This window comes from Liquorilactobacillus nagelii DSM 13675, from assembly GCF_019444005.1.
Lineage (GTDB): Bacteria > Bacillota > Bacilli > Lactobacillales > Lactobacillaceae > Liquorilactobacillus > Liquorilactobacillus nagelii.
Genome location: NZ_CP049304.1, coordinates 519,043 through 980,415 on the forward strand (window position 1 = coordinate 519,043; position 461,373 = coordinate 980,415).

The following is a 461,373-nucleotide window of genomic DNA, read 5'->3' on the forward strand; positions in this document are numbered from 1 at the left end:
TATTGAAGATTTGAAAAAAGCACAGGTTTATCTTGGCAGATTAATTGAATTCGAGAAACTAGCCGAAAACGACGATCGTATTGGAGCTTTTTAAAATAAATATAGTTAATTTATTCTTCGAGGTATTAGAAGCGATGTTTTATGGAATTGTGATTTGGTTAATAGCTGAAAATTGGAGGAATCGTAAATGACACTGAAAGCTGGCGACAAATTAGTTTTGAAAATTGATGATGAACAGGCAGCTGAATTAAATGCTAGCTCAAACACTATCATCATTAGCAGGCAGATTTTAGGCAAGCTGTCTAAATTTACTAAGCCGGAGAAAATTAGGTTCAGTGAAGCAGAGAAAAAGGAATTTGATGAGCTATATAAAAAACTATTTTTAAGCTATTCAAGTAGTGCCTACCAAGCTATACGTTTCTTAGTTGAGTCTAACAACTATCCAGAATTAAACGCACGTGTCGCTGGTTCTTTTGACAAGCAGATGGACTTATTAAATAGTCTTCGCAACCCATCGCTTATTGAGGTTGTGAAAGAGAAAAAATACTACATCAAAATTTTAGGTGAGTATTATTTAGAGCAAGATGAATATGATAATTTCCGCATCGTATATAAGCCTAATGCCAGTCAGTTCACTCAATCAGAAATAGACAAATTACAGAAATTGCCGAAATTTAAAGCAATCGACTTAGAAAAATGCAAGGAGGAAATTGCACATGATATTCACTGATAAATATGGGAAACAAATAACTGTATCAATAAATAGGACAAACATTGAGCTTTTAAATTCTGGAAGTGAGGAAAGGTTAGATTTCGATTTAGAAAATATAGACATCTTGAAGTTCCTTTACATGGCAGCAAAAAAAATTTGGAAGGACTTCACTCCCAAACCAGCTTGGTCAGATTCATCAGATTACTATGCTTATTATGACAAAAGGTTTGATAGCGAAGGTGGCTTAGCTATAATGAGGGGACTGAGGAGTACCCAGCTAGTTATTGATAAGCCTTGTGGGTCAGAAAAAGTATGCTACAGGTTTAACAAGACACGTTGTGAAACATTTATTTACGATGTTATTAAATTGGTTCCAAAGTGGGAGTTGGAAAATGAATAATGCAAAAATAATTATAAAAACGGTTAGAGAAACGTTTGAATCCCCCTGGTTTCAAAAGGACGATGATTTTTTAAGAGGCATTGATGCGATAAAGGCTTATATAAAAGGAAATATTTTTTCTCGTAGAAATAAAATACTTTATATCACAATAAACGACCAAACAATTTCTTTTCTTAGGAAAGATTTTGTTGAGCTAAAGATTATTGACGAGGTGGGGGTTGAAAAATGAAAACTAGATCAGACCTGCTGGCTAATCTCGGAGAGCTTAACGGATATTACGACCAGTTACAGATTTTTCAAGCAACAGACGTAACGTATACACAACAGGAAGTTCGACAAATTTTAGCTGCACCAACCGAGGAACAGATGAAATGTGGGTTCTGTCATGCGCCTTTAAGCGGAAGAGAGTGGTCAAAACTAGAATACTGCAATGAATTGCGCAAACACAGCAACTTGTGTGGAGACGTTTTAATTTATGTAAACTTTTGCCAATTCTGTGGCAGAAAGCTAGGGGATGAGTAGTATGTGGGTATCAATATGTTTAATTGCTTTTATGATCTTATGCGGTTGGATTGTTTATCTGGACAAGAGGTGAAGCAACGATGAGTAAGCGAAATAAGAAACGTTCAGTAATTAAAAAGAAACACCGTCGCATGAAACAACACGAGTTGAATCATCAGCAAGCAGCTATCCAAGCCAAAAAGGATCGTCACAAGAAATTAGTAAATTATGTCCGTTACCATTTACGAGTAGGTAATTTTAGTGTAACTACTGCTTCTGAAAAATTAGGTGTTGACAAGCACACTATCTACGATGTTTTACGTCAGCCACAGTTCGCTAAACTTTATCAACGATTAATGATCGACAGAAAGAAATTGATATTTGAAAACGGTGTAGACGGTCGTACTATCGAATATGTAAACATTGATGAAGCTGTTGAAAAAACTGGATATGCTGCTAGTACAATTCGAGAAGCTTTGTATATGAAAAAAACTTTAGGTCAGTTTAAAGTTTATCGTAAAATGAATAGTAATTAATAAAAATTCATTTTATCAATAGTATTAAATAGTTTATTTAAAAATGTTCATAACAAAAAGTATAACAGAATCTATAACATAATCTCGTTTTTGTTATTTAGATTTTGTTATTTTAGAAAATCAGCAATATTGGTCTAGACAACTTTTTGTTATAAAAAAGACGATTTTGTTATTCTGTTATGATTTTGTTATAGATTTTGTTATAGAAAAACGTTGATTTACCGGTTATAACAGAACTTCATAACACAATCTCTATATATTTTCTTTATTTATAAGTAATATATAGTAGGTGAGTATAAAGTAGTTATGTTAGAGGGTAAATTAAATATATATGGGAGTTAGAAAAGTTTTTGTTATTTTGTTATATTTCGAGTGAGGTGAGATTTTGACAAGCAATGATGATGTATTTCGAATGAATAAAGGATATTTAATAAAATACAGAATAATCATGAATAAGGTTGATCGCTGGGAAGAAAAATTATATCGACTTGATTCAAGGATTAATTCAATTCAAAGTCCGGCATTAAAAGCTGAACCAGGTAGTTCGATTAAAATTACTCTTGATGATTTATTAATTCAGAAAAAAGAAATTGAAGAACGGATTAATAACTTTTTAAAAGATGCTAGAAAGCTAAGAACTGAAATTGAAAATGCTTTGGACAAACTAGAAAACAATAATGAAGCTAGAGTTTTGGATTTGTACTTTCTTGAAGGAATTACATTGCATGATATTTCTAAACTGATGACGTTTTCTGAACGGCATATCATTAGACTTTACGTCAGTGGTGTTAGAAAAACAAAACTTTCATTATGACATTACAAGGTCATTTAATTGACTTATTTTTTAGTGAGATAGTTATACTTGGATAATCGATTAGGGAATGTATATAATTTATATATTCCTTTTTAATTTGGGGAAGGTGGTGCTATGAATAAAAGATTAACAGTTAAACAAAAGAAATTTGCTGATGAATATATTATTTCTGGTAATGCCACCAGTGCAGCAGTAAAAGCTGGTTACAGCAAAAACTATGCACATACGAATGATAATAAGCTACTACAAAATACTACCGTTAAAAGTTATCTAACTAATAAGCTAAAAGAACTCGATAGCGCAAAAGTTGCTGACATGAAAGAAGTCATGGAGTATTTAACATCTGTATTACGTGGAGAACAGACTGAAACAGTAGCAACTGCTAAAGGGCTTTATGATGATGTGGAAGTATCAGCTAAAGATAGAATTAAAGCTGCTGAATTAATTGGTAAACGCTATGGCGCTTGGACTGATAAGAAAGAAATAAATGGTGATTTAACAATTGATATCGGGGTTGGTGATTACGATGACTAAGATTAATTTGAGTTTTCCTAAGCCTGGCCGAGTGTTTAATCGTCAAATTTATGACAATCTATTTGATTATAGTCGATTCATTGAAGTTTGGTACGGAGGAGCATCAAGTGGTAAATCTCATGGTGTTGTTCAAAAAGTAGTTTTAAAATCATTGCAGCCTTGGAAACATCCTAGAAAAGTACTTTGGTTGCGAAAGGTTGATCGAACAATTAAGGAATCAATCTTTGCTGATGTTCTTGATTGTTTAGGTACTTGGAAAATATTGGCATTTTGTAAAGTGAATAAGTCAGACCGAACCATTGAATTACCGAATGGCTCGGTTTTTTTGTTCAAAGGAATGGATGATCCTGAAAAAATTAAGTCTATTAAAGGCTTATCTGATGTGGTGATGGAAGAAGCATCTGAATTTACGATTGATGATTATACTCAACTTACTTTGCGACTTCGTGAACCGAAACATAAACAACGTCAATTATTTGCAATGTTTAATCCAGTGTCTAAATTGAATTGGACTTACAAGCAATGGTTCAGCGAAGATGCTCAAATAGATACGAAACGAGTTGTAATTCATCATTCAACCTATAAAGATAATAGATTCTTAGATAAAGATAATATTGCAACTATTGAACGCTTGAAAGTTACTAATCCAGCTTATTACAAGATTTATACGCTTGGTAAGTTTGCAACATTGGATAAGTTAGTATTTCCAGTTTATAAAACTCAACGATTACACGTGGATCAGCTGCAAGATATACGAAGTTTATTCGGTCTTGATTTTGGTTTCGTTAACGACCCATCAGTATTCATTCACGTTAAAGCCGATATGAGAAATCTAAAGCTTTATATCCTTGAAGAATATGTAAAAAAAGGGATGCTCAATAATGAGATTGCAAATGTAATTAAAGACCTAGGATATTCCAAAGAAGTGATTACAGCTGATGCAGCAGAAAAGAAATCAATTGAAGAAATTAAGCGTAATGGAGTTAGTCGAATTAGACCAGCTACAAAAGGTCCAGATTCAGTTATTCAAGGAATTTCATTTTTACAACAATTTGAAATTATTATTGATGATCGTTGTGTTAAAACGATTGAAGAAATTGAAAACTACACTTATCAGAAAGATAAAAAGACAGGTGAGTATATTAATAAACCAGTCGATTCATATAATCACTGTTGGGATGCAATTAGGTATGCCGTTGAAGAAGTAAACGGTCAAGCAAGACCGAAGTTCAAGACGATTAATATAACAATTTAAAGGTGGTGAAATAATGGCAAAAGTAAATGGTAAAGGTTCAATCAGTGAGAACGATATGTTTTTGTTTCCAGTTGGCGAAGAATTAACAAGTGACGATATTGAAGGATTTGTTAAATATAATCAGCAAACACTAGCAACTAATTATCAAGAAAATATCAATATGTACAAAGGTCATTATCCGATTCTAGATCAAGAAGCTAAACCGCTAAATAAACCAGATAATCGAATCTTAGTAAACTTTGCAAAATACATTACAGATATTTCCAATGGATTCTTTATTGGTGTTCCACCAAAGATTAGCTTGCCTGATGATTCAAGTAATGATGATTTGCAGACATTCAATAATCGGACATCAATGTTTGATAAATTAAGTGAAGTTGCTAAACAAAGCAGTATTTACGGCCGTTCTTTTTTAATGCTCTATCAGGATGAGAATGCTAATACTAATTGTGCTGTTTCATCACCGCTAAAATCATTAATGGTTTATGACGATACCGTTGCTCATAATCCTGTTTGTTTTATTCGATACAGTGTTGATGAGGATAATAATTTAACTGGTACAGCATACACTGATAGTGAGATATTGAATTTTGATAGCGACTTTAAAATTATTGATCGTAAGCCGCATTTGTTTAAATCAGTTCCAGCTGTCGAATTTATTGAAAACGAAGAACATCAAGGAGTGTTTGAATCTGTTAAACCGATTATGAATGCAATCAATAGTGCACTATCTCAAAAAGCCAATGACGTTGAAGCTATTGCTGATGCGTATCTAATGTTTAAAGGCGGCGAGTTTGATGCAGATATGATTAAAAACATGTCTGATAATCGAGTGATTGCGAATGAATCTCCTGATTCAGATGCTAAGTTTCTTGAACGACCAAATGGAGATGGAACCCAAGAAAATCTGTTAGATCGTTTAGCTGAATATTTATTTCAAACAGCAATGGTTACTAATTTAAATGATGTCAATACTACCGGTTCAGCTGATACTGCCAGTGGTTATTCGATTGAACTTAAAATGCAAGCTATGCGTTCGTTAGCGTCAAATAAAGAGCGCAAGTTTACTAATGCTTTGCGCGAGTTTTATCGAATATTATTCAATATTAGCAATGTGGCCAAAACTTCATTTGTCAAAAAAGTAGTTAATACTTTGACTGGTAATACGCAAAGTAATCCAGCTGATGAATTGAGTTTTCAGTTTACCAGGAACTTACCACGGAACATTGCAAATGAAGCCACTACTGCTCAAACGCTTGAAGGTATTGTGTCTAAAGAAACTCAACTTAAAGTTTTGTCAATTGTTGATGATCCTAAAGCAGAGATTCAAAAGATTCAAGATGAAGAAAAAGAAGGAATCACGTCAGCAGTTAATAGCAATCCAGCGAATTACAATTTTGATAATCAGCAGAAATCTGGTGTAGAAGATGACGAAACCGACGACGAACAGTAGTTACTGGAAAAAGCGTGAAACGATTGAAAGCAAATGGATTGATGCTAATATCAAAAACGATGCTGATTATGCTAAATTAATTCAGAAACACTATGAGCAATTGACCGATACAATCAATAAACAAATTTCAGATTTTTACATGCGATACGCTAGTAAAGAAAATCTTGGAATGGACGATGCAGTTAAAGCTATTAGTAAGTTTGATGTGCGAGCTTTTGAAAAGATTGCTGCTAAAATGGTTAAAGAAAAGGACTTTAGTTCTTATGCTAATGATCGTTTGAAAATTTATAATGCAACAATGCGAATAAATCGCTTGGAGTATTTAAAATCTCAAATTGGATTGGCAATGACTGAAGTTACTAATCAAGAAGAACAACGATTAAATCAAAATTTGAATCAAAGCTATATTGACGAGGTAAAACGTCAAGCCGGTATTTTAAGCAAACACAAAATTGATGATGTCTTAGCTAAGGTTTCAGCAGTAGTTAATGCTAGTTTCCATGGGGCTACCTGGTCACAAAGAATATGGGTCAATCAAGATACTCTGAAAGCTGAATTAGATAAGCTTTTAACTCAATCAATGGTTCAAGGTATTAACCCTAATGTTTTAGCTAGTCAATTGCGAAAACAAGTATCAACTAAAGTTAAAAACGCTAGTTATATGACTGAACGCTTAATGAGAACTGAAACAGCTAGAGTTCAAGACGAAGCTCAGATAGCAAGTTTTAAAAAGTTTGGTATTGAATATGTTAAGTGGGTAGCTGAACCAACAGCGTGTGAGCAGTGTCAAGATATTGCTGCTGCTAATGATGGCTTTTATCCATTGACTAAAGCTCCAGGCATTCCAGTTCATGCTAATTGTCGTTGTAGTAAAGCCGCTGCTGATAAACCAAAATGGCTAGCGGATGAAACAGCTGATACAGTAAAAGGCATTCAAGATTTTGAAAACAAAGATTTGAAAGCACAAATTGGTGAAAATAACTACGAAGTATTAAAAAACAAAATTAATTCACCAGATTTTGACCCGCGTCTCAAATCAGTATTAACTAGGTATCAAGACAAATTTAAGTTTGATTACAAAAACTATGACCGGATTGGAGACAGTTCAGAGTCTGAAAACTACAATGCTCTCACGAAAAAAATACTTGCTTATAAAAATAGCTTTACTGGTAACAGCTACAATAAGCCGCTTCAAGCTGTATTTCACGAGATGGGACACGCTGTTGATAATTTCGCCACAAAAGACTTACTTGGAAAAGAATTTTTGCCTACTGGTAAAATGACGAAAGTAAGAATTGCAGGTAAAATGAAAAAAGTTGAAGGCTCAACAGTTCATATTTCGAGTTCTAAAGAATATGACTTAGCAGGCTTGATAAAGGATGATTTAAACAATACGATTTATAGTGGGATACCAAGCATTGAAAGCTTAGGCCCAAAGCCACGTAGGAGAGGCCAAAGCTAAAACTGATTGGTATAATAATGCTTACGATATACTAGCAAAACAGGAAAACGCTCGAACTAAGTTTATTGATGATTTTAAGCAGAAAATCAAAAACAAAAAACTTACTGAAAGTGAGTATGGTCCGCTTTCTGATATACTTGAATCAACTAAAGATTTTGGAGAATATCCATTTAAAATTGGGCATGGGAAGCGTTATTGGAATAATGATACTAATCAGCAAACTGAATTTGTTGCTCACATAACAGAGTCGCTTGCTGCTAATCCTAAATCGCTTGAAATCATACAGAAGTATTTTCCAAGCACTTCAAAAGCCTATTTCGATTTATTAGAGGATATTGCCAAGAAAGGGGCTGAATAATGTTTTCTGTTGAAGAAGAAGCTAGACCTATCCTACAAAAAGCTAATGATGAGTATTCAGCTAAGTTCAACGATGATTTACCAATTATAAAGCTTCTTAGCACTAATAACGTGGATAAGGCTGAAGCTTTACGGATACTTGATTTAGTTGAAAAAGCAATCGAGGATAACAAGTCATTTGGCGATTACGATCCAAATATATTTTACTAGCACTGATTAATTTCAGTGCTTTTTTAGTGGAGTGAAAATGAAACATTATTTATTGCAATATTGGGCTTATAACGAAAATGATGAAACAACAACCGTTCTTCGTTCAAAAGAAGTTCTAGCAAGCGATGAAACCGTAAATGCAATGCTTGGGGATAAGAAACATCAATATTTAAGGTTCATAATAAATGATGGACAAGATTTTATTATTTCAGTGGATTGCGTTCATAGTTTGACAACTAGAATACCAGATTGAAGCACTCAATTAAGTTTGATTGTTTTTTATTTTGCCTTTTTTCCTCGATTATAGGCGTTAAAGAATAATCGTGAGTAGACAGACCACCGGGTCTTAAAAACGAGGAGGAATTGTTTTATGAATGACAAAATGAAGATGAATCTACAGTATTTCGCAGAACAACAAGATGACACCGCGGATAATTCTGAAACTCAAACGAAAACTGAAGATAATCAACAAGAACAACAGCAAGAATCAACTAAAAAAACAAAAACGTTCACTCAAGAAGAAGTAAATCAGATGGTTAATGAACGCTTGGAACGCGAACGTAAAGCTCAAGAAGTGAAGATTCAGGCTGCTAAAGATGAAGCTGCAAAGTTGGCTAAGATGAATGCTGACCAGAAAAAAGAGTATCAGTTGCAGAAACAGACTGAACGTGCTGAAGCAGCTGAAGCTAAACTTGCTAAGTTTGAAATGACGAAGCAAGCTCGTTCAATGATGAGTGAAGCTGGTTTAAATGTAACTGATGATGAACTTGACTTGGTAGTTACCAGTGATGCTGAATCAACTCAGGCTAATGTCAATCAGTTAATTAGTTTTGCTGACCGAGTACGTGAAGCTGTTAAAACCGAGTTGTTAAAAGGTGATACTCCAACCGAGTCTGGTAAATCTATCAAAACAATGACAAAAGCTGAAATCTTAGCGATTAAGGATTCGTTTAAGCGCAAGAAAGCCATCGCTGATAATATTCAGCTTTTTAAATAAGAAAGGAAGTTTTTATAAATGGCAGATGCAAATTTAATTGATAAAAATAGTTTAGGTACGGTCAATGCAATTGATTTCGTCAATCAGTTTGGCTATTCCGTTAAAAAGTTACAGGAAGCATTAGGGGTTACTCGTTTACAGCCGATGAAACAAGGTAATCAGATCCAAACTTACAAATTTGGTATTACTAAACCAAAAGATTCAAATAATGCTGAAGTTGATCCAGCAACAATCGGTGAGGGTGAAACTATTCCGTTAACCAAAATCACACGTGAAGTAGCTAACACTTACACCGTTGGATTCAGTAAGTACCGTATGGGAACAACTATTGAAGCTGTTCAAAAATACGGCTATGACTTAGCTGTCGAAAAAACTCAGCAACAGATGCTTCAGGATATCCAAAAAGATATTCGTGCTAAGTTCTTTAGTTACTTGGGTACCGCTCCCAACGATTTGGGTACTGTCGGAGATTTACAAGACGCTTACGGCAAAGTCTATGGCAAGTTGTTAAGTGAGTTTGATACTGATACACCACAGATTATTATGTTCATTAACCCTGTCGATGCCGGTAATTATTTAGGAACAGCAGCTATCCAAAACGGTCAAGGCGTCGCTTTTGGTCTTACCTTATTGAAAGGCTTTTTGGGTGGTAATTTTGATGTTATTTTAAACGCTAGTGTTCCAGCTGGAACTTTCTATGCGACAGTTAAAGATAACATTAATCTCCAGTACATTGATGTAAATGGTGAATCAAGCAAACTGTTCCAGAACAAAACGGTAACTACTGACGAGACTGGTTTAATCGCGTTAGTCCAAGATGATACGATTGAAAACTTGAGTAACGAATCAGTTATCTACCAGGGCATCAATCTGTTTGCTGAAGTTGAAAATGGTGTCTTAAAAGGAACATTGGGGTCAAAATAGTAGCGCCTGACGGTATCACATTAAGTCAAAAGACAATGAGCGGTACCGCTGGCACTACTAAGTCAGTGACTGCAACTTTGACACCTGATGGCGCTTCGGGAGATGTAACAGCAACATCTAGCGATACATCAATCGCTACTGTTGCTAAAAACAGTGATGGCAGTTTTACAGTTAATTTAGTTACAGCTGGTTCAGCAACGATTACCTTTGCTACTGGCGATGTAACAAGCACATTAGCTGTAACTGTTAGTGCTGCTAGTTAGGAGTGATTTAAATGGCTGATTCAAGTCAGGTATTAACTAAGATTAAATCACTTTTGAGCTTGAAAGATAACTCGCAAGATGATGTTTTAAACACAATTATTGATTTGATTTCAGCTCGTTTGAAGTCAAAAATTGGTAAAAAAGTTTCGGAAGATGTGCCTGATGAACTTGGGTATATCGTAGTTGAAGCAAGTGTTTCAAGGTTTAATCGAATTAGCGATGAAGGCAAGAAGTCGGCAAGCGAATCAGAAGTTAGCGCTACGTATGAAACTGATGATTTAGCACCATTTGCAAATGATATTGCTGATTGGATTGCTAATCAAAATGATGGCAACGCTACTGGAAAGTTCGTGATGTACTGATGAGATATCTTGATACAATCACATTCGTTAAAAAAACAGCTAGTCATTATGACCCGGATTTAGGTCAAGACGTTGAAGGTGAGAGCAAAGAAACTAGTGTACTTTGTCATGTAGTAACTCCATCAATGACTAAGTCTGCATTGGTGATTGGTGACTTAAAAACAACAGATGTCATTGTACACCTCAAACAGCCGTTTTTAGACACTTTTGACTATGCCTTGATAAATAATACTCGGTACACGTTAGAACTATCCAAAACGGTTAATAGACGGCAAATTTTAACTCTTAAAGGTGGTAATGCAAATGGGAGTAACACTTAGTGGTGGTGAGGGACTAATGAGCTTCTTCAACGCTAAAACCAAAGTTGCTGCTAAAGCCATTGAAGTTACTAAAAGCAATGGCATGCAAATGCAGCAAAAAGCCCAGCGTTTAGCCCCAGTTGATACTGGCTTTTTAAAGCGTAATATTCACTTAAATTTCGTAATCAGTGGCCTTGAATTTACTGCTACTGTCAGTGGAGATGCTAACTATGATCCATATCAGGAATATGGGACTAGATTTCAACCTGGTAAACCACATATTCGACCGGCTTATTACGCTCAAAGAACTATTTTTGAAACTGAAATGGGGAAGTTGGCGAATAGAAAATGAGTAAGGAACCTAATCAAGCTATTTATGACGAGATGTTTAAGCAAAGTCTAGCCTTAGGTTATTCAACTTATAACTATTTACCGGACGATGCGAGTTATCCGTTCGTTTATTTCGGTGAGCAGTTTGGAGAACCAATTGAAGTTAAATCTTTAGTTCATCAAATTGGAACATCTATTTTGACGATTCACTTGTATGGTGCAAAAAACAACCGTAAACAAATAACAGATATGATGGCAGCTTTAACTAACAAGGCCAAAAGGCTTGATACTGCTGATGTATATCGTGTTGGATTTGCTAGCTCAAAACCGCAAATGATACTTGATAATTCTTCGGCAGATGTACTTTGGCATGGAACTTTAGAACTTGAATTGCAATATGCAAATTAATAAAAAGGAGAGATGTTTTATGGGAGCAACACCTATTTATGGTAAAGATAAAATTTTAATGTTTCGTTTATATGAACAACGAGCAACAGCTGGGGCTACTAAGTTAGCTTTGCAAACACAACATAGTTGGAAATATGATTCTAAGTCTGATTCAACAGAAACCAAGGACGGAACTATTAACTCGCCAGCGACAACGTCAGTAACACTGGATATTGAAGCTGTAGCTAGTTTGGATGATGTTAACAAATTTTTAGAAGATGCTGCTAAGAATTCTAAACTATTAGAAGTTTGGGATATTAATTTAGCTGATAAACAAGCCGATGGAAAATATGGCGCTAAGTATGGACAAGGTTACTTGCAGTCTTGGGAAGTCCCTGCGGAAGTTGGCAAATTAACAACAATTAAAACAACTATGAATATTGATCAATTACCGGTTGATGGGACAGCAACAGTGACAGCGGATCAACAAAACGAAATCCAATATGCTTTCGCTGATACTACTAAGGTTACTGCTGATCAAAGCAATGGCTAATCTGGGGAAGTGCGGTTCGATTCCGCACTTTTTCTTTTATAAAAAATTAAAAAGGTGGTCTAAATTATGGATATTAACTTAAAAGGTCAACGTTATAAGCTACATTTTGGAATCGGATTTATCAAAGAATTAGATGAGATTTTTAAAAGTGAAGTCATGGATATTGAATTTGGTACGGGGGTAAATACTATTTATGTTAAATTACAAACTCCAAATCCTTATCCGCTATATCAAGCACTCCATGCGGCATTAAATACACAAATTGATTTGAAAGAAGAAGAGTTTGACGAATGGGTTGATAGTTTACCTACCATGAAGGCATTTACTGATTTTTTCGACAAATTTGTCAAAGAATTAGAAAATCAACGACAGACGAAACCTTTAATTTCGAACTACAAAAAGACATTGGCAGAAATGGCGAAGAAAGTCCAGGAAGAAGCAAAAGGACATCTATCGAAACCTACAGAGAAATAGTTCTAAATTGCTTTAGATATTTAAAAATAGGGTCGTTAAAAGAAATCAATGAAATGACAATTGGCGAGTATTCAACTAGAATGCTTGCTTTTAATTTGTCTCAAATTGATGACGTAGCTGCTAGACGTGATTTAGCGTGGTCAATTATGATTGCGCAAAGCGTTGATAAAGATGGAAAATCACCATTCAAGGACTTTAAAGACTTTTTTGACTATCAAAAAGAACTCGATGATGTTTATATGCCAACTCAGCGAGAAGAAGATATGAATCCGACTTTAGTTCGTATTGCTAAACGAGTTCAGGAATATCACAAATTGAAAGGAGGATAAAAATGGACGAATATACAACTAAGGCGGTCCTGACGGCTAGCGTTGGCCAATTTGTTGCGGCCTTTAAAGAAGCTGAAGCACAATATAAGCAATTTAATACTTCGATGAAAAATAGTTCAATGAGTTCAACTGATGCAGTTAATAAATCCTCTAAACTGGTATCTACTGGACTTAAAGTTGGCACAGTTGCTTTAGCGGCAATGGCTGCAGCTAGTTTGAAAACTGGTGCTACGTTTGAACATCAAATGAGCCGAGTTGGTGCTATTTCTGGAGCATCTAAAACACAATTGAAAGGCTTAAACGATGAAGCAATAACCTTGGGTGCTAAGACTGCGTTTAGTGCTAAACAAGCTGCTGAAGGTATGGAAAGCTTAGCATCAGCTGGGTTTGATAGTAAACAAATCATGTCGGCTATCCCAGGTGTTATGAACCTAGCTGCTGTATCAGGTGGGAATGTTGGAGAAGCCGCTGAAGATGCAGCTACTGCTTTACGTGGGTTCGGGTTATCTGCTAAAGATTCTGGTCATGTGGCTGATGTCTTTGCCGAAGCAGCTGCTAAGACTAATGCTGAAGCTTCAGATATGGGTGAAGCGTTAAAAATGGTTGCTCCACAAGCACATGCCGCCGGTTTAAGTCTAGAAGAAACATCAGCTGCTATTGGTATTTTGAGTAACGCCGGAATTAAGGGTACGCAAGCAGGTTCAAACTTATCTATGGCTTTAACTAAATTGCAGAATCCAAGTGATGAAGCTAAAGAAGCAATGTCTAAAATTGGCTTTAGTGCTTATGATTCAGCTGGTAAGATGAAGCCTTTAGCTACCCAAGTAGATGAACTAAAATCTAAACTTTCGGGTATGACTGATAAACAGAAGCAGTATTATTTATCTGAAATTTATGGGGTCCAGGGTGGCCGAGCGATGAATGTTTTGTTAAGCGCTCAAAGTGGTGAATTACAAAAGCTTACCGGTCAGCTAAAAAATTCAGATGGTGCTGCTGCTAAAATGGCTAAAACCATGCAAAATGACTTAGCTAGTTCAGTAGAACAGTTCTTTGGTGCTTTAGAATCTTTATCAATTGTTATCGAAGAAACATTTAGCGGAACGTTAAAATCTGGTGTTGATGCAGCTTCAAAGAAAGTGGCTGAATTTACTGATTATCTGAAAAAGAACAGAACTGAAATTCAACAAAATACTCAAAAAGCAATTGAATTAGCAAGCAGTTTCCTAAAACTAGCGCCATCACTAACAACGGTTGGTAGTGCGTTAAAAGTTGTTTTACCAAGTCTAGTAGCTTTAGAAGCTTTTAAAGGTATTGGAGCAGGTGGAGCAAGTACAGTTAAAATGCTTGAAACCATGCAAGCTGATTTAAGTTTAGTTCAACGTGGATTAATCATGACTGGTTCAGCTGGTAAAACGGCATTTAGTTTTACTAATGGAACATTCAAAACATTTGGGTCCGCACTTAAATCTGGAGTTGTTAATTTAAATTCATTTAACAATGCTTTGATGAGTGAACAAGGTGGAACTATTTTTATCAGCAAATTAAAGGGTATTGGGACAGCTTTAACTGGATTGCCAGGAAAAGCCAAATCGACTGGTTCTGCTTTAGCTTCAGCATTTACTAATCCACAAGTAGCGATCAATGGTTTTAAAAATAGTGCTAGTTCTGTCAATCAAGTTTTTTATAAATTACTTAGCACTGCTGGAGCTAGTGATGAAACAATCGCAGCTTTAACCAATACTGTCATGAAAGACGGTACAGCACTTGGTACTGTTGGTCGAGGTGCTGAAGGATTAAGTTCGGGTATGATGTCGGGAGCTACTGCAGCAGCAGGATTAGGTGCTTCATTAGGTGCTTTAGTAATAGTTGCTGCTGCTGTTGCAGTTGTGGCCACTGCTATTTACGTGGCTTGGTCAAGCAACTTTTTGAATATTCGCGGTGTGGTAACTACAGCTATTAGCGGTATTAAGTCAATGTTTAGTTCAATGAGTCCGTCGATTAGCGCAATCGGTAATGCTTTAAGACCAATCGGCAAATTGCTTGAAGGAATCTTAGCGATTGTTGGTGCGTCAGCTATCAGTGCGATTGTAATTGCAACCATTGCTTTAGCAACAGCTTTAAGATTAGTTGTTGATGCATTGGGTGCTATCGCGAATACAGCAATGGCCGCAGGATATGCGATGGAAGGTTTCATTGAAAAAATGATACCTGGTGGGAAAGATGGTAGTGCGGCTTTTGACAAAGCTAAAAAATCAATTGATGGTGCTAAAGATTCAGTTGTCGATATGGGGGATGCTTTTGTTGATGCCGGTAAAACTGGTTATGATGCATTTAGTCAACTCGGAAAATCATCAGAGACATCTAGCAAGCAAGTTAAAGTAGCTGCTACTTCAGTTAAAGAAGTTGGTAATGCTGCTAAACAGATGAAATCAGATTTTGAGAGTTCTAAAACTAAGTTATCTGATTTAATCAATACTGATGGTGTTTCCACCAAAACTAAGACGTTTTTAACTGATGTTAATAAAACGTTAGATGATTATCAAAAGAATGCTCAAACGGCTTCTAACAATTATAAAACAGCGATGGTTAATGCTGAAAAAGAAACAGGTTCAGCACGTGTGCAAGCCGTTAACGAAGCTAATCAAAAATTGGCTAATGCAACAAGTAAAAATAGTCAAAATCTAGTTAATATTACACAAGATTTAGATCGGCAATTAAAAGCGAAACGTTTTAGTGATGGGACTGCAATGACTCAAGACCAAGTTAATATTTTGACTCAACAAAATAACTTGATCAAACAAAAATTGATTGAACAAAATCAAATCTTTACTCAAGCTGAATTATCACGGATTCAAAACGGTCAGAAACTTAGTCAGACTGAACAGCAAGCGACAATTACTACCTTACAATCTAATTATCAGTTAAGAGCACAACAAGTTCAAACTGGCGAAGACAAAATTAAACAGCTTAAAACACAGATTGCTCAAACTCAAGACCAAACTGTTAAAGCTCAATTACAGCAAGAGTTAGTTCAACAGCAAACTCAAAATCAACAACTGCTAGCTCAACAGCAACAGTTCGGAACACAAATGAATTTAGCAATTGCTAATGGGTCTAAGTTAACTTTTACTACTTGGTCCAATGGCTTAAAGAGTATGGGGAATGTAACAACACAGCAATTACAAGCTATGTTCTTATCATTCATGCAAATGAACAATAACACTGGTCAGCAAATGCAAGCCTTTGCGTTAATGCTTCAACAATCAGGAACTAAAGGTGTTACTAATTTAGTTCAAGCTTTATCAAGTGGTAAAGCAACAACTGCACAAATAGCAGCAGCAATTGCAAAAGATGGAACGAATGGACTAAATACTTTGCCACCTGGGATGTTTAAACAAGGTGATAAAGGAAAAACAAGCTTCATCAATGCTTTAAAATCAGGAAACTTTAAAGGTGCTGGTAAATATTTAGCTGATCAATCATCATCAGGAGCCAAAGACACTTCGAAACACAAAAAAGCTGGTAAATCCAATGGGGATGCTTATGCGAGTGGAACTAAAAGCTCAAAAGGAAAAGCTAAGACAGCTGGTAAAGCAGTGGCTAAAGCTGGAGCAGATGGTGCTAAAAGTTCAAAAAGTTCATATTCAAGTGCTGGCAAATCCAACAGTAGCTCATATTCAAGTGGCGTTAAATCTAATTCCGGTAAAGCTAAATCGGCTGGTAAATCGTTAGCTAGTGCCGGTAAATCAGGGGCTAGTTCGAAAAAAAGTTCCTATCATTCAGCTGGTAGTTCAGCTGGAAGCTCGTATGCTTCGGGTGTTAGGTCTAAAACTGGTTCGGCTAGGTCTGCTGGAAAAGCTTTAGCTAGTGCAGCTAAAAGTGGTGCCAGTGGTGTTTCATTTCATTCGGTTGGTGCTCAAATGGCAGCAGGTGTTGCTTCTGGAATTAGGTCAAACACTGGTTCGGCAGTAGCGGCTATGGCCAGCTTAGTAGCTCAAGTTAATGCTGAAGCTAAAAAGAAAGCTAAAATTCATTCACCGTCAAGACTTTTACGTGATGAAGTTGGTAAATATTTAAGTTTAGGTGTTGCAACCGGTATTACTGATTACCAAGGTACTGCTGTTAATGCCATGGGGTCAATGATTCAAAATATTAGAGATTCAGTTTCTAACAATCCGTTGGATTTCAAGTTTAATGGGAGTTCAGTTTTAAGCCAAAGTGTTGTTGGTCAACAAGCTGAGAATAAGTTGGCACTAGAAAATACTAACCAATTATTAAAAGCTTTAGTTAATAAAAGTCAATTCATCGTTCTTGATGATGGAACGTTAGTTGGTAAGATTTCAGATAAAATGAATGATGCACTTGGACAAAAAGTGCAAAACAGTGAGAGGTGGGGTTAATGAGTCAATATAGCTTTGCAGATACTTTAGTTAATTCAAAAGACAACCAAGCTCAACCAATAGAGCGAATTACTTTTGGCTCATTTGATTCTGCTGAAAAAGGTTGGTGGTTAATGGATAGATCAGCACCAACTCCAAGTGAAAAAGAGATCACGGAAACTATTCCGTACAGTCAAGGTATTTTAGACTTTTCAACGCTTGGAATTGATAGATTTTTTGATAATCGTGATATTACTTATCAATTTAAAAATATTGGGAATAGGTATGATGAGCGTAAAGTTATTGAAAATGAAATTAAACGAATGTTAATGCCACTTGGCACGCAAGCTTTATTTGATAGTCATGAACCTGGACTTCATTGGCTTGGTAAATGTAAATCAGTAACAGTTACTGACGATGCTAATTACCAATCTTTAACAGCAACTGTTATCTTTAGTTGCTATCCATTTGCAATTGGGAATAGTGCCGAGGGTAGTGACATCTGGGATGATGTATTCTTTCCAAATTGGGTGTTTCAAGATACTAGTTTCACGGTTAATGGTACTCAAAGTATTAATTTGATTAATATTGGAAGTCATACGGCAGAGGTCAAGATAGTAGTAACTGGTACTGTTTCAATAACCGGTGATTTTGGCTCGATGACATTAACTACTGGAACATATACTGATACTCAATTAACACTTGCCGTTGGAGAAAATAAATTGACTTTGAATGGGTCAGGAACGATTAATTTTGAATTCTACAAAGAGGTGATGATTTGATGTATCGAATTGTTGCATTTAATAGCCCTACCGATTCAGTCGGTAAGGTTATTTTTGACTTAAGCATGAACAAGTTGTTGTCAGCTGGAAAGCTGACTTTGGTTGAATCTGGAATTGATAATGCTGAATTAACAGTGAATATCAAAAACCCGTTGTTCGGTAAAGTTGAGCCGTTTCAGACGCACATTAATATTTTACAAGACAGCAAGTTAATTTTTCGCGGTCGAGCGTTGAAACCAACGAGAGCGATGACAAGTGCAGGTCTTTTTCAACAGACATTTACTTTTGAATCAATTTTAAGCTATCTATATGATTCTGTTCAGCGTTTTAAAGAGGTTCACAATACCACACCAGCACAGTTTTTTAGTGATTTAATTGATGTTCATAATTCGCAAGTACCAAGTTATAAACAATTCAAAGTTGGAAAAGTTGATGTTACTAACTCAACTGATAATGTTTATCGCTATGTCGAGTATGAAACGACCTATGACACGATCAAAGATAAATTGCTGGATCGCTTAGGTGGCTATTTGGTGTTAAGAATTGAATCAGACGGCAATTATTTAGATTATTTGCAAAATCCTGGGAGTAATCATCAAAATGATACTCCTATTTTGTTAGGCAAAAATCTTAAATCATCCAGTGTTGGTATTGACTCAACGTCAATCATTACCAGACTAGTTCCATTGGGTGCAACTATTGAATCAACTGATGAGAATAACACTTCGGCAGCATATCCAAGAGTAACTATTTCAAGTGTCAATAATGGAAAAGACTATCTAGATATTCCTGATTTACAAAGTGAATTTGGCATCATTAATGGAACTCAAACTTGGGAAGATGTTAACGATGCGAGTATTTTGCTAACTAAAGCAAAAGCTTGGATAGCTAGCCAAAAGGCAGCTACTGAAACATGGAGTATTGAAGCGGTTGAATTACTGAATAGTCGATTTGAAAGCTTTAAGGTGTCTGATAGATATCGTTTTGCAAATGATTTGGTGGCTAAACAGCAGTATTTAAGAGTGATTCAAAAAGATATTGATTTTACTAAACCACAGACTAGTAGTTTAACTATTGGAGATTCAACGGTTAGTCTAAGTCAATATCAGTTAGAAAATCAAAAAGCTGCTAAAGAAGTTAGTCAGTTAAACAGTAAGCTGAATGCTCAGCAAAATAAGATTGTAACTTTGAGCGACACGATTAAAAAAGCTCAAGAAACAATTGATAAACAACAAGATGCTATCAAGACTTTGTCAGACGACAATACTAAGATTTCTGAAACACTGGATGAACTTGCCAAGAAAGTTAATTCCAATACGGCACCAGGTGTGGCTACTGAACCAGTCAACGGCGATTGGACACCGGTCATTAAATACGCGGCTTACTTGATGGAAGTCACTTTGACAGAGAATTCACTAGCTACCATCAAAGCTCGTATTCAGCAAGAGTCGGGTGGCAGTGAAACGATAGTTAATACAACTGATTCAAATGCGCAAGCAGGACACCCGTCAATCGGGCTATTGCAGTACATTCAATCGACGTTCGATGCTTGGTGTTTAGAGGGTTACGACAATATTGAAAAAGGATTTCATCAACTGTTAGCCATGTTTAATGATTCAAATTGGTTGGCAGATATTAGCGTATCCGGCGGCTGGGGACCAACTGGGACGAAGAGATTCACTAAATTGCCGGTAGCGGCATAGAAAGGAATGATTATTTTGACTGAATACAGTGATTCAACACCTGTACCATTTAATGATCCGGTTGATGCGGCTCAAGTTGATGGTCTTCACAGACTACTAGCAAGATATATTCGTCAAAAAAAGTATGGAATTGATGTTAGGGAAACGATTGCTAGAATTGTCGAATTGTCAGGGGCGGATAAAGCAGATATTTTAGCAGTAGCTGATAAGTTAACTGTTAGGCAAGACAGTTCAGATGATGCTATTTCTTCTGCGGTAAGTAGAATTGATACAGCTATTGCTTCAGCTGCTGATAAAGATGAAGATTTAAGTGAAGTTAAAGATGCTAGAACTGACAAAAATGATACTACTTTTTCAACATTAAAAGAAAGATTAGATGCACTACCCATCAAGTCAGATATTGCGTATACACCATTAAAATATGGGATGCTTCAAGATTACAATGTGCCAGGGTCAGTTCAAGCTCTTAAAAGTTTTGCGGCACAAATAAATCAGGGAAATAGCTTTAAGTTACTCTTTTTAACTGATATTCACTACGGCAAGGGGACGAATGATGAAGGAACTTTTAAAACTTACCCTGAACGTGATTATGTTGATGCACCTCCACTATCAATTTTTGATTTAAGTAATATGAGTGTGTTTAATGGCATTGTTAATGCTGCAGTATTGAATGGAGATAACGTCCATGGTCATGAGGGACATGATATTAACTTGCGTCGCAATAATCAACTGGTTTCAACTGCAAGAGCGGCGTTACTAGATACAGATTTATTTATAACTATCGGCAACCATGACAGTGGACAAGTCTGGGATAAAACCAAGGGGGCCGCAATAACAAGAAGCGAACTTTTGCAAATATATGATTATGGCAACAATTCTTTTGGTGAAAATCGTAAAGATTTTGCAGCTTATAAAGATTATGCTGATCAGAAAATAAGACTTATATCTCTTGCGGGGTTTGATAATCCAGAAATATATACTGACGATGGTATTACTTTAAAATATCCAACTGGGCAATGGTCAGTTTTTCAGCAGAGTCAATTAGATTTTTTAATTAATTCACTTTCAACTGTCCCCAATGGATATACTGTTTTAATCACCAATCATGCACCGCTTCAAGGCTTTTTTGGAAATACAGTTGAAAATGCATCTATCAATCACGAATTGCTCGAAGGAATATTGGCAGCATATGTTGCCAAGTCAACTTATTCTGGAACAGGGACAGTAGCGGATGTTCCAGCGACGGTTTCAGTTGATTTCACAGATGCAAAAGGAATTTTAGCTGGTGTCGTTACAGGTCACCAACATCGAGATAAAGAAGTGCAGACAATAGAGGGCGTTAATATGGTTACTCGTACATGCTTTTTAGCGGCAGACCGAGGAGACTCAAGCCAAAACACCTACACAACAGCTGACACACTTGGAACCATTGACCAATACGCCTTTGATGTAATTGAAATTGATACAACTAATCGAAAAGTTAATTTTAATCGTTTCGGGATAGGAAGTGATTATCAATATGAGTACTGATATTGATAGAGACATAAAATATTTAAAAAATGCAATATCGCTTCATCAAGGTGATACAGGTGAAGATGTCCACGGCTTGCCTAATAATGGCGAAGCTGGCTTTATGCCATGGGATCTATACGTTAATAATCTTAACCTTTTTCAAACTAGAAAGTCGCTTGACGCAAATACAGATGTTTTTTCTCTTTCACCGGGATTTTATTGCGGTTCAGGCCTTACTAATGTTCCACCAGAGGCTAACGCAGCCTCTGAAGCTACTATCGATGTAACGGTATATGGCTCAGTTCGAAAAAAAATTGTGTATACAGAATGCGCAATTAATCGGACATGGATAAAACTGATACATGTGCCATCGGCTCCTGCTGATTTAACTAAAAATGTGGACTGGGTTGAGAGTAGCACGGTTGTCACACTTTTTGACGGTTCGTTATCGGATGTTTCGACTACTCAAACTGTCAAGGAGTCATTCGGGCATTTTCAGCAACTAAAAATTGATTATGCTACATCCATTGGGCAGAGATATTCTTGCTTTATTCCAGCAGCAACAGGAAAATATACACTTTCTGGTTTTAATGTGGCAGACGGGCTTGACTACATGACTTTTGTAAATTGTGACCTCACGATTTTAAGCAGTACAAGTTTTAATCTAACGGATCAATTTGCTTTTAATATAAAAAATAGTGATAGTAGTATTTCAGCAAGTTCAACATTCAAAATCGTCTTAAAAAAAATATACGGTACCCGTTAGGAGCATAAAAATGAATATTTTAGTAAACGAAAATTATGAGATAACCGGATACGCTTTAGTTGGTGACATATCTGATTCAACCAGAATAGATAAAAGTATTTTGCCGGACGGATTTGTGCAAAGCTTTAGATCAAGATACTATCTGTATGAAAATGGCGCAATCAGTGTCAATCCTAATTATACTGAACCTACTATAAGCCCATCGACAAAACCAACGTCACAGCAGACAATCAATGCCAATCTTTTGCTTCAAATTGCGACCCTGACTGAAAAAGTAACTAAAATGGAAGGGAGTGCATCTTAATGGCTGATTACATTAAACAATATTATTTGCTTGGACTATATACTGATGCTGACTTAGATATTTTTGTTTCAGCTGGAATGCTAACTGGTGATGAAGAAACAGCTATCAAAGCGGCTAAGACAGCCACGCCCGCGACTGTATAATTTTACTGAACCTTTACAAGAACAACATAATTACTTAACTTATGTGGACTATGCTTAAAGTGTATCAAATGAGGAGGAAGCAAAATGGAACTTTTCAGAGGGTTAAAATATTCGTTGCTCCCGAGCTTACTTTTATGGGTAATTTTGTTTTTCTTGATTAGATTGACATGGGTAATTTTGTAGAAACTTAAAATTTAAAATAGGCAAGCACTTAGCAAAAAACGCTAGGTGCTTTTTGTTTGGGAAAAAGGTGATTAGATGTGCATGGAATTTTAGGGCTTGGTTGGGATGAATGGGCTTCAATCACAGTTATAATTGGAGCAGTGTTTGGTTCATTTGGGTTTATAGGGAGAAATCTTTTAAAAAGGTATGTAAAAGAACCAATGGATGGCATTCGTGATGACTTAAAAACAGTGAATGACACACAACAAAAGAATATTAACGCTCTTGAAAAACGTGAAGCTCAACAAGATAAATTGCTTGATCAGCATGAGAAAATGTTGTTGGAACACAATTTGAAAATTACGGATTTGGAGGAAAAAGTAAAATGAAGAAATTTAAGAAAATGTTGGTAGCAAATATAAACAAGCCATCGTTTTGGGTCCAGTTAGCTACTTTTATGATTGTACTGTTTGTGCTAACAGCTAAATATGTCTTTCATGTGATTTTTAGTCAATCGGACGTGATTATTATCGGTTTACTACTAAGTTCAGCTTTGGGATTTGCTGGAAGTTTTACTGGTAATAAAGCTTTAACTGAAGCTTCAAAGTCAGTTGATACATCTGGAATTGAAAAGAAGATTGATGAGATTAGCTTGGTGGTCGACAAGTTGACAGAAGCGAAGACTAATTCTAAGGCTAATTCACTTGGAATTATTTTGGATGCTGATGCAAATATCGTTGGAACTGATACACCAAACAAGGAGGCTTAATTAAATGAAGAAACTAATCGGAGTAGGAGTGGCAGCAGCTACTCTTTTTTTATGCACTCAATTAGCTTCAGCAGACACCTTACCAGTTTATGATATGTCAGAATGGCAAGGTCAGAAAACGGAGCAGCAGTTCAAAAATGTTAAGTCAGAAGTCAGCGGGTTGATTATCCGCCAGCAGTACGGATCCAACTATATTGATAAGTATGCTTCATACAATACGAATATGGCTGACAAAGTTGGTATTCCATACGGACAATACGCTTATGCGCGATTTATTTCAGCAGATGATGCACGTCAGGAAGCTAAGGACTTCTACAATCGGTCTGACAAGAATACAAAGTTCTATGTATTAGACTTTGAAGAAAATACTGTAAAATATGGGACTACCCAAGCAGCAGTACAAGCATGGTTAGATGAGATGAAGTCATTGACTAATAAACATGTAGTCTTTTATTCGTATAGAAACTTTGCTGATTCTTACGTTGGTCAAACACTGATTGATAAATTTGACGGCTACTGGTTAGCGGCTTACCAAGGTTCTTGGCCAAATCCGAGAAATTATGATCTATGGCAAAATAAAGATAATCAATCTTCGGTAGCTTTTGCAACCTCACTAGATAGTTCGTTAGTTGATACTAATCGGAAATCAGTATCCTGGTGGTTTGGGTCCGAAGCTAAAACGCAAAACAATAAACTTAATAATGATACACGTAAGCAAGGTTTTAATGTTGGTCAAACGGTTGTTTTAAAGCAGTCAGCAACAAAGTGGTATCAACCTAGAGTAAATATTGCCAGTTACGCAAAGGGTCAGACTTATACGATTAAAGACACGCAAGATTTAGTTTTAAGTAAGTCTAACCAAGCGGTTTTACTTTACAAAGGAAGCACACCGATGGGCTGGGCCTTAGCGCAAGATGTACAGCTGACTAGTTCGAATGTATTTAGCCAGACAACTGGAACATACACTGTGAAGTCTGGTGATTCCTGGTGGGCAATTGCAAATCGCTATGGTATTTCGATGTACACATTAGCTAGTTTGAATGGTAAGAGTATTTATAATACGATTTATCCTGGTCAAGTCTTAAAGGTCAACGGATCCGCGGCAACGAGTTCGAAAGTCTACTACATGGTTAAAAAGGGCGATACTGTTTCAGGTATTGCTAGCCAGTATGGTGTTTCTGTTAGTCAGATTAAAAGTTTATCTGGGTTGAAAAATGCTAATTTGATTTACGTTGGTCAATATTTAAGAGTTAAATAGCAAAAACAAGCCTGCTCGATTAATTTCGGGTAGGCTTATTTTTTGTGTTATAAACTTTTTGAAGTTAAAGGTGTTATAATGTAATCGTTTTAAATAATAAATTAAAAGGGAAGTAATCATATATGAAATTAACAGCCTATCAACGTTTAAATTTAATCAATCAATTTATAATTTTGAAAAGATTAGACAAAGTTTCTCCAAGTAGAGGCGTTACGTATTACGATGAAACTCAATTCGATAATTATATTGAAATTTTACAAATGGGATACGAAGGACTATATGATGAAATTTTCAACTATTTAGATAAGTCAGTAGTGGATGAAAAGGTTTCAGAGTTTGTAAATCAAGTTTTATATATGTATGATAGAGGATATTTAAGTTATCAGAAATTGCCTAAGGAAGATAAAGAATTATTTGATAGCAGCAATTTAAAGTTTCCAGGGTTTGATGGGAATGATGAAATAAATTATTATGGTTACTGTAATTTCTTTATTAATGAGATGGGTAGATACCAATATGTTTTATATAAAAACTCTGGTAAAACGAAAGACGTTAACTCTCATTCTAATACTTTAAGTAGATATTCTAAAATGACTTTAAAATTCAAACAATATGAAGATGAAAATAAAAATGGTGGAATTTTGAATTTAAACCAATTGAAAGATGTTTTTGAATTAAGCTATTAATAATATTGCTAATGCTGTCTAGACATGCTTATTTTTGTACTAAAATTAATTGAAAATATTAAGGAAAGTGATATAGATGTCCTTATCTTTAAAGCAACAGAAGAAATTACGATATATAATTTTGAAAAAAATGTCAAATGGTGAAAATAGTTTTTATGCTAAAGATTTTGATGTAGAAAGAGACGATTTCAGTAACGTCACAAATTCATTAAAAACACTAGATTATGTACAAAACAGTAATTTTTATTACGACGGTCAATTTGAAACAACCGATGCGGTTATTACTGAAAAAGGTGAGAAGTTTTTAAAAGATAATTCAGCATGGGGTAAGGTAGCGAAGGGGTTTAAAACAATTAATGGAATAAAAAAATTCTTAGAATAGAATTATGTGCTATATGTAATAAACTTTTCTAGATAAAGATAGTCAAAGAGATAGTCAATAAATTAAAATACTCTTATTGCAGTACTTATAAAGATAATAAGGAGACCTGTACTCTCCTTTTTTTGCTGTTTTCAGATAATTGAAGGGTGTTTAAAACGTTGATTTAACGGCATTCTTACAATTTGTTTTACGTTATCTTACGTCTACTTTTAAAAGTTTGGTGCACTTTTGGTGCACTTGGTGCACCGATTGTTGATAGAACACTTTCAATTTTGTTGTCAGATTTCATCTTATATTCGTCTATCAAATAAGAGTACACACGACTTGTTGTAGAAATATCTGAATGACCTAAGCGTTTAGAGATGATATATAAATCTATCCCTTTTGATAACAAGAAAGCTACATGAGTGTGTCTGAGTGAATGGAAATGCAGACTAGGCTTGTCTATCTCACAAGCTGTTAAACACTCTCTAAGTGTCTTGTTAACACCCGAAGATGTGGGGATAGTGTTATATTGATTTTTAAAAATCATGTCATTGTTTTTCACTTTTAAATCTTTTAGGACGGTTAGGGCTGATTCATTAACACGGACCACTCTTTTAGAAGATTCATTTTTAGTATCTTTGAATTCTTGCAGTCCCTCATGCCAGGACTTAGTGATGCTAATCGTTCTAAAGTTGAAGTTAACATCTTTCCATGTGAGTGCTTGCAGTTCTCCTAAACGAGCACCGGTATAAATTGCTAGTAGAATCATGTATTTTGATGTGAAATTGGAGTTCCTTGTTTTTAAAATATGATTTACTAGGCGGTCCATTTCGTCGATGTTTAAATAGTCGATGACACGGGTCTTTTTTTTATTAAAGACAATATTGGTGTTTTGTACGAAATCTTTCGATATGACACCATCATAGATTGCATCTTTAACACAAGCGTGAATTAAGGAATTATATTTAGATACAGTCGATTTAGCATGGTGTTTGCCATAAGTGGTGATAAACATCTGGTACTTTCTGCGATCAATATTTTCAATCGCTATTTTGCCTAAACGACTATTTAAAGCGTTGTAAGCTTGTTTGTAGGTTAACTTTGTTCGTTCAGATACACTTGGCTCTTTATATGTTTCGAACCAATTCCAAAAATATTCAGCGAAGGGTGTACTAGAATCAACGGATATGAAGTCTTTACTTTTAAGAACTTCTAGTTCACTAGCATATGAAGTAGCGTCACTTTTTTTTATGAAAGCTTTCGTTTTAAAGTGTCGCTTGTTCTGATCATCGTACCAGCTAACTCGAACTTGATATTTGCCATTTTTCTTACGAATACTGGCCATTGCAATTGCTCCTTTCTTAATTTAAAATATAAAAAGGGTGTATTTCACCTTAGTTAATATTTGACAGGCACATCTCAAACTTTGGTCGGGGCGGGATGTGTTTTTATATTTGTTTTAATTCAATTTTGCCAAAAGATTCAAGTTTAGTAACAGGACTTGCAAATAAATATTCTTTAGCAACTCTTTTTTTATTTGCTGAATAATTTAAAGAATATTCAAATGATTGAGAGTTATCTTTGTATAGATTGAGGATTTCGGGTGCTTGATCATATGTTGTTATCCATCTATATCCTTCAAGTTTTAAAATGGCTTTTGCCAAAGACGCATGTTCTTTGTTGGAACAAAATGACAAATACAAATTCTTCCCTTGTTTGAAGTAGGGTGGATCAAAAAATATAAAGGTATTTGTTGGATTATAGTGACCTAATTCATTAGAAATGAATTTTTTTGCATCCAATCGTGATAAACGAATTCGATTGTTTAGTTTTGTAATAGTTTCTATTTTTTGAATTAGCTTATCTTTAAGGAATCTACAATTTATTTTATATTTTCCAGTTTGATTTTTCCCACCCATAGGTCCACCATTTATAACACCACTAACATTCGTTCTGTTTAGAAAGAGAGTTGAAAAAGCATTATTAATTGAAAAAGGATCGTCCTTAAATAATTCATGTATTTCTTTTTGGTGGTGCCATTCTTCTATAGAAATATTAGTATTGGTTATCCTATTAATAAGTTCAGAAGGGTAATTAAGAATAAAAAACCAAACGGAGAAAATCGACTTATCATAATCATTAATAACAGCTTGTTTAACAAGGTTATTCTCAAGAAGATATAAAGTTACACCTGAACCGCCTGCAAAGGTTTCAATATAAGTTTCCGAACAATTATTTAATTCAATTAAATGTTGAACATAGGAAGCTAACTGTGTTTTTCCTCCTGGATAACGAAGGGGAGATTTTGTTGTAGGCATATTTGCTTCTCCTTTCAAAATTATTTATCAATTATGATTCCATTTTTCTTCATTAACTCTGAAATATCTTTGTAGATAGTCTTGATAAAATTTTCAAAAATATTTTTATTTTTGCGTATGTATCTTGTTCTTATTTTATTACTTTCTTGTAAATTATTTTCATACCATGCTTTGTATTTTCCAATTCCACTTGTATCATTATTAACTCCTTTTATATCAATTGGTAGATTAAAACTATTGAAATCATTTTTGAATACGTTTTTACTTTTTCTAATATCCTTGAAAAAAGTGTCATCTCCGCTTAACGAAAGGATCCAGTATACTAATTCTTTTTCTAAAGGATAACCTTTAATACTTGGAATCGTATAGTGGCGAATAAAGCTCGATTTTATTTTCTTATCAGCATCTGCCGCATCAGCATCTGCTATTACTATACCATTAACTTTTTCAAGAATAGAGGGATAATTGATACATAACTTGTGTAGTAATACATACGATGTTCCTGTTCTTTCTTCAGGATTAACATCAAATTGCCATTTAACATGTCTCATTATTTTTCTATTATGTAATAAGGCTGATAAAAATTTCTTTGCTACCTTATCTTCACAAAAAATATTAACATTTGTTTGTGTGGATATATCATCTTTTGTATGTGGAGATAATGTCAGTTCGGAGTAGGCTTCAGAGTAATTTGGATTTTCAATAACTCCAAGTTCATCATCTTTCATATACTCAGAAGTTATTTCATTAATTTTCAGATATCCTTTTTCTATGAACTTTTTCTGAGAAATAGCATGTTGAATTAAATAAAGAGAATGTGTATTAAAAACTATTTGAACATTATATTTATTTGACCAATTAATAAGATAATCAAATAGATTAACTTGTGCAACAGGATGTAAACTGGATTCAATTTCATCAATTGACCATATTCCAGTTAATTGATCTTTTCTTGCAATGCGTTGAAACGATATCATAGTATTCACAAAAGAGCTCATGTTATCTTCACCACTGGAAATAGTATTAATATCGTAATAAGAATTTGACGGGCCGAGAGTGTGTTTTATAAAAGATTTAGATGTAGCGTCAAAAGAATCAATACTTGAAAAATCAGGGCGTAGTAAAACGCTTTTATAGAAGTCACCTATAAATTTAATTTCTTGTTTGGTATAAATATCTTCTTGGGTTGTATTTGCTAGCATGGTATTGACTAAAGGATACAGTCTGTCAAGTTTTGTAAAGACAGAAGGCAAATTAAAATAACCGTCTCCCTGTGCTCGACCACTTGGAACTAATCGAAATCGAGATATTTCATCAGTACCTGGCTTTTTTTCGGGATAAAGAGGTATAGGTTCTTTTAAATGTAAATTATTGTTAATAGTCATTCTAATATCATAGGAATAGGTGTTTTTATCAGTTTTAGTGGAAAGCTTAAACACATCTGAAAATTTTGTTTGCATTTTCTTTTTAAATATATCTTCTTTTTTCGTTCTGAAGGGTTGTGCTATTAATCCCATGACAGTTGATTTTAAAGTTCCATTTCTTCCGAATATAACAGTTACGTTTTTTCCAAGATTTATTCTCTGGTTTTTAAATTTTCTAAAGTATTGTATATCTATGCCATATATACGTTTAATAATCATTTTCTTATTGTCAGATAAACCTAACTTGTTTTTTGGCTTGAATTCATTCATGTAAAAATGCCCCCAAAAATTTTAATATCAATTTAAATATATCATAAAAATTACTTTTATATGTATAAAAAATATCCGAATCATGCTAGAATGAAAACGGATAATTTATAAGCTCTAATCTGTTCCCCCCCAAGGTGATAGGTTAGGGCTTATTTCTTTTGTGTAATAACTTTACCAATTACACGTACGTCCTGTGCCGGATAGATCATGTCTGAATACTTCTCGTTAATTGATTTTAATCTAATCTTTCCATCTTCACGATAAATTTTTTTGCATGTAACGCCAATGTCCTTAATTGAAACAATCACAATTTGACCGTCATAATCAGGAACTGGTTGATAGTGGACAAAGGCTTGAGAGCCTCGCATGAGAAGAGGTTGCATTGAATCGCCGGCAATTGTTACCACTTCATCGGCACCCCGTGGAACTTCATTTCTGACGACTATTTCTTGCTGAGCATCTTCATAATCACCGTCGATTGGAGTGCCTGCAGCAGTACATCTATTATTAACAATATATTTCTTAGACATTTCAGAAATGCCATTTTGTTTATTAAGTTGATCGATTGCAAACTTATAAACATTACTTTTTCTGTTGGATTCAAGTTGTTCATATATTGAAACGATGTTTTTATTTTTATTATTTATCGGAGGAAAAAAGTTATTTATACTAACCCCGAACAAGTTAGCTAGTGAAAATAATATATCTTGTTTGGGTGCTCTTGTCCCTGCTTCATAATTGGCAATAGCACTTTTGCCAATACCAACTTTTTCAGCTAAATCAGTTTGTGTCCATTTTCTGTCTTCACGTAATTTTCTAATTACATTTCCAGCATATTTTGCTAAATCCATATTTTATGCACCTCTTTTCATATCTTTATGATAAAAGTACTCTTGTTAATAGTCAATAAAAAAATCACGAAAAGTGAACTTTTTTACATTTTACTATTGATTTGTGTTCACAAAATGTGTACTATATAGATGTAGGAAGGAGGAATATGGATGCAATATAAGCTAGTTGCTTTAAGAAAAGAGAAAAATGAAACACAGGAACAGATTGCAAAATTAATTGGGATAAGCGAAGCAGCTTATCGAAATAAAGAGAACGGTAAAACGCAATTTAAAATTTATGAGATGTTTGATATTGCTAAGCATTTTGGATTAGGCATAGAAGAAATTTTTTTGCCTAGAAAGTACACGCTTTGTGAACAAAGCAAAAAGATAAAAGAGGGATAAATGAAATGGATGATTTTATTTCGATAAAGGTGTCGAAATGATTGAACAAGAAATAAAAGTTGCAGAATAGAAGGAAGTGATTCAAATGGATAAATTTAGTGTTGGTTTTGCAAAAAAAAGGAAAACAGCCGCCACCAATTTAACGAAACAAATCGATTTAGCAGCTAATAATCTTTTAACAGAAATTTATGGCAAAAAAGATCACTACTCAGAAGTTTTACAGGAACTTCATAGCAGTGATCCTAGATATACGACTACTGATCAAGTAGAACGCTATCTCAATGAACGGATGATTGAGATAGTTAAGCAAGCAGCAATGGCTCAGAAAATCAATAAACACTAAGAAAATCTAGCTGATACTCAATATCGCAGATGTTCTATATAAAGGTCCTGCAGGATCTAGTGAAAACCAGTCGGCTATTCCAAGCAAGCCTTGTAGACCAACTCGTCCGTCTGAAGTACTGAGCAAGTCTCCATCAAATCTAGATTCAGCGCAGATACTAGTAGCATAGAAGCCAGCTTCTTTAGTAGCATTGTCTGATTTCCATGCATAAACTTTTGTTTTGAAGCCAACTGATAAATGATCACCATTTATTAAAGTGATAATTACAGAATCCATAACGTACCCTCCCTTCGTTAAGAATAACTAAATTATATTATTAAAATTTTAACAATGAAAGGTAAGTTTAGTATGAATGAAATAAAAAAAGTTGAATTCAAAGATGAATTAATTTTAACTACTGGACAATTAGCGGTCTTTTATGGCGTAAGCCCTCAGCGGATTAAACAAAATTTTGCAAACAATAAAAACAAATTTGTTGAAGGTACACACTATTTTGAACTATCAGGAGAAGAATTAAAACAATTTAAGAGCCAGGTCGAAAATATCGACTTGCCTATTAATAAGTTTGCAAGTCATTTAATCCTTTGGACAAAACGCGGAGCAAGTCGTCATTCGAAAATGCTGGGAACAGATCAAGCTTGGGATATGTATGACGAGCTAGAGGAAAACTACTTTAGCGTCACGAATCAGAGACCGTTATCTTTGCCTGAGCAGATCAGTCTTGTTGCGAAAGGGTACTCAACTTTGGAGAAAGACGTCAAAGAAATAAAACAGCTAATGGGTTTACCAGGTAACCTTGCTTATAAATTTACTCAAGAGCGAAATAAAAAGATTGTCACGATTTTAGGTGGAAAAGATACAAATGCTTACGGTGATAAGAATTTGCGCCAAAGAACGTATAGCAGCCTTTTTAAATCATTCAAGGAAGTGTTTATGCAGGATAGGTATAACGATACGTCAATAGAGAAGTTTAAAGATGCGATTGAGTTTACAAAGAACTGGTATCCACCGTTTGAACTACAGCAAGAGATTATAAAAGCAAATTCACAGATTTCTATGAATGTTTGAAGGGGAAAATTACATGAAATTAACTATTGAAGGGAACACAGAAGAAATTAAAAATGTGTTCCAAGCTATTGGGAGTAGCAAGGAACACAGCTCTTCAAAAATGATTGATGAAAAAGATATTTTAGAACGAACAACTATTTCTCATCTTAAAAAAATGGGGATAACAGACAGAAAAATTATTGATGCTATTAAAACTGATGTTGAAGATTTACTTAATTTAAAGTAGCAATTTCTTCATCGGTTAAGGCATCGGTATTTAAAAGTTGTTGAACAGGGTAAACAGTTTGTACAAGTCGCTTGTATTCAATGTCAGACCATTGCTGAGAGTGATTAGTTGCTAAATTTTCTAGTATTTCATCGCAAAAAGTTGTTACTTGGGGCATTAAGTCATCAAATTCATATCTATCCAAAGTTTCGTGTGTTTTTGATATTAGCCAAAATGATTGGAAGTCTGAATAAGCAAGAGTTGCATAAGAAGATGCTGCTTCATATTTATAAGTTTCATTTCCGGTTAAAAAAAGAGTTCTCTTAGCATTTCGAGCATGACCCATAGCTTTTTGTAATAAGTGGGATAGCATCGGTACAAATTGATCTATTTCGTCCATATTAATCACCTCCTTTCGAGATGATTATATCAAATATTTGTAGTGGAGGAATGGGAAATCTAATCGAAGAATAGAAAGGAGAGTGTTTATGCCTACATTAATTAATGAAAGGGAAATAAATAAACTTTTAGAAGAACAATTGCAAGACACAATCTCAAATTTCATCAAAAGTAATGTTGAAGGTAGAACCTGGTCAATTATGGAATTTAAAAAAGCTTGCTGCTTTAATCGTGATCGGCGGTGGGTCGTGTATTTCATACTAAAGCCCTTTAGGAATGAAATTGAATATGGGAAGAATAATCTAAATGGTTGGTGTATCTATGGAAAAAGTTATCAAATCAGAGCGAGATTAGCAGCTAGATGGATTGAAAAAAATTTTACTCGGATAGATTGGGATGCCGAGTTACCAACTAAGTGAAATGAGGTGAGCGAATGAAACAAAAGGAATTTGAATTAATCAAAACATTAAATGATCAACTAAATTTTTATAAAAACCAGCTAAATGTTGCTGAAAATCTACAAAAAACATTGATCGATAATTTGTCAATTGAAAAAGTAATATGTACTACACATCGTGTTGGATTTGGGACAAAAAAAAGTCCGGTAAAGTTAGTAAAAACTTACTGGGACTTAGATGGAAATTTACTATTCAGATACGAACTATAATTATTTTTTGTTTCTGGAGACGGGAGGATTAAGAAGCATAAGCTTGACTAAAATTATCTGGATAAATATCTCAAGGTAGTTTTTTAATTCAACAAGCTTAAGCTCAGCATCAAAGTTTTCAGGTTTATCCCAATGAGCATAATCATTACCATTGATTCGTACAACATCTGTGGCAACTTGAGCCGCATTATCATCTTTAAAGTACTTGGATATTGAATTGTTAAGATTCATTTTGGAAATTTCCTCTTTTGGCTGGTTTAGTATCTTTAATGCATAGTCCTTTATCAAAATTTCTTCGGCAGCACGATAGCCTATACCAGCAATTTCGAAATCATTATGTAATTCAGCTGCTTCGGCTTGATGATACATGGAGATGAAAGTAGGTGAGAATTCAACCAGTAACTTATTAAATTGTCTAGAAGAAGCTTGTGGCCAAAAAGTGAGCAGTTTAGTTTGTTCTGTGTTATCAGGGAAAATTCTTTGAATACTGAAATGTTTTTTTTGACAACTAGTACATTCGTGAGAAAAAAATGTGACTAAGGTTTGATTGATAGTTATGCTACCCCAATTTTTATTAATTGGGTTGTTACTAACACCACAATTAGGACATATATCAAGTATTTTGAGTTTGGAGTTTCTGTAGTTATTAAGGTTAAGATTAAATGTTTGTTCTCTTGTTTTCAATATAAAAGCATCCTTTCATTTTTATGCATTAATTACATGACAAAATATACTCTATATTAACTAAGCTAGCAATGTAAAAATGTTTAGACTATGTTCTATTATTTCGTATGGTTTGGAGGAGTAATCGTGATAAGAAAATTTCATGAGTACTTTGGTGTCGATGGTTGGCAAGCAGTAGGGTTCTACTCAATCTTTATCATCCCTACAGTTTGGATGATTATCTTGGAGGTGGTCTTACGCAATATTTAACGAGTACGTTACAGGCTGTTACCCTTTTTCTTTTACTCAGTCTGTTGGCAATTCAAATTAAAGATAATCTCAAAAAATAAAAAACGAGCCTACAGGAATAGGCCCGATAAAAAATAAATTTACGTGTTTAGTATAGCACACCAGGAGGTTAAGTGAATGTTTCTAGCAGCATATCGAGGAGACACTTTTATTTGCCTAGCTGACAATTACGAGGAAATGGCTAAAAAGCTTGGTGTTAGCGTTAGGACGGCTAAATGGTTGGGATATAAATCGGTTCACAGCAGAGGAAATCGAAGAAAACTTGTTTACGAATATGAGGATTAATTAAATGAACGACGAACGGTTTGCAGGCCACTTGCTAAACGTAAAAAATGATGAAATCACTTTGCGAGTTGATGACATTGAAGGTTTAAAAACTCTTTTTCGTCGCGGAAAGATTGATTTTGACCTTAAACCGCATTCCATTGAATTAGTTTCTCCACTACAGCAGCGCAAAGCTTATGCAATGATTCGTGATATTGGGGAATACCAGGGCTTTGAACAACGTTATGAGTTTGAAAATTTAAAACAGCATTTAAAATCACAATTTTGTCATGAGAGCAGTTATCGAAAGTTTAGTTTAAGTAATTGTCATAAAGACATAGCAACTGAATTCATCTCCTGGCTAGTTGAATACTGCTTTTACTTTGGCATCCCATTTGAATTTAAAGACTTGGCCAACACGTTTGATACTGGCCGACAAGTTTACTTATGTTTGGTCCATAAACGTTGTACCTGTTGTGGATCAACCAGAAACATCCAAATCAATCATGAGGATACGGTCGGAATTGGCAATAACCGAACTCATCTTGATCACAGAGGACACAGATTAGAAGCTCTGTGCAATCTCCATCATCACGAGTTCCATCAGCTAGGACCAACGAGTTTTGCCGCTAAGTGGCATTTTCACGGCGTTAAATTGAATGATGATCAACTCGTTAGTTTGAAATTAATGTCTCGAAAACAAATGCAAGAGTTTGACCTGCAGTACGAGCAAGAAAGACTCGCAGAAAAGTTGAGGTATGACCATGAAAAAAGGTAAAAACAAACAGAAAAAGAAACGACCAATTAGGCTGGTTAGTACTGGTGGCAGATTTGCCAAAGATTTTACAAGCTTTAAAGCTGCTAGTTGGTGGTTAAAGGAAAGCCCTGAATTTGTTTCAGAATTAATTAGTCGGGGCATTGTTCACGCAGGAGAGTTTGAATTATTGATTGGAGGGATGTTAGATGACTGAACAACCAGCATATTATTCGATTTTAACAGCAAGTGTTAGATATGACCCACGACTTAAAAATCACGCTGATGAGAAAATTTTGTTCAGCGAAATCACAGCACTAACTAATAAGCTGGGCTATTGTACAGCAAGCAATAGATATTTTGCCGAACTTTACGATCGTCCAGTTCAAACCATTTCAAAATGGATAAATCATTTAAAGTCAATTGGATATTTGAAAATTGAAATGGTTCGTGAGGGAAAAGAAATAAAACAACGAAAAATTTATACAAATACTAACCCACCTATTAACGCTGACGTTAATACCCCATCACGTTCGCATGAAGGGGGTATTCATGTGAACGTTAAGGACCCTATTCACGTAGACGTGAAGGAGAATATTACAAGTATTAATAATACAAGTATTAATAATAACAATAACAAAGGAGTCGAAAAACAAACGACTGTCAATGCATTTGAAACACTTCAAAAAGCAAACATATCTCTGAATGGAATTACTACTCCAATTTTCTTGGACTATGTCGAATCACTTGGAAATGAGGTCGTTGATTATGCAATTAACAAAATGTGCAGTTCAGCTACTCGAGCATCATGGGGCTATCTGAAAGTGATGCTGAATGATTATGAAGAACACAATGTCAAAACGCTTGAGCAGATTAAAAAGCTAGAAGCTGATTTTGAAGCAAAGAAAGAGAAACGAGGCTTCCGTAAGAAAAAGGTTGTTCAGAAAGAAGCACTTCCTGATTGGGCTGCTAATCCACCTGAACAATCTGTTCAAGCAAATGAATATACAGACGAACAAAGAGCGGAACTAACAGCTAAGCTGGCCAGACTGAGTGAAAAAGGTAAGTCGGATGGTACGAACGAATGTTAAGCAGCTGAGAAATAGGCATCGAATCAGCCAAGCAGACTTAGGGAAGTTTATCGGTGTTACAGATGGAACTATCAGCAAGTTAGAAAATGGTCGGAACTATCCAAGCATGGAATTAGCAATCAAACTGGCAGACTTTTTCGATGTTAGCTTGGATGAATTAATCGGGAGGAGAAAATTATGACCAAGAATAAACTGAGTGATCTTAATAATCACTTATTTGCAGAGTTAGAACGTTTAGGGGATGAAGATTTAAAGGGCGATTCGTTGAAAGAAGAAATCAATCGAGCAAAAGCTATTTCAGGTGTAGCAACGAATGTCGTTGAGAATGCTAACTTGGCGTTAAAAGCGGCGATTGCTTACGATGATCGTCAAGGCGGGATGAAGTTACCAAAGATGATTAGTGTTGATGAGCATGGGGGCTAACCTTTTTTCGAAAACACAGGAGATTGCCATTAGAGAATTGTCAAAGGGAAGAAGTGCCAGAGAACTTACAAAAATCGTAAATGCAAAATTCAATAGAAATCTTAAAGTTTCCCAAATGAAAAGCTGGAAAGTTAATCATCAGGCTAACAGCGGACGAAATGGTCAATTTAAAAAAGGCATGACTCCCTGGAATAAGGGAAAGAAGACTGGCAACCACGGTCGAATGACTGAGACTCAGTTCAAATCAGAGCCTCACTTAGAAGATAGAAAGCCACTAGGAACTAAAGTAATGAGGGCTGATGGCTATATCTGGATTAAGATCAACAACGATTTGCCATTCAAAAACCGCTGGAAACAGTTGCATCGATTAATTTGGGAAGAACACAACGGGCCGATTCCTAAAGAAAAAAAGCTTATGTTTCTCGATGGTGATCCCACACATGTGGTAATTGATAATTTAGCACTGGTTTCTTCAAGAGAAAATCTCGAGATGAACAGGTATGGATTAAACTCCAAGGATCCAGAATTAACCAAAACAGGAATTAATATTGCAAAAGTAAATATCAAGCTCAGAGAAAGGAGCAAAGGAAAAAATGATTAGACCTGGAATGACAGTTATTTATCAAGAAAATTGTTACAGAGTTAGAACAATTGTCGATTATCAGCCATACCAACTAGCTCAGTTGCCAGTTAGAAATGGCGATATCTGGGTGCCAGTTGAGCAGCTAACAAAATTGGAGGGATGAACATGGAAAAACAAATTAACTTTGACTTATCAAACGTGGCCAATGGTGGTTTACAGGAAAAATTGGATAGGGCATTAAATCAGGTAACAGAAAACATCATGGATCCAAATACGGACCAAACGAAGAAAAGAAAAATTACAATCAATTTGGTATTTGAACCATCAAAATCAGGGGATGCAGTTGATGTTGATATTCAGACAAAAGTAAGCCTTGTCCCAGAACAAGGTGTTGGCACAACAATGTTGATTGGTCGCGATGGGAAAGGAAAGACGGTGGTTAATGAGCTTAAATCAGGAACACCAGGACAAACATTTATTGATCCTGATGATGGTGAAGTAAAGACAGATACAGGAGTACCAGTTGCGGACATTGAGAAAGAGCAAAAAGTCATTGATCTACAAGCCAAGAAAGGATAGTGAACAGAGATGGAAATGAAAGAATTAAATGATTTAGTTGAATTAGCACGCGAGGCAGAGGGAAAGAAAACATTTGTTGTGGGTGAGCAGACCTGGTTCGTTGACGGAGATGGAGCAGCACATCGAATAAAAGAGACATGTGTTCCTGAACGGAAAGTTGAACTGCACACACTAACTGGTTTGCTTGATTATATTCAAAGTGAACAAAGCAAATTGGATAAGCCGAGATTACGAATTGATAGCCCAACAAGAGTTTATTTTGAGGGAGCTTTAGATAAATATGGTCGACGTGCTATTGAAGCAGTAGCGGAATTTCAAACACCAGGTTTTACGTTTGAAAATTTCTATGAGCAAGAAACGATGAACATTGCACTTCAATCACGCTTTGTTTCAACACCTGATAGAGAAATCCTATTAAAAGTAATTGGCAACTTACAGGAAAGTGAAGTTAAGCAAGCTAGTGATGATGGTGTATCGCAACAAGTTCAAATCAAATCAGGTGTTGCAAGTGTAGCCGATGTAAAAGTTCCTAATCCTGTTTCACTTGCTCCATACCGAACATTTTTAGAAGTTGAACAGCCCATTAGCAAATTTATCTTCAGGATGCGTTCAGGAATGCAATCGGCAATTTTTGAAGCTGACGGCGGTATGTGGAAGATTGAAGCTACTCAAAAAGTTAAAAAGTACCTGGAAGATGAATTAAAAAATCGTGATTTGAATGCTATTAAAGTGATTGCGTAATAATCACAAGCCCACGTCAGAGGATGCTTTGTCCGTTCGCTACGGAACGTGGGCCTAACCGGTTAAATATTTTTGAAAGGAGAAAGTAATGAGAAAGGAAAAAATCAAATTCACTGATTGTAACGGAGAAGTTTTAAATGAGATGGACTCGGTAGAATATGAGGGCGAAACGTATGTAATTGAGAGGTTTTATAAGAATACGGCGGTCCTAGTTAATTTAAGTGGTAAATCAAGTTGGACTCGTCGAGCATTTGACTTTGTATCCATGCAAATGATGAAGAAGGTACAGCCTGGTTAAATTTGAAAGGAGAATTTTAAATTGAAATTTACACCGAAAGAGCTATTAAAAACGAAAGATGAAAGAGGAGCTGACTTTGTCAAATTGGTTGAAATTGGCGGAGAGGATGTTGCAATGATTTTAAGTGGCTACATAGTGTCATTGGACATCCCTGATGAGTTGATCAAGGAGAAGCTAGATGAAAAAGCCCAGACGAAAAATGATTAAGCTACTGCAAGAGGAAATAATTCATTATAGCAGCAAAGCAGGAGCAATTGATTTTAGGGATGCAACAACAGATAAAATTGTTATTTAAGCTTAATCAGTGAGAATTATTAAGCAATTAATCGTATTGATCAGCTAAGAGCAGAAATTAAATGATGGTGTTAATAAATATGCTTTTATTGATGTTAAGAACCGTATTCTATATGCAAGTGTGATAAGGGAGGGGAGACATTAGAGCAAATAAAAATTAGCACAATTATTAATCATGCTAATTAAAATTGAAATTAATTTAGTATTGCTACGCTTAAAGTGAGATAAGATGCAAAAATAATCCATATTAAGTAAGGAACCATAAGGATAGATGCTAAACGACTATTTTTGTAAAAATGAATTATACAGCTTAATACAACGAGGTCTAATACGATAATTATTAAAAAGCCTAACCAATAGGCACTAACTTTAAAGAAAATAATACTCCAAACAAAGTTTAAAATTAACTGGGTAAGAAAAAGTGAATAGTCAATTAATTTAATATGTTTAGGGTAAACCTGTTGGTATATTAAATAGCCAGAGATGCCAATTAGTGCGTAAAGTATAGGCCATACAATTCCAAATAGATAGGTTGGTGGAGATAAGGCGGGAAGACTAAGATGATTGTAGATGGCTTTAATGTCACCCGCAAAAAATGCTGATAGACTTCCAATAAACTCTATAACCAATATAAAAACAATCAAACGGATCCAACTTAATTTTTCTTTTTTCGTGTATTCGTACATTAAATTGCCCCCTTTGATACAATTTTACCATTAAATTCAATTTTTAGGTTGGTGATAGATAGCAATTAGGATCATATGAAAAAATGTTAGGGATCTTAAGGCGAAGAAAGCAAAAATGGTTCTAGATAAAAATTAAAACAATTTGAATTAATTTTATCGTTTCAATAATTATGAGGGGATGAATAAATGGGTGTACCTAATTATATGAGATATAAGATATCTGAACATGCATTTGATAGAATGCAAAAAAGGTTTGGAATACCACGTGATGAAGCACAAAGATGGATTGAACGCTTTTTACAGAATGCTACTTTTTATGCAAGTCAAGAAGCCGGAAAACAAAAATTTAAGTGGAATGAAATTACAGCAATCTTAAATGTAAATGATTATGTCGTGATTACAATCTATCCAAAATCAATTGAAGCTGATAAAACAGTAACTAGACAAATTAACCCAGAAATCAAAACAGTTATTAACCGTTCCCTTGGAGAATTTGTTAAGGCAAAGCGTAACCAGCTTTTAGTCAAAATAAACGGGCCAATGATTGAACTATATGACAGCTGGAGATTGTTGGAAAAAGATAGCAGTCAAGTGGATTTTAGGCAAAAATTGAATATCGTCAATGAGTTAATCAATAGGAATGATCTAGTGGTTGAGGAAGCAGAGCAAATTATTGGCAAGGAGGTGAATTGATTAGTGAAAAGATCAACATTTAATTACATTGCAGACATAATACGTGAATATCCAACATCTGAAATGTACATCAAGAAGCGTGAAGATGAGCTGATAAACAGGTTTCAGGAGTTTAAAGATGAAAATGTTGGCGGTGGTCGAGCACAGAATAAAAAAGATGAGGGTGTTGAGTGCATGGCGATTACGCTAGCTGAGGACAGACGATTAAATAATCTCAAAAGAAATGAAGAAGCTGTTCGGAAAATTTTAGAGTCGTCTGACCCAGTAACGCGAGATATTATCTATGAACTTTACTTAAGAGAAAACTGCATTTTAACGCTTGAGGGGATTGCGCAAGAAGCTCACCTGTCAGGTACAGCTGTGAAGAAAAGAAGACTAAAATTTTTTGAAAAAGTGGCAGCAGAGTTGGGTTTATAGTTTCTAGATTAATAGAGTTGATGAAAAGTGTCCAAAAAGTGTCCAATTAGCATTAAATTAAGTGTCAAAATGATAGCATAAGAAACTTAGGGATGAGTTTCCGGGTTATCTCCGATATCAGATCAGCGGTCGATCGAGCCGCTATTTATGTAGTAAATGAGGGACATCCCTCATGAGCTGCTAACAATCATTTAACGGATACTTGCTATCTGTTAGATACTAACTGACAACCGGGAAAGACCGATAAACACTCGTGTTAGTGTTTATCACTTCTGCAGCTGGAAGATAAAAACACTCGATTGTAGCGGAAAATACAGTCACTTGCTAGCGTAAACCGCAAAAAATATTTCTTTCTATCGCTAGCAAAAAAGAGAATGACATTTGATTTCGTCCATCGAAAGAAAATGGTGTTTGGATTGCGAAGTCGGTGAAATTCCGACATACATACTAGTCCGGAATGACATTAAACTATTATTTTCTCCCAAAAAATATTTTATCGGTAGCAATCAGTGATGGTTGCTATTTTTGTTGTATAATTTATGAGATAAAATAATAAATTTATGGGGGTAAAAATGAAAGACTTTATAGGTTTTATTATTTCAATTTGGAATAGTGCTACTTTTTGGAAATATACTACATTTGTGATAATACTGTGGGCCATATATAGGAAGGGTATTTCAATAAAAAAAGGAATGTACAAAAAAATTATTCTCTTACTGCTTATTTTGGCTATATTTTTATTTGCACTAACGATTTTTTATAATTCCAAAGATTTAGGCTCATTAGCGGATTGGATTAGTGCTATTGGAACGATAAGCGCTATATTTTCTGTAATCTGGCAAGTTAATAAACAAAAAAATATTGAGAGTGCATTAAAAATTATTGAAAAAAGGCCTAGATTTAGTGTCATGACTACTACAAGTCCTCTTGGCGAAACAATTGTTTTTGTAAAAAACAGTTTAAAAAAAGAAGATAATGGATATGGGTTAAAGTTAAAAAGTAAAAAAAGAAAAGATGCATATATTTGTATAAAAAACATTTCTGATAATGTCATATATAACTTTGATTTAAATTTGGGTTACAAATGTAACAAAGAGAAATTTAAATTTGAACATTGGAATTTTAAGGGAATATATCCAGGCCAAAGTGTAACCTTCTTGCCATCTTTTTGGTTTAAAGACGAAAATAATGACTGTATAATTAAAAGAATAATTATTAGATTTTATAGTGTAGCAAATGAAATAGGTTATTTTGAAGTAATGAATAAAGAAAAAAGCAAAAAAGAAATGTATAATTTTGATGAAGGTAAATATTACTTTGTAGAAGATACTGTAAAAGAGGTAGAGGAACTTTCTAAGGATACGATGATTAAAAAGGACAACAAACTTTGTAAATTATGTAGTGAATGTAAAAATAATGATATATACGCTACGCTTAGTACAACATTTAAAAACTTAAAGGATGAAAATGAAAGCTTATAATAGTAGCCATCGAGCTGCTTTTTTTGTACATAAAAATTAAGGATTTATATAATACGAGGAGGATTTAACTATGGATAAACCACATATAAGAATTGAAATAGATGATATTGGGAAAGTGCCAGCTGTTTATATTGATGATAAACGTATGGATTCCTTAGTTAGAGTAAATGTCAACTGGAATACAGCAGATCAAGACGGTGTTAAATTGAATTCATATAGCATTGAAGCATTAGGTGATAATAGCACACAGCAAGGATTTGGTCAGCAAGCATATTCAAAACTATGAGTAAACCTATTAAACTATCTCACATAAATGGCAAACCTGCTCTGGTTCCTTACGACGCTGCCAATCGTAAAGACAACGATCGTGCATATAATCAAAGACGGTCTACTAATCAAAGTAAGTACGTGGCGTTTTACAAGACCAGGGAGTGGTTGCATACCAGACAGCAAGTGCTAACTCGTGACTACCATCTATGCCAGCGATGCGGACTTGAAGGTTCATTAGTTGATCATATTGTTCCAAGCAAAGATGATTGGGAAGATCGGCTTAGCTTAGATAACCTTCAAACATTATGCAAAGATTGTCACAGCATTAAAACAAAACGTGAATGGATTAAGCACCACAAAGGAGCTGAGAGATACATGACTATCAAGATGGTATGTGGATTGCCTGGAAGTGGTAAGTCAACCTATGTCACTAAGCGCAGAACAGATCATGACTTGATATATGATTACGATGTGCTGATGTCAGCTCTATCAGGATTGCCATTGCATGAACGCAATCAAGACATTCATGATTATGTGATGTTGTTCTATGATCAACTATTACGCAAGCTAAGAGCTGAGAAGACATTCAACAACGTTTGGATAATACAGACTTATCCTGATGAGCAACTAGATACATTGCTATCTAACTATCATCTTGTTGATCACATACTAATCGATACAGACAAGCAGATTTGCATTGAAAGATTAAAAGAACAGAATCGTTTTAATGAAAACATGAATTCAGTTTTTAATGAATTTTCAAGAAAAGATTTTGGGAAGTTCCGACGCGTTCACTAGAAAAATCTTTGAAGCCCCCACCTAAAAGCATCGGGGCGGTGTTTTAAAAGTGTTCTTGAACGTACGCCCTCTTTTTTGCGTCCCAATTTCTATCAATTTTTAATTGTCTGGTGGTGGATGAAACCCAAAATTAATGAATGAAAGGGGTGAAAGTGGGGAATGGCTAGAAAACAAAAACTACTATCGAAATCAACAGCTAATTTAACTGTTTTACAGCAAGAGGCTAAATTTAAAGCGGAATTCTTAGCAGCAGATGGACTGCCAGAACTGCAAAAAACTCCGCCAAATCATTTAAAGGGAGCTGCAAAACAAGAATATAAAAGAATTGTCCAAAGCGTTGGAAAGTTGCCACTTAGAAATCTTGATAGAGCTGAACTTGAAAATTATTGCACATGGTATGGCATTTATAAACAAATTTCCTTAGAACTATCTGAATCTGACAAGGATGGGCGAGATAAATTAATTTCTCAACTTGATAAAGCCACAAAAAGCATTAAGGGCCTTGCATCTGACCTGGGATTGAATGTTAATTCGCGGATGCAGATGAATATGCCTAAAACTGATGAAGACAAGCCAAAATCAATTAAGGGGGTATTTGGATGACATTTGATAATCCAATGCCTTTTTTCGTTGATCGTGTTTCAGATGGGTCTTTGATTGTAGGCAAAGCTGTTAACTCAGCAGTCAAAAGGCACCTTAATGATTTAAAAAAATCTGATTGGCGATGGAAATTTGATGAAAATCTTGCGGGTAAAGCAGTTAAGTTCATGGAATTGCTTCCTGATCCTAAAACGGGAAAACCAAACGAATTAGCACCATTTCAAAAATTTATAATTGGTTCAATTTACGGGTGGGTTGATAAAAATAATCCATCAATCAGACGATTCACTGATGTTTTTATTTCAATGGCTCGGAAAAATGGCAAATCATTGCTTATTTCGGGCGTTATTCTTTATGAATTTTTGTTTGGGAAAACGCCGCCTAGAAATAGGCAGTTGTATACAGCTGCAAATGATAGAAAACAGGCAGGAATTATATTTGGGATGGTCAAGGATCGTTTAAAAGCGCTAATGGTTAAAGACGAAGGCATAAAACGTATGTGCCAGATTAAGCGTGATGAGATCATCAATCTGGATGATGGTTCTATCATACGTTCATTTTCAAGAGATGCAGGGCTGGTTGATGGTTATGAACCTCATGTGGCAGTTGTTGATGAATACGCAAATGCTAAGACGACAGACATGATTGAAACCTTAGCGTCAGGTCAGTTGTTGCTGCCAAGCTATTTGACTTTCATTATTTCGACCGCTGGTTTTGATATGAACGTTCCAATGTTCACTCAAAATTATCCTTATGCTAAAAAAGTCTTATCCGCAGAAGTTGAGGCTGACCGCTATTTCGCTTTCATCGCCGAACAAGATAGTGTTGAAGAAGTTAAAGATAGATCAACCTGGATTAAATCAAATCCATTGCTAGATGTTGATGCTTTAAAAGCTCAAATTACAGATTATTTATCAACTAAACTAAAGCAGGCAGAAAATGATGGTTCAATCAACAGCAAATTGATCAAAAATTTCAATATTTGGCGACAAGCCGCTGAGGATAGCTATATGGATATTCAAAATTGGAATGATGCAGAAATAGAACAGATAAATATTGACGGACAGCGCGTGTGGATTGGTGTTGACGTTGGAAAAACGTCAGATTTATTCGCAATTTCATGGATGATCCCTTGTGAAGGGTACTGGTATGCTGACAGTTTTGCATTTGTAGGAACTAAATACGGATTACAAGCAAAAATCAAAGCTGATCGACTTAATTATCCAGAATTAGAGCGCAAAAATGAATGTGAAATAACCACATTAGAATCAGGAGTAATTGATACTGAACGGGTCTTCAATTGGCTTGACGATTTCGTTGAAAAGCATCGGTTAGATGTTCAGGGGATCTGTTTTGACCCATATCAATATGGACCATTGCTAACTTTGATTGAAAAAAGACATCCTGAGTGGCAACAAATTGAAGTTAGACAAGGTACATTAACTCTCTCGATGCCGACTAAACAATTCAGAGATGATGTTTTGGAGAAACGTATCAGACATCCGGAAAATCAAATTCTTACATCGGCAGTTAATAACGCAGTGCTAAAAAGTGATAACAACGGTGTTAGGATTGATAAAAATAAATATGCAAATAAGATTGATGCCTTAGATGCGTTGTTAGATGCATATGCGGTATGCTTTAGAGAAAATATTGATGACTATTTAACCAATGAAGATGTGTTGAGTGATGATTTTGGATTCTAAGGGGGGTGGCTAAGTGAAAAGCTTATTTAAATTTTATCAATTAAATGAGCCACAGATTCTGATGATCTGTGGTTTTTTAATGCTTTCAATTGGAGCTTTTAAAACAAGTATAATTGTAGGCTGGTTTGTAACTGGCAGTTTGTTCATCGTTTTAGCTCTGCTCTCTGCTTGGATGGCAGGAAGGGGGTGAAATAAATGCTATTTAGAACTAAGGAACCTGAAAAACGTGATTGGGCGATGGACTTAATCAGTGATGGAGTAATTCCAGGCTATTCAACTGGTAGTTTTATAGGTATATCAGCTTTAAAAAACTCTGATGTGCTAACTGCTGTTTCAATCATTGCGTCAAACGTTGCTAGATTTCCTTTGCTGTTGCTTGATGAACAAACCGGGAAGCCTTTTGATAGTGGAGATTTAACATATCTGCTTAACAAAAAGCCAAATGCAATGTTAGATGGTTACCATTGGAAATTTATCATGACGATTAATGCACTGCTGGCCAATGATGGTGTTTCACGAATTGTCAGGGATCCAGTAACGCAGGAACCAGCGCTGATTCAATATTTTCCGCCTAGTCAAGTCTATATTGATGATTCAGATGTTAATAACATCAAATATGAATTTACACCGCTGGGAGCTAATCAAACCATTGTTGAGCCAGCTCAAAATGTGATTCATTTTAAATTTTTCACGTATGATGGCATTCATGGACGCTCGCCGCTTCTTAGCTTGAGAGATGAAATAAACTTGCAAGAGTCAGGCATTCAAACCCTTTCTAAATTTTTCCAAAGCGGGTTAAAAGGCGGAATTTTGAAAGTTAAAGGAAGGTTGAATAAAGAAGCCAGAAAAAAAGCTCGCGAAGATTTTGAATATGCTCAGCAAGGTGCGACAGGTGGTTCTCCAGTCGTAACAGATGACACTATTGATTATCAGACGCTTGAAGTTGATACAAATATTTTGCAGTTAATCAACTCGAACAACTATTCAACTTCCCAAATTGCCAAAGCTATGCATATTCCGGCTTACAAGTTGGGTGTTAATAGTCCTAATCAATCAGTAAAGCAGCTGAACGATGATTTTATTAAATCAGATTTGCCTTACTATTTTGAGCCAATTTCGTCTGAGATTGAATTAAAGATGTTGAATGATCAGCAAAGGCATCAGTTTAAAGTTCAATTTGATACCAGAAAAGAAACTGGGATGTCTGTTGCGGATGCCAAAAATGCTGTTGATGGTTCGTTGCTTGATCCAAATGAAGCACGATTCGAAATGGGTGTTAATAAGCGCGATGATCCTAATATGGATCGGATGCAGTCTAACTTGAATAATGTTTATCTCGACATGAAAGAGGATTATCAAAATCCTAATAAGCCTGATAATACAGTTAAAACAATCAATGAGCGTCGTAAAGCTCAAGGCCAGGAGCCAATTGAAGGCGGAGATGCAATTTATATGTCATCCAGTGATATTCCGGCAATAGATGTAAACGATACTGGTGGTGATTCTGATGACTCTTAAGCCTTTATATGGCTCTATGAATTCGACACTTGCTAAAACAATAGCCATGAACAATCCTAACTATTCCAAAATAGTTGAACCATTTGGAGACGCTGGTTCCTATGCTTTATATCCACAGAAGAAACCGGCAAAACAACATATCGTAAATATTCAAGATGAAGAAACGCTTGCGATTATGCAATTTGCGCAATCATACAGCAATTCTGATTTTTCAACTCTAAAAAATGAAAATTGGAATAGTGATGAAGAAACTTTTAATCAGGTTCAAACAATTAGTGATTTAGATGGTGAAAAATTAGTATATAAGCATTTGTACAATAAGTGGTATGGAATGAGCATGCTTGGAAGTGATGAAGTTAGTTGGAATATGCTAACACTCAATCAGAATAATAAGAATAAACTGTTTGCGTTTCCGTTGATGAAAGCACTTCTAAAACCGGTGGAGTTTCAAAATGTCGATCCGCTGAATTTAATCCCAAGTGATGGGTTCATGATCTTAATTCCTGATAGTCAAAATATAGATAGTGTTAAAAGCAAGCTGACTAGTATATCGGGCCTGTTTTTCTTTGCGGGCAAAATTTCAGACGGATCACAAGCAATTCAGGATGCTCAAACTATGAGTAATCTAAATGTACACGGCCAAGAGGTGGCTTCGATAATGATGAACAGCTACTCAATGATAACTAATTATGATTCAAGACTATCTAAAATTGATCCAGCAAATTATTCAATGAAAGGAGGTGGTATGTAAATGACAGTTGATTTAGAAAAACGCCAAGTATCGACAAAAATCAGTTTGAGAACAACAGATGATCAAGACGGCGCCCCACAACTGATTGAGGGCTACGCTTTAAAATTTAATCGGCAATCTGATGTTCTTGGTGGGGGTTGGGGGCCAACTTTTCGTGAAACAATTGATCCACATGCATTAGATAATACTGATATGTCAAATGTAGTCGCAACTTTTAATCATGACGAAAGCAAAGTCTTAGGCCGTACAGGAGTTAACTTACAACTTTCAGTTGATAATATTGGGCTTAAATTTCAAGTGCAACCTCCAGATACACAATTGGCACGTGACTTAATGACGAATATTGCTGCTGGAATTATTAATCAGTGTAGTTTCGCGTTCACGATACCTGATGAAGCTACTGCACAAGATTGGGAAGAATCAAACGAAGATGATGTTGATTATATCCGGAGTATTAATCAGATTGACCATCTCTATGATGTTTCAGTAGTGACTACACCAGCTTATCCTGATACAGAAGCAGTTGTTGGCCAACGGAGCAAAAAGCTAGTTGAAAACTTAATCAAGCAGAAGGATTCATGGAGACAAGAGCGAAAAAAGATGTTATTAGAACTAAAAAAACAAGAAATTTTAGATCAGATTTAAAAATCTGGTCTTTTTTAATACAAGAAATTAGGAGGGTCACATATGACTTTAGATGAAAAAATCAAGGCTTTAAAAGCCGATATTAAAGTTCAACGAGATAAACTGAGTGCAGATCAAGTTTCGCTTCGTAACTTAGTTGAAAAAGCAGAATCTGATGAAGATTTAGCTAAGGCAAAAGATGCAAGGGGTAAGGTTAATGACCTTAAAGAGGAAATTCGAAAGAACGAAGATACTCTTAAACTCTATCAGGGAGCTCTGGAAGGTGACGGCCACAAAAAAACAGTAGCAGGTCGAAATAATAGTGATCCAGAAAAAAATGATCGTTGCAAAGCTATTATTGAATATATCCGTTCAAAGGGTGTAAAACGTGACGGCTTGAAATTCGAAAAAACTGACGAAGGCACATTTGTTGTTATCAACAAACGTGATATTGTGCCAGCAACCGATGGTGTATCATCAACTGACGTTGCTAAAACAATTCCCGATGCTATTTCTTATAACCCGCAGCGTGAGATTCAAACAGTTGTTGATTTAAAAACATTTACTAACGTTTTTCAAGCCACAACCAAAAAAGGTAGCTACCCAACTGTTGCTAATGCGACAACAAAAATGGCAACTGTTGCAGAATTAGCTGCTAATCCAGCAATGGCAAAGCCTGATTTCGATGAAATTGATTGGGCAGTAGATACTTACCGCCAAGCACTGCCTATTTCTCAAGAATCGCTCGACGATTCAGAGATTGATTTGATGGACTTGCTTTCGACAAACGCTGATCAAATCAAATTAAATACAACCAATGATGCAATTTCATCAGTTTTGAAAACATTTACTGCTCAGACAGTAGCTTCTTTGGACGATTTGAAATTGGTTAACAATACCAAGTTAGATCCTGCATATGCCCGTACACTAGTAGTTACACAATCATTTTATCAGTGGTTAGATACCTTGAAGGATAGCAATGGTCGCTATTTACTGCAAGATTCAATCATTTCTCCAAGCGGCAAAGTTGTTTTTGGTATCCCCGTGGTAGTTGTATCGGACGAAACTCTAGGTGCTGCTGGAGAAGCTCATGCTTTCTTAGGTGACATCAAGCGTGCAGTGTTATTTGCTAACCGAGCTGATTTCATGATTCGTTGGGTTGACGATAATATTTACGGTCAATATTTGCAAGCTGGCATGCGTTTTGGAGTTGCAAAAGCAGATGAAAAAGCTGGCTATTTCTTAACTTACTCAAAATCCTAACGCCTGACGGTATCACTTTATCACAAAAGACAATGAGCGGTACTGTTGGAACTACTAAACAGGTAACCCGCTACACTGACACCTGATGGCGCTTCGGGAGATATAGCAGCAACATCTAGTGATACATCAATTGCTACCGTTGCTAAAAACAGTGATGGCAGTTTCACAGTTAGTTTGGTTGCGGCTGGTTCAGCAACAATCACGTTTGCTGCTGGCGATGTAACAAGCACATTAGCTGTCACTGTTAGTGCTGCTAGTTAGGGGGAATTTAAATGTCCCTTTTGACAGATGACCAGTTTGCAACCTTAAAACTTTATTGCAAAATAGACCAGGATTTTGATGATGACGTTTTAAAAAATCTAGTCGATTCAACGGGGTTAGAAATTGCAAGAGCGATTCAGGCAGACTCGGCTCCAGCAACTTTCATTAATGATCCTCGGTTTTTAATTGCATTGATGAAACAAGTCAAAGAAGATTACTACCAGCGTGGTTTAACGTCTGACAGTAGCTATCGAGCTGAACTTGCAAATGGAGTTGAAGACATTGTTAATCAAATGCGCGCAGAATTGAGTGATGACGATGAAGCTAACTAATATGACTGAAAGAATTACTTTTTTCAGTCTAAAGCCAGGTGTAATAAACGGAGTCCCGACTAATAATGTTAAAACAGATGAATTTACCTGTTGGGCGGAGGTTGCTAAGCTACCATACCGTGAATTTGTCAATAGCTCAACAGAGGTTGGTTATCGGAAAGAAACGCCTGTTTTTATCATAGCTTTTAAGCAAAAAAAAGAGATTCAAACAAATTGGCGAATACGTTGGAGAAATAAGGAATACGAAATCATTTCGATGGATCCAGACTATAAGACAAAAGATACGAATCAGATTGCGGGGAGAGTGATTAAATCATGAGCATTACTGGTGAAGCTGAAATGCTTCTTGCTGTTACTCAATTAACCGAGGGATATGATAGACGGGCCCGCAAAGCAGTTCGAAGTGGTGCCCAAATGTTTGCAGAAAAACTAAAAGCAGATACTCCAGTTTCTGAGGAAGATCATAGTGGACTAGGTCCATTAGCTGATCATATCAAAACCGGAAGTGTTTCAATTAAAACAGGTGATTATTCTGTGGACATTGGGTATGACACTGCTAAAGGTCGGATTGCTCACTTTCCTAACAGCGGAACGTCTAAACAGTCGCCACAGCATTTTATTGAAAAAACACAAAGCGAGATGCGAGAACCTGTTCTTGCTGAATTCATTAAAGATTTGAAGGTGAATTAATGTCTTTGCCGGAAAGTATTATTTACAATTTATTGGCTAACAACCAACAAATTGTAAATTTATTAAATGATATCAGAGGTGAACCAACGGATTTTCCTTATATTTTTATAGGGCAACCCAACGATACATTTACAATCTCAGATAATGCACCTTGGATAAGGATCACTCTAATACCCGATGATACAGCGTTGTATGCTGACGATGAACGGGTTATGCAGAAATATCGTGTCCAAGTAGACTTTTGGATTAATAAAACGGATTTGACTAACTTAGAAAAATTAGAGAGCTTAATTTATGAAATCCTTCATATTAATGGGATTGAGAGATATTATCGTAACCATGAACCAGACGCAGATATCGAAACATTAGAAATGGTTCAAGGAAATTTTGAAGGCTTTGCTTAAAGCCTATTTTTTATGCACAAAATCAAGGAGGAAACACAATGGGATTAGTAAAATTTGGTGCTAGCAATTTTGAGTATGGTGTCGTTGATGACACTACCAGTTTAGTTGCTACACCACGAAAAGTTCCAGGACTTTCAAGCGTGAAAGTCGATTTAACTAATGATTTAAAAAAGATTGCTGCTGATGATGGTCCTTATGCAGTTTTATCAGGTGGAATCACTGAAGCAAAAGAAACGATTGAGTTATATGACGTTGATTCTCAGATGAAGCAAGATTTATTCGGGATCAAGGTGGTGAAAGGCGTTGAAGTTTATCCTAAGGATATGATAGCAGCTAATGTTGCTACTTTATTTAAGACAAAATTGTCAAACGGTAAAAACTGCTGGGTAGCCTTACTTAAAGGAATGTTTTCTTTACCAAGCGTAGATACTAAGACTGTCGATGGAACTCCAGATCCAAATGCCGATTCAATTGAAGGAGAATTCATGCCTCGAGGTGATCAAGAAAATGTTGTTTTGATTGGTCGAGAAGATAATTCTGATTTTGATTTGACACAATTTAGAAAATGGGTATTCCCATCTGAAGCTGGTGATTTATTGATTAGTGCTACAAATGGTGGAAATACTGGCTCGTAAGGCGAATTCTAGAGTCTAGTTCGCTTTAAATTAATAGAGTCGCCTATGAAATACACAATAAACACGCAATGTGTTGGCGGCTAATATCAGGAGGAAATTATGGCTTACGAAATAGAATTAGATGTTGGTGGAGAAAAGAAGAAATTTGTTCGAAATGAACCACCGATGTTACGAGAAATGACAAAAGCTCTGATAGTTCAGCAACAACAATTAAAAATGTATTCAAAAAACGACGGGCCAAATGAAGATGATTTTAATAAAAACGAAAAAAACTTAGCAAATTTTGCGGTTTCTTTTTGGAAAAATCAATTTAAGGCCGATCAGTTTATTACAGGGTGTGACAAAAACAACATGGACATTTTGAATTCAGCCATTGCTGATTCTTTGGGCGGAGGAAATGAAGACAGCCCAAAAAAATCACAGCCCAAGACATCGACAAAGCAATAGATGCGATTAATGAATTTTATAAAGCTCGGATGCAAGAGGGCTACAAATTGCAAGAAATTGATGTACTTACCAGTGATGATTTAGATCACTTAATTAGCATTTATAAGGAGAAAGAAAAAACAATTGATCAAGCATTTCCTTGGCTATTTTAATTATAAAGGGGGATTCAAATGGCAAGTAGTTTAGGACATTTAGCCGCGACAGTTAGTCTTAATATTGACCCTTTTAAGTCGTCTGCAACAGCTTTAAAAGCACAAATCAAATCGACGACATCTGCTTTAAAAGCTCAAGAGCAAGCTATTAAAGGATCAGGAAGCAGCTTGAATAGTATGAAGGCTGCATATTCTACAATGGGTTCACAGATGAAGAACTATGAGGCTCAATTAGAACGGCAAAAGTCGGCTTACGAGGGATTACGCAATCAAACTGCATCAACCGCTGCTGAACAAGAAAAATTAACGGCTCGTCAAGCGAATGCTGCTAATCAAGTAAACAAAACATCTGCCAACATGGAAACTTTGCGTAATCGAATGGGGACTTTGAATAAATCAATAACTTTACAAAGTTCGGGATGGTATTCAGCTCAGCAAAAAGTTGGCGCTTTCAGAGATGCCGCGGGTAGAGTAAGCAGTACGTTAACACCAATTGGCGATACTATGACTACACATGTTACAGCGCCGATTATAGCTGGATTCGGGTATGCAATTAAATCTGCTTCCGATTATGAATATCAATTGGCTGATGTGAAGAAAGAAGTGCAAGCGCAAGGATATTCAGCAAGCCAAGTTAATTCGATAATGAAATCTCTGTCAAATGATACATTAGAATGGGCTCAAAAATATGGTGTTTCTACAAAAGAAATTAATGAAGGAATGTTTGAATTAGTTTCGAATGGCTATAATGTTAAGCAGGCCATGGGGATGATGCCGGAACTTTTGAAGACAATGACGGCTAATAGTGATAAATCAGGGACTTCAATTAAACTAACATCTTCTTTACTTGAGCAATTTGGATTGAATCTAGGATCAAATAACAGGGTCATAAAAAATGGTAATTCAATTATGAATCAAATGACTGAAGCTACACATAAATCTGCAATGTCATTGGAGGATCTTCAAACTATTTCTAGTAATGCAGGTGCTGCAATGCACGGGATGCATGTCAGCACAGCTGACTTTCTTGCTATATCAGGGAGGTTAGTGTCTGCTGGAATAGATGCTAGTTCAGTTGGTACGGGATTATCTAGTATGATGACTAGAATAGCAACTGGTACAGGTCAAGCGGCTGGAGATCTAAAAAAATACAATATAGCAATTTATGATTCACACCATAAAATGAGGAACATTTTAGATATTATGGGCAGCATGCAGAAAGCCTATAGAAAAATGAATGATGCTGAAAAACAAAAATTCTTATATGATGTTATGGGTCAGCAAAACATGAAGGTTGGAGCTACTCTCATGGATGCTAATCTTGGAAGGTATCGCAACTTATCAAAAGAAATTTCAAACTCTAATGGTACAGTTGATAAATATAATAAAACAATGCAACATACTTCAGAATTTACAATGCAGCAATTTAAAAGTAGCATTAATGCTCTTAGCATAGAAGTTGGTCAGAAATTATTGCCTACGTTTACACCGCTGATAAAACAAACTACAGGAGTTATTAAAGCATTCACTAAAATGGATAGTTCTACGCAGCAATCAATTATTAAATGGGGATTGCTTGCTGCAGCAGCCGGTCCTGTGATTGGAATATTGGGTAGATTTGCGGGTGCAGCGAGAGGCGTAGGAAGTGTTCTTTTCGGAACAATTGGTGCAATTAATAGAATGAGGTCAGCTGCAACGTTAGGCGGCAATGCAATGCAAATATTTAAGTCTGGTCTTTCTAAATCTGCGTTCGAAGCTGCAAGTTTTACTGGCGCTGCTGGAACTGCTGGTGGGGCAGCAACAGAGCTTGGTGCCGCTGGAGGAGAAGCTGCAGCTGGAATTAGTCTGTTAAATCCTGTTGTTTTAGGTGTCACAGCAACAGTTGTGGCCGGAGCAGCAGTATGGGAGATTTGGGGTAAAAAAGCTTATGAATCACAACAGAGAACTAACAAGTGGGGTTCAGATGTTGGACAACAGGCTGACTCTGCACTAACTAAATTTCAAGGATTTAGCAGCAAAGCTGGAAGTTCACTAACTGATTTTGAAAAGGCTAGCCAAACTAGTACCAAGAGTGTTTCTAAAGATTTTAGCGATATGTATTCAGATATGCAAAAGGATTCTCAGAACACTATCTCTCAAATGAAAAAAGATATGCAAGGGTTGCCAAGCTCAGTCCAAACAGATTTAAAGAAAGACGTTAAGCAGCGACAAAAATATAATGCAAAGGTTTTGTCGGATGCAAAAGAAAATTATACCAATGCTGAAACAATTTTAAAGGCTCATAATGGCAAAATGTCCGATTTATCGGATACAGAAAGAGCTGCGCTACTAAACTATCAGCAGCAGATGAATGAAGACGAAATTAAATTATTAAAACTTAGTGGAAGTAAAAAGAAGAACATTTTAGCTGCCTTGAATGGCGATATCAGTAATATGACACACAATCAGCGAAATACTACTATTAATGAACTAACTTCTTCAATGCAGAAAGAAAACAAACTATACAATGATCAGAAAGCTAAAATTGATTCAATGTATAGCAAAGGAGAAATTTCTTCTAAGCAATATGCTCAAGCTTTAAAAGACTTGCAAACGGTTCATAAGTCTACAACTGATGGTATGGCAGCGGCAATCTTAAAACTTGATAAAGCAAACGGTGCTTCAAAATCACAGATTGAACAAGATTTGTTGAATGTGGGGTACACATATAAACAAGCTGCCGCTATTATTAAACAGCAAAATACCAATATGGCTAATAGTACCTCACTAGTTGTAGCTGGTGTTTCAAACATGAGTGGCAAAGTAAAAACTGCTGCACAGACATGGAATAGCTTAGTCTTTGATCCTAAAACAGGTAAAGTTAAAATTAATGCTCAGGATGAAGTTAATAAAGCTGTTCAAAGCAAAAATCAATGGAATCAGATTCAACTGCTTGAAAGAAAAGGCAAAATGAGCAGTAATGCGAAAACTATGGTTGCGGACGCCTTAATCCAAACTGGCAAGTGGAATTCGCTCAGCTTTAAACAACAAAAAGCTTGGATTCAGTCAAATGCCGGAACAGAAATTTATAAAGCATTATCTGCTAATGGAAAGTGGAATACTATGAGCTTCGCAGCAAAAGAAGCCGTGATTAATGCTAAAGGTTTACCACAATTGGCAAATGCGATTGTGAAATACAATCTTTGGAATGACTTGCCAACTAAAGTCAAAGAACTTTTAGCTACTGATAAGACAGCTTCAGCTACATTGAAAAATGCTGGGATTAATGTTGACTCATATAATAGTAAGAACCCAAAGCATAAAGTACTAACCGGCGATTCGTCCAGCGTTGACAGTGCATCAAGCAAAGGTAAAAACTCGATTAATACTTTTAATAGCACTGCTCCGTTAGGCAAAAGATTTCAAGGTAATTCTTCAAGCGTGGATAGTGCATCATCAAGTGGCCGTAACTCGGTCACAAGGTTTAGAGACACTTCACCTGGAGGGTCAAAAAGCTTACGAGCTAGAGATAATGCTTCAGGTCCTGCTTCGTCTGCTAGGAGTGCTGTTTTGCAATTCAGCTGGCTAGGGGATCATACAGTTACTCTGACGACAGTTAAAAGAACGGTACATGAGGTTGTTAATAAAGTTAGCTCATTTTTTGGAAACTTATTCGCGACTGGTACTGAAGATGCTCCTGAAGGAATGGCTGTTTTGGGCGATGGCGGCAGAAATGAGCCATATTTAACTCCAAGCGGAAGCCTTGGAATTTCTCCAAATGTGCCTACTCCATATTATTTGGAAAGAGGTACGAGAGTATGGCCATCAATTCAAGCTTTCAAACAAGACATTCCACATTATGCTAATGGAACATTGGGACATAACGGAGCTGTTAACACTTTGCTTGAAGCACGGCCGACTATTAGCAAAATGGCTGACACAAATGTTACTTTTAATAGTAATAATGCTGATGTAGTTGCAGTTCTCCAACAACAAATGACATTGCAAAAATCGCAAATAGCTTTGCTTAGTCGTTTACTGAATGCAGCTACTAGTCCTAGTTCAACTCAAAATAATCGGAGTTTGATACGATCAATATCTCAGCAAATAAATTCGCTCAATGTTGATCAGAAAAGAGGTAGTTTAGCGTGATAAGCACATTCGATTTTAACGGTCATAACTCAAAAGAATTTAATATGTATATCAATGCTGAAATAAACATCTCAAGTTCACAGCCTGATTATTCAACAATCGAAGTTCCAGGACGCGATGGTGATCTAATTTTGCCTAACAACAGATATAAGTCTTTTAGCCAGACTGTACCTGTTATTTTTTTAGGCAAATATAATGATACGATGTCAAAAATAGAACAAGCTCGTAGATGGCTACTAAGTGATACTGGATTTCATGATTTTAAGTTATCGAGCGATTCTGGATATACGTATCGAGTGGCATATCTTGGGAATTTTGAAGTTAAAAAAGCGACTGACGAATTAAGTGCTGATTTAAGTTTTGAAATGATGCCTTACAAGTATCTTAACGGTGGCCTGAACAGTCAAACTATTTCGAGCGGGACTACCTTGACTAACTCAGGTAGTATTCCTGCTTTACCACTGTTAAAAATAACCGGCAGTGGTGATATAACGGTAACTCTAGGCAGCCAGATGGTTTCTTTAAAAGGCGTTGATACAGGTATTATTTTGGATTGCGATTCGCAATTGTGTACTAGCTTAGATGGAACAAGAACTCAATTTGATAAGTTATATAGCAATTTCCCTAACTTACCGGTTGGAAATACAAAAATTAGCTGGTCGGGGACAGTTAGTGATTTTGAAATAACTCCGAGATGGAAGGTGAGAACGTGAGCGTACCGGTTTTATATGAAGCCAATACTACCAATTTCTTTAATAAGGGCTTGGGAACATTGCCAGATGCACTAACAGCTGTGGTGACGGAGGAGCGAAATGGAGAATTTATTTTCGAGATGACCTATCCTGCTGACGGGGCTAGAGCAGATTTACTTGAAAATAATCGAATAATTAAAGTAGACGCTGGTCATGTTTTAATAGATCAGCGTTTTGTTATCAAAAAAACTACTCCGCAAATGAGTGAAGATGGCAAAATTTACATTGATGTATATGCGGAACATATCTCCTATATCACTAATGATTTAGCATTAAAACCAAGCGTGACTGTTAGCGGATCAGCTAATGATGCAATGCAGCAATGGCAAAAAGCTATTATCGATAGCAATGAAATAACTGCTGATTCTGATATCACAACTAGCAATTCGACAGCTTGGACAATTGATAAGGTTCAGACTGCTCGCCAGGCTCTAGGTGGTGTTGATGGTTCGATTCTAGATGTGTGGGGCGGTGAATATCTTTTTGACAATCTCCATATTAGTTTAAAAAAGCAACGAGGAAGCTCGGCCAACGCTTTGCTAGCGTATGGTCGCAATATCACAAGTTTTCAACAAGAAGAAAATATTGAGAATACTTACACATCAATTTATCCTTATGCAACTTTAAATTCGTCAAGTGGAGATACTTCATCTCTCTATACAATTGATAATTATGTAGTTGACAGTCAGTATGTTGGCAATTATCCCAACAGAAAAATTTTGCCAGTTGATTTCAGCAGCAACTTTGAAAATGTCAAAGTTGGGACTAAGGCAAGTGATGCGAGTGATAGTGATACTACTGTTTATATGACAGTAGCTGAAGTGCAATCACAATTGAAAGCCTTAGCTCAGCAATATATTACTAATAATGATGTTGGCATTCCCACTGTTTCAATTAGCGTTTCATTCGAGGATTTATCTAAGACGAGTAACTATGCTGATGTAGCACCACTTGAGCAATTAGATTTGTGTGATATTGTGCCCGTTAGATTTACTAAATTAGGCATTGATACGACTGCTAAAGTGACTCATGCTGAATGGAATGTATTGACGGATTCATATGACAAAATTGAATTAGGTAGTATTACACCAACATTAGGTCAGACGCTAAATACGTTAACAACAGTTGCTCAAGCAGCCAAGCAGGTAGCACAAGATGCGCAAAATAACGCCACAATTGCATGGCAATCGGCTGATGGAAAGACTACTACTTTTAAAGGGAGCAGCTCTCAGGCCTTCCCAACTGCACAGCATATTGGAGATTTATATTGGCGAGAAAATGGTGATACTACTGAGGTATATATTTGGGATGGCTCAGAGTGGGCGTTTCAATTTTCGAATAAAACTGGCCAAAACATTAGTGAAGCTGTTGATAAAGCTATGGCCGAAGCAGATACAGCTAAACAAAATGCCAACACTGCGGTTGAAACTGGGAATCAAGCATTAACTAAAGCTCAAACCGGCATTGATACAGCTAATGCAGCAGCGGATAATGCTAGCACAGCTATGTCTAATTCCAGTACTGCTATAAATAATGCTAAATCAGCTATGACAGATGCTGCTACCGCAATTAGTACGGCCAATAATAGTTCAGACATCGCAAATGCCGTTCAGCAACAAGTTACGACATTAAAAGACGGTTCAACCATGACCATCGCTGATTTAGCCAATGGACTGGCATTAAAATTAGTCAAAAGTGACTTAAATGGATATGCTACTCAATCTTGGGCGTCTAACCAAATCACAGTGACTGCCAATGGCCTACAATCCCAAGTAGCCTCGGTTAAAAGTACTGCTGATAAAGCCACTACTGATATTACTACCTTAAATCGACGAGCTAACGGTTGGGATAGCACGATATCTAGTTTGAGCACAAATAAGGCTGATCAGACTTGGACAACTAATCAGATTAAAGCTAGTGCTGACAGTTTGAATGTGAATATTTCTAAAGTTCAGACACAAGTTAGCTCTTTAAATTTTGGAAGCTATAATATTTTGAATGGCACAGGTATGGATGATAGTACTACTAAATTACATCAAGGAGTCGGTGGAATAAGCTATGCTGTAACTATTAATAGTGATAGCTCTTCTCCAACTGGAAAGTCTTTTACTTTAGCAAGAACTGATGGAGGTACTACTCAAGGTGGTGCTTATTGGGAAGTTCCTGCTCCTTTGACAGTTGGTAAACAATATAGTTGGACTATTTGGGCTAAAGGAACTGGTAGTTTAAATATGGTGGGGTGTGAACAAGGTGGGCAGATGTCTATTACATTAACCAGCGCATACACCAAGTATACCAAAACTTTTACAGCGACAAGTAGTCAATATAGTCAATTCACATTTTATGGTAATGATGGAAATATCAATGCTACTTTTCTACCAATAGTCTTAATTGAAGGAAATATCTCGCCAAGTTGGTGCCGGTCTGTTTCTGATACAGCAACTGTTACCGAGGTAACAAACCTATCAATCGCACTAGATGGTATCAAGCAAACGGTATCTAAGAAAGCCGACAATGATACGTTTAACAGCTATAAAACTCAGACCGCAACGTTAATAGGCTCTAAAGTGGCATCTAACGATTTTAATTCATATAAAACTCAAACAGATAACGCCTTGTCACAGAGAGTAACAAGTGCATTGTTCAATTCATATCAGACTCAGACGGATAAAGCTATTCAGCAAAGAGTAACAAGTGCTACGTATAATGCAGAAGTTACAACTTTGAGTAATATGATTAATTCAAAAGTTAGTCTAAATGATATAACCGTTGGTGGAACTAATTTAATACCTTTAGGCAATATTGTTACAGCGACGTCAACACAAACAAGTTATGACTCTACAAATGACATTAGAACTATTACTGTTGCAAATGGTGCTGGTGGTTCTTGGGGTGGTGGTTTGCAAAATAATGCAGTTACCAAGCATGAAATACCTTGGGGGCAGTCGTACACCTATTCTGTAGAGATTAAACCTAGCGTTGATGGACTAATCTGGAATAGTGATACAAACACATATCCTTATGGTGTTAGCGCATGGGGAGGTAATGACAACGATAATGTAAGCCGCAGGAGTAGTAATAGTTCTATGGGCGGTGGAACAGGTACAAAGCTTATTCCAAATGTCTGGAATAAAGTATGGGTTACCATAATTAACTCTGACAGTAGGAATAGCAATAAAGTAAGCCTGTACGATAATAGTACAATTTGTGTAGTTAACACGACAGGTAGTACTGTTACGGTCTTATTTAGGCACTTCAAAGGTGAACTTGGGAATGTACCAACGGATTACTCGCCGGCTCCTGATGACATTAATTCCCAAATCCAACAGCTTTCAGATAACATCAACCTGCGTGTTGTTAAGAATGACGTAATCAATCAAATCAACCTTTCTACAGAAGGAATTTTAATTGCTGGGAAAAAAGTTCATATTAGCGGCCAAACTACAATAGACAATGCTGTTATTAAGTCTGCGATGATTGATTCAATTTCTGCTGACAAAATTACAGCGGGCACGCTTAATGCGGCTAACGTTAATGTAATTAACTTGAATGCAAACAATATCAGTAGTGGTACGCTAAGCGGCGACTATATCAGTGGTGGCACAATTACTGGTGTTTCGTTCCATCAGTCTAGCTCAGGTCATGATACTTGGATAGACGGTAACGGTGTACATGATTATGATGGTTCAGGCAACAATGCTTGGATTCAAAAAGGTAATATTCAGGTATATGACAATGCTGGTCAAGGTATGTTCATGAAAGGTGGCAAATTGATACTTTCAAACTTGGATGTTTGGGGAACAATTGCAAGTATGTCGAGCGGTACAAAACCGCCCGTTGACGATTACGGAGTTATCGAACACGGCGTTGGCATGGGACTCGGCGGTATCAAAATTCACGGTGGTGGCGGATCGGCGTTGTTGACTGACAACGATGGAAAGCAAGCAGGCGTGATCGATACAGGATATTATGGCATTGTTGACGGCGGCGGTGTTAGCGCAAGCTGGAATTTAGCAATGCTTGGTGGTGATCAAGATTGGTGTGCAGCTATAAAGGCAGGAAAAAATTACGGAAACTACATCGCTGATCAGCCTAGTTTGCTGGTTGGAACTGCCGACTGGCCTAGTTACACCGGTTCTACTAGCACACCGGGGAAAAATATCGTTGCGCAAGCAAACGGAATTTGGTTGTATTCGATAGGCGAAACTCATGTCGACTGTTCAAGTTTTTATTTTGCGGGGGCACATTGTGATGGGGGTTCCTTATATAATGCTAGCTATAACGGCTGGTGGATGCGAGACAAGAGCGGGAATCTGACAACCGTACACGCACAATCATTTGCTAATTCTTCACTTTTAAGCTTGAAAACTAACATTTCTGAAATTGATTCATTAACAGCATTAAATAAAATTAATCAAACTAGAATCTATGATTATCAGTATAAATCAGATGTCGAGCGAGGCTCATCTAAACATTATGCGAGTTATGTCATTGATGATATTAATGACGTCTCCCAATATACTGAACCCGATGAATTTTTATCAGAGGATAAAAAGGGTCGTGACGATGGTACACAATTAGCCTATGCAACGTTAGCTATCCAAGAATTAAGTAAACAGATTGAAGAAATAAAAAAACAAAATCAAGAATTAAAACAAGAAATTGAGAATATAAAACAAAAATAGGAGAGTGATTTTCATGGAAATCAAAGCAAATAGTATCAATTACACGTTGGATCAGGACGGCGCTACAACTGTTGTAGCGATCGGGCTATATGGAACAGACAACGCAGGACAATATGTCAACGCCACGGTTAAAGTATTGCCGGACGATACAGATAAGGCGCTGGATAGTTTATCAAAGAATGATTTAGTAGCACTTGCTAAACCAAAACTGATTAAATTTTTTAGTTCAGATGCTGCCTAAAAGGCGGTGATCGCAAATGGAACAGGTCGTGATGATGGAACTATTTTAGGGTATGCTGTAGCAGCCATCCAAGAATTAAATAGTAAGATAAGTAGTTTAGAAGCAGGACTTAAACAATTAAAGGAGAACGCAGCATGACAAAATTATTAACTTTCAAAAATTACGAAATTATTATCGTAGCAAATACTTTAGGAAACTTTGATTTAAAGAACAAAGGATCACGTGGCCGTAACAAGCTTATTAAGCGTCTTGCAGAGAAAGCTAAAGAATACAATAACGACCTTGAGGACATTAAAAAGCCTTATTACAAGAAGAATAAAAAAGGCGAGATGATTGTTAAGAACAATGAGTATATTCCTTTAGACGGAGCAAACCTTGAAAAATTAAAAGAAGAAGTCAAAGAATACAATGATGAAACCGTATCAATTAACTTTACTGAATATTCTGAACAATACAAAGCTTTATGGAAACAACTTGGAGCTTACGAAAAGGAACTGAAGGGAGTTGAGGCTGAGGTATACGATATTGTGCTAGATCAATTAGATGCTGCTTTTGAAAATGACAAAGAAAAGGAAGGTAAATAATTATGGAAATTAAATTAAACAGGCTTTCATATCAAATTGACAATGACGGTAACACCTCGAGCGTTTCAGTTGGCCTAAATGGTTCAGATAGTGGCGATGCAGTCAGTGCTACTTTACAGATTACTTCTAGTGATTTAGCAACAGGCAAGACTTTTGACGACATGACTAAGGCTGATTTTGAGACACTAGCTAAAACTAAGTTAGCTAACTTAACTGCTGTCAAGACTGCTTAATATAAAAATGAAATTTTTTATCAGAATTAAAAATGCATTGTTGATGTGCTTGCCGTTTTGGGTAGCGCTATTTTTATTGTCAAAATTAGTATAAGTAGGTGATTGAATGTGCATAGAATTTTAGGACTTGGTTGGGACGAATGGGCATCGATTATTGTTATCATTTCGACAATTTTCGGTGCCTTTTCGTACACTGGAAAAAGTATGTTAAAGCGTTACGTTAAGGAGCCAATGGATGGTATTCGAGATGATTTACAAAAGTCACACAAGATGCAACAAAAGAATATCGATGCCCTTGAAAAACGTGAAGCTCAACAAGATAAATTGCTTGATCAGCATGACAAAATGTTGCTTAAGCACGATTTGAAAATTAATAATTTGGAGGAAAAATACAAATGAAGGAATTTAAAAAGATGTTAGCAACTAACATTGGTAAGCCAAGCTTTTGGATTCAGTTGGCTACAGTTATGATTGTACTGTTTGTGCTGATTGCTAAATATGGTTTCCATGTGATTTTTAGCCAATCAGATGTTATTATTATTGGTCTTCTATTAAGTTCAGCATTAGGATTTGCAGGTAGTTTTACTGGAAACAAAGCTTTAATTGAAGCTTCCAAATCAATTGATACATCTGGAATTGAAAAGAAGATTGAAGAGATTAGTGCGGTAGTCGATAAATTGACAGAAGTGAATACTGATTCTAAGGCTAATTCGCTTGGGATTGTTTTAGACAAAGATGGAAACATTGTTGGCACGGATACACCGAAGGAGGGCTAGTTCAATGAAGAAACTTTTAACTGGGGTAGGAGCGGCGGCAGCTGCTCTTTTTTTATGCGCACAATTAGCTTCAGCAGATACGTTGCCAGTCTATGATATGTCAGAGTGGCAAGGTCAGAAAACTGAACAACAATTTAAAAATGTCAAATCGGAAGTTTCTGGATTGATTATCCGTCAACAGTACGGTTCAAACTACATTGACAAGTACGCTTCATATAATACAAGTATGGCTGACAAGGTCGGTGTTCCTTATGGCCAATATGCTTATGCTCGTTTTGTTTCAGCCGACGATGCTCGTCAGGAAGCTAAGGACTTTTACAATCGGTCTGATAAGGATGCAAAGTTTTATGTATTAGACTTTGAAGAAAATACTGTTAAATATGGTACTACTCAAGCGGCAGTGCAAGCTTGGTTAGATGAGATGAAGTCATTGACTGATAAACACATCGTTTTCTATTCATATCGAAGTTTAGCTAACCAATACGTTGGTCAAACACTGATTAATAAATTTGACGGCTACTGGTTAGCAGCTTACCAGGGTGCTTGGCCAAACCCACGAAATTATGATATGTGGCAAAATAAAGATAATCAATCTTCGGTAGCGTTCGCGACCTCACTAGATAGTTCGTTAGTTGATACTAATCGGAAGTCTGTTAGCTGGTGGTTTGGGTCTGAAGCTAAAACGCAAAATAAGAAACTCAATAACGACAGTCGCAAGCAAGGTTTTAATGTTGGCCAGAATGTCGTTTTAAAACAATCGGCAACAAAGTGGTATCAACCTAGAGTAAATATTGCCAGTTACGCAAAGGGTCAGACTTATACGATTAAAGACACGCAAGATTTAGTTTTGAGTAAGTCTAACCAAGCGGTTTTGCTTTATAAAGGAAGTACACCAATGGGTTGGGCATTAGCACAAGACGTACAGCTGACCAGTTCGAATGTATCTAGCCAGCATAGTAGAACATACACTGTTCGTTCTGGTGATTCCTGGTGGGAGATTGCTAAAAAGTACGGTATGTCAATGTATACTTTGGCTAGCTTAAATGGCAAGTCAATTAATAATACGATTTATCCCGGTCAAGTTCTGAAAATTAGCGAGTCTGAAGCAACAAGTTCAAAAGTTTATTATACAGTTAAAAAAGGTGATACTGTTTCAGGTATTGCTAGCCAGTACGGTGTTTCAGTTAGCCAGATTAAGAGTTTGACTGAGCTAAAGAATGTCAATTTGATTTATGTTGGACAGTCATTAAGGGTTAAATAGCAGACATTGCGCATTAATAAAATTGAAAGTTGTTCGTAAATAAAGAAGCCAGCTTCGGCTGGCATACATATAAATTTGTTCTATAATAAGACGGTATCAAATATTATTGAAAAGATGACATTATGAAAAATGGAGCACTGACATCTGACAGTCCCACTAGGCTTATTTTTAATGATTTATAAATTTTATATTGTTAAATGCATATAATTGCATTACAATAATCATTGCAGTTGTAGTTTTTAACTGCAACTCCACTCGAAAAGGGTCTATCTTTTTCCCAGTTGATAGACCCTTTTAAATATTTGCTATTGAAAACAACTATAAAACAAACTAAAATATTAGTTGCAATGTATATTGCATAGACAAAGCGACCTATCTTGTCTGAGATAGGCTTATTTTTTATTTACACTTCAAACGTATGTTCGCTTAATCTGATTAACGTGGCATTCAACTGATAGACTTATACAAAAATAAGACAACTAATCAGCTGTCTTAAGAAGTATGTTAAATTATAATTGAGTTTTTTATTTGATTTGAAGTAGGCTTATTTAAATAATGATCTTCAATTTTGAACAGAGGCAGAATCAACTGAATCTTTAGCTCCAGAATAGTCTGATAATTGCCAAGTAATTGTGGAACCATCTGAATTGCTTTTTTCATAAGTATCAAAGGTAATCGAGTTGCCATTTTCTGAATAATTAAACTGAAAATCTCCAATGGTTAGTATGCCTTCTGATATTTCATAAGGCTGATCATATGCTCCACCCATTGAAGACATACGTGCTGTAGAATCATCTTTCAAGTACCCTAAAATAAAACCATCATGTACTGTATTCTGAGGTGCTTTCCCTTCATTCATAGCTTTGTTGACATCTTCGCCATTATACAAAATAGGCGCGATTTTAAAGCCACTCTGTAAAACATTTTTAACAGCAGTTATATTGTTGGTAGTACTAGTTTCAGATGAACTTGCTTCAGTAGTTGATGAAGATAAGCTAGTATCACTGCTGTAAGAATAAGAGCTTTGCTGAGTTGTGCTACTGGATATAGTGCTACTTTTCTGGCTGTCTTGATCTGAAGAGCTATTTTGATTGGAACTGTTTTGGCTAAAAGCAGCTGAAATCTCACCGTTGTTTTTATTGTGTTGGCGAAACGTAAAAAAGCTGCAATGCATATTACTAGTAAAACTGCTAAAGATTTGATTGCAATCGACTTTCTTCGTTTTGATCTAGCCTCAATAAAATCATTTCTCTATTTAGGGTCATTTTGACGATCCTTGTAAAACTGATATGTATGTTTTGTTCTTGAATGTTGACTATAATATTTTTTGACCATAACTAATCTCTCCCTGTTTAGATTCATTTTTTACCCAATATTAATATTACCATATTGTTTAGCTATAATATATCGTGAAATTTGTTCGAAAATGCATCAATTTATATGTAAAGTAAAGGCGGATAGATGAATTTTAAGTAATGGATAGGGTATGACGTTTAACGCGAATATCTATATTAAAACGAATTGAGTTTTATTTGAGTCCAAGCTAGGAGCGCATAAAAATAGGCCAAGCACTTTGACCTACATAAATGTATAAAATTTTAATAACTTAAACGGTGTCCCAACAGTGCACTAAATCGCTTAAAGTATTGATGTATAGGCATTTATATATCCTGTACTCTCCTTATTATTCCGTTTTAGATAGTTTTAGGACGTCACATTCCGATTATGTGGCGTTTTTATTTTACGATGATTGCCTAAAACCTACTGAAAAGGATAGGAATGGAACACAAAGTTAGTCAATGACTAACCAAGAGACAAAAAAGTTAGTCAATTTTTAATTTTTTGACTAACTCTTATTTTTTGACTAACTATATTTGATTTAGCGTATCTGACAGCAATTCATTTTGATTAGATGAAACGTGAGTATAAATGTTTAATGTAACACCGATATTTTTATGACCCAGACGTTTTTGAACAGTTTTAGGTAAGATGCCTGGGTTCTTTTCAAATAACCATGTTGCGTGAGTATGCCTAAATCCATGTGGGGTTATTTGAGGTATAAATGATTGATATTTTGGATCATGTGTTAATTTAAAAGCTGCTGCATAATCTGATGAGCCCATATCAATAATTGAATTCAGCCAGTTATTTGGTTTACTCAAATTGAAGTAGTTATCTTTTTGATTTGGGAATACTAGCTTAGAATTGTTGTTGGTTTTTAATTTAGTTAGCATTTCAAAAATTAATTGGTTAATCGATATTTTACGATATGAATCCCATTTAGGTGGTTGGAGCGCCATCTTCCCGTTTTCATTTGTGACGATGGTTTTATTAATATCAATCATTTTGTTTTCTAAATCAACATCTTCCCAGGTTAAAGCTAGTAATTCGCCTTTACGCATTCCCGTATAAGCTAAGGTTATAAAAAATACGGCTTTAAAGAATTCGATTTTACCTGGATAATTAACACTAGAACTATCCCTGACATACGTAACAAACTTTTTTAGTTCATCAGTCGACAAAAAGTTATGAGAATCTTTAGCATTCATTGAACGAATCTTCGGGAGCAAGATGTGATCAAAAGGGTTTGCGATAATTTCCTTTTTTGATATAAGCATAGTCAAATACTCGCTTCGCATACCTTGCTACAATATTTGATTTTTTATATGCTAGTGACCATGCTTCGACGAATGGCTGCAAATATTCTGATGTTATTTTGCTAAGCTGTTGATCACCAATATATGGTAAAATGTGGCAATCAAAAATTTGTTTAGTTTTATAGAGTGTACTGGATTTAACGGTGTTCCGATATTGGTTCTCAAACCACTCTAAGTATTCTTCTTTAAATGTTTTACCGTTTTCAGTAAGAAGCTCATAAGTGCCATCAGCAACTTGAACCTGAATTTTTTGATAAGCAGAATTGGTCAAAGCAGGAGTTTTAAATCCACGTTTAGTTGTTATTTTCTTTTTACCAGTTTGTGGATCTTTTCCTAGATAAATCTGAAAATAATAACTCTTCTTGCCGTTTTTATAAATTTTTTCTTTGATAGCTTTATTTTTCTTGTATTCAAACATTTTAATCACTCCATTTATGATAGAATGGAGTACACAAAGAGCGTGTGCTTATTGCATACTCTTTAAAATATCTAACTCTACACACTCAAGCTTTAGGCGGGGAGAGTGTGTTTTTTATTTAGTTAAAAAAACTAATAACATAATCTATTTTGTTTATTCTTTCGGAGCTTGGTTTTGGAGTTTTAATTCTTTGAGTATTTGATCATTTTGGGTTATCATTACCCAGTTTTGTTCAACTATAGCTCTTAAAAATGTTGCTGTTGCTTTGTCTTTAGCATAATCACTTGATAAGACTTTCTTGCTATTTCGAAGTAACTGTTCTTCATCAAGCTCGTTTAGGATAGTTTTCACTTGCCATAGAGAATCATCATTTAAGTTTGATAAACCTCTATCTTGTAGAATGCCCTTGATATGATTACTATTGAATAACATTTTAATCATTTCTTTCAATATGTAACTCTCAAGGATAGTTTATCATGAAAGTATGAAATTTATAATGAATGTGGATTGCACAATGCATTTGTCCGAAATTTCGTGCTGTTCATTAAGTTAATTGTCGAATTTTAGAATTGAAATAAGAAAATTTAGTTTAATTGTAAAGCATCAGATTATAATATAGAATATTAATAGTAGAAATATTGTAAAGTAGCATTTCAAAAGTACGGTTAAAATATGATTATTGATTTAGGCTGCTTTTTTAAGGAGAATATAAGATTATGAAGATTGGCATCGATAAAATCGGCTTTTTTACTTCTGATTTATATGTTGACATGAGGGAATTAGCACAACAGCGTCAGGAGGATCCAGCAAAATATTTGATTGGAATTGGGCAAAAAAAAATGGCGGTAATTCGTCCAACACAAGATGTAGTAACATTAGCAGCCAATGCGGTTGATCAGATATTGAGTGAAGCAGATCGGCAAAAATTAGGTCTAGTTATTTTTGGAACTGAATCAGGAGTTGATAATTCCAAATCAACGGCAGCTTATTTAGCTGGTTTGCTGAAATTGCCAGAAAAATTACAAGTTGTCGAAGTTAAGCAGGCCTGTTACGGAGCAACAGCAGGTTTAGATTTTGCCCAAGGATATCTTTGTCTTCATCCGGAAAAAAAGGTTTTAGTAATCGGTGCAGATATTGCTCGCTATGGTTTGAGGACACCAGGTGAACCAACTCAAGGTGGTGGTGCAGTTGCCATGTTAGTTACGACTAATCCACGGATTATTGCTTTTGAGCCAAATAGTGCAGTCGCAATGCGGGATGCAAATGACTTTTGGCGGCCTTTAGGTGAGAGTGAAGCGCGAGTTGCTGGTAAATTCTCAAATAATTTATATCTGGATCTTTTACAAGAAGTTTGGCAAGAGTATCAAAAAACAGCAGGGCTTCAATTAATTGATTTCACCGCGTTCATTTTTCATTTGCCGTATACTAAATTAGGTTTGAAGGGGCTTCGCAGTTTAACTTCTGGAAATGATTTAGCAATTAATAGTCAATTATTTAAACAATTTGAAGCAGCACGAAGTTATAATGCTCAGGTTGGGAATCTGTATACCGGTTCACTTTATCTTAGTTTCTTGTCCTTATTGCAAAATTCGCCTAAGTTGCAAGCCGGTCAAAGAATTGGCTTTTACAGTTATGGTTCTGGAGCTCAAGCGGAATTTTTCAGCGGTTTGTTGCAGCCCAAGTTTAAAGAACAGATAGCACAGAATGATTTTAAACAAATTTTAACTGAGCGGCGGAAAATTTCAGTTGCAGATTACGAAAATTTATATCAACAGCAAGTTATTCAAACAACTGAACATAAATTGAGAACAACTGAAGATCCGGCGAAATATGTTTTCGCTGGGACTCATGAATCGCAAAGAACTTACGAAATTCATTAATTTAAAGTTGTCTTTAGGACATTGTTAAATTAAATGTTATAATTAAGTAAATTGCTTACTATTTTGTTTAAAAAACGTAAGCTTCAAAAGGCACTGAGGAGGGGATTTTTTGGCAAACATAAGTCCAGTTGAAATTGAACAATTTCAACAATCAGCTAAAGAACTGCAAAAAAAAGTTTCAAATAAGATTCATTATCTGCAAATCTTATTAAACGCTGTTCAAGAACACGACGATCGCTTAATTTACCAATTAATTGACGGAGAGAATTATTCGCAAGAAATTATGCAAGCAAAGCATGGAACATCTGATATTGGAAATGAGCGTCTTTTAGATGATGTAACTAAACAAATTGGTCAATACTTAAGTGTCAATTTACTTTCATACTTAAAGGAAACTTATCCATTTTTTTATTTTGAACAAACCGGTTTAGGTGCTTATCAGTTTTTCTTCGGTAATTGGTGGGATCGCCGGCTTTTTGGAACATTGGATGTATTAAAAGTTGCCTTTGATTTTGACGAAATTGAATATCGTAAATTAAAGCAAGCTTTTGAATTAGAACAAGAAAATAAACGGCTAAACAGTGATCGAATTGCAACGATTTCACAACAAACTGATCAATTACAAGCTCTGATCGATTCCCAGAATGAACGTGATCAAAAAAAAGAAAAAATAAGGCGGCAATTAAAACAATTAGCTCAAGAAAAAGTTCTTCCTTGGGAAGCCGCTAAAGCGAGAGAAAGCAAACAAGAATTGGTTAGTCAATTGTCTGAACTAACTGATCAAGACGAAAAAGCACAAAAAGCTTACAAGCTTATTCATGAAAGTGAAAAAGAGGTTTTGAAGCTCTCTAAAGAAGATACATTGATCGGCTATGAGAAGCAGAGTATTGTTGCTAGATTTGGTAGCTTTGAAAATTTTGAAGCACGTAACCGGTCGCTATATCGCGATTATATTGCTGACTTGATTGCAACCAAAGGGCGGGTGAGAATTGAACATGAGTGATTCATTAAAGCGAACGGTTACTTTTCAACCACACCAAGCAAAAAAAGAAGTCGATCCGGCTACCCTTAGTACGACTGGTCGTCTGATGTCATATAACGATCAACTCAAAGCAGGGTTAAAAAACGGTGCTAATTTTACACAACTACTTGACCAATTAATTACAACTGAATCAACGGAAGAACTTTTTAAAGCTGTTGCTGACTTGACAGTCTTTCAATTGGATACTGCATATTTAGTATTCCCACTACAATATAGTAAATCTGATTTTTATTTAATATTTCTAAATCGTTTATTAGACTTGCATCAACGTACGGGAGTTGTGTTACAGTCTTCAGATCAATACCATGAGCTTTATCATGAATATGCTGGTATTAATGCAGCGGGCTATTTTGTTTTTGAGTTTTCAAATGATAATCCAGATGGTGCGTACTATATTGAAAAAAATAGCCAGCTTAAGCTGCTTTATCTTGATTTTACAAAACATTTATTGCGATTTAATAGTCATGCTTTAACGCAACTATTATTAATAGACTATTATCCGAAACTAGAACCACAAAAAATCAAAAACTTTGCCAAAATACTTTTAGAAATTGGCAACTATTTAAAACAAGATTTCGGTTTTGATGTTGACTTTGGTTTTCTTGATCCGACTAATAGTTGTGTTTATCAGATTAGTGACTCCAATTTATCAACCACAATCATTGATCAATTGTTTGTTGCAGCGGCTCAAGGTGGGAAAATGCTAGAGTCCGGTACAGTAGCTCAATCAGCAATTTTACGACTTGATGATCAAGTAACTGTTACGATTTTTCGTGAAACAGATCCAGATCAAGTTCATTTTGGTGAGTGGTTATTAAAAGTTCGGGACTTGCACCAAACAACGAGTTGGTTTGATGTTTTATTGCGGTATCAATTTTTGAAAGAATGGTATCTAAATAATTTAAATAGTTTGGAAATTAAAGCAGATTTATTATATTTTTCTTAGGAGGAACAGGTGTGGATGTCGAAGGAATGCTAGCAACAGTTCAACATACACAGTTAATTCGGTTTAAAAATGCAGGGATCGTTGACCGGCAAAAAATGATTTCTTGCGAATATGCTGAATTATTGCAAAAAATAGGACAGCTTTTTTCACAGCTTGAACAAAATGAAATTGAAAATTTTACAAATTATCAAGCCGCTTTAAAGTCATTTCTAAGTGCTGCTTTAATCTGTAAATGGGGCTATCAACTATTAATTGATGAAAGTGTTGAACAACGGTTACTCAAACAAAATGCCAAAAGTTCAACTGACCAGATATATTTGACTATGGTTGAGTTGCTTTCTAAAAGCTACCAACAAAAAAGCCAAACAGCTTTTGTACATGCTTGGCATATTTTTATTAAATTTGGTATAGCTAATTTAAAGATTGATTTAAAAAATATTCTAAAAAGTGAATAATGGCTTTAAACACAGTCACTACAATATTCTGAAACGATTGCTATTGTTATTTTGTTTTAGATGTTTGCAAGCAGACTGTTTTTTTTGCAAATACTGCACGAACTGAACTCCGCCAGCTAAAATTAAAATACCTATAATTGATAAAAATGCAGTCATTCAGTTAGCCTCCTTTTCATTACATTAATGTTACATTATTGTTGCATAGTTTCAAAAATATTTCAAGCGATTAGGCTTAAAATTGATTAAATAAACAAAAAAATGAAGATTGACAATTAGCGAAATTTAACGTATAATTCAGTACGTTGTTTATGGCTCGGTAGCTCAGCTGGATAGAGCATCCGCCTTCTAAGCGGACGGTCGAGAGTTCGAATCTCTCCCGCGCCATTTAGTTGTGTAAAAAGGCCCAGAAAATCTAGGCCTTTAATTAGGTTTGATTGACGGTTAAGGATTTATTTGTTATGATTTGACCGTTGCATTCGTGCTTGCACAACTGCAACCGCACATAAGCAGTTTTAAAGTGATTGAGCTGCTGCTTGTGGCGAGTCTAAGTCAAAAATCAAGGAGGTGCAAGATATGTACGCAATTATCAAAACTGGCGGCAAGCAACTTAAAGTTGAGGCTGGCCAGGTGATCTATGTAGAAAAATTACCAGTTGCTGCAGGTGAAAAAGTAACTTTCGATCAAGTTGTTTTGGTTGGTGGTGAAAAAACAGTGATTGGCAAACCTTTTGTTGATGGAGCATCTGTTGTTGGAACTGTTGAAAAGCAGGGACGTGAACGTAAGGTTGTCACATATAAGTACAAGCCAAAGAAACATTCACATACAAAACAGGGACATCGTCAACCTTATACTAAAGTTGTGATTGATGAAATCAACGCTTAATAATAAGGATGATAGACTATGATTTGTGCTACTTTTAACTGTCAGAAAAAATTAATTAATAGTTTTGAACTGACAGGTCATGCTGATGCCGGAGAGTATGGCAATGATATTGTTTGTGCAGCTGTTTCAGTGTTGGCGATCAGCACAGTTAATGGATTACAGCAATTGGCTAAAGCTGATTTGTTAGTGAAGCAAGATGAAAAAAATGGCGGCTATTTAGCGGTTACTTTGAAAGACTTGCATAATTCGGCTGCACAATTGTTATTGCATAATTTTCAACTAGCTTTAAAGGATGTAGCACAAACCTATTCCAATTATTTGAAAATCAAAGCAGAATAATTTAATAGGAGGTGGATTTGTAATGATTATGGATTTGCAATTCTTCGCCCATAAAAAAGGCGGCGGTTCAACAGCTAACGGACGTGATTCTGAATCGAAACGTTTAGGAGCAAAACAAGCTGACGGACAAGTTGTTTCGGGCGGTTCAATTCTTTACCGCCAACGGGGTACAAAAATCTATCCTGGTGTTAATGTTGGCATGGGTGGCGATAATACTTTGTTTGCTAAGACAAGTGGAGTTGTTCGTTTTGAACGTAAAGGTCGCGACAAGAAACAGGTTTCTGTTTACCCAGTTGCAGAATAAGTTTAAATTAAGGACCAATGCGGAACGCAAGTTTTGTATTGGTCCTTTTTTCAACGGGAGATAAAAATGGAAAATTCAAGGGTCAAAAAATTGCGCAAAGAAATGCAAAGAATGCACTTTGATGGTTTTTTGGTGACTGATCCAGTCAATCGCTGTTATATGAGTGGCTTTACAGGGGATGATGGAGTTTTACTGATTACTGAACAAGATCAATTTCTGATTACAGACTGGCGTTTTGAACGCCAGGTGGAACATGATTGTCCCACTTGGCAACTAGTTTTAACTAGAGATTATTTAGGTGAGACTTGTCGTTTAGCACAAAAAAAGCATCTATCTGCATTAGCTTTTGAAAGTACCATAAATTATGATAACTATAGTTTTTTAGATGAGAATTTTCCAGCTGACTTAGCTGCAGTTTCTGCAGTAATTGAATCTCAGCGTTCAATCAAAAGCGAAGCAGAAGTGAATATAATTCGCGAATCATGTCAATTAGCTGGGCGTGGTTATCAAGCGGTACTTGAATTTTTACAACAGGAAAAAGATATTACAAGCATAACTGAGCATGATGTTGCAGTTTTTTTGGATCAGTTTATGCAAAAGCATGGTGCAGAAGATAAATCATTTCCAACAATTGTTGCTAGTGGTGAAAGATCAACCTGGCCGCATGCGATGGCCTCTAGCGCTTCGTTAAAGCCACAAACAATGGTTACACTTGATTTTGGCTATTTTTTACATAAATACACTTCAGATGTAACCAGAACATTTGCAATAGGCGAACAATCAAAAGAATTTTATCAGTTATATCAAATAGTGCAAGCAGCTCAAAAGGCTACGATTGAAGCTATCAAGCCCGGAATTTCGGGAAAACAACTCGACCAAATTGGACGCCAGATCATTACCCAAGCTGGTTATGGGAAATATTTTAATCATGGAATGGGACATGGGATCGGTTTGGCAATTCATGAATTACCGGCAGTTGGTGCTGGATCACAAGATGTTTTGCAAACTGGTCAAATAGTCACAATTGAACCAGGAGCTTATGTTCCTGATGTTGGCGGTGTACGAATTGAAGATGATATTTTAGTTACTCAAGCTGGTTATGAAATCCTAACTGATTTTAATCGGGATTATCGTGAGCTTTGAGCTAGAACTTGCATTTTCTGTCTAAAAACTGCTATTATTAATTGTATATGATTTTCTGCGGATTCATGGTTTAACAGCAGAACTATTTTAGGAGGAACAGTATGATTTCGGTAAATGAATTTAAAAATGGATTAACAATTGAAGTTGAAGGAGATTTGTGGCGGGTTGTTGAATTTCAGCATGTTAAGCCTGGTAAAGGCTCAGCTTTTGTTCGTTCAAAACTGAAAAATCTGCGGACAGGTGCCGTACAGGAAAAAACTTTTCGTGCTGGTGAAAAAGTTGAACAAGCACAAATCGACAATCGGAAAATGCAGTATTTGTATGCTGATGGAACTAATTATGTTTTCATGGATACAACTACTTATGAACAACTGGAACTTCCTGAAGAACAAATTAAAAATGAATTAAATTATTTAAAAGAAAATATGGTAGTTAGCATTATTATGCATGGTAATGAGACCTTGGGAGTTGATTTGCCCAATACAGTTGATTTGCAAGTTGCAGAGACTGAACCAGGTATTAAAGGTGACACAGCTTCAGGTGGTTCAAAACCAGCTAAATTGGAAACAGGATTGGTGGTTCAGGTACCATTCTTTGTAAATGAAGGCGATGTCCTAACCATCAATACACAAGACGGAAGTTATGTTTCACGGGCTTAACAGCAAAGCGAGGAGGAAAAACAATGGCAGAGGATAGTAATATCATTTTAGCTGATAGTCATTCAGCTAACGGCAGCATTGAAATCGCTCCGGAAGTTTTAGAAGTAATCGTTGGGATTGCGGCAACACAAATTGATGGTGTTTATTCAATGCGCGGTTCATTGGCTAATAGTTTAAATGAATTATTTGGTCGTAAAAATCGTGGTAAGGGTGTTAAAATCGATCAAGATGCAGGACATTTGAGTGCAGACGTCTATGCTTTTCTAAACTACGGTGTCTCGGTTCCGCAGGTTGCGTTGGCGATTCAAGAAAAAGTTAAGCAACAGTTATTGTTTATGACTGGACTGAAGTTAGTTGCTGTTAATGTCTATGTTCAAGGAGTTGTTCCTGCCAAACAAACTTCGGTTGTTGATCCAAATAATCTATTTGCTGAAGAAAATGGTGAAACAAAGTGATGAAACGACATGCAATAAGAGAAGTTGCTTTTCAAATTCTGTTTGCAATGGAAAGTAATGAAACGACAAATCTAGCAGAGCTTTATCAACAACTAAAATTGCAAAATAAAGAGTTGTCCCCTGAAATTCCGGCATATTTAGAATTACTGGTAACCGGGGTTCACAATCATTTAGCAGAATTGAATGATTTGTTGATTAAGTATTTGAAGGCTGGCTGGTCACTACAAAGATTGAATAAAGCGGATTTAGTGATTATGCAACTGGCAACTTTTGAAATTAAATTTGTTGCTGAGACACCTAATCGAGTTGCGGTTGATGAAGCCCTAGAATTAGCTAGAGAGTATAGTGATGAAGCATCACGCAAATTCATTAATGGTGTTTTATCCAATCTGATCCAACAAGAAAATTGATTTTTGGTGTATTTTAATATTAGAGAGTTTTCACAGATTTACTAAAAGCTGGCTTTGAGCCGGCTTTTTTGATATGCTAACCAATCAAAAAATATGGTAAAATGTAATTTAGTATTTAGCAGATAAAAGGTGGCGATTTTCATGGCAGTAAAATTGGACGGGAAAAAACTTTCACAAAAGATTGCTGTACAGTTGCAGCAAGATGTAGAAAAATTAAAATTTTTGGGTGTTACCCCTAAATTAGCAGTTGTTTTGGTCGGTGACGATCCGGCAAGTCAGGTCTATGTTCGCAATAAACGAAGAATGGCACAGAAAATCGGAATTGAAACTAGTGACTTAACTTTACCAGCAGCAACGAGTGAAGCAGAGTTGCTGCAAATAATTGCCAAATTGAATCAAGATTCAACAGTTCACGGGATTTTAGTACAACTTCCTTTGCCACCACAAATAAATGAAGAAACGATTATTCAAGCAATTAATCCACTAAAAGATGTTGATGGATTCCATCCCTATAATATGGGAAAGTTATTTATGGGCGATCCCTACGCGATTCCTTGCACACCAAATGGAATTATGCAATTATTATCGGAGTATAGAATTTCTTTAACAGGCAAAAAAGTTGTTATTGTTGGTCGAAGTAAGATTGTTGGTCGTCCACTGGCAGCGTTAATGATTAATCATAATGCTACTGTGACGGTAGCTCACAGTTACACTAAAAATTTATTTGAATTAACAAGAAGAGCCGATATTTTGGTAGCTGCAGTTGGAAGGGCAGAAATGTTTACACAAACAGCTATTGAATCTGGAGCTGTAGTAGTTGATGTTGGCATTAACCGGAATGATGCTGGAAAGCTGGTAGGTGATGTCGACCAAATGAAAGTTGCAGATGTAGCTAGCTATTTAACTCCAGTTCCTGGTGGAGTTGGTCCAATGACAATTGCAATGTTAATGAAGCAAACTGTCAAATTTGCAGAACGGAGCGTGAAAGGGATTGGCAACGACTGAGGACTATTTAACGGTTAGTGAATTAACTCAATACTTAAAGAGAAAATTCGATGCAGATCCTTATTTAGGTCGCATTTATTTAACTGGTGAAATCTCAAATTTCAGAATCCGTCAAAATGCCCATCAATATTTCAGTTTAAAGGATGAACAGTCAAAAATCAGTGCCATTATGTTTCGTTCAGCCTTTGCTAAAGTCCGCTTTAAACCTGAAGAGGGAATGAAAGTTATGGTGATTGGGCGAATCTCTTTGTATCCGCCAAGTGGCAGTTATCAAATTTATGTTGAGCAAATGGAGCCAGTCGGTGTCGGTGCATTATATCAAGCTTATGAGCAATTAAAAAAGAAGCTTGCAGAAGAAGGACTTTTTTCTAAAGCTAAACGGCCTTTACCACATTTCCCACGAAAAATTGCTGTTATAACCAGTCGATCCGGTGCAGTTATTAAAGATATCATGATAACTGTTCAACGACGTTATCCTCTAGCAAAGCTTTATTTATTTCCGGCACAAGTACAGGGTGATGCGTCGGCTGGTGAGTTAGTTAAACGAATTAAACAGGTTCAACTAACTGGAACATTTGACGTCTTAATTATTGGTCGGGGTGGTGGTTCAATTGAAGATCTTTGGCCTTTTAATGAAGAAACTGTTGTTCGTGCGCTATCAACTTGTACGATACCAGTAATTTCATCTGTGGGTCATGAAACAGACACGACTTTGACTGATTTAGTTGCCGATGTAAGAGCAGCTACTCCAACTGCAGCAGCTGAATTGGCTGTACCAGTCTTGAGTGATGAGTTGCTGAAAATCAAACAACAACGATTGCGCTTGTATCAGGCATTTCGAGCTTTATTGAAGATTAAACACCAAGAATGGAAAAGATTAGCTGCTGCCCAAATTTTTTCACAACCTGGACGACTATATGAAGGATATTATCAAAAACTGGATTTGCTAACACAACAATTACAACAAAATTATCAACAGCGCTTAATCAGTAAAGAACGGCAACTGACTTTGCTGATGCAGCAGCTAAATCAATTTAATCCATTAGAACGGTTACATTTGATGCAAAGACAATTGACTTTTTTGCAGAAAAATCTCCAAAAAAGTGCTACTAATTATTTACAGACTAAGCAACATAATTTGGGAGCTATAGCTGCTCAGTTAGATTCTTTAAGCCCGCTAAAAGTTTTGGGACGTGGTTATGGTTTTGCAACTAGTTCAGATCGATTACTTAAATCGACCGAAGAGTTCGAAATTGGAAAAGAATTTGTATATCATTTGGCTGATGGAAAAATTAATGCAAAAACTTTAGCAATTAGAAAGGATGTTATTGATGACAGAAAAACCAACATTTGAAACACGTCTAGCAGATCTCGAAAAAATTGTTCAGCAATTAGAAAAGGGTGATACTCCTTTGGAAACGGCTCTAGATCAATTCCAAAATGGAATAAAACTTAGTCGAGAATTGCAACAGCAATTGGAAAAAGCTGAAAAAACTTTAACACAGGTAGTTGATGAAAATGGCAAAGTAACCGATTTTGAACGAGATGTTCAAGATGAATAGGACTAAACTTGAAAAATTCACTCGACATTATCGAACACTCATAAATCAAGACTTGCAGCAGTATTTAACCAGTTTAACCGGTAACGTTAATTTGGTTAAAGCTATGAGTTATTCTGTCATGGCTGGTGGAAAAAGAATTCGTCCGCTATTAGTTTTAGCAGTCTGTCATGATTTAACTGGAGAAATTACTGAAGGAGCATTAACTGTTGCAGCTAGTCTAGAATTACTGCATACATATTCATTAATCCATGATGATTTACCAGAAATGGACAATGATGACTTACGTCGAGGACGCTTGACGAATCATAAAGTTTTTGGTCAAGCGGCTGCAGTATTAGCGGGTGATGCGTTGTTGACGAATGCTTTCGCTTGGTTAGCAACCGCTGATCTTCCTTCAGGTGAGGTGGTCAAGTTGATTGGTTGTCTGGGCCAAGCAGCTGGCGCAGAGGGAATGGTTAGTGGCCAAATGAGCGATATTTTGGGTGAAAACCAAAAGTTGAAATTGGCTGAACTACAGCAGTTACATCGCCAAAAAACAGGGGCCTTACTTTTATATGCTTGTCAAGCTGGGGCGATTTTAGCTGGAGCAAGTAGTAAAATAGAAAACTTGATTATAATCTATGGTCAGGCTTTTGGGTTAGCTTTTCAAATTTATGATGATATTTTGGATGAAACTAGTACTACGGTAGAACAAGGCAAACGCGTTCATAAGGATCAAACTGAACATAAAAACACCTACCCAGGTTTGCTGGGGATAAGTGGAGCACAAGAAGCTCTTGCACAAGCTTTAGAACAAGCAGCGGAAGCTTTGGAGAAATTAAGAAGTTTAGGTTATGAATGTCCACTGCTAAAGGATATGTTAGGGTATTTTGCGGGAGAAAAGAAATAATGACAAAACAACGTGTTGACATTTTACTAGTTGAGCAGGGTCTTTTTTCAAGCCGAGAACAAGCTAAAAGAGCCGTCATGGCAGGAGAAATTCTGGGTGCTAATGAAGAAAGACTTGATAAACCCGGAATGAAAATTGACGTTAAAACTAAGTTGCATTTTAAAGGTAGCAAGTTACCATATGTTAGTCGTGGTGGGTTAAAGCTGGCAAAAGCTTTAAATGTATTTAAAATTGATGTTAAAAACAAAATAGTTTTAGATATTGGATCCTCTACGGGTGGATTTACAGATGTAATGCTGCAAAATGGTGCTGCGCGCAGCTATGCTTTGGATGTTGGAACTAATCAACTGGTTTGGAAATTGCGGCAAGATCCCCGCGTAATTGTTATGGAGAATACCAATTTTCGTTATAGTCAACCAAGTGATTTTTCAATAGGAGTACCTGAATTCGCGTCTATCGATGTTTCTTTTATTTCTTTAAAATTAATTTTACCAAATTTGCATCAAATTTTACCAATTGGTGGTGAAGTCGTAGCTTTAATTAAACCACAATTTGAAGCTGGAAGAGAAAAAGTTGGTAAGCATGGGATTATTCGTGAACCAAAAGTGCATCAAGAAGTTTTAGAGGAAATTTTGCATTTTGCGAGAACTGAAAAATATGATATTTTGGGATTGGATTTTTCTCCAATTACTGGTGGTTCTGGAAATATAGAGTTCTTAGTTCATTTAAAAAGTAGCCATTGTCTAGGAACTTTAGCAGATAGGATTGACATTTCGAAGGTTTTACATGCAGCTTGGCAACAATTAAAATAAATCATATTATTTTACTGAATGTTCTTTAATAATTATGCAATTTAAGCTATGATATGAATAGTTAATGAATATTATTGGAGAGGCTGTGAAAGCGATGCGAAAGCAGGAACGGCAAAAGGCCATCAAAAAATTAATTCAACAATACAGTATTGATCGCCAAGAAGATATTGTTAAATTGCTTGAAGAACAAGGAATTGAGGTCACACAAGCGACTATTTCTCGAGATATTAAAGAACTACAGTTGGTAAAATTGCCAGCAACAAATGGTGGTTATCAGTATAGTTTGCCAGCTGAAAAAAAATTAAATGCAGAAAAGAAATTGAAAAAAACTTTGCATGATGCATATGTTTCTTCACGCTTGCATGATGTTTTTTTCTTAATCAAGGTTTTGCCAGGAAATGGGCCAGCAATTGCTAATCTGATTGATCAGTTAAAGGTTGAAGAAATTTTTGGAGCTTTAGGTGATGATGATACGATTTTGGTTATTTCCAAGAGTAGTTCAGCAGCAAAACAAACTCAGCAATTATTGTTGGGGATGATCGGCTAAAATATGGGAAGGCAGGGCGAATAAATCAATGTTGCGGGAACTGACAATTAAAGATTTTGCAATAATTGAGAGTTTGGATATAAATTTTCAGTCCAAAATGACGGCAATTACCGGAGAAACAGGGGCTGGCAAATCAATTGTAATTGATGCACTGGGGCTACTAGCTGGAGGCCGGGCATCTCAAGAGTTTATTCGTCAAAGTGCCAATAAATTTATTTTACAAGGATTATTTGATTTACCTAGTGATCAACAGCTACTTGAATTATTGCAACATTTGGGGATTAATTTTGATGATCATAATATAATTATTCAGCGTGAGTATAGTCGAAATGGTCATGGAATTTGTCGAATTAATGGTTTAATGGTCACACGAGCCGTTTTAAGGCAAGTTGGTAAATATTTACTTGACATTCATGGTCAAAACGAACAACAAAGTCTAATGCATGTTGAAAGTCACATCCAATTATTAGATCAATTTGACCCAGCGATTGGACCGATTAAGCAAAACTATCAAACAGCTTATAGTAATTATCAGAAATATTTGCATCAATTGCAACAACGTAAAAAAAATGAGCAGAGTTGGGCTCAACGGTTGGATATGTTGAAGTTTCAAGTTAAAGAAATTAAAGCAGCAGATTTAAAAACTAATGAAGAAAATCAGTTACAGCATGAAAAAGGAACATTGGAAAATTTTCAATTAATACAGCAGTCATTGGCTAATAGTTATCAACTATTAACAGGTGATCCAGCTGCTTCTTTGGACCAGGTTGGGAAGGCAATGGATTCTTTAGAGCAAATTAGCAATTTTTCAAAGTCTTTCAAAAAAATTAGCGATAATTTGAACAGTGCCTTTTATTTGTTGCAAGATACTGCTCATGATTTGTCCAATCAGTTAGAATTACTTGAATGGGATGAAGGACGGCTTGAAGAGGTTAATGAACGACTGGAGTTGATTAATCAGCTTGAACATAAATATGGTGCTGACATTCCAGAAATTTTAGATTACTATCAAAAAATTTCAAATGAACTACAGGAAATGGAAAGTAGCGAGTCCGATAGTGATCAATTGGAACAACAAGTTTTACAAGCTCACCAAGCAGCGGAAAAAATTGCTGATCATTTGCGAAAACTGCGCCATAAAGCAGCCGACAAGCTGGTACTGGCAGTCCACAAACAATTAAAAGAACTTTGTATGGACAAGGCGATTTTTGAACCTCGCTTTTGGACGCTAAATCAACTTAATCAAAATGGCAGTGATCGAGTTGAATTTTATATTCAGACTAATCCAGGAGAAACAGTTGGACCACTAGTTAAAATTGCTTCGGGTGGTGAACTTTCGCGAGTTATGTTGGCGCTTAAAACTATTTTTTCTGTGCAGCAAAACGTTACTAGTATTATTTTTGATGAGGTTGACACTGGGGTTGGTGGTCGAGTTGCCCAGGCTATTGCTGAAAAAATTTTGCAAATTGCTAAACAATCGCAAGTTTTATGTATTACTCATTTGCCGCAAGTTGCTGCTGTTAGCGATCATCAGCTATTAGTCCGGAAACAAGTTGTAGCTGATCGAACAGAAACTAAGGTTTGTTGGTTAACGGAGCGTCAGCGAATTGATGAGTTAGCAAGAATGCTAGCTGGAAGTCAAATCACTTCTTTGACAAAAAAACACGCGGCGGAACTATTAGAGTTAGCCGCAAGGTTAAAGGGAAATTAGTCAATTTGTGGCTGCAAACATTTAGAAATAATCTTAAAAAATATGCAAAACAAAAAAGAGACACGCTGATTTGAAGGGGCCCACAATTATTAGATTTCTCGGCTAACAATTGTAGAGCACTTCACTTTTAGCAGTCTCTTTTCCTTTGGATGAATTGATTATTTAAAGAAAATTACGATATAAACCAATGACTTTGCCTAAAATTAAAACCTCCTGCAAAATAATTGGATTTAACGAATCGTTTTCTGGTTGAAGTCTGAAGTGACCATTTTCTTTAAAGAAACGTTTGCAAGTGGCTTCGCTTTCTTCAGTTAAAGCAATAACAATATCACCATTATCGGCAAACCGTTGTTTACGAACAATCACTTGATCACCATTTAGAATTCCAGCATTGATCATACTTTCTCCCCGAATTGTTAGCATGAAAAGATTATCGGCTGAATCAAATTCCGGTGGTAAAGGGAAAAAATCGCTGGTTTCTTCAACAGCTAAGATGGGTGAGCCGGCGGTTACCGTGCCGACCATTGGAATCTCACGTTGATGATTCTTAATTCCTAGCAATGATAACCCAGCAGCTGTTAGTTCAATAGCTCTGGGTTTGGTCGCATCCTTTTCTAAGTAGCCTTTTTTTTCTAACCGTGTTAAATGACCATGAACAGTTGAAGTTGATGAAAGATTAACAGCTTCGCAAATTTCTCGGACAGTTGGCGGATAACCCTGATCAGTTACTCGTTCATAAATAAATTTTAAGATGGCTAATTGTTTTTTTTCAGATGTTTTTGTCATAAAAGACACTCCATTTATATTTACTAAAATAATCATAACATATGCAGTGATGTCTAGCAAACAAGCGTTCGTTAAATTTGATAAAAGCAGAAAATTCAGTTAAGATACAAGGTGTTACTATTAAATTAATTATAGATATGAGGCTTATAAAATGGCAGAACAAATTCCCCAAGAGCTGATTGATCGAATCAATCAACTCTCGCACAAAAAGAAAACAGTTGGTTTAACTGAAGATGAACAAGTTGAACAAAAAAGTTTACGTGAAACTTATTTAGCTTTATTTCGGCAAAACTTTCGGAATAATCTTGAAATGGTTCGTGTATTTAATAAAGCAGGTAAAGAAGTAACACCAGCAAAGGTTCGTAAAATCCAAAAAGAAAAAGGTTTAAGAAACGATTAGTTAACTTTGGCTTTATTTTTTTGTAGGATTTGTGTAGAATTGTTAATGAAGTGATTTGAAAGGAGTTATTGCTATGTCAACGGCTGTCTGGATCTTATTGATCGTTTTAGCTTTGGTTTTAGGATTTGTTGGCGGATTTTTCGCAGCACGAAAGTATATGGAAAATTATTTAAAAAAGAATCCACCAATCAATGAAAACATGCTAAAGATGATGATGCTGCAGATGGGGCAAAAACCATCTGAGCGTAAATTGCATCAAATGATGAATGCGATGAAAACTCAAAGTGCCAAACAAGATTCCAAAAAATAATTTTCGTGAATGAAAATAGGGGGTTACAGCAATTTGCTGCAACTCCCTATATTAGTTGTGATTATTTATCTGCTTGTTTTGGATCTTGATAAATAAAGTTTGGATCGATTTCTTGATCCAGTTTTTTAAAAGATGCAGTCATTTCGGCAATAACTTTTTGTTCAAGTTCGGAATTTAGTTTGCCTTTTGGATCAACTGTGATTGGATCACCGAAGTTAATAATAACTTTTTTTCGCGTCAGCAATTGTTTAAAGGTTAGCGGCCCTTGATAAACGGCGGGGACAATCGGGACTTTGGCTAATTTGGCAATTAGAATGACGCCGCCCTTTAGTTTTTGTGAATGACGTGTTCCAGAAGGAAACATGATTAATGATAGGTCTCGTTTTTGTAGCCAGCGCACCGGTGTCTTAATTGCCGAAGGTCCAGGATTTTTCCGATCAACGGGAAAAGCGTTCGCGTGAACTAAAATAAAGCGTAGAATAGAATTCTTGAAAAGTTCTTTTTTTGCCATGAATGAAAATTTTTTTGGTGCTGCTCCAAGCGCAAAGTAGATCATGTCAAACCAAGTTCGGTGTGGTCCGACTAAAATATAATTTTTTGCTGGAAGCTTTTCCTTATTTAAGTAATGAGCATTGCCGTTAATGAGAAATAGGATTACTCTGGCAACAACCCGGATAAAAGAATAGAACATGTGTTAACGTTCCTTTCTATTTGGAATTGAGAATCTTCAAGACTAGTATGCCTAATTTTAGGCAATCTTTCAAGTTGTAAAGGATGAAATTAAGATGAAATTAAATGTCAGTGAACGAATTGATCTGCTTTATGCAAATAATATTAAAATTATTCAAAGCGCAGAAGTTTTTTCTTTTTCATTGGACGCAGTATTACTAGCTGATTTTGCTCAGCCACCGCGGAAGTCTAGTGGAAAGATAGTAGATCTGTGTGCTGGAAATGGTGCAGTAGCTTTGTTTTTAAGTGATAAAACATCAGCTGAAATTTCGGCAGTAGAAATTCAACCTCGCCTAGCAGATATGGCACGTCGCAGTGTTGAACTCAATCACTTAGAACATCAGATTACCGTTTTGCCAATTGCTGCTCAAAAGATTTTTAAATTGATACCGAAAGACTCAGTTGATGTAGTGACTTGTAATCCACCTTATTTTGCTGACTTGCCGGAAAGTAAAAAAAATCCCAATCAATTTCTTGCTTTGGCACGTCATGAAATTGCGATTAAACTCGAAGAAGTTATTGCCATCAGCAGTGGATTATTAAAAATGAAGGGCAAACTTTTTATGATTCATCGCCCAGAAAGATTTGGGGAATTATTACAACTATTATCAAAATATCGTTTGGCAATTAATCAAATTCGGTTAATTTACCCTAAAGCAAACAAACCTGCCAATATGATTTTGATTGAGGCCATTAAAGATGGTAGTCAAGCTGGAATCAAATTTTTGCCACCAGTGACAGTTTATAATCAGGCAGGAAATTATACAGCAGCAATTAAGGAACTACTTTATGGAAAATAAGCAATTATTTTATTTTTATGTGTTGCTTTGTGCTGACAAATCTCTTTATGGTGGTTTTACAAATAATTTACAGCACCGGCTAGCTGCTCATAATTCTGGTAAAGGGGCTAAATATACACGGAATCATCGCCCTGTAAAATTAATTTATTTTGAAGAGTTTCCGACTAAATCAGAAGCTTTAAAAGCAGAGTATGCATTTAAACATCAAGCACGTTCGAAGAAAATTACTTACCTAAAGCAACATGGAGTAACTGTTTAAATTTTTGTCATGTGATCTTTTCATGGTACAATAATATGAGTGAGCTTGAGTAATCTTATCCAAGCTCATCTCAGCCGTATGATAGAGTACCACAGTAATTTAAATTATTTTGGAGGTTTATCATGAAGTTTATTGCTTTTAACGTTCGTCAAGACGAACAACCTTATTTTGAAAGTTGGGAACAGCAAAATCAGATTGAAGTTAAAACGGTTAGCGGTTCTCTAACAAACAGTTCACTTAAACAAGTCGATGGATATGACGGCGTTTTGGCTTTACAGACCGGTAAATATCCGGCTGAAATGTTTAAAGATTTTAAAAAATACGGCGTCAAAGTTTTGTCAATTCGCAATGTTGGAACTGATAACGTTGATTTGGCAGCAGCTGAAGCAAATGGTGTTTTAGTAACAAATGTCCCGGCATATTCACCAAATGCGATTGCAGAGTTTTCTGTAACACAATTACTGCAATTACTACGCAATACGACGGTTTTTCGTCAGAAGGTCGCTGAACAAGATTTTCGTTGGGCACCTTATGTTGGAAAGGAACTGCGTAATTTGACAGTTGGTGTAATCGGAACAGGCCGGATTGGTCGCGCTGCAATTAATATTTACCGCGGTTTTGGAGCAAAAGTGATTGCCTATGATCTATATCCTAATGCGCAACTTCAAAAAGAAGGCATTTATGTTGCTTCTTATGATGATTTATTTGCTCAAGCAGATGTTGTTACGCTGCATATGCCAGCAACAGCGGCTGATCACCATTTATTAAATGCTCAAGCTTTTGCTAAAATGAAAAAAGGCGTTTATTTAATTAATACAGCACGGGGTACACTGGTTGATTCTCAGGCACTATTAGCAGCATTAAAGTCTGGCAAGGTAGCTGGAGCAGCATTAGACACCTATGAAGGTGAAAGTTCACTGTTCAATCATGACTTGCGCGGTCAACAAATAAAAGATCCTGTTTTTAATGAATTAATGCGTCAGCCGAATGTTTTAGTGACACCGCACATTGCATTTTATACCACCACAGCGGTCGAAAACATGGTGTTAATTTCGTTAAATAGTGCTAAAAGTGTTTGTAAGACTGGCACGGCCGAAACAATTGTTAAAATCCATTAATAAAAACTTGCGCTTTGTTGTTGGATGTTATAAAATACTAAAGGTGCTTTTAGCACCAATTCACACCTTAGTGATGATAATAACTGGAGTTGCCTGAAACTTATTGGTCCAGTTAATTTGACATTAGGGGAGGAAAAAACAATTTGGAGGTTTTATTATCATGTCAGTTATTACTATGAAACAGCTGCTTGAAGCAGGGGTACATTTTGGTCACCAGACACGTCGCTGGAATCCAAAAATGAAAAAATATATTTTTACTGAGCGAAATGGTATTTATATCATTGATTTGCAAAAAACAGTAAAATTAATTGATCAGGCTTATGATTTTGTCAAAGATGTTGCTGGTCATAATGGGGTTGTTTTATTTGTTGGAACAAAAAAACAAGCTCAAGATGCAATTGAAGAAGAAGCAAAACGTGCTGGTCAGTTTTATGTTAACCATCGTTGGTTAGGTGGTACTTTAACTAACTGGGATACAATTCAAAAACGGATTAAACGCTTGAAAGAAATTAAAGCAATGGCTGAAGATGGAACTTTTGATGTTTTGCCTAAGAAAGAAGTTGCTCTTTTAATTAAACAAAAAGAACGCTTGGAAAAATTCTTGGGTGGGATTGAAGATATGCCGCATTTACCAGATGCTTTGTTTATCGTTGATCCTCGCAAAGAAAGAATTGCGGTTAAAGAAGCACGCAAGCTTAATATTCCGATTGTTGCGATGGTTGATACAAATGCTGATCCAGACGAGATTGACGTTAAAATTCCTTCAAATGATGATGCAATTCGTGCTGTTCGCTTAATTACGGCTAAAATGGCTGATGCAATTGTTGAGGGACGTCAGGGTGAAGATCAGGGTGAAGCTGATGATTTTGCAGCTGCTGGTCATGACTCAAAAAATGAGTCAATTGAAGATATCGTTGAAGCAGTTGAAGGAAAAAAAGATAGTAAAGATGCTGAATAATTAAACTGAGGCTGTCTCGAACTAGGGCGTGATAAAGCCTAAAGTTTGGGGCAGCTTTTTGAAATTTAGGAGGAATTATTAATGGCAAAAGTTACAGCAGCACAAGTAAAAGAACTTCGTACCAAAACCGGTGTTGGAATCATGGATGCTAAAAAAGCATTGGTTAAAGTTGACGGTGATATTGAAAAGGCAATTGACTTTTTACGTGAAAAAGGAATTGCTAAAGCGGCTAAGAAAAGCGATCGTGTGGCAGCTGAAGGCTTAGCAGATGTTGAAACTGTTAATAACACAACTGCAGTTGTTGAAGTTAATGCTGAAACAGACTTTGTAGCACAAAATGCTAAATTCAAAGATTTAGTAAAATTAATTGCAACGGCAATCGCCGAAAACAAACCAGCCGATGTTGCAGCTGCATTGGAATTGACAGTTGAGGGTCACACAATCAATGATAAGATTATTGAAGCTACTCAAGTAATTGGTGAAAAAATTACTTTACGTCGTTTTACTTTGATTGAATCTGCTGCAAATCAGTCTGTTGGCTCATATTTGCACATGGGCGGGAAAATTGCTGCTGTTGTTGTCTTGGACGGCGCTGATGCAGCTACTGCTAAGGATGTTGCAATGCATGTAGCAGCTATTAATCCTAAGTATTTGAATCGTGATCAAGTTCCAGCTGCTGAATTAGAACATGAAAAAGAAGTTTTGAAACAAGAAGCTTTAAATGAAGGCAAACCAGAAAAAATTGTCGAAAAAATGGTGGTTGGTCGTTTAAATAAATACTTAAGTGAAATTAGCTTAGCAGATCAAGAATTTGTTAAAGATCCCGATCAAACAGTTGCTAAATATGTTGCTTCTAAAAATGGTAAATTAGTATCATTTACCCGATTTGAAGTTGGCGAAGGAATTGAAAAGAAAACTGATAACTTTGCTGAAGAAGTAATGAGCCAGATTAAGGATTAAGTTAATAAAAAAGAAAATCATTTGATTTTCTTTTTTTTAGGTCAATTTTAAATTTGATTGTTATCCAAGACAAAAACTATTTAATAATATAAAACCGATTAAGTTTATGGTAAAATGTAATGTAAATGTGTTTAATTAATAACTAGGAAATTATTTTAGAGGAGGTCCATCATGACGGACGTCAAGTATAAACGGATTGTTTTAAAATTAAGCGGAGAGGCTTTAGCTGGAAATCAAGGCACTGGAATCAATCCTCCAGAGATTAAGAAAGTCGCAGCTGAAATTAAAGAAGTTTATAAAATGGGAGTCGAAATTGCAATTGTAGTTGGTGGCGGCAATATGTGGCGGGGCGAATCTGGTGCGCAAATGGGAATGGAACGCTCACAAGCTGATTACATTGGTATGTTAGCAACCGTGATGAATGCACTTGCTCTTCAAGATAATCTAGAATCAATTAATGTTCCAACTCGAGTTCAAACATCGATTGAAATGCGTCAGATTGCAGAACCTTATATTCGTCGAAAAGCAATTCGTCATTTAGAAAAAGGTAGAATCGTAATTTTCGCTGCCGGAACTGGATCCCCATATTTTTCAACTGATACAACAGCTGCTTTGCGAGCTTCAGAAATTAATGCAGATGTAATTTTAATGGCTAAAAATGGAGTTGACGGAATTTATTCTGCTGATCCACAAAAAGACAAGCATGCAGTTAAATTTGAAAAACTGACTCATTTGGATATTATTAACAAAGGTTTAAATGTTATGGATACGACTGCTTCATCATTATCGATGGACAATGATATTCCGTTAGTTGTTTTTAATATGAATAAAAACGGGAACATTAAAAAAGTTGTTGAAGGAGAAGCAATTGGGACAACAGTGAAAGGAAAATAAAATGAAAATAAATGACCCTATTATTAAAGCAGCACAAGAACGAATGGGAAAAGCTGAGGAATCATTACGTCGTGATCTTGGTGGAATTCGAGCAGGGCGTGCAAATGCTAGTTTATTAAATCGAATCAAAGTTGAGTATTATGGTGCATTGACACCTTTGAATCAATTAGCTCAAATTACCGTTCCAGAAGCGCGTGTACTATTAGTTAAGCCATTTGATAAGACAGCTTTAAAAGAAATTGAAAGAGCGATTTTAGCTTCAGATTTAGGAATTTCTCCTGCTAATGATGGTAGTGCTATTCGTTTAGTAATTCCCCAGTTAACTGAAGAAAGACGGCAAGAATTAGCTAAAGATGTTAAAGCTGAAGCAGAAAAAGGAAAAGTGGCTGTGCGTAATATTCGACGCGATATGATGGAACAGTTAAAAAAATCAGAAAAAAATGGTGATTTGACTGAAGATGATTTACGCGCTTTAGAAGAACAAGCACAGAAAGTTACGGATGATGCAATTAAAGCCGTTGAAAAGATTCAGGCTGATAAGGAAACAGAAATCTTAGATATTTAACGGTTATCCAGCTTTTCCACTTTCATATCAATAATGAAAAGAACAACGGGACAAAGTCAGTTTGAGGCGATAACAGTTTCCGTTGTTTCTTTTTTCAGTGATATGATACTTTTTATGGAGGTGTGTTTGTGTTTTCAAAGTTGACAGCAAAAAATTCAGTGCCAGATGAAATTAAACTTGATCCTGAGCGAATTCCCCAGCATATAGCAATTATTATGGATGGTAATGGACGATGGGCACAAAAACGTCATTTGCCAAGAACTGCTGGGCATAAAGCAGCTTTAACAACGGTTAAGGAAGTGACCAAAGCTGCTAGCAAACTAGGTGTAAAAGTTTTGACTTTATATACTTTTTCGACTGAAAATTGGAAACGTCCGCGAACTGAGGTTGAATTTTTAATGAATTTGGTTTCAGCAGCATTTGATATTTTTATGCCAGATTTAATTGCTAATAACATTCAAGTTCGGGCTATGGGAGAATTAGCTGCTTTACCACCCAAAACTTTAGCAGCTGTTAACCGAGCGATTGCAGACACGCAGCAAAATACGGGGATGATTTTAAACTTTGCAATAAATTATGGTGGCCGTGATGAGTTAGTAGCAGCAACTAAAGAAATTGCTGCTATGGTTGTAAAAAAACAGGTAAGAATAAATGAAATTGATAATAAATTACTTGAAAAAAATTTAATGACTGCGTCACTAAAAGAAAGGGCTAATCCAGATTTATTAATTAGAACAAGCGGTGAAAAAAGGTTATCTAATTTTTTACTTTGGCAAATTGCTTATAGTGAATTTGTTTTCTCCGACGTTCTTTGGCCAGACTATTCACCAGCAGAACTTAAAGCAAATATTTATGAATTTCAGAATCGAAGTCGTCGATATGGCGGCTTGAAAAAGGGGTAATTTGAATATGAAACAACGTGTGATTACTGCGGTAATTGCTTTAATAGTATTTATTCCATTGGCAGTCATTGGTGGAACACCTTTTGATATTTTAGCGTTAATTTTAGGATTAATTGGTTTATCCGAAATTTTAGTTATGCGAAAAAAATTATTAGTTTCGCCAGAGGCTATCATAAGTGGATTGGCAGCTCTTTTTTTGATCGTCCCACAAAATTGGTTAGCTTTTTTGCCAACAATTGCAACCCGATTCACTATTTTTTATTTCTTTGTATTAGTATTGTTGCTATACACAGTGATGACACGAAATCGTTTTTCTTTCGATGATGTTGGTGTCTTAGTTTTAGGAGCACTTTTCGTGTCGTTAGGTTTTCACTATTTAATTGGTGCTCGTCAAGCTGGGGTAGATACATTATTTTTCTTACTGTTAATTGTTTGGACAACTGATAGCGGTGCTTATTTAATTGGACGAAAACTTGGAAAGAATAAGTTAGCTCCACATATCAGTCCAAATAAAACTTGGGAAGGATCAATTGGCGGAACCTTAGCAGCTTTGGTTGTTGGCTTAATTTTTAATTTATTTTGGCCACAGGCTGGTAATTGGTTTATGATTTGTGGAATGACGATTTTATTATCCGCTATTGGGCAGGCTGGGGATTTAGTTGAATCAGCTTTGAAACGCTTTTATGGTGTCAAGGATTCTGGCAAAATATTGCCTGGACATGGTGGCATTTTGGATCGTTTTGACTCATTACTATTTGTGTTGCCATTTGCGCATTTTATTGGTTTAATTTAATTAGTAAAATACTTTTCAATTGGCAAAGGAGGGGAAACAAATTTGATTATTACGATCTTAACTTTTATTATCGTATTCGGGATTTTAGTTTTGGTTCACGAGTTCGGCCATTTCTTTTTTGCCAAAAAAGCCGGGATTTTAGTACGAGAATTTTCAATTGGAATGGGTCCTAAAATTTTTGCTCATGAAACGGCGACAACAACCTATACTTTACGAATTCTCCCCTTGGGCGGCTATGTAAGAATGGCGGGATTAGAAGATGATGAGGACTCGCTTAAAGCAGGTCAATTGCTTAGTCTACAATTGAATTCAGCGGGAACAGTGGCAATTATTAATACTAGTCAGAAAAAATTACTATTTAATGGTATCCCATTGCAAGTAAACCGCTGGGACTTGACAGATGAATTGTGGCTTGAAGGCTATGAGAATGGTGATGAAACTAATCTAAAACGATATCAAGTGGCTCATGATGCGTCAATTATTGAGGAAGATGGAACAAAAGTTAGGATTGCGCCCAGAGATGTTCAATTTCAATCAGCAAAATTATGGCAACGAATGCTGACTAATTTTGCTGGGCCAATGAATAACTTTTTTTTGGCAATTATTGCTTTTAGTTTAGTAGCTTTGTTACAAGGTGGAGTTTACCAAACGGGGAATCGGGTCGGAGCTTTGACGACCGATTCAGTTGCTAAACAAGCTGGTTTGAAGTCTGGTGATCGAATTGTGGCTATCAATCATCAAAAAACTAAAACTTGGCAAGATTTGGCGAATCAAATTAGTAAACATCCCGGGAAAAAGACTTTGTTTCAAATTCAACGACAGGGTCAATTGAAAAAAATTTGGATCACTCCTGAGAAAGTAAAACAAAACGGTAAAGAAGTTGGCGTGATTGGAATTCAGGCTAGTCAGGATCACTCGTTTACGGCCATCGCGACTTATGGCTTTACAGCAACTTGGAATATGACTTTACAATTGCTAAACGCAATTAAATCAATGTTTCATGGCTTTAGTTTGAATGATTTGGGTGGGCCAGTTGCAATTTACTCCTATACTTCACAAGCTGCCAAGTATGGGGTTGTTAGTGTAATTAACCTTTTAGCCTTTTTATCTTTGAACTTAGGAATTGTCAATTTGTTTCCAATTCCAGCCTTAGATGGTGGCAAGCTATTGCTGAACATTTTAGAGGCTATTCGACGCAAACCTTTATCTCCTGAAAAAGAAGGTGTGCTAACCTTAATTGGCTTCGGCTTTTTGATGTTGTTAATGTTATTAGTTACTTGGAATGATATTCAACGTTATTTCTTCTAAAAATAAATTAAATATAATAAAAATATAATTTTTTAAGGGGAGTTATTTTTTATGAAACAATCAACAATGTTGATTCCGACAATTAAAGAGGTACCAAGTGATGCAGAGGCACTAAGTCATAAAATGATGTTACGTGCTGGCTATGTGAAGCAAATTACGGCTGGGATGTATGCCTATTTACCACTAGCTTTTCGTGTTTTGCAAAAAATTCAGCAAATCATTCGCGAAGAAATGGAACAAATTGATGCGGTTGAAATGTTAGTGCCAGCTGTTATTCCAGCTGAACTATGGCAAGAATCTGGCCGGTACGCAACATATGGACCAGCAATGTTTAAACTAAAAGATCGCCATGATCGTGACTTTTTACTTGGGCCGACTCATGAAGAAACTTTTACAGCTATTATTCGTGATAGCATTAAATCTTATAAGAAATTGCCATTGACGCTTTATCAAATTCAGATGAAATATCGTGATGAAAATCGTCCACGTTATGGGTTGTTGCGTGGACGTGAATTTTTGATGTTTGATGCTTACTCTTTTCACGCTGATGAAGTTAGTTTGGATCATGCTTACCATCAGATGGAACTAGCCTATCAGCGAATATTTGAGCGTTGTGGTCTGAACTTCCGTGAGATACTCGCTGATTCTGGTGCCATGGGAGGTAATGCGTCCAAAGAATATATGGCAATTGCAGAAGTTGGAGAAGATACAATTGTTTATTCCGACGAAAGCGATTATGCAGCTAATATTGAGATGGCCCAAAGTCAACGGCAAGAACAACAGGTTCACGAAACGTTGGCTGATTTGACTAAAACAGCAACCCCATCTGCTCATTCGGTTACTGAGGTTGCTGCTTTACTAAAAGTTAAGCCTGAGCGGGTTATTAAAACTTTACTATTATTTGCCGATGATCAACCACTATTGATTTTGTTGCGAGGAACAGATGAATTAAATGAAGTTAAGTTGACTAATCATTTAGGAGTTAGCAGTTTGCGTCCGGCAACTGAAGAAGAAGCTCAAAAAATTTTGGGAGCTAATTTTGGTTCATTAGGTCCAGTTAATTTGTCGGATGATGCTGCTAAAATCAACATTCTAGCCGATTTAGATGTTGAAAAGATGCAAAACGCAATTGTTGGAGCCAATGAAAATGGCTATCATTATCTCAATGCTAATCTGAAACGTGATTATCAAGTTAATGAATTTGCAGATTTGCGATTAGTTAAGCCCGGAGAGATTTCACCAGATGGTCAAGGAAAATTGAAATTTACACGAGGAATTGAAATTGGTCATGTGTTTAAATTAGGGACACGTTATTCAAAAACTTTGGGAGCAGATGTTTTAGATGAAAATGGTCGCCAGCAGCCTGTAATTATGGGTTGCTATGGAATTGGTGTTTCTCGTTTACTCTCGGCAATTATTGAACAGAATTGTGACGAAAATGGGATTATTTGGCCACGTAGTATTGCACCATTTGATGTCCATGTGGTGCCAGTTAATGTGAAAAATGAAGCGCAGCGTTCACTTGCTGATTCAATTACTAAGGATTTGGAAACGGCTGGTTATCAGGTATTGCTGGATGATCGTCGTGAACGTGCCGGTGTTAAATTTGCAGATGCTGATTTAATGGGCTTGCCAGTTCGAATTACTGTTGGTAAAAAAGCGGCCGATGGGGTAGTTGAAATTAAAATTCGACGCAGTGGTGAAACGGTTGAAGTCCGTCAAGATGAACTGATTAATACATTAGCGATTTTGATTAAAACGGCTGTTAAAGAAAAAAATACTGAAGGGTCCAAGTAGTCATGAAATTTTAAGTTTTCAGAAGGGAAGTTGTTTTTTGGAAAATGATCGATATTTTTTATTTGCCAAACTCTTAGACCAATTAAAGTGGCATCCAGAATTCGCCCAAGATCTACTGTCAAAGACAGCAATTGAAAAAGTTGAGATTCACCAAAAATCAGCTAAATGGGGTTTCTGGTTGTCTAGTCCAAAAATTTGGCCTTTTGAGCTTTTTCAAGAATTTGCCAAGCAGCTACAACAGGGATTTAAAGCAATTGCCACAGTTGAAATTTTTTTCAAATCAGTCCCGACCGCTGAATTAAATGATCGTTTGTTAGGAGATTATTGGACGTGGGTTGTAGAACACTCTGGAGTAAAATCTCCCTTGTTGCATGAATTGTTTAATCATAATTTACCCTACTTAAAGGATAACCGGGTATTGTTGTTGGCTGATAATGAAATTATCAAACATTTTTTGGTTAACCAAGCTTTGGGGCCAATTGAGGCTGGGTATTGTCAACTGGGATTTCCAAAATTTGCGATCCATACAATGATTGATCAATCTAAATCACAAGAAAAAATCGAGCAATTTAAACAGCAACAAGAAAAATCTGACGAGCAACTTGCTCAAAAAGCATTAGCTGCTATTCAACAGCAGAATCAAACAACCAAACAAAAGTCAACTAGTACTCAACCAGTAATGGAGCAGGGTAAAGTTATTTTGGGAAAGAAAATTGATCAACAGAATTTACGGCAATTAATTGGAATCACTGAAGAAGAACGCTCGGTAACTGTTCAAGGTTATATTTTTGATAAGGAAATCCGGACACTTAGGTCATCACGACAACTGCTGATTTTAAAAATTACCGATTACAGTTCTTCAATGGTGGTCAAAAAATTTTCACGAAATGATGAAGATGAAGCTGGATTTGCGGCATTAGCTGAGGGGCAATGGGTGAAAGTTCGCGGAAATGTGCAAGAGGATAATTTTTTACGCGATCTAGTAATCAATGCCTATGATATTAATCAAATTACCCATCAAAAGAGAGTTGATCAGGCACCTACTGATCAAAAAAGGATTGAGTTACATCTACACAGTAACATGAGTACGATGGATGCAACCAATAGTATTACAGATTATGTCAAACAAGCGGCTGATTGGGGACAAAAAGCAATTGCGATTACTGATCATAGTGATTTACAAGCTTTCCCAGAAGCGCATGCTGCTGGAGAAAAATTTGGCGTAAAAATTTTGTATGGTGTTGAAGTTAATTTAGTCGATGACGGGTTGCCGATTGCCTACAACGTGCAGCATCAAAATTTAAATGAAGCAACCTATGTAGTTTTTGATACTGAAACGACGGGATTGTCTGCCCGCTATGATAAAGTAATTGAGCTTTCTGCGGTTAAAATGCAAAATGGAGCAGTGTTAGATCAGTTTGAAGAATTTATTGACCCTGGGCATCCACTTTCAAAAACTACCATTGACTTGACCAGTATTACTGATGATATGGTTAGAGGGTCAAAAAGTGAAGAAGAAGTTTTCAAACTCTTCCAAGAGTTTTGCCAAGGCTGCATTATTGTTGGTCATAATGCAACATTTGATATTGATTTTATGAATACTGGTTATCAGCGCCATAAATTACCGCTAATCGATAACCCGTGGCTTGATACGTTGCCACTAGCTCGATTGCTCTATCCGCAATTGAAAAGTTTTCGTCTAAATAAATTAACTAAGTTATTAGATGTTAAACTTGAACATCATCACCGAGCAATTTATGATGCTCAAGCTACCGGATATATTTATTTTGCGATGTTAAAAGAAGCGCAAAAACAATTCAATATTAATTTTCAGGATGAGTTTAATCAATATGTGGCTCAAAGTGATGCCTATAAGCATGAACATCCATCACACGCGATAATTTTGGCAACAAGTCAAGCGGGCTTGAAAAATCTTTTTAAGCTAGTTTCCATGTCGATGATTAAATATTTTTATCGTGTACCACGAGTTCCTCGTTCATTGCTAAGTAAATACCGTCAGGGATTGTTAGTTGGTTCAGCCTGTTATCAGGGTGAGGTTTTTACAGCAATGATGCAAAAAGGTTATGCTGAGGCAAAAAAACGTGCTCAATTTTATGATTATCTTGAGGTTCAGCCTAAAGCATTGTATCAACCGCTTTTGCAACAAGAATTGGTTAAAAACAATCATGATTTAGAAGAGATCATTCAAAACTTAGTCGATTTGGGTCATGAATTACATTTGCCTGTTGTTGCAACTGGCGATGTACATTACCTAAATAAAGAAGATGCTATTTACCGTAAGATTTTAATTCATTCTGAAGGGGGAGCCAATCCGCTTAATCGGTTAAAAGAATTGCCTGATGCACATTTTAGAACAACCGATGAAATGTTAAAAGATTTCTCATTTTTGAATGAGCAAACGGTCAAAGAAATTGTCATCACAAATCCAGCGAAGATTGCTGCAGAAATCGATGAAATTACACCGGTTAAAGACAAATTGTATACGCCTAAGATGGCTGGAGCTGAAGATGAAATTAAAACATTAACAATGAATCAGGCTCATGAGCTTTATGGTGATCCGCTCCCTGATTTAGTTGAGAAACGGCTGCAAAAAGAATTAAAAAGTATTATCGGCAATGGCTTTTCAGTTATCTACTTAATTGCCCAAAAACTAGTTTTTAAATCAAATAAAGATGGTTACTTGGTTGGTTCACGTGGATCAGTCGGATCTAGTTTAGTAGCTACAATGACGGGAATTACCGAAGTCAATCCATTACCTCCGCATTATCGCTGTCCTAAATGTAAATGGAGCCAATTCTTTGAAAAAGGTGAGTATGGTTCGGGGTTTGATCTACCAGAGAAACAATGTCCCAAGTGCCAAGCAACTCTGATTAAAGATGGACAAGATATTCCTTTTGAAACTTTCTTGGGCTTTTATGGTAATAAAGTTCCAGATATTGATTTAAACTTTTCTGGTGACTACCAACCAATTGCGCATAACTATACTAAGGTTTTGTTTGGTGAAAAGAATGTTTATCGAGCTGGAACAATCGGAACAGTTGCTGATAAGACGGCTTATGGCTACGTTAAAGCTTATGAGCGCGATACTGAGCAGAACTTACGCAACGCTGAAGTTGATCGATTGGCTAAAGGTGCAACAGGGGTTAAAAGAACAACTGGACAACATCCAGCGGGAATTGTTGTTGTCCCAGATTACATGGATATTTTTGACTTTACACCAATTCAATACCCAGCTAATGATTTAACAGCAGCTTGGAAAACAACCCATTTTGATTTCCACTCAATTCATGATAATATTTTAAAACTAGATATTCTGGGACATGATGATCCGATGATGATTAGAATGTTACAGGATTTATCGGGTATTAATCCTAAATCAATTCCGCCGGCTGATCCTGGAGTAATGGCTTTATTTTCTGGAACAGATGTTTTGGGAGTGACGCCAGAGCAAATTGGCTCTAAAACTGGTACCTTAGGTATTCCAGAATTTGGAACACGGTTTGTTCGTGGAATGTTAGAAGAAACTAAGCCCAAGACTTTTGCTGAATTATTAAAGATCTCTGGGTTGTCGCATGGGACCGATGTTTGGTTGGGTAATGCTGAAGAATTAATCAAAAACGGAACGGTTACGATGCCAGAAGTTATTGGTTGTCGTGACGATATTATGATGGATTTGATTCATATGGGAGTTGAAGCTGATCGAGCTTTTAAAATTATGGAGCATGTGCGTAAGGGCAGAGGAATTCCTGATGATTGGCAAGAAGATATGCGCCAAGCTAAAGTACCAGAATGGTATATTGGAGCTTGTCTAAAGATCAAGTATATGTTTCCTAAAGCCCACGCTGCAGCATATGTTTTGATGGCTTTACGTATAGCATATTTCAAAGTTTACTTCCCATTGGTTTACTATGCAGCATACTTCAGTGTTCGAGCTGATGATTTTGATTTAGTGGCAATGGCTAATGGGAAAGAAACGGTTAAAGCAGCCATTCAGGAAATCAATGCTAAGGGAATGGATGCCAGCACAAAAGAAAAAAACTTGTTGACAGTGCTTGAATTGGCAAATGAAATGCTTGAACGTGGTTTTCAATTTAAAATGGTTGATTTAAATCGTTCAGCAGTTGCAAATTGGTTAATTGATGGCGATGATCTAATTGCACCTTTTAATGCAATTCCAGGGTTAGGAACCAACGTCGCCAAACAAATTGTCGCAGCACGTGAAGAAAAACCATTTCTCTCAAAAGAAGATTTAGCACGTCGCGGAAAAGTTTCTAAAACTTTGATTGATTTTATGTCGGTTAATCATGTTTTAGATGGACTACCAGAAGAAAATCAGTTAAGCCTCTTTGATTCATTATTTTAAATATTGAAACAAAGGTTTGTCAGTTGGTTATTAATATGGTATAGTTACTATGTTAATTAAAAACTCGTTAAGAGTGAGCAGCAATGCTCACTCTTTTTATTGCAACAAGCTAGTCAATTGTTTTGAATGAATTAGTTAGGAGGGTGACGAGTGAGCAGTGTCATTGAACAAGTAACAAATTTAGTAAGTCCGATTTTAGCAGAACATCATTTTGAATTGGTTGATCTCGAATTTGTCAAAGAAGGAAAAAGCTGGTATTTAAGAGTCTTTATCGACAAAGTTGGGGGCATCAATATTGAAGAGTGTGCTTTAATCAGTGACCTTTTAAGTGAAAAATTAGATGCTCAAGATCCAGATTTGATTCCTCAAGCATACTACCTAGAGGTTTCGTCTCCCGGAGCAGAAAGACCATTAAAAAATGATCGTGATCTGCAACGATCGTTGAATAAATATGTTAACGTTTCTTTATATCAAGCTTTAAATGGTCAGAAAGTTTATGAAGGCGACTTAGTCGAAATAACAGCAGACAATTTGGTTTTAGCAGTTATCCAAAAACAACGTCAATTGAAATTGAAAATTCCCCGTCAGCAAATTGCTAAGATTCGTTTGGCAATCAAATTTTAATTAGGATTTTAAGGAGCTAAATCATGAGTAAAGAGTTAGTTGAAGCGTTGAATGCGTTAGAAAAGGAAAAAGGTGTTAAAAAAGAAGTTGTTGTTGAAGCGCTTGAGGCAGCTTTAGTTTCAGCTTACAAACGTAATTACGGGCAGTCACATAACGTTGAGGTGCAGTTTGACAAAGTGGCTGGAGATATCCATGTTTTTGCGGTTAAAGAAGTTGTCGAAGAAGTTTTTGATTCTCAACTTGAAATTAGTTTGGAAGATGCAGTTAAGATTAATCGTGCTTATGAGCTTGGTGATCAGATTAAATTTGAAATGACACCGAAAAATTTTGGTCGAATTGCCGCCCAAACGGCTAAACAGGTCATTATGCAACGAGTTCGTGAAGCAGAACGTAGTATTATTTATGATGAATATATTCAGTATGAAAAAGAAATTGTTACTGGTGAAGTTGAACGAATTGATCACCGTTATGTTTATGTTAATTTAGGTAAGGTTGAGGCGGTCCTTTCACATCAAGATCAAATACCAGGTGAAGAATATCATCCACATGATCGAATTAAAGTCTATATTTACCAAGTTGAAAATAGTGCTAAGGGTCCACAGGTGTTTGTCAGTCGTTCACATCCAGACTTGTTAAAGCGGTTATTTGAGCAGGAAATTCCAGAAGTCTTTGATGGTACAGTTGAAATAATTTCAATTGCTCGCGAGGCTGGCGATCGTGCTAAAGTTGCTGTTCGTTCAACAAAAGATGGTGTTGACCCAGTTGGAACTTGTGTTGGGCCTCGTGGTGAACGGGTTCAGGCAATTGTTAACGAATTAAAGGGTGAAAATATGGATATTGTCGAATGGCAAAATGATCCTGCCGACTTTATTAGCAATGCCTTAAAACCAGCAGATGTTGTTCAAGTTAACTTTGATCCTCAAAATGAACGGGCTTGCACCGTGGTTGTTCCAGATGATCAATTATCCTTGGCAATTGGTAAACGAGGACAAAATGCTCGCTTGGCTGCAAAATTAACGGGCTACAAGATCGATATTAAGTCCGAAAGCGAGTATCATGAATTAAAAGACCAAGTAATAAATTCGACCGATGTTCCTTCATCAGAAGATTAATAGAGGAGGGATTCTTAATGGTACATCAACGAAAAATTCCCATGAGGAAAGATATTGTCTCTGGCGAAATGAAGCCCAAAAAAGAATTAGTTCGAATCGTTAAGAATAAGGCTAATGAAGTTAGTATTGATCCCAGCGGTAAAAAAGCTGGTCGAGGCGCTTATCTTAGTCTAGATGTTGCGATTGCAAAGCAAGCCAAAGCCGATCGAACATTTGACCGCGTTTTTGAAATAAAAATTCCAGATGAATTCTATGAAGAGTTAGTTGCTTATGTGGATCATCAAGCAGCCCGGCGTGAGTTATTTGGCAATGAATCAAAAAAATAAACAGCAAAGTCTGCAGTTATTAGGTTTAGCTCGTCGTGCTGGTAGATTGGCCACCGGCGAAGCAACAGTTTTAAAAAAGGTTCGACAACATCAGGCTGAATTGGTCTTTGTGGCTGCAGATGCTGCAGAAGCAACGAAAAAAAAATTTACTGATAAATGCCAATTTTATCAAGTAAAACTAACTGATTTATTTTCACGAGATGAATTAAGCGAAGCTATTGGAACCGATCGATCTGTGATTGCAGTGATGGACACTGGTTTTGCAAAAAAATTAAACCAGTTATTAGAAATATGAAGGTTTAATGATTACCATTAGATTAAAGATTGGAGAGTGAATCTATGGGGAAAAAAAGAATCTACCAATTAGCAAAAGAATTAAATATTAGTAGTAAAGAAGTAATCGCGGCAGCTAAAGAGCGCGGCTTTTCAGTTCGCAACCATATGTCGACATTAGGAGAAAACGAGGAACGTCAATTGCGAGAAAGTCTGCGTCCAAATCAGTCAACTAAAACATCTAAGCAACAAGCAAGTGTAAAAAAGGAATCATCAGTAAAAAATAAACCTGTTGTTCATGAAACAAGTCACACGGGAAAAAATGTAAATGTAAATGCAAATTCAACAAAATCCCAACAAGCGACAGATAATTCCAGGAACAAAAGACCTGAAACCAAGCAGTCTCAACAGCATAATAATGCTAAAACCGATCAAGGTAGTAACAATCGGACAACTAATAATTATCAAAATAACCGAAGCAATCAGAATCGGAATAATCAACATAGCTACGGTCAAAATCGTTACAACAGTAATTTCAATAAAAAGAAACGAAAAAATCGTCGGAATAATCGACGACCAGAAAATAATAAACCAGCTGTTCCACCACGTAAAAATAAGCCGTTACCAGAAAAGTTGATTTATACGGTTGGAATGAATGTGGCTGAAATTGCCAAGAAAATTCATCGTGAACCAGCGGAAATTATTAAGAAACTCTTTATGTTGGGAGTTATGGTCAATCAGAACCAATCGCTCGACAAAGAAACAATTGAAATTTTGGCAAACGAGTACGGAATTGGCGCCGAAGAAAAAGTTGAAGTCGATATCGCTGATATTGACAAGTTCTTTGAAGAAGAAAAGGATAATAAAAAGCACTTAGTTTCTCGACCACCAGTGGTTACTATTATGGGTCATGTTGATCATGGTAAAACAACCTTATTAGATAAATTACGTCATACTCATGTAACAGAGGGTGAAGCCGGTGGAATTACCCAGCATATTGGTGCCTATCAAGTAAAACATGATGGCAAAATAATCACATTCCTAGACACTCCAGGACACGCTGCTTTTACTAATATGCGGGCTCGTGGGGCTGATATTACTGATATTACTGTTTTAGTTGTTGCAGCTGATGATGGTGTAATGCCACAAACAATTGAAGCGATAAATCATGCTAAAGCAGCTGGTGTCCCGATTATTGTAGCAATTAATAAAATTGACAAACCAGGTGCCAATCCCAATCATGTAATGGAAGAATTAACTGAATATGGTTTGATTTCTGAAGCATGGGGTGGCAGTACCATTTTTGTGGAAATTTCGGCTAAATTCGGCAAGAACTTAGATGAACTGCTTGAAATGATTTTACTTGAGTCTGAAATGTTAGAATTGCGTGCTAATCCAAAACAACATGGTGCTGGATCGGTTATTGAAGCTCGACTTGATAAAGGAAAAGGGGCAGTTGCTACTTTATTAGTTCAGCAAGGAACGTTGCATGTTGGTGATCCGATTGTTGTCGGTAACACGTTTGGCCGTGTCCGGACGATGATTAGTGACAAAGGTCAGCAAATCAAAAAAGCTTTGCCGGCAACACCTGTTGAAATTACTGGTTTAAATGAGGTCCCAGATTCTGGAGATCGATTTGTAGTCTTTTCAGATGAAAAGTCAGCTCGTGCGGCTGGTGAAGAACGTGCTAAACGTGCCTTGATCAAGGAAAGAAATCATACACCACACGTTACATTGGATAACTTGTTTGATTCGTTGAAGGAAGGCGAATTAAAGGAAGTCAATGTAATTATTAAAGCGGATGTGCAAGGTTCAGTTGAGGCTTTGGCTAACAGTCTGCAAAAGATTAATGTTGAGGGTGTCCGAGTTAATATTATTCACCAGGCAGCCGGAGCGATTAATGAAAGTGACGTTACCTTAGCGGAAGCATCAAACGCAATTATTATTGGTTTCAATGTGCGCCCAACTACCCAAGCAAAGTCTCAGGCTGATACTGATGATGTTGATATTCGCTTGCATAATGTAATCTATCAGGCGATTGATCAAGTTGAAACTGCGATGAAGGGTATGTTAGAGCCGGTATATCAAGAAAAAGTTATCGGACAAGTTGAGATTCGCCAAACGTACAAAGTTTCAAAACTAGGTACAATCGGAGGCGGCTATGTAACTGATGGCTATATCCAACGGGATAGTGGTGTACGCTTGATTCGAGATGGAATTGTAATTTACGAAGGTAAATTAGCTAGCTTGAAACGTTTCAAAGATGATGCTAAAGAAGTAAAACAAGGCTTTGAGTGTGGTCTTATGATTGAAAATTATAATGATATCAAAGTCGGTGATCAAGTTGAAGCGTTCATCATGCAAGAGGTTCCAACTAAATAAGCTTTAATGAGGGAGATGGAACGTTTTGGTACGTAGTTATCGTGTTGGGCGTTTAGCCCAAGAAATTCAACGTGAAGTTACTGATATTTTGATGAAGCGAGTACGTGATCCTCGGGTAAATGGGGTAACAATTACAGGTGTGGATGTTACTGGTGATTTACAGCATGCGACGATATTTTATAGTATTTTGTCAGACCAGGCTTCCACGGGAGAAAAAACTCAGATCGGTTTAGATAAAGCAACTGGTTTAATCCGTCGAGAGTTAGGTGCTCGTTTGAGCATTTACGTTACTCCTGAAATTCACTTTGAACGTGATCGTTCAGTTCAATATGGTGATAAAATTGATCGCCTGTTGAACCAAATTGAACGGCATGATCAGTAGTAGTTTAAAAGATGATAAATGACAAATACCGACTGGTGTAAAAATCAATCGGTATTTGTACTGAATAGGTTGATTTTAAGTGGGGTTGCAAAATGGACGGAATAATTCCTTTATATAAACAAAAGGGCATGACCAGTAATGATTGCGTACGTCGCTGTCGGGGAATTTTAAGTATGAAACGTGTCGGTCATAGTGGGACCTTAGATCCTAATGTTGATGGAGTGCTGTTACTTTGTGTGGGGAGAGCAACTAAAGTCGTCAACTATTTGATGGATTCTGGCAAGATATATACTGGTGAAATAACATTAGGTCTAGCGACAACAACCGAAGACCTTGATGGCGAAGTAATTGAGACAAAGCGTTTAGTAAGACCCTTTACTTCAGTTGAAATTAGCGAGAAAATGCAGTTATTGACTGGAGAACAAATTCAAATTCCCCCTTTGTATTCGGCTGTTAAAGTGAACGGTCGTCGCTTATATGCATATGCGCGAGCCCATCAACCAGTTGAAAGACCCAAACGAAAAATCAATGTTGCTTATTTTCGCCAAACGGGAGCAACTACTTTTGATTCGGCAACAGGTCAACAAAAATGTTATTTTGAAATCAGCTGTGGTAAAGGCACATATGTCCGAACTTTAGCTACGGATTTAGGCCGCTTGTTAGGAGTACCAGCAGTAATGTCACAGTTAACTAGACAACAAAGTGGCAGCTTTAAAATTTCTGATACGGTCAGTTTATCGCAACTGGAAAAGTTAACCAAGTTAGATCGAGTGCAGGAAATAATCGCCGACTTGGATACAGCATTGCAAAAATTTGAGCATTACCAGCTAGACTTAACTGAATGGCAAAAGGTCCGGAACGGTGGTTTCTTGAAATTACAGTATATATCTGAAAAGTTAGTGTTAACTTATAACGGAAAAAGCCGTTGCATTTATCATTGGCACTCAAAGTACCTGTGTTATGTTCCAGAACAGATGATTGATTTAACGGAAGGAAATCAAACGTGAAAACAATTGTTTTGAATGAGCCGCTCGACTCAGAAAAAATTCCACTAGAAAAAGTCGTTTTAACTTTAGGTTTTTTTGATGGGGTTCACCGTGGTCATCAATTGGTAATTAAACGTGCCGCAGCTGAAGCCAAAAAACGCGGTTGTCATTTAGCTATTATGACGCTTGACCGACAACCAGCAATTGTTTTTCAACATGTCCCCGCAAAAAAAGTTCACTATTTAACGACCTTACAGCGCAAATTGGAACTTTTTGAGCAGATGGGGATTGATATTGCCTATGTCGCCCCTTTAACGGGGCAGTTACCATTCATGGGGCCGCAAGAATTTGTTGATCGCTATATGGTGGGACTGCATGCAGTTGCCGTTGTTGCAGGTGAAGATTATACCTATGGTAAACATGACATTGCTAATATGCAGCTTTTGCCAAGGTACGCCAAAAATAGGTTTTCAGTGATTGCCGTTGAGCATTTACGATTTCAAGAACACAAAATTAGCTCGACTTCAATTCGAAAACTACTGGATAGTGGAAATATTGCCGCAGCTAATCATTTGTTAGGATATATTTATCAAAATAGCGGCCTAGTTGTACACGGTGAGCAACGTGGCCGTCAACTAGGATTTCCAACACTGAATTTGGCAATTCCGGTAACCGAGCGGATTTTAGCTGAAGGAATTTATGCTGTTAAAGTTAAAATTGCCGGAAATACTTATCAAGGAATGGCTTCGATTGGTCGAAATGAAACCTTTGGCAATAATCGAAAAGTTACAGTTGAAATTAATTTATTTGATTTTAACCAAATGGTTTATGGGCAAACAGTTACAGTTGATTGGTATCAAAAATTGCGTAATCAAGTAAAATTCACCGGTGCTTCAGCTCTAATTAAGCAATTAGAAAATGATCGACAGCAAACAATAATATACTTTAAAGCCAAAAATAAAAAATGATTTTTTTAGCTGATAGAGAGGTCATTCTTGACTTATCAGCTTTTTTCTTGTATATTAATAATTGACTTAGCACTCTAAGAGGCTAAGTGCTAATCGAGGTGATAATCATGCTAACGGAAAGACAGTTACTGATACTTGAGGCCATTATCCAAGATTATGCAGAAGCACAACGCCCGGTTGGTTCAAAATCTTTGGAACAGCAACTACCGGTTCATGTCAGTTCGGCAACAATTCGTAATGAAATGGCAGCTCTGGAAAAGAAGGGATATTTAATTAAGGAACATTCCTCTTCTGGCCGAGTTCCTTCAATTAAGGGATATCGATATTATGTTGATAATCTGGTCAAGCCAACTGTAGCCAACCCGGAACTGGTTGATAGTGTGCGCAGCTCGCTTAGTAATCAATTCTTTAAAATTGATGAATTAGTAGCTGAATCTGCAAGAATTTTATCAGAGATGACTAACTACACTGCGATTACTTTTAAACCTGAAGGACAAAATGTTCGTTTGCAGGGATTTAAAGTTATGCCGATGCGTAATCAGCAGGTAATGGTTCTGCTAATTACCAGTGACGGTGAGGTTGAAAGTCAATTATTTAATTTGCCCAAGCAAATTACTGGTGAAGAACTAGAATCAATTGTGCGAATTATTAATGAACGAGTTGTCGGTTTGCCACTAGATCAAGTAGTTGCTCGATTACGTGACAGTGTACCAATGCTTTTACATTATGTGCAACAACCATTAGGCTTTTTGAACGTTTTTGGACAGGTATTAAATCAAACAGTTCATGATCAGTTTTATGTCGGCGGCAAATTAAATTTGTTGAACTTTGTCGAAAATGGTAATATTGACCAAATTAAAGCGTTGTATTCATTGATTGATCACTCTGATGATATCAGTAATTTAGTTGGTAATAGTGATGATGACCAGACGATTCAGGTCAGGTTAGGAGACGAATTGGAGGACAGTTCGTTGCAAAACTATAGTTTGATTTCAGCAAGTTATAATGTCGAGCGGCATGGCCGTGGTCTAATTGCTTTGCTTGGTCCAACCAATATGCCATATTCAAAAATGATTGGTTTGTTGGATGTCTTTCGTGTTGAGTTAGCGCGTAAAATGCTTGATTATTATGATTTCTATGATTAATTGGGATTAGAGAAGGGGTGTTCACTTGCCAGAAAAACAAAGTGATCTGAAGAAAAAGTCTGTAGCGGATCAGCCAAAAGCTGAATCAACTAGTAAGAGCCAAACTAAAGCTAAAGCTGCTGAAAAAAATAAGCAGTCAGCTAATGATCCTGCTAATTCTAAAGTGACTGATGAATCAGTTCAAACTGCTCAAAAACTGCAAGAGTTACAGCAAAAGTACAGTGATTTGGAAGATAAATATTACCGTGCAGAAGCTGAAATGGCTAATATGCACAAACGCTTCAAAAAAGAGCAGGAACAATTATTAAAATACGATGGTCAGTCACTTGCTCGCGATGTTTTGCCCGTTTTGGACAATTTGTCTCGCGCATTAAAAATTGAAGCAACTGATGACGATGCTGTTCAGTTAAAGCATGGAATTGAAATGGTCTTTCGTGATATGGAAAAAGCTTTGAAAGATAACCATATTACGCGCATTGAAGCGCTAGGGAAACCATTTGATCCAACCTTTCATCAAGCAGTAAAAACTGTTCCAGTTGAAGAAAATCAGACATCTGAAACAGTTGTCGAAGTTTTCCAAGATGGCTACTTGTTGAAGGACCGTGTTTTGCGGCCAGCAATGGTGGTTGTTGCACAATAGTTAACTAGTTTATTAAAATATTTAAAAAGAATCTAAAATAAAGAGGTTGAAATTTATGTCAAAAATTATTGGAATTGACTTAGGAACAACCAACTCAGCTGTGGCTGTTCTTGAAGGAAAAGAAGCCAAGATTATTACTAATCCAGAAGGAAATCGGACTACTCCATCAGTTGTTTCTTTCAAAAACGGAGAAACTCAGGTTGGTGAAGTAGCTAAGAGACAGGCAATTACTAACCCAAATACTATCTCCTCAATTAAGCGTCATATGGGTGAAGCTGGGTATACTGTTGAAGTTGAAGGAAAAAAATATACCCCTCAAGAAATTTCGGCAATGATTTTGCAATATATCAAAGATTATGCTGAATCCTATTTGGGTGAAAAAGTCAGTCAGGCAGTTATTACTGTTCCAGCATATTTTAATGACGGTCAGCGTCAAGCAACTAAAGATGCTGGAAAAATTGCTGGATTAAAAGTTGAAAGAATTGTCAATGAACCGACAGCGGCTGCTTTAGCTTATGGTTTGGATAAAACTGATAAAGATGAAAAAATCTTAGTTTTTGACCTTGGCGGTGGAACTTTTGATGTTTCAATCCTTGAATTAGGCGATGGCGTCTTTGAAGTATTATCAACTAATGGTGATACTCATCTTGGTGGTGATGACTTCGATCAAAAAATTATGGATTGGCTGATTGCTGAATTTAAGCAAGAAAACGGTGTTGATTTAGCAACTGATAAGATGGCTATGCAACGTTTGAAAGATGCAGCTGAGAAGGCTAAAAAAGACTTATCTGGAGTAACTAGTGCACAGATTAGTTTACCATTTATCAGTGCCGGTGCTAATGGCCCATTGCATTTAGAAAAAACTTTGACACGGGCTAAATTTGATGAATTAACAGCTGATTTGGTTGAACGAACAAAAATCCCAGTACGGAATGCTTTGAAAGATGCCGGCCTGTCAAACTCTGATATTGATGAAGTAATTCTTGTTGGTGGTTCAACTCGAATTCCAGCTGTTCAGGATGCTGTTAAGGCTGAAACAAATCATGAACCTAATAAGTCAGTTAACCCTGATGAAGCTGTTGCTTTAGGTGCTGCTGTTCAGGGTGGTGTTATTACTGGTGATGTTAAAGATGTTGTCTTATTAGATGTTACCCCATTATCATTGGGAATTGAGACCATGGGTGGAGTCTTCACTAAGTTGATTGATCGTAATACAACTATTCCAACTAGCAAGTCACAAGTATTTTCGACTGCCGCTGATAACCAGCCAGCGGTTGATATTCATGTTTTACAAGGTGAACGTCCAATGGCTGCAGATAATAAGACTTTGGGACGCTTCCAGTTAACTGATATTCCGGCTGCTCCAAGAGGAGTTCCACAGATTGAAGTTAAATTTGATATTGATAAAAATGGAATTGTAAATGTTTCTGCGAAAGATTTAGGAACGAACAAAGAACAAAAGATTACAATTAAGAGTTCGTCCGGTTTGTCTGATGAAGAAATTGAACGAATGGTTAATGAAGCTAAAGAAAACGAAGCTGCTGACAAGCAACGTAAAGAAGAAGTTGACCTTAAAAATGAGGTTGATCAACTCTTGTTTAGTTCTGAAAAGACTTTGAAAGAAGTTAAAGGTAAAGTTTCAGACGATGAAATTAAAAAAGCTGAAGCTGCTCGAGATGCTTTGAAGAAGGCACAAGAGGCTAATAACGTTGAAGATATGAAGACTAAAAAGGACGAATTAATGAAACTCGTTCAAGAAATGTCAGTTAAACTTTATCAACAAGCTCAAGAAGCTAACAAAGCTGGTCAAGCAACCGATGCTAAAACGGCTGATGGTGACAATGGCAGCAAGGGTAGTGACAACAAAGGTGACGATAACACCGTTGAAGGAGACTTTAAAGAAGTTAACCCAGACGATGACAAGAAGTAATTGCTATTGCTAAAATAGCAAAAAAAGTCAAAGACCTGCGGGACTTTGACTTTTTTTATCGCGTTGCTTATGTTACGCTGTTGAAGAAAACAGTTGATAAATTGGAGGAAAAACATGGCAGAAAATAGAGATCCTTATGAAGTCCTAGGTGTTTCGCGGGATGCCTCTGCTGCAGAAATTAAAAAAGCTTATCGGCGATTATCTAAAAAATACCATCCAGATTTAAACAAGGCTCCTGGAGCCGAAGAAAAGTTTAAAGAAATCAATGAAGCTTATGAGATTTTGAGCGATCCGCAAAAAAAAGCCCAATTTGATCAGTATGGATCAACCGGTGGTGGTCCTCAGGGATTTGGTGGATTCCAAAATGCAGATTTTGGTGATTTTGGTGGCGGCTTTGAAGATATTTTTTCATCATTTTTCGGTGGTGGGTCATCTTCACGCTCTCGCAACCAACCTCGTCAAGGGCATGACTTACAATACAATATGACTTTGACTTTTGAAGAAGCTGTTTTTGGCAAGAAAACCAGTATCCAGTATACTCGCGAGGCTTTGTGTAAAACTTGTTCAGGCAGCGGTGCTAAACCGGGAACAACACCTGATACTTGTCAGAATTGTCATGGTAGTGGTGTGGTACGGCAAGCACAAAATACACCATTAGGTCGAATTGTCCACGAAACAGAGTGTAGTGTTTGTGGCGGAACCGGAAAAATTATTAAAGAAAAATGTCCTGACTGTCATGGAAGTGGAAAGATTCAAGAAAAACATGAAGTTGAAGTTTCAATTCCAGCTGGGGTTGAAGATGGCAATCAAATGCGCTTGCAAGGACAAGGTGAAGCGGGACTTAATGGTGGACCATATGGAGATTTATATATCGTCTTTCGGGTTAAGCCAAGTAAGCTTTTCAGGCGTGATGGCGCTCAGATTTACTTTACCCAGCCAATCAGCTTTGTCCAAGCGGCGTTAGGTGACGAGGTAGCTGTAAAAACAGTTCATGGTGATGTGAAATTGAAGATTCCAGCAGGGACTCAATCGGGAACTGTTTTCAGATTACGAGGTAAGGGCGCACCGCATTTACGAAGTAAAACGATGGGTGACGAAGAAGTTACGGTGGAAGTAGTTACTCCTAAAAGTTTAAATTCTCGCCAGAGAGCTGCATTGAAAGAATTTGCGGCAGCCGGTGGTGAAAATGTCAGTGGTGAAGGTTCAATATTTGAGCGATTTAAAAAGCATGGAAAACGTTAATTAGTTTAACTTGAGGTTATAAGTATAAAACGAGTGACAAAAGCAATAAGTTTGCCTTTGCTACTCGTTTTTTATAGAGTTGTTGATTTGAGGGTGATTGTATTCAAGAAACACGACTGGTATAATTTTAATGGATAGACACGGAAGAAAGCAGGCACAAGAATGAATTTAACAGAAATGCAAGAACGACAACGGCGAATTCGCAATTTTTCGATTGTGGCCCATATCGATCATGGTAAATCGACGCTGGCTGATCGAATCTTAGAATTAACGGATACCGTTTCCAAGCGCGAAATGCAAGATCAACTGCTTGATTCGATGGAGCTTGAACGTGAACGGGGAATTACTATCAAACTAAATGCAGTTGAATTGCATTACCATGCTGATGACGGTGAAACTTATATTTTTCATTTAATTGATACACCAGGACATGTTGATTTCTCTTATGAAGTTTCGCGTAGTCTAGCTGCTTGCGAGGGAGCTGTTTTAGTTGTTGATGCAGCTCAAGGAGTTGAGGCTCAGACTTTAGCTAATGTATATTTGGCGATTGATGATGATTTAGAAATTGTTCCTGTAATTAATAAAATTGACTTACCTTCAGCACAACCGGAAGTTGTCCGGCAGCAGATTGAAGATGTGATTGGAATTGATGCGTCAGATGCTGTTTTGGCCAGTGCTAAACAAGGAATTGGTATCAAGGAAATTCTTGAAAAAATTGTCCGCCAAGTTCCAGCACCAACTGGTGATCTAACGGCTCCTTTGAAAGCTTTGATTTTTGATTCAGTTTACGATGACTATCGAGGGGTGGTCTTAAGTGTTCGGGTCGTTGATGGAATCGTTAAACCGGGCGATCGAATTCGACTGATGAATGGACAAACAGAATATGAGGTTACGGAAGTTGGGGTTAACTCTCCTAAACCGTTAAAGCGAGATTTATTGATGGCCGGTGATGTTGGTTATTTGACGGCCAGCATTAAGGATATTCAGGACACTCGAGTTGGAGATACAGTGACTTTGGCCAATAATCCGGCTGATAAAGCTTTAGTTGGTTATCGCGAAATGAATCCGATGGTTTATTCTGGTTTGTATCCGACTGATAATGCTAAATATAATGATTTGCGCGAAGCCTTAGAAAAGTTAAAATTAAACGATGCTGCACTCGAATTTGAGCCAGAAACATCTCAAGCTTTAGGCTTTGGATTTCGTTGCGGATTTTTAGGCTTATTGCATATGGATGTTGTCCAAGAACGCTTAGAACGTGAATTTAGTATGGACTTAATTACCACTGCGCCAACGGTTACTTATGATGTTGAATTAACTGACGGTCAACACTTAACAGTGGACAATCCTTCTGAATTGCCTGAAAGTTCACAAATTAAACAGATTAATGAACCATTTGTGAAAGCAACGATCATGGTACCTAATGATTATGTCGGTGCCGTGATGGAACTTTGTCAACGCAAACGAGGACAATTTGTGACGATGAATTATTTAGATGATTATCGGGTTGACGTTATTTATCAAATGCCTCTGGCTGAAATTATTTTCGATTTTTTTGATCGATTGAAATCAAGTACTCGTGGTTATGCGTCATTAGATTATGAAATTAGTGACAATCAACCAAGTGACTTAGTTAAAATTGATATTTTATTAAATTCGCAAAAAATTGATGCTTTGAGTTTTATTACCCACCGTCAAACAGCCCAGCAGCGTGGACGAGAAATTACAACTAAGTTAAAGAAAATTATTCCGCGACAAAATTTTGAAATTCCGATTCAAGCAGCAATAGGTGCCAAAATTATTGCCCGAACTAATATTAAAGCTTATCGTAAAGATGTTACTTCGCGAATTCATACAGGTGATCCAGATCGGCGAGCAAAGCTGTTGGAAAAGCAAAAACGAGGTAAGAAGCGAATGAAATCAGTTGGTCGTGTTGTGGTTCCGCAAGAAGCTTTTATGGCTGTTTTACAAACTGACGAAGAAGAATAAGTTAACCGCTAATAAAAAGACCAGCAAATTAACTTGCTGATCTTTTTTGTTTAAAGACATTCGGTCATAAATGATATAGAATTAGGCCACTGATGAATGTTAGCAAAATACCTAACAGACTTAGCCAAATGCTGTGATAAAAATTACGTAGCCTAAAATGAGTAATTAGATAACTGCAAATTATTAGAATTAAGCCACTAATCAGAGCAAGTAAGTAAAAAAAGTTTAGAGGTAGCGTCAACTCACAAATTAAAATAGCTAAAATTAAAAGCCAATTTCGCGAATTACGATACCACGGTAAATTCCCAAAAAAAAGACTTTTGTAGTCCAAACGGTTATTTTTAATTGCTTGGTATAATTTTAGTAAAAGTAGAAATAACCAGCTGAGATATAGGCCTAAACCAATAAATTTTAACATTTAGCTGTCGCCTCCTTAAAAATGTTTAGTCAGATAAATACCCATTATTTAAGTTATCATAGAGTTCTTTTTTAATTTAATTTTAACAAAACTTCTAATGATTTACTAGTAATAATCGGTCTGTGGCTTTTTTCTCGAAAAGATTGTCATAATGAGAGTGAAATATTACTATATAGTTAGTAGCAGTTTTTTATTCAGGAGGTGGAGAACTTGAAGCAGACTTTACCAGATTTTTTGGCAAACGGGATTGAACAACTTGATTTTGATGGAGACATCCAATTAACTTGGAACGAAGCCAAACGAACTTTTAATTTAGAATTAACTTTTTTTGCCCAAAATAATTTACATGATGCGATTTTTGATTTGACGGGAGTTGAATCAGATGAACCGATTGTCACCTTTGTTGATGCTGTTTTAATCTATGATCAAAATAGTTTTAAACCAGATCAGGTAGCAAACGATTATCTAGCTTGTTTGCCATTTGCTGGTAAGCAGGGGTGGTCGACTGCGATGGGGCGCGCTTTTTTCCGTTATTTACAGATTGTGCTAGATAATGGAGAATCTGATTTGCTTGATTTTTTAAATGATCAAGAAGTTGCTGTGTTTGAATTAGAATGGTCACCAAATGAATTCGAAAAGATTTTGCAGCAATATCAACAGGAAAGTGATCAGCGTTTGCCTTATCCTGAATAAATTGGAGGAAAATGTTTTGCAATGGCAAAAATTAGTAGTTCAAGTCAATAATCAAGCCCGGGCAGCAGTTGAAAATATTTTACTTGAAGCTGGCAGTTTGGGTAATCAGCTCATAACTGATCAACTTTCAGAACAGATTAAAATTATTGGTTATTTTGATCAAGATCAGGATTTATCGGTCAAGATAAAGGAAATTAACAGCAGAATTACCGAATTGAAAACGTTTGGACTTGACCCTGGCCGAGTAGATTTACAACTTGAGCAAATTAATGAAACTAGCTGGATTCATCAATGGGAGAAATACTATAATATCCAACACATTAGTCGTTTCTTGACGATTGTTCCCCGTTGGAAAGATTATCAATCTAAAGATTCACGTGAAACTGTTTTACGATTAGATCCAGGAAAATCATTTGGAACAGGGATGCATCCAACCACTGTTTTGGCTCTCCATCAACTTGAGTTTTTATTAAAACCAAATACTCGAGTTTTTGATGTTGGAGCTGGCTCGGGAGTTTTGAGTATTGCCGCCAGTTTGTTGGGTTCTGGTGAAGTAGTCGCCTTTGAAAATGATCCTGAAGCAGTATTAGCGGCCAAAAAAAATTTAGCACTAAATCCAATGGCTCAAAAGGTTAGTTTCCACCAAAGCAATTTATTGGCAGCAGCTGATGGTAAAGCTGACTTAATGTTGGCAAATATTTTACCAGAGGTGTTAGTTCAGCTAATTCCAACAGTTGGTAATTATTTGGTACACAATGGTCGTTTTATTCTATCAGGAATTAATTCGGCTAAAGAAAAATTAATTATTGATTTATTGGCAGCTAACGGTTTTGTAATTGAAAGCAGCAGTCAAATGCAAGATTGGTGTGCATTAGTTGCTAAATTTGAACAAGATTAAGGAGTTCCAGCATGCAGCGTTATTTTATTCAACAAGCAAGCATCCCGCTAAAACTGCAATTAGAACCAGAGATTTTTAAACATGCAATTAAGGTTTTACGGTTGCGTGTGGGTGATCACTTTGAACTGGTTGATACTCAGCAGCAGGTAGCAGAGATGAAGTTAATTGCTATCGATGGACTGCAAGCGACTGCTGAGCGATTAAACGTAAGTAAACCGCAAGTCGAGTTACCAGTTAATGTAACAATAGCTTGTGGTTTGGCGAAAAATGCTAAACCAGAAATAATTGTCCAAAAGGCAACCGAACTTGGGGCGGCTAGAATTATTTTTTTCCAAGGAGAGTATTCAATTGCTCGTTGGCAACCGGCAAAAATGGAAAAAAAATTACAACGATTACAAAAAGTTGCTCAAGCGGCAGCTGAACAGTCACATCGAACACGAATTCCAGCTGTTGATTTTTATGCTAAGTTGTCCGACTTGCCCTTTCGTGATTATGATTTAAAGCTAGTTGCTTACGAAGAAGCTGCTAAAGAAGGTGAAAGTCACATGTTTCGTCAATTTACTGACAAACTACTGCTTGAAAAAAGACAGCAAACGCCTAATTTATTAGCAGTTTTTGGACCTGAAGGCGGAATTTCAGCGGCTGAAATTGATTTTCTTCAACAGCAAGGTTGTCAATCAGCAGGATTGGGTCCACGAATCTTGCGGGCAGAGACAGCACCATGGTATTTATTAGCTGCGCTTTCTTTTGCCTTAGAATTAGGGTAAAATAGTAACAATCATTAATAAATGGAATTGGAGAAGTTTTCTATGAATAAAAGACGTTTCTTTTCATTAACAACCTTATGGTATGCTGCTTTTGCGGCAGCAATGTCTTTTGTGATTCCGATTATTTTTATCGAATTAAATATTACTGATATTCAAAGGATGGGAATTATTTTATTTGGAATTAATGTTTTATATGCTTTGTTGAGCGGATTAATTGTTGGTGTAAAAACTCAACCGTTAGTATATTTGATTTTTTTCCCAATATTGTTTTTAATCGGAGTTCATTTTTTCTTTGCTAGTTTTGCTTATTATTTTGCTGTAGTATATGCAATCTTTGCTTTTTTAGCTTGTGGAATGGTTCGTCGATAAACTTATCAGGTTAAAGCGGCAACTAAAGGCCGCTTTTTTATTTTAATTGGGGGAGTGGAGTAAATGGAAAAAGAGACGATTTGGACAGCTGAAGATGTATTTAAAATGGTTCAGCACTACATGAATGAAAATCATGTTGAATTAGTTAAAAAGGCATATAGTTTTGCTGCTTATGTTCATCATGACCAGCGGCGACAGTCTGGTGAGCCATACATTATTCATCCAATTCAAGTAGCTGGAATTTTGGCAGACTTAAAAATGGATCCAGCAACGGTTTGTGCGGGTTTTTTGCATGATGTAGTAGAAGATACGAATATTACTTTAGGCGATGTTAAGGAGCTTTTTGGTCAAGATGTTGCCGTAATTGTTGATGGGGTTACGAAGCTGAGTAAAATTCGTTATAAGTCACATCGCGAACAATTGGCTGAAAATCATCGAAAATTATTGTTGGCAATGTCTAAAGATTTACGGGTAATCATTGTCAAGTTAGCTGATCGCTTACATAATATGCGAACTCTAAATCATTTACGACCGGATAAGCAAAGAAGAATTGCTAATGAAACGCTTGAAATTTATGCTCCGTTAGCTGACCGATTAGGTATTAGTACCATTAAATGGGAATTGGAAGACATTTCGCTGCGTTATTTAAATCCACAACAATATTATCGAATTGTTCACTTGATGAATTCTAAGCGAACAGAACGGGTTGAATATATTAATAGCGCAATTGTTGAAATTAAAGCAGCCATTAGTGACCTTGATTTAGACTGTGAAATATATGGTCGCCCCAAACACATTTATTCCATTTATCGCAAAATGAAAGATCAGCATAAACAATTTAGTCAAATTTATGATTTATTGGCAGTTAGAGTAATTGTCCATTCAATTAAGGATTGTTACGCAGTTTTAGGTGCAATTCACACAAAGTGGAAACCTATGCCAGGTCGCTTTAAGGATTATATTGCCATGCCAAAGGCCAACATGTACCAGTCATTGCATACAACAGTTATTGGGCCGAATGGGAAACCCTTTGAAGTTCAGATTCGAACTGAAGAAATGCATCGGGTAGCTGAATATGGGGTTGCAGCTCATTGGGCTTACAAAGAAGGCAAAACTGATAGCGTCAAACAAGATGACACTGGTAATAAATTAAACTGGTTTAAAGAAATTGTTGAGTTACAAGATGAAAGTGATGATGCTGCTGAGTTTATGGAGAGTGTCAAAGGGAACCTATTTGGTGATCGGGTCTATGTTTTTACGCCTAAAGGTGATGTTTTAGAGTTGCCTAAAGGAGCAGGACCATTGGATTTGGCATATTCAATTCATACTGAAATTGGCAACAAAACTGTCGGGGCTAAAGTGAATGGTAAAATTGTGCCCTTAGATTATCAAATAAAAAATGGTGAAATTGTTGATATTTTGACTTCAACGAATTCAGCAGGTCCTAGTCGAGATTGGCTGAAATTAGTTCATACTAATAAAGCCCGCAATAAAATTAAACGATTTTTCAAATTACGTGATCGCGTTGAAAATATTGAAAAAGGTAAAGAAATTTTAAATACTAATCTGATTGAATTAGGATATGAACCTAAAAAAATTCTAATCACTGAAAATTTGAATAAAGTTTTACAGAAAAAGAAATTTTCAGCGATTGAAGATTTATATGCTGCACTAGGTTTTGGCGAATTAGCCCCACTGGGTGTAATTAATATATTGACTGAAAAAATCCGTCAAGAAATTGAAGTTAATCGAAAACGTGAAACAGAAAAGGCACTATTAGAAGATCACCAGGAAATATCTCATGAACCAGCTCCAACAGAAAAGAAAGACAAAAAAGCTGCTGTCATAATTGCTGGTGTTGATAATTTATTAGTTCGGTTGAGTCATTGCTGCAATCCAATTCCCGGTGATGAAATTGTTGGATATATTACCAAGGGTCGTGGAGTTTCAGTTCATCGGCATGATTGTCCAAATGTAAAAAATGCGGAGAAAAATGGTGATCGTCTGATTGAAGTTGCTTGGAATCCGGCATCGGATAATCAAAATTATTATAATACTGATTTGCAAATTCAAGGCTATAATCGTTCAGGTTTGTTAAATGATGTTTTACAAGCTTTAAACAATAGTACTCGCCAGCTTAATTCGGTTAACGGACGAGTTGACCACAATAAGCTAGCTACAATGGATGTTACAGTTGGAATTCGCGATCGGGTTCATCTTCAACGAGTAATTGATAATATAAAAAAAGTGTCGGATGTGTATGTTGTTAAACGAACAATTCATTAAGTGATTAAGGATGGTTGAAGTTTATGCGAGTAATTCTACAGCGAGTAAAACGAGCCAGTGTTAGTGTTGATCAACAAATTGTGGGAAAAATTGACCAAGGATATTTGTTGCTAGTTGGTTTTGCACCGCAAGACGGGCAAAAAGAAATTGATTATCTGGTGCATAAGATTAGCAAGTTACGAGTTTTTTCTGATGAAAACGGCAAATTAAATTTGGATATTCATCAGTTAGGAGGACAGATTCTATCGGTTTCACAGTTTACGCTGTATGCAGCTCTGAAAAAGGGAAATCGTCCGGGTTTTTCCTTAGCACAAGATCCCCAAATTGCTAAACTTAATTATCAAAAGTTCAATCAGGCTTTGCGATCAGAGCAGATAACGGTTGCAGAAGGAGTTTTTGGAGCTGATATGCAAGTTTCATTGGTGAATGATGGGCCAGTAACACTGATTTATGATACGGAACAGCTGCTTTAATAAGTGGTATTTGACAAAGGGGGAGTTGGATGCAGTTACTTTCACTTGAATCGGCCGCGCAACAGCTTTGTGCTCGTCGGCAAAACATTTTTGTTCCGACAACTATTGGGTTGACAGTCTTACGTCAACAATTGGAATTAGATCAGCAAATGCCCGTTTATACTCATCCAGCAACAATTCATGATTTAACATTAGATTTAGGTAAAAGTTTAGGCGAATTACCATTGCGAATTTTGTTGCCTGCTGATCTAAAACCTGATGAGCAGGTGCCGACCTTACTTTATCTTCATGGGGGGCAGTTTGTTACTGGGGGGACAACCGCTTATGATAAGTTATTGCGTGAGTTGGTTAAACGGGCACGAGTTGGGATTATCTTTCCGCAATTTGCTTTGGCACCTGAAAAAAAGGCTCCCTTTCAATTAAAACAATTACAGCAATTGTTTCAACGGTTACCTGAGCTAACAGCGACCGAGCCGTTAAGTTTAGAGCGATTATTATTAGCAGGAGATGATACGGGAGCAGCCTTAGGTTTAGGATTAGTTTTAAGCGAGCCAAGTGCACAAACAGCAATTTACAAAATGCTGTTTTTTTGTCCGGTTGTTAATGCTAATTTTGATACAAATTCATATCATCAGTTTGCTGGGGGATATGATTTAACACGCGAACAAATGAAGTTTTGCTGGCAACAATATTTAGAGAACAGTGAGCAGCGAGATGACAACTTTTTAGTTCCATTAAAGGCCCCGTTAGCAGCTTTACACGCTTTGCCAGAAACTTTGATTGTTACTGCTGAAGCTGATCCAGTTCGTGATGAGGGGGAAGCAATGGGACGAAAGTTGCGGGATGCTGGGGTCGATGTTGCTCAAATTCGCTTTCAAGGAACAATTCATGATTTTACTGTCAAAAATCAACTTGATCAAACCAATGCGTGTCGGTTAGCAATGAATGTAGCGGTTGATTGGTTGAAAAAAAGGAGATGATGGTTATGTCGTTAGCTTCAAAGTTAAAATTGAAAAACTTTTGTTGGGATTTTGATGGGACGCTATTTGATACTTACCCAGAAATGACAATTAGTTTCCAAGAGGCAGCTGCTCGGCTAGGATTGACTTTAACAGCTGATGAAGTTTATCGTCAGTTAAGACAAACTTCTGTTGGACAAACAATTAGACATTTTATTGGTGAGGGTCCACAGGCTCTTTTAATGAAACAAAAATTTCACGCAATTGAAGCTAAAAATTGCTTGCAAGCAAGGCCTTTCCCAGGAATTAAAGATTTTAGCAGTTATTTGGCGAGTCAGGGGTGTCAACAATTTTTACTGACTCATCGGAATCAATCAGCTTGGAACTTACTAAAACGAGCTGGACTAAAAGAGTATTTTACAGGTGGGGTCACAGCCGAAATGGGTTTTGCTCGTAAACCTGATCCGCAGTCAATAAATTATCTTAGCCAGCAATTTAATTTGCAGCCCGATTTATCAGTAATGATTGGTGACCGTCCCTTAGACGTCCTAGCTGGTCAACGAGCGGGCTTTCAGGGATGGTTATTTGATCCGGATGGCTTGATTACCATGGGTAGTGAAAATTGGCGCTTTACGACTTATAATCAAGTATTAGAATGTTTTCTTAGTGATTAATTACTTTCGAAGTATTTATTAAGACCAGCTACAACATCGTTGGCAACGGTAGTGCGATAATGGGAACTGCGAATCTGCTGAAAGTCACGATCAGTGTTAATATAGCCCATTTCAAGTAAAATTGCCGGAAAATCATTATCTCGAATTACTTCAAAATTGCCAAATTCAATCCCACGATTTTCTAAGCTGATATTATTAAATTTTTGATTAATCGAGCTAGCTAATCGATAAGATAATTGGCGGTGATAGTAGTAAGTGGTAACACCGGAGGCCGAGTTTTCGGTCGGTGATGAATCAAAATGAAAACTAATAAAAGCATCTGCATGAACTTCATTTGATAAGTTAGGACGAGCAGCTAAGCTGACAAAACGATCACTTGTTCGAGTCAGATAAACTTTAGCCCCACGTGCACGCAACTCTTGGGCAACTTCTTTAGCTAATTTCAGAGTATAAGTTTTTTCCATTTTGCCACTGCTGGAAAGCGCACCGGAGTCTGAACCGCCATGGCCTGGATCAAGGACGATTGTTGCGTTGTTTAAATGATGGATCTTTTTGGGACCTTGGGGGTTAAGATTCCAATTAGCTACCCAACCAAAGTTATTCTGACTTGTTCTAACGTAGTACCAGTGATATTTGCTACGCAAAACGGTTAGCCGAGTTCCGCGGCTTAGACTTTTTGTTTTTTGGTACTCAACGCCGGGACCTTTGCGTAATTCAACTTGACTGACATTGACTTCAACTTGTTTAAAATAAGCAAAAGTCCGGCTAGCAATAATACCGATCAGTGCAGCAATAATTAAGCTGAGAACGGCTAAGTTGCTAATCTTGAATGAATTGTGTTGTTTTCTGCTTCTTCTCATAAATTAATTAGACTCCAATAAACATTTTTTAACCAGTTTATTATACCAAATAAATTTAAGCTGCGTTAAAAAAGACACAAAAGTCTGCTAATAAATTTGCTAAAACTTGACTTGAAGCTGATTTTCGAGTATCTTTACTACAGTATCTAAAACCGAACGAAAGAAGAGTAGCTTGTTTTCTTAGACAGCGAAGGGAGATTTGGTGTGAGTCCCGCTAAGTATAGGCAAGTAAAAGACACTTTCGAGGTGTACGGGCAACTGTGCCGCTGCTGGGGCGTTATCCAAAAGCATAAATTAAGGTGGTACCGTGCTGTTCAAGCGCCCTTGTCGAAATTCGGCAAGGCTTTTTTTATTTTATTTTTTAGGAGGAAACAAGCAATGAAGTATCAACGTCCAAAAGGTACGAATGATATTATTCCAGGAGAAGCGGAAAAATGGCAGCAAATTGAAAAAATTGCGCGGCAAGTTTTTCAGAAATATCGCTATCAGGAAATTAGGACCCCAATTTTTGAAAGCTTCGAAGTTTTTTCACGAACATCAGGTGAAACATCTGATATTGTGACTAAAGAAATGTATGATTTTTATGATAAAGGTAACCGGCATATTACCTTGCGTCCAGAAGGAACTGCTGGGGTAGTTCGGGCGTATGTCGAAAATAAGCTTTATGGGCCAGAGATCCAACGCCCATTCAAAACTTACTACATGGGGCCAATGTTCCGCTATGAACGTCCGCAGTCTGGTCGGTTACGCCAATTTCATCAAATCGGGGTCGAAGCTTTTGGGGTTGACAGTCCGGCTTTAGATGTTGAAGTAATCGCAATGGCTATGAATTTATTAAGCGATCTGGGGATTCAGCATGTCAAGTTGGCTTTAAACACTTTAGGGGATCAGCCATCACGTCAATCTTATCATCAAGCTCTTGTTGATTATTTAACACCTTATCAAGCTGAGTTAAGTGAAGACTCACAAATTCGACTACAAAAGAATCCATTGCGAGTGCTTGATAGTAAAGATCAACATGATCAAGAAATTGTGGCGAATGCACCACAGATCGTTGATTATTTAACGCCTGAAGCACAGATGCATTTCGATGCAGTGCAGCAATTGTTAAAAGATTTGGGGATTGACTTTGAAATTGATTCAACGATGGTTCGTGGCTTGGACTATTACAATCATACAATTTTTGAAATTATGAGTGATTCAAAGGCGTTTGGTGGTAAATGGACAACCGTTTGTGCTGGAGGTCGTTATAATGGCCTTGTTGAACAGCTTGGTGGTCCAGAGGTCCCAGGAATTGGGTTTGGTTTAGGTGTTGAACGGCTATTGTTAATACTTGAAGCTGAAAAATACCAGGCATGGCAAAATAATCCGCTGGATGTTTACGTGGTTGGTATTGGAAACGAAACAAATGCAGCCACTTTGAAATTAGTTCAAGCAATTCGTCAAGCTGGTTTTAGTGCCGATCGTGATTATTTACAACGAAAACCTAAAGGTCAATTTAAAACAGCTAGCCGTTTGGCAGCAAAATATACGTTGACAGTTGGTGAAAGCGAATTGTCCAGTCAAACCGCAAAATTGAAACAAATGAGCAGCGGTATTGAAAAAACAGTTAAATTAGCGGCTATTTTTGCAGATTTTGCCGCAGTTTGTCAACAGTTTAAATAAGAAGGAGTAAGCAAGATGAAGAGAACAACTTATTGTGGTTTAGTAAATGAAAGCTTTTTAGACCAACAGGTTTGTTTACAAGGCTGGGTACAAAAGCGACGTGACTTAGGAAAATTAATTTTTATTGATTTGCGTGATCGAACAGGAATTGTTCAGTTGGTTTTCAGTCATGAATTTGATCCAGCAGCATTAGAAGTTGCTGATCAATTACGCAGCGAATATGTAATTGAAGTTGCAGGCGCTGTTGTCCGTCGTTCGGATGCGGAAATTAATTCGAAAATGAAAACTGGTACAATCGAGGTGGAAGTTCACCAAGTTAAAATTTTGAATAAAGCTAAGACGCCACCATTTTATATTCAAAATGATATCAATGTTACCGATGATTTACGCTTGAAGTATCGTTATTTAGATTTACGTCGGCCAGAAATGCAGCAAGCAATTATTTTGCGCAGTAAAATTACGCAAGCTGTCCACCGTTATTTGGATGAACAAGATTTTGTGAATATCGAAACACCCTATCTCACTAAATCAACTCCGGAAGGCGCTCGTGATTATTTAGTGCCTTCACGTGTTTATCCCGGTCATTTTTATGCTTTACCGCAATCACCACAGTTGTTTAAACAATTGTTGATGGGAGCTGGTTTTGATCGCTATTATCAGATTGCTCGCTGTTTCCGTGATGAAGACTTACGTGGTGATCGGCAGCCAGAGTTTACCCAGATTGATTTAGAGACTTCTTTCTTAAGTGCAGAGGATATTCAAAAAATCACCGAGGGATTGCTGCAGCGAGTTATGAAAGACGTTTTGGGAGTCGACATCAAATTCCCATTGCCAAGAATTACTTGGGATGAGGCGATGAATCGTTTTGGTTCAGACAAACCGGATACGCGTTTTGGAATGGAATTAACTGATATGGCTCCAGCCGTAAAGGATGTTGATTTTAAAGTTTTCCAGACGGTTTTGGAAAAAGGCGGTCAAGTTAAAGCAATTGTTGTTCCAGGTGGTGCTGATAAGTATTCACGTAAAGAGATTGATGCTAAGCAGGAATACATCAAACGCTTTGGTGCCAAAGGCTTAGCTTGGCTGAAAGTAACTGATGACGGTTTTTCTGGTCCCGTAGCTAAGTTCTTTAAGGATTCAGTCGACAGTATCAAGCAAACAGCTCAAGCTGATGTTGGTGATTTAATTTTATTCGTAGCAGATAAGCGCAAGGTAGTGGCTGATGCCCTAGGTTATTTGCGAACCAGTATTGCTCGTGAGTTAGATTTGATTGATAAATCTAAATTCAATTTCTTATGGGTAGTTGATTGGCCATTATTTGAATACAGCGAAGAATTTCATCGTTATATTGCAGCTCATCATCCATTTACAATGCCTAATGAAGAGGATATTGGTTTATTGGACACTGATCCGCATCAAGCACACGCTCAAAGTTATGATATTGTTTTGAACGGTTTTGAACTTGGTGGTGGTTCGATCAGAATTCATCAAAGAGCTATCCAAGAAAAAATGTTTAAGGCTTTGGGCTTTACTAAAGAAAGAGCTGAAAAACAGTTTGGTTTCTTCTTAGATGCCTTAGATTATGGTTTTCCACCACATGGCGGCTTAGCAATTGGGTTGGATCGCTTTGCAATGTTGTTGTCAGGCAAAGAAAACATTCGTGAAGTAATTGCTTTTCCGAAGAATTCAAAGGCTTCCGAACCGTTGACTAATGCTCCATCAACAGTTGTTCAAAAACAATTAGATGAATTAGGTTTAGAAATTCAAGACGATTAATTTGTTAACATTAGAATCTAGAGAAAACCAATTCTCTGGATTTTTTTTTGCTTGCATAACTAGAAATTTTAAGTTATCTTTATCAGTGATTAAGAAACGGAGGATACTAATGTGGATAAACATTTTGGAACCGCAATTTTTGCTGGTGGCTGTTTTTGGTGCATGGTTCATCCATTTGACCAACAGCCTGGAATTATTAAGGTTATTTCTGGCTACACAGGTGGACACGTTCCGTTTCCAACTTATGAACAGGTTTGCTCGCAAACTACGGGGCATACTGAAGCAGTTCAAATTACTTTTGATCCAGCAATTATTTCTTACGCACAATTAGTTGAAATATACTGGCAGCAAACTGATCCAACTGATGCGATGGGGCAATTTCAGGATCGCGGTGACAGCTATCGGCCGGTAATTTTTACTAATAGTGAACAGCAAAAAAAGATTGCAATTGCGTCGCGGAAAAAGTTGGCAAGTAGCGGTCTTTTTAGTGAACCAATTGTAACTAAAATTGAAACTGCCAAACCGTTTTATCCTGCAGAAGACTATCATCAAGATTTTTATCAAAAGGACCCGGCGCGTTATCAACTTGAAACAGGAACGCGTCAAAAGTTTAAACAGCAACATTGGCACAATTGATTAATATATAATTAGTTTTGGGAGGAAAAAGAATGGATGAGCTTCAACAGATCTGGAAGCGGCATCAATATGTAGCACGAGCTTCAACAGCATTTATTTATGGAATTTTAGTTTCAATTGCGATGAATTTTTTCTGGACTCCCGGTAAAATTTATTCATCAGGAGTAACTGGACTAGCTCAATTGTTAGCAACTTTAGGAAAACGTTATTTTGCAGGTAGTTTCCATCCATCGGTCGCACTATTGTTGTTTCTGTTGAATTTGCCTTTATTTGTATTGGCTTGGAAACAAATTGGCCATCGCTTCACTTTCTTTACGATTTTAGCAGTTGTTTGTTCAAGTGTGATGATTAAGTCACTAACATCGGTTACTTTAACTAGAGATCCGATTATCTGTGCAATTTTTGGTGCGGCAATTAATGGGTTTGGTACTGGTTTAGCACTCAAAAATGGAATTTCAACTGGCGGCTTAGATATTTTGGGTTTAACTTTACGAAAAAAAACCGGTAAAAGCATTGGAACAATTAATTTGTGCTTTAATTTCTTCATCATTTTAGCAGCCGGAGCAGTCTATGGCTGGCCATATGCTTTTTACTCAGCTCTCGGGATTTTTATCAATGCTCGTGTAATGGATATGGTTTATACGCGTCAGCAAAAGATGCAGGTGATGATTGTGACTACCAAGCCGCGAAGTGTAATTGATTGTATTCAAAGCCGTTTGCAGCGTGGAATTACAATCGTGCATGGTGCTGAAGGAGCTTACCGGCATGATCGAAAAACAATTTTATTTACGGTTATTTCCCGTTATGAACAACGAGAGCTAAAAGCAGCCATGGAAGAATCAGATCCATATGCTTTTGTTAGCATTGCTGAAAATGTAGAAATTATGGGTCGTTTTTATGAGCCTGAGCCTTAAATCTAGTGAAAGGTTGATCTAATAAATATATGAGAAATTATGTAGTTGGAATGTATGATAAAACTCAAAATGAAGCAGGACCTAAAGCTAAACGAGATATTGAAAAATTTTTGGGGGAATTGGGATTTCAAACAATTAATTTTTATTTTCAAGGTGCGCGTAAAGCTGAATTAATTAGTTATAAACAAAGTTGGTGGGATATTCCCCGACGTTTGAAGGGTTTGGGAGCAGATAATCTTTTTTTTCAGTATCCAGCATTTAACCAGCGAACCAATGAAGCGATTTTAACAAGTGCCAAACAAAATGCAGCTAAGGTTTATTTGATTATTCATGATGTTGAGTCATTACGCGAATTCAGTAACGATTCAACATTCATTAACTGGGAAATTAATTTTTTCAATCAAAGTGACGGATTGATTGTGCACAATGCTAAAATGCAACAATGGTTGAAGCAAAATGGGGTCCAAGTGCCAATGGTCGATCTACAGATTTTTGATTATGATAATCCGCAACCATTGATTAAACAAGTTCAATATCAAGGAAGTTTATGCTATGCTGGCAATTTAGCTAAAGCTGAATTTTTACAGGAATTAAATTTAAAGCATCAGCTACATTTGTTTGGTCCAAATCCGTCAGTTAGTTTGAAAGATGCCGCAAACTATCACGGTTCTTTTTCACCAGAAGATTTGCCAGCACATTTGCAAGGAAATTTTGGCCTAGTTTGGGATGGAAATCAAGTCGAGCAAACGGTTGGAAAATTTGGAGCCTACTTGAAATATAATAATCCGCATAAGACGTCTCTTTATTTAAGTTCTGGGTTACCGGTAATTATTGCTAAGGATGCCGCGCTGGCTGGTTTTATTACTTCACAAGGATTAGGAATCGCGGTTACTTCCTTGAAGGAGTTAGACCGAGAACTGCTGAAAATTGATGCTCAAGAATATGAACAGATGAGACAACGTGTCCAGCGAATTGCTAAAAAAATCCGATCTGGGCAATATATTAAAGCTGCTGTTAAGCAACTAATTGATTAAGTATGGAGAAAGTTATGATACCAAAAATAATACATTATTGCTGGTTTGGTTCTAAAGAATTACCCATTGAATATCAGCAATATTTAAAAGGTTGGCAGGAAAAATGCCCTGATTACAAAATCATTCGCTGGGATGAAACTAATTATGATGTGCAGCAGAATCATTATATGGCACAAGCTGCAGCTAAAGGAAAATGGGGATTTGTTTCTGACTATTTAAGCTTTGATGTTGTCTATCGTTTTGGTGGAATTTATTTAGATACAGATGTTGAGTTGGTAAAAAATTTTGATGATATTTTAACTTATCAAGCGTTTATGGGTTTTGAAGAAAATGAGCAGGGATATTCAGTTGCTCCAGGACTGGGATTTGGAGCACAAAAGCATGATCCGACTATTTTAAAGCTACGTCAAATGTATGATGGTGTTGATTTTATAACTCCTGAGGGGAAACTTAATACTTTAACAATCCCGGCCTATACGACTAATTTCTTGTTAAAACAAGGCTTGCAGCCTAATAACCAACTTCAAACGGTAGCTGGGGTTAGAATCTTTCCGACTGATTATTTTGCGCCAATGGATTTTTTAACTGGAGAGATTAAATTAACGGCTAATTCACACAGCATTCACCATTATAGTGCTACGTGGCAAGATCCAGTTAACTTACGACATATTAAAATTATTCGTCAGGTTAATCGGCGGTTTGGCAAAAAATGGGGGATGCGAATTAACTGGATTTTACGTGCAAATTGGGCGGTTGTTCGCCGTATACGGGCAGTTTTTAATCAAAATTAAGGAGAGGAATCGGCAGGATGAAGAAAATTAGTGTGGTAATTCCAGTTTATAACGTAGCTGAATTTTTACCGACTTGTCTTGATAGCTTAGTTCATCAAACATTTCCGTCGCAAGATTATGAAGTTCTCTTAGTCGACGATGGGAGTACCGATAATTCAGCCCAAATTTGTCAGCAGTATATTGAGCGTTATCCGCAGTTGTTGCGATTATTGACTAAAAAAAATGGTGGTTTGTCTGATGCCAGAAATTATGGCTTAGCTCGGTGTCAAGGAAATTATGTCTTGTTTATTGATTCAGATGATTATGTCGAAAAACAAATGTTGGCACGGATGTACACCTTAACTGATCAAGAAACAAAAAAAATTGTTGAGTGCAATTTTATTTGGGAGTATCCCAATCGTCAGCGGCTTGATTTGCGTAGTGGTTATCAGTCAGTGGCGGATTATCTGATAAATGGCCGCGTAGTTGCTTGGAATAAACTTTACCGGCGTGACTGGTTATTGCAAACTAAGGTTGAATTTCCTAAGGGAAAGCTTTATGAAGACCAAAACTTCTTTTTTAAAATTATTTTATTTTTAGATAATATTAATGAAATTGCTCTCGATCAAACAGCCGAGGTTCATTATCGTCAACGCAGCGGATCAATATCTTATAATCAAGCAAGCAAAATTACCGACATCTTTTGGATTTATCAAGATCTCATCGATTACTATCAACTACATCAAGGTGACCGATATTATGCAGAAATTCAATATCGTTTTTGTCGTAACCTGTTAGGTAATGTTCTATTACGAAAAATTCGTCCCTTAAAAAATCGACAACAAAAACAAACGTTGACGACTCAAATTTGGCAGAAAATTGATGCTTGGTTTCCTGATTGGAAAGAGAATCCTTATTTAAAAAGGCCAGGAAAAGTAAATTCTTATCTGCGATTGGTTAAACCATTTTGGACTAAATTGTTGGTTACTATTTAAAAATATGGTATTCAAATCTAAGGATAAATGGCAAAAAATTTTCAACTTATAATACATAATCCGAGGAGGGATTGAAATGTTGATCGGTTCACATGTTAGTATGAAAAGCCCAGAAATGCTTTTGGGTGCTGCTAAAGAGGCGGCTGGTTATCAGGCTAATACTTTTATGATTTATACTGGAGCACCACAGAACACGCGCCGTCGCCCAACAAGTGAAATGCAGATTGCTGCAGGTAAAAATTTCATGGAGGAACATCAAATTACCCAGTTGGTAGTGCATGCTCCGTATATTATTAATTTGGGCAATACCAAAAAGCCGCAAAATTTTGCTTTTGCCGTTGACTTTTTGCAAGCCGAGATTCAACGCGCCGAAGCTTTAGGAGCTAAACAGTTAACTTTTCATCCAGGTGCACATGTTGGAGCGGGAGCTGAAGCAGGAATTGCTAATATTATTCGGGGCTTAAATGAAGTGATTTCGCCTAGACAAAAATTGCAGATCGCCATTGAAACGATGGCTGGCAAAGGAACTGAGGTCGGTCGCACTTTTGAGGAATTAGCTCAAATTATTGCTGGAGTGACCTATAATGAAAAGTTATCAGTAACTTTTGATACTTGTCACACAAATGATGCGGGTTATGATGTTAAAAATGATTTTGATGGGGTCTTGAATGAATTCGATCATGTGATTGGTTTATCACGGCTGCAAGTTTTGCATTTAAATGATTCTAAGAATCCTTGTGGCAGTCATAAGGATCGCCATGAAAATCTTGGCTTTGGAACAATTGGATTTGCGGCCTTAAATCAAATTGCTCATCACCCAAGCTTAAAAGAAGTTCCCAAAATTATGGAAACTCCTTATGTGGGTAACGATAAGAAAAATCAATTTCCGCCGTATGCATATGAAATTAAAATGTTGCAGGAACAAAAATTTAATCCAGCTTTAAAAGAACAAGTTGTTGAAAACGCTGGAAAATTGGTTTAACTATGGTCTTCTAGTTGTTCAATAATAATTGTCGCGGTTTCTTCAATTGATTTGTTTGCGACATTAATCACGGTACAACCGAGTTTTTGATATAAATCCTGGGCATATGCCAATTCGGCCTCAATATTGTCTAAACTCGAATAATTAGTGTCTGGATTTAAGCCATAAGTAATCATTCGTTCTCGGCGGATGCTATTGAGGACTTGTGGATCATTGGTCAAACCAAAAATTTTTTTCTTGGGAACTTGCCAAATTTCTTTAGGCAATTGTGCTTGCGGAACAAGCGGCAAGTTAGCAACGCGATAATTTTTGTTGGCCATGTACAATGAAAGTGGTGTCTTGGAGGTTCGCGAAATTCCAAGTAAAACGACATCAGCTTTTAAAAAACCAGCTGGATCCTTGCCGTCATCATAAGTCACTGCGAATTCAAGCGCATCAATTCGTTTGAAATAAGTTTGATTTAATTTATGATTGCGTCCCGGTTGTCCTAACGGCTGATCACCGCTTTTTTCTTGCATGGCATGAATTAAATTGGACATACCATCGAGAATTGTTAAATCGTGTTTTTCTCCGAATTCATTAACATAGGCGGAAAAATTTGGATTAACAAAAGTATGCACAATCAAAGCGTTATCATTTTTGGCTTGATCTAAAACCTGTTGAAGTTTTTCTTTTGTCCGCGTCAGTGGAAAGCGTCGATAGTTGAATTTTACTTTGGGAAATTGGACAGCTGCTGCAGTTGCTAAGCTGTAGCCGGTTTCACCAAGAGAGTCAGAGATAATATAAACATTCATTGTAATTGTTGCTGACATTTGATCAGTCCCTTCACTTGTTAAATTAATTATAAAAAAATAACTAATTTAGAGCAAGGATAATTATTTTATTGACGGTCTTGGTTACTTTAGGTATAATGGTTAAGAACTGTTAAAAGTTTGTGTGTTTATGCAGAATATGACGGTTACATTTAAGCTCGGAGGGAGGGAAACAAAAATGTCAAAGACAATCGTTCGTAAAAACGAATCCCTTGATGACGCTCTTCGTCGCTTCAAACGTTCCGTTTCAAAAACAGGTACTTTACAAGAATACCGTAAACGTGAGTTTTATGAGAAACCTAGCGTGAAACGCAAGAAAAAGTCTGAAGCAGCGCGTAAAAGAAAAAACAAACGTCGTTTCTAATTCCTAAGGAGGGATAGATCTGATGAGCCTGCTAGATTCCTTGAATAGTGATTTAAAGACTGCCTTAAAAGCTCATGATAAAACAACGCTCAGCACGGTAAGAATGTTGAAAGCGGCTGTAATGAATGAAAAAATTAAGGCTGGTCATGATTTAGATCATTCAGAAGAGATTGCGGTATTGTCACGAGAGCTGAAACAGCGAAAAGATTCAGCTAAAGAATTTGCAGATGCTGGTCGACAAGACTTAGTACCAGCAATTGAAGCAGAAATTAAGATTGTTGAACGGTATTTACCACAACAATTAAACCAAGATCAGGTAAAAGAAATTGTTGCGACAACTATCCAAGAGATAGGTGCAACTTCTAAAGCCGATTTTGGTAAAGTAATGAAAGCAGTTATGCCGAAGCTGAAAGGTCAAGCAGATGGCAAAACAGTGAATACGATAGTAAAATCTTTGTTATCATAGATGACGGTATGGCAGTTTGGAGAAAATAAGTTGCAAGTTGCAGCTTATTTTTTTTGCCTTGACTGAGAAATGAAACTGATAAATCTAGTTTAGCAAGCTTTTACAATATTAGCTTTTATGCTATGATTTAAGCATAATATACAGGGTTAAGGAGTTGCACTTTTGACAGATGAACAGATTGTAGAAAAAACATTTCAAATTACAGCGCAGCAAGATGCGGTTTCCTTATTGGGTGTTAATGATCAACATGTTCACTTGCTGGAAACAGCTGAGAATGTAAAAATTCGTCCGTTTGGCGATACAATTAGAATCAGTGGTGTTACAACGGCGGTTGATCAGGTTAGCAAGATTTTACGTGAACTTTCCAGATTGCTTCAAGAAGGAATCGTGATTGATAGCTCAGATGTAATCTCAGCAATTAAGATGGCTGATAAGGGAACATTAAAATATTTCCATGATTTATATACAGAAGTTTTAATTAAAGATCAAAAGAAACGTTCAATTCGGGTAAAAACCAGTGGTCAGCGACAATATGTGGCAGCAATTCGGAAAAATGATCTGGTTTTTGGAATTGGACCAGCAGGAACTGGCAAAACTTTTTTGGCAGTTGTTATGGCAGTTGCAGCACTAAAAAAGAATCAGGTGGAAAAAATAATCTTGACCCGGCCAGCGGTTGAAGCTGGGGAATCATTGGGCTTTTTACCGGGAGACTTGAAAGAAAAAGTTGATCCTTATTTGCGACCGGTTTATGATGCACTATATGCAATTATGGGCAAGGATCATACTGAACGCTTATTAGAACGTGGTACGATTGAAATTGCACCATTGGCCTATATGCGTGGACGAACGCTGGAAAATGCTTTTGTAATTTTAGATGAGGCTCAAAATACTACACGCGCTCAGATGAAAATGTTTTTGACGCGGTTGGGGTTTGGTTCAAAAATGGTTGTTAATGGCGATCAAACGCAAATTGATTTGCCTCATGGACATAGTCAAAGTGGATTAATGGATGCTTGGCATGTTTTACAGGGTCTGCCGCGAATCTCTTTTGTTGAGTTTGCTGCGGCTGATGTTGTGCGGCACCCAGTCGTTGCGGAAATCATTAATGCATATGCTAAGCAAGCACAGGAAGAGGAGCAGTAGTTTTGGATTTAGAAATTTATGATGATACAAAACAAGCAACAGCCGAATGGTTGGACTTAATCAAAAAAGTTTTGGAATTTGCTGGATCTTATTTGAAGTTACCCGAAGACACTGAAATGTCTGTCACCTTAATGGATAATGAACATATTCATCAGATTAATAAAAAATATCGCGGCGTTGATAAACCGACCGATGTAATTAGTTTTGCAATTGAAGAAAGTGGCGATGAAGACCCGATCATCATCCCTGATGCTGCTGATTTCGAGGAACCTAAGAATTTGGGAGATATCATGGTTTCGGTAGATAAGGTCAAAGAACAAGCGGCTTATTTACAGCATTCTGAAGAACGTGAATTGGGCTTCTTAGTTTTACATGGCTTTTTACATTTGAATGGTTATGATCATATGAAAGTTGAAGACGAAAAGGTGATGTTTGCCTTACAACGAAAGATTTTGGATGCCTATGGACTTAAAAGATAAAAAGCAGTTGCAGAATTGCTGGAAAAACCATAACTTTAAAGAATCATTACGACATGCATTAGCCGGTTTGGCTTGTGTTTGGCATGAAGAACGTAACTTTCGCTTTGATGTTTTTGCAGCCACGGCTGTCATTATTTTGGGAGTTTTATTACACTTACAATTGTTGGAATGGTTGTGGCTTGGCTGGGCAATTATGAGTGTGTTGGTTAGTGAATTATGGAACACAGTACTGGAAAATGTGGTTGATTTAGTGACACAATTTCATCGCCATCCACTAGCAAAAAAAGCTAAGGATATGGCTTCAGCGGCTGTTTTACTGAATGCTGTTTTTGCAGCAATCATTGGTTTAAGTGTTTTAGGATTTAGATTATGGCAATTACTGGCGAAATAGAGGAGAAAAAATGGATTTAAAGAAACATTCTGGATTTGTAGCAATTATCGGCCGGCCAAATGTCGGCAAGTCAACTTTCTTAAATCGGATTGTTGGTCAAAAAGTGGCAATTATGAGTGATAAATCCCAAACCACTCGTAATAAAATTCAAGGGATTTATACGACAAATGAAAGTCAAGTTATCTTTATTGATACTCCAGGAATCCATAAACCGCAAAGCCGTTTGGGAGACTATATGGTGCAATCAGCACTATCAACACTTAACGAAGTAGATGCAGTTTTGTTTATGGTTAATGCTACCCAAAAGCGTGGTCGTGGGGATGATTTTATAATTGAACGGTTAAAGCAGGTAAAAAAACCGATTTACTTAGTGGTTAACAAAATCGATCAAATTCATCCAGATGATTTGTTGCCATTTGTAGCTGATTTTCAGCATGCTTTAAATTTTCAGGAAGTTTATCCGATTTCAGCACTAGAAGGGATTAATTGTGAAGAACTTTTAACGGCCGTGGTTGATCAATTGCCAGCTGGTCCACAGTATTATCCTGAAGATCAAGTTACAGACCATCCAGAGCGCTTTATCGTTGGCGAGTTAGTTCGGGAACAGGTTTTAGCCATGACGCGACAAGAAGTACCCCATTCAGTGGCAGTGGTCGTTGAGCGAATTAATCGTCAAGATGAACAAAAAATTTTGGTTCAAGCATCAATTATTGTTGAGCGGTCGTCACAAAAGGGAATTTTGATTGGACACGGCGGTCTGATGTTAAAGCGAATTGGCACGCAAGCACGCAAGCAGATTGAGTTATTATTGGGCGATCGGGTTTATTTGGAACTATGGGTTAAAGTACAAAAAAATTGGCGTGACAAAAAAGTTGATCTGCAAGCTTTAGGCTATCAGCCGGAAGATAACGAATAGATTGCTAGTCTTGGAAACAAAGGCAAGGTGAGATTATGAGTCAGGCTCAACCAGCTGAGTTTGCCGGCATTGTTTTTTTTCGCCGGAATTATCGTGAAAGGGATTTGTTAGTTAAAATTTTAACGGATCGTTTTGGCTTTAAGATGTTCTTTATTCGTGGCGCACGCAAGCGAGGATTTCGTTTAAATGCTGCGATTTTACCTTTTGTTCAAGCTGAATATGTTGGCTCAGTCAGCGAAGATGGCTTGTCTTTTATTAATGCCGCCAAAGAAGTAACCCAGTATCGTCAAATTTTAAATAATATTGAACTGAACGCTTATGTTTCGTACATTTTTGAATTAGCTAATGCAGCATTTGGAGAAGCCAAACCATTAGGTGGCTGGTTTAAGCAACTACAACAAGCAGTTTTACTGATTGATCAAGGAATTGACCCAGCAATCATAACAAATATCATTGAAATCAGGTTGCTAACCTATTTTGGTGTTCAACCTAATTTACATGATTGCGTAATTTGCCACCGGACGGATGAAGTTTTTGATTTTTCGGAAAGTTATGGTGGGTTAATATGTCGACGTCATTGGTCAGTTGATCCTCACCGATTACAGCTGGATCGTCGGACAGTTTATTTCCTGCAATTCTTTTCTCAAGTAGACTTATTTAAAATTCATTCAATCAAGGTTAGTCAAACGACTAAAAATCATTTACGACGCACATTGAATCGAATTTACGATAATCAAGTCGGTTTGAAATTGAAATCGCGGCGCTTTTTGGAAGAAATGAAAATTTGGCCAATCTAACGTTGACAAATTTTGTTGAGTCGGCTATTCTTAACATCGTGTAAGCCATGATGAAAAAAGGTTATGTAAAGTTATATTCAGCGAATCAGGGATCGTGTGAGCCTGAGATGATAACTACATGATTGGCGTTTTCGGAGCTGTTATTCATAATTAAGTTGCCGATATTTTATCGGAAATAGGGTGGAACCGCGGTTGAATGATCGTCCCTATGTAACCAGCAATGGGGTTGCATAGGCTTTTTTTGTGCCCTGAGCTAAATTTTGAGGAGGAGCAAGATGGAAAAAAAGTTAACTGTTCAAGAAATAATTTTAAAACTACAACAGTTCTGGTCAAAACAAGGCTGTATGTTGATGCAAGCCTATGACACAGAAAAGGGAGCGGGAACAATGAGCCCATATACTTTCTTACGCTCGGTTGGGCCAGAACCTTGGAATGCGGCGTATGTTGAGCCATCACGTCGTCCAGCTGACGGGCGTTACGGTGAAAATCCTAATCGTTTGTTTCAACATCATCAGTTTCAAGTTATTATGAAACCATCACCGGCAAATATTCAGGATTTATATTTGGATAGTCTACGGGCATTAGGGATTGATCCCTTAGAACATGATATTCGGTTCGTTGAAGATAATTGGGAAAATCCGTCAATGGGCTGTGCCGGTGTTGGTTGGGAAGTCTGGTTAGATGGAATGGAAATCACACAATTTACTTATTTCCAACAAGTCGGTGGATTAGAAGTTCGACCAGTAGCTTCAGAGGTTACTTATGGGCTGGAAAGATTGTCTTCTTACATCCAAGATGTTAATTCAGTTTTTGATTTGGAATGGTCAGCTGGAGTTCGGTATGGTGATATTTTCAGTGAGCCAGAATACGAGCATTCTAAGTATGCTTTTGAAACCAGTAATCAGCAGATGTTATTTAAGTTATTTGATACCTATGAAACAGAAGCTAAAAAACAAATAGCTAACGGTTTAATTCACCCAGCTTACGATTATGTTTTGAAGTGTAGTCATACATTCAATTTACTTGATGCACGAGGAGCAGTATCGGTTACCGAACGTGCTGGCTATTTAGCCCGGATTCGTAATTTAGCAAAATCAATTGCGAAAGCTTTTGTAGCTGAGCGTAAAAAGTTGGGGTTCCCCTTGCTTAAAGACGATCAGCTGCGGGAAAAATTGTTGAAGGAGGATAAATAAGATGACACATACAATGTTATTAGAAATTGGTTTAGAAGAAATTCCTGCACATGTAGTAACTCCGAGTGTTCAACAATTGGCCGAGCGTCTAAAAGAATTTTTGCAAGAACAGCGGTTAGACTTTGAAAAACTGCAAACTTACTCAACTCCCCGCAGATTAGCTGTTAAAATTTCAGGCTTAGCCGACCAACAACCAGATGTTGAAGAAGAAGCTAAGGGACCAGCTAAGAAGATTGCTTTACAAGCTGATGGTAGCTGGTCGAAGGCGGCTATCGGTTTTACTCGGGGTCAAAAAATGACACCGGATGATATTTATTTTAAAGAATTAAAAGGAACTGAATATGTATATGTTAAGAAGTTCATTGCTGGAAAAACAGCAGCTGAAATCTTGCCGGACTTAAAAAAAGTTGTTGCGGCAATGAATTTTCCGACGATGATGCGCTGGGGAAACAATGATTTTAAGTATATTCGGCCAATTCGCTGGATTGTTGCTTTATTAGATCAAGAAGTTATTAACTTCAAGTTATTGAATATTACTACTGGTCGAAAAACGCAGGGACATCGCTTTTTAGGGCATCAGATTGAATTATCAGCGGCAACGGATTATCCACAAAGCTTAGAAAGTGTTGCTGTAATAGCGGATGCTGCCAAACGTAAAACAATGATAAAAAACCAAATTGCAAAATTAGCGCAAGAACATGATTGGAAAATTGTTGTTGAAGCTGATTTATTAGAAGAAGTCAATAATTTAGTTGAATATCCGACGGTTTTTGCAGGTAGTTTTGCCGAGAAATATTTGCAGATTCCTGATGAAGTTTTAATTACTTCAATGCGTGATCATCAACGATTTTTCTATGTTCGTGATCAGCAAGGAAAATTATTACCATATTTTGTTTCGGTTCGTAATGGAAATCAGCAATTTTTAGCTAATGTGATTGCTGGAAACGAAAAGGTTTTAACAGCTCGCTTGGAAGATGCTGCCTTCTTCTATCAAGAAGATCAAAAAACTTCTTTGTCGCAGTATGTCGCTAAGTTAGAGCATGTCATGTTCCATGATAAAATCGGGACAATGGCGGAAAAAATGCAGCGCGTTGGTTATTTGAGTCAGTCAATCGCCGAACAAGTAGGCTTAAATTCAGCGGAACAAAAAGATTTACAGCGAGCAGCGGCAATTTATAAATTTGATTTAGTAACGGGAATGGTTGGCGAGTTTTCTGAATTGCAAGGTGTGATGGGTGAAAAGTATGCCTTGCTTCAAGGTGAAACACCAGCCGTTGCCACGGCTATTCGGGAACATTACTTGCCAACTGAAGCTGGTGGCAAACTACCAGCGACTAAAGTTGGAGCGGTCTTAGCAATTGCTGACAAACTTGATAGTATTACCGATTTTTTTGCTGCAGGGATGTTACCATCAGGGTCAAACGATCCATATGCTCTCCGTCGTCAAGCAGCGGGAATTATTCGAATTTGTTTGGAATTTGACTGGCCATTAGCAGTTAAGCCTTTGTTAGCGTTAGTTGCAAGCACAGCGCAACAGCAGCCAGCTTTATATCAGAAAATTCAACCAGCTCATGTTGCTGAAGCAACTGAATTTATGATGGATCGGATGCGCAAGCAATTGCAGTTTTTACAGTATCCATTTGATATTATTACGGCAGTTGCTGCTCAACCACGTAATACCTTTACTACAATTACTCAAGCTGCAGAGGTTTTACAAGTCCATCGTCAGGAGACAGACTTTAAGCAAACAATTGAAGCAGCTAGTCGAGTTTTACGCTTGACTCGCAAAGCAAAGCTTCCAGTTGGAGTGAAGGTTCAACCAGCATTATTTGAAAATGAAACAGAAGCGAAATTAAATCAGGCGGTGGCAACAGCTAAAACAACTGGTACGTTGGAAGAAGATTATCAGCAACTTCAAAAATTACGCGAACCAATTGAAGCGTATTTCGATCAAACGATGGTAATGAGTCCAAAGCAACAACTCCAACAAAATCGGCTAGCTCAATTAAAACAGTTAGCTAAATTGTTCCAACCGTTTGGTGATTTAACAGCTATTAATGTGAAATAGCTTTAAATTATTCGAGGATTATCGTTTGCTTTCTTTAACTTTATGAGGTATCCTTTAAAAGAGTGTTTATCGAAGTCGCACAGGTTTTGTGCGGCTTTTGTTAGCCCAGTTGGCTGATTTTTAATGAAAGCGGGGGTCCTAAAACCGTGAAACGCATTCCGGAAGAAACGGTTGAACAAATACGTTCGAGCGTTAATATTGTCGAAATTGTCAGTCAATACGTTCAGTTGCACAAATCAGGTAAAAATTATTTTGGCCTTTGTCCATTTCATGAAGAAAAGACGCCTTCTTTTTCAGTGACTGAGGAAAAACAAATTTTTCATTGTTTTTCCTGTCACCGTGGCGGCAATGTTTTCAAGTTTATTATGGAAATTGAAAACATTAGCTTTCCAGAGGCGGTTATTAAAGTTGCTGAATTAGGGGGGATTGATTTACCCAAGTCAGTCACTGAAAGTAATGCGACTGCCGGTTCAGCGGATACCCAAGTTGGTCAGTTGCGTCAAATACATTCTTTAGCGGCTGATTTATTTCACCATATTTTAGTCAATACGGAAATTGGTGAAACGGCACTGAAGTATTTGCATCAACGTGGCTTGACGGACGAAACAATTGAAACTTTTCACTTGGGATATGCACCAGTTCAACAAGTGTTGCTACCATTCTTGGAAGATCGACATTTTCCGCGTGAGTTGTTAATTCGTTCGGGCTTATTTACCGAAAATGATGCCGGACAACTTTATCAGCGCTTTAAAGAACGGGTACTTTTTCCGATTCGTGATCCGCAAAAACGGGTAATTGCTTTTTCAGGGCGCTTACTGAAAAAGAATGAGAAACTACCTAAATATCTGAATAGTCCCGAAACATTATTGTTTAATAAACGTAAAGTGTTGTTTAATTTTGATTTAGCCAAGAGTGAGATTCGGCAGCATGGGTTTGCAATCTTGTTCGAGGGGTTTATGGATGTTATTTCGGCATACCAAGCCGGAGTGCAGCAAGGTATCGCTTCAATGGGAACTAGTTTGACTAATGAACAAATTTACTTGTTGGAACGGACAACAGATCGTTTATGCTTGTGTTACGATGGTGATGATCCTGGTCAAAAAGCAACAGCACGAGCATTACAACTCCTGCAGCCATTAACCAAATTAGAATTAGGTGTGATCCCAATCCCAGGTAAACGTGATCCGGATGAATACATTAATCAGGAAAGTCCAACGGCTTTTGTAAAGTTAGTTAAAGATGGTCAACAAAATCAGATGTCTTTTTGGTTTTCGTTTTTAGCAGCTAACCGCAATTTAACTAACGAGAATGATCAGCTGGCATATATTTCTGATATCTTGGAAAAAATTGCTACCGTGGCCTCACCAGTCGCACGCGATTTGTATTTAGGGCAATTGGCGAAACGGTTTTCTTTAGAGAAAAGAAGTTTAGCGGGACAGTTGCATAGTTTGTTACAACAACGAGCTCGGCAAGACTTTCAACAGCAAAAGCAACAACCAGCGTTAGTTGTTGCCAAGCCAGCACCGGCAGCTAAAAATTATCAACGAGTTGAAAAAGCAGAACGTTTGTTGCTTTATCGATTGCTGCATAGTTATGATGTACGATTAAAATTGCGTGAAACACCAAATTTTGTTTTTGTCCATGATCAATATCAAACGATTTATCTGCTAGCAGAAGGCTATTTTAAACGTTATGATGAGTACGATCCAGCTCGTTTCTTGGACTTTTTAGCTGACGATAAATTGCGACAGCAAATGGTTGAACTGGAGGTAGAAAATCATGCGACTGTCAGTTCTAACGAGGAAATTGATGACTGTATTCGGCTGATTACGCAATTATCACCATTAGAAGAGCAATTAACAGCTTTGAAACAGGAGTTAGAAACTGCTCGGCGAATGAATAATCAAGCGTTGGTTGAGAAACTAACGATAAAATTTGTGGAATTACTGAAACAACGACAGCTGAAGAAATCAGCTTCATTTTAAGGAGGCTGCACTATGGCAGAAGAGAAAATGAATAATGAAAATGCTGCTTATACCAAAGCTTTACGACAAACGATTAGAAAATTTAAACCGGAAAAGCAGATTAGTTATGATGAATTAACTAAAAAGTTGGCAGCACCATTTGAACTTGATAGTAAACAAATGGAAAAATTGATCCAACGAATTGAAGATGCTGGAATTTCAGTTGTTGATGAAAAAGGGGAGCCTAGTGAACATAGTTTAAAGGTTGCTTCTAAAGAAGCTGATAAAGCTACTAAGGATCGTGATGTTAGTGCGCCAGTTGGGGTTAAGATTAATGATCCAGTGCGGATGTATCTCAAAGAAATCGGCCGAGTTGATTTGTTAACGGCAGATGAAGAAGTAGCATTAGCTTTAAGAATCGAACAGGGTGACGAAGAAGCTAAGCAGCGGCTAGCTGAGGCAAACTTACGATTAGTAGTTTCAATTGCCAAACGTTATGTTGGTCGAGGAATGTCGTTTCTGGATTTAATTCAAGAAGGAAACATGGGTTTGATGAAGGCAGTTGAAAAGTTTGATTACCGTAAAGGTTTCAAATTCTCAACTTACGCTACTTGGTGGATACGGCAAGCAATTACACGTGCTATTGCTGACCAAGCACGGACAATTCGAATTCCAGTTCATATGGTGGAAACCATTAACAAGTTGATTCGAATTCAGCGGCAAATGTTGCAAGATTTAGGTCGAGAACCTACGCCAGAAGAAATTGGCGCAGAAATGGATATGCCGACGGATAAAGTTCGAGAAATTCTAAAGATTGCTCAAGAGCCAGTTTCTTTAGAAACACCAATTGGCGAAGAGGACGATTCACATTTAGGTGATTTTATTGAAGATCATGATGCTACTAGTCCCGCTGATCACGCAGCGTACGAATTATTAAAAGAACAGTTGGAAAGTGTCTTAGATACTTTGACCGATCGAGAAGAAAATGTTTTACGATTGCGTTTTGGTTTAGATGATGGTCGAACTCGAACTTTGGAAGAAGTTGGCAAGGTGTTTGGAGTTACCCGTGAACGTATACGGCAAATTGAAGCTAAAGCTTTGCGTAAATTGCGTCATCCTTCACGCTCGAAGCAGTTACGTGATTTTTTGGAATAAAGAATTGCAATTTTATTAAAAAAGTGTATGATTAAATCAACTTAAGAAAAGGAGATGGAACTTTTGACAGCTTATAAACTTGCAGCTAACACATGTTGTTGTCGTATTTCGCGTTTAGCCACGCGGATGCGACTATTTGGCATGCAAGTTTTGAATTGAATGACATTAAGTTTTAAATTTTAATTAATTCAAGTTTGCATAGTTAAAAGTTAGACATCTTCAGCGGACGAGGCGCGAATCAAATTTTTGATTCGTGCCTTTTTGTTTGCAAAAACAAGGAGGAATGTTAAATGATTTATCATCAAGTAAGTGAATTGATTGGTCATACGCCGTTATTTGAAATTAAAACAAAGGTTCCAAAAGGTTCGAAAATTTTTGCAAAGTTAGAAATGTTCAATCCCGGTGGGAGTATTAAAGATCGCTTGGGAAAGTATTTAATTGAGCAAGCTTGGCAACATCAACAAATTAATTCAACATCAACTATTATTGAACCCACTGCTGGCAATACTGGTATTGGACTGGCTTTAGCAGCACTTGAAGCTAACTTAAAAACAATTTTAGTCGTTCCAGAAAAATTTAGTCAGGAAAAACAAGTTTTAATGCAAGCACTTGGAGCTAAATTAATTCACACTCCGAGTGAAGCCGGAATAACTGGCGCAATTCAGAAGGCCAAGGAACTAAACAAACAAATTTCTAACAGTTATTTGCCATTACAGTTTGAAAATCCAGGAAATCCAGCTGCTTATTATGAATCGATTGCACCAGAGATTTTGAAGGAGTTTCAAGCCAATCAACTAACATTAGACGGTTTCGTGGCTGGGGTCGGCAGTGGAGGTACATTTGTTGGAATGGCACGGTATTTTAAAGAAAAAGCTCCGCAGATTAAAACCGCGATTGTTGAACCGGCTGGATCAATCTTAAATGGTGGTCCACAGCATGCTCATCGAACAGAAGGAATTGGAGTTGAATTTATTCCACCGTTTTTAAACCGGAAAGACGTTGATCAAATTTTTACCATCAGTGATCAAGCAGCTTTTACTTGGGTGAAGCAATTGGCAAAAACTAACGGATTATTAATTGGCAGCTCTAGTGGGGCAGCACTTGAAGCTAGCTTAAAGTTAGCTGATCAGCTACCAGCGGGCAGTAATATTGTCACAGTTTTCCCAGATAGCAGTGAACGATATCTTAGTCAGCAAATTTATGCTTAAAATTTAAGAAAGAGGTAAGAGTAATGGAATTTGGAACGAAATTAATTCATGGTGGAATTAGTCAAGATCAAGCAACAGGGGCAGTTAGCGTGCCAATTTATCAAACTTCAACTTTTGCACAATCTACTCTAGGTGGAAGTCCAGCGTACGAATACTCGCGTACCGGGAATCCAACTAGATTGGCAGTTGAAAAGTTAATTGCAGAGTTAGAAAATGGCGCAGCTGGTTATGCTTTTGCATCTGGCTCTGCAGCGATTCATACGGTATTTTCACTTTTTTCAGCTGGTGATCATATTGTTGTTGGCAATGATGTCTATGGCGGAACGTTCAGATTATTAAATACGGTCTTAAAACGTCAAGGACTGAATTTTACAGCTGTCGATACCCGTGATTTGACGACAGTTGCGAGCGCGATTACTCCCAAAACTAAAGCTATTTATCTTGAAACGCCGACGAATCCCTTGATGCATATTTCAGATATTAGTGCCTTAGCTAAGTTAGCTCAGCAGCAAAATCTATTAACAATTGTTGATAATACTTTTGCTTCGCCTTATGTTCAACGTCCACTTGATTTAGGTTCTGATATTGTGTTGCATAGTGCATCTAAATATCTTGGTGGTCATAGTGACTTAATCGCTGGCTTGGTTGTGACTAAGACTGAAGAATTAGGCGAAAAAATTGGCTATTTACAAAATGCAATTGGTGGAATTTTAGCACCACAAGATAGTTGGTTATTGCAGCGGGGAATGAAAACACTAGCTGTTAGGATGGCAGCTCATCAAAAAAATGCACAACAAATTTTTGAATTTTTACAACAGGATTCGCGAATCAGTAAAATTTATTATCCAGGAGATCCAAATGGAACTGATTATCAACTTGCTAAGCGGCAAATGGATGGCTTTGGTGGAATGATATCTTTTGAATTAACGACAGATTTATCAGTGAAAAAATTCATTGAAAGTCTTAAATTAATCACGTTAGCAGAAAGTTTAGGGTCAGTTGAAAGCTTAATTGAAGTTCCGGCAATTATGACGCATGGTTCAATTCCAGAAAAAATACGGTTGGCTAATGGAATTTCTAATCGATTGATTCGTTTGTCAGTTGGAATCGAACAAGTAACCGACCTATTAGGGGATCTAAGAACAGCTTTAAATGCTGCTCAAAATTAACCAAGTTTTATTAGGTAGTTTAAATTATCAGTGTGTTCCGCAAAATGGAGAAGTTTACAGTTAACAGGAATTGCTGCTCGTAGAGTCTTTATTATCAGCAATTGAGTTTAACTTGAGTTTTTCGCTGGGCGGTTCATGCTTTTTTTATGGAATTAAAAGCCAGGTACAGCAATAACTTACCAAGGGTTTAGGGTTATTAGTTGCAGAAGAAAGAATGAGAAAAGGGTTTTTTTAAGATTTTAAGTCAGCTATAATTTAAAGTAAGGAATTTAGAGGGAGTTGGAAATTGAGATGGATGCATATCATTTATCACGCCGTTTGCAAACAGTAGCGGGGTTTGTTTTGTCTGGATCGCGGTTGGCTGATATTGGTTCTGATCATGCTTATTTGCCGGCATATTTAGCCATGAACAAAAAAATTAAATGGGCAATTGCCGGTGAGGTTGTTGCTGGCCCCTATCAAAATGCTGTTCACGAAATTCGGCAGCTGCATTTAGAAAATCTAGTCGCAACAAGACAAGCCGATGGATTAGCAGCAATTCATGTAGATGAAGAAATTGATGTAGTTACGATTTGCGGGATGGGTGGTAGTCTGATTTGTCAAATTTTAACGGCTGGTTTTGATCAATTAAATAAACGGCCGCGTTTGATTTTGCAGCCGAATGTTAATGAAGTTGCTGTTCGACATTGGCTAATCAGAAATTCTTATCAAATAGTGGCAGAAGAAATTGTTGCAGAGGATCGACACATTTACGAAATTATTGTTGCTGACCCGATAAAAGAGCCAATTACTTTGACAACTACTGAATATTTATTTGGCCCGTTACTATTACAAGCTAAATCGCCAGCTTTTATTCAAAAATGGCAAGGAGAAAAACTAAAGCTGCAGCGAGTTTTAGCACAGCTTACCCAAGCACAAAATGAGCCGGTTGCCAAAGAACAGGAATTGCAACAAAAAATCAAGTTAATTGAGGAGGTATTAAATGACTAAAGCAGCGGCGGTTATTGAACGCTTTGAACAGTTTGCCCCGCAGACAATTGCTGAAAAAGGTGATCCAGTGGGACTTCAACTGGGTAGTTTAACAACTGAAATTAAAAAGATGATGATAACATTAGATGTTCGTCCTGAAGTCGTGGCTGAAGCGGTTAAGAATAAGGTTAATTTTATTTTTGCTCATCATCCAGCGATGTTCCATCCAATCAAAAGCTTTGATTTGGCAGTTCCCCAAAATCAGATGTATGCGGAATTGTTGAAACACCAAATTACGGTTTATGGGGCACATACTAATCTTGATAATGCCAATGGTGGGATGAATGATTGGTTGGCTTCAACTTTAAATTTGCAACAAACAAGCGCTCTTTTGCCAAAACGGGAGTTGCCTTTACAGCAATTAGTTGTTTATGTTCCGCAAGTGGCAGCAAACTCAGTTCGACAAGCTTTAAGTGCTGCCGGAGCAGGGACAATTGGTGAATATCAGGGATGTTCTTATTCAACTGACGGGACAGGCCGTTTTTTACCGGGAGAAAAGACTCATCCAGCAATTGGGCAGCCGTTAGTGGCAAGTAGTGTTACCGAAGAAAAAATCGAAGTTATCATTCGGCCAAACCAAGCCGCCAAAGTTATTAAGGCTTTGTTAGCTGCTCATCCATATGAAGAGCCAGTTTATTATTTGACAGCTATTCACGGATTAAATGAAAAATATGGGATGGGTCGAGTTGGTAACTTACCCCAGGAAATGACGATCAAAGAATTAGCTGTTTTCTGCAAGCGAGTCTTTAATCTAAGTGGTGTTCGAGTTGTGGCGCCTGACTTGCACCGTTTAGTTAAACGAGTAGCGATTTTAGGCGGCAGTGGCGGTCAGTTTTATGCAGCAGCCGTTAAAGCTGGCGCTGATATTTATTTGACTGGTGATTTGTCTTACCATACAGCACATGATATCTATGCTTCGCAGTTGGCAGCAATTGATTTGGGCCATCATGTTGAAAGTATTTGTAAACCACAACTTGCCAAACTGTTTAATACTTGGAAACAAGAAAATAATTGGTCATTTCCAATTATTCAATCAAAAATTTCAACTGACCCATTTCAATTTTTTTAAAACAAATTAAATTAAAGGATGTGTTTAGATGCCATACCCCAAACTTGCGACACGTTTTATTAGATATGCACAACAGGAAACTCGTTCAAATGAGCAGTCAGTAACTATTCCATCAACTCGTAATCAATTAAAATTTGCCCGAGAATTAGTTGCTGAATTACAAAACATCGGTCTGAGCAATGTTCGCATCTCTCAAAAAAGTGCTTATGTTTTAGCGACTATACCAAGTAATTTATCAGCAGATTATGCACTGGTTCCGAAGATCGGGTTCATTGCTCACTTAGATACAGCCGACTTTAATGCGAAAAACATTCAACCGCAGTTGCATCAAAATTATGACGGAAAATCAGTTATTCCGTTGGCTGATAGCGGCTATCAGCTTGATCCGGCGGAGTTTCCTAATTTAAAGAATTACGTTGGACAGGATTTGATTACGACAGACGGCACTACTTTGTTGGGAGCAGATGATAAAGCGGGTGTTGCCGAAATTATTACCGCTGCTGAATATTTACTGACTCATCCGGAAGTTAAACATGGTACGATTCAAATCGGTATTGGACCAGATGAAGAAATTGGAACTGGTGCTGATAATTTTGAGGTGGCTGAATTTGGAGCTGATTTTGCCTATACGGTGGATGGTGGACCACTGGGTGAATTAGAATACGAGACCTTTAATGCCGCCCAAGCTAAAATTAAATTAATTGGTAAAAATGTTCATCCCGCGACTGCTAAGGGGGTAATGATCAATGCCTTACAATTAGCCATGAATTTTCAGGCTCAATTACCCGCAGATGAAGTACCGGAAAAAACTGAAGGGCGACAAGGATTTTTTCATTTAGTTGATTTGAATGGAACGGTTGATCAAGCTGAAATGACTTACATTATTCGCGATCATGATCGTGCCAAATTTGAAAGCCGGAAAGAATTGCTGCGGCAAATTGCTGCTCGAATGAATGCAGAGTTTAAAGAAGAACGAGTACTAGTTGATTTAACTGATCAGTATTATAATATGCGTGAAGTAATTGAAAAAGATATGACTTCGGTTGAATTAGCTAAGTTGGCCATGGAACAGTTGGGGATTAAGCCAGTTGTTTATCCAGTTCGTGGTGGAACAGATGGATCAAAACTTTCCTTTATGGGTCTGCCAACCCCGAACTTGTTTGCCGGTGGTGAGAATATGCACTCAAGATTTGAATTTGTTTCAATTCAAGTTATGGAACAAGCGGTTGACTTGATCTTGAAAATTGTGAGTTTAGCAGTTGAGCAAAAAAGTTAACACGAACAAACGTTTGGTATATAATGAAAATGTAAGCAAGTAAAGAAAGGCCAGGTGGTTGAACGACTCGTCGATGAGTGTTACTATCTGGGCTTTTTAACGTCTAAATTAGCAATAAAAGTGAGGTATAAAAATGCAGGAAAATCAAATGACAACAGCTGTTCAAGAAGCCTTGGCTCAGGCTCAGCAAATAGCTCAAACTCGGCATCATCAAGAAATCGATTTGCCACACTTGTTTAAATTCTTGATTCAGTCTGGTGAATTTGGGGCTGAACTGTTGCAACAAGCTGGGGTCGACTTAACAGGTTTTGAGAAAGAACTTGACCGTCAGTTAGATGGTATCGCAGTTGTTGAGGGTAGTGTTCAGTATGGTCAAACACTTAGTCAGCCAATGTATCGTCTATTGGCTGAAGCTGATCAGTTACGTAAGCAGCAAGATGATGAATATATAGCTTTGGATACAATTTTCTTGGCGCTTCTAAAATTAACAGCCAATCCAGTAGCTCTTTATTTAAAAAAACAGGGGTTGACTTTCGCTAAATTAGCAGCAGTTGTTAAAAAATTACGAGGGGGAGAAAGAGTGACTTCCAAAAATCAAGAAACACAATATAAAGCACTTGAAAAATATGGAATTGATCTAGTTAAACAAGTTCGTGATAATCAAGTTGATCCGATTATTGGCCGGGATGATGAGATTCGTGACGTTATTCGGATTCTTTCCCGTAAAACAAAAAACAATCCAATTTTAATCGGCGAACCTGGTGTCGGGAAAACGGCGATTGTTGAGGGCTTGGCGCAACGAATTGTACGGCGGGATGTTCCAGATAATTTGAAAGATAAAACTATCTTTTCTTTGGATATGGGTTCCTTGATTGCTGGTGCAAAATATCGAGGAGAGTTTGAGGAACGGTTAAAAGCGGTTTTAAAAGCTGTAAAGAAAAGTGAAGGCAAAATTTTACTTTTTATTGATGAAGTTCATAATATTGTGGGTGCTGGCAAAACAGAAGGTAGTATGGATGCTGGCAATTTATTAAAACCAATGCTTGCTCGAGGAGAATTGCATTTGATTGGTGCAACGACGCTTGATGAATATCGGGAATCAGTCGAAAAAGATAAGGCTTTGGCACGACGTTTCCAACGAGTAATGGTGCATGAACCAAGTGTTGAGGATACAATTTCCATTTTGCGGGGACTCAAAGAACGTTTTGAAATTCATCATGGTGTTCGGATTCATGACAATGCATTGGTAGCAGCAGCAACGTTATCTAATCGTTATGTTACAGATCGTTTTTTGCCAGACAAAGCAATCGATTTAATTGATGAAGCCTGTGCAACCATTCGGGTAGAAATGAATTCCATGCCGACAGAACTAGATGAAGCGACTCGGCAATTAATGCGGCAGGAAGTTGAAGAGGCAGCTTTGAAGAAAGAAACGGATACTGCTTCAAAAAAACGGCTTGGTGAGTTGCAGACTGATTTGGCAGAAATGCGTGAAAAAGTTAATACTTTAAAAATGCGCTGGGAAAATGAAAAAGAGGATATAAAGAAACTTAGTGATAAAAAAGGTGAATTAGATCAGGCAAGGCATGAATTAGAAGAAGCCGAAAATAATTATGATTTGGAAAAAGCAGCTAAACTACAACACGGAACAATTCCGCAGTTAGAAAAGCAACTGCAAGACTTAGAGGCAGAAAAGCGGCCGGACAATTGGTTGGTTGAAGAATCAGTTACTGAAAACGAAATTGCCCAAGTAGTTAGTCGAACAACTGGAATTCCGGTGGCTAAGTTAGTTCAAGGCGAACGGCAAAAATTACTGCAATTACCGCAAGCTTTACATCAACGAGTTATTGGTCAAGATGAAGCCGTCGATGCAGTAGCCAATGCAGTATTACGTGCTCGAGCGGGGTTACAGGATCCTAACCAGCCACTAGGAACATTTTTGTTTTTGGGACCAACTGGAGTCGGCAAGACTGAATTAGCTAAAGCTCTAGCAGAAAACTTATTTGATTCGGAAAAACACATGGTACGAATTGATATGAGCGAATATATGGAAAAACAATCTGTTTCTCGCTTGGTGGGTGCGGCACCTGGTTACATTGGCTACGAAGAAGGTGGTCAGTTAACTGAGGCTGTTCGGCGTAATCCGTATACAATTGTTTTGTTAGATGAAGTTGAAAAAGCTCATCCAGATGTCTTTAATGTGTTACTGCAAGTATTTGATGATGGTCGTTTAACGGATGGTCAGGGGCGAACAGTTGACTTTAAAAACACAATTATCATTATGACTTCTAATCTAGGTTCAAGTATTTTATTAGATAAAGTCAAAGAAGGATCAATTTCTCCTGAGATTAAGCAAGCAGTTATGCAACTGGCTCAGTCTCATTTTAAACCAGAATTTTTGAATCGAATTGATGACATTATTATGTTTACGCCGTTAAATTTAACAGCAATTGAGAAGATTGTTGATAAGTTTATTCAACAATTATCACATCGTCTAGCAGACCAAGAGATTCAACTGCAAATTTCAGCAGCTGCTCGTAAATACTTGGCAAGGCAAGGATATGATCCGGCATATGGTGCACGCCCATTACAACGATATATTACCGAGTATGTCGAAACACCACTCGCTAAACAAATAATAGCTGGTAAAGTCATGCCACATTCAACGGTGACAGTTGATTTGGGTCAGCAAGAGAACTTGGTTTTCGCAGCTCAAGAGAATCCAGCAGAAAATTAAAAAAAAGAGTGAGGAATTAATTTCCTCACTTTTTTTTCGGTCATTATTTATTAGTTGTTGGATCTTTAATAAACAACGTTAACAAGTTGATGGTGATCCAACCAATGACCATTGCAGTTAAGCCATCAGCTAATGGTGAAAATGTCACCCCAGTTAAGGCGGCACCGATATAACCGATCACTTCACCATAAATGAAGCCCCAAAACAAAATAATTAATTGCTTTGCCATTGTCAACACCTCACAGTACAAGAGTAGTTTAGCATAAAAAAACGCTTTGTGACACTTTTATTTAACAACAAAAGTTTTTTTTAAGGTTCAAAAATTGGTATAATTGAAACAAAGAAGAGGTGATGCCAATGTTTGGTGCAATTCAGATTGTCAGCTGTTACAGTTTACTCCAAAGTCCTTTGCGGTTAGAAGAATTGATAACAGCAGCTAAAGAGCGTGGTTATCAAGCATTAGCTCTAACTGATCGAAACGTGATGTACGGTGCGGCAGCTTTTTATCAATTATGCCAAAAACAAAAAATTAAACCATTGATTGGAATGACCTTAGAACTTAATCCAGGCAATGAACTTATCTTGATTGCTAAAGATCAAATCGGTTATCAAAACTTGTTACAGCTTTCAACTATTAAAAATCGTTTGCTTGCTGAAAATCAAGTCGAGTATCCACTGGATGAGATTAAAAGTCATCTGACGGGGTTATTAGTGATTACACCATTAACTAATTCATTGGTAATTAAAAGTTTACAAACTGGTAAACAAGAGCAAGCAGTCAATTTTTTGACTGAATTACAACAAAAAGTTATGGCTAAAGATCTTTTTTTGGGGATGAGTCCGCAATTGAGTTCGCCTTTATGTCAAGCTATGCAAACCTTGGCAAAAAAGCAACACTTGAGGTTGACAGCATTAGAGCCAGTTAACTATCTTGATCCAGCAGATGAAGCATATTTGAAAGTACTCCAAGCAATTCGTCAAGGTACGCGGTTGGAAACCTTTGAACTACAGGAAAAGTCTACAATTAAGGCCTGGCTACAGCCGGCAGCAAAAGTTCAATCCGCATACCAAAACATTGGGATGGCAGCATTATTGACACAAACTGAGAAGATTTGTCAAACAGCTAATTTTAATTTGAAGTTTAGCCAACCACAACTGCCACACTATCCGGTTCCTGAACAACAAACTGCGGCTGGTTATTTGCATCAGTTGTGTCTTCAAGGATTAAAGGAACGGAAAATTGATTTGACCGCTACTGTAAATCAAAAATATCAGCAGCGTTTGGAACATGAGTTAGCTGTTATTAAGCGAATGGGTTTTGCTGATTATTTTTTGATTGTTTGGGATATCACTAATTATGCTCATCGCGAAAAAATTGTAATTGGTCCTGGAAGAGGCTCAGCAGCGGGATCATTAGTTGCCTATGCATTAGCAATTACAGATGTTGATCCATTGTATTACAATCTGTTGTTTGAACGTTTTTTAAATGAGGAACGGGTTCAAATGCCAGATATTGATTTGGATATTCCAGATAATCGCCGACAGGAAGTGATCGAATATGTTCAGCAAAAGTATGGTAAAGAACATGTTGCCCAGATTATTACTTTCGGGACGTTAGGGGCTCGGCAAGCATTACGAGACGTTGGCCGTGCGCTGGGCTTTAGTCAATTTGAAATGAATTCCTTTAGCCGCTTGATTCCGCATCAGCTGAAGATAACTTTAGCAGCAGCTTTTGAGCAATCGCCACGTTTAAGGGACAAGGTTGCAGCTAGTGAAAAAAATCAATGGCTTTATAAAACGGCACGCTATTTAGAAGGCTTGCCAAGGCATTTTTCTGTCCACGCAGCTGGTGTCATTCTTAGTGATCAAGACTTGAGTCAAATAGTTCCATTGCAGGTGGGTAGTGATGGGATGCCCTTAACACAGTATTCAAAAGATTATGTTGAGCAATTAGGACTTTTAAAAATTGATCTTTTGGGGCTCCGCAATTTAAGTGTTTTAGATCGGGCATTGCAACTAGTTAAGCAAAATTATCAAGTTGATTTTGATATTCATCAAATTTCGTTGGCAGATCCGTTAACTTTAAGAATCTTTCAAACGGCGCAAACGGCTGGAGTTTTTCAATTTGAATCGGCTGGTATCAGGAATGTTTTGCGCCGATTGCAGCCACAATCATTTGAGGATTTAACAGCAGTTAATGCCTTGTTTCGACCGGGCCCGATGGAAAATATTGATCATTTTATTGATCGACGTCACCAAAAAGAACAAGTTATTTATCCAGCACAAGCCTTAGCACCGATTCTAAGTCCGACTTATGGAATTCTTGTTTATCAGGAACAAGTTATGCAAGTTGCTGCTGTCATGGCAGGATTTTCACTGGGGCAGGCTGATATTTTGCGGCGGGCAATGAGTAAAAAAAAGTTAGCATTAATCGATCAATTGCGGACTAAATTTATACAAGGCGCTAAGAATCGTGGGTATTCAACCGAAGCGGCTACGAAAGTTTATGATTATATTGAACGTTTTGCTAATTATGGTTTTAACCGCTCACATGCTGTTGCCTATACAAAAATGGCTTTTGAATTAGCTTATTTAAAATGTCATTTTCCAGCAGCTTTCATGGCAGCATTGCTTGGTTCAGTTATTGGAGATAGTGATAAGACTAAGGAATATGTTTTAGAAGCACGTCAGTTGAAGGTTCAGCTTCATGGGCCTAATCTGAACTTAAGCCGTTTTGGTTTTAGTTTGAATCACCAGCAAATTATTTTTGGCTTAAATTCGATTCGATCGCTAAGACGGGATTTTGTATGGGCAATTTTAAGTGAAAGAAAAAGAGCTGGGCGTTTTAAAAATTTTCAAGACTTTTTGCAGCGAATGCCCGAAAAGTTTTTGAAAACAGATAGTTTGCAAGCTTTAATTTATAGCGGAGCAGGTGATACATTTGGTCAAACGCGAGCTACATTACTGCATAATTTGTCGAAAATTTTGGATAATCGTTTATTGAGTGGTAATAATATTGAATTATTGGCAGTTTTAGCACCCAAATTAGAACAAATACCAGAAATTAATTTGAATGAACGATTAAGTCAAGAAGAAAAGTACTTAGGGACTTTTATCTCTGCTCATCCGGTTACGCGCTATTCCAAGTTAGCTGCAGCTAAAAAAACAACTTTAATTGTTCAACTGCAGTCTGATCAATCAGTTCGTATTTTACTATATCTTAAAGATATTAAGACTATTCGCACTAAAAAAGGCGAACAAATGGCTTTTTTAACCGGTGAAGATCAGACAGGCCAAATTGAAGTCATTATATTTCCAAATCTTTATCGGCAAGTAGCCACCGACTTGAAGAGTAATCAGGTCTATCTAATTGCGGGTAAAGTCCAAGAGCGCAATCAACGGCGACAGTTAATTGCTGTTCAAATGAAAGCCGCTGCCGATGTGAAAACACCAATGAAAAAAACTTTTTATCTACGTTTACCAAGCGCTTTCGATGACCAAAGGAAACAACAGCTTTGGCAATTAATGCGTCGCTATCAAGGAAATAATCCGGTTATTATTTACGAAGAAGCAACTGCTAAAAAGCTTGCATTAGCAAAGCAATACTGGTTAGCAGATTCGGATGAGCTACGGCAGTTATTAGTTAAAATGATTGGAAAAGAAAATTTGGTTGTTAAAAATGAAAATGAATGAAAAGATATTGTGATAAACTGAATTTAATTTAAGAATTTACAAGACAAGTGCTCCTAAAAGTGTTAATATAAGCGGTGGAGAATGTGTTGTTCCATTAAATTTACACGGGGTGAAAAAATGAAACGCATAGGTATTTTAACAAGTGGTGGAGATTCTTCAGGAATGAATGCTGCAATCCGTGCAATTGCGCGTTCAGCAATGGCAGCTGGTCTGGAAGCTTATGGTATTAACTATGGCTTTGCGGGTTTAGTGGCTGGAGACATTCATCAATTGAGCTCAAGTGATATGGATGGAATTATCGCGCGTGGCGGTACCATTTTGTATTCAGCACGTTTCCCAGAATTTGCTGAAGAAAAAGTTCAGCTACAGGGAATCGAACAGTTGAAAAAATTTGGGATCGACGCTTTAGTTGTTATTGGTGGCGATGGCTCGTATCATGGTGCTGAACGACTGAGCCAGCATGGCTTCAATTCAGTCGGCATCCCAGGAACAATTGATAATGACATTCCTGGAACTGATTTTACGATTGGGTTTGATACAGCTGTTAATACCGCCTTGGATGCACTGGATCGGATCAATGATACTGCAACTTCACATCAGCGAGTATTCGTCGTTGAAGTAATGGGTCGCGGTGCAGGTGATATTGCATTATGGGCTGGAATTTCCGCTGGCGCAGATGCGATTGTTATCCCAGAACGTGATTATGACATTAAGGCAATTGCCGACAAGATTAAGCTGAACCGGAAAAACGGTAAAGATCATGCTTTAATTGTTTTAGCTGAAGGTGTAATGTCTGCAGCTGACTTCAAAGCTAAACTTGATCAGTATGGTAGCTTTGATAGTCGAGCAATTACTTTGGGTCATGTGCAACGTGGCGGGCGACCAACAGCTAAAGATCGCGTTTTAGCTAGTCGTTTTGGAGACTACGCTATTAAACTGCTCCTTGAAGGTAAGGGTAGTTTGGCTATCGGTATTCGCGACAATAAATTAGTTGCAACTGATATTATTGACACTTTAGAGAATCATAAGCACGTTACAGATGTTTCACTACAAGATGTCAATAGAAGGTTGCGTTTTTAACTTTATGTTCTATTAGTTTAGATAAAGATTCGACATTAAAGTCGTCTTTAAAAATTTTCTATAAGGAGAGATTTTATTCATGAAGAAGACCAAGATTGTAAGTACACTTGGACCTGCTAGTTCCGATTTGGATACAATTGTAAAATTAATTGAGGCTGGAGCAAATGTTTTCCGCTTTAACTTTTCCCACGGGGATCACGAGGAACATTTGGGTCGACTGAATTTAGTTCATCAAGCAGAAAAAATTACCGGTAAGACTGTTGGTATTATGTTAGATACCAAGGGTGCTGAAATTCGGACTACTGTTCAAAAAGAAGGTAAGATCCAGTTCGAAATCGGTGATGAAGTACGGATTTCAATGGATGCTTCAATTGAAGGTACTCATGATAAGATTGCCGTTACTTATCCTGGATTGATCGATGACGTTCATGAAGGTGGCCACGTATTATTTGACGATGGTTTGCTTGATATGCAAGTTGAAAAAATTGATCGTGCCAACAATGAATTAGTTTGCAAAGTTCTGAACGAAGGTGTTTTGGGCTCACGTAAAGGTGTTAATGCACCAGGTGTGGCAATTAATTTACCAGGAATCACTGAAAAAGATTCAGACGATATTCGCTTTGGACTTGATCACGAAATTAACTTTATCGCAGCAAGTTTTGTTCGTAAACCACAAGATGTCTTAGACATTCGTAAGTTACTCGAAGAAAAGAACATGGAACATGTTCAAATCTTCCCGAAAATTGAATCCCAAGAAGGAATCAATAATTTTGATGAAGTTATCAAAGTTTCTGATGGCTTGATGGTTGCTCGTGGCGACATGGGTGTTGAAATTCCACCGGAAAATGTTCCTTTGGTTCAGAAGAGTTTAATTAAGAAATGTAATGCTTTGGGCAAGCCAGTTATTACTGCTACTCAGATGCTTGATTCAATGCAGGAACATCCACGTCCAACACGTGCCGAAGCATCTGATGTTGCCAATGCTGTTTTCGATGGTACTGATGCAACAATGCTTTCAGGTGAAAGTGCTAATGGTGAATACCCAGTTGAATCTGTTGCTACAATGGCACGGATTGATGTTAAAGCTGAAAATGCTTTGCGTGAACATCGTCGTTTCTCAATCAATGACTTCGACCGCACTGATGTAACTGAAGCTGTTGGTCGTGTTGTAGCTGAAACAGCTGATAATTTAGGCATTAAGACAATTGTTGCTGCTACAAAATCTGGTCACACAGCTAAAATGATTTCGAAGTATCGTCCAGATGCTGATATTTTAGCAATTACTTTTGATGATCGGACTCGTCGCGGTTTGACTGTTAACTGGGGTGTTTATCCAGTAATGGCTGAAGCACCTGCTTCAACTGATGAAATGTTCACTTTAGCAACTGAAAAAGCTAAGGAAGAAGGCTTTGCTAAAGAAGGAGATTTGATCTTGATTACAGCTGGTGTTCCAGTTGGCGAAAAAGGCACAACTAACTTGATGAAGATTCAGTTAATCGGAACTAAATTAGTTTCTGGTCAAGGTGTTGGTGATGAAACAGTTATTGGTAAAGCGGTAGTTGCTACATCTGCTGAAGAAGCTAATAAAAAAGCTGTTGAAGGTGCTGTTTTAGTTACTAAGACAACTGATAAAGATTATTTACCAGCAATCGAAAAGGCAAGTGCCTTGGTTGTTGAAAACGGTGGCTTGACATCACATGCAGCAGTAGTTGGAATCTCAATGGGAATTCCAGTTGTTGTTGGTGCTGAAAAAGCAACTGAATTAATTTCTGATGGGGAAGTTGTAACAATTGATTCTCGTCGTGGAATTGTTTACCGTGGGGCTTCTAACGCACTTTAAACTTTAGCGTTGATCCTTTCAAGTAAATAAAATTTGATTTTTAAGGGAGTTGAGATTTGTTGTAATCTCAACTCTTTTTTAATGCTTTTTGCGGAAAATGGTATTTTGAAGAACTTTCAGTTAAAATGAACAAGAGGTGAAAAAATGGAGAGTTGGATTTTTTTAGGAATCATTTTGGCAATTGCTTTAATTGCCAAAAATTCATCATTAGTGATCGCTGCTGGAGTCGTCTTATTGTTAAAGGCTATTCCATTTAGTGGCAAATTAATGACTTTGATTGAAGGAAAGGGAATAAATTGGGGAGTTACAATTATTTCAGTTGCAATTTTAATTCCGATAGCAACTGGGAAAATTGGCTTTGCTGATTTAATTAGTGTTTTTAAAAGCCCAGCTGGATTAATTGCTTTAGCTTGTGGAGTTTTAGTGGCAGTTTTGTCAAGACAAGGGGTTTCGCTTTTAGCGGCGACTCCTCAAGTAACAGTAGCTTTGCTTTTTGGAACGATTTTGGGTGTTGTTTTATTAAATGGTGTAGCTGCTGGTCCTGTGATTGCTTCAGGTATTACGTATTGTATTATTTCAATTTTACATATTGGAATTAACTAATAGTTTTTCTTTAATTGGAGGAAATTTAATTGAAAAAAGAAGTCTTAGGACGAGTTGTTGAGGCTAAAGTTACTGATGAAAATCAAACGGCGTATTTTGTGCAAGTTGAAGCGTTAACTTGTCGATTAACAAAAACGGAAGTTGAAAATCATTTAGAACTTGGTGACATTGTTAAAGGTTTTGTTTATGAGAATGAAGATCATCAGCTACAAATGACTTTTAAAATTCCAGCAGTTGGAATTAATCAATATGCTTTCGGTGAAGTAGTAGCGGTCCGACGCGATTTAGGAGTTTTCGTTGATATTGGCTTGCCGAATAAAGATCTGGCAGTTTCATTGGATGAACTGCCAGAACAACATAATCTTTGGCCTAAAGAACATGACCACTTGATGGTTGCTTTGACATTGGATCATAAAGATCGGATGTGGGGAACGTTAGCTACTGCTGAAGTTTTCCAACAGTTAGCAGTTAAAGCAGAACCAACAATGATGAATCAAGATGTAACAGTTACTGCTTACCGGTTAAAATTAGCGGGCACATTAGTAATTACACCCGATTTTCAACTAGGCTTTATACATCCAAGTGAACGCGATCGAGAGCCACGCTTGGGTGAACAAATGAAGGCACGAGTAATTGGTGTTCGACCAGATGGCCTCTTAAATATTTCATTACGACCGCGGGCTTATGAGGCAATTGGAGAGGATGCAGCAATGCTAGTTGCAGCTTTAGAACATCAAGGTGGGAGTTTACCATTTTGGGATAAAAGTTCTCCAGCTGAGATTAAAAGCTACTTTGGAATTAGTAAAGGTCAATTTAAACGTGCTGTTGGACATTTATTGAAGAATGGTCTAATTGAACAAAAAGATGGCCAAATTTTTTTGAAATCAATTGACAAATAGGCAAAAGAAAGAAGTGATCGACTTGGTGCTACAGCCAGAAGAACTCGGCCAGATCGAAAAAAAGCTTCATCAAGCTGGTTTAAAATTAACACCGCAAAGACGGGCAACCGTAAAGACGCTAGTTCGACTACATGAGAGTCATCTTTCAGCTGAAGAGTTATTTGCTAAAGTCAAAGAGGCTGAGCCAGAAATTGGATTGGCAACTGTTTACCGAACATTAGAAGTTCTAGCTGAGCTAAAAATTGTTAATCGCGTTAGTTTTGAAGATGGAATTACTAGGTATGATTTACGGACGGAAGATTCTGGACACTTTCATCATCATCTTTTGTGCCAAATTTGCGGAGCAGTTGAAGAGATTCATGAAGATCTCTTAGTTGATGTTGAAATGAAGGTTAAAGAAAAGTATGGTTTTGAAGTTGCTGACCATCGTTTAACCTTTTTGGGTGTTTGTGCCAAATGTCGGGCAAAACGGCAGCGGCATCTGCAATAGAGGTGGTAGTTATCGATAATCTGGTTAAAGATTACTTGCACTATTTAAAAGTTGAGCGTGGCTTAACTGATAATACCATTGCCAGCTATGGAAATGATTTAAAACAATTTAATCATTATTTGCGTGAACAACAACTAACGGATTATCAAACTGTAACCCGGGATTTAATTTTAAATTTTTTGCAATTTGAAATGCAGCAAGGAAAAACTGCCAGTTCAATTACTCGTTCGGTTACTAGCTTGCGCAAGTTTTTTCAATATTTGACCGAAGAAGCAGTTATCAAGAAAGATCCGATGTTGTTGATCGATTCACCCAAAAAAAGAGAACATTTGCCAGAGGTGTTGTCGGTTGCTGAGGTTGAGCAATTATTAAAGACACCTGATACGACTAAGATACTGGGCTTACGCGATCGTGCAATGCTTGAAGTTATGTATGCGACGGGTCTGCGTGTCAGTGAGTTGGTCCATTTAAAATTGGCAGATTTGCACTTAAGCTTGGGATTGTTGCAAACTCTTGGAAAGGGTCAAAAAGAACGGATTGTTCCGTTAGGTTCCCAGGCTGTTAAGTGGGTTGAACTTTATTTAACTGAAGCCCGACCAAAACTATTGGGAAAACAACGTTCGAAATTTGTTTTTTTAAACCATCATGGCCGTGGTTTGACACGTCAGGGTGTCTGGAAGAACCTTAAGCAGTTAGTTAGAGCAGCTGGAATTCAGAAAGATGTTACTCCGCATACTCTCAGACACTCCTTTGCAACGCATATTTTGGAAAATGGAGCTGACTTACGAGTTGTTCAAGAGCTCCTCGGACATGCGGATATTTCGACAACACAGATTTATACCCATCTTTCTAAAAAGAGGCTACAGGGAATTTATAATCAATATCATCCACGAGCCTGAGGAATGCTTGTTTGTTTGAAACAGCATTTTATGGTAAAATAGCTGGGATTTACGATTCTGCTAGCTGCAGTTGACCATAGGAGGTCTACAATGCTGTATAAGTATAAGAACGATTATCAAAAAATTGCCATGGGATTGTTATCCTTTATTCCGGATTTAAAGGAATTATCACATTTAAAGGCCGAATTGCAATGGTACCAAGGAGAAGAAAACCGAATTCTTTTCTTATGGAAAAACCAAAATGGTGATTTTGTCGGTGTGGTTGGAGTAGAAATCTCAACCGAAATTTTAATGGTGCGGCATATTGCAATTTCACCAGCGGAACGCAATGAGGGTGTCAGCTTTCAAATGCTTGATGCTTTAGATCAATTATATCCAAATCGAAAAATGATGGGCAGTATGGAAACGGCCGGATTAATTTCAAAGTGGGAACAGCATCATGGAGACTACTAAACAGTCTAAGCAGCTGACTTTCAAGTTAGCTGCTTTTGAAGGTCCACTTGATTTATTACTGCATTTGATTAAACAAAATCAGATGGATATTTACGACATTCAAATTTCTGCGATTACTTCGCAATATTTGGATTACTTACATCAAATGCAGTCGCTTTCTTTAGACATTGCTGGTGAGTATTTAGTTATGGCGGCCACATTGTTGAGTATTAAAAGTCGCTTGCTGTTACCACAGCATGAGGAGCTAGATCCACCGGTCGATGATCAACTTGATCCACGGCAGGAATTAGTTGAACAATTATTAGCTCACCAATGCTTTCAATTAACGGCTCAAAAATTACAAGAATTGGCTGAGAAACGTCAGTGTGATTATTCGCGGGCCCCAGCTGAGGTTCCACTAGCTAGCCAAAAATTACTATTAAAAAAACAATTGAAAATTTCTGAACTTGAGCATTATTTTGGGCAGGTATTACTTCGTCAGCGCCAACGGCAACAATTGAAACGTGTACGTCATGTCCATTCAGAAAAATTCACTATTGAAGGCGAGATAGAACGATTGGGCAAGCAAGTAGCTAAACGAGTAGGTTGGCTAACTTTTGATGAATTGTTTCGTGCGGATGATGTAATCTTAGAACAAGTTGTTACTTCTTTTTTGGCATTACTTGAATTAATCAAACGTGGCCAAATTGAAGTTAGGCAAGAAACGGATTTAGGCCCAATCAAGTTGAAGGGAGTCTAATAATTCAAAATGACATCAAATTTGGCTAAAATTGAAGCTTTACTTTTTGTCAGTGGGGATCAAGGAATTACTCCTAGCGAGTTAGCAAATTTGACTGGCTTAGCTAAGCCAGCGGTTTTTGCACAGTTAGATGAATTGAAAAAAAAATATCAAGTTGATTCGACAAGTAGTCTCAAGTTACATATGACTGATGAACGAGTCCGGCTAACAACTAAAAGTGTATATGCACCATTGTTAGAGAACTATTTTGCAATTCCCAACCAAGTATCTTTATCTCGAGCAGCAATGGAAACTTTGTCCATTATAGCTTATAAGCAACCTGTGACTCGAGCAGATATTGAAGAGATTCGTGGTGTAGGCGCAAATGGAGCCTTGAAACGTCTGTTATTATTGGATTTAATTACCGAAGCAGGGCGACTTGAGGTTCCCGGCAGACCGATTGTTTATGCGACAACAGAATTTTTTTTGGATCGTTTCGGCTTACATTCATTGCAAGAATTACCGCCATTTCCACAAGCTGAACAGCTTGATTTACCATTAGAAACTGATGATTTGTTGGCTCGTTTTAATGATTTAGTCGAACCAGCAGAAGATAAAGAGGAGAAATAATTGAAAGCTAAAGAAAGATTGCAAAAGGTGATGGCTGAGGCAGGAGTAGCTTCAAGAAGAGCATCGGAAAAGTTAATTTTAGCAGGAAAAGTTAAAGTTAATGGTGAAATTATTCGTGAATTAGGAACGAAAGTCTCAAATGATGATGCAATTCAAGTTGAAGGAAAATTAATTGAACAAGAGAAAAAAGATTATTACTTGTTTTACAAACCTCGTGGTGTAATTTCAGCAGTTACTGATAATCATCATCGGAAAGTTGTGGTTGATTACTTTCCAGAGGTAACCGAAAGAATTTACCCGATCGGTCGCTTAGATTATGATACATCTGGAATTTTGTTAGTAACGAATGATGGTGAACTGGCTAATCAAATGATGCATCCTCGTTTCAAAGTTGCAAAGACATATTTAGCCAAAGTTAAGGGCATTCCAACTAAAGAGCAGTTGCAGCAACTAGAAAAAGGAATCATGATTGATGGTCGTAAAACAGCGCCGGCAAGAATTAAAAAAATTGCCATCAAAAAGGACAATTCTTTGTGGCAGTTAACAATTCATGAAGGACGTAATCATCAAGTGAAGAAAATGTTTGCAGCCATTGGTCATCCAGTTAATAAATTGAGACGTGAACGTTATGGATTTCTTGATTTAACGGGGTTAGTTTCGGGACAGTATCGTCGTTTAACGGGTAATGAAATTGAACGTTTGCGGAATCTGATTAAAAAATAAGCTTGCTCTATGTTATTTTTTATGTTACACTTATTTTATAAATTTAATAGTAGTTTATCTTCAGGGGCAGGGTGCAACTCCCGACCGGCGGTAATAGGCCGCGACCTACAGTGATGTAGTTGAACTGGTGTGATTCCAGTGCCGACAGTATAGTCTGGATAAAGAAGATAGGGCTTATTTGAGAATAGACAAATAAACTCTGTTGGTCGCCGCTGATCAACAGAGTTTTTTTTTCGACAATTGATAAGTGCCCGGAGATGAACTCATCAGGAGGTCATTATGATGGTGGTTACTGCTACTAGGAAATATGTTTTGGCGGCTTGCTTGGCAGGCATTTCTTATTTGTTAATGTTTTTAGCGTTTTCGGTAATTCCAATTGTTCCTTATATGAAAATCGATTTTTCTGATTTGCCAATTTTGCTAGGAATGTTTTTATTAGGACCAATGGGCGGGATAGAAATTGCGTTAATTCGTTCACTGCTTTACTTTTTAATTTCTGGACCATCGATTGCTCAATTAATCGGAGTGGCCACAAGTTTTGCAGCAACCCTACTTTTTTGCCTACCAATTTATTACTTGTTGCGTCGCGATCAAACACCCAATTTAAAGAATATTCTAGTAACAATTTTATCTGCGACTTTATTACTGACATTTGTTTTGTCATTAGCTAATTGGTTAATTATTACACCACTCTATATGAGTGTTTTAGGAATGAAATTGTCCTTACCATTAAGTAAATTGGTGTTGTTTGGAGTAGTTCCCTTTAATTTAATTAAAGGTGTGTTAGTCGGAACTGCATTTTGGTTGTTATTTTCCCGGATGCGTTTTTGGATTGCGGATCATTCGCTAAATAATAACCGTTAAATACAAAATTAAAATTCAGCCAGCTCTAAGGGCTGTTTTTTTGTGAAAAAAATTAGTTGCTAACGTATAATTAAGTTAGGACTTTTATCCGAAAGGACAGAGTATAATGGCAGATCAACGAATTTTGTATTTTTTTTCAACTGTTCAAGCCCGACGTCCAGTAGTTATTAGACAATTACTAATTAACAAAAGAACTGTTTCTAACTTATTTTGGGGATTAGAATATCAGTTGCTTGATTGGCTTGCAGTTGCGCCCAACTTGAATAAAGTTTATTTTGAACAACAAATTGATCAGTTGCAACATTCAGAAAGTCTAAAAGTAGTTGAAAATGGAGTGATTTTGACTCCTAGTGGATTTCAGCAATGGCAAAAATATCAAGCAATTCACTACTGGCGGCAAGCACCGCTATTAGTTCAACAATACCAAGTTAGAGCTTGGGAGAAAATGCTGGCATTATTAATCCAAGTTTTTTCAGAAATGACTTATCATAATCCGCATTATTACGTTAATATTACTGATCCACAATTGCAATACTGGTTAAAGCGTTGGTTGCGACATTTTTCTAGGCAACAGTTGCAACAAGAATTTGTACAGACGTTAACAACATTCCTGATTCAAAAACCCCAGCTCGTTGCTGATGTTTTTTTAAATATGTTTTCCGGTCATCAAGTTGCGGGACAAACACTGTTGCAGCTACAACAGCAAACCGGGTGGACAGTTGGAGAATTAAATTGTTTATTGAGTGATTTTTCACTACAGTTAGCAGAAAAGCTTCTGACTCAAGGGCCTGCTTGGCAAGAATTGATAAAACTTTTTCGTTTGCCAAGTCGCTTAACGGCGAGCAGTGTCCGCAGTTATCAATTGTTTTTAAAGCGGCAAACGGTAGCAGAGATTGCCCGTCAAAGGAAACTTAAAGTTAGTACTATTCAAGAACATTTATTGGAAGCTGCTATTTTTGAAAACGATTTTCCGTATCAACACATATTGTCAACTGAGATTCAACGACAATTGCTCGTTTCATTTCCGCAATCTGATTTAGTAAATTGGAATTATCAAGTTGTTAACCAGTTAGGAATTCCATTTTTTCAATTTCGCTTATTTCAAATTCAGCAATTAAAACAAAAGAAAGGAGGCAACCTCCTTGTTAACAAAAAGTGAATTGTCAGCGGGTTTGCAGCGCTATTTTGGCTATCAATCTTTCAAACTAGGTCAAAGTGACACTTTGATGGCTTTAGGAGAGCAACATTGCGCGGTGGCAATTCTTCCAACAGGTACTGGTAAATCACTTTGCTATCAATTATATGGCTTGATGACTAAACAACCAGTCTTGGTTATTTCACCATTGATTTCTTTGATGCAAGATCAAGTCAAGGAATTAAAGTATATTGGTGAACATCAAGCGGCTGCATTGACTTCAATGTTATCTAAACAAGAAAAAAGATTTGTTTTGCGGCATTTAGCTGAGTATCATTTTATTTTTATTTCACCCGAGATGGCTTTACAGCCAGCAATGCTTCGTCAGTTGCAGCGTCTAAAGTTAGGTTTGTTAGTAATTGATGAAGCTCATTGTATTTCTCAATGGGGTCCGGATTTTCGTCCGGAATATTTGCAACTAGGTTTTTTGCGCCAACAACTACAGCAACCACTAACACTAGCTTTAACGGCTACTGCAACACCACGGGTAAAAAAAGATATTTGTAACTTATTATTTACTGCAGATGAGCAGGCTACAGTAATTGAGCAATCAGTTGATCGACCTAATATTTATTTGGCAGTTGAACCAGCGGAAAATATTGTCAAAAAAAATGAAAAATTGATTTATTTAATCCAACAATTAAAAACACCGGGATTAGTTTATTTTACTAGCCGTAAAGCAACCGAAAAATTTGCTCAGCTAATTTCAAAAGTTACTGATTTAAATGCCGCCGCCTATCACGCTGAACTAACTCAACAAGAACGTTTTGCTGTTCAACAGCAATTCATGTTGGGAAATTTGGATGTTGTTTGTGCTACCAGTGCTTTTGGAATGGGAATTAATCAAAAAAACGTGCGGTATGTTATCCACTACCATTTACCAACTGACTTGGAAAGCTATTTACAAGAAATTGGCCGTGCGGGTCGTGATGGTCAACAAAGCATTGCAATTTTGTTATATTCACCGGAAGATTTTGGTCGGCAACGGCAATTAAGTTTTTCAAATTTGCCCCAACCTAACGAGTTGAAAAACTATCAAACGGCAACTAAGCAACAACGGCAATATCTGATTCAAAATGAAACAAATTATCAGTTGATTGATTTTTATGCAACTCGAGGTTGGAATGTCGAACGACAACAGCAATTGTTTGATCAGCGAAGACAGCAAAAACGTCAACAGTTAAGCAGTTTGGAGACTTACTTAAAACTGACGACTTGTCGGCGGCAATTTATCTGTCACTACTTTGGTGAAGCAGGCAGTTCTATCCAGCATGATAGCAAATGCTGTCAGTTAGCTGAACAACCACTTGATTTAGATAAACTAAATTTGCGACGTTCAAACCTTAAAAAGTCAGTTAAGACTAATAAAATGCTCAGTTATCAGCAGCTATTAAAAAAAATGTTTTTGAATTTTGATTCACAACGATGACTTATTTATGTGAGAAGAACAGAATTATGGTAAAATAAAGTATCTTTTGTTTTAGGAGGGAGTAACGATGAATCGCAAGGATGATGATCAACAATCAAAGCCCTGGGATCGCACTTTTGCCGATGGACGTGATGATGATGGTAACTATTCACGGACGGCTAGTCGGAAAAAAGTTAAAGCAAGTTCAGTGTTAACTACCTCGTTACTGGTAATTTTTATTGCAATTATTATTGGAACGGTCGCACTTTACTTTGTTTCACAAAATAGTGCCAAGACCAGCAACAGCAGTAATGGTAGCAGCGTGGGAATTGTAGAATCTTCCAAGAAAAAAAAATCAAGCAGTTCCAACAGCCAAACAGCGGTCAAAAAAAGCAGCCAGAAAAAAAAATCAGCTGAAAGTCAGACTCAAAGTAACGTAACAGCTGCCAGCTCGACTACCGATACTACAGCCGAAAATGATGATCAAACAACGGCAACAAGTAGCTCAACTACTGAAGTAAGCAGTTCTAGTAGTTCGGTTTCGGAACAGGAACAAACATCCTCGACAAGTAGTGGTGCTAAATATGCTGAGGTGGGATCTGGTCAAGGAATTTACCGAGTTGCGGTTAATAACGGATTAACAGTTGCTGAATTAATCCAGTTAAATCCGGGATTGACTGAAAGTTCGGTTTTATCGCCGGGGCAGCAAGTTAGAATTAAATAAACTGTTACAGCAGGTTAAGGGAGTTTTTTTATAATGGGAACTAAATTACAGATTGCAATTGACGGCCCAGCATCAGCTGGTAAGAGTACTGTTGCCAAAAAAGTTGCGCATTTGTTGGATTATATATATTGTGATACTGGTGCGATGTATCGAGCAGTTACTTGGGCAGCACTCCAAAAAAATGTCTCATTAGATGATGATGTTGCCCTAAAAGAACTGCTGAGTGGCTTGAAAATTACTTTTAAGCCAACAGCCACTGAACAAAAAGTTTTTGTTAATGGTCAGGATGTAACCGAAGCGATTCGTTTGCCGTTAATCAGTCAAAATGTTTCAACAGTTGCTGCGCAAGTCAGTGTTCGGGAAGCTTTGACCAAACAGCAACAAAATTTAGCTTTGAATGGTGGAATTGTTATGGATGGTCGCGATATTGGAACGACTGTTTTGCCAGCTGCCGAAGTTAAGATCTTTTTAGTGGCAAGTGTAAAAGAACGTGCACTAAGACGTTACCGCGAAGATCAAGCCAAGGGAATCAGAATTACTTTAGCTGATCTTGAGAAAGAGATAGCTTTAAGAGATAAAAAAGATTCCAATCGCTTGATTTCACCGCTAGTTCAGGCTGAAGACGCAGTCAAGTTAGACACAACTAGTCTAACAATTGAGCAAGTGGTTACCAAAATTATGGAAATTATTAAAAAAAGCAAGTAATTTGATTGAAAAAAGCAATTTAACTGGAATTTATGTTTGATTTCAGCTAAAATAGTAATTAGAGTTAGTCGTTAAGGAGGACATGGTCCATGAGTGAAGCAGATGCAAACAAGGATTTATTAGAGGCACTAAACAGTGTAAATGAAGTTAAGATTGGTGACGTTGTTAAGGGTGAAGTTCTAGCACTTGATGATAACAAACAAGTAATTGTTGGTATTGAAGGCACCGGTGTTGAAGGGGTTGTTCCTTTTAAAGAGTTAAGTAACAAACCTGAAGAAGATGTTGAAGATGCAATTAAGATTGGTGATGTCTTTGACTTGGTTGTTATTTCAAAAATTGGTTCCGACAAAGAAGGCGGCAGTTACTTACTTTCACAGCGTCGCTTGGAAGCACGTAAAGTTTGGGACGAAATTGAGAAAAAATTTGAAGCAGGCGAGACAATTACTGCTCCAGTAACTCAAGTTGTTAAGGGTGGTTTAGTTGTTGATGCTGGTGTACGTGGCTTTATTCCGGCTTCAATGATTGAAGACCATTTCGTGGAGGATCTTAATCAATATAAAGGTCAGACACTTGAATTAAAAATTGTTGAAATTGAACCAAGTGAAAACCGTTTAATCTTATCACATAAAGAAATTGTTAAAGCTCAACGTGAAGCTAAAAAAGCTGAAACAATGGCCCAATTAACCGCTGGAGATGTTGTTGAAGGCAAAGTTGCCCGTTTAACAAGTTTTGGTGCTTTTGTCGATCTTGGCGGTGTTGATGGTTTAGTTCATGTTTCTGAAATTGCATTTGAACGAGTTGACAAACCAAGCGATGTACTAAAAGTTGGTCAAACTGTCAAAGTTAAGGTTTTAGCAGTAGATCCAGAAAAAGAACGAATTTCCTTATCAATCAAACAGACTTTACCTCAGCCATGGGATAAGGTTACTGAAGAAGTTGCTGAAGGTGACGTGATTGAAGGAACTGTCAAACGCTTAACGAGTTTTGGAGCTTTTGTTGAAGTATTCCCTGGAGTTGAAGGATTAGTTCATATTTCACAAATTTCACACAAACATATTGCTACTCCAAATGAAGTTTTGACTTCTGGAGAAAAAATCAAAGTTAAGGTTTTAACTGTTCATCCAGAAGAACATCGTTTGGGACTTTCAATTAAGGCTTTAGAAGAAAAACCAGCAGCTGGTACTAATGAAAATAAGAAACGTTCAACTGCTAAACCTGCTGTTACAGATGCACCTGAAGAAAGTACTGGTTTTACTTTAGGTGATTTGGTTGGTAACGAATTGAAAGATAGCGATAAGTAATTTAAATTACTAATTAGTTTTAGCTGGTGCAAAAGGCAGTGTTCTTTTGGACCGGCTTTTTTTGAGAATAAATTTGAAGGAGGGGATCAAGTGAGTGATCCGGTTGTTGCAATTGTTGGTCGACCTAATGTTGGTAAATCAACAATTTTTAATCGTATTGCGGGTGAAAGAATTTCAATTGTTGAAGACACTCCTGGAGTGACCCGCGATCGTATTTATGCGCACAGTGAATGGTTGGGCCAACGCTTTAGTTTGATTGACACCGGTGGAATTGATATAGGCGACGAACCATTTGTTACACAAATTCAAGAACAAGCTGAAATAGCGATTGATGAAGCCGATGTTATTATTTTAATTGTCAGTATCAAAGAGGGAATTACGGACGCTGATGAAAAAGTCGCGCGAATACTTTATCAAACCGATAAACCGGTGATTGTTGCCGTTAATAAAGTTGATAACCCGGAAATGCGTGCTGAAATTTATGATTTTTATTCCTTAGGATTGGGAGATCCTTTACCGATTTCGGGTTCACATGGAATCGGTTTAGGAGACTTGCTGGAAAAGGTTTGTCATTACTTTCCACAAAAGACGGTTGAATCAGACAGCGAGACAATTAATTTCAGCTTTATTGGTCGTCCCAACGTTGGTAAATCATCGCTCGTTAACGCCATTTTAGGTGAAAATCGAGTAATTGTTTCTAACATTGAGGGAACAACGCGTGATGCAATTGACACACCTTTTGAAACCGATAATGGTGAGCAATTTACAGTTATTGATACAGCGGGAATTCGAAAACGTGGGAAAGTTTATGAAAATACAGAAAAGTATTCCGTGCTACGCGCTTTACGAGCAATTGATCGTTCCGATGTAGTTTTAGTGGTTCTGGATGCCGCAACTGGAATTCGGGAACAAGATAAAAAAGTTGCTGGTTATGCACATGAAGCAGGCCGTGGGATTATTATTGTAGTTAATAAATGGGACGCGGTAAAAAAAGATAGTTACACAATGACAGAATTCGAAAAAATGATTCGTCAAGAATTTCAGTATCTTGATTATGCTCCAATAATTTTTGTTTCAGCGACCACCAAACAGCGGCTAAACCAGTTGCCTAAACTAATTAAGCGTGTTTCTGAGAATCAACAGCGCCGAATTAAGTCAGCAGTTTTGAACGATGTTTTAATGGATGCGATCGCCCGCAATCCAACACCGACAGAAAATGGCAAAAAATTAAAGGTTTACTATGGCACGCAAGTTGCGATTAAACCGCCAACTTTCGTGATTTTCGTTAATGATCCTGAATTAGTTCATTTCTCTTATGAACGTTATTTACGTAATCAATTTCGAGAATCATTTGACTTTCAAGGAACTCCATTGCATTTAATTGCTCGAAAGAGAAAATAATTGATGATTATAGTGGAAAATGACACTATTAATTTAAACTTATTTTAATTTGTACTTTATGAGATATTTTTAACCGCGAATTGAATAAAAAGCAGGACGAAAACCTTGTTATGTTAGGCTTTATATGCTATCTTATTAACAGAGATAATGATTTGTTAGTCATTGTTTCGTTATTTCATTTGAAATAACAATTATTCTTCTGTTGGGGAGGTGAAACCATGGCAAACAAAGCACAATTGATCGATACTGTTGCAACAAAAACAGGTCTAACCAAAAAAGATGCAACATCAGCTGTTGATGCTGTTCTTGATACAATTCAAGATCTTTTGAAGCAAGGCGAAAAAGTTCAATTAATCGGATTTGGTAACTTTGAGGTACGTGAACGTGCAGCCCGTAAAGGCCGTAACCCGCAGACCGGTAAAGAAATTCAAATTCCAGCAAGCAAAGTACCTGCATTTAAGCCAGGAAAAGCTTTAAAGGATGCTGTTAAATAAAGCAGCATGAATACTTACTTATTTCGTCAAAGTCGGGACTTCTGTTCCGGCTTTTTTATATCTTTGATCGGTTTAAAAAGAAGAGGTTTTAAATATGACACATTCTAAAAAAGTGCTCACGCTGATCAAAGTTGGTAACCATGATCAAGCAGAGCAAGAATTAGATCAGGCCTTAACTAAAGATCCGGCCGAAAATTTATTTGAGTTAGCAGAAAGTTTATTGGAACTGGGTTTTTCTGATTGGGCTCGAAAAATATATCAACAATTACTGGAACAGTTTCCCGAGGAAGATCAATTAAAGACTAGTTTAGCAGAAATTGCCATTAACAATGGGCAAGACGATCAAGCTTTAATCTATTTGAGCTCAGTTAAAGCGAGTTCACCGGCTTATTTAACGGCGTTATTGGTTGCGGCTGATTTATATCAGACACAAGGATTATTTGAGGCAAGTGAACATAAACTTTTATTAGCACACAAAATTGCTCCAACTGAGACAGCTGTCAATTTTGGACTAGCAGAATTATATTATGATATGAAAAACTATCGCTCAGCATTATCCTTTTACCTTGATTTGTTAAAGACCGGTCAGTTAGTTATTGCACAAGTAAACTTGGTTCAAAGAGTGGGTGCTTGTTACGCTGAGAGTGGAAGATTTGAACAGGCACTAGGATATTTAGAACAAATTCATCCAGAAGATCTAGCACCTGATAGTCTATTTCAATTGAGCTTTACTCAGTATGAATTAAAGCATTACGAAGATGCGATTAAAAGTTTTAATAAACTAAAAGAAAGTGTACCCGACTACACAACCTTGTATCCAGTTTTAGCGGCCGCTTATGAACAAGTGGGTCAACTAAAAGAAGCACTCTTGACAGCCCAAGAAGGATTACGAGTAGACCAGTACAATAGTAACTTATATTTACAAGCTAGTCGCTTAGCTTTGAAAATGCAACAAGCAGATCTAGCTGAAAAATATTTACGCCAAGCGTTAGCTTTTGATGAAGATAATTTGCAACTAATTACAGAATTGAGTAAGCTGCTTCAGCAGCAAAAACGCTTTTCTGAAGAAATCGATTTTTTAAAAAAGGTTAATCAAACATTGAGTGATCCACAATTAACTTTGAATTTAGGTCGAGCTTATGCAGCAGTTGAAAAAGACCAAGCTGCCTTAGAATGCTACCAGGCAGTTCAAACAGATTTAGCCAGTAATGCCGCCTATTGGCAGGAATTGGCCCCATTAGCTCGCCGGGCAGGCAATTTAAATCTAGCGAAACAGGCAGTAAAAAAATATTTACAAATAGTTCCTAATGATTTAGAAATGCTTGATTTACAAGCAGAATTGACAGATGATTTTTAAACTTGTTTAGTTGTTTCAGTTGAAAAACTAAGCAAACGATAATAGTTAAGGGAATTTAAATCTAAATGTAACTGTCGGCAGCAAGTTTGATTTGTTAACTGCCGATTTTTTTGCAAGAAGTTACAGATAGCTGCTGTTCGCAATTTTTGGGGAGTCAACGGGAAAGCAACTTGATCCTGATCACGCTGCAAGTATTTATGTAACGCTGGCAAAGTTAAACTGGGATTGTTAGAGTGACGCTGCTTAAGAAATAATTCCGAGCTATTTTGTCGTTGACAAAGCGGTTGGTGAAATTTTTCAAATTGCTGCATAAAGGACTGTTCAGCTGCGGTTAGTTTTTCAATTTGCCAGATTAAATAAAAACCGGGTTGAAGAAATTCAGTTGCAGCATAAAAGTGTGCAATTAAAAGTAAGGCTAGCCGTGTATAAAATGATAATTCCGAGTTGCTTAATAAGACAGGCAATTGATTTGACCAATTAATTGGCATAATTGCAGCAGATTTAATAGCGGCACCTTTCAAACTAAGTGTTGGCAAAGAAGAAATCAAATTAGCTTGGAAGAGAAAAATAAAGTATTGATTTAAATGAGATAAAATTTTATTGTAAGTCGTATCCGTAATGGAAGCGGCTTTTTTCATTTGAAAAAAATATTCCCGCAAATCAGATGTGGTAATTTGGTCGGGCTCAGTAGTTTCTAATTTATTGGTCATTGCGGTGAAAAAGTTAAGTAAATCATGCCGGTAGCTGAGAATAGTCGAACTGGCTAATTTCTGTTGAAATAGATGATTTTCAAAAACTGTTTGATAAGGATACAATTAATTCGCCTTCTTTGTTAATAGTACTTTGTTACCTTAACTTATATTACCACAAAAAAGAGCGCTGCAAAATTCGCAGCGCCAAAAACAATAAGACTTAAGGATTGGAAATCAGATGTTGCCCCGTTAGTGCAAAGTATTTAGCATCAATTGCAATTAACCGCAATTTTAAATCATTAGTCAATTTTAACTGATAAAAAGCTATTGCAAAAGTTGCCCCAAAAGCTAGAAAAGTTAATAAGTTTAGTAGATCACGAAATTTATTGATGAATGGATAATAAATAATTAAAATTGCTGCAATTAAGAAGAGAAACCAAAATTTAGCCGCGTACTTCTTAGCGACTTTTTGCTGCTGTGTTAATTGTCGATATAATTCGCTTAAGTATCGTATTTCTACTTGATTTGATTTTTTTTCGTCCGTAAGCTTCACCCTTTTCTATTAATCACTATTAGTATAGTAATTGATTTATAAGAAACTCTTAAAATATTCTCAAAAAAAGCAAAAAGTTGTTTAGAATTATTGACGAAATGATGTGAAATAAAAGTTCTCATTTACATTATGAACATATATTCGTATAATTTGCTTGAGGTGTTTTTAAATGAATAAAAATTTTAAGCCCAAAAATCTGTTAGGTCAGATTAAGGAAAAGGAAGCAGAAGACTTTTTTAAAAATTATTATCAAGACCGGGGTATGTTAAAGTGGCAAGGCTTTTTCTTAAGTGACCATACAGCAGCTTTAAGTAAAAAAGAACGATTAAAAAAATCTTCTTGTCGGCCACAACAAACTTTGACTTCAATTATGGAGTTGTTAATGCATAGTTGGCAAAGTAGAAAAGATATTGTGATTCAACTTAATCAAATTGATACTGATCAAGAAATTACCGAATTCCAAGGAGTTATCCAAGGCTTTGACGAAAAGCAAGTTTATTTGAAGATTAATCAACGTTTTCAAGCAATCGACATTAGCGAAATTCGGAATATTCATTTCATAGCATGATTAACATAGAACAACAACTTCCAACTTATATAATAACTATAGTAAAGTGAAATCTAGTTTGGTAGGTGATTTAGTTACGGCCAATATCCTACAAGAATATTGATTAGTCTGACTAACATGATAGTTAGAAATAAAACTGTGTATTCAAAATTGGAGTGACTCTTTTTAGCAATTTATAATATTGATTTAGGCTGCTTAATGATAGAATAAAAGGCTGGAAAAACTAATTGTAATAAAAACTTGCAATCAAGATTATTAATCATTAAAATTGCAACTATGCGTCACTATAATTTTGGGCATTTGGAGGATAGTATTTTGAAAGAGGAAAGTAAGTTTATTTTAATTTTAAGCCGAGTAGCAACAGTTTTAGCCGTTTTAATGTACATTTCTTATATTCCACAGATTATGAATAATTTGCAGGGAGATTATGGCAATCCAATTCAACCATTGGTGGCGGCTATTAACTGTTCCTTTTGGTCTATCTATGCTTATTTTAAAATAAATCGCGATTGGCCGGTTTTTTGGGCTAATATCCCAGGAGTTTTTTTTGGTTTAGCAGCTTTTATTACTGCATTACACTAATTAGAATATTTAATGAATGTTTATTGAAAGACTAAATTGTGATACTATCTGTTAGGAACTTAATTAGTGGAGGTGGAATGGTGGCTAATCAAGCAGAAAAAATTCATGGAGTTAATTTTTTAATGATAGCGTTGGGAACCAGCTTATATGCTTTTGGCCTAGTAATGGTTAATATTGCTAATAGTTTGGCTGAAGGTGGAGTTACCGGCATCACCTTGATTTTGCGCTATTGGTTTCAAATTGATCCAGCTTTGTCTACAATCTTGTTAAATATTCCCTTAATCATAATTGGTTATCGTTATCTCGGCAAAACGGCATTGACTTACACCATTTTTGGAATTGGCAGCCTATCATTTTTTATTTGGCTGTGGCAACGAGTCCCGTTATCAATTAACATTGATCATGATTTGTTTTTAGCTGGAATTTTAGCTGGGCTGATTGGTGGTTCAGGATCAGGACTAGTTTATCGTTTTGGAGGCACAACTGGTGGAACTGATATTGTGGCTCGTATTTTTGAACGTAAACGAGGTGTGGCGATGGGGAAAACATTGTTGACCATTGACTGCATGGTCTTGTTATTGTCATTAAGTTATGTTAGTTTGCGAAAAATGATGTATACGCTATTAGCATCTTACGTTTTTTCTAAAATTGTCAACTTTACCCTTGAGGGTGCTTATGCAGCTCGGGGGGCAATTATTATAAGTGGACAACATCAAGCAATTGCTAAAGATATTATTAGTAATATGAATCGCGGTGTTAGCTATCTTCAGGCAACTGGAGCCTATTCAAATGAGCCTCGCCAAGCCATTTATTGTGTTATCAGTCCCAATGAATTGATGGAACTAAAACATATTATCTCGCGTCATGATGAACACGCATTTGTGTCGATTTTAAGTGTAAACGAGGTCATTGGTGAAGGTTTTTCTTATGATACATCTAAGAAAAAAATTTTGCGTCGTTAATAGAATTTTAAAATTTCAATTAAAAGCAGATCTTGTTAGATCTGTTTTTTTACATTAACGATTAATTATCTTATCAAGATGCAAGCCTTCTGACAATCTGTTAAAATGAAAGAAACAGAATGAAAAAGAGGTTGATTTTTTATGGTAAAGATTCTGGTTGCTGGATTCAAAGGAAGAATGGGAAATACAACGGTTAAAATGGTTTTAGAGCACACGGGATTTGAGTTGGCAGCGGTTTTTGATCCACGAGCTGATGAAAAGAATATTAACGAGATTGCTGAATTTTCTCAACTGGATGTCCCGGTTTATCGAAGTCTAGCTGAAATTGATTGTCATGCGATTGACGTCTGGATTGATTTTACTTCGCCTAAAGCTGTATTTTCTAATGCGAAATTTGCTTTGCAACATAAAATTTCACCAGTTATCGGAACAACTGGCTTACAAGATGACCAAGTTGCTGAATTAAAGAAAATTGCTTCAGAGACTAAAACAGGTGGTTTAATCGCTCCGAATTTCGGGATCTCAGCTGTCTTATTGATGCAGTTCGCTCAACAAGCCGCAAAATACTTACCAGATGTCGAGATTATTGAAATGCATCACGATAATAAATTAGATGCTCCCAGTGGGACAGCAATTAATACGGCTAAGTTAATTGCTGAGGTTCGTCAGGAACACTACCAAGGAAATCCAGCTGAAACTGAAGCCTTACCCGGTGCACGCGGAGCAAATTACCAAGGAATGCGGATTCATAGTGTACGTTTGCCAGGATATGTTGCACATGAACAAGTCTTATTTGGCGGACCAGGAGAAGCTCTAACAATTCGGCAGGATTCTTTTGACCGAAGCTCCTTTATGTCTGGAGTTGCAGTTGCAGTCAGCAAAATTACTGATCAGCACAAGTTATTAATTGGGCTTGAGAATTTATTATGAAAATAACTGATTTACCTGAAATATTTCTTCAAGCTATGCCAATTTTAAAAAAAATTCAACAGGCAGGGTTTGAGGCTTATTTTGTTGGCGGTTGTGTGCGTGATTTATTATTAGGTAAAAAGCCTCATGATGTAGATATTGCAACTAGCGCTTATCCAGCAGAAATTAAGCAAATTTTCAAGCGGACAATTGATACTGGAATTAAACATGGAACAGTGACTGTATTGCAGCAAAAACAAGCTTATGAAGTAACCACCTTCCGTACAGAAAGTGGTTACCAAGATTTCCGTCGCCCAGATCATGTAACTTTTGTTCGTTCATTGAGCTATGATCTACAACGACGTGATTTGACAATTAATGCTCTTGCCATGGATTTAAATGGTCAGGTAATTGATTTATTTGACGGGGTTCGTGATTTACAAAAAGGGATTATCCGTGCTGTTGGAGTACCACATGAACGTTTTCATGAAGATGCTTTAAGAATGATGCGGACAGTTCGTTTTGCTAGTCAATTATCTTTTGTAATTGAACAGCAAACCCTAAAAGCTATTGCTGAAAACGCTGCTTTACTAAAGCATATTGCGGTTGAACGAATTCATGAGGAATGGCAAAAGTTATTATTGGGTAGTTATCCGCAAAATGGCTTACGACCATTAGTTGTGACTGAGCTTTATCGCTATTGCCCCGGTTTTAATGGTCAGGTAGCGGTTTTGCAAAAAATGATTAGTTTACCGCGCTTGAAATTCAATTCGGTTGCTGGTGGTTGGTGCTTATTTGGCTATTTGGCTCAATTTACCACTGGTGAAATGACGGAATTGTTACGCGCATGGAAAAGTTCAAATGATTTGATTAAGTCAGTCATCGTAGCTATGCAAGCTACTAAATTGTTAGAAAATAGTTCTCTGGGTGAGTGGCAAATGTATTCCTTGGGTTGGAAGGCAATTCAAATAGCCTGTGAAAACGTAACTTTATTAGGCAAAAAAAATCCGATGATTGAAATGCAACAAAAATATCAAAAATTACCAATTAATAATATTAAAGAACTGGCAATTAATGGTGGAACTTTAATTACTGAATTAAATTTAACCCCCGGACCGCAAGTTGGACAATTATTAGCCGATTTAGAAAAAGCGGTAGTTATTGGTCATTTATCGAATGTTAAAGAAGATCTCTTACAACAGGCAAGAATAATAATTAAAAAATAGCATAATTGCAATTTCAAATGAAAGTGTGGCCAATGTGCAAACATTAAGAGTCGAAAATTTAAGTAAAACTTATGGCGAAAAAGAGCTATTTAGTGAACTCAATTTGTTAATCAATGAACACGATCGGATTGGACTGATTGGGGTTAATGGTACCGGAAAAAGCAGTTTATTAAATGTTTTAGCCGGTTGCGATCAAGCAGATCAGGGAGAATTGATTAAACCTAATGATTATCGGATTGCTTACTTACGGCAGCAGCCACAACTAAATCCAACTGTATCGATTATGGAGGCCATTTTTAGTGGAGCAGCCCCAATTTTTAAAGCAACTCAAGAGTACGAACAGGCAGCAGCATTATATGGTGCCCATCCAAGTGATAAAAGAGTTGAACAGCGTTATTTACGGGCTGAAACTAAAATGAATCAACTTGATGCATGGGACGCTGAAAGTCAAGTTAAAACAATTTTGACACAGTTGCAGATTAATGACTTAAAACAAAAAATTTCAGAATTGTCAGGGGGACAAGAAAAAAGAGTTGGGTTAGCACAAGTCTTAATTCAAGATCCAGACCTACTGATTTTAGATGAACCTACCAACCAATTGGACTTTTCATCAATTAGCTGGCTGGAAGAGTATCTAAATAGTTTTAAGGGAGCATTATTAGTTGTCACCCATGATCGCTATTTTTTAGATCGAGTAGCTAAAAAAATCATTGAGTTAGATCATAGTCATCTTTACAGTTATCCAGGAAACTACCATGATTACGTTCGGCAAAAAGCTGACCGACTTGAAAATGAAGTTGAAGCTCAGCATAAACAAAATAAGCTTTATCAAAAGGAATTAGCTTGGATGCAGCATGGTGCTAAAGCGCGGAGCACGAAACAACAAGCTCGGATTAATCGTTTTGAAAATTTAAAAGAAAATTTAGCTACTAAGTCTACCGAGGAACAGGTCAATTTAGAATTAGGTCAGCAGCGATTAGGTAAAAAGGTTATTGAATTAAAAAAAGCTAAGTTGGTCATTGGCTCACATTTAATTATTGATCAATTGGACTTATTGATTCAGGCTGGTCAGCGAATTGGAATAACTGGAAAAAATGGTGCGGGCAAATCAAGTTTTTTGAATGTCTTAGCAGGTAAAATGCCACTTTCTGCTGGAAAATTGATTATTGGTCCGACAGTTAAGTTAGGCTATTACCAACAGCAGTTTGAAAAATTACCACAAGATCTGCGAGTAATTGATTATCTGAAAAAAGTTGCTCAGCAGGTTAAAGACCAAGCAGGAAATATATTGAGTGTTACACAGTTATTGGAACAATTTTTATTTCCAAGGTATATGCATGGAATTTTAATAAGAAAATTGTCTGGTGGCGAACAACGCCGTTTATACTTACTTAAAATTCTGATGCAACAGCCCAATGTCTTATTGTTAGATGAGCCAACGAATGACTTGGATATTCAAACATTAACTATTTTAGAAGATTACTTAGCCGATTTTCAGGGGACTGTCATTACAGTATCTCATGATCGTTATTTTTTGGATAAAGTTGCGCAAAAACTGTTACTTTTTGAAGGTAATGCGAAAATTGGGACTTTCGATGGCAAATTAACCGATTATTTGCAGCAACGGCAAAAAAAAGTTGAAAAGGTCAACGATAAGGGCTCTAAATTAGTTGATGAAAAAAACTTGAAAGAGAATAAAAAGACTGCTGAAAAGACAAAACTGACTTATGCTGAAAAAATTGAATTTAAACAGTTAGAAACAAAAATTGATCAATTAGAAAAGCAAAAAACGGGTCTAAGCCAGCAAATGACAAAAATTTCTGCTAGCGACTACAATAAATTAGCTGAATTGCAGCAAAATTTAGATCAATTGGATCAAGAAATTGAACAAAAAATGACTCGTTGGGAAGAACTAAGTCTATATGCATAATTTTATTTTAAAAGGAGAATAAAATGGCGATTGTCGAGACACCTTATTTAAAGCTGTTGCAAGACATTTTGCAGAACGGTCATGAAAAAAGTGATCGAACTGGGACAGGTACGCGCAGTCTGTTTGGTTATCAGATGCGTTTTAATTTACAAGCAGGGTTCCCCCTGCTGACTACCAAAAAAGTAGCTTTTGGCTTAGTTAAAAGTGAACTATTATGGTTCTTAAGAGGGGACACGAATATTCGCTTTTTACTTAAGCACAATAATCACATTTGGGACGAATGGGCTTTTAAAAAGTGGATTTCTAGTGCGGCTTATCAAGGGCCGAATATGAATAATTTTGGTCAACGTCGTTTACAAGATGCGACTTTTAATCAATTGTATTTACAACAGAAACAGAAATTTTGTGAAAGAATTTTGAATGATGATATTTTTGCTGAAAAATTTGGCAACTTAGGTGATGTCTATGGTGCGCAGTGGCGTCATTGGAAAACTCGTGATGGACAAGTTATTGATCAGATTCAAAATGTGATTGATGGAATTAAAAAAACACCTGATTCCCGCCGCTTAATTGTTACTGCTTGGAATCCAGAAGATGTGCCGCAAAGTGCGTTACCACCATGTCATACTTTGTTTCAATTTTATGTCAATCAAGGAAAGTTAAGCTGTCAATTATATCAGCGAAGCGCCGATGCCTTTTTAGGTGTTCCATTTAATATTGCTAGTTATGCGTTGTTAACTGCCTTAATTGCTCGTGAAACTGGTTTAGAACTTGGAGAATTTGTGCATACTTTAGGTGATGCACACTTATATTCAAATCATTTGGTTCAAGCACAAGAGCAATTAACTAGAAAGCCGCAATCAGCACCACAGCTGTGGTTAAATCCAGCAAAACATTCGTTGGCGGAATTTGAGGTGGCTGATATTAAAGTTACTGACTATCATCCAGCACCGGCAATTAAAGCGCCGGTAGCGGTCTAGAAAGGTAGAAAAATATGTTAGCTTATATTTGGGCAGAAGATCTCCATCATCAAATTGGTTTTCAAGGGCATTTGCCATGGTACTTGCCCGCGGATTTAGCTCATTTCAAACGAGTAACTCAAGGTTATCCAATGATTATGGGACGAAAGACCTTTGCTAGTTTACCAGGAATCTTACCTGGACGGCCGCATTGTGTTTTGACTAGTTCAAGTGAATACGATCAAAAATATGCTACCGATTCGCGAGTTAAAATTTTTCATACCACTAAGCAATTAGTAGCATTCAATCAAAGTGATAACCAACTGAAATTTATCATTGGTGGAGCTAGTTTATTTGCTGCCTTTGCGGATCAAGTTGATTTACTGTATGTTACTAAGATTGCAGCTGCATTTAAAGGTGATGTCAAAATGCCATCCCTGCCTTGGTCAGAATTTGATTTAATCTGGGCTAAAAAAGGGCGGCAGGATCAACAAAATAAATATCCGCACCAGTTCAAACTTTACAGTCGGCGAACTAGCAAATTGTCGCTTACTACTCTAGAAAAATATGCCAATAGTTAACAGGAGTAAATAGCTGATCGAATAGTTATGAAACAAGTAAACTATCACGGGCTGTTAATTAATAGCTGCTAAGTATTAAAGTTACTCAGTAACTAGCTAGAATTATTTTTTGCAATTTGATATTTTATTAAAATAATAAACTTTCACTAATTTTTGCTGATTTTTTAATTTCTAATGTGAATTTAATGGTAATTTTTGCTATACTTTAATTATTATAGTGAAATTTAGGCACTCAAAATATTTTAACAGATACTTCAAATTTTTTGAAAGGAATCTTAGATTGAAAATTTTAAAAACATGGTTGCAATTTTTAGCGATTTTGTTAAGTTTAACCTTGCTTGTTTTTGGTGGTTGGCATTTGCTTAACCAGAACAAGGGTCAATCACAGTCAACTGCCAAAACTAGCAACTCCGTTAAAAATACGGCAGCTGTGTCAAGTAAAACTAAAAAAATCAAAACGCAACAATTAAAATTAGTTGCTCTTGGCGATTCGTTAACACAAGGCGTAGGAGATACGACCAATCAAGGTGGTTATGTCGGCTTGATTCAGCAAAAGTTGACAGCTTTGCCGCATCTTAAAGTTCAAACCTTGAATTATGGAAAGGCTGGCGATCGTAGCGATCAGATTTTGCAACGGCTACAGGCCTCACAAACAATTCAGCAACAAGTAAAGCAAGCAAATGTAATTGTCATGACGGTGGGTGGAAATGATTTGATGCAAGTTTTTGAAAAGCAGTTTTCGAATCTCACAGACAGTCAATTGGCAGCAGCGGTTGCATCATCACGTAAAATCTATCAAAACAAGGTTAATCAACTGTTGCAGCAAGTCAGAGCGTACAATTCGACTGCACCAATTTTTGTTTACTCGGTTTATAATCCATTTTATGTATACTTTCCTAAAATTCAGCAATTTCAAAAATATACGGAGCTTTGGAATACAACCACTAAACAAGCAGTTGCTGAAATAAAAAATGCTTATTTTGTCAATATTGATCAACGAATGTCAACTGGTCAATACTATAAAAACACCAAACAATTACAGCAAACTTCGGTAACTGACATTACGACTTTAAATGAAACCAAATTAAATCAAGTATTCAGCGATAAAGAAGAAAAAAATCATTATTTATCATCAGCCGATCATTTTCATCCTAATTTAAAAGGTTACCGCTATATGACCAGCCGTTTGTATCAAGTTATGTTGCAACATGAGAAAACTTGGCATAAATCATAGGGGGGAGATATTTTGCGACGAGCAAAAGAGCCAACTAAAAAAGTGGGTAGAAAATACAATTATTGGAAATGGGCTTTTATTGGTCTGTTGGCAATTATATTGGGCAGTGGCCTTTATTTGATTCAGCAAATAACAGCTCCTAACCAACAAGAACAAGCAATAACTCAGAAAACCAGTTCACTCAAACAGCAAGCTACAATCAACGTTGAGATGAATAAGCGGCAATTAAACGCAGCTATTAACTATTATCTAAAACGTCAACAAAAACATGAGAAGATTAAGTATCAGTTTTATGTTGACCAAGCTGCTGTTTTAGTGGGAACAACTAAGTTATTGGGACAAAGTGTTTCTTTTTCCTTGTATACGGAACCAACTGTTACTAGTCAAGGAAATATTTTACTGCATGCTAAAAGTGTTGCGATTGGAACTTTAAATGCACCACCAAAGTTTATTTTAAGTTATATCCAGAAAAACTATAATTTAGGTAAATGGGTTACAATCAATAGTAAGCAGGAAACAATTCGGCTTAATTTGCGCCAAATTAAGGGCTTTCACGGTATTAGCGTTCGGGCACAAAAAATTGATTTGACTAAGAATCAATTTAAATTCAAAGTTGATGTACCTTTTAAAAAATAATTTAGGAGGCAAGAATGTATCGTAAAAGTTTTTATCAGTATTTAATGACCGAACGTAACGCTAACAGTTCAACTGCTTTGGCACAATTTGCTAATAGTGCTTTTTTTGATCAAAGTTTTCCTAAACAGTCAGATAACTATGATGAAATATCCAATTATTTAGAATTAAATGCAGGATATTTACCGTCTATGACTATTTTTGACCAAGCATGGCAACAGTATTTGGAAAAAATGGAATAAATTAAATAAGTTTGCGAGGAATGGACTATGTTTAAGCAAAAAAAGACGAAAACGGCCAAACGTTTTGGCTGGTTGACAATTATTTGCAGCAGTTTAACCTGTTTGATAGTTGGCGGCGGAATTGTATTTCTTTTCATGAACCATCAATTACAAGAAGCAGAGGCAACGAATCAATCTTTAGGTAAGATTAGTACTGTCTATTCAGCTTTGTATAACAATTATTATAAAAGTGTTAGTCGTACTAAGTTAGTTAATGGAGCACTAAATGGTATGGTAGACTCGCTGGGGGATCCGTTTTCTGAGTATATGTCAAAATCGGAAACAGAGTCGTTGAGTAATACAATTTCCAGTAGCTTCACTGGCATTGGTGCTGAAGTTCAAAAGAGCGGCTCACATATCCAAATAATCTCACCAATCAAAGGAACCCCAGCAGAAAAAGCTGGTTTAAAGGCTAAAGATATTATTGAAAAAATTGATGGGAAATCAATTACGGGTTATTCCGTGAATAAAGCGGTATCGTTAATTCGTGGTAAAAAGGGAACTAGTGTAACTTTGACAATTAAGCGTGGAGATCAATCCTTTACGAAGACTTTGAAGCGTGCAACGATTCCGGTTAAGACGGTTAGTGGTAAAATTGTTAAGAATCATCCAACAGTCGGTTATGTTCAAGTTTCAACTTTTTCTGAAAATACCGCTAAGGAATTTAAAGCTGAGTTAAAGAGCTTGCAGAAAAAGGGAGCTAAGTCGTTTATAATTGACATGCGAGATAATCCGGGTGGCTTGATGGACCAAGCTTTAAAGATGTCTTCAATTTTTGTTAAAAACGGGAAGGTTTTATTGCGTGTCCAGCAAAGAACCGGGGCACAACAAGTTTACCGTGCAGGTAAAAAATATGATAGTGGCTATAAGATAACTGGTAAAACGGTTGTTTTAATTAATAGCGGTAGTGCGAGTGCGGCTGAAATCTTTTCTGCAGCATTGCATCAATCAGCTGGTGATCAATTAATTGGGACTAAATCTTATGGTAAAGGAACAGTTCAAAACACTTTACCATTTAGTGATCAAACTGAGTTGAAGATGACAATTGCTAAATGGCTGACGCCAAATGGCGATTGGATTAATCATAAGGGATTACAACCAACCATTAAAGCCGACTATCCAAGTTACGCTTATCAAACGGCTATTGACACTCAAAAAACCTATCAGCAAGGACAAGTTTCGAATCAAATTAAAAAAATGCAGGTGTTGTTAAACGCAATGCAATATAGTGCGGGGCAAGCTAACGGATACTTTAGTGATCAAACTGTGGCAGCTGTCAAGAAATTTCAGCAGGACAACAAGTTAACAGTTTCTGGTAAAGCAGATGCCCAGACTATTAATAAATTAGAAGAAAAGGTTGCCGAACAAATTAGTCAACGTGATAATGCTTATCAAGCAGCTATTAATGTTTTGAAATAGAATTAGTTAAAAATGGAACGGTAACGTTCCATTTTTTTGAGTAAATTTCTGTTAAAATAACTTTAGGCAAACTAATTGGTAGCGACTCTTTTTAGGAGAAGTTAATGAGACTAAAGTATAAAATTAATGTAAGTCACTTGAAATACTGGATAGCTATAGTCTTTTGGGCCTTGTTAGTGGCGGTTATTATCAAATCTTTTTTGCTGGTTCCAATTCAAGTAAACGGAATTTCTATGGAGCCGACTTTGCATTCAAAAGAAGAAATGCTGATTACTTTACCCGGAAAGATTAAACGGTTCGACATCGTGATAATTAAAACACCTGACCATGTTACTTATGTTAAACGAGTAATTGGGTTGCCAGGTGATACATTAAAGTACAAAAATGATCATTTATATATAAATCGGCAAAGAATCAGTGAACCATTTATTAGTCGCGAAATAGCCGATAAAAATGAAAACTATACATCAGACTTTACCTTGAAAGAATTAACGGGCTTAAATAAAATTCCGCGCAATCAATATTTTGTTTTAGGTGACAATCGTCGAATTAGTAAAGATTCACGGACGATTGGCACAATTGAGGGTAGTTGGATCGTAGGCAAAGCAATTTTGATTTATTGGCCGCTTAATTGTTGGCGCTGGCTGTATAAGTTTTAGAAATACGGAGGAATTAAAATGAGTAAAATTCAATGGTATCCAGGACATATGGCAAAGGCTATCCGTCAAATAAAAGAGAATTTAAAAATGGTTGATTTAGTTTTAGAATTAGCTGATGCTCGTTTACCAGAATCATCAAGAAATCCATTGGTGCAAGAACTGATCCAAAATAAGCCAAGTCTGCTGTTGCTGACAAAAAAAGATTTGGCAGATCCAACCGAAACTCAAGGATGGGTCAATTATTATCAAACACAACAACAACCAGTTTTAGCAATTAATAGTTTACATGATCGTGCAAGTGTAATAGAGAAAAAAATTCAGTCGGTTTTAGTTGAAAAAATTGCTAAGCAGCAGCAACGAGGAATCCAGAAAAAGCGATTGCGAGTCCTATGTCTAGGAATCCCCAATGTTGGTAAATCAACTTTACTGAATCAATTGGTGGGTAAAAAGGCGGCACAAACTGGTAATCGTCCTGGAGTAACTAAAGCTCAGCAATGGCTTAAAGTAGGTAAAACTTTGGATTTATTAGATACACCCGGAATTTTATGGCCTAAGTTTGAAGATCCTTTGATTGGACAGAAGCTAGCTTTAACCGGTGCAATCAAAGACACTTTATTTGCCGCTGATGATATTGCTCTGTTTGCTTTGGAATATTTTGAACAAAAGCAGCCAACTCAATTATTAGAACGCTATCATTTAAAGAAAACTGATCTCCAAATGGAATTACCAGAATTGCTATTGCTAATTACGCAAAAAATTGGGTTGCGTGACGATTATGAACGTGCAAGTCAACGAATTATCTTTGATTGTCGTCAAGGAAAATTGGGACGCTACACCTTAGATCAAGTACCAAAATTGGTGGAAAAATTGGATGAAAGTAAATAATGGAAAATAAGCAAACAATTAGAGATATAAAAAGTTTATTAAGACAAACTCCAAGTGAGGCGCAACTTGACAGGTTCAAAAATGATTCACGAAAAGGCGTTCAACAACTGTTAGAAAAATTTTATCGGTGTCAGTTAAAACAAAAGCAACAGCAAGAAAGGTTTGATGAACGTTTCAAATATGAGCGAACTTTTTGGGAGGAAAATAAGATAGTTGCTGGTATTGATGAAGTTGGACGGGGACCGTTAGCAGGCCCAGTTGTTGCAGCCGCAGTTATTTTACCGCCGGACTTTGCAGTTTATCAAGTTAATGATTCCAAACAGTTGAGTCATAAACTGCGGGAAAGTTTGTATTCACAAATTTTGTTGCAGGCCCAAGCAGTTGGAATTGGAGTAGTAGATAACACAAAAATTGATCGATTGAATATTTATCAAGCAACCCGTGTAGCAATGAAACAAGCAGTTAACAATTTATCGATTAAGCCCCAACAGCTAATTATAGATGCAATGCAAATTGATTCGCCTATTTCGCAATTAGAATTAATTAAAGCAGATGCTCAAAGTAACAGTGTAGCGGCGGCCAGTATTGTAGCTAAGGTTTGGCGTGATCATTTGATGGAGTTTTATGATCAAATCTATCCGGGTTATAGTTTTTCAGCTAATGCGGGATATGGAACTGCAGCTCATCTATTAGGGTTAAAAGAGCATGGAGTTACTCCAATTCATCGCCAAACATTTGCACCAGTGACAAGTTTTTTAAAAAGTTAGGCCTTTTGCGTAGTTTAAACTATGTAGGAGTGAGTTAATAATGAAACAACAAGAATTGCTTTTAAGAATGCGTCTATGTCCAGCTATTTCACCGGTTACTCTAAAGAAAACAGCAGTATATTTCCAGCAAGCAACGAAAATTAATCAAACTCAGATTATTGATTTGTTGCACCAACCTAATACAAGCTCTAGCTGGTTATGGCAGCAATTATTTTTGCCTGAAATTAATCAGCAAATCCAATTAAATTTGAAATATAGTTCAGTTATGACAATTTTGGATGATGAATATCCAGCTCAATTACGAGAAATTTATGATCCACCAATAATCCTTTTTTATCAAGGTGATTGGGGATTGACACACCAGTCACATCTTTTGGGAGTTGTAGGCTCAAGGAAACACTCAGCTTATGCGCCATTGGTGATCAACCAATTATTAACCGTATTGCTAGAACGTGGTTTAGTTACGGTGAGTGGCTTAGCAGCCGGGGTAGATCAACTAGCCCACCAGTGTAGTTTGAATGCTGCTAAACCAACAATTGCAGTTATTGGAAACGGCTTAAATATTTATTATCCCAAGTTCAATCGACAATTGCAGCAAAAGATTGCAATTAATGGTTTGTTAATTAGTGAATATAGTTTTAATGAACGACCGCTACGGCATCATTTCCCAGCTCGTAATCGAATTATTGCTGGACTAGTTTCAAATTTATTAGTAATTGAGGCCCAACATCATAGTGGCAGTTTAATTACTGCTAATTTGGCATTGCAAGAAAATCGGAATGTCTTAGCTGTTCCCGGTCCAATTAATTCTTTATTTTCACAAGGAACTAATGAGTTGATTGCAGCCGGTGCAAAGCCAATTTTGCAGCCACTAGATATTTGGGAAGAATTTCTTTGAGCTTGACAAATCGGGTTAATGTAGCATAACATGATTAGCGATTTCGAAATTACGAAAAAGGAGTCTGGTTATGCCAACGGTTCAGAAAAAAACGAAGACCAAAACAACGAAGACCAAAACAACTAGAAAAAGGAAAAAGAAACTCGTAATCGTTGAGTCACCTTCAAAAGCAAAAACAATTGAAAAATATTTAGGTTCGACCTATAAAGTTATGGCCAGCTTAGGTCATATTCGTGATCTTCCTAAAAGTACAATGGGAATTGATATGGAAAATAATTATCAACCACATTATATTTCAATTCGTGGAAAAGGTGATGTGATTAAGGAATTAAGAAAAGAAGCCAAAAAAGCCAGTAAAGTTTATTTAGCAGCCGATCCTGATCGTGAGGGAGAAGCTATTGCTTGGCATTTGTCTTATCTTTTAGGGCTCGATCCCAAAGATAGTAATCGAGTTGTTTTCAATGAAATTACGAAAGACGCTGTCAAAAATGCATTCAAATACCCTCGTTCAATCAACATGGATTTAGTTGATGCTCAGCAGGCTCGCCGAGTTCTAGATCGCTTAGTTGGTTATTCAATCAGTCCTTTATTGTGGGCGAAAATAAAAAAAGGGTTAAGTGCTGGCCGTGTTCAATCTATTGCATTGAACTTGATAATTAAGCGTGAACAAGAAATTCGGAATTTTAAACCGGAAGAGTATTGGACAATAGATGCTAAATTCAAGAGCGGACAACAACAATTTTCTGCAAGCTTTTTAGGAATTGACGGTAAGAAAAAGCCTTTAAAAAATAATGATGATGTACAAGCTATTTTACAGCGCTTAGATTCTAAAAAAACTTTTCTAATAAAAAAAGTTGATAAAAAAGAACGTCAACGATTTCCAGCATTACCTTTCACGACAAGTACAATGCAGCAAGCAGCTAATAATATTTTGAAATTTCGGACGCAAAAAACGATGATGGTTGCGCAGCAATTGTATGAAGGAATTAATCTTGGTAAAGGTGGTTCAGTTGGTTTAATTACTTATATGCGAACTGATTCGACTCGAGTTTCCAATATCGCAGTTCATGAAACATCAGAATTTATTCATGAAAAATATGGTAGTGAATATGCAGCTGTTAAACCACGGAAGGGAAAGTTGGCTGAAGGGGCACAAGATGCCCATGAAGCAATCCGACCTTCTTCAACCATGCGGACACCGGATTCGATTAAAGAGTATCTAAATAAAGATCAATTTAAATTGTATTCATTAATTTGGTCTCGCTTTGTTGCCAGTCAGATGACACCAGCAATTTTTGATACGATGTCAGTTGATATCGAGCAAAATCAAGTAACATATCGTGCACGTGGCTCGAAGATGAAATTTCCTGGTTTTACGTTAGTTTATAAAGAAGCAAAGCACAAAGATAATAATTTGCCAGACTTGAAAGTCAACCAATCGGTAAAATTGATTTCTAATCAACCGGATCAGCATTTCACTTTACCACCAGCACGATATACCGAAGCGGCGTTAATTAAGACTTTGGAAGAAAATGGTGTTGGCCGGCCATCAACCTATGCACCAACCTTAGGTACAATTCAAAAACGTTATTATGTTAAGATGGCAGCTCGTAAGTTTGAACCGACTGAACTGGGTGAAATTGTTAATTCAATGATGGAAAAATGCTTTCCAGATATTTTAAATGTTGATTTTACAGCAAACCTAGAAGATCAACTTGATGAGATTGAAGAGGGAAAGCAGGAATGGGTTAAAGTAATCGATCAGTTCTACCAACCCTTTGCTAAAGAGGTCACCTCGGCAGAAGAAAAAATGGCTAAAGTTAAAATTAAGGATGAACCGGCAGGAATTAACTGTGATATTTGTGGGGCACCTCTAGTGATTAAATTAGGCCGTTTCGGTAAGTTTTATGCCTGCAGTCGTTTCCCGGATTGCCGCAACACCAAACCAATAGTTAAAGAAATTGGTGTTACTTGTCCTAAATGTCAGCAGGGTGAAGTTATTGAGCGAAAATCGAAAAAAAATCGTGTTTTCTATGGCTGTTCACGTTACCCAGAATGTGATTTTGTGTCATGGGATAAGCCAGTTGGACGAACTTGCCCTAAATGTCGGCATTATTTGATTGAAAAGAAAAGTAAGAATAGCAAAAAAATCAAATGCAGCAATTGTGATTATGTTGAGGCAGAAAAATAATTCAAAACGGCTGGTAACTTTTTAACGGCCGCTTTTTTGCTAAGAATCAGATAAGTTGAGTGATGATAATCCTATCTATGAGCGGTTATGTTACAATAAAAACGACAACTATCAATAAAAGATTCTAATAGGCAGGAGTTGGTAAAAATTTCAGCTGACTTAATAGAACAGTTTCAACAATATTTGCGAGTTGAAAGACAATATTCTCCAGAAACTTTAAAAGCTTATACGGAAGATTTAGAGCTGTTTGTAAAGTTTTTAAATGAAAATGGTGGTATAAGTTCATTAACTGCAGTTAAGCGTCTTGATGTGCATGTTTTCATGAGTTATTTATATGACCAAGCTTATCAGCCAGCATCAATTGCACGAATTATTTCGAGTTTACGTTCTTTTTACCGCTTTTTACAGAAGAATAATTTGATAGATGATAACCCATTTTCCTATGTCCAATTAAAGCGGCATCCCCGGGCATTACCACGTTTTTTTTATGAAGATGAAATGCAAGCTTTATTTACAGCGGTTGCTGGTGATAAGCCAATGGATTTACGTGATCGAGCATTATTGGAAACGCTCTATGCGACTGGAATGCGGGTCAGTGAGTGTACCGGGTTAGCTCTAAAAAATGTCGATTTTGGTTTAAAAGCAATGTTGTTGCATGGTAAAGGTGGAAAGGATCGCTATGTTCCTTTTGGTAAATACTGTCAGCAGGCTTTGAAAAATTATCTAGAAAAAGTGCGGCTGCCAATAATGGCAAAATACCAGGTTGAACATGACTTTGTTTTTATTAATCATTATGGTGCACCGCTGACAGCAGCCGGCGTAGCTTATATTTTGCGAAAAATTGTTAGAGAAAGTAGTCTAACAACTTCAATTCATCCCCACGAACTGCGGCATACTTTTGCTACGCATTTGTTAAATCGAGGTGCTGACTTACGCGCTGTTCAGGAACTTTTAGGACATAGTAGTTTATCAACTACGCAAATTTACACGCATGTTACTAAGGAACATTTGCAGCGTGACTATCAAAAGTATTTTCCGAGATCTTAATACACAAATAAATAAAATTATTGCTATTTAGGAGGAACTTATGACTAAAATTTCATTTCATGCAACTACAATTTGTGCGGTTCGTCATCAAGGACACACGGCAATGGCTGGTGATGGACAAGTCACAATGGGCGAAAAAGTTATTATGAAAGGAACTGCTCGAAAGGTTCGTCGAATCTATCATGACCAAGTGGTGGTTGGCTTTGCTGGCAGTGTTGCTGATGCCTTTAACTTAGAGGAACGTTTTGAAAAAAAATTAGAAGAATACAGTGGTAATCTCCAACGAGCAGCTGTTGAATTAGCTCAAGAATGGCGCAGTGATCAAGCTTTGCAAAAACTAGAAGCATTATTAATTGTTATGGATAAAAAGGATTTATTATTGGTGTCTGGTAGCGGTGAAGTGATAACACCCGATGATGATATCTTAGCAATTGGTTCAGGTGGCAACTTTGCTTTGGCGGCTGCTAAAGCTTTGAAGCAACATGCAGCTGATATGTCGGCTTTAGACATTGCCAAGAGTGCAATTGGAATTGCTGGTGATATTGATATTTTCACCAATCATCACATTATTGGTGAAGAATTATAAAATGGATCACGAAAGGATAGCGAAAATGAACCCAATAGATAAAACTCCCAAACAGATTGTTAAAGAACTAAACAACTATGTTATCGGTCAAACAGATGCTAAAAAAGCAATTGCGGTGGCTTTAAGAAATCGTTATCGTCGTTTGCAGCTTGACGCAGAAATGCAAGCTGAGATCACCCCTAAAAACGTCTTGATGATTGGACCAACAGGTGTCGGCAAAACTGAAATAGCTCGTCGACTTGCTAAGATTGTTGCTGCACCATTTGTGAAAGTTGAAGCAACTAAATTTACTGAGGTTGGTTATGTGGGTCGTGATGTTGAGTCGATGATTCGTGATTTAGTTGAAGTGGCTTATAAAATGGAAAAAGAAGCTGAATATCAACAAGTTCATTCACAAGCTGTGCAAGAAGCTGACAAACAGTTAATTAAGCTCTTAGTTCCTGCGGAAAGAAAGCAAAAACAAGCTGAATCACAACAGAACTTTATGCAAATGTTAAAGAATTTGCAAAATGGAAATTTAGATAATTTGATGCCTAATCAGACACCTGAAGAAAATATTACTGATGAAATTCGTGACCAACGTTTATCAGTCAGTGAGAAATTGAAGAAAGGCTTGCTTGAAAATCGTTCAGTAACGGTTCCTGTTGAGGATCCTAATCGCAGTTATCAAAACCAAGCTGGCATGTTAGGGCAAATGGGAATCGATCTTGGTGATGCTTTATCAGCGTTGACACCGACCAAGAAAGTTATGCGGACAATGACAGTCGCTGATGCTCGGGAGGTTTTAGCACGGCAGGCAGCTGAAAAGTTGATTAATACTGCCGAAGTAGCTGATCGGGCAATCAAACGTGCTGAAAATACGGGTATCGTCTTTATTGATGAAATTGATAAAGTAACTTCTAAAAGTAAAACAAACAGCGGTGAAGTTTCTCGTGAAGGAGTTCAACGTGATATTTTACCAATTGTTGAAGGATCTCAAGTTCAAACAAAGTATGGTCTTTTGAATACTGACCATATTTTGTTTATTGCATCTGGTGCTTTTCATGAAAGTAAGCCAAGTGATTTGATTGCTGAATTGCAGGGACGTTTTCCAATCCGAGTTGAGTTGGATGATTTGAGTGCGACTGATTTTGTTAAAATTCTGACTGAACCAAGTAATGCGTTAATCAAGCAATATATGGCTTTAATTGGAACAGACAACATCAGAGTTACCTTCACAATTGAAGCAATTCAGCGAATTTCTGAGATTGCCTACCAGGTAAATCATGAAAATGAAAATATTGGAGCACGACGACTGCATACAATTTTAGAAAAACTATTGGAAGATTTATTGTATGAAGGACCCGATATGCAGATGGGTGATATTACAATTACTGAGGCTTATGTTGAACAAAAAATTGGAAACATTGCTAAAAACAAAGATTTAAGTCAATATATTCTTTAGTTTTGAAGGGAAGTCAGTAATTTAATGGAAGTCTATTTAGAAAATGAACAAGTTAAAGCAACTTTTTCAAATCATGGTGCTGAACTGCAAAGCCTGTTTAATAAAGATACGCAGATTGAATATTTATGGCAAGCAGATGCAAAATTCTGGGGCAGGCACGCACCGGTTTTATTTCCATTTGTTGGTCGTTTAAAAGATGATCAATATCGTTATGGTGGCGAAAATTATGAAATGCATCAGCATGGTTTTGCTCGCGATAGTGATTTCGAGGTGATTGAAAAAGATTCAGATCATTTAATCTTTGAGCTTAATTCATCAGCGACAACTAAAGCAATTTATCCCTTCGACTTTAAACTGCGAATAGGTTACTTTTTACAAGCTTCAGCTCTAAAGGTAAGTTACCAAGTTGAAAATCTGTCTGATGAAAAAATGCTTTTTTCAATTGGGGGGCATCCAGCATTTAATGTTCCTTTGCAAAAAGATGAGTCGTTTGATGATTACTTAGTTGAGTTTCAACCAGTAGGAAATTATTTAAAAATTCCACTAGTAGGTAATTATACAGATATTTCGGCTGCTCAAGATGATCGGATGGCTGGTTTACGTTTAACGCGAACAGCCTTTAAAAGAGATGCTTTAATTTATCAGCTAGCGCACCCTGTTTTGCTTGAATTGACAACAACTGCTCATCGACATGGTGTTCGTTTAGACTTGCCAGCAACTGAGTATGTAGGTATTTGGTCACCATATCCAGCTGAAGCTCCCTTTGTTTGTATCGAACCTTGGTGGGGCTTAGCTGATGATCTTAGTTCAACTGGTGAATTGCAGCAGAAACGTGGAATTCATGAATTAGCGCAACAGCAACTTTTCAATGCATCATATACGATTAGTATTTTTTAACTAAGCTTAAAAAACGGCTGAATGAGGTACTTTTAAGTACCAAACTCAGTCGTTTTAAGTTAGAAATGCACTATTTCTTAGATTGATGACGACGATAATATAAGCCGAAGGGGACAAGATTTTCATCACCTTCATGAATTCGTTTCAAATTTCCTTTATGGCGATAAAAGACAAAAATTGTTAAAACTAAAGCAATAATTGTTAAAATGCTATCGTGGAAAAAGAATGACAAAATAGTGATCAAAGTCATTCCAACCATACTAGCAATACTAACCATACTGGTTAAATAAAGCGTTGTTAGAAAAATAACCCAAGCAATTAAAAAAAAGACTGGATTATAGGCTAGTAAAATTCCAGCACTAGTTGCAACGGCTTTGCCACCTCGAAACCGTGCAAAAAGTGGGAAGACATGGCCAGCAACAGCAGCACAGCCAATAATCAAAACATTGATTGATACGTGAAATAGATAAGGCTGACAAGCAGCTAAAGTTCCTTTCAACATATCTAACAATAACACAACCATTCCAGCTTTTTTTCCTAAGACACGGAAAGTGTTAGTCGTTCCCATATTTCCACTACCGTATTGACGAATATCTTTGTGGTAAAATAATTTTCCTATCCAAACGCCTGAAGGAATTGATCCAAGCAAATAGGCAATCACCAGCATTTCAAAAATTTTTAAATTCAATTTATGCCCTCCTCATAACTGGCTAATATTCATTTTAGCACTTATCAAACTATCCTCAAAATAGATTTTTGAATTGTATAAAAATTGACTAAATAAGGCTTAAATTTTATTTTAATGGTTAGCCTGAACAGGAGATTACTTTACATTTTAAGATTCAATAAGGTATGATAACTAGGTTAGTATTATTTCGCAAGCATAAATTCTTAAGTAGAAAGGAATTACATTCATGGGTAATATCAGCTATAATGACGATTCGATTCAAGTGCTGAAAGGGCTTGAAGCTGTCCGTAAGCGACCGGGAATGTATATTGGTTCGACCGATAGCAAAGGACTGCATCACTTGGTCTATGAAATTGTTGATAACGCGGTTGATGAGGCCTTGGGTGGCTTTGGAAAAGAAATCAAAGTGATTCTTCATCGCGATGGAAGTGTTACTGTAATCGACCATGGAAGAGGACTTCCCACGGGCATGCATGCATTGGGAATTCCAACAGTCGAAGTAATTTTTACTGTTTTGCATGCTGGCGGTAAGTTTGGCCAAGGTGGTTATAAAACTTCTGGTGGCCTACATGGCGTTGGTGCCAGCGTTGTTAATGCTCTATCTAGCAAGTTAACTGTCAAAACAGTTCGTGATGGTGTTGCTTATCAAGAAGATTTTTCTAATGGCGGTAACCCCCAAGGAACACTGCGCAAATTAGGTAAAACAAAAGAAAAAAGTGGAACAGAAGTTACTTTTCGACCAGATCCAGCAATCTTTTCAACTACTCATTATCATTACGATGTGTTAGCCGAACGATTACGAGAGTCGGCTTTTTTGCTGAAAGGTGTCAAAATAATCTTAGTTGACGAACGAAATGATCAGCAAGATGAATTTGTTTATGCTGAGGGAATTAAGGAATTTGTTGACTATTTAAATGAGGATAAAGACACTTTAGGCCCAGTAATGTACTTTGAAGGTACACGGGAAAAAATTGAAGTTGAAGTAGCTGGACAGTATAATGACGGTTACTCAGAAAATATCCTTTCTTTTGTCAATAATGTGCGGACTAAAGATGGTGGCACTCATGAAGTCGGTATGCGTTCCGCTTGGACTAAAGCTTTTAATGACTACGCTCGACAAGTTGGATTGTTAAAAGAAAAAGATAAAAATTTAGAAGGATCAGATGTTCGTGAAGGATTAGCAGCAGTTATCTCAGTTCGAGTACCAGAAGACTTGTTACAATTTGAAGGACAAACCAAAGAAAAATTGGGTACGCCTGAGGCTCGTTCAATTGTTGACGGAATTGTCAGTGAACAACTAGGCTTTTTCTTGCTTGAAAATGGTGAATTTGCTCAAGACTTAGTTAGAAAAGCGCTTAAAGCTCGTGAGGCTCGTCAAGCGGCTCGAAAAGCTCGTGATGAATCACGTAATGGAAAGAAAAAGCACCATAAAGAACGTTTGCTGTCCGGAAAGCTGACTCCGGCGCAATCAAAAAATGCCAAGCACAACGAATTGTTCTTGGTCGAAGGAGACTCAGCGGGTGGTTCTGCGAAGCAAGGCAGAGATCGAAAATTCCAAGCAATTTTGCCTTTGAGAGGGAAAGTCTTAAATACTGAGAAAGCCAAATTACCTGAAATCTTAAAAAATGAAGAAATCAGTACAATGATCTATACAATTGGAGCCGGAGCGGGTACTGATTTTAATTTGCCTGATGCAAACTATGATAAAATCATTATTATGACGGATGCTGATACTGATGGTGCTCATATTCAGATATTGTTGTTGACCTTTTTCTTTAAATATATGCGCCCATTGATTGAAGCTGGAAAAGTTTATATTGCTTTGCCACCACTTTATAAATTGCAGAAAAAAATCAAAAAGAAAGTCTTAGTTAAATATGCTTGGACGGATGAAGAATTGCAATATGCAATTAAAGAAATGAAGCAAGGTTACACTCTGCAAAGATTTAAAGGACTTGGTGAGATGAATGCTGATCAACTCTGGGAAACAACGATGAATCCGGAGACAAGAACATTAGTTAGAGTGAAAATTGATGATAATGCTTTAGCTGAAAAACGAGTTACAACTTTGATGGGAGACAAAGTTGAACCTCGGCGCCGTTGGATTGAAAAAAATGTAGAATTTACACTCGAAGAAGATGGCAGTTTGCTTGATAATGCTGTTGTTGAAGGTGCCCATGGACTTAAAACTAGTGGATCACAGCCAAACTCAGTAGATGAAGGAGGCAAGAATTAATAATGACAGAAACAACAAATGACCGTAACATTCAAGAACTTTCGCTTGAATCGGTAATGGGTGAACGCTTTGGGCGCTACTCAAAGTACATTATCCAAGAGCGAGCTTTACCGGATATCCGTGATGGTTTGAAGCCTGTTCAACGAAGAATTTTATATGCGATGAATCAGGACGGCAACACATATGATAAAGCTTTTCGAAAGTCAGCTAAATCGGTCGGAAATGTGATGGGTAACTTTCATCCCCATGGAGATAGCTCAATTTATGAGGCAATGGTTCGGCTTAGTCAAGATTGGAAAGTTCGTGAACCATTAGTAGAGATGCATGGGAATAATGGATCGATGGATGGCGACCCGCCGGCGGCAATGCGATATACTGAAGCTCGTTTAAGTAAAATCTCAGGTGAGTTATTGCGTGATATACAGAAAAAAACAGTTGATTTTGTGCCCAACTTTGATGACACCGAGGAAGAACCGACTGTTTTGCCAGCTCGATTTCCTAACTTATTGATTAATGGTGCTACGGGAATTTCAGCTGGGTATGCAACTGAAATTCCTCCACATAACTTACATGAAACTATTCAGGCAGTAATTTATTTATTGGCTCACCCTAAAGCTGAGTTAGCAGATTTAATGAAATTTGTTAAGGGACCAGATTTTCCGACTGGAGGCATTGTTCAAGGCAAAGATGGCATTTTGAAAGCTTATCAGACTGGTCGTGGTCGAGTAATACTTCGGGCAAAAACGGAAACTGAAGAATTAAAGGGTGGTCGTTCACAAATTCTAGTTAAGGAAATCCCTTATGAAGTTAACAAAGCTGTTCTGGTTAAACGTATTGACGAGATTCGACTTCTTAAAAAGGTTGAGGGAATAGCTGAAGTTCGTGATGAAAGTGATCGACAGGGATTGCAGATTGCAATTGAGTTGAAAAGAAATGCCAATACGCAGGGTATTTTAAATTATTTGTTTAAAAACACTGATTTGCAAATTTCCTATAATTTTAATATGGTGGCAATCAACAATATGCGGCCAGAACTTGTGGGATTGAAGACGATCTTGGCTGCTTATGTTAAATACCAGCGGGAAGTTGTCACAAGACGAACCCAGTTTGATTTGAAAAAGGCTCAAGAACGTCAACACATTGTTGCCGGTTTAATTAAAGCACTCTCAATTCTTGATCAAGTGATTAAAACCATCCGTAGTAGTCAAAACAAGCAAGACGCTAAAAATAATTTAGTAGCTGAATACGACTTTACGGAAAAACAAGCTGAAGCAATCGTTTCTTTGCAATTATATCGGTTGACTAATACCGATGTAACAGCTTTGCAGCAAGAGGCTGCCGAACTAGCTGCTAAGATTAAACAATTCGAATTAATTTTGCATAATCCAAGTGAATTAGATCGTGTCATTAAAGAGGAGTTAACTGCAATTGATCATGAATATGCGACTCCACGAAAAACTAAAATTGAAGCAGAAGTTCAGCAATTAAAAATTGAGACTGAGGTGATGGTTGCTCCAGAGGATGTTGTTGTATTGGTCAGCCGCTCGGGTTATTTAAAACGCAGTTCATTACGTTCTTTTTCTGCCACTGATGAAGCAGATAATGGACTCAAACCAGATGATCAAATAGTTTTACAAGTAACAGCTAATACATTAGATCATTTGATGATTTTTACTGACCACGGAAATTTGATTTATCGACCAATTCATGAAATACCTGATGTCAAATGGAAGGATACTGGCCAACATTTATCACAAACGGTCGGTTTAGCGACTGATGAAAACATTTTACAGGCTTTTGTCTTTAAAGATTTAAATCAAACAGGAAATTTTGTTTTAGCTACTCGTCAAGGGGCTATCAAACAAACAAGTTTAAATTCTTTAAAACCAGGAAGAACTTATCGAACTCGTGCTGCCGTAGCAATTAAATTAAAAGATCAGAATGATCGTTTAATTCAGGTTGCCTATCTTCAGCCAAATGAAGTAGAGCAACTAGATGTAGTCACTTGTTCTTGGGGTGGTTATGGTTTGAGGTATTCGTTAGCAGAAGTTCCAGTTAGTGGGCCTAGAGCCGCTGGAGTTAAAGCAATGGATTTACGTGATGATTATTTAACAGCTGTTATTTTGGTTAAGTCAGAGGATATTTTAGGCTTATTAACTCAGCGTGGAGCCTTTAAGCGGATGAAAGTCACTGAAATACCTAAAACCTCACGTGCTCGGCGTGGAGTGAAGATTTTACGTGATTTGAAACGTAAGCCGCATCGGATTATTTATGCAGCTAACCTTAATCAGATTTTGCGTTGGCAAGTTTCAACAGCTACTTCGCAAATAATTGAAGTTTTGGTTCAGGAGCATTCGTTAGCTGATCGTTACTCTAACGGCTCATTTGTGATTGATGTCGAAAGTCAAGGCGAAATTGTTCAAATTAGACAAGAAAAAATAGCTGAAGAAGTCTCCCATGAAGATAAGTAACTAACAAAACGGTCCCCAAATTATTTTGGAGGCCGTTTTTTTTACGAATTATGATATTAATAGGTTAATTATTAGGCTTAATTGCTAGTTTCTTTATCAGTTCAGGTTCAGGTGTAACAAATAATGTTTTCTGACCTTCGTAAATTACAAATCCTGGTCGAGCTCCGTTAGGTTTGCGAATTCTCTTCACCATGACATAGTCAACTGGAACGGTTGCTGACTGACGAGACTTAGAAAAGTATGCAGCTAAATTAGCTGCTTCAAGTAGCGTTTGTTGAGTGGGGTCCGATTTATGGATGATAACATGTGATCCAGGTACATTTTTAGCATGTAGCCAGATGTCATTTTTACTGGCAGTCTTTAAAGTTAAGCGATCATTTTGAAAATTATTTTTTCCAACCGAAATTTTTGTTTTGTCAGAGCTATAGAAAACGGTCGGTTGACTGGTTGACTGACGTGGCTTGTTCTTTTTAGCTTTTTTTTGATTTTTTAAATAACCTTGTTGCTGCAACTCAAGTTTTATTTCGGGTAAATCCTCTGGTTCAGCTAATTCAATTTCCGATTGAATCTCTTCTAAATAGGCTATTTCTTCTTGTGCTTTAGCCAATTGTTCGTTAACAAAAATGACTGCTTTTTTTAATTTCTGGTATTTTTTAAAATATTTTTGGGCATTTTTTGAGGGTGTTAAATTAGGCGATAGAGTAATATGCAACATTTTTTGATTGTCATAATAGTTTTTTAATTCAATGCTAGTCATACCACGTCTAACTTGATTTAAATAAGTTGTCAGCAGTTCGCCTTTAATTCGATATTGATCAGCATGCTTGCTAGCAACCAAAGTTTGTTGCAGCTTTTTTACTTTTTTTTGATTTTTATGCAACTGATTACGTATTAAGCTGATTAGTTGCCCAGCCAGTTGTTGTACTCGATCATGATTCGCTTTTTGTTGATAGTAAAGATCTAAAATTTCGCTAAGTGTTGCAGTTTGATGCAAGACATTTTTGGTGGGAAACGCTAAAAATGTAAAAAATACCTGCCGTTGGTCTTCATTTTTTACAATAGATGGTGCTGGGTGATTTACTTGTTTTAAAGTTGCTTGCCAATTATCTGCCATTGCTTGATCTGTTCGATGAAGTTGATCAGCAAAATAAAGGGCATGCTCTTTAGCAAATCCCTGATAAACTTGCTGTAGTTTTTGGGCTAAAACTTCACGATTAGGATAATCAGCTACTAAATACTGATACTGCTTATCATTATCATTAAAGGGATTAATTTTAGCTTGCTGAGGTGGTTGAATATAATTTGCACCTGGAAGCAAGGTTCGATAACGGTTTTGTCCGGGACCAATATGCTTGATAGTGTCAATAATCTTTTGGGTTGTTTGATCAATCAAGATAATATTGCTGTAACGCCCCATAATTTCGATACTTAATTGCAAGGGTAATTCATCACCCAGCTCATTTCGAGTTGCAAAATTTAAAAATAATACACGATCATTAGCTAATTGTTCAATATTTAATAATTTTGCACCCTCTAAATATTTACGTAAAGACATAGTGAAATTTGTCGGAACAATGGGGTTTTTAAAGGGAATTTGCGTAATTTGAATTCGAGCGTAACTCGGATGGGCTGACAATAATAGTGGAAAGTTATGGCGGTGAGCTCGAATAGTTAAAATCACTTCATTAGGGTAGGGCTGTGAAATTTTACCAATACGACCGTTAGCAAGCTGTTGATTCAATTCAGCAGCTATCGCACGTGTAAATAGACCATCAAAAGACATAATTGCCAACTCGCTTTCATATAATTCAAGATAATTACTTTCATTGTACATTTTCTTCAGTAAAAGGGCAAAATCCAGTTATTAATTGTAAATTAGTAAAGACTATAATTTGCTATTTGAAAAAAATTATTTCATAATAGAAATAGTATAATGCATTATGCAAATTATATTTATTCAACCAGAATGGAGGTTCCCAGATGCGTTCTTGTTTAGACAGTCTTATGGTAGTTCAAAAACGTTATTACAGTACTTTGGAAAAGATAGTTGCGCAACACAATTTGACAATTGCAGAGTGGCAGCTATTGTTGAAAGTGATTGATGGCAATCAAACGCAAGAAAAATTAGCAAAGTTGACAAGTTTAAACGTCTCAACGTTAAGTCGCCAATTAGCACGACTGGTTGCTAAAGAGTTTGTTAGTCGCTTTGCTGGGGAAGAAAATAATCGACATGGAGGAAGAAAAAAATATAATTATGTTGAAACTAACAAAGGAAAAACTGTTGTTAAACAATTACAACAAGATATAAAGAAATTTGCTGATAATCTGTTCCAACATTGGTCGGTAGATGAGTTAAGTATGCTGCAAATTTTATTGAATCGGCTTGATCGAAGTATGGAAAGGCTCTAAACTTGTAATGAGTGGTTACTGAAGAAACTTTATGGTATTCTTAAATGAGTAGTAATTTTTAAAAGTAGGTGTAAATTTATGAAAATTGCTGTTGTCACTGACAGTACAGCGTATCTGACCAAACAGCAAATAGCTGAAAATAACATCCGTGTAATTCCGATTCCAGTAATTATTGATAATCAGGTTTATCAAGAAGGGGTCGATATTGATTCTGAGAATTTTTACCAAAAATTAAAAAGCTCAGCGGCTTTTCCAAGTACTTCACAACCTTCAATTGGTGAATTGATTGAGTTTTATCAAAACCTTGGAAATGAAGGATATGATGCAGTTATTAGTATTCATTTAGCAAGCACGATTTCTGGTTTTGTGCGTACGTTAGAAACAGTAGCTAAAGAAGTTAAGAATACGCAGGTTATTCCATTTGATTCTCAAATTACAGTGATGTTGATGGGAAATATGGTAATTGCGGCCACCAGAATGGTTAAGGCGGGCTTAGAACCAGAACAAATTCTTGATAATTTAAGAGACTTACGTTCGACGACTAACGAATGTTTTATTGTTGATGATCTACAAAATCTCGTTCGAGGTGGTCGTTTGTCGAATGCTTCGGCTTTCATCGGAAGTATGCTAAAAATTAAGCCTTTATTAACTTTTGACCGGCATTCGCATAAAATCGTTGCTTTTGAAAAGGTTCGCTCTATGAAAAAAGCTATCCGACGAGTTGAAGAACTTTTTGAAATAGATCGAAGGAAAGTTGATTATCCCTTACGTTTAATTGTCATTCATGCAAATGACGAACCAGCCGCTAAAAGTTGGCAGAATGAGTTGAAGATAAAATATCCAGAGTATCAAGTTGATTTGAGTTATTTTGGGCCAGTTGTTGGGACTCATTTGGGTGAAAAAGCTTTAGCTTTAGCTTGGATGAAAGACATTGACAAACTTAATTAATTTATTTAGCAATTATTAACGACTGAGGAAGTTTTCTCAGTCTTTCTTTATTTAAATTTAAGCGGAGGAGGAAGCCATCAATGGAAATTTCTGAACTAAAAAAGCCACAGCTTGGATTAAAAGCTAGTACGGCTAAAAGTCAATTAACTGATCGTCTTAAATATAAACCTGAAGTTTTTGAATTTTTTACTAGTGAAACAGATTTTACAGTTGAAGGTTTGAAAAAATTATCAGCAGCAATTGAATTGGTTAAAAATGTTGCTACTGACAAAATAATTTTACATCATCCAATGCGATACCAGGGCGAATATACTGAATTAATCGCACCTCAAAAAGTATTTCCAGAATTGAATAAGTTTATTGATCGAAGTACTAATAGTTTATTACAACTGGCTTTTGATTTTAAAGTTCAAGTTTTACTTCATGGATCATATTCACGGCATACGCAAAATATGATTGACTTATATCCTTCACTGGCTGCAGCTGACACTGCCGCTCTTAAGAGATTAGATTATTTTGCACAGTTAGGTCAACAACGAATAATGTTTGAAAACTCTCTTTCACCGATATTTTATTTTGGCAATCCAGCAGTAGATCAAGTTATTTATGAACGTAATTACCGTTTGGCATTTGATACTAGCCATTGTTTTATTAAGGAAAACGGGAATAATACTCATTTATTAGCTTCTTTAGAATTTTTAAAACCACATATAGTTCACTATCATTTGGTAGACTCAATGGGTAAAAAACACGATAGTTTGCAATTAGGAAAAGGCAAAATTAATTGGCAATCGATTTTACCAGCCTTAAATTCAAAAGCCACAAATATTTATGAAATCAATTTAAAAAATCAAGATGATTGTCAAGAACAAATCGCCAGTCATCAGTATTTAACCAAAATCTATCAAAAATTTGTTAAGTCATAGTTTATTTTCTTTAAGTTTTCTAAAGATGAGTTTAATTAGTAGTAGTAATCAACTTTTCTAGTATATAATTTCATTGCTGATTGAATTAGTAACTTACTTTAACCATTACAATTAAAAGCAAGCAACCATTTGTAACTAAGCTAATTCAAATTAAAATGAGAACTTTCTGAAGTTAATTTATAATATAATCATAGAAAGGCTGATGAATTGATTGAACAGATTCTTTAACATCGCAACTGGAGCAATTGGGGTGTTCTATGTAATTAATGATACTTGTTATCGCTTGATGGTTAATTTATATCGTCATCAGGGATATTCACCTGATAAAGTTGAACGGTTAGCAAACAACTCAGATATTTTTGGGCTAATTATTATTTTGGCTATTTTAATTACTATTTTTGGAGTAACTGCAATTGTTAGCAACATGATTTTGTTTAGTCAAAAGTTATTTTTTTTAAAGATCTTAATGAATGTCACAACTATGTTAATGCCATTTATCTACGTTGATAATTTATGGTTTGTTATTTATGAGGGATTTTTCTGTTTGATATTTATTATCTACTTGGTAAATTTAAAGAAAATTGATGTAAATAATCCAGATAGACAGACACTTCATAAGAAAATTTCAAATTCTTCAAGTAAAAATAATATTTCCGGTTATAATAAATAATATAATCGTTGTAAATTTTTAGAGATGATGAGGTGTAAAGTTGCAAACGTTGAAGAATATTTTTAGCTGGGTTTTGCCGGTTTTAATTGGTTTATTGATTGCTTTAATAGTTCGACAATTTCTTTTTGGTTTTGTAAAGGTTGATGGGACTTCGATGTACCCAACTCTACAAAATAATGAGAGAGTAATGCTATTAAAACAAGCAAAGATCCATCATAATACGGTAATTGTTTTCAATGCTGATGGCGTTGATCACAATTCGCCTGGTGTCACAAAGCGTACTAAGTATGTAAAACGAGTGATAGGTATGCCTGGCGACAAAGTGGAGTATAAAAGCAATGGTACGGTTTTAGTTAATGGAAAAAAACTATCGCAAGGATATATTACCAAAGCTCAACAAATATCTGGCACACTTGATTTATATTCCGGATATAAAGAAGCAACGGGTGTAGTTTTAGGAACAGGAAAAACATTTATAGTTCCTAAAAATAGTTATTTTGTTTTGGGTGATAATCGTAAGGTTTCTAATGATAGTCGTTATTATGGTTTTGTTCCGAAAAGCAAAATTGATGGCGTTGTAAAAGTTCCATTTTGGAATAGTAAAGCAAAACTGATTAATTCATTTAAATAAACCGAAAATTTAAAAGATTGTAGCACAGTAGCTGGAAAAACAGTTGCTGTTTTTTTATTTCATAGAAAGGTATTGTTTTTTCATTTTTACTCTACTTTCGATAATATATATTATGTAAACTAGAATAAAACAATAATTTATTAGGCATTGTCAAGTCCGAATTTTAATCTAAGCCCCCTCTTATTTATATGTATCAATGAAAGTGCTATTAAAACAGCGTTTTAGGGACTAAAAAAAGCAAAAGTAAATTTTAAAAAAGAAAATAAAAACGAAAAAAACAGAAAAAATCTGCAAAAAAATAATCGCCAAAATTTATAATCAGCAAAAAATAATTCAATTTGCTAGACAATTTTGACGATTATTTTTGATTTTCATGTAAAAATCATGATTCTTAGTGACTTATTTGACTAGAACTTGCTATGATGTTGTTTTCAAAATGTCTTAAATGACTTTTGTTACTCTGATGTCTCTGATAAAAGATTGCAAACAATGTCTGCGGCTGTAGCAATTCGAGAATGACCGTTAGCAATTTGCTGATAATTTTAGAGTTGCAAATAAATTTATTCTTATTAACAGTTTTCATTATTTAAAAATTATTGGATTAATTCTTTTTTATTGCAATAATGTGACTAAAAAAGCGGTTTGTTTGGCAATAGAATTTTCTTCCAACCCACATTCTAAATTGTACATGGCTTCTTGCCATTCTTTTTTTTAAAATTTGACTATTGGCTGATAATCCAAACACAGTTCTAATTCCTTTAACCGTTTTAAAAGCCATATTGTTTTTTCTAAAAATATCTTCTAGTTTCTCATTAAAATAAGTATTTATATTTCCAAAATTCTTTGATTGAGATACCCTTCCCTTATATTCAAGTAATGCATTCTGAGGATCATCATTTAACACAGCTAAATTGTCGGTAGTTATTGGAAGCATATCTTTTACTTAACATTTCTTGATTTGGTTCATAAGCAGTAACGTTTGCTGTCAAAGCAAAATGATTTGCTGTTTTTCCAAAACTACTACCATTATTTTCTATGGATATTAGAGCACGAGGCTAGTTTAAAGTATTAATAAAATGCTTAAACTAGCTTTTTTTGTTAAAGTGGTTCTTCAATTTCTGGAATTATCTTACTTTGCATCCATGTATAGGTCAAAAACGTATAGGTCAAAAACGTATAGGTCAAAAACCAATAATTCTCTCAGAGACATAGCATGCATTGTTTTCTATCCATAATTAACTTCTGAATTATGAAAAATCTTATTAGCTTGTTCTAGCTGTTTTTTATAAGTTTGAATTCCGAAATCCTTTAACTGCAGAATTGCTTGCTCAAAACTAAAAAGTTTAACTGATTCTACTTCTTCTGCTTGAAATTACAAATTGCTTATTTGAAAATTTGTTTGTGGATCTAATATCTTATAAATTTCATTAGTAATAGTTCTTAAAAAGTAGGGTTAAGTAATAGTTCTTAAAAAGTAGGGTTAAATTGAATTGTTAGTCGTTGATTAGTTGCTTGCGCAATTTCAGATAATATCTTAGTTGAAGCATTCATTGATCCATTTTCAATTCTAGCAATTGTTGATTGTGGTTTACCAATTAGATCAGCAAATTCACGTTGACTCATACCCATACTTTCACGAAGATCACGAACTTTAACTGCTACTTCTAAGTTAATATTTTCTTGTTCAACGAGTTTTGCAAAATCAGGATTGTTTTTACTTCTTTCGGCAACATATTCATCAATTTTACTCATCTTTGGTCCTCCTTTTTAAAATACTTGCTTCGTCGATTTCGAGCAATTTTCTTTTCACTTTCTGGTGTTTTTTGCATTTTTTTAGTGAACGCATTGGTGATTAAGTACTGAGATCCTTGTACTTGGAAATAGATGGCTCGCTGAATATTTGAAGACCTCTTAGAACGAATCTCATAAAGATTGTTTTCCAGCTTTTTAACCCACAATTGACGTTCTGCGATAATTAACCCATTATTTTCAATATTTTGAATGGTCGCAATTAATTTAGCAGCATCTTTATCAGCTAGTTGATCTAAAAATCGTTTAAATTCATTCCAGTCATAGTAAGTGAATTCTATTCTTTTCATACTTTTATGATAGCTTACTCGCTATCATAAAACAAGCAATTTATTTTGCAACCCTTTGACACAAACGGGAGCCTAAAATTTGAACCTCCGCTATAATTCCTGACTATATTTTAAAATGAGGTGTTTTAACATGGAATAAGTCGTTTTACCAATTAAAAATTCAAATCGACATCTTTAATTCGAAAGGTTCTATTAAATAAAAATGCGTTTATTCACGACAAAAAAATTGGTAAACCTAATATCTTAAAGGTGGTGTTCTTGATTGGAGGTGGTGCCTATGGTGTTAAAACCTTATCCTAATGAAAGGAGTTGTCTTGTGTCCTTTACGACTAATGCTTGGTTTCGGTACGTTTACCGTTGCTTTAATTTTTATTTTCAGTGATGCTTTTGTCATAATAAATACCCCCAAAGCTATGGTCCAACTTTAGGGGTACACCTCACCTACTTTGGCCAGTTAGCGGTTATTCAAGCTATTAACTTCGTCACCGCCTAGTGGCTTTGCAAAAGAATTCTTGTTCTAGTAAGGCTTCTTTTTATTTCTATGGTCGTTATAGCACGATCCAAAATAACTTGGCTAGTTTAAAGTATTAATAAAATGTTTAAGCTAGCTTTTTTAGGTAACGTTATTCTTCAATTTCTGGAATCATCTTTTTGTGCGTAACTACTAGCATCTAGCCCACGAGTTTTTTGGAGATGTACATAGCACGCATTGTTTTTTATACATATTATAAAAAGCGATGGATATAATCGAAAGCATCTGCTTGTGCTTCTTCAAACCTTTTGTAAATCGGACGACAATAAATACGCTCCTTTTTGATACTGGCGTGGAAGGATTGCATACCGGCATACCTTTTATAACCAAGTATTCAACTAATTTTAAAATTGAGTTTGTCCTGAATTTTATTTAAATCATCAGTTGACGAATCTATTTATATTTCTCTAATTAATAAGTATATTCAGTTTTGACCATTTTCTTTGCCAGTTTTTACTTTTTAGTCGTTCTTTGTAAATACTTAGATGCTCCGAATCTTGTTTAAAAAATGGGATTGGTTGAACAATTAAATTTACCAAGTCATATGTTCCAAAAGGTTCAATAAGTTGTAATCTATTTTTATCATCTAGAAAAGCACCAATACATGTTGGAGTTTCAACGAAATGAGCTATTGCATCCGCAACAGAATTGAAAGGTACTTGATTGCTAAAATCGTAGTTATGCATATAAGCTTCATTTTTTACTTGCCATTTGTATTGGGGCGCCAGTTTTTTTAAATTAAGTTGAATCTCCTGATTTGCACTTTCAGGAACACTTGCATCGAAAAAAGCGACATCAATATCTGATTCGAGTTTAAACGGCTGATGATGAAGTTTTTGCCAAACTGTATTTCTAATACTCCCTGCGGCTAGCGCGCCTTGAACAAGATTTTGATTTTTTATGATGTTTAGAATATTCATCAGGTCAGAATTGTTCGCAATAATAGATTTAACTATTTTGTCTGTGTTTGAATTTAACATTATTTTTTGAAGAATTATTTCATCTTTAATTTGTATACCATTCTTTGCAACTTTTGGTATTTCTGGTTTAATCAAACGTGCTTTTTCGACAGCATTTTCTAATACACTTAATACTGTATACCCTCTTTTTTTATAGAAATTTAAAGCATGTATATTGTCGTTAGTGGTAATGATTTTAAGCCGGTTTTTTGATTGTTGAATACATATTTGTTCTATTTGAATAAGAAGTTTGCTACCGATGCCTTGATTTTCTATCAAACTGTCAAGAGAAATAATTTCAATTCCATTTTTTCTAGACACATAAGTTACTATGCCTAATATTTTATGTGACTGAATAGCTACAAAACCATTTAGATTTTTTATATCATAGCAACCAGATGATGTTACCATTTTAGTGCTACCCCACAGTTCAGAGAAAAGTTTGATTACTCTATTTCGCTGATGTGGTTCTGCTATATTAATAATTTCCATATAGTTTTCTCCTTCAAAATATTAGCAATAGTAAGAAAATCATTATTTCAATTCATGTGTAGTAGTAGTTTCTTTCAAGGCTTGTTGAACGGCATAATATTGATGAATATGAAATAGCAATTTCTCACAATCCTTGATATTAACCCATTCAAAGTAATTATCCTTTTCTGTTGGTTTTTGAATTTTTTGATCAAGTTGTGAGGTAAAGAAATAACCATCACTTAACATTGGACGTTTAACCGGTAATGTAGATATAAAGTATCTTTGAGCATGACACAAAGGATAATAATTTTTTATAGAATAACCAGTTTCTTCTAACATTTCTCTGACTAAAGTTGTTTCAGCTGTTTCCCCCTGTTCAATACCACCTCCAGGAAGAAAATATTGCTGTCCGTGTGCTCTAATTAAACCTATTTCATTTCGATATTGATTTTTAAAAATTACCGCATAAGCACCCATACGAACATAGTAATTCATGCCCTTATTTTTGATTCCAAAGATTTTCATATTAACTTTACCTCATTATTTAATGTCATTAATTCATATTTTAAAACTTTTTTAATGATTAATCTATAGTTTCTAGTTGGAGTGTTTTTGACTCATTTTGTATGTTTCCGGTTTTGTTCATTTCAGTATTAATTCAAATGTCTCTAGTCTAGAGACATGAGTAACACATTAATGTCCACGAAGAAATGACATCATTCACTTTTAGTAACTATTTCAAGTTATTTTTTAGAATTAATTTGCCAAAAATATAAAAGTTAGCAGTATATATTGAATAATATTCTTCAAATTTGAGCAATAAAAAAGCAACCCATAGGATCAAGGTTGCAAGATTTAGCGTTAGTTATCAATCTGAATCGTGAATTTGTAAATTAGAACGGCCTTCTTCTGCGTAAAAAAGCATTGTTAATACTTTCGAAGTTTACCTTAGGATAATATTCTAAAGCTGACGGAGCCGCTAAAAGAACCAAAGATACATCTGGACCAATCTGTGAATAAAGCATTTCAATTAATTTATGACCAATTCCTTGCCTTTGATGATCTTTAGTAATTGCTAAATCAGATAGGTAACATGCATAACTAAAGTCTGTCAAAGCTCGCGCTATACCTACCAATGTGTCGTCTTCCCAAGCAGTCCATAAAATATCTGAGTTATCTAACATTTTTTGCAAACGCGGTAGATTTTTAATTGGTCTATGAATTCCAGAAGCTTCAAATAATACAGCTAATTCTTGGGCTGTTATCCTTTTATCATTAGTGTAGGTAATCAATTTGTCCATCTCCAATAAATATAGTGATTAATTACTATTAATATACTATTAGAAGGATTTTGAAACAATAGAGAAGTTTAGTTAATTATTAAGTACATAATCAAAATATGAAATTGTTCTATGATTTTGGAACAATAATTAATTAAAAAATATATGAAATATAGTTTTATAGAAAAGTTAAGACAATGGTCCTATAGTGTTAAAATCTTAGAAACCACCATTAAGAATGCTTTACAAGTTATGCTTGGTTCAGTAATTATATTAGTGTTAAGTTGATTAAGAATCACAAAAAACAATCACCTCTATATAATCCATTCTAAAAAGTAGATCAAAAATTGTGGGAGACACTAACCAAACAAGTCAGTCTTTCAGAAAAGTTCACTAATTATTTCTAGCTATAACTAGTTTATTTTTTAACAAAGCATACGCATCTTCCAGAGAAACTGAGCATTCGTCAAAGTTAGGCCATGCATTAATATTATCGCCCTTTTTTCTTGGAATTAAGTGAATGTGAAAATGAGAAATAGATTGACCAGCATCTTTACCATTAGCATTTAGGATATTAATACCAGAAAATCCGCATTTAATGCAGTGTCTAGAAACTGTTTGAACAGCGTTGGTTAAGTGGATTAATGTTTCACCATCACAGTCTAAAATATTACTAATATGTTTCTTAGGTATTGCTAGCATGTGATAATTAACATCTTCAGCTTTATCTAAAAACACACATGAATAACTATCTTCATAAATTTTCTTACTAGGTATTGTATTATTTATTAGGCAGAAAAGGCATTGTTCCATAAGTAACCTCCATTTATACTAGACTAGTAATTTAATTATTTTTTACATTGTTCAAATAACTAGTTATCTTTCCCCTTAATTGATCATGTTTTTGCGGATCATAGCTATATTTAGAATTAGACCAATAATCTGGACTATATAGCCAAACAGGCTTTTTTAATCTTTGCGGATCTTCTGTTAAATATCTTGGGAAAACATGTGCGTGAAGAAAATTATCAGTATTGCCTAATATATCATAATTAATTCTTTTGGCTTTGCAGGCGTAAAGAACGGCATCACCTAAAATACTCATGTCACGTAAAAAATAAGTTCTTTCAGTTATATTCAAATCGTTCAAAGATGAAACATTTCTTTTGGGCAATAAAACACAATACCCTGGTAAAAACTGAACATCCCCAAAAACAGCATATCCTCCCTCTAGTTCTGCCATGACCATTGGGTTAGTCCCATCAATAGCGGAACCAATTCGATCTTCATACCATTCGGACATATTAACCACTCCTAACAATCTATTTCGTATTTACGAACTTAATGAAATGTTGCAACTTTTTATTAAAACTATGTACATGGTCCATTTGGTAGAAAGTACAAGTCTTTGTTAAAACATTAAATTCATTAACTGTATCAAATACATAATTGGCTTTTTTGAAGCTGTAGCAACTCCCAATTCAATATTTGCCCTTTATCCACCTAATTTAATATTCCAGCATACTCCTCATATGCGACATCATGTAAATCTTTTAGGGTGCCTATTTCGGCTTTTAAATTTTTAGTCCAATCATATGTTATTGACTAAATCAATATTTTTAAAAGAACTGGCAACTTAAAATTTTAGTTTTTTTTCATAAATGTTCTCCTCTTTGTAGATTGTTAGGTAATAGTCGCTTAAATTTGTTTTGACAAATATATTGTTTTTAATCTTTCTCAGTTTTTTAATTGAATTTCTCCAGTCGATAAAGTTGTTCATTATCAAGAGAATTATTGCCATTTTTAAAGTGATACCCCATTTTTTGATAAAAGCCTAGTCCAGTAATTGATGCAGGTATTTCAATTCTATTAGCTCTTTTGAAATATATGTCGCTTTCTAATACTGTGATTAACTTACATCCGATTCCTTTGCCTTGATATTCTGGTAGAACAAAGATGTTAAACAGACTGCTTTCATCTTTCTTTCCCCAATAAGGTCCAATTGAGCCAACTGCAACAACTTCATTATTAGCAGTATCAATTAGAACATAGCAATGAAAATATTTAGCTTTTTCAATAAACTTTTGCGCAGTCAGGTCTTTAAGATCATTTTCTAGATATTCTCTAGAATAATCTTTTATGTTGGTAATGTACATTGTTTGTTTTACTAAATTAGCAACTGCTTTTGCATCAGAATTTTTAAAAATACGAGATATAATCATTTTAGTTTCTCCTTTATAATAAAAATAAAATGAGTTATTCTGATAGATTATCGCTATTAAGTTATACTAGCGATTTTTAGCTTACTTTTATATTTCTTTGTATTTACGCTTTTTCTCTTCTGTTAATTACTCTGAAGCTGTATAATCTTCTTAAATTAATGGAGGCGATTAATGATGCAAATATCACTTTTTGAAAAAGATTACTCTAAGTCTTTGTTAACGTATATCAAAAAAGTATCTTTACAGACTAATTTTCTGGGCTTGGAACCTAAAGAAATAGACGCTTTTTTTAATTTAAGAAAAATTCACCATTTCAATGACAATTTAGAAGCAAGTGTTTCATTTATTGCCAGAGATGAAGAATCTTCACAGATTATTGGATTAGCACAGATAGCTAGGAAGTTAAGGATCAGATTCAGAAATCAAGCAGAGATAGCTATTTCGGTAGACAAGGAATATTGGAATCACCGTATTGGTAGCAAATTGATTGAAGCTTGTATAGATCAAGCTGCCAATCAATGGAAAATCGATGGAGTTTATCTAGAAGTGCTTTCTGATAACCAAAGAGCCATAAATTTATACAAAAAACAGGGTTTTGAAATAGTTGGTGATTTACCCATTTTATTGACCATTGACGGGAATAATAAGTCTGGTAAGATGATGTTCAAGAATTTAAAAAAAATTAAAGTTTAGTTTCAATTTAAATTAAAAGCACTTGGCCATATAGTATTCATCAATGTAGTGACCATGCATAAAAATAGAGTTGTGTTTAACTCCTTCGATTTTGAACCCCATTTTTGAATATAAACGTTGAGCTATTTTGTTTGATTTCATAACTGTAAGTTCTAAGCGTGTAATATTATTATTTCGTGCCCAACAATCCAATTCCTTAAACAAAAGCTTTCCTAAGCCTTTTCCTGCGGCGGCGGCTAAAATTCCAACTACAATATAAGCTGAATGATGTATTTTTTTATAGCGGCCTCTCGAGGCTTGTAGATAACCTACAAGTTTATTTCCATCATCAATAACTAACAATAAACTCCCATACTTTAGAGAAGATTGAATATTATCTTGTAATAAAAAAATACTGGAGTTTCGCTCTTCAGGGTAAAGAAGCATAAAATCAGTTTCTTTATCGAGGTGCTTTTGTAATTGGAGAAAATTAGAAGTATCTTGTGGAATGATATTCCTAATTTCAAAATTAGGTGATTTATTAATTGGGTGATACTGTGGTAAACTAGCTATATTTTTATTGTTCATTTAATTACACTTCCTTTTTGGTGCTTTATCGGGGGTAATGTTGGAACATTCAAAAGTATTACACCCAACCATTTCTAGTAGCTATTTGAATAGCCTCAATTCTACTTTTAGCACCTAATTTACTAAAGATAGCGGATAAGTAATTACGAATTGTTCCTTCGGTTAAAAATAGTTTGCCTGCAATTTCTTTAGTGGTTAACCCGCGACCAATTTCTTGCAAGACTTCCAGTTCACGTTTAGTTAATGGATTATTATCAACAGTTAACATGTTGATTACTAAATCTGGGTCATAAATGGTTTGTCCTTGATCTACTTCACGAATTACTTCAATTAATTCATCACTCGGGCTGTCTTTAAGTAAGTATCCTGCCACTTGGGCTTTCACCGCTTGGTCAAAGTAGGCTTTTTGCGCAAAAGTTGTTAAAATTATCACTTTTATTTTCAAGCCAGCTGCGACGATCTTGCTTGCCAGTTCTAATCCTGTCATTTTAGGCATTTCAATATCTAGAATCGCAACATCAACACTAAGCTTTTGAAGGTCATCCCAAGCAATCTCTCCGTTAGCAGCGTTCCCGACTACATGAAAATCATCTTCTAATTCCAAAAGTTGGGTTAATGCTGAATTCAGCATGCTTTGATCTTCAGCTAAATATAATTTAATCATAACCATTCACCTTCGCTTGTTTCATTAAAACGTGTGTTCCGCGTTTATTATGATATATTTCAAACATGCCTTTTCCATCTAACATCCGGGCCTGCATTCCCTTAATTCCATTTGAATTTGTTTTCTCAAAGTTGCCTCCAGTTCCGTCGTCAATAACTTCGACCTGGTAGAACCCCGCTTCACTGCTGAAAATAAGTTGTACTTCATGTGCTTTAGCATGACGTAAAATATTACTAACCGCTTCAACTATCGCTGCCCCAAATCTATCTTGAATGATCGTTGGCCATTCACTAGCTTGTTCCTCCCCTTTTGAAAAAAACAGGATGTTAGCTGCCGATAAATTTTTGCTTTGCTTCATTAGGACCTCGCTTAAAGATTGTTTATGCAAATCATTAACAATATTTCGTACCAGTTTCAAGTTTTGTCGACTGGTTTTTTCAATATCTGTTAATTCATCAATAACTTTAGCAGGATCTTTTACTAGCAATTTCTTAGCTAATTCTGTTTTAATTGTAATCATCGAAAAGCTTTGGCCTAAGGTATCATGTAGATCCCTAGCGATTCGTTCACGTTCGCCGCGACGAATTATAGCTTCTAACCGCCGATTAGTTTGATTTAATTGTCGTTGTTTATATACGGAAAGTGCAAATGCGTAAGCAATTATTGGTGAAACCAACGGAAATATCATCCCCACCATCGTATTTTGGTGCCAGACATTGGGATATATAATTTGTAAGTGAAACAAACTAATTGCTAAAATCAGATAGTAGTTGATTGCAAAAATCCGGTAGTCCTTGCGAGGATAGCGCGCCAAAATAAAAGAAACTTGCCACGCAGGAAAAATTATTAAATAAAAATTAAAAGAAAAGAAAGCAAAGGCTCCGGTTATCAGTAATTCAAGTGTGATAGTAAGCATCCGATACTTAGTAACTTCATTAACTAAGATGTAGACTAGAACAAAAAGAACAAGCATTAAGAGCCAAAATTTATCTTGAGTATCTTTCATCGGCAGATACTCAATAGCTGTATAAGGTAAATATAAGAACCAGATATATGAAAACCAGTCAATATTTTTTATTTTGTTAAACATTAAACTCGTGTCCCCTGTTTTTGATAAGAGTTTATAACGGTAATCACTCCAATAACGCCCAATATAATCCAAATAATCATTCCGATAAGATTCGTTAATTTAATTTTGTTACCTAATAATATCGCACTCAGTAAGTCGTTGGCAAAAAAAGTTGGCATCAGTTTACCAATTTTTTGAATCCAGTCAGGCATAATAGTTAGTGGCCACCAGAGTCCACTAACAATCGCTAACGGGAAAACTATTAGATTACTGACAACATTAAGTGTTTCTTGTTTTTTTAAGTAAGATAGACAAGTTCCCAGTAACACCATTGGCAGTTGACCGATGATTACGACTATCATGCTGAGCATAATTTGATAAAAATCAATTTTAACACCATTTAATAATACTGCTAAGGACTGTAATATAATAACTGCAATTAAATTAATTAAGATGATTAGTGTATAAAGCGAGCAATAATAATATTTCGTCTTATGTGGTGTTAACTGCAAAAAGCATAAAAATCCGATATCACGATCAACTTTTAGAAGTGAAGCAATGCCAAAAATTGCTGATATTATACCACTATAGATAATCATACTACCCATGTAAGTTAAATTGAACTTTTGAACTTGATCTCCGGTGCCAGTAATCATTATTTTGGTAAATACCAAATAAAAGCCAGCCGGCATCAGCAACGAGAAAAATAAGAACGAAAAATTCCTGATAAATAGTCGTTTGATATCAAATTTTAATTGTGAAAAAAATGGCCACATTATACTCGCTTCCCCTCTGTTGTCATTGTTAGAAAAATGTCTTCTAATGATTCTCGTTGGATCGAAATGTTGCTTATATCGGCTAAAAATGGAGTTAATGCCCTTAAAGTTGCATCCCCATCTTCACTATTCAAGCAAATCCAATTTTCAGCTGCCGGAGTAATTGAAGTCACTGCAGTTAGTAGTTGGAACTTGTTAATAGCTAATTTAGTTTTAAAGCGAATGACAGTTTTTTTATTCTTGTTTTGCAACTCTGGCAGCGTGCCCTGAAAAGAAAACTTTCCATTTTGTAAAATGAGCAACCTATCAGCAGTTTGCTGAATTTCCTCCAAATAATGACTTGTAATAACCACAGTTTTACCGGCATCCCGCAATTTTTTGATTCGATTCCAAAATATTTTTCTGGCTTGGGAATCCATTCCGACAGTTGGTTCATCAAGAAATAACAGTTCGGGGTTACCGACAAGCGCTAAAGCAAAAGTTACCCTTCTCATTAAACCTCCAGATAGACTTTTTAACAGTTGGTTTTCATATTCTTTTAAGCCTAAATTTTGCAATAATTCAGCAACAACAACCGGTTGGTCATATTGTGCTGCTGCTTCAGCAATTATCTCTGCTACGGTTACATTCGCAAGTACCATGTCTCCTTGGAGCATAGACCCGATCTTTTGACGGGCTTTTTTCTCCCCTGGTTTACCGCCCAGAATTGTAACTTTATGATTTGATGGTAGTAATCCTAGTAAAATATTTAAGAGAGTCGTTTTCCCGGCACCATTTTCTCCAATTAAACCAACAATTTCACCAGAGTTAATGGTTAAATTAATATTATTTAAGACTCTTTTGTTCCCGTAATTAAATTCTAATTCGTTAATTTTGATAATTTCATTCATTTTTTCCTACCTCCTCAATAAGCATACTGATTAAATTTATTTGCTTCTAGTAGCTACTGTCATCAATTGACCATGATATTTATCATGATTTTTGTTTTTCAATTATAAAAATAGCCATTAATAATGTGTTAGCTATTTAAATTCTTTTTAGATTGTTATTTTTATATCTGCAATATAAAAAGCACACCAATTTGATGTGCTTCATTAATTTACAATATTTTATGTCTTTAAAATACCTTTACTTTTGACTGATTTAATAGTTTATCTGTTAAACGTACCCTTGTTAGCTCAGTATCATTATATCTCATTAAATAATAATTTAAGTTATTTAAATCCATGATTCCCTTATACTGAGTGTAATCTGAAACGTTTTTCTGAGTAATTTTAACTCCTTTAGGTATATCAACTGAATTTAAGATATGTAATATAGAAGTTAACCCCTTTTTTACCCCACTTTCGTGACTGGAGTATTCTCTTAGAAAAGCCGCTCTAACAAATCTTGAGGCAGATGTGTAATCACCAGGAAGACCTAAAGCACCAGAGCCAGGGCCATCTGGCACTGTTACGTAATCACCATATTTTTTTTGTTCAAATTCGTTAGGTTGTAAATTCGTATAATGATTTAAATTATTCATGTGCCATGAAAATTCTGGAGAATTAGTCATTGTACCTACTAAGTTGTGATAAAACTGTGGTCCTTTTTTAGTGATTTCTAGAACACCAGTATTGCCCGATTTATCTGAAACAATCCAATGTAAAGGAACGTTAACTTGAAGTAGGGGATTTATTACATCTACAACATTTAACTTTTGATATTTTTGTTCAAATTCAGCTACAGAACTAATATTCCCTAACGCCCACGAAACCATATCGGTAGAGGAAATATTTAATAATTTCGGATCTGAACTTTTATTATATTTTGCATTTTTTTCAAAATACAAAGAAGCTATCGAAAATCCTTTTTCATTGAGGCCATCTGCAAAAATATAGCTATCGACATCTTTGCCAGCACCTATAAATCCATAATTAGTTGAAAATTTGGTTCCGGGAACTAATGAATTGAATTCATGATTACGAGGAACATAAACCGGTCGTGCATCTAGCTCAAAAGAAAAGTCCATCGTTCTAGCTAAAAAGTGAATATCATCATCAGTAGTAAAAGTTATCGCAGTACACATATAAATAATCCTCCCTAATAAGAACTATAATCAGTTCTTCTAATTTCATCATATACTATTTGTATAGTTAGTTCCAATTAACTGCTTTCAGATATTGGATGGTAAAAAAGCAAAATGAAATTGGGAGGGTCAGCCCTTGAAATTATCAATTTTTTCGATAAGTAAGGCTAAGTTATTCAGATTAGTGTTAAATGCATGTTTTGCAATTGGTTTAAGTAGTTTTAACGGTAAAAAATACTGGCTTCTTGTAATGATCAATTTTTGCCCGTCTTGGAGAACAGAATAAATTTCAGGAACCTACTCAAGTAAATATTAAGGTATATTTTATAAAAACTACCATTCATTTTTTAATTAGTAACCGTAACTTTACCATTTTCAAAGTCAATTGCTTGACTACTGGTAATTTGGCCTGCCTCGCCATCAGTTAGATATTTGATGCTACTACTCATACCGACCAGAGGTGCACTGGCATCAACTGTGATTGTTGACGCCGCTTCGCCAGGATTTTTTTGATCCATCTGATTAAAAATAGTTATATCATCTTGAGGCAAATCATTGGCGGCAATCAAAGTACTAGTTTTGCTGTAACTGGTTACTTCACCTTGACCAATTCGAACTAATTTGTTTTGGTTAATAAACAAATAGAGGTAGCCTAAACTATCACCGCTAGCAACTGATTTCCTTGTTAATTGATAACCAGCATTAGATGCATTGGCTTTTTGTAAAGCATAAGTCTGATTTTGATTCAAGGAAATTAACGAATATGAATTTAAGTCTTGAATGGCCGAACGCTCAAAACTATTGTAACGATGTTGATATACATAGCCATTTTTAATCATTAACTTGCCAGTATCATTGGCACTTGTAGTTGTCGCAGCAGCAATCCAAGTACCGTTTAATTTACTTAAGGAAAGTTGACTGCCAGTCTTTTTGCCATTTGTCGCTGTAAATAACTGCCCCCGTCCAAGCGTAATAGTTTGGTCAGTATCAACATATTGGATATTAAGGGCATAAAGCTGATTTTTGTGAGCAACAAAACCTTGTGGGAGAGTCATACCGTTAATTTTTGTTTCTAAAAAGATTAAATCAGTTAACTTGGTAATTTTAAAATTGGCACCTAGTTTTTTTAGAACAGCATTAACTTGGGTAATACTCATAAAATGAATTTTACCTTGGGCACTCTTTGTATAATTTTTTTGCGTATCTCGCTGCCATTTTTTAAAGGAAACTTGTTTATAATTGACAGATCCTGACATAAATTTTCCTTTAGAGGTTGTCCAACTAGACAATTCATCAGTTTTAGAAATGACTGATTCGGTTAACTTATCAGCAACTCCCTGTTTCTTAGTTTGTTTAGAGCTAACTCCCTTAGTAAAGGTTCAAGTTTTTTCTGCTGGTTTTAATGCTTGTCGAGTTGTCATTTTAATAGTTGGGGTTGTCTTTTTCTTTGATTGCAAGCTGCAACCGGAAATAACTAAAATCAATAAAGCAATTGTAAAAATTTTTAATTTGTGCATGAAAGTGCCTCCAGTTAATTAGTCAGCTAATTATAGCATTTTCCAAAACAAAAAAATGAAGCATCAGCAAAATTAGTTAGTGTTTCTAATTTTATTGCTACTTCATTTTGATTTTTGAATTTTTCTACACAAAAGATAGTCTCAATTTAGTTGATAAAGTGCGTTTGATTGCTGGTTCGAAAAATTGCCATTCATTTTTCCAGCATGAGTTTGTGGTTTTCTTCGATTGCCATGAAATTTCATTGGATGATTTTTAGGTGGCTGAATTCTAGCTTTATGTTGGAACTTCTGTGCCCCAGCACGACGGCTGCTTTTTAGATTCAATGTCGAGTTGTTTGAATTATTACTGCTATACTTGCTTGAACTGATTTTTTTACCATGTTTCTTTACCCAACGAACGATTGAATTATTATTTGTATGATTTGATATATAGAAATATTTGATTTCTCCCAATTTGACTAGTCGCTTGAACTTCTTTAGCGATATTGCGTTATCAGTACCATTATATCCACCAATTGCCATCACTGCTTTTTTGGTTTTAATAATATAAGGTGCAGCAGTGTTAGAATCGGTTGTAGCAAAAAGATACTTGACTTTTGAGCCGTTGTGTTTGTTCAAACATTTGAGCAATTTGGTATTTACGGAACTATTGCCAATAGGATTTGAGTTCTGATTGTTTTTACTTAAAAGACTTGGACCAGAAGTCGGAATGGCTGCAGATTCCGCTGCAATAGTTGGTGTAAGCGACCAAAAAGCAGGAATGAATAACAATACAACAAGTCCAGTTAAAATTGAAACTTTGTTGTTCAAGCGATGGTAGATGATAAGGGCGCTAAGGGTGACTGAGACTACAACAACAACAATTCCAGCCAATATTGAATACTCCCAAACGAAAAATGCTTGTAATAAACCATTTGTGGTAATTCCGGCTGCCATAAGACCTTTGATCCAATAACCTTTTCTGCCAATATCTGAAGTATCTAAGGATTCGATAAATGAAGAGATTCCGACAGCTGCTAAAACAGCAATTGGAGGAGCCAACATGATCGTATAATAAGGATGGAAAAAACTAGCAATGCTGAAAAATCCAGCAACCGGGATAAGCCATCCAGCCCAAAAAATTAATTGTTCTTGACGTCGGTTTAATTGCCACCACTTTTTTTGTCGTTCATAAGCTGCCAAATAAGCAAGGATTAGGCCAAAGATTGCTAGTGGCAGATACCAACTTATTTGCTGACCGAGTGCTGCTTGAAAAAGACGGGTAATTCCAGCTGTGCCAACATTAAAGATTCCATTTCCACCGCCATTATTATGTTTAGCACTACCATTAAATTTACCCTTAGTGGAAATATTTCGACCTCTTTTTTGCAAGTTCTTTCTGCCTTGCGGAGCAGTGGCTTTACTATGATTCCCACCCTTTTTTGAATTTCCCATCCCAGTAAATGTTCCACCAGTCCCAGTTGTTTGACCTAATAATCTCTGCGTACCATTATAACCAAAGGCTAAGTTCAAGACTGAATTATCACTTGAAGAACCAATGTAAGGACGATTATTTTTATTAACTGAATCAACGGCCAGTGGCCAAGCTAAGGTGAAAACGATTAAAAATACGGTTGCTAATAAACTGCCACGTAAAGTTCTTTTCCAATTATCTTTACTGGCTAGCCAATAAAAAATGTACATTGCTGGTAGAATCATAAAAGCTTGTAACATTTTAATGTTAAAACCGATTCCGATAAGTGCAAAAGCTAAAGATACTAGCCAGAGACTATGCTTTTTAACGGCTTTTTGCAAGACAAAGCTTGCCAATAATAAAAAGAAAACTAGAGTAGCATCCATGTTATTTGTTCGGGCATCTGCAACAACAATTGGGGTTAAAGTCATTAGAAATGCTGCTAAACGAGCAGCCATAGCCCCGAAATAAGGCTTCACCATTTTATAAATTAAAAAGATAGATCCCAGGCTGAATAAGACGGAAGAAATTACGATGCTCCATCCGTGGAGTCCAAATATTTTGACAAAAATCACCATGAACCAAAGTGATACAGGTGGTTTGTCTACCGTGATAAAGCCTGCTGGATCAAAGCTTCCGTACCAAAAATTCTTCCAGCTTTCTGACATACTAATAATTGCCGATGTATAAAATGAATTAGCACTTCCAGCTTTCCAGATATTCCAACCATATAATAAGGAAGCTAGTATTAGAATAGCAACTAACCACAAATCAACATTACTAGCCTGCCGGAGGATGTTTGCTTTTTTAGTTTTCACAATCACTTCACTCCTCTCGACAGCTAAATATACCGAAAGTGTTTGAAGTTTCTGTGATAAAGATTATAAGTTTTTTTATAGTTGATTTAATGAAATTATATTAATGCATTTAGCACTAGTAGTTTGAAGTTAATGGCTTAATCTATAATTAGATTTAAAATCAAAGCCATGATTGCTTAATTTTGAAGAAACTGCCACGAATTGAACCGGCTAACTTTGATCGCTGATGTGCAAATTTGAATTTCCCCTGTAGTTCAACAGGAACTTCGATGCCTTCAGCCAGTTTGATGCCCACCGCCCGTTTGGGTTTTTCGCCCTTTTTTTCATACAACACATTAATGATCATCCCATTTTGATAGATAAATTCGGGCCAATAGAGATTTTGATCTTCGTAAATTGCAACCTCTAAAATTGGTGATGCAAATTCTAATTGTCGTTCTGCTTTCATTAATTCTTTTAACCAAGCAACTTCTTTTTGTTGATCTAAAGCTGGGTAAACAACATATTCGAAGTGATACTTATTCCAAAAATAACGTGCTTCATTGGCTCGTAGGCCAGCTAATGAACTTGCTGCTGGAGATTTTTCTAATCCAATGGTCTCAATTTCTTTAAAATTTACTTTATATGCCATTTTATTTCCTCGTCAATTTAATTTTTGAAAAGCTAAAGTAGCTTATGGTGCTAATTAATATTAGCAAATAAACCAAATTAATTACCAGCATAATGACTGCCAAGTATTGATTATATTCAAAAAAATACCAACAAATTAACCAAGACAAACTTTCAATCCAACAAAAAATCAATTTTTTGATGAGCGTCACCTGATTAGCAGCATTAAAAAAATTTTAAAGTGCTTTCAAAAATCCATATTACACCAAATTGTTTATTCATATTCATACACCGCACAAATTGCCGACAATTTAACTGATAACCAGATGAACCATTGCTCGTAAAGCTTTGTGCAATATTATAATCTAATAAATAAAAATGAAAGGCTCTACCTACTAAAGGTAACCTTTCATTTTTACTAAAGATACATTACAAAGCTCCAATTTTCTAATTTTTGCTCTCTCCAAGTTAAAATCCGGTGATCGAATTCAATAAAATCATTTTTGTGATAGAACTTACTATTTTGTTCGGTATTTGTATTAAATGTTAAAATTTTTCCGCGGTTCTTTTTCACAAATGGCAAAACACAACTTTGCAACATATCGCTGCCTAGGTGTTTGCCCTGCACTTTAGGGTTGACAACCAAGTTTGCTAGATACCAATCAGGTTCAACTATTTTAACTCGTGCTGCCTCTGTTTGCTCAATTAAATCGAGAAAAGCTTTAACTAGCCGTAAATTTGCATATTTGAAAACAGACAACCCACCATTTATTAAATATTCTAAAATCCCGGCAGGTTTAGTTGATGGTGTTTGCAGCATTGCGACTGAGATAATTTGTTGTTCTTCTACACCGACTAGGCAAAATTTACGTTTAATAAATGTCTTAGCGTAAATGCGCTCTAATGAAGCTAAAAACTTGATATATTGGTTTTTTGATTTAAACTCTGAGCTTAAGATATGAAATAAAGGATAATCTTGATAGGCTTGGGTACAAATTTTAGTAATTTGTGGTAATTCCCTTAGATTTGCTTTACGATATAAAACCATGTTATTCTCCCTCTATATTAATTGGATTATGTAATTATTATAGAGATGAACTTAATAATTGAAAAACGCAATTAGCCACCAAATGTCTTTTAATAGACACTTGACAGCTAATTGTCTTATTATTTTATTTTGAAAATTCTATAACATTTTTGAAAGCAAAACGCCTGCTCCCATCACAATACAATAAATTGAAAATGGCCCCATCGTATTAATTTCTTTGCGGTTAAACCAGTGCATTAAGAAATACACACTTAAAAAGGCAAAGAAGCCAGCCACCACTCCGCCGGTTAAAGATAAACCTAATAATCCAGCTGGGTGATGAGCAACTAATTTTGGAACTTCCAAAACAGCGGCGCCAGCAATTACTGGAGTCGACAACAACATCGAAAATTTAGCAGATTCTTCATTTGATAAACCCATCCAAAACCCGGCTGTCATACTTGAACCAGAACGTGAAAAGCCTGGAATTAGGGCAAATGATTGAAAAACTCCAACAATAATTGCTTGCCACCAATTTAAGTCTTCCATTTTTTTGGTACCCTTTTTGCGTAATCGTTCACCCAAAAACAACAAAATACCATTTAAAATTAAAAAGCTTGCCGCTAATACGACATTACTAAAAGCATTTGTAATATTTTTTTCAAAAATCCCACCTAGAATAACTGCTGGGATTGTTCCCAGGATAATTAATTTTAATGCTTGTTTAGAATCTTTTGCATTAAAAACGGAACGAAAAATCTGGGCCCAATCTTTTCTAAAGTAAATTAAGAGTGCAATTGTTGTTCCAATATGCATCATTACCACAAACTCTAAGAAATTATGTTTTAAAAAACTCGGATTAAGATTCCACCCAAATAAGTATGGCACAATTACAGAATGAGCAACACTGCTAATTGGAAAAAGTTCTGAAATACCTTGGACTATTGCCAAAATGATTGTTTGCAAAAAATTCATTTAAATACCCTCCTCGACTGAAGTTAATTGTAACTTGTCCGAGGAGGGATTTAGATTCCTGTTAGAAATTCTTAAGTTATTTTGCTAGACCTTTAGTAATTTAAGAAAATATGAGGATTTACAAGCGAAAATGGTTGTGGTATATGTAAATCGCAATTATTATCAAACTCAAGCTACTTCCACAAATTAATGATAAGAGAAAATTTAAAGGTCTAATAATAGCCAAAAAGAAAGAAGATGAAACTAATATTACTAAAAACAAAATTAGCGCTACTTTAACCCATGAGGCTTTAGGTTTATCTTCCATTGGAGCTGTGACATTTTGTGAAATGATACTGAAAGTAATAATTCCGATCATAAAAGCGAACCAGAGTGGATTTGAGAAAGACAAGATTTCCGAAAAATTGTTAGGATTTTTAATTACTTTATAAGCTAATAGGATTAGAATTGTCAGATTTTCGATTACAAATGCGATTTTGAAATTTTCAAATTGAAGTATCTTCAGTCGCTCGTCAGTTATTTTTTTCATGCTTAAACTCCTCTTGGCTTATCCAAAAAACTTGATCTAATGTTTGATTGAGACAATAACAAATTCTTAAACAAAGGGCTATTGAAGGATTATATTCTCCTTTTTCGATTAAACTCATAGTTTGCCGAGTAACTTTAGCTGCCGTGGCTAACTCTTTTTGAGTTAGATCTTTAGTAATCCGTAAAGCTTTCACTTTATTAGTTAACAGTTCAGTCACCTCTTTAGGTAAAATATATATTACATAGGAATTGATGTCAATATAAAAGACAACTTTTTTAACAATAAGTTAGAAAAAGTTGCCTTTTAAAAATTGCTATATTAAATTTTCGGAATAGTTTGAATAGCGCTGTCTTCAACAAAATTAGCTGAAGATTTTCGATAAATCATTTGTCCAGTTTCATCATAAAAAACAACTTGATTTCTAGCTGTTAGGTAATGTAATCCTGTTTTCATTTTTCCACTTTTTCGATCAAATAAATACTCTTGTTGATTAATCATTTTCGGGCCAAAAACTTGTTTACCAGTCTCGTCAAAGAAATAGGTAGCTTTTTCTAACTTGAATTCGGCAAAACCAGTCACCATGAATCCAGTCTGTTGACTGAAAAAGTAACGATTGCCGTCAATTCTTTGCCAGCCAGTTTGTAATTGCCCGTGATTATTAGCGTAAATAGTAGCTGTTCCAAGCTTTTGCCAACCACCCTGGCAGGCCCCAGTATGTAAATCAAAGAAGTAACGTTGCTGATTAATTGATTGAATTCCGGTTTGCAATTCGCCTGTAACGGGATCGAAGTAATAAATAGTGGAATCAATTTTTTGCCAGCCTTTTAATGAAACACCATTTGTACCATAATAGCGAGTCTTTTGATTGATTTTTTGCCAACCATTAACAGATAAATTGTTTTCTAGATTAAATAATTTTTGTTGTTCATCAAATCCGAGTAATTTAACGTTTTTTTGATTAGTTACCCTAACCATAATTTCACTTAGTTCAATTCTTTGTTGTTGAGCTTGAAGTTTAGTAAACCTTTGGTAGTTATTCATAAAATTTTCAGAACTGTATTGGTTTATTCTAGTTGAGATTGGACTTTCCAGAGGGTCATTATCTTTTAAAATATTGCTAAATGTTGCTCGCCAAAAATTGGTTTGGCCGACCCGTTGTAACTGTTTTTGGATTAATTGATGAACCCAAGCAATTTCAGCGTCCAGTTCTTGCTGGCTGTTTTTGGTGCTAAAAGGTTTAGTCCGTTTAATAACACCTTTTTCACGTAATTGATTCAAGTAATTTGCTTGTGCTGAGCGCAGTTTATCAGTCCAATTTATTTTATTAAGAGGGGTTTTTATTGGCTCTATTAATTCAGAAAAATTGACGGTACTAACAATTGAAGAATTATTGAAAGGTTTAGTCGAACTGTTTGAATTAGTTAACACCTTTGTTGACTCTTTTTGCTGCTTCTCTGCAACTGTTGGAGTTCTTTGAACTGCTTGGGTTGAAGACGAGTTAATACTGCTAGTTGTTTCAGCCATTGATTTTGCTGCTGATTCAGTCTGAGTTGGTGGCGTTTTACTGGTCGGCTGATCTATGTTATTGCTGGAACTGCCGGTTGAATTTGAAAATGAGCTAGTAGTTGCACTATTACTCGAAATTGAATTATTTTGTTCGCTTTGACTGGTGGATGTAGTCTCATCTGCTTCTTTCGAACTAGTACTAGTATTTTGGCTGCTAGCACTTGAACTGTTTTCTGACGCAGAGGAAGAACTTTGCTGCTTCGATTCAGTTAGGTTGGAATTTGATACTGAACTCCGGAATAACTGATCAACATTTGATGTTGAGGTTACATCATTTTTTTGAATTTGAGCTGATTGACTTGTTTTAGCAGCAAAAATTCTTGGTACCCGTGTTTGACCATCAGCAAAGCAAACTAAAGCAACAGTTAATAAAATTCCGCTGAAATTCAATTTAGTTTTCCTTTTGATAGCACTTCACCTCATTTGTAATTAATAACTTACTCTCTTTATTAATAATCTTATAACAGTTTTCAACTGTTTTAGATAACAAAACATTAAAAATATATCTCAAAATGTCTTAAATGTAACAAAAAAGCACTAATTAAGCTTAATGTTACATATTAGCAACAATAAATCAAAATTAATGCTTATTATAAACTTTTTCGGTCTAAAACGAGGCCTTAAGGAACTCTTATGGTCTTTTCGTGTCTGATTTCTGTTTTCTTCGGGCAGTTGTAAGCTAAGCTTCAAAAACCATCTGATTAGTATACAAATCGTAGTAAAAACCTTTTTCAGTTAGTAATTGCTGATGGTTTCCCTGCTCAATAATCTGACCATCTTTTAAAACGACTATTTCATCGGCATCAACAATGGTTTTCAAGCGATGAGCAATTACAAAACTGGTTCGGCCAGCGATTACATTATCCATGGCCTGTTTAATTTTCTCTTCAGTTACCATATCCACGTTAGAGGTTGCCTCATCAAGAATTAAAAAGGCTGGATCTGTCAGTAGTGTCCGCGCAATACTGACAAGTTGCTTTTGACCAACAGATAAAATCGAATTTTCTTCATCAACCCTTGTCTGATACTTATCCGGTAAACTTTGGATGTAATCGTGGATATGTGCTTGCTTGGCTGCCTGAATCATTTGGCTGTCGGTTGCTTCTGGAAAACCAAATTTTATATTCTCAGCAATTGTTCCAGAAAAGAGTGTTGAATCTTGTAACACGATCCCGACATTTTGACGCAGAGAATGTAATTCAAAATCTCGCACATCAGTATTGTCAAAAAGTACTTTTCCACCTGTAACATCATAGAAACGATTCAATAAATTCATGACAGTTGTTTTTCCAGATCCGGTTGGACCGACCAAGGCAATCATTTTGCCCTTAGCAACTTCCAAGGTAATTCCGTGTAAAATTTCTTTTTGTGGGTCATAACCAAAATGAACATCTTGCAGTTTGACACCAGTTGTTAGTTCTTGCAGTTGCTTGCCAGTAGTATTAACTTGTTCTTCTGGTTGCTTGAGAACATGCATCAATCGTTTAGCACCTGTAAATGCCAGTTGGAGCATTGAATACATAGAAGTGATTTGGGTAATTGGTTCAAAGTACTGTTGTGAATATTGGACAAAGGTTACTATGAGTCCCAAACCAACAGCCTTACCGACTTCTCCATTCACTACCATCCACGAACCGTAGGCAATCACAATTGCTAAGTTCAAAAGTGAAAATCCTTGCATTAGCGGGAAAAGTATTCCTGAGTAAAACTGACCTTTAAAAGTTGCTCGTTGAACATTCTCATTTAAACGATCAAATTCACGAGTCGACTGTTCCTGTAATCCATTGGTAATGATAATCTTTTCACCATTAATCTGTTCATTAATATAACCATTTAATTTGCTAATTTCATCTTGTTGTCGCTCAATATACTGTCTAGCTTTGCGAATGATAAAATAACCGATAAGTACTACAAATGGTGTCGAAATAACTGTTGCTAAGGCTAGTTTGATGTTCAAAGAAAACATCATCCATACAACACCTACGTATAGAATTACTTGCGAAATTAATTGAAAAATTGCCTGATTCATCGCATTAAAAATATTATCCAAATCTGACGTAAACAACGATAAAATTTTTCCATCCTGATGCTGGTCAAAATATTTAATAGTCATGCGCTGTAATTTTCCAAAGAGTCCCCGTTGCATTTGATTAGTTGATAAGGCATTAACCCTTGAAGTTAGCCAACTCGATAATAACATTGTAAAGCTTGTCAATAGATAAAAAATTAAAATTAACCATAATGAATGGTGGAAATCATTAAGTGAAGCTTGTGGCCTTGTTAAAGGATTTAGGTAAGCAATTAAATATTTACTGAGGCTGGTCATCGCTTTTCCTAAGTATACAGGGGCTTTAATTTGAGCCCAAGTAGAAATAATTGTCAAGCCAACTATTAACAATAGTCCCTTCCAATATGGCTTTAAATAATGCTTAAAATAAGCTAAAGGTTCGCGCATATTTTGCATTTTAATGACCTCCTTCTTTTGAAAGCTGTGCTGAATAGATTTCTTGATAGATTACAGAGTCTTTTAATAGTTCTTGGTGTTTTCCAGCAGCAACTAATTTTCCTTGATCCATAACCAAAATTTGATCAGCATGAATTACTGATGAAATTTTTTCCGAAATCATAAAAACGGTCGTTGCTTGCATCTCAGTTGCTAATGCTTGTTGGACTAACTTTTCTGATTGAGCATCAAGGGCTGAAGTTGAATCATCTAAAATTAGAATTGGTGGTTTCCCGATAATTCCCCGCGCAATTGAAAGCCGTTGCTTTTGACCACCTGAAAAGTTTGCTGAGCGTTCTTCAACCCGATGTTTAACACCATCGGGATAATTTAACACAAATTCAGCAGCTTGCGACACTTCCAGTGCCCAGTGCATCTCCGTTTTGGTCGCATCATGTTTTCCCTGTTTTAAATTATCTTCAATTGTGCCAGAAAATAAGATTGCTTTTTGCAAAACAAAACTAACAGTATTTCGTAAAGTCTGTGCAGATATTTTTCGCAAATTTTTCCCAGCAATTTGGACAACCCCTGAACTTGGATCGTAGAGACGAGCAATCATTTGTGCTAATGTCGTCTTGCCAGAACCGGTTGATCCGACGATCCCGACAAAACTACCCGCTGGTGCTTTAAATGAAATGTTTTCCAAGGTAGGTTCTTCGGCATTTGGATAAGTAAAGTTGACGTTTTTAAATTCAACATCACCAACTAATCGTTCAGCTTTGTCAGGTGCTGCTGGATATTGCAGCTCAGGCTGAGATGTTAGCACTTCTTTGATTCGCTTCAATGAAATCATCCCGCGAGATGACATCGTCATGGTCATGGCTCCGATAATAATGGCAAACATTAATTGCATTAAGTAAGAGATAAAGGACGCAATCGCTGCCAAATCATTGGGATGCTGGGTAATACTAGTACCAATTAAATAAACTGCTAGTAAAATCATAATGTTCGAAATTAACATAAAAGCCGGAATCATTAATGCAAATAGATAACCAATCGTCAAATTAAGATCTCGCAATTTATTAGCAGTTCCAGTAAATTTCAGCGTTTCATTTTGTTCTTGATTAAAGGATTTAACCACGCGAATTCCTTGCATCGATTCTTTAGCAACATTGTTCATTCGATCCAGCCAAGTTTGAAACCGGCCGAATAAACTGCCCATTCGCGAGAAAACGAGCGCTGATAAACTAACAATCAAAACTATCATTAAAATTTCGATCCACCACAAACGTGGGATAGTCATAATGCCTAAAATAAATGCTCCAAAAAATAAAATTGGAATTCGCAAAATTTGCGTTAAGAGCATCATGACTAAGTTTAAAACTTGATTCAAATCATTGATTAACCTAACAACTAAACTGCCGGTTGAAAATCTTTCAATATTTCCAAAAGAAAAATTTTGAATTTTTCGGTAAAGATCACCCCGCAAATCAGCTGTAACCGACTGGGCTGTTTTAGCAGCAAAAAAAGTACCCGTAATACCAGCTACAATTCCGATGACTGCTAAGACAATTAGTTGGATGCCGTAAATAAAAACTTTGTGGCGATTATCTGCAATAATTGCTTTCATAATAACTTGTAATAATTTTGGCTGCCACAAAGTATTCGCTGCTAAAATTATTACTGAGATGACTGCTCCTAAAATAGCGAACAGATTTTTTTTGAAATAAGGTTTTAATAGTTCCATGGCTAGCTACACTCCTGAATTTGATAAAATTAGACTAAATATATATTATTTTTATTTCAGACAGAGTCAAATTGCCTTTTATTGTTAAATGATGGGTGATTAACTTATTGGCAGGCTTATTTTCTTCTTTAACTTCGCTCAACATATTATCGTTATCAATTAATATGTCCCAGCTTTCTGGGAGATATAGTTTCAGTTCGCTGAGGGTACCATTGATAACAATTGTTGCTGGTTGATTTAGCATTTTTGTTTGATCAAAATATAATTTGAATGAAGCAAGAACTAAGTTAATTCTTACCTGCTGTAAATTTTCGGATTTGATATACCGAATTCCGCTTGCTAGACGTTGATTAATAATGACCGTTTCATCAGAATTGACCGTTTGATTAGAAAGACTGGCTTTTCCAAACCAACTGGACCAGATAAAAGGCTGTTTAAAAAAAGAATGAAAAATCATTGATAAACCAATGTTAATTAGTAAAGCGGTTGCTAAGATTGTCCAAGTACCTAATTTTTGAATTCCTAATTGGGAAGCGTAGAGGATACACAGAAAAGCAATTGAAAAGATACTTTCGGTTAATCGCCGATGAATTAATCCACGTATTAAAGTATATCCTAAAAAAATAGTGAAAATGACTGTCCAGATTCTAAAATGAAATGATACTATACTTAGTTTACTTAAAACAAGTAATACGGCCAAGCCTAATAAAGCAATGCCGGAGATGAACTTTTCTGTTCGCATAAATTACAACTCCTTCTGATCAAGTTTTTCTTTTAATTTTTTGAAATATTTTCGTGAAACATACACTTGCTTATATGTATTTTGAAATTCTACAAGGTTATTTGTTAGCGAATGTGTTAAACCATAGATTTGATCAAGATTAAGAATCGTTGATTTAGAAACGCGCATAAAGTTACTAGGGAGCAGTTTTTCAAGTTCATATAATTTGAAATGAGTTTCATAAACGTCCGAGCGGGTATGCGCTTGAATAAAACGGCCGTTTGTTTCAAAAAAAAGTAATTGTTGATAATTTATGTAGTAAATCGTTTCTTTTTGGAAAAGTTTGATTTTCATTTTTTGGCTTTTCTCAGCAATAACCTTATATAAATAGTTAATTTCCTGTTCATCAATTTTCGGAGTTCGAACAATTAGTTCAGTTTCGCTGAGTTGAGGATCGATTTCAACTTTAACTTTCATCTTATATCCCTCTCCTCTCATTGATTTTAAGTTAAACATAATATTGTTACTCTGAAAATAGTTTGAGCGTAAGTGGTTATGTTTTTTAGGTAAGTGGTCAATTTATTGTCTTGAAAATAAAAAAACCAGAGCATAGTTGAACTGCTTTAAAATTATTAATAATAGTTAATAATTTTAGATCACTTCAAAATACTATGCCCTAGCTGGGACGTTTTATCTAACCAATATTCAGCCCAAAATGCTGGTTAAAGTTCCGGAAACCAAATTTTAATTTCCTTTTCTGCTGCCGCTACGCTATCTGAACTATGAACGACGTTACGTAAGTTGCCATCAGTTGATTCATGACCAAAATCGCCGCGAATTGTTCCGGGAGCTGCTTCAGTCGGGTTAGTTTTTCCCGCCATTTTATGGAAAGCCTGAATGATATTAACTCCAGTTGCAATCATTGCAACTAACGGACCTTCTTTCATATATGACTCGATATCGCCGAAATACGGTTGATCGATTTTTTCGGAATAATGAGCTTTTAGCTTTTCATCAGTTGCCTCAGTTACTTTTAAAGCTGCAATTTGATAACCTTTGCGTTCTATTCTAGCAATGATTTCACCAATGTGACCAGCTACAACTCCATCAGGTTTAATCAGGATTAGGGTTCTCTCTTCTGTCATTTTCATTCCTCCAAACTAGATCGCGGTACAAGTTGATTTTCCAGCTTTATAGTAAAAAAAGCAAGGATTAATTTGATTAATTTAATATTTTTTAATTAAATACTTGTAAATTAATTAAATGAAACAGCGATTAATCTCAAGCTAATATTTAAATCGGATACCGGCATTCATTTTGATCAGTTTGAGTAAATATGATTATGCTTAATTACCTGCTATAGCAAAGTTTATCTTTTTGGCTGATAGTTAAATTTGAACAAAGGAATAATCAGCAGAGATGATAAAGCTATCCAAAACATTACCGCGTATACATTAAGAAAAGCAGTTGATAATTGATTCTTTAACTCAACTTTTGTCCTTCTTACCAGTTTGCCCAATTTTTTTTGAAATTTTTCTTCTTTCTGAATGATTGTCATTTTTACATTTCTCACAACTTGGACTTTTAATTGATTTTTTAGTTTTGGAGGTAGCTTATTAATTGCTAGCTGGTCTCTTACACTCAATATTTGTAATTGCCGGTAATAAATTTGATTGATCAGGCGTTGTTCTTTATTTTGATTAATTGCTATCTTGGAAAATTTGAACTTTTGTTTGAATTGAGTCTGATTATTCAAGAGCTTTTTTCTAATTGTGAATTTTAATTTTGCTTGTTGACTGGTTGAAAAGTTTAATGACTGTGTTTGTTGCACGGCATAAGTAGCTGTTTTTTGTTTTGCTGATTGAACATTAGAAGTTAGGATTGCTGTAAAAATCGCGATTGCCAGAACCATCCCAATTTGGCGTAAAACATTAGCAACACTCTGCGAAGTAGTTAATTTACTGCCGTGAAAATCGGCGACTGCCAAAATATTAGCGGTCGCAGCAACCAATCCATACCCCGTTCCTAAAACGATATCAGCAATTATTAATTGCCGATAATTAGCAGCCACGTTTAAATGAGCAAAAAGGTAGTAGCTAAGTGCAATTGTCAATAATCCGCAACTAATTAGTAACTGATTATTGATTTTCTTAACTGCCAAAGATGTCATAATTACTGAAATCATGACTGCCAATGAATAAGGTGTAATTAATAATGCAGCTTTAAGTTCGCTTTCACCCTGAATCTTAGTTAAGAACGTTGGAATTAAGACAGCCATCCCGCCTAGAAAATAATTACATAGGATTAGTGCGAGACCAGCCCCGTTGAAGTTCCGACTTTTAAAAAGCGACAAATCAATCATGGGATTCTTTTGGGACTTTTCCCAAACTAAAAAAACAATTAACAACAGCCCCGAACTGATTAATAGCGAAATAATAACAGATGACTGCCAACCCCATTTATTACCTTGAATCAGAGCTAATGACAGACAAAACAGTATTGTCATACTTAAGCCGGCACCTAGCCAATCAACAGATGTTTTACTGGTTGATTCATTTTTTAGCGGAAATACCCACAGAAACAAGACTAAATCTAACAATACTAAGGGTAAATTAATCAGAAAAACCCATCGCCAACCCCAAAATTGGGTTACAATTCCCCCGATAGTTGGACCTAAGGCAACGGCTAAACCTTGAATACCAGCTAAGGCAGCTACAACTTTGTTTCGATTAACCTGATTACTATTTTCAAGGCCAATTACCATACTGGTAGGAATAATTCCCGCAGCACCAATACTTTGAATTGCACGAGCTGCCAACATCCAGCTAAGATTTGGAGCTAATCCTGATAACAAAGAACCAATCCCAAAAATTATCAAACTTCCAAAAACAAATTTATTGCGACCAATCCGTTCTGCTAATCTGCCAAAGGGAATAATTAAAACAGCAAAGATAATTGTATAGATATTTAATGCCCACGACAAATTGCTAAGGCTCTCATTAAAAGCTGATTGTAATTGAGGTAAGATAATTGTCATGATTGAGGTATCCATCATGCACAGCAAATTTCCAAGCAATAAAACAGGTAAAAACTTATAATTTTGATGATTCATTTGTATCAACCTCCAGAAATTTCTTTGAAGGTTAGCATGCTAAGCCTTTTGGCACAGAAGCGTCATCGGTGCGCACGTGTGACATTCTTCTTGGAATTTATTATAATGGTTAAAGAACTATAAAACTAGTGGTTTTTGAAAGTGCTACACAGCAATGCTTATTGTGACAGCGGGAGGAATTTTAAAATGAATGGACAAGAACGTTTAGCTGAACAATCACGTGCTTGGTTAACAGAAGCACTTTTTGTGTTACTGCAACAAGAAAATTACAATGAAATTACGGTAAAAAAAATAGCTGAACAGGCTCAGCTATCACGAAGAACTTTTTATCGATCGTTTAAAAATAAGGATGAACTGCTTAATTATTATAGTGATCAATTGATTCAAAAATATCTTAATCAATTAAAAAATTTAAAAATTCAAAAAATGAATTTTGAACAAGTTTTAACTGTTTTCTTTGAGTTTTGGTGGTCAGAACGCGAAAAAGTTCGGGCTTTGATTAAACAGAACTTATTTATTTTACTTCTAGCCAAAATAACACCGCAAGCAAGTAAACTCTATCAAGAATTTAAAGCTCCTTGGCATATTGATGGCAGCTTAAATGAAATTGAATATATCATGAACTTTTCTGTCGGCGGTTTTTGGAATGTTTTAAATACTTGGCTTGCCAAACCAAACCCTGAGCAACCGCAAGTTATGGTTGAAACTCTGTTAAAAAGCTTAAAGAAACTTAGCCAAAATTAAAATTCTAATCTACGTTGCATTACAATGTCTGTCATGCTAAAACCGGCCTTTTGATAGACATGTAATGCTCTTTGGTTACCGCCAAAGACGTGTAGTTCAATTTTGCTAAAACCTTGTTGTTGCGCAAACTTACAGCCTAAGTCAAGTGCCTTCGTCCCTAGCCCTTGATTTTGAAATCCTGGCAGGATTTCAAAATCATAGATAAACGCTGTCTTTGAACTATTAGCTGATTTTGCCAACCAAAAATTCCCGACAATTTTATTTTCTACAACTATTTTGAATAAATAGTTTACTGGCGTGGCACATCCTTGCGGCAACAAAATGTTAAATTCATTTTCGGCAAGTTTCTTTGCTATTGTTTGTGTCCATGTTCCAACGCGAATCTTTTCTAGTGCAAATTGTTCAATAGCAGCTTGACGATATTGGCTAAATTCAGCTGGTAGCATTTTTCTAAATCTGATTATCCTCAACTTCTTTCTTAATTAATCAGCCGATTAGTTTGACAACCTTAATTAGTAATACTTTGCAAACACTGTCTGACTGCCAAATTTAAGCCGCTTATTAATTAGCTTAATCCAGACAAGTCATTAGCATACAAAATACCTGCAACGAAAAAATTTTGCTCTAATAATAAGCATCTTTCGCGGCCCAAAGTACTGCTGCAATTGTTTTGCTGAGTATGTACAACAGTTGGGTATCAAAGTAATATTTTGCTGTTAACTTATTATTTCTTTCAGCTAAACAAAGATCAAGCAAATTCACTTGACTCTATCATGTTTTTTGAATAACTGTAAGCAAAATAAAAATCATGAACTAATCATGATTTATTTAAGTATTAATTTTTTGTTTTTCTATGCTATTTCTGATGACTAAAAGGCTAGTTGACTAGCGTTATCCAACCAATCATATTGAATGAACTGTTTAAGTTTTTTGTTAACAGGAATCCATAAGCCTGAACGTAAGAGATCAGCCATGATTTGACTAAATAGGCGGTCATTTTTAGGTTTATTAATCAGCAAAATTTCATTTGTTTCTGTTTCACAGATAATTTGACTTTTCTTCATACCGACAATCTTAGCTGAAACAATATTTAAATTAGTTTTCATTTTCAGATCTCCTTTAAAAACAGTTTTTTCTAACTGTCTTTATTTTAGAACTTAGCTATGAATAAGCTTTGAACAGTTAATGAAACTAAGTTTAGCTTTTGTCTAAGAAAACCGGTGATGTTAAACAAACTATCAGTAACTTTAGTTTTGCTTAAAAAAGTTTTGAAGAAAAAATGAACTTTGTTTAACTAAAAGAATTTAAAAATGTTTATACTGCGTTTTACCCCATTTTAGTTTTAAAACAATTTTGGATAAATTATAGTAATAAGAAATTATGGCTAAAATTCCAAGCGTTATCAGACCGTAAACTCCTGAAAATAAAAATGAGGCAATACGGTCATTGGCCACTGAGAAAAGATCAAAGATGCCCAACAGCCCGGTCGCTAAAACTGCAAAGATCAAATTTGCTCTGCTCAAAAGACCGAGGTCTGCAAAATCTGCCAATCTAGTTTGCTGGGATAATCCCATCAAATAATAAACACAATAGCCAGCAACTAATCCAAATGAGATTGCAGTTGCCCAAAGTGCGCCGTAATCATGAAAAAAATAAACTAATGGGTACTGAAGAATAAATTTAATTGCTAAAGTGATACTGAGCAGGATAACTGCCATACGGTGTTTTCCTAATGACTGAATTAAAGTAAAAACATCCGTAAAGATTGCTTGAATAAAAGTAATTAGAATTGACCAAAACATTAACCAGCTGCCATGCAGATTATATCCAAAGAAAACCGTATTAATTCTTCCGGCTAATAGAGCTAAGATAATTGTCACTGGTGCTAAAAGTCCAAATAACAGTCGAAAATTATCTTGAATAATTTTTCCAGCCTTTTCTGGATCTGTTTGTGCACTGGCTAGAAGTGGTAAAGTTGTTCCAGAAATTGCAATTGCCAATGAAACAATTACGGTTGTAATTTTACTTGGATTAGCTGAAAAAAGGGTGAACATATTCTGGATAGCAGTTAAACTGAAATGACTGCCAAATTGCATAATTTGCTTAAAAGTGAATTGGTCAATTAGTTGGGCAATAGTAATCGCGGATCCAACGTAAACAAACGGCAAAGCTTCCTTACTAATCTGCCAAAACAATTGTTTAGTATTCAAATAAGTTGCGGGTTGACTTGCAGCTTTTAACTTTCGATAACTAGGCTGTTGGCGACGATAGTAATTTAACAAGTATGCTAAACTAGCTAAAGCCCCAGTAAAAGCGGCAAATGTACTTAAAGCAATCGCCACATTCAGTGAGGCGTGAAACAAAGTATAACTAATAAAAGTCAATAAAAGAATACTTAGTACGCGAACAAATTGTTCAACCAACTGAGAAATACCAAACGGTTTCATATCCTCGTTTCCTTGGAACCAGCCACGAATAATACTCATTACAGGTAGAATAAACAAAGCTGGTACTAGTGCTCGAATGATACTGATAGCTGAGGAGCTGCTCAAAATTGGCGAGCTGCCAGCAACAGCTGGAGCAGCAAAATAGAATAATAAGCTACAAACCAAGCCGGAAATACACATGAAAAAAATTGCTGCCTTAAATAATTGCTGACTATCGCGAAAACGCTGTTCGGCATTATAAATCGCAATTTTTCGTGAGATAGCCGTTGGAAAACCAGAAGTTCCCAGTGCTAAGAATAAGGCATATGGTGTATAGGCAGCGTTAAATAATGCTTGGGCAGTGTATTGATTTTGCTGTGATCCAAACATTAATAACCAGGGAATAATGTAGATTACTCCGAGTACTCGAGAAAAAATACTGCCGAAAGACATCCAAAAAGTGCCAGATAACATTTTATTTTTCAAAATAATTCCTCAATTCATTAGATCGCGTTGTTTAATAATATCGCTATTATCTAATTTAACACGAAAATGGAACCAGAGTTTTTAACATTTTTTTAAACTATTTGTTTACCAACCATTCTCCTCAATCAGTTTTCTCGCTTGTTCTAGATAATTATGGGTTAAATTTTCTTTGTGGACATTATTTTTAGTATAAGTAAAGACCCCAGTTTGCAGTAAGAACGCATATAATCTTTCAAATGGAAGTTTTCTTTTTTCAGCTAATTCGATTTCTGAATTTACATCATAAGCTATGGATAAAAATTGTAAGTCAAGTAGTTTTTGTTCCGAAATTGTTAAAATTGCGTACTTTGCTTGTCCAGCAACTAGCTTAGCTTGACCAGAAACTGCTAAACCGATACTTCCTGGATTAATGATCAAACGACCATCACTTGTTTGCCGCAGCAAAGTTTGATGCGTATGACCATAAACTGCAATTTGGGCATCCGAGTTTGCTAACAATTCGTCGAAATTAGCTTGATCGGCGGTTGGAACAGTTAAATGTCCCCGACAACTAGTTGGAGTTGCATGAAAAATTCGTAGCTTTAATTTTTCAATCGTTACTTCCTGGCACAATGGCAAATTGGCTAACCAGTTGAATTCATGATGTTTTAGATAACAACGATCATAGCCGGAAGTTATGATTGCCAAAATTGCTTTTTCATTCGCCGTATAATCTTGAAACTTTTGGTGTAGTAAACTTTGATAGACTTGTTCGTGATTTCCAATTACCCATGCTAAGGGATGTTTTTCCTGCAGTGCATGCAGGCATTTTTCTGGTGCAGGTCCACGATTAACAATGTCGCCTAAGACAAGATAATCATCGATTCTTCGTTGTTGGGCATCAGCTAACACAGCTTTCAGGGCAGTATAGTTTCCATGAACATCGGCAATTAGAGCTATTTTTTTCAAATCACTTAGTCCTCTCTTAACAGTTATCTTCTAAGCTATATTTTAAAATTGTTATTGAAAAATTTCTAGCATTCTCGCTAATCTTTTGTTGCTAAATCTTAATCACATAAAAATTTGTGTGAGTACTGATAAAATCAAAAAGGCGACACAAAATTATTTTTGTGCCAACCCTTTATTTTTCAAGTCAAGTTAGTCTAGTATTATTTAATTTTTAAAGCAAGTTAATCAAATTTAACGTTATCTGGAAAGTGAGCTAACCGCGTTCCATCAACACCTAATTCTTCTTCGATGCGCAATAACTGGTTGTATTTCTCAACTCGTTCGGATCTTGCTGGAGCACCAGACTTTAATTCAGCTGAATTAGTAGCAACGGTGAAGTCAGCTACAAAAGTATCACCAGTTTCACCGGAACGATGAGAAATCATCGTTGTATAACCGTTCTTGCGGGCTAAGCGAATTGCTTCTAAGGTTTCGGTCACAGTTCCGATTTGGTTTAGTTTGATCAAAATCGAATTGGCCATTCCTTTTTCAATTGCTTCTCGAATTAATTTTGGATTGGTGCAGACTGGATCATCTGCGACGATTTGAACCCGATGACCATACTTTTTAGTAAACTCAGCGAAGTTATCCCAGTCTTCTTCACCATAAGGATCCTCAATTGAAATGATTTCTGGGAATTTATCCAACAAACTGATATAATACTCTCCCAGTTCAGCTGGCGTATAAGTTTTGCCTTCGAAATCGTAATTTTTGGTTTCGCGGTTATAGAAGTATGAGGCAGCTGCATCAAAAGCAATCGCAATTTCTTTACCAGGTGTATAGCCGGCTTTGACAATTGCATCATGTAGCATTTGCAAGGCCTCGGTCGAAGATTTCAAATCTGGAGCAAAACCACCTTCATCACCCAAACCGGTGGTATACCCAGCTTTTTCAATTACTTTTTTGAGGGTATGATACGTATTAGCGATTTTTTCAAATCCGTCACGAAAACTCGTTCGTTCAACGGGTGTAATCATAAATTCTTGAATATCAATTCCGTTATCAGCATGTTCCCCACCATTAATTACATTATGGAAGGTTTGTGGTAATTCTAAATCAGTACCTCCTAAATAACGATATAGCGGTTGCTGGGTTGCCTGAGCGGCTGCACGAGCTACGGCCATTGAAACACCCAAAATTGCATTAGCACCCAAACGAGCTTTATTGGGAGTGCCGTCCAAGTCAATCATGACTTGATCAACATGAGCTTGGTTAAAGGGATCTTCACCATGCAATGCTTTATTAATTTCAGTGTTAACATTATTGACTGCTTGACTGACTCCTTTGCCTTGTAAGCGCTGGCCGCCATCGCGCAGTTCAACTGCTTCTTTTTCGCCGGTTGAAGCACCAGAAGGAACCTCAGCACGACCTAAAGTTCCATCTGATAAAATCACGTCTGCCTCAACTGTTGGATTGCCGCGGGAATCAAAAATTTCCCGGGCCTTAACCGAATCAATAAAAAGTGACATAATACTCTTCCCCTTTCGCTAACTAATAAAAAAACGTCTACTGCACCAATTTCAGTACAGTAGACGTCATCAAATTGTTAGCCAATTATTTATGGCGAACGTCATCGCCGATTTAATTACAACTAAAGGATACACTATTTGTGAGTTTTGTTCAATAAAAAATTAGTAGTTTTAATTATTAAAATGCTCCACCACCGGAACCGCCACCAAAGCCTCCAGAGTTTCCCCCACTGAAGCCTCCTGAACTACCACTAGTTGAAGCAAGACTAGTCGAAAAGCTGTTAGCAAAAACTTCACCAAAGTCAAAATCTTTTCCATTAATAAAAAATGGATAGTAAATTATAAAACTACTCTCTAGTTCTTCGGTATCAAAGTTAGCTTTTAAAGCTGCCGCTACTTTAGGGGCTAGCCCAAATGCTACAGCATAAGGCATAATCTTTTCCCAAAGAACTAGTTCACCGACTTCTTTGAGATTAAAACGTCCAATATCTGCCAGCATTTTTTTGAAGCCACGTAATTGATTAACCAAAGCCACTCCTTCAGCTGTATAAGGAGAGTGTTTTTTTAAGAAAAAGATTACTAGAAAAATCATCAGCAAGCTGCAACTGCCAGCAATTCCAATTAATAGTTTTGCATTCAAACCAAAACTGCCACCTAATAATAGAATGATTGCTGCTCCAGTCAAAATAGTTACCCATGTATTTTGATGTTTTATATGTTGATCGACGCTATTTTGTTCAATTGCAATTTTTTGTTGTGCTTTTTGCCATTTTTTAAAAGCTGCTTGCAATCTTTTGCTGGTTATCGGCGATTTACCAGCCTGTTTGAGTTGTTGCAAAGTAAAACTTTTACCATTTCCAACTGTATTAAATAACTGATACCAAATATTAGCTGTCTTTAGCAAAGTTGAATCTAGTAAAGTTATCCGATAGTTTGGTTTTTGTTCAAATTTTATTTTTTCAGTTTGTTCTTCAATAGCTAGCTTTCTTTGAGCAGCCAATTCGACTAAAGCGGCACTTAAAGCTTTAGAATCAGGTAACCGGTTAGATAAGAGGCTTTGAACCACAGGCGCTGATAAGTTGGGAACTTCAAAAGAATGAACGGCCTGTCGAGTTGATCGTGGCCAAGCTTGATGATGAGACTTAGCTTTTGCCATTAACCACAGAACGATTAAGACAGTTATCCACCCCAGACAAAACAAAATGCCAAAAACAATCGTTTGTACCAGTTGTCGCTGTTCACGCTGTTGATTTGCCTTTCTTGCCCAAGCAGCTTCTTGGCTTTGGACAGTCTTTTTTCGGTTATCCGATTTTATTAATAAGTTAGCCGGCGTAATATTGGTCGGGAAAAGTAATCGACTTTCGATGAACGAGTTTTCAGGGTTGCTTTTAGCGGTAATAATTACACGCCCTCTTTGTCGTTGGACTTTGGTATAACCGTTAGTGCTGGCATGTGTCCACGCCTGCAACTGCTTGACCGGATATTTTGGCAGTTGAATAGTAATTTTAATGTTATTTAATGGAACATCCCAGCCACTACCGATAATTTTCCAATTCATCTCAGCTGTGTCCTGCCAATTAGTAATAACATTTGTAATTCGATAACGATAAATAAAGGTTACGGCTTGATTATCAACAGCATGAAAAACTTTCAATTTAACATTTTGACCAGTATTTGTTTGCTGGTAAGTGTTTTGTGCACCATTAGTAGATGGAGTCACTTGACTTAATTTTCCATTTTGTTCGATAGCAACCGAAATATCCTTAATTTGTTGTTGTTTACCGAGAGCTTGTTGGTAATAAACACCATGCGCTGCATCATCAAAATCATAATGAATTCGTTGAGTTAAGATTGCTGAACCGTCTGATTGAATATTTGCTTGAACTTGATAAGCGGTTATTTCGTAACTGGAATCAGCCTGAGCATTTGATGAAAAGATCAGCAATAATCCCCAACACAGCCCTAATATAATTCCAAACCAATGCTTTTTCATTTGTTCCTCCCCTGTTTAAATAATCTTTCCTTTGAATTAAATTATCGCAGACCTAAGTTGTTTTGTGAATCCACAAACAGTTTGTTAAAAGTATGGTAAAATAAATATGAAAGGAGCGAAACATAATGGAAAAAGAGATTTATCAGTTGTTGAATGACCAAATTAATAAGGAGTTTCAGTCAGCGTATATTTATTTGGATTTTTATAATTTCTTTGAAGAACGCAGTCTCCACGGCTTTTCAAAATGGTATAAAGATCAGGCAAATGAAGAAATTAATCATGGCTGGCGTTTTATTAATTTTTTGCATGATATGGATCAAAAGGTTAACTTAACCCCAGTGGAACATACTTCACAAAAGTATGCTTCAGTCAAAGAAGTTATTCAAGGCGGATTAAAACATGAACAGTATATTAGTGGTTGTATCCGCAAGATTTACCAATTAGCTCAGGCGAAAAATGATTTTGAGACCCAGACATTTTTAAATTATTTTATTACCGAGCAAATCGAAGAAGAAGTCAACGCCCGCAATTTGCTCGCCAAATATGATTTAGTTGATGGTAAGGATTTATTGGCGTTAGATCAATTAATGGACCAAAGCAATGATCATAAATAAGTAGTGCTTTTGATTCAAAAATAAGAGAAAATCAGACATTATACTATCTGATTTTCTCTTATTTATTTTTTATTGAAAAGCTGTTTAATTTTCCCGGAGAATTTAAGAACTCTTAGATAATTTTGGCGAGTTTGCGCAATCAAATGATAACGTTGAGGGTGTTTGCGATAAAACTGTTGGTGATAATTTTCAGCAGGCCAAAATTTTGTTGCTGTTTCAATTGGAACGACAATTGGCTTGGAAAATTTTTGCGAATTAATTAGAGCCAGTTTTGATGTTTCTGCTTCTTGGCGTTGTCGTTGGTTACGGACAAAAATGACCGGTCGATAATTATTACCGCGATCATTAATTTGTCCAGTCGCATCAGTCGGATCAATCAACTGCCAATATAATTCTAATAAGTTTTGATAACTGACCAATCGTTTATCGTAGATAATTTCTACTGCTTCAACGTGTCCGGTTTTTTGACTGCTAACTTGTTCATAAGTTGGTTTAGTAGTTATTCCACCAGTGTAACCAGAAATTACGGCTTTAATTCCTGGCCGGGTCTCAAACGGTTTGACTAGACACCAAAAACATCCTCCCGCAAAAATTGCGCGTTCTTGCCATGCTGGATCGGGGTTTTGATGAATTGTTAGATCAAAAGTTTGTCCAGCTCGTTCGTTATGGCTAATTAGTGCATAAAAATCAGCAACGGCTGGTGTGAGATTATTGCGCACTGCCAATGGTCGCAGCTGATATTCAAGTTGTGACCAAACCTCAGTTGCCGAGCGCTCATTTAAAGAAATTTTAGCTTTGACCAATTGTTGCCTTTCCCAATCACGGGTAGCCGGATTTAAAATTAAATTATAAAGTCGTTGCGTTAAATCTGGAAAAGTCTTCATTTTTCACACCCTCTTTTAAAAAAGATAAGTAACTTAAAGTAAGCAAAACAAAAAACAAGTCATTCTGTCAATCAGAGTGACTTGTTAACTAAATAAAAATTTTTAATTCATTTGACCTACTTTTTCGAATTGTTGCATAATTTGTCGCAAATCATCATTAGAGACGATTGCTTGATTGTCTGCTACTTGTTTGAAAATCGGGAAAATTTCCCGCATATCAGCTGTTGAAACTTGATAACCTAATTGAGCCAATTTTGTTGCGACGGCATGCGAGCCAGACAGTTTTCCTAAAGGAATCGAAGAATGGGCAATTCCAACACTTTGCGGGGTTAAAATTTCATAAGTTGCATGATTTTTCAAGAAACCATCTTGATGAATGCCTGATTCATGCGCAAAGACATTGGCACCAGTAATTGGTTTGTTGTGCGGTATTGGCATTTTTGATTTTTCACTCACCATTTGGGCAATTTCAAAAGTTTTTTTCAGGTTTACGTGGTTTTCAGCTTGATAAAAATCTTTTCTGACATACATGGCAGCCGCAACTTCTTCCAAAGCGGTGTTGCCAGCTCGCTCACCAATCCCATTAATTGTTCCTTCAATTCTGGTAGCCCCATGTCTAATGGCAGCTAAGGCATTTGCAGTAGCCATTCCTAAATCATTGTGACAATGAACTGAAAATGTGACTCGATCAAATTCTGGGATATTTTTCTTCAAATAATCAAATAAAGCTCCAAATTCATCAGGATTAGTATAACCAGTTGTATCAGGAATATTGATTACATCAGCTCCAGCTTTAATGGCAGTTCGGATCGCTTTGACCAAAAAATCCCATTCTGTTCGGGTGGCATCTTCTGGTGAAAATTCAACATGTTCAAACGATTGTCGCGCATAACTGACGCATTCGGTAATTGTCTTAATAACAGCAGCTTGATCCATATGCAATTTTGCTTCCCGATGAATTGGACTCGTTGCAATGAAAACATGAATTTGACCATTTGGTGCATCAGCTAAAGCCCGAATTACAGCATCAATGTCTTTTTTGACACATCTTGCTAAACCAATAATGTTACAGTTAGTAATGGTTTGTCCGATTTGACGAACCGCTTTAAAATCATTTTCAGAGGCAACAGGGAATCCAGCTTCAATTACATCAGCTCCCCAATCAGAAATCTTTTGGGCCAGCATGATTTTGTCCTGAATTGAAAAATTGACACCAATTGTTTGCTCACCATCGCGTAATGTTGTATCGAAAAATTGAATTTGTTTTGTCATGTATAACTCCCCCTAAATTTTAAAATATTAAAAAACAAATAAAAACGCCTCATTCATGTAGAATGAGACGTTTCCGTCTTGCGCGAGCCCCATTCTACAATGGCCAAATAGGACTCGACAAATTGTCAGAGTCCTCGGTCATAGTAGTAGGGCAAAATCAATTGAATAATTAAATTGCTGTTTTTCCATGATGAAAACTCCTTCCGTAATTGCTTGTTATTAATTTAACTTGTTTTGCTAAGAAAGTCAAGACTATTTATTAAAAAAATTAAAAAACGATAATTATTATAAAACCAGCATTAATGTAGCTCTAATTAGTAGCCGGCTAAAAACTTGACTTGGCATTGTGGTGTTGCCAATTAAGATAAGTCAAGAACCAAATCGCTAACAAACAAAAGCTTAAGTCAATTCCTAACTGATTAAGATTTAAATTAGCAAGCCAACTGAATTTTAAATCTCCCTGTTTAATAAAGCTAATCGCAACTTGCATTAATTCAATACTGCCAATTAAAAAAGCAGCAATAACCGAAACCAAAGTAACGGTTAAATTATAATAAACCTTTCGACTAGGACTTGAAAAAGCCCAGCGATAAGCACTCGTGATCATTATCGAATCAGTTGTATCCATTAAATTCATCCCGGCTGCAAACATTAATGGGAAAACTAGGTTGTTCCAACCAATTAGCGTTTGATTACTGCTAGCAGCGATCGCTAACAAAGCGATTTCAGTTGCCGTATCAAATCCCAAGCCAAACAAAAAACCAATTGGATACATTTGCCAACTTTTTTTCACTAAATTTAATAAGGGCATTAAAAAACGTGTCAAAAAACCGCGTTTAGCTAATAACTGGTTTAATTTTGGATCTGTTTCCGAGTTAACCGCTGATTTCTTGGCAGTTTGATACAAATTGATTAAAATTACCAGGTTAGCGAACGCCAGCAACAAAAGAAAGCTGCCAGAAACAAGCCCACCAATTCGATTCCCAACGTCTTGCAAAAATGGTAGATTATGCTTAAATAATTTCATGGAGCAATTAACAATTATAACTAGTAAGAAAACAACGGTTGAATGACCTAGAGAAAAGAAAAAGCCGGTTCCAGCGGCCTCTTGTCGTTGGTTGACTAATTTGCGAACTGTATTGTCAATTGCGGCGATGTGGTCAGCATCAAAAGCATGGCGTAGTCCTAAAGTATAGGCGATTAACCCTAGCCCCCAGATAGCTGGTTGCTGCTTAGCAGCAAAGAATAGCCAACTGAAAGCCACAAGTTGCAGTAAAAAAACCAAAAGATAATAGTGACGTGCTGCTGTAGTTAATTTCCTTTTCAATCTTCTTCACTCCGATCTTTAAAAATAAAAACAACAGCCGAACGGTTTTTAAATGACCGCTCGGCTGTTTATCTTAGCTGAGCATTAATGAGTTCACTCAGTTGCTAAAAAACACCTTGATAAAGTACTGCTGCAGCAACCGCACCAACAATCGGAGCCATAACTGGAACCCAGCTGTAGTTAAATTGTGAGCTGCCCTTGAATTTAAAAGGCCAAATTGCGTGTAACAATCTAGGACCAAGATCACGAGCTGGATTTAAAGCTGGTCCAGTTGGTCCACCGAAAGAAACGACAAGACACATCACTAAAAAGCCTAAACCGATAAAGTCAGCTCGTGAATCAACTTTGTCAGCTGTAATACATAACGCTCCCAACACTAATAAAAATGTTCCAATAAATTCATTGATAAAACCGTTAACCCAACTGTTAGCAGCGTCAATCGTGGCAAAAGTGCCTAAAATACTCTCGGGATTAGTTGTTTCATCATAATATGGTTTATAAGCTAAAACAATTAATAATTGGCCGACAATTGCACCTAATAACTGTGCAATAATGTATGGCAAAACTTCACTCCACGGGAAATTACCAGTAGCTGCCAAAGCCAAAGTCATGGCCGGATTAATCTGTGCACCTGAAACAGTGGCAAACATCATTGCCGGAATCATGACACCAATTCCGTAACCAAAACCAATTAAGACCCAACCACCATGAAAACCTTTAGTACCTTTTAATTCAACATTGGCAACTGAACCATTGCCCAAAGCAACCATCACAGCAGTTCCAATAAATTCTGCTAAACAACGAACTAATAACGAATAATGCATAGATTCTTTACCCCTTACCCCACTAATACTTTTTCTTTCTCAGCAGTAGAAAGATCTTGGTTCATCCGTCCACTGACAAAGCCTTGCAAATCAACTGTGACAAATTCATAACCGAGTGATTCTAATTTTGTGGTAATTTGATCTTTTTGATTAACCAAGTCATTGATTCGTGCTACGGGAACTTCAATTCGGGCCAATTTATCATGTACCCGAACCCGAACCGTTCCAAAACCAGCCTGACGCAAATAAGCTTCAGCTGCCATTACTTGTTGTAATTTTTCACTGGTCAATTCAGTGTAATATGGGAAGCGCGAAGATACAGAACAAGAAGCTACTTTGTTCCAATTATTTAATCCTTGTTTTTGAGCTAATTCACGGACATCTGTTTTATAAAGTCCGGCAACCTGCAAAACTGAAATTGCCCCAGCCTGATCCCGGGCACGCAATCCAGGACGAAAATCAGCTTGATCGTCCATAATCATGCCATCTAAAACAGCATCAGCATTAAACTTTGCAGCTACTCGATTCAGTTGACGATAAAAAATCTGTTTCATGTAATACCATGATTCCGGTGTATTATTTTTAATATGTTTTTCGGCCAAATAATCAAGTTGAATTCCTTTGACATTCACTTCTAAATTAGCGGCTAAGTCAATAGCTTTAGCGTACTCTTCTTCACTGAATAATTCTGAGTCGGCCACAACTGCCAAAACGTTCTCCTTGCCCAAAACTTTGACAGCTTCATTTAAAACTAAAGTTGAATCAATTCCACCTGAAAATCCAACCACTACTCGATCATATTTTGCTAAAACTGTTTGTAATTTCTGTTCTTTATTATTTAATGTTTCCATAATTAAATTCCTTTCTTTTGCTTAATTTGCCGTAATTCAGCTAAAATTTCAGTCTTTAAATCAACTAACGGTCGCTGATTTAAAGCAGCTAATTTGGCTAGTTCTTGATGCTCAAGTGATAATTTAGTAACCTCACCATACGTTAGTTGTTTAACGTGTATTTTTCCATAAGAGGTCTTTACTAACTTAACTTTTCGCTGCATAATTTCACGTTTCAACAGTTGATATCGGACACCAATTGCCGGTGTTTTCGCGAATAAATACTTAACTAAGATTTGGCGTTGAGCTGGGTCGGCTAGTAAGCAGAGTTTATAAGCTGGTCGTCCTTTTTTCATCATGATCGGTTCGCTCCAAGCATCCTTGGCGCCTCGCTCGATTAAACCGGCAATTCCATCTGCTAACTGTTCACCGGTTACATCGTCTAAATTAGTTTCAATTAGCATAACTTGATCGTGTTCTTGGTTGACACTTTGGTTACTAAGCAAAGTGCTATAAATGCTAGCACGTAAGGCATTTAAACTGCCAATTTCACGGTTACCGAAACCATAACCAGTTTGTTCTAAAACACCAGCTGGATTAACATTAAATTCATTGGCTAAACACTTAACTAAAGCCATTCCAGTTGGTGTTATCAACTCAGTTTTGACTTCAGAACGGATTTGAACTGGTATTTTGGTCCCAACTCTAAGTTGAATGACAGCTGGTACGGGCACAGGTACGATACCGTGAGCAATCTTAATTGTTCCTGTTCCATCTGCTAAATTATTAACAATAATCTGATCAATCTTCATTAAATCAAGCGCAATTGCTGCTCCAACCAAATCAACAATTGAATCTAGGGCACCTACTTCGTGAAAATGAACTTCATCAATTTTTTGTTGATGAACATGAGCTTCTGCTTGGGCAATCGCTTGAAATAGTTTAAGTGCTCGTCGTTTAATTGAATTACTCAATTCACTGGCTTCAATTAATTGCTTAATAGTTGCAAAACTGCGCCCATGATGGTGACCGTGCTCAGTAATCCCATTATCCTTAACTTGATGGTCTGCTAAAATGACATCAAAATTAGTTCCATAAATACTTGAATGACTGGCTTTTTTAATCTGAACTTGATACCCAGTGATTTGTAATTTAGCCAACTCATTTTCAAATGCCTTTTTTGAAAGTCCGAGGTCAAAAAGAGCTCCTAAAAACATATCACCACTGATACCGGAAAAAGCATCCAATACTAATGTTCTCATCTGGCTCCCCCCTTGCTGGCTAAGTGATTAATCATACTGGCGTTGTAAGCTGCACCGAATCCATTATCAATGTTAACAACACTGATTCCTGCCGAACAGCTGTTTAACATCCCCAATAAAGGTGTCATACCGTTTAAATTACTACCATAACCAATACTTGTTGGAACGGCAATTACTGGCTGGTCAACTAACCCCCCGACAACGCTTACCAAGGCACCTTCCATTCCCGCAATTACAATGATTACTTTTGCTTGCCGAATAACATTTAATTTGGCAAATAAACGTTGAATACCAGCAACTCCAACATCATAAATTCGAGTTACCTGGTTGCCAAATAATTCGGCAGTAACTGCAGCTTCTTCCGCTACTTGGATATCAGAAGTTCCAGCAGTAACAATAGCAATTTCACCAATATGAGTCGCCGGTTGTGGTTCCCAGATCATTACTTGGGCAGTTGAGTTATAGTTTAAATCAGAAACTTTTTCTTGCACTTTAGTCGCTTTTTCGGGTGTTACTCGAGTAACCAAGACTGGTTGTCCCTGTTTTTTCAATGCAGTAGCGATCCCACTGATTTGTTCCGGTGTCTTACCTGCTCCGTAAATTACTTCCGGGTAACCAGTTCGCTTTTTTCTGGCAGTATCTATCTTGGCATAATTCAATTCAGTAAAATCAATTTCACTCAACTTTTCGGCTGCCTGTTGAGGTGTGATTTCATGAGCGGCAACTTTTTTTAGATTGTTTAATAATTCAGCTTGTTTCATTGGATCAGTCCTTAACGATAACGCCTAAACCATCAGGGATTACGGTAACTTTTGCCGCTTGTCCTTCGCGCTTAAAAGCTGAAGCTAATGCTTGATCGATTGAGGTTGCCAGTTCCATATGCATGTTGGTTACTAAATCTGGATCAACTAAATCAGAAACTAAAATTACGTGGTGGTTAGACAAAATTCGAGCTAAAATTTGCGAAGTCCACTGGTCTGGAACAGTCTGCAAGCGTGGTGTATTAGTCGCAGCTTTTAAAAATTCTTTTGGGTCATTCACATCTGCGATATTGTGGTAAAACCCAACACCACCATGACCATCACGGCAACCAGCTACAATAATGATTGTCCCGTTTTGTTTGTTGCTAGCTTCGGCAGCTGTCATTCCTTTTACTGCTTGATAAATATTTTGATCTAAAGGATAACCACCGTTAGTTGTAAGAGTGATATCACTTTTAATTGCTTTGACTCCAGCTAAATCGCCTACAAAATCAGTTCCCTTTTTGTGGGCCGCTTCTAAATCACCGGCAAAAGAGGCAATGATTTTCTTATCTTCGTCTAAAACAACATTTAAGATGAATTTTAAACCAGCTTTTTTAGCGGCATAAACCATATCATGATGAACCGGATTATGCTGCAAATTACCCGTCCGTGAATGTTTGTCAGCAATGAATTCTCCTGAATGGTTAGCCATAATTGTTTTGTAAGAAGAAATTCCTGGCAAAACTGATTTGCGACCACCAGAAAAACCTGCAAAAAAGTGTGATTCAATGAAACCTTCTGAAATTAATAAGTCGGCCTCAGCGGCAACTTTATTGATGATCAAATCACCACCTGAGGGTAATTGACCAATTTTTACCATCTCAGCATCTGCTTGTGATTTATGCATCACAATTTCTTCATTTGCAACAATTTCTTCACCGTATTTTGCAATTAATTCTTCATGAGTTGAAGGACGATGAAAACCTGTAGCAACCAAAATTCTAATTCTGGCCGTTGGAGCTGCCTGCCTTAAACGACGCAATAAAATGGGTGTAATAATTTTTGATGGAACCGGTCGCGTGTGATCCGAGCTAATAATGACAATATTTTTTTTGCCTTTAGCTAAGGTTTCCAGATTAGGGCTGCCGATTGGATTATCAAGTGATTTTTCAACCAGCTCTTTTTCTGAAAGTTGAGCATGGTAAGTCGCTGCTTTAGAAACTAGTTTTCCAGCAAAATTTGCTGAATCAATTTTAGCAGTTACAAAACCACGATCATATGGAAGTTTAATTTCTACCATGTAAATTTCTCCTTCTCACTTATTTGATAACTTACATTTTTCATGATACTGGTTTAAAATCTGCTTTCATTGTCAATCAAGATTATTAAACTTAATTAGCATTTTTTAATATCATTTTCTGGTTTCTTTTGTTATTATCAAAAGATAAGGTCATGTGGCATCAAATACCGGTAAAATAAACGTTGACTACATTTGAGAGTTACGGAAGGGAACGAGTTATTGTTGACCAATAAAGATATTGATTACTTAGTACATTTTTTAAAAGACAAACAGATTTCAACAATCACTAAGGATTATCACACCTATTTAACTTTTCATGGATTAAAAGCTGCGAGTGTTTTCATTTTAAAAGAAGGAATTATCAAAACTTCAGTTATTTTGCAAGATGGACGTGAATTTAATATTTCATACATTAATCAACCGGATGTCATTTCGCTCCTACATGATGAAGCTTTGCAATATGATGAACAGCCTTTTAATGTGCGGATAGAATCTGAAACAGCTGCATTTTATCAGATTAATCGAGTTAAGTTTTGGCAGTATGTTAATTCTAATCAGCAATTACAAAATTACGTGAAGCAATATTATCGCCATCGTTTATCAGAAAATTTTTCTCGTTTGCAGCGTTTGACAATGAATGGCAAACTCGGGGCCTTGGCTAACTTTTTACGTGACATGGCACTTAAATTTGGTCAACGTTTACCTAATTCTGATAAAATTTTGATTGATTTTAACGTAACAAACGAAGATATTGCAGGATTTTGCGGCATTGCCAACCATACAAGTGTCAGTCGGATGATGCGCCGTTTAAAAGATGAATCAGTGATTGAATTTACTAACAGTCAGGATAATAAGCGGCGGATTGTGATAAAAAATTCAAAAAAGTTAGACGATTATATTGCCTATTAAAAAAGACCCCATTTTAGGATTAATTTTCATCAATTCTAAAATGGGGTCTTTTAAGGTGAAATTGTAAATTTATTCGAGAACTAGTCGCGTAATTTGGGGTTCTTCAACCAAATAATCGTTAACCTGTGCTAAAAATTTCTGGAAATGTGGTGTCACATTATGCGATTCCACAGCAGCTTGATCACGCCAATGTTCGATAATTTCATAAGTATTATCACTGCCAAGTTTTTTAAAGTGACCATAAAATAAATTACCGTTTTCTTGGGCAGAGTTTTTAACGAGATCTGCAATGAAACTTTCGTATTCCGCTTTTAATTCTGGTTTAACAACTAAAGCAACATTAATAACTTTCATTTAATTTAAAACTCCTTTTTATTTATTCTTCTTTATTTTACTCTCGTTAGTCTGAATAATAAATAAAGTTGGCCAAGATTAATTTCCTTGGTCAACTCTTTTTGAAAGTCATTTTTTTAAATTATTTTTACGTGTTTGATATTCTTGATACGTAATTTCACCTTTAGCATATGATTCATCAAGAATTTTAAAGGCAGTTGTTTGATCTAAATTTCTATTTGTCCTTCGTCTAAAGAAAAATACTAACAAAAAAGCAACAATGATTAGGAAAGTTAAAAAAATCCAACCTCCTGTCATTGGACCATTCATAAAAGAACTCCAATTACCACAATTCCACATCATAATTTTCATCTCCCGACTAATCATCTCAAGTATAAAATCAATCATTAAAGATTACAAGCGTAAATCAAACCACACTTTTAAAATAAATAAAAATCTGTTTAATCCATAAAAATGTATCCTTAGCGGCAATAACCAGCAAAGGTAAATAGAGTGTATCAAGCATTATACATTGTAAAATACCACTGGCTAATGGCTGAGAAAATAGTTTTAATTCAACTAACGCTCCTGCTACAACACTACAAATCATCATAAAAATAATTCCAACAAATGTTTTTGATTGTTGATTTTTCCGTGCCAATAATAACAAAAAGAGATTGATTAGTAATAATGCACCTGAACCAAGAAACGATCCAAATGCGTGCAAAAAAGCAGTTAAACTTGTGAAGTAATCAGTTGAATAGTCAAACAAAGCTGTCATGATGCAGTCCCCAATGCCATATAATGCCACGAGCCAACCAAAACCAGCTGCCAACCTGGAGGAATATCGTTTATAACGGGTATAAAGATACGGTGCTGCTAAAATAAATAAGACACCATCAATAATCTCCCAAGTTTTGAAAGCTCCTTGCAGTGGCATTCCAGGTCGGCCTAATTCACTTAGCAACCAAACGTGCTTGCCAATTTCGTTGAAAAAGTTTAGAAAGAATGGCAAACTAATTTCTCTAAGTAAGGCTGTTAATAAGAATAAAAAACCATATTTTTTCAAAAATTTCATTTTGTTCACCTGGTTAAAATCTAATTTATTTTTGTCGATATCTCGCATTCTACCACAAAACATTGATAAACGAGTCATTTTTAAACTTTTTTATGATTTGCGCTAGGTAAATGAATACAAAAAGACTAAGCTCCCTGCTTTTAAATTACAGGTAACTTAGTCTGAACTTGTTTTTTAATTTTTTAATATTGGACTTTAACTGGTTGACCAGTTTTTTGCGATTCTAACGCAGCATTTGAACAACACATTGCTTTTAATGCATCTTCACCAGTACAAATAATTGGCAAATTTTCAAGAATTGATTTGACAAACAAGGTTTTTTCTTCCTGATAAGCTTCTTCAAAACGTGTTAAATAGTAATCTAACGGTTTTTTTAAAGAGACATTTTTATCATTGTAAAACTCAACAGTTGATTTTGAAACATTTTCAGCTTTCAACATACCTTTAGGTCCGAAAACTTCTACTCGTTGATCGTAACCATAAACAGCTTGACGACTTTCATCAATCAAACCCAAAGCGCCGTTTTTGAATTTTACTGAGGCAGTCAAGGTATCAACATCATTAAATTCAGCTAGTTTTGGATCAATCAAAATTGAAGACTCAATAAAAATTTCGGCGATATCACTTCCTGCTTGATAGCGTAGCATGTCAAAGTCATGAGACGTAAAGTCTTGAATTAACCCACCTGAGTTTTTAATAAAATCATAGGGGATTACGAATGGATCACGAGCAACCACTTTAACGATTTGTGGAGTACCAACCTCACCTTTTTCAACACGTTCATGAATTTGTTTAAACTGTGGATCAAAGCGACGGTTAAATCCAATTTGCAGTTTAACTCCGGCATTTTTAACTTCAGCTAAAGCTTTTTTACATTCGGCAATTGTGCCATCTTTTGAGAGCGGTTTTTCACAGAAAATATTTTTATGTGCCCGTGCTGCAGCAGTGATATTTTCTAAATGTTGTGAAGAAGGTGTGAAGAAAAATACGGCTTCGATTTCTTTTTTTGCCAAAACTTGATGATAATCAGTAGACAAAAAAGAAATATTTTCTAAGTTCAAAGTTTTCTTTCGGTCTTCAATTAAAGGATCGGCTGCAGCGACAATTTCAACTGTATCCAAATGCTGCAGTTGTTTAAAATGCATTGACCCATTTGTTCCAAGACCAACAACAGCAATTTTTAATTTTTTACTAGACATAAGCTAATTCCTCCTTATTTTGTTTGATAAAGCTGTGGTTGCTCAGGCAATTCAATCTTTATTGCTTGTTGACTTGATTGGCTTTTAATTGCATTATCAGCAGTTACCGCAGCTATTAAACCATCCCATGCGGTTGGCCCAGCTGGAGCTTCATTGTTTTGTGCATGGTCAATAAAATCTTGCATTTCTAATTGATATGCTTCTGCAAAACGATAAGTCCAATCATGATCAATTTCATGATAAATTTTTCCCGCTTGATGCATTTCTAGTTTAGGCATATCTGGAAGTTCTGCAATTCCTTTTTCACCAATTACTTGACATTTAACATCATAACCATATTGGGCATTCTGAGTTAAATAAGTATTAACAATTGCACCATGTTTCATTTTAACAGTTGCAATTTGTGGATCTGTTAAATTCTCATTTTTATTTAAACTGTTTTGACGAGCAAACTGAACTTGAACAGAATTGTAATCATCATTGAAAAGCCAATGAATAATATCAATTTCATGAATGAAAGCGTCATTAATCATGTTTGGTGTTTCAAAATAATTTGTTGCCGGTTCAGCTGTAAAATGCCGACAATATCCCATTAATGGCTGACCGATTTTGCCAGTATCAATTGTCTCTTTTAATTGCTGATAGAACGGGTCATAGCGACGCATAAAACCAACTTGAACAAATCTTTGCCCTTCTTTTACTTCAGCTGCAACAATTTTTTTACAATCTGCCAAAGTTGTAGCCAAAGGTTTCTCAGAAAAAACTGGTTTATGAGCTTTAATAGCTGCCAAAATTGGTTCAACATGTGCATCGTTACGGCTACATACCAATATCGCATCAACATCTGGAGAATTAACTAAATCGACAATTGAAGGAGCAATTTCTGCTTCTAATTTGTAATCACGAATAATTTTTTTAGCAGCTGCTGAAAAAACATCATATACCTGTGTAATCTGTGCTCCCTTTAGATGATTAACAATATTTGCTGTATGAGTATGTGCGATTGCCCCACAACCGACAAGACCAAGTTTTAACATTTTTACTTCCTCCTCGTATTATATGTTTATAAGTTACACATCTTTTACTAAATATACTTGTTTTTTGAACACCACATGTTAGTCTCTAATTGTCATTGGCTTTGGTCAACTGGTATAGGTTTTTTCCTCCTGTAGTACAACTACTCGTTAAGACTGCCGCCCAGACGATCACTTAAAGTTCGAACCACACGCTGTATTGATCAACTGATTTTATTGATTCGAGCAGAGTCAATCGCAGCTTTTAATCTTTGACCTATAAATACTTATACCTTGCGAGGTTGAACTTAATGGTCGTAATTAGGGATTATCATGCGGTGTCCAAAAGAAAACCTGACAAATCTGAAGAAAGGAGGCCTTCCCAATGAATTTATTTATCGGTATTGATGTTAGTTCACGTCAACTAGAAGTCGTTATGTTGACTTCTGAAAAGACAATCTTATTTAAAGCAACAGTTTCTAATGATTTAATTGGTGTTTCAGAAATTAAAAAACAGATTTTAGACTTCCAGTCTAAATATCAATTTTCTAAAATTGTTCTAGGCATGGAGGCAACTTCAATTTATAGTTTCCATCCAGCGTTTTTCTTTAAAGAAGATCAAGAACTTAAAGCTCTCAAACTTCAAGTAGTAGTCATCAATCCGCGAAGCACTAAGCGCTATAAAGATGTTTTCGAAGATAATAAAACGGATCGAATAGATGCTTATTATATTGCGGATTATCTAAGCATTGGCCGCTATTCGGTTGGAATTGTCAAACAAGAAGAATACCAAGCACTACAGCGGTTAACACGATCACGCTTTGAGATTACCAAGAGTTTGACGCGAGCAAAACAACATTTTCTTGAAAATCTTTATTACAAAGTAAATAAACTAGCAACTGGAGCACTTGAAAACTCTTCGGTTTTCAGTGCAACAATGTTTGATCTGATTACTGGTGAACTAACGATGGATGAACTAGCTCAGATGCCTTTGAAAGATTTGGCAGAACTGTTGAATAAGAAAGGGCATGGCAAGTTTTCTCAGCCTGAGAAACTAGCACAAGCACTGCAAAAAGTAATCCGTGGATCTTATCGTTTAGACAAAGTTTTAGCTGATTCAGTCGATATTGTTTTATCAATTTACGCTAATGAGATCCGTAATTACCAAAGACTTATTAAACAACTGGATAAATCAATTGAGAAAGTTGTTACTATTTTGCCTGAAAGTCAAATACTAGAATCAATTCCCGGAATCGGACAAGTTTACACCGCAGGTATCATCGCTGAAATCGGCCAAATAGAGCGTTTCAGCGACGAAACTAAACTAGCAAAATACGCAGGTTTAGCCTGGCGCCAACATCAATCAGGAAATTTCAAAGGTGATCAAACACCCATGACTCACTCAGGAGATAATTATCTACGTTATTACTTAATCGAAGCTGCCGGTTCAGTAATTCGCTATGATGATACAATGCGAACGTATTATCAGAAAAAATATTCTGAAGTCATCCGATCACCACGCAAGCGCGCCCTCGCACTAACAGCACGAAAATTAATTAGGGTGATTTACACACTGCTCAGTAGACACCAAATTTATCAGAAAGAAGAACTGGTATAGCTAAGAAAATTCATTTTTCAAAGGCCTAGTTAGTGTACGCTTTTCAGTTTTTCAACAAGCATATTCAGTTTTCAAAGAACTAAAATTCATCTTGACTTATAACCACATGTCTTAAATGACTATTGTTTAGTAATTCCAATCATGATTGCACCTAAAACGACTAATCCCAAACCAGTTAAAGTGAACTTCAATTCTTTTTTTGTTTTATGTTCATGTAAAATTAATAGTCCTCCAACTGTAGCTACAACAACATTCAATTGTGAAAGTGTCCAACCAACTGCTACTCCGTTCATGGCATTACTGAATAAAATAGTTAAGTTAGCTGCGGCAAAACAAGCACCAGTTATTAGATTTTGCCAAGTCTTTTTACCCAGCATTTGATTGTCTTTTTGAAACGCGACCAGAATGCTAGTACAAATTAACATTGAAATAGCTTGTGGCATTAAAACGTCCCATCCATTCAGTTTAAACAACTGTGGTAGTAATGCGTAACCGATAAAGCCTAATGAAGAGATTGTTAAGATAATTACACCACTTTTGACATTTTGTTTTTTATCAGTTTTTCCTTCCTGAAAGGTAGTTAACCAAATGCCAAAAATAATAACGATCAAAGAAACAATTCCTAATGCATACTGCCAACCACTAGTCCATTCATGAAAAATGATAGCACCAAAAAGTGAAGCCCCAACTAGTTGTTCTCCGGTACTAATCGGCATGGCCATCGAAATATCTAATAAGTCAAAAGACTTGACTTGTAAAATTTGACCGATACTCCAAAAGGCACCGCAAAGAATCGACCCCCAAAGTAAATTAGCTGTAATTACTGGTCGATGAAACATAAAAACAATTAACGCGACAATTGTAGTCGCGATTACCATTCCCATTACTTTGTTGGTAAACTTTCCGCCAACTTTTTGCATAACAATTGATTGAAAGCCCCAGCCAAGCGCCGGAATTAATCCAATTAACAGACTGCTCATCTCTTCGCCTCCTAATTAATAAAATCACAAAAAATAATTGCTACTAAAAATGCAAAAACTTTTGTTTTACAACATTTATATAGTAATATATGTATTGAATATTAATTGTTATATTGTGCATTTGTTAATTAGTGAACAATAACCAAGCTATCTAGAATTTAAAAATTATTTGTCTTTTTGTGCATATTCAAGGGGGAATGACTATATGAAACAGCTTTTTTGGCGTGATGCAGCAACTCCTGACTCCAATAAATGTCAGTTAGCTTACATCTGCAAAACAACCGGCAACGACCGACATTTCTTTCGAGGAGCTCATGCTCATTCACAAATATCAGAAATTACTTTTATCTTGAATGGTAAGAGTCGATATTTTTTACGAGATAAGTTTTTTAATGTTAAGGCTAACGAAGTTATGTTTTGCAGTCAGGGATTGATTCATGAAGAAGGTTATCTGCTGCCTTCAATTTGTATCGGATTGTATGGCGACCCATTTTCAATGATCGGTAAAGGCTTTTTGCTGCAACTTGATCAAAGTGTTTTTACCGCGCTTGCTGAACTAGCAAAAGACGCTTATCATCTTCTAGAAATGCAGCAAGGAGAAATTGTTGAAAACTTAGTGTTAAATGTAATTGTTCCTAAAATTTATGCTTTAATTCACCAATCTGGAAATCATTTTAATTTAATTGAAAATACTGTATGCCCGCAAAAAATAAATCTTGTCAAACAATACATTGATCATCATTTTCAAGAAAGTGTTAATATTAGTCATTTATCAAATGAAAATAATTCATCTCGTTCCTATGTGGAACATCGTTTTAAAGATCATTTTCGGCGATCGCCAATTAATTATTTAACTTCAAGGCGTATTGGTGAAGCACAAACAGTGTTAATTTGTCGACCGAATTACCCAATTACTCACATTGCCTTTGATGTCGGATTTAACAGTTTACCCCAATTTGATCACGCTTTTGTTAAAGTTTCTGGAATTTCTCCCAGTGCTTATCGATCAAAATATAGTTGATAACAAATTAAAACAGAACTATTTATCTGACATTATCAGGTAATAGTTCTGTTTTAATTTTGATTATAATTAATTTTTTAAAATAATTTGATTAAAATTACGCCAACTAGCATAACTAAAATTCCAATTAATTGAATTGGTTCAACTAAAATTCGGTTAGCTCCTAACCAGCCGAAATGATCCACCAGCAGGCTGCCAGTGATCATTCCAAATAAAACAATTACTACTGCTAAACCAGTTCCAATAAGTGGAACTAAAAAGGCATTTCCTAAAACAAATAAAGCCCCAATAATTCCACCAATCCAAATCCACCAAGGGTAATTTTGATTAAAGGCGGGTTTTAGATTGATTTGATGTTCTCGGACAATTACAATCACCCATAAAGCTACCGTGCCGATTACAAAAGAAACTAAGGCCGCTTTTTCTGCAGAGTTTAAAACAACTCCTAGATGACCATTAATCGCGGTTTGCATAGCACTCAACATCCCAGTGAAAATTCCTGCAAGCTGCCAAAAAAATTGCCGCGACTTCTTTAAGGGAACTTTCATTAAGGAGCCCTGATTTTTAAACAGCGAGCCAGCCGCGACTGCTAAAATTACACCGATAAATACTAAGGCACAACCGATAATCCGAATTAAATTTAAACTATGTTGTGGTGAGTAAAACCAGCCAAAATTATCAATTAGCATACTCATGATTAGCTGACCAACAACTGGCATGATTACCGTTTGAACACTACCTAAGTGTGGAAAAAGAACAATATTACCAGTTAAATAAACTACACCTAACAAGCCACCAATCCAAATCCACCAAGGCTGTTTGAATACAGTGCTGGCAATGTTTAAATTGTGAGACAGGATTAAGGTAATCGAAGCCAAAAAAATAGTTCCCACCGTAAAAGAAACCATTGAAGAAAGTAGTGGCGAACCAACAATTCTTCGTAACTTTGAATTAATTGCGGTTTGCAATGGCAATCCAAATCCAATGCTTAATCCTAACAAAATCGGTAGCATTAATTCACTTCCCTCATATTATTATAAAACAAGTTAAAACTTACTCTTTTTAGATTAAGCCTTAGCTTTAACGAAAGTCAAACAAGATTGCCTATTAGGATTTTTTTTGTTGGAAAAATAAGTTTTTTGTCTTGTTCTGTTTGCATTATCGATTCCAGAAATTGCTAAATATGTTATACTTTAAGTGTAAAAACTTATTGATTTTAATTTACCGCTTTTATTTTAAGGGGGGCTCATTATGTATCAAAACATTTTGATTGGAATTGATGGTTCAAAAAAAGCTGAAAAAGCTTTTAAAACAGGTTGCGATTTGGCAAAGGCACTAGGAGCTAAGGTCAGTATTGTTTGGATTGTCAATCGTGATCGTGGAATGGATGTTTCTTTTGGTGTTGGTGAAGAATTTTATCTCGATTTAGCTGATCAGGCAAAGGAAAAAATTCAGCCGTATCTTACAGCAGCTAAAGAAAAGGGATTAAATGTTAAGTCTGATGTAATTATTGGCAGTACTAAAACAATTTTGGCTGAAACTTATCCTAAAGAACATAATATTGATTTGATAATCATTGGTCAAACTGGAATGAACAACATTGAAAAACTAGTTGTTGGTTCGCACACTAGCTTTGTTGTTAGAAATTCAGCATGTGATGTTCTAGTGATAAAATAGGTCAGAAAAAAGCAATTCACATCGTGAATTGCTTTTTTTTTGAATATTGTTGGAAATTAAATTATTTTTCAAAATATGACATATTATTAAATTTTTGATCTAATTCCCTGCTAAACCAGCGACCATTTAATACATGTTTAATCAAATAGTTTTTGTCAGAAGAACTTATCGTCTTATCTTTTTCAAGTTCTTTGAAGACAGTTTGATCAGTATAGATTTTCTTCTTCATGACAGCAATTGTATTTGTTTTTGTGGCTGATAATCTCAATGTTTGGTGTTGACTATTATATTTTGACCAAGTCACTGGATTTTTACTTGATGAACCATCACTGCTGTTAATAAAATTGAAAATATAGTTTTGAAATTCAGTACTTAGTTTTTTTGCCCCAACTGATTGATAAGCATCTCCAACATAAGGTTTATAAGTAGTATTATCTGGATCAAACAATGTTACAAAAACCCCGTGGAAAGCACCAAGTAATCCCATTTTACTTCCGACAACTTTAGCGTTATTACCAAAGTTCATTTGCATCCCATAGATTGCAGCTTTGTATCCATTAGCTAGCATTTTATTAGCTGAATCTTCTAGGTTGAATCGACTATAAAGTTGACTACCATATTTGCTTACATAATTAAATTCTTTGGCAGTCTTTTTATTAGTTGAAATCGTTCCATTTTGGAATGATTTGTAGAAATAATTGTCGGTTAAAGCAAATAATGAAAATTCTCGAGAACCACTGAAAAGAATAACTGGGACAGAATTATAGTTCTTAGTTGAAAAACCATTTTTAGGAATAACATATCCGTCTTGATACAGGTGAGGAAAATTTGCCATTCGAATTTGAGCATTTGTCATTAGTTTGGTCAATCTTGCTGGCTTAATACTATATAAATATTTGCGAACTTGTTTGGTATTTTTTTTAGCCAAAAGCCATTTTTGTGCAGCTTTTTGAGTCTTTTTAATTTTATCTTGTACAACCAACGGTGCTAAAGCTTTAGCGAAAACCTTTTGACTCTTAGTTTCATTTGATAAAGTCATACCACCACTAAAAACAATTGCCTTATTGAATTGATTTTTAAATAATGGTGAAATTAACATTGCCATAACATCACGTCCACCGGCTGAAAACCCAGCAATGGTAATATTTTTAGAATTACCACCGAAATTGGCAATATTATTTTTTACCCAAGACAATGATTTGTGTAAATCTAGTAAGGCGTAATTACCTGATTTTTCGGCCTTGGTACCAACTTTCAATGCACTTAAAGGATTAAAGCCCAAAACTCCCAAACGGTAATTAACTGAAACAAAAATCGCATTATGATTTTTTACAAAGTTAGCTCCGGAAATTTCGGCTGAACTTCCAGTTTGATTATTTCCTCCATGCACGTAAACAATAACCGGCAAATTTTTAGTCGTTGTATCCGGTCGATATATATCAAGTGTCAAAGCATTATTTTCTTCACCGACAACTTTACCATTATTGTATTGTAATGCAGTCAGTGAAGCTGTTGTCTTTTTGACACCAGTCCATTTAGTTGGATTAGTTGGAGATTTCCAACGGTTTTTACCAGAAACATTTCCACCGTAAGGAACTCCTTTCCAATCTAAGATGGAATTTTTGCTCTCACCTTCAATTTGACCAAATTGTGTTTGACGGATTAAATTATTAGTAGTGTTAGCTGATGCCTTAGACGTTAAATAAAATCCTAGCAAACTACTCAGCAGAATAGAAAAAGTCACAACAAAACAAAACTTAGTTCTTTTCGCAACCGAACCCTCCATTTTATTTTCCTCCCTAAAATCAAGCTAGCGCAAATCTTTACCGTTGGATTTAATCACTTTCTGATACCAATAAAATGAATCTTTGCGGATTCGTCGCAACGAACCATTTCCTTGATCGTCTTGGTCAACATAAATGAAACCATACCGTTTAGACATTTCAGAAGTTGAAAAACTAATTAAATCGATCGGTCCCCACATCGTATATCCCAAAAGTTGAACGCCGTCACTAATAGCTTCTTTCATCTGTTGAATATGTTGTCGTAAATAATTTATCCGATAAATATCGTGAATTTTACCATTTACTAATTTGTCCAAAGCGCCAAGACCATTTTCAACCACAAATAGTGGCTTTTGATAACGATCCCACATTTCATTCAAAGTGATTCTCAAACCGATTGGATCTATTTGCCATCCCCAAGCTGATTCTTGTAAATAAGGATTTCGGCCTCCCGTTGCCATATTACCAACAGCAGTTCCATCTTGATCAGCTTGCGTGACTGTCGTCATATAATAACTAAAACTGACAAAATCTACCGGATTGGCTGCCAAAATTTGCTGATCCGTGGGCTGCATTGTTATTTTAATTCCATGTTCCGCAAAATAACGATTCATAAAATTTGGATATTCCCCTCGAGCTTGAACATCAGTAAAAAATAAATTTTTTTGATCAGCCACTTGAGCTGCTTGAACATCGACTGGATTTGGTGTAGCTGGATAAGTTTGCATTCTTGCTAGCATACAACCCATTTTTGAAGTTGGACATAATTGATGAAGCTGCTTAGTTGCTAAAGCACTTGCAATTAATTGATGATGAAGAGCTTGATATCTTAATTGGAGCTGTTCATTTTTAGTCAAGTTTTGATCAAGCGCACCAGTAGCATGAAAACCCCAGGTGCCCGTGTTAATCTCGTTAAAAGTTAACCAATATTTCACGCGCTTACCATAGCGTTTAAAAACTGTTTCTGTATAATTTGTAAAAGCAGTTATGACTTGACGATTCGTCCAACCATTATATTTTTGAGTTAACGCTAATGGCATCTCATAGTGCGATAAAGTAATTAGCGGTTCAATTTGATATTTTTCCAGTTCATCTAGCACTCGATCATAAAATTTAAGACCAGCTTCGTTGGGGAGTTGATCATCACCATTCGGAAAAATTCTGGCCCAAGCAATTGAAAAACGAAAAACCTTAAAACCCATCTCAGCAAATAATTTAATATCTTCTGCATAATGATGATAAAAGTCAATTCCTCTGCGTTTAGGATAGTTAATGGCTGTCTGGTCAGCAATAGCTGTTGCTAAAACAGCTTCATTAACTGCATCCATTGACATTTTTTTTCGATTTTCAGCTTTCGCCACAACTTCAGCTGTTGTCAAACCTTTACCAGCTGTTTTCCAAGCACCTTCAATTTGGTTAGCAGCTGTTGCTCCACCCCACAGAAAATTTTCGGGAAAATTCTGTGGATATTTAGACTGATACATCGAAGTGTCCCCCTATTTTTGTTTTAATCTTAACAACCAATTGTCAGTTGCTGCTGTTTCAGTTGTAACATTAACTTCGTAATCTTTACTGTTAGTAATGACCATCATAACTGTTGGATCATAACCGTCAGCTGAAATTTGCTCTAAATCAAAGGAAATAAGCGCATCTCCAACATTGACATGTTGTTCTTTTTTAACTAAAGTTTCAAAATGTTTGCCATTTAATTTAACGGTATCAATTCCAATATGCAGTAATATTTCTGCGCCTTGATCTGAGATTAAACCAATTGCATGGCCCGTTGGATAAACTGCACTGATTGTTCCACTTACAGGAGCTTTCAAATTACCATTAGTTGGAACAACTGCAATTCCTTTCCCCATGGCTTCAGATGAAAAGACTTCGTCGTGAACGCTCTTTAATGGTATAACAGTACCTTCGATTGGTGACATTACTTCATTATTATTAGTTTCTGCAGCAATCGCCGTTTCCTTAGAAAAACCAAACAAATAGGTTAAAATAGCGGCTAAGAAGAAAGCGACTGCAATCCCGATTAAGACGCCATCAAATCCCTTGCCAAGATAGGTTGGCAAAGCTAATAAACTTGGTAAAGTGAATGAGTTAGCCCGTGCCTGGAACATGCCAATGATTGCTCCCCCAATTCCTCCAGAAATAACGGCACAGACAAAAGGCCGTTTCATTTTTAAAGTAATTCCATAAATAATTGGTTCAGTAATCCCGAAAATACCAGTTACCACACCAGAACCTGCTAGAGCCTTTTGTTTTTGATCTTTTGTTTTTAAGAAAACCCCTAAAGCGGCTCCGGACTGGGACAAAACTGCAGCAGCTAAAATTGGCAATAATGGATCATATCCCATTTTAGCAATATTATTCATCATAACTGGTACGAAGGTCCAATGGACGCCAAAGATAACAAAAACCTGCCAGAAAGCCCCCATGATAATTCCAGCAACAACCGGAGCAAAATTATACAATCCCGAAACACCTGTTGCTAATAAATTACTGATTCCTGAACCAATCGGGCCAACCACGATTAAAGTTAAGGGAACCATAATCATCAAGGAAAAAAGTGGTGTAAAGATGTTACGAACTGCATCTGGGAAAATTTTATCCAATACTGGTTGTAGATAAGAAAGTAGCCAAACTGCTAGCAAAATAGGAATTACTGAAGATGTATATGTTGTTGGAACAACCGGAATTCCAAAGAAATGTAACGTCAATGATTTGCTGGCTACAGTTACCATTGCTGGATAAATTAAAGCTGCTGCTAAAGCCGCTGCCACAAATTGATTAACTTTAAGTCTTTTAGCAGCTGTGAAAGCCAAGAAAATTGGTAAAAAGTTAAATAATGCATCCCCAGCAGCATACCAAATTTGATAGGCGCCACTGGTTGTCGTCAACCAATTCAGAGCAACAAATAAAGCCAATAATCCCTTTAAAATTCCGGCACCCGCCATCGCGCCTAAGAATGGTGTAAAAGTTCCTGAAATAAAGGCAATAAACCGATTAATTAAATTGCCCTTTTCGGCTGGTGTTTCAGTAGCTGAATTGCTTGAATTCTCCAAACCAGCTTGATCAGCTAATTGATCAAAAACTTGACCAACTGAATTGCCAATTACAACTTGATATTGACCAGCAGATTGAACAACCGTGATAACACCATCCAAATTCTCAATTGTTTTAGTGTCTGCTTTTTTTTCATCAGTTAATTTAAAACGAATTCGTGTGGCACAGTGCCATGCCGTGTTAATATTTTCTTTTCCACCAACATTTTTTAAAATATCAGCAGCTAATTTTTGATAATCCATTTTTTCTCACCTCAAAATTTTTTAAAAAGAAAAACCCAAATACTTTCGTTAAAAGCAACTAGAAATGCTTTGCGAAAATATTTGGGTTTTGCCTAATCGAATAGTAACAATCCCTAATTATTTAGTTAAGTCATTAATAATACGTTGAACATGAATCGTTAAATAAACCTGTTCATTATATGATAAGTGCTGGTGCATTGAATCTGCAATAAAATTAACAACTTTTTGAGTACAAGCAAAAAGTTGTTTGATACTTTCTTTTAATGTGCTCAAATAAAAATATATCATCTTCCGTACTAGCTGCATCTTTTTCTGGTGGTTTAATAATACGCTCTGCTAAAAAACGCAAATGAACTAGAAATCGACGATAGCTAATAGAGTCGGTATCCAAAGTAACCTGTAACTGAAATTGAACAATTTGGATAACATCACCAATCATTTTTGTCAGTGCTACTGTATCATAGCTTTGCGGATGATTTAATCCGCTCTCGACAAACTTTAAAGCAATAAAACCTGCTTCATCATCGGTTAAACGAACACCTAATCGCTGGTTGATGATTCCTAAAGCCGTTTGACCCACTTGGAATTCTGTCGGATAGTAATGTTTCACCTCCCATAAAATTTCGTTATGAATGTCAATTTGTTGCTGATGTCTCACTACAGCAAAATGAATATGATCCATCAAAGAAATTAACAAATATTCGTTAAACTTTGTTTCAAGTTTGGCTTCAGCCAAATGAATGATTTGCGCCGCTATCTCTAAATATTCTGGTGAAATATCCTTCAGCAGGTCATTGAACAGGCTAAACCATTTACTTTCGGTTGGCGCGTAAATTTGCTCAATTTTTCACTTTGAATTGTCATTCCCGGCTTTTTTTGAAAGCCAAGCCCTTTGCCGATTAAAACAATTTGGTGACTGTTTTGATCAGCTAATACAACATTATTATTAAAGATTTTAATAATTTTCATAGATCACTTCCCCAAACTTTGGCAATAAAAAAACCTGATCACAAAGAGTATTTACTAGCTTTAGTCAGATAACTAATAAAATCTTGTGTCAGGTCTTGCCCACTTAGATAGCGGTAACAATCCTTCAATAACTAAATTCTACAACTTGTCAGCAGTTTTTGCAAGCCCTTTCCAATAAAAATCTTCAATAAAATTTAGAATCTTTAATTGATAACTTAGTTTTTAACTGACTCTGTTTTACTAATCGTCGTCGAAGAAATTTACCAGCTTCAGTTAAATAGTTACGATGCTCTGTAAAAATTAAGGGAACTTCCACAATGTCGATCTGATTTTTTTTAATCCAAACATTTAATAAAAACTCACTTAAGAAGCCAAAAACACGTTGTTCATACCTTGAAAAATTACGGATATCAAGGTTCTTTTCAGTTGCTGCCAATACAGAAAACAACCAGTCACTATAGGCTGAAAAAAGTGGCCGTTTAGCAATTAACATATTATACATATGTGCACTTCGCTGGTGAAACATTACCTGATTAAAAGCAGCTAGATAGCTTGGGAATAATTCTTTAATTACTTCTCGAACTGTCTCCATACCAACTATTTGATGTTGAAAGCGATAGTGCAACCATAAATTGGGTTCCCAAAAAGTTTGCTTAGGCGGTAAAATCATCTGATGATTAGTTAATAGTTTTTCTAAAAACGTAGCATCTAAAATAGATTTAAATGGTTGTCGGGTAATTACTTGATTGTGGGTTAAACTATCCGCAAAGAATCGTCGATAATGAACAATTCCTTGAATAGCTGCTGAACGATTTTTCCAAGCCCAGTATTGAGCTGTTAACTCACAATAATACGGATTTTTAGCTGATATGTTATCTCCAGTGTCATCCTGCAGATAACTAGCATAGCGACTATTTTTCTTTCCAACCTGTAATGGATAATATAATTCATTAGAAGGTAATTTCAAATCTTTATGACTAACAATATAAATCTCGTTTTTCAAGGATTAACCTGCTTTCAATTTTGGTTACTCAAATAATTTGCGTGTCTGCTGGTTCAATTTAGCAACTTGCTGTAATTGTCCTTGTAAAAGTATTCTCAATGGTGTCCGGGCTACTCCTGGAATTGGATCGCAAGTAATTAGCGTTAGCAATTTTTGATTAGGAATGTCATCAATTACCTGAATTTGATCCTTGTTAATCGTTTTACGCTTAAATAGCCGATAAGTATAAACTTTCTTTCCATCTGTTAGATATACCAATTCACCGACTTTGGCTTTAGCCAATGGGGAAAATAAAATGTTGGGATTGTTCATATGATGCCCGGCCAGTGCATAATTACCTTGCCCCATTTTTTGATCAGCCTTCATAGTACCTGCTCCACGTAATAAATTTGCATTACTGATGCCATAAAAAATTGGTAATTTCAAATTAACTGCTGGAAACGAAATCTTCCCAATCATTCCAGTTGCTTGATTAATTACACTTTCTTTAGCAATAGTTGTACTGCTAGCTTGCTTAACTTTTTTAAAGTTAAAATCACCTTTTTTTTGAGTAACTGTAACTGTTTTTTGGGTTAGAGAACTCCTCGTCATTTCCTTTACTAGAAAATCAGCAATTTGCTGATTAAAAACTAAACCTAATCCAATTATTAGTAAAGCAACTGCCAGACACTTAGTCCAAAAATTTTGTTTCATTTTCCTGCTAAGCTCCTTAATATTATTATCTCTTTTTTGCACTTGGGCTTCAGTAGAATTTTTCAAACTACAAAAAAGACTATGATTAAATCTATTTTATCACAGTCTCGAAAAAATTGAATATTATATTAGAAGTTAGCTTAGTTATCACCCTTAATTTTAAGTGGGGCCAGTTGCTTTTCAATCGCTGGTAAATCAACTCCAGCTTGCAGTAATGAAGCTGCCACGTATGAGCTTTCAACCAAGGCCGTGTCATACAAGTGGATTTTTTTTGATGATATTTCCTCTGCCATTTCTAAGTTCATTTTAGCACTGCCTAAATCATAAAAAGCCAATAATTCATCAGCTTGATTGTCTTCAATGGCTTGAGTAATTTTTTCCAAGCTGGTCCCGATCTCTTGATCATCAGTTCCTCCAGCTGCAGTTATCGAAACATCTCCAGCAACTTGTTTTAATAACTTAGGAACTCCAGCAGCAATTTCTGGAACATGAGAAACGATTAAAATGCCATAACTCATTTGCCCACCTCCGCTTGTAGCATTGTTTCAAATAAATATCCACTCGAAACAGCACCAGGATCTAAATGACCAACCGATCTTTCTCCTAAATATGATGCACGTCCTTTTTTAGCCTCCATTGGTTTAGTACTTTTAACTGCTTCTTGAATTTCTTCATCAGTCAGTTGATCTGCCTTTAATTTATTAACTATCGGCAACCAGACATCTACCATGGTTTTGTCACCAGCTTGTGCACCACCACGTTTCTGCAAGCCAGCAACTGCAGCTACCAATAATTGGTCTAAATCAGTTGTTTGCCCACTAAGTTTAGCCATTTCTAAGAAAGCTGTTCCATACAAGGGACCAGCAGCACCGCCAACTTTACTGATTAATGCCATTGCCGTAATTTTAAGAGCCGTGGTTAAATCGGTCGGCTTTTTAGCTGCTAGACTCTCGGATACTGCTTTTAAACCGCGTGCCATATTATTGCCATGATCACCATCACCAATTTTTGAATCTAAATCACTTAAATAATCTTTTTGGTCACTAATTTTTTGAGCAAATTCTTTCATCCAAACTAAATATTTTTCTAAAGTTAATTCCACAGACTTTTCCTCCTTAGACTTTCTACCAAGCAATAGTTTCCACTGGATAATTCAAATAATCCAGCCATTTTTCATCGGCTAGTTCAAAAATCGTTAGTGAGATTCCAGCCATATCCAAAGATGTCATATAATTACCGACTTTAACAAAAGTTGGTTCAATTGATTTTTCAGCTAATTTATTCAAAACGTCATGAGTGAAAATATACTGTTCCATTAACGGTGTTGCTCCCATGCCATTAACTAAAATAGCATACTTTTTATCTTTTGAAAGTTGCAGACTATCATCTAACTTTTTTAACAACTCGGCAACTAATTCTTTTGAAGGCTTGATCTTTTCACGACGATAGCCGGGTTCGCTGTGAATTCCGACTCCATATTCTATCTCATCTTCAGCTAACTCAAATCCCGGTTTGCCCACCTCAGGTACAGTAGCGGCACTTAAAGCAACCGCAATCGTGTTAATATGTGGCAGAACCTGTTGCGCTAACTGTTCCAAATCATCCAAGGATGCACCTTGATCAGCTGCTGCACCTAAAACTTTATGCATTAAGACGGTTCCAGCAACTCCACGTTTTCCTTGCGTATAAAGACTATTTTCAACTGCAATATCATCATCAACCACAATTGATTTAACCAGAATGTCATCCATTTCGGCCATGTCCTTGGCCATATCAAAATTCATTACATCACCTGAGTAATTTTTGATAACCAAAAAGACACCTTTACCGGTATTAACAGCTTTGATTGCAGCATAAATTTGATCAGGTGTTGGTGAAGTGAATACTTGACCAGCAACAGCTGCGCTCAACATTCCCTTACCCACAAATCCAGCGTGGGTTGGTTCATGTCCACTGCCACCACCACTAACAATACCAACCTTATCTTTCATTGAAGCTTGATCGCTGCGAATCATAGCAAAAGTTTCAGGTATTTTTTTAACAAGTTGCGGGTAAGCTCGCACCATTCCATCAACCATTTCAGCAACAACATCTTGTGGATCATTAATGATCTTTTTCATTTTTGGACAACTCCTTAATTATGTTGTGTCTCCAATTACAGATTACTACAAAAGTAAAACGTTTTCCAAAAAAAAGACTGATTACAATCAATCAGCCAATTCTACAAGTCTAAATTTTATAATAAACGATATAATTCTTCAGCTCGAACACTGCGAATATTGTCAACAACAATCAGAGCTTGAGGATCAATTTCACGAATCAAAGGAATAATTTCAGCTAATTGTTTCGAGGAACAAATTAAATAAATGATTGGTCGTTCAGTTTGGCTGTAATAACCACTAGCTTTAATTAAAGTTATTCCTTGATGCAATTCGGCCGATAATTTTTGGGCGATTAAGTTGGTTTGATTAGAAATAATATTAATTGATTTTTTGGAACCAAAGCGTGACAAAAAAACATTTGTTAATTGAGCTGAAAGATACAATTCTAAGACTGTTAGTAGCATATTTTGGAAGCCAATGATTAGCACCGAAGGAATTGCTACTGCTAAGTCAAAAAACAAGGTTGCTGAGCCAATTTGCATCCCAAAATACTTGTTAAAAATTCGGCCAAGAATCGTACTGCCAGCAATTGAACCGCCAGCATTTAAAATCAATCCCATTGCTACACCTGTTAGAACCCCACCAGCTAATGTTGGAATAATCGTTTCAGTTGTATGATATGTATAAAACACCGGAATCTTTAAGAAGATTGATAACCAAATTACCGCCCAAATTGAACGAATAATAGTTCGTCGATCTAAAAATCTATAACCAACCAGTAATAAAAATCCATTTAAAATAAAATTAGTTAAATAGGGTGGTATCTTTAAAGTGTAATATGCAATGGTTGTTAACCCTGTAACCCCACCTTCGCCAAGTTTAGTTGGAATTAAAAAATAATTAATTGCTATGGCATATATTAGTGATCCCAGCGCAATTAAGAATAAGCTCTGTAAACTTTTTGATTTGAACATTTGAAAATCCCCCATAATTAACAAGTTACTTTCACCAGTATAATAACTAGTCGGTTAATTGTAAATCTCATTACCTATAACAAGAGTTCTAACCATAGACGATCACGCAAATGAATCCCGTTTTCAATGATTTTTTGTGAATACTTTTCACTAAAATAATCTTGATCGATCCTAACAATCCGAAAACCTAACTTTTGATACAAGGCCAAGGCATTAAAGCTGGTACTGCCCGTTCCAACTGTCAATTTGGAATAGTTAGCTAATCGTGATTTTTCAATCGCAAATTTTAATAACTGATGACCAATTCCTTGCTGTTGTAAGTTTTCGATTACTGCCAGATTTACCAGTTCAATTTGATTTGCAGTTTGCGGCAGTAAAACTACGGTTCCAACTAATGACGATTGATAATAAGCAGCATAAGCAATTCCAGTTGTTAAATACTCGTTAATTTTCTGCTCATCTGGGTCAGCTGTTAACAAAAGTTTTTGTATTTGCTGATCAGGTTGAGAATATCTTTTTAAAATCAAATTCATTTTTGGCCTTCTTCTTTTTATTAGGAACTTGAACTGCAAATTAACCTAGCTAGTAATCAATAGCCGGCTAAGTCCAAATACAATCCATCGTTGAGCTGTCCTTGAGTTATTTTTGGAAATTTAATTGTTGCAACATAGCTTACAGGAGACCAATATACTGCCAATCAAGAATTAGCGCAACTTGGTAGGATTATTAACTATAAACAGTGTTTGTATGAACCAATTTTCGTCGTTCATCGAATGCCGGTGGATTGAGTAGAATTTCGTGGCTATTTTCAGAGCCCACATGGATGTTATTTAAACGGTTAAAATTCCGGCATGATTGAGAATCATCTATTAATTTGGATAATGAGTGATTGCAAAAGTTCTTATTTGGGAAATTTGCTAACTAAAAACAGAGCTCAACAATTTAGAAATTGTCAAACCCCGTTATTTTAAATTTTCTTGATTTTCATTAACTAATTTTAGTTAAAACTAATCACGATTTTTCCGGTAACATGATTTGTTTCACTGAGTTCATGAGCTGTAATTAAATTTTCCTTTGAAAAAGACAGGGTTTTACCAATTTGTGATTCAACAATTCCTTTTTCCATTAAATTAGCAATTTTTTGCAGTTGCTGACCATCAGGACGTAACCATATTGATTTAAATTCTTGCTGGTTTTTAGCGGCAATTTGAGCACTTGGTGTGGCTTCACCGGCAATCGAAATTTGTTTTCCACCCGTTTTTAACCATTCAAAGGCTGTAACTTGATTTTTGCCGCCTAATGTATCAAAAATCAAATCAAAATCCTGCAATCGAGCCAATTCATCTGGTTGATGATAGTCAATAACTTGATTAGCACCTAACTTTTGCAACATTTCTCGATGATTAGCACTAGCTGTCGTCCAAACTTCAGCACCACAATTTTTGGCAAACTGAATTGCGTAGCTGCCAACACCACCAGCCCCTGCTTGAATTAAAACTTTCTGACCAGCATGCAATTTCCCTGCTTCAAATAAAGCTTGCCAGGCTGTTAATCCAGCTAATGGCACAGCAGCTGCTGCTTCAAATGAAACGTTTTGCGGTTTGCGAGCCAGAAGATTTTGATCAATTAAAGTATATTCTGCATAAGTTCCACGTGAAGTTGTGTCTGGTCGTGCAAGAACTTCATCTCCTACTTGCCAATCGGTTACCTCACTGCCGATTTCAGTAATTATTCCTGCAGCATCCCAACCAACAACAATTGGAAAATCCCAATTAAACATTTGTTTTAAGTAGCCTTGGCGTAATTTCCAATCAATTGGATTAATTGATGTAGCCTTTAGTTTAACAACCACTTGTTGGGATGCCGGTTTTGGTACTGGTAAATTAATTTCCTGCAATTCTTTTGCCGAACCATACTGATAAAAACCAATTGCTTTCATAACAAATCCTCCGTATTACTTCTTTAAAATAAGCATATTAATTAATATAACATATTGAATTTTTATTGCAAAAGAAATGCTAAGGCTATTTATTAGGATACTAAATATGACTGCTTTTCTTAGATTTTCTTAAATTATAGCTTGCGAGCAATAAGCAACAAAAAATAATAAGTACTGCGCCCTTCATTGCGATATTAAATCCGTTAAATAAAGCTTTTTGCTGATTGTTAATTGCTTTTTCTCCAATTGATAATAAGCCGACAAATGTCGGTGTTCCTAACGCTGAACCTAACTGAATGAAAGTGTTGATGATGGCAATTCCGTCAGTTTGCTCAGATCTTTTCAATGAACTAAGCGCTAAACTTTGATTCGGTGACCAAGCTAAGCCTATTCCAAGATACAACAGGCAATTTAAAATTCCAATTATGATTACAGCTGTTTTATCTGAGACGGTTGATTGCCAGTAACTACTAAGCAACATTAGAAGTAATCCTCCCAAAATCAACCATTTTCCGCCGTAAGAATCATAAATTCTTCCAGCCCAAATGGTAATTAAAGCACAGATAATGGCTGCGGGAAAAAGAAAAAGTGCTGCGGTTAAAGGACTAAGCTGCCGGCCACCTTCTAAAACCATTGGCAATAAAACATTCATAGAAAATTGCACCATCTGCATTAAAATCACTAAAAGAGCTGCAGCTAAAAAACGTGGTTGTTGTAAAATCTTGATTTTTAGTAACGGTTCTTTCAATTTAAATTGCCGCCGATAAAAGATAACTAAAAGCAATAAACCTAGCACGATAGTTCCACTTTTTATCAACCAACTTAATCGGCTATCAATTATACTGATTCCGTATACCAAACTACTTAGACCGACAATAATTAAACCAATCGACCAAATATCAATTTGGGGTTTAGTTAATTTCATAGGATTGCCTAACCATAACCATCCCCCAATTAGACAAAGAACAATTAAAACTGCCAGTAACAAAAATAATACTCGCCAACTAGTCAACTGTAAAATAATTCCTGAAAAGATTGGACCAAATGAAGGTCCAACTAAAATAATGCTAGTACAAATTGCCATAACAAAACCTTGTTTACTTAAAGGTGTTTGAGCTATCGCAGCGGCCATCATGATTGGTGCTAACAAACCGGTTCCTAAAGCTTGGATCATCCGCCCTCCTAAAAGAATTGAAAAGGATCCCGCAATTAAACAGATCAGTGTTCCAATTAAGAAAACACCCATTGCTCCTAAGTACAATTTTTTGATTGAAAAGCTGCGTAATAAAAAAGATGATAAAGGAACCATAATCACCACAACTAACATGTACCCCGTAGCCAACCATTGAACAGTTGTCGCAGAAACCTGCATAACCCTCATCAAGTCTGTTAAGGCAATATTTAAAATGGTTTCGTTAAATAGCGACAAGAAACCACCAAGTAATAAAACAACTAACGCTTTGCGATAAGAACTAAAATTTTCCATCCTACAACTCCTAACTAAAAAATCTGTTGAAATACAAAATCCCCCCTTACTGATTAAATCTATCAGTAAGGGGGTGCCTTTAATCATATGTTAGCATGATTGATATTAATTCTTCAAGTTTTTTAACATTAGTTAAAATCCAAATTGACGGTTGATTCGTCTAACCAATCATATTTTAGAATTTTTTTTAATTTAAGATTAAATGGAATCCATAGACCGCTATGCAATAAGTCTTTCATGATTGTGCTAAAATAACGATCTTTTTTTGCAGTTTTTGGTTTTTCAACTAAAATTATTTCATCAGTTTCAGTTTCACAAACAAGTTTTGATTTTTTTATTCCAATAATTCTTACAGGAATAATTAAGTTTTGTTTTTTCATTGAGATGTCTCCTTCAAGAAGCTTCAACTTTCAGCTTCTAGAAAAAGTTTAGCACTTATTTTTAAACAACTGTTGAAGAGTTTCTTAGTTCTTTGTTAAAATTGTTGTTTTTTCATTAGAGTGTTTTCAAAACTTTTTCTGACTGCTTAATGACCAGCGTAGAAGCAAAGGCGCAATTAACGTAGCTAAGACAATCACTAGAATCAAATCAACATACAGCGACTGAGCTAAGAGCTTAGCGGAAAAACCGATTTGAGCTGTAATTAATGCCATTTCTCCGCGAGCAATCATTCCAGTACCGACAATCTGGCTACTTTGTTGATCAAATCCCGTCAACCGGGCTCCAATTGCTCCGCCGAACCACTTCGTTAAAACTGCTAATAGGGTCATTAAAATAATAAACGGTAACGAACTGAAAAAGTTACTAAAGGAAAGCTCTAAACCAATATTTGCAAAAAAAACTGGGACGAAAATGGCATTTCCAATCGGTTCAATATATTGGTCGACAACTGCTCGAGCAGTAGTTTGACCGACTGCTATTCCAGCAAAAAAAGCGCCAATGGCACCGGAAAGTCCAACTTCATCTGCTAGAAAAGCCATTGATAGACAAATAATCATTGCACAAATTGTACGACTGGTCGGTACCAATAATTGATCAGTTAGTTTCATAATTGCCGGAGCAATCCACTTTACCAACAAATAAACCCCAACAAAAAAGAGTGCCTGAAAAAGCAATTGGATGATTAAGCTTTTCTGACCGCCAGCGGGTGCAGTCTGATTGCCACCAATCAAGGCAATCATTAAGCTTAATAATAAAACTCCAATAATATCATCTGCAACTGCTGCTCCCAGAATTGTAGCACCTTCACGACTTTCAAGTTGATTAAATTCACGTAAAACAACAACTGAAATACTAACAGAAGTAGCTGAAAAAACTACACCAATAAACAAAGCCTCTTGAAAATGATAACCAAATAAAAAACTTATTCCTCCCATAATTAACACTGGTAAAATTACTCCGGCTAAAGCAACTGCTAATGCAGGTTTTAAATATTTTTTTAGCTGATCTAAATTGCTTTCAATTCCCGCCATAAACATTAGCAAAATAACCCCAATTTCAGCAAATTCAGTCAAATTTTCACTGGGATGAACAAAACTTAAAATAGCCGGGCCAATAACAATTCCTGCAATCAGTTGACCTAATACTCCTGGTAAAGACATTCGTGCAAACAAATGATTAAAGAAAGTAGTCGAAACCAAAATAATCACTAATGATCCTATTAAACTCACTATCAAGTTCCTTTCGTTGTTAACGTGCTATATAAAAATGTCTAAATTAATTAAATTTTAGCTGTCAACATTTCTTTAAGAACAGCTTACCATTTTTTTTTTAACGTCAACAACCAATTTACTTTCAAAGGGATTAAGAGATAGTTTGTTACTGCCCTTTAATTTTAACTAATTCTATCAACAAAAAAAGCAATAAGGTACCAGATTCCTACTGCCATGCAATTTGATTATGTGCGTATCCATCAAATACTAGTTTGTCAATCCAGACCAGATCAATACTGTCTAGTGTAAAAGAACAAAACAACCCAGAATTCAAACTTAGATCAAATATTATAAAATAGACAGTCTTTCGCCGATAAAATATCGACAAAAAACTGCCTAATATGATGAGCTATTCAATTTAACGCAAACCTCAGCATACAGGCTGAGGTTTAAAAATTAACAATTTATTCGACAGTAACACTCTTAGCTAAATTACGTGGTTTATCAACATCGTATCCACGTTGTAAGCTAGCATAATATGCCATCAATTGACATGGAACAATAGCAACTAACGGAGTCAATAATGGATGAACATCAGGTAAAACAATCTGATCACTGTCATTAGCTAAAGAACGACTAGCAATAAAGACTACGTTTGCGCCACGTGCCATAACTTCTTGCGCATTACTACGAGTATGTTTTGCAGTATTTTTATCGGTGATTACCGCCAGAACTGGAGTCCCTTTTTCAATCAAAGAGATTGTTCCATGTTTCAATTCACCAGAAGCAAAACCTTCAGTTTGAATATATGAAACTTCTTTTAATTTTAAAGCTGCTTCTTGTACAATATCGTAATCGATTGAGCGGCCAATATAGAAAGCATTGCGAGTTGTTGGTAAAAGAGCTGCCGCAATTTTTTCAATCTCTTTCTTTTCGTCGACTAATTCTTGTTCACCATTGGCAACCTTAGTTAATTCTTTAGCTACATCAAAATCAGCAGCAGCTTCGATATGACGTAATTCTCCTAAAGATTTTGCTAAAATAGCTTCTAGAGCAATTTGACCAGTATAAGCTTTGGTTGAAGCAACCGCAATTTCTGGTCCAGCATATAATAACAAGGTATAGGTAGCTTCACGAGAAAGAGTTGAATTTTCTACATTAGTAATTGTCAAGCTTTGATATCCTTGTTCGTTGACTTGGGCTAATACCTGACGACTATCCGCTGTTTCACCACTTTGTGTTAAAAAGATAAAGAATGGTTTGGCTGACAATAATGGTGGATTATAACCAAATTCGGATGCAACGTGAACTTCAGTTGGAATTTTGGCAATTTTTTCTAATAATTCTTTTCCAACTAAACCTGCATGATAGCTGGTTCCAGCAGCAACAATGTAAATTCGGTCAGATTGATGCAAGCTTTGTAAGATATCATCATCGATTTTAATTGTGCCATCTTCAGCAATATAGTGCTTAATCAAGGTTCGCATAACACCAGGTTGTTCATCAATTTCCTTTAACATGTAATAAGGATAAGCACCTTTGTCAGCTGCTGAAGCATCTGTACTGACATGGAATGGCTTTCTATCAATTTTATTTCCAGCCACGTCTTCAATCAAGATACTGTCTGGCTTAACAACCACTGTCTCACCATCAACTAATTCAATGAAATCATGCGTCTGATCCAGCATTGCAATCGCGTCACTGCAGACAACATTAAATCCATCACCGACACCAATTAATAAGGGACTCTTATTTTTAGCGACATATAAAGTATTTGGCTCCTGGTTATCAATCAACAAGAACGAATAAGATGAACTATCATCAATTAAACTGAGAACTTTTTTGAATGCTGACTTAGTTGCTAGTCCAGTTTGAGCAAATTTAGCAATCAGTTGGACAATAACTTCTGTATCAGTATCACTTTTGAAGGTTACATCACTTAAGTATTGCTTCTTTAATTCAGCAAAGTTGCCGATCATTCCATTGTGAACTAAGTAATAACGACCGTCATCTGAAACATGCGGATGAGCATTAGCTTTACTTGGAATGCCATGAGTAGCCCAACGAGTATGACCTATTCCAGTTGATCCATGAACATCAGAACCAATCTCAGCTTCTAAATCCGCAATTCGACCTTTTTCTTTGACCAGATATTCGTGTCCATCCTGATCATTAACATAAATACCAGCAGAATCATAGCCACGGTATTCAAGCCGTTTCAAGCCCTTCAATAAAATCTGAACTGCACTATCCTTACCGGTTACACCGACTATACCACACATAAAATTTGCCAACCTTTCACGAAAATGTTTTTAAAAAATCTAATTATATATACATTGGTCTATATCGAAAATACAGGTTTAAATCAAACCACTCTTGTACTATAAACCTTTAAAATAAGGCTGTCAATGAAATCGTTGCAAAAAAAAATTATTTTATTGGTATAGACAATTGCTGAAGAGAATTTTATATTTCAAATAGATAATTACACTATACCAATTAAAAAAAGGCATCTTCCTAAGAAGACACCTTTAAGTAATACTCAGTAATTATAATTATTTGTGATCTTTAACTGCTTTTTGATAAGAATGTTCAATTTCGTTAATTAAAGCTTCATCTTTTAAACCGGTTGTTGCTACAACGACTTCCTGTAGCGATTCTGATTTGAGCATTTCGATTAACTTTTGGCTTTCAGCATCTTTAGGTTCATCAAAAGTATAAATCATCCCGACTGTTTCTAATAAAGCTTCATAGCTTAAATTGCGCTCCTTTGCCTCACGGATTGGACGAATAAACCGTTCATCATAACCTAATTTACGGATTGGTGTCCGGCCAACACGGGCAATTTCATCGGATAAATATTTGTTTTCAAAACGTCCAATGATTTTATGTTGATAAGCTTCATGTTCTGAGCGTTTAAAGTTCCATTTGGCAATTAATAGATCACCAGTCTCTTTCAAAACACGTTTTAATTGCTGTAAAACCTTAGGATCTGCGATTGCTGAACCGATATCAGAATACCCAAGATATTTTCCAGTGTAAGCAACTGTTGCATGTCCAGTATTAACTGAAAATAGTTTGCGTTCAATATATGGTTCCAAGTCTGGAGCATAATGAACACTTTCTAATTTTAATGAAGGATTTGCCATTTGGTGTTCGTCGATAACCCATTCTTTAAATGGTTCAACTGATACGAATAAGGGATCGTCATGTTTCTGCTGTGGTACAATTCGATCAACTGCAGCATTTGGAAATCCAATGTATTTATCTGCAAAAGTTTGCTCTGCTTCAGCTAAATGACTGTAAACTTCTTTTTTTAAGTTTTGGCTTCCACCAATCATGTTCTCACATGCTATTACATCAATCGGCGTGGTCTTAGCAGCTTTTTGGCGGGCCTTAATTCCATCAGCAATTAACGGTGCAATAAACTTCAAGATTTTTGGGCCAATCGCAGTTGTAACAATGTCTGCTTCAACAATCTCTTGGACAACCTTTTCTGGTTCTTTTCCATTGTTGATTCCCGCCACATTATGAACAGAAATCCGTTTATGGGATTCGTCTGCTAGCTCAATTTCATATCCATGACGCTGGTTTAAAGCGTCAATAATCGTTTCGTTAACATCAACAAAATTAATTTCAAAACCATTTGCTGCTAAAGTTTCACCAATAAATCCTCTGCCAATATTGCCTGCTCCAAAATGTACTGCCTTCATTTATGCTCAACCTCTTTCAATAAATTAACAATTTCTTCTGGTGTTTGCGCATCAGCCAACTTAACAACATTATTAACATCACTACAAAAGATAGCAATTTGTGATAATAAATTCAAGTGCTCACCGTTCAATCCGGCGATCCCGAAAACAACAGTTACAATGTTTTCTTCTCCATCCTTATCGGAGAAATCAACTCCCATTGGAATTTGAACAACAGAAATGCCAGTTTTCTTGATATATTGTTTCCCTTCTTCGGTCCCATGGGGAATCGCAATGAAATTACCCATATAAGTTGAAACATCAGCATTTCTAGCTAGCATTGAATCAACATATGCACCTTCTGTAAAACCATTGTCAACTAACAACTTTCCTGCCAGTCGAATTGCTTCTTCTTTAGTTGCAACTTGCTGGTTTAAAAGAATCATTTCTTTTTCTAATTTCATTCTCTTCACTCTCCTTTTCAAAACTTAATTTGGTTTAAAAATTGTAAAGCTACTACATTTTTTATTTCGGCAAGCGAACCCGCTGCATAAACTTGAGTGTTGTGATTGTTCATAACAATTGAGCTACTGATTGATCCCATTAAAAGATTTTCAAAGTCACTCATTGGTGCTGGCCCAGTCATTAATAAAACGCGTTCTACTAAAATTTCTGATTGATCCATTGCCAGCATTTTTAACGGTTGCTGTAGCTGGTAAATTGAGAAAAAAGGACAATTAACAGTTTCATCCGTTGCGTGAACCAAGGCAATTTGACTGTCAGGAATTCCAACCGGAGCTAATTTTACTCGTTGTAACATTTCGGCTTGAATAACCTGCGGATTTGTCACAATTGCAGGGGAAATCTTTTGCAAAATTAATGCTAAAACTTGCTGTAAGTTTTGTTCTCCATTAGCAATTTCAACTAACTCTATTTGCTGGAGTAACTGGCGACAAAGTGCTATTCGCTGATAATTCTCCTCAATTTGAGTTAAGGCATTGTCATTCGCTTTAACTGGTTTGGTTGCCGGTTGAAACGGTATTTTTTTACTCAACGAACGGACAATCTCTTTAATCCGCTGTAACTCATCCCCTAGCAATAGTGGACTAACTACTTGGTAATTCCAATTGAATCCTGGTAATTTGAGAGTTGATAAAATTAAATCAAAATGATTTGGATGAATCATTTTCAACTGAGATACTTTAGCAATTGATACTTCTGCGATCGCTGGAATTTCTTGCTGCAATCGGCTCTTTAAAATACTAGCAGCTCCAATTCCATTTGCACAAATTACTAAAGCTTTTAATCGTCCCGTATTACTAGCATTTTCAAAACTATTAGCAAAATAAAGTAAAATCAATTCTTGTTCCGTCGTGGAAAAATGATATTCTGTAAACTCAATTGGCAAAGCTTGCTGAATTGCTTGGAAGAACTTGGGATATTTTTCAGCAATATTACTTAGTAAACTAATTGGTACATCTGGCAACTCAGGTCCATGGTGTTGTAACAGCAAACCGATATGTTTGCTTAGGCGTTCTAACAAATCATGATCATGATTAAAATTCCAACCAGTTACTTGAGAAACACGATAAACTAAAAGCTTTACTTGATAGGTAATTTGTAAGTCATAATCATCACCCCAGTTTTTCAAATCGAGCTGATAATCGACTCCTTGTAGTTGAACTGCTAAAAAATCAATTTCGGCAGTTGTAACTTTTGATTGAATTTCAGTTGGGAACGTTTGAAAGACAGCTAATGCCTTTTGACGATATTTAAACAGCTTTTGTGGACTTTTTGTCCGGTAAGCTTTTATAGTAGAATGCCGCATACGGACTAAAGAAATAGCTAAAATCAGAATCAGTTGAACTTCTTGAATATCTGATCTGGTTTTTTTAGAAACATTTTGTTGCTTTAAAGCCCGAGCACATTTTCCTAATACATCTTTAGGTAAAAGTTGTAAGAAAAAATCTGAGCGTTCATTTTTTATATCTTGTTGCAGATACTCGAAAAACTCATATTCATTTAGCTGACTAGTTAAAATTCCACCTAGTACTAATCTTCGCTGAGCTTCACTACCCAAGACCTCGACGCCGACACTCTTTTTAGCATCAACTTGAAGATGGTACTCAGCTAATGAGGTTTCCAACTGTTTCAAATCGCGTTGAATAGTGCCTTCACTAACATCTAAACTAATTGCCAATGAAAAAATTTTTTCGGGTTGACCTTGCAGCAATAATAAGCAAGCTAAAGCTGCTTGACGCTGTTTAGCACTCATTTCCAATTTGTTTGGTTGTTGCTCGAGCTCACTCATTAGCGATTTAATCGCTTCTGTTGGACCTTGCAACAAATAATTTCCATTTATATTTGCAATTGCAATTTGATGCTGGTTTAAATACAGTTTTAATTCAGAAAACTCACGATAAACTGTTCGGCGACTAATACCAACTTCTTTGGCTAAGCTTGTAAGCTTAATTCCATTTGAATTTTGAACTAATTGTTGCAGAATATTTTTTTGACGCGGTGATAACAGAATCACTTTTTACCATCCTTTTCAGGCAAGATGTTCAACAATATAATCATACTCTTTTGCTTCGAGTAAGTTATCAACACTTACTACCTGAATTTCAGTATAACGCAGTTTAAGATTTTTCTCTGCTTCCTTAGTTACAATTACCAAATGTTCCCGGCTATCATCTAAATCATCAATTTCCATATTTTCAACTGCTACATGTTTGCCAGCTTTTTTCAGACGATCTTTAAATAATGAAGTTGCCATTGTTGCCGACCCCACATGTTGATCGTGATGGATGAAATCAACTTCTTTAATTGCTGAGTAATTAAGTTGACTAACTTGATCTGAACTTTTAGCATCTTTTGAGCTGTTTTCTTCTTTTGTGGCTTGAGGATCAATCTGACTAAGTGTCTTCAAGTTTAAGACAATTTCATCATATTTACTACTGCTCAAGAAATTATCAACAGCGATATGCATCGCACTTGGTGTCTTTTGTTGAGCGCGATCAGCTAATTCCTCTTGGGTAACCACCAATAATCCATCTTCATCTTTCAAACGACTAATTGCAGTATTTGTTACAGGAATATTATTAATTCCAGCTTTTTTGACCTTATCTCTTAATAATGATGCTCCCATTGCTGATGAACCCATTCCTGCGTCACAAGCAAAAATAATTCTTTTAACATCTTTGTAAGCTTTAACCGACTGAGTAGCAGCTTGTGCTGAAGGAACATCTTTACCTTTCGAGCTAGCCTTCATTTGTTCCATTTTTGCCTGATTGGCGGATAAGTCACCTGTAGCAGATTTGTCAGCTTTTAGAATCAAAGAAGCAATAACAAATGATACAACAGCAGCAACAGCAACCCCAGTAAGAATTTGTAAATAATTTCCTTTAGGTGTCATTAACAACACGGCAATAATTGAACCTGGTGACGCAGCTGCTTTTAAACCGGTCCCTAACAGTGAGAATGTAAATGTTCCACTAACACCACCAGCGATTACTGCTAAAATTAAAGCTGGTTTCATTAAAACATATGGGAAATAAATTTCATGAATTCCACCAAAGAATTGGATAATTGCTGCACCAGGAGCTGATGCCTTTGCCATACCCTTGCCAAAAATCATAAAGGCTAACAAGATACCCAAGCCGGGACCTGGGTCAGCTTCAAGTAAGAAAAGAATTGACTTACCAGCTGACGCCGATTGTTGAATTCCTAAAGGAACTAAAATCCCATTACCAACAGCATTGTTTAAGAATAAAATTTTTGCAGGTTCAATAAAGATATTTGCTAAAGGCAACATATGAATCGAAATGATCCAGTCAACACCTTTACTGATCAAATTATTTCCAGCGATAACTAACGGATTAACAATAAATAATCCAAAAATTGCAAGTATCATTCCCATGATGCCACTGGAAAAGTTATCATAGAGCATTTCGAAACCGGTTTTAACCTTATCCTTAAATACCTGATCAAACTTCTTCATGCACCAGCCGCCTAATGGGCCCATAATCATAGCACCTAAGAACATTGGAATATTAGATCCGACGATTACCCCCATAACGGCAATTGCTCCAACGACCGCACCTCGTTCATCATATACCATGCGACCACCAACATAAGCGATCAATAATGGAATTAGATATAATTTCATTGGATCGATCAGAGTAGCAATCTTAGCGTTCGGCCACCAGCCTGCCGCCATAAAAATCGCTGTAATTAACCCCCAAGCGATCAATGAGGAAATATTTGGCATAATCATGCTGCTTAAACTAGTTCCGAATTTTTGAACTTTCGTTTTAAGCGAGCTCTTTTGTGTTTTTGTTGCTTTTGCTTCCATAGCAACCAACCTCCTTTACATTTATAATTATATGGCCTGATGTATCCGGTTACAATCAAAGCTAGCTTGCATTTCGGCACAAATAGTTGTGACATCATTCATGAATAAATTCACAAACAATTAATTGAATTAAAAAAACTCTAACAACGGCTTTTACCACTGTTAGAGTTTTCCAGATATAAGCAAACAAATTAAAACCTATTTGTGACCACAACATACAGCCATTAATTTATTGACTTGTTTAAACCTAAATGGTTTTTAGATCGCTTTTCAACGAATTAAGCACATTAACCATTTCAACGACACTTAAAAACTCATGTTTCTCTTGAAGAACAGTTTTGATATCATCAATATGGGCATCAATCGTTTCGCGTTCAACTTTGTTCATAGTATCACCTCCCAACTAAATTTTATCACATTCCGTCATTTTTTGTTAGGCTTACCAAAAAATATTTTAAAAAGCATTTTTTTAAGTTTGGCTAGCTATGATAAAATGGAGTTGAAAAGTTTAAATTCAAAGGAGTCATTATGGACAAAATAAATTTGCTTTTTTCAATTGACGACCATTTTGTAAACCAGTTAAAAACGCTGCTTTACTCAATCAAAGTTAATTCACCCGATTGTTATTTACATGCCTTTATTTTGCAAAAAAAATTGCATCGGCAAGCAGAAATACAAGATTTTTGTCAGAAAATAAAAATTGCTTGTACTATTTTGACGCTTAAAAAGGATAAATTTCATCGTGCACCACAGACTAAACGGTACCCAGAAACCATCTACTACCGTTTGTTAGCACAGAATTACTTACCCGCTGAGGTAAAAAAAATCATTTACCTTGATGCTGATATTTTATGTGTAAATAACATCCAATCTTTGTATCAAACGGATATCTCAGATTACTTATATGCCGCTGCTAGTCATTCACAATTGACAAATTTTACCAATGTCGTCAACAAGGTCCGCTTAAAGATGTACGAAGCAGAAGAATATTATAACTCTGGTGTTTTATTAATTAATGTTCCCCAGGCTCAAAAAGAAATTACTGTCAATGATCTACAAAAATTCATTGTTGAGAATCGAAATAATTTAATTTTACCTGATCAGGATATTTTGAACTCGCTTTATGGCGGTCGAATTTATTCAATTCCTGATCAAATTTATAATTATGATGCCCGAAAATCATTGGTATACGAAATGATCAGCGGTGGTAGTTGGGATTTAAATTGGGTTATTGAGCACACGGTTTTTTTACATTTTTGTGGTCGTGACAAACCATGGAAAAAAGATTATCGGTCTAAATTTGCTCTACTTTACAAACACTATTCGCATTTAGCTGCAAAAATTTAAAACTTTCTAAGCCAGCCCTCAAAAATTATATTTTGGGGGTTAAATTTTGTGACACAGCCCTAGACAGAATCTTTTTTGTCCGTAGTAACAATTATCTCTAATTTTAGATGATTAACGTTTTTTCCAGCCAACGTCTGCAAATGCTGTAGTAAAAGAAGCAGCCAAGCAAAAGTTAACATAAAAGCAATTAGTTCAAAAGCTGTCAGCGATAAGTAACCAATCGGTTGAAATAAAAGTGAACTAAAAATTAAAATTCCGGCTGTTGCATAAGATAATTGTTTAAATTGCCTTGGACTGTCCGGCAGCAAAAAGTTAACGGTCAAAATAATAATAATTAATACCCGAATCATCGTTGTTGCAGCATCAGTATGCAGACGATGCCAAACACCAGCATTATTTGCAAAGATTCCGACTGCTCCCAGACTAAGAGAAAAAATTGTCAGTAATAATCGTAAGATTAATAAACGTTTATTTTTTGGAAACTGTGTTTGTAAACTTGAAAATAAAAAGTCTACCAAAGCTAAGAACAAGAGTGCCGCTACAATTAATGTTAAATTAAATTGCCAGCTATTACTGGCCTTAGCCGTCCCCAAAAAACTAATATTGTATGTCCACCAATGCTTGTTGCTGTTGGTAATCATTGCTGCTAAGGCCCCACTAATAATTACCGTAATTAATAATTTAAAGATTGCATCAGCCGACAAATTGGCTACAGCATAAAACATTAAAAAATTAATAATTATACTAAACAAACTAAAAATAAATGTGGCCGTCCATAAATCAAATGAGAGCCCTTTAAAAATTGTTTCTAGAATCCAAAAAAAAGCTAATAAACCAATTGCCAAAATAATTACAAAAGAAGCAATAATCGTCGGCAAACTCCGCCAATACATTTTCTTACCAAACCATTGCTGAATTTGAGCACGATTTTTAAAGTAAAAGCAACTAAATAGCAGTGACCCGCTAATTGTCCCTAAAATGATTGTCCAATTAGCTAATGAGTCATAGCCAGAAAGAGGAATTTGTTGAACTTTTTTATGGATAAAGTAGCCAGTAAAAATAATGACAGAGATTAGTGATGGCAACAATAAGCCAAACCAACTGGTATTTTCTTTCAAAAAGTGCAAAGGATGGATTACCACACCAGTTGGTGAATTACCGATAAAGTCAACTTGCAGTTTCGTGTTTACAGGCAATTGGAGTTGTTTCATCTGTTGCTGATTTAAAATCAATTTAGCTGGTTGTTGTTTCAAATACCTCACCCTTCTAACAAAAATTAATTTCCAATAAAAAAATGGGTCGGCAGTATAACTGCCTGCTCACCCATTTGCGATTAAATACATAAATTGTGCAGTTGATAATCCTGGGGTAATCCGAATACGGTCTAGCGCAAAAAGTCCTTGCCGGTTATTAGCTAATCCTTGATGAGTTGTTAGACCAATTTCATAACCGCTTTTTTCAGCTAATTGGAGCGTCAATTGGTTGTATCGGCCAGCAGGATAAGCAACTACTTGAGTATTTTGGTTTAATTGAAGATCTAACGTTTTTTTAGACTGTTCTAATTCCTGCCATTGTTCTTTCATGGTCAGTTCATTTAAGTCCAATTGATTAACAGTGTGACTAGTAAAGCTGATTAAGCCAGTATGCTGCATCTGCTCTAACTGAGAATGAGTAATATAGCCTGACCGACTTTGAAAACTAGTTATATAATTGATTGTAGCTTGTAAATGATATTTTTCTAGTGTTGGCAAAGCTGCCGAATAGTTATCTTCATAACCATCATCTAGAGTGATCCAAACACATTTTTTCTGAGGCAAAGAATTGGTTTTAAAAGCTCTAACAGCTTGAGAAGCTGATAAGGTATAATAGCCAGCTTGCTTTAAAGCTGCCATCTCGTTTGCAAATTGTTCCGGTGGGACTCGCAACGAATTACCACTAGAAATACTATGATACATTAAAATTGGCAGTTCAATTGGTTGCTGATAGTGATGCCAAGTTGTTGTAGTTGTTCGTTTCTTGTTTGTTTTATGGATAACTCGGGATGAATGAGTGCTACTTGACTTTTTAGTAGTACTTTTTTGAGTACAGCCGCCCAATAAAAAGAGTATTCCCCCAAGAAACATTAGTAGAATACTTAAGTAAGTGCTAACTTTTTTCAATGATTCTACTCCTTAAAATTGACAATTAATACCAACTGTATGTTTCCCAATGTTTCATAGCATTTTCCCAATTACCATAACGTTCAGCAACATACTTTGCAGCAACTTTTTCTTGATTGGCCGAAGAATAATCACCATTTAGGTAGGCACTGTCCAACTGATACTTGCCGATGTATTTTCCATTTCGGGCATTATAATTTCCACCTGATTCATGTTGAACGATGTATGCTCGAGCCTCTTCTTCAGATTTATTGAGTACTGGCACTGTTATATTACTACTAGTTGAACTCTTTTGTGTATTTGAATTATTTGTAGTTTGATTAACCGAATAAGCTTGCGTCGCTTGAGTTGTCTTCGTAGAATTGGTAACCGGTACCTGCAATTTTTGTCCAATAAGAATCAAATTAGGATTTTGAAGATGATTTTTCTGAGCAATTTGTTGGACAGTACTACCATATTTTTGGGCAAATCCCCAGACCGTATCTCCCTGCTGTGCTGTAACAGCTTTAGTTGTCAATGCTGCCTGACTAGCAGCAAGTTGCTGCGCAAAATTAACAGTATTTGCACTGTTAGTTGTTTGATTATTAATTCGTGTTGTTTGATTTTGATTAATTCCAGAAACATTCATAAAAAAATCCCTCACTTTATTCAACTAACATTATAGCAATAAGTGAGTAGATTTGCAGTAATCTTTCAAAAATAACAGTAAATTAGTGAAACTTATTTATCAAGATATTTCTTTTTACTGAACTCAGTATCTTCATACTTCCCTTTTTCTCCAAAGAAACGATTATAACGTTGCTTGAATCTTCTAAATAAATAGATAACTAAAACTTTTATTAAACAGTATATTGGGATACCAAAAATTACTCCCACCAGCCCTAGCAGATCACCCATAACTAACAAAACCAGTAAAACTGTCAATGGATGAATTTGTAAATTATCACCCATAACTCGTGGGACAACTAACTGACCGTGAAGAAATTGGACGACAAACCAGACAATCACAAATTTAACTGCCATCCAAAATGAAACTTGAAAAGCTACAATCAACCCTGGTAGGAAGGCAACAAATGATCCAATATAGGGAATAATACTAAAAATACCGGCAGTCAAAGCTAAAATAGTGGCGTATTTAAGCCCAATTAGATAAAACAAAGGCCAGTAAATCAAGCCTAATATAATGGAAGCAACAATCTGACCTTTAAGATAACCACCAATTTGCTGGTTAACAATTGCTCCTAATTCATGAAAATCTGGTCGAAAATTTGGTGGAATAATTTTATTAACAAAGGTGAAAAATTTCTCTTTGTCTTTTAAAAGGAAGAAAGCTACGATTGGCCCAGTAAACAGTGTTAATAAAATAGTCGTTAGAACTGAAAACAAACTGCTAAAACCATTAACCCCCTGTTGGAGATACTGTTCAACGTACTTATTGACTTTAGATCCAGAAATATCTGTTGATTTAACTGAGTGTTGTATTTCACTGCTAAATGGTAAGCCATTGATGAAACTATTAAATTTTTGTTGAAAACTGGTTAAAATTGCCGGAAAATTTTGTAAAAATTCTTCTAGCTGATTACGAATTGAGAAAAACAAACCAATACCAGCCAACACCAGTAGAATCAAGATGATACAGTAAATTAGTGAAATAATCCAAGTTCTACCTAATTTTTTATCAAGTCTTTTTACTAATGGGTTAAGAACATAATATAAAACTAAACCTAAAACTAAGGGCGGCAATAGGGTTCCTAAAATGACTATCACAGGCTCAAAAACAAATTTAACTTGATAAAAGATCCAAATTACAACCCCTATTAAGCCTAACATTAATACTGTATATAAAGAATTATTGCCTCCAAGAAATCTAATCCATTTACTTTCCTTCATAAAAAAACTCCCCCCAATAAATTTTAAATAATTATTAGTGATTATGCTGATTTGAACTGAACAACAAAGACAATAATAAAATAATTGTCATGATTATTGCAAAGATAAAGCATGCAATTCCACCAATAATAACCATTTGAAAAGGGAATCCCCATGATAAACCAAAAAGAATTGCAAACATTAAGAATAAAGCAATGATAATTAAAATTAAGTAGGTTTTTTGTGCTGAAGACAAAAGATGATCCTCCTATGCTGTCAATTGTATTCATTAATTGTCTACTAAATTCATATCTTTTGCAAGTTAATGTGCTTTAAAGTACACAAAAAGGGATACGACTTCTCGCCGTATCCCTGAACCGGTCTATTTATTTAGATCCGTACGTTATATCCAAATTTACAGGATAGCTACTATTCTCGAAGATTGAAACCAAGTCAAAATTTACTCATCTACTATTAATCGTCAATTAGACCGGTTCGGTAAGGAGCCAACTCCCCACTTTTTCTCGAAGCCAACTCTTGGGCTATAATTGAGGTTTGCTCCTTTACAACCTCATTATATGAAAACGCTTTCTAAATGTCAACCATAAAATTTATTTTCTAAAAATTAAATTTATTAATGTTCCCCAAATGATAGCTAGCCAAACTCCGCCAATTACATCACTAAAATAATGTACTTGCAAGTAGAGTCGAGATAGTGCAACTAAAAACCAAATTAGAAATAGAATTATTTGAACTATTACTTTTTTTCTTTCTGAAATTCTTAAATTTTTTAAAATGGTTTGACTAGTTACTATTACCAATGTAATTTCAAAAACATGAGCGCTTGGGAAACTAAATCCCGTTGCATGAACTAAAGAATTAGCTGGACGAGGTCGCTTGATAATGACTTTTAACAGTTCCATTATCAAATATCCGCTCAATAGATCGAACCAATAGCAACGCAAAGTGAATTTTTTTAGAAATTCAGTTATTGCAGCAGTATAAATTAAAACTAGTAGAGGGGTAAATAAACGTGCAATTATAATAAAAAAGTGCGTTAAACTCGGTTCAATTAATGAATTAAAAAAATTAGAACTTTGGTTATCTAACTTAGCTATCCAAACTGACTGTTGACTGATGTTCCAAACAAAACCACCAAATAAAAATAAATTAATCAGCCAAAGGACCCAGGCCTTTTTTTTCTGCAATTAACCGAACCTCCTTATGAGCTAAGGCAATGTAATTTTTATTATTTTCTAAATACAGTAAAAATGATGTACCAAAATTTATATTTTGATACATCATTTTAAGAATACAAATTCTGCCTAAATTTCACTAGACATTGCGTCGCCGAAAAGCTAGAAAACCTAATCCTAAAAAGATTGCAATGTATACTAAATTGCCAATTACCATTTCTTGAGTCGATAGCATTGTCAATAACTTGTAAATCTTTCCGTTTAACATTTGATTAGGAAGATTCAGCATATTAAATGGATTCCACTTCAGCCATTCCCACTTAGTCATTAAAGCAAACATGATGGTCGAAATTATACTAGTAGCAAAATAGCCAATGATTCCAACCGTGATTGCAGCTGCAGTTGTTTTAAAAATATTAGCCAACAACAACACTAAGCTCAATAGTAGCCAAAGAACCAAAAAATTGCCCAAATATGTCAAGCCTGCAGCCGCTAAATAAGAGTAATTGTTCTGATATATATCGGTTAGGTTAAAATCACCACTAAACAATATCAGCTGTAAAATAAGTGAAATCAAAAATGTCGCTAAATAATAAACTATTGAATAAAGTAACATTGTCAACCACTTGCTAATCAAAACCATTCCTCGTGAATATCGGCGGTAAAATAATTCTTTAATTGTTCCATATTGAAACTCCATGGCAATAATTGAACTACAAGCTGTAATCATAATAAAAACAATCCAGCCTAAACCACCAAACCCACTGATAAAAATTGTTTTTGAATCTATGGAAGTACTATTAGCCTTGGCGAAAGCTGCTAATGCAATCATTAAAACTAATTGCAGGATTGCTAAAATCACCGTGCTTTTTTTATGAATTAACTTAAATAATTCTTGTTTAACTAACGTAAACATCTAACTACTCCTTTGTCTGTTGTAATTGATCTTTTCCTAATAAAGCTAAAAGTGATGTTTCCAAGTCGCTATGCTGGTGCTGAACATCAAGAATATTAATTTGTTGATTAGTCAATACTTGAATAACTTTAGCTAACTCACTTTCGTCATTTTGTTCTAGCTTAAGCTGTTTTGCAGTCAGTTCAACTTGATAGCCAGCAGCAGTTAACACTTGTTGGGCTTGCGTGTTATTATCAGTTTTCAAAAAGATGAAACTTTTCCCAGTTGCTGCTAATTCTTCAATTGAAGCTTGTTTAATAATTTTCCCTTGATCAATAACAACAACTTCTTGAACAATCTTTTCTAATTCACTTAAAATATGACTAGAAATTAAGAAACTTGTTCCTTGTTTAGCTAAACTTAAAATTAAATCTCTTAAATCTCGAGTAGCTTGTGGGTCCAAACCGTTCATAGGTTCATCTAGAATAACTAGTTCTGGATGATTAAGTAATGCCAGAGCAATTCCCAACTTTTGCTTCATCCCTAACGAATAGGACTTAGCTTTACGCCGAACATAAGCACCGATTTTTAATTGGTCAATCACTTGCTCAATGCGTTGTTGCTTATCTGTTCCTGTTGCAAACAATTCCAGGTGTTGATATCCAGTCAAAAAGGGATAAATTCCTGGATACTCAATTAAAGCTCCGACATTATCTAGAGCTTGATGAGCAGAAACAGTTATTGGATTTTGCTTAATTGTAATTTGACCACTTTCACATGAAAAAAGGCCCAAAACAGCTTTCATAATGGTTGTCTTTCCAGCGCCATTGGGTCCTATTAAACCAACAACTTCACCTGGTGCAACATTAAAAGAAACATTTTGAAGCACATGTTTTTTACCAAAAAACTTATTCAGTTGATTAACTGACAAAATATTTTCCATCTAAAAAATACTCCTTTATAAATACTAACAACTTGATCTGCTACCTTAACACTAACTTCAAATTCTAACATAAAAATTATTTAAAACCAATTCACCACTTTTAACCTGAGAAAAGAATAAACTGAGACAAAAATTCATCTCAGTTATTAATCAAATGTCTTAAAATTCAAAGTTTATTTCAATTGCAGGATCAAGCGATGAATGAATTGTACAATATTTAATTACTGATCGCATAAAATGTTGTTGATCAGCTAAAGCTAACTCCGTTTCAACCTCAAAATGAACATTGATTTCAGCAACTTTTGATGTTTTATCAGGAGCACGCTTCACTAGGGCTGATGTCGTAACTTCAAATTTTTTTAGTCCAATTTCTGGATGCTTTCTGGCCATACTTTTAGCTGTAATAGATAAACAACTATTAAGAGCCGCTAATAAATATTGAACCGGATTTGGGGCAGCGTCTGTTCCCCCTGCCTTAAGCGGTTCATCGGCCAAAATAACATGTTCTCCAATTTGAGTACGAACCTGATAACCAACATCTTTTAAAACTGATTTAATCTGATATGCCATTTTGAATTCCTCCTTAATTGATCAGGCGTTTGCAAATTTTGAAATAAAATTACATTCCGAAACTCATTATTGCATCAAAGATAATCATGCAAAATAACTTGTGACGCAAAAGATACATTACGTAACAGTATAGCTAGCTTGATTATTTTCATCAACTAGTAAATCTAGCTGATGAATTTTCCTTGTAATAAACTAATGTTTTGTAAGTTTATTTAGGTATGCTGTCATTATACCATGTTTTTGATCAACATTACCCAACCAATAACCAACCAGTCCGTGACGATTAACTAAATCAAGTTTATAACATCAGTAATTGATCAGCTGCAATTTTCTTTGATGTAATTTAAATTAATTAATGAATTGACTCTAAAAATAGAATAGTTTCATCCTTAAAATCATGCTTGATTATGCGAACATACGTTTGTATAATCAACTATAAAGGGAGGTGGATAATATTAATTACGCAACCGAACCACATGGTGTCTTTTTTTTAATCGATAATAAGTCATTTTATGCAAGTGTGGAGAGTGTTGAACGTGGGTTAAATCCTTTGCGGTCAATTTTAGTTGTCATGTCTGAACAGGAGAATACCAATGGTGGATTGGTTCTGGCCACTTCACCGCAAGCAAAAAAATTATTTGGGATTCGCAATGTTGATCGCTGGCGTGATCTTCCAAAAGACCCACGTTTGATGGTTGTACCACCTCGAATGAATTTATATATTAAAAAAAACTTAGCAATTAACCAAATTTTTTCACAATTTACAACAAAAGAAGATATTTATCCGTACTCAATTGATGAATCAATTTTAGATATGACTCATGCTTGGAAACTCTTTGGTAAAACACCACAAGCAGCAGCTCATCAAATTCAAGTTACAGTAAAAAAAGAATTAGGTTTATACACAACTGTTGGAATTGGAGAAAACCCACTACAAGCCAAGTTAGCTCTTGATTTATTTGCTAAAAACTCTCCTGAGCTTTTAAGCAGTTTAACGTACCATTCTTTTACCACTAAAGTTTGGCCAGTTACTAAACTGACTAGTGTTTGGAGTATTGGTCATCGAACGGCTGGTCACCTGCAACGGCTTGGAATTAACAGTATTGGCGAACTAGCTCACACTGACCCTTTGGCCTTAAAACATGAATTTGGCATTATTGGAACACAGCTATTCGCTCTGGCTTGGGGGATTGACCGTAGTCAACTTACAGAACAATTATCACCACAAGGAAATAGTCTAAGCAACTCTCAGGTGCTACCTCGAGACTATTTCCTAAAAAACGAAATTGAAATCGTTATTAAAGAAATCTGTCAGCAAGTAGCTGCCCGAATGCGGTATCGTCATTTATGCACCGACTGCATTCATCTCAGTATAGGCTATTCTTTAGCCGCAATTTCCACTACTGGTATGAGTGGCTTTTCCCACGAGAAAAAAATTTTGTTGACTGACGATAGCTTTCAGCTTGAACAACAACTAGTTAATATGTTTAGTGAATTTTGGAGCGGTGATCCCGTAAGAAAAATTAGTGTCAGTTTTAGTCATTTAATTAGCAAACGAGCTGATCAACTAAATTTATTTCTACCACCTAAACAGCAACTTAAACAAATTGCTTTTAATCGGCTAATCGATCAAATTCGGGGTCAATTTGGAAAAGGATCAATTATGTATGCAGCTAGTTTGGCTCCCGGTGGAACTTTCAAGCAACGAATTAATCTTGTAGGAGGACATAATGGCGGAAATGCCTTCAAATAATCAAGCAATTAAAGAAACTTACTTAATTAGTCAACGAATTGCCCAGCACTTCCATCCGCATACTAAAGCACGTTACCAAATTTTAGTGGTTAACAATCGATTTGATCAAGTTTTTAATTTCTTTTTTGAGTTACAACGTTCTTCACAATTACCACATTCTTTTCCGCTACATCAGGTTACTTATTATGATTTAGCTTTTCTGGAAAAAATCATTCAGCTTCTACAAGCTGAATATGGATTTACATTTACTTTTAGAAATTTCACTGGACTATTTTGGCCAAGCACCCAGCAAAAAATTTCAAAACACTTTCGCTTTAAACTGGCTAATAACCTATTTAACAAAGATAACCTGGCCAATAATAACTCCCAAAATAGCTAATAACAAACCAATTAAATAACTTGCTAGTGCATATGCCAATTCTAGTCGCTGATCATGTGAGCGGTGTAAAGCTAGCAACTCAACATTTAAAGTTGAAAAAGTTGTATAACCACCTAAGACACCCACACCGAGAATTAAGTAAAGTGATGAGGCTAGTTTGCTACCAAATAAAAAGCCTAACAAAAATGAACCAGTTAAATTAATTAAAAGGGTTGCCCAAGGCCAACCAGACTTTTTCTTTAATGATTGTGTAATTAAATAACGGCAAATAGCACCGCATGAAGAGCCTAATCCAATAAGTACAATTAACATTATTTTTCCTCCCGCTTAGTTTGCAGTTGCTGACCAGCTTGAATACCAAGGAATATCCCCCACTTAGCTGCCAACCAGCCTCCAACGATGCTGAGGATTAAATATCCGAGAGCTAAACCCACTTGACCGGCCAAAAATAGCTTGATATTATCCAAACAGAAACTAGAGAAAGTTGTAAAAGAGCCAACAAAACCGGTTCCAAGTCCTAAAGAAAGCCAAGAAGCAACTTCACGAAAGTTGAGCCAAAAGTAAGTCAAAAAACCTAATAAGAAACAACCAACTAAGTTAACAAGAATGGTTCCCCAAAAAGAAAGCTCAATCCCGATAAAATATCGAAGTAACCCACCAATAGCCCCAAAAAAGGCAATACTTAATAAACATTTAAATTGATTCAAAATTTTTCTCCCTCTCATGCTAATTTATACAAAAAAGACACTCCACCTGTTCTTTAACAGGCAGGCGTCATCAATCTTACGATATTACGCGAACACCATCGCGATTTAATTAAAAATCAAATTAATCAGAACATTTTCATTATACCCAGTAAGCATCATCTCAACAAGTAAAAAATTGTTTTGTCGCTTTTTCTTTTTAAATCCCTCTGTTACAATAATTATGCAAAATACATTATTGATTTAATTGAGGCGATTTTAATGAAAAAAATAGCAGTTTACTGTGGTGCCTATGCTGGGAAAAATCCAGTTTACGAAAAAATGACCTTAACTGTCAGTCATTGGCTTGTTAATCAAGGGTATGACTTGGTTTATGGAGGTGGCAGTGTTGGCCTGATGGGAATTCTGGCAAAAACAGTTTTAGCCGATGGCGGCCGAGTTTACGGCTTTATGCCACAAAACCTTTATTTACGGGGAACTGCCTTAAATAACTTAACTTCGCTAACAATCGTTGATAACATGGCAATTCGCAAGCAAAAAATGCTTGCTGCAGCTGATGTTTGCCTGGCTTTGCCTGGTGGTGCTGGAACACTTGAAGAAATCAGCGAGGCCTATTCTTGGGCTCGGATTGGGGACAATTCGGCTCCTTGCATTCTTTATAATGCCAACGGTTATTATAATTTACTTGAAAAATTTTTTAAGCAAATGGTTGTTGAAGGTTTTCTATCAACTGAACATTTCCAAAAGTTATGTTTTGCTAAAGACTTAACTCAAGCGGCTAAATTCATCGCTGATTATACTCCACCAGAAATCAGGAAATATCCTTAAAATTATTTGAAAGGATTCCAGAATCGTCCTTGATTAAGTTTAAATAAGTAAATTCCCAAAGCTACCCAGGCAATAATCACTAGCAAACTCAAATAATCAGCAATTTTGTATGATCGTGCCATATACCAAGTTCTTTTTTGGTGCTGTCCAAATCGGCGCAAAGCCATGGCTTGACTGATGATTTCAATTCTTTCTAGACTGGTAAAAATTAGTGGTAAAAGGATTTGCACTGCCCCTTTAGCTCGTTGCAACAAGGATGCCTTTTTTGACAATTCATAGCCGCGTGCTTGTTGGGCTAAACTAATTGTTCGATAGTCGCGTTGTACGGTTGGAATATAGCGTAAAGCTATTTCGAAGGCATAACTAATCCGATAAGAAATACCAATTTTATTTAAACTAGCAGCAAATTCACTTGGATTAGTTGTCAACAAAAAAATTAATGCTAACGGAACTGCAAAAACATACTTTAGTAGTAAATTAAATAAGTAGAATAGTTCCTCCCAAGATAAATTAAAATAATGCTGTGAACTTCCCCAAATTAAATGCTGTGTTCCATAAATTTTCATTCCATAACCCGGTCCAAAAATATAAACCATTACCAAGTTTAAAATAGCAAAAGCAATAATTACTTTGATTATTAAAGCTACCTCGTGATAACGAATTTGAGCATAATGAAATAAGATCAAAGACATTAGCAAAATTCCTAATAAAAAGCGAGTGTCGAAAGTTATCATTCCAATAATTGAAAAACTAATAAAACCAATTAGTTTTGTGCTGCCACTCAAGCGGTGCAAAAAAGTCGGTCGATCAATATAACCAATAAATAAATTTTCAGTCACTGATTCTCGCCTGCCTTTCTGCTTGGATAAACTTGCTGACAAAATCTGTAGCTGATGGCAAACAAAAGTGTTCTGCCAAATCAAAAAGACTTGTCCTAGCCAGTGAAGATTTTTGAATAGTCTTATCATTAGTCAAAATAGCAGCTGGAGAATCATCAGCCAACAAGGCACCATTATTCAAAACTAGTGTTCGCTGAGTATATTCCAACATTAAGTGCATATCATGAGTGATCAACACAATTGTTAAATTGTGTTGTCGCTGCAATTTTTCCAAAAAGTTCATTATTTCCGTGTAATGATATAGGTCCTGACCAGCAGTAGGTTCGTCTAAAATCAGCATTTGTGGTGCTAACACCAAAATTGAAGCGATCGTAACCCGCTTTTTTTGTCCAAAACTTAAGGCTGAAATTGGCCAATTGCGCATTTGATATAAGCCACAGATTTTCAAGATTTTACCTACCTGAGCCTTAATTTCTGTTTCAGCTACTTGTCGTAATCTTAATCCACTGGCAACCTCATCAAAAATCTTGGTTTGAGAAATCATTTGGTTAGGATCTTGGAGAATATAACCAATTTTTTCAGCACGTTGTTTGACTGATAACTTCAATAAATTTTCACCTGCAAATTTAATTTCTCCCGCACTCGGGGTTAAAAAACCAGCAATTAAATTACTCAAAGTCGATTTACCAGTACCATTCTTGCCTACCAAACTGACCATTTCACCTTGGTAAAGTGTAAATGATAAATTGTTAATGATTGGTTGATTGCTTGCATACCCAAACTTTAATTGCTTAACCTCTAATAAAGGAACTTTAGAAACTGGCTTACTTTCAAGATGTAAACTAGTATTCCATTGCTGCAAAGATTCTTTTAAATTTGGCGCAGCTACTTTTTGAACGTTGAGTAAGGAGGTGCAATCTGTCAGATTAATTCCTGTTTGTCGAATGGCATTCAAATATAGTGGTTCACGCAGTCCGAGTTTTGCCAATATATTACTAGCCAATAGTTTCTCTGGCCGATCGTCTGCAACTATCTGTCCATTTTCCAATAAAACCAAGTGATCAATTCCAGCAGTTAAAACTTCTTCAATTCGATGCTCAATAATAATTACCGTCAAATCTTGTTGAGCAGCTAAATGATTTAACAATTGCATTGTTGCTTGACCAGCAGCTGGATCTAAGTTAGCTAACGGCTCATCAAACAATAAAATTTTGCTTTCATCAATTAAAACTCCCCCCATTGCCACCCGCTGTTTTTGACCACCGGAAATTTCTTGCGGAGAGTGTTGTAGTAAATCAGTTAAATGCAACTTTTCGGCCCATTTTCGCGTGGCTGCTCGCATATTTGCTTGTGGTTGACAGTCATTTTCAAGCGAAAAAGCCAAATCCTCCACCACTGTCAAACCTACAAATTGGCTATCAGGATCTTGTAGAACAGTCCCAACAGCAAAAGACAGCTCAAAAATTGAGCTGTCTTTTGCTTGATGACCATTAATCAAACAAGTCCCCATCATCTTTCCAGAAAAAGCTTCTGGAATTAATCCGTTAAGACAGCGTCCCAGTGTTGATTTACCTGACCCCGAAGCCCCAGCCAGTAAAACTTTTTCACCCGGATATATATCAAGATTAATCTTTTTTAAAGTTTTTTCAGCTTGACTCTCATATTGGAAAGAAAAGTTTCTGAATTGAATAATTGGTTTAATCATAGCTAATCTTCCTTCTTCAGACTGCCATGTTTTGTCCTAGTGCGAGAATATAGTACCAATAACAAAGTTCCAATAATTGCAACCGAAATACTATTTACTAACCAGGTGGTTATTCCTTGGACATAAACTTTAGTCGCCGGCTCGTGATAAATCAAAATATCGCCAGTTGGCGCAAGTAAAACCCAACCAATAAAATTAACAATTATCTGATAAATATTAAACCAAATCAATTTTGCAGTTGATAAGACACCAGTTTGAATTTTTAATCTATTTTTCAAGAAACCAAAAACCACTCCAACCAGTCCATCGACAATTACCCATGTCCACCAAGGAGACCCGTAAGTTACAAAATCATTAAGTGCATGACCAATAAATATTGCAAGTCCAGCTGTTACAGGACCATAAATTACCGCTAGCAACGGTAAAAATCCCTCAGCAACGTTAATTTGTGTATTCGGAATGCCGGTTGGAATAGCAACAAACTTCATTAAAACAAAAATAATTGCTGCCCCGATTCCAGTAGCTACAACTGATTGAATTGAATCAGACTTTTTATTCAACTCTTGCACCATCCTTTATTAAAATTAAAAAACTGAGAATTAAAGCAAAAAACGCCCTTTCAATTGAAAAGACGTTTATACGTGGTACCACTATTCTTCGATTTGAAAAGTTCAAATCCTCAATTAAGCTAACGGTTAACCCGGAAACAGTTTATCTAAAATTCACTGTTTCATCATTTATTGTAAGAAACCATTTTCACTAGTTTATGATAATCATCTTTCAGCAAATTAATGACTCTCTAAATATATAAACTAGTTACTTATTTCCCTGACTTTAATCTCAATTTTATTGTCATTTTACCCCAAGAAAAGATCAAAATCAATCATTTCTCACTAAAAGTCATTGTTTAAGTAGTTATTATCATTTTTTATTCGTCTTTTACCTGATGATTCAACCATTTTTCAGTCTTTTGTTCAAGTAATTTGTGTAATTCAAGCGGTTGACAGTCAAGCTTAACTAAAATTGCTAAGATAACCAATAAAGAATCTACTAATTCTTCTTTAGTAGCATTAATATCAAGGTGCTTGTAACCATTTCCTGAAGCATTAATACTAGCCAAATATGCTTGAGCCGCTTCTCCGCTTTCTTCCATTAACTTTAAAAATTGTTGTTGGACACTTTTAGGTTCAAGTAACGCAGCTTGAATAATTTTTTCTTGCAATTGTCGATCAAGCATAATATACTTTTCCTCCACTTTCTAGTAGCCAGCCTGTAAATCAACTAAATTGTGCATCGGCTTGCCAGTTAAATAATTATCCAAGTTAGTTGCAAACAAGGGGTATAATGCTGCACGAAAATGTGGTATTTGTCCAGCAATGTGTGGAGTAATAACTATTTTGTCGTGATGCCATAAACGCGAAACAGTTTCTAGCGGTTCATGCTCAAAAACATCTAGATAAGCACTGCGGATCCAAGACTCATCTACTAATTCTAACAGGTCATCTTCAACTAATGTATTACCACGTCCAACATTAATAAAAGTATAGCCTGGAGCAATTTTGCGGAAAACTTTGGCATTTAAAAAGTGTTTAGTTTCTGGAGTTCCCGGCAGAGTTGAAATCAAATAATTAATCTTTGTCTGGTACCCCGCTGTCTGAAAGTTTTTAATTGAGATAACATCATCAAAAACATCAACTAAATGTGAATCCATTCCGTGGCGATTAACACCAATGACTTGCATCCCTAAAAAGCGACAATATCGTGCAATTTCTCGACCGATTTTACCAGTTCCTAGAATTAAAGCTGCTTGTTCCCGTGCTTCTAAAACTTCTGGCGTCAGCCAGGTTTGTGGCCTTTTAAAACTTTCGCGAAAACCACGATTCTCCATTAGAATATAACCAGTGACTGTTTCAGCAATATAACGACTATGGAGTCCCGAAGCATTCGTTAAGAGAATTTTTCTTTCTCTAAATTTTTCTAACGGAAAATAATCAATTCCAGCCGATTTAGCTTGCACCCATTTAAGATGGTGTCCTTTAAGAAATTGTTGGGCTAAGGTTTTATCCCAACCTAAAACAATTTCTGCTTCTCCAGCAATTTTTGTGTCTGTTGAAAAACTAACACTAGGAAATTGTTGATCTAGACGTTGAAGTTCCTCGGGTTTTGGTTTTACTAATAATAAAGCTTTCATTTGATCACTCCTTTTTATGAATTTTAAATTATTTATAACTGCAAAAACAAATTGTGCCAAGTCTCATCAGCATGTTTTGATTCAGCGATTCCTTCATCCTGAAAACCATTTTTTTGATAGAAAGTAATTAGAGTTGGCAAACAAGTTAACGTTACCCCTTGTCGCCCAGCATCTTGGGCTTGAGCAATTAGCGCTTGCAAAAGTTGACTGGCAATTCCTTTTTTTCGGTAGGCTGGGGCAACCGCCAGGCTTAAGACCGCCTGATATGGTGCTTGATTGGCTGAAAAATTTTTAGTCACACTACTAAACAAATCATCTGTTAAATATCTCCTTGAAATAGCTGGCCCTACAATAAAACCTACTAATTTAAAATTAACAAAAGCTCCTAAAAAAGTTTCAGGAATCTGGTGTTGTCTTTGTTTCATGGCTGATATGCTCGCTGCTTCTGACAATGAAAAACTACTTCTTTCAATTTCCATCACCGTTTTTAGATTCCATTCATTGACAGAATCAAGTAAAATTTTCATTAGACATCATTCCTTGCATTAAACAAAAATAGATTCAAAATTATTTGCAGATTACAATTTTCCCAATTGAACGATTACTGGCAATCATTTGATGGGCTTGTTCCAAAACATCAGCATTCAATGAATGTAAAGTTTGTTTTAAAGTCGAATGCAATATTCCTTGATCTAAAAGTTGCGAAACTTTTTCTAAAATTTGATGTTGGGTAATCATGGTTGGCAACTGATAAAACGATTTAGTATACATCCACTCCCAAGCAAAAGTAACACTCTTAGATTTTAACAGTCCTAAATCCAAGGGGTGCTGATTACCAGTAATTGAAACAATCCGCCCTTCTGGTTTGATCATTTCGGCAATTTCTCCCCAGTGACCATCAATATCACTTAAACCTAAAATAAAATCAACACTTTTCTGACCATTATTGAACAATTGTTCTGGCAATGATCGACGATGATTAAGAATTATGTCCGCTCCCATTTTTTGGGCCCAATTTTTAGTTTCAGAACGAGAAGCCGTTGCAATCACTTGTAATCCGACCATTTTTGCCAATTGAATGGCAATTGAACCAACTCCTCCTGCCCCGTTAATGATTAGAATGGTTTGATTGGAATATTTTTTTTCTGGTGACAAGCCCATTTTTTCAAAAAGTGCTTCCCAAGCCGTTAAACTAGTTAATGGCATTGCCACAGCTTGAGCAATTGACAATTTTTCAGGCGCATGAGCTACTAAACGTTCATCAACTAATTGGTAGTCAGCATTCGAACCTGATCGACGATAGTCTCCGGCATAAAATACTCAATCCCCCGGCTGGAATAATTCAACAGCTGAGCCAATCTCTTCGACAATTCCCCAAGCATCCCATCCTAAAATTTTTGGTTGAGGCAAATCTGCTTTGAGCTGCTTACGAACTGCAATATCGATTGGATTAACTGATACCGCGGCTATTTTGACTAGTAAATCATGACCTTTTGCTTGCGGTTTTTTGATTTCAAAATCAACTAAGTTGGACCGATTACTACCGGATTGCTGAGTTTTAGCACCAATTGCTTTCATCATTGTTTTCAAATCAACCACCTCAAATTTATTTTAAACTACTTTCATTGTGACACTTTGGACACCCTAAAAACAATTATCTTGTTTCATTTCCAATATATCTCTGTTTTTGCTGGAGTAGTTTTCGCTAAAACTCTGCCTTCACGAATGTTATAGAGAACTTCAGCATGTTGATTGAGCACTTGGTAAAAGTCAGTTCCATTCAATAAAATGCAATTTCCCGGTTTTCCGACTTCAATTCCATAATGATCTTGGATTTGTAATGTTTTTGCTGCATTGTAAGTTACATAATTGAAAGAATGTTGCAATTGCTGGTAACCCATTAACTGTCCAGCATAAACTCCCATTTGCAGTGGATCAAGCATATTACCATTTCCCAAAGGATTCCATGGATCCTGAACATCATCTTCCCCAAATGATACATTAATTCCCGCTTGACCTAGTTCCTTAATTCGAGTCAATCCTCGTCGCTTGGGATAAGTATCAAAACGGCCTCCCAAATGAATATTAACTAAAGGATTAGCCACAAAGTTTAACCCGGCCATTTTTAATAAGCGAAATAGTTTATAGGTATATGCATCATTGTAAGAGCCCATCGCAGTCGTATGACTTGCCGTTACCCGCTGTTTCAAACCAGTTTCATAAGCCAAGGTTGCAAGAACCTCTAAATTACGACTGTTAGGATCATCAATTTCATCACAATGAACGTCAACTAAAACACCATATTTTTCAGCTAAAGAAACCAAATATTTTAACGAATCAGCCCCATAAAATTGGTTAAATTCATAATGTGGAATTCCACCAACAACGTCAGCTCCTTCTTTAATAGCTTGATCGAGCAGTTCTTTCCCGTGCGGAAATGATAAAACTCCTTCTTGTGGAAAGGCAACCAATTGTAATTCAATTTGATCCTTTAGCTCAGCTTTTAGTTCCAATAATGCCTGCAGAGCAGTTAAGTGAGGATCTGTGGTGTCAACGTGGCTTCGTACAAATTGAATCCCTAAACCAACCTGATGCAACAATGTCTTTCGGGCTCGTTGCTTAACATCCTTAATTGTTAACGATTGTTTCCGTTTTGACCAAATTCGAATACCATCAAATAAAGTCCCAGTTTCGTTCCATTCTGGTTGCCCAGCTGTTAAGGTCGCATCTAAATGGATATGTGAATCAATAAAAGGTGGTAAAAGAACTTTATTTTGACCATCAAGTACTTGCTCCTGATCTCGAGCGCTGATATCTGGTGCAATCTCGCTAAATTTACCATCCTCGATCCGAACATCTTTTAAATCTGTTTGATTATTAATGTGAACGTGTTTAATTAACATTTTAATTACCTCTTTTGCTTAAAAAGTTCATGATCAACCAATAAAGAAATCCACTCAATAACATATCAGGATAAGTTGCTCCAATTGTTGATTGTAAAAAAGAAACTTGTTGTAACAGGAAAAAAACTCCCGCGCCGATAATCCAGATTAACACCGCTACCCAGTTAACACCTTTAGTATACCAATATTTTCCCATCGGAATTGTCAAATCAGTAACACGATAATTTTGTTTGGCACAGAAAAAGTAATCCACAATAATAATACTAATAATTGGCCCTAAAACCATCCCAATATAATCTAGAAAAGCTGTAAATGCCGCTAAAAAGCTGCCCAAAATCATCGGAATAAATGTAACCAACGTTGCTAAACCTGCTACAATCCACAAAGCGTATTTTAATTTCAATTTTGCAAAAATATTTGCTAAAGCGGAACCAGCTGCCATCAGATTTACAGCATTAGCTGTCATACTGGTCAAGATGATTACTAATAATGCTAGCACACCTAATCCCAGGCGACTCGCAATCGAACTTGGATCAGAGTTGTTCGGGTCATAATTGCCAGATGAAACTGCAATACTGATTGTTGAAATCAAACCAATCATTGCGAACCAAAGAACTCCGACCAATGCACCTGCAAAAGAAGTTGTCGTTGCGGCCGATTTTTTGCGAGCAAAACGTGAAAAATCAGCTGCTGCAGTCACCCAAGCTAAATTAAAAGCAGCAACCGTATCAAAAGCATTACCACTCGATAACTTTAACTTAGTAGGAACTTGCCAATGAATAATTTGTTCGAATGAAACCTGTTGAAAAACAATGATTGATTCCCAAATTACAAAAACAAAAACTAATATAATTCCTAAACGTTCAATTAACTGAACTGAACGTGAACCACTAGCAATACTAATAATATGTAGCACACTCATAACTACAATTCCACAAAGCATCCCTTTTAAACCACCATCTTGTCCCCAAAGCGGCCAGCCTAGTAAATCATGCAGTAAATAACTGACAGAAGTAGCAGCAATAAAGGTATTGACAGCTGTCCAACCAATAAATTGAGTAAAGTTTATAATCGATGGCAAAAAGCTTCCTCGTAGTCCGAATGAAGCGCGAGCAACGCCCATCGTTGAGACACCAGTTTTAAAGCCGATATAACCAACTAAAGCTAAACAAACATATGCAATTGCTGATGACAAAACTAAAATCTTGGTGGCTGTTAAAAATCCACAAGCAGCCATTACCCCTCCAATGTACCAAGTTCCATTATTTGCGTTAGCTCCGACCCAAGTAGCAAACATATCCCATGAAGTTGTTCGACGTTTGGCTAATGGAATGCTGAATGTTTCAGGTTGCTTCCCCATGATGACCTCCTAAAAACTATTCTTTTAAATCTATTCTAGTCCATTTTAAATAAAAAAAGAACATTTTTCATTTAAATAAAGATAACTTTCGTGTTTACCTAAAAAAACTCCAGACACAAATGTCTGAAGTTTTTTAGTTTGTTCTTAAATAAATTAGATTCTAATGATTCAATAAGGAATGTTTCTTGCCATAAGCAAAATATAAAATCATTCCTAAAGCGAACCAAACTAGAAATCTTACCCATGTTTCCCAGTTAAGACCAATAATCAAAGTAATGCAGAAAATAATCGCAATAATTGGAGTAACTGGAACACCTGGTGCTCGAAAGCCGCGATGGATTTCTGGATGGTTTTTGCGCATCCATAAAATCCCCGCTGATACAAGAATGAAGGCCGTTAGCGTGCCGATATTAACCAGCTCTGACAAAATATTCAAGTTAATGAACCCACCAGCAATCGCTGTTAAAATACCAAAAAACCAAGTTCCCTTAAATGGTGTTTTATATTTAGGACTAACTTCACCAAAAAACTTTGGGAATAATCCATCACGTGACATTGAGTAACAAATTCTTGACTGACCATATAATTGAACTAAAATAACAGTCGTCATTCCTAAAATAGCGCCAATGCTGACAATCAAGGCTAACCAGCTTTGGCCGGTTTGGTGCAAAACTGCTAAAATTGGAGCATTTAAATACTTAGTAAAGACTGTATACTTAACAACACCTGTCATAATCAAGGTCATAATAATATACAAAACAGTCGAAATTAAAAGTGATAATAAAATTCCTCGAGGCAGCGTCTTGCTTGGATTAATTGTTTCTTCAGCACTCGATGCGACTGAGTCAAAACCGATGAATGAAAAGAAAACAATTGAAGCTGCTGGAATTACTCCGGCTGCCGTACCATTATGAAAACTATAAATTCCATATGGTGAAAATGGAGTCCAATTATGTGGTTTAATAAACCAAACTGTGCAGACAATGAATAAAATAATAACTGCTAACTTGATGATTACCATTGTATCATTAACTCGTTTAGTTTGATTAATCCCAATTGAAATAATCCAAGTAATTACCAAAACAATTATAAAGGCCGGTAAATTAAAGTAAGTTGTAACCCCCGGCGTCGTTCCTGCCGCCGCCGTTAGGACCGTTGGAATATGGATCCCCATTTCCGATAATAAATTTAAAAAGTAACCTGACCAACCAACTGATACAGTTGCCGCTCCTAAAGCATATTCCAAAATCAAATCCCAGCCAATAACAAAAGCAATTATTTCACCAAAGGCTAAGTAAGAATAAGTGTAAGCTGAGCCAGCTACCGGAGCCATCGAAGCAAATTCGGCATAACATAGTCCAGTAAAACCACAACAAATTGCCGCGATTAAAAACGAAACTGATAGAGCTGGACCTGCAGTTAAAGCACCTTTACCAGTTAAAACAAAAATTCCAGTTCCAATAATTGCCCCAATTCCCAAAAACGTTAAATCCATTGTTTTGAGTGTTCTTGTTAGTGGAGTTGCGTCTGCTAACAAGTCATCAACATTTTTTCTTCGAAAAAGTCCACTCATGAAAAACCATCACCTTTCATCGACTATGTTTAACATTCTATAATCTAATTTTAATCTAGTCAAATAGTTTCACTTTGGTGTTGTCATAAAATGTAACATACACCGTTAAATCAACCGCTTTATTTTTGCATCTGAAAGTTAAATCAGCTTTAAATTTATTTTATGGTCCCTTTTATTAAAAATTACTTTGAAAGCAAAAGATATTTTTACATCAAAGATTAGTTTAAATCTTCTAGCTTAGTGTTTGATGAAAAACTATCACCTTGAATTGTTTAAACTAAGGCAACATAATTTGTATAATATAAATAACTATCAAAAAAAGGAGAAATAAGTTTTGAATATCATTTGTAATATCTTAGTAATATTAGTTGCAGTTGAAGCATTAGCAATTATGCTGATTGAGGTTTTTGGCAGTCCTGAATTACATGCTAAAGCATTTGATTTAAGTTTAGACTATACTCGCATGCCTGAGGCGAGAATTTCAATGAGCAATCAAGGAATCTATAATGGATTCCTCGGAATTGGTTTACTACTTATTCGTTTTTTCTTTCCAACGATAATTACAACTAGTGGTGCCTTGTTATTTACCATTTTTATTGTAGTTGCCGCTGTTTGGGGATGGTTAAGTGCACATAACGTCAAGATTTTTCTCGTTCAAGGGATTCCCGCACTTTTGGCGACAATCTTTTTATTCCTTAGTTAACCTTAAAACTAAACAACATAAGTAAACATAAAAACAAAATCAAGAAGCAGGTAGCTTATTTTAAAGTAATCTACCTGCTTCTTGATTTTATTAAGCTTTGATTCTTGGACCAGCGTTTAGTAATTAGACTAATTATATTTTTAGCTACTTTAAACTGACAAATGGTAATTCTTTCCTAAAATATCTAGATCTCGCAATTGTTGATCCAATGAAGCTATTTCTGGAAAATGTCCCCACTTTTTGTAGCCAAACTCTTGAAAAAGTCGTTGACTTGCCTGATTATGGCTGAAAACAAAAGCTAGTACAATCTCAACTTGACAAAAACTTAATTGATCAGCAAGAAATCTCAATGCCTGCTTGCCAATTCCTTGTCCCTGATAGGTTTGATCTAAATAGAGGCTGACTTCAGCTGTTCGTTGATAAGCTGGTCGACCATAAAAATCACTTAAACTTAGCCAACCAATTATCAAATCAGTCTTTTTAATTACCCAAAGCGGTCGCTGCATATTGTTTTGATGCCCTGCAAACCAAGTCTTTCGCTGCTCAATCGTCAATGGAACTAAATCTGCAGTTGATTTTCGGGTTAAAACTGCTTGATTATAAATCTCAACAATTCGCGGCAAATCTTTTGTTGTTGCTAATTCAAATTTCATTTGTATTGCCCCTTTCAAATCATATCTAAGGAAACCTTGTTAATCGGGCGTGGATACAGCATGTTTAGCTGACTTAACTCGTCATCAGAAAAACTTACATCTAAAGCCGTTAAGTTTTCAGCTAAATGCTTAATTGAAGAAGCTTTAGGTATACAGTAGACACCTTGTTGCAAAACCCAAGCTAATAAAAGACTGTGGACTGTGATTCCCTTTTTTCTGGCCATTTGTCTTAATTGTGGTTTAATTTCCAAGTACCGCGAATTTTCAGATCCAAAAGGAGAATACGCAATAAATCTAATTTTTTGTTGTCTTTGTAACTCAAGTAAACTCGTCTCTACTCCACGACTACCAAGATTATATAGATCCTCGTTAGCGAAGCATTGATTACCATCGGGAATATTCAATAATTCTTTAATGTCAGCTACATCGAAATTTGAAACACCCCATTGGTGAATTAATCCTTCTTGTTTTAGATTCTCTAAATTTTTTACTATTTCGGCTAAATTAGTGTCCTGCCGCCAATGAAGCAAATAAAGATCTAAGTAATCTGTCTGCAGGCGTTTTAAAGAGGCAGCTAAGCTGGTTCTTAATTTTTGAGCGTTTGCATGCCATGGATAAAATTTCGAAACAATTGTTAAGTTAGTTCGAACAAAAGGTTGAATTGCTTCACCTACTAGACTTTCTGCAGCTCCTTGACCATACATCTCTGCAGTATCAATCAAGGTTATTCCTTGATTCAACCCATAACGCAATGTAGCCACTTCTTGTTGGTACTTTTCTTTAGAGCCCTCACCAAGATGCCAAGTTCCCATACCTAAATTTTTCAGCAAGCTACCTCACCTCATTTAATAAATTTTCTTTATTATAAATCTAAGAACTGCTTTCGCCAATCCTTTTACAGCTAAAGTAGTTTGTTCGTATATTACATGTAAGTTGACTGCGCAGAAAACTTGCATAACTTGAAAGGGGTTTTTATTATGAGTAAAACATGGTTGAAATCAAACTTAACCACAATTACAACCGACAATGCAGGAAAAGAACAGAAACGTACTTTTAATAATATCAATAGCAATGTAACCGAAGAAAAAATTAATAATTTTGGTAAAATCATAGCTGAATTAACTGGAAAAACGACAACTGACATTAACTTAACTGTCGTATCGGCTATTAATGAATAATTTTATCACACAAAAAATTTAGGAGGAAATTTATGAAACAACTTGATTTAGTTTTTACAGATGAAACCGGCAAAAACAAAACTCACTTTCGTTTGGACGGAGCCAAGGAAACATTATCGGCTGAAACCGTTCGTGATACAATGCAAAAACTGATTTCGTTAGAAATTTTTGTTGCCAAAAAAGGACAAAAAATGTTTGTAACTCCAGTAGAAGCTAAATATATCGAAACCTTAGAGACGCCTATTTTTACACTATAATAATCAGAGGCCTAGAACCCGTTTTACCCCACTTATTTGAGTTCCAATAAAAAATAACAAAAAAGTTTTTGAATCGTTAATAGCTGCGATAATCCATAAAAAAACGTAGATTAATAAAGTGAACCCCCGAGATTGTTGTCCAATCTCGGGGGTTCACTTCATAATTTTAAAAATTAACCTGCCTTTTTTATGTTTTCTCAGTTAAAACCATACATATGCTGAGCTAAATGATATGCTCCAATAGCTGTTTTTCGACCAATTCTTCCAGGCAAATGAAGACCTATCCCAAATAATCCCCGACGTAATTGGTGATAGAGCTTAAGATCACTAGTTGCAATGTATTCCCACAATTCATCTTTTTGCTGCAGACTGGTCAAAGAACCATCTTTAATTAACAAAATTGAAGAAATAGTTGTGATAATCTCTAAATATTTTTCTAAGTAGTCTGCAACCGGACTGCTTAAATTAACCTGCTTAACATAAAAATCAATCATCATGCGATTTACCTTAAGCTGTTGATCAATTCTTTGCAACATAACAGTTTCATTAACAGACTGATCCGAACGTCCGATAAAATAGTGGTATAAATCAGTGTCCAAATAATAAATTTTTTTCACGAATGGTAATGGTTCAAATGCATATAAATTGTCTTCATAAAAAGTATGTTTTGGCAGTTGCAATCGAACCTGTTCACGTAAAAGATTAGTCCGATAAATAATCGAATGCATCAGTAAATATTTTCCCAGCGGAAATTTTGCCTTTTCCCAACCAAAAAATTGATTTTGTGGTAAACAATTTAAATAGCTCATTACTTTTTTATGATTGGACCCTTGTTTATCATATACAAAATTACAAACTAGCAAATCAAGTTGAGTCGGCTTTGAACTAACAAGGCTCAAAAAGTCAACAACTTTTTGATACGAAACAGCATCTAACCAGTCATCGCTATCAACCACCTTAAAATATTGACCAGTGGCTACTTTTAAGCCCGCATTAATAGCTGCTCCGTGACCGCCGTTAGTTTGATGAATCACTTTGACTCTTTCAGGGAAGCGTTGCATATAGTAATCAACTTTTTCTCCGGTTTGATCGGTTGAACCATCATCAATTAAAATGACTTCAACTTTTTCTTCTCCTAGCAGTAATGAATTGACACAACGCTCTAAATAAGCCGCTGAATTATAGCAAGGAACAACAATACTTAAAACTTTCACTTCTGCTAACTCCCTTTTGACTACAAAATAAATTTCAAATTCCTCGATTTTCCTTATCTATAATATCATATTGATTATAAATTTATTTTAATCATAGTATTTTTAGTCAGATGTTATACTTTGTCGTCGGCACGCAACGACTAAACCAATGAAACAAATTATTAGAGCAAATAAGAAAACGGCATGCATCCCAAAAATAAAAGTTTCAAGATGTTTAGTCGGGAAAATCGTAATTTGTTGTCCAGTATGAATGCTCATTGCACCAAACAAAATTGTTGTTGCTCCGGAAATCCCTACTACCATTCCGAGATTTCGAGCTAAAGCATTAATACCACCAGCAATACCCAAATCTTTTATTGCCACTGAACTCATAACTGTTGTATTATTTGGCGCTTGAAAAATTCCGTTTCCCAACCCAACTAAACCAACATTAGCAGTAAATATCCACAGTGGTGTTTGAAGATTAGTTAATAAGTAACCTACCTGACTAGCCAAAATTAAAAAGAGCCCTAAAATAGTTATTTTTTTAGTACCAATCCGATCTGAAACGGCACCTGAAAAAGGCGCAATAATGACTTGGACTAAAGGAAAAATCATCAATATATACCCAGCAATTCTCGGTGATAGACCACGTGCATTTTCTAAATAAAATGGTGAAATAACATTAAAAAAGAAATTTGTAACAAAAATTAAGAAACCAGTTAACAAACTGCGCGAAAATTGCTGATTCTTAAAAATTGTAAAAGAAATCAAAGGTTCAGTTTGAGTTAATTCTGTTCTGACGAAGAACACCAAACTAACAATAGCAACAACAAATAAAACAATAATTAGTGGAGCCATAAATCCAATTTCTTGACCCAAAAAGACTGCTGTAAACAAACTGACCATAAAAATTGCTAGATAAAACGCCCCCTGATAATCTAGTATGGTTTTTCTTTTATTAAAATCAGCTGGGAGAATAAATGCTCCTAGAATAATTGTCAAAATTCCAATCGGAACATTAATCCAGAAGATATAACCCCAGGTAAAATGAGCTAAAATCAGCCCTCCAACACCCGGACCAGCGATTGATCCTAAGGCAACAAAGGATCCTATCAAACCTAAAGCTTTACCTCTTTCTGAAAATGGAAATATTTCCGTAATGATGCCGTTGTTGGTTGCCATTGTCATAGAGGCGCCAAAAGCTTGAATACCACGAGCTACTAATAATAAACTAAAATTACCTTTAAAACCTGCTAATAAAGAACCTATTACAAAAAAGAACGTTCCAATTCTAAAAATTTTTATTTTGCCAATTATATCTCCTAATTTACCAAAAAATAACAATAAAGAACAGATTACGATCAAATACAGTGATACCACCCACTCAGCCTGATTCATCGGAATCTTTAAATCTTGACTGATAACCGGCAGCGCAATGTTTACAATACTACCGTCCAAAGTTGCCATAATTGTAAATAACCCGATAGCTCCTAGAATCCACCACCGGTGCCGTTGAACTGCCTCATCTTCTAAATATTGTTTCATCTCAAGACCTTCTTCTCTCAGTTAAATGCTCAAATAGCCAACTTCTTTATTATAAGTGAAGTTTAAGTGTTTTAAAAATTAAAAAAGTTCTAAAATTAGATTTGCTAATTTTAGAACCCAAAAATGGACTCAATCCTTGGAAATAGTTGAAATAAATTTAGAATTCAGAGTTATCATATGCTAATAATCCGTATAGGTTAATCATGTTAATGATTTTGTCTGCATACTGAGGATCAGTTGCATAACTACCATATTTACCGTGATAAAGATTCTTGGCAGCAGTTGCAACATTTGCTGAATGCGTTCGATTCGAATTATAGAAACTGTTCGCTATTAGCTGGGCGTATCTTTCAAGCGAATCATAGTACGACGAATAAGCTTGAAATTTTGCTGCCACAGAATATTTATGCCCGTTATAATACTCTATCGTTGGCATAGTTACATAGCTGCCCTGACCTGAATATTTCACGCCAAATAAATTATGAGCATTCTTGGTTAATGTACTATCACCATAACCACTCTCTAAGGCAGCTTGCGCCATCATTAGTGATGGATATAAATTATAACGTCTCGAAGCTTGTTGGGCAGCTGTTGCAATACTGTTAAAAAAATTAGCAATATTTGTGTTCATTTCCAATGCACCAGTTGTATGATTAAAATATAATTCAGTGCCATTTATTGAGCGCAAGCCGTATTGCATCTGACCATTTCCAGCATAATAAACCACCTTATGTTGATAGTCAATATAATAAAGACCAGTTTTCATCGCACCTGTAACATTATCAAATAAATACCAACACCCGTTTAAATGTTGTTGACCATACTGCATTTGACCATTGTTATTGTAATAAACAGTTTTATGCTGATCACCAATATACTGAAAACCAGTTTGACGCGCACCAGTTACTCCATTAAATAAATACCAGTTACCATTTAAATGTTGTTGACCATACTGCATCTGACCATTGTTATTGTAATAAACAGTTTTATGCTGATTATTTATGTATTGGAACCCAGTCTTCCTTGCACCAGTTACTCCATCAAACAAATACCAATACCCATTTAAATGTTGTTGACCATACTGCATCTGACCATTGTTATTGTAATAAACAGTTTTATGCTGATTATTTATGTATTGGAACCCAGTCTTCCTTGCACCAGTTACTCCATCAAACAAATACCAATACCCATTTAAATATTGTTGACCATACTGCATCTGACCATTCGTTGCATAATACACTACCTTATTTTGTTCTTTTATTTTTTGAAAACCAATTTGATTCTTATGGGTAGCTGAATCAACTAAATACCAATGTCCATTTTGATAAAGTTGAACTAGTCCTGGTTGTGTTTGCTTAATTGCTTGAGTCTTAGCAGTTTTTTCACCGGAATCCGTCATTAAATTAGGATTTTGAGATTGAGACTTTTTGTTGGTTAACGTTGATTTTGCAATAGTGGAAGACTTTTCTGTCGCAAACAATTTTGGCTTGTCTGCAGAGCTATCCAGAGTTGATTCGTTGTTTGTTGGATTATCTGTTTGTTCTTCTGTTGTTGCTGTAGTTGTTTTTTTATTGTCCATTGACGTCGTCGAATTACGGTTAATCGTTTCCTTAGTACTTTGTTGCATATCCGTTGCTACACTAGTTGCTGAATCATAGTTTGTCACTGCTGGCTGTGATGAAGTATTTTGATTCACTGAACTTTCTGAATTGCTTGTTATTACTTTTTCATTAACCGAAGGATCTTTAGATGACAAAGTACTTGAACTCATGGCTGATGAAACGGAATTAGTATCTGCTGCAACTGTTTCTGAAAAGAATCCAACTGAAGCAATGCAAGCTACTAAGGTCACAGTTGCAAAAATCCAATTCTTACCAGCTTTGTACATTTTATATCTATTCTTTCTTTCCGACATACAATAATCTCCCTTTTGACTTAAATTAAAAAGATCTTAAAAGACACCTTATTTTTATATCGACTATTTCTAGAAATGTTTAAAGTCGTGTTTGATTAATTTTAGAAAATGTTATTAAGCTTTTATCATTTAAATTATTTTCAAAAAATTATTGTTAATCGTCGAATTTATTTTAAGCTGTATTTTTATCTTTTAATAAACAACTCTTTTTCAGTTAATAATGTAAACATTCAACCACTCCATTTTTCAAATTTTACTTTAATAACTAAAAACACCTGAACTCAAGTAAAAATTATACTCAAATTCAGGTGGAAATCTTTTTTATCTGTTAATTGAAAACTTCTTAGAATGATTTTCTATTAATTTGTCCAACTGATTAAAATCGTTTCTAACATCATATGGATGCTTGGTCAGTGTCAATAAATGTTTAATCTGTGGCGTTAATCGTTCAAGATCATCTTCGTCAGTATAGTCAATCCAGTCAATATGTTCAAGCCAATCAAAGTAAGCGTGCTTTCCTTTTCCGTAACTGTTACCAAATAATAAACAAGGAGTACCTGTTAAAACTGAAAAAACCATCGCATGCCAACGATCAGTGATCACTATCTCTTGATTAGAAAATAATTCAAGTTCATCTTTAAAAAGCTTCCGCCGACTTTCTGGAGTAATCCGATCAACCGTATCCAAAACGGTATCCGTTTGTTCAATTGACCGTTTACCATTATCCAAAACTTTCTTTAAAGAAGAAATCAATTGATCGTCAACCACCTTTTCACTGTCCTGCCGAAAAACGAATAGTGCACCTGAACGTCCTTCATTAAAGGTTTTAGGTTGAAGATATAAAACCATGTCTGGTGTAAATAAAACATGATTCTTAAAAGTCTGTTGCATTCGATGATAGCTTTGAGCATCACGGGCTACCAAATATAAATTAGGATTTTTTTCGTAAGCTTCCTGACTCTTCTTCTTTTCAATTTCACCATGTTGGTTTTCCTCAAAATGAATTGATTGTGGAAAAGAAATAGTTAAATTATCTGTAAAAGATTCAAAAACTCTCCTTCTGGCAATTTCATGATCTAAATATAAACTCCCCATATTACCACCACCGACAAACGACACGATGTCTGGTGGTTGAATTACTTTTTGGATCTCTTTGATTGCTGCTTCAGTGTCCTCTTCCAAAATCTCAATAAATTCATACTCAGGAAACTCGTTTTCGATGTATCTTTTCTGTGCCCATGAAACAGCTTGATCACCTAAGTTTGTATAAGTAGGAATTCCAAAAGAAAAGAATTTTGGCTTTTTATCATTTGGAATAGCTGTAACAACGTTTGAATTACCGATGTAAAAATTTACCATTTAAATCTGCCTCCAAGTAACTATTGTGAAAATCAGCGCTTATAGAATATAATACTAAACATTTTTTATTTTTTCACGAATTTAGACTTATAAAAAAAGAGTTGCAATTTAAATTTGCAACTCTTCTTTTCATCAACTATTAACTTAATTCTTGTTTAGCTGGTCCCCAAACCAAGCTAGCTGAAACATGAGCAGTTAATGTTGAACCATATAGAGCATTTTGATTGTCATTAACAAAATTCCATTCTTTCTGTTCACTAGATTGACCCTCACTCAACCAAAACTCGTAATGATAAGCTTGTCCATCGGTTGAATAATAAGTTTGACTGTCAATTATAGCAGTGGAGTTGCCATTAAGTTGAGCTGCAATTTTGTTCAATTGCGTCGTTCCAATTTTCGATTCCCATTTACCTGTTAAAGCTGAATCTGAAACACCACTAGATAAATTCGTATCATTGGTTGCCAAAACATCCCCTACCTTAAGGGTACCATTTTTTAGTTTGACGCCATTGTCGTAGATGCTGTCAATTTGCAAATTAATGTTTGAAGTCGATGTTGTTGGCGTTTGATATCCGGATAACATTCCTTTATAAACATTCAATGATTGCAATGGATATCCTAAATCATCAAAAAGCGATACGTTATCCCAAGTTGTTCCACCCCAAGCTGGCTTTCCATTGTAGTACATAACATTGTTTGGAGCATACCCAACAGCATATTTTGAAGCCCAACCCGTACCATACAAATCAGACATTTCATCATTATAACTCCAATTTGACCAGCCTGCTTTAACTGGAATCCATGCTGGTTCCCAATAGAAGGCACCCAAACCATTTTGATTTACAATAGCCTGATACATAGATTCTAACTCATCAACTTGGCCTTGAGGACTGTTCTCATAGGCATATGAAGACTGATTTGAACCAATAGAATTTCCTGTTCCATCAGCATCCTGTAATGAATTTGTCCAACCTGTTTCAAGCACTACAAATTCTTTACCAAAATTATCTCTCACCATTTTTTCAACAGCTTCTAGATTATTTGGAGTATTTGCACCTTTACCCAAACCATTTCCATTATTATCATTGGTTGACCAAAAAGGATAATAAGAAGAGCCAAGAACATCATAATCTACATTGTTATTCTTTAGGGCAGTCATTATCGTTGAATATTTTTGAACATTTGGTGTTTCAAGTTGAATAACTACCTTTGCTTTAGGTGCTAATTCACGTACAGCTTTCGAACCGGCATTTAAATATGAACTTATAATTCCCGCCTTCTGGTTATCATTCCAAATGTTAGTATAAGACTCATTTGCATCACGACTAGCAATAATTCCCAGAACACCATTCGTAATTTCATTTCCGATTTGTACCATTCCAATTTCTACACCCGTCTCTTTGAAATCAGAAATTGTTTTTCTGGTATACAAATATACTGATTCAGCAATTTCAGCAGAATTTTCTTTTTCCCAAGCTTTTGGTACAACCTGCTTACCTGGATCAGCCCAAAAATCAGAGTATTGGAAATCAAGCAAAACCTTCATTCCATATTTTGCAGCTTCTTTCGCAATTTGCAATTCATTATATTCGTCTGAAGCTCCACCACTATAAGTCTGGTTTTCAGCATTAAGTGGATCAACCCATAGACGCAGACGCAAATAATTAACACCTGCTTCATGTAGAACTTGAACTAAATCTGCTGGCTTACCATTGTAGTCGTAAAATTGAACACCCGCATTTTGCAAAGCAATGTAACTTGAAATATCAACCCCGCGAATTGTATCATCAGTCATACCAGCAATCGGTTTTACTGTAACACCTTCATACCGCAAACCAGTATCTGTTCCATTTTTATATGCTGCCGTAATCTGATCAGCTGTCATTGAACTCGTTGGTACTCCAGTAGCAGTTGTTGTCGAATCTGAGCTCACCGGTTTTCCCCAAACAAGCGTTGCAGTTAATTGAATTAATAATTGATCACCATATTTTTTCCCAGTGTTAATTGACACAAAATTATTTTCCTTGTCGGTCGCTGACTGGCCAGCTAACCAAAATTCATAATGATACGGATTACCTTGGCTATCATAATAAGTTTTATTTCCTTCAATTGCGCTTGAACTGCCTGAAAGTGTTTGATAAATATTTTCTAAATCAGTTTGGCTGAACTCACTATTTGAATTTCCTTGTAATAATTTTTCAGGAATTGTTGTTGTTAAGTTCAAATCAGACGAACTGACTGACTGTTTAGCTTGAAGCGGTTCAGTTACATCATTAGTTACGCCAGCATTTTTATAGGTAGCAGTTATTTCGTAACTAGTTTTCGAAGTAACAGAAGATGTTTGATTAGCAGTGTCTTGTCCCGGACGATATAAAACATACGCTGCTACCCAACTGTTTTTATTAGCTACGTCTATAATTCCGCCAACACCTAAAGCTTGCCAGTTAGTATCCTTCAATTGATCTTGATACCAATCCATAAAGTCAGTTGTGCCGTTGTCAGCTGCTATTTGAACAGTATCTCCAGTTATATCAGTTGTGTAAACTGCCACAGTTCCTGTTAGATTATCATTTTCCAATAAATTTTGTTCAACAGCTTGATCAGTTGCATTAAGGTCTCCTTGCGCAACTAATTGTGCTACATCGTGTAACGAAAATGCTAAATAGTTATCCTGAGTATTTTGCCAATTAACATCTAGTTTTTGATTCAATTTTTCATTAATTTGCTGAGCTAAAAGATTCCTGAAAGCCATTAAACTTTCTAACTTACCCTCATTTGAAAAATCAAAAGTCGTTCCAGCAATTTTAACTTTTCCGGTTGCCATTGATCCGTTAACTGGATCAAAGTAATATTGATCATTATTAATTTTCTGCCAAGAATATTGCATTTGACCTTGTGAATTATAATAAACTGTTTTATTTTGCTGTGAGATATATTTAAAACCAGTTTGCATAGCACCACTATTTTCGTCAAACAAATACCAGTAACCGTTTAGATGTTGTTGACCATAGATCATTTGACCTTGCAAATTATAATAAACTGTCTTCGGCCCATCACTTGTTTCTTGTTTTGTTAACGAAACAAAACCAACCTGCATCGCCCCAGTATTTTCCTTGAAAAAGTACCAATGATTATTTAATCGTTGCTGACCATATTGCATTTGACCATTATTGGCGTAATAAACTGTCTTTGGTCCGTCAGGTGTTTGATTCTTTGTTAATTCGATCAATCCGGTTTGCATTGCTCCGGTTGTAGCATCAAATAAGTACCAATGATTATTGATTTCTTGCTGACCATATTGCATTTGACCATTATTAGCATAATAGACGGTCTTATGCTGGTTAGTAATCTTCTGAAAACCAGTTTGCATTGTTCCATGACTGTCAAATAAATACCAATGACCATCAATTAAATTTTGACCGGGTAATACTTTCAAAGCGCCTGTTTTTTGATTAAAGTCGTACCTTTTTCCATGAATAAGTTGTTGTCCATATTGCATTTTACCGGTAGGATCGTAATAGACTAACTTATTTTGTGAAGTAATAAATTGAAAGCCGGTCTGCATCGCACCAGTCTTTTGATCAAACAAATACCAGTGACCGTTTAGATGCTGCTGACCATACTGCATTTGACCATTGTTAGCATAGTAAACTGTCTTATGCTGATTAGCAATCTTCTGGAAACCGGTCTGCATTGCTCCGGTTGTATTATCAAATAAATACCAGGCGTTATTTATCTGTTGTTGCCCATACTGCATTTGACCATTGTTAGCATAATAAACGGTCTTATGCTGGTTAGCAATCTTCTGGAAACCAGTCTGCATTGCTCCGGTTGTATTATCAAATAAATACCAGGCGTTATTTATCTGTTGTTGCCCATACTGCATTTGACCATTGTTAGCATAGTAAACTGTCTTATGCTGATTAGCAATCTTCTGGAAACCAACCAAATATTTTCCGGAATCGTCAACTAAATACCAATAATTACCTATTTTCTTTTGTTGATAATTATTAGTGATTTGCTTTGAACTGTCATTTTTAAGTGCCATCGCCATGACTTTTTTAACGTTATCATTTTGAGATGAAGTTGTTTTTTCAGTTCCGATCGTGCTTTTATTTACCGCATTGGAAGTAACGTTTTTATCACTTTGTTGGATCGCATTGCTTTGTTGATCAGCAGTTGAACTTGATGTACTATTTTTATCATCTGTCACTTGCTGACTTGAAGAAGTTTCACTTATGATTGTTTTAGCCGTACTTGCAGAAGTTGAATTCTTCTGATTTGTGCTTGAACTGACATCTTTAACTGAATCAGCTGAAGAAGAACTATCCGAATCTGATTTTTCTGTTGCCATTTCATTATCTGTCTTTGAAGATACCTGAGCTGCTGAACTAGTTTCAGAACTACTTGTTTCAGCTTGAACAGCACTAGAAACCGTATCACCTCTTACAGTTGAAGCATCTGTTAGATTTGAAATACCCCCAAGCAAAATTCCAGCCATTAAAGCCGCAAAAATCCAATTTTTACCCGCTTTATACATTTTATAGTGTACTTTCTTCTCCCACATTGTCTAAACCCCTTTTGTTAGTAAAATTACAATGTAATTTTAAACCATTCAAACTAAAATAAAAATAATAAATTATCTAACTAAATTAATCGAGTACCAAAGAACTAAAAAGGGAGTTATCCAGCACAAAACTGGATAACTCCCTTTAAAATAAAATTAATATAATTTGATTTAGAATCATAAAGTAAATTTATTCACTAATAATTTGAGATTTGATTAATATTATTAACGTTTACGATATAGGCGCCTGATTTAAGGGTTTCAATCAAACTTATTACCTGACCACGTGGTATTGAGACACAGCCAGCTGTTGCATGACCATTAGCAACATGAATAAAGAAGCCCGATCCTTTACCCTTTACAATTGGGTTCATATTATAGTTAATAACTATTGCATATTCATATTGAACTTGGTAATCAATCAGATGTTCACTTGGGGATTTTGACCATGAACGTTCTTGCCAGGTATTATATTGACTATCGTTAACATCTTCAATCCAATAAGATTTACTATCAATTTTTCGATACCCAAGACTTGACATAACCCCGCTATGTGTTCCAAATGCAAATCCTAACGAATAGGCTCCAATCGGAGTCCGAGAGCTGCCCTCATGAGCTTCACCTACTCCGCTTCCACCAACATATCCATTAGTTTGCCAATTTTGCACCCAGATTCCATTTTTATCTTTACTGTATAAGTAAACACTTGCTGACGTTCGATAATTCGCGACAGTTACTACCACTTGCGAAGTTTTTGTTGCAAAATGAGCATTATATAGTTTTAAACTGATACTTGATTGATTAGCCAGTGCTCCAGTTATGTTATCAAAGTTATAATGCTGTCCATTTATCACTTGATTGCCATATTGCATTTGACCATTATTAGCATAATAAACTATTTTGTTTTGATTATTAATTATTTGAAAACCCGTCTTCATAGCACCAGTAGTACTGTCAAACAAATACCAGTGACCATTGATCTTTTGCTGACCATATTGCATTTGACCATTGTTGTTATAATAGACCGTCTTGTTTTGATTTGCGATATACTGAAAACCCGTCTTCATGGCACCAGTAGTATTGTCAAACAAATACCAGTGACCATTGATTTGCTGCTGACCATATTGCATCTGACCATTGTTATTATAATAGACCGTCTTATTTTGATTTGCGATGTACTGAAAACCCGTCTTCATTGATCCTAGAATACTATCAAATAAATACCAATGGCCGTTGATTTGCTGCTGACCATATTGCATCTGACCATTGTTGTTATAATAGACCGTCTTGTTTTGATTTGCGATATACTGAAAACCCGTTTTCATTGATCCTAGAATACTATCAAATAAATACCAATGGTCGTTGATTTGCTGCTGACCATATTGCATCTGACCATTGTTATTATAATAGACCGTCTTGTTTTGATTTGCGATATACTGAAAACCCGTCTTCATGGCACCAGTAGTATTGTCAAACAAATACCAGTGACCATTGATTTGCTGCTGACCATATTGCATTTGACCATTGTTGTTATAATAGACTGTCTTATTTTGATTTGCGATATACTGAAAACCCGTCTTCATTGATCCTAGATTATTATCAAACAAATACCAATGGCCGTTGATTTGCTGCTGACCATATTGCATTTGACCATTGTTGTTATAATAGACCGTCTTGTTTTGATTTGCGATATACTGAAAACCCGTCTTCATTGATCCTAGAATACTATCAAATAAATACCAATAGCCGTTGATTTGTTGCTGACCATATTGCATTTGACCATTGCTATTGTAATAAACCGTCTTATTTTGGTTAGCAATTGATTTAAAACCGGTCACCATCGCACCACTAGCATCATCAAAATAATACCAATAGTTATTAATTTTTTTCTGACCAGTTACCTTAGTATTGTTTTCATAATAATAAACATTTGCATCTTGGTGAATAAAACCATTGTTTGCAGTCTGATAAACTACTAACCCATTATAGTCAATTGAAGAATCTAAATAGCCATCATAACCTGACAGTTCTGTTTGAGAACTGTCTTGCCATGCACCATAATCGGTGTTTTTTAAATTGCTAGCTGATGGAGTGTATGGATATTGAGCTAGCCAAATATTTTGTTTACCAACTGCAGCAATCACTTGAGCTAAATACTGGTAATTAAGGTAAGCATAAGCCGCGTGATCAGTATATCCAGCAGCATTTAAAACATTAAAGAAGTTCAATAAATTATCTTTGACATCATCGGAGGATGTTCCTACATCCTCCATATCGGCAAATATCCGGGTTGTTTTGGCTAAATTTAAGGTATTTAATTCCTGTAAAAGATAATTAGCTTCTTGTTTAGCTGAATCTGTTGAATTAAAAGTAGCATAATGATAAACCATAATATTAAGTCCGGCATTTTGCGCGTAATTAATTTCTTGACTAGCGTACGGATTGGTATAATTATTCCCCTGGGTTACTTTGACAATAACTGTTTTAACACCCTTAGCTTTTAGTTCATTAAAGTTAGCTTGTGTCATCCCATCTTGATAGGAAGAAACATCAACTGCATCTACACGAGGTCGACTAGCATCACCAATTTCCCAAGAATCTACCTGAGTATCTGCTGCAGCAAGAACTTTTTTATTCGTTACGGCTGAATTATTTTGATCTTTTGTCGAAAGGGCTGTGCTAGCAACACTTGAACTATTTTCAGCTACCACATTATTTTCGTTACTTGAACTATTGTTTGTTACGGTTTCACTTGAAGATACTGCTGAAGAACTTGAGCTCGAAACTTGACTGCTACTTTGCGAATTTGCACTAGTTTGCTGCGCATCTTGTGATGTTTTAGAATCACTAACTGATTCTGCCTTAGATGCATTTGAAGAAGCTGTACTATCTGTTGATTTGTTGGTATCTTCTTCATCAGTAGCAGAGTTTGCTGATTCTGAACTTGATCTAACCGAACTTGATGTAACTTGATCACTTGAACTTGAGTTACTTGAGCTCATAGTTAAGCTGGTCTTAACATCATTAGTGTCATTTGCTGCAGCATGAACTGGAGTGTTTGAGGAAATAGTTAATAAAACTCCGGCAGCCACCATTCCCGCCAGAAATGTATGTAAAACATCATGATAATGCTTTGATTGAATAGTTGTTTCAGATTTAATTAATTTTTCAAGAGTTTGTTTTTTCAAAATAATTCCCCTTTTTTTGGCTTTTTATAAAGTAATTATAAAGCAATTTCGAAATTAAATAAACATCTTATATAAAATAAAAATGATTATTCATTTTCGAATAATCATTTTTATGAATCATTTATTTTTTAAATTTTGGTGTGAAATCATCTTTTTCAATTGTAAAACGTGGTCGTTGTTTTGTTTCTTTGAAAATCTTTCCCACATACTCTCCAATAACACTCACACATACCAATTGAACTCCACCTAAAAACCAAATGGAAATCATTAATGAAGACCAACCAGAGATAACTGCACCACGCATCCATTGAACTAATGTAAAAATCAGTAAAAAAACACTAATCAAAATAACTAAAAAGCCTAATGACATAATCATTCGAATTGGAACAGTTGAAAACGATGATATTCCATCAAAAGCAAATCTGATCATCTTATTTAAAGGATACTTAGATTCACCGGCAAATCTTTCTTTTCTTTCATAAAGAACCTTAGCTGACGGGTATCCAACTAAAGGCACCATTCCACGCAAGAATAAATTTCTTTCTTTGAATTTTAATAAAGCGGTAACCGCTCTTTTACTCATCAATCGATAATCTGCTGAATTAGGAACCATATCAACTCCCATATGTTTCATTAAACTATAAAACGCCAATGCAGATCTTCGCTTAAAGAAAGTATCTGTTTGTCGACTGCTACGAACTCCGTAAACAACATCAAAGCCTTGATTATATTTGGCAACCATTTCATAAATTGCTGTTACATCGTCTTGTAAATCTGCATCAATCGTTATCACCATGTCTGAATGCTCAACTGCAGTTGTCATTCCCGCTAACAAAGCATTTTGATGTCCAAAATTTCGGCTAAACTTAATACCAGTTACAAAATCAAAATCTTTCTCAAAATCAGTGATTAATCGCCACGTTCGATCTTGGCTGCCATCATTCACAAACAAAAGCTTACTTGCAGGATCAATTTTCCCCTTTTTGATTAAATTCTCTAAAATAGTTCCTAATTCTTTGACCGTCTCAGGTAAAACTGCCTCCTCATTGTAACATGGTACAATGATTGTCAACAATCCACATTTTACCATTTCTTATAAAACCCCCAAAATAAACAAAATCATTTTTTGAAAATCCAAAATCTTTGCCCTACATAATTAAGTGCTGTAAACAAAATTGCCCCAATTAGCATTGCAATATTATCACGTAAAGAGCTATTAAAATTACTAAAAATTTGTGATGTGATCGGTTTAGCTAAGCCATATGCTAGAAAATAGCATATTAAGATATTCAATGTGAAAGTAAATATTTGTTTCCAACTTCTTTCAGTATTTTGAAACGTAAAATATTTATTTAAAAAGAAACTTAAAATACTTCCAATAACATAATTAGCTGCTGAAGACCACCAATATGACCAATGTAGCAGATTATAACAGCCAAACATAATTGCCATTCCAGCAACCGTGTTAATGATACCAACTAGAATGAATTTAAAGACAGTTCGATCAATTAATTTTATATTTTTCATTTTATACCAACTTTTCTAAAATAAAAGAACCACCGAAATCAGTATACGAAATCAGCGGAACCATAACAAGCCCTGAATTTTAAAAATTATTTAAAAAAACCAAAACTTTCTTTTTTTCTTTACTTCAATTTTTGAATAGCCATGAGCAACCACAGGCAGTCCATTTAATAAATTCTCCGCATTCGTTTCAAATTGATCGACCATCTGCTGACCATTAAATTCACGCAATTTCAGCATCGCTTCTTTTAATGCAAACTGTCTTCCTTTAAGTGCATGCGCATCCGATGCAAAAATCTGAACCAATCCGTGGTTAACCATTTTTTCCGAAATTTGTTGAACATGTTCGCCAAAACCGCCAATGTAACTAGTAGCCGTTAGTTGTGCTAAAGCCCCTTCACTTATAAAATCATATAAAAGATTCAAATTCTCTTGAATACCATGATTACGCTCTGGATGCACAATTACCGGCGTTGTTCCAAGCTTTCGAAGCTCAAAGAAAAGCCTTTTAGCATATTCTGGCACACTACCATGAGGAAACTCAATCAGCATATAATGTTTTTGTTCATCAATGCCCAACAAATCATCATATTTTTCCGTTAAATCACCATTAATATGAACTTCTTGACCGGGAAAAATTATTAACGGTATTTTATTTTGGTCTAATTCATTTTGAAAACTAGCTACAGCTTGGAAAACAGCCACTTTATGATTAACATAATCTCCGTCCAAATGATGTGGAGTAGCTAAAATATGAGTTATACCCTCTGCGACCGCCATTTTTGCCAATTCCAATGAATGTACTAAATCAGGAGAACCGTCATCAATTCCCGGTAACAAATGACAATGCAGATCAACGAGTTTTTTGCTTTTTGTCAGACTTTCCGTAATAACCGTATCCGTAGTAGCCATAATATCCACTCCCACCAGCATTTTCAACATCATTTAAAATTGTTCCGATAATCTTCGCATTTACTTGTTTTAAGGCTGTTATTGAATGCTTGACTGCTTCTTTTTCGGCGATGTTTTTACGAACAACTAAAATAGCACCATCCACTTTAGTTGCCAGAATTTGCGCATCAGTAACTGATAGAACTGGAGGAGCATCATAAATTACCAAATCTAATTGATCTGATAAAGCCTTGATTAAACTGTCCATCCGCTTAGAACTTAATAATTCTGCCGGATTGGGCGGGATTGGACCACTTGGCATAACGTATAAATTAGGAATTGATGTTTCATAAATAGCATTATTAACATCAAATTCACGGTCTGTCAAAAAATTAGTTAAACCCTTAGGATTGCTAATACTAAAAGTCGCATTAATTGTTGGTCGACGCATATCTGCATCAACTAACAATGTCCGTTTACCTTGCTTCGCAAAAGTGACAGCTAAATTTGCCGCTACAGTTGATTTTCCTTCTGAAGCAATTGAAGAGGTCAACATTAAAGTTCGATAACTAGCATCTGCATTTGAAAACTGAATATTTGTTCTGACTGTTTTAAACTGCTCAGAAATAACTGAATTTGGTGCAGCAGCCGCAATCATATGCACACCGTTCTCCATTGAATCAGTTGATAATGGCTTAGCTTTCTTACCTAATTTAAAAATATTATACATGAAACTGCCTCCTAAACTCGACGTCGGCTAAAGTGAGAGTCTTCCGAAATTACAACGTTAACTGCATGGCGTTTGGTATGACTACTAATATGACTAATAAAGCCCAAACTAGTCATTCCAAGCTCATCAGTTAAGAATTTCTCATCACGAACAGTCGTATCAAGTAAATCTCGAATAACAATCAAAGCAATTCCAACTAATAGCCCTAAGACGAAACCAATCAAAATATTCAATTTAATTTTAGGCGAAACTGGTGTCGTGTCAGCTTTAGCTTCAGTAACCACTGTTACATTATTAATTTTCATCATTTTTTTAATTTTGGAACTAAACACTTTACCAATCGTATTAGCTAAATCGGCTGCTGTATAAGCATTCGTATCAGTGACAGTAACACTGATTACCTGAGAATTAGTTTCATTAGTAATTGAAATTGAATTTTCCAGACTACTCAGTGAACCTGTATAATTATCTTGCTGTTTGACCTGTTTTAAAACTGGTGTAAGAATAACTGGCTTGGTCAATACGTCTTTGTAAGTATTGATAGCTTGCAAATCAGCTTGCTGAGCGTTATATTGCAAGGCACTATTATCAACTTTTTGATTTACTAACAGATCAATAGTTGCACTATACTTGGGAGTCATAAAAACAAACGAAATCCCTAAAGCCAAAATAATACCTAGAATTCCCCAGATCAAAATTCCCCAAATGTTTTTCCATAACAATGCTCCTAATTGTCGTAAATCAATAACTGTCTCGTTATTTGTTTCTTCACTCATCAAACTTCTCCTTAAACATCTATTTTATCTCTAATGCCGTTTTTAATTTTTGCGTTAACTGGTTTAAATTAGACTGTGAAACAACTTCATAATCGACACCATCAATTTGTTGACCTTGTCCTTGTAATTGAAGCTGCTTAATATTACCTGCTTCACGATAATCTGTTGCTAAAACCTTCATTTGATCAAAAGTTAGATCCGTTTTCATATTACTTGAAATTGCATCTAAAATTGAACGATATTTCACTAAGTTATTGATCTTCATACCCTTTTTAACTAATTGAGTAATTACTAAACGTTGCCGTAACTGACGACCATAATCTCCTCTTGGATCCTGATAGCGCATCCGTGTATAAGCCAAGATGTTTTCTTTGTTAATCGTTATGTTACCTTTTTTGAAATGATATCCCATATTGGTGAAATCTAAATCATTGTTAACTGTGACCGGTCCCACGGCTGATGATAACTGGACCAGTCCCTTCATATTCATCTCAATATAGTGATCAATTGGGATTCCTAAATAACTTTGAATAGTATTCATTGCTAAACTCGTTCCACCATAGGAATAAGCAGCATTAATTTTATTGTCAAATCCGTGTCCTTGAATCGCCACTTTTGTATCACGTGGAATACTAGCCAAGGTAGTTGTTTTAGTTTTCGGATTAACAACTGCCACCATAATTGTATCAGTTCGTCCGCGGTAGGTCCGACCATACTCTCCAGTATCAGTCCCCATAATTAACAATGAAAAAGGTTTTTTTTCGGAAATAACCGAATTGCCATTTCGTGTGCTGTTATGCTTAACACTTTGATATGTAGAATTTGCCGCTTGTCGCGCATCATGATAAAGTTTGTACACCGCAAAAGCATCAAATGCAAAAAATAAAATTAGAAAACCAATTAAGTATCTCCAAATCTTTTTTCTACGATGCTGATGATGGTGACGATGAATCATTTGTTTTTCTTTCAATAAAGTCACCCCAAGTTTTTGAATTATTGCCAAACATTCTCATTATACCAACTTTTTTAACGATTTAAAACGTTTTTTTAAAGTTAGTAATTATAATTATAAATACCAAGTTGAAAAAATTATCCTTGAAAATTGATTATACTCAACTTTATTATTCTAACACTTACCCTATACTTTTCAAACGGAGACTTTTTTTCAATTTGGTTGCAAAATTTCAATAATATTACAAATTCAAGGTATTAAAAAACTAGTGGTTCAATTAAAAGAACTACTAGCTTAAAAATTATTTATCAGTCGAAATTTCTGTACCAAAAATCTGCATTTTTATTTTTTTGCCTGTCGGTGTAGCAGCTAAGCCGCCCAGACCAGTTTCCCGCAATTGTTTTGGCATATGTTGTCCAATTTTGGCCATAGCTGAAACTACCTCATCAGCAGGAATCTTACTGGTGCATCCCGCTAAAGCCATATCGGCAGCAACCAAAGCATTTGTCGTCCCAATCGCATTACGTTTAACACAGGGAATCTCAACTAAACCAGCCACAGGATCACAAACTAGGCCCAATAAATTACTAAGAGCGATGGCAATGGCCTCACTGCTTTGTTGCGGGGTCCCTCCAGCAGCTTCTACAGCAGCCGCTGCTGCCATCGCTGACGCACTGCCCACCTCTGCTTGACAACCACCAGCTGCACCAGCAATCATTGCATTATTTGCAATCACTAATCCGATCGCTCCACTTGTCAGTAAAAACTGCAAGCATTGCTGGTGCGAAAGTCGGAGACGTTCACGCAAATAAAACAGCACACCGGGAACTGTTCCCGATGAGCCAGCTGTTGGTGTGGCACAAACTACACCCATTGAAGCATTAACTTCGTTGGTGGCTACAGCTGATTGGACCGCCATTAAAAAAGATTTGCCCGAAAGTGTTGTTTGCGTTTGCCGGTATTTTTTTAATTTAACAGCTTCGCCACCTGTTAATCCGGTGGCGGAGTGAACACCGTCACCTTCACTTCCTCTTTGCACAGCGGCTGCCATTACTTGATAGCGTTTCTGCAGTTGATCCCAAATTTCTTGTTCTTCACTACCAGTAGTTTGCTGCTCACTAATCAGCATAACCTGCCACAATGATTTTTTTTGGTTTTCTGCTTGTGTTACCAGTTCCTGAATTGTATTAAACATTTTTCATCCTTCTAAGATAATTAAATCAGTAAAAAACTGTTGGAGCCGAACTTTTTCTCTAGCAGTCGGGTTTCTTTTTAAATAAACCACCAATACTTGCTGTTGCTGCTGTTGAAAAAGAGCAGTTGAGTGAACTAAGTCGTTAGTTTTTAATACTTGAATTTTTTGTTCGACTTCTTTAATTGTGCTCAAGCGACTAAGAGCAAATGGTAAAATACCGGCTAATTTAAGCTGACAATTACCATACTCAATTTGTGGTACTTCAATTTTCCCGCCACCAATTGAGCAACCACAAACTTTTATTTGTTGTCTGCCGTTCACCATCTCAATTAAAGCTGTATTGGGGTGATCAAGCGGACTCGGTTGTTTTTCCTCAATAAAGGATATTTCAATCCCCTTTTTTTTCGCTGTCGTGATTGAAGATAAAATGCGCTGATCATAACAGTCTAAGCCTAGACTGCCCGCAATAATCGCAAAATCTGTTCCATGTCCACGATGAGTAGCTGCAAAAGATTCAAAATAGTGAACTGTAATTTTTTCTGGTCGACCTTTAAAGAGTTTATAGGCTACTTGACCAATTGCCAGCGCGCCAGCTGTATGGGAACTTGAAGGTCCGATCATTATTGGTCCAATAATATCAAACACACTTTGATATTGTTTCACTTAGCTTTCCTTCTCACGTGACTAATTAATTTTCAATTTTAAATTAGAGATTATCGAAAATACTCTCTACATCACATCATACCAAAAAAAGAACTTAATTTTTCAATGAATCCTTGCTTGAGATTCTCCTAATCGAAATGACGCCATTCCTTATCTAAAATAACCCGCGCCACAAAAAGTCCCAAAGGTAAGAAAATAATAATTAGCATAGCTCGTGTCATCCATAAAGCCCCTGGTCCAATTGCGTTAATACCAATATTATAAACCGCCCGATAAATATAAAGACCTGGCACCATAATAACAATCGAAGGTACCGTCAACGAAATTCGTGGATAACCTAACGAACGATTAACTGCTGATGCAATCAATCCGGCGGTCAAAGCGCCACAAAAAGCAGCTGCCGCTGGTGGCAGTGTCGTTAGATCAACTAATTCTAACCGCAATGTATTGGCAACTGCACCAATCAAACCAGCAGTCGTCGCCATTTTATAGGAACTATTAAACATAATTGAAAAACCAAATACACCACAAAAACTGGCGGGCAACCGCAGCAACAATAAGATTAGCGGACTTAAGCCTAATTCCAGAAAATTTTCTGGGCGAAAATGAACTAAAAGAGCAATCAACCAACCGACTAATGAGGCAATTATTGTAATCATCAAAGCATACGTTAATCGTTCTAAGCCCGAACGTAAATCCAATTTAGAAATATCTAGGAAACTAGTAATAAATGGGAAACCTGGAATAACAAATAACATTGAACCAATATAACCGTCCTCATGGTGTGGGGAAATATTAAAGCCTAGTTGAAGGATTCGAAAAGCTAACAAATAAGCTAGGCAGGCAACCGCTACCCCTAGTGCCAAGCAAACTAAAGTTGTTACCTTTCTTTTGCCTAGTTGGCCTCGAGTCCAATTACCAATTCCCGCACCAACAAAACAACAAATCATTTCCGGTAAACCACCACCAAGTAAAAAAACAAAAGCGCTGCAAGCCAATGCCGCTGCAAATCCAGTTATTAAAGGTGAATAGTTACCCGGTTTATGCTGGATTTGATCAACTTTTTCATGAATTTGTTTAACTGTTAATTCTTGACATTCAGTTGCAAAATTATTAGTAAAATGCTCCAGTTCATTTAATTTGTCAGTGTTAACACCTGTATTAGGCAACGATAGCGCTTGAGTATAGTTTCCTTGCGGACTATAGCAGGTATACTCTAGGGAAATTAATCCAATATCAGCTGAACAAGTTAACTTCAAGTGACGTGCTACTTTATTCATAGCTTCACGCACACGCCACGCACCGGTTCCACAAGCCAACATTAAAATACCAACTCGGCCAACTAACATTGAACGTTCTTTTAAGCTGGCTCTTTGTGCAGGAACCTTAGTATTATCTAATAAGTCTTTCCAGTGGATAGTCATATGGTGTCGATTAGAAATACGAAACTTTTTTGCAATTATCTCTTTTTCAGAATTCATATCAACTCTCTGCTCCTCAAAATAAGTTCGCTACCTATTCTGCCTTATTTTGACTTTTTTTTCTAGTTAATTTATTTAATAATTGTACATGTTAGCTAAAATAAAGCAATAACCAACCGGCGATTCCTAAAAAACAAAGACTACTAAAGTTGATCAATGAAAATTGCTTCAAAAAATTTTGATTACCTTTCTCCTGATAATGCTGATATTGCTTATAGGCTAACAAATTCGCTAGAGATGCTACTAATGTTCCTAATCCGCCAATACTGACACCTAAAAATAAGGGGTAGCTAATTTTTGAAAAAGGTGCCAACAAAATTGCTGCTGGGACGTTGCTTATCAGTTGACTGAGACCTAAACTTGCCAAATAAATCAAATGTTGTTTTGAACCTAGCGATGTTAGTAATTGATCAACAGCACTAATTCGGCTAAAATTACCAACAGCAATAAAAAAGCCGCAAAAAGTCAGCAATAATGCATAATCAATTTTTTTAAATAATTGATTATCTAACAAAAATACCCAGCCTAGAGCCAAACCGAGTCCCAGCCACAGTGGTAAAATTCCAAAAATCCCTACCATGACAAAAGCCAAAATTACTACTGTACCACTAACAGCCAATTTATTAATTTTATAATCAATTTCAGGATTTAATTTTAATTTCTGCGTTGGAATTCGTAATGACCATCCCCAAAGCAGCCCACCACTAATTACACCTAGTGGCAAAGACATTTTAAAAAATTCAATTGCATTCAGATGATAATGAGCAAGTAAAAATAAATTTTGCGGATTCCCGATCGGAGTAATTAGACTGCCTAAATTAGCAGCTAAAGTTATTAAAACCACCGGAACTGTCATCTTAATTCCGGCTTTTTTACCAAGTGAAACCGCCAATGGGACCATAGTAATAATTCCGACATCATTGGTTAAAATCATCGACCCAATAAACGTCAACAAAACTAACAGTTGAACTAATTTCCGCTGTGTATCAGCATATCTTAGTAATAACAATGCACAATAATCTAATAACTTCAACTTCTGAAATACCTGAATAATTAACATTAAAGCAAATAGTGAAATGATTGTTTGCCAGTTGATGTCACTCAGCTCAAGATGACTAAAAAAAAGGCTAAAAAGTGCTACCCCACACGTAATTTGCAAAATTCGATCTTTAAAAGTTGCTTTTAAAACTTCCATACTCTTTACCTTCACAGTCTGAAATAAATTGATTTTAACTTAGATTTAACCTTCGAGCAAGAATTACCTGTTCTTACACAAAAAGGTCTGGAATAGTGAAATAGTCCCTAATAAGTTAAAGCAAACTCACCTAACTTATTAGAAACCATCCCAAAAAGTCCCAGACTCATTATACCTTATGAACCGTGTATCTAAAGAGCTAATTGCACTTTCAGTCGTTAACTTTTTAAGCTAATCAAAACTTAGTCTGCAAAGCTTTCTTTGACGTCATCTACAATATCCTTAGCTTTGCCCTTGCCTTCTTCGACATTTCCTTTAACTTTATCACTGGTATCACCTGTAATTGCACCTTTAACTTGCTGTGCTTTCCCAGAAACTTGATCAGTAACATTATCAATTCGTGAACTCAAGCTAGATAATTTGTCTTTGTCTTGTAAAACCAAATAAATCAAAGCAGCGTTCGCTGCAAGACTAAAACCTAAAAGTAAGTTTTTCATAAAAGCCCTCCGTTTTATTTATCTTTTTTACTAGACTTGCTCTGATCTGCCTGCTGCTGTTGCCATTCTTGAGCAGTCAGCAAATCTTTAACATGCAATTTAATTGACGTTACACGATAACCAGTCATTGAACTAATAGCAGCAACAATTTTTCGCGAAACTTTTTCAAAAATTTCATTAGCATTTCTGCCATATTCTAAAATACCTTCAAGTTCCAATTCAACCGTTTCTTCATCAACATCAACGTCAGCCGAAACACCATGTTCAGGTTGGTCGCCGTTAAATTGACTTGAAATTTTGTCAAGCAAGCCACCCTTTAATTCTAAAACACCATCAACTTCTTGAGCTGTTTTTCCAGCAATTTTCTCTAAAACATCATCATCAAAAATAATCTGTTTTTTTATTGTTTCACTAGTTGTTTTTTGTGCTGTTGGCATAATTTTCCTCCTTGAAAATATTCATCTCTAATTTTAAAGTAGCCGGTAACTAAAAAATACTTTATCCTACTGAACTTGTTTAGTTTCAGTAGCATGCTGTGAATTTGGCTTGCCTTTAGCTTGTTCCTGCCAATCCCTTTTGCTCATTACATCATTGATGTGTAAGTTCAATTCGATAACATCCAAGCCAGTAAAATTTTTAATGTCACGGACAACTCGTTCGGTAACTTGGTCAAAGACACGTTGAATATCCTTGCCGTACTCGACCGTAGCGTTCATATCCAAAGCAACTTGTTTTTTACCAACTTCGGCATCAATCCCTTGAGTTGGATCCGATTGGCTGCGGAAACGGTCAGTTATATCACTTAACATCCCCCCATTAAGTGCTAAAACCCCCTCAACATTGCGAGCTGCTAAACCAGCAATCTTTTCGATTACTCCATCATCATAAGTCAAAGTACTTTTTAAAGCTGGTTGTGTATTTGGCATTTTCTTCCTCCTAAAATTATGTTTCTGATAATTAATTTGACAAGAAATTAATTATTTGCTGTCTCAAATCATCAAAATTGACAAACTTCCCAATCAAAGCTCCAATCAGTGTCAGCAGCCCTACCAAAACCATGCTGCCAAAACTGGCAAAAGCCCAAACTAATCCGAGAATCAATCCGATAAAAGTTCCAATTAGTGTGTGACTCACGCAATCATCAGCTCCTCTCCTAGACAACACGTGCCTTGCCACTGCGTTCCGTTATTGGTTGAACTTCAATTTGTTGCTTTCCAATTTCAAAGCTCAAACTATCATGCAGATATTTCTCAGTAATGCTCAAAATCTGATCACCGATCTGCTGATAGTTTTCTTCTTGTGCAGCAACTGCTTGGATTTTCACATCAGCTTTAGCCTGCTTATTAAAAACTTTCAATGAAACCTTAGGCTGTTCAACTGCTGCTCCGTTAACTAAGCGATACTGCAAATCCTTTTCGACCGCCGCAACCGGCAATGAAACTTCACCTAATTGACGCTGAAACTTAACTTCACTTAATTTTCTTCGCTTAAAAATTCCAATTAATGTAATTATTAATCCGGTAAATACTGTAAATCCATTAAGAAAAATCATCGTATATTGAGCTGCAACTGCATTAATCGAAAATACTGAACGTAACCAATCAGCGAATGGTAAAACATTGAATTCTAAAGTTAAAAAGAAACCACCAGTTAAAATTAATAGAATTCCAATAATTATCAGCAGTGCCTTCGTAAGCCTTTTCATCATTTTTCTCCCTTCAATAGCCTACAGAATCCCTTATTAATTAATGATCATTATTAATAACAGATACTGTCCTTTAGCAATTTAAATTATACAGTAAACGCTATTTTAGTTTCAAATAATATGCCTATTTTTAAAGAATTCTATTTAATGTGAAATTATTGGCATTAGTTGCTTTTCAATTCCAAACTAAATAAAAATTGTTTTGAAATCAAATTTTTTTGTTGTTAAAGGTTGACTTAATTAAGATTGTGAATTAGAATTCTATTAATTTCTGATTAATGTTTTTATTTTAGTTATTCATAGGGGGATTTATTATGACAAGAAAAATCGCTGTTATTGGATTAGGGCATGTTGGGACCGCAATTTCGAACTACTTGATTTTTTCTGGCGCAACTGACGAACTAGTCTTAATTGATAAGAATGAATTAAAATTAAATGCTGAGGCAACTGACTTTGCTGATGCAGCCGCTAATCTAACATCTCATACAAAGATTATTGTCAATGATTACGCTGCATTAGCTGACGCAGATGTTATCGTTTCAGCACTAGGAAATATCTCTCAACAAAATGACGATGCTAAGCATGATCGTTTTGTTGAATTAGCTTTTAACCAAGCTGCTGCTAAAGAGGTCGGAACAAAAATCAAAGAAAGCGGTTTTAATGGAGTTTTAGTTTCGATTTCCAATCCATGTGATGTTATTGCTGCTCTTTTTCAAAAGTTTTCTGGCTTACCCGAGGATCAAGTTATTGGAACTGGAACTTTGTTAGACTCTGCACGAATGAAGAAGGCTGTCGGACAAACTTTAAAAGTTGATCCGCGTTCTGTTAGCGGTTATAACTTAGGTGAGCATGGTAATTCTCAGTTCACCGCTTGGTCAACCGTCCGTGTTTTAGACCAGCCAATCACCAAACTAGCTGAAGAAGACGAAGATATTGACTTAGCTGCACTAAATGAAACTGTACGTGCTGGCGGATATACCGTTTTCCATGGCAAACACTATACCAATTATGGAATTGCCTCAGCTGCAGTTCACCTAGTAAATGCCATTCTTAGTGATTCTCATGAAGAGTTGCCAGTTTCTTATTTCCATGAAAAATACGGAACTTATATTTCTTCACCAGTAGTCATTAGCAAAAAAGGCATTGCTAAAAAAGTTCCACTTGATTTAACACCTGAAGAACAGGCAAAATTACAAAAATCAGCTGAGTACGTTAAAAACCGTTTTGATACAGCTTATGCTGAATTAAAATAGTTACTTCTATAAATAAAGAGCCAGGACATTTTAAAGTGCCCCGGCTCTTTATTTATTTACTAATTATGCTTTTTTCAAAAACAATTGCGAAATCGCAACCGCTAAAATCACACTCAAACCTAACGGCAAAAAAGCCGAATAAGATAGATGACTAATTTCAATAATCATAAATAAGGCCATCAAAGGTGCTTGTTGGGCAGCTGCCAATAAGCTAACAGCACCAATTAGTCCACATTCTACTAGTGAAACTTGTGGTACCAATGTAATAAATCCTAATCCCATTAGAATTCCAAGAGACGCCCCGATAGAAATCGAAGGTGTCAAGGTGCCTCCAGCTGCTCCAGAGCGAATCGTCGCAACTGTCACGATTGCCTTGGCAAGTGCACCAAATAATAAAACCAAAATTAGCTTAGTTCCTACCGCGTTGAAGGCTAACTGTGCTAGAGCTCGACCATTACCCATAATTTGTGGGTAAAAAATGGCAACTGTCCCGGTCAAGCAAGCCGCCAAAGGAAGCTGCCATAAAACTTTTAGATCTTTCGTTTGGTGACTTTCAGCCCACTTAAAAGCTTTACGAAAAAAAGCCCCAGTTATTCCACATATAAAACCAGCAACTATCACAAACGGCAGAATTTGCAAAGGAAACTTTATTGTTGGCACTAGATAATATGGTCCAAATCCTTTAGCTATTGATCCTAGCAACATGGAAATTACCGACATTGTTAGACTGACACTAACCGTTCGAAAATCAACCCTTTTCAAAAGAATTTCAACACAAAATAGCATGCCTGTAATTGGGGCAATATAAACGCCAGCAAAACCAGCTCCAGCAGCGGCCGCAATCAATAACTTTTGATCATCAACTGATAAACTGGGCAATTGCCAACGTTTCAATTGTCGATTCCAATGTTGTGCCAGCATCGCGCCAATTTCTCTGGGAGCTAATTCACGACCAACTGAGCCACCAGTTCCAACATAAAAAATTTGCGTAACAACATGAATAATTGTTTGGAAAAAAGGCATTTCTTTTCCCCTTAATCCCATAGCAATTGTAACTGGCGGCCTAACTTTAGTTCGAATAATCCACCATATAATTGCAGCAATTGCTCCACCAATAATTACTGAAATAAAACGATGAAGACCGGTGACGGCAACGGCTGCTGGATCGGCTGCTGACTCTTGAAAATTTAGGAATGTTTTTTCAACCACATCAAGAAATAAACTTAACAGCATTGAACTAGTACCCACAATTACACCTAAAACCAATGTTGATACAATTAAAGTAAAGTTTTCTTTTTTTTTCAATATTTTTTCCATGAGATTATAATATCACAAATTCTTCGAAAAACTGTTTTTGATAGCGGTTTTAATTATTAAAAAAAAGTAACAGTTTGTGCTGGCAAACTGCTACTCCAATTTTAAGTTTTACTAGTTTACAACATCATCGTTCCGAGCCTAACCAACAGAATTGCCAGCGCCCATAAGGCAATACTTGGTAAAATTGCATACTTAAGTCCTCTGAAAAATTCCATGATCAGCAACTCCTTTCTGAATAAATTCATCATAAAACAGTTCAACCGCAAAAAGAAATCATTTAGCCCAAACTTAAGCTAAACATTATGATTTTGAAAAAAACTCAAACATATTTAAAAACACTAAAAAACTGATTCATGTCAGCCCTAAGATTGTAAACAAGGCTGCACCATGGATCAGTTTTCAAAATAAATATCAATTAATTTAGTAAATTCCAATAATTTTCATCCAAAGTGTCCCAATTCCTAACCAAACAATCAGATAAAATACACCTAAAATAGCATTTAATTTCCACCAATCTTTTTGAGCCACGTACCCAGCAGAAAATAAAATTGGTGCCGGTCCATCACTGTAATTAGTTGTTGAAGCAAATAGATTACCAAAAAATCCAAGCATTAAAGCGGCAAGCATTGGTGGAACACCGGCTGCGATTGCAACTGCCAACAAAGCGGTATACATAGCACTAACGTGGGCAGTTGCACTAGCAAATAGATAGTGTGAGTAGAAGTAAAACAAAATTAAAATAATCAGAACTAATGGTCAGCTCATTCCATGTAAACTATTTGAGATTGCCTTACTGAGCCACGGAATGAAACCAAGTAAGTTTAACTGGTTCGCCATCATTACTAAAACTGAAAACCAAGTCAAAGTATTCCAAGCACCTTTTTCGTGCAAGATGTCTTCCCAGTTTAAAACACCACTTAACAATAACAGTGACAATGCGATAAATGCCGTTAAAGTTGCATCAATTGCAAATGTGCTACCAAGCACCCACAAAATTAAAGCTAAGATAAAAATTGTCGCCATCCATTTTTCAGCTGGTTGCATTGCTCCCATCTTACCCAATTGTTCTTCTGACCACTTCCGTGCATTGGGAGTTTCTTTAATTTCTGGTGGGAACATTTTATAAATCAGATAAGGTACCACTATCAAAGAAATAATACCAGGTACTAGAGCTGCGAGAAACCAACCCATCCAAGTTAAATCAACATGCGAACTCTTAGCTAATGATTGGGCCAAAGGATTTGCTGCCATCGCAGTCATAAACATTGCTGATGTAATTGTATTGCCATGAAATTCACCAAAAGTTAGGAAAGCACCAATTTTTCGTTCTGTATGCTTCTCCGGATCTGAACCGAAAGAATGCGATAACGAATTGATTATTGGAAACATAATTCCACCGGCCCGAGCGGTATTACTAGGCGTAGCTGGCGCTAAAATTAAATCAACACCAATTAAAGAATACAGTAATCCTAAAGTCTTTTTCCCAAAAATTTTGACAAAAACCAAAGCTACTCGTCGGCCCAAGCCAGTTTTGATGAACCCGCGAGAAATAAAAAATGCCATCACAATCAGCCAAATGCTGCTATTTCCAAAGCCTGCAACAGCATCATCGATCTTGACAACCCCCGTCACCACGGTAATGGTAAATCCAATAATTGCAACTGCACCAATTGGTAAGGGCTTGGTAATACATCCTAAAATCGTTGCTACAAAAATAGCTAGCATTAACCAAGCTGCTGCAGTCACCCCGGTTGGACGCAACGGTGTTAAGGCCCACAAAGCTACACCAACAATTACTGGCAATACAAATTTTTTATATTCTATTTTCTCTAACAAAATTAATTCACTCTCTTTTTAGTATTTCGGTTGCCATTTGGTTTCTTTGATAGCGACAGCAACATCGGTAATTTTTTCTCGAGTTAGCTTCTGTTTGACCGCACTAGCGGCTACTGCTTGAGCAACTGTTTCAGAAAAACGATCTAGTTTTGAAACTGGCGGCAAAACTGCGGCACCTGGTTGTGTTGGATCAACAATTCCACCAAGAGAATGAGCAGCAGCTGAAATCATTTCATCATTTAATAATTTAGCAGTTGAAGCAATTACCCCTAAACCTAATCCTGGATAAACTAAAGCATTATTAGCTTGACCAATTTGGTAAGTAACGCCATCAAATTCAACATCGGCCGCTGGAATTCCAGTCGCAACTAAAGCTTTCCCTCTAGTCCATTTGATCAAATCTTCCGCTTTAGCTTCGGCTAATTTAGTTGGATTAGACAACGGGAAAATAATTGGTCGTTCAGTGTGCGCAGCCATTTCTTTAACAACTTCTTCAGTAAAGGTCCCTGGTTGAGTCGATGTTCCAACCATAATTGTCGGTTGAACAGCCCTAACAACCGATAATAGATTTGTTAAAGAAGCTGCATTCTTAAACTCTGAACGTGAACGCGCGAATGGCTTTTGTTCAGGTGTCAAGGTTGGGTCATCAGCAAACAAAAGTCCTTGTTTATCTACTAAATAAAAATGTTTGCGAGCTTCCTCTGGTGTTAGGCCTTGTTGCAAAAATTCATCATAAATTCGTTTAGTAATTCCAGCCCCAGCAGTTCCAGCTCCAAAGCAAAGATACTTTTGATCGGTCATTTTCTCTTTGGAAATATTTAAGGCACCCAGGATTCCAGCTAAAACAATAATACCTGTTCCCTGAATATCATCGTTAAAAGTTGTAAATTTATTCTGATATTTACTCAATAAGTTTGCGGCGTTGTCACGGCCAAAGTCTTCAAAATGCAAATAGAGATTAGGGAAAAGTTTTTCAGCCGTTTGGACAAATTGATCAACAAATTGATAGTAACGGTCACCCTTAATTCGTGCATGACGATTGCCTAAATACATTGGGTCATCAAGTAACTGTTGGTTATTTGTCCCAGCATCTAAAACAACCGGCAAAACCTGACTAGGATCAATTCCAGCTGCGGCAGTGTAAACCATTAATTTGCCAACAGCAATATCAACCCCATTAGTTCCCCAATCACCAATTCCTAAAATTCCTTCAGCATCAGTAACAACAATTAAGCGAATTTGTCGTCCATCAGCTGCATCCTCTAAAGAACTCTCAATTAAGTCAGGATCGTCAATTGATAAGAAAGTCGCATCTTGTGGCTGAACAAATAATTCGCTGTAATTTTCAATGGTATCAGCAATTGTTGGATCATAGACAATTGGCATAAATTCAACGACATGTTGACTAAACAATTTATAAAACAAAACTCGATTTTCATTGAAAATTTCCATTAAAAATAATCTTTTTTCTAAATTTGAGCTTTTAGTTGCAAATTGAGCATATGTTTGTTCAACTTGTTGGTCCAGTGTCTGGACGTAAGGTGGAAGCAAACCGTTTAATCCTAATTCAGCCCTTTCTTTCTTAGTAAAGGCTGTCCCTTTATTCTTAAATGGGTCATTAACAATTGCCAAACCTTTCATAATAAATACCTTCTTTATCTTAAATTGTCTTTAGCATACACGATAGTAAATTTTATAGTCAAAGGTATTATTTCTAATAAGATTTGTTTATAATAGAGGCAAGATAATCAAGAAAACTTTAAGGAGATAGCTTGATGAATACTAAAGATCTCGAATATTTTATAAGACTTACTGAAATTAAAAGTTTCTCCAAGGTGGCTAAAGACTTTTCTGTTAGTCAGCCGGCAATTACTTTTGCTTTAAAACGCCTTGAAAATGAACTAAATGCTAAATTAATTATTCGCTTTCGAGCTCAAAAAGAATTAATTGTTACCGATAGCGGTAAGCAACTATTAGAACATGCTAGAAGGATTTTATTAAATTATGATTTGGTAAAAAAGGAAATCGACAGTAATCGGTTACAACAGCTCGCACTCGGCTTGCCGCCAATTATTGAAAATAATTATTTCCCATTAATTGCTAAAAACTTAAAAAATCATGGCTTGTTGGATAAAATTAAAACTTGGGAATATGGTTCAAAAACAACATTAGCGGCTTTAAAAAATGGCGAAATTGATTTAGCACTCTTAGGTTCAATCGATCCATTGAGTGACGAAGGGATTCATACTGAAGAATTTGACCGTCAACCGTTTGCGATTTTTGTGTCACGGCAACATCCACTAGCAAAAGTGAAACAAGTTTATTTTAGTGAATTAAAAAATGAAGATTTTGTTCTTTTTAAAGATGGCTTCATTCACAACCAAGCTTTTAACCTGCTAGTTACTCGCAATCATCTCCGACCACGAGTCGTCTTTCGATCAAACGGAACCCATAGTTTAATGAATTTAATTGCTCAAGGAGTTGGTATCGGCTTTTTGACTTCCGTAATTAGTCCGTTGCGCGATGATATTATTAAAATCAAACTATTAGATCAGGATCTGCCACATTTTGTAACTAGTATTGCTTATCGACGATCACATATCTTCACCCCACTGCAACAAGAAATTTTGACAGAAATCCGAAAATCTTTAAATTAAAATCAATTGCAGAAATAAAACCATTTGGTAATCAACAATTACCAAGTGGTTTTATTTTGGTACTTATAAAGTTGTTTGTTGTTTCAAATCTAATGGCCCACTGTCCCAATCTAATTTTTCTAATAACCAGTCACGAATTAAGTAAGCTACTTCTGGTTGATACCATTCAGCTGTTCCATGACCGGCACCTGTCAAAATAATTTCTTTAGCATCCAGTCCCGCTTGCCGCATTGCTGTAGCCATGGCTTTGGTTTGAGCTAACGGAACCAATTGATCAGCATCTCCATGCATTAATAAAAATGGTGGTATTCCGGAATGAAGCTTGAATAACGGACTAGCTTGCCGCGCCCTTTCGGTAATTTCGGCTGGCATCAATCGTTTTTGGGGAGCTAATGAAACACCATTTAACATCAACATCGTCGGAGCTGCTGGATCAAATTCTGGTCGCTTGGGATCAGCTCCCATCAATAAAAGATTGGAAAAGCCATATAAAGAAACCACAGCGGCTACTTGATTCTGTTTCGATTGTACCTGCGTTTGGGAGATCGCTGGTGTCTGGCTAATCGTCCCTAACAACTGGGCTAAATATCCGCCAGCTGAATCACCAATAACGGCAATTTTGTTAGGATCAATTCGATAAACCGCTGCTTGTTGATATAAATAAGCCAATGCTTGTTTGGCATCAGTCACCATTGCCGAAAGATTTGCCGGTATGGTGCGATAAGTCGCACTGGCCACAACAACTCCAGCCTCTGCTAAAACTAATTTTAATTGAATCAACTTATGCAGATTTGCTTCAGTAAAACCACCACCTGGTAAATAAAGTACTGCTGGTTTGAGTTGCTCGGTTCGTGGGACTAACAAAGACATTTTCAATTCTTGTGTATCCCAGCGTCCTTTTACTTGCGAATATACTAAGTCATGGTATTCATCAACTTGTGGTACTTTAATTGCAATTTTACGATTACAACATTGATTTAATTGAGACATTCAGTTCCTCCTGAAAAACATAGTTAATACTAACTAATCTAACTCATTCGTCGACGCCGTTAGCCGATTAATCATTAAAAAAATGATTGCTTGCTTTCAAAATAAGCCGACACATTTTTATAAACCACTTGATTTTGAGTCTTAGAAATAATCCGTACCTGTGAATTGATGGTTAATTTTCCAACTGGAACTGCCAAGAACCAGCTTGATCGAATATTGAAAGTCATTTTCAGGTTAATTATCTGACACAACTTTGGACCAGCGATCAACTTTTAGGTGGTGCTGCCAAAAGATTTGCAATTTCTTTTACGGCAACTCGCCCAGCATAATCCGAGGGACTTCGATTTGCAAAAAAAATTACAGTAATTTTATTATTTTTCGTTCCGTAATAGAAAGAAAAATAATGATTATCGGCCCCATCAGCTCGCTGAAAATTTTTTTGATAATAAAAACCACCTGAGTAACTAGTATGATCTTGAGTCAATTGGTCATATGCTTGTTGCTTAAATAGCCGCTGACTTTGTAAAGCATTAACAAAATAATAATAATCAGTAACGTCTGTATAAAGATTTCCGCAGCCAAACTCGGAAGACAATAATGGTTGGGAAACTGGATAAACACGGGTTTGATTATTAAAATAAGCTTGACCAGTAAATTTTTGACTAGCAGTTTGCCAAGTAACTGTTTGTGATAAATGCAATGGTTGCAAAATTTCCGCCTGTAAGACCTCGTAATACGGTCTTTGGGTAACTTGACTAATGATGCCTGCCAGCAAGGTATAATTAGCATTGCTATAATTCCAATTGAATTTTCCAGTTGATTTTAAGTGTTTCAAGGTCCAATTTATGGCTTGGGATTGGCTAACTAATTTAGTCGACGGAACTGGTTCTCCCATTTGAATCCCCGAAGTATGATCAAGTAACTCGCGAATAGTAATTTTCTTTGCATATGGTATTTGCGGATAAAATTGTGCTAATTTAGTATTCATTGTTAATAGATGTTGATTAATTAACATTTGAATCAAACTCCCTGTATAACCTTTTTGTAAGGAAGCAATCGGATATAATTCGTTAATCCCATTTTTTTTGCCAGTTGCCTGATTGGCATAACCAAAAGTTTGATAATGTAATTTATGACCACTATCACTAGTATAAAGCAATGTGCCCCACAAATGTTGTTTATTAACAATTTGGCGAATTTTTGCAGATTGTGATTCGGGTTGATGCGCACTAGCAACTGCGAATTCACCATGGTTCAACCAACTGAATGTTTTACTTCCGTTGATTCCCCAAAGTTTTAAAACTAATACACCACTGAGAAAAAACAATCCAAGCAGTGATCGTTTAATTTTTTTGTGTTCTAACAAGTTTATCATCCCCTCACTTGGGTAACCTTTTTCTAGCCAATTTCGCCCAAATTAGATATAAAATCATCATTCCGAGCGACAATAAAATTCCTAAAATCAGACCCGGTACATGATATACCAAAGTTAATTTAGTAGTATTTTTGGGAACTCTTACTACCATCATGGAACCTAACACGCGTTTTACTTTTAAGTTTTGGCGACCATTGTTAACCTTCCAGCCGGATTCATATGGGATTGCTAAGTACAACCAATAGCTGCGGCTATGTCGTTTAACATGTGTGGTCAGCTTTGTTTGCCAACCAGTTGAACGATAATGCAATTGAACAGCGTTCTGACTGAGGTGCTGGCGCAATTGATTAAATGCCTGCGAATTCAAGCTTTTAATGCGCAACTGCTGCATTAATGTTGCCGTTCTCCCCGAAAAAGTTAAGCTGAATTTTTGACCCGCCTTAAAAGTTCCTAAATATTGAATTGAACGAAAACCATCCAAATTTTCATCCGTGTGGGTAATCCGATGATTATTTACTCGAATCGAATTATAATTCAAACCGTGACGAGTTAGATTTTCTAAATAAACTGGTCCAGTTTCTTTAGCTTTTAAAGTCAGCTTAAACTGATTATTATACTTGGCTTGCAATGTATCAAAATGCTGTTCATGCAAAACTTTTGCCGTTTTAAAATAATTATCTTTTCTAGTCTTCAAGCTTTGCAAAACTTTTTCTTGATTAACTAAAGCCGAAAAATTTGAATGCTGTAATTTAAGGTTTAATAACCTAGCAGGAACTGCAAAACCCATTCCAATAAATCCTGAACTAAACTCAACAGCCTGATGATTAGGACTGAACTTAGCTTCAAATCGAACACCCAATAATAAATCTGTCACTCGAGTCAACCCAAAAGAACTGATTCGACGTTGATTGTGACTAAACAACCCAAGCGAATATAAATTTTTGCGCAACGAGTTATTTAAAGTCGAACTATAATAGTTGATGTCATGAAAACTAAAAAGCATTGGATCATTGTAATTGTTATACGCTTCTTGATAAGCAGTGTTAATCAAGGTATTTTGATTATCGATCCGAAATAGCATCTGATGGGGCTGGGTTAAGCGTTTGAGTTGTTGATCTTCTAACTGATACGCAAATTGATAATTTCTCTGGTTTCCAAAGGGGATTCGTGCCAAGTAGAGATTGAAGTTAAACATCAATTCCAAAACAGTTATGCCAAACAAAAAAAGGCGAAAGTTTTTTTGCGATTGAAATTTGAGCAAATAATAAACTAGTAAAACTAACCCTAGGCTAATCCACAGAATATCTAAGCTTGAAAAGAATTTAGCAGGCAATGTTTCCAAATGGTTGTTATCAAATGCTAAAATCTTTGCTAGGGATTTTCGTTGACTAGCTATCCAACCTATTATCAATAAGAGTAAATGCGTCAGCAGCAAGTACCTTCTTCGTTTAGACGATAAATTTTGAAATGAACTCTTTCGCCAACTTTGATAAGCCAACAAAATTATAAAAAAACTGACAAAAAAAGCATTTCGAAAAACAAAACCGGCCGGTTTTTGTGCCAGATGCCAAATTGTATTAGTTGGGCGCAACCAGAGACTCCCCAATAAGAGTAACAGCCAGAGTAAATTGCGTTTTCGGATTTTCCAATCTATTTTTTTATCCAGCAAAAAGGCACCCAGTAAAGCAATAGCAAGGGTCGAGCAAAAAATAGTTGGTGCATGCTGCAACCGTTGCTGATAGGAAGTTGCACCAACTGCTAACTGACTGAAAAAGCGCAGTCCAAATTCAGCATGCGGCAAAAAATTACGCCAACTATTTTGCGTCTTAGCTGTTTCCAACATCCCTAAAAAAGTTGGCCATAAAACTACAGCTGAAGAACCAACGCTCAAAACTCCACTAACAATAAAACGACTACTTGCTTGACCAAATGTTAGCTGCTTGGACTGTTTAGCAACATAAAAGCGATAGCCAAAATAAAAAAGAGTAAACCAGCAAGTCATGTAACCTAAATAAAAATCGGTTAATACACTAACTGTTAACCAACAAAAAAAACTAGTTGTTTTACCTGTATCAATTAATTTGTCTAACCCATTTATGACTAATGGTAACCAAATTAAAGCATCTAACCACATGATATTGAAAAAATAGACGACGACAAATCCTGACAAGGCAAACATTACCCCAAAAATAGAACTTTCCCAACATTTTTGCCGAAAATGATGCTGTAAAAAATATGTCATTGTCCAAGCAATCGTTGCAATTTTCAATAAAATAATTACACTCAATGCTGTCGGAATATCAGCCGCATTTGAGAAAAAGAACATTATGATGTTAAACGGACTTAACAAATAATAAGCAACTAATGGCAGTAAATTTCCACCTAGTGACTGTGAAAATGAATACAATTGGAAATCGTGTGTTCTAATTGCATGATAGCTATTAGTAAAAAAAGATAAATATTGCGTCCCCATATCGCTAATTAATAAATTTTGTTTTCCAAATGGGGTCAACCCTTGTGCCCAAAATATCAATATCACCACTAACAGTGTAATTCCAAACGCTAACCACTCATGCTTACAGCTATTAAACAATCTTCTCTTAGAAAACAACTTTTCACCGCCTAATTATTTCAATTTCAAATTAAACTTCATAATAATAAACAGGTACTACCAACCACTGTAATTACCTCAGCTAGAAACTGACCTGTAAAAGCATTAACTTTTAAAGAAACTTTGTTTTTTCCACGTTTGAGCTTAACCAAAAAAGTGCCCCGCTTTGAAGTTTTAAGCTGTTGATGACGACCATTAACTGATAATTGATAATTAATGCCTTGATATTTTATCCATGGTAAATTTGCTGTTTGAGCTGATTTACTTATTAACTCTATCGTCATTTGATTATGTTCAAATTTAGTAACTGATATTCTTAGTTTGCCCTTGGTCGTCAAAATTTTTCGCTTTAAAATAGAATTCCTCGCGCTATATGCCTTAATCGGATAATAGTCGGTATTACTACTAACCTTGACAAACTTTTGATACTCCTGATCAGTAATCCAATAATGCGTACCTACAGATTTACGATTAAAGTTCACCAGTTGATCCGTTCTTTTATCCTGATTAAGTGTAAGTAATTCAGCACTTAATGTTGGCAACATCACCACTAACACCAAAATAAGTCCCCACCATTTTTCTCCTTTTATCCGCCAACGCTGAGTTATTAGCCCAAAAAGCGTTGCGAATAACCACGAACCACTTAATGCTAGAAAAAAACTAGCAATGGTCAACAAACGCCAAGGAAATTGAATCACTGCCAACGGTGTTCGCTGAAAGGATTGCCATGGAAAAAAAGTTGTCGTACAGATAACTAGTAAAACTAGCAAAATCCAACTCCAACGATATAGTTGTGGGACCATTCGCCACATGATCAGTTCACCAATTAAAATTAACAACAATATAATTCCTAAATTTTTCGTTAGCTGATTGCTGAGAGCGGTTGCTAAAAAGCTATTAAGATCAGGTAATTTCCCATTGGGACTGACCAATAAATTATAACGTGTTGGAAAATGAATATTATTTAATAGGCTCAGTCTGACTAAAGGATAGAATTCAAAAAAAGTCAGTAAAAAAGTACTTCCTAACATTTTAATTGCTGCTATTAATCGATTACGCAAATCAGTCGGGCGGCGCAATAACCAACCTATCAACCAACCTACCATAATAATTCCAATGCTTAGAGCAAAGGTCAAAACATGAGAGTAGCCAACCAAAGCTAAACCAATTGCGCCAAATTTCCATTCATTCCACTTACCAGCTAAAACTTGATAACCACCATAAAAAACTAGTGGCAAAAAAATCATGGCCAACCATTCCCCCAGATCAAATCTAATGAAAAGATCAGTGGTATGATAGAGTGAAAAATTATAAATAACCGCAAACAATCCACTCTGTAATTGATTTTGCTTAGTGAAACGTAGCATCAAAAAATAACTAAGACAACATCCAACCCAACTATATAATGCTAACATCATATAAAGGGCAACGATTGGTTGCTTAATAAGCAATTGCAAAAAGGCAAACGGTAATAAAGTCAAATTAGGGTAAAAAATCTGAACTGCTGTCCCTGTTCCCTTAAAGAAAGTAAAACTTAAAGGACTTAAAAATGAGTCATGAAAGCGTAAATCATGCACTAATTCAGCAATTCGAGCCAAATGAAATTTAAGATCATTAGCACTGTAAAATCTTCCTTGACTACCAAAGATTCCGACAGCAGCAAGGCTTAGCGCTAAAAAAATAATTACCATCAAGTAATTAAATTTGACCGTTCGTTCCTTAGATTCCAACATAAAAAGACTCCTGTCATTGTTCAAACATTCTCAAGTATTTTAACAAACCCTGCATCCTTTTATCTAAGACAAGCAAAATATTAAAGCAAGCTTAGTTGATGTAGATCTTTATTAAACTTCTTAAGTAAATTGAAACATTTTGCTGAGCATTTATTTTTGACTTTATTAAATCTTTTTTAAAGTAGATACGTTTTTTTTAATTAAATCAATTTTAATTCTCATATTTAGTTCGATGTAGTTAAAATGAATTTATATTGAGTTTTATAAAGGGAGTAGAAAATTTGAATGAAGAAGATGAAGCATTAAAATTAAAACGCCAGCGCAATTATCGACAGCCACGCCACCGTCATGGCTGTTTACTGTCATTTATCATAATCCTAATTTTATTATTTGCTGGTGGATGGTTGATTTGGCAGCATTATAACCCAACCTCACATTTTTCCAATTTAAAATCCGTTTCACAGTCAACATCAAGCATAAAACAATCCAGTGGAACTTTTAATGTTCTAGTGATCGGTTCTGATACGCGTAAAAACCAAACTGATGGACATACAGACTCAATGTTATTAGTTCATGCAAACTTAAAAAAACATCAATATAATGTTTTAAGTATCCCGCGTGATTCAAGAATTTACATGTCTGGTTTAGGTTATACAAAATTAACTAGCGTTCAATCAGTTTACCAAGCAAAATACGGAGCTAAAAAAGGTGTCTTCAAAGCTGTCCAAGCGATTTCAAGTTATCTAAATGTGCCGATTAATTATTACCTAGAAACAAATTATTGGGGATTCCGTTCCATGGTTGATGCTGTCGACGGTATCACGATGAACGTACCTTTCAATGTAACTCTAACCCATCCTTGGTATACAGAAGATTACAACAAAGTCATCACTAAAGGAAAACATCAGCTTGGTGGAAAAATGGTAACAGAGATTGTCCATGAACGCGATTCTGTTCCGGGAACTGATTTTGGCCGGCAAAGGCTTCAAGAAGCTGCTTTAGTTGGAATCATTAATAAAATAAGTGATCCAGTTAATGCTTTCAAGATTCCTGCCTTAGCAAGCTCAATGTCAAAATTCTTAGTTGCAACCAACATGAATCAAACCGATATGATTAGTATTGGTTTAGCCGTTAAAAATAATTTTGATGCTGCTAAACAAGTTCACTATTTGCAGATTCAAGGTGAAAATGAAGATTTATATGATGATATCTTAGAAAACTATAATGAAGAAATCGTTTTACCAAAAAAGCAACTGAAAAAAATTATCGCGCAAGACTTTACTAATTAAGAACTCTTTAGCAAATAAAAAACAACGAAATTGAATGATCGCAATCATTCAATTTCGTTGTTTTCTTTTTCTAGCAATCGATTTCTAGCTGAAATCCAAAATAAAATCGCTTGAACTGCATCAAATTGCAACTTTACCAAAGGATCTTCAGTATTCAAAATCGGTGGTTTTTTTAATTTGATTTGCTGATTAAAAATCCTAACAAAATTATTATAGCCCGTTTCTGGATTGGTATTAACTAAAACCTGCTGGAACCCAGTCTGAATCTCAGTCAAAGTAAAAACGCTTTTTAATAAACCAACAATCAAAGCACCTGCTAATTGAATTTTTTGATAATGTTTTTTAGTTGGTCGCACAATAATTTCGGCTTTAAAATAATTGTGCATCATTGTTTTAGTGATTTCCTCACCAGTAATCGGTTTTAGATAACTATTAGTCAGTTGTAACAATTGATCTAAATGTAATTCAATTGATGGTAATTCTTTCCAAAGAGGTAATTGCTTAAGTTCCAACTGTGTCGCTCCTTTTTATTTACAATGAATTCCAATGCCAACTAATCCGGGGCCCGTATGAACTCCAAGTGCTGGTGAAACTTCGGTAGTATAGATTTTTTGTCCTGCTGACAATTCATTTTTTAAACGGGCAACAATTTTTTGCATTAACGGCTGATCTGCTCCATGAGCTACCCCAATCCGAAAATCAGAACTTGCATCAGCAATCTGGAGAACTTTCTGAACCATTTTTTCGATGGCTTTTGCCTCACTGCGAGCTTTTGTGATTGGGTAATAAATTCCGTCAGTATTGCAAGAAATTATTGGTTTAATTTTTAAAACCGAGCCTAAAATCTCTGTCACCTTTCCAATTCGTCCACCAGCTTGCAAGTATTTTAACGTTGGAATATAAAAATAGACATGACTTTTAGCAATTGAAGCATTTAATAAATTGATGATTTTAGAATACTCTAGACCGGACTTAATTAAATCAGCCGCAAAAACTGCAAATAATCCTGCCCCAATTCCAATACTTTTGGTATTAATTATTGTAATCTTTAAATCTGTGAATTCCGCAGCCGCTTGCTTGAAAACCTGATTAGTAATCGACAAACCAGCTGAAATGGTTATACCAATAATTTCATCAAAACCACGTCGTTTCAATTCTTGAATTTTTTCAATCACCGAGCCAATTACTGGACTAGCTGTTTTGGGCAATTCTTTTGTTACAGCTAACTTTTGGTAAAATTCAGTTGGTTGAATTGTAATTCGATCTTGATAAATCTGATCACCGAAACTTAGCGTTAATGGCACCATCGCAATATTCTCGTTATCCTCAAGTACTTCAATTGGCACGTCAGTAGCTGAATCAATTAAAAGACCAATTTTTTTCATTATACTTTCTCCTAACATATTTATGTACATTGTATATCTATATTCTATGTTATCCAGATTTAAAATTGTTGATAGGTAAAGTCTATGAACAAAAATAAGTTTTGAATACTACATATATAGTATTCAAAACTATCTAATTGGTCAACCTAAATTTTTGAATTTAATTGTTAATTAAGTTTTTTAATCACCATAAACAATTTTTTGAATGTGTTTAGTTATTTTCGCAATTCTAGGAAAACCGCTAAAGCCACTCTGATTGTGTCCATGTGTCATGATTACAAGTAAATATCGCTGGCCATTTGGCAAAGTTACAATTCCGGCGTCGTTATTGGTGTCATCTAAAAAGCCAACCTTATCTTGCACCGTTGTTCCTTTTTGTGCTTCGTTTGCTCCGGTGGGAATGCCAGTTCGATAAACTTGTTTTTTCATTAGGCTTAGAATATATTTTTGATCGCTTGTATTGGTAAACACCCCGGTTCCTTTAGCTAAATTACGTAACAGCATCATCAGACTGGTCGCTGTTGTTTGTGCAGCCTGACCGTCTACAAAAACTGGCGAATACCAACCTTGATTAGCAATAAAACTATTGATAGTGCTCATCCCATAAGTAGCTAACTCTTGATCAGCATAATCATTTTGGCTGTAAACAATCATGTTGTTGAATCCTGTTTGGTTAGCTGTTGTCCAAGAAAAATTTCCTGCTAATTTTTCTTTCACTAAAAATGCTGTAATAAAAAGTTTGAAAGTACTGGCTGCTACTTCGGCTGTATGAGCGTTAGCTGCAACAGCTAACTTTCCTTCTTGGTAAACAGCTGCGTCCTTTTTTTCAGCTGACTGGCTACCTTTTTGAGGGCTCAAATTATAAAAGCTAACGCTAGCGGTCTTGTCGGCGGTAACTGAATCAAGGTAACGCTGTAACTTTTGTTTAATAGCTCTTTGTTTTTGTTTAATCTGCTCATTTCCATCATTTGAATTCGAACTTAAAGCTGCCTTGGCAGAATCTGAACTACTATCTGTGATACTCACTGAAAAATAACGACTGACTTGATAAACACCCACTCCACCGATTAAAGCAATCAAAATCAGTAACAACGCACGTACTTTTTTTGGCAAAATTGTTATCTCCTAACAACTTTGACCACTCCCACTAGTTAACAATTTTTCAAATTTTTAACACCATATTAGGTCCCTCAATCACATTAAGTTTTCCTTTGCGTAATTCAATTTGCACATCACATCTTTCAGCAACATCATTTTCATGCGTGACAATAATTACACAACGTTGTTCCTTATGTGCTAGCTCCAGTAATAGTTTAACCACCTCTTGCGTATTTTGTTCATCTAAGTTTCCAGTTGGCTCATCTGCCAAAATCAATTTGGCATCACAAGCCATTGCTCTTGCAATTGCTACACGTTGCTGTTGTCCACCAGATAATAAGCCAATCTTTTTATTAGCTAGTTGTTCATCAATTCCGATTTTTTTTAATAATTCCAACACAAATGCCCGATTACCGCGATGACTTGAAGAAGTCAAATCTAATGCTGTTAAAATATTTTCGACTGCTGTCATATAATCAAATAAATTGTAAGCTTGAAAGACCATAGATGTGTCATTTCGGCGGTAATTTGATAGACCAATTTTCTTTAAGTCCTTACCTTGATATTCAATTTTTCCAGCAGTCGGCGAGTCGAGTCCGGCCAACAAAGATAAAAAAGTTGTCTTACCAGCACCACTACGTCCAATAATGGCGTACACTTTGCCACTGTTAAACTCTAAGTTGATATCAGAAAATAATTTTCGTTCTTGCTTACTATATTGATAAGTTAAATTTGTTGTTTTCAGCATGTCATACTCCTTCGATTAAACTTTTAGTGTGTTAATATTTTTTTCGGTGGTAACCGCAAAAGATTGATGGTTCCCAGTAAAATTGAAATTGTAATAATTAACAAACCAAATCCGATTACTTCGACAATTGTTTTAATGCTCAAACTTAATTTTAGATTTGTTGTTTGTTGCTGATTCTGACTTGTAGCCCCTCCAAATTGGCCTGGATTATTCATTCCTTGCGACATTCCACTATTATTTCCACCACCCAATTGTGAATTATTTAAGCGTTTAGTGTTTGAAGATACGGTTTGTGTCGTTGCTTGTTGAACCAATTGTTTAGACAGCAAATTACCTGCATACTTTCCTCCACCAACAGCTATTACTGAAGAAACAACCAAGACCATTAATAGTTCAACTAAAAATTGTAGTACTATCTTGCCTTTTCGTTCCCCAAGAGCTAACAGAATACCTGACTCATAACGACGTTCGCGCACCATTAAAATAACAATTAGTGTTAAGATAATTGTTCCTGCTAAACCAACTAACCAAACAATTTTTTGTGCAAAGCTTTTAATATTATTTAAAGGTGTTAGCATGGTTTGATACAATGTGTCGTTCGTTGTTAAAGAAAACTTGCTGGTATTAATTAATGTTTTTTCTTGTTTGATGAATGCAGCTGCTTTTGCCGGATTTTTCATTGTGTAAACCACCGAATCAGCCTGATTGCTACTACCTTTTAACTCACTAACATAGTTGCTAGCTAAATAAAGCGTATTTGAGGGATCGCTTTGTTGCATTTGACTTGTTGAACTTGAACTTGCTCGATAAATTCCCACAACTTTTAGAGTAACTGTTTTGCTGTTAGACTTAATCTTAATTTGATCACCAACTGAAATATTGTTTTCTTTAGCCAACTCTTTTTCAATTACTACATGATTTGTACCTTGATCAGAGGTAGTTATTCCTCGCCCAGAAACAATTTTATTATCTCCATCAGTAAAAGCACTTGTAACTGAAGTTGCTGTTACTCCACTCAATGACAGACTGGTTTTATTGCTACTATTACCATTCATTGGACCTCCTTGGGGCGAAGAACCAGAAGAACCAGTGGTAGTTTTGATTGCTTTAAAAGATTTGGCAGTTGCCGTTGTACTGCTTAGAACGTTATAACTTTTAACGTATTTTGAGCTAGCAATTTTCTTAGCTTTTTTTAAGTTAACACTAGCCAAATTTAATTCAGTCCGACCTTGCTTTTGTTTACGCATTTGGCGAAATGCATTTTCACGATTGGCACTCAGCGTTACTGTTGTACCAGCGCTTTCTTTCGCATTTTGAACAGCTTTTTCCGCCGCTGATTGAATCATTAAACCTGATAGAACAAATAATAAAATTGCTGATGTAATCAAAATTAATAACAATGTCCTACCACGTTTACGGATAACATTTAGCCAAGCTCGTTTAATAAAATTCATTCATTTACCTCCGAATGTTACAAAATTTATGGTGTTAGTTCGCTAAAAACTCTAATACATAGCAATACTCCTTTTGACTTAATTTTTAGAACCAGCAAAACTAACTATTTTTGAAATTAAAAGCTTTGATATGCTTTTTAGCATAAGCTGAGAATTTGAAAATTCTAAGAATTTTTAAGGACAAAAATTTGGATTAGTTTTGAAAGTATTTATTGCAAAAAAATACTGGAACAAAATTGTCCCAGTAAGATTCAAAAAATTCTTATTTTTTTAAACCATGCAATAAAAATACGACTGCTTCATCACTTGCTTTTTTTATTTCTAAAGGTTGATCAGCTAAAATAGCTGCTAAACCATATCCTAAAATCGTCGTTATGATATATTGAACAATGCGTGTCAATGACAAGTTAACTAATTCTCCTGTTTTTTGGTACTTCTGCAATTGTTTCCCCAAGGGTCCAGCAATTAAGCTAGTTAACATTTTCCCAAATTGTTGCAACAGTTCTGGCTTAGTCAAAGCCTGCTGAATAAAAATTCTCAGTTGTGGCAGATTATCACTAACAAAAGTCAACCGATTAATAATAATTGTTCTTAGAAACTGTTCTAAATTTAAACTTGCTGATTGTTCGATTGAAACTAAAAACTCTGTTGCTGCTTTAGGTACGACTTGTTGAATAAAAGGTGTAATAATCGCAGCTAAAATTCCATCTTTAGTCTTAAATTGTTTATAAACTGTTCCCTCCGCTACACCAGCTAATTCTGCAATTTCGCGCGTACTTGTATCTGCAAAGCCCTTTTTCGCAAAAAGTTGCAAACTAGCTCGTAAAACAGCTTTTTGTTTTTCGGTTAACTCCAGTTCATCTAAACTAGCCGAAAACAGAGATTGAACATCATTAACCACCATTTTTTCCTCCTTTATTTCTTCAAACTTGGCGAAAACGCCGTAAAGTAATTGAATTTAACAGCAAAAATAAAATTGCAAAAATAATTAAAACTGAGATTTGCATTCCAACACTGTTCCAACCTGATCCACGAGTAATAACCCCACTCATTGCATCAGCTCCATAATAAAGCGGCATAATTTTAGCAACTGGTTGTAACCAATTGGGCATTTGGGCAATGGGAATAATTCCAGAAAAGAAAATTTGTGGAATTACCACGACAGGTATAAATTGCACCATTTGAAATTCCGATTGGGCAAAGGTGGAAATAAACAAACCTAACGCTAGCGCCACAAAAGCTAAACATAGATTTATCAAAAAAACTAGTCCTAAGCTGCCAATAATTTGTATTTTAAAAACTAGCAAGCTATAACCCACAATCAAACACGTTTGCACTACTGCAAATAAACCATAGCCTGCAAGATAGCCTGTAATAATCTCTGCACGTTTGATTGGAGTGGCTAAAACACGCATTAGTGTTCCCGTAGTTCGTTCGCGTAACAAAGCAATCCCCGAAATTAAAAAAACAAAGAAGAAGACAACAAAACCAATCATAATTGGCAATAGCGTATCAAAATAAGTTGAATGACTACTACCATACAAATAATGAGTTCTAACTGAATAATTATCAAAAGTCTTTAAGGACTGGTTTTTACTCTTAACTACCACTGAACCTTCAGTTTGCTTGGTAAGCTGGGCAAACTCTTTAATAACTTGCTGTTGTTGTTTTATCACCTGACGCTGTCGACGTAAGGCAGTATCAGCCGCTTTAAACTTCAATTTAATTTGCGCCTGCTGTAGCGTTTGCCGTAAAATAGCACTTTTACTCTGATCGCTATTTTGCAATGTCAATTTTAATTTCTGATCTTTTTGTTCCAAAACACCAGCATAATTTCTTTGCCGAATTAATCCAATAGCACTTTGCTTGGATTTAATTTTTTTAAGTTTGATATGTTTACCTTTTAATTCTCTAGTTATACTTGGTTCAACATTGCGTATTCCAAGTGTTACATTCTGCTGAGTATTTGATTGAAATAAAAAATACATCAAGGTTAGAATTAATAATGGTGCTAGAAACATTAAAGCTAAAGTCCGCTTATCACGAACCATCTCTAATAAGATTCGTTTAATCATTGCCTGAATTCGCATCTTGTTTCCTCCCAGCTGTCAAAAAAACTTCTTCAATAGATGTTACTTGATATTCTTTCACTAATTCTTGCGGCTTGCCTTGCGCAATAACCGCTCCCTGTCGAATCATCAAAATTTGGTCAGCTTGCTCGGCATCTTCCATCACATGTGTCGTCAATAAAATTGTTTTTCCTTGTGCCGCTAAATGATGAAGTTCCAACCAAATATGCTGACGTAATTCCGGATCAATTCCAACCGTAGGCTCATCTAAAATTAATAAATCAGGAACAGCTAGCAATGCAATTGCCAAAGACAAGCGGCGCTTCATTCCACCAGAAAAGTTTTTAACCAGTTGATTTAAAGAGCTATTTAATCGAACAATTTTAGCTGCATAATTGATTTGTGCTTGCAATTGTTGTTTTCTTAGCCCTTGAAGCGCTCCAAAAAAAGCTAAATTTTCTTGCGCTGACAGTGATTGGTATAATGCATCAGTTTGAGCCATATAACCAATCCGGCTCAACAACTGACGATCTGGGACTGGTTGATCTAAAACTCGGACAGTACCCTTCTGCGGCTGCAACATCCCCATAATTGAATTAACTAAGGTTGTTTTCCCTGAGCCACTTGGTCCAATTAATGCCAAAATTTTACCTGGCATCAAGCTCAAATTGATTTGGTTTAAAACTGTTTTCTGTCCATACCCCTGTTGTAAATCTTTGACTTCAATTGTTGCTTTCATTTTGCCACTCCCTTTAGTGAGTAAGTGCTCACTCACTATACTAAACATTTTTCGGCGCTAAGACAAATTTGTTCTTTTAAAACAAAATCGTTTTTAGAATCAATTAGTAGTAATCAATTTCTTTTCTAATCTTTACGCATCTAAAAATGATATAATGTCGGTGTAAAGCGAAAAAATTCACAAGCAAAGCCGGTTTTAATTTTTAAAAGGAGTTCGATCATATGAAACAGCAAGCTGCCGTTATTTATGGAAAAAAAGATGTTCGTTTCGAAAAAATACCAATTACTGAGCCTGCAGAAACTGAAGTTCAAATTAAAGTTGCTTATAATGGAATTTGTGGAAGTGATATCCATGAATATCTTGACGGAATGGATCTAGCCATTAATTCTCATCCTTTAACTGGAAAAAAGGTACCATTAGTTCCGGGGCACGAATTCGCTGGTACTGTTGTCAATGTAGGGAAAAAAATTACTAAATTACAAATCGGTGACCGCGTTGCAGTTGAACCAATGATTGCCTGTGGCAAATGTGCTGCCTGTTTAGCTGGGAATTATAATTTATGCAGTCGTGCAATCGGCAAAGATAATTCCGCTGGTTTTTTAGGCTTTTGTGCAAACGGTGGTTTAGAAGAGTATTGCAACGTGGCTGAAATTTTTGCCCATAAGCTACCAACTGATTTTCCACTTGATTTAGGTGCACTAGTTGAACCAACTTCAGTTGCAGTTCAAGCTGTTTTACGTGCTGGACTTAAGGCCGGCGATAATATTTTAATTCAAGGTGCTGGACCGATTGGCCTTTTCACCCTCTTAGTTGCACAAGCAGCTGGAGCACATAATATTATCATTAACGATCTCTCAGATCAACGATTGGCTTTGGCTAAATCCCTAGGAGCAAATGCAGTTTTACATGAAAATAATCCAATTGACCTACAACAAAAGGTGAACCAACTAACTGGTAATCAAGGAGTTAATTTAGCATTCGAATGCGCTGGTGTTCAAGCAACCCTTGCGGGGGCGCTTAATGCTCTCGGACAAAATGGAACTTTGATGGTAGTTGCTCTTTTTGGTACAGAACCCCAGATTGATGTTCGCGGACTCTTAAAAAAAGGCGGCCGTTTATTAACTTCATATGGTTATGCTAATGTTTTTGAACGTTCAATTGGAATCATTGACAATAATCGTGAAGCTTTCAAAAAAATTATTACCAAAAAGATTAAACTACCACAATTAATCGATGAAGGTATTTTGGCGCTTGCACATGACAAACAGCAAGCAAAAATTCTCGTTAAACTCACAAACTAAATGGAGGTTTCAAAATGAAAACTTTTAGTATTCAACCAACTATTAACTTAACTAACAGCTTGTCAACTTTTTTTAAAGAATTAGCGGTTGGTAAAACTGATGTCTTATTGACAAATAAATACATTATTACACCACATTTAAATCCAGCTGATTTACCACTAGATGTCATCTATTTAGAAGACTATCTTCAAGGTGAACCAACTGATGCAGCGGCTGATAAACTGTTAACTAAAGTTACTGAAAAAAATTATCAGCGGATTATTGCAATTGGCGGCGGTTCAGTGATTGATAATGCAAAGTTGCTGGTTTATGGCAGTGGCAAAACAATCGCTGAGATTGCCGCCACTGGTCAACAATTGCCAAAAAAACGGCAGTTAATAATTGTCCCAACTACAACAGGCACTGGGAGTGAAGTAACCAATGTTGCTGTGTTCAACTTCTTAGAAAAAGGAACTAAAGCTGGATTAGCCTATCCAGCAATGTTTGCCGATCAAGTTTATTTAATTGCGGACTTGGCAAAAACTATGCCATATAAGGTTTTTGCTACCAGTTCAATTGATGCTTTAGTTCACGCAATTGAATCTTACCTTTCACCAAAAGCTACCTCGTTTAGCAAAATTTTTTCTGTTGCGGCTATGAAAACAATTATTCAAGGCTATCTACAGATTATTTTAGCTGACCAAGTTGGACAGACACCTCAAGGGCAGCAATTGCAAAAATTCCTAGAAGCCAGCACGATGGCTGGAGTAGCTTTTGGTAATGCTGGCTGTGGTCCAGTTCACGCGTTGGCATATCCGATTGGTGCAACCTATCACATTGCTCATGGTCAATCTAATTATCTAGTCTTTAATGGTACCTTTAATAAGTATCAAGAATTAGGCACTGACTTGAGTCAATTGAATCATATTTTGGCTGAAGTTTTACCAGTTGAGCCTACGTCAGCCTTAACCGAGCTAAATAAGTTGATTAATCATATTCTGCCCAATCAATCATTAAGTGAAATTGGTATGGATCAAAAAACTTGTCAAGAATTTGCAGCTTCAGTCATCGCTAACCAACAACGGTTAATGGTCAATTCGCCAATTAAATTAACTGAAACCGATGTTGCTGATATTTATCAAAAACTACTTTAAAACTTTTTTCAAATCAAAAAATGACCCATCAAAGTAATTTTTTACCTTGATGGGTTTTTTAATTCTATTTGACTAGGTGCTGAACCTGTTTGTCCAACCAATTGATTAATTTAGGCGCATTCTTCCGAAAATCAGCGACGAAACTGCTCCCGTTCTCTGGTTTGATGACACCAGCTGGCTCGCCGATTGCATCAGTTATTACGATTTTTTGATCAGTTTCCTGCCAAACAGCTTCCCAGTATGGCCCTTCTAACGCTTCTTCCAACATTGCGCGAACGTTTTCCAATATTGCTGCCAAAATCACATCATTCTCGGAAACATTTTTTCCATGAGCTTGTTCCCAAGCTAATTTGACAGTTACTTCTGGTAAGCTAATGGGGATAAAATTGCTTAAATCATTCATGTATTTTCAGTCTCCTTAAACGTAAATTCTTCAAGTAATCATTATACGCTCATTTAATCCGAAAATTGAACTGCAAATTTAAAGTAATTGGCAATTCAAGAAGCTTTTCAATCACTACTTTCGTCAACTACACTATGTTAGCTGCGGTTCAATGGAAAAGTCATACAATGCGGTCCGCCGCCAGCCTTCAATGTTTCTGTAATATCCAGTTCAATTACCTCTACCCCATGTTCAATCAGTGCTTGGTTAACTGCTTGATTTTGTTTTAACGAAATCACTCGATTTTTACCCAAGCTTTCAAGATTGCAACCGTGTTTGAAAATTGCCGCTTCAGGAACTGGAATAATCTCGATTTTCAGTTTCTTTAATAGTGTTAAAAAACTTGTTGGTAATCCTTGAGGATACGCAACTGCTAAATGATCGGTAATTAAATTAAAACACATATCTAAATGCAAGTAGCGTGGATCAGCGGGAACTGGATAAACTTGGTACCCATACTTAGATAAACCAGCCTTAACTTCTGCAAAACCAACTTGATCAGTTCGTTGCAGCAAACCAATTGCAATTGTCTTTTCATCTAAAAAGGCAAAATCGCCACCTTCAAAATAACCCGTTTTGACTTCGACAATTTTGGGAATTCCCAAAGCTTTCATCTTAGCTTCATAAGCCGCTCGTTCAGCAAATCTAAGTGGCTCCTTAAACCTCCCCAAAATATAGCCCTCTTTGACACAGGCTCCAAAATCACGAGCAAAAACACTATTAGTCATCACTGGTTGTGGGAGTAACTGTTCAACTTGAATGTCAGCTTTTTTGTAAGCCGCGATTAAAGCTTGATACTCATTAGCCAATTTAGCTTGATTTAGCGGTTCAAATTGATATTTTTTTGAAATTTCGTTAATCGGATCAGCTTTTTTTAGATAATCCGGTGGACTCGTCAAAACATGCTTCAACTCAGCTGTGCCATTTTTAACAAACATTCAATCTCTCCTTTTCATTGATAACTTGCAAGTCAACTTAAAATTCTAATTACTTAAATCTAGCATACACTTTTGAAGCAAATTTGCCCAAATACTTGTTTAACGGTGATCTTTTTAGTAACCAAAAAAACTGCAGCAGTCCCTCTAAAAGACTGTCACAGTTTTTATAATTAATATAATTTAAAACCACATTGGCAACATGATTGCCGAAATGGCAGTTGCATCATATTTAACTGCTTTTGATTTGATTTGACCATGTAAATCAGCTAAAGCTTGGGGAAAATTGTCTTTGTGTTCCCAATAATAAAGCACAATTTTTTTGCAAAGTTTACTAGCAACTAAGTCACAGTCACCGTTTTTTTCAAGTTCTTGAGCCGCTGAAAAAATTAATTGCTGAGCTTCAGGCTGCTCTTTAATTTCGCAAGCTGCATAAGCTTGGCTTAGTTGATTCAACATCTGCTCCACCGCTGCTTGTTTTTTCATCAACAACACCTTACTATTCCTTAAATTTATCTAATTATATCTCAATCAGTGTTGTTTAGCAATAAAATTTAATCTATTCAGTGATCTCTTTAACAGCTGCTTTCCCGGCAATGCGGCCAAAAGTAAAGATGTCAGCCAATGAATTTCCGCCTAGACGATTGCCTGCATGAATTCCACCAGCAACTTCGCCAGCAGCATACAAATTAGCAATTACTTGACCTTTTTGATCTAGGACATGCGTCTGAGTATCAATCTTTAAGCCACCCATTGTATGATGCATAGCTGGCTTACGTGGTGTGGCATAAAATGGAGCTTGCTCTACTTTCAGATCAAATACTTCTTTACCAAACTCTGGATCATGACCCGCTTCAGCATAAGAGTTATATTTTTTAATGGTTTCTTCTAAAACAGCTGGGTCGACTTTAATCTGGCGTGCCAAGTCTGCCAAAGTATCTGCTCGGTATAATGTTCCGGCTTCAACTTGGGCATCAATTTTTTCCTGACTCGTATTATAAGCAGTCGCCTTAATTTGATCATCAGCGATTAAATAAAAGAGACTCCCATTATCAATGGCGGCTTGCGTCAAAACATCGCGACTTTCATATTCATCAACAAAACGCTTTCCTTGTTGGTTAACCATCACATAATTAGCAGGCGGAACTTGCAGCCCGGTGAAAAGTTCACCCGTTACGGGATCAGAAACCGGCATCATTTGGGTAAAGCCCATACCAACTAAATCAGCTCCAACACTTTGACCTAATTTAATGCCGTCTCCAGTGATCGCCGGAGAATTTGAAGTGGCAATTTGATCATCAATTTTAGTCCAATAAGTATTATACTTTTGTACCATCTTGGTATTTGCACCAAAACCACCCGAAGCTAAAATAACTGACTTAGCATGAATTATTACCTGCCGTTGCTGCGCATCTATGGCAACAACTCCTTTAACTTTGCCATCTACCAATAACAGTTCCTTAACTGGTAGATCGGTTAAAATTTGTCCGCCTTGATTATTAACAAAACTTTGTAATGCTGAAATATAAGCAAATCCTTGCGACTTCAAAGGTTTGTGTCCCCGACGCCATTTAGCACCAACTGGCATTGAGACTTCATTTGGATCAAACTCAACTCCAATATCTTCTAGCCATTTGACCGATTCTAAAGCTTTATCGGTTAAAACCTTAACTAAATCATATTGTCCGTGAATCTCATGTCCCTTTAGATCAGTTCGTTTACCGCCTAAATATGTCTGAATACGATGCCACAAGGTACTGTCAAATAGATAATCTTTGCCATTTTCTAAATAATCTTTGATCTGTCGCTTTAATTCTTTAAAGTCAGCCAGATATTCTGGATCAATTTGACTCTCATCTTGCTGCAAAACCTCTTTCAGAGTTGCAGCTTCACCTGGCAGTGCATCAAAAGTGTTCTGCCATTTAGGATCAGCAGCATTCATCGGCCCACCGGTTCGAATTGTGTTACCACCAATTGAAGGAAACTTCTCAACAACAATTACCTGCTTACCAAGCTTAAGAACTGATGCCGCAGCCGTTAAACCAGCACCACCACCGCCAACTACAACAACATCAGTTGTTAATTCTCGAGGAGCTTGAACTGTAGCAGGATTTACTTTCGGGCGTTTCTTTAATGTATTAGCATCCCCGCCTGCCAAATCAACAGCAGTTGCAACTCCATCAATTACCCCATGACTGGTGATGGACGCACCAGAAACAACATCAACATTTAGGGTTTGACCCGAAATAATTTGATCAGGAATTCGCTGAAAAACTGTATCGGCAATTCCCTGTGTTTCACCCTGAGTATCGATCTCAATCTTTTCAATTCGATTTTCTGACATCGTGACCGTCATTGGAAACTTGCCATTATGACCAGCTGCACTTACCTGATATTTACCGGGTTCAAAATGCACTTCTTCAGGGACACTTAATGCATCAGCAACCTTAACAAAACGCAAAAAGTTTTTGAAACATGTTTTCAAAAAATCAATTGTTTGCTGATTCTTTATTTTACCTTGGTCATCAAATGCATTGATTGAGTCTCCCAATAAGAACTCATTTCCTGGTAGTACAATCGCATTGACACCAGGTGCATCCAAAATTTGACGCAAATGCAGTTGGGCACTTGCAGAGCCTTGACGAGTAATTGAAGTTCCAACAACCATTACTGGCTTACTATCGAAAGGATGGTCTTTAAAAGACATCCACTCTAAAAAGCTTTTTAAAGCTGATGAAACTGACCGATTATGCTCAGATGTTGAGATAATAATCCCATCAGCTGCCATAATCTTTTTCCCCAGTTCTTGAATTGGCTGGCTAGAACTTTCCGTTACCGACTCGTTAAACAATGGTAAGTTTTTAATTTCAGCTAATTCAATTTCGGCTAGGTCACTAAAATTTTTCTGCATAAATTGCAATAACGAACGAGTTGCTGACTCTTTTGCATTAGTTCCAATAATTCCTAATATTTTCATTAAACGTTCCTCCATTACAAATTACTTATTTCGCAATACAAAATCACAAAAATCATGGAAATACTGATCCAATTCAGTTGCTTTTTGTTTATCAATCAAATTCTGATCTTGATCAAAAGCTTGTAATGAATGACCGAGTAAATACTCACGTCCAGGCATGACTAAACCTTTCAGCTCAGGTGCATTCAACATTTGCCGCAAATGATTTTGAGCTCTTGAAGTACCCAAAACCCCATATGATGCGCCAGTAATCATAACTGGCTTATCTTGCAATGGCTTAGTAGTGTAAGCAAACCATTCTAGCAAATTTGCTAAGGCAGCCGGGATCGAATGATCATATTCCGGCGTACTGATTATAACTCCATCGGCTGCCACAATCTTTTTGCTTATTTGAGCAATTTCTGCTGGTGGTTGATGTGAATCTGGTTTATTAAAAAAAGGGAGTGCATTAATTTCACAAATTTCAATTTCTGCTTGATCTACGAAATGCTTTTTCATATATCGCAATAAGGTTCGATTTGTTGATTTAGCTGCATTTGTACCAACAATGCCGACTAATTTTATCATTTTATTAATTCCTTTCATTCTATGTGATTTTTGTTCAAAAGCAAAGATAATTATCAAATCATAATTAAATAGGATTAAGTTTCAAAGTGCCTTAAGCTTGTTTTATCAAAACAGTTTTGTATAATTAGAATTACAGTTTAAGTATATTCTTGATCTAAAAGCTTGTGAAGTTTTTATTTAGTTATAAATCGATAATAAAAATGCTATAAAAAGGAGAAAAGTTTTGCTTACTAAAAATCCAGCTTTAATGCTGCAATATCTCGATGCACTTTTAAAACACAGTAACTTTACCAAAGCTGCTAAAGATCTCTACATTTCCCAACCTTATTTAACTCAGACTATCAAACGAATCGAACAAGAGCTTGGGGTTGCAATTATCGATCGCCAAAATCAACAACTTCATCTAAGCGAGGCTGGGAAAATTTACTACCGTTATTTGGAAAAACAAAATGCTGAAAACGCTGCTTTAAGTCAACAACTAGCCCGTTATACTCAGACAGATCAAAAAATTCTCAAATTAGGTGTTTTGTCCAGTCTTGGTAGTTTTTTGCTGCCATTATTTTTGCCTAAGTTTTTAACAAACCACCCGCATGTAAAAATCGTTCTGGTTGAAAATCCACCGGCGATTAACGAAAAATTAATAATTAACGGCGAGCTTGATTTTTGGCTTGGTCAAAATCCAGAAACTGTTGATCCAACGCTTCAATTAAAAACTGTTGGAACTGAGGATTATCTAGCAGTAATTCCTGATAATTCAAAATTATATGACGAAAAAAAGCAACAGTTGCCTGACGGATCAATCCCCATCAAGATGCTGTTGCATGAACCATTAGTTTTAAGCACTACTGATTCAGCTATTCGACATCAAGTCGATGCACTGCTTAGTAAATATAAAATTACGCCTAACATTATAATTGAAAGCCAAAATATTGTTACTGCGGCCGAATTAGCAGCACATGGCATGGGAATAACTATTGTTCCAGCCAGCGTTGCCAAGAAAATAACTCCGGGTAATTATAATTTCTATTATTTGCCAAATCACTTAATTAGTTTGCGCTACTTCATTGCTTTCCAACGAATTCGAACTTTATCTGCACCCGAAAAAGAACTAATTCAAGCTTTTTCAGCCATCAAAAATACGACGAAGTAATTTTGATTGACTTGTAACTAAACAAGACCGACTTAACCAAGCAGATCTTGTAATAATTTAAACTTATTTTTTAAATTCTAACGGATTTTATGCCAAGCAGATGCGCTAATTGATGGAAATATATGAGCTAATTGCCACATTTGGTCTTGATTATAGTGGAACACAACCGCTGGAAGCAAAGTATTTATCGCATCTTCTGCTTGTTCGCTAAATTCTGTCGCCCCCACAAGATGATGCTGCTGATCAAAAACCAAAATACTTTCACCAAGGGATTGTTGATCAATTTGCCGATACCAATCATCGGCTATTTTATTATGAACAAGTTTCCAATCTTCGGTGTTTTGTTCAACATTAGACGGAATCAACCCAACCTTAGCAATTCGCGGAGATGTATAAACCGTTGAAGGAATTGCCGGATAAGAAATTGGCTGGCTTGTTTGGCCACTGAAAAGTTGATAAAGGTAGTATGATTCAAAAGTTGCTGTCGGTGTCAATTTAGGCTGAATTTTATCGATCACATCACCTGCCGCATAGATACTGTCAATATTTGTTCGTAAATAGCCATCGACTGTAATCCCACGTTTAGTATACTGGACACCGGCAACATCTAGTCCTAAGTCCTCGACATTTGGAATCCGGCCGGTTGCATCTAAAATCCAGTCAACTGTTTTACTTTGATCATTACCATAATTAACAGTAACCCCATTTGCTGCAGTTGCAAAAGATTGAACTGCTGCATTCTTAATGAAAGAAACACCACGTTTTTCTAAATCTTGCAAAACTTGCTTAACAAATGGCTGGTAAAAAGCACGTAATGCCATATCGTGATGCATAAAAACGGTAACTTCCGAACCAACAGCATTAGCGATTGTTGCAAATTCCAAACTAATATAACCAGATCCAATAATAGCAATTCGAGCTGGTAATTCTTTGAGCTTCATAAAGTCATTACTATCATGAGCTAATTCACTTCCAGGAACACTCAACCGATTGGGTCTTAGACCTGTTGCAATAACGATTTTTTCAGCTGTATATTTTTGATCATCAACTTCAACCGTATGTCCATCTTGCAATTGACCATAACCATGGATTAGCTTAACGCCAGCAGTCTCAAGCCCTTGATAGATTTTTTTAGGTAGATTTTCAATAACTGCTTGTTTATGAGCAATTAGATTAGGCCAATTAATCTTCAATTGACCATTAAGAATATCTGACATACGGTCAACTTCCCGCAATAATGGAATTGTTTCATCTAAAGTTATTTTCGCATTGCATCCACGATTAGGACAAGTTCCACCCCAGAGACCGCTTTCAATCACTGCCACTTTTTTACCGCTGGCAGCTAAAGGCCCCGCACCATCGAAACTACCATGACCCCCACCAAGGTAAATTACATCAAAATCATAAGTTTTATTCATATTAATAACCTCCAACCAGATTATAAACAGCTCTTCCACTATTACCGTATAATATATGAAACGAAACATAAAGAAAAAAGCTTGAGCCACTTGCTCAAGCTTTTAGAGGAGCTAATGAGTAAAACTAACTGCTGATAATCTACGTTGATCAACCAAATATTAATAAAACTAAAAATACATCGCAGAGTTAATTTTAGCATTCATCTACTTCTTATAAATCAAAAAAATTCCGACTTAATTTCTTTAAAAATAGTTTGCTTAAATTGATCGTTGCACCATTAGACTTTAGTCGGTAATAGTTGATGACACAATCATTTCTGGTTCTTCAAAAAAAAGTCCCACCGCTAGTTTGCGCCACTTTAACCAAGCTTGATTTTGCCGAGTCGGATAAATGCGATTGGTCAAACAAACAAAGCCCGTTTTCTGATCTAGGTCCAAAGCAATTGAAGTGCCCGTAAATCCGGTATGCCAAATCTTCATTCCTTCTGGTGACCAGCGTTGCCAGCCCAAGGTTCGTCCATTTTGATAAAACTTTTTCAATAAGGCAAAACTTGCAGGCTGCAAAATTGGCTGTTCATTAAAAATTCCATAATGCAAATACATTGAGGCAAAGTTACTTAAATCGCTCAATGTTGAAAATAAGCCGGCGTGCCCGCTTTGGCCATCAAGTAACCAAGCCTTTTGATCATGAACTTGACCACGAATGATTCCGCCGCGTTGGGGTAAGTTTTCGGTTGGCACAAAGTTAGCTGGTGGCTGATTAGCAAGCTTAAAACCAGTTTGATTCATCGCTAATGGTTTAAAAATATGCTCGTTCAAGCTATCTGCTAAATCACCATCAATTGCTGCGATTATCCAACCTAATAGAATAAACCCTAAATCTGAATAAACCGTCTGACTTCCAGTTGGATAGATTAAGTCTGCTTGTTTAACGCGCTCGATTAATCCAGCACGGTTAAGCTCACTTACATCAGCAATATCTGCCGGTAATCCACTGCAGTGTAATAATAAATCCTTAATTGTTAGTTCGGGATGCTTTAAATTAGTTAAAAAATTTCCAATTGTATCTGTTAACTTTATTTTACCAATACCAAGTAATTGTAAAATTCTTGTACTAGTTCCAATAACCTTAGTCAACGAGGCTAAATCATATTCCAAATCAGGTCGAATTGCAATTTTGTCTGAACCAGTCCCTTGGTAACCTAAATAATGCTGTTCATTTTGCTCCAAACCTAATAGCGAATATGAAACTCCGTAAACTGCTCGTTGATTAATTGCGTTATTAATTGTTTCAGCTATTCCTAAATTGTTTGTTATCATTTTCATCACCCGTCATAAATATTTTTTACTGCAAAAGTATCCCACTGTTGTCTCACTCGCTTCTAAGATAACCCTGAATGAAAGCAGATTCAAGACCTTTTAGCTGTTCTACATTCTACTTAAACAGATAATTAAAAAAGACTGCCTCCTAATTTTAGGTGCAGTCTCAATCATTTCATTCTTCATCATCAGCTTGATCAGCAGTTAATTTTTCTTTGAGATCAGTAATTCCAACTGTTCCCATAGATAACAATTGGGATAAATTAAATTTTCCCAGTAATTGCTGATTACCAAATTCAATTACCATTGGCAAATTAATTCCAGTAACTACTTCTAAATGCGGATTTTCAGCCAATAATTGGACAGCTACATTTGATGGTGTTCCACCTAATAAATCAAGTCCAATGACAACCGTTTCATCAGTTGGAAAAGTTGCAAGTACAGTAGAAACTTGCTTTTTTAGCTCAGTTGGCCCCATCTCTCTGGTTAAACTAAAACTCTGTGCACCAGAAATTTTTCCAATAATCATTTCTGCACTAGTCAAGATTGCCGAAGCTAGTGGACCGTGACTCATCAAAATTAATTTCACTTTAAACTTCCTTTCGATAGCTCAAGCTGTTTTTCCTAAGATCCCTAAAGCTGAACAAATAATTGCCACAATTATCACGATAAAAATTGCTTTAGTTGATGTCATTTTCTTACGACCAAGCAACCAATAAATTAGCCCGACAATTACTCCTGGAATTAATTTAGGCATAATCATATCAAGTTCATTTTGAAGATTAACGGTCACTTTGCCAATATTTGCTACTAAAGGAACTTGAACACTAATCAATGTGGCTACTAAAGCGCCGACAACATAAACACCTAACAAGGTGGCTGCATCCGTTAATGAATTAAGTTGTCCTTGCATCTTAGTTACCAAATTAGTTCCTTCACGATAAGCCAATGGAAGTTGAATCCACCGCAGATACATCACAAACAAATTTGCTAATAACCAGAGAAACAAACCAAATGGATTACCTTGAACTGCCATATTAGCTGCAATCGCACCCATGATCGCTGGAAGTAATGAGGCAAAAATTGAATCTCCAATTGCAGCTAATGGACCCATTAAGCCTGTTTTTAAACCGGAAACTGTCTCTAAAGATTCAACACCTTTGTTTTCTTCAATTGCTAAATCAATTCCTTGGATAATTGTATTAACAAAGGGATTAGTATTGAAAAATTGGTTATGAGCTTTCATCGCTTTTTTTAATTCCGGAGTATGATCACCGTACAATTTCCGCAGTTGCGGCATAATGATAAATAAATAGCCTGATCCCTGCATTTTTTCGTAGTTCCAACCTAATTGATTAAAAAACAAATTGCGGCGGTTGATCTGCCTAAAATCCTTCTTGGTTAATTTATAATCAGTCTTCATCGCCATAAATTTCGCCCTCCTGATCTGCTGTCACTTCGCCTGTAGCTGCTGATTGCTGACTTAACTCAGTTAACTGTTGCTTTTCAACATCGCGTTTATATTCATTAATCGCAAAAGTCAGTCCAATCAGAGCAATTGCCACCATTGAAACCGTGTTAAAGGAACCACTAAAACCTTTGGAAACTTTTGCCATCGTAGTACCTAAAGATTGAACATTAGTATATAAAGTACTAAACAAAGCAGTCAAGGTGAAACCTAAAATTAAATAGGCTAAATGCTTCTTCACTGGTAAATAACGCAGTAAAATTGCAAAACCAACGGCCGGTAACAAAGCTCCAGCCGTTGCTAAACCATTGCTGAGCCACTTCAAATTAGTATCGAGAACTTTTACTGCTTGAGAAACAAAGCTACCACCGAACTGTAAAGCTAAAAAGACTGGAATTCCTCGTGAGAGCATCCAAGGAAAAACCCCATATAAATAGTTGCGCTCAATGGCCGGATAGTTTTCTTCATCAATCAAATGATCGATTCGGTGTTGGAAAAAGGTATTGGTAAAGCGACCCAGGATATCAGTTTCAATCATTAATGATGCTACCGGCACGCCAATAGCTGCAACAGCTGTTGAAGCATTCATTCCCGTACTGATAGAAAAGGCAGTTGCTAAAATCGTCCCAGAGTTAGCATCAATTTTTGAGGAACCACCAAATGTTCCGACTCCTAAAACTGTAAGCTGCAAACTGCCACCAATAATCAATCCTTTGGTAACATCTCCCATGACAGCTCCAGCAATTAATCCTGCCCAAACTGGTTGAGCCAGCGAGGATACAATCGTTAAATCGTCCCAAATCTGATACATTGAATAAAGTGTCAATAATAAAACCTGCCAAAATAAAATTTCACTGTGCATGTTGCTGACCTTCTTTCTTTTGCGAATTAAAATTTCTTCAATAAATCCATTAGATCAAGTAGTGGGTCACTTGGGACCATTTGCACAGTCAATTTCACTCCTGATTTATGTAATTCTTGAAAATCAGCCACATCTTGCGGAACTAAATTGATTGAAGGTGTTAATGGTTTAGTTGCATCGCTTTGCGACATATTACCTACATTGACAACTTTTAACGGAACACCTTTTTTTAGCAAATGAAGTAAAACAGCCGGTCGTTTGACTAGAATAAAGACTTTTTGCGAATCGTAACGCCCTGCTAATATATTACCCGCTGCTCGTTCTTCATTTAAGATACTCAAATTTACTCCAGCGGGCTTAGCTAACTTAATTCCAGCCTTAGCAACTGGTGAAGCAGCTACCTCATCATCAATTACCATAATTCGTGTTGCTCCGACAACATTGGTCCACATATTAGCAACCTGACCATGTAATAATCTTCCATCAATTCTAACTGCTGTAATTGCCATCGAACAACATCCTTTCTGAGCAAAAAAATAATCCATTTCTAATTAACAATCAGTCTTTTTGATTTTTCAAAAAAATGAAAATAAACTTGAAAACTTATCAAAAAGGGATTTGTTAATTCATGAAACAGATTATAGCATGGAAAAATCTATTAGAAATAATATTTCAAAAAATAAGATGTTTACAAACAATATTTGGTATTTAATTTTATAAAACGAATTTAGTCGAGATTGTTTGTTTGATTTATTAACTAGTATTTTGCTCAATAAAAATTTGTAATGCTATTACATTTAACCGAAAAGTAATTCGCTAATCAGATTAAAAAGGAGCTTAATTATATATGTCTAAAAATCGTTTAGAAGCTTTTAGCGATGGTGTCTTCGCAATTTTAATCACTATTATGGTCTTAGAGTTGAAGACACCTGAGACTGTTGATTGGACTGAAATAATCAAACCAGCTTTCTTCGCCACCCTTTCAGCATATGTGCTGAGTTTTCTATTTATCGCCAGTTTTTCGATCAGCCATCATACAATCATTACACCTGTGAAATCAATCAACCAAAAATTATTATGGACTAATAATTTACTTTTACTGGCGGTCAGTCTGTTGCCCTTAGTAACTGCTTGGCATGGTCGTTTTCCCAATACTGTTGCGCCAAGTGTTTGCTATCTGCTAATTTATGTTTTGTCTGTACTAGGCCTTTATCTATTAGGTCAAGTTGCTCTCAGCCACGTTGCCACAAACCAACAGCAATTTTGTCAACAAACTAATAAAATTCGACTGCATTTAGTTGTTTTTGGCCTTTTGGCTTTGCTTTTAACTTTTTTTATTCCACAGATTTCTTCTTTAGCAGTTTTTGCAATTCTAATTTACTGGTTAACTAATTCTTGGCAGCGTAAAAAAACAAAATAGCCAACGTAAAAAACATCGGCTATTTTTAAAATTACAAAGCGTACTCTTTAATTGCCTGAGCGACACCATCATGATCATTATCAGTCGTAATAACATCCGCTGCTTGCTTGACAATTGGAATTGCATTTCCCATTGCGACACCCAATCCAGCAATTTCGATCATACTGAGATCATTATTTTCATCGCCAATTGCCATCATTTCGCTTGGTTGAAGTTGCAAAGTTTCTCCCAAGGTTTTCAATGCTGACCCTTTATTAACTCCTTGAGCATTAGCCTCTAAATAAAAAGGTGCGCTTTTAGTAAAAACCAATTCCTTTTCCAATGCGGCGAAAGGCTGCCAATCCTGCATAGCTTGGGATAATTTGCTTTCATCATCGATGAACATTCCTTTAACCAGCTGAATTCCTCGTAATTCCTCAGGTGTACGATAAGCAATTTCCAAATTAACTAAGCGACTTTCATAAACCGTGTAATGACCAATGTCTCGATTAGCTGTATAAATTTTGTTTTGACTCAAAGCATGAAAATGCAATTGCTTTTTCCGGGCTAAGAATTCTAAGTCAAGATAATTTTCATAAGAAATCGGCTTCAATGCAATTTGCTTTCCGTCAGTCGCTTGAATCATTGCGCCGCCGAAACTGATAACATACTGATCTGGTTGATTAGCCAAAGATAATTGTTCTAAAAGGCTTTGAACCCCAGCCAATGGTCGACCTGTACAAATGACCACTTTAATTCCTCGACTTTTTGCTTGAGCAATTGTCTTTTTAACACCGCTGGTTAATTTTTTAGCGGAATTAACCAGTGTGCCATCAATATCAATTGCAATTAATTTAATTGAAATAATAATGACCTGCCTTTATTTTGAAATGTACTGCCAACACTATTCTAACGAAAATCCATCTTATTTAGAATCCCCAAGTCCCGCTTTAATTTTAAAACTCGGTAAACTGAAGCATTAATTTGCGTTTCTTTTATTTGCTGTTTGTTAACTGCTTGCATGATTAGCGGAACCCCAACAGATATATCATTACTTAATAACATATCATTTCCTGCTTTTACCGCCAATAAATCAGCTGAAACGTGTTTTTTTGCTGCAAATTGAGTAATAGCTCCCATCGGTAAGTCATCGGTAATTATTACCTTCTTAAAGTGTAATTTCTGACGCAAAAGCTGATGAATTTTAGGTGACAAGGAAGACGGATAATTAGAGTCAATTGAATTTACAAAAATGTGTGAAACTAACACCATCTGGGCTCCTGCTTTAATCCCTGCTTTAAAGGGTTAAAAATCGTTTTTCTCAAAATCCTTAAGCGATTTATTCGTCGAAGCAATGCCAGTATGAGTGTCTCCAACTGTTCCATATCCCGGAAAATGCTTTAAACTAGCGGCTACCTGGCTGCCATGAATTGCCAGAATCTCAGCCTGAATACAATCTGCTGTTTGTTGATAGTCTAATCCCAATGTTCGAGAATATATAAAGCTCTTTTGATTACTAGATACATCTGCAACCGGCGCAAAATTCAAATTGATCTTTAACGAATGTAAAATTTTAGCAGTTTCATTAGCTTTGACGTCATATTCCTCAATATTCAGCACATCACAGACCAAATCAGTTAAAACAAATTCTGGAATGTAGCGCCTTTTGGTAGGGCAAGGACACTTTGTTCGTTTGGTATAGCAAAACCACTTTTGAACCTTTTGGTCACCAGCTAATTTCTCTGGGCTACTTGTGTAGTATTTCCCGCAGTAGCCGCACTCAATATAAGAGGTAAATGGTTTCAAGCGCTGTTTTATCGGTGAGAATTATTATTGTTCAGTCCTTCATCTGCTATACGGCAGATTACTATGACCTCGGCTGACTACTACGGCCCACAGCGGACTTACACCACCTAGTTATCGCCCATGCCGGGCGCACCTACAAAAAATGCTTAAGCATTTTTCAATGTATTTTTATTCTTGAATAACCAGTTTGGCTCGGCTTTGTCCTTGCCCCAATTGGCTGATCTGAATCTGAGCAGGTATTTGTGTTCGTAACATTTCCACGTGACTAATGATTCCAATCATGCGACTGCCACTTTCAATATCTTCTAAGGCTGCTAAGGCTGTTGCCAGCGAATCTTGATCAAGCGAACCAAAGCCCTCATCAACAAACAAGGTGTCAATGCTGACTCCACCTGCTTGCTCTTGAATAACTTCTCCCAGTGCTAATGCCAAACTTAGTGCCGCAATAAAACTTTCCCCACCCGATAGTGTATGGACACTTCGCAGCTGACCTACATGATCATCATAAACATCAATCTCAAGACCCGTATTGGCTAAGGTATTACCTCGTTCTTGATGCAGCTGCAACCAATATCGTCCGGAACTTAATTGCTGCAAATGCTGATTAGCCGCTCGCAAAATTGTTGTCAGTTGCTGGCGCAAAACATAACGTTCCAATCCCAACTTAGCATCACTATGTCCACTAACCGCTGTAACCAACTGCGCTAATTCACTGATTGCTGCCTCTTGTTGTTGAATCTCTTGTCGACCAGTTGTGATTTCCTTAAGTAGTGAACCATTCAGCAATTGTTGATCATAGAGTTTTTGATATTGATCTTCGATTTGATCTAATTGTTTTTGAAGCTGTTGAAATCTATCATTTGCCTTTGCTAAATCCACTGGCTGCTGCTTTTGCAATAAATTTTCTTGAGAGGCAACTTGTGCTTTTAGTGCTGCCAGCTGCTGATAATAATCTGCTTGCTGCTGGCGCAATTCAGGCAAACTTTTAGTTTGTTCCAGCAATTGTGCAAGTGTTTTTCTCTCAGTAGTTGCCAACTGCAACTCCATTAAATCATCAATTTTAGCTGAAACTTTCTGCAACTCCGAAGTTAGTCCCGTTAATTCTGCTTGCTGCTGCTTAATTACAGCTGCTGAGCTAGCACATTGTTGTTGCAACTGCTCAAGTTGCTGCTGATTCTCCGTAACTTGTTGCTGATAAGTCGTAATTTTTTGTTCTAAGCCTGTTAAATAGCTATTTAATTCTACTATATCTGCAAAATCCTTCGGCAATCCGCGTTTAATCTCTGCTAGCCTAACCGTTAACCGCTGTTGTTCATCATGTTCATTTTGAAAGTCAAGCCCTAATTGCTGGACTTTTTGCTGTTCTATCTGTTGCTGGTGTAACAACTGCGGCCTTTGAGCAACACTATTTTGATTAACATCTACTTGTTCTTCCAAATTAGCTAACTGCTGTGACTGGTCTTGCAACTGATTAGTGAGTACTTGCTGAATTTTTTCTAGCGTTAAAGTTGCTTTAGTTAAGTACTTTTCTTGCTCTAGTTGCTTTAATAATTCTCTTTTTGTTTGCTGAAAGATTTCTTTTTGCTGAGTTAAAGTCCGCTTTTTTTCTGTTAATTGAGCCGCTAAATGATTAAGATTTTTTTCGGCTGCCAGTTTGTTTTTTTCAGCTGCTTTCAATTCCGTATTATTGATTGATTTCATCATGGCTTGATCAGCTGGCTGTGGATGATTCAAGCTCCCGCAAACTGGACACGGTGCTCCTGGACTCAATTGGGATGCTAAAACTGCAATCTGATTATTCAGCCACGCATCGTGCAATTGCTGATATGCAGTTTGTTGATTGGAAGATTGCAGCTGGGCTTGTTCGAATTTAATTTGTAACTGTTTTACTTCAGTCGTCAAGGCTTGCAAGGCCTGCTGTTCCTGCAATAGATTTACAACTTGTTCCTTGAAATGCGTTAACTGTAGTTTTGTTTGGTCGACAAGATTGCGCTGTTGCAAAAGTTGTGGCAATTCAGTTTGCAATCCAGCAATTCTTTCTAACTTTTCAGTTAGTTGGCTTAACTTTTTTTGTTGTAATTTTTGTTCAATTTCAATTTTTTTAACCTGTTCATCTTGGTGTTGAACTTTTTTTGTCAAACCAGCAGCTTTTTCAAACTGCGATTTTTGTTCAGTTAATAAAATCTTTGTTGTTTCGCGCTGTTGTTGAACTTCTTTTTGTTCAAGCAACAACTCTTTCTGTTTTTGAAACTCCTGCAAGACTTGTTGCTGCTGTTGCTGTCGTTTTTTGGTCGTTTGCAAGTTAAGTGAAACTTTTTGCAGACGCTGTTGAAGTTCTTGTTCGCGAACAAAAAGTGGTTGCTGTTTTTGGGCCCACTCTAAGATTTTTATTTGCTCTGCTTGTTTGTAATATTTAGGTTGCTGTTGGTGTGAAATTTGGAGTTTGTTTTGCAACTGTTTGAGCTCTGCAAATTGCTGATTTAGCTTTTTACCCGCCGTTAATTCATTTTGCTGATTTTGGACAGCACCAGCTGCTTGCTTTTTTGCCACAGCTAGATCTTGCAGCGAGATTTGCGCTCTTGTTTGCTGTTGTGCTAATAATTTTAATTGTTCAGTCGAATTCAATTCATCTAAAACGACGGCTGGGTCTTCCCATCTAATTTTTTTAAAAGCCTGTTTAATTGCGGCTTGCTGTTGGATAATTTTTCCCTGCTGTGATTTCAAAAATTCCCGTAGAGTTTCACTCCATTGTTGATATAATTGTGTCCGAAAAATTTTACGCAAAATCGCTTCTTTCTCATTACTATCAGAAAGTAAAAAACGGCGAAAATCGCCTTGGGGCAAAAGTACAATTTGAACAAACTGTTGGCGATTTAACTGCAGAATTGCTTCAATTTTTAAATTCACATCGCGCACTTTTGTCAGTTCCGCTTGTTTTTTTTCTCCATCAAAACTTTCAAGCTTGGCAGCTGCAGCTATTTCGTGCATTCCCGAACCACGTTTTTTCGCTAAAAGCTGCTTAGGATTGCGAGTTATCCGATAATGTTGCCCTTGATGTTCAAATTCCAGAACCACCAATGTTTCAGCTTGCGGTTCGGCAAAATCGGACCGTAAACTAGCAGCCGAACGATCGCCACCGGCAGTTTCGCCAAAAAGTGCAAAAGTTATTCCATCAAAAATCGTTGTTTTTCCACTGCCAGTTTTCCCAGTTATCAAAAACAGTGGGACTTGTTGCAAACGTTCAAAATTAAAAACTTGTTCTGCGTAAGGTCCAAAATTAATCAAAGTTAATTTGAGTGGTTTCATGATTTTGCCTCCTCGCGAATATTTTGCAGAGCTTTTTGAGCCCACTTTATTTGGGCTGCTGAAAGCTGCTCATTAGCAACTTGTTGGTAAAAGTTGCCTAAAAGCTGCAGTGGGTTTTGTTGAGTAATTTTTTTCGTCGACTGTGACTGCTCAAATAATTCACTATAATCAGCTGTCCGTTGTAGGGCAACAATCTTGGGATATATTTCACGTAATCGTGCCAAAACATTTGGAATTGGCTTTTGATCAGTTAGTGTAATGCCAAAAAAATCTTCCCGTGGCTGCGATTGATAAAAACTGGGATTAGTCAGTTCAGCAAATTCATTCTGCAAGTCGTGCAAATCATGTAATGGTTTAATCGGATAAAACTTAGTCTGCTGTGTTTCAGTGTCAAGTAAGAAAACTCCTTTTTGCTGTCGAACCTCACTTAAAGAAAACTTCAAAGGCGAACCGCTATAACGAATCTTGTTCGTCTGTAGGGCATCTTTGTTGTGAAGATGTCCTAAAGCAACATAATCAAAATCCGTCAGTAAATCTATTGGAACCGGGGCCAACCCGCCAACTGTCAAACGAGTTTCTGATGCTGTTTGTGATGAACCAGCAGCAAAAAAGTGTCCTACCAGCAAATGCTTTTTAGTTGGGGCAAACTGCTGCTTAATTTTGTTAATAACTGCCGCCATTGCTTGGTCTAAATGCAATAATGAATCATCAGCAAAATATTGTTGAGCAGCAAACGGTTCAAAATAAGGCAGTAAAAATATTTGGACTGTTTCCAGTTCAATTGGCTCAAAAGCTTCAGCTAATTGGGTATGTAAATAAAAATTGGTGCTCGAAAACCATGGTGTTCCTGTTGCTAAGCGTGAAGCACTATCATGATTTCCAGCAATTGCGTACAGCGGTAAGTGATCGGTCAGGTTCAAACGCTGTAACATTTGGTTTGCCAAATCAACCGTTTGTTCCGCCGGCATGCTGCGATCATAAATATCTCCAGCTATAATAATTCCATCAACATTTTCCTGTAAAGCAATTTTTTCAATTTGTACAAAAGCCGCTTCTTGCTCAGCTTGTAAATCAAAGCCATGCAATTTGCGGCCTAAATGCCAGTCTGCTGTTTGTAAAAAGCGCATGCTGGAATCCCTCCATAATAATATTTTGAATTGACCTTAATAATTAAGTTCTCTATCAATAATATACCATGAATATTTATTTGATCGGCATTGCCTGCCAAAATATGGGAAAATCTAAAACAGCATTCTGTAAATGAAAAAGATCGGCTAATTTTAGATTAACCGATCTACTTTATTGCTTGAATTTATAGCAACGATATTTAATTTAATTCTGCTAATAAATTTCTGACTTTTTGTTTTGAGACTGCTTCATAACTGCCATGTTTAGTCTGCAAAAGATAGGAAAAATCAACTTGATTACCCCTAGCTGTTGCATCAATCCGCTCAGCAGTACATGAGGCATGCACTTGCTTAATTCCCGTAGTTTCTAACAGCAACTGCACATTAGTCGGATTAATCCCGCTTCCAGCCAGTATTTCGATTTGCTGACCAAATTTTTTTTGCAGATTAGCAATAGCTTTCCTACCGATCCAAGCAGTTACTTGCCCTCCGCTAGTCAACACTCGGTCAACTTGCAAATCAATCAACTTATTTATCCCCTGCTCAAGATTAGCTGAACAATCAATTGCTCGATGAAAAACAGCTTTTGCACCATAATCATGCGTTAATTCAACCAGTTGACGCGTCCTGACTGTATCAATTTCGCCTGTAGCAGTTAAAAAGCCAAATGATAAACCATCCGCCTGATTGGCTAAAAATATCTCTGCTGTTGTCAAAATTTCCTTAAATTCGGCATCAGTGTAACAAAAACCAGCCCCACGAGGTCGGACCATACAGATTACTTGCAAATTTGTCGTCTGTTTTGTTAAACGTAGTGAACTTAAAGTTGGTGTTAACCCACCAAGAAACAGCGCACTATTTAATTCAATTCTTGCTGCGCCAGCTTGACTAGCTACAAATGCATCCTGATAATTACCACAGCAAACTTCAAGAATTGCGATTTCAGTCACCTTACCTTTATGTTAGTTTTGAACTTCGCTCAGCAAAATACTTTTCTAACCACTTTGCAGAAGCTGGTTTAATGATAGTTTGCTGATTGCCTGGATTGGCTAAATAAACTACCGGTTTTGGCGCAATTTGTGTTGCAACAACAAATGAAAAATCTGCTATATTAGTTGCACAACCCCATTGACCAGTTGAGTTCAACGCAACTACCGACAAATCACCAGCGGTTCCCCGACGTTGACGTAACTGATGATCTAACTTGAAAACTGCTTGATCACAAGCTGCTTGCGGCGTTTTTCCTTCGGCCATCAAACGAACAATTTCATAAGATAAACAGCCTTTCATGATATCTTCGCCTAATCCGGTTGCACTAGCCCCGCCAATTTGGCTATCAACATAAAAGCCCGATCCACTTAATGGTGAATCACCAACTCGTCCAGCTTTTTTCATAAAAAGTCCGCTAGTTGAAGTTGCACAAGTCATTGTCGCTTGCTGATCTAAGCAAATCATACCAACAGTGTCATGTCCAGCATAAGGTTTTGCAGTCTGCGATGTTGTTTGCAGGCGACGCTGATAAAACTTTTTTGCGCGTTCAGTTAACATATTTTTTCGTTTGAATCCTTGCTGACTTGCATACTTTTCAGCGCCAGAACCAACTAAAAAGTTATTAACCTTCGATTGCGACAGACTTTGTGCAATTGCGACTGGATTAGCAAAATCTTTAATTCCGGCAACTGCGCCGATTGCCAGTGAATCACCGTCCATATAAGCCGCGTCTAACTCAACTTCTTGATTTTCATTTGGCAATCCGCCATAGCCAACAGATTTGTAAAATGGATAGTCTTCGACCTTTTGAACTGCAGTTACAACCGTTTTAGCTGCTGAATCGCTGGCTTCAAGCGACTGGCTGGCGTTTTTCAAACTTTCTAACGACATACTCCAAGTTGCTATAATTCCCCACATAATAAAATCCCTTCGCTAAGATTATTTATTGGTTCTTGTTTTATTTGCTTGTCCTAACTAGTGGCACAATCGCTCCAATCAGATTAGCATCATTATAAAAATTAGCGCTAACGATTTCAGGAACAGTAATTGTCCGCTCAGATAATGGTGAAATCTGATGCCATTTTTTAAATGAATTGCGTAATTGTTTAATCAAAATGGGTTGACTGCTAATTCCCCCACCAATCACAAACTTATTCAAATCTAAGATACTTTGGATATTATAAATTAACAATGCTACGTGATCACAAAATTTATTAAAAGCTTGCCATGCATATGGTTCTCTTGCCATGATTTGAGCAAAAACCCGCTGACCGTCTTGGATATTTGGTAACTGCAAGTGATTACCGATATCCTCAATCATACCGACTGCCGAAAGTGCTGCTGCTGTTTTTTCTACACCTGAAGCACTTTTATCAACAACCATAAAACTTGGTTCACTAGCAGCAAAGTGATTTCCTCTAATCAACCTATTATTCAGAAAAATTGCCGACCCGATTCCTGTTCCTAAGACTATCAAAGCAGAATTTTTTTCTGTTGTTAGTTGACCTTGCCATTTTTCAGCTAGCGCAGCACAATTACTATCATTTTCAATAGTAACTGGCAAATTGTATTTGCTTGCCAATTTATTAAAAAAATCAGTTTTTTCTAAAAAAGATAATCGTGCTGACGCTAACAATTCTTTAGATGTTGGATCAACTACACCCGGCAAGCTGAATCCCATTCCTTGAATATCTTGACAGTGCAAATCAATAATTTTAGCCAATGATCTGAGAAATTGGTCCTTGTCTTGCGTATTAATTGCATTTGTTCCTTTGACAATAATCTGACCATATTCATTAATCAATGCATATTTTAGATTTGTTCCTCCAATGTCGATTGATAAAAAGTTCAACTTGCGCTCCTCCAGTAATTAATTATTTAAGGTAGACTCCCTTATAATTATGAGCAGGTCCAGCCGTATTTACAATCAGATTTTTAATTTTTTTACTTTGTAAGAATGAATTTGATCTTTGATATAACGGAATCGTTACTTGATCATTCATTAAAATCTTTTCGGCCTTGACCATATTATTCCACCGAACTAGCTCATTATTTGACGGATTATTATTAATCTGATCAATCAACTGATTGTATTTACTATTATCATAACCACCAGCATCCCCTGAATTTCCAGCCTGGAATAAATTCAAGAAAGTAATTGGATCTGAGAAGTCAGCACCCCAGCCTGATATAACAATATCAAAATTAGCTTTTTCTGAGCGCGAAATTCTAACAGTTTTCGGTACACTTTGCACTTCAACTGATAAACCAGGCAGTAAGCTTTCCCACTGGCTTTGAATAAATTCAGCTGTTTGCTTTGAAGCATCATCATCATCGCTTAGCAAACCAACCTTTAACTTGGAAACTCCCAATTCTTTTAAGCCTTTGGTCCAGTATTCTTTTGCTTCAGCTTTATTATAAGCTACTCCACTTTTTACATAAGCTTGACTAGCAAAATCTTCGCCCGTTTTCGGATTTTTTGCTAATCCACTCGTTACAAAACCCTTAGCGGGCAAAGAACCATCACTTAAAACTTTATTCGTCAATTGACTACGATTTAAAGACAAAGAAAGTGCTTTACGAATATTTACATTATTTAAAGCTGCTTTTAAATCTGTATCAGTTGGATTCTTCAAATTAAATTGCAGATAAATTGAAGTCGCTGATTTATTCAAAACATAATTTTTAGAATTTTTTTCACTAGCAACTTGGCTGCCCAGCAACTGAGTTTGGTCTAATTTGCCAGTTTGGAAAAGATTTAATCCGGTTGATGGTGATTTAACTACCTGAAAACTAACAGCCGATAAATGAACTTGCTTTTTATCCCAATACTTATTATTTTTAACTAGCTTCCACTTTTCATTGGTACCTTTCCAACCCCGCAAAACAAACGGACCATTTGAAACTGTCTTGGCTGCATTGGTTCCATATTTTGAACCATACTTTTCAATTGCTTGCTGATTTTGCGGATAAAAGACTGGCATTGCCATCAATAATTTAAAGTAAGAAATGCGATGTTCTAAAGTAACCTTTACTTGATATTTTCCAACTGCTTTAATTCCTAATGTGCGATAATCTTTTTTACCATTCATAATAGCGTCAGCATTTTTGATGCCGGAATACAAATACGCATATTCGGAAGCAGTTTTTGGATTAACCGTTCTCTGCCAACCATAAACAAAGTCCTTAGCCGTAACTGCTTGACCATTACTCCATTTGGCATTTTTTCGCAAATTAAAAGTATAAGTTAAACCGTCTTTTGATGTCGTGATCTTAGTTGCTAATTCTTTTTCAATCTTACTATCCTTACCTAACTGCAAGAAACCTTCACCAGTATTTTCAAGAACCTGCATACTAGTTGTATCTGAAGCATGCGACGGATCCATTGTTTCTAAATCACTACTCACCGCTAAATTTAAAACCTGCTTTGATTGTGAACTTTTACTGCCACAAGCAGCCAATAGTCCAGTACACACAAACAAAGTTCCAAGCAAGATCCCCAAACGCTTTTTTGTTAGCATAAAAAATCATCCCCTAAATATTAATAAATTATAATTTACTTCTAATATATTAAAATACAATTAAAACAATAGCAAGACAATTCTTTAATTTGGTTATTTTCTTTTAATTTATTAGTTGAAATCCATTTCTGCTAAAGATTTCAAAGTCAAATATTCAATCGCAATAATTTTTTGCCAATCTGAAATGCGCAGCCATTCATTTTCTTTATGTGCAATTCCTCTTTGTCCTGGAAATGATGGTCCAAAAGCAACAATATTGGGCAAAGAACGGGCATAGGTAATCCCCGTTGTTGTTACGGGAGTTCCATCTAAACCAGTAACCATTTCATAAATAGAGCTCATCTTTTGAATTATTGGTAACTGAGGATCCCGATAAAATGGCGCTATGGCTTGCCTAACGAGCAACAAACTGTTGGTCGGCAAGCCTTTGGTCAAGTTTTGAATTAACTGTTCTTGTGTTAGCTCAATTGGATATCGAATTGAAAAATCAACTCGCAACTGTTGTGTTGAAGCTAAATAAGCTGCTCCATAAACACTAATTTGCAATTTGCCCGATACTTTTCCAACATAACCAATTCCTATCTGTGAACCAGTTGTATCAGTAGCAGCGGCAGCCAGCCATTTAAAAGCTTCACCAATTTTCCCTGTTCGACTGCTTTGTGCCTGCGCTAATGCAGCTAAAGCATTCTTCCCTAGATCAGGGGCATTACTGGGCGTTTTTATCCCCGAATAAGTCTGCCTCTGGCCTGATACAAATTTAAGCTGTACCCGATCAGGAAGATAACTTGGTGAAAACTCACCGTCAATTGCCGCAATATCGCTTGCACTTTGGTCTTTGATTTTAATTAATAATGACAACCGCACCATACCACGCTCAGCATAAACAACTGGGTACTTGCCATCTGGAGTAAAACCGGCCAGCGGTGGCTTTTCGACAGAATTATAAGTTTTCAAATCAGCACTGCCAGATTCTTCGTCCGTGCCAAAGATCACACGAATTGTTTGACGCGGCTGATAATTCTCCTTCTTTAATAGAGCCAACGCAAACAGTGCCCCCATAATTGGTCCTTTATTATCTAAAACACCACGACCGTACATGTAGTCATTTTTAACGGTTAATTCAAAAGGTTCGCTCTGCCAGCCAGGCCGTGGCGCCGCCACAACATCTAAATGTCCTAAAGCTGCAACATAATTTGAACTTTGGCCTGGAAGTTCAGCCCAACCAACTTGATCTGCCAGTTGAGTAATCTTCAAACCATACTCTTGAGCAATTTTTAAAGCTTCTGTTAGAGCTGCTCGCGGCTGTTTTCCAAAGGGAGCATTGGCGTGGGCGACTCCTTTAATACTGGGGATTTGAATCAATCTTGCTAATTGTCGTTGAAAGAAAATTATGTTTTCATCAACAACTTGATTTAACTGTTTAAGTTCCATTTTAAAGTTCCATCCATTCTTAAATTAGAATAATTTAATTTTAACATATATTTTGAAAATAAGATTAGTTTTTTTTAATTATCTGTTGAAAATAAAAACTGCAGCAGAAAAAAATTTCGTTGCAATTCAGCTACTATTTTTCTTAATATTTGTTCTATTACTCTGAAGTCGACTTGTTAGTCGTAGTCGCTAATTCAGGCGCTTTGGTTTGATAAAGACTTTCCAAAGAATGGTTACCATGTTCCGAAAACAAAGAGATCGATTTAGTCCCCAGTTTTGCTTGCAATTTCAGCTCTTGCTGCAATCCGGTCAGGTAATTATAATTTTTAATTTGTTTTTTTGAAACCTTTAGGATGATAACATCGCAGTAGATTTTCACTATTCAATAAATCTGAAATATCAAGTTGTTGATCGGCATGTTGTTTAGCAGCCAAAATTTGCCGATTGTTATGACGGTCCATTCGATTTTTTTACCAACTGCATTAAATAATTTTCCATTCAAATCACTGAACTTTGGCGTCACAAAATCGCGATTTCGAAAAGCCACTGTTTGATTATGCCCTTTAGCCAGCAAATCAGGCCCAAATTCTAAATAAGGTTTGCTATTAATCCCCAACAAATGGAGCAAAGTCGGCAAAACATCAATTTCACCACAAATGTTTTCTGAATTCCCCCATGATGATAGTTGGGCAAACAAATCATAAAGGGAACTCGTTGAAGTTGGGCATTGTCCCAACTACTCCAACATTTTTGAGGGTTATACCATTTAAAATGCTGCGGGTCCTGTTTAAAAGTCTTAGCTAAATAAGGGGTTTCTGAATTCGACAAGCCATAATGATCACCATATAAAATCACAATTGAATTTTTAGCAAGACCAGATTTTTGCAGAAAATCAAAAAATTCTTTAATCGATTGGTCTAAATAATTAGCCGTCCGAAAATAATCATCAACTTCTTGGTTCCCGGTTTGCGGCCTCTTAAAATCATCATCCTTCAAGGAGTTTATCCTTTAAGCCGTAATCAATTGAGTTGTCACCTTTAGAATCATAATATCTTGCCGAAAAAAAATACTGATACCCCACATTCTTATACACGTTATCGCGATTTCCAAAACTGGCGACTACTGTTAACCAGATTACTATCAGCGGCATCAAAAGTGGACACCAGATTCTGGCAACTGCGTGCAACACTTTATTTTTCGACTTTTTTGGTGGCTTTCTAAGCCTTTTTATCTGGTTTGTTCAGCTAAACTACTCTTTTGGAGCTTTTTTAAACGATAAGATTTTTGTTGCGGAATTTAGTCTGACAATTATTTCAATCATTGCCGTTGTTCTAACTATTCCGACCACTATTTTAATTTTTAATCTAAAGCAACAACATCAAAAAATTACCAATTAAAATACTGCCCCTTAAAATTAATAGCTAACTTTGAGGAACAGTATTTTTGAGCTTAATTAAAGTTAATCAGTCAAATTAGTCGGATGAAAAAACTTTAACTGTCTTTCCTTTTCAAATAGCAACGCAAATTGTAACAACAGCTGTTCCTGGCCCTTGCCCGCAGTTAATTGGATTCCTAGTGGTAGACCTGAACTAGTAATTTCAGTTGGCAGGCTAATTGCCGGATTACCTGTTAAATTTGCCTGCTGAGTAAATGGCGATAGTTTTAACGATGGCAGCCATTGATTCCAAATTAACTGTCTTTGTTCATTTACTGTAAGTTCCTCAGCATGTTTCATTTGACTTAAATTCTCCTGACTAACTAATGACTGGCTAACCAATGGGGCAACTGTCGCAGTTGTTGGTGTTAAAATCACCGGATATTTTTTATGCAGTCCAGCCATCTGGTACGCCGCTACATCCCAGCAATTTAACGCTTGACTATACTCCGCTGCAGAAATATTTTTCCCTGTCTGATAAAGTGCCCAAGCTAAGGGCTCCATATCATTTCGCGTTAAGCTTCGACCTAATAATTGTTGCAAATTAGCAAACATAGCTGCCGTTTCAGCTTCATTCATTAGATAATAACTTTTCATCAGTTCAACCCCATTAGTTGGCAACTTGATTGATCTAGTGACAAATCCTTGAGTATTTAAAAAAGCAACTGCATGAGCAACTGCTTGCTTGGCTGCCGCTGAAACCGGTGTTTTGACTGGTGATTCTGTCGTATAGCCGATAACAGTTTTAGTTGAAGGAACAACTAAACTGTTAAAAAAGCCATCCAAATTCAAAGGAACCTGAAAAACGGCAGCTGGTTGGACCGTTTGTAAAGCATCCAGTAAAAGAGCTGTATCTGCTACACTACGCGTCAAAGCGAAATTAACTGCCGCCCCTTGCCAAGAGCGCCAATCTGTTGGACCAGTCGGAACTCGGCCACGAGTCGGTTTCAAACCAATTGTCGCAGACCAAGAAGCCGGAATTCGAATAGAACCACCACCATCATTGCCAGCGGCTAATGGTAAAATTCCTGCAGCCACTGCAGCAGCAGCTCCACCTGATGAACCTCCCGGCTGATAATTCAAATTCCAAGGATTACGTGCTGGACCGAAAATCCTAGCATCAGTAATATTTTTGAAACCAAATTCAGGGAAATTAGTCTGACCGATAATGATAAAACCAGCTTTTTGCAGGGCTTGAACATAATTGTTGGTTAAACTGGCCGTTGCCGTTTTAAAAAGTCGATTTCCATATGTTTCTGGCTCACCCTTTAGTGACTGACCTAAACCTTTAAGTAAGATCGGCACGCCTAAAAATGGCTGCCCAGTATCTTGCAGTTGTTCAGCTTCAAGTACTGCCGCTGATCTTCTAGTAGATATTACTGCATTTAAATTTGGATTTTCAATAGAAATTTTTTTTAAAGCTAGGTCAATCAATTCAACCGAACTAAGCTTTCTTTGCCGTACTAACTCTGCTAATTTATAGGCTGGTTTTAATAATAAGTCTGTTTGCTTGTCACTCAATGAAGTCACCCCTGACTATAAGTTTATTTACCACTAATATACCATGCTAAAAAACAGCAAAAGTAAAATTAAATTAAAAAACCAACACAACGTTTGTGCTGGCCTTGTTTTTGATTATTAAGCTAAGTATTTTGCAACCACATCTTGGTAAATCTTGATAAAATTATGGAAAACATCGGCATCAACGTATTCATCGACTTGGTGAGCAGTCGTATTTCCCGGTCCAAAAATCAACACTTCCAGCTGAGGATTTTTTTTGATAAACTGCGAGGCGTCTGTTCCACCTGGAACACCAATAAATCCAAGCTTTTGTTGCAAGTATTTTTCTCCGACAGCCTGTGTAAGCTGGCTAAGCCGATTCTCAACGCTTGAGACAACTGGTTGATGCTTAAAATTAATTTTTAAGCTCAAATCAGCTTTAGTTTTTAGATTGATTTGTTTGACTAGCTTTGTCAGATGATTAATGATCTGTTCATTGGAAATTTCTGGAATTGTCCGGACAAAAACACTAAGTTTAGCTTCCCCGGGAACCGTATTTAACTGTTCTCCCCCAGAAATTTTAGTTAATACTGGAGTAGTTGAGCCCAAAAGACGATTATTTTTTTGGATTAACTCATCAAAATAAACATTCTGCTCATAAATAAACGCTAATAAACTGTCAATCGCGTTGACACCTAACTCGGGCATCGAACTATGAGCAGTTTTTCCGCGGCTAATAATATCATATGAAAGCGCACCCTTATGAGCAATTTCTAAAAAATGCTGTTCCGATCCTCGGTTAAACTGCAGAAGCTCTTTAAGATCTGACTTGGTAATTATGCCTAACTTTTCTAATCGTGGAGCAAAACTTTTTAGTCCTGTAACTGGAACTCCACTCGGTTCGCCTATTATCAAAGCTGTCAAATCATCAGCGAAGCCCTGTTCGACCATTTTTTGTGCGCCTACCTCACCACTTTCTTCACCAACCGTAGCATAAATTCTAAAAGTTCCATGCAGAGGAATTTGTAGTTCTTTTAAATTGATCATCGCGATAATTCCTGCCGCCAAGCCCGCTTTCATATCTGTTGACCCACGACCATAAATCCGGTGACCAATTTTTTTGCCACTCAATGGGCTTTCAGTCCAGTCAGCTGGATTGCTTAAGGCGACAGTATCTTCGTGTCCAGCAAAACCAAGTACCGGTCCCTTTCGATCACCAATTTCAGCAATTAAACCAGCTCGATTACTTGAAAATTCAACTTTTCTGGCTTCAATTCCATGTTTCTTTAACAAATTAATTAAATAATCGGCAACTTGTTCTTCTTGATTCCCATCTGTTCTAATTTGAATTAAATCTCTTAAGATGCGTTCTGCTTCATTCATTCAGAAGTGTCCTCCTTATTTTAAATCTGAAAAAAATGGTATACTATAGTTAGTTTTTATGCACTAGCTGATATTAGAATTATTATTAGCTAATTTCACTTCAACATTAATTACAATATTAATCAGTTTGAAACCGAAATCAATGCTTAATCGATAAGTGCTACAAAATTTAGGTTTTGTGACACTTATTATTTTGGAGGTAAGGTTTAGTTATGAATGGTAAACAGCGGATCGCCGAGCAATCACGTCAATGGTTTTGGGAAGCTTTTTTAGAATTATTGCAAGAAAAAAACTATCAAAAAATAACAATTGCTGAAATTGCCCAGAGAGCAGATCTGGATCGTAGGACATTTTATCGTTCTTTTCGCGGTAAAGAAGGGTTGATTAAGTGGTATTTTCAAAAAATGCTGGACCAATATCATGAAGTTTTATATCAGCAAGAACAACCCCTTCCGCTAAAAATCGGATTAACACTCTTTTTAAATTTTTGGCTCGAACGTCACGACACAATTCAACTTTTAATTCAAAACAAATTAACTTTTCACTTTTTGGAAATTTGGACCAAAGAAGCTATTGAAAACTACCATCTCTTTACTGAAAGTTGGCGAACAAATGGCTCTGAAACTGAAATTACTTATATCGAAACTTTTATTACAGGTGGCCTTTGGGAAATTATTAATGTTTGGCTAGCAAAAGACCAGCCAGAAGATCCCCAAAAAATCATTAAAATTTTCATTAAATCATTACAGCAACTTTCTCTGACAACTAGTAAATTAAGCGACTCTGATTTTTAAAAGAGCCCAACGAGTTAAATCAGATTCTTTTTGATTCAACTATATTTATTATTCAAAGCGTACTTTTCCACCAATCGTCCCAACTTAATTGTATGGCTAATTATTAAGTGTTAAGTGTTAATTGCAAAACGTTAAAAAAAGTAATTTGTCTTTTAAAAAATCGTAAATTATAAAAAAAACCAGTGAGCTAAATTAATCTCTCTGGAGTTCAGTTCTTCTTATTTAATTCACCAAAAACAATCACAAAAGATAAGAAATTCCCAAAATAACAGCAACTACACCCAAAATGACAGCTACAAGTCTAATAAGCTTAGGATAAAAGCCACCAAACAAAAAGCCAAATTGAATTGGGACTGCACTTTTAATTGGTTGCCGTTTGCCATATTTGATTCCAATAACAGTTGCTGCAATTCCAACGATAATAAACATCAGACCAATAATTGCTTGCATTTACTCATCCTTCTTTTTAAGGACTTAAAATTGGCAGCGCTTTCTTAAGTTATGCGGCATTTATCTAAAAAAAACATCAATTATTACATATTTCAGCAACTGAACTTCTTCAACTTAAACTTAAACTTAAAATTAGGGATGAGTTATGAATAAAAAAATCAAGTTTGATCTTCAATTTTAAATCTATTGTGATAGTCAATTACCTCTTGACGAGAAGTAGCTAAGATTTTTGAATAGCGTTCAAAATTTTGGCTGACAAAATAATAAAAAATCAGATCAATTGCCATAAATTGAGCCAATAAGGAACTTGTAGCTGCAATTCGCTGCTTATCTTCCGGTGGTTGTGACGTATGAATACCAATATCAGAAGCCAAGAATAAGCGATTCTTACCGAAGCGAGTTAACGAGACAACTTCAACGCCAAACTTATGAGCAGTTTCAGCTGCAATCAAAGTTTCCGGTAATTCTCCGGAATTCGAGATAATCCATAGAATACTTCGCGAGTTCAAACTTACTAACTTCGGAAGTAATAGATTCAAATCATTGTCTACTGTAATGGCATAACCCAACCGACTCCATTTTTGTGAAATATTTTCAGCTACAAGTGCTGATGCTCCAATTCCCAAGAGTAAGATTTGCTGACTATTGCTTAATTTACTAACTAGTTTTTTTATTTCGGTTTGATCGATTTGATCACTCGTTTCCTGCAATGTCTGCTGAGCATTAGCCAGTAGCTTGTGTTCAATGTCAGTTAAACTCTCATTTGCTGCTATGTCAGCATAAATTTTAGTGTGTGAGTGATCTCTTGATAAATCAGCCGCTAATTCAACTTTCATTGTGGTGTAACTAACGCTTTTTAAATGCTTAACTAATCTAATTACTGCTGCCGGACTTGCTTTAGCTGCCACTGCCAACTGTGCCACCGTCATTGAAACAACAATTTGTGGATTGGCAATAATATAATTGGCAACCTTTCGTTCAGATTTTGATAATTCTGCCAGCAGATTTAAAAGTTCTCCTTTAACAGACATTGTATTTCCTCGAGTCTCTTATTATTTGATTTAATTTCCCGATTCTTGGTTACGAATTACCGTGGCAATCTGATTGTTATTTTGTCTTAAATAATCTAAAGCCGCTTGATAATCTAAGCCAGTTTTCCCCATAACAATTGCAACCGGAACTTGCTGATGAGCAAGGCCTAAAAGTTGCTTTGCATCTTCACTTCTTTTGGCAGTAGTCGCCTTAATAATTTGAATTGCTCGTTTTACTAATTTTTCATTAGTCGGCAAAACATCAACCATCAAGTTTTGATAAACCTTGCCGACTTTAATCATTACTCCGGTTGAAATCATATTCAAAACTAACTTTTGAGCAGTACCTGCTTTCAAACGAGTTGAACCGGTAACAACTTCTGGACCGACCACTGGTGCAATTGTTAAATCGGCCGTTTCCGCCAACTTGCTATCTGGAACACAGACTACGGCAATCGCTTTTCCATGTATTTTGCGACAATAATTAACAGCTCCGATTGCATACGGTGTTCGTCCGCTTGAAGCTAAAGCAATCAATGTATCCTGAGCAGAAAAATTTATTTTCTGTAAATCCGTGACACCTAGCTTTTGATTGTCTTCAGCCCCTTCGATTGCTTGAAACATCGCATTTTTTCCCCCAGCAATCAAACCAACTGCTTGCTGAGGTTCTAGACCAAAAGTCGGTACTAATTCAGCAGCATCCAAAACTCCCAACCTTCCAGATGTCCCAGCACCACAATAGATCAACCGACCACCTGCATTGAAACGTTGACTAATTAAATCAACAGCTTGAGCAATTATATCAAGTTGTGTTGCAACTGCTTCGGCTACCTTTTGGTCCTCTCGATTAATTAACTGCAGCATTTCTTTTGTTCCCAGCTGATCAATTTTCATTGTCGCTGGATTTCGTTGTTCTGTTATCAGTTTTTCGACTTTCATAAAACACCGACTTCCCTTGCAATTCAAGTTTGATTTTTTAAAGCAGTCATTGGGGGCTTTATTCAATTATCATAGCATAATTCGGCAACTTCTGAAATAATATTTTATTAAAATTACTATTAAACACTAAGTTGTGACATTTTATTTCCTAAAAAGCTGAAAAACTTTAAAAATCAAAGTGAATTCAATTGAAATTGATTAAATCAAACTAAAACTAATTTCAAAAAAGGAAATTTAGTAAAAAACGTAGCAAAAAGCCTCGCTATTCGAGCGAGGCTCATTAAAATTGTTAAACTTGAATTTTTGTTTTTGCTTTAACGATTAAGCCTTCCCAGACCTTTTGAACTTGATCTTCTTGGTATCGGTGCATACTCTGTGGTGCATTTTGACTGTAAAATTTCAACTTTTCCCGATGACTAAGCAAATCAAACACTGTTCGGTATAGTTTGCCAAAATCACCAGCTGGCAATATTCGACCATTCAAGTGGTCCTGTACCATTTCATTTGGCCCATAGTTAATATCGTAACTAACAACTGGACAGCCATGACCAAGTGCTTCTAAAATTGCCATCGAAAAGCCTTCATAATCACTTGTCAACACTTCAAGATCAGCTGTTTGATAAACTGTTGTTAGATCAGCTTGATAACCACAAAAATGAATATAGCTGCTAGCTTTTCTTTGTTCAACCAATTTATGCAGCTTAGTCGACTCTTCGTAGTTGTTCCAACTATCATCATAACCATAGATTTTTAAATCAACAAATTTAAGTTTTTTATGAATCAGTGCAACTGCTTCGATTAAAGTATCCAATCTTTTGACACTAGTTAATCTGGCAACTGCAATTATTTGACCAGGAATTCGCTTAGCAAAGTTAGTTTTTTGTTCTACAAGCTCATTTGGCAAATAGCTAACAGGAATTGCATAACAAGGAACGTCTTTATTTCGCGCTTTAATATCCTTCTTTTCTTGTTGAGTTGAACAAATAATCCCATTTAACTTTTCGCCAAGCTGGAAAACTTCTTCGGTAAACGGAAAAAGTTTCCCGTTAGCTTTAGCATTTTCCGTAAAAATTGAATGAAAAATCACATAACGTTTTGCTGGTTTTCGCATTAACTTGAAAGGACGAATAGCATAGTCTTCACGATCTGAATAAAAAACAGCTGCTGAATCACTCTTTGCTAAACAGTCTAGAAAATAAGCCATCAATTGATCTTCTTGGTCAAATTGTAACCAGCAAGCGTGATAAAAAAGCTGAATTAATGTTAGAACTGGTTGATTGTCGGGTCCCCCACGATAATGATAGGTTAAGATTCCTTGCCCATTATTGTTATAATAGGTTTTGGTAATTAGTTTACCGCCATCATCATAAAATTCCGAATAACTAATCTGATTTCGGTAATAAAAGTCACGACGATCAGTGAACCCCCACCGATCAAAATAAGTTACGTAATTAATCAGCTTTCCTTGTAATTGAACTTCAAGTCGCAATTTTTGATCCTTAAATCCTTTTAACCCCTGTTGTTTTAATTTATTTGCTGAAAACATCTGCCGAATTAATTCTACCGACCCAGTTTGATTTGCTGAAAGTCGTTGAAAATAATCTTGTAAGTTGATAACTCTGCCAGATATTCCCAATTCTTGCCAAATAGTTTCTTGATTTGGATCAAATAAACGTGTCACAATTTTTGCAGGAGTTTGCAATTTATCAAAGAGCCGTAGACGTTTTATCTCAGCCAATTCAATTGCCGATGTCAGTCGGTCAATTCGCGAAGTAACAAAATAATGCATTTTTTACCTCCTCATGAAAAAACGATAGTGAAATACTTTCCGCTACCGTTTATTGGTTAAAACTGTTATTTTTCTAGTAATTTTTCTTTCTGCTAAATCCAAGCCAACTAATGATGCTACTCAATGCTAGTAGAACAACACCTATCAATGACATTGAACTTTGATTATCTTGACCGGTCTGGGGCAACGCTTTTCGAGAGTTTGCCTCTTTTGTTGTAGTGTCAGTTGAGCTCCCAATTGCTGAAAATTTCATCGATAACCGGTCAGTTTGTGTTGGCTGACTCGCTTGTGTTGGCTGTGTCGGCTGACTCGCTTGTGTTGGCTGTGTCGGCTGACTCGCTTGTGTTGGCTGCGTCGGCTGACTCGCTTGTGTTGGCTGTGTCGGCTGACTCGCTTGCGTTGGCTGCGTCGGCTGACTCGCTTGCGTTGGCTGCGTCGGCTGACTCGCTTGTGTTGGCTGTGTCGGCTGACTCGCTTGCGTTGCCTGTGTCGGCTGTGTTGGTTGGTTGGGATGAATATCCCAACGATGAGACTCCCCACCTGTAATGTTCACATTTTTTGCAACAATATTACCATCAATATTCACTCCAGCATTTATGGTAGCATTTGGCGCCAGAATGCTGCCCATAAAACGACCACCGCTAAAATTGAATGTCTGATCACTAGTCCCTAAGTTCCATAAAATATGATTTGGTTCTGAATGAGCCTCACCACTAGATAAGCCACTGGTTCCATCACTATAATCTAGTTCAATTTGAGTTGAAATCGACTGACTACCAGTCGGAATGTCTGTAACATTAATAACAATTGTAGGTCCATCAATCGAACTAGAAACACCCTTAATTGTAATCGATTGCGAAGCGCTTAAGTATTCAAAAGGAATATTCACATAAACAATTCCAGCGTCTGCAGTTGCTTTGGAAACATCAACGTAACGATTATTCATATCTTCAAAATTTTCTATAACACCATTTGAGTTTTGATGAGTTGCATATTCAGTTGAATTGGCTGATAATTCTTCAAAAACTTGAGCAAAATCAATATACGTATTACCATTTGTGTCTTGATAAACATCGTCTGCTTTCAAGTTTGTCATAACTACCCCGTCAAGCAAAACTTGATCCCCATTGATTGACACATTAACGTCTTTTCCTAGCACAACATGATTGAAACTAGTATTACGAAAAGAACTAGATTCAAGCGCTGTCCCCAGTTCCTGAATGTAATAAATATCTCCACTTGTTAAATTATCAGATTCATTTCTAGTTCCAAAATCAACCGTACTTTTTAAAACACCAACTGCAACATTGCCATTAACATCAGCTCCAAAATTGGCTTGATTAGCAAAAATATGAAACAGTGAAGCTAATTTCAGAACACTATTCGTATTGAGGCTTTTCACGTCAATTCCCAAGCTTTTTAAGTAATTATCTGTATCTATCGAAGTGGCTGCAGTTTGAATTGAGTCAGTTTGAGCACTAAACGTTTGAACTGAATTTGCTGTTGCAGCAGTTGACGATGAAGAAATCATCTCAGCTTGACTTGCAGTTTGTGACGTACTCTTTGATGAAACTTGATTATTCTCACTCTCTGAGCTGACAGTACTTTCAGCCTTGCTGGTATCAGCACTTGAGTTACTTTCTGAAGTTTTCTCAGCTGCTAAACTAGCCACTTCTTTTGGTTGATTATCTGATGCAATTGAACTAGTCTTTTCAGCTTGAGTTGCAACTGAACTGTTTGTGACTGAAGAGGAACTACTTTCTTGGCTAGCTGAATCAGCCAAAGATACATCTGTTTTGTCACTATTTGATACTTTATCAACAGCAACTGATGAGCTGCTTTCTGAATTACTGTTAGAATTTGAAGAACTAACTGCACTAATAGCAGAGGTAGTATCCGCTTTAACACTTGTTGAATTGTTTTCAACAACTATTCCTGCCCCACTTAAGAAAGTAACTGAAAGAGCTGCAAACACCCATTTTTTACCGTCCTTGTACATTTTATAATGTAATTTGTGATCAAAAGCCATTCTGAAAATCCTCCCATTTTTTTCTTAAAAAAGCTAACAAATCATTTCTCTCATTTGTGTATCCCTTGCACAAAAGTGACATTATCTTTCGAATATAGTATACTTAAATAGAAATATAAATCAAGATATATTAAAAATGTGCTACATAAACGACTTTTTGTGACACAAAAAATAAATTACTTTTAAAATGTAAATTTGAACACAATAATTAAGTTTTATCTGATCTATTTTCAAAAACGGCATCTTTTCTAAATATTTTTTATATTCGAATTTTAAAACATAAATAAAGATTAATAATATCTCCTATTTGATAGTTTATAATGTAGCAAAATAAATTTAACTGGAAAATTTAGCAATTAACTAGACTTTTTAGAGGTGATTAGCTTGGCAAAAAAAGAAACATTGCAACTACTATGCAATGTCTTTTCCATTGATGTTTATGAAAGCCTTAAGCACAAAATAACTATTCTTTCAAATAATTCCGCTTTTGACATGACACAGCTTGTTCAAGAAACATTAAAATTAAAATTACCCAACAAACTAAATGTGCTTAATATTCACAATTTTTATTCAGTAGTTATTCCAATCAGTGAGAATCATCAGTTGATTATTGTTCCACATATCAATACAACGAATATACCTGATAATTTTAAACAACTGACCAAATTCATTAATAATTTATACTCTCTAAGTCGCTTAATTTATGAAATAGTAATTGGAAAGTCCGCCCCAGTTTGGAAAGTTTATTTAAAAACAGTTCCGACTGCCAAGGAAAAAGTTAATTTTGTGAAATCAGAAAATTTAACAATTATGTTGGAAAATGAAAATAAGTTATTTAAAACTATTCAAAATCTTGATAATCATGGTTTCCAGCTGGCGCTATTAAACCCGATGGTTACTGACTATATGGGCGAAATATTTGAGAAAAATGGATTCTTACGGGGTAAAAAAGATGTCATGATCAGATTTGTCTGTCTAATGACTGATCAAGCGATTAAAACTAAAAAGGCAAAAACAGCTGATGTTTTCAAGTTGGAAGATAACATTCTTGGAAAAATCGAGTTCAAAGAAAGTCCACCGCCGATGAAACTTTGGAAAGCTCAAATTGCTTCACAATTCTTCTTTGATTTTGAAAATTTGGTTAAAAAGTCCAACCTCTCATTGGCTGAAAAATGTGCCAGCTATATTCAAAATAATATTATGAAGAAGCTAACTACTGCTCAGATTGCTGCAGAGCTAAACTGTTCACCAAGTTCATTAGTCCATCATTTTAAAGAAGAATATCATCTGACTATTAGCAGTTATGTTAGGAATCAAAAGGTGAAAGCAGCTAAGCATATGCTAAAAAATAGTTCAATAAATATTTCTGAAATTGCCTATTCACTTGCCTATAGTGATCCCAATTACTTTATGAAGATTTTTAAAAACACAACTGGGATTACTCCCAAAACATATCGGCAAAAACATCTTGACTCACCCAACTAAATCATCAAAAAAACTACTAAAAAAAAAGCAAACCTCTATGTTTTGAGGTTCACTTCAAGACTTTTTTACTGATGTTCTAAAATCTCAATTATTTTCTGTTCAAAAAATGGTGTCCAAACTTTCAGATAACCGGCTTGTGTCGGATGAATTTGATCAAACATCGCATCTTGGCGAACTTTAGTACTAGCATTAACTCCTGAGTCATGGTATAAGTCAATAATTGAAAAATGCCACTTTTGCTGTAAATTAAATAGCTGTTCAACTAACTTACCATAAGCATCATCCCCAGCAAAAATGCAAGTAAAAAAAGCTAATGGGCAATTCAACTGATGTTTTGTATATTGACAGATGTATTCAATTGCCCCAGTAATCGTTTCAAGATCATAATCCTTTAATTTGGAAGCAGAAGAAAATTGGCCTAATTGCTTGCCCTGGCGTAAGTCATTGGTAGATAACTGACAAACAAGTAAATCGTACGGCCCTTGTGGTGTTATTTCATCTTTGAGTCTAGCTAGGTAACCAGCATGATTTTTACCAGCTAATGTTGCGCCGCTGATTGCCGATTTAATTGCTGTAACTCCATCTATTGCTTGTAAATAATCAACAAAAGAAATTCCTTTTGAAAAAGCACCATAAGTAATTGATGAACCTAAAAACCCGATTCTTTTACCGTTTAACTTGGAATCGGGTTGATAAGCAACCTTTTCCAAACTAAATTCACACGCATTTCCATGCTGATAAGCTGTTGAAGTAACCATTTTACTGAGATAGTTTTGAAAGAATTCACCTTGTGTCATCTTAACACCTTCATTTAATTTTTGGAGTTAAATTTTTAGTAACTTAAACTTTTTTTCGTAGCTCCCATAACTAATTCATTATATTCCAATCATAGTTATTAAGAAACTATTAATCAGTTATGTTAGCCAAATCCTTATAACTTGGAGTGATAAATGTGACAAGAAAGAACTTTTTAGAAATGTTTCTGACTATCCTAATGATATTTACCGGTTTTTTTGGTGTTGGTCTGAGTCTTAAATCACAAGGAACTGGAGCATTCTTGATGTATACCATTGACAGCAATTTACTTAATTTGATTGTTAATTTGCTGGTACTTTGTTCTTGGATTGCCAATGTGAATATAAAAAAATTTCTTGAACATAACATCTTATTGACCCTTAGATATACTGCTGCCTGTTGCTTAGGGCTAACCTTTTTGATTGTAATTCTTGTGTTAGGTCCAATGATGGGTTATCGTCAATTACTCTTTACCGGTCCGATGATCTTCAAGCATTTGCTTAATCCCCTGCTAGCAGTTGGTTCCTATCTATTACTAAATGATCAAACCAAGCTCAATTTTCGAAATAATTTGCTCACTTTAATTCCAACTATTTTATACGGTATTATCATAATTGTATTAAATATTTTGAAAATTATTAAAGGCCCCTATCCATTTCTGATGGTACGTTATCAGTCACTAACAACAACCATTCTTTGGATTTTAATAATTTTGTTAATTAATTTTATTGTTGCCAAATTGCTTCAATGGGCAACTCAATCAATTCAATAAAGAAGCCCTCTACTCAGAGGACTTCGTGACTCCACCAATAATACTTTGCGGAGTTTTGCTTTTATCTAACCACTTTAGCTGCTACCGTAAATTTTTTCAAGTTAGTTCGATCTATTTGATAGGCCCAGTCCGACTGTCTTGGGAACTTCAACATAGGTTCCAGTTAATTCGACTGGGGGAGAGATAATGTCTGCCGCATAATAGCGAGTGGATGCTGCAATATCATTTGGCAAAGTGTAGCCTGGTAAGGTTGCTACTGCCACATTAGCTGCCCGGGCAATTCCGGAATCAAGCATACCGCCACACCAGCAGGCAATTCCATTTGCGGCAGCAAGTTTTTGAATCTGTCTAGCAATTCCCAAACCACCCACTCGAGCAACTTTAATATTGATAATTCGTCCACTTTTTAACTCAATCATTTTTCGTGTATCATCCAGCGAGGTAACACTCTCATCTAAGCAAATACTAGTCTTTAACTGACTTTGTAAATGGGCATGATCCAATAAATCACCTGGCTCTAGTGGCTGTTCGATCATAATTAAATTCAAATCGTCCAACTTTTGCAATAACGGGGCATCTGCTAAGCGATATGCTGAGTTAGCGTCTGCCATCAACATTGCATCTGGAAACTCATCTCTGACTGCAGCTAAATATTCATAATCTTTACCTGGTTTAATTTTCATTTTGATTCGCCGATAACCGATGTTCAAGTAATCTCTAACTGCTTCAACCAGTGTTTGCGGACTAGATTGAACCCCGATACTGACTCCTGTTTCAATTTTAGTTTTAGTTCCACCTAATGCAGCAGCTAAACTCAGATGCTGCTGTTGCGCAAACAAATCCCAGAGCGCACAGTTAACAGCTGATTTTGACATGTTATTTTTACGAATACCAGCAAAGATTTGATAAATATCATCAGGATGCTGTATCTGCTGACCAACAATTTCTGGCAATAATTGTTCCTGCAATAAGGACCAACTACCACTGCAAAATTCTTCATTGTAAAAAGGAATGTCAAAGGCTGATGATTCACCAAAGCCACTATTTCCTTGATCATCAATTAACTCTAAAATGATGCATTTTTTATATTGCATCTTAGCAAAACTGGTTTCAAATGGTTTTCGCAACGGCAAATTAATTTGATATAACTTAGCTTCTTTAATTTTCAATTATTTCATCCCCCTCTGCTTAATTATTCTCATCAATTACTCGCTGTTGATTATCACGCAGTTCCTTAGCGTTAAAAGTTAACGAAACTATAAAGGAAAAGGCGGCACAAACAACTAAGAATAAGAAAGCAGCACTATATGAATTATTAAAATGTTCAATCAACACTCCAATGATGATTGGAGCCACAAAACCAGCCAATTGGCCACCAAAATTAACAATTCCAACAGCCGATCCATAAGCTTCTCCAGTAACAAGTTGAGCAAAAAAGGCAAAACACCCACTAAACGCTAAACCTTTAAAGAAGTAGGTCAAAATTTCAAAAACAATAACATAGCTTAAACTGGTTGATTTATACATGCCAAACATAAAGATCGTTGCTAACAAACAGCTAACTGCAATTAACCATTTTTCTCGGTTTTTAAAAAAATGGACCATCAAATAGCCAGATAAGATAGCTGCCACCCCAGCGCTAATTGATGGCAATGGTACCAACCAAGCGATTCCTGCTAAGTTAATCTGCCGTACACGTAATAAATAAGTTGGCATCCAAGAATCTAAACCTTTTGTAATAACGCTTAATCCCAAAACAACTAAGAAAAATTGCCAAACAACCGGATTAGTTAACGATCTTTTCCAATTGATTTTCTTCTTGGGTTCATTTGCATTCGATTGACGTTGTTTAATTGGTCGTAATGTAAAGTAATAAATTAAGACAAATATTAAACCAATAATCCCCATTAAATGAAAAGCAACTCGCCAGCCTAAAGCGGCAATAACTGGTGCAATAATTAATGGCGCAATTGCTGAACCCGCATAATTAGATGAAATTATTGCTGAAGTTGCCTCAGACCGCTGAGTAAAAGAAAATTCTTCAGCAATTTCTTTTAAACTGGCTGATGGGAAAGCTCCTTCACCAATTCCAAAAAGAATCCGAATGACTAACAATGATGCTAATGACCAAGCAAATCCCGTCAAAACTGTAAAAATTGACCACATTAAAATAGCAACCAGGACAGTTAACTTTGAACCAAACTTATCAGCTAACCAACCGCCAGGAATCTGCATTAAGGCATAGCTGAAAAAAAATGCACTTGAAACGACCCCTAATTGAGTAGCATCTAAATGAAAGTCTGTCCCAATATATGATAATGTGATATTGACAGCTGAACGATCGATAAAACAAATAATAAATGCAAAATACAATAATCCGAAAACCAATTTCGGCTTTTTCTGATAACTCTTTTCCATATTAAAATCCCCCTATGTTGTAACAAACTTAAACCTGATAAATTTTAATTAATTGATAAATAATTTTTATTCCTTGTAAAAAGGCTGTCAAACTAATATTTTCATTGGGTGCATGATTATGTTGATCAAAATTTGCTAAAGGTATAGTAAAAACCTGAGCTGCTAAATTATCTTGCCAAACATAATTAGGAACAGTTCCTGGCATCACTGGCTCAATAACTGCCTGTGAATCAATTTGCCGGATTCCTTGAATAACCTGCCGCTGCAATTCGCTACCCACACCCGCATAATAAGGTGGAATCGCACCCAAGTATTTAATTGTCAAAATTTTATTCCAAGGTGCTAAAAGCTGTTGAATTGATTTTTGAATTTTAACAACTTTTTGCCCACTAACTAAGCGAAAATCAATACGAACTTTAACTTGACCAGGGATGATAGTTTTAATCCCCTGTCCAAAAAAACCACCTTGGATTCCGTTGACGTTAAATGTCGGTTCAAACATTAATTTTCGATAATAGTCAACTTGACTAACTGATGAGTTAAAGAAATCTCTTTGTCCTTTACCTGAAATTTTAGGTGATGGTAATTCAGCTAAAAGTGCAAGTTCTGCCGGAGTAAGTGGTTCAATACCCTCATAAAAGTGCGGAATTAAAACTCGCTGCTGTTTAAAATCATATAGCTTTCCTAAAAGTTGATGCAAGACCAATACTGGATTCCCAGCAACATTGCCAAAGTTTCCCGAGTGCAAATCAGTGTCATTTGTCCTGAGCGTAATTTCCACTCCTAATAAACCACGATTTCCTAATCGTAAAACATGTTGTCCGGCAAAATTAAAAGAACCATCGATTACAAAAACTGTTTCGACATCTTGCAACTGATTACCAGCTAGCTGTTGAACTGTTTGATTCAAATGCGGACTGCCCTTTTCCTCCTCTCCTTCGATTACCAGCTTAATTGGGCAAGGAAAACTCTGATGTAATTGCTGAAACATATATAACCCAAAAATCACTGCCAACAGTTGTCCCTTGTTATCGCCTGCACCTCTTCCATAAAGCCGACCATCTTTGAAAGTCAGCTCAAAAGGATCTGTCTGCCATTTATCCAAGTCATCAGCTGCCATTACGTCATAATGCCCATAAAATAAAATCGGTTTGTTGTTGCTTTCGAATGAACCAAGTTGACACAAAATAACTGGTGAACCAGCCGTTGACAAAACTTCGATTTGACAATTAAATAACTTTTTAAGCAATCGGGTTAAAAAAGCTACTGTCTGCTCGATTTGCGAATCATTTCCACTAGTGCTTTGAAACCTGAGCAACCTTTTAAAAATCGCTAAAAACTCTTGTTGATTTTGTTGAACAAATTGATCACTGTCGTCCAAAACATCACTCCCATTTGCTTAGAATTAAATTAAATTGATTTAATTTGTTCTTAAGTATATTTTAGATTCGTCTAATTGTTAAATACTTTTTTTGTGATATCATATATAGAAAATGTTATGAATAAGGAGAATAAATCATTAGACTATTACAGCTTAGATATTTTATAATTACTGCTGAATTGCAAAATATCACTCATTCTGCCAAAAAGCTCCATATTTCTCAACCTTCTCTAAGCCGAACAATTATTGAATTAGAAAAAGAATTAAATTGTAATCTTTTTATTAGAAACAGCCGATCGATTATTTTAAGTGAAAAAGGCAAGCATTTTTATCGCAAGGTTAAAAGTTCGCTTAATATTCTCGATACTGCCGTTCAAGAAGTGCAAACCAGTCAAAGTCCTTTTGAAAAAGTTATTTCTTTACGTTGTGAAAAATCATCGCAAATTATTCCTGCTGTTATGCAAAATTTGAAACAAAGACTCCCTAATGTTGATATTCAACTGGTTCAACGCGGCTTTGAAGATGATTGGCTGGATCACTGCGATTTTGAATTTTCTACCCAAAAGATCAAGAATAATAAAAATATTTTATTATTAAAAGAAGAAATATTTTTAGCTGTCAGTCTGGAATCGGATTTAGCTACTCACGATTTTGTCGAACTAACCGACTTAAAAGAGCAAAAAATTATCATGTCTCAGCCTAATCCATTAAGAAGCATTATTGAAAACTTCTTCGCTAAAAACAACATAACTTTACGACCACGGTTCGTGACAAGTGATATAACAACTCAACATCAATTAGCTAAAAGCAACTTTGGCGTCTGCTTTGTTCCCCAATACACTTGGTTGTATAGCAATTTTTCAGATACTATTCTAATGCATCTGGGACCGCAAAAGCTTTTTAGAAATATTTACTTGAGTTTCCCGCCAAGTAAAGCAAACAAAAAATTCCACGCTCAAGTCATGGAATTAATTATTCGTTATTTTAAGAATATTACAGAAAAATGATGGTACTGTTAATCCAAAAACATCGAGGCGCGGTCAAGTCGTTGGTTCGAAAATTTTTGCAGCTTCAAAAGAAGCTCACTTTCTCTTAAAATGATGGAACGATGCTCCACAAGGCTCATTTTCTACATTGAAGAACTTCAAACACTGGTGGATCGATATTCACCTCCTCAATCAACCTGTTCTAGTTACCCATGGCATAAGAACCTGTTTAGTGAAGTTAATTGGTCTTACGGTTAGATTGGTAAATTGGTAATAAAACATCGTCAACTAACAATTCTAATTTGTGTTCATTTAAAGGCTGGTTAGTAAAAAGTTGAAATCTTAGCCAGTCAAACGGCAACAATCTAATCTCTTTAGGCAGATCTGTTTTTATGATCTCGCCTCTTTTTTTTGCCCGTTTAAGAACATGATCAAGCGCGATAAGATCGATCGCATTTCCCTCGCTGATTAATTGTTGAATCGTTGTGTCTTGCTCTTGAATTGCTTTCCCGAGCAGTTCGGTAATTTGAAAGTCTCTAAATGTTTGCATGCTAATAATAAATCGATGTAGTAGTTGTAATAAATCTTCGCGTAACGAATGTCCAGTTAAAGTTAATTCATCCGTTCGACCTTGATTTTCTGCTTTTATCTTATCTTGAATCGCGGCAACTGCTAGAGAAAATGGTGTCTGCCATCGACGATAAATAACTGATTTACTGGTTTTAGCCAAATCTGCCACATCGGTAAAATTTAAACTTGAAAACCCCTTATTTTTCAGAAGCTGTAAAGCAGCTTGATAAATTGCTTGTTCGAGGTCAGCACCACGACGACGTTTTTGAACCATAATAATTATCCTCCTCCAATAAGATACCAAAAGTATCTTATTGCTTTTTTTATCTTCAAAGAGTATTATATCAACTATCAAAGTAAGATACTAATAGTATCTTAAACGGGAGGAAACTATAATGAACAAAAAGATTCCAAAATCTACCATCATCATCGCCTGGGTTGTTGTTTTTGGCGCAATGGCACCATTACTTGATTCAACAATGATCAATATTGCTATTAATACGTTGGTTAGTAGCTTTAATAGTTCTGTCACAACAGTTCAATGGACCATTACCTGCTATGTCCTAGCAACTGGAATTGCTGTGCCATTTTCAAGTTGGTTGTTAAACAAATTTGATGGCAAACATGTGTTTATGTTTAGTGAAGTTTTATTCGGTATCGGATCTATTTTAGCCGCGATTTCACCAAATATTCAATTTCTAATTGGAGCGCGTTTGATTCAAGGATTTGCTGGTGGTTTAATCATGCCATTACTGACCACCCTTTTGGTTCAAACTGCCGGGGCTGCTGTTATGGGACAGATGATGTCGACGGTCGGTTTACCCATGATCTTGGGCCCGTTGATCGGACCAGTCATCGGCGGTGTTATCATCAAGTTTTTGTCTTGGCAGTGGATTTTTTGGATTAACGTTCCTGTGACCTTGACGTCACTTGGTTTAATTATTTGGAAAATGCCTAATTACCCTGCTCAAAATAAATCCGCCAAATTAGATCTTATTGGGACATTGCTCTTAATTGGATCCAGTAGCAGTATTATTTATGGCATGGTTAAAGCTGCTCATAAGGCCAACTTTAGCAATTCATCAACACTCACTTTTTTGGCAATGGGCACCTCACTACTAATTATTTATGTTATTTGGGGCGCAATTCGGGGGGGAAAAGCGGTCATTCCGCTTAATTTGTTTAAACACGGATCTTTTAATGGATCAATTATTGGCTTGTTTATTGCCGGAACCGTTCTTAATGGTGCCATGCTATTGTTACCACTTCTTTTCCAAAACGTACGTCATATGAGTGTGTTGATGGCCTCATTGGCTTTGATCCCCCAAGGATTGGGAATGTTGATTTCTCGCCCGCTCACTGGCCAATTGACTGATTCAATTGGTGCAAAATATGTTGTTATTGTTAGTGCTTTTATTGCTTTTGTTGGGACGATTCCTTTCTACTGGACTACTCAGAGAACATCTTACTGGATTATTGCCGTTGTTCTACTGGTTCGTGGAATTGGTGCTGGGGGAATTTTAATGCCATTGATGGCCGATTCTTATACCGGAATGAAGAATGATCAAATCCCGAGTGTGACAATTGGTTCCCGAATTCTGCAAAATATCGGAAGTGCCTTTGGATCATCGTTAGTCACAACGGTCGTAACTGCTTTTTCAGCTTCGCATGTTAAAAGTTTTCGGCATCAATTAAAAATGGGCAGCATCAAACCGACATCAGATCAATTGGCTACTTTTATCCATCAACATTTAGTTACTATTCGACTTGAAGCATTTCAACAGGGATTTTTAATGATTTCTCTGGCGGTTTTGTTAATCATTTTGCCAGCTCTGTTGCTTTCTAACAAAATAAAATCAAAAGGATAAGCAGATAACGGTTAACGAACTACTTGAAGGATTCAAGAATTTTGTCTGAGGAGAGGCTGATTTGATCATGAAAAATGATATTTTAACAATCATGCGTAACTGGTACATTGCCCTTGGTGTTGTCTTATGGCTCACGTTCGTTACAATTTTTGTTTCAAAGCGCTACCTCAATAGCTCCCCAGTTAGCTGGGTCAAATTGTATTTAACACCCATTATATTTATTGCTTTTGGCATTGAAAAAATTGACCATTTTCAACACTTGGCAGCCGCTTTAACAATTTTTTTAGTGATTATTTTGTTAGCCAGTTTCTTGGGTGCCCGACTAGCCTATAAACACCAAGCTTTTTTCTCTCAGAATAATCAAATTAAAATGATTGGTGGCAAATACGCGATTAGTTTAATGATTATGAATGTTATCGTGATGTTGCTTATTAATTTCCATGGTTGGGTAAATCCACAAAGTTATGCAACTTGGTTATATACATTAACCTATGCAACTACTTCGGCAATTGTTAAAGGATTATTAATTGGCCAATCAATTAATATGTGGTGGCATTTGAAGTTGTTACCTAAGAAGCATCCTTGAATCTCTGGAACGACGTCAATATTTGAGACACATTTTGTGAGAAATTTTTTAAACCAAAACCAGTTCTGCGTCTCAACTAAACATATCAGCTAAGATTATTCGATAATTAATCCAACCTTTTAAGTAAAGAAGATGTAATTTTTTTAAAATTTGAAGAGCCGAAAATAGATTGTTCAGATAAATCGAAATACTAAAAATTAACTTTTCTTTATGGTATGATAGAAAACGTTGTATTAATTAATTTTTTGGTGGTGAAAAGATTGAGTGACTGGTCAGAAGTAACTCATAATCATATTCTAGAAAAGAATAACGAATTAACTGAAAGCTTTTTAGAAGATCAGTTAGGAATTGAATTATTAAACAAAGGAATTTCAGCAGCTGAAATTCAAAAATTTACTGAAGCACTAGTGGGACTTTCGTATGATGACTATGGACGTGTACCTAAACGCTGGATTAAAGACAGCACAAAAAAAGTGCTTGAAAATAGTTTCCCAAAGAATTTAACATTAACTGCCGAAACAGTTAAGAAAGTTATCCCTGTCTTAACTAATTACGTTCTTTACTTGGAACAAGTTGGCTATATAAAAAACGGAAAAGCCCTGCAAGACGCAATTCGAAATGCAGAAAGTCAAATGAAGACAGAGTTTAAGACCGCACAATCAACGCAAAGTGATAAACCAGTTAATCCTGTCGAAGTGTTTATGCCACATGATAATGTTGAATCCCCAAATAGAGAATCTCATGCCATTCAGCAGCATTCAAGTACCATTCGAAAACATAAAAAAGTAATTAGCCTCATGGAGGTTAAGAAAAGACGTCGTTTATTAAAGCGACGTGGAAGAAAATAAAACGATACAAAAACCACTTGCTAGTCTTAAATTAGATTAACGAGTGGTTTTTTTGCAATAATATAACATCAGTCCAACTAAAATATTCGATTGAATTATTAGCACACGTTTATATGCTTTCCCAACCTAAACTGTAAAATGATCAGTTTATTTTAGCTATTCTCGCTTATCAACTCTGGATGTTTTAAATCATAACGATATTCAAATAGAAAATAAATTGTAACCATTACATAACAAATAGTTGGTACAATGAAAGAAAATTGCATAGAACTTGTTAAATCTGATACAACACCTTGAATCGCAGGTACAACCGCACCTCCTACAATTGCCATAACAATGAACGCTCCAGCCGTTTCAGTGAATCTTTTATCTTCAACTGTATCTAATGTATGAGCGTAAATAGTTGGCCATTCTGGACCGAAAAAGAAACTTGTGCAAATTGCCATCCATACTGCAAACATACTTGGAATAAATGTTGTCAAAATCAAAGTAACTGTGCCCAACGCTGAGTAAATTGTTAGGACTTTGGTCAAAGAAAAACGATTCATTAAAAAGTTTGCACATAATTTACCAATAAACCAAGCTATATATGAATAAATCATAAATGTGCTTGCATCAGAGTCCGTAATTGAATGATTCAAATCTAATGCTAAACGAATCGTAAATGACCAAACGGTTGTCTGCATCCCTACATAAATAAATTGTGCCATTACTCCTTTTTTAAAACGACTATTTTTAATAAGATATTTAAAAGTTTCTAATAAAGATGGCTGATCTCCCGTCTGTGACTTAAGACTAACTGCTTTTGATTTTGGCATTGGTGTTAAAGCCAGAATAAGAAGTATCAGAATTAAAATAAATAGAATATACTTGTATGGTTGCAAAGTAAGTTGCAACATTTTCTCTCCATATGCAATTCTTTCAGCTCCATGCATATGGCTCATAGTTTCCGAAAGATTGCCTACACTACCAAAAATTAGATATTTACCCAAAATAATTCCTGCCATATCTCCTAATGGAACTAATGTTTGAGAAATATTTAGTCTTATATTTGCATGTTTTTTTGGTCCTAACATTGAACTATAGGTATCACATGACGTTTCCAAGAAACTCAATCCAACAGCAATTGCAAAGATTGCTGCTAAAAACATCGTATACGTAGCCACTCTTGATGCTGGGAAAAACATACCGCACCCCAATATATAAAATATTAAGCCCATCATAATGGCAAACTTATAACTTTTCTTTTTTATCACAATAGATGCAGGTATTGCAATTAGAAAATATCCTCCATAAAATGCGCTTTGGACAAATGCTGTAGAAGCATCGTTTAATGTGAAAACGCTTTTAAATTGTGTAATTAAAATATCATTTAAAGATGCCGCTGCACCCCATAGAGGAAAAATCAAAGAAACTAAAATAAATTGAAAAATTGGTGTCCTGTCTAAATAACCATCCGCTAATTGTTTCCAACCTCTTTTTTCTTCAACTACATGATTTTCGTTGTTCATAAATAATTTGTCCTTTCTTAGGCTGCTATCAAACTATTTAGAAAGTCACTCCCGATTCTAGAATGATATTTGAAAAGGGTGTCATCTCTCCAGTCCTAACAAAAGCATGGCAATTTTTTAAATCCTTTTTCAACTCACTATGAGGTATATATGCAATTTCAATATCAGGTAATATTTTCTTAATTTCTTCAAGTTGTTTAGGGTTTTGAATTTTTATTTCTGTTGCTAAAAATATTTTTTGCACTTTCAATTCTGTCAAAATGTTCTTCAAAACTTCAATAAAACTTGGAATTTGTTTAGTTAAAGCCAAATCTATTTTAGGAGTTTCTTTAGGTACAGGCATTCCAGCATCTCCTACTCCTAACCAATCCATATGTCCCATATTTGCAATTACACTTGATAACTGAGAATTTATAACCGTTGTTTTTTTCATTTTCCTTTACTTCCCTTAAATTGAATTAACTTCTTGATTAGTCGGTATTGAGACTTGAGCCCCTAAACGCTGAACAGTTAAGGCACTAGCTCTTTGCGCGTAATTAATGGCCGATACCAAATTTTCAAAATTTGGATCTAATTCAGCCGATAAAGCACCGATAAACGTATCTCCAGCTGCCGTCGTATCAACTGCTTTTACTTTCATTGCTAGCAGAATGCCAAAATTATCTGAAAAGGAGTAAAACACTCCCTTCTCACCTAACGTAATAATTACATTAGCAATCCCCATTTCGTTAAATTTCTTAGCGTTAGCTTTCATTGAGCTAAGATCTATTACTGGTATTCCGGTTAATATTTCACTTTCAAATTCATTGGGAACCACTATGTCAGTTAAATCTAAAAGATTTCTCTCGACCTTTTCTGCTGGAGCAGGATTTAGAATAGTTTTCACGTGATTTTTTTTAGCAATCAGAAATGCTCTAACCGTTTCAGATTGTGGTATCTCAAATTGTCCTATCAAAAAATCGGACTGTTTAATTTTGTTACTTGATTCTGCAACTTCTTGCGACAAATTCTTGTTATTTGCACCACCGTAAACAATAATACTGTTTTGACCATTTTTATCGAGTAAAATATTAGCAGTACCTGTCCCTATATTTTTTGCAACTCCAATGCCAGAAACATCAATATTTTCTTCTTTTAAAGCTTCAACCAAAAATTCCCCAGATTGATCATTCCCCACTTTACCAATAAAGTTTGTAAGAGCTCCTGATCTAACTGCCGCTACAGCTTGGTTAGCTCCTTTTCCTCCAGCAGTACTGCTCTTATTTAGAGCCTTAATTGTCTCACCAGGCAAAGGAAATTTTTCAATTTGTAGCGTAGTATCAATATTTAAGCTTCCAATTACTGTAACAGAATTCATTTCTTGCCTCCAATTTTTGCTTTGGTAAAACGTTTTACTATATGTACAATATCACTCCGAGAAAGCGCTGTCAAATAAATAAAGAATAATCTTGTGTCTTAAAATGTGTATAATGAAAGTAATCAAATTTTAATTATCATTTAGGAGAATTTATGTCAAAACGAACAACAATCAAAGACTTATCTTTAGCCACGGGAGTTTCAATTACTACTATTTCACAAATATTAAATGGTAAAGGACAAAGATTTAGTTCTGAGACAAGGAATAGAGTCTTAAAGGCAAAAGAAAAACTAAATTATATTCCAAACTTTAATGCAAGAAATTTAATTTTAAAAAATCCTGGTACAATTGCAATATTAGTTCCTGATATTAGTAACTCCTTTTTCAGTACTTTAATTAAAGGTGTTCAATCAATTGCTATAAAAAATAAGTTTTTACCATTAATTTTTAATTCTAGTAAAAATGAAGATTTGGAGCGATACTATCTTAACAAAGCCGTTGAAAGAAATATCAATGGAATTATTATTGCTAGTTCTTTGATAAATAATACCTTTATTGATAATGTTCTAAAAAAAAATAAAATTCCTTATTTAGTATTAGATCAAAATGCAACTGGTGAAGGCGACAGAATCTTTATTGATGACTTACAGGGTGGAAAAATTGTTGCAGATTATTTGTTGAGCCTTGATCATAGAGACTTTATTGTTGTACTTCCTAAAAATCCTCCAAGAAATGTCGCAGCTAGACTTGATGGATTTTCTAAAGAAATAAACAAATTTAGTTCAAAAAAAACATCAATTAAAATCTTCTACTCTTCTTTAACCAAAGAAGGTGGGTACAAAGCAGCTGCGAGAATTCTAAAAGCTAAGCAAAAAGCTACAGCAATTTTCGCGATAAACGATGAAATTGCAGTCGGTATTTATCGGATGTTTCACGAAAAAAATATCAATATACCAAAAAAATTTTCAGTGATCGGCTATGATGACATTGAAATAGATCAATATATTTTTCCAAATCTCACTTCAGTTAGACAACCTGCCGAAAAAATTGGGATAGAAGCAACAAAATTATTAATTAAACGTATCAATAATCCCAGTAAAGAAAAACAATTTGTAAAGTTACCTGTAGAACTGATTATAAGGGAGAGTGCTCAAAAGATCTTTAGAAAAAAAAATCATAAGATTTAAAATTAAGGGCCTCATGAATCCTGCAACTATTGTAAGAGATTTCTATATATTTGAAAAGCTGTACTTTAGTTGATCTAAAATCTGGAGTTAGTATAAAACTTGAGACAGCTTTTGCGAGAGCGTAAAATTATTTCTTAATTAAGAAAGGATTGTTTCATAATAGCAAAACGCTATCTTGCCGAATTCAAGCAAAATATTATTGATTTATATCAGACAAGGTTAAGTCAGCTCCTGAATTAGCTAAAGGGATATGGTGTGGGTTATTCCACTATTTTAAAATGGGGCTCTGGCAGTCAAAAATCGCCTGTTAACTGCTTAACTGTTGATGAAACTATTTCGATAGGTGCATGGAAGTAACTATCTACTCCAAACACATATCTAGATATTCATTTTACAAGGTCCAAGTATGCAAAACTGCACCTAATATTCTCCGCAAAAAAACCGTTAATGGTGATTCACACTGATGTTAGGTGGGGCTATATCTCGTTACATGGGCTTCCTCACAACTATGATTAGGGCACGTTACATGAAGCCCAGAAGTATCTCAGGCCCGAAATCCAATCGCTACTTCACTCTGATGAAAGCTGGCAGTATCAATCAAATGCTTGGATACCAAAAGAAACTGGAGAAGATGGAAATCAAGCAAAGCAGGCATTTGTCATGACAATGCATCAATTGAGTTTTTTTTCAACCTGCTCAAGCGTGGATGCTTAAACAAATATCAGATTAATATGCTGATTGATTTGCGTAAACTAGTAAGTGATTATGTAAAATGTTTCAATAATGTCAGAACCCCAAGAAACAAAAATGACTTGACTCCTGTAAAATACAGGCATCAAGCCATGTCAGCTTAACTCCAAATATAACAACTTGTCTAATTTTTCTATTGTTGTACTTCAATATTTGAATCTGTTTTTAGTTAATTTCAATAATCATCGTAATTACTAGTTTTATTCAAATAGTTGCGTTTCCGTCTTGAAACAATCATTCATAAGTTCAATTACTCTAACACCGCGTGGCAATGTTCCATAGGCATTATAGCCAGTAATATTACCATATCCGAGTTTAAGGCCCCGATATTCACCAATGAAATTATTATCATGATCATGTCCAGCAAAAATTGCTTTTACATTCTGTTTACGTGCTAAACTATAGAATAAACCAGAATTAGTTACCGGAGAACAAATTTTTTCTTTCTTTTTGCCTTGAATAATCTTTTCCGTGGCTAGTTGATATTCCTTTAACGGGATATGCAAGAATCCAAGTTCAATGCTACTAGCTGCTCTTTTATATGGCAAATGGTTAAACCATTCAATTTGTTCTGGTTCAATAGCTGCATATTCCTCTTTATTTTGCCACTTTGAATATGAACCACTGTCCCAAACATAAATCAGATGTGCTAATTCACCATTATCGCGAAAAACTTCAAGTGTATAATTCTCTCTATCAGCTGTAATAAATGAATGATGTTTATCGGCTGGGAAAATCAAATGACTTTCTAGATTACGTAAATTTTGTCGATTGAATTTTCCTTCTGTATCATGATTGCCATAAGTAACCGCTACAGGAACTTCAAATTTATTTAACAAATCATACAGTTTATACAAAACTGCTTGGGGATCTTTAACAAGTTTCCCCCAGATTAAATCACCAGTAATCATAATTAGATTAAAAGAATTGACAGATAGAAATTTTTCCAAGGCTGCTAATGTTTGTTGACTTTTGCCAATTAACGGAGATGCTCCTAAATGGATATCCGTCAATTGACAAATTTTAAATGTTTCATTTGAGTTTAGTCTTAGTTGCATAGGTCAACTTTGCCTTCTTTCCAAAATAATACTTGCTTTCTAAATAAGTATTATAACCTTGGGCTACTGATGCAACTTGATGTGCATCAGCGCCAAAGACTAATGGTATTACCTTAACTTGAGCTTTAAAAAGCCAATCACTTGTTGGACTTAACTCAGTTTGAGTTAATCGAAACAGGCCAGCACAATTGCAATCCAAAAATCCTCCAGTTTTTAAAATTTCTTCTAAAATTTCCTGCATTTGCAGCACTGTGGTTCGATCATGCCAAATGGTCTGACTCGAAAATGAATTTCGCCATTTTCGGTAAAGCATCAGATGTCCATAACGATTTGGCTTGTATGGTATATCCCAATCTATTGCCTGTTTAATCGTGGCTAAATAAGCTTTAGCAACATTTAATGGCGAACCAAATTCATTTAAAACACCAGTTTTAAAATCCACTGCACTTTCGTCAACTGCACGTAAACCTGCTTTAGTAGGTAGAAAATGAACTGATAAAATACCCTCATCAATTTGATGCTGGTAACATCTAAGTTGCTCAGCAGTCCAGTCACGAAACTGAGCAAAATAATCGAATTCAAAACCAACTAAAATGCGAATCTGTTGTTGATACTTTTGTTTCAAAAATTGCATTTTTCGAAAATAGTTCGGCAATTCCTGCAGTGACATTGCGGCCGTATAAATTGCATGTCGAGAACCATCCGGATCTACAGCTTTGTAAAACGCCGGTGGCAATGGAAAATGTTCAGTAATTGAATAGGTCTTGAACCCAGCTGCTATTGCTTTTTGAATATATAACTCAGTATTCTCGCCAGATCCATGGGGACAGAACTCGGTATGATTATGACCGCTCCATGTTTTACGGTCAATTTTATTTAACTCAATTTGTGTCAACAAAATTAATCACCAACTTTTTGAATTGCAGATTCATTTAAATATAACTTCAAAGGCCGGTTCAATTCTAAAGGTAAAGTTTGATTTAAGAATTCAATTTTTAAAGGTATATGCTTTGCTGTGTCAAAAACATATTGTAGCCGATCACCCAGAACCGACCTCTGTGACAATTTCCCAGAAATTTCCATAAAACTTCCATTACTTGAAGGCCGCTGTTCGAATATTTCCGGTCGAATTATATAACTATCCTGTACCTGAACCGTTTGATCCATAATTGTTTTGAAACCCAATTGCTTAATCTCCGAACCTGTTAGTAAGTTATGATTTCCAATAAATTTTGCAATAAAGTTATTTTTAGGTTTGGCATATATTTCCATTGGTGAACCTTGTTGTTGCACTTTTCCTTGATCCATTACGATAATGTCATCTGAGATCGCCATTGCCTCAGCTTGATCATGGGTTACGAACAACATCGTAATTCCAAACTCTTGCTGATAGCGACGAATTTGATTTCGCAATTCAATTCTGATTTTGGCATCCAAAGCACTTAGAGGTTCATCAAGCAACAATAACTTAGGATGCAAAATCATTGAACGTGCGATTGCCACCCTTTGCTGCTGTCCACCTGATAAATTATCTGGATATGCCATTTTTTTATCTGCTAAGCCAACTGTTTCCAACATTACAGCTACTTTTTGCTCGATTTCTTTGTTTGATTTTTTCTTTACTCGCAAACCGTAGGCAATATTATCAAAAACCGTCATGTTCGGAAATAATGCATAAGATTGAAATACCATCCCAATATCGCGCTGATTTGCTGGCAAAGTTTGAATCTCTCTTCCTTCTAAGAAAATCTGACCTGAAACGTTTTGATTCAGACCGGCAATTGCACGTAATACTGTTGTTTTTCCACTACCACTCGGTCCAAGAAATGTTGTTAGAGCGTTGGGCTTAATATTAAAAGACATTCCTTGAATGATGGATGCACCTGACAAACTTATCCCTAAATTCTCAACTCGCAAAAATGATGAACTCATAATTTATTAGCCTTTCTTCGATAAACTCTTTTTTCCCCAATAATGTTTCATTGAGAAAATCATAATAGTTGAAACAAGAATCAAAAACAAAAAATAAATGGTTGTTAAAACACTACTTGCTTGCCCGTTACTTTGCATCAATCGATACATGTACACCTTTAAAGTTTCAAAATTTCCACCTAATAAGAGATTAGTCAAAACATACTCGCCAAAAGCGCTGGTGAATGTTAATAACATTGAAATAAAAATTCCAACTCGGATATTCGGTACAATGACTTTTAAAAATGCTTCAACTGGACGATCTCCTAAAACTAGAGCCTGTTCAAACATTGCGCGAAAATTTCTCGCAATAAAAGCATTGTCCAGTGACTGATAGGTCAATGGTAAACTCAGCAAGGATATTGCTAAAATTAAAATTAATAATTTTGGAACTGGAATTGCCGAATAAACTCTGATTAATCCTGTCACTAAGATAATTCCAGGAATTGTAAACGGTAAAACCGTTATAAAATGTAACTTAGATTTTATTTTGGGATTATAAACATTTGCATAAAACACCACGGGTAAAAAACAAGCCAACGAAATTAGTGTTGTCAATACACCTAATAACAACGAACGCAATAAGGCTGTTCCAAAATCACCATTAGAAACTAACTGCAAATACCATTTAATAGTAATTCCTTCTGGTAAAATCGTTTTTACCCAGACCGTAGAAAAGGAATAAATGATAGTTGCAATAATCGGGGCGATTAAATAAATAATTAACACAGTCATAATAAAACGAGCTGCTATTTTTTCCTTTTTGGAGACCAAACTTATCCTTCTTTCTGATTTCTAGTTAGGCGATTACCAACCCAAACAATTAATGCCATTACAACTGCGAAAACTGTTGCGAAGGCACAAGCCAGTGGAACATTAGCGACTATTTCACCATTTATTAAAGAACCAATCAAAGTTGGAATTGAAACCAAGTTATCACCAACTAAAGCATAAGCCGTTTCATAAGTCCCCATTGCATTAGCAAACAACAAAATAAAAACTTGGACAATGTTAGGTAAAACCACGGGCAAAATTACTTTTTGCAAAAAGAAAAATTTACTCGCTCCTAAAACATTCGATACCTCAAGCCATTCGTGATTTAAACTAGATAATACTGGAAACAAAAACATAATTCCTAATGGGATTTCAAAAAATGTATACGCAAATGTCATTCCGGTAATAGAATAGATGCTTGCTCCAACATGCCAACCTATTGCAGTGGAAATAGCTTTCCAGACACCCGCGTTACCAAATAAAATTATTAATGAAAAAGCCAGTGGAACTCCTGCAAAACTAGAAGACATATTAAATACCGTAAGTAAGATATTCTTTGCACCAGTAGTTAATCTAGTCAAAGACCAGGCTCCAAAAAGTGCCACTAAAATTGAAAAAAGCGAAGTAACCAATGAAATCTGCAAACTATTAGTAATAGCTTCACGATAGTAACTGTTGGTAAGTATTTGTTGATAATTTATTAAACTGAAATTTCCTGAAACTGATTGGAAACCAGCTGCAAACATGACACAAACTGGAATGAGCAAAACCAATACAACCAGTATTCCAAATGGTAAAAAAATTTTTAAACGATTCGACATTAGTTAATTAGCTCCCAGCACTTTTGTTTTCCATTCCTGACCTAGTTTTAAAGTTTCTTGATTCCATTTAGTATTATTTTTGACATGATAAACTTTTTTATAGTCACTGGAAGGTAATAATTTGCTTTTTACTGAAGCTGGTAACTTTACGTTTGTCCTAATTGGTCGCGCATAGCCTTTTGCCAGGTTGATCTGACCTTTATCAGAAAGAATATAAGCTCGCGCTAATTTAGCCGCATATGGATGAGCGGCATTCTTGTTAATTACTTCAGTATATCCGCTGCGGATTGTACCATCACTCGGAACAGTAATCTTAAAACGTTTTGAGCCAATCTGATGTGCGTAGTTTAAAGCATTAAAGTCCCACATAACAGCAACTTGAATTTCACCTTTCTGAAGATTTTGAATTGTCGTATCAACCGTTGAAAGCCGATTTTGTTTTTGAATTTTCTCAAAATAATTTAATCCTGGAGTCAAATTACTCTCGCTGCCTCCATTAGCATATGCTGCTGCTAAAACTGAATATTGTGCTTGGGCCTCGGTTGAGACATCGCCAATTGCAACTTTATATTTGCCAGAGGCTAGTTGACTCCACGATTTAGGAGCATCAGATGCCTTAACGTTTTTAGTATCAGTAACAAAAACGATTGAACCGGTATAACCAGCCGAATAATAACCTTTCTTATCCTTAGCCCAGCTCGGGATGTCTTTCCAGTATTTAGTTTTATATGCTGTCAGCAAATTTTCTTTAACAGCTGTCGGCGCAACGTTTAAACCAATATCACCGATATCAGGAGATGAAGAAGTTTTGCCGGCAGATTTAAATTTTTGCAATTCCTGAGCGCTAGACATATCAGTATCAGTATGTGCAATGCTATATTGACTTTTTAAATCATTCCAAGTTTCTATCCAGTTAGCCCAAGTATCTGGCATACCAACAGAAACAACTTTTCCTTCTTTTTTTGCTTGTTTTACAATTGTATTCCAGTTATCCGAACTTCCTGAGGCACTATTATTAGCACAACCACCTAGCACTCCCATAACAGCAATCACTGCTACCGTAACCCAAAACTTCCCACGTTTAACCATTCTACTTCCTCCTAAAATTATCTTTAACACAATTAAATTGTAAGATAACAAAGTAATGAAGTTGTGTAATTGCTGTAAATGTTTGGCTGTTTTTGAGTAAAGGATACGTAATGACTATTTTCAAGTTACTCAATAATTATTGTTGCACCCCACCTTGATAATCACTGCTTAATCGTAAAAAATAAACGAGCTTCAAAACAGAATGTTAATCCGGTTTCGAAGCTCGTTTTTTTTTTTCAATGTATCGCAGTTGGAACTATTTATGCTAAGGGTTGTCCATTAACATCTTGATCATCTTTTTTAATAATAAAGAAGGCATAAATACCTGCCAACAAAACAATTAAAGAAATAATCAAAAATGTCTTATTATATCCGATCCTATCATGCAATGCCCCAAATGGTGTAGAAAAAACTATTTGACCAACTTGAGCAGCTATCTGAAAGCCAACCATGTAAAGTGTCGCTGAAACTCGAGTATCGAAATGAAGAGTAAAGTAACGAAACATTGCCAGGATAAAAATAGCTGTTTCAGGTGCATGCAATAATTTAATAAACGAAACACCTACTGGATTTGTTACTAAACCACAACCTCCAATTCTAATTACCATAATTGCAATTCCAAGCAAGAGCGTTTTCCTAACACCAATTTTTTTCATCAATATCGGAACTAGGCCCATCATAATTGATTCCAAAAAGACTTCGATTGAATTTAAAATACCATAAGCTTGTTCTCCAACTGCAGATGTAGAAAAAAACTTTGTGAAGAACTCTGGGAACATCTGCTGATCAAATACAGTATAAAATGTCCAGCTAAAAATAATAAAAATAATAATTTTCCAAACGTCCCACATTTTAAAAACGCTCAAAATATCTTTAATTGACGGTGTATTCTTTTCATGCATATTCTCTGTTTTGTTTTCAAATTTATGGTTAACCGGATTTTTTTCAGGATTCAAAAATAGTAAAACTAAAAACAAAACTACAGCAATTAATGAACCAATCCAAAAAAGTAAATATGGATTTATCGTAAATAGATATCCCGCAATAAGAGCAGCAACTGCGTAACCAAAAGACCCCCAAGCTCGAGCTTGTCCATATTCAAAGTTAAAACGACGACTCATCCGTTCAATTAGCGCTTCAAACGTTGGTGAAGCTGCCAAAAAAGCTGCTGAAAGATATATCGATCCTAATAAAGCACCTGCGAAAAAACTTGCTTTTAACATTGGAACATAAATCCATGTAAAAAAAGGTCCAAGGAAGATTTCAAGTACTGTACAAAAAATTAATAAATTCTTTTTACGGCCTAATTTATCTTGTAATGTGCCATAAACAAGCATCAAAATTAAAGTAATTGCCGAGTCAAAAGAGTAAATTGTCCCAACTTGTGAACCAGAAAAACCTAAAGAATTAGTTAACCAAATTTGAAAAAAAGACCACCAAATTCCCCAGGAAACAAAGAACAACAAAATCATAATTGAATTATTCAAATAAAACGGATTAGATAGCGCTTTCTTTATTTTGCTCATAAAAACCTCTTCCTTCTCGATTCATTATTTCAGATCATAAATTTGCGAATTAACTGTAATTTGTTCATTTGCACAAAGATTAATATTCATTTTTCCTTCATAATAAAATCTTTCAGAAAAAACAACCTCTCCATCATTAATAAAAAATTCAACTGAACTTGTATCAATAAATATCCTAATTTTTATTTTTTTGTTTTGAAGTGTTTTACCATAACGATACGGATCTGGACCACTTCGAAACAGAGTTAATAAACAGGTCTTCGTATTAAAAGTCAATGACATTTCCTTGTCGTCCGTTGTTTTTAAATATACCTCAAAATAACTACCAAGCCATTCTTCAAAATTCGCTTGTAAATTTATTTCTAGATGTTTAGTATTTGACAAGTCTAATTTAGTATCAGACACACTTAAAGACTGATCCAGTACCTTTTTCCTTCTGAGCGATTTAGTTTCGCTAACTGGTAACATATAAATTTTACTATCATGCAAAATTAATTCTCGTGGCAAAGTTAAAGCACCTGCCCAACCATCTCTTTTTTCAGGCATTGAAGCTTCCCACATATCCATCCAACCAAATAAAATACGTCGACCATCTGGAGCAATAAATGTTTGAGTAGCATAAAAATCATGACCTTTGTCAAGTTCCTCAAAAGAGCCATGTTTTAATTGGCTGTTGAGATAATTAAATTTTCCAATAAAATAACCTGTCTGATACAAATTCAAGAATCTATTTTTTTGCCTCTCAATACCTTGAGGTGAGAAAAGTAAGATATCTCTTCCATTCAAACGAAATAGATCTGGACATTCCCACATAAACCCATCGTTTTTAATATTTTTAGCAACAGTAACTACTCCATTGTATTGCCAATTTAGTAAATCTTTTGATTTGTATAATAGTATTCGACCTAATTTCTCACTATTTTGACTTCCAACAATCAAATAATAAATGCCATCATGTTCCCATACCTTAGGATCGCGAAAATGCTGAGTGTTATCACTTGGGGGATTTGAAATAACAGGATTCTTTTCATATTTTTTGAAATGTATTCCATCTTCACTAATTGCAATATTTTGATTTTGCCAAAAATTATCTTGATCATTTTTATCGTAGTAGTGATGACCAGTGTAAATTAGAAATAATTTATTGTCCTTTACAATTGCACTGCCAGAAAAGCAACCATCCTCATCTTCAATATCTCCTGGAACTAACGCAACTGGCAAATTTTCCCAATGTAATAAGTCTTTGCTACGCGCGTGTCCCCAATGCATAGGACCCCAAGATGAATCATAGGGATAATATTGATAGAAAACATGATAAAATCCCTTAAAATAAGCAAGACCATTTGGATCATTCATCCAGCCTGATGGTGCAGAAAAATGGTACTTTAATCGATACCTATGATTAGTAACTGGAATCACCTTAAACTGATTTACTTCCATTGTTGATCCTCCTCACAAAATTTTAGTGTCAACCGGTTGACACTCTTAGAAAACGCTTTCTATTTATATTATAATCAAGTATCAGATTGTGTCAACCGGTTATCATAAATAAGTCAAACTGAACGTCCATGCCAAACTCTAACAGGCAAGACTTGTTCACATATTATATTTTCACCGGAAATTCTTTGCAATAGAGTATGTACTGCCGCCTCCGCCATTGCTGAAATTGGTTGTTCGATAGTGGTTAATTTGGGTAACAATAGTCTTGTAGAATGGGCACTATCATATCCAATAATTTTTAAATCAGCTGGAACCTCGATCCCTAGTTCCTCAGCGGTTTGCCAAACCATTGCAGCATCAATATCATTTGTTGCAAAGACTCCATCCATTGTAGGGAACTTTTGAAACATCTTTTCAATGGATCGTTTCTTTTTTTCAATACTCCAGCTGAAATTTATTAAAAAGGTTCGCGGTTCCAAACCGTGTGCTTTCATAACATCTTTATAAGCTTGACGTCTCTTATGGGCTGGTGTCTGTAGACTTAAGGGCCCATCTGTGATCACAATAAACTTTGCTCCTCTTTTAATTAATAACTCTGTTGCTAATTTCCCGCCCTGATAATTATCAGACGAAATAACTGGAATATCCTTGTTTATAATTCGGTCTATTGCAACAATTGGCAAATTTGTATTCATATATTCATCAATATTATAATTATGTGCACCAACAATTAATCCATCAACTTGATTTGAAATTAACTCCCTTAAATAAGCTTTTTCTTTTTCGGGATCATTCATCGAGTTGCCGATAAAAACTTTAAAACCTGCTTTAAATAACCTTGGTTCCAATTCTGCTACTAGTTCACCAAAAAAAGGATTGTCAACTGTTGGAAAAATTAATCCAACTAAATTAGTTTTTTTTCTAAAAAGCTGTCGTGCTACAGCATTAGGTTGATAGTTTAACTCTTTCATTGCTTTATTAACTTTTTTCTTTGTTTCTTCACTTAGATAGCCTCGATTGTTTAAAACCCTTGAAACAGTTGTTTTGGAAACTCCAGCTAGCTTAGCTACATCATCTAATTTGATAGTCAATTTCTAATTCACCCACTTAGTTCATTTATAACTGAATTTTCTTTACTTTACAAAAAGAAGCTATCAAAAATTACTATACTGTTTTATCAGAATTGACAAAATTACTATTTAGATTTCCTCAAACAACAATATAATTCAACTTGATTTATTTCAAAATAAAATACCTCTCCAATAATACTCTACGATCGAAAATTTTTACTATATTCAAAAAACCTAAGCCTAGAGATTTAATTAATTTTAGAAATATCCTATTTTCTTAAGTAATCATTTGAAAATTAAGTTTAATTTATTGGAAAAATTTTTCTTATCCAATTATATAGTAGCATAATTCTTATTCATTATTTATACACTTGATTTATTGATTATTAAACTCATTTTCTGGTTAGCCCACTTGATTGAAGTCCAATACCTTTAATTTATTTTCAATCTCCTTAATTTGGTTTTTAAAATCTGGATAGTCTTTATATTTTTGAGGCACAAAAAATTTGTAGCTAAACATTTCTCCGCCGCCATATAGCTCACCAAGCAAATCTAATCCCTGTCTATCTGAATTGTCAGTTGGTTGCAGAAAAATACCTTTGTTCGCTTTCATGATGTGAATATAGGTAGCTAACTGATTATAGTCATTTTGCTTATCTATATTTTTTTTGTATTTCGTGTCGATTGGTATACCATGATCTTCGAAGTCAGGATACCGATGTTGTTGATTTTCTATACCTAATTTTTGAAAAAGATTTTTAGTTGCCAACCCCTCTTTTCGACCATAATGTTTCCAACCAGTAATTTTACAAATGTACTCTTCCCAAAGCCAAGCTACATCAATGATAATTCCATAAACTTGACTTTCATCATCTCCAAATCCGATTTTCTCTTCAGTAAGTATTTGAATACATAATCGCTGTAATTCAGCATACTCTTTAAAATATCCATATTTCACAGAATTTAAAATATTATTCTGAACAACATTTTCTCTCTCCCTTCGTGAATATGAATTTGTGATTTGATGGATGATCCTAGCATTTTCTTTAGTAATTTCACTGCCTAAAAGCAAAAAATTGTATTTCAGTTGAATTTTCTCAATCGTATGGCGAATTAATTCTGTAATGTTGTTATCGTAACTAAATTCACGTGTTCTATAGGCTACTTTACCAACAAAAGGAATGTTATTTTTAATTTGACCAGCAATATCTATTGGGCCTTTAATGTTAGCGTCGTTATATTTTCGCTGCACATATTCTTTATAAACACCTTTCGCCAGAGCTTTATTTAAATAATAAGGAAATAAAAACACCAATAAATCGTAATAAGACATCTCTTGTGACTGATTCAATTGGTTATTTATTACATTATAATTCAAAACCTGCTGTATCATGTAACGTAAAAAGTAATTTTGCTGATCATTTTTACTAAATCTTGAATTAATATGGAATTCATCCTGATCATTACTAATAATGCCCACAACATTGCAAGTTCGCGTCTTGCCGTTTTTTTGTTGAAAAATATAGTTATCTCGATCCAAATCATCAGAATCTTTTAACTGTTGAGGAAAAACAATAAAATTTTCCTTATCCAAAGTAGCTAGATCTTTGTTTGCCAACTGAGTAACAATTGAATGGGATTCAAGTCCCTCAATATTTGAATTATCTTCCAACTTAAAAGAACTCATAAAATCAGCCCTCCTTGTTTTTTGAAAAATAACTCTTACTAATTTTGTCTAATTTACTTTTAGCTTCACGTTCACCACGAAAATAATCTTTTAGTAAAGGATAAAGTTTGTTATTCCATAACGGAGCATCCTCTTTAGTAATTTCTGGTGTAACCAAATTTTTAAAGTAGCTTGCTCCAATTTGGTAATCTGTTGTTAATCTGCCTTCTTTAATAATAGCTTCATTAAGCCGTTTCATTTGTTCCTTGACTTCAGCATTAAGATTCATGTTTTCGGCTGATTCTTCAGCAGTTATTTCAATGAATGTAAAACGACGTCGCATTGCAAAGTCAAAAGTGTCAACTGAACGGTCAATATCATTCATAGTTCCAATGATATAAACATTGCCTGGAATATAAAACTTTTCTTCAGTATTTTTGTGAAGGTTAGCATATTGTGTGAAAACTCCTTCTTTATTATCACGATATTCCGGATCTATTGAAAAGAAAAGTTCACCAAATATTTTAGAAATCTCGCCACGATTTATTTCATCAATAATAAAAACATACTTCTTCTCATTCGATTCTGAAACAACTGCCGGTTTATAAGGCTTAAGTCCAAATTCAGCTTTCAAGTGAGACACAACAGCTTTTCGATATGAATCTAAACCACCTTTAGGTACTCCCGGTAACCCACAATATACCCTATAAATTTGATCATGATTCCAATACATCTTTGTCTTATCTGGGTATACAACCTGCACCCCATTTCGATCATAAGAAACGAGATTTTTGATTGGTTTTCCCGTTAAAGTTTTTAATTCGTTATAACCAGTACCGGTAATCCCTTGATCCGTTACTTCAGAAAAGAATTTTTGCCAAGCTTCCTCAAAATTATCTTGTCCCTTAACTAATTTAGCTGCCTTTGCTTTTTCGACAAAAGACATAAAACTGCCTGATTTCAAGTAAAAGTTAACCACGCCATCATCGGAAGTTGCTGGTCTTAACCCTTCAACAAAATCTGTATAATCGTAGCTGGGATGAAACTGAACAAAACCAATTCTTTGTTTTTGTTCACTGGTTAATTTGGCTACATTAGTTGTTCGACCTTCCGAAACAATATCAGCTGCGATTTGGTTTGCTAAGTATGTTTTACCGGTACCGGGTGCACCATGGAAAATAACATTTTTTTCGTTTAATACTACTGTTGAATATTCGTTTTTATATGTAATCATATTCTCTTTTTCTTTCTCATCAGCACTTAATTTACTTTTGTTAGTATCTTCAGCTGGTAAGTACGGCATTTCGATATTGCCAAAGAATCCTGCTCAGTAAGCTTCCGTCTAACTCAGGATACTTATTTGAAATAGCTGCTGTTATGTCAAAATTTTGTTTATACACCCACCCATTGGTATTTAGCTTAACCAGCTTATCCCACAATTCTCTAAGATCTTTGCCTTTATTCATATTAATTCCAGAAAAAATCTCTTTTTTAGAATAAGCACAAAGTAATTTTGTTACTAGCGCTGAGCGATTGAAAAACGAATTTGCTCGAATAGAACTATTGAATACATCATCAGAAAACTCCGAACTTATACCCTTCTTAATAATCAAAAATAAATCTTTTTTAAGCAGCGTAAATTTTTCATCTAATTCATCCGCTGGAATAGCTCGGTTATTTTGATCATAATAAGTTTGGGCTTTTTTACTCCAATAAATTCCAAACTTGCCAGCATTTCCTCCTCCTATTCCAAGATACATTTTTGCATACTTTCCATTTTCTATTTCATGACAAAAAGATTTGTTTTGTGATCCCTTACCAATTACATATTCATCAATCTTTAATGTTCTTAATCGTTCAAGTGGCCACTCTGTTAAAAACTCTGAAGTTAATTTTTCATTTTGCTTTTTCCACTTATTAGCTTCTTTCAATAAATCTGATTTATTTTCTTCATACCATTTTGAAAAACCAGCAAAACTAATTTCAGGTTTGTTGATTTGTGAATCTGTAAGTTCTTCCATGATATAGCTCCTTTTTAATTTAAATAAAAGCAAAAACAGCTGGGTTGTAAACTAAATATTAATTATATCCTAAATTGCGTAAGTGCCATCAACAACTCCCTTCATTTTTCGTATATGAATTTTTTATTTGTACACTCAAATTTTAAACTATTAACAAAAAAACTGTTCAATTTTAACTTATGAACAGTTTTTTGTGGTTGTTTGATTACTTGATAATTACTGGCTTTTGCTATCTTTAATTACAAATATCCTTTCAAGTAATCAATCACCAATCTAGAAATTTAAGAATCTAAATAACAAAACTTGTTACTCCAAAATCTGCAACAAATCTTCCTTAGTTAATTTACCACTGGTAACTTTTTCATTATTCAATAAATTATCTGCTAATTTTTGTTTTGCTTGTTGCAATTGGAGTACTTTTTCCTCAATACTATCCTTACTAATTAAAGAATAAACATTAACTTTATTTTGCTGACCAATTCGATGTGCCCGATCAGTTGCCTGACTTTGAGCAGCACTATTCCACCACGGGTCAAAATGAATCACAACATCCGCTCCGGTCAAGTTCAACCCGGTCCCCCCAGCTTTTAACGAAATCAAAAAGACTGGAACTTGATCCTGATTAAACTTCTCGGCTAAGACAATCCGTTGTTTTTTTGCGGTACTGCCAAAAATTTCATAAAACTCAAATCCAGCTGTCTGCAAATCTTTTGCCAACATTTTCAACAGTGAAACAAATTGTGAAAAAATTAAAATCTTATGACCATCACTGACAGCCTGCTGAACTAAATCTAAACACGCTTGGCGTTTGGCTGATATTTGTTGGTAGTTCGTGAAAACTAATGCCGGATCACAACAAATTTCCCGCAATTTAGTCAAACCTGCAAGAATTTCAATCTTACTTTGGTTAAATTCTTGTTCACTTTGCTGTTCAACTTGCTTTTTCAGCGAGCTAGTTTGAGCTTGATACAAAGTTCGTTGCTTCTTCTCCATTTCAACTAGATAAACCTGCTCCGTTTTTTCCGGTAAATCCTTAAGCACCTGTTGCTTTAACCGCCGCAAAATAAATGGTGAAACTAGCTGATTTAGCCTTTGCTGAACTGATTGTTGTTGGTCTTTAATAATTGGATTTTCATAGTTGCTGCGAAAATCATGATAAGTTCCTAAAAATCCTGGCATTAAGAAATCAAAGATACTCCATAGCTCACTTAACCCATTTTCAATCGGTGTACCAGTCAAAGCAAACCGAACCTGACTTTGGAGCTGTTTAACCGCTTTAGCTGCTGCAGTCCGTGGATTTTTGATATACTGGGCTTCATCAATGATTTCAAAAGCAAAATTCAAACCTTGATACACTTCTAAATCACGCTTCAACAAATCATAAGAAGTAATTATAATATCTGGCTTAGTTGCTGTTACAGCTTGCAGTTGCTGTTGACGCTGTTTTTGGGTACCTGCAATCAAAACAACTTTTAATTGTGGGGCAAATTTATTGAATTCTGCCTGCCAGTTATAAATCAAGGAGGCCGGCGTAACAATCAGTGAACTCGGTTGCTTAATGAAACCTTCCGTGCGATTTGCTAATAATAGCGCAATGATCTGTAAAGTTTTACCTAAACCCATCTCATCTGCTAAAATTCCGCTAAAATGACTTGCTGTCAACAGACGTAACCATTGATAGCCGGCTTTTTGGTAGTTTCTTAATGTTGCTTGTAAATCAGTCGGCAAATCAAACTTTTGTTGCTCAACTTTTTCAAACTGTTTGACTAATTGTTCAAATTGCTCGTCTACTTTTAAATCCAAGTTAACTTGATTACTCTTTAAATACTGATCCAAGAAGAATGCTCGATTGGCTCCTAGTTGCTGGTCACTTATAAATAGTTCCTTAGCCGGCAACTGCAAATTATGTTGTAATTGATCGATTTCTGCCAGATTACCTTGGTTCAAATTCACTAAATTACCATTCGGCAGGCGATAAAATTTCTTTTTAAGCTGATATTGTTGAAAAAGTTGTTGTAGTTCGGCAGCTGAAAAGTCTTGACTGTTGAATTGCAAATCCAGCAAATTTCCTTGTAATTTGACACCAACCGAAACTTTTGGCGCAGATACGATAGAAACTTTCTTGAGGGCAGCTGAAACTTTAACTATCCCATGTGTCTGCAACCTAGGAATTATTTTCGTTAACAGTTGAAACAAGCGTTCATCTGAAAGTTCTACTTGGTAAACTGACTTTTCTTGATCAACTTGGTCAAAAAAGCCCAATAAATCTATTTCAATTCTCTTTTCACGGCCATTTTGACCAAATTGCAAAGCCAGCTGATCCAGCAAATTTTTTGTATGGCCATTTTTATTAACCATGACTTGACAAGTTAGATATTGTTTTGTCTGGTCAAGCAAAAAGGTAAAAGTTTCTTCAGTAGGTAATTCGGCAGCCGTTAGCTTGGGCTGATTTACCGTTATATTAGGATCTTTTTCCCAATCAGGAAGTTGCTGGTAGTAAAACTCGGCTAAGTTCTGTTTACCAATTATGGCATCAAGCTTACTTTTTGATTCATTATTATTTAAAAGTGCTCTAATCGGGCTTTCCTGCGGTAAATTCGTTCGGTAAAAAAAGTCAGTTGTTGTATAATAAGCTGTTTTTTTGCCAAAATATAATTCGGGTAATTCCGACTCAACTTTTAAGCCCTGAAAATTTTTGTTATTATCATAATACTTCTTCAAATTAATTATTAAATCTAATTGACCATCGCTCAACTCTAAGTCAATTGTCTCTTTGGTATATTCATCAATAAAATTTATTCTCTGACCAATATATTTTTCAAAAAACTCATCAAGTGCTGCCGGTCCCAACAATAAGGCACTCGAACCATATCCTGGTAACCCAAATGATGAGTTGGTAAACTGATTTTCAAAATAGGCTTGCTGAAATCCGGTTTGTAAATCAATCAAGGGAGCCAAATTGTGCTGCAAAAATTCGTAAATTGGCAACGAATCTGGTGTTAGATTAGCAGTCTGCAACGAAAGGCGTTGTTTTTTTCCTAAGCGAATTGTTGCTTGGCGATCGAAGTCTTGTAACAATTGTATTAAATTTCTGACTTGGAAAAAGCGTTTTCCAGTTTCACTGATCTTCAGCCGCAATGCCAATATGCCATCATCGAATAAAACTATTTCAGGACACAAAGAAATTGATTGCTGTTGATTTGCAACAGTCAGTTCATTTTGACTTTGCTTAGCTTTCGCCTCTTCCCAATTATTCAGCAGCGATAATCCTGAATAATCAGTAAAGTCGCCTGGATTATTTTTAATTATTTCATCAACTAGTTTCAGTAATAAAATAGTTGTATGTCCACAAAATTCACCTGATCGAAAACAAATCTGACAGCCAACACTGACTATCCGATCACGTTTTAGGGATAAATAAGCCTGTTTGTCAGCCAGAGTAGCACCTCTAACGTCAATAACTTGTTCATATACTGGTGGATATTGGCTATACTCAGAATTTCGATCATAACGTAATGCTAAATATTTTGGAACAAAACCATTTTCTTTTGCAATATCGAGTCCCTTTTGAAAAATTTCATCATTAATATCAACCTTAGCTAAGATTTTTCTTAAATCAAAATAATAATCATCCGTAATTTTTTGATCGACTTGATATTTTAATTTTGTCAGAAATTTATAGGTTGGTGTCGGGGCAGCATTTTGTTGCTGGGTTAATAACTTACCAACCGTCAGAGCATTAAAAACAGCTGCCAAATGCTTACAAGGAGTACCCTGCTTTGCATATGGACAGGAACAGATTAAATTAACAAATTCACCACGATTATCTAAACCAATATGAACATGATAAGGATGGCGACCTTCAACCGTAGCTGTCCAAGCCTGTTGCTGCTTGTTATAATGCACATTTTTTACTCTTCCTTGTTTAAAATACGTTTTACCGCGCGTTAAAATACGGTCTGCAAAAAGGCTTTGCCAATTTTTCATAATTAATTCTCCTGTTAAACTAATTGTCGCTATTATCTTATTTATTAACTAACTCTACTCAATTCTTGACTGATATACAAGACGATACATTATCTTTTTTTACTGTATTTTTTGAAATTTAGAAATTCAAGAATTTCAAGTCACCTCGTCACAACCTGTAAGTGCTATGTATCATACTGCATTTTTTTGTGAAATTATATCTTTATGAAAATATTCAAAAACTTAATTTTATATAGGAAGCTCCCCCATACAAAGTCTCACACAAAATTAATAGTAATGGACAAAGTTGAACTGAAAATCCCTCCTCTTTTGCCGCAAAAGTTGTTTTAGATATTTGTGGGTTCAACTTCAATGGATTATATTAATTAATACGATCCATGACCTGCAAATTTTGCTAAAACAAAAGTATGTACCCGACCAAGTATCGAAAATATACTTTAGTCGCATAACATAACTTTCAGTAATTCATTTCTCTACATCATTAATTTGAATTGCCTTTCCTTAATGTATTCACCATAAACTTCTTTACTGACTTTTTCAAAATAACTGATTGATTCATTCTCACTAGAATTAGCTGTATTTTTTAGTAATCCAAAAGAAACGTATTTTGGGCTTTTATAGGGAATTATAGCAACCTCGGGATCATTGCCAGCAATAAAATCCGGCATAATTGCAACACCCAAATTGCTTTTTGTCATAATTAATCCACTAATTTGATTATCTGAAAAAATTATTGGTATTTGCGGATTTTCTTTCATTAATATCCTTTCAAAAAGGTTCATTTCAGGTGGCGCTGTAATAGGGTTTAATAGTATTAATGTTTGCTTTTTTAATTGACTAGCAGATATTTCTGAAAGAGTTTTAAGTTTTGATTTTAAAGAAACTGTACAAACAAATTTACCACGATAGAGTTCAATAAAATTATCTTTTCTTTTGGTAGTAGTAAAGTCTCGAATCGTAAATAAGACATCAACTTGATTGCTTTCAAATAAATTGTTTTTTTCACGAAAATTTGTCATTTTTAAGATTACATTGATTCGTGGATATTTCTGGTTAAACTTTTTTATAATCAATGGTAATAGTTCGTTGTTTAACAAGTTGTTTTCATATCCGATTGTAAAGTCTAGTGTTGATTCTTGGGCACTATGCCGCGTAATCATAATCATATTATTTAAATCCACCAAAATATTTTTAGAACTAGCATATAATTTTTCACCAGCTGCTGTAAGTTGAACATTTCTAGTATTCCGATTAAACAATAAACAACCAATTTCATTTTCTAACTTATTGATTTGAGCTGTAACTGCTGGTTGTGAAATGAATAACGTTTTGGCTGTTGTTGAAAAGTTAAGTGTCTCAGCTAAAACAACAAAGCATTCTAATTGATGAAACTCCATCAAATCAACTTCTTTCTTTTATTTATAACCTTTATTTATATATTATCACAATAAATGATTTCACTGTACTACTTTTCGCTGTTATGATAATGGCGAAAGATTGTTAATCTTTTAACATTATTTTGAAAGGTGGAATTACACATAAAATATATCGTTACTGGAGCAGATGGACAATTAGGTGGACGCGTAGCTGAGAATATGTTAAATTCTGTTTCTGGAGACCAATTAATTTTTACGGCACCTGACCCTTCACGAATCCCTACAGAAAAACAACAACGCTGGCTTGATGCTGGTGTTGAATTACGTAAAGCTGACTATAATGATAAAAATGGGATGATTGCTGCGTTTACTGGAGGCGATCGCATTTTCTTTGTATCAAGTATTATTAACGGACCTAAGCGAGTTGCACAACATAAAAATGTAATCGATGCCATTAAAGCAGCGGGTGTTTCCCATTTAACATATACTTCATTTGTTGGTGCCAATCGTCCTGGATATCATCAATACGTCCTAGAAGATCATCGACCAACAGAAAAATACATTAAATCTAGCGGTCTTAAATATAATATTATGCGTAATAATCTCTACATGGAAAATTACGTCACTGTTTCTGTTATTTTAGCTATGTTGAGTAATAATGTCTGGGGAACTAATGCAGGGGAAGGAAAAGCAACTTTCATCGCAAAAGATGACAGTGCTAGAGTAGCGGCTGCTCTTTTACTAGGAAAAGGAACAGATAACCAAGACTATGACATTACAAGTTTAACCCCTGTCAGTGAGCGTGATATTTGTGAAATGATTGCTCAAAAATCAGGAATCTCCTTTAAATATCAAGCAATGAATGATGCTGAATTTCATGATTACTTGACTAATCTTGGAATCCCAGAAACTACTGATGGTGATTATTCTCGTTCGCCTGTTCCATTTTGTACAAATGACATGGTTACAAATGAAAAAGGCATTGCGCAAAATCAAATGGCTGTTATCTCGCATGATGTTGAAAAGCTTACCGGCCATAAGCCTCTAGAAGTACAAGACCTATTAGAAAAATATAGTTATGTCTGGAAAGAAAAATTAACTAGCAGTCGCCAACTACATTAGCTTTTTAAGAAATGAGGTCTTCTCGTTGGTTAAAAAACGAAATTTCAAATTAACATTAGCGGTTTTACTTTTAGGCGGTTTTTTGTCCCTTTTTAACGAAACTATTTTGAATGTCGCATTGCCTAAATTGATGACTTCATTTCAAGTCAATGCTGCCACAGTTCAATGGTTGTCTACAGGTTACATTCTTGTGGTTGTTGTGATGGTTCCACTATCTGCTTTTTTAATTCGCAGATTTAGCACTACCCAACTTTTTTGCGGTGCATTAACCTTATTTGCTCTCGGAACTTTTTTTTGCAGCATTATCTCCTAATTTTGTTTGCTTGTTAAGTTCAAGAATGCTTCAAGCCACTGATACTGGGCTACTAGTTCCAATTATGATGAATACAGCTTTAAAAATTACCCCTAACGAAAAAAAGGGCTTTATTATGGGTGTTTGTACCTGCGTTATTTTGTTTGGTCCATCATTAGGCCCAATTATTTCAGGTGAACTGTTACAATTGGCTAGTTGGAATTTTGGCTTTTATTGCCTATAATTTTAATAACTATTTTAGGTGGTATATTGTGGACTACCTCCATTAAGAATATAGAAGCAAAGGCACCAATTGATGTTTTGTCCATTATTCTTTCTTCACTAGGATTAGTTACAATTGTTTATTTTCTAAGTATTATTAATAGTTCTGGGGTTCAATGGGAAAAATATTTGTTATTAGCCATTGGTATTATCTCTCTACTCTGGTTTTATCAACGACAATTAAAGTTAGATGTTCCTATGCTCAATGTAAAACTATTAAGTAACAAAGTGTTTTTACTGGGCACTATTATATTGATTATGTTGCAGATGATCCAATTTTCTATGAATATTTTACTACCAATGATTTTCGAGAATGGGCTACATTTAAGCCCTCTTGCTACAGCATTACGCATCTTTCCGGCAACCATTATATGCAGTCTATTAACTTTAGTTGCTGGAAAAGTATATGATAAATTTAGCGGCACCCTACTAATTCCCAGTGGATTAATAATTATGGTCATTGGTTTAGCTGTTATGAGCCGTGTGACATCATTAACATCTGCGTTAATTATTACTTTAATTGATATTTTGATATATTTTGGAATTTCACTTTCTTTCGCGCCAAATCAATCGAATATGCTGGTAACTTTAACCGCAGAAGAGCAAACAGATGCCATCGCGATTAGTAATACCTTTATTCAATTAGGATCTGCGTTAGGTACACCCTTATTTGTTGGCATACTATCTGGCCAAGAGCAAAAATTAATCGCAACTGGTGTTAGCAAAATCACTTCGCTTTATAGCGGTTTTCAATTATCGGTTGAATTAGCAACTATTATTTTAATAATTGGTGTTTTCATCGCTCTTTATAATGAAAATCTATTAAAAAAAATCTCCCCATGAATAACCAGCAACACAGTTTAAATATTTCAAAATTGTTAATTGAAAATATTGAGTTTGCTTCAAACATTATGATACATTTTTCGCAGATTTTTAACTTAATAATTTTTCTTTTATTTACACTTTGCATCAAAAAGAGCATTAGTTATACTTTCTGAATTGTTTTGAAGGTTTCCTTCTTTAATTGTCAAAATAACGGTCAACCTACCGAGATATGCCTTTGGTAGTTTGACCGTTTGCTTGTTATCTAATTTAACGACTATCACAATTTCATAAGAAACAACATTTCATATATTCAATTCAAATTCCATCTGAAAAATCATCATCTGGCTGCAAAGTAATGTCTTGCTTAACAAAAGAACGCGTACCAGCTTTGCTTAATTCAATTAATTGGGCCGCCATATCAGCAGCTGAACCTGGATAAGTTTTCAACTGGATCCCCACTTCAATTAAAGCTCCAATATTACAACCAGCAACTACCGCTGCATTACTATTACCATCACTGACAACAACAGACCGTTTAAAAGGTGTTCCACCAAAAAGATCACAGAAGAACACCGTTTTGCCACCATCTGCTAGTATAGCTTTAAATTTACTGTCGAGGTCACTTTCAGTTGTTCCAGCAGTAAAATTAACGTATTTAATCTCCTCAATTGGGCCTAACAGCAATTCAACAGTCGATTTAATTCCAGCAGCAAATTCGCCATGACCAGTTACAACTATTTTCATTTTACAAGACCCCTAACCAAGATAAGAAAATTGCTAACACGAAAGTCATTACAATTAATAAAATTGGACTTGTATTCTTCTTTTTAAGCAGCCAGTATAATAAAAATGTATAACCGAGCGGCAAAATATTTGGAAAAATTCGATCGAAGAATTGTGTTTGAATTGAGATTGAGTGGCCTGACGCAACGTGGATTTTCGTTTTAACTGAAATTTGTACATAAGTCGCAATCAAACCACCAATAACCGTACATCCTAAAATGCCAGCAGCTCGGGAAACAATTGCTGAATTTTCACGAATTTTTGTAATTGCTCGTGAACCAGTATTATAACCAATATGGGCAATCGGAATTCTTGCTAAGAACATAAATACATAAACAATAAAGAAGATCAGCGGTCCAAGAATGCTCCCACTTTTAGCAAATGAAGCCGTAATTCCGGCAACAATCGGCAAAATTGTAAACCATGTAATTGCATCACCAATACCAGCTAACGGGCCAAACAGTGCAATCCGCAGCCCATCAATCGTTGAGCGTTTCTCATTATTTTCTTCAAGCGAGGCTTCTAAACCCATTAAAAATGGTGCAGCATAATTATTAGTATTGATAAATTGCAAGTTGGCAGTCATTGCCTTAGCTAAACCAGCTTTGTCTTCCTGGTAAATTTTTTTCAAAGCTGGCAACATTGCCATTGTCCAACCATCAGCTTGCATTCTTTCATAGTTGAAAGCCGACTGGTTAAAAATTGAGCGGACAGCCATTTTGGTAATATCACGTTGGGTTAATTTTCCCCGCTGATTCTTAGTTTCTTTAGATTCCATCGCTGCCATCCCCTCCCATGCTATTTTCGTCGATTTTTTCTAGCATTTTTTTCTGATTAGCTTTTTCCTTTTTGTCACGATAGTAAACAATCATTGCCAATGAAAAGCCAATTACTGCCACTGGCATTAAATTACTGAATTTGATAAAGCAAGCTGCCGCAAATCCTAATAATAAATAAGGAACAAATTCTGTTTTAAGCATACTCTTGAGCAATAAACCAAAACCGACAGCTGGCAAAATATTTCCAGCAATTTCAAAACCATGGCTCAACCAAACTGGCATTGAATTTACTAAATCTTTCATTGGAGCTTGAGCACCATAAGCACAAAGAAAAGTTACTACTCCATACGTTAAACCAACAATCAACGTCGGTAGTATTGCTAAACGAGTAAATTTCTTGGTTTCAGCATTTTTGGCATAAACATCCAACTTTTTGGTAAACAGTGAGAAAGCTGAGTAATAAAATAAAATTATATATTGCATTAAAATACTAAATGGCAATGATAAACCAATTGAAGCTGCTGCCGACTTGCCGGTTGTAAAAGCTAAAACAACCGTCATCACACCTGCTAATACCGGATTAGGTGGCTGAGTTCCACCTACTGGCGTTAGACCAGCAAAAGCTAGTTCAGTCAAGCCACCGGCAATGATCCCCAGACGTAAATCTCCAAGTATCAATCCGGTAACAGTACAAACAATCATTGGCCGAAAGATATAAAATCCCTCTAACCAGAAATCAATTCCTGCCAGTACGGTAAAAACCGAAATTAAAATGCCTTCCATTAATGTAACTTGCACTTTAAATCACATCCCTTATTGATTGCTTTTTATCTTCTGGAACCTCCTGAACATAAACATCTACACCTTTATCAGCCAAGAAAAGCAAATCATCCTTGTCTGCTTGATCCATATAGGTATACTTGGTGACTTGTGTTTTACCTTCTGAATAATGCATATTGCCAATATTAACTTGATCAATTGGCACACCACCTTCAACTAAGCGGCGAACATCTTGCGGTGTTCTGACAACTAAAAAGATTTTTTGCCGCGGACTTGCTCGAAAAATATTTTTAATTGTCTTTTCAACCGTCCAAAATCTGATACCCACACCTGATGTCTCAGCTGTCGCAGCCATCAATTGCTGCTGCAATTCATCTTGTGCGGTGTCATCATTAACTACTAATAAGAGGTTTGCACCAATTGAAGAAGTCCACACAACACCGACTTGTCCATGAACTAAGCGATTATCGATTCTGGTTAAAATAATTTGTGGTGTATTCATATAAGTACCCTTCCTTAAACTAAATAATGTACATGATTAAATCGCCAACCGCGACAGCATGCCCGTAAAAAGTAATTTTATCAGTTCCTTCAATTTCCTCAAAGCCTCTAAGATAGACGTTGACTAAAGGATCGCCGCGACTCAAATCAAATAGCTTTTGCGATTTCTTATCAATTACTCCTGAAACTGTCTTAGTTGTAAAACGAGCATTAAATCCAAATTTCTTTTTCAAAAAAACAAATAAATCATTATTTAAAATTTCCGATAAATAAATCACTTGGAAACGACTAAATAATAAATAACTTTCAAAATAAAAACACGGCTTTTGATCGGCGTAGTACATAATTCCAATATTATAAACATATGTGTCCTGATTAAGATTCATGATTCCGCGAACCTTTTTCAAAGAACCGTCAACAACTAAATCAAAATGAACTATCCTAAATCTAAAATCAAGACCGATATCTTCAATGATTTTTCGGACGTTTAGGTATTTTAAACCTATTCCTTCCTCATCATCATTTTCTCTGACAAACGATCCTTGACCTTGTTTCTTAAAAATGTATTTCTTTTTTTCAAGTTCGGCTAATGCTCGCCGAACGGTAATTCGACTAACATGATAAGAATCACCCAATTGACTTTCCGAAGGTAACTTGTTACCTTCAGGAATTATTCCTGATTCAATTCGATAAATTAAATCATCTAACATTTTTTGATATAGTGGCTGCACGCGCGCCATTAGGATCACCCTAACTTGTTATATTTTTATAACAACCACACTTGTATTTAATCACCATTCGGATTGATTGTCAACGCTTTCAGTAAGAGAATAATATTACTAAAATGTATCCACTTGCAAGTATAGTTATCAAACTAATTAAGTCGTAAAAACTCTGAAAACATTTATTTATACATAAATCATAGCTTATTAAGCCGCATAAAAAATGCGATTGATACCGTTATTCTATATTATTTGAGCTTTTATTTAAACAGTTCCGTTTAAAAACTATTCTTTAAAAACAGACGTTGCTTAATCGCAGCACAAATAAGTATTATCAAAAGCCAAAGCTCTACTTGTAAATGTTGTTAACCAGCTATTAAAAAAGCGATCTTTTCAATCAGATTTAATCTGACTTTTAAAGATCGCTTCAAATTCAATTTTCTAGCTTTATCAACATTTTTAAAAATGCGACGATCCCACTCATTTCTTCTGATGCCGTTCAGACAATTTTTGATTAACCCGTTTGACATCAGAAGCTATTTTCATCTTGACAATAAAAAAGATAATTAAATAAATTCCTATAAAGCTGATGCAAAAATTCAACCAATTTTGTAAACTCAACCAATGATTCAACCACATCATCACCAGAATCAAACTAAAGGTTCCAAGAAAATGGATTAGGAGTTCAATTAAATATGACCAATTATCTAGTTCAAAAACTAAAGTCAGCACCCCAATTAACCCACTAATTATTAAAACACTTAGCACATTAAATGTTGTTACACTCTGAAACCCATCAAAGGCAATAAATAATAAAAAAGTTGTTGCACCATATCCGACTCCGTTTGCAAAACAATTGATTACATTTCTGAAATTTTTTGACATAACAATTCACCCTTTAAAGTCCTAAATGTTCTTCCAGATCGCTTAAATACTTGCGGCTAACACTAGTTCGCAAACTCTTTTCCATTTTAGCAGTCATCGAACCAGCAAAGCTATCTTCAAGTGACAGCAAATAATCAAGGTTAATTACTGCATGTTTTGACACTTGAACAAAGATATCTTTAGGCAGTTTCTGGATAAACTTATACAATCGTTCTTGTATCAGATACTTAGCGGTCAATGTTTCGATTGACAACGTATTTTTTTGCACATCAACTAAAATGATATCGTCCACCTTAACAATTATGATACTGTCATTGGTTTTAATTGGTAGAATTCGATGTGGCTGCTGATCAAACTGATTAATATAAGCCATTAAACTCTTGACATCATTAGTTAAACGATTTGCTTTAACAATTACTTCAATTTCTTCACCAGTTGTAATGTTTTTTTCAAATCGTACTTCCATTTATTTCACTCCGTACTAACAGATTTATTTTGATCATATTTGTTGCTAAGCAAGATAATTATTAATAAAATTACGGTTACACCAGCAACTATTGCTAAATTTTGCAATTTTGTGGTTAAATTGCCGTTTAAATTAATTCCAATTCCCAGTGTTTTTCGCAAATTATGCAGAATATTTGGTTGAACATTTTTCAGTATATCATGCATCAACAGTTGACGATAGATTGCTGCTACATAAGCCCCTGGGGTTAACTTGACTAAATTTTGCGCAAAAGTTGGTAAGACACCAATTGGAATATAAATTCCTACTAAAAATCCTGAAGCCGCCCCAACGATTGAAGAAAACTTGCCAACAGTATCAATATTTTTTATCCGGTAAATTAGAATGAAATTCAGTAAACTAGCTGAAAATGACGCAAGAATTGTAACTATCAACACTTGAAAAGTGACATATCCAGGAATCTTGATGCCATCAAACCAAGAAAAATAACTAACCATTATTAAATAAAGTGCTATTTGCAATAGAGTTCCAATAATTGTCGCTGACAAAACATAACTGAGTCGAATTTTCAAGCGACTTAACCCAGTTAAAATTAAATCATCAAAAACCCGATATTCAAGATCTGACACCATTCTGGATAAAGCACTTAAAGTCGTAGTAATGCTGGCCACGGCCAACGTCCCACCAATTATCCAAAGATCAAGTACTCTGGCTGGGTGCTGCAATTGTTTCCACGAATCTAACATATTAGACTTCAAAAAGATAATAAATAACCCAAAAGAAATCAAGGCTCCTAACAAAGAAAAAAATACTCCAGCTCGATTACGGAAAAATAATTTTAAATTTCGTCTTATTAATGGCAGCATTTTATTGCAACTCCTTTCCAGTTAAATTCATAAATGCATCGTCAAGTGTGCCATGATGATACTCAAAATGCTCAATTACTGCTCGATTCTGTGCTAGAAAATCAATCGCAGCTGAAATTGGAAGATCGATTATACGATACTGATCTTGACCAACTTTTTCACAATTAGCTGGAAAGGCAAACTTGTGCGATATCCTAATCTCAAGATAATTCTCAGTATTTGCTGCAATTATTTCTGCTGCAGAACCACACGCAATGACTGCCCCTTGATTAACGATATAAACCAGATTAGCATCATGAGCTTCTTCTAAGTAATGTGTTGTTAAAAAAATAGTCAAATTATTTTTTTGACGCAGATCATTTAACAGCTGCCAAATGACCGTCCGAGTTTGAATATCTAATCCAGTAGTTGGCTCATCTAAAAATAAAAAGTCGGGGTCATTCAACAAGGCACGCGCAATATCAACACGTCGTCTTTGACCACCGGATAAACTACCATATTTTTGCTCAAGGAAGTTGCTCAATCCCAAAACCTCTGTTACCTTTCCAATATTAGCAACCGACTGTTTCCCCTGCATCATTGCCCGAAAATACAAATTTTCTTTGACGGTCAATTCATTATCGAGAATACTATTTTGAAAAACTACTCCAATTTTGGGTTGGCATGGTTGATTATGCTCATCAAGAAAATTGATTTGACCAGCAGTTGGTTTCAACAAACCAATCAGCATCGAAATTGTTGTCGACTTGCCAGCACCATTATGCCCTAGAAAGGCAACTAATGATTGAGCCGGTATTTCAAGATTCAGATTTTTAACTACCATTTTTTGACCATATCTTTTTGTTAAGTCCGTTGTTGTTAGCTTCATCTGCTCACTCTCCTCTTAATTGCTTAATCGTAGCTTAGCAAATATCTGTGAACAATGGTTGTTAATGACGACAAGTGGCTAAATTCAGCTGATAAGATGGCTGATGCCTTAGATGAACTTATTCAGTATGCTTAATGTCCCAAAATAAACAAACTAATCCTTGAAAATTCTCATTAAAAAAATATCAAAATGACTAACTATAAGCTCGTAATTAGTTATTTTTATAATTAACTGAATAAAAGCCACAATATATAAAAATATGATTCTCAAAATGGTGTTTTAAGCCATCTCCAAGAATCATATCCATGAAAAAAATATTTTTATAATTAAAAATATTAACTAAATATTCAATCGTTTTGTCAATAATTAAAAATAAAATTAGTTAGACTTCATTTCAAAACATCTGACCCAGCATTTGATAAAACCTTTTTTTCGACCTCAGATGATGAATCTAAATTATAAAAGTAACTTGGTTTCCAAGATATGTTACTTTCCTTGTTTATAGCTGCAATTTTGACAGAGTTCCCATTAAGAATCGTCCCTCTGTCTGAAAATTGATTTCCGCCAAGTTTGCTTAAAACTGAATTGGCACTGACCTTAGCTATATTTAAAACATTATTTTCGGCTAAAATTTGTGAATTTTTGCCAACTCCCCAGGCATATTGAAACTTATAGGAACTTGAACCATTATTTTCATATAAATTATTAAGAACATGAACTTCGCCAAAGCGGACTCGAGGTGTTCGTTGAACAGTGTTTTCAAAAAAATTATGTGTTAGAGTTACATGTAATTTACCAGTATCTGATGTTTTTGAATCACTACTTCCGATCAACATAGTTTTGTCATGATTTTCAAACACATTATAAGAAATGGTAATTTTGTCTGCCCCATCCGAAATATCCGTCATTCCATCATGGTGTTGGTACTCTCTTCCGAAATATGTTCCATCTTGACTATCCAAGTGAGACCCATCATTAAAAGTATTATGATCAATCCAAACATTTTGCGCCCCTTTAACCGTAATCGAATCATATTGAGAGTTCCAATTTCCAGAACTTCCATCGAGAGGATCCCATTGTGGGAAAAAGTCATATGGCGATTCGAAATAGATGTTGCGAATAATTACATTATTTTGTTTAACCACTAAATTACCCCCAACAATAATCGCTCCAGTTTCACCGATTAAAGTTGTATTTGCTGGAATATTAATTTCAATTTGAGCTGCTTGTTTTTTTTGTGCTTGTAATCTGGCATTTTCTTGTATTCCAGAGGGTTCTTTTTTACCATAAGTTTTTGGATTGTATGTGGTTAAATATGAATTGAAATTATAATTGGTTCCTTTAGCATAATCATTAGCAGTATAATCTTGACCCGAGCTATTTTCATTCATATCAATTTTGCCTTTTAAATAAATTATTTTAGAAACTACATTATTTTTGCTTCCAAGGGCATTTATTAACTGCTGACGATTTGAAACAACAAAAGTTTCACTACTCTTAGCTACGCTTCCTCCAGTTGTAGCTGATCCAAAACCAACCGTTGCCGAACCAGTTTGCTTTCCTAATGTAGTTATATCTGATGAAACGTTTTTTGGAGCAAAAACAATTACCATACATACTACACTCAAGATTATTCCGCAACCAATCATTAAAGATCGTCCTTTTTTTAATCTCTCCATTTTTTCTCCTCCAAGTTTATAGGCTTAAAATCGCTTACATTTTACCATTAAAGGTTTTCGATTTTGTAACAAGTATATTATTTTTTGTTTATTTATCTAGTAAAATAGACTTTATATATAAACAAAGCATTTTTACAAATGCTCTATTCTACCTTTCTGATTACATTTTTATCAATCTTTATTATCACAAAAAATTAGCCTATATTTTATGATGTTATCAAGTTGTGATTACTTTTTATACCAATTATCAATTTTTTAGACGTCTTCCCTCAGTATAAAAAAATAGACTTTCTAGTTAAAGAGAGTCTATGAATGAAGCGAATTGACTAAGTCTACAATAAGTAACACTTACCTTTTCTACTACTAGTCTAGCTATTCAACTATTCATCATTATTTGATATTTAAGGATAGCAAAATGTAAGTGTTAAACTAGGTTAACTCCGAGTGTTTTTATTGGTGTAGTACTAGCTATTTGTGGTTTAATCAGTAGATATCAAATTTTCTATCGAATTCTAATATCAAATTATTTGCAAATTAACTTTCAGTTAGCCATTCCATAACCACCCGGCCAATCTCTTGTTGCAACTTTATCGCCGACATTCGTTCAGTACTGGCCGCAAAATGTGTCAATACTCCGCAGTCAATTGCTCGTTCACCAAGACAAAAGTGGACAATGTCATGTTCCTCATGCGCTAATTCACCTGTCTTACTGTAAGCTTTTCCTAAAAAGGCACTTGAATCCTCCCAAGCGCGCAATTTGCCTCGATTATCTTGAAATCTTAACGCCGACAAAATAACAGTTGAGGCTGCCGTTGATTGTTGCAGTAAATTCTGCCAGAGCTGCATTATGCTTTGCAACGTTAACGTGTTTTCTCCCTTTAGTGGTAATGACATCATCGGCCGTTGGAGAGTGATTTCTGGGTAATTTTGTTGCAACCACTGATCAACCTTTTCAATACCTAAATAATCAAGTAACACATTTGTGGCAGTATTGTCAGAAACAGATAACATTAAGTCCAATAAATCCATCAACTGCCACTTTCTTTGTTTTAAATGGTAAATAACCCCTGACCCGGCAACTACCTGCTCCTCCCTAATTGTCAAAGTTCGCTGCAAATCCTCGGTTGATAAATTTTTACTCAAATAAGCAGCAATTGCCAATTTAATTAAACTAGCAGAGCGAAATAACTCGGTAGTGTTCAAAGCATAAAGCGTCTGACCGCTATTTTCTTTAATTAAAATTGCTGCGTGACCCTGGTAGTTTGCCAATATGTGACTAATTGAATCCTTTAATTCCATGCTTCTTCACCTCGGACTTGATTGGTGTTAAATCCTAATCCAACACTACTTGAAGGCAACAATTGGTTTTTATGACTGCTAAAGCCTTGAGATATCCCAGCAGATTTGGTCATAAATACGGCGTCAAGATCAACAAAAACAACATTTTCTTGAGCAGCAGCAAAAGCAATCGCTGCTGCAATACTTTCTGGTGCTTCAATCATGCAGCCAATCATACATTGAATGCCAGCACCTTCAGCTAATTGATTAATCTTGACCGCTTGACTCAAACCGCCAGTTTTCATTAATTTGATATTTATCAAATCACAAGCATGCAACTCGATCAGTCGCAGAGCTTCAGCAAACGAATGGACGCTCTCATCGGCCATAATTGGAATGGCTGATTTAGCAACTAACTGCTGCATCCCCCACAAATCATTCGCCTTAACCGGTTGTTCAATAAAATCAATTTTCAAGTTTGCTTTTTCCCATGAGTTGATTGCCGCTAATGTTTGGCGAATATTCCATGCCTGATTAACATCGATTCGTAAAGAAACATTGTCAGGACAAACACCTGCTATTTGCTTGACTAATTGGATATCATCCGCTAATGATTGATCTCCTAGTTTTATTTTTAATGAAGTAAAGCCCTGTGCAACTAATTGCCGAGCTTCTTGAAGCATTTGAGGCGCTGGGGCGATACTTATCGTGTAGTCAGTCGCAATTGCGCGCGGTGCTGCTCCCAATAACTCAGTTAGGGATGTCTGAAAAAGCTGCGCACGCAAATCATAAAGAGCAATCTCAAAAGCCGCTTTAGCAGGTGTATTGTACTGAATTGAATGCTGCAGCAAATTCAATAATTTCTCCCAATCACTAATGTCTTGGCCTAATAATTGTGGTTTAATAACTTCATCCATAATAACAGCCAGGCTTTTTAAACTATCCCCCGTTACTTTCTCGTTCGGTGTTGCAGCACCATATCCAACTAAGCCGTTTTCCAAACCAATTCTAGCTCTAATTGCTGCTGCTTCAGTCACTCGATGCAAGGCTGTCACAAATGGACGCTTTAAAGGTTGATGAATTGATTCTAACTTAATCCACTTAATTTTTGTTTTCACTTTAATCACCTCGAAGTTAGTCAAAAGTAAGTTAATCGCCAATTTTTGTAATTTAAGACCATTTTGATGTTTGCTTCGAAGCTTTGTCAAGTTTGACTTAAAAATGGCAGCCATTATTACTATTAAAATAAAAAGCAACCTCGAAAAGCTAGCTTCTGAAATAAATGTATATGATGAGTTTGATTCAAAGTATATAACTTACGAAAAGTTAATATATAAGAAGATTAGATGTAACTTAATTCATGAAGCCGATTTGCCCAATTTAGTCTTTTCTAAGAAAACTGAGATTGGTAATTACAATGCAAATGCTAAACTTCCTATAACAATAATTGATATGTTAAATGACCTGGCACTGAATTACTACTTAACGAATGAAATGTAATTTTATAATATGACCAACTTCAAAAGAAACAAATAAGATGATAAAAAATTCAATGGCATTAAATAAACTATAAAGTGTGAGAATGGAAGCAAGGGTAGGCGTGGAGATCTTTTTGCGCATTTCAAAAAAATACTACCCGACCTTGCTGCAATGAAGCACAGAAACTACCGGCTTGCCGGAACAAGTAGCCCCACCACTTGTTCCGCCTGCCTAACGGCGAGTGCAGGGGGTGCGGGGGCTTCTCCCACACTTTTAAGGTTTGGGGGTTTGTCCCTTTTCAAAGGGGGCAAGAGTTTTAGATCCTGCTGTTTAAAAACTAATTTTGGTTTTTGTAGTCGTTTACGACTACTGAGTGGGAAACGGCGGCGGTGGTTGGAGTGAGTGAATTAAATAAATAAATATCCTGGTTAATCTTTTTCCTGTATAATGGATTAAGTAGAGAAGTTAAGGCGGTGGCTATTTCCAATCGGGGGTGGTGCTTATGGTGTTAAACCTCTAAAGCCCATAAATCCTAATGAAAGGAGTAGCCTAAGTGTCCGTATCGGGCGCTTTACAATTAATGCTGGCTTTCGGTACTTTTATCGTGACCTTAATCGCATTAATTGTTGAGCTGATCAAAAGTCAGCAAAAAAAATAACCGCCTTAGCTCTGGCAAGCTAGCGGTTATTAAATATCGTTAAAATCTGCCACCGTCTTAAGCGGCTCTACATGGGAAGTCCTATTCCAGCAGGGCTTCCTTTTTCTGTTTACATTGTAGCATGACTTTCAAAAGTTGGCTAACGTTTCATGCTTGGCGTATGTGTCAAGTTTCTCTCGGTAGCTCCAAAAATTGAATCTTTTCTCATCTTAACTATTCTAAAAGATCTTTGCTAGTCTTCCAATCGCCGAACTGCTTGGCGCATCTTGAACTATCCTACCTTGCAGAACTCCTATATGTGGTGCCTGGACTTTCTCAAAAAGCTTGAAACTTGATAATTTGTCCTTAACTTGATGGGTAAATCGTTTTGCCAATTCCTTAAATCTCATTGCTTCCACCAATCCTTCATTCTGTTGTGCATCAATAATTCGCAACATTGCTTTTAACCCGGCCTTACTCCATGATCTTCCTTGACGTTTTAAACGATAGGTGTATCGACGATGGTTACTTTCGCAACTTCCTAATCCATTGGGCTTCTTTACCCCTCGTAACTTTGCTGGCTTAATATATTGCCAATTCCGCTTTAGGTAATTCTCTAGTTTCCGTAATGCCATTCGCTTTTCTTGACCAGCTTGATCTTCTTTTGTTATTCTGCTTTCCGCAGTATCTAAAATCACTCTTACCTGATCCCAATTCCAAGAATAAACAGCTTTCTTCATCGGCTTTATTAACTCAAAATCAAAACTAAGTCTTTCCTGAAGCTTACGGTTCAAATGATATTGATCCAAAAAATGTTCTTGCTTAAGACTGGAACGAAGTCAATATTTGAGACACATTTTGTGAGAGACTTTTTTAAATCAAAACCAGTTCCGTGGCTAAAGGTTATTTGCTCTCAGTTAAATTTGCCACGTTAATAAAATCATATTAAGCGGGTATTTGTTTTGACTTCATCTCCATTTCAAAAGGCGTTAAATAATCAATACCGGAGTGAATCCGTTGACGATTGTAAAAACGAAAGCCGTAGTCAAATAAGCTAGTTTTTGCTACCTCAAAAGTGGAATAGACTGGACATTGATAAACGAGTTCTTTTTTTAAAGTTGCATGAAAAGACTCGATTCCGGCATTATCGTAAGGACAGCCCTTGCGGCTAAAAGAGTGTCGAATACCTAATTCAGTCAAGCGACTTTGATAACTTTTACTCGTATACTGAGTGCCCTGATCAGTATGCAAAATCAGTTGCCCATTGATCGTTTGATTACTAATTGCTTGGTCCGTTGAGAAATCCTGCTTAAGGAGATTAGGTCGCTCCTGCGTTATCTCTTCTTTAATGGTAACTGGCCGCCATTTCTTGCGTGTAATGGATCGGGATACCTAATTGTTTCATTAATCGCTGAAACCATTTTATACTACAAGTTCGATTCAGCGGGACTAGTTCTTGTAGGACTTTTCTAAGAATCTTACCAGCGCCATGCGCTTTTCACTAGTCAGCCAAATACGACTGATTCATTCTTTTAAATCTTGGGTTTCACGCTCCCGTTTGGTTGGCTCGTGATGTAACCAACGGTAATAGTCGGGACGGCTGACAGATAATACTTGGCACATCATCGAAATAGTATGGTTTCCAAAATCACATTCTTGTTTAATCAATGGATAGATCAATCTTTTGCCAGCAGCCCCAGCGCTTTTTTAGAATCAAGTTCTCCTCTTCCAATCGTTTAATTCGCTTGGACTGAGCCTTAGCTTCATCAGCAGTTAAGCCGTTAACAGGCGATTTTTGACTGCCAGAGCCCCATTTTAAAATAGTGGAATAACCAACACCATATTCTTTAGCTAATTCAAGAGTTGACTTAACCTTGTGCTGATATAAATCAATAATATTTTGCTTGAATTCGGCAGGATAGCGTTTTACCATTATGAAACAATCCCTTCTTAATTAAAAAATAATTTTACGCTCTCGCAAAAGCTGTCTCAAGTTTTATACTAACTCCACCACCAGTTTTCGAAAATCCGAAGACTAGCGACTCTATTGAATTATGAATCATTCAGGCAAATAATATTACTGCTTAAATCAAATATAGGCTAGGGATATAGTTAAATACAAGTTTGGACTTATTAGTAAAAAAATTGCGAAGAATATACTAAACATGATATAGATTCGTTGCAATCTTACTCTACGTATATCTTATTTGTTTTTTTAAACTTAATTTGACAGTTCAAAACAACTAAAGGTTTTTCCAATAGCTCATTTCAGTTAAAAACCACTCACTAAAACGCTTTTCATCGACTTTTTCAATAACCTCTGCTGTAGTTGAATTACTTGGTAGATAGCCTTTCAGATCAAACAATGATGCACCAGCAGTATAGGTCCCTGATGTTTCAATTTTTACTTTGACAGTTCGAAATTCAAATATTTCTGGGGCTAACAAAATTCCAATGGCCAACGCATCATAAATTTTCAAACCCGTAGCAAAGCTACCACCGCGGTATGTTTTGAATAAATCAAAAAACATTCTACCAACTTTGCCGAACTGCTTAATTTGATTGCTAATTTCTGGTTTGATCAAAGCTGCTCGGCCAGCCTCTAGCGGAGCAATCTTGACTGGCACGCCACTTTCGATGACAATTTTTGCGGCTTCCGGGTCAACTCCAAAATTAAACTCTGTCAAAACATTAAAGTTTCCTCTGCCCCAAGCCCCACCCATTAAAATAAATTCCTTAATTTTACTAATGTCGCTTGGATAAGTTTTTAATAAAAGTGCGTAATTTGTTAGTGGGGCAATTCCGATTAATGTTACCTTTACTTGACTTTCAGTTAAAATTTGATGAATTTTTTCAACTGCACTTTCTTTAACTAATAAGGAAGAACTTGGAGCTGGTAATTGATAATTACCAAGTCCATTTTTGCCATGAATATCCACGGCTGTTTCTAAATTTCTTAATATTGGACTCTGCGCACCTTGGGCTACCAATATCTTTTTGTCAAAAAACGTCAACAGTCGCAGCACATTTTCAAGTGTTCTTGTGATACCCACATTTCCAGCAGCCGCACTAATTAATTTAACGTCTAATTGTTGGGAATTGAGTGCGATCGCTAATGCTGCTGCATCATCAATTCCAGGATCAGTGTCAATAATAACCGGTATCTTTTGTTCACTCATTTGTCTCATCCTTACTAAAAAGAGGTATTTTATTTTGCGTCTTGACATCAAACATCCCTTTATCAGACATCTTTATCTCCTGAGAAACTAATAATGAAAGGGTTGAAAATGACATGATTTCATTAGTATTGAAATATCCAAGCTGGTTCATCGCTGACCTAACTTGCTTTATCTGCTTTCCTAACAGACTAATTGGTGCCTGACTAACGACCCCACCAACTGGCAAAGGAGCATTCGCAGTTATTTTATTCTCAATTGCTGCAATATAGCCGCCTTGTTGTTTGACTAACTGATTTTGGACTAAGATCATTGAGGTCAAATCGGTACCGATCACCATTAAATTATGGTGATCATGTGCCCAAGTAGCACCAATTGCTCCTTTGCCTGAAAGTGCTCCTTCAACTAAACCATATGACAACTCACCATTAGTTTTTCCATATCTTTCTTGAATAAACAAGAGTGCTAATCCCGACTCATGCCAAAGCACACGATGATCTTGAACCGTTATTTTCCGCTGAACTCTTTTAGTGAAAGTCCCTACTTTACTGATTTGAATAACATTAGCAACTACTTCACCGTTGGCCACTAGGTTAGTTTTCAACTCAATATCATTTACCGTTAGCTTATCAGCTTTAATTGAATGAAGTAATTCTGGTCCAAAGTCAAATTCTGGAATTAGTTTTTCTTCTGGATCAACCAAAACTCCATTTTTATAAACATTTTGAATCTCAAAATTCTGTAGATCATTGATAATAATAAAGTCAGCAACTCTTCCCGGTGCAATTGATCCCCGATCCCATAACCCCATTCTTCTAGCAGGAGTAAATGAAGAAATATAAATTGCGTCCTCAGGCTTCATTCCCAGCTGAATTGCTCTTTTAACAAGTAAATTCAAATGTCCTTGCAAAAGATCATCTGGCATAATATCATCTGTAACTATCGCGACATGCTCAAACAAGTTATGATCAATAACCGCACTAATAACTTCCTTGGTCAGCGATTTTTTTTGTAACTGAACGAACATGCCATTGCTGACTTTTTCGAGGATCGATTCCGGTGTTTGCTGAGTATGATCCGAAGTAATGCCAGCATAGATAAACTTAGCTAAATCTTCACCAGAATATTTGGGACAATGTCCTTCTAAGGGCATCGTCGGTCGCTCTTTTCGACATATTTTGATTAATCGTTTGATTAACGAATCATCATCCGAAGTAATTCCCTTAAAATTCATTGCTTCGCCCAAACAAACAATTTGAGGATCTTTTAGTAATTCAGTTGTCTCCTTTTCAGCAATTAATCCGCCAGTTGTTTCCAATTCAGGTGTAGTTGAAGGCACTGACGAAGGAATTGCAAAGAAAATGTCGGTTAATGATTTCTGGGACATAAATCTTTTCAAGCCCTCAATGCCAGCAACGTTAGCAATTTCGTGATCATCAGCAATAATTGTCGTTGTACCATACTTAGCACAGTTTTGTCCCATAATGGCTGGCGTGGTCATTGAACTTTCAATATGCATATGAGAATCAACCAACCCAGGTGCGATATATTTTCCGTGCAAATTTAGAACCTTTTTTGGTTCAACTGATTTTATATCCTGAGCTACCCAGTAAAATTTACCAGCTTTAATTGCTATATCCGCTGCAATAAACTTACGCAAATAGCTATTGAAAACTTTACCATTTTTAATTAATAAATCTACTTTTGTCATTTAAACTTGTTTCCTTTCAAAATAAAGAGTTGGAAATTTTCCCAACTCTTTTGTATATAATACTAATTATTCATGATATTGTTCCATTTTGCGATCCATTTTGATAAATGACTATTTACATATGAAAAATCAATTGTTTTTGCTCTTTTGGCAATGCTTCCATAAGTTTTATTCTTAGCATCTTCAGCTGAGAGTTTTACCGAAGAATTTACTGGAGCATTATTCAAGGATTTTGCACTAGCAACTTTCTTTTGTAACTTAGCACTTAAACGGTAGTTAATATATTTATAGGCAGCTGCCGAATTCTTGCTGTTTTTCAAAATTGAAACAGTATCATAATTTGCATATGTTCCGGATTTCGGTACCAAATATTTAACATTTGGATTTGACTCTTTGATCATCGCAACTGAATAATCCCCTACAACTGCAGCATCAATCTCTCCGGTTTTGAACATATTAGTCAGATCTGAAGATTGGGTATATGTTTTAACTACATTCGGCTTAAGTTCTTTGATTGCTTTGAAGGCCGCACTAGCATTATCACTGGTTACTGATTTGCCCGCGTGATCGCCAGCAATATAGAGCATTGCAGGACCAAATGTCGTTGTAATATCAGGAATTGCAATTTTATTTCTTAGTTTTTTAGACCATAAGTCATTCCAACTATTGATTTTTACTTTCTTGGGATTATAAATAATTCCAACACTATTGATAGTATAAGGAACGCTATTGGTTTGCTTAACTATTTTTTTCTGAGCAGTTGATAAATATTTGTAATTCTTAATTTTTGATGTATCGATCTTCTTAAATAGCTTTTTTTGTTGACCGGTCATTGCGTTGTTCTGTGCTAATTCAACTACATCAACCCCACTATTTGTATTATGCTCAATTTGTGTTAAACGCGTTGAACTGTCGCCAAATTGTGTCTTAACTTTTACTCCAAAGGCCTTAGCAAATGGATTCAAGACATCCTTTTGCATCTGTTTAGTTGACATTCCAAAAGTCGAGACAGTTAAATTACTTGATGCATCTGCACTTGAAGTAGTTGAACCAACAATTCCCGTTAGTGCCGCACCCATTAATAATAACGCAAAAGATTTTTTCAATTTCAAAAAAAACACTCCCTTAATTTTTTAATGGCAATAAATATTTATCTGGAAAACTTAATAAGACTTTTTCCCCAAAGCCTCGCTGAAACTTGCTAACTTCATCAACCCTAAACACCCCCAAATCGGTTTTTATTTGATAACGATAATCTCTTCCCAAGTATTCTGCAGATATTATCTTTCCTGGTAATTCGTTCTGGTTACCAGTCTGATCATCAGCGATTAAGCTGATATTTTCTGGACGAATTGTCAAAAAGTTGGTTTCAGTGCTTTTCTCAGATGTTGTAAATTCAAAGTTCTTTGTTTTGAAGCGATTATTTGCCAATTTTTCGTCAACTTCAATAAAATTCTCATAACCAATAAATTGGGCTACATACTTAGTCGCTGGTTGATGATAAATCTTTTGCGGTGTATCAAATTGTTCAACCCTGCCATTTTTCATTACCAACACCTTATCAGAGATTGCAAAGCATTCTTCTTGGTCATGTGTAACAAACAAAACAGTTATTTTAAACTTTTGCTGCAGATTTCGAATTTCTTCGCGCATTTGAATTCTTAATTTTGCATCAAGATTACTTAATGGCTCATCCATTAATAAAATACGTGGTTGAATCACTAATCCGCGAGCTAATGATACTCGTTGCTGCTGACCACCAGATAGTTCAGCGGGATATCTATCTGCCAAGTCGTTCAGTCCAGTAGTTTTCAAAATTTCAGTAACTCTTTTCTTGGCTTCTGAACTGGTGGTCTTTCTCATTTTCAAACCGAATGCTACGTTATCAAAAACGGTCATATGTGGAAATAAAGCGTAACTCTGAAAAACCATCCCAAAAGAACGCTTGTAAACCGGAACCTTGTTGATATCTTCTCCATCAACAAGTATCTTTCCGCCAGTTTGTTCCAAAAGGCCCGCGATAATTCGCAACGTGGTTGTTTTGCCACAGCCACTTGGGCCAAGAATTGAAACGAATTCTCCATCAGCCACATCAAAAGAAACATTTTCTAAAATATTAGTTTTACCATCATATGACTTTGCTAAATTTTCTACTTTTAAATTTGCCATTTTTCACACCTTATCTTGTAAGTTCATTAATTCCCAAAACTTTTTCAACCACGAACATTATTAATGCCGTAAAAATCATCAACATTACTGAAATAGCAGAAACAGTTGGATCATAGTTGTTCTGCAAATAATTTAAAATTGCTGTTGGTAACATGTTCAATTCCGGTCCATTTAAAAACAGCGAAATTGGAATATTGTTAAAGGAATTTATAAAACACATCATAAATGCCGCGATAATACTTGTCTTAATATTAGGCAAGACAATCACAAAAAAAGTTTTTTTGGGTGAACTACCACAGATCCAAGCAGCTTCTTCAATATGAGGGTCTAATAAAAGCATACTAGCAGTTATTAACCTGATAACATATGGAACACATAACAAGAAATGACCAATAATCAAGCTTAACAGCAAAGGAAGTTTCATTGTTATTACAGCTGTCTGATAAAGTGAAAATCCAATGACTATTTCTGGAATCAAAGCTGGACTCAAGAAAAATGATTGCAGCCATGAACTGTGACGTAACTTAAATCTAGTCAAGGCATATACTGCAGGTATCCCAACCACTAAGGCTGCCAAACTAGCAATCAGTGCAACTAAGAGACTCATTTTAAATCCAGCAATAAAATCCGGTTGCGCAAAAACATTTTTATACCATTCAAATGTAAATCCATGAATAGGAAGCGAAATGGAGGCTTGATTTCCAAAAGAAGTCACTATTACTAAAACTAACGGTAACATGATCAAAAATAATATTAGAATTGAGATAACTCTCAACGTTTTATTCTGGCTGTCAAGCATTTATAGCCCTCCGATCAATCTTTTTCATCACTCTCCCCATTAGCAACATCGTCAATGCTGAAATAATGATCAAAATAATCGCTATCACACTAGCATTTGTCCAATTTCCAAGTGTCATTGCTTGTTGGTAAATCAAGGTTGACATTACCAAATGACGATTACCGCCCAAAATTTGTGGTGTCGTATAGGCTGTCATCGTTCCGGCAAAGACTAAAATACATCCTGTTAATATCCCGGTAGTTAACTGTGGAATAATTATTTTGATTAAACTTACCAGTGGTCTAGCTCCTAAAACTGCAGCTGCTTCTTCTACCTCAAGATTTAGCTCGGAAACACTCCCGATCAATGACATAATCATAATTGGCAAAAAGAGATAAATTGAACCAATAATTATAGAAGTGTTGGTGTAAAGGATATTCAATGGACTTGATATAATATGTAAACTCAACAATATTTCGTTAATGACACCATCCTTGCCCAAAATGATAATCCAAGCAAAGTTCCTGACAACTGCATTAGTTAACATTGGAAAAAGTATCAATAAAGATAACAAACTTTTTAAAAACTTCTTTTGTCGAGCAATCCATAAAGCAGCTGGGAAGCTTAAAACCAACGTTATAATGGTGGTAATAATGGCAATTAATATCGTTCTGCCAATCACCTGCAAATTGTAATTTTCACTTAAAAATTTTTCATACAGTGAAAAGATATTTGCTGAGCCACTGTGAAAAGTTGGAAGAGCTATTTGGAACAAAGGATAAAAAACAAATAACAAAACACCTAAAAGTGCCGGCAAAATTAGCCAAAAAGCCGAACTTTTTCGCATTATTTAACAACTCCATTCGTAATACGGGTATAATCATATTATGATACTGAATATAAGTCAATACAAAAAACGAATAAAATAATAATTTTTGCCGATATAGTTTGATAATCATCGTATATTTTTATCATTAGACAGTATAAAGTTAACATTTAGATATTTATTACTCGAGAATTCTTAAAAACTATTTTTTAAAATTGACTAAAAGGCTTTACAAACTGGTGATTTGTTTTAATGAATCATAAAAAAATAATCCATAGAATTAACTACGGATTATTTTCTACTATAATTTTTAATTACTAATTAAACTGATATGGTTGGATCTGGGAATATTCTTCTCCACTTTTTTCTTCCGCTTTACGCAAATCGATATCATTTTGTAAATTTAAAAAATATCGATCGGATACTCCGAAGAATCTTCCCAATCTAACCGAAGTATTGACTGTAATTTGCCTGCGATCATGTAAAATATCTTGTATTCTGGAGGTTGGAACGTTAATATTTTTGGCTAATGCATAGGCTGAGATATCTAATGGAATCATAAACTCTTCTTTCAAGATCTCACCAATTTTAGGTACTGGAATTTTGTTCATAACATTCACCTCTCTCAATGATGATAATCAACTATTTCTACATTAACAAAATCATTTTGATTCTCAATTGAAAAACAAAGACGATATTGTGCATTAATTTTAATACTGTATTGACCTTCACGATTCCCCACCAATTGTTCCAAATGATTAGCAGGGGGGAATTCTTAAGTCATTGAGATTGTCTGCATTGTCTAACATAATCAATTTACGCAAAGCAACCCTTTGAATTGACTGGGGTAACTTTTTAGAAAATTCCTGATGATATACTTTTTGAGTTTCCTTGTCTGCAAAACGTTTTATCATAATTAGTTCTTTAATTACTTTTAAGTTCAGTATACATGAAACTCATGTACATGTAAAAAGTTTATAAATTTAGAATCTATAAGCTAAATAACCCCTCATAAATATTATTAAAGTAGCCTCTAATATCTATAATGTAGATATTAGAGATATCTTTATTTTTTTACTATTGGCAATTTTCCTAAAGAACAGGGCTAAATTGAATTGTTAACTGTTGATTAGTTGCTTGAGCAATCTCAGACAATACTTTAGTCGAAACATTCATCAATCCATTTTCAATTCTAGCAGTGTTTATTTACATTTTGAGGTTAAGGATCCATTCTATAGTTAGCCCAATCAGGCAGAACTTAATCGCCGTTTCAAAAAAATAACTAACAGTCAGAATACTCATCCCCATCAGCTTTTGGACACTAAGGAACAATAATGCATGGTAATTGAATTCCTAAATGCAGCCTGGAAAACATGTTGCTTGGTAAAGTGAAGATTGCTTTAAAAGAGGTTAGGCCATTTGATTTATGACAACTAGTCAGTTATTATAAAAAGAATATAATTAAATCATTATATTCAGAATGAATTTATCCAAAGGTGGAAATTAACATGTCAAAAATAAAGTCCTACTCTTCTTCATTAGTCGTGGCAATTATTTTTTCAATTTTAAGTTTGTATGTTTATCTAGCTGGTGGAAACACTACCAATGCATGGCTTGAGTTAACTAATAATGCTAATGGAACAAATGTTAACACTGGTTCTTCATTTTTGTTACTTTTTCTAATTGTTAGTCTGGTAGCTTGGATCAGCACTGGAGTTACCTATTTTAAACATAAAAAGAACTGAACTTAGTTACAAGCTACTGTTTTCAAAAACAAAACACCCCCTAATACATAAATTATTAGCGGGTGTTTTAATGTTTCACACCTAACATCAATGATTTCATACTTTTTAGAGAGTTTCTTGTCTCCACCAATATAGTTCGGCAGAGACACTAATTGTTATATTCCAATTAGCCACAGTAAAATCCTAATCAACAACTGAAATAACAGTTTATACAAAAAAGCCTAGAATCATGTAATAATCCTAGGCTCTCATGCATGGATCGCTTATTTTGATTTTTTTAATTTTAATTAAGCCTTATCTCATCTCTTCATTCTGGATTAGAAACTACCAAGCTCAACTTCCCAACTAATTTCCACTCAGTCACGTCGTTTGGCAAAATAAAGTTAGTACCTTTTTTGATATCATAGACCTTACCATCAACCTCAAGCCTACCGCTACCGGCGATAACTGATGCTAAAATGTATAATTTGTCACCGCGCTTCATTTTCAATTCATCTTGGACATCCCACTTATAAACTGAAAAATATGGTGAAATTGGCGGTTTAACCAAAGTTGTGATGGTTGCCGATCCAATCTTTTTAGTCCGAATATTTAAAACCGGCTCCTTAAATGGAACATCCGTTACATCAATCGATTGCTGCAAATGCAATTCACGCTTTTTACCAGTCTTTTCTTCCACTCGGTCATAATCATACAAGCGATAAGTCGTATCTGAGCTTTGTTGCGTTTCAATAACTTCAATTCCTTTATTCAAAGCATGGATTGTCCCACTTGGAACATAAACAAAATCACCGGTCTTAACGTACTTTTTTCTTAAAAGATGTTCCCAGTCCCCTGCTTCAATCATTTGGCGTAATTCAGCTTGTGTCTTAGCGTGATGCCCGTAAATTAGATAAGCTCCTGGTTCAGCATGTAAAACATACCAGCATTCCGTTTTACCTAACTCACCTTCATGTTC

At 35.9% G+C, this 461,373-nt stretch carries 472 protein-coding genes, 1 tRNA gene, 7 pseudogenes, 2 riboswitches and 1 other annotated feature (2 of these 483 cut by a window edge); of the genes and pseudogenes, 248 read left to right on the forward strand and 232 right to left on the reverse strand.

The annotated features are described in order from the left end of the window. The 35 genes from G6O73_RS12725 to G6O73_RS02935 all read left to right on the forward strand — a co-directional run. Positions 1–94, forward strand: the end of a protein-coding gene (locus G6O73_RS12725) for a DUF3310 domain-containing protein (RefSeq protein WP_057885794.1). It extends 395 nt beyond the left edge of the window; only the last 94 of its 489 coding nucleotides appear in the window; its start codon lies off the left edge, out of view; it ends in the stop codon at positions 92–94. 93 nt (positions 95–187) lie between these two features. Beyond that, on the forward strand, positions 188–730 hold the full coding sequence (locus G6O73_RS02770) for a hypothetical protein (protein WP_057885795.1): 543 nt from the start codon (positions 188–190) through the stop codon (positions 728–730). Then, positions 717–1,112: a hypothetical protein gene (locus G6O73_RS02775; RefSeq protein WP_057885796.1), complete on the forward strand. Its 396-nt coding sequence runs from the start codon at positions 717–719 to the stop codon at positions 1,110–1,112. Before G6O73_RS02770 ends, G6O73_RS02775 begins: the two co-directional genes overlap by 14 nt. Continuing rightward, the gene (locus tag G6O73_RS02780; RefSeq protein WP_057885797.1) at positions 1,105–1,341 is read left to right on the forward strand and encodes a hypothetical protein; all 237 of its coding nucleotides are present in this window, start codon (positions 1,105–1,107) and stop codon (positions 1,339–1,341) included. Before G6O73_RS02775 ends, G6O73_RS02780 begins: the two co-directional genes overlap by 8 nt. Beyond that, positions 1,338–1,634: a hypothetical protein gene (locus G6O73_RS02785; protein ID WP_057885798.1), complete on the forward strand. Its 297-nt coding sequence runs from the start codon at positions 1,338–1,340 to the stop codon at positions 1,632–1,634. The genes G6O73_RS02780 and G6O73_RS02785 overlap by 4 nt, the downstream gene beginning before the upstream one ends. 80 nt (positions 1,635–1,714) lie before the next feature. Continuing rightward, the gene (locus tag G6O73_RS02790; RefSeq protein ID WP_057885799.1) at positions 1,715–2,149 is read left to right on the forward strand and encodes a hypothetical protein; all 435 of its coding nucleotides are present in this window, start codon (positions 1,715–1,717) and stop codon (positions 2,147–2,149) included. A 385-nt stretch (positions 2,150–2,534) separates the two neighbouring features. Further along, on the forward strand, positions 2,535–2,963 hold the full coding sequence (locus tag G6O73_RS02795; RefSeq protein ID WP_057885800.1) for an ECF-type sigma factor: 429 nt from the start codon (positions 2,535–2,537) through the stop codon (positions 2,961–2,963). Between the two features lie 114 nt (positions 2,964–3,077). Then, positions 3,078–3,497 (forward strand): terminase small subunit, encoded by a 420-nt coding sequence (locus G6O73_RS02800; RefSeq protein ID WP_057885801.1) that lies wholly within the window; start codon positions 3,078–3,080, stop codon positions 3,495–3,497. Then, a complete protein-coding gene (locus G6O73_RS02805; protein ID WP_057885802.1) occupies positions 3,490–4,752 on the forward strand; it encodes a PBSX family phage terminase large subunit in 1,263 nt (420 codons plus the stop codon). Before G6O73_RS02800 ends, G6O73_RS02805 begins: the two co-directional genes overlap by 8 nt. A 13-nt stretch (positions 4,753–4,765) precedes the next feature. Beyond that, positions 4,766–6,205 (forward strand): phage portal protein, encoded by a 1,440-nt coding sequence (locus G6O73_RS02810; protein ID WP_057885803.1) that lies wholly within the window; start codon positions 4,766–4,768, stop codon positions 6,203–6,205. Continuing rightward, positions 6,180–7,667 (forward strand): minor capsid protein, encoded by a 1,488-nt coding sequence (locus G6O73_RS02815; RefSeq protein ID WP_057885804.1) that lies wholly within the window; start codon positions 6,180–6,182, stop codon positions 7,665–7,667. Before G6O73_RS02810 ends, G6O73_RS02815 begins: the two co-directional genes overlap by 26 nt. A 357-nt stretch (positions 7,668–8,024) precedes the next feature. Continuing rightward, a complete protein-coding gene (locus G6O73_RS02820) occupies positions 8,025–8,234 on the forward strand; it encodes a hypothetical protein (RefSeq protein WP_057885805.1) in 210 nt (69 codons plus the stop codon). Between the two features lie 37 nt (positions 8,235–8,271). After that, positions 8,272–8,487 (forward strand): hypothetical protein, encoded by a 216-nt coding sequence (locus G6O73_RS02825; RefSeq protein ID WP_057885806.1) that lies wholly within the window; start codon positions 8,272–8,274, stop codon positions 8,485–8,487. A gap of 117 nt (positions 8,488–8,604) precedes the next feature. Beyond that, positions 8,605–9,231, forward strand: a complete 627-nt coding sequence (locus G6O73_RS02830) for a DUF4355 domain-containing protein (protein ID WP_057885807.1) — start codon at positions 8,605–8,607, stop codon at positions 9,229–9,231. A gap of 18 nt (positions 9,232–9,249) precedes the next feature. Continuing rightward, positions 9,250–10,155 carry a hypothetical protein gene (locus tag G6O73_RS02835; protein ID WP_057885808.1) on the forward strand — a complete coding sequence of 302 codons (906 nt, stop codon included), beginning with the start codon at positions 9,250–9,252 and terminating at the stop codon, positions 10,153–10,155. 14 nt (positions 10,156–10,169) lie between these two features. Beyond that, positions 10,170–10,418 carry an Ig-like domain-containing protein gene (locus G6O73_RS02840; RefSeq protein WP_083478495.1) on the forward strand — a complete coding sequence of 83 codons (249 nt, stop codon included), beginning with the start codon at positions 10,170–10,172 and terminating at the stop codon, positions 10,416–10,418. Between the two features lie 11 nt (positions 10,419–10,429). Next, positions 10,430–10,780, forward strand: coding sequence for a phage head-tail connector protein (locus G6O73_RS02845; RefSeq protein WP_057885810.1), 351 nt, complete (start codon positions 10,430–10,432; stop codon positions 10,778–10,780). Then, positions 10,780–11,100, forward strand: a complete 321-nt coding sequence (locus G6O73_RS02850; RefSeq protein ID WP_057885811.1) for a hypothetical protein — start codon at positions 10,780–10,782, stop codon at positions 11,098–11,100. Before G6O73_RS02845 ends, G6O73_RS02850 begins: the two co-directional genes overlap by 1 nt. After that, the gene (locus G6O73_RS02855) at positions 11,084–11,431 is read left to right on the forward strand and encodes an HK97-gp10 family putative phage morphogenesis protein (protein WP_057885812.1); all 348 of its coding nucleotides are present in this window, start codon (positions 11,084–11,086) and stop codon (positions 11,429–11,431) included. The genes G6O73_RS02850 and G6O73_RS02855 overlap by 17 nt, the downstream gene beginning before the upstream one ends. Then, complete coding sequence (locus G6O73_RS02860) at positions 11,428–11,817, forward strand: hypothetical protein (protein ID WP_057885813.1); 390 nt, start codon at positions 11,428–11,430, stop codon at positions 11,815–11,817. The genes G6O73_RS02855 and G6O73_RS02860 overlap by 4 nt, the downstream gene beginning before the upstream one ends. Before the next feature lie 19 nt (positions 11,818–11,836). Continuing rightward, complete coding sequence (locus G6O73_RS02865) at positions 11,837–12,349, forward strand: phage major tail protein, TP901-1 family (protein ID WP_057885814.1); 513 nt, start codon at positions 11,837–11,839, stop codon at positions 12,347–12,349. A 66-nt stretch (positions 12,350–12,415) separates the two neighbouring features. Further along, positions 12,416–12,823, forward strand: coding sequence for a tail assembly chaperone (locus tag G6O73_RS02870; protein WP_057885815.1), 408 nt, complete (start codon positions 12,416–12,418; stop codon positions 12,821–12,823). A 53-nt stretch (positions 12,824–12,876) separates the two neighbouring features. Next, positions 12,877–13,152, forward strand: a complete 276-nt coding sequence (locus tag G6O73_RS02875) for a hypothetical protein (RefSeq protein WP_057885816.1) — start codon at positions 12,877–12,879, stop codon at positions 13,150–13,152. Between the two features lie 2 nt (positions 13,153–13,154). Then, positions 13,155–17,552: a phage tail tape measure protein gene (locus G6O73_RS02880; RefSeq protein ID WP_057885817.1), complete on the forward strand. Its 4,398-nt coding sequence runs from the start codon at positions 13,155–13,157 to the stop codon at positions 17,550–17,552. Beyond that, positions 17,552–18,313 carry a hypothetical protein gene (locus G6O73_RS02885; RefSeq protein WP_057885818.1) on the forward strand — a complete coding sequence of 254 codons (762 nt, stop codon included), beginning with the start codon at positions 17,552–17,554 and terminating at the stop codon, positions 18,311–18,313. Before G6O73_RS02880 ends, G6O73_RS02885 begins: the two co-directional genes overlap by 1 nt. Further along, positions 18,313–20,016 (forward strand): phage tail protein, encoded by a 1,704-nt coding sequence (locus G6O73_RS02890; protein WP_057885819.1) that lies wholly within the window; start codon positions 18,313–18,315, stop codon positions 20,014–20,016. Before G6O73_RS02885 ends, G6O73_RS02890 begins: the two co-directional genes overlap by 1 nt. 15 nt (positions 20,017–20,031) lie before the next feature. Next, a complete protein-coding gene (locus tag G6O73_RS02895; RefSeq protein ID WP_057885820.1) occupies positions 20,032–21,546 on the forward strand; it encodes a metallophosphoesterase in 1,515 nt (504 codons plus the stop codon). Next, positions 21,536–22,294 carry a hypothetical protein gene (locus G6O73_RS02900; protein WP_057885821.1) on the forward strand — a complete coding sequence of 253 codons (759 nt, stop codon included), beginning with the start codon at positions 21,536–21,538 and terminating at the stop codon, positions 22,292–22,294. Before G6O73_RS02895 ends, G6O73_RS02900 begins: the two co-directional genes overlap by 11 nt. Positions 22,295–22,304: 10 nt before the next feature. Then, the gene (locus tag G6O73_RS02905; RefSeq protein WP_057885822.1) at positions 22,305–22,598 is read left to right on the forward strand and encodes a DUF2977 domain-containing protein; all 294 of its coding nucleotides are present in this window, start codon (positions 22,305–22,307) and stop codon (positions 22,596–22,598) included. Then, a complete protein-coding gene (locus G6O73_RS02910) occupies positions 22,598–22,741 on the forward strand; it encodes an XkdX family protein (RefSeq protein WP_083478498.1) in 144 nt (47 codons plus the stop codon). The genes G6O73_RS02905 and G6O73_RS02910 overlap by 1 nt, the downstream gene beginning before the upstream one ends. 260 nt (positions 22,742–23,001) lie before the next feature. Beyond that, the gene (locus G6O73_RS02915; protein ID WP_057885823.1) at positions 23,002–23,292 is read left to right on the forward strand and encodes a hypothetical protein; all 291 of its coding nucleotides are present in this window, start codon (positions 23,002–23,004) and stop codon (positions 23,290–23,292) included. After that, positions 23,289–23,672 (forward strand): hypothetical protein, encoded by a 384-nt coding sequence (locus G6O73_RS02920; protein WP_057885824.1) that lies wholly within the window; start codon positions 23,289–23,291, stop codon positions 23,670–23,672. The genes G6O73_RS02915 and G6O73_RS02920 overlap by 4 nt, the downstream gene beginning before the upstream one ends. Positions 23,673–23,676: 4 nt before the next feature. Beyond that, positions 23,677–24,930, forward strand: a complete 1,254-nt coding sequence (locus G6O73_RS02925; RefSeq protein ID WP_057885825.1) for a LysM peptidoglycan-binding domain-containing protein — start codon at positions 23,677–23,679, stop codon at positions 24,928–24,930. A 122-nt stretch (positions 24,931–25,052) separates the two neighbouring features. Further along, a complete protein-coding gene (locus tag G6O73_RS02930; protein ID WP_057885826.1) occupies positions 25,053–25,616 on the forward strand; it encodes a YfbU family protein in 564 nt (187 codons plus the stop codon). Positions 25,617–25,692: 76 nt separating this feature from the next. Beyond that, entirely contained in the window at positions 25,693–25,998 is a 306-nt protein-coding gene (locus tag G6O73_RS02935; protein ID WP_057885827.1) for a YjcQ family protein, read from the forward strand. Between the two features lie 187 nt (positions 25,999–26,185). On the opposite strand, the gene G6O73_RS02940 is transcribed toward G6O73_RS02935, so the two are convergent. The 4 genes from G6O73_RS02940 to G6O73_RS02955 all read right to left on the reverse strand — a co-directional run bounded on the left by G6O73_RS02940 (position 26,186) and on the right by G6O73_RS02955 (position 30,846). Further along, positions 26,186–27,328 carry a tyrosine-type recombinase/integrase gene (locus G6O73_RS02940; RefSeq protein ID WP_057885828.1) on the reverse strand — a complete coding sequence of 381 codons (1,143 nt, stop codon included), beginning with the start codon at positions 27,326–27,328 and terminating at the stop codon, positions 26,186–26,188. Positions 27,329–27,431: 103 nt separating this feature from the next. After that, positions 27,432–28,301, reverse strand: coding sequence for a DNA adenine methylase (locus tag G6O73_RS02945; RefSeq protein ID WP_057885829.1), 870 nt, complete (start codon positions 28,299–28,301; stop codon positions 27,432–27,434). A gap of 20 nt (positions 28,302–28,321) precedes the next feature. Continuing rightward, positions 28,322–29,995, reverse strand: a complete 1,674-nt coding sequence (locus G6O73_RS02950) for an AAA family ATPase (protein WP_057885830.1) — start codon at positions 29,993–29,995, stop codon at positions 28,322–28,324. 149 nt (positions 29,996–30,144) lie between these two features. After that, positions 30,145–30,846, reverse strand: coding sequence for a helix-turn-helix domain-containing protein (locus tag G6O73_RS02955; protein WP_057885831.1), 702 nt, complete (start codon positions 30,844–30,846; stop codon positions 30,145–30,147). Between the two features lie 150 nt (positions 30,847–30,996). Between G6O73_RS02955 and G6O73_RS02960 the strand changes: the two genes are divergently transcribed. Then, complete coding sequence (locus tag G6O73_RS02960) at positions 30,997–31,230, forward strand: helix-turn-helix transcriptional regulator (RefSeq protein WP_057885832.1); 234 nt, start codon at positions 30,997–30,999, stop codon at positions 31,228–31,230. An 85-nt stretch (positions 31,231–31,315) separates the two neighbouring features. Beyond that, positions 31,316–31,573 (forward strand): hypothetical protein, encoded by a 258-nt coding sequence (locus G6O73_RS02965; RefSeq protein ID WP_057885833.1) that lies wholly within the window; start codon positions 31,316–31,318, stop codon positions 31,571–31,573. A 6-nt stretch (positions 31,574–31,579) separates the two neighbouring features. Here G6O73_RS02965 and G6O73_RS02970 read toward each other — a convergent pair whose 3' ends face one another. Beyond that, entirely contained in the window at positions 31,580–31,849 is a 270-nt protein-coding gene (locus G6O73_RS02970; protein ID WP_057885834.1) for a hypothetical protein, read from the reverse strand. Between the two features lie 72 nt (positions 31,850–31,921). Between G6O73_RS02970 and G6O73_RS12730 the strand changes: the two genes are divergently transcribed. Both G6O73_RS12730 and G6O73_RS02980 read left to right on the forward strand, forming a co-directional pair. Further along, complete coding sequence (locus G6O73_RS12730) at positions 31,922–32,641, forward strand: ORF6C domain-containing protein (protein ID WP_057885835.1); 720 nt, start codon at positions 31,922–31,924, stop codon at positions 32,639–32,641. Beyond that, entirely contained in the window at positions 32,634–32,867 is a 234-nt protein-coding gene (locus tag G6O73_RS02980; protein WP_219935198.1) for a hypothetical protein, read from the forward strand. The genes G6O73_RS12730 and G6O73_RS02980 overlap by 8 nt, the downstream gene beginning before the upstream one ends. Here G6O73_RS02980 and G6O73_RS02985 read toward each other — a convergent pair. Continuing rightward, positions 32,854–33,246 carry a hypothetical protein gene (locus G6O73_RS02985; RefSeq protein WP_057885837.1) on the reverse strand — a complete coding sequence of 131 codons (393 nt, stop codon included), beginning with the start codon at positions 33,244–33,246 and terminating at the stop codon, positions 32,854–32,856. The two genes, G6O73_RS02980 and G6O73_RS02985, sit on opposite strands and share 14 nt — an antisense overlap. Positions 33,247–33,334: 88 nt before the next feature. On the opposite strand from G6O73_RS02985, the gene G6O73_RS02990 reads away from it, so the two are divergent. Beyond that, positions 33,335–33,664, forward strand: coding sequence for a DUF771 domain-containing protein (locus G6O73_RS02990; protein ID WP_057885838.1), 330 nt, complete (start codon positions 33,335–33,337; stop codon positions 33,662–33,664). A gap of 14 nt (positions 33,665–33,678) precedes the next feature. Continuing rightward, a complete protein-coding gene (locus G6O73_RS02995; protein WP_057885839.1) occupies positions 33,679–33,912 on the forward strand; it encodes a hypothetical protein in 234 nt (77 codons plus the stop codon). On the opposite strand, the gene G6O73_RS03000 is transcribed toward G6O73_RS02995, so the two are convergent. Beyond that, positions 33,913–34,596 (reverse strand): DUF4145 domain-containing protein, encoded by a 684-nt coding sequence (locus G6O73_RS03000; protein WP_057885840.1) that lies wholly within the window; start codon positions 34,594–34,596, stop codon positions 33,913–33,915. It lies immediately after the preceding gene. 405 nt (positions 34,597–35,001) lie between these two features. Between G6O73_RS03000 and G6O73_RS03005 the strand changes: the two genes are divergently transcribed. The 12 genes from G6O73_RS03005 (at position 35,002) to G6O73_RS03060 (ending at position 39,824) form a co-directional block, all read left to right on the forward strand. Next, complete coding sequence (locus tag G6O73_RS03005; RefSeq protein ID WP_157056679.1) at positions 35,002–35,169, forward strand: hypothetical protein; 168 nt, start codon at positions 35,002–35,004, stop codon at positions 35,167–35,169. A gap of 4 nt (positions 35,170–35,173) precedes the next feature. Further along, positions 35,174–35,926, forward strand: coding sequence for a putative HNHc nuclease (locus G6O73_RS03010; RefSeq protein ID WP_057885841.1), 753 nt, complete (start codon positions 35,174–35,176; stop codon positions 35,924–35,926). Continuing rightward, positions 35,913–36,119, forward strand: a complete 207-nt coding sequence (locus tag G6O73_RS03015) for a hypothetical protein (RefSeq protein WP_057885842.1) — start codon at positions 35,913–35,915, stop codon at positions 36,117–36,119. The genes G6O73_RS03010 and G6O73_RS03015 overlap by 14 nt, the downstream gene beginning before the upstream one ends. Beyond that, positions 36,112–36,993 carry a DnaD domain protein gene (locus G6O73_RS03020; protein ID WP_083478499.1) on the forward strand — a complete coding sequence of 294 codons (882 nt, stop codon included), beginning with the start codon at positions 36,112–36,114 and terminating at the stop codon, positions 36,991–36,993. Before G6O73_RS03015 ends, G6O73_RS03020 begins: the two co-directional genes overlap by 8 nt. Further along, complete coding sequence (locus tag G6O73_RS03025; RefSeq protein WP_057885843.1) at positions 36,974–37,174, forward strand: helix-turn-helix transcriptional regulator; 201 nt, start codon at positions 36,974–36,976, stop codon at positions 37,172–37,174. The genes G6O73_RS03020 and G6O73_RS03025 overlap by 20 nt, the downstream gene beginning before the upstream one ends. Next, the gene (locus G6O73_RS03030; protein ID WP_057885844.1) at positions 37,171–37,416 is read left to right on the forward strand and encodes a hypothetical protein; all 246 of its coding nucleotides are present in this window, start codon (positions 37,171–37,173) and stop codon (positions 37,414–37,416) included. Before G6O73_RS03025 ends, G6O73_RS03030 begins: the two co-directional genes overlap by 4 nt. Beyond that, positions 37,400–38,017, forward strand: coding sequence for an HNH endonuclease signature motif containing protein (locus tag G6O73_RS03035; RefSeq protein ID WP_057885845.1), 618 nt, complete (start codon positions 37,400–37,402; stop codon positions 38,015–38,017). Before G6O73_RS03030 ends, G6O73_RS03035 begins: the two co-directional genes overlap by 17 nt. Beyond that, positions 38,010–38,162 (forward strand): hypothetical protein, encoded by a 153-nt coding sequence (locus G6O73_RS03040; RefSeq protein ID WP_157056680.1) that lies wholly within the window; start codon positions 38,010–38,012, stop codon positions 38,160–38,162. Before G6O73_RS03035 ends, G6O73_RS03040 begins: the two co-directional genes overlap by 8 nt. 2 nt (positions 38,163–38,164) lie before the next feature. After that, positions 38,165–38,578, forward strand: coding sequence for a hypothetical protein (locus G6O73_RS03045; RefSeq protein WP_057885846.1), 414 nt, complete (start codon positions 38,165–38,167; stop codon positions 38,576–38,578). A 15-nt stretch (positions 38,579–38,593) separates the two neighbouring features. Beyond that, the gene (locus tag G6O73_RS03050; RefSeq protein ID WP_245002965.1) at positions 38,594–39,319 is read left to right on the forward strand and encodes a hypothetical protein; all 726 of its coding nucleotides are present in this window, start codon (positions 38,594–38,596) and stop codon (positions 39,317–39,319) included. A gap of 88 nt (positions 39,320–39,407) precedes the next feature. After that, a complete protein-coding gene (locus G6O73_RS03055) occupies positions 39,408–39,617 on the forward strand; it encodes a hypothetical protein (protein WP_057885848.1) in 210 nt (69 codons plus the stop codon). A 21-nt stretch (positions 39,618–39,638) separates the two neighbouring features. Beyond that, a complete protein-coding gene (locus tag G6O73_RS03060) occupies positions 39,639–39,824 on the forward strand; it encodes a hypothetical protein (RefSeq protein WP_057885849.1) in 186 nt (61 codons plus the stop codon). A gap of 281 nt (positions 39,825–40,105) precedes the next feature. Here the strand turns inward: G6O73_RS03060 and G6O73_RS03065 are convergent, their stop codons facing one another. Continuing rightward, positions 40,106–40,597 (reverse strand): TspO/MBR family protein, encoded by a 492-nt coding sequence (locus G6O73_RS03065; RefSeq protein ID WP_057885850.1) that lies wholly within the window; start codon positions 40,595–40,597, stop codon positions 40,106–40,108. Between the two features lie 186 nt (positions 40,598–40,783). On the opposite strand from G6O73_RS03065, the gene G6O73_RS03070 reads away from it, so the two are divergent. From G6O73_RS03070 to G6O73_RS03205, 30 genes are all read left to right on the forward strand, one after another. Beyond that, positions 40,784–41,290 carry a hypothetical protein gene (locus G6O73_RS03070; RefSeq protein ID WP_057885851.1) on the forward strand — a complete coding sequence of 169 codons (507 nt, stop codon included), beginning with the start codon at positions 40,784–40,786 and terminating at the stop codon, positions 41,288–41,290. 3 nt (positions 41,291–41,293) lie between these two features. After that, positions 41,294–41,707, forward strand: a complete 414-nt coding sequence (locus G6O73_RS03075) for a hypothetical protein (RefSeq protein WP_057885852.1) — start codon at positions 41,294–41,296, stop codon at positions 41,705–41,707. Positions 41,708–42,279: 572 nt separating this feature from the next. Beyond that, positions 42,280–43,188 (forward strand): hypothetical protein, encoded by a 909-nt coding sequence (locus G6O73_RS03080; protein WP_057885853.1) that lies wholly within the window; start codon positions 42,280–42,282, stop codon positions 43,186–43,188. A 70-nt stretch (positions 43,189–43,258) separates the two neighbouring features. Further along, positions 43,259–43,474 (forward strand): hypothetical protein, encoded by a 216-nt coding sequence (locus G6O73_RS03085; protein WP_057885854.1) that lies wholly within the window; start codon positions 43,259–43,261, stop codon positions 43,472–43,474. Beyond that, positions 43,471–44,256 (forward strand): HNH endonuclease, encoded by a 786-nt coding sequence (locus G6O73_RS03090; protein ID WP_057885855.1) that lies wholly within the window; start codon positions 43,471–43,473, stop codon positions 44,254–44,256. Before G6O73_RS03085 ends, G6O73_RS03090 begins: the two co-directional genes overlap by 4 nt. Before the next feature lie 159 nt (positions 44,257–44,415). Then, the gene (locus G6O73_RS03095) at positions 44,416–44,859 is read left to right on the forward strand and encodes a P27 family phage terminase small subunit (protein ID WP_057885856.1); all 444 of its coding nucleotides are present in this window, start codon (positions 44,416–44,418) and stop codon (positions 44,857–44,859) included. A gap of 14 nt (positions 44,860–44,873) precedes the next feature. Next, positions 44,874–46,562, forward strand: a complete 1,689-nt coding sequence (locus G6O73_RS03100) for a terminase large subunit (protein ID WP_057886215.1) — start codon at positions 44,874–44,876, stop codon at positions 46,560–46,562. A 13-nt stretch (positions 46,563–46,575) separates the two neighbouring features. Next, positions 46,576–46,752, forward strand: coding sequence for a hypothetical protein (locus G6O73_RS03105; RefSeq protein ID WP_157056681.1), 177 nt, complete (start codon positions 46,576–46,578; stop codon positions 46,750–46,752). A gap of 5 nt (positions 46,753–46,757) precedes the next feature. Continuing rightward, positions 46,758–48,080 (forward strand): phage portal protein, encoded by a 1,323-nt coding sequence (locus G6O73_RS03110; RefSeq protein ID WP_083478500.1) that lies wholly within the window; start codon positions 46,758–46,760, stop codon positions 48,078–48,080. After that, a complete protein-coding gene (locus G6O73_RS03115) occupies positions 48,070–48,831 on the forward strand; it encodes a hypothetical protein (RefSeq protein ID WP_057885857.1) in 762 nt (253 codons plus the stop codon). Before G6O73_RS03110 ends, G6O73_RS03115 begins: the two co-directional genes overlap by 11 nt. Further along, positions 48,832–49,476: an HK97 family phage prohead protease gene (locus G6O73_RS03120; RefSeq protein ID WP_057885858.1), complete on the forward strand. Its 645-nt coding sequence runs from the start codon at positions 48,832–48,834 to the stop codon at positions 49,474–49,476. Positions 49,477–49,518: 42 nt separating this feature from the next. Next, entirely contained in the window at positions 49,519–50,718 is a 1,200-nt protein-coding gene (locus tag G6O73_RS03125; protein WP_057885859.1) for a phage major capsid protein, read from the forward strand. A gap of 129 nt (positions 50,719–50,847) precedes the next feature. Then, positions 50,848–50,979, forward strand: coding sequence for a hypothetical protein (locus tag G6O73_RS12735; RefSeq protein WP_235805087.1), 132 nt, complete (start codon positions 50,848–50,850; stop codon positions 50,977–50,979). Between the two features lie 11 nt (positions 50,980–50,990). Continuing rightward, the gene (locus tag G6O73_RS03135) at positions 50,991–51,311 is read left to right on the forward strand and encodes a head-tail connector protein (protein ID WP_057885861.1); all 321 of its coding nucleotides are present in this window, start codon (positions 50,991–50,993) and stop codon (positions 51,309–51,311) included. 1 nt (position 51,312) lies between these two features. Beyond that, complete coding sequence (locus G6O73_RS03140) at positions 51,313–51,630, forward strand: head-tail adaptor protein (RefSeq protein ID WP_245002966.1); 318 nt, start codon at positions 51,313–51,315, stop codon at positions 51,628–51,630. Further along, a complete protein-coding gene (locus G6O73_RS03145) occupies positions 51,627–52,001 on the forward strand; it encodes an HK97-gp10 family putative phage morphogenesis protein (RefSeq protein WP_057885863.1) in 375 nt (124 codons plus the stop codon). Before G6O73_RS03140 ends, G6O73_RS03145 begins: the two co-directional genes overlap by 4 nt. Continuing rightward, positions 52,001–52,405 carry a hypothetical protein gene (locus tag G6O73_RS03150; protein ID WP_057885864.1) on the forward strand — a complete coding sequence of 135 codons (405 nt, stop codon included), beginning with the start codon at positions 52,001–52,003 and terminating at the stop codon, positions 52,403–52,405. The genes G6O73_RS03145 and G6O73_RS03150 overlap by 1 nt, the downstream gene beginning before the upstream one ends. 38 nt (positions 52,406–52,443) lie before the next feature. Next, on the forward strand, positions 52,444–53,040 hold the full coding sequence (locus G6O73_RS03155; RefSeq protein ID WP_057885865.1) for a major tail protein: 597 nt from the start codon (positions 52,444–52,446) through the stop codon (positions 53,038–53,040). 99 nt (positions 53,041–53,139) lie between these two features. Beyond that, positions 53,140–53,487, forward strand: coding sequence for a phage tail assembly chaperone G (gpG, locus tag G6O73_RS03160; RefSeq protein WP_057885866.1), 348 nt, complete (start codon positions 53,140–53,142; stop codon positions 53,485–53,487). Between the two features lie 29 nt (positions 53,488–53,516). Continuing rightward, entirely contained in the window at positions 53,517–53,639 is a 123-nt protein-coding gene (locus G6O73_RS12945) for a hypothetical protein (RefSeq protein ID WP_268871646.1), read from the forward strand. A gap of 18 nt (positions 53,640–53,657) precedes the next feature. Beyond that, a complete protein-coding gene (locus G6O73_RS03165) occupies positions 53,658–57,770 on the forward strand; it encodes a phage tail tape measure protein (protein ID WP_057885867.1) in 4,113 nt (1,370 codons plus the stop codon). Beyond that, entirely contained in the window at positions 57,767–58,483 is a 717-nt protein-coding gene (locus G6O73_RS03170) for a phage tail domain-containing protein (RefSeq protein WP_057885868.1), read from the forward strand. Before G6O73_RS03165 ends, G6O73_RS03170 begins: the two co-directional genes overlap by 4 nt. Then, on the forward strand, positions 58,465–63,207 hold the full coding sequence (locus G6O73_RS03175) for a phage tail spike protein (protein ID WP_083478501.1): 4,743 nt from the start codon (positions 58,465–58,467) through the stop codon (positions 63,205–63,207). The genes G6O73_RS03170 and G6O73_RS03175 overlap by 19 nt, the downstream gene beginning before the upstream one ends. A gap of 13 nt (positions 63,208–63,220) precedes the next feature. Continuing rightward, positions 63,221–63,448: a hypothetical protein gene (locus tag G6O73_RS03180; protein ID WP_057885870.1), complete on the forward strand. Its 228-nt coding sequence runs from the start codon at positions 63,221–63,223 to the stop codon at positions 63,446–63,448. A 6-nt stretch (positions 63,449–63,454) separates the two neighbouring features. Next, the gene (locus G6O73_RS12950) at positions 63,455–63,586 is read left to right on the forward strand and encodes a hypothetical protein (RefSeq protein WP_268871647.1); all 132 of its coding nucleotides are present in this window, start codon (positions 63,455–63,457) and stop codon (positions 63,584–63,586) included. Further along, positions 63,583–64,032 (forward strand): DUF1617 family protein, encoded by a 450-nt coding sequence (locus tag G6O73_RS03185; protein WP_057885871.1) that lies wholly within the window; start codon positions 63,583–63,585, stop codon positions 64,030–64,032. The genes G6O73_RS12950 and G6O73_RS03185 overlap by 4 nt, the downstream gene beginning before the upstream one ends. A 2-nt stretch (positions 64,033–64,034) precedes the next feature. After that, positions 64,035–64,265: a hypothetical protein gene (locus tag G6O73_RS03190; protein ID WP_057885872.1), complete on the forward strand. Its 231-nt coding sequence runs from the start codon at positions 64,035–64,037 to the stop codon at positions 64,263–64,265. Between the two features lie 108 nt (positions 64,266–64,373). Then, on the forward strand, positions 64,374–64,664 hold the full coding sequence (locus G6O73_RS03195; RefSeq protein WP_057885873.1) for a hypothetical protein: 291 nt from the start codon (positions 64,374–64,376) through the stop codon (positions 64,662–64,664). Continuing rightward, positions 64,661–65,041 carry a hypothetical protein gene (locus tag G6O73_RS03200; protein ID WP_057885874.1) on the forward strand — a complete coding sequence of 127 codons (381 nt, stop codon included), beginning with the start codon at positions 64,661–64,663 and terminating at the stop codon, positions 65,039–65,041. The genes G6O73_RS03195 and G6O73_RS03200 overlap by 4 nt, the downstream gene beginning before the upstream one ends. Before the next feature lie 4 nt (positions 65,042–65,045). Next, positions 65,046–66,302 (forward strand): LysM peptidoglycan-binding domain-containing protein, encoded by a 1,257-nt coding sequence (locus tag G6O73_RS03205; RefSeq protein WP_057885875.1) that lies wholly within the window; start codon positions 65,046–65,048, stop codon positions 66,300–66,302. 562 nt (positions 66,303–66,864) lie between these two features. Here G6O73_RS03205 and G6O73_RS03210 read toward each other — a convergent pair. The 4 genes from G6O73_RS03210 to G6O73_RS03225 form a co-directional block, all read right to left on the reverse strand. Further along, the gene (locus G6O73_RS03210; RefSeq protein ID WP_057885876.1) at positions 66,865–67,476 is read right to left on the reverse strand and encodes a hypothetical protein; all 612 of its coding nucleotides are present in this window, start codon (positions 67,474–67,476) and stop codon (positions 66,865–66,867) included. Positions 67,477–68,170: 694 nt separating this feature from the next. Next, a complete protein-coding gene (locus G6O73_RS03215) occupies positions 68,171–68,851 on the reverse strand; it encodes a site-specific integrase (RefSeq protein ID WP_057885877.1) in 681 nt (226 codons plus the stop codon). Positions 68,852–68,879: 28 nt separating this feature from the next. Next, entirely contained in the window at positions 68,880–69,377 is a 498-nt protein-coding gene (locus G6O73_RS03220; RefSeq protein WP_219935200.1) for an N-terminal phage integrase SAM-like domain-containing protein, read from the reverse strand. Positions 69,378–69,530: 153 nt separating this feature from the next. After that, entirely contained in the window at positions 69,531–69,818 is a 288-nt protein-coding gene (locus G6O73_RS03225) for a hypothetical protein (RefSeq protein ID WP_228956577.1), read from the reverse strand. A gap of 275 nt (positions 69,819–70,093) precedes the next feature. On the opposite strand from G6O73_RS03225, the gene G6O73_RS03230 reads away from it, so the two are divergent. The 4 genes from G6O73_RS03230 (at position 70,094) to G6O73_RS03245 (ending at position 73,700) form a co-directional block, all read left to right on the forward strand. Further along, on the forward strand, positions 70,094–71,257 hold the full coding sequence (locus G6O73_RS03230) for a hydroxymethylglutaryl-CoA synthase (RefSeq protein ID WP_057885879.1): 1,164 nt from the start codon (positions 70,094–70,096) through the stop codon (positions 71,255–71,257). Between the two features lie 109 nt (positions 71,258–71,366). Then, positions 71,367–72,260 carry a hypothetical protein gene (locus G6O73_RS03235; RefSeq protein WP_057885880.1) on the forward strand — a complete coding sequence of 298 codons (894 nt, stop codon included), beginning with the start codon at positions 71,367–71,369 and terminating at the stop codon, positions 72,258–72,260. Then, positions 72,253–73,245: a hypothetical protein gene (locus tag G6O73_RS03240; RefSeq protein ID WP_057885881.1), complete on the forward strand. Its 993-nt coding sequence runs from the start codon at positions 72,253–72,255 to the stop codon at positions 73,243–73,245. Before G6O73_RS03235 ends, G6O73_RS03240 begins: the two co-directional genes overlap by 8 nt. 11 nt (positions 73,246–73,256) lie before the next feature. Beyond that, positions 73,257–73,700 carry a hypothetical protein gene (locus G6O73_RS03245; RefSeq protein ID WP_057885882.1) on the forward strand — a complete coding sequence of 148 codons (444 nt, stop codon included), beginning with the start codon at positions 73,257–73,259 and terminating at the stop codon, positions 73,698–73,700. A gap of 18 nt (positions 73,701–73,718) precedes the next feature. Here G6O73_RS03245 and G6O73_RS03250 read toward each other — a convergent pair whose 3' ends face one another. Beyond that, on the reverse strand, positions 73,719–73,856 hold the full coding sequence (locus G6O73_RS03250) for a hypothetical protein (RefSeq protein WP_157056682.1): 138 nt from the start codon (positions 73,854–73,856) through the stop codon (positions 73,719–73,721). Between the two features lie 154 nt (positions 73,857–74,010). Between G6O73_RS03250 and G6O73_RS03255 the strand changes: the two genes are divergently transcribed. From G6O73_RS03255 to recN, 15 genes are all read left to right on the forward strand, one after another. Then, positions 74,011–74,084: transfer RNA gene (locus G6O73_RS03255), tRNA-Arg, on the forward strand. 100 nt (positions 74,085–74,184) lie between these two features. Then, positions 74,185–74,256 (forward strand) — a sequence feature (ribosomal protein L21 leader region). A gap of 17 nt (positions 74,257–74,273) precedes the next feature. Further along, positions 74,274–74,582, forward strand: coding sequence for a 50S ribosomal protein L21 (gene rplU, locus G6O73_RS03260; protein WP_057885883.1), 309 nt, complete (start codon positions 74,274–74,276; stop codon positions 74,580–74,582). A gap of 18 nt (positions 74,583–74,600) precedes the next feature. Further along, positions 74,601–74,921 carry a ribosomal-processing cysteine protease Prp gene (locus G6O73_RS03265; RefSeq protein ID WP_057885884.1) on the forward strand — a complete coding sequence of 107 codons (321 nt, stop codon included), beginning with the start codon at positions 74,601–74,603 and terminating at the stop codon, positions 74,919–74,921. 22 nt (positions 74,922–74,943) lie between these two features. Then, complete coding sequence (gene rpmA / locus G6O73_RS03270; RefSeq protein ID WP_057885885.1) at positions 74,944–75,225, forward strand: 50S ribosomal protein L27; 282 nt, start codon at positions 74,944–74,946, stop codon at positions 75,223–75,225. A 66-nt stretch (positions 75,226–75,291) separates the two neighbouring features. Continuing rightward, on the forward strand, positions 75,292–76,368 hold the full coding sequence (locus G6O73_RS03275) for a M24 family metallopeptidase (protein ID WP_057885886.1): 1,077 nt from the start codon (positions 75,292–75,294) through the stop codon (positions 76,366–76,368). A 101-nt stretch (positions 76,369–76,469) separates the two neighbouring features. Next, a complete protein-coding gene (efp, locus tag G6O73_RS03280; RefSeq protein ID WP_057885887.1) occupies positions 76,470–77,027 on the forward strand; it encodes an elongation factor P in 558 nt (185 codons plus the stop codon). A gap of 23 nt (positions 77,028–77,050) precedes the next feature. Beyond that, entirely contained in the window at positions 77,051–77,482 is a 432-nt protein-coding gene (locus G6O73_RS03285; RefSeq protein WP_057885888.1) for an Asp23/Gls24 family envelope stress response protein, read from the forward strand. Further along, on the forward strand, positions 77,482–77,892 hold the full coding sequence (gene nusB / locus G6O73_RS03290) for a transcription antitermination factor NusB (protein ID WP_057885889.1): 411 nt from the start codon (positions 77,482–77,484) through the stop codon (positions 77,890–77,892). Before G6O73_RS03285 ends, nusB begins: the two co-directional genes overlap by 1 nt. A 141-nt stretch (positions 77,893–78,033) precedes the next feature. Next, positions 78,034–78,897, forward strand: a complete 864-nt coding sequence (folD, locus tag G6O73_RS03295) for a bifunctional methylenetetrahydrofolate dehydrogenase/methenyltetrahydrofolate cyclohydrolase FolD (RefSeq protein WP_057885890.1) — start codon at positions 78,034–78,036, stop codon at positions 78,895–78,897. After that, positions 78,884–80,251 carry an exodeoxyribonuclease VII large subunit gene (gene xseA, locus G6O73_RS03300; RefSeq protein WP_057885891.1) on the forward strand — a complete coding sequence of 456 codons (1,368 nt, stop codon included), beginning with the start codon at positions 78,884–78,886 and terminating at the stop codon, positions 80,249–80,251. Before folD ends, xseA begins: the two co-directional genes overlap by 14 nt. Further along, positions 80,229–80,459, forward strand: coding sequence for an exodeoxyribonuclease VII small subunit (locus G6O73_RS03305; RefSeq protein ID WP_057885892.1), 231 nt, complete (start codon positions 80,229–80,231; stop codon positions 80,457–80,459). Before xseA ends, G6O73_RS03305 begins: the two co-directional genes overlap by 23 nt. Beyond that, positions 80,452–81,348, forward strand: a complete 897-nt coding sequence (locus G6O73_RS03310) for a polyprenyl synthetase family protein (RefSeq protein WP_057885893.1) — start codon at positions 80,452–80,454, stop codon at positions 81,346–81,348. The genes G6O73_RS03305 and G6O73_RS03310 overlap by 8 nt, the downstream gene beginning before the upstream one ends. Next, on the forward strand, positions 81,348–82,160 hold the full coding sequence (locus G6O73_RS03315) for a TlyA family RNA methyltransferase (RefSeq protein ID WP_057885894.1): 813 nt from the start codon (positions 81,348–81,350) through the stop codon (positions 82,158–82,160). The genes G6O73_RS03310 and G6O73_RS03315 overlap by 1 nt, the downstream gene beginning before the upstream one ends. Before the next feature lie 94 nt (positions 82,161–82,254). After that, positions 82,255–82,707, forward strand: coding sequence for an arginine repressor (gene argR / locus G6O73_RS03320; RefSeq protein WP_057885895.1), 453 nt, complete (start codon positions 82,255–82,257; stop codon positions 82,705–82,707). A 28-nt stretch (positions 82,708–82,735) separates the two neighbouring features. Continuing rightward, the gene (recN, locus tag G6O73_RS03325) at positions 82,736–84,418 is read left to right on the forward strand and encodes a DNA repair protein RecN (RefSeq protein ID WP_057885896.1); all 1,683 of its coding nucleotides are present in this window, start codon (positions 82,736–82,738) and stop codon (positions 84,416–84,418) included. Between the two features lie 162 nt (positions 84,419–84,580). On the opposite strand, the gene lexA is transcribed toward recN, so the two are convergent. Further along, positions 84,581–85,204, reverse strand: a complete 624-nt coding sequence (gene lexA, locus G6O73_RS03330; RefSeq protein WP_057885897.1) for a transcriptional repressor LexA — start codon at positions 85,202–85,204, stop codon at positions 84,581–84,583. Between the two features lie 151 nt (positions 85,205–85,355). Between lexA and G6O73_RS03335 the strand changes: the two genes are divergently transcribed. Both G6O73_RS03335 and G6O73_RS03340 read left to right on the forward strand, forming a co-directional pair. After that, entirely contained in the window at positions 85,356–85,604 is a 249-nt protein-coding gene (locus G6O73_RS03335; protein WP_057885898.1) for a DUF896 domain-containing protein, read from the forward strand. A 73-nt stretch (positions 85,605–85,677) separates the two neighbouring features. After that, the gene (locus G6O73_RS03340; RefSeq protein WP_057885899.1) at positions 85,678–85,914 is read left to right on the forward strand and encodes a YneF family protein; all 237 of its coding nucleotides are present in this window, start codon (positions 85,678–85,680) and stop codon (positions 85,912–85,914) included. 61 nt (positions 85,915–85,975) lie between these two features. Here G6O73_RS03340 and G6O73_RS03345 read toward each other — a convergent pair whose 3' ends face one another. After that, positions 85,976–86,605: a lysophospholipid acyltransferase family protein gene (locus G6O73_RS03345; RefSeq protein WP_057885900.1), complete on the reverse strand. Its 630-nt coding sequence runs from the start codon at positions 86,603–86,605 to the stop codon at positions 85,976–85,978. Between the two features lie 94 nt (positions 86,606–86,699). On the opposite strand from G6O73_RS03345, the gene G6O73_RS03350 reads away from it, so the two are divergent. The 33 genes from G6O73_RS03350 to G6O73_RS03510 all read left to right on the forward strand — a co-directional run bounded on the left by G6O73_RS03350 (position 86,700) and on the right by G6O73_RS03510 (position 122,917). Beyond that, on the forward strand, positions 86,700–87,443 hold the full coding sequence (locus G6O73_RS03350; protein ID WP_057885901.1) for a tRNA1(Val) (adenine(37)-N6)-methyltransferase: 744 nt from the start codon (positions 86,700–86,702) through the stop codon (positions 87,441–87,443). Then, positions 87,433–87,702: a GIY-YIG nuclease family protein gene (locus G6O73_RS03355; RefSeq protein WP_057885902.1), complete on the forward strand. Its 270-nt coding sequence runs from the start codon at positions 87,433–87,435 to the stop codon at positions 87,700–87,702. The genes G6O73_RS03350 and G6O73_RS03355 overlap by 11 nt, the downstream gene beginning before the upstream one ends. A gap of 122 nt (positions 87,703–87,824) precedes the next feature. Then, on the forward strand, positions 87,825–88,820 hold the full coding sequence (locus G6O73_RS03360) for a D-2-hydroxyacid dehydrogenase (protein WP_057885903.1): 996 nt from the start codon (positions 87,825–87,827) through the stop codon (positions 88,818–88,820). 160 nt (positions 88,821–88,980) lie between these two features. Continuing rightward, on the forward strand, positions 88,981–89,778 hold the full coding sequence (gene rpsB, locus G6O73_RS03365) for a 30S ribosomal protein S2 (RefSeq protein ID WP_057885904.1): 798 nt from the start codon (positions 88,981–88,983) through the stop codon (positions 89,776–89,778). An 81-nt stretch (positions 89,779–89,859) separates the two neighbouring features. Further along, positions 89,860–90,738 carry a translation elongation factor Ts gene (gene tsf / locus G6O73_RS03370; protein WP_057885905.1) on the forward strand — a complete coding sequence of 293 codons (879 nt, stop codon included), beginning with the start codon at positions 89,860–89,862 and terminating at the stop codon, positions 90,736–90,738. A 171-nt stretch (positions 90,739–90,909) separates the two neighbouring features. Continuing rightward, the gene (pyrH, locus tag G6O73_RS03375) at positions 90,910–91,632 is read left to right on the forward strand and encodes a UMP kinase (RefSeq protein WP_057885906.1); all 723 of its coding nucleotides are present in this window, start codon (positions 90,910–90,912) and stop codon (positions 91,630–91,632) included. 1 nt (position 91,633) lies between these two features. Next, positions 91,634–92,197 (forward strand): ribosome recycling factor, encoded by a 564-nt coding sequence (gene frr / locus G6O73_RS03380; RefSeq protein ID WP_057885907.1) that lies wholly within the window; start codon positions 91,634–91,636, stop codon positions 92,195–92,197. A 128-nt stretch (positions 92,198–92,325) separates the two neighbouring features. Further along, complete coding sequence (locus G6O73_RS03385) at positions 92,326–93,099, forward strand: isoprenyl transferase (protein ID WP_057885908.1); 774 nt, start codon at positions 92,326–92,328, stop codon at positions 93,097–93,099. A 7-nt stretch (positions 93,100–93,106) separates the two neighbouring features. Beyond that, entirely contained in the window at positions 93,107–93,892 is a 786-nt protein-coding gene (locus G6O73_RS03390) for a phosphatidate cytidylyltransferase (protein ID WP_057885909.1), read from the forward strand. A gap of 42 nt (positions 93,893–93,934) precedes the next feature. Further along, complete coding sequence (gene rseP / locus G6O73_RS03395) at positions 93,935–95,200, forward strand: RIP metalloprotease RseP (RefSeq protein ID WP_057885910.1); 1,266 nt, start codon at positions 93,935–93,937, stop codon at positions 95,198–95,200. Between the two features lie 51 nt (positions 95,201–95,251). Further along, the gene (locus tag G6O73_RS03400) at positions 95,252–96,997 is read left to right on the forward strand and encodes a proline--tRNA ligase (protein ID WP_057885911.1); all 1,746 of its coding nucleotides are present in this window, start codon (positions 95,252–95,254) and stop codon (positions 96,995–96,997) included. A 37-nt stretch (positions 96,998–97,034) separates the two neighbouring features. Further along, on the forward strand, positions 97,035–101,381 hold the full coding sequence (locus tag G6O73_RS03405) for a PolC-type DNA polymerase III (RefSeq protein WP_057885912.1): 4,347 nt from the start codon (positions 97,035–97,037) through the stop codon (positions 101,379–101,381). Positions 101,382–101,531: 150 nt separating this feature from the next. Beyond that, positions 101,532–102,005, forward strand: a complete 474-nt coding sequence (gene rimP, locus G6O73_RS03410; RefSeq protein ID WP_057885913.1) for a ribosome maturation factor RimP — start codon at positions 101,532–101,534, stop codon at positions 102,003–102,005. 23 nt (positions 102,006–102,028) lie between these two features. Further along, complete coding sequence (gene nusA, locus G6O73_RS03415) at positions 102,029–103,117, forward strand: transcription termination factor NusA (protein ID WP_057885914.1); 1,089 nt, start codon at positions 102,029–102,031, stop codon at positions 103,115–103,117. Between the two features lie 17 nt (positions 103,118–103,134). Next, positions 103,135–103,443: an RNase P modulator RnpM gene (gene rnpM, locus G6O73_RS03420; RefSeq protein WP_057885915.1), complete on the forward strand. Its 309-nt coding sequence runs from the start codon at positions 103,135–103,137 to the stop codon at positions 103,441–103,443. Next, entirely contained in the window at positions 103,427–103,738 is a 312-nt protein-coding gene (locus G6O73_RS03425) for a YlxQ-related RNA-binding protein (protein ID WP_057885916.1), read from the forward strand. Before rnpM ends, G6O73_RS03425 begins: the two co-directional genes overlap by 17 nt. Positions 103,739–103,782: 44 nt before the next feature. Next, positions 103,783–106,098, forward strand: coding sequence for a translation initiation factor IF-2 (infB, locus tag G6O73_RS03430; RefSeq protein WP_057885917.1), 2,316 nt, complete (start codon positions 103,783–103,785; stop codon positions 106,096–106,098). Between the two features lie 25 nt (positions 106,099–106,123). Further along, positions 106,124–106,480, forward strand: a complete 357-nt coding sequence (rbfA, locus tag G6O73_RS03435; RefSeq protein WP_057885918.1) for a 30S ribosome-binding factor RbfA — start codon at positions 106,124–106,126, stop codon at positions 106,478–106,480. 92 nt (positions 106,481–106,572) lie between these two features. Further along, positions 106,573–107,487: a tRNA pseudouridine(55) synthase TruB gene (gene truB / locus G6O73_RS03440; protein ID WP_057885919.1), complete on the forward strand. Its 915-nt coding sequence runs from the start codon at positions 106,573–106,575 to the stop codon at positions 107,485–107,487. Continuing rightward, on the forward strand, positions 107,484–108,434 hold the full coding sequence (gene ribF, locus G6O73_RS03445; protein WP_057885920.1) for a riboflavin biosynthesis protein RibF: 951 nt from the start codon (positions 107,484–107,486) through the stop codon (positions 108,432–108,434). Before truB ends, ribF begins: the two co-directional genes overlap by 4 nt. Positions 108,435–108,541: 107 nt before the next feature. Beyond that, positions 108,542–109,579, forward strand: a complete 1,038-nt coding sequence (gene hrcA, locus G6O73_RS03450; protein ID WP_057885921.1) for a heat-inducible transcriptional repressor HrcA — start codon at positions 108,542–108,544, stop codon at positions 109,577–109,579. Positions 109,580–109,625: 46 nt separating this feature from the next. Then, a complete protein-coding gene (gene grpE / locus G6O73_RS03455; RefSeq protein WP_057886217.1) occupies positions 109,626–110,219 on the forward strand; it encodes a nucleotide exchange factor GrpE in 594 nt (197 codons plus the stop codon). A gap of 55 nt (positions 110,220–110,274) precedes the next feature. Further along, positions 110,275–112,149: a molecular chaperone DnaK gene (gene dnaK, locus G6O73_RS03460; RefSeq protein WP_057885922.1), complete on the forward strand. Its 1,875-nt coding sequence runs from the start codon at positions 110,275–110,277 to the stop codon at positions 112,147–112,149. 114 nt (positions 112,150–112,263) lie between these two features. Next, positions 112,264–113,391 (forward strand): molecular chaperone DnaJ, encoded by a 1,128-nt coding sequence (gene dnaJ / locus G6O73_RS03465; protein WP_057885923.1) that lies wholly within the window; start codon positions 112,264–112,266, stop codon positions 113,389–113,391. 162 nt (positions 113,392–113,553) lie between these two features. Next, on the forward strand, positions 113,554–115,380 hold the full coding sequence (gene lepA, locus G6O73_RS03470) for a translation elongation factor 4 (protein ID WP_057885924.1): 1,827 nt from the start codon (positions 113,554–113,556) through the stop codon (positions 115,378–115,380). 628 nt (positions 115,381–116,008) lie between these two features. After that, the gene (locus tag G6O73_RS03475; RefSeq protein ID WP_057885926.1) at positions 116,009–116,491 is read left to right on the forward strand and encodes a DUF3013 family protein; all 483 of its coding nucleotides are present in this window, start codon (positions 116,009–116,011) and stop codon (positions 116,489–116,491) included. Positions 116,492–116,507: 16 nt separating this feature from the next. After that, positions 116,508–117,389 carry a 50S ribosomal protein L11 methyltransferase gene (gene prmA / locus G6O73_RS03480; RefSeq protein ID WP_057885927.1) on the forward strand — a complete coding sequence of 294 codons (882 nt, stop codon included), beginning with the start codon at positions 116,508–116,510 and terminating at the stop codon, positions 117,387–117,389. Between the two features lie 11 nt (positions 117,390–117,400). Continuing rightward, positions 117,401–118,156: an RsmE family RNA methyltransferase gene (locus G6O73_RS03485; RefSeq protein WP_057885928.1), complete on the forward strand. Its 756-nt coding sequence runs from the start codon at positions 117,401–117,403 to the stop codon at positions 118,154–118,156. A gap of 42 nt (positions 118,157–118,198) precedes the next feature. Further along, on the forward strand, positions 118,199–118,525 hold the full coding sequence (locus tag G6O73_RS03490) for a hypothetical protein (protein WP_057885929.1): 327 nt from the start codon (positions 118,199–118,201) through the stop codon (positions 118,523–118,525). A 63-nt stretch (positions 118,526–118,588) separates the two neighbouring features. After that, a complete protein-coding gene (locus G6O73_RS03495) occupies positions 118,589–120,811 on the forward strand; it encodes a RelA/SpoT family protein (protein ID WP_219935203.1) in 2,223 nt (740 codons plus the stop codon). A 23-nt stretch (positions 120,812–120,834) separates the two neighbouring features. After that, the gene (gene dtd, locus G6O73_RS03500; RefSeq protein WP_057885931.1) at positions 120,835–121,284 is read left to right on the forward strand and encodes a D-aminoacyl-tRNA deacylase; all 450 of its coding nucleotides are present in this window, start codon (positions 120,835–120,837) and stop codon (positions 121,282–121,284) included. Between the two features lie 29 nt (positions 121,285–121,313). Then, positions 121,314–122,264 (forward strand): alpha/beta hydrolase fold domain-containing protein, encoded by a 951-nt coding sequence (locus G6O73_RS03505; RefSeq protein ID WP_057885932.1) that lies wholly within the window; start codon positions 121,314–121,316, stop codon positions 122,262–122,264. Positions 122,265–122,269: 5 nt separating this feature from the next. Next, positions 122,270–122,917, forward strand: a complete 648-nt coding sequence (locus G6O73_RS03510) for an HAD-IA family hydrolase (protein ID WP_057885933.1) — start codon at positions 122,270–122,272, stop codon at positions 122,915–122,917. Here the strand turns inward: G6O73_RS03510 and G6O73_RS03515 are convergent. Further along, positions 122,914–123,777, reverse strand: a complete 864-nt coding sequence (locus G6O73_RS03515) for an N-acetylmuramoyl-L-alanine amidase family protein (protein ID WP_057885934.1) — start codon at positions 123,775–123,777, stop codon at positions 122,914–122,916. The two genes, G6O73_RS03510 and G6O73_RS03515, sit on opposite strands and share 4 nt — an antisense overlap. Before the next feature lie 378 nt (positions 123,778–124,155). Here G6O73_RS03515 and hisS point away from each other — a divergent pair, with 378 nt between their 5' ends. The 8 genes from hisS to G6O73_RS03555 all read left to right on the forward strand — a co-directional run bounded on the left by hisS (position 124,156) and on the right by G6O73_RS03555 (position 132,549). Continuing rightward, a complete protein-coding gene (gene hisS, locus G6O73_RS03520) occupies positions 124,156–125,442 on the forward strand; it encodes a histidine--tRNA ligase (protein WP_057885935.1) in 1,287 nt (428 codons plus the stop codon). Between the two features lie 15 nt (positions 125,443–125,457). Then, the gene (aspS, locus tag G6O73_RS03525; RefSeq protein WP_057885936.1) at positions 125,458–127,218 is read left to right on the forward strand and encodes an aspartate--tRNA ligase; all 1,761 of its coding nucleotides are present in this window, start codon (positions 125,458–125,460) and stop codon (positions 127,216–127,218) included. Between the two features lie 111 nt (positions 127,219–127,329). Continuing rightward, positions 127,330–127,854: a peptide-methionine (S)-S-oxide reductase MsrA gene (msrA, locus tag G6O73_RS03530; protein ID WP_083478507.1), complete on the forward strand. Its 525-nt coding sequence runs from the start codon at positions 127,330–127,332 to the stop codon at positions 127,852–127,854. Between the two features lie 32 nt (positions 127,855–127,886). Beyond that, complete coding sequence (locus G6O73_RS03535; protein WP_057885937.1) at positions 127,887–128,768, forward strand: YitT family protein; 882 nt, start codon at positions 127,887–127,889, stop codon at positions 128,766–128,768. Between the two features lie 29 nt (positions 128,769–128,797). Next, positions 128,798–129,802: a sugar transferase gene (locus tag G6O73_RS03540; protein WP_057885938.1), complete on the forward strand. Its 1,005-nt coding sequence runs from the start codon at positions 128,798–128,800 to the stop codon at positions 129,800–129,802. Positions 129,803–129,804: 2 nt separating this feature from the next. Next, positions 129,805–130,593 (forward strand): glycosyltransferase family 32 protein, encoded by a 789-nt coding sequence (locus G6O73_RS03545; protein ID WP_336512537.1) that lies wholly within the window; start codon positions 129,805–129,807, stop codon positions 130,591–130,593. Between the two features lie 17 nt (positions 130,594–130,610). Next, complete coding sequence (locus G6O73_RS03550) at positions 130,611–131,567, forward strand: glycosyltransferase family 2 protein (RefSeq protein ID WP_057885940.1); 957 nt, start codon at positions 130,611–130,613, stop codon at positions 131,565–131,567. Between the two features lie 76 nt (positions 131,568–131,643). After that, the gene (locus G6O73_RS03555) at positions 131,644–132,549 is read left to right on the forward strand and encodes a deoxyribonuclease IV (RefSeq protein WP_057885941.1); all 906 of its coding nucleotides are present in this window, start codon (positions 131,644–131,646) and stop codon (positions 132,547–132,549) included. On the opposite strand, the gene G6O73_RS03560 is transcribed toward G6O73_RS03555, so the two are convergent. Next, complete coding sequence (locus G6O73_RS03560) at positions 132,546–133,361, reverse strand: pyruvate, water dikinase regulatory protein (protein WP_057885942.1); 816 nt, start codon at positions 133,359–133,361, stop codon at positions 132,546–132,548. The genes G6O73_RS03555 and G6O73_RS03560 overlap by 4 nt on opposite strands. Positions 133,362–133,539: 178 nt before the next feature. On the opposite strand from G6O73_RS03560, the gene rpsU reads away from it, so the two are divergent. The 17 genes from rpsU (at position 133,540) to clpB (ending at position 152,785) form a co-directional block, all read left to right on the forward strand. Beyond that, a complete protein-coding gene (gene rpsU, locus G6O73_RS03565) occupies positions 133,540–133,725 on the forward strand; it encodes a 30S ribosomal protein S21 (protein WP_057885943.1) in 186 nt (61 codons plus the stop codon). A gap of 22 nt (positions 133,726–133,747) precedes the next feature. Then, entirely contained in the window at positions 133,748–134,191 is a 444-nt protein-coding gene (locus G6O73_RS03570; RefSeq protein WP_057885944.1) for a GatB/YqeY domain-containing protein, read from the forward strand. A gap of 162 nt (positions 134,192–134,353) precedes the next feature. Next, positions 134,354–135,334, forward strand: coding sequence for a PhoH family protein (locus tag G6O73_RS03575; protein WP_057885945.1), 981 nt, complete (start codon positions 134,354–134,356; stop codon positions 135,332–135,334). 2 nt (positions 135,335–135,336) lie between these two features. Further along, positions 135,337–135,813, forward strand: coding sequence for an rRNA maturation RNase YbeY (ybeY, locus tag G6O73_RS03580; RefSeq protein WP_057885946.1), 477 nt, complete (start codon positions 135,337–135,339; stop codon positions 135,811–135,813). Beyond that, positions 135,797–136,204, forward strand: a complete 408-nt coding sequence (locus G6O73_RS03585; RefSeq protein WP_057885947.1) for a diacylglycerol kinase family protein — start codon at positions 135,797–135,799, stop codon at positions 136,202–136,204. Before ybeY ends, G6O73_RS03585 begins: the two co-directional genes overlap by 17 nt. A gap of 10 nt (positions 136,205–136,214) precedes the next feature. Next, positions 136,215–137,120 carry a GTPase Era gene (gene era, locus G6O73_RS03590; protein ID WP_057885948.1) on the forward strand — a complete coding sequence of 302 codons (906 nt, stop codon included), beginning with the start codon at positions 136,215–136,217 and terminating at the stop codon, positions 137,118–137,120. 35 nt (positions 137,121–137,155) lie between these two features. Next, positions 137,156–137,917: a DNA repair protein RecO gene (recO, locus tag G6O73_RS03595; RefSeq protein ID WP_057885949.1), complete on the forward strand. Its 762-nt coding sequence runs from the start codon at positions 137,156–137,158 to the stop codon at positions 137,915–137,917. A 275-nt stretch (positions 137,918–138,192) separates the two neighbouring features. Next, positions 138,193–139,110 (forward strand): glycine--tRNA ligase subunit alpha, encoded by a 918-nt coding sequence (gene glyQ, locus G6O73_RS03600; RefSeq protein WP_057885950.1) that lies wholly within the window; start codon positions 138,193–138,195, stop codon positions 139,108–139,110. Position 139,111: 1 nt separating this feature from the next. Beyond that, positions 139,112–141,178: a glycine--tRNA ligase subunit beta gene (glyS, locus tag G6O73_RS03605; protein ID WP_057885951.1), complete on the forward strand. Its 2,067-nt coding sequence runs from the start codon at positions 139,112–139,114 to the stop codon at positions 141,176–141,178. A 146-nt stretch (positions 141,179–141,324) separates the two neighbouring features. Beyond that, entirely contained in the window at positions 141,325–143,163 is a 1,839-nt protein-coding gene (gene dnaG / locus G6O73_RS03610) for a DNA primase (protein WP_057885952.1), read from the forward strand. Positions 143,164–143,190: 27 nt separating this feature from the next. Continuing rightward, positions 143,191–144,297, forward strand: coding sequence for an RNA polymerase sigma factor RpoD (gene rpoD / locus G6O73_RS03615; protein WP_390624800.1), 1,107 nt, complete (start codon positions 143,191–143,193; stop codon positions 144,295–144,297). Positions 144,298–144,587: 290 nt separating this feature from the next. Further along, positions 144,588–145,505 carry a PLP-dependent cysteine synthase family protein gene (locus tag G6O73_RS03620; protein WP_057885954.1) on the forward strand — a complete coding sequence of 306 codons (918 nt, stop codon included), beginning with the start codon at positions 144,588–144,590 and terminating at the stop codon, positions 145,503–145,505. 23 nt (positions 145,506–145,528) lie between these two features. Beyond that, positions 145,529–146,674, forward strand: a complete 1,146-nt coding sequence (locus G6O73_RS03625) for a trans-sulfuration enzyme family protein (RefSeq protein WP_057885955.1) — start codon at positions 145,529–145,531, stop codon at positions 146,672–146,674. 291 nt (positions 146,675–146,965) lie between these two features. Then, a complete protein-coding gene (locus G6O73_RS03630; protein ID WP_057885956.1) occupies positions 146,966–147,664 on the forward strand; it encodes a tRNA (adenine(22)-N(1))-methyltransferase in 699 nt (232 codons plus the stop codon). After that, positions 147,657–148,772: a Nif3-like dinuclear metal center hexameric protein gene (locus G6O73_RS03635; RefSeq protein ID WP_057885957.1), complete on the forward strand. Its 1,116-nt coding sequence runs from the start codon at positions 147,657–147,659 to the stop codon at positions 148,770–148,772. The genes G6O73_RS03630 and G6O73_RS03635 overlap by 8 nt, the downstream gene beginning before the upstream one ends. Before the next feature lie 28 nt (positions 148,773–148,800). Continuing rightward, positions 148,801–150,048 carry a peptidase T gene (gene pepT, locus G6O73_RS03640; protein ID WP_057885958.1) on the forward strand — a complete coding sequence of 416 codons (1,248 nt, stop codon included), beginning with the start codon at positions 148,801–148,803 and terminating at the stop codon, positions 150,046–150,048. Between the two features lie 133 nt (positions 150,049–150,181). Beyond that, positions 150,182–152,785 (forward strand): ATP-dependent chaperone ClpB, encoded by a 2,604-nt coding sequence (gene clpB, locus G6O73_RS03645; protein WP_057885959.1) that lies wholly within the window; start codon positions 150,182–150,184, stop codon positions 152,783–152,785. Between the two features lie 43 nt (positions 152,786–152,828). Here clpB and G6O73_RS03650 read toward each other — a convergent pair whose 3' ends face one another. Then, positions 152,829–153,014, reverse strand: coding sequence for a YjzD family protein (locus G6O73_RS03650; RefSeq protein ID WP_057885960.1), 186 nt, complete (start codon positions 153,012–153,014; stop codon positions 152,829–152,831). Between the two features lie 128 nt (positions 153,015–153,142). On the opposite strand from G6O73_RS03650, the gene dnaE reads away from it, so the two are divergent. The 20 genes from dnaE (at position 153,143) to G6O73_RS03750 (ending at position 174,262) form a co-directional block, all read left to right on the forward strand. Next, the gene (dnaE, locus tag G6O73_RS03655) at positions 153,143–156,478 is read left to right on the forward strand and encodes a DNA polymerase III subunit alpha (protein WP_057885961.1); all 3,336 of its coding nucleotides are present in this window, start codon (positions 153,143–153,145) and stop codon (positions 156,476–156,478) included. A 117-nt stretch (positions 156,479–156,595) separates the two neighbouring features. Next, positions 156,596–157,558, forward strand: a complete 963-nt coding sequence (gene pfkA / locus G6O73_RS03660; RefSeq protein ID WP_057885962.1) for a 6-phosphofructokinase — start codon at positions 156,596–156,598, stop codon at positions 157,556–157,558. A 79-nt stretch (positions 157,559–157,637) separates the two neighbouring features. Further along, positions 157,638–159,398 (forward strand): pyruvate kinase, encoded by a 1,761-nt coding sequence (pyk, locus tag G6O73_RS03665; protein WP_057885963.1) that lies wholly within the window; start codon positions 157,638–157,640, stop codon positions 159,396–159,398. Between the two features lie 144 nt (positions 159,399–159,542). Continuing rightward, positions 159,543–160,001, forward strand: coding sequence for a DUF441 domain-containing protein (locus G6O73_RS03670; RefSeq protein ID WP_057885964.1), 459 nt, complete (start codon positions 159,543–159,545; stop codon positions 159,999–160,001). Positions 160,002–160,030: 29 nt separating this feature from the next. Next, a complete protein-coding gene (locus tag G6O73_RS03675) occupies positions 160,031–160,900 on the forward strand; it encodes a CvfB family protein (RefSeq protein WP_057885965.1) in 870 nt (289 codons plus the stop codon). 25 nt (positions 160,901–160,925) lie between these two features. Beyond that, a complete protein-coding gene (fur, locus tag G6O73_RS03680) occupies positions 160,926–161,390 on the forward strand; it encodes a ferric iron uptake transcriptional regulator (RefSeq protein WP_057886219.1) in 465 nt (154 codons plus the stop codon). Beyond that, positions 161,357–162,289: a site-specific tyrosine recombinase XerD gene (gene xerD / locus G6O73_RS03685; RefSeq protein WP_083478509.1), complete on the forward strand. Its 933-nt coding sequence runs from the start codon at positions 161,357–161,359 to the stop codon at positions 162,287–162,289. Before fur ends, xerD begins: the two co-directional genes overlap by 34 nt. Before the next feature lie 90 nt (positions 162,290–162,379). Then, complete coding sequence (locus G6O73_RS03690; RefSeq protein WP_057885966.1) at positions 162,380–162,742, forward strand: GNAT family N-acetyltransferase; 363 nt, start codon at positions 162,380–162,382, stop codon at positions 162,740–162,742. Then, on the forward strand, positions 162,729–163,481 hold the full coding sequence (locus tag G6O73_RS03695; RefSeq protein WP_057885967.1) for a segregation and condensation protein A: 753 nt from the start codon (positions 162,729–162,731) through the stop codon (positions 163,479–163,481). Before G6O73_RS03690 ends, G6O73_RS03695 begins: the two co-directional genes overlap by 14 nt. 9 nt (positions 163,482–163,490) lie before the next feature. Beyond that, positions 163,491–164,090: an SMC-Scp complex subunit ScpB gene (gene scpB, locus G6O73_RS03700; protein WP_057885968.1), complete on the forward strand. Its 600-nt coding sequence runs from the start codon at positions 163,491–163,493 to the stop codon at positions 164,088–164,090. Next, positions 164,091–164,813, forward strand: a complete 723-nt coding sequence (locus G6O73_RS03705) for a pseudouridine synthase (RefSeq protein WP_261905966.1) — start codon at positions 164,091–164,093, stop codon at positions 164,811–164,813. 52 nt (positions 164,814–164,865) lie between these two features. Further along, positions 164,866–164,986, forward strand: a riboswitch (FMN riboswitch). 109 nt (positions 164,987–165,095) lie between these two features. Further along, the gene (locus G6O73_RS03710) at positions 165,096–165,677 is read left to right on the forward strand and encodes an ECF transporter S component (RefSeq protein WP_083478510.1); all 582 of its coding nucleotides are present in this window, start codon (positions 165,096–165,098) and stop codon (positions 165,675–165,677) included. Between the two features lie 106 nt (positions 165,678–165,783). Then, entirely contained in the window at positions 165,784–166,836 is a 1,053-nt protein-coding gene (locus G6O73_RS03715; protein WP_057885970.1) for a helix-turn-helix domain-containing protein, read from the forward strand. Next, complete coding sequence (locus G6O73_RS03720; protein ID WP_057885971.1) at positions 166,820–168,301, forward strand: RecQ family ATP-dependent DNA helicase; 1,482 nt, start codon at positions 166,820–166,822, stop codon at positions 168,299–168,301. The genes G6O73_RS03715 and G6O73_RS03720 overlap by 17 nt, the downstream gene beginning before the upstream one ends. A gap of 67 nt (positions 168,302–168,368) precedes the next feature. Next, positions 168,369–169,004, forward strand: coding sequence for a LysM peptidoglycan-binding domain-containing protein (locus G6O73_RS03725; protein WP_057885972.1), 636 nt, complete (start codon positions 168,369–168,371; stop codon positions 169,002–169,004). Positions 169,005–169,037: 33 nt separating this feature from the next. Further along, positions 169,038–169,709, forward strand: coding sequence for a (d)CMP kinase (gene cmk / locus G6O73_RS03730; protein WP_057885973.1), 672 nt, complete (start codon positions 169,038–169,040; stop codon positions 169,707–169,709). A gap of 89 nt (positions 169,710–169,798) precedes the next feature. Continuing rightward, positions 169,799–171,010, forward strand: a complete 1,212-nt coding sequence (gene rpsA / locus G6O73_RS03735) for a 30S ribosomal protein S1 (RefSeq protein WP_057885974.1) — start codon at positions 169,799–169,801, stop codon at positions 171,008–171,010. A gap of 90 nt (positions 171,011–171,100) precedes the next feature. Then, positions 171,101–172,411 carry a ribosome biogenesis GTPase Der gene (gene der / locus G6O73_RS03740; RefSeq protein ID WP_057885975.1) on the forward strand — a complete coding sequence of 437 codons (1,311 nt, stop codon included), beginning with the start codon at positions 171,101–171,103 and terminating at the stop codon, positions 172,409–172,411. Positions 172,412–172,629: 218 nt separating this feature from the next. After that, complete coding sequence (locus G6O73_RS03745) at positions 172,630–172,905, forward strand: HU family DNA-binding protein (RefSeq protein WP_057885976.1); 276 nt, start codon at positions 172,630–172,632, stop codon at positions 172,903–172,905. A 94-nt stretch (positions 172,906–172,999) separates the two neighbouring features. Next, on the forward strand, positions 173,000–174,262 hold the full coding sequence (locus G6O73_RS03750; protein WP_057885977.1) for a tetratricopeptide repeat protein: 1,263 nt from the start codon (positions 173,000–173,002) through the stop codon (positions 174,260–174,262). On the opposite strand, the gene G6O73_RS03755 is transcribed toward G6O73_RS03750, so the two are convergent. Both G6O73_RS03755 and G6O73_RS03760 read right to left on the reverse strand, forming a co-directional pair. Next, entirely contained in the window at positions 174,259–175,077 is an 819-nt protein-coding gene (locus G6O73_RS03755; protein WP_057885978.1) for a site-specific integrase, read from the reverse strand. The genes G6O73_RS03750 and G6O73_RS03755 overlap by 4 nt on opposite strands. A gap of 97 nt (positions 175,078–175,174) precedes the next feature. Then, positions 175,175–175,507, reverse strand: coding sequence for a hypothetical protein (locus G6O73_RS03760; protein WP_057885979.1), 333 nt, complete (start codon positions 175,505–175,507; stop codon positions 175,175–175,177). A gap of 169 nt (positions 175,508–175,676) precedes the next feature. Here G6O73_RS03760 and G6O73_RS03765 point away from each other — a divergent pair, with 169 nt between their 5' ends. The 21 genes from G6O73_RS03765 to G6O73_RS03865 all read left to right on the forward strand — a co-directional run bounded on the left by G6O73_RS03765 (position 175,677) and on the right by G6O73_RS03865 (position 196,165). Next, positions 175,677–176,075: a hypothetical protein gene (locus G6O73_RS03765; protein ID WP_057885980.1), complete on the forward strand. Its 399-nt coding sequence runs from the start codon at positions 175,677–175,679 to the stop codon at positions 176,073–176,075. 276 nt (positions 176,076–176,351) lie between these two features. Beyond that, positions 176,352–176,657 (forward strand): hypothetical protein, encoded by a 306-nt coding sequence (locus G6O73_RS03770; RefSeq protein WP_057886222.1) that lies wholly within the window; start codon positions 176,352–176,354, stop codon positions 176,655–176,657. A gap of 77 nt (positions 176,658–176,734) precedes the next feature. Beyond that, on the forward strand, positions 176,735–177,619 hold the full coding sequence (locus G6O73_RS03775) for a YitT family protein (RefSeq protein ID WP_057885981.1): 885 nt from the start codon (positions 176,735–176,737) through the stop codon (positions 177,617–177,619). Positions 177,620–177,760: 141 nt separating this feature from the next. Then, entirely contained in the window at positions 177,761–178,549 is a 789-nt protein-coding gene (gene dapB / locus G6O73_RS03780) for a 4-hydroxy-tetrahydrodipicolinate reductase (protein ID WP_057885982.1), read from the forward strand. Beyond that, positions 178,546–179,754: a CCA tRNA nucleotidyltransferase gene (locus G6O73_RS03785; protein ID WP_057885983.1), complete on the forward strand. Its 1,209-nt coding sequence runs from the start codon at positions 178,546–178,548 to the stop codon at positions 179,752–179,754. The genes dapB and G6O73_RS03785 overlap by 4 nt, the downstream gene beginning before the upstream one ends. 34 nt (positions 179,755–179,788) lie before the next feature. Further along, complete coding sequence (locus tag G6O73_RS03790) at positions 179,789–181,684, forward strand: ABC-F family ATP-binding cassette domain-containing protein (protein WP_057885984.1); 1,896 nt, start codon at positions 179,789–179,791, stop codon at positions 181,682–181,684. 23 nt (positions 181,685–181,707) lie between these two features. Continuing rightward, positions 181,708–182,664 (forward strand): thymidylate synthase, encoded by a 957-nt coding sequence (locus G6O73_RS03795; protein ID WP_057885985.1) that lies wholly within the window; start codon positions 181,708–181,710, stop codon positions 182,662–182,664. Between the two features lie 14 nt (positions 182,665–182,678). Further along, complete coding sequence (locus tag G6O73_RS03800) at positions 182,679–183,224, forward strand: dihydrofolate reductase (RefSeq protein ID WP_057885986.1); 546 nt, start codon at positions 182,679–182,681, stop codon at positions 183,222–183,224. A 280-nt stretch (positions 183,225–183,504) separates the two neighbouring features. Continuing rightward, positions 183,505–184,458: an SGNH/GDSL hydrolase family protein gene (locus G6O73_RS03805; RefSeq protein WP_057885987.1), complete on the forward strand. Its 954-nt coding sequence runs from the start codon at positions 183,505–183,507 to the stop codon at positions 184,456–184,458. Between the two features lie 12 nt (positions 184,459–184,470). Further along, positions 184,471–185,094: a YpmS family protein gene (locus G6O73_RS03810; RefSeq protein ID WP_057885988.1), complete on the forward strand. Its 624-nt coding sequence runs from the start codon at positions 184,471–184,473 to the stop codon at positions 185,092–185,094. A 14-nt stretch (positions 185,095–185,108) separates the two neighbouring features. Further along, positions 185,109–185,333 carry a YozE family protein gene (locus G6O73_RS03815; protein WP_057885989.1) on the forward strand — a complete coding sequence of 75 codons (225 nt, stop codon included), beginning with the start codon at positions 185,109–185,111 and terminating at the stop codon, positions 185,331–185,333. A gap of 27 nt (positions 185,334–185,360) precedes the next feature. Continuing rightward, entirely contained in the window at positions 185,361–186,791 is a 1,431-nt protein-coding gene (locus G6O73_RS03820) for a S41 family peptidase (RefSeq protein WP_057885990.1), read from the forward strand. A gap of 104 nt (positions 186,792–186,895) precedes the next feature. Then, positions 186,896–187,450: a signal peptidase I gene (gene lepB / locus G6O73_RS03825; protein ID WP_057885991.1), complete on the forward strand. Its 555-nt coding sequence runs from the start codon at positions 186,896–186,898 to the stop codon at positions 187,448–187,450. A gap of 18 nt (positions 187,451–187,468) precedes the next feature. Further along, positions 187,469–188,335 carry a ribosome biogenesis GTPase YlqF gene (gene ylqF, locus G6O73_RS03830; protein WP_057885992.1) on the forward strand — a complete coding sequence of 289 codons (867 nt, stop codon included), beginning with the start codon at positions 187,469–187,471 and terminating at the stop codon, positions 188,333–188,335. Further along, positions 188,335–189,102 carry a ribonuclease HII gene (locus G6O73_RS03835; protein ID WP_057885993.1) on the forward strand — a complete coding sequence of 256 codons (768 nt, stop codon included), beginning with the start codon at positions 188,335–188,337 and terminating at the stop codon, positions 189,100–189,102. The genes ylqF and G6O73_RS03835 overlap by 1 nt, the downstream gene beginning before the upstream one ends. A gap of 40 nt (positions 189,103–189,142) precedes the next feature. Next, complete coding sequence (gene dprA / locus G6O73_RS03840; RefSeq protein WP_057885994.1) at positions 189,143–190,000, forward strand: DNA-processing protein DprA; 858 nt, start codon at positions 189,143–189,145, stop codon at positions 189,998–190,000. Positions 190,001–190,070: 70 nt separating this feature from the next. Further along, positions 190,071–192,191, forward strand: coding sequence for a type I DNA topoisomerase (gene topA, locus G6O73_RS03845; RefSeq protein WP_057885995.1), 2,121 nt, complete (start codon positions 190,071–190,073; stop codon positions 192,189–192,191). A gap of 147 nt (positions 192,192–192,338) precedes the next feature. Next, the gene (gene xerC, locus G6O73_RS03850) at positions 192,339–193,238 is read left to right on the forward strand and encodes a tyrosine recombinase XerC (RefSeq protein WP_057886223.1); all 900 of its coding nucleotides are present in this window, start codon (positions 192,339–192,341) and stop codon (positions 193,236–193,238) included. A 40-nt stretch (positions 193,239–193,278) separates the two neighbouring features. Further along, positions 193,279–193,824: an ATP-dependent protease subunit HslV gene (gene hslV, locus G6O73_RS03855; RefSeq protein ID WP_057885996.1), complete on the forward strand. Its 546-nt coding sequence runs from the start codon at positions 193,279–193,281 to the stop codon at positions 193,822–193,824. A gap of 1 nt (position 193,825) precedes the next feature. Next, positions 193,826–195,268: an ATP-dependent protease ATPase subunit HslU gene (gene hslU / locus G6O73_RS03860; protein WP_162254603.1), complete on the forward strand. Its 1,443-nt coding sequence runs from the start codon at positions 193,826–193,828 to the stop codon at positions 195,266–195,268. Positions 195,269–195,292: 24 nt separating this feature from the next. Continuing rightward, a complete protein-coding gene (locus tag G6O73_RS03865; RefSeq protein WP_057885997.1) occupies positions 195,293–196,165 on the forward strand; it encodes an aldose 1-epimerase family protein in 873 nt (290 codons plus the stop codon). Positions 196,166–196,235: 70 nt separating this feature from the next. Here the strand turns inward: G6O73_RS03865 and plsY are convergent, their stop codons facing one another. After that, positions 196,236–196,832 (reverse strand): glycerol-3-phosphate 1-O-acyltransferase PlsY, encoded by a 597-nt coding sequence (gene plsY, locus G6O73_RS03870; protein ID WP_157056698.1) that lies wholly within the window; start codon positions 196,830–196,832, stop codon positions 196,236–196,238. Between the two features lie 247 nt (positions 196,833–197,079). Between plsY and parE the strand changes: the two genes are divergently transcribed. After that, positions 197,080–199,089, forward strand: coding sequence for a DNA topoisomerase IV subunit B (gene parE, locus G6O73_RS03875; protein WP_057885999.1), 2,010 nt, complete (start codon positions 197,080–197,082; stop codon positions 199,087–199,089). Positions 199,090–199,091: 2 nt separating this feature from the next. Then, entirely contained in the window at positions 199,092–201,560 is a 2,469-nt protein-coding gene (parC, locus tag G6O73_RS03880) for a DNA topoisomerase IV subunit A (protein ID WP_057886000.1), read from the forward strand. A 64-nt stretch (positions 201,561–201,624) separates the two neighbouring features. Here the strand turns inward: parC and G6O73_RS03885 are convergent, their stop codons facing one another. Then, entirely contained in the window at positions 201,625–203,343 is a 1,719-nt protein-coding gene (locus G6O73_RS03885) for an NFACT RNA binding domain-containing protein (protein WP_057886225.1), read from the reverse strand. Between the two features lie 197 nt (positions 203,344–203,540). Between G6O73_RS03885 and G6O73_RS03890 the strand changes: the two genes are divergently transcribed. From G6O73_RS03890 to lepB (G6O73_RS03910), 5 genes are all read left to right on the forward strand, one after another. Further along, positions 203,541–203,969 (forward strand): MarR family winged helix-turn-helix transcriptional regulator, encoded by a 429-nt coding sequence (locus tag G6O73_RS03890; protein WP_057886001.1) that lies wholly within the window; start codon positions 203,541–203,543, stop codon positions 203,967–203,969. Between the two features lie 78 nt (positions 203,970–204,047). After that, a complete protein-coding gene (locus G6O73_RS03895) occupies positions 204,048–204,917 on the forward strand; it encodes a DegV family protein (protein ID WP_057886002.1) in 870 nt (289 codons plus the stop codon). Positions 204,918–204,997: 80 nt separating this feature from the next. Further along, positions 204,998–205,843, forward strand: a complete 846-nt coding sequence (locus tag G6O73_RS03900; protein WP_057886003.1) for a TIM barrel protein — start codon at positions 204,998–205,000, stop codon at positions 205,841–205,843. Between the two features lie 211 nt (positions 205,844–206,054). After that, positions 206,055–206,513 (forward strand): hypothetical protein, encoded by a 459-nt coding sequence (locus G6O73_RS03905; protein ID WP_187327508.1) that lies wholly within the window; start codon positions 206,055–206,057, stop codon positions 206,511–206,513. Positions 206,514–206,553: 40 nt separating this feature from the next. Continuing rightward, entirely contained in the window at positions 206,554–207,144 is a 591-nt protein-coding gene (lepB, locus tag G6O73_RS03910; protein ID WP_057886004.1) for a signal peptidase I, read from the forward strand. A gap of 601 nt (positions 207,145–207,745) precedes the next feature. On the opposite strand, the gene G6O73_RS03915 is transcribed toward lepB (G6O73_RS03910), so the two are convergent. The 9 genes from G6O73_RS03915 to G6O73_RS03955 form a co-directional block, all read right to left on the reverse strand. Continuing rightward, the gene (locus G6O73_RS03915) at positions 207,746–208,048 is read right to left on the reverse strand and encodes a hypothetical protein (RefSeq protein ID WP_157056685.1); all 303 of its coding nucleotides are present in this window, start codon (positions 208,046–208,048) and stop codon (positions 207,746–207,748) included. Between the two features lie 563 nt (positions 208,049–208,611). Beyond that, complete coding sequence (locus G6O73_RS03920; protein ID WP_057886006.1) at positions 208,612–208,896, reverse strand: helix-turn-helix domain-containing protein; 285 nt, start codon at positions 208,894–208,896, stop codon at positions 208,612–208,614. Next, entirely contained in the window at positions 208,893–209,243 is a 351-nt protein-coding gene (locus G6O73_RS03925) for a type II toxin-antitoxin system RelE/ParE family toxin (RefSeq protein WP_057886007.1), read from the reverse strand. The genes G6O73_RS03920 and G6O73_RS03925 overlap by 4 nt, the downstream gene beginning before the upstream one ends. Positions 209,244–210,182: 939 nt before the next feature. Further along, entirely contained in the window at positions 210,183–211,226 is a 1,044-nt protein-coding gene (locus G6O73_RS03930; RefSeq protein ID WP_083478511.1) for a nucleotidyltransferase family protein, read from the reverse strand. Between the two features lie 42 nt (positions 211,227–211,268). Further along, positions 211,269–211,733, reverse strand: a complete 465-nt coding sequence (locus G6O73_RS03935) for an NUDIX domain-containing protein (protein ID WP_057886008.1) — start codon at positions 211,731–211,733, stop codon at positions 211,269–211,271. A gap of 368 nt (positions 211,734–212,101) precedes the next feature. Then, the gene (locus G6O73_RS03940; RefSeq protein ID WP_336512539.1) at positions 212,102–212,509 is read right to left on the reverse strand and encodes a GNAT family N-acetyltransferase; all 408 of its coding nucleotides are present in this window, start codon (positions 212,507–212,509) and stop codon (positions 212,102–212,104) included. Between the two features lie 372 nt (positions 212,510–212,881). Then, positions 212,882–213,301, reverse strand: a complete 420-nt coding sequence (locus G6O73_RS03945) for an HIT family protein (protein ID WP_057886010.1) — start codon at positions 213,299–213,301, stop codon at positions 212,882–212,884. Positions 213,302–213,332: 31 nt separating this feature from the next. Next, positions 213,333–213,791 (reverse strand): HIT family protein, encoded by a 459-nt coding sequence (locus G6O73_RS03950; protein WP_057886011.1) that lies wholly within the window; start codon positions 213,789–213,791, stop codon positions 213,333–213,335. A gap of 442 nt (positions 213,792–214,233) precedes the next feature. After that, positions 214,234–214,710: a GNAT family N-acetyltransferase gene (locus tag G6O73_RS03955; protein ID WP_057886012.1), complete on the reverse strand. Its 477-nt coding sequence runs from the start codon at positions 214,708–214,710 to the stop codon at positions 214,234–214,236. A gap of 171 nt (positions 214,711–214,881) precedes the next feature. Here G6O73_RS03955 and G6O73_RS03960 point away from each other — a divergent pair, with 171 nt between their 5' ends. Next, positions 214,882–215,403 (forward strand): GNAT family N-acetyltransferase, encoded by a 522-nt coding sequence (locus G6O73_RS03960; RefSeq protein ID WP_057886013.1) that lies wholly within the window; start codon positions 214,882–214,884, stop codon positions 215,401–215,403. Between the two features lie 12 nt (positions 215,404–215,415). On the opposite strand, the gene G6O73_RS03965 is transcribed toward G6O73_RS03960, so the two are convergent. The 21 genes from G6O73_RS03965 to G6O73_RS04060 all read right to left on the reverse strand — a co-directional run bounded on the left by G6O73_RS03965 (position 215,416) and on the right by G6O73_RS04060 (position 237,064). Further along, positions 215,416–215,970, reverse strand: coding sequence for a GNAT family N-acetyltransferase (locus G6O73_RS03965; protein WP_083478512.1), 555 nt, complete (start codon positions 215,968–215,970; stop codon positions 215,416–215,418). A gap of 58 nt (positions 215,971–216,028) precedes the next feature. Beyond that, positions 216,029–216,634: a response regulator transcription factor gene (locus G6O73_RS03970; protein ID WP_057886014.1), complete on the reverse strand. Its 606-nt coding sequence runs from the start codon at positions 216,632–216,634 to the stop codon at positions 216,029–216,031. Next, positions 216,627–217,724, reverse strand: coding sequence for a sensor histidine kinase (locus G6O73_RS03975; RefSeq protein ID WP_057886015.1), 1,098 nt, complete (start codon positions 217,722–217,724; stop codon positions 216,627–216,629). The genes G6O73_RS03970 and G6O73_RS03975 overlap by 8 nt, the downstream gene beginning before the upstream one ends. Beyond that, positions 217,724–218,479: an ABC transporter permease gene (locus G6O73_RS03980; RefSeq protein WP_057886016.1), complete on the reverse strand. Its 756-nt coding sequence runs from the start codon at positions 218,477–218,479 to the stop codon at positions 217,724–217,726. The genes G6O73_RS03975 and G6O73_RS03980 overlap by 1 nt, the downstream gene beginning before the upstream one ends. Further along, positions 218,479–219,369 (reverse strand): ABC transporter ATP-binding protein, encoded by an 891-nt coding sequence (locus tag G6O73_RS03985; RefSeq protein ID WP_057886017.1) that lies wholly within the window; start codon positions 219,367–219,369, stop codon positions 218,479–218,481. Before G6O73_RS03985 ends, G6O73_RS03980 begins: the two co-directional genes overlap by 1 nt. 227 nt (positions 219,370–219,596) lie before the next feature. Beyond that, on the reverse strand, positions 219,597–220,547 hold the full coding sequence (locus tag G6O73_RS03990) for a choloylglycine hydrolase family protein (protein ID WP_057886018.1): 951 nt from the start codon (positions 220,545–220,547) through the stop codon (positions 219,597–219,599). 347 nt (positions 220,548–220,894) lie between these two features. Beyond that, positions 220,895–221,803 carry a hypothetical protein gene (locus G6O73_RS03995; RefSeq protein WP_245002967.1) on the reverse strand — a complete coding sequence of 303 codons (909 nt, stop codon included), beginning with the start codon at positions 221,801–221,803 and terminating at the stop codon, positions 220,895–220,897. Between the two features lie 123 nt (positions 221,804–221,926). Next, positions 221,927–222,064 (reverse strand): hypothetical protein, encoded by a 138-nt coding sequence (locus tag G6O73_RS12740; protein WP_235805075.1) that lies wholly within the window; start codon positions 222,062–222,064, stop codon positions 221,927–221,929. Between the two features lie 141 nt (positions 222,065–222,205). Continuing rightward, positions 222,206–224,335 carry an ArnT family glycosyltransferase gene (locus tag G6O73_RS04000; RefSeq protein WP_057886019.1) on the reverse strand — a complete coding sequence of 710 codons (2,130 nt, stop codon included), beginning with the start codon at positions 224,333–224,335 and terminating at the stop codon, positions 222,206–222,208. Between the two features lie 160 nt (positions 224,336–224,495). Continuing rightward, a complete protein-coding gene (locus G6O73_RS04005; RefSeq protein ID WP_057886020.1) occupies positions 224,496–224,966 on the reverse strand; it encodes a hypothetical protein in 471 nt (156 codons plus the stop codon). A gap of 396 nt (positions 224,967–225,362) precedes the next feature. Beyond that, positions 225,363–225,992: a GNAT family N-acetyltransferase gene (locus G6O73_RS04010; RefSeq protein ID WP_057886021.1), complete on the reverse strand. Its 630-nt coding sequence runs from the start codon at positions 225,990–225,992 to the stop codon at positions 225,363–225,365. Positions 225,993–226,130: 138 nt separating this feature from the next. Continuing rightward, positions 226,131–226,946 carry an undecaprenyl-diphosphate phosphatase gene (locus G6O73_RS04015; protein WP_057886022.1) on the reverse strand — a complete coding sequence of 272 codons (816 nt, stop codon included), beginning with the start codon at positions 226,944–226,946 and terminating at the stop codon, positions 226,131–226,133. A gap of 118 nt (positions 226,947–227,064) precedes the next feature. After that, positions 227,065–227,475, reverse strand: coding sequence for a hypothetical protein (locus G6O73_RS04020; protein WP_057886023.1), 411 nt, complete (start codon positions 227,473–227,475; stop codon positions 227,065–227,067). Further along, on the reverse strand, positions 227,459–227,692 hold the full coding sequence (locus tag G6O73_RS04025) for a helix-turn-helix transcriptional regulator (protein WP_419504874.1): 234 nt from the start codon (positions 227,690–227,692) through the stop codon (positions 227,459–227,461). Before G6O73_RS04025 ends, G6O73_RS04020 begins: the two co-directional genes overlap by 17 nt. A 101-nt stretch (positions 227,693–227,793) precedes the next feature. Beyond that, positions 227,794–229,431 carry an N-acetylmuramoyl-L-alanine amidase family protein gene (locus G6O73_RS04030; protein ID WP_057886024.1) on the reverse strand — a complete coding sequence of 546 codons (1,638 nt, stop codon included), beginning with the start codon at positions 229,429–229,431 and terminating at the stop codon, positions 227,794–227,796. Between the two features lie 289 nt (positions 229,432–229,720). Continuing rightward, a complete protein-coding gene (locus tag G6O73_RS04035) occupies positions 229,721–231,505 on the reverse strand; it encodes an ABC transporter ATP-binding protein (RefSeq protein WP_057886025.1) in 1,785 nt (594 codons plus the stop codon). 1 nt (position 231,506) lies between these two features. Further along, complete coding sequence (locus G6O73_RS04040) at positions 231,507–233,231, reverse strand: ABC transporter ATP-binding protein (protein ID WP_057886026.1); 1,725 nt, start codon at positions 233,229–233,231, stop codon at positions 231,507–231,509. A 34-nt stretch (positions 233,232–233,265) separates the two neighbouring features. Further along, entirely contained in the window at positions 233,266–233,973 is a 708-nt protein-coding gene (locus tag G6O73_RS04045; protein WP_057886027.1) for a LiaF transmembrane domain-containing protein, read from the reverse strand. A 3-nt stretch (positions 233,974–233,976) separates the two neighbouring features. Further along, on the reverse strand, positions 233,977–234,429 hold the full coding sequence (locus tag G6O73_RS04050) for a LytTR family DNA-binding domain-containing protein (RefSeq protein ID WP_057886028.1): 453 nt from the start codon (positions 234,427–234,429) through the stop codon (positions 233,977–233,979). A 245-nt stretch (positions 234,430–234,674) separates the two neighbouring features. Then, complete coding sequence (gene ndk, locus G6O73_RS04055) at positions 234,675–235,097, reverse strand: nucleoside-diphosphate kinase (protein WP_057886029.1); 423 nt, start codon at positions 235,095–235,097, stop codon at positions 234,675–234,677. A gap of 224 nt (positions 235,098–235,321) precedes the next feature. Then, positions 235,322–237,064: an MFS transporter gene (locus G6O73_RS04060; RefSeq protein WP_057886030.1), complete on the reverse strand. Its 1,743-nt coding sequence runs from the start codon at positions 237,062–237,064 to the stop codon at positions 235,322–235,324. Between the two features lie 186 nt (positions 237,065–237,250). Between G6O73_RS04060 and G6O73_RS04065 the strand changes: the two genes are divergently transcribed. Beyond that, positions 237,251–237,808 (forward strand): TetR/AcrR family transcriptional regulator, encoded by a 558-nt coding sequence (locus G6O73_RS04065; RefSeq protein WP_057886031.1) that lies wholly within the window; start codon positions 237,251–237,253, stop codon positions 237,806–237,808. Here G6O73_RS04065 and G6O73_RS04070 read toward each other — a convergent pair. From G6O73_RS04070 to G6O73_RS04095, 6 genes are all read right to left on the reverse strand, one after another. Beyond that, entirely contained in the window at positions 237,805–238,254 is a 450-nt protein-coding gene (locus G6O73_RS04070; RefSeq protein ID WP_057886032.1) for a GNAT family N-acetyltransferase, read from the reverse strand. The two genes, G6O73_RS04065 and G6O73_RS04070, sit on opposite strands and share 4 nt — an antisense overlap. Positions 238,255–238,677: 423 nt before the next feature. Next, positions 238,678–238,914, reverse strand: coding sequence for a hypothetical protein (locus G6O73_RS04075; protein ID WP_057886033.1), 237 nt, complete (start codon positions 238,912–238,914; stop codon positions 238,678–238,680). Between the two features lie 198 nt (positions 238,915–239,112). Beyond that, on the reverse strand, positions 239,113–240,720 hold the full coding sequence (locus G6O73_RS04080; protein WP_057886034.1) for a putative polysaccharide biosynthesis protein: 1,608 nt from the start codon (positions 240,718–240,720) through the stop codon (positions 239,113–239,115). Between the two features lie 105 nt (positions 240,721–240,825). Next, positions 240,826–241,668 carry a metallophosphoesterase family protein gene (locus G6O73_RS04085; RefSeq protein ID WP_057886035.1) on the reverse strand — a complete coding sequence of 281 codons (843 nt, stop codon included), beginning with the start codon at positions 241,666–241,668 and terminating at the stop codon, positions 240,826–240,828. Positions 241,669–241,889: 221 nt separating this feature from the next. Next, positions 241,890–243,176, reverse strand: coding sequence for a phosphopyruvate hydratase (gene eno / locus G6O73_RS04090; protein WP_057886036.1), 1,287 nt, complete (start codon positions 243,174–243,176; stop codon positions 241,890–241,892). A 53-nt stretch (positions 243,177–243,229) separates the two neighbouring features. Continuing rightward, positions 243,230–243,294, reverse strand: a riboswitch (Fluoride riboswitch). Between the two features lie 60 nt (positions 243,295–243,354). After that, positions 243,355–245,169 (reverse strand): DUF2207 domain-containing protein, encoded by a 1,815-nt coding sequence (locus G6O73_RS04095; protein ID WP_057886037.1) that lies wholly within the window; start codon positions 245,167–245,169, stop codon positions 243,355–243,357. A 125-nt stretch (positions 245,170–245,294) separates the two neighbouring features. Between G6O73_RS04095 and G6O73_RS04100 the strand changes: the two genes are divergently transcribed. Beyond that, positions 245,295–245,783: a ferritin gene (locus G6O73_RS04100; RefSeq protein WP_057886038.1), complete on the forward strand. Its 489-nt coding sequence runs from the start codon at positions 245,295–245,297 to the stop codon at positions 245,781–245,783. A 62-nt stretch (positions 245,784–245,845) separates the two neighbouring features. Here G6O73_RS04100 and msrA (G6O73_RS04105) read toward each other — a convergent pair whose 3' ends face one another. The 8 genes from msrA (G6O73_RS04105) to larA all read right to left on the reverse strand — a co-directional run bounded on the left by msrA (G6O73_RS04105) (position 245,846) and on the right by larA (position 254,225). After that, positions 245,846–246,667: a peptide-methionine (S)-S-oxide reductase MsrA gene (msrA, locus tag G6O73_RS04105; protein ID WP_057886039.1), complete on the reverse strand. Its 822-nt coding sequence runs from the start codon at positions 246,665–246,667 to the stop codon at positions 245,846–245,848. Between the two features lie 102 nt (positions 246,668–246,769). Then, complete coding sequence (locus G6O73_RS04110; protein ID WP_057886040.1) at positions 246,770–247,939, reverse strand: 2-isopropylmalate synthase; 1,170 nt, start codon at positions 247,937–247,939, stop codon at positions 246,770–246,772. Positions 247,940–248,264: 325 nt separating this feature from the next. After that, positions 248,265–249,266: a HoxN/HupN/NixA family nickel/cobalt transporter gene (locus tag G6O73_RS04115; protein ID WP_057886041.1), complete on the reverse strand. Its 1,002-nt coding sequence runs from the start codon at positions 249,264–249,266 to the stop codon at positions 248,265–248,267. A 104-nt stretch (positions 249,267–249,370) separates the two neighbouring features. Continuing rightward, complete coding sequence (locus G6O73_RS04120; RefSeq protein WP_057886042.1) at positions 249,371–250,090, reverse strand: MIP/aquaporin family protein; 720 nt, start codon at positions 250,088–250,090, stop codon at positions 249,371–249,373. A 14-nt stretch (positions 250,091–250,104) separates the two neighbouring features. Then, a complete protein-coding gene (gene larE, locus G6O73_RS04125) occupies positions 250,105–250,941 on the reverse strand; it encodes an ATP-dependent sacrificial sulfur transferase LarE (protein ID WP_057886043.1) in 837 nt (278 codons plus the stop codon). A 2-nt stretch (positions 250,942–250,943) separates the two neighbouring features. Next, positions 250,944–252,182, reverse strand: a complete 1,239-nt coding sequence (gene larC, locus G6O73_RS04130; protein WP_057886044.1) for a nickel pincer cofactor biosynthesis protein LarC — start codon at positions 252,180–252,182, stop codon at positions 250,944–250,946. Beyond that, positions 252,179–252,943 carry a nickel pincer cofactor biosynthesis protein LarB gene (gene larB, locus G6O73_RS04135; protein WP_057886045.1) on the reverse strand — a complete coding sequence of 255 codons (765 nt, stop codon included), beginning with the start codon at positions 252,941–252,943 and terminating at the stop codon, positions 252,179–252,181. Before larB ends, larC begins: the two co-directional genes overlap by 4 nt. Before the next feature lie 4 nt (positions 252,944–252,947). Beyond that, a complete protein-coding gene (larA, locus tag G6O73_RS04140; protein WP_057886046.1) occupies positions 252,948–254,225 on the reverse strand; it encodes a nickel-dependent lactate racemase in 1,278 nt (425 codons plus the stop codon). Positions 254,226–254,447: 222 nt separating this feature from the next. On the opposite strand from larA, the gene G6O73_RS04145 reads away from it, so the two are divergent. Then, the gene (locus tag G6O73_RS04145) at positions 254,448–255,134 is read left to right on the forward strand and encodes a Crp/Fnr family transcriptional regulator (protein ID WP_057886229.1); all 687 of its coding nucleotides are present in this window, start codon (positions 254,448–254,450) and stop codon (positions 255,132–255,134) included. 69 nt (positions 255,135–255,203) lie between these two features. Here G6O73_RS04145 and G6O73_RS04150 read toward each other — a convergent pair whose 3' ends face one another. From G6O73_RS04150 to G6O73_RS04170, 5 genes are all read right to left on the reverse strand, one after another. Further along, positions 255,204–255,488: a putative quinol monooxygenase gene (locus G6O73_RS04150; protein WP_057886047.1), complete on the reverse strand. Its 285-nt coding sequence runs from the start codon at positions 255,486–255,488 to the stop codon at positions 255,204–255,206. 108 nt (positions 255,489–255,596) lie between these two features. Next, positions 255,597–255,875 (reverse strand): SHOCT domain-containing protein, encoded by a 279-nt coding sequence (locus tag G6O73_RS04155; protein WP_219935205.1) that lies wholly within the window; start codon positions 255,873–255,875, stop codon positions 255,597–255,599. A 19-nt stretch (positions 255,876–255,894) separates the two neighbouring features. After that, positions 255,895–256,545: a DUF998 domain-containing protein gene (locus tag G6O73_RS04160; protein ID WP_057886049.1), complete on the reverse strand. Its 651-nt coding sequence runs from the start codon at positions 256,543–256,545 to the stop codon at positions 255,895–255,897. Between the two features lie 182 nt (positions 256,546–256,727). Next, entirely contained in the window at positions 256,728–257,744 is a 1,017-nt protein-coding gene (locus tag G6O73_RS04165) for a Gfo/Idh/MocA family oxidoreductase (protein ID WP_057886050.1), read from the reverse strand. 14 nt (positions 257,745–257,758) lie between these two features. After that, positions 257,759–258,781, reverse strand: coding sequence for a Gfo/Idh/MocA family protein (locus tag G6O73_RS04170; protein ID WP_057886051.1), 1,023 nt, complete (start codon positions 258,779–258,781; stop codon positions 257,759–257,761). 361 nt (positions 258,782–259,142) lie between these two features. Between G6O73_RS04170 and G6O73_RS04175 the strand changes: the two genes are divergently transcribed. Then, on the forward strand, positions 259,143–260,375 hold the full coding sequence (locus G6O73_RS04175; RefSeq protein ID WP_057886052.1) for an IS110 family RNA-guided transposase: 1,233 nt from the start codon (positions 259,143–259,145) through the stop codon (positions 260,373–260,375). A gap of 119 nt (positions 260,376–260,494) precedes the next feature. Here the strand turns inward: G6O73_RS04175 and G6O73_RS04180 are convergent, their stop codons facing one another. After that, positions 260,495–261,355 carry a GRP family sugar transporter gene (locus G6O73_RS04180; RefSeq protein ID WP_057886053.1) on the reverse strand — a complete coding sequence of 287 codons (861 nt, stop codon included), beginning with the start codon at positions 261,353–261,355 and terminating at the stop codon, positions 260,495–260,497. 205 nt (positions 261,356–261,560) lie between these two features. Between G6O73_RS04180 and G6O73_RS04185 the strand changes: the two genes are divergently transcribed. Then, the gene (locus G6O73_RS04185; RefSeq protein ID WP_057886054.1) at positions 261,561–262,376 is read left to right on the forward strand and encodes a helix-turn-helix domain-containing protein; all 816 of its coding nucleotides are present in this window, start codon (positions 261,561–261,563) and stop codon (positions 262,374–262,376) included. Between the two features lie 77 nt (positions 262,377–262,453). Here G6O73_RS04185 and G6O73_RS04190 read toward each other — a convergent pair whose 3' ends face one another. Then, positions 262,454–263,389: a DMT family transporter gene (locus G6O73_RS04190; protein WP_057886055.1), complete on the reverse strand. Its 936-nt coding sequence runs from the start codon at positions 263,387–263,389 to the stop codon at positions 262,454–262,456. 238 nt (positions 263,390–263,627) lie between these two features. On the opposite strand from G6O73_RS04190, the gene G6O73_RS04195 reads away from it, so the two are divergent. Beyond that, the gene (locus G6O73_RS04195; protein WP_235805076.1) at positions 263,628–264,053 is read left to right on the forward strand and encodes a universal stress protein; all 426 of its coding nucleotides are present in this window, start codon (positions 263,628–263,630) and stop codon (positions 264,051–264,053) included. A gap of 61 nt (positions 264,054–264,114) precedes the next feature. Here G6O73_RS04195 and G6O73_RS04200 read toward each other — a convergent pair whose 3' ends face one another. The 23 genes from G6O73_RS04200 to G6O73_RS04300 form a co-directional block, all read right to left on the reverse strand. Next, on the reverse strand, positions 264,115–265,839 hold the full coding sequence (locus G6O73_RS04200) for a carboxylesterase family protein (protein WP_057886057.1): 1,725 nt from the start codon (positions 265,837–265,839) through the stop codon (positions 264,115–264,117). Between the two features lie 24 nt (positions 265,840–265,863). Next, positions 265,864–267,321, reverse strand: coding sequence for a glycoside hydrolase family 1 protein (locus G6O73_RS04205; RefSeq protein ID WP_057886058.1), 1,458 nt, complete (start codon positions 267,319–267,321; stop codon positions 265,864–265,866). Between the two features lie 12 nt (positions 267,322–267,333). Continuing rightward, positions 267,334–269,148, reverse strand: a complete 1,815-nt coding sequence (locus G6O73_RS04210; RefSeq protein ID WP_057886059.1) for a beta-glucoside-specific PTS transporter subunit IIABC — start codon at positions 269,146–269,148, stop codon at positions 267,334–267,336. A gap of 117 nt (positions 269,149–269,265) precedes the next feature. Further along, a complete protein-coding gene (locus tag G6O73_RS12745) occupies positions 269,266–269,454 on the reverse strand; it encodes a PRD domain-containing protein (RefSeq protein WP_336512540.1) in 189 nt (62 codons plus the stop codon). Then, entirely contained in the window at positions 269,363–269,884 is a 522-nt protein-coding gene (locus G6O73_RS12750; RefSeq protein ID WP_235805078.1) for a PRD domain-containing protein, read from the reverse strand. The genes G6O73_RS12745 and G6O73_RS12750 overlap by 92 nt, the downstream gene beginning before the upstream one ends. Before the next feature lie 47 nt (positions 269,885–269,931). Next, complete coding sequence (locus G6O73_RS12755; RefSeq protein WP_057886060.1) at positions 269,932–270,117, reverse strand: CAT RNA binding domain-containing protein; 186 nt, start codon at positions 270,115–270,117, stop codon at positions 269,932–269,934. A gap of 184 nt (positions 270,118–270,301) precedes the next feature. After that, the gene (locus tag G6O73_RS04220; protein WP_057886061.1) at positions 270,302–271,120 is read right to left on the reverse strand and encodes a DUF4422 domain-containing protein; all 819 of its coding nucleotides are present in this window, start codon (positions 271,118–271,120) and stop codon (positions 270,302–270,304) included. A 24-nt stretch (positions 271,121–271,144) separates the two neighbouring features. After that, on the reverse strand, positions 271,145–271,813 hold the full coding sequence (locus G6O73_RS04225) for a class A sortase (protein ID WP_057886062.1): 669 nt from the start codon (positions 271,811–271,813) through the stop codon (positions 271,145–271,147). A 140-nt stretch (positions 271,814–271,953) separates the two neighbouring features. Next, complete coding sequence (dhaM, locus tag G6O73_RS04230; protein WP_057886063.1) at positions 271,954–272,331, reverse strand: dihydroxyacetone kinase phosphoryl donor subunit DhaM; 378 nt, start codon at positions 272,329–272,331, stop codon at positions 271,954–271,956. Continuing rightward, positions 272,328–272,915 (reverse strand): dihydroxyacetone kinase subunit DhaL, encoded by a 588-nt coding sequence (gene dhaL, locus G6O73_RS04235; RefSeq protein WP_057886064.1) that lies wholly within the window; start codon positions 272,913–272,915, stop codon positions 272,328–272,330. The genes dhaM and dhaL overlap by 4 nt, the downstream gene beginning before the upstream one ends. Before the next feature lie 22 nt (positions 272,916–272,937). Beyond that, complete coding sequence (gene dhaK / locus G6O73_RS04240; protein ID WP_219935207.1) at positions 272,938–273,933, reverse strand: dihydroxyacetone kinase subunit DhaK; 996 nt, start codon at positions 273,931–273,933, stop codon at positions 272,938–272,940. 116 nt (positions 273,934–274,049) lie between these two features. Further along, positions 274,050–274,889 carry a YitT family protein gene (locus G6O73_RS04245; RefSeq protein ID WP_148126689.1) on the reverse strand — a complete coding sequence of 280 codons (840 nt, stop codon included), beginning with the start codon at positions 274,887–274,889 and terminating at the stop codon, positions 274,050–274,052. 74 nt (positions 274,890–274,963) lie between these two features. Next, positions 274,964–275,422, reverse strand: coding sequence for a GNAT family N-acetyltransferase (locus G6O73_RS04250; protein ID WP_057886065.1), 459 nt, complete (start codon positions 275,420–275,422; stop codon positions 274,964–274,966). Between the two features lie 464 nt (positions 275,423–275,886). Further along, on the reverse strand, positions 275,887–276,828 hold the full coding sequence (locus G6O73_RS04255) for an NADP-dependent oxidoreductase (protein ID WP_057886066.1): 942 nt from the start codon (positions 276,826–276,828) through the stop codon (positions 275,887–275,889). A 100-nt stretch (positions 276,829–276,928) separates the two neighbouring features. Next, the gene (locus tag G6O73_RS04260; protein ID WP_057886067.1) at positions 276,929–278,314 is read right to left on the reverse strand and encodes an MFS transporter; all 1,386 of its coding nucleotides are present in this window, start codon (positions 278,312–278,314) and stop codon (positions 276,929–276,931) included. 128 nt (positions 278,315–278,442) lie between these two features. Beyond that, complete coding sequence (locus G6O73_RS04265; protein ID WP_057886068.1) at positions 278,443–278,694, reverse strand: hypothetical protein; 252 nt, start codon at positions 278,692–278,694, stop codon at positions 278,443–278,445. Between the two features lie 126 nt (positions 278,695–278,820). Then, on the reverse strand, positions 278,821–279,984 hold the full coding sequence (locus G6O73_RS04270; RefSeq protein ID WP_057886069.1) for a cation:proton antiporter: 1,164 nt from the start codon (positions 279,982–279,984) through the stop codon (positions 278,821–278,823). Between the two features lie 446 nt (positions 279,985–280,430). Then, positions 280,431–282,248 carry a glutamine--fructose-6-phosphate transaminase (isomerizing) gene (glmS, locus tag G6O73_RS04275; RefSeq protein ID WP_057886070.1) on the reverse strand — a complete coding sequence of 606 codons (1,818 nt, stop codon included), beginning with the start codon at positions 282,246–282,248 and terminating at the stop codon, positions 280,431–280,433. 273 nt (positions 282,249–282,521) lie between these two features. After that, entirely contained in the window at positions 282,522–283,679 is a 1,158-nt protein-coding gene (locus tag G6O73_RS04280) for a mannitol-1-phosphate 5-dehydrogenase (protein ID WP_057886071.1), read from the reverse strand. Continuing rightward, positions 283,676–284,122: a PTS mannitol transporter subunit IIA gene (locus G6O73_RS04285; RefSeq protein WP_057886072.1), complete on the reverse strand. Its 447-nt coding sequence runs from the start codon at positions 284,120–284,122 to the stop codon at positions 283,676–283,678. The genes G6O73_RS04280 and G6O73_RS04285 overlap by 4 nt, the downstream gene beginning before the upstream one ends. 17 nt (positions 284,123–284,139) lie before the next feature. After that, positions 284,140–286,194 carry a BglG family transcription antiterminator gene (locus G6O73_RS04290; RefSeq protein WP_057886073.1) on the reverse strand — a complete coding sequence of 685 codons (2,055 nt, stop codon included), beginning with the start codon at positions 286,192–286,194 and terminating at the stop codon, positions 284,140–284,142. 15 nt (positions 286,195–286,209) lie between these two features. Beyond that, positions 286,210–288,012, reverse strand: a complete 1,803-nt coding sequence (locus G6O73_RS04295) for a PTS mannitol transporter subunit IIBC (protein WP_057886074.1) — start codon at positions 288,010–288,012, stop codon at positions 286,210–286,212. A gap of 247 nt (positions 288,013–288,259) precedes the next feature. Then, positions 288,260–288,400 carry a hypothetical protein gene (locus G6O73_RS04300; RefSeq protein ID WP_157056687.1) on the reverse strand — a complete coding sequence of 47 codons (141 nt, stop codon included), beginning with the start codon at positions 288,398–288,400 and terminating at the stop codon, positions 288,260–288,262. Between the two features lie 140 nt (positions 288,401–288,540). Between G6O73_RS04300 and G6O73_RS04305 the strand changes: the two genes are divergently transcribed. After that, positions 288,541–289,359: a glycosyltransferase family 8 protein gene (locus tag G6O73_RS04305; protein ID WP_057886075.1), complete on the forward strand. Its 819-nt coding sequence runs from the start codon at positions 288,541–288,543 to the stop codon at positions 289,357–289,359. A 59-nt stretch (positions 289,360–289,418) separates the two neighbouring features. Here the strand turns inward: G6O73_RS04305 and G6O73_RS04310 are convergent, their stop codons facing one another. The 9 genes from G6O73_RS04310 to G6O73_RS04350 all read right to left on the reverse strand — a co-directional run bounded on the left by G6O73_RS04310 (position 289,419) and on the right by G6O73_RS04350 (position 296,991). Next, entirely contained in the window at positions 289,419–290,612 is a 1,194-nt protein-coding gene (locus G6O73_RS04310; RefSeq protein WP_057886076.1) for a DUF998 domain-containing protein, read from the reverse strand. A gap of 66 nt (positions 290,613–290,678) precedes the next feature. Then, positions 290,679–291,518 (reverse strand): polysaccharide deacetylase family protein, encoded by an 840-nt coding sequence (locus tag G6O73_RS04315; protein ID WP_057886077.1) that lies wholly within the window; start codon positions 291,516–291,518, stop codon positions 290,679–290,681. A 25-nt stretch (positions 291,519–291,543) separates the two neighbouring features. Next, complete coding sequence (locus G6O73_RS04320) at positions 291,544–292,146, reverse strand: LysM peptidoglycan-binding domain-containing protein (protein ID WP_057886078.1); 603 nt, start codon at positions 292,144–292,146, stop codon at positions 291,544–291,546. 92 nt (positions 292,147–292,238) lie between these two features. Beyond that, positions 292,239–293,408: an AI-2E family transporter gene (locus G6O73_RS04325; RefSeq protein ID WP_057886079.1), complete on the reverse strand. Its 1,170-nt coding sequence runs from the start codon at positions 293,406–293,408 to the stop codon at positions 292,239–292,241. A gap of 34 nt (positions 293,409–293,442) precedes the next feature. Beyond that, positions 293,443–293,643, reverse strand: coding sequence for a hypothetical protein (locus G6O73_RS04330; protein ID WP_057886080.1), 201 nt, complete (start codon positions 293,641–293,643; stop codon positions 293,443–293,445). A 355-nt stretch (positions 293,644–293,998) separates the two neighbouring features. Beyond that, positions 293,999–294,595 carry a phosphatase PAP2 family protein gene (locus G6O73_RS04335; RefSeq protein WP_057886081.1) on the reverse strand — a complete coding sequence of 199 codons (597 nt, stop codon included), beginning with the start codon at positions 294,593–294,595 and terminating at the stop codon, positions 293,999–294,001. Positions 294,596–294,722: 127 nt separating this feature from the next. Continuing rightward, on the reverse strand, positions 294,723–295,499 hold the full coding sequence (locus G6O73_RS04340; protein WP_057886082.1) for an ABC transporter permease: 777 nt from the start codon (positions 295,497–295,499) through the stop codon (positions 294,723–294,725). 4 nt (positions 295,500–295,503) lie between these two features. Next, positions 295,504–296,421: an ABC transporter ATP-binding protein gene (locus tag G6O73_RS04345; protein ID WP_057886083.1), complete on the reverse strand. Its 918-nt coding sequence runs from the start codon at positions 296,419–296,421 to the stop codon at positions 295,504–295,506. A gap of 159 nt (positions 296,422–296,580) precedes the next feature. Continuing rightward, positions 296,581–296,991 carry an OsmC family protein gene (locus G6O73_RS04350; protein ID WP_057886084.1) on the reverse strand — a complete coding sequence of 137 codons (411 nt, stop codon included), beginning with the start codon at positions 296,989–296,991 and terminating at the stop codon, positions 296,581–296,583. Positions 296,992–297,445: 454 nt separating this feature from the next. Here G6O73_RS04350 and G6O73_RS04355 point away from each other — a divergent pair, with 454 nt between their 5' ends. Together G6O73_RS04355 and G6O73_RS04360 are read left to right on the forward strand one after the other, a co-directional pair. Continuing rightward, positions 297,446–298,744, forward strand: a complete 1,299-nt coding sequence (locus tag G6O73_RS04355; protein WP_057886231.1) for a Y-family DNA polymerase — start codon at positions 297,446–297,448, stop codon at positions 298,742–298,744. Continuing rightward, on the forward strand, positions 298,731–299,123 hold the full coding sequence (locus G6O73_RS04360) for an acetyl-CoA carboxylase (RefSeq protein ID WP_219935209.1): 393 nt from the start codon (positions 298,731–298,733) through the stop codon (positions 299,121–299,123). The genes G6O73_RS04355 and G6O73_RS04360 overlap by 14 nt, the downstream gene beginning before the upstream one ends. Here the strand turns inward: G6O73_RS04360 and crcB are convergent. Both crcB and G6O73_RS04370 read right to left on the reverse strand, forming a co-directional pair. Further along, complete coding sequence (gene crcB, locus G6O73_RS04365; protein ID WP_057886085.1) at positions 299,076–299,435, reverse strand: fluoride efflux transporter CrcB; 360 nt, start codon at positions 299,433–299,435, stop codon at positions 299,076–299,078. The two genes, G6O73_RS04360 and crcB, sit on opposite strands and share 48 nt — an antisense overlap. Then, positions 299,435–299,830, reverse strand: a complete 396-nt coding sequence (locus G6O73_RS04370; RefSeq protein WP_157056688.1) for a fluoride efflux transporter FluC — start codon at positions 299,828–299,830, stop codon at positions 299,435–299,437. Before G6O73_RS04370 ends, crcB begins: the two co-directional genes overlap by 1 nt. A gap of 258 nt (positions 299,831–300,088) precedes the next feature. Here G6O73_RS04370 and G6O73_RS04375 point away from each other — a divergent pair, with 258 nt between their 5' ends. Continuing rightward, complete coding sequence (locus tag G6O73_RS04375) at positions 300,089–300,655, forward strand: LOG family protein (protein ID WP_057886087.1); 567 nt, start codon at positions 300,089–300,091, stop codon at positions 300,653–300,655. 2 nt (positions 300,656–300,657) lie between these two features. On the opposite strand, the gene G6O73_RS04380 is transcribed toward G6O73_RS04375, so the two are convergent. The 10 genes and pseudogenes from G6O73_RS04380 to G6O73_RS04425 form a co-directional block, all read right to left on the reverse strand. Next, positions 300,658–301,494: an energy-coupling factor transporter transmembrane component T family protein gene (locus G6O73_RS04380; protein WP_057886088.1), complete on the reverse strand. Its 837-nt coding sequence runs from the start codon at positions 301,492–301,494 to the stop codon at positions 300,658–300,660. Continuing rightward, a complete protein-coding gene (locus tag G6O73_RS04385; RefSeq protein ID WP_057886089.1) occupies positions 301,487–303,199 on the reverse strand; it encodes an ABC transporter ATP-binding protein in 1,713 nt (570 codons plus the stop codon). Before G6O73_RS04385 ends, G6O73_RS04380 begins: the two co-directional genes overlap by 8 nt. Positions 303,200–303,201: 2 nt before the next feature. After that, on the reverse strand, positions 303,202–303,771 hold the full coding sequence (locus tag G6O73_RS04390; protein WP_057886090.1) for an ECF-type riboflavin transporter substrate-binding protein: 570 nt from the start codon (positions 303,769–303,771) through the stop codon (positions 303,202–303,204). 356 nt (positions 303,772–304,127) lie between these two features. Beyond that, positions 304,128–304,436 (reverse strand): nucleoside triphosphate pyrophosphohydrolase family protein, encoded by a 309-nt coding sequence (locus G6O73_RS04395; protein WP_148126673.1) that lies wholly within the window; start codon positions 304,434–304,436, stop codon positions 304,128–304,130. A 21-nt stretch (positions 304,437–304,457) separates the two neighbouring features. Then, entirely contained in the window at positions 304,458–305,390 is a 933-nt protein-coding gene (locus G6O73_RS04400; RefSeq protein ID WP_057886092.1) for an NAD(P)-dependent oxidoreductase, read from the reverse strand. A 32-nt stretch (positions 305,391–305,422) separates the two neighbouring features. After that, positions 305,423–305,917 (reverse strand): GNAT family N-acetyltransferase, encoded by a 495-nt coding sequence (locus tag G6O73_RS04405; RefSeq protein ID WP_057886093.1) that lies wholly within the window; start codon positions 305,915–305,917, stop codon positions 305,423–305,425. A gap of 40 nt (positions 305,918–305,957) precedes the next feature. Then, positions 305,958–306,968 (reverse strand): annotated as a pseudogene (locus G6O73_RS04410) (zinc-binding alcohol dehydrogenase family protein). Between the two features lie 86 nt (positions 306,969–307,054). After that, positions 307,055–308,293, reverse strand: coding sequence for a cytosine deaminase (gene codA / locus G6O73_RS04415; protein WP_057886094.1), 1,239 nt, complete (start codon positions 308,291–308,293; stop codon positions 307,055–307,057). 1 nt (position 308,294) lies between these two features. Continuing rightward, entirely contained in the window at positions 308,295–309,653 is a 1,359-nt protein-coding gene (locus tag G6O73_RS04420; protein WP_057886095.1) for a cytosine permease, read from the reverse strand. Positions 309,654–309,813: 160 nt separating this feature from the next. Then, entirely contained in the window at positions 309,814–311,226 is a 1,413-nt protein-coding gene (locus tag G6O73_RS04425) for an amino acid permease (protein ID WP_057886096.1), read from the reverse strand. A 334-nt stretch (positions 311,227–311,560) separates the two neighbouring features. Between G6O73_RS04425 and G6O73_RS04430 the strand changes: the two genes are divergently transcribed. Next, entirely contained in the window at positions 311,561–311,929 is a 369-nt protein-coding gene (locus tag G6O73_RS04430) for a DUF1304 domain-containing protein (RefSeq protein WP_057886097.1), read from the forward strand. Positions 311,930–312,078: 149 nt separating this feature from the next. Here G6O73_RS04430 and G6O73_RS04435 read toward each other — a convergent pair whose 3' ends face one another. Both G6O73_RS04435 and G6O73_RS04440 read right to left on the reverse strand, forming a co-directional pair. Further along, entirely contained in the window at positions 312,079–312,582 is a 504-nt protein-coding gene (locus G6O73_RS04435; RefSeq protein WP_057886098.1) for a GNAT family N-acetyltransferase, read from the reverse strand. Between the two features lie 14 nt (positions 312,583–312,596). After that, positions 312,597–313,394 (reverse strand): aldo/keto reductase, encoded by a 798-nt coding sequence (locus G6O73_RS04440; protein ID WP_057886232.1) that lies wholly within the window; start codon positions 313,392–313,394, stop codon positions 312,597–312,599. A 165-nt stretch (positions 313,395–313,559) separates the two neighbouring features. Between G6O73_RS04440 and G6O73_RS04445 the strand changes: the two genes are divergently transcribed. Next, a complete protein-coding gene (locus tag G6O73_RS04445) occupies positions 313,560–313,760 on the forward strand; it encodes a DUF1659 domain-containing protein (protein ID WP_057886099.1) in 201 nt (66 codons plus the stop codon). A 32-nt stretch (positions 313,761–313,792) separates the two neighbouring features. Next, positions 313,793–314,017: a DUF2922 domain-containing protein gene (locus G6O73_RS04450; RefSeq protein ID WP_057886100.1), complete on the forward strand. Its 225-nt coding sequence runs from the start codon at positions 313,793–313,795 to the stop codon at positions 314,015–314,017. 197 nt (positions 314,018–314,214) lie between these two features. Here G6O73_RS04450 and G6O73_RS04455 read toward each other — a convergent pair whose 3' ends face one another. The 21 genes from G6O73_RS04455 to amaP form a co-directional block, all read right to left on the reverse strand. Beyond that, complete coding sequence (locus G6O73_RS04455; protein WP_057886101.1) at positions 314,215–315,231, reverse strand: glycosyltransferase family 2 protein; 1,017 nt, start codon at positions 315,229–315,231, stop codon at positions 314,215–314,217. A gap of 102 nt (positions 315,232–315,333) precedes the next feature. Then, entirely contained in the window at positions 315,334–316,758 is a 1,425-nt protein-coding gene (locus tag G6O73_RS04460) for an MFS transporter (RefSeq protein WP_057886102.1), read from the reverse strand. A gap of 157 nt (positions 316,759–316,915) precedes the next feature. Then, a complete protein-coding gene (locus G6O73_RS04465; RefSeq protein WP_219935211.1) occupies positions 316,916–318,673 on the reverse strand; it encodes a glucosaminidase domain-containing protein in 1,758 nt (585 codons plus the stop codon). Positions 318,674–318,994: 321 nt separating this feature from the next. Continuing rightward, the gene (locus G6O73_RS04470; protein ID WP_057886104.1) at positions 318,995–320,032 is read right to left on the reverse strand and encodes a polysaccharide pyruvyl transferase family protein; all 1,038 of its coding nucleotides are present in this window, start codon (positions 320,030–320,032) and stop codon (positions 318,995–318,997) included. 139 nt (positions 320,033–320,171) lie between these two features. Next, positions 320,172–324,599, reverse strand: coding sequence for a glycosyl hydrolase 53 family protein (locus G6O73_RS04475; protein ID WP_083478515.1), 4,428 nt, complete (start codon positions 324,597–324,599; stop codon positions 320,172–320,174). 197 nt (positions 324,600–324,796) lie between these two features. Then, positions 324,797–327,787, reverse strand: a complete 2,991-nt coding sequence (locus tag G6O73_RS04480) for a GH25 family lysozyme (protein WP_157056689.1) — start codon at positions 327,785–327,787, stop codon at positions 324,797–324,799. Between the two features lie 121 nt (positions 327,788–327,908). After that, entirely contained in the window at positions 327,909–328,877 is a 969-nt protein-coding gene (locus tag G6O73_RS04485) for a glycosyltransferase family 2 protein (protein ID WP_057886106.1), read from the reverse strand. A gap of 29 nt (positions 328,878–328,906) precedes the next feature. Next, complete coding sequence (locus G6O73_RS04490; protein WP_057886107.1) at positions 328,907–329,314, reverse strand: GtrA family protein; 408 nt, start codon at positions 329,312–329,314, stop codon at positions 328,907–328,909. A gap of 90 nt (positions 329,315–329,404) precedes the next feature. Next, positions 329,405–330,223: a tyrosine-protein phosphatase gene (locus tag G6O73_RS04495; protein WP_057886108.1), complete on the reverse strand. Its 819-nt coding sequence runs from the start codon at positions 330,221–330,223 to the stop codon at positions 329,405–329,407. Beyond that, a complete protein-coding gene (locus tag G6O73_RS04500) occupies positions 330,165–330,932 on the reverse strand; it encodes a CpsD/CapB family tyrosine-protein kinase (RefSeq protein ID WP_057886109.1) in 768 nt (255 codons plus the stop codon). Before G6O73_RS04500 ends, G6O73_RS04495 begins: the two co-directional genes overlap by 59 nt. 11 nt (positions 330,933–330,943) lie before the next feature. After that, positions 330,944–331,708, reverse strand: coding sequence for a YveK family protein (locus G6O73_RS04505; protein ID WP_057886110.1), 765 nt, complete (start codon positions 331,706–331,708; stop codon positions 330,944–330,946). 19 nt (positions 331,709–331,727) lie between these two features. Then, entirely contained in the window at positions 331,728–332,663 is a 936-nt protein-coding gene (locus G6O73_RS04510) for an LCP family glycopolymer transferase (RefSeq protein ID WP_057886233.1), read from the reverse strand. A gap of 298 nt (positions 332,664–332,961) precedes the next feature. Next, complete coding sequence (gene sdaAA / locus G6O73_RS04515; RefSeq protein ID WP_057886111.1) at positions 332,962–333,855, reverse strand: L-serine ammonia-lyase, iron-sulfur-dependent, subunit alpha; 894 nt, start codon at positions 333,853–333,855, stop codon at positions 332,962–332,964. 3 nt (positions 333,856–333,858) lie between these two features. Next, on the reverse strand, positions 333,859–334,518 hold the full coding sequence (locus G6O73_RS04520) for a serine dehydratase beta chain (RefSeq protein ID WP_083478516.1): 660 nt from the start codon (positions 334,516–334,518) through the stop codon (positions 333,859–333,861). 128 nt (positions 334,519–334,646) lie between these two features. Further along, the gene (locus G6O73_RS04525) at positions 334,647–335,999 is read right to left on the reverse strand and encodes a threonine/serine exporter family protein (protein WP_057886112.1); all 1,353 of its coding nucleotides are present in this window, start codon (positions 335,997–335,999) and stop codon (positions 334,647–334,649) included. Between the two features lie 91 nt (positions 336,000–336,090). Next, on the reverse strand, positions 336,091–337,194 hold the full coding sequence (locus G6O73_RS04530) for an SLC13 family permease (RefSeq protein ID WP_057886113.1): 1,104 nt from the start codon (positions 337,192–337,194) through the stop codon (positions 336,091–336,093). 242 nt (positions 337,195–337,436) lie between these two features. Then, positions 337,437–337,691 carry a CsbD family protein gene (locus G6O73_RS04535; RefSeq protein ID WP_057886114.1) on the reverse strand — a complete coding sequence of 85 codons (255 nt, stop codon included), beginning with the start codon at positions 337,689–337,691 and terminating at the stop codon, positions 337,437–337,439. A gap of 14 nt (positions 337,692–337,705) precedes the next feature. Continuing rightward, the gene (locus G6O73_RS04540) at positions 337,706–338,128 is read right to left on the reverse strand and encodes an Asp23/Gls24 family envelope stress response protein (RefSeq protein WP_057886115.1); all 423 of its coding nucleotides are present in this window, start codon (positions 338,126–338,128) and stop codon (positions 337,706–337,708) included. A 66-nt stretch (positions 338,129–338,194) separates the two neighbouring features. Next, positions 338,195–338,617: an Asp23/Gls24 family envelope stress response protein gene (locus G6O73_RS04545; RefSeq protein WP_057886116.1), complete on the reverse strand. Its 423-nt coding sequence runs from the start codon at positions 338,615–338,617 to the stop codon at positions 338,195–338,197. Between the two features lie 31 nt (positions 338,618–338,648). Then, a complete protein-coding gene (locus G6O73_RS04550) occupies positions 338,649–338,825 on the reverse strand; it encodes a DUF2273 domain-containing protein (protein ID WP_083478517.1) in 177 nt (58 codons plus the stop codon). 19 nt (positions 338,826–338,844) lie between these two features. Next, a complete protein-coding gene (gene amaP / locus G6O73_RS04555; RefSeq protein WP_057886117.1) occupies positions 338,845–339,396 on the reverse strand; it encodes an alkaline shock response membrane anchor protein AmaP in 552 nt (183 codons plus the stop codon). Positions 339,397–339,710: 314 nt separating this feature from the next. Here amaP and G6O73_RS04560 point away from each other — a divergent pair, with 314 nt between their 5' ends. Further along, the gene (locus G6O73_RS04560; protein WP_057886118.1) at positions 339,711–340,649 is read left to right on the forward strand and encodes an L-lactate dehydrogenase; all 939 of its coding nucleotides are present in this window, start codon (positions 339,711–339,713) and stop codon (positions 340,647–340,649) included. Positions 340,650–340,712: 63 nt separating this feature from the next. On the opposite strand, the gene G6O73_RS04565 is transcribed toward G6O73_RS04560, so the two are convergent. From G6O73_RS04565 to G6O73_RS04575, 3 genes and pseudogenes are all read right to left on the reverse strand, one after another. Next, complete coding sequence (locus tag G6O73_RS04565; RefSeq protein ID WP_219935216.1) at positions 340,713–341,966, reverse strand: chloride channel protein; 1,254 nt, start codon at positions 341,964–341,966, stop codon at positions 340,713–340,715. A 420-nt stretch (positions 341,967–342,386) separates the two neighbouring features. Then, positions 342,387–343,805 (reverse strand): annotated as a pseudogene (locus tag G6O73_RS04570) (anion permease). 15 nt (positions 343,806–343,820) lie between these two features. Beyond that, on the reverse strand, positions 343,821–345,443 hold the full coding sequence (locus G6O73_RS04575; protein WP_057886119.1) for a malolactic enzyme: 1,623 nt from the start codon (positions 345,441–345,443) through the stop codon (positions 343,821–343,823). Between the two features lie 134 nt (positions 345,444–345,577). Here G6O73_RS04575 and G6O73_RS04580 point away from each other — a divergent pair, with 134 nt between their 5' ends. After that, a complete protein-coding gene (locus G6O73_RS04580) occupies positions 345,578–346,459 on the forward strand; it encodes a LysR substrate-binding domain-containing protein (protein WP_057886120.1) in 882 nt (293 codons plus the stop codon). A 63-nt stretch (positions 346,460–346,522) separates the two neighbouring features. On the opposite strand, the gene G6O73_RS04585 is transcribed toward G6O73_RS04580, so the two are convergent. The 5 genes from G6O73_RS04585 to G6O73_RS04605 form a co-directional block, all read right to left on the reverse strand. Then, on the reverse strand, positions 346,523–347,449 hold the full coding sequence (locus tag G6O73_RS04585; protein ID WP_057886121.1) for an alpha/beta hydrolase: 927 nt from the start codon (positions 347,447–347,449) through the stop codon (positions 346,523–346,525). Positions 347,450–347,523: 74 nt separating this feature from the next. Next, complete coding sequence (locus G6O73_RS04590; RefSeq protein ID WP_157056691.1) at positions 347,524–347,676, reverse strand: hypothetical protein; 153 nt, start codon at positions 347,674–347,676, stop codon at positions 347,524–347,526. A gap of 38 nt (positions 347,677–347,714) precedes the next feature. Beyond that, positions 347,715–348,815: a serine hydrolase domain-containing protein gene (locus G6O73_RS04595; protein ID WP_057886123.1), complete on the reverse strand. Its 1,101-nt coding sequence runs from the start codon at positions 348,813–348,815 to the stop codon at positions 347,715–347,717. 13 nt (positions 348,816–348,828) lie between these two features. Continuing rightward, complete coding sequence (locus G6O73_RS04600) at positions 348,829–351,435, reverse strand: YfhO family protein (RefSeq protein ID WP_057886124.1); 2,607 nt, start codon at positions 351,433–351,435, stop codon at positions 348,829–348,831. Positions 351,436–351,473: 38 nt separating this feature from the next. Beyond that, positions 351,474–353,168 (reverse strand): glycosyltransferase family protein, encoded by a 1,695-nt coding sequence (locus G6O73_RS04605; protein ID WP_057886125.1) that lies wholly within the window; start codon positions 353,166–353,168, stop codon positions 351,474–351,476. A 281-nt stretch (positions 353,169–353,449) separates the two neighbouring features. Here G6O73_RS04605 and G6O73_RS04610 point away from each other — a divergent pair, with 281 nt between their 5' ends. Next, positions 353,450–354,457: an LCP family protein gene (locus G6O73_RS04610; protein ID WP_057886126.1), complete on the forward strand. Its 1,008-nt coding sequence runs from the start codon at positions 353,450–353,452 to the stop codon at positions 354,455–354,457. Between the two features lie 44 nt (positions 354,458–354,501). On the opposite strand, the gene G6O73_RS04615 is transcribed toward G6O73_RS04610, so the two are convergent. The 8 genes from G6O73_RS04615 to G6O73_RS04650 form a co-directional block, all read right to left on the reverse strand. Next, a complete protein-coding gene (locus G6O73_RS04615) occupies positions 354,502–354,969 on the reverse strand; it encodes a DUF1836 domain-containing protein (RefSeq protein ID WP_057886127.1) in 468 nt (155 codons plus the stop codon). A gap of 15 nt (positions 354,970–354,984) precedes the next feature. Then, on the reverse strand, positions 354,985–355,842 hold the full coding sequence (locus G6O73_RS04620; protein ID WP_336512541.1) for a DegV family protein: 858 nt from the start codon (positions 355,840–355,842) through the stop codon (positions 354,985–354,987). A 180-nt stretch (positions 355,843–356,022) separates the two neighbouring features. Then, positions 356,023–356,955, reverse strand: a complete 933-nt coding sequence (locus G6O73_RS04625; protein WP_235805082.1) for a serine hydrolase — start codon at positions 356,953–356,955, stop codon at positions 356,023–356,025. Positions 356,956–357,004: 49 nt separating this feature from the next. After that, the gene (locus G6O73_RS04630; RefSeq protein WP_057886128.1) at positions 357,005–357,688 is read right to left on the reverse strand and encodes an ABC transporter ATP-binding protein; all 684 of its coding nucleotides are present in this window, start codon (positions 357,686–357,688) and stop codon (positions 357,005–357,007) included. A 23-nt stretch (positions 357,689–357,711) separates the two neighbouring features. After that, complete coding sequence (locus G6O73_RS04635; protein ID WP_057886129.1) at positions 357,712–359,142, reverse strand: ABC transporter permease; 1,431 nt, start codon at positions 359,140–359,142, stop codon at positions 357,712–357,714. 262 nt (positions 359,143–359,404) lie between these two features. Then, on the reverse strand, positions 359,405–360,046 hold the full coding sequence (locus G6O73_RS04640) for a TetR/AcrR family transcriptional regulator (RefSeq protein ID WP_057886130.1): 642 nt from the start codon (positions 360,044–360,046) through the stop codon (positions 359,405–359,407). Positions 360,047–360,065: 19 nt separating this feature from the next. Beyond that, positions 360,066–361,232 (reverse strand): ABC transporter permease, encoded by a 1,167-nt coding sequence (locus G6O73_RS04645; RefSeq protein WP_057886131.1) that lies wholly within the window; start codon positions 361,230–361,232, stop codon positions 360,066–360,068. Then, positions 361,210–361,950, reverse strand: coding sequence for an ABC transporter ATP-binding protein (locus G6O73_RS04650; protein ID WP_057886132.1), 741 nt, complete (start codon positions 361,948–361,950; stop codon positions 361,210–361,212). The genes G6O73_RS04645 and G6O73_RS04650 overlap by 23 nt, the downstream gene beginning before the upstream one ends. Before the next feature lie 221 nt (positions 361,951–362,171). Between G6O73_RS04650 and G6O73_RS04655 the strand changes: the two genes are divergently transcribed. Both G6O73_RS04655 and G6O73_RS04660 read left to right on the forward strand, forming a co-directional pair. Continuing rightward, positions 362,172–363,251, forward strand: a complete 1,080-nt coding sequence (locus G6O73_RS04655; RefSeq protein WP_057886133.1) for an alcohol dehydrogenase catalytic domain-containing protein — start codon at positions 362,172–362,174, stop codon at positions 363,249–363,251. 14 nt (positions 363,252–363,265) lie between these two features. Then, positions 363,266–364,384 carry an iron-containing alcohol dehydrogenase gene (locus G6O73_RS04660; RefSeq protein ID WP_057886134.1) on the forward strand — a complete coding sequence of 373 codons (1,119 nt, stop codon included), beginning with the start codon at positions 363,266–363,268 and terminating at the stop codon, positions 364,382–364,384. A 64-nt stretch (positions 364,385–364,448) separates the two neighbouring features. Here G6O73_RS04660 and G6O73_RS04665 read toward each other — a convergent pair whose 3' ends face one another. From G6O73_RS04665 to G6O73_RS04685, 5 genes are all read right to left on the reverse strand, one after another. Further along, complete coding sequence (locus G6O73_RS04665; RefSeq protein WP_057886135.1) at positions 364,449–364,787, reverse strand: hypothetical protein; 339 nt, start codon at positions 364,785–364,787, stop codon at positions 364,449–364,451. Positions 364,788–364,924: 137 nt separating this feature from the next. Next, positions 364,925–365,764 carry a dimethylarginine dimethylaminohydrolase family protein gene (locus tag G6O73_RS04670; protein WP_057886136.1) on the reverse strand — a complete coding sequence of 280 codons (840 nt, stop codon included), beginning with the start codon at positions 365,762–365,764 and terminating at the stop codon, positions 364,925–364,927. A 180-nt stretch (positions 365,765–365,944) separates the two neighbouring features. Beyond that, entirely contained in the window at positions 365,945–366,247 is a 303-nt protein-coding gene (locus G6O73_RS04675) for a bacteriocin immunity protein (protein ID WP_057886237.1), read from the reverse strand. Between the two features lie 73 nt (positions 366,248–366,320). Beyond that, positions 366,321–368,738: a flavocytochrome c gene (locus G6O73_RS04680; RefSeq protein ID WP_057886137.1), complete on the reverse strand. Its 2,418-nt coding sequence runs from the start codon at positions 368,736–368,738 to the stop codon at positions 366,321–366,323. 21 nt (positions 368,739–368,759) lie between these two features. Continuing rightward, positions 368,760–369,302, reverse strand: a complete 543-nt coding sequence (locus tag G6O73_RS04685; protein WP_187327510.1) for an NADPH-dependent FMN reductase — start codon at positions 369,300–369,302, stop codon at positions 368,760–368,762. Positions 369,303–369,528: 226 nt separating this feature from the next. Here G6O73_RS04685 and G6O73_RS04690 point away from each other — a divergent pair, with 226 nt between their 5' ends. Next, positions 369,529–370,455: a LysR family transcriptional regulator gene (locus tag G6O73_RS04690; RefSeq protein ID WP_057886139.1), complete on the forward strand. Its 927-nt coding sequence runs from the start codon at positions 369,529–369,531 to the stop codon at positions 370,453–370,455. 77 nt (positions 370,456–370,532) lie between these two features. Here the strand turns inward: G6O73_RS04690 and G6O73_RS04695 are convergent, their stop codons facing one another. The 6 genes from G6O73_RS04695 to G6O73_RS04720 all read right to left on the reverse strand — a co-directional run bounded on the left by G6O73_RS04695 (position 370,533) and on the right by G6O73_RS04720 (position 376,032). Next, positions 370,533–371,873: a dihydrolipoyl dehydrogenase family protein gene (locus G6O73_RS04695; RefSeq protein WP_057886140.1), complete on the reverse strand. Its 1,341-nt coding sequence runs from the start codon at positions 371,871–371,873 to the stop codon at positions 370,533–370,535. A 285-nt stretch (positions 371,874–372,158) separates the two neighbouring features. Next, positions 372,159–373,193 (reverse strand): serine hydrolase domain-containing protein, encoded by a 1,035-nt coding sequence (locus tag G6O73_RS04700; RefSeq protein WP_057886141.1) that lies wholly within the window; start codon positions 373,191–373,193, stop codon positions 372,159–372,161. A gap of 175 nt (positions 373,194–373,368) precedes the next feature. Beyond that, positions 373,369–373,782, reverse strand: a complete 414-nt coding sequence (locus G6O73_RS04705; RefSeq protein WP_057886142.1) for a PTS sugar transporter subunit IIA — start codon at positions 373,780–373,782, stop codon at positions 373,369–373,371. A 21-nt stretch (positions 373,783–373,803) separates the two neighbouring features. Beyond that, entirely contained in the window at positions 373,804–374,622 is an 819-nt protein-coding gene (locus tag G6O73_RS04710; RefSeq protein ID WP_057886143.1) for a PTS system mannose/fructose/sorbose family transporter subunit IID, read from the reverse strand. Further along, the gene (locus G6O73_RS04715) at positions 374,606–375,523 is read right to left on the reverse strand and encodes a PTS mannose/fructose/sorbose/N-acetylgalactosamine transporter subunit IIC (RefSeq protein ID WP_057886144.1); all 918 of its coding nucleotides are present in this window, start codon (positions 375,521–375,523) and stop codon (positions 374,606–374,608) included. Before G6O73_RS04715 ends, G6O73_RS04710 begins: the two co-directional genes overlap by 17 nt. A 26-nt stretch (positions 375,524–375,549) precedes the next feature. Further along, positions 375,550–376,032 carry a PTS sugar transporter subunit IIB gene (locus tag G6O73_RS04720; protein ID WP_057886145.1) on the reverse strand — a complete coding sequence of 161 codons (483 nt, stop codon included), beginning with the start codon at positions 376,030–376,032 and terminating at the stop codon, positions 375,550–375,552. Between the two features lie 338 nt (positions 376,033–376,370). Here G6O73_RS04720 and G6O73_RS04725 point away from each other — a divergent pair, with 338 nt between their 5' ends. Continuing rightward, entirely contained in the window at positions 376,371–376,943 is a 573-nt protein-coding gene (locus G6O73_RS04725; RefSeq protein ID WP_057886146.1) for a TMEM175 family protein, read from the forward strand. A 31-nt stretch (positions 376,944–376,974) separates the two neighbouring features. On the opposite strand, the gene yidA is transcribed toward G6O73_RS04725, so the two are convergent. From yidA to G6O73_RS04780, 11 genes and pseudogenes are all read right to left on the reverse strand, one after another. Beyond that, entirely contained in the window at positions 376,975–377,790 is an 816-nt protein-coding gene (yidA, locus tag G6O73_RS04730; protein ID WP_157056693.1) for a sugar-phosphatase, read from the reverse strand. Between the two features lie 41 nt (positions 377,791–377,831). After that, a pseudogene (locus G6O73_RS12760) lies at positions 377,832–378,542 on the reverse strand (glycoside hydrolase family 3 N-terminal domain-containing protein). Positions 378,543–378,896: 354 nt separating this feature from the next. Beyond that, complete coding sequence (locus tag G6O73_RS04745) at positions 378,897–382,034, reverse strand: AAA family ATPase (RefSeq protein WP_057886150.1); 3,138 nt, start codon at positions 382,032–382,034, stop codon at positions 378,897–378,899. Continuing rightward, positions 382,031–383,161, reverse strand: coding sequence for an exonuclease SbcCD subunit D (locus G6O73_RS04750; protein WP_057886151.1), 1,131 nt, complete (start codon positions 383,159–383,161; stop codon positions 382,031–382,033). The genes G6O73_RS04745 and G6O73_RS04750 overlap by 4 nt, the downstream gene beginning before the upstream one ends. Before the next feature lie 200 nt (positions 383,162–383,361). Next, a complete protein-coding gene (locus G6O73_RS04755; RefSeq protein WP_235805083.1) occupies positions 383,362–384,111 on the reverse strand; it encodes a copper homeostasis protein CutC in 750 nt (249 codons plus the stop codon). A gap of 7 nt (positions 384,112–384,118) precedes the next feature. Further along, complete coding sequence (locus tag G6O73_RS04760; protein WP_057886152.1) at positions 384,119–385,069, reverse strand: glycosylasparaginase; 951 nt, start codon at positions 385,067–385,069, stop codon at positions 384,119–384,121. Positions 385,070–385,109: 40 nt separating this feature from the next. Then, positions 385,110–386,003, reverse strand: a complete 894-nt coding sequence (locus tag G6O73_RS04765; protein ID WP_057886153.1) for an ROK family protein — start codon at positions 386,001–386,003, stop codon at positions 385,110–385,112. Between the two features lie 22 nt (positions 386,004–386,025). Further along, complete coding sequence (locus G6O73_RS04770) at positions 386,026–387,672, reverse strand: peptide ABC transporter substrate-binding protein (RefSeq protein WP_057886154.1); 1,647 nt, start codon at positions 387,670–387,672, stop codon at positions 386,026–386,028. A gap of 111 nt (positions 387,673–387,783) precedes the next feature. Further along, positions 387,784–389,103, reverse strand: coding sequence for a M20/M25/M40 family metallo-hydrolase (locus tag G6O73_RS04775; protein WP_057886155.1), 1,320 nt, complete (start codon positions 389,101–389,103; stop codon positions 387,784–387,786). Between the two features lie 326 nt (positions 389,104–389,429). Further along, positions 389,430–389,564 (reverse strand): hypothetical protein, encoded by a 135-nt coding sequence (locus G6O73_RS12955; RefSeq protein ID WP_268871649.1) that lies wholly within the window; start codon positions 389,562–389,564, stop codon positions 389,430–389,432. A gap of 127 nt (positions 389,565–389,691) precedes the next feature. Continuing rightward, on the reverse strand, positions 389,692–390,099 hold the full coding sequence (locus tag G6O73_RS04780) for a sulfatase-like hydrolase/transferase (RefSeq protein WP_057886157.1): 408 nt from the start codon (positions 390,097–390,099) through the stop codon (positions 389,692–389,694). Between the two features lie 137 nt (positions 390,100–390,236). Between G6O73_RS04780 and G6O73_RS04785 the strand changes: the two genes are divergently transcribed. Next, a complete protein-coding gene (locus G6O73_RS04785) occupies positions 390,237–390,500 on the forward strand; it encodes a YibE/F family protein (RefSeq protein WP_419504875.1) in 264 nt (87 codons plus the stop codon). Positions 390,501–390,562: 62 nt separating this feature from the next. On the opposite strand, the gene G6O73_RS04790 is transcribed toward G6O73_RS04785, so the two are convergent. Beyond that, positions 390,563–392,059, reverse strand: coding sequence for an amidase (locus G6O73_RS04790; RefSeq protein ID WP_057886158.1), 1,497 nt, complete (start codon positions 392,057–392,059; stop codon positions 390,563–390,565). Between the two features lie 117 nt (positions 392,060–392,176). Further along, positions 392,177–393,421, reverse strand: coding sequence for a M20/M25/M40 family metallo-hydrolase (locus G6O73_RS04795; RefSeq protein WP_057886159.1), 1,245 nt, complete (start codon positions 393,419–393,421; stop codon positions 392,177–392,179). Between the two features lie 212 nt (positions 393,422–393,633). On the opposite strand from G6O73_RS04795, the gene G6O73_RS04800 reads away from it, so the two are divergent. Beyond that, positions 393,634–394,215, forward strand: coding sequence for a TetR/AcrR family transcriptional regulator (locus tag G6O73_RS04800; RefSeq protein WP_057886160.1), 582 nt, complete (start codon positions 393,634–393,636; stop codon positions 394,213–394,215). Positions 394,216–394,455: 240 nt separating this feature from the next. Here G6O73_RS04800 and G6O73_RS04805 read toward each other — a convergent pair whose 3' ends face one another. From G6O73_RS04805 to G6O73_RS04825, 5 genes are all read right to left on the reverse strand, one after another. Continuing rightward, the gene (locus G6O73_RS04805; RefSeq protein ID WP_057886161.1) at positions 394,456–394,665 is read right to left on the reverse strand and encodes a hypothetical protein; all 210 of its coding nucleotides are present in this window, start codon (positions 394,663–394,665) and stop codon (positions 394,456–394,458) included. 158 nt (positions 394,666–394,823) lie between these two features. After that, a complete protein-coding gene (locus G6O73_RS04810; RefSeq protein ID WP_057886162.1) occupies positions 394,824–395,696 on the reverse strand; it encodes a MurR/RpiR family transcriptional regulator in 873 nt (290 codons plus the stop codon). 30 nt (positions 395,697–395,726) lie between these two features. Then, entirely contained in the window at positions 395,727–396,635 is a 909-nt protein-coding gene (murQ, locus tag G6O73_RS04815; RefSeq protein WP_057886163.1) for an N-acetylmuramic acid 6-phosphate etherase, read from the reverse strand. 289 nt (positions 396,636–396,924) lie between these two features. Further along, positions 396,925–398,424, reverse strand: a complete 1,500-nt coding sequence (locus G6O73_RS04820) for a glycosyltransferase (RefSeq protein WP_057886164.1) — start codon at positions 398,422–398,424, stop codon at positions 396,925–396,927. Positions 398,425–398,497: 73 nt separating this feature from the next. Then, a complete protein-coding gene (locus G6O73_RS04825; RefSeq protein WP_219935218.1) occupies positions 398,498–400,453 on the reverse strand; it encodes a collagen-binding domain-containing protein in 1,956 nt (651 codons plus the stop codon). A gap of 384 nt (positions 400,454–400,837) precedes the next feature. Between G6O73_RS04825 and G6O73_RS04830 the strand changes: the two genes are divergently transcribed. Next, a complete protein-coding gene (locus G6O73_RS04830; RefSeq protein ID WP_057886165.1) occupies positions 400,838–401,938 on the forward strand; it encodes a helix-turn-helix domain-containing protein in 1,101 nt (366 codons plus the stop codon). Positions 401,939–402,003: 65 nt separating this feature from the next. On the opposite strand, the gene G6O73_RS04835 is transcribed toward G6O73_RS04830, so the two are convergent. Then, positions 402,004–402,735 carry an SGNH/GDSL hydrolase family protein gene (locus tag G6O73_RS04835; protein ID WP_057886166.1) on the reverse strand — a complete coding sequence of 244 codons (732 nt, stop codon included), beginning with the start codon at positions 402,733–402,735 and terminating at the stop codon, positions 402,004–402,006. Between the two features lie 155 nt (positions 402,736–402,890). Between G6O73_RS04835 and G6O73_RS04840 the strand changes: the two genes are divergently transcribed. Then, positions 402,891–403,505, forward strand: coding sequence for a hypothetical protein (locus G6O73_RS04840; protein ID WP_057886167.1), 615 nt, complete (start codon positions 402,891–402,893; stop codon positions 403,503–403,505). A gap of 61 nt (positions 403,506–403,566) precedes the next feature. Here G6O73_RS04840 and menC read toward each other — a convergent pair. From menC to G6O73_RS04855, 3 genes and pseudogenes are all read right to left on the reverse strand, one after another. Next, a pseudogene (gene menC / locus G6O73_RS04845) lies at positions 403,567–404,674 on the reverse strand (o-succinylbenzoate synthase). A gap of 19 nt (positions 404,675–404,693) precedes the next feature. Next, complete coding sequence (locus G6O73_RS04850) at positions 404,694–405,923, reverse strand: MFS transporter (protein ID WP_057886169.1); 1,230 nt, start codon at positions 405,921–405,923, stop codon at positions 404,694–404,696. Positions 405,924–405,951: 28 nt separating this feature from the next. Next, a complete protein-coding gene (locus G6O73_RS04855; RefSeq protein ID WP_057886170.1) occupies positions 405,952–407,304 on the reverse strand; it encodes a M20/M25/M40 family metallo-hydrolase in 1,353 nt (450 codons plus the stop codon). Between the two features lie 137 nt (positions 407,305–407,441). On the opposite strand from G6O73_RS04855, the gene G6O73_RS04860 reads away from it, so the two are divergent. Beyond that, positions 407,442–408,311, forward strand: coding sequence for a LysR family transcriptional regulator (locus G6O73_RS04860; RefSeq protein WP_268871652.1), 870 nt, complete (start codon positions 407,442–407,444; stop codon positions 408,309–408,311). A gap of 217 nt (positions 408,312–408,528) precedes the next feature. Here the strand turns inward: G6O73_RS04860 and G6O73_RS04865 are convergent, their stop codons facing one another. Then, on the reverse strand, positions 408,529–409,134 hold the full coding sequence (locus tag G6O73_RS04865; protein ID WP_057886172.1) for a TetR/AcrR family transcriptional regulator: 606 nt from the start codon (positions 409,132–409,134) through the stop codon (positions 408,529–408,531). 121 nt (positions 409,135–409,255) lie between these two features. Here G6O73_RS04865 and G6O73_RS04870 point away from each other — a divergent pair, with 121 nt between their 5' ends. The 3 genes from G6O73_RS04870 (at position 409,256) to G6O73_RS04880 (ending at position 412,162) form a co-directional block, all read left to right on the forward strand. After that, positions 409,256–410,728 (forward strand): DHA2 family efflux MFS transporter permease subunit, encoded by a 1,473-nt coding sequence (locus tag G6O73_RS04870; RefSeq protein ID WP_057886173.1) that lies wholly within the window; start codon positions 409,256–409,258, stop codon positions 410,726–410,728. A gap of 67 nt (positions 410,729–410,795) precedes the next feature. Next, positions 410,796–411,314: a hypothetical protein gene (locus G6O73_RS04875; RefSeq protein WP_057886174.1), complete on the forward strand. Its 519-nt coding sequence runs from the start codon at positions 410,796–410,798 to the stop codon at positions 411,312–411,314. 260 nt (positions 411,315–411,574) lie between these two features. After that, complete coding sequence (locus G6O73_RS04880) at positions 411,575–412,162, forward strand: hypothetical protein (RefSeq protein WP_057886175.1); 588 nt, start codon at positions 411,575–411,577, stop codon at positions 412,160–412,162. Between the two features lie 152 nt (positions 412,163–412,314). Here G6O73_RS04880 and fucP read toward each other — a convergent pair whose 3' ends face one another. Genes fucP through rbsK form a run of 3 tightly spaced genes read right to left on the reverse strand, consistent with a single transcriptional unit; the run spans position 412,315 to position 415,030 of the window. After that, the gene (gene fucP / locus G6O73_RS04885; protein ID WP_057886176.1) at positions 412,315–413,673 is read right to left on the reverse strand and encodes an L-fucose:H+ symporter permease; all 1,359 of its coding nucleotides are present in this window, start codon (positions 413,671–413,673) and stop codon (positions 412,315–412,317) included. A gap of 37 nt (positions 413,674–413,710) precedes the next feature. Continuing rightward, positions 413,711–414,106 (reverse strand): D-ribose pyranase, encoded by a 396-nt coding sequence (gene rbsD / locus G6O73_RS04890; protein ID WP_057886177.1) that lies wholly within the window; start codon positions 414,104–414,106, stop codon positions 413,711–413,713. 15 nt (positions 414,107–414,121) lie between these two features. Beyond that, the gene (gene rbsK, locus G6O73_RS04895; protein ID WP_057886178.1) at positions 414,122–415,030 is read right to left on the reverse strand and encodes a ribokinase; all 909 of its coding nucleotides are present in this window, start codon (positions 415,028–415,030) and stop codon (positions 414,122–414,124) included. Between the two features lie 152 nt (positions 415,031–415,182). On the opposite strand from rbsK, the gene rbsR reads away from it, so the two are divergent. Continuing rightward, positions 415,183–416,217: a ribose utilization transcriptional repressor RbsR gene (rbsR, locus tag G6O73_RS04900; RefSeq protein WP_057886179.1), complete on the forward strand. Its 1,035-nt coding sequence runs from the start codon at positions 415,183–415,185 to the stop codon at positions 416,215–416,217. Between the two features lie 605 nt (positions 416,218–416,822). After that, positions 416,823–417,071 (forward strand): IS3 family transposase, encoded by a 249-nt coding sequence (locus G6O73_RS13045; protein ID WP_157056696.1) that lies wholly within the window; start codon positions 416,823–416,825, stop codon positions 417,069–417,071. Between the two features lie 96 nt (positions 417,072–417,167). Here the strand turns inward: G6O73_RS13045 and G6O73_RS04910 are convergent, their stop codons facing one another. From G6O73_RS04910 to G6O73_RS04975, 14 genes and pseudogenes are all read right to left on the reverse strand, one after another. After that, the gene (locus G6O73_RS04910) at positions 417,168–418,025 is read right to left on the reverse strand and encodes a metallophosphoesterase (RefSeq protein ID WP_057886181.1); all 858 of its coding nucleotides are present in this window, start codon (positions 418,023–418,025) and stop codon (positions 417,168–417,170) included. Beyond that, positions 418,000–418,920: a histidinol-phosphatase HisJ gene (hisJ, locus tag G6O73_RS04915; RefSeq protein ID WP_245002968.1), complete on the reverse strand. Its 921-nt coding sequence runs from the start codon at positions 418,918–418,920 to the stop codon at positions 418,000–418,002. The genes G6O73_RS04910 and hisJ overlap by 26 nt, the downstream gene beginning before the upstream one ends. A gap of 5 nt (positions 418,921–418,925) precedes the next feature. Then, the gene (locus G6O73_RS04920) at positions 418,926–419,957 is read right to left on the reverse strand and encodes an ABC transporter ATP-binding protein (RefSeq protein ID WP_057886183.1); all 1,032 of its coding nucleotides are present in this window, start codon (positions 419,955–419,957) and stop codon (positions 418,926–418,928) included. Positions 419,958–419,963: 6 nt separating this feature from the next. Further along, entirely contained in the window at positions 419,964–420,731 is a 768-nt protein-coding gene (locus G6O73_RS04925) for an ABC transporter permease (RefSeq protein WP_057886239.1), read from the reverse strand. Between the two features lie 41 nt (positions 420,732–420,772). Next, the gene (locus tag G6O73_RS04930; RefSeq protein ID WP_057886184.1) at positions 420,773–421,591 is read right to left on the reverse strand and encodes an ABC transporter permease; all 819 of its coding nucleotides are present in this window, start codon (positions 421,589–421,591) and stop codon (positions 420,773–420,775) included. Positions 421,592–421,594: 3 nt separating this feature from the next. Next, positions 421,595–422,680 (reverse strand): ABC transporter substrate-binding protein, encoded by a 1,086-nt coding sequence (locus G6O73_RS04935; protein WP_057886185.1) that lies wholly within the window; start codon positions 422,678–422,680, stop codon positions 421,595–421,597. 260 nt (positions 422,681–422,940) lie between these two features. Then, complete coding sequence (locus tag G6O73_RS04940) at positions 422,941–424,206, reverse strand: oligosaccharide MFS transporter (RefSeq protein WP_057886186.1); 1,266 nt, start codon at positions 424,204–424,206, stop codon at positions 422,941–422,943. Positions 424,207–424,230: 24 nt separating this feature from the next. After that, the gene (locus G6O73_RS04945) at positions 424,231–425,646 is read right to left on the reverse strand and encodes a glycoside hydrolase family 32 protein (protein WP_057886187.1); all 1,416 of its coding nucleotides are present in this window, start codon (positions 425,644–425,646) and stop codon (positions 424,231–424,233) included. Positions 425,647–425,759: 113 nt separating this feature from the next. Then, the gene (locus G6O73_RS04950) at positions 425,760–426,737 is read right to left on the reverse strand and encodes a LacI family DNA-binding transcriptional regulator (RefSeq protein ID WP_057886188.1); all 978 of its coding nucleotides are present in this window, start codon (positions 426,735–426,737) and stop codon (positions 425,760–425,762) included. 382 nt (positions 426,738–427,119) lie between these two features. After that, positions 427,120–428,403, reverse strand: a complete 1,284-nt coding sequence (locus G6O73_RS04955; protein WP_057886189.1) for a 5-methylcytosine restriction system specificity protein McrC — start codon at positions 428,401–428,403, stop codon at positions 427,120–427,122. A gap of 4 nt (positions 428,404–428,407) precedes the next feature. After that, positions 428,408–429,595 (reverse strand): annotated as a pseudogene (locus tag G6O73_RS04960) (McrB family protein); the annotation flags it as partial. A gap of 70 nt (positions 429,596–429,665) precedes the next feature. Then, entirely contained in the window at positions 429,666–430,403 is a 738-nt protein-coding gene (locus G6O73_RS04965; protein WP_057886191.1) for a hypothetical protein, read from the reverse strand. Positions 430,404–430,709: 306 nt separating this feature from the next. Then, the gene (locus tag G6O73_RS04970) at positions 430,710–434,390 is read right to left on the reverse strand and encodes a DEAD/DEAH box helicase (RefSeq protein ID WP_057886192.1); all 3,681 of its coding nucleotides are present in this window, start codon (positions 434,388–434,390) and stop codon (positions 430,710–430,712) included. Positions 434,391–434,863: 473 nt separating this feature from the next. Beyond that, complete coding sequence (locus G6O73_RS04975; protein WP_057886193.1) at positions 434,864–435,787, reverse strand: LysR family transcriptional regulator; 924 nt, start codon at positions 435,785–435,787, stop codon at positions 434,864–434,866. Positions 435,788–435,916: 129 nt separating this feature from the next. Between G6O73_RS04975 and G6O73_RS04980 the strand changes: the two genes are divergently transcribed. The 4 genes from G6O73_RS04980 to G6O73_RS04995 all read left to right on the forward strand — a co-directional run bounded on the left by G6O73_RS04980 (position 435,917) and on the right by G6O73_RS04995 (position 438,305). Then, complete coding sequence (locus G6O73_RS04980) at positions 435,917–436,888, forward strand: NmrA family NAD(P)-binding protein (protein WP_235805084.1); 972 nt, start codon at positions 435,917–435,919, stop codon at positions 436,886–436,888. Between the two features lie 118 nt (positions 436,889–437,006). Further along, entirely contained in the window at positions 437,007–437,201 is a 195-nt protein-coding gene (locus G6O73_RS13050) for a hypothetical protein (protein ID WP_419504876.1), read from the forward strand. A gap of 67 nt (positions 437,202–437,268) precedes the next feature. Beyond that, positions 437,269–437,424: a hypothetical protein gene (locus tag G6O73_RS12965; RefSeq protein WP_336512542.1), complete on the forward strand. Its 156-nt coding sequence runs from the start codon at positions 437,269–437,271 to the stop codon at positions 437,422–437,424. Further along, positions 437,397–438,305 (forward strand): MFS transporter, encoded by a 909-nt coding sequence (locus G6O73_RS04995; RefSeq protein WP_202813155.1) that lies wholly within the window; start codon positions 437,397–437,399, stop codon positions 438,303–438,305. Before G6O73_RS12965 ends, G6O73_RS04995 begins: the two co-directional genes overlap by 28 nt. A 297-nt stretch (positions 438,306–438,602) precedes the next feature. Here the strand turns inward: G6O73_RS04995 and G6O73_RS05000 are convergent, their stop codons facing one another. The 12 genes from G6O73_RS05000 to G6O73_RS05055 all read right to left on the reverse strand — a co-directional run bounded on the left by G6O73_RS05000 (position 438,603) and on the right by G6O73_RS05055 (position 449,012). Further along, positions 438,603–439,031 (reverse strand): PTS sugar transporter subunit IIA, encoded by a 429-nt coding sequence (locus G6O73_RS05000; RefSeq protein ID WP_057886197.1) that lies wholly within the window; start codon positions 439,029–439,031, stop codon positions 438,603–438,605. A gap of 1 nt (position 439,032) precedes the next feature. Continuing rightward, the gene (gene agaD, locus G6O73_RS05005) at positions 439,033–439,848 is read right to left on the reverse strand and encodes a PTS galactosamine transporter subunit IID (RefSeq protein WP_057886198.1); all 816 of its coding nucleotides are present in this window, start codon (positions 439,846–439,848) and stop codon (positions 439,033–439,035) included. Next, positions 439,838–440,647: a PTS galactosamine transporter subunit IIC gene (gene agaC, locus G6O73_RS05010; protein WP_057886199.1), complete on the reverse strand. Its 810-nt coding sequence runs from the start codon at positions 440,645–440,647 to the stop codon at positions 439,838–439,840. The genes agaD and agaC overlap by 11 nt, the downstream gene beginning before the upstream one ends. A 1-nt stretch (position 440,648) precedes the next feature. After that, on the reverse strand, positions 440,649–441,131 hold the full coding sequence (gene agaB / locus G6O73_RS05015; protein WP_057886200.1) for a PTS galactosamine transporter subunit IIB: 483 nt from the start codon (positions 441,129–441,131) through the stop codon (positions 440,649–440,651). 19 nt (positions 441,132–441,150) lie between these two features. Further along, positions 441,151–441,870, reverse strand: coding sequence for a GntR family transcriptional regulator (locus tag G6O73_RS05020; protein WP_057886201.1), 720 nt, complete (start codon positions 441,868–441,870; stop codon positions 441,151–441,153). A 462-nt stretch (positions 441,871–442,332) separates the two neighbouring features. Continuing rightward, a complete protein-coding gene (locus tag G6O73_RS05025) occupies positions 442,333–442,737 on the reverse strand; it encodes a DUF3021 domain-containing protein (protein WP_057886202.1) in 405 nt (134 codons plus the stop codon). A gap of 13 nt (positions 442,738–442,750) precedes the next feature. Then, positions 442,751–443,203, reverse strand: coding sequence for a LytTR family DNA-binding domain-containing protein (locus tag G6O73_RS05030; protein ID WP_057886203.1), 453 nt, complete (start codon positions 443,201–443,203; stop codon positions 442,751–442,753). Between the two features lie 5 nt (positions 443,204–443,208). Continuing rightward, positions 443,209–444,069: an ABC transporter permease gene (locus G6O73_RS05035; protein ID WP_057886204.1), complete on the reverse strand. Its 861-nt coding sequence runs from the start codon at positions 444,067–444,069 to the stop codon at positions 443,209–443,211. A 1-nt stretch (position 444,070) separates the two neighbouring features. Beyond that, the gene (locus G6O73_RS05040; protein ID WP_057886205.1) at positions 444,071–444,937 is read right to left on the reverse strand and encodes an ABC transporter ATP-binding protein; all 867 of its coding nucleotides are present in this window, start codon (positions 444,935–444,937) and stop codon (positions 444,071–444,073) included. Between the two features lie 389 nt (positions 444,938–445,326). Beyond that, positions 445,327–446,616 carry a pectate lyase family protein gene (locus G6O73_RS05045; protein WP_235805085.1) on the reverse strand — a complete coding sequence of 430 codons (1,290 nt, stop codon included), beginning with the start codon at positions 446,614–446,616 and terminating at the stop codon, positions 445,327–445,329. Between the two features lie 534 nt (positions 446,617–447,150). Next, complete coding sequence (locus tag G6O73_RS05050) at positions 447,151–447,915, reverse strand: serine hydrolase (RefSeq protein WP_057886206.1); 765 nt, start codon at positions 447,913–447,915, stop codon at positions 447,151–447,153. After that, positions 447,906–449,012: a dipeptide epimerase gene (locus tag G6O73_RS05055; RefSeq protein ID WP_057886242.1), complete on the reverse strand. Its 1,107-nt coding sequence runs from the start codon at positions 449,010–449,012 to the stop codon at positions 447,906–447,908. The genes G6O73_RS05050 and G6O73_RS05055 overlap by 10 nt, the downstream gene beginning before the upstream one ends. A 103-nt stretch (positions 449,013–449,115) precedes the next feature. Between G6O73_RS05055 and G6O73_RS05060 the strand changes: the two genes are divergently transcribed. Together G6O73_RS05060 and G6O73_RS05065 are read left to right on the forward strand one after the other, a co-directional pair. Further along, positions 449,116–449,394, forward strand: a complete 279-nt coding sequence (locus G6O73_RS05060; protein ID WP_187327509.1) for a hypothetical protein — start codon at positions 449,116–449,118, stop codon at positions 449,392–449,394. A 532-nt stretch (positions 449,395–449,926) separates the two neighbouring features. Continuing rightward, entirely contained in the window at positions 449,927–450,031 is a 105-nt protein-coding gene (locus tag G6O73_RS05065) for a putative holin-like toxin (protein ID WP_057886207.1), read from the forward strand. A gap of 218 nt (positions 450,032–450,249) precedes the next feature. On the opposite strand, the gene G6O73_RS05070 is transcribed toward G6O73_RS05065, so the two are convergent. The 12 genes and pseudogenes from G6O73_RS05070 to G6O73_RS12770 all read right to left on the reverse strand — a co-directional run. Further along, a complete protein-coding gene (locus G6O73_RS05070; protein ID WP_148126600.1) occupies positions 450,250–450,819 on the reverse strand; it encodes a UPF0236 family transposase-like protein in 570 nt (189 codons plus the stop codon). A gap of 136 nt (positions 450,820–450,955) precedes the next feature. After that, positions 450,956–451,390, reverse strand: a complete 435-nt coding sequence (locus G6O73_RS05075; RefSeq protein ID WP_157056712.1) for an integrase core domain-containing protein — start codon at positions 451,388–451,390, stop codon at positions 450,956–450,958. Positions 451,391–451,670: 280 nt separating this feature from the next. Further along, positions 451,671–451,943: an IS3 family transposase gene (locus G6O73_RS05080; protein ID WP_057886675.1), complete on the reverse strand. Its 273-nt coding sequence runs from the start codon at positions 451,941–451,943 to the stop codon at positions 451,671–451,673. Between the two features lie 310 nt (positions 451,944–452,253). Beyond that, a complete protein-coding gene (locus G6O73_RS05085; RefSeq protein ID WP_057886676.1) occupies positions 452,254–453,189 on the reverse strand; it encodes a nucleoside hydrolase in 936 nt (311 codons plus the stop codon). Continuing rightward, the gene (locus G6O73_RS05090; RefSeq protein ID WP_057886677.1) at positions 453,182–454,897 is read right to left on the reverse strand and encodes an adenine deaminase C-terminal domain-containing protein; all 1,716 of its coding nucleotides are present in this window, start codon (positions 454,895–454,897) and stop codon (positions 453,182–453,184) included. The genes G6O73_RS05085 and G6O73_RS05090 overlap by 8 nt, the downstream gene beginning before the upstream one ends. 62 nt (positions 454,898–454,959) lie before the next feature. Continuing rightward, a complete protein-coding gene (locus G6O73_RS05095) occupies positions 454,960–455,976 on the reverse strand; it encodes an ABC transporter substrate-binding protein (protein WP_187327519.1) in 1,017 nt (338 codons plus the stop codon). Positions 455,977–456,022: 46 nt separating this feature from the next. Next, complete coding sequence (locus G6O73_RS05100; protein ID WP_057886679.1) at positions 456,023–457,066, reverse strand: ABC transporter ATP-binding protein; 1,044 nt, start codon at positions 457,064–457,066, stop codon at positions 456,023–456,025. A 10-nt stretch (positions 457,067–457,076) separates the two neighbouring features. Then, positions 457,077–457,865: an ABC transporter permease gene (locus G6O73_RS05105; RefSeq protein ID WP_057886680.1), complete on the reverse strand. Its 789-nt coding sequence runs from the start codon at positions 457,863–457,865 to the stop codon at positions 457,077–457,079. Further along, positions 457,858–458,691 (reverse strand): ABC transporter permease, encoded by an 834-nt coding sequence (locus G6O73_RS05110; protein WP_057886681.1) that lies wholly within the window; start codon positions 458,689–458,691, stop codon positions 457,858–457,860. The genes G6O73_RS05105 and G6O73_RS05110 overlap by 8 nt, the downstream gene beginning before the upstream one ends. 296 nt (positions 458,692–458,987) lie before the next feature. Beyond that, positions 458,988–459,281 (reverse strand): HigA family addiction module antitoxin, encoded by a 294-nt coding sequence (locus tag G6O73_RS05115; RefSeq protein WP_057886682.1) that lies wholly within the window; start codon positions 459,279–459,281, stop codon positions 458,988–458,990. 14 nt (positions 459,282–459,295) lie between these two features. Next, positions 459,296–459,584, reverse strand: a pseudogene (locus G6O73_RS05120) (type II toxin-antitoxin system RelE/ParE family toxin). A 178-nt stretch (positions 459,585–459,762) separates the two neighbouring features. Then, positions 459,763–459,867: pseudogene (locus G6O73_RS12770) on the reverse strand (transcriptional regulator); the annotation flags it as partial. A gap of 311 nt (positions 459,868–460,178) precedes the next feature. Here G6O73_RS12770 and G6O73_RS05125 point away from each other — a divergent pair. After that, complete coding sequence (locus tag G6O73_RS05125) at positions 460,179–460,415, forward strand: hypothetical protein (RefSeq protein WP_057886683.1); 237 nt, start codon at positions 460,179–460,181, stop codon at positions 460,413–460,415. 307 nt (positions 460,416–460,722) lie between these two features. Here the strand turns inward: G6O73_RS05125 and manA are convergent, their stop codons facing one another. After that, positions 460,723–461,373: the 3' portion of a mannose-6-phosphate isomerase, class I gene (manA, locus tag G6O73_RS05130; protein ID WP_057886684.1), read on the reverse strand. It continues 312 nt past the right edge of the window; only the last 651 of its 963 coding nucleotides appear in the window; its start codon lies off the right edge, out of view; it ends in the stop codon at positions 460,723–460,725.

Bases quoted from the DNA above. Each gene is read 5' to 3' on its own strand.
- G6O73_RS02770 (WP_057885795.1), top strand. From the start codon at position 188: ATGACACTGAAAGCTGGCGACAAATTAGTTTTGAAAATTGATGATGAA.
- G6O73_RS02775 (WP_057885796.1), top strand. From the start codon at position 717: ATGATATTCACTGATAAATATGGGAAACAAATAACTGTATCAATAAAT.
- G6O73_RS02780 (WP_057885797.1), top strand. From the start codon at position 1,105: ATGAATAATGCAAAAATAATTATAAAAACGGTTAGAGAAACGTTTGAA.
- G6O73_RS02785 (WP_057885798.1), top strand. From the start codon at position 1,338: ATGAAAACTAGATCAGACCTGCTGGCTAATCTCGGAGAGCTTAACGGA.
- G6O73_RS02790 (WP_057885799.1), top strand. From the start codon at position 1,715: ATGAGTAAGCGAAATAAGAAACGTTCAGTAATTAAAAAGAAACACCGT.
- G6O73_RS02800 (WP_057885801.1), top strand. From the start codon at position 3,078: ATGAATAAAAGATTAACAGTTAAACAAAAGAAATTTGCTGATGAATAT.
- G6O73_RS02805 (WP_057885802.1), top strand. From the start codon at position 3,490: ATGACTAAGATTAATTTGAGTTTTCCTAAGCCTGGCCGAGTGTTTAAT.
- G6O73_RS02810 (WP_057885803.1), top strand. From the start codon at position 4,766: ATGGCAAAAGTAAATGGTAAAGGTTCAATCAGTGAGAACGATATGTTT.
- G6O73_RS02815 (WP_057885804.1), top strand. From the start codon at position 6,180: ATGACGAAACCGACGACGAACAGTAGTTACTGGAAAAAGCGTGAAACG.
- G6O73_RS02820 (WP_057885805.1), top strand. From the start codon at position 8,025: ATGTTTTCTGTTGAAGAAGAAGCTAGACCTATCCTACAAAAAGCTAAT.
- G6O73_RS02825 (WP_057885806.1), top strand. From the start codon at position 8,272: ATGAAACATTATTTATTGCAATATTGGGCTTATAACGAAAATGATGAA.
- G6O73_RS02830 (WP_057885807.1), top strand. From the start codon at position 8,605: ATGAATGACAAAATGAAGATGAATCTACAGTATTTCGCAGAACAACAA.
- G6O73_RS02835 (WP_057885808.1), top strand. From the start codon at position 9,250: ATGGCAGATGCAAATTTAATTGATAAAAATAGTTTAGGTACGGTCAAT.
- G6O73_RS02845 (WP_057885810.1), top strand. From the start codon at position 10,430: ATGGCTGATTCAAGTCAGGTATTAACTAAGATTAAATCACTTTTGAGC.
- G6O73_RS02850 (WP_057885811.1), top strand. From the start codon at position 10,780: ATGAGATATCTTGATACAATCACATTCGTTAAAAAAACAGCTAGTCAT.
- G6O73_RS02855 (WP_057885812.1), top strand. From the start codon at position 11,084: ATGGGAGTAACACTTAGTGGTGGTGAGGGACTAATGAGCTTCTTCAAC.
- G6O73_RS02860 (WP_057885813.1), top strand. From the start codon at position 11,428: ATGAGTAAGGAACCTAATCAAGCTATTTATGACGAGATGTTTAAGCAA.
- G6O73_RS02865 (WP_057885814.1), top strand. From the start codon at position 11,837: ATGGGAGCAACACCTATTTATGGTAAAGATAAAATTTTAATGTTTCGT.
- G6O73_RS02870 (WP_057885815.1), top strand. From the start codon at position 12,416: ATGGATATTAACTTAAAAGGTCAACGTTATAAGCTACATTTTGGAATC.
- G6O73_RS02875 (WP_057885816.1), top strand. From the start codon at position 12,877: ATGACAATTGGCGAGTATTCAACTAGAATGCTTGCTTTTAATTTGTCT.
- G6O73_RS02880 (WP_057885817.1), top strand. From the start codon at position 13,155: ATGGACGAATATACAACTAAGGCGGTCCTGACGGCTAGCGTTGGCCAA.
- G6O73_RS02885 (WP_057885818.1), top strand. From the start codon at position 17,552: ATGAGTCAATATAGCTTTGCAGATACTTTAGTTAATTCAAAAGACAAC.
- G6O73_RS02890 (WP_057885819.1), top strand. From the start codon at position 18,313: ATGTATCGAATTGTTGCATTTAATAGCCCTACCGATTCAGTCGGTAAG.
- G6O73_RS02900 (WP_057885821.1), top strand. From the start codon at position 21,536: ATGAGTACTGATATTGATAGAGACATAAAATATTTAAAAAATGCAATA.
- G6O73_RS02905 (WP_057885822.1), top strand. From the start codon at position 22,305: ATGAATATTTTAGTAAACGAAAATTATGAGATAACCGGATACGCTTTA.
- G6O73_RS02910 (WP_083478498.1), top strand. From the start codon at position 22,598: ATGGCTGATTACATTAAACAATATTATTTGCTTGGACTATATACTGAT.
- G6O73_RS02920 (WP_057885824.1), top strand. From the start codon at position 23,289: ATGAAGAAATTTAAGAAAATGTTGGTAGCAAATATAAACAAGCCATCG.
- G6O73_RS02925 (WP_057885825.1), top strand. From the start codon at position 23,677: ATGAAGAAACTAATCGGAGTAGGAGTGGCAGCAGCTACTCTTTTTTTA.
- G6O73_RS02930 (WP_057885826.1), top strand. From the start codon at position 25,053: ATGAAATTAACAGCCTATCAACGTTTAAATTTAATCAATCAATTTATA.
- G6O73_RS02935 (WP_057885827.1), top strand. From the start codon at position 25,693: ATGTCCTTATCTTTAAAGCAACAGAAGAAATTACGATATATAATTTTG.
- G6O73_RS02940 (WP_057885828.1), bottom strand. From the start codon at position 27,328: ATGGCCAGTATTCGTAAGAAAAATGGCAAATATCAAGTTCGAGTTAGC.
- G6O73_RS02945 (WP_057885829.1), bottom strand. From the start codon at position 28,301: ATGCCTACAACAAAATCTCCCCTTCGTTATCCAGGAGGAAAAACACAG.
- G6O73_RS02950 (WP_057885830.1), bottom strand. From the start codon at position 29,995: ATGAATGAATTCAAGCCAAAAAACAAGTTAGGTTTATCTGACAATAAG.
- G6O73_RS02955 (WP_057885831.1), bottom strand. From the start codon at position 30,846: ATGGATTTAGCAAAATATGCTGGAAATGTAATTAGAAAATTACGTGAA.
- G6O73_RS02960 (WP_057885832.1), top strand. From the start codon at position 30,997: ATGCAATATAAGCTAGTTGCTTTAAGAAAAGAGAAAAATGAAACACAG.
- G6O73_RS02965 (WP_057885833.1), top strand. From the start codon at position 31,316: ATGGATAAATTTAGTGTTGGTTTTGCAAAAAAAAGGAAAACAGCCGCC.
- G6O73_RS02970 (WP_057885834.1), bottom strand. From the start codon at position 31,849: ATGGATTCTGTAATTATCACTTTAATAAATGGTGATCATTTATCAGTT.
- G6O73_RS12730 (WP_057885835.1), top strand. From the start codon at position 31,922: ATGAATGAAATAAAAAAAGTTGAATTCAAAGATGAATTAATTTTAACT.
- G6O73_RS02980 (WP_219935198.1), top strand. From the start codon at position 32,634: ATGTTTGAAGGGGAAAATTACATGAAATTAACTATTGAAGGGAACACA.
- G6O73_RS02985 (WP_057885837.1), bottom strand. From the start codon at position 33,246: ATGGACGAAATAGATCAATTTGTACCGATGCTATCCCACTTATTACAA.
- G6O73_RS02990 (WP_057885838.1), top strand. From the start codon at position 33,335: ATGCCTACATTAATTAATGAAAGGGAAATAAATAAACTTTTAGAAGAA.
- G6O73_RS02995 (WP_057885839.1), top strand. From the start codon at position 33,679: ATGAAACAAAAGGAATTTGAATTAATCAAAACATTAAATGATCAACTA.
- G6O73_RS03005 (WP_157056679.1), top strand. From the start codon at position 35,002: ATGTTTCTAGCAGCATATCGAGGAGACACTTTTATTTGCCTAGCTGAC.
- G6O73_RS03010 (WP_057885841.1), top strand. From the start codon at position 35,174: ATGAACGACGAACGGTTTGCAGGCCACTTGCTAAACGTAAAAAATGAT.
- G6O73_RS03015 (WP_057885842.1), top strand. From the start codon at position 35,913: ATGAAAAAAGGTAAAAACAAACAGAAAAAGAAACGACCAATTAGGCTG.
- G6O73_RS03020 (WP_083478499.1), top strand. From the start codon at position 36,112: ATGACTGAACAACCAGCATATTATTCGATTTTAACAGCAAGTGTTAGA.
- G6O73_RS03025 (WP_057885843.1), top strand. From the start codon at position 36,974: ATGGTACGAACGAATGTTAAGCAGCTGAGAAATAGGCATCGAATCAGC.
- G6O73_RS03030 (WP_057885844.1), top strand. From the start codon at position 37,171: ATGACCAAGAATAAACTGAGTGATCTTAATAATCACTTATTTGCAGAG.
- G6O73_RS03035 (WP_057885845.1), top strand. From the start codon at position 37,400: ATGAGCATGGGGGCTAACCTTTTTTCGAAAACACAGGAGATTGCCATT.
- G6O73_RS03040 (WP_157056680.1), top strand. From the start codon at position 38,010: ATGATTAGACCTGGAATGACAGTTATTTATCAAGAAAATTGTTACAGA.
- G6O73_RS03045 (WP_057885846.1), top strand. From the start codon at position 38,165: ATGGAAAAACAAATTAACTTTGACTTATCAAACGTGGCCAATGGTGGT.
- G6O73_RS03050 (WP_245002965.1), top strand. From the start codon at position 38,594: ATGAAAGAATTAAATGATTTAGTTGAATTAGCACGCGAGGCAGAGGGA.
- G6O73_RS03055 (WP_057885848.1), top strand. From the start codon at position 39,408: ATGAGAAAGGAAAAAATCAAATTCACTGATTGTAACGGAGAAGTTTTA.
- G6O73_RS03065 (WP_057885850.1), bottom strand. From the start codon at position 40,597: ATGTACGAATACACGAAAAAAGAAAAATTAAGTTGGATCCGTTTGATT.
- G6O73_RS03070 (WP_057885851.1), top strand. From the start codon at position 40,784: ATGGGTGTACCTAATTATATGAGATATAAGATATCTGAACATGCATTT.
- G6O73_RS03080 (WP_057885853.1), top strand. From the start codon at position 42,280: ATGAAAGACTTTATAGGTTTTATTATTTCAATTTGGAATAGTGCTACT.
- G6O73_RS03085 (WP_057885854.1), top strand. From the start codon at position 43,259: ATGGATAAACCACATATAAGAATTGAAATAGATGATATTGGGAAAGTG.
- G6O73_RS03090 (WP_057885855.1), top strand. From the start codon at position 43,471: ATGAGTAAACCTATTAAACTATCTCACATAAATGGCAAACCTGCTCTG.
- G6O73_RS03095 (WP_057885856.1), top strand. From the start codon at position 44,416: ATGGCTAGAAAACAAAAACTACTATCGAAATCAACAGCTAATTTAACT.
- G6O73_RS03100 (WP_057886215.1), top strand. From the start codon at position 44,874: ATGCCTTTTTTCGTTGATCGTGTTTCAGATGGGTCTTTGATTGTAGGC.
- G6O73_RS03110 (WP_083478500.1), top strand. From the start codon at position 46,758: ATGCTATTTAGAACTAAGGAACCTGAAAAACGTGATTGGGCGATGGAC.
- G6O73_RS03115 (WP_057885857.1), top strand. From the start codon at position 48,070: ATGACTCTTAAGCCTTTATATGGCTCTATGAATTCGACACTTGCTAAA.
- G6O73_RS03120 (WP_057885858.1), top strand. From the start codon at position 48,832: ATGACAGTTGATTTAGAAAAACGCCAAGTATCGACAAAAATCAGTTTG.
- G6O73_RS03125 (WP_057885859.1), top strand. From the start codon at position 49,519: ATGACTTTAGATGAAAAAATCAAGGCTTTAAAAGCCGATATTAAAGTT.
- G6O73_RS03135 (WP_057885861.1), top strand. From the start codon at position 50,991: ATGTCCCTTTTGACAGATGACCAGTTTGCAACCTTAAAACTTTATTGC.
- G6O73_RS03140 (WP_245002966.1), top strand. From the start codon at position 51,313: ATGACTGAAAGAATTACTTTTTTCAGTCTAAAGCCAGGTGTAATAAAC.
- G6O73_RS03145 (WP_057885863.1), top strand. From the start codon at position 51,627: ATGAGCATTACTGGTGAAGCTGAAATGCTTCTTGCTGTTACTCAATTA.
- G6O73_RS03150 (WP_057885864.1), top strand. From the start codon at position 52,001: ATGTCTTTGCCGGAAAGTATTATTTACAATTTATTGGCTAACAACCAA.
- G6O73_RS03155 (WP_057885865.1), top strand. From the start codon at position 52,444: ATGGGATTAGTAAAATTTGGTGCTAGCAATTTTGAGTATGGTGTCGTT.
- gpG (WP_057885866.1), top strand. From the start codon at position 53,140: ATGGCTTACGAAATAGAATTAGATGTTGGTGGAGAAAAGAAGAAATTT.
- G6O73_RS12945 (WP_268871646.1), top strand. From the start codon at position 53,517: ATGCAAGAGGGCTACAAATTGCAAGAAATTGATGTACTTACCAGTGAT.
- G6O73_RS03165 (WP_057885867.1), top strand. From the start codon at position 53,658: ATGGCAAGTAGTTTAGGACATTTAGCCGCGACAGTTAGTCTTAATATT.
- G6O73_RS03175 (WP_083478501.1), top strand. From the start codon at position 58,465: ATGGAAGGTGAGAACGTGAGCGTACCGGTTTTATATGAAGCCAATACT.
- G6O73_RS03180 (WP_057885870.1), top strand. From the start codon at position 63,221: ATGGAAATCAAAGCAAATAGTATCAATTACACGTTGGATCAGGACGGC.
- G6O73_RS03185 (WP_057885871.1), top strand. From the start codon at position 63,583: ATGACAAAATTATTAACTTTCAAAAATTACGAAATTATTATCGTAGCA.
- G6O73_RS03190 (WP_057885872.1), top strand. From the start codon at position 64,035: ATGGAAATTAAATTAAACAGGCTTTCATATCAAATTGACAATGACGGT.
- G6O73_RS03200 (WP_057885874.1), top strand. From the start codon at position 64,661: ATGAAGGAATTTAAAAAGATGTTAGCAACTAACATTGGTAAGCCAAGC.
- G6O73_RS03205 (WP_057885875.1), top strand. From the start codon at position 65,046: ATGAAGAAACTTTTAACTGGGGTAGGAGCGGCGGCAGCTGCTCTTTTT.
- G6O73_RS03210 (WP_057885876.1), bottom strand. From the start codon at position 67,476: ATGCATTGCAGCTTTTTTACGTTTCGCCAACACAATAAAAACAACGGT.
- G6O73_RS03215 (WP_057885877.1), bottom strand. From the start codon at position 68,851: ATGAATGCTAAAGATTCTCATAACTTTTTGTCGACTGATGAACTAAAA.
- G6O73_RS03220 (WP_219935200.1), bottom strand. From the start codon at position 69,377: ATGTTTGAATACAAGAAAAATAAAGCTATCAAAGAAAAAATTTATAAA.
- G6O73_RS03225 (WP_228956577.1), bottom strand. From the start codon at position 69,818: ATGATTAAAATGTTATTCAATAGTAATCATATCAAGGGCATTCTACAA.
- G6O73_RS03230 (WP_057885879.1), top strand. From the start codon at position 70,094: ATGAAGATTGGCATCGATAAAATCGGCTTTTTTACTTCTGATTTATAT.
- G6O73_RS03240 (WP_057885881.1), top strand. From the start codon at position 72,253: ATGAGTGATTCATTAAAGCGAACGGTTACTTTTCAACCACACCAAGCA.
- G6O73_RS03250 (WP_157056682.1), bottom strand. From the start codon at position 73,856: ATGACTGCATTTTTATCAATTATAGGTATTTTAATTTTAGCTGGCGGA.
- rplU (WP_057885883.1), top strand. From the start codon at position 74,274: ATGTACGCAATTATCAAAACTGGCGGCAAGCAACTTAAAGTTGAGGCT.
- G6O73_RS03265 (WP_057885884.1), top strand. From the start codon at position 74,601: ATGATTTGTGCTACTTTTAACTGTCAGAAAAAATTAATTAATAGTTTT.
- rpmA (WP_057885885.1), top strand. From the start codon at position 74,944: ATGATTATGGATTTGCAATTCTTCGCCCATAAAAAAGGCGGCGGTTCA.
- G6O73_RS03275 (WP_057885886.1), top strand. From the start codon at position 75,292: ATGGAAAATTCAAGGGTCAAAAAATTGCGCAAAGAAATGCAAAGAATG.
- efp (WP_057885887.1), top strand. From the start codon at position 76,470: ATGATTTCGGTAAATGAATTTAAAAATGGATTAACAATTGAAGTTGAA.
- G6O73_RS03285 (WP_057885888.1), top strand. From the start codon at position 77,051: ATGGCAGAGGATAGTAATATCATTTTAGCTGATAGTCATTCAGCTAAC.
- nusB (WP_057885889.1), top strand. From the start codon at position 77,482: ATGAAACGACATGCAATAAGAGAAGTTGCTTTTCAAATTCTGTTTGCA.
- folD (WP_057885890.1), top strand. From the start codon at position 78,034: ATGGCAGTAAAATTGGACGGGAAAAAACTTTCACAAAAGATTGCTGTA.
- G6O73_RS03305 (WP_057885892.1), top strand. From the start codon at position 80,229: ATGACAGAAAAACCAACATTTGAAACACGTCTAGCAGATCTCGAAAAA.
- G6O73_RS03310 (WP_057885893.1), top strand. From the start codon at position 80,452: ATGAATAGGACTAAACTTGAAAAATTCACTCGACATTATCGAACACTC.
- G6O73_RS03315 (WP_057885894.1), top strand. From the start codon at position 81,348: ATGACAAAACAACGTGTTGACATTTTACTAGTTGAGCAGGGTCTTTTT.
- argR (WP_057885895.1), top strand. From the start codon at position 82,255: ATGCGAAAGCAGGAACGGCAAAAGGCCATCAAAAAATTAATTCAACAA.
- recN (WP_057885896.1), top strand. From the start codon at position 82,736: ATGTTGCGGGAACTGACAATTAAAGATTTTGCAATAATTGAGAGTTTG.
- lexA (WP_057885897.1), bottom strand. From the start codon at position 85,204: ATGACAAAAACATCTGAAAAAAAACAATTAGCCATCTTAAAATTTATT.
- G6O73_RS03335 (WP_057885898.1), top strand. From the start codon at position 85,356: ATGGCAGAACAAATTCCCCAAGAGCTGATTGATCGAATCAATCAACTC.
- G6O73_RS03340 (WP_057885899.1), top strand. From the start codon at position 85,678: ATGTCAACGGCTGTCTGGATCTTATTGATCGTTTTAGCTTTGGTTTTA.
- G6O73_RS03345 (WP_057885900.1), bottom strand. From the start codon at position 86,605: ATGTTCTATTCTTTTATCCGGGTTGTTGCCAGAGTAATCCTATTTCTC.
- G6O73_RS03350 (WP_057885901.1), top strand. From the start codon at position 86,700: ATGAAATTAAATGTCAGTGAACGAATTGATCTGCTTTATGCAAATAAT.
- G6O73_RS03355 (WP_057885902.1), top strand. From the start codon at position 87,433: ATGGAAAATAAGCAATTATTTTATTTTTATGTGTTGCTTTGTGCTGAC.
- G6O73_RS03360 (WP_057885903.1), top strand. From the start codon at position 87,825: ATGAAGTTTATTGCTTTTAACGTTCGTCAAGACGAACAACCTTATTTT.
- rpsB (WP_057885904.1), top strand. From the start codon at position 88,981: ATGTCAGTTATTACTATGAAACAGCTGCTTGAAGCAGGGGTACATTTT.
- tsf (WP_057885905.1), top strand. From the start codon at position 89,860: ATGGCAAAAGTTACAGCAGCACAAGTAAAAGAACTTCGTACCAAAACC.
- pyrH (WP_057885906.1), top strand. From the start codon at position 90,910: ATGACGGACGTCAAGTATAAACGGATTGTTTTAAAATTAAGCGGAGAG.
- frr (WP_057885907.1), top strand. From the start codon at position 91,634: ATGAAAATAAATGACCCTATTATTAAAGCAGCACAAGAACGAATGGGA.
- G6O73_RS03390 (WP_057885909.1), top strand. From the start codon at position 93,107: ATGAAACAACGTGTGATTACTGCGGTAATTGCTTTAATAGTATTTATT.
- G6O73_RS03400 (WP_057885911.1), top strand. From the start codon at position 95,252: ATGAAACAATCAACAATGTTGATTCCGACAATTAAAGAGGTACCAAGT.
- nusA (WP_057885914.1), top strand. From the start codon at position 102,029: ATGAGTAAAGAGTTAGTTGAAGCGTTGAATGCGTTAGAAAAGGAAAAA.
- rnpM (WP_057885915.1), top strand. From the start codon at position 103,135: ATGGTACATCAACGAAAAATTCCCATGAGGAAAGATATTGTCTCTGGC.
- G6O73_RS03425 (WP_057885916.1), top strand. From the start codon at position 103,427: ATGAATCAAAAAAATAAACAGCAAAGTCTGCAGTTATTAGGTTTAGCT.
- infB (WP_057885917.1), top strand. From the start codon at position 103,783: ATGGGGAAAAAAAGAATCTACCAATTAGCAAAAGAATTAAATATTAGT.
- truB (WP_057885919.1), top strand. From the start codon at position 106,573: ATGGACGGAATAATTCCTTTATATAAACAAAAGGGCATGACCAGTAAT.
- hrcA (WP_057885921.1), top strand. From the start codon at position 108,542: ATGCTAACGGAAAGACAGTTACTGATACTTGAGGCCATTATCCAAGAT.
- dnaK (WP_057885922.1), top strand. From the start codon at position 110,275: ATGTCAAAAATTATTGGAATTGACTTAGGAACAACCAACTCAGCTGTG.
- dnaJ (WP_057885923.1), top strand. From the start codon at position 112,264: ATGGCAGAAAATAGAGATCCTTATGAAGTCCTAGGTGTTTCGCGGGAT.
- lepA (WP_057885924.1), top strand. From the start codon at position 113,554: ATGAATTTAACAGAAATGCAAGAACGACAACGGCGAATTCGCAATTTT.
- G6O73_RS03485 (WP_057885928.1), top strand. From the start codon at position 117,401: ATGCAGCGTTATTTTATTCAACAAGCAAGCATCCCGCTAAAACTGCAA.
- G6O73_RS03490 (WP_057885929.1), top strand. From the start codon at position 118,199: ATGAATAAAAGACGTTTCTTTTCATTAACAACCTTATGGTATGCTGCT.
- G6O73_RS03495 (WP_219935203.1), top strand. From the start codon at position 118,589: ATGGAAAAAGAGACGATTTGGACAGCTGAAGATGTATTTAAAATGGTT.
- dtd (WP_057885931.1), top strand. From the start codon at position 120,835: ATGCGAGTAATTCTACAGCGAGTAAAACGAGCCAGTGTTAGTGTTGAT.
- G6O73_RS03505 (WP_057885932.1), top strand. From the start codon at position 121,314: ATGCAGTTACTTTCACTTGAATCGGCCGCGCAACAGCTTTGTGCTCGT.
- G6O73_RS03510 (WP_057885933.1), top strand. From the start codon at position 122,270: ATGTCGTTAGCTTCAAAGTTAAAATTGAAAAACTTTTGTTGGGATTTT.
- G6O73_RS03515 (WP_057885934.1), bottom strand. From the start codon at position 123,777: ATGAGAAGAAGCAGAAAACAACACAATTCATTCAAGATTAGCAACTTA.
- hisS (WP_057885935.1), top strand. From the start codon at position 124,156: ATGAAGTATCAACGTCCAAAAGGTACGAATGATATTATTCCAGGAGAA.
- aspS (WP_057885936.1), top strand. From the start codon at position 125,458: ATGAAGAGAACAACTTATTGTGGTTTAGTAAATGAAAGCTTTTTAGAC.
- G6O73_RS03535 (WP_057885937.1), top strand. From the start codon at position 127,887: ATGGATGAGCTTCAACAGATCTGGAAGCGGCATCAATATGTAGCACGA.
- G6O73_RS03540 (WP_057885938.1), top strand. From the start codon at position 128,798: ATGAGAAATTATGTAGTTGGAATGTATGATAAAACTCAAAATGAAGCA.
- G6O73_RS03545 (WP_336512537.1), top strand. From the start codon at position 129,805: ATGGAGAAAGTTATGATACCAAAAATAATACATTATTGCTGGTTTGGT.
- G6O73_RS03550 (WP_057885940.1), top strand. From the start codon at position 130,611: ATGAAGAAAATTAGTGTGGTAATTCCAGTTTATAACGTAGCTGAATTT.
- G6O73_RS03555 (WP_057885941.1), top strand. From the start codon at position 131,644: ATGTTGATCGGTTCACATGTTAGTATGAAAAGCCCAGAAATGCTTTTG.
- G6O73_RS03560 (WP_057885942.1), bottom strand. From the start codon at position 133,361: ATGTCAGCAACAATTACAATGAATGTTTATATTATCTCTGACTCTCTT.
- rpsU (WP_057885943.1), top strand. From the start codon at position 133,540: ATGTCAAAGACAATCGTTCGTAAAAACGAATCCCTTGATGACGCTCTT.
- G6O73_RS03570 (WP_057885944.1), top strand. From the start codon at position 133,748: ATGAGCCTGCTAGATTCCTTGAATAGTGATTTAAAGACTGCCTTAAAA.
- G6O73_RS03585 (WP_057885947.1), top strand. From the start codon at position 135,797: ATGGACTTAAAAGATAAAAAGCAGTTGCAGAATTGCTGGAAAAACCAT.
- era (WP_057885948.1), top strand. From the start codon at position 136,215: ATGGATTTAAAGAAACATTCTGGATTTGTAGCAATTATCGGCCGGCCA.
- recO (WP_057885949.1), top strand. From the start codon at position 137,156: ATGAGTCAGGCTCAACCAGCTGAGTTTGCCGGCATTGTTTTTTTTCGC.
- glyQ (WP_057885950.1), top strand. From the start codon at position 138,193: ATGGAAAAAAAGTTAACTGTTCAAGAAATAATTTTAAAACTACAACAG.
- glyS (WP_057885951.1), top strand. From the start codon at position 139,112: ATGACACATACAATGTTATTAGAAATTGGTTTAGAAGAAATTCCTGCA.
- rpoD (WP_390624800.1), top strand. From the start codon at position 143,191: ATGAATAATGAAAATGCTGCTTATACCAAAGCTTTACGACAAACGATT.
- G6O73_RS03620 (WP_057885954.1), top strand. From the start codon at position 144,588: ATGATTTATCATCAAGTAAGTGAATTGATTGGTCATACGCCGTTATTT.
- G6O73_RS03625 (WP_057885955.1), top strand. From the start codon at position 145,529: ATGGAATTTGGAACGAAATTAATTCATGGTGGAATTAGTCAAGATCAA.
- G6O73_RS03630 (WP_057885956.1), top strand. From the start codon at position 146,966: ATGGATGCATATCATTTATCACGCCGTTTGCAAACAGTAGCGGGGTTT.
- G6O73_RS03635 (WP_057885957.1), top strand. From the start codon at position 147,657: ATGACTAAAGCAGCGGCGGTTATTGAACGCTTTGAACAGTTTGCCCCG.
- pepT (WP_057885958.1), top strand. From the start codon at position 148,801: ATGCCATACCCCAAACTTGCGACACGTTTTATTAGATATGCACAACAG.
- clpB (WP_057885959.1), top strand. From the start codon at position 150,182: ATGCAGGAAAATCAAATGACAACAGCTGTTCAAGAAGCCTTGGCTCAG.
- G6O73_RS03650 (WP_057885960.1), bottom strand. From the start codon at position 153,014: ATGGCAAAGCAATTAATTATTTTGTTTTGGGGCTTCATTTATGGTGAA.
- dnaE (WP_057885961.1), top strand. From the start codon at position 153,143: ATGTTTGGTGCAATTCAGATTGTCAGCTGTTACAGTTTACTCCAAAGT.
- pfkA (WP_057885962.1), top strand. From the start codon at position 156,596: ATGAAACGCATAGGTATTTTAACAAGTGGTGGAGATTCTTCAGGAATG.
- pyk (WP_057885963.1), top strand. From the start codon at position 157,638: ATGAAGAAGACCAAGATTGTAAGTACACTTGGACCTGCTAGTTCCGAT.
- G6O73_RS03670 (WP_057885964.1), top strand. From the start codon at position 159,543: ATGGAGAGTTGGATTTTTTTAGGAATCATTTTGGCAATTGCTTTAATT.
- xerD (WP_083478509.1), top strand. From the start codon at position 161,357: ATGTCGGGCAAAACGGCAGCGGCATCTGCAATAGAGGTGGTAGTTATC.
- G6O73_RS03690 (WP_057885966.1), top strand. From the start codon at position 162,380: ATGCTGTATAAGTATAAGAACGATTATCAAAAAATTGCCATGGGATTG.
- G6O73_RS03695 (WP_057885967.1), top strand. From the start codon at position 162,729: ATGGAGACTACTAAACAGTCTAAGCAGCTGACTTTCAAGTTAGCTGCT.
- scpB (WP_057885968.1), top strand. From the start codon at position 163,491: ATGACATCAAATTTGGCTAAAATTGAAGCTTTACTTTTTGTCAGTGGG.
- G6O73_RS03710 (WP_083478510.1), top strand. From the start codon at position 165,096: ATGGTGGTTACTGCTACTAGGAAATATGTTTTGGCGGCTTGCTTGGCA.
- G6O73_RS03715 (WP_057885970.1), top strand. From the start codon at position 165,784: ATGGCAGATCAACGAATTTTGTATTTTTTTTCAACTGTTCAAGCCCGA.
- G6O73_RS03725 (WP_057885972.1), top strand. From the start codon at position 168,369: ATGAATCGCAAGGATGATGATCAACAATCAAAGCCCTGGGATCGCACT.
- cmk (WP_057885973.1), top strand. From the start codon at position 169,038: ATGGGAACTAAATTACAGATTGCAATTGACGGCCCAGCATCAGCTGGT.
- rpsA (WP_057885974.1), top strand. From the start codon at position 169,799: ATGAGTGAAGCAGATGCAAACAAGGATTTATTAGAGGCACTAAACAGT.
- G6O73_RS03745 (WP_057885976.1), top strand. From the start codon at position 172,630: ATGGCAAACAAAGCACAATTGATCGATACTGTTGCAACAAAAACAGGT.
- G6O73_RS03750 (WP_057885977.1), top strand. From the start codon at position 173,000: ATGACACATTCTAAAAAAGTGCTCACGCTGATCAAAGTTGGTAACCAT.
- G6O73_RS03765 (WP_057885980.1), top strand. From the start codon at position 175,677: ATGAATAAAAATTTTAAGCCCAAAAATCTGTTAGGTCAGATTAAGGAA.
- G6O73_RS03770 (WP_057886222.1), top strand. From the start codon at position 176,352: ATGCGTCACTATAATTTTGGGCATTTGGAGGATAGTATTTTGAAAGAG.
- G6O73_RS03775 (WP_057885981.1), top strand. From the start codon at position 176,735: ATGGTGGCTAATCAAGCAGAAAAAATTCATGGAGTTAATTTTTTAATG.
- dapB (WP_057885982.1), top strand. From the start codon at position 177,761: ATGGTAAAGATTCTGGTTGCTGGATTCAAAGGAAGAATGGGAAATACA.
- G6O73_RS03785 (WP_057885983.1), top strand. From the start codon at position 178,546: ATGAAAATAACTGATTTACCTGAAATATTTCTTCAAGCTATGCCAATT.
- G6O73_RS03795 (WP_057885985.1), top strand. From the start codon at position 181,708: ATGGCGATTGTCGAGACACCTTATTTAAAGCTGTTGCAAGACATTTTG.
- G6O73_RS03800 (WP_057885986.1), top strand. From the start codon at position 182,679: ATGTTAGCTTATATTTGGGCAGAAGATCTCCATCATCAAATTGGTTTT.
- G6O73_RS03815 (WP_057885989.1), top strand. From the start codon at position 185,109: ATGTATCGTAAAAGTTTTTATCAGTATTTAATGACCGAACGTAACGCT.
- G6O73_RS03820 (WP_057885990.1), top strand. From the start codon at position 185,361: ATGTTTAAGCAAAAAAAGACGAAAACGGCCAAACGTTTTGGCTGGTTG.
- lepB (WP_057885991.1), top strand. From the start codon at position 186,896: ATGAGACTAAAGTATAAAATTAATGTAAGTCACTTGAAATACTGGATA.
- ylqF (WP_057885992.1), top strand. From the start codon at position 187,469: ATGAGTAAAATTCAATGGTATCCAGGACATATGGCAAAGGCTATCCGT.
- G6O73_RS03835 (WP_057885993.1), top strand. From the start codon at position 188,335: ATGGAAAATAAGCAAACAATTAGAGATATAAAAAGTTTATTAAGACAA.
- dprA (WP_057885994.1), top strand. From the start codon at position 189,143: ATGAAACAACAAGAATTGCTTTTAAGAATGCGTCTATGTCCAGCTATT.
- topA (WP_057885995.1), top strand. From the start codon at position 190,071: ATGCCAACGGTTCAGAAAAAAACGAAGACCAAAACAACGAAGACCAAA.
- hslV (WP_057885996.1), top strand. From the start codon at position 193,279: ATGACTAAAATTTCATTTCATGCAACTACAATTTGTGCGGTTCGTCAT.
- hslU (WP_162254603.1), top strand. From the start codon at position 193,826: ATGGATCACGAAAGGATAGCGAAAATGAACCCAATAGATAAAACTCCC.
- G6O73_RS03865 (WP_057885997.1), top strand. From the start codon at position 195,293: ATGGAAGTCTATTTAGAAAATGAACAAGTTAAAGCAACTTTTTCAAAT.
- plsY (WP_157056698.1), bottom strand. From the start codon at position 196,832: ATGCTGGTGATTGCCTATTTGCTTGGATCAATTCCTTCAGGCGTTTGG.
- parE (WP_057885999.1), top strand. From the start codon at position 197,080: ATGGGTAATATCAGCTATAATGACGATTCGATTCAAGTGCTGAAAGGG.
- parC (WP_057886000.1), top strand. From the start codon at position 199,092: ATGACAGAAACAACAAATGACCGTAACATTCAAGAACTTTCGCTTGAA.
- G6O73_RS03885 (WP_057886225.1), bottom strand. From the start codon at position 203,343: ATGTCTTTTGATGGTCTATTTACACGTGCGATAGCTGCTGAATTGAAT.
- G6O73_RS03890 (WP_057886001.1), top strand. From the start codon at position 203,541: ATGCGTTCTTGTTTAGACAGTCTTATGGTAGTTCAAAAACGTTATTAC.
- G6O73_RS03895 (WP_057886002.1), top strand. From the start codon at position 204,048: ATGAAAATTGCTGTTGTCACTGACAGTACAGCGTATCTGACCAAACAG.
- G6O73_RS03900 (WP_057886003.1), top strand. From the start codon at position 204,998: ATGGAAATTTCTGAACTAAAAAAGCCACAGCTTGGATTAAAAGCTAGT.
- G6O73_RS03920 (WP_057886006.1), bottom strand. From the start codon at position 208,896: ATGAGTAAAATTGATGAATATGTTGCCGAAAGAAGTAAAAACAATCCT.
- G6O73_RS03925 (WP_057886007.1), bottom strand. From the start codon at position 209,243: ATGAAAAGAATAGAATTCACTTACTATGACTGGAATGAATTTAAACGA.
- G6O73_RS03930 (WP_083478511.1), bottom strand. From the start codon at position 211,226: ATGGAAATTATTAATATAGCAGAACCACATCAGCGAAATAGAGTAATC.
- G6O73_RS03935 (WP_057886008.1), bottom strand. From the start codon at position 211,733: ATGAAAATCTTTGGAATCAAAAATAAGGGCATGAATTACTATGTTCGT.
- G6O73_RS03940 (WP_336512539.1), bottom strand. From the start codon at position 212,509: ATGGACAAATTGATTACCTACACTAATGATAAAAGGATAACAGCCCAA.
- G6O73_RS03945 (WP_057886010.1), bottom strand. From the start codon at position 213,301: ATGGAACAATGCCTTTTCTGCCTAATAAATAATACAATACCTAGTAAG.
- G6O73_RS03950 (WP_057886011.1), bottom strand. From the start codon at position 213,791: ATGTCCGAATGGTATGAAGATCGAATTGGTTCCGCTATTGATGGGACT.
- G6O73_RS03955 (WP_057886012.1), bottom strand. From the start codon at position 214,710: ATGATTATATCTCGTATTTTTAAAAATTCTGATGCAAAAGCAGTTGCT.
- G6O73_RS03960 (WP_057886013.1), top strand. From the start codon at position 214,882: ATGATGCAAATATCACTTTTTGAAAAAGATTACTCTAAGTCTTTGTTA.
- G6O73_RS03965 (WP_083478512.1), bottom strand. From the start codon at position 215,970: ATGAACAATAAAAATATAGCTAGTTTACCACAGTATCACCCAATTAAT.
- G6O73_RS03970 (WP_057886014.1), bottom strand. From the start codon at position 216,634: ATGATTAAATTATATTTAGCTGAAGATCAAAGCATGCTGAATTCAGCA.
- G6O73_RS03975 (WP_057886015.1), bottom strand. From the start codon at position 217,724: ATGTTTAACAAAATAAAAAATATTGACTGGTTTTCATATATCTGGTTC.
- G6O73_RS03980 (WP_057886016.1), bottom strand. From the start codon at position 218,479: ATGTGGCCATTTTTTTCACAATTAAAATTTGATATCAAACGACTATTT.
- G6O73_RS03985 (WP_057886017.1), bottom strand. From the start codon at position 219,369: ATGAATGAAATTATCAAAATTAACGAATTAGAATTTAATTACGGGAAC.
- G6O73_RS03990 (WP_057886018.1), bottom strand. From the start codon at position 220,547: ATGTGTACTGCGATAACTTTTACTACTGATGATGATATTCACTTTTTA.
- G6O73_RS03995 (WP_245002967.1), bottom strand. From the start codon at position 221,803: ATGTCAGGATCTGTCAATTATAAACAAGTTTCCTTTAAAAAATGGCAG.
- G6O73_RS12740 (WP_235805075.1), bottom strand. From the start codon at position 222,064: ATGCACAAATTAAAAATTTTTACAATTGCTTTATTGATTTTAGTTATT.
- G6O73_RS04005 (WP_057886020.1), bottom strand. From the start codon at position 224,966: ATGGCATATAAAGTAAATTTTAAAGAAATTGAGACCATTGGATTAGAA.
- G6O73_RS04010 (WP_057886021.1), bottom strand. From the start codon at position 225,992: ATGGTTTTATATCGTAAAGCAAATCTAAGGGAATTACCACAAATTACT.
- G6O73_RS04015 (WP_057886022.1), bottom strand. From the start codon at position 226,946: ATGAATTTTTTGCAAACAATCATTTTGGCAATAGTCCAAGGTATTTCA.
- G6O73_RS04020 (WP_057886023.1), bottom strand. From the start codon at position 227,475: ATGAAAAAAATAACTGACGAGCGACTGAAGATACTTCAATTTGAAAAT.
- G6O73_RS04035 (WP_057886025.1), bottom strand. From the start codon at position 231,505: ATGCAAAATATGCGCGAACCTTTAGCTTATTTTAAGCATTATTTAAAG.
- G6O73_RS04040 (WP_057886026.1), bottom strand. From the start codon at position 233,231: ATGGAACTATTAAAACCTTATTTCAAAAAAAATCTGTTCGCTATTTTA.
- G6O73_RS04045 (WP_057886027.1), bottom strand. From the start codon at position 233,973: ATGCGAACAGAAAAGTTCATCTCCGGCATTGCTTTATTAGGCTTGGCC.
- G6O73_RS04050 (WP_057886028.1), bottom strand. From the start codon at position 234,429: ATGAAAGTTAAAGTTGAAATCGATCCTCAACTCAGCGAAACTGAACTA.
- ndk (WP_057886029.1), bottom strand. From the start codon at position 235,097: ATGACAGAAGAGAGAACCCTAATCCTGATTAAACCTGATGGAGTTGTA.
- G6O73_RS04060 (WP_057886030.1), bottom strand. From the start codon at position 237,064: ATGAATCATCAAAATTATAAGTTTTTACCTGTTTTATTGCTTGGAAAT.
- G6O73_RS04065 (WP_057886031.1), top strand. From the start codon at position 237,251: ATGAATGGACAAGAACGTTTAGCTGAACAATCACGTGCTTGGTTAACA.
- G6O73_RS04070 (WP_057886032.1), bottom strand. From the start codon at position 238,254: ATGCTACCAGCTGAATTTAGCCAATATCGTCAAGCTGCTATTGAACAA.
- G6O73_RS04075 (WP_057886033.1), bottom strand. From the start codon at position 238,914: ATGAAAACTAATTTAAATATTGTTTCAGCTAAGATTGTCGGTATGAAG.
- eno (WP_057886036.1), bottom strand. From the start codon at position 243,176: ATGTCACTTTTTATTGATTCGGTTAAGGCCCGGGAAATTTTTGATTCC.
- G6O73_RS04095 (WP_057886037.1), bottom strand. From the start codon at position 245,169: ATGAAAAAGCATTGGTTTGGAATTATATTAGGGCTGTGTTGGGGATTA.
- G6O73_RS04100 (WP_057886038.1), top strand. From the start codon at position 245,295: ATGGAAAAAGAGATTTATCAGTTGTTGAATGACCAAATTAATAAGGAG.
- msrA (WP_057886039.1), bottom strand. From the start codon at position 246,667: ATGAAGACTTTTCCAGATTTAACGCAACGACTTTATAATTTAATTTTA.
- G6O73_RS04110 (WP_057886040.1), bottom strand. From the start codon at position 247,939: ATGACAAAACAAATTCAATTTTTCGATACAACATTACGCGATGGTGAG.
- G6O73_RS04120 (WP_057886042.1), bottom strand. From the start codon at position 250,090: ATGCATTATTCGTTATTAGTTCGTTGTTTAGCAGAATTTATTGGAACT.
- larE (WP_057886043.1), bottom strand. From the start codon at position 250,941: ATGGAAACATTAAATAATAAAGAACAGAAATTACAAACAGTTTTAGCA.
- larC (WP_057886044.1), bottom strand. From the start codon at position 252,182: ATGAGAACATTAGTATTGGATGCTTTTTCCGGTATCAGTGGTGATATG.
- larB (WP_057886045.1), bottom strand. From the start codon at position 252,943: ATGAAACAAGCTGAATTATTAAACAATCTAAAAAAAGTTGCCGCTCAT.
- larA (WP_057886046.1), bottom strand. From the start codon at position 254,225: ATGGTAGAAATTAAACTTCCATATGATCGTGGTTTTGTAACTGCTAAA.
- G6O73_RS04150 (WP_057886047.1), bottom strand. From the start codon at position 255,488: ATGAAAGTTATTAATGTTGCTTTAGTTGTTAAACCAGAATTAAAAGCG.
- G6O73_RS04155 (WP_219935205.1), bottom strand. From the start codon at position 255,875: ATGATTGATTTTATACTTGAGATGATTAGTCGGGAGATGAAAATTATG.
- G6O73_RS04160 (WP_057886049.1), bottom strand. From the start codon at position 256,545: ATGAAATTTTTGAAAAAATATGGTTTTTTATTCTTATTAACAGCCTTA.
- G6O73_RS04165 (WP_057886050.1), bottom strand. From the start codon at position 257,744: ATGTCTAGTAAAAAATTAAAAATTGCTGTTGTTGGTCTTGGAACAAAT.
- G6O73_RS04170 (WP_057886051.1), bottom strand. From the start codon at position 258,781: ATGTTAAAACTTGGTCTTGTCGGTTGTGGGGCAATCGCACATACTCAT.
- G6O73_RS04175 (WP_057886052.1), top strand. From the start codon at position 259,143: ATGAATTTATTTATCGGTATTGATGTTAGTTCACGTCAACTAGAAGTC.
- G6O73_RS04180 (WP_057886053.1), bottom strand. From the start codon at position 261,355: ATGAGCAGTCTGTTAATTGGATTAATTCCGGCGCTTGGCTGGGGCTTT.
- G6O73_RS04185 (WP_057886054.1), top strand. From the start codon at position 261,561: ATGAAACAGCTTTTTTGGCGTGATGCAGCAACTCCTGACTCCAATAAA.
- G6O73_RS04190 (WP_057886055.1), bottom strand. From the start codon at position 263,389: ATGCTACCGATTTTGTTAGGATTAAGCATTGGATTTGGATTGCCATTG.
- G6O73_RS04195 (WP_235805076.1), top strand. From the start codon at position 263,628: ATGTATCAAAACATTTTGATTGGAATTGATGGTTCAAAAAAAGCTGAA.
- G6O73_RS04200 (WP_057886057.1), bottom strand. From the start codon at position 265,839: ATGGAGGGTTCGGTTGCGAAAAGAACTAAGTTTTGTTTTGTTGTGACT.
- G6O73_RS04205 (WP_057886058.1), bottom strand. From the start codon at position 267,321: ATGTATCAGTCTAAATATCCACAGAATTTTCCCGAAAATTTTCTGTGG.
- G6O73_RS04210 (WP_057886059.1), bottom strand. From the start codon at position 269,148: ATGGATTATCAAAAATTAGCTGCTGATATTTTAAAAAATGTTGGTGGA.
- G6O73_RS12745 (WP_336512540.1), bottom strand. From the start codon at position 269,454: ATGCAGCTAGTACGGAAGATGATATATTTTTATTTGAGCACATTAAAA.
- G6O73_RS12755 (WP_057886060.1), bottom strand. From the start codon at position 270,117: ATGAAAATTATTAAAATCTTTAATAATAATGTTGTATTAGCTGATCAA.
- G6O73_RS04225 (WP_057886062.1), bottom strand. From the start codon at position 271,813: ATGAAACAAAATTTTTGGACTAAGTGTCTGGCAGTTGCTTTACTAATA.
- dhaM (WP_057886063.1), bottom strand. From the start codon at position 272,331: ATGAGTTATGGCATTTTAATCGTTTCTCATGTTCCAGAAATTGCTGCT.
- dhaK (WP_219935207.1), bottom strand. From the start codon at position 273,933: ATGAAAAAGATCATTAATGATCCACAAGATGTTGTTGCTGAAATGGTT.
- G6O73_RS04245 (WP_148126689.1), bottom strand. From the start codon at position 274,889: ATGTTCAAATCAAAAAGTTTACAGAGCTTATTCTTAATTGCGCTGGGA.
- G6O73_RS04250 (WP_057886065.1), bottom strand. From the start codon at position 275,422: ATGAATTTGATTTTAAAAAGATATTCTCAACCTGATCAGCAAATACAA.
- G6O73_RS04255 (WP_057886066.1), bottom strand. From the start codon at position 276,828: ATGAAAGCAATTGGTTTTTATCAGTATGGTTCGGCAAAAGAATTGCAG.
- G6O73_RS04260 (WP_057886067.1), bottom strand. From the start codon at position 278,314: ATGGAAAATTTTAGTTCTTATCGCAAAGCGTTAGTTGTTTTATTACTT.
- G6O73_RS04265 (WP_057886068.1), bottom strand. From the start codon at position 278,694: ATGAAAAAACAAAACTTAATTATTCCTGTAAGAATTATTGGAATAAAA.
- glmS (WP_057886070.1), bottom strand. From the start codon at position 282,248: ATGTGTGGTATAGTCGGTGTAACCGGTAAGGATAGTGCAGTTCAGATT.
- G6O73_RS04280 (WP_057886071.1), bottom strand. From the start codon at position 283,679: ATGAAGGCAGTACATTTTGGAGCAGGCAATATTGGCAGAGGATTTATT.
- G6O73_RS04285 (WP_057886072.1), bottom strand. From the start codon at position 284,122: ATGAAATTAGAAAAAGAAATGATTCTTTTAAACCAGCAAGTTGCAACT.
- G6O73_RS04295 (WP_057886074.1), bottom strand. From the start codon at position 288,012: ATGGAAGCAAAAGCAACAAAAACACAAAAGAGCTCGCTTAAAACGAAA.
- G6O73_RS04300 (WP_157056687.1), bottom strand. From the start codon at position 288,400: ATGAACAAAGTTGAACGCGAAACGATTGATGCCCATATTGATGATATC.
- G6O73_RS04305 (WP_057886075.1), top strand. From the start codon at position 288,541: ATGGACAAAATAAATTTGCTTTTTTCAATTGACGACCATTTTGTAAAC.
- G6O73_RS04320 (WP_057886078.1), bottom strand. From the start codon at position 292,146: ATGAATGTTTCTGGAATTAATCAAAATCAAACAACACGAATTAATAAT.
- G6O73_RS04325 (WP_057886079.1), bottom strand. From the start codon at position 293,408: ATGAAGGAAAGTAAATGGATTAGATTTCTTGGAGGCAATAATTCTTTA.
- G6O73_RS04340 (WP_057886082.1), bottom strand. From the start codon at position 295,499: ATGTTTACGTTAGTTAAACAAGAATTATTTAAGTTAATTCATAAAAAA.
- G6O73_RS04345 (WP_057886083.1), bottom strand. From the start codon at position 296,421: ATGGAAAATATTTTGTCAGTTAATCAACTGAATAAGTTTTTTGGTAAA.
- G6O73_RS04350 (WP_057886084.1), bottom strand. From the start codon at position 296,991: ATGGCATATCAGATTAAATCAGTTTTAAAAGATGTTGGTTATCAGGTT.
- G6O73_RS04360 (WP_219935209.1), top strand. From the start codon at position 298,731: ATGCCTTCAAATAATCAAGCAATTAAAGAAACTTACTTAATTAGTCAA.
- crcB (WP_057886085.1), bottom strand. From the start codon at position 299,435: ATGTTAATTGTACTTATTGGATTAGGCTCTTCATGCGGTGCTATTTGC.
- G6O73_RS04375 (WP_057886087.1), top strand. From the start codon at position 300,089: ATGAAAAAAATAGCAGTTTACTGTGGTGCCTATGCTGGGAAAAATCCA.
- G6O73_RS04385 (WP_057886089.1), bottom strand. From the start codon at position 303,199: ATGATTAAACCAATTATTCAATTCAGAAACTTTTCTTTCCAATATGAG.
- G6O73_RS04390 (WP_057886090.1), bottom strand. From the start codon at position 303,771: ATGGTGCAAGAGTTGAATAAAAAGTCTGATTCAATTCAATCAGTTGTA.
- G6O73_RS04395 (WP_148126673.1), bottom strand. From the start codon at position 304,436: ATGCTTGATCGACAATTGCAAGAAAAAATTATTCAAGCTGCGTTACTT.
- G6O73_RS04400 (WP_057886092.1), bottom strand. From the start codon at position 305,390: ATGAAAGCTTTATTATTAGTAAAACCAAAACCCGAGGAACTTCAACGT.
- G6O73_RS04405 (WP_057886093.1), bottom strand. From the start codon at position 305,917: ATGAAAATTTTACTTGATTCTGTCAATGAATGGAATCTAAAAACGGTG.
- codA (WP_057886094.1), bottom strand. From the start codon at position 308,293: ATGTTAATTAAACACGTTCACATTAATAATCAAACAGATTTAAAAGAT.
- G6O73_RS04420 (WP_057886095.1), bottom strand. From the start codon at position 309,653: ATGGGGAAGCAACCTGAAACATTCAGCATTCCATTAGCCAAACGTCGA.
- G6O73_RS04425 (WP_057886096.1), bottom strand. From the start codon at position 311,226: ATGAGTGGACTTTTTCGAAGAAAAAATGTTGATGACTTGTTAGCAGAC.
- G6O73_RS04435 (WP_057886098.1), bottom strand. From the start codon at position 312,582: ATGAAATTTGAATTAGCAACAACAAAAGATTTGCCGCGAATTGTTGAG.
- G6O73_RS04440 (WP_057886232.1), bottom strand. From the start codon at position 313,394: ATGGGAACTTGGCATCTTGGTGAGGGCTCTAAAGAAAAGTACCAACAA.
- G6O73_RS04445 (WP_057886099.1), top strand. From the start codon at position 313,560: ATGAGTAAAACATGGTTGAAATCAAACTTAACCACAATTACAACCGAC.
- G6O73_RS04450 (WP_057886100.1), top strand. From the start codon at position 313,793: ATGAAACAACTTGATTTAGTTTTTACAGATGAAACCGGCAAAAACAAA.
- G6O73_RS04460 (WP_057886102.1), bottom strand. From the start codon at position 316,758: ATGAAACAATATTTAGAAGATGAGGCAGTTCAACGGCACCGGTGGTGG.
- G6O73_RS04465 (WP_219935211.1), bottom strand. From the start codon at position 318,673: ATGTCGGAAAGAAAGAATAGATATAAAATGTACAAAGCTGGTAAGAAT.
- G6O73_RS04470 (WP_057886104.1), bottom strand. From the start codon at position 320,032: ATGGTAAATTTTTACATCGGTAATTCAAACGTTGTTACAGCTATTCCA.
- G6O73_RS04475 (WP_083478515.1), bottom strand. From the start codon at position 324,599: ATGTGGGAGAAGAAAGTACACTATAAAATGTATAAAGCGGGTAAAAAT.
- G6O73_RS04485 (WP_057886106.1), bottom strand. From the start codon at position 328,877: ATGGTAAAATGTGGATTGTTGACAATCATTGTACCATGTTACAATGAG.
- G6O73_RS04490 (WP_057886107.1), bottom strand. From the start codon at position 329,314: ATGAAAAATATAAAATTAATTGATCGAACTGTCTTTAAATTCATTCTA.
- G6O73_RS04495 (WP_057886108.1), bottom strand. From the start codon at position 330,223: ATGGCTACTACGGATACGGTTATTACGGAAAGTCTGACAAAAAGCAAA.
- G6O73_RS04500 (WP_057886109.1), bottom strand. From the start codon at position 330,932: ATGTATAATATTTTTAAATTAGGTAAGAAAGCTAAGCCATTATCAACT.
- G6O73_RS04505 (WP_057886110.1), bottom strand. From the start codon at position 331,708: ATGAGTGAAGAAACAAATAACGAGACAGTTATTGATTTACGACAATTA.
- G6O73_RS04510 (WP_057886233.1), bottom strand. From the start codon at position 332,663: ATGATTCATCGTCACCATCATCAGCATCGTAGAAAAAAGATTTGGAGA.
- sdaAA (WP_057886111.1), bottom strand. From the start codon at position 333,855: ATGTTTAATACAATTCAGGAACTGGTAACACAAGCAGAAAACCAAAAA.
- G6O73_RS04525 (WP_057886112.1), bottom strand. From the start codon at position 335,999: ATGAATTCTGAAAAAGAGATAATTGCAAAAAAGTTTCGTATTTCTAAT.
- G6O73_RS04530 (WP_057886113.1), bottom strand. From the start codon at position 337,194: ATGGAAGTTTTAAAAGCAACTTTTAAAGATCGAATTTTGCAAATTACG.
- G6O73_RS04535 (WP_057886114.1), bottom strand. From the start codon at position 337,691: ATGAAAAACTTACTTTTAGGTTTTAGTCTTGCAGCGAACGCTGCTTTG.
- G6O73_RS04540 (WP_057886115.1), bottom strand. From the start codon at position 338,128: ATGCCAACAGCACAAAAAACAACTAGTGAAACAATAAAAAAACAGATT.
- G6O73_RS04545 (WP_057886116.1), bottom strand. From the start codon at position 338,617: ATGCCAAATACACAACCAGCTTTAAAAAGTACTTTGACTTATGATGAT.
- amaP (WP_057886117.1), bottom strand. From the start codon at position 339,396: ATGAAAAGGCTTACGAAGGCACTGCTGATAATTATTGGAATTCTATTA.
- G6O73_RS04560 (WP_057886118.1), top strand. From the start codon at position 339,711: ATGACAAGAAAAATCGCTGTTATTGGATTAGGGCATGTTGGGACCGCA.
- G6O73_RS04565 (WP_219935216.1), bottom strand. From the start codon at position 341,966: ATGGAAAAAATATTGAAAAAAAAAGAAAACTTTACTTTAATTGTATCA.
- G6O73_RS04575 (WP_057886119.1), bottom strand. From the start codon at position 345,443: ATGAAAGGTTTGGCAATTGTTAATGACCCATTTAAGAATAAAGGGACA.
- G6O73_RS04580 (WP_057886120.1), top strand. From the start codon at position 345,578: ATGAATACTAAAGATCTCGAATATTTTATAAGACTTACTGAAATTAAA.
- G6O73_RS04585 (WP_057886121.1), bottom strand. From the start codon at position 347,449: ATGTCTCAATTAAATCAATGTTGTAATCGTAAAATTGCAATTAAAGTA.
- G6O73_RS04590 (WP_157056691.1), bottom strand. From the start codon at position 347,676: ATGACTTTCAATATTCGATCAAGCTGGTTCTTGGCAGTTCCAGTTGGA.
- G6O73_RS04605 (WP_057886125.1), bottom strand. From the start codon at position 353,168: ATGTTGGAATCTAAGGAACGAACGGTCAAATTTAATTACTTGATGGTA.
- G6O73_RS04620 (WP_336512541.1), bottom strand. From the start codon at position 355,842: ATGAAAAAAATTGGTCTTTTAATTGATTCAGCTACTGACGTGCCAATT.
- G6O73_RS04630 (WP_057886128.1), bottom strand. From the start codon at position 357,688: ATGCTGAAAACAACAAATTTAACTTATCAATATAGTAAGCAAGAACGA.
- G6O73_RS04635 (WP_057886129.1), bottom strand. From the start codon at position 359,142: ATGAATTTTATTAAACGAGCTTGGCTAAATGTTATCCGTAAACGTGGT.
- G6O73_RS04640 (WP_057886130.1), bottom strand. From the start codon at position 360,046: ATGGTGGTTAATGATGTTCAATCTCTGTTTTCGGCTAGTTTAGATGAA.
- G6O73_RS04645 (WP_057886131.1), bottom strand. From the start codon at position 361,232: ATGCGAATTCAGGCAATGATTAAACGAATCTTATTAGAGATGGTTCGT.
- G6O73_RS04650 (WP_057886132.1), bottom strand. From the start codon at position 361,950: ATGAAAGCAACAATTGAAGTCAAAGATTTACAACAGGGGTATGGACAG.
- G6O73_RS04655 (WP_057886133.1), top strand. From the start codon at position 362,172: ATGAAACAGCAAGCTGCCGTTATTTATGGAAAAAAAGATGTTCGTTTC.
- G6O73_RS04660 (WP_057886134.1), top strand. From the start codon at position 363,266: ATGAAAACTTTTAGTATTCAACCAACTATTAACTTAACTAACAGCTTG.
- G6O73_RS04665 (WP_057886135.1), bottom strand. From the start codon at position 364,787: ATGAATGATTTAAGCAATTTTATCCCCATTAGCTTACCAGAAGTAACT.
- G6O73_RS04670 (WP_057886136.1), bottom strand. From the start codon at position 365,764: ATGTTTGTTAAAAATGGCACAGCTGAGTTGAAGCATGTTTTGACGAGT.
- G6O73_RS04675 (WP_057886237.1), bottom strand. From the start codon at position 366,247: ATGAAAAAACAAGCAGCGGTGGAGCAGATGTTGAATCAACTAAGCCAA.
- G6O73_RS04680 (WP_057886137.1), bottom strand. From the start codon at position 368,738: ATGAAAATATTAGGAATTATTGGAACTAATGCAAAAGAGTCAGCAACT.
- G6O73_RS04695 (WP_057886140.1), bottom strand. From the start codon at position 371,873: ATGAATAAAACTTATGATTTTGATGTAATTTACCTTGGTGGGGGTCAT.
- G6O73_RS04700 (WP_057886141.1), bottom strand. From the start codon at position 373,193: ATGATAACAAACAATTTAGGAATAGCTGAAACAATTAATAACGCAATT.
- G6O73_RS04710 (WP_057886143.1), bottom strand. From the start codon at position 374,622: ATGGCGATGAAGACTGATTATAAATTAACCAAGAAGGATTTTAGGCAG.
- G6O73_RS04715 (WP_057886144.1), bottom strand. From the start codon at position 375,523: ATGCACAGTGAAATTTTATTTTGGCAGGTTTTATTATTGACACTTTAT.
- G6O73_RS04720 (WP_057886145.1), bottom strand. From the start codon at position 376,032: ATGGCAATTACAGCAGTTAGAATTGATGGAAGATTATTACATGGTCAG.
- G6O73_RS04725 (WP_057886146.1), top strand. From the start codon at position 376,371: ATGTCTAAAAATCGTTTAGAAGCTTTTAGCGATGGTGTCTTCGCAATT.
- G6O73_RS04745 (WP_057886150.1), bottom strand. From the start codon at position 382,034: ATGAAACCACTCAAATTAACTTTGATTAATTTTGGACCTTACGCAGAA.
- G6O73_RS04750 (WP_057886151.1), bottom strand. From the start codon at position 383,161: ATGCGCTTTTTACAAACAGCAGACTGGCATTTAGGCCGCAAATTGCAT.
- G6O73_RS04760 (WP_057886152.1), bottom strand. From the start codon at position 385,069: ATGTGGGGAATTATAGCAACTTGGAGTATGTCGTTAGAAAGTTTGAAA.
- G6O73_RS04770 (WP_057886154.1), bottom strand. From the start codon at position 387,672: ATGCTAACAAAAAAGCGTTTGGGGATCTTGCTTGGAACTTTGTTTGTG.
- G6O73_RS04775 (WP_057886155.1), bottom strand. From the start codon at position 389,103: ATGGAACTTAAACAGTTAAATCAAGTTGTTGATGAAAACATAATTTTC.
- G6O73_RS12955 (WP_268871649.1), bottom strand. From the start codon at position 389,564: ATGGACCGTCATAACAATCGGCAAATTTTGGCTGCTAAACAACATGCC.
- G6O73_RS04795 (WP_057886159.1), bottom strand. From the start codon at position 393,421: ATGAATGAAGCAGAACGCATCTTAAGAGATTTAATTCAAATTAGAACA.
- G6O73_RS04800 (WP_057886160.1), top strand. From the start codon at position 393,634: ATGAATGGTAAACAGCGGATCGCCGAGCAATCACGTCAATGGTTTTGG.
- G6O73_RS04805 (WP_057886161.1), bottom strand. From the start codon at position 394,665: ATGCAAGCAATTATTGGTCTGATGTTTATTATCGTTGGAATTGCAGCA.
- G6O73_RS04810 (WP_057886162.1), bottom strand. From the start codon at position 395,696: ATGTCTGTTAAAGGAGAACTTTTAAATCTGCTGGCAGAATTATCAAAA.
- murQ (WP_057886163.1), bottom strand. From the start codon at position 396,635: ATGAAAGTCGAAAAACTGATAACAGAACAACGAAATCCAGCGACAATG.
- G6O73_RS04820 (WP_057886164.1), bottom strand. From the start codon at position 398,424: ATGCATTATTTTGTTACTTCGCGAATTGACCGACTGACATCGGCAATT.
- G6O73_RS04825 (WP_219935218.1), bottom strand. From the start codon at position 400,453: ATGGCTTTTGATCACAAATTACATTATAAAATGTACAAGGACGGTAAA.
- G6O73_RS04835 (WP_057886166.1), bottom strand. From the start codon at position 402,735: ATGACACAAGGTGAATTCTTTCAAAACTATCTCAGTAAAATGGTTACT.
- G6O73_RS04850 (WP_057886169.1), bottom strand. From the start codon at position 405,923: ATGGAAAAGAGTTATCAGAAAAAGCCGAAATTGGTTTTCGGATTATTG.
- G6O73_RS04865 (WP_057886172.1), bottom strand. From the start codon at position 409,134: ATGGTTCAAAAACGTCGTCGTGGTGCTGACCTCGAACAAGCAATTTAT.
- G6O73_RS04870 (WP_057886173.1), top strand. From the start codon at position 409,256: ATGAACAAAAAGATTCCAAAATCTACCATCATCATCGCCTGGGTTGTT.
- G6O73_RS04875 (WP_057886174.1), top strand. From the start codon at position 410,796: ATGAAAAATGATATTTTAACAATCATGCGTAACTGGTACATTGCCCTT.
- fucP (WP_057886176.1), bottom strand. From the start codon at position 413,673: ATGAACAACGAAAATCATGTAGTTGAAGAAAAAAGAGGTTGGAAACAA.
- rbsD (WP_057886177.1), bottom strand. From the start codon at position 414,106: ATGAAAAAAACAACGGTTATAAATTCTCAGTTATCAAGTGTAATTGCA.
- rbsK (WP_057886178.1), bottom strand. From the start codon at position 415,030: ATGAATTCTGTTACAGTAATTGGAAGCTTAAATATTGATACTACGCTA.
- rbsR (WP_057886179.1), top strand. From the start codon at position 415,183: ATGTCAAAACGAACAACAATCAAAGACTTATCTTTAGCCACGGGAGTT.
- G6O73_RS04910 (WP_057886181.1), bottom strand. From the start codon at position 418,025: ATGCAACTAAGACTAAACTCAAATGAAACATTTAAAATTTGTCAATTG.
- G6O73_RS04920 (WP_057886183.1), bottom strand. From the start codon at position 419,957: ATGAGTTCATCATTTTTGCGAGTTGAGAATTTAGGGATAAGTTTGTCA.
- G6O73_RS04925 (WP_057886239.1), bottom strand. From the start codon at position 420,731: ATGACTGTGTTAATTATTTATTTAATCGCCCCGATTATTGCAACTATC.
- G6O73_RS04930 (WP_057886184.1), bottom strand. From the start codon at position 421,591: ATGTCGAATCGTTTAAAAATTTTTTTACCATTTGGAATACTGGTTGTA.
- G6O73_RS04935 (WP_057886185.1), bottom strand. From the start codon at position 422,680: ATGGTTAAACGTGGGAAGTTTTGGGTTACGGTAGCAGTGATTGCTGTT.
- G6O73_RS04940 (WP_057886186.1), bottom strand. From the start codon at position 424,206: ATGAGCAAAATAAAGAAAGCGCTATCTAATCCGTTTTATTTGAATAAT.
- G6O73_RS04945 (WP_057886187.1), bottom strand. From the start codon at position 425,646: ATGGAAGTAAATCAGTTTAAGGTGATTCCAGTTACTAATCATAGGTAT.
- G6O73_RS04955 (WP_057886189.1), bottom strand. From the start codon at position 428,403: ATGAGTTCTTTTAAGTTGGAAGATAATTCAAATATTGAGGGACTTGAA.
- G6O73_RS04965 (WP_057886191.1), bottom strand. From the start codon at position 430,403: ATGGAAGAACTTACAGATTCACAAATCAACAAACCTGAAATTAGTTTT.
- G6O73_RS04970 (WP_057886192.1), bottom strand. From the start codon at position 434,390: ATGAAAAATTGGCAAAGCCTTTTTGCAGACCGTATTTTAACGCGCGGT.
- G6O73_RS04975 (WP_057886193.1), bottom strand. From the start codon at position 435,787: ATGGAGTTTCATCAATTAGAATGCTTTGTTGTTTTAGCTGAGACACTT.
- G6O73_RS12965 (WP_336512542.1), top strand. From the start codon at position 437,269: ATGAATACAGCTTTAAAAATTACCCCTAACGAAAAAAAGGGCTTTATT.
- G6O73_RS05000 (WP_057886197.1), bottom strand. From the start codon at position 439,031: ATGAAAATAGTTGTAACTGGTCATGGCGAATTTGCTGCTGGAATTAAA.
- agaD (WP_057886198.1), bottom strand. From the start codon at position 439,848: ATGGAATCTAAAGAAACTAAGAATCAGCGGGGAAAATTAACCCAACGT.
- agaB (WP_057886200.1), bottom strand. From the start codon at position 441,131: ATGAATACACCACAAATTATTTTAACCAGAATCGATAATCGCTTAGTT.
- G6O73_RS05020 (WP_057886201.1), bottom strand. From the start codon at position 441,870: ATGGCGCGCGTGCAGCCACTATATCAAAAAATGTTAGATGATTTAATT.
- G6O73_RS05025 (WP_057886202.1), bottom strand. From the start codon at position 442,737: ATGTCAAAAAATTTCAGAAATGTAATCAATTGTTTTGCAAACGGAGTC.
- G6O73_RS05030 (WP_057886203.1), bottom strand. From the start codon at position 443,203: ATGGAAGTACGATTTGAAAAAAACATTACAACTGGTGAAGAAATTGAA.
- G6O73_RS05035 (WP_057886204.1), bottom strand. From the start codon at position 444,069: ATGCTGCCATTAATAAGACGAAATTTAAAATTATTTTTCCGTAATCGA.
- G6O73_RS05040 (WP_057886205.1), bottom strand. From the start codon at position 444,937: ATGAAGCTAACAACAACGGACTTAACAAAAAGATATGGTCAAAAAATG.
- G6O73_RS05045 (WP_235805085.1), bottom strand. From the start codon at position 446,616: ATGGAGAGATTAAAAAAAGGACGATCTTTAATGATTGGTTGCGGAATA.
- G6O73_RS05050 (WP_057886206.1), bottom strand. From the start codon at position 447,915: ATGGAATTAAAGGATTCAATTAGTCACATATTGGCAAACTACCAGGGT.
- G6O73_RS05060 (WP_187327509.1), top strand. From the start codon at position 449,116: ATGGCAGCCATTATTACTATTAAAATAAAAAGCAACCTCGAAAAGCTA.
- G6O73_RS05080 (WP_057886675.1), bottom strand. From the start codon at position 451,943: ATGGTAAAACGCTATCCTGCCGAATTCAAGCAAAATATTATTGATTTA.
- G6O73_RS05085 (WP_057886676.1), bottom strand. From the start codon at position 453,189: ATGAGTGAACAAAAGATACCGGTTATTATTGACACTGATCCTGGAATT.
- G6O73_RS05090 (WP_057886677.1), bottom strand. From the start codon at position 454,897: ATGACAAAAGTAGATTTATTAATTAAAAATGGTAAAGTTTTCAATAGC.
- G6O73_RS05095 (WP_187327519.1), bottom strand. From the start codon at position 455,976: ATGGGTGCGGCACTAACGGGAATTGTTGGTTCAACTACTTCAAGTGCA.
- G6O73_RS05100 (WP_057886679.1), bottom strand. From the start codon at position 457,066: ATGGCAAATTTAAAAGTAGAAAATTTAGCAAAGTCATATGATGGTAAA.
- G6O73_RS05105 (WP_057886680.1), bottom strand. From the start codon at position 457,865: ATGCTTGACAGCCAGAATAAAACGTTGAGAGTTATCTCAATTCTAATA.
- G6O73_RS05110 (WP_057886681.1), bottom strand. From the start codon at position 458,691: ATGCGAAAAAGTTCGGCTTTTTGGCTAATTTTGCCGGCACTTTTAGGT.
- G6O73_RS05115 (WP_057886682.1), bottom strand. From the start codon at position 459,281: ATGAACAAAATTCCAGTACCTAAAATTGGTGAGATCTTGAAAGAAGAG.
- G6O73_RS05125 (WP_057886683.1), top strand. From the start codon at position 460,179: ATGTCAAAAATAAAGTCCTACTCTTCTTCATTAGTCGTGGCAATTATT.